Origin of the sequence: Cyanobacterium sp. Dongsha4 (assembly GCF_036345015.1) — a bacterium.
Classification (GTDB): domain Bacteria; phylum Cyanobacteriota; class Cyanobacteriia; order Cyanobacteriales; family Cyanobacteriaceae; genus PCC-10605.
In genome coordinates, this window is sequence record NZ_CP084098.1 from 230,686 (window position 1) to 692,058 (window position 461,373).

Sequence of the window (461,373 nt, forward strand, 5' to 3'; positions counted from 1 at the left end):
CAGTAGGTTTATATTTCTTTTCAATATAGTTAAAAAACCCTTGTAAATCTTGGGGAGAATCCCAACGGGGTTGCACTGGTAACATCACCAAAGGCGCACCAATAAACTCACAATAGGCTTGGGGTAACTCACTTTTTCCCGTGCCACTAATTCCTGCTAAAATAACTAAAGCTGAAATATCTTGCACCTTTAAAGAGGTATGAAAGGCATTAATCACTCTGTCAGAAAAAGTCAAGCCTTTTGCTTTTAAATAAACCTTAAATTCTGTTAAAAAGTCAGACTCATTGGCAAAATATCTCATCTGTTTTGCTTTTACTTCTACGGGAATCTTTAAGGCTTGGAAAGCATAGTCAACACTATTTTTTATCTCCTCTAAGTCTTCTTTTAGTCTTTTAATTTCCTCTTGCAATTCTCTAGTTATAGCTTCTTTTCTTTTTATCTCTACTTCTCTTAAATGAATCTCATTTTCTAGCAGTTGTTTTTCTGTATCTAAAGATTGTATTTTGCGTTTTAAAGCACTTAAACTATCTCTTTTGATTCTAAATTTTGCATCTAATTCATCTAATTCTCTCCTTAATAAATCAACTTGTTGAGCCTTCGTTTCAATAGTTTGAATTTCTTGTAAAATTCTATCTCTTTCTGATTGTAAACGAGGAATTTCTAATGCTAAAGTTTCCTGTTGATTTTCTAAAGTTTCGTATTCATTTTTTAAGGCATCATAGCTACTTCTAAAAATTTCTAATTCACCAATTTGTTGATTGAGATTTTCTAGCTTATCGTTTAAGTTTGCTAATTCATTTTGTTTTTGCTCAAATTCTTCTTTTATGTTATTTAACTTTATTTCATATTTTTCGTTTTCATTAATATTATCTTGAATTATCTCTTTTTGATGATTGAGATTATTAATGTCATCTAAGATTTGATTTTGCTTATTTTCTAAAATGCTATATTCTTCTTTCAAAGCATTATAATTTATATTAAATGTTTCTAATTCTTCTCTTTTTCGCTTCAGATTTTCTATTTGATTATTTAATTCTTCTAGTTGATAGTTTTTATGTTCAAATTCTTCTTGAACATTATTTAATCTCACTTTATATTTTTCCTGTTGATTAATTTTGTCTTGAATAACTGTTTTAGTGTTATTAAGAATCTCAATATTTTCTAATATGTCATTCTTTTCATTTTCCAATATTGTATATTTTTCTTTTAAACCCTCATAATTAATTTTAGTAATTTCTAAATTCTCTTTACTTTTCTTTAATTTATCTATAGTTTTCATTAAATCATTTAATTTTGCTTGTTTTTGTAAAAACTGGCTTGATACAACAGATAAATTATCTTTTTGGTTTTCTCTCTCTTTTATTTGCTCTTTTATAGTGTTTAATTCTGCTGTCAATTCATTAATTTCTGTTTTTAATGCTTTATTTTTTTCTATCCTTATTTCTAATTCTTCTAAATTAAAATTTTCTTGTTTAATAGCAATAATTCTTCTTTCTAAATCTTGTTTTTCTTCCTCCAAATTGCTAATTTTTGTTATCAACAATTCTTGCTGTTGCTGTAAATAGTCTAATTCACCATTAATTTTTAACGCCTTTTGTAATCTATTCTTTTCAGCTTCTAAAGTTTCTATTTCTTGAATTGCTATACTGCGACGACTATTAACTAAAGCAGTCGAAGCATAACCCCCCATTGTTGCGGTTGTTAAACCCATAAAAGTTTGTAAAGCATTTCCTCCCGTAACGTTAATAATACCTGCCACTAAAACACCTGTCACTGCGGGTAAAGATTGAGAAATAAACTGAGGTGATTTTTTCATAGATTTAATCTTCGTCATATCTTATATAAGTAATCTTAATATCGAATATTAAAGAGGGTAAACGTCTTTATGATTTTTAACATCTCATTCTTGTTAGACATTGGCACAATAATAAAGATGTTCTAATTAGGTTGATTATTTTCCTCTCCTATTACTTATCAGTGTCGATTTTCGTTTTTATGCAGTTTTCTGTCACAAAATCCCACAGTAAAATACCCAACCTTCTTTGGGGAAAAGAAATTGATTTGTAGAAAAAGTTAAGAGAGAATTAACAAATAAAACTACAATGATGGTGATAGATATTTAAGTTGACGCAATTTAGTTGTAATCAGTGACACAAACTCAAAAGTATATTCACAAAACGATATTAAGTAATGGTATTACCCTAGTGGTAACAGAAAATCCAACCACAGATATTATTGCAGGAAAAATTTTTTGTCGTCAGGCAGGTAGTTTATGGGAAGCCAAACATCAGGCTGGATTATTTCATCTTTTAGCTAGTGTCATGGCTAAGGGCACTCGGAATTTATCTTCTTTGGAAATTGCGGAGAAGGTAGAGTATATTGGAGCGGCACTAGGCACGGATACTTCTAGTGATTATTTTTTAGTCAGTATGAAGACTATTACAGAGGATTTTCCTGAAATTATGGCTTTAGCCTCTGAAATTCTCCGTTTTCCTTCTTTTCCTCTGGATGAGATTGCTCTGGAAAAGAATATTACAATACAAAATATTTTGTCTCAGAAAGAACAACCTTTTAATGTGGCTTTTTCCCAATTACGTCAGATGATTTATGGGCAACATCCCTATGGTTTTTCTCTTTTGGGAACAGAAGAAACGGTAGCAAATTTGACTCAGGAGGATTTAAGATTTTATCATCAACAACATTTTAGACCAGATCGTTTAGTTATCAGTCTAGCAGGAAATATTGACTTAAATAGTGCGGTGGAGGTTGTGGAAAAAGTTTTTGGTGATTGGTTTCCCCCTGAAGATGCCCTTATCAAGATTGATTCCCTTGAGCAAAGAGAGTTATTATCACCCAAGGCTCTATCACTTCGTGGCGCTGCGCGATCGCATCATATCTTCCAAGACACTCAACAGTCTATTATTATGATGGGTTATCTTGTGCCAGAAATGACACACCCCGATTATCCCGTGTTAAAGTTATTAACTACTTACTTAGGAAACGGGCTTTCTAGCCGTTTGTTTGTGGAGTTAAGGGAAAAAAGGGGTTTAGCTTATGATGTTTCGGCTTTTTATCCTACTAGGGTTGATAAATCTCAATTTGTAGTCTATATGGGTACTGCTCCTCACAATGCAGACATTGCTCAAGAAGGCTTATACAATGAAGTTCAAAGATTGAGAGAAAATCCCCTCACCACAGAAGAAATCCAAACGGCAAAAAACAAACTATTGGGGCAATATGCTTTAAGTAAACAAACCAATGGAGAGTTTGCCCAAGTTTTTGGTTGGTATGAAACTTTAGGCTTAGGGATTGAATATGACAGTATTTTCCCTCAAAAAATTAGTAGTGTAACCATTGAAGATATACAAAGAGTCGCTCAAGAATATTTACAAGATCAATTTTTGTGTGTTTCTAAAGTAGGTCCTAAATAATTAGGAGATTAGGTTGTTAGGGTATTGGGAAGAAATTAACTATTGATTATTCATAATTAACTATTTATAGATGAAACATATTTTCGCTGACTATTATCCGCTTCACTTTATAACAACTTCACCAGAAAAAATCGAACAATTAGAATATTTAAAGAAAGTAACTCAAGGATTTTTATGGCTACCAAAAAAGATACATAATCAAAATTTATCAGCTAATTTTTATGATTCCTCTTTAAGAGAACATTTAGTAAATATTTGGTCGAATAGTAAATGTATTGTTTTTTGTTTAACATTGGGTGCTGTTACTCGTTTAATTGCTCCTTTATTAACTAATAAAAAAACTGATCCTGCTATTATCGTAATTGATCCAGCTTTTGAATATGTTATTTGTTTAACAGGAGAACATCAACACCAAGGTGATAAATTAACAGAATTATTGGCAGAATTATTATCTGCAAAAGCAATTATAACCAGTGCTTCTTCCAATCTTAATTTACCTGCGATCGATTCTTTTGGTTATACTTTTGGTTGGGAAAAAGGGGAAGGAGATTGGACAAAAGTTAGTGCGAATATTACTCATAATAAGCCTACTTTAATTAAACAAGAATCGGGATTAAATTGGTGGTATCAAAATCTGCCCATAAATCATCCTTTTACTTTTACAAAAACAGAAAAAAAAGCTCAAGCAATGGTTTATATTGGAGTTAACAAAGCCCCAAAAGTTGATATTCCCGTTGTCAGTTGGCATCCAAGAGGGCTATGGGTTGGCATTGGGTGTGAAAGAGATACTTCCCCCATACTCATTGAAAACGCTGTTAACTCTATTTTGGCTCAATATAATTTAGCAAGAAATGCGATCGCATCTTTAGCTACTATTAATCTGAAAGCTGATGAAGTAGGTATTTTAGAGTTAGCCCAAAAATGGCAATTACCGTTAAAAACCTTTACATCCGAGGAATTAAATTTAGTTGATGTACCTAATCCTTCTAGTATTGTCGAGCATGAAGTAGGAACAAAAAGCGTGGCGGAGGCTTCTGCTTTAAAAGCGGCTTCTATGTCAAATTTACCTGAAAATAATTCATTACCTAGCCTCATCGCCCCAAAACAAATTTTTAAACAAGAGGGCTTAAAAGGTGCAGTAACAGTGGCTATTGCTCTTTCCAATTTAGAGTATAATCCTCGTCAGGGTAAATTATATCTCATTGGCACAGGACCAGGTGCGATCGAATATCTCACTACGGCGGCAAAAACAGCCCTCAGAGATGCTGAAATTATTATCGGCTATGGTTTATATATTGATTTAATCAAACCTCTGTTGCACCCCTCACAAATTATTGAAACTTCAAATATTACTCAAGAAAAACAAAGAGCAGAAAGAGCGATCTCCTTATCTCAATGGGGGTTAAAGGTAGCGGTAATTTCTTCAGGAGATTGCGGAATTTACGGCATGGCGGGGTTGGTTTTAGAAATTTTGGCAAATCAAAACTGGGATGGAAAACAGACCCCTGTACAGGTCTTTTCTGGCATAACCGCAATGCAGAGCGTGGCGGCAAAAATTGGATCGCCCTTGATGCACGACTTTTGTGCCATTAGTTTAAGTGACTTACTTACTCCTTGGGATGTGATTGAAAAACGTCTTCACGCCGCCGCTACAGGAGATTTTATCACCGCTATTTATAATCCTCGCTCTCAAACTCGTCAACAGCAAATTATCACTGCCCAAAATATATTTTTACAATATCGCTCAGGGAATACCCCAGTTGCGATCGCACGTTCAGTAACAAGAGAAGATGAAAGTATAATTCTGACAACCCTAGAGGAAATGTTAAACCATCCTATTGATATGTTAACGACAGTGTTAATTGGGAATAGTAGTACAAAAAGATACCATGACTTATTGATTACTCCCAGAGGATATTTAGGGCAAAGTTAAAAGGGCAAAGTTAAAAGGGCAAGGGGCAAAGGTAAATAGTGTTGGGGTGAATAATTAAAAACTCCGAACACTCCGTTCACGACTAAAAGAAGTGTACGAGCGTAGCGAATTCTCCGAACTCCGAACTCCGAACTCCGAACCCCGAACTCATCACTTGTTTCCCCTTAATACCCTAATACCCCAATCTTCCAACACCCTGACACCTCTTTCTGATAAAATCTTAATGAAATTTAAAAATATGTAAATAAAATTAATAATCAATGAAAATATTAGTAATTGGAGCAACAGGGACTTTAGGCAGACAAATAGTCCGTCATGCTATAGATCAAGATTATTCTGTGCGTTGTTTAGTGAGAAATCGTGGCAAAGCCGGATTTTTAAAGGAATGGGGGGCAGAATTAGTTAAAGGGGATATATGTGAATTTAAGAGCATTGAGTCAGCATTAGAAGGGGTTGATGCGGTAATTGATGCGTCAACAGCAAGGGCTACTGATTCTTTAACTATCAGACAAGTTGATTGGGAAGGAAAAGTAAATTTAATTCAAGCCTGTGCCAAAGCAAATATTAAGCGTTATATCTTTTTCTCTTTGCTAAACGCTGAGAAATTTGAAGATGTACCATTAATGAATATTAAGCACTGTACAGAGTTATTTTTACAAGAATCTGGATTAGACTACACTATTTTTAAAATAGGTGGCTTTATGCAAGGTTTAATTGGTCAATATGGTATTCCTATCCTTGATAATCAGCCTGTGTGGGTAAGCGGAGAAAATACTCCCATTGCTTATATGAATACTCAAGACATGGCGAAATTTGTCGTTAAAGCCCTAGAAAATCCTGAAACAGTCAAAAAAACTTATCCATTAGTAGGTAGTCGTGCTTGGACTGGGGATGAGATAATTCAATTATGTGAACGTTTATCAGGAAAAACCGCTAAAATTTCCCGTATTCCTCTTGGCTTACTCCGTTTTCTACGGGGCTTTACTCGTTGGTTTAAGTGGACAAGAAATGCCTCTGATAGATTAGCTTTTGCTGAGGTTTTAGCCAGTGGTATTGCCTTAGATGCTCCTATGGATGAGGTTTATGAAACCTTTAAAATTGACCCTCAAGAAATTACTACTTTGGAGGCTTATTTACAAGAATACTTCGATCGCATCATGAAGAAAATTCGAGAAATCGATTATGAAAAAAGCAAAATGAAAAAACGGAAGAAAAATAGCTTTTTCAAATAATGTCTTGATTTAACTTTATTCAGGGTATTAGGGAATGGGAAATAGTTGATACAATTGAAGTTGTTATAATGAACACAACCCACAATAGTCAATTATCTATCTTAACAATAGAAACTATATATAATTGTCAATATTTATTATAATTACTAATTATTAATTCCTCATTGCTAGTTAACTATGACTCTTACTTATAAAAAAACTATCGCCGATGAAGTTCGTCAAGACTTCCCTATTCTCCATCAAAAAATTCACGATAAACCCTTAATTTACTTTGATAATGCCGCAACATCTCAAAAACCGAGAGCGGTAATAGAAGCCTTAAGACATTACTATGAGTATGATAATGCCAATGTCCATCGTGGAGCACATACTCTAAGTGCAAGGGCAACAGATGCCTATGAAGGTGCAAGAGATAAGATAGCTAAGTTTATTAATGCTAAGAGTCGCAATGAAATTGTCTATACTCGGAATGCTAGTGAAGCAATTAATTTAGTTGCCTATAGTTGGGGTTTAGCACATCTCAAAGCAGGAGATGAGATTATTTTATCGGTCATGGAACACCATAGTAATATTGTTCCTTGGCAAATTATCGCTCAAAAAACAGGTGCAATTCTCAAGTTTGTGGAGTTAACCCCTTCCCAAGAATTTGATTTTAATCATTATCAGTCACTGCTTTCAGAAAAAACCAAATTAGTTTCCCTTGTTCATGTTTCCAACACATTGGGTTGCATCAATCCCGTAACCGAAATTATTACATCCGCCAGAGAAAAAGGGGCAAAAATACTTATTGATGCTTGTCAGAGTTTACCCCATTTACCCATTGACGTTCAAGGAATGGACTGTGATTGGTTAGTTGGTTCTGGACATAAAATGTGTGCTACTACTGGTATTGGGTTTTTATACGGCAAAGAGGAATTATTAGAAGCAATGCCTCCCTTCCTCGGTGGTGGCGAAATGATTGCAGATGTATTTTTAGATCATTTTACCTGCGGTGAATTACCCCATAAATTTGAGGCTGGAACTCCCGCTATCGGAGAAGCGATCGCATTTGGCACTGCAATTGATTACTTGAGCAATATTGGCATGGAAAATATCCATCAATACGAAGAAGAATTAACAGCTTACTTATTTCAACAATTAAATGAAATTCCTAATCTCACCATTTACGGTAATCAACCCACCACTGAAGGTAAAGGGAGAGCCGCTTTAGCCGCATTCAATGTCAAAGATATTCACGGTAGTGATTTATCAACACTATTAGATCATGAAGGTATTGCAATCCGTTCAGGTCATCATTGTACTCAACCTTTACACCGTTATTTAAACATTTCTGGTAGTGCAAGGGCAAGTCTTTATTTTTACAACACCTTTGCAGAAATAGACGCTTTTATCGTTGCCTTAAAAGAAACTATTGATTTCTTCACCCAAATGAATTAATTAGTGGGGAAAAATGTTAAAACAACTCCCTAGCCCTATAGGAGAGTGGTTAGGGGTGAGAGCAAAAGGTTTTGAAGAGAAAATATTTTTTTATGGGAAAGGGAGACGGAGTCTCCCCTAATTGACAATTGACAATTGACAGTTGACAATTTATTAGTTGTCTTTCTGGCTTAGATCATAGCATATCTGACGGAAGTTTTCACCTCTTTGCTCAAAGTTCTGATACTGGTCAAAACTAGCACAGGCGGGAGATAGTAAAACAACTTTTGCTTTTAAGCTAGAAGCTAATTCCCTTCCTCTTTTAACTGCATTTTCCATTGTTTCTACTATTTCATATTGTCCGAAGCCAGAAGCCTCAAATCGCTCGGCAAAGAAAGAAGCCGCTTCTCCAATGAGTAAAACAGAAACACATTTTTCTTTAATAGTATTTATCCATGCGGTATCATCTCCTTCTTTTGCTTCTCCTCCTGCAATCAAAATCGTGGGGGAGGCGACAGAATCTAAACCTACTTGAGCCGCATCATAATTGGTAGCTTTACTATCGTTTATATAAGCTACTCCATCTATATTGGTAATTAATTCGAGGCGGTGAGGCACTCCTGTAAATGACGAAATAGTATCTGCGATCGCTTTTTTGCTAACACCTGCTAATCTAGCGGCGGCAGTAGCCATTAATAAATTTTGTAAATTATGTTTTCCCACCATCTTAAACAGAGACACAGGGGCAATTAACTCCTTAAAAGCCACAATCCATGAATCTTCCAGATAAACACCCTTTTCTATATCGCCCAATAAATATTCTTTTCCTCTTACACTTGTCCAATAAACATTTTTCCAATCTAAATCTAAACCAAAATTATGTAGATAAGGATCATCCCCATTGAGAATTTTTAGGTGAGATCTCTGTAATAAACTCGCCTTAATACGATGGTAGTTTTCTAAAGTTTTATGTCTGGCTAAATGGTCTGGAGTAAAGGTTGTCCAAATACCAATTCTAGGAGATAAATCCATAGAAGATTCTATTTGATAACTACTAATTTCAGCTACCACCCATTCAAGGGGATTATCTAAAGACTCTAATGCTAAATCACAAGCGGCATAGCCAATATTTCCACAAGCTGAGGTTTTTATACCCCCCATTTTTAACATCGCTTCTACTAACGCTGTTGTGGTAGTTTTTCCATTTGTCCCAGTAATACCAATCCAAGGAGTTTTAGATAAATATTGCCATGCTAACTCCATTTCACCAATGGTTTTTATTCCTTTTCTCCTCGCTTCCTCTAAAATGGGTATATCCCAAGGCACTCCGGGGCTAACGACAATTAAATCAGGACTTTGAACATTATTTAAAGGTAAATTTTCTCCTAATTTAACAACTATATTTTCCTTGGCTAAATCATTTTTTATTGCTTCTAAAGATGGAGAATTAGAACTATCATAAATTGTTAATTCTTCATCGTTTTTTTTTAGAATTTTAGCGGCGGCAATACCTGACTTTCCCAGTCCAATAATATAAACTTTACCCATTTATTTATTTTTTTGATAATGAATCTATTAATAGGGGATAGCATCTTGATTGTAACTGTTTTTCTATTTTTTTCTCTTTTTTCGCCAAGTTTCCTTTGCTTCTTTAAAAAGTTTTTTCAGTCTTAAATCTAAGGAGAATCCCCTACGAGTCTGAATAATTATCGTATCACAGAGGCGATCGTGAAAAGCCTGATTATATTCATCATCAGAAAAAATTGTTAAACCATCCACAATAATAGGGGTTAATAATAAAACCATTAGCAAAGAGTCTTTAAAGTTAATTTTTAAGCCAATCATGGCAGTAAAAGCAATTAGGGCAATGACTCCTTCTCTTTTTGACATTGATACCATAGAAGGTAGCCTTTTTCTGCGTATATCGGCTATTTTTAAATCCATTGTCCAACGCCCTAAACTTTGTCCCTTATTAATTTGTACAATTATCACCCTGAATATAAACCAAAGAATTACAAATATTACAAGCTCAAGGAAAATATTAGTCACAAGGGAAGAAAAAATCCAGACTATAATAAAATCAATCAGGAAAGCATAAGCTCTACGTTCAAAGGGTGCTTTTGGAACTCTACGAAATTGATTTTCTTCGCTATACATGGGTAGTTAAATAAATAATGGGCTTGATTAAAAGATTTGGGTATTGGGGAGAAACGAGTTCGGTGTTCGGGGTTCAGAGTTAGGAGTTATTAATTATCAACTATTTACCTTTGCCCCTTGCCCCTTGCCCTTTCTTTGCCTCTTACCCTTTGATTGCTAATTTCTAGTTTAAATTGATCTGAGCTAATGAAATTCAATTATTTTTTCTTAATTTTATTTAAAAAAGAATGACCTGCATCCACTAAGAAACGTTTGCGAATAGCTTCCCTTCCTAAAAGCATCCGAAAACCCATAACATCTCGATTTGTCAGGGTTAATTCAATATCCCAATTATAATCCCCCAACTGAACGGAGGTAATAATTACAGGTCTAACAGTGGCATGACCTCCAGAACTCGTTACCTTACGATATTCTAATAAGGGAGCTATACAACTAACTGTAGTATGTGTTTCCCTTTGAATGGGATGTACTTGAAATTTTATCAATGTGCAATCGCGCTCTTGATATGGGTGTATATGATAAGCGTGTAGTGCTGATGTTCTTGCACCAGTATCAATTTTCGCCTTGATTTTTTCCACTCCTAATTCGGGTAGTGATAAGTATTCTCTCCAACCAATTAAAGGTAAGTTTTTATGGTGGGAATGATCATTCATAATCAATAGTCAATAAATGTCTGTTCAAAATATTCAAGGGAAACAAGTAATGAGAAAGAGGTTTCAGGTGTTAGGTTTCGGGTTTAAGGTGTTTTTAGTTTTAATTACCTTTGTCCCTAGCTCCTAGCCCCTTGATTACTAATTACTAATTCTCCTAATAGTCTTTTTTCTCTATACAATTTCTGATCTCATTAAGATCTATATATCTATCTGTTGCGTTACGCAACTCTCTAGCAATCATACCATCAGTAGAAACCACTGTTATATGAGTATTTTTAGAGCGTAAAAGTTCGATCGCTCTTTCAAAATCACCATCTCCACTAAATAATACAACACGATCGTACTGATCTACAGTATTGAACATATCCACCACTATTTCAATGTCTAAATTCGCTTTCTGGGAAAATCTACCTGAACTATCATCATAATATTCCTTAAGAATTTTTGTTCTTACGGTATAACCTAAGCTAATTAAAGCATCTCGAAAACCCCTTTGATCTTGAGAGTCTTTTAAGCCTGTGTACCAAAAAGCATTGATTAACATGAAACCAGACTCTTCCGAAAAATAGTCAATAACTTTACGAGGATCAAAAAACCAGCCATTTTTTTGTTGTGCATAAAACATATTATTACCATCAACAAAAATAGAAATTCTATCTCTTAAACGATGAGGATTTACATGGCTATTGTGAGTATGATTTTCATAGTAATTATGATTTATTTCCGTACTATTAGTAATAATATTAGTAGAATTTACTTGGTAATTAGGGTTATATTCTGGACGGGGAATTAGTTGAGGTTTAGGGTGTTCTTTTTCTGTAAGATTTTCCTCTTCTAAATCCGTTGTATCCTCAAAATCTAGGTGATTTTCTATGTATTTTCCTTCTAGGTTTAAATTATCATTATTTATGTCAAAGTTGTGCATATAAATAACATTTATTTAATAATATAAAAATAAGAATATAGTTATAAATATTTTCATGTAAGTGACACGATATACAAGCCTGAGAATTTCAGACAAGGTATAAAACAATTTTTTCAATTAATAAAAATATTTAGTTTTTATGGCAAAAACATCACAAATGTTAGTAGCAAAATATACAGTTTACTTAATAAATTAAATCAAAATAATTTGATAATAATTTTTAGGAATAATAGAAACATTCAATAATAATATAAGTTTTAAAATATAATAATTTTCCTGTAGTTTAAGCAATTTAACTTAAATAAAATAATTTAGCGAAAGTGTTCAGGATAGGAACACCAATCACTCCATCCTCCTGCATACAATTTGCTTTGAGAAATGTTAATTTTAAATAGAGCTAGTAGATTGACACAAGCAGTAACACCAGAACCGCAATACACGATTATTTCTGGATATTCAAGATAAGAAGACCACAGAGAGGTTAATTCTTCCTCAGATTTGAGAAAGCTATCATCTGTTGTCATTTCTTGCCAAAAAATATTTTTAGCACTGGGAATACTACCTGCGATCGGATCTATGGGTTCATGTTCTCCTCGATAGCGATCGCCTGATCTAGCATCGATAATAATAGTAGAGTCAGAATTAAGACGAGATTTTACATAATCTTTATCTACCAGCCAATCAGAACGAATTTCGGGTAAAAATGAGCCTCTAACTCTATCAGGAATCTTATTACTGACTGGATAACCTAGTTTTTGCCACTCCTGCCATCCTCCATCAAGAATAAAGATGCGACAGTGACCTAAATAACGTAAAAGCCACCATAAACGAGCAGAAAAGGCAAAACGAAGATCATCATAAACAATGATGGTAGTTTCCCCCTTAATAATGCCAATTTCCTCTAATTTTGAGGTGAAAACATCTATTTTGGGTAAAGGATGACGACCGCCATGACTTTGAACAACGTCTGACAAATCTTGGTTTAAATCCAGATAATAAGCATTTTCTATATGGCTTTTTTGATACTCTTGATAACCCCAGTGGCTATCAGCAAGACGAAAACGACAATCGATGATCTTGAGATCTGACCGTCCGAGGTTGTCTTTGAGCCATTGTGCCGAAACAGTTACCTGAGTGGAACTCATGGAATGTACTAATAATTAATAAGATAAAGTTCAATTTAGTGTTAATAAAAAATTATAGGATAAGAATAAATATATAAGTATAAGTTTAACCTTAGTTAGGGACTAATGGCTAATATATACACATACTAATGAATTTTAACAGTTTTGACACTGATGACTTTTGAACCTCTGAACAGACAACATTTGTAGGATGTGGGTGATATAAATAATTAGGAGTTGCTGAAAAAATGCTTTGGTGGGGGTAGGAGTTAGAAGTCAGAAATCACCGAGTCAGAAGAAATACAGATGAGGATTCCTAACTTATCTCAAAGATATTGAATCAACTATAATGGGAGTGAAAAGAACAAAATCTGTTGGGGGAAAAACAATGAAGAAATTATCTAATTTACTATGGTTTTCAGGACTTCTAGGGCTTGTGACATTGGGTTTAGACGCAACTATGAGCGAAAGTTTGGCTCAAATTAGAGGGGAAGATTCCGATCGCTTCTTTCGTCAAGGCAACGAAATGATGGAAGAACAAATCAGAGAAATACAAAGAGAAAGTGTCAGACAACAACAGGAAGAAAAAGCTCAAATGGGCGACATGAATGAATTAGATGTAGATGACATCGATATAGACAATCCCGAAAATATGGACGGATTTGAGGAAGATAGAGACGAAAAAGAAACAGAATTAGATTCAGAAATGGAAATGAAACAACCTTCAGGAGTTGAATTCAAAGAGGTAGAAGATAATCCAGAAGGTTTAGATGATAATGTACCTGAGTCCCCAGAGGATGAGGTGGAAGTCAAAATGTAGCTTGAGTTAATTATCTATTGAGACTGGTTAGTAGCGAATCCTTGGATCAATCAAAGCATTGACAATATCGATAATAATACTAGCAAAAACAACTATAATTCCAAAAAACACCATAATACCTTGTACAGTGGGGTAATCCCTCAAGGAAATAGCCTCATATAAACGATTGCCAAGCCCAGGCCAAGAAAAGGTGACTTCGGTTAAAACCGCCCCCCCTAATAAAGCCGCAAAAGTTAAGCCCATAACGGTTATAACAGGAATTAAAGCATTTTTTAAGGCGTGGGAAAAAAGTATTTTTCTCTCTTGGATTCCCCTCGCCCTTGCCGCTTCCACATATTCAGCTTGTAGAGTTTTTTTCAGATTAACTCGCACTATACGCTCAAAAATACCACTCAATAGTATTCCCAGAGTAAAACAGGGTAAAACTAAGTAGTAAATAGAAATGCTAAATTGATGACCGTTAAAAGACAGTAAACTATCAACGGTATATAAACCAGTAATTTTGTTCGGAGTCTCTAAGCCAATGGGGAAACGAGTGCCTAAAGGAAACCATCTTAACTGCACTGCAAAAATTAATTGCATGATCATCCCTACCCAAAATAAAGGTAGAGAATAAGTGATAATTCCGAATAATCTACCCCCTAAATCCCAAATGGTATTGGGACGTAATGAAGAAATAATCCCTACAGTCATACCAACTGCGATCGCAACTAAGATTCCAAAAAAAGCTAATTCCACCGTAGCAGGAAAATATTGTTGGATAACCTGCCAAACACTTTCCCCCCGACTGGTGAGAGAAGAGCCTAAATCAAAGCTCAACACCTGCCCTAAATATTTAAAATACTGTACCCATAAAGGAGCATTTAAGCCTAATTCTTCTCTTAGTGCCTCCTTTGCCGCTTCGGGGGCTCTAGTACCTAAAATAGCATCAGTGGGATCACCAGGTGTGGCTCTCAATAACAAAAAAACAATTGTAACAATCGTCCATAACATTAAAGGAGCTAACAGCAGACGAGCGACAATATAATACTGTAAAGATGAAGAGCGAGACATAGATTTGAGTAAAGATTACAGTGGGGTAATTATAATCTATTTTTGATCATTAATACCCAAATTTTTGATACTTTTACGCAAATTTTGCCATAGTTCTTTAATTTGGCGATATGCTTCTTGAGGGGCTATTTTACCATTAGTTTCTAAATTACAAATGTAACTTACTTTTTGAGCAAATTCTTGTAAATTAGAATTAAACATTAAATTTTCAGGCGTAAAATCCCCTCTATAACTACTTTGAGGAAATAAAAACTTTTCCTTATCTCTTTTGTTTTCATCCATGACAATCTTTTTTTCTTTATTTTAAATTAACAATAAACTGATAATTCCGTTTCATTTTATCTTAATATTAACTATTTCGAGATTTTAGGTTAGGAAGTGATCAAAAGAAGAAAATTAATAAATTATAACTGAGTTTGGAGTTCAGAGAGTTCGCTGGGATCATGTACCCCCTTCGGTCATGAACGGAGTTAAAACTAAGATATATTGATAAAAATAATAGATAAATTGATTTTACATCTTTTTTTTCTAAGTTTAATAGTTTTCACCGATACAAAGAGAGTTAATAATCGCTGTCAATGCCTTAATCCACAAGGTTTTTCACATCACACTCAGGTAAGTATAAATATATTTTTTGTAAACTCTTGAACCTGAAACCTGAAACTTTATTCTAAATTATCTCACACGGAAATTAATGATAAACCTGTCCATCAGGCATAATCGCACCTTGTAAATTAACTCCCGTCAAGTTAGCACTACTTAAATCAGCACCAATTAAATTTGCATTGGTCAAATCTGCTGAAGTTAAATTAGTACGAGCAAAAAATACTTCCATCAAAGAAGCATTGCGCATAACCGCACCGTATAAATTGGCACGAGTTAAATCACCCCGATTGAGACGAGCAAAACTTAAGTTTGCCTGAAGAAGATTCGCACGGGTAAATTTGACATCTGGCATTGTGGCACTTTCTAAATTTGCCATACTTAAGTCTGCATCTACTAATTTAGTTCGTTCTAGTTTAGCATTAGAAAGATTTGCTCCGATTAACTTTGCTCCCATAAATTCGGCTTCTGTTAAAAAAGCCCCTTTTAGGTTGGCTTGGGTTAAATCTGCGTTAGTTAAATCTGCTCCCCTTAAGTTAACTTCGACTAAGTTAGCTCCCACTAAACTTGCGTTTCTTAAATCAACTCCTCGAAGGTCTGAGTTTTTTAGGTCTGCTTTGTCTAAGTTTACCCCTCTTAGGTTTGTTGGTTCGGAACGTTTTTCTCTCCTCATATTTGCCGATCTTAAACAAGCCCCTTTGAGATTAGCATTGCTTAAATTGGCGTAGCGTAAGTCGGCTTCAAATAAATTGGCATCCAGTAAGTTAGCCAAGGTCAATTCTATTCCTCTTAAATCTGCTTTTTGTAAAATTGCCCCATGTAATTCCGCCCTATGTAAATTAGCACCCATTAAGTTAGCTTGATTAAGGTTTGTGCCACTAAAATTTGCTTCCACTAAATTGGCTCTACTTAAGTCGGCACGATTAAGAAAGGCAAAGGTAAAATTCGTTTTTTGTAAGTTTGCTTCTCGGAGAATAATACCAATCAAATCACTATTTGTGAGATCTATCCCTGCTAACATTGCACCTGTAAAGTTATGTTCTCCTGATGTGTAACGCTCAATAAATTGGTTAATTTCCATAATTTTCCAATAAATAATATCTCTTTATTTTTTGTTGCTGATTTCTGATGTACTTTTTTAAAATTGAGTTTGATTGACTTGATTTCTCTATTTTTTATAGAAGTGTTTAATACATTCTACTAAGGCAGTAGCGGCTTGGATATTTTCTTCCACCTCTAAACCTTCAATATGAGCATTAGCTATTTCTAATAAATTGTGTTCTACTAATTTTAAATCCTTGCCATACTGTTGAAAGAGTTTGATTAGTAGATCGTCAAGGTTACAGGTACGGACAATTGACCAGTGTTGCTCATAGGGATCTATTTGATAAACAGTATAGAATAAAACTATTTTAGCCCTGAGAGGGTTGGTATATTGCATGATGTCTTGTTTTAGGTCAAAGAGGCTATCAACTTTTAACCAAGGCAAAACTTGTCCTTCAGGAATGGCGCTGGGTTCAACATCTGTACCTTGTTTGATGGATAAACTTTCTTCTTCTTTGGTGGGAGTTGGAGTTTCTTCCACTGATTCGATCATGGATTGACGCTGTTCGATCGCAATTTGAGTTTCTTTGGAAATATCGGGAGATTGATTGTGTTTTTTGGCTCTAATCAATTTAGTATCTTCATCTTCATTGCCTTGCTCTCTTATTTCTGCGGGTTCGTGTTTATAGAGATAAGTTAATTCCCCAATAATGGTATCAGCGATAAAAGAATAAAAGTTCTGACGATTGATACTAGCAACAATTTTATCAAGGGCTTTTCTCAGTCTTTTGGCATTGGGATACAGTTCATATAATTCTAGGAGTAATTCTCTTAAATCGTACATTTCAATGACGTTGATGTCATTTTCCCAATATTGCTTACAAGCGGCAAAGATTAATTTTTTTATTCGGGGCGATTCTTCATGATATTCTATGTTTTCACAGATGCGATCGATTAACTCTGGTTCTAGCTCATTCCCTTGAGATTCTGAGGCGTTAGATACTGTTTGAGCATCTTCTGTATATAACTTTGACATTCTCTTATATACATACTGAGCAATTTTTACATAGACTCCCTTACGATTAAGAGTATTAACCGCTTGATAAAGTAATGCTTTGAGATCTTCTATGGTAGGATTACTTTCGTATAATACTTCTAGCAACGATTCAAAAGAATAGTTATTGACGATTGAAAAATCTGACTCCCAGTATCTTTGACTTACGTAAAAAATTAATTTTTTTGCCCTTTTTGCTTCTGGTAAACGACTTAAATCATCGGCAATACTCGCAATTATGTCTGACGATGCGATCATAGAACTTCGTCTGGGATAATTTATTTTAACACTTTGAAATTATAACTAATACCGTTAATCCTAGCACAGTATGCTTTAATTATAACCTCTATTGTTCTCAAGAATATCGTTTTAGGAGTTCGGGGTTCTGAGTTAAAATTTATTAGTTATTAATTGTTCACTGTTCACTATCAACTATTTACTCTAATTTTTGCCAGTGAGAAAAAGTGGCCGCTTGACCGCAATATTCATCTCTATTATCAAATAAGTTCCAAAGAGTAATATTTTGTATCAAATATCTTTTACCTGTACTAGAGATTCTTATACCTCCATAGTTAGTAATGTAGCCTTTTAAGTTAGCTTCTTTGAGTAGTGCTTCTCTTTCTTCTCTTGAGATGGGTTCTGTGGTATTTCGAGAGGGAGTTTGTATTAATTGTTCCCAATTCATTTCCCATAAATCTAGGGCTTTTTGATTTCCATAATTATAAATGGGATCAGCTTTATTGTTATGGGATAAAACCACGAAATTAGCGTTATATAAGTTTTTAGAGTCTATTAATAAGTCCTTATTTCTTTCTATTAATTCTTTATTTAAAAGACGTTTATAACTATTTAAAATTATTTGTGTCCAAGATATTATTTCTGGTGTTTCCCAAATTTGATTATTCATTATTTATATTTTGTTTTAGAAAAAAAGTTAATGTGAATATTGAAACTCTCTTTATTTATTGAATAACGATTGAATTGTGGAAAGTAAATAGTCATTTTCTTCGGGTGTGCCAATGGAAATTCTTAAACCCCCTCCTGTATGTCTAATGAAAATATTTTTTTCTTTTAATTGATTAAGAATATTTTGATGATTTTCATAATTGCTATTTTCCCCTAAACGGCAATAGATAAAATTGGCATCGCTACGCCAAATTTTTAGATTTTTTATCTTATTTAGTTCCAGAAAAACTCTCTCTTTTTCCTTTATGGTTTCTTCCATCGCCAGTAAAATTAATTGACGATTTTCCATGGCGAATTGAGCCGCTAATTGAGAAAAAGTTGGTAAGTTATAAGGTAGTCTTAATTTCTCTAATACATTGATAATAGCAGAAGATGCGATCGCATATCCAACTCGATGGGCGGCTAAACGAAAGGCTTTAGAAAATGTCCTTAATACTAACCAATTAGGATAGTTTTTTAATTCAGTGGCGAGGGTTTTTTGACTAAATTCATAATATGCCTCATCAATAACAACTAAAATATCAGAGGGCAAACTTTTCAACCATGCAATCTCTGAATCATTTAAGCAATTGGCAGTGGGGGAATTAGGATGAACCACAAAAATAACTTTTATGGGAGGATTATTCGTTTCTCTAATCGCCTGATTTGCCTTATCTATATCCCATGAAAAATCTATCTCATTTCTCTCAATAGAAATAGTATTTATTCCCAAACTTTCCGCAAGAATTTTATACATGGAAAAGGTAGGATTAGCTACTAAAATAGAACCCTGATTATTCAAACAAGTAGCCATTAAAATTGAGCGAATTAACTCATCTGAACCATTACCTATAGAGATATTATTAACATTAAATAAACCTTCTTTGTTTATAGATTCATTTATATAGTTAACAATCAAATCTTTCAACACAGAGTGACTACCATCAGGATAACGATTAGTTTCTATTTCTTGTTCATAAAAATTAGCTAATTTTATTCTTAATTCTGAGGGTAAATTATAAGGGCTTTCATTTGCATCTAAACGGGTTAATTGTTTCTGATTATCACTAATAGGAGTGGGGATATAAGCAGATAATTTTAATAAATCTTCTCTAATAAAACTAGGAATGAAATCTGTCATTTTTCTCTTGAAGCTAATATAATAAATGTATTTTACAGATATAAAATCTACTAAATAATTAATTTTAGATAATAATATTAAAAACTATTTTATCTATTTTTTTATCAAAATCTCTAGGTTTTAACTCCTAAATCATAACCCAGAATTGTGAACTCCGAACTCTAAACTCAGGTATAATTAACTATTTATTAATTGTTTTTCTTCGGTTTTTACCTGTTTATTTAAAGGGAAATTTAATGATTCTCTTTGAGCTAAATATTGTTCTGCTACTTGACGGGCTAAGTGTCTAATTCTTCCAATATAGCGAGTTCTTTCCGCTACTGCAATCACCCCTCTAGCATCTAATAAGTTAAAGCAGTGGGAGCATTTTAAGACATAATCAAGACTAGGTAAAACTAAGTTTTTCTCAATTAATTGTTTTGCTTCTTCCTCGTATAAAGTAAATAATTGGAATAGTAAATCTGGGTTAGAGGCTTCAAAATTATAAGTACATTGCTCGATTTCTCCTTGCAGGAAAATATCTCCGTATTTAATCTCATTATTCCACTGAATATCATAGATGCTATCCACATCCTGAAGATACATGGCTAGTCTCTCTAAACCGTAAGTAATTTCAATGGAAACGGGTTTACAGTCAATCCCCCCACACTGTTGAAAGTAGGTAAATTGAGTAATTTCCATGCCGTCTAACCACACTTCCCAACCCACACCCCAAGCACCGAGAGTAGGTGATTCCCAGTTATCCTCCACGAAGCGAATATCATGATCTTCTGGGTGTATTCCCAATGCTTTCAATGAGTCTAAATAGATTTCTTGGATATTGTCAGGGGATGGTTTAATTAATACTTGGTATTGATAATAATGTTGTACACGGTTAGGATTTTCCCCGTAACGTCCGTCAGTGGGTCTTCTACAAGGTTCTATATATGCTACTGACCAAGGCTCAGGTCCGATCGCGCGTAAAAATGTATTATGACTCATAGTACCTGCCCCCTTCTCCGTGTCGTAGGGTTGAGCTATAAGACAATTTCTTTCACTCCAAAATTGGTTAAGAGTAGCAACAATATCTTGAAAATTAATAGTCATGAATTAAGCAGATGTTATGTCTAGGTTTACTATAGAAGTTGAGGAAAAGGCAAAGGCGATTGAGTTCAAATAAGCGGTTTTACTCTCTATTAATTATAGCGATTGCAGGGCAAACGGATACTCAAGCAGACAAAATCTTAAGTAAATAATCGTTATCCCATCCAGCCTTAAGTCGTTTTGCCTTTTTACCTCGAGAGCAACTCTTTTCCTTATTCAACAAATTTAAAGCAATATGTCTAATAACTGCCATGTTTTCACTACCCTGACTTTTTCTGATTTGACTCTCATCCTCTCTAAACCCTACACGTTTCATATTTTTCCTTGATAATTTCTTGATAGTTATTTTTGAGAGTATCAATTAAGTAATGTGATGATATAGACTGATCCTAATCATCATTAATTAACCATGTCTCATCAATGCCCTCGATGTCATAATACTAAAATCATCAAAAACGGTTTTGGTTTTGCTCGTGGTCAACAAAGGTTTAAATGTAAGCACTGTAACTATCAGTTCACTACTGATAAGATCGAGCGAGGTAAACCTATGTGGATGAAACTAGAAACAGTAATTCTGTATTGCAGTGGAATGTCTATGAATTCGATCGCAAAGCTTCTCAATGTTTCTGCTCAGACTATTTTAAATTGGATTAGAGCTTTGGCACTAGAAAATTATGAAAAGCCTGAACCCTGCGAAGCGGTGGTTGTGGAACTAGATGAACTTTGGCATTTTATAGAGTCAAAAAAAACAAGTTATGGATCTGGAAAGCTTATGACCGTAACACTAACAGACTTATCGACCGGGAATTGGGAAACCGTGATAGTGAAACCCTCAAAAAACTTTTAATTAGATTACTAAAATGGGATGTAACAGTCTATTGTACTGATGATTGGAAGCCGTACCAAGAGTTATTATCTCAACATCCAGATGCTGATCATGTGATTACAAAAAGCGAAACTATAGCCATAGAAAGAAACAATTCGGATAATCGTCATTGGTTTGCTCCCTTTCATAGAAAAACAAAAGTAGTATCAAAATCAAAAGAAATGGTGGATTTAACAATGGGACTATTTGCAAAATTTAGAGAAAATGGAACGATCAATTCATTAATAAATCAAAGATTAACATTACTTAGTTGAAGCTCTCAACGAGCGATAGTATCATGAGAAGGAATACCATTGGGCAGTTCAAGAAAACTTTCGAGCCAAGATTGTTTACTTTTACCATATTCTTCAATTTCTACCCAAGAGTCTGCTCCACAAATTACCGCCAGAATTGTTAATGCTACAATGTCAACTAATTTATGTTCAATTAAGTAACTGGTTCGTGGATCTTCAATATTTTCAAAATGTTTCCACCGGTATGATTTCTCAGAAATCACGGCTATTAATTCCCTCTATAATCTTTACTATATTACTTTCTCATAAATTTTTAGTATGCGTTTGCCCTGGTTTCAGGTTTTACTCATTTCCTAATTTTCCGATGATGTGATGAAGTTGCTTAATATTAGGTAAAAATAAACTATTAGTTTCAGATTCAATCACTAATAAGCCTTTGGTTTCTAGTTTTTCAACAATATAACCTAATTCTTCTAAATTGAGTTGAGCTAAATCGGCTAAATCTTTGCGACCAAAATTAAATAATTTGATGCCTTTTTCTGTGGCTTTACCATATCTATCAGCTAAAGAAATTAATATTGTTGTCAATCTAACTTTTGGGGTTTGACGATGAAATTGACAATATTTTTGATATTCTGCCACTCGTTTAACCATCATTTTCAGTAAACGATTTTGAATTTGAGTATCCCGATAGAGAATTTGTAAAAATCTTTGGGCAGAAATACTTAATAATTCCACATCGGAAATGCAAGTGATACGACTATTGGTATTGACACTATCTAAAATACCCGCCTCTCCTACTAAACCGCCTTTACCTGTAACTTCTACGGTGATACTTTCTTGATGATGATAAATATTCTCTAGTTTTACCCATCCTGAGACAATAAGATAAATTGCTTTACCCCAATCATCCTCGGAAATGATTACTTCGTTAGCACTGTAACTTTCATTTTCTGTCATGGATAAAACCCATTCGAGAGTTTCTGTGTTGAGATTGTGAAATAAGGAGAAAGTGTCGCTAAATTCCTGCGTCTCCATGAATTATTAACTTAAGAATTGCTTGATTTCATATTTTAGATTACTGCATTCTACTTGATCCTGTCATGATTTTCAATTAATTTTTGAAAATGAGAACACACAAAGACACATATAAATCCTAAAAAGACATATATAAAGCAAACTTTAATTCTTTTTCTCGGCGATTTAATTATAGACTATTTTCTATTTCATGATATATAATGATTGACTATTAACTATAAAACTTTTTTTCTTAACAAAGATCAATGATACTGCATCTTATATTTCGGCTAGGAATATGGTTTTTACTGACTTCTGATTTGAGTCCAGCAAATATTATGATTGGAGTTGCGATCGCATTTATCTTACCAAAGCCGAGAATTGGTTTAGCAGATATAAAAGAATGGTTAAAGATATTAGCGAAAATGTTAATTATTTTTCCTCAAGCCTATTGGGAAGCATTGGAAATTATGTTTTTTCCCCACCGCTATGAGGTGTTAAATATGGAAAAAGTACCTGCAGGGCGATCGCCTTTACTAATTTTTTTGGATATATTTTTTATTACTTTTACTCCCAAAACTGTTGTTGTCAAATATCATAAAGAAGGATGGTATGAAGTTCACAGAATTGACAGAAAACAATTATTAACTGATTAATATTTACTCAATTTATTATTTTATTTAAGAGATGAATATTGTTATTATTTCGATGTTTTTAATCCTATTAATACCCATTTATCAAGCATGGCAAAATGAGGATATATGGCAAAGAATGTTAGCAGTTAGTAGCATTTCCACTAAAGCATCTATCATGATTTTAGCTATTTCTGTGTTCAAAGATGATTGGATGATGGGAGTTGTGGGCGTTCTTATTTTAACTATAGGTAATGCTGGTTTAATGTTATTGGCTCATCTTTTAAAACGTTTGAAATTATAAAAAAACAAAATCTATTAGCTAACATTGAAGAGTCTAACTAAATAAGTTATCTTTAATATTAAATTTACATTTAACCAATTACTTTTTATTTTCTTTATCTTCAATTAATGTATTTAAAATTATTTTAATTTTTGCATCTATTTGAGTAATTTAATTTCCTGATTATTTCAATCAATTATTCCTATTTTTCATAGTTACTTAATTCATTTAAACTATATTTAAAATCTGTATATTTATCAATAAATTATGGACTTTCTTACGTATTTTTTTATATTAATTGGTTTAGTTTTTTGGTTATGGGGGACAATTCAAATATTAGATAAACGTTCAGTTTTATATAAATTACATAGTTTATCTGTTGCTGACACTTTGGGTTCAATTTTAATTGTTTTCGCCTTAGCCTTGAAAATTCCTAGCGAATTACCATTATTAATTTTGGCAATAATTTCTTTAACTTTATGGAACACAATGCTCGGTTATGTCTTAGCTTATTGTAGTCGAAATCAAGAGGGGAAAAAGTTAAATGGATAATTTATATATTTACTTAATTATGGCTTTACTGCCCATTTCTGCATTAATGTTAATGATTCAAGTTAATCCTTATCAAGCCTTAGTAATTAGAGGAATTTTAGGTGCGATCGCAGTTTTAAGTTATATCATTTTAGGGGCGGCAGATGTAGCTTTAACAGAAGGTTTAATGGGAACAATGTTAGGGGTTGCTTTATATATTATTGCTGTTAGATCATCTTTTGTGATGCGTTTAGGAGTAATTCAGGAGGATGAAAAAAATACGGAAGAAGACCCCAACTTTGATAATATAAAAAATCAAATTAAACAAGTTATTAATAATTTCTACTTACGCTTAGAATTAATTTATTTTTCTGAACAAGAACTATTAAAAAAATCCTTTAATGATAAGCAAATTCATGGCTATGTTTTAAAAAATAATCAATTGGATAATAAATATTTACTCAATATAAGAACAAAAAGACTGTTTGATATTCTTCAGGAAGGAATAAAATCAGACCAATTATTTATCGGCTATCAAATAGACGCAAAAGAGAATCAAGATCAATATTTAGAATATGTAAAAAATAATGCTAATTAGTATTAATTATAACTATCTTAAACAAGAGGAAAAACCATGAAAATACTATATATAATTGCTAGTTTGGCAATGTTTATAAAAATCTTAGTTATGCCCAATACCATGGCGGAATTGTCAGAAATGTCCATTGTAGAAATGGTTGTTGAAGATACAGGCGTACCCAATGCTGTGTCAGGAATTATATTTCGCAACCGTCTTTATGACACTATTTTTGAGGTAATTGTATTTACTATCGCTATTTTAGGGGTTGGGTTTTTGCTTTCTAATGAACAGCCTACCCCTGTAGTTTATCAATTTACAGATCAACCATCCATCGTTTTAGCCAGATTAGGGGCGACTATAACCGCTCTTGTTACCATAGAATTAGCGATAAGAGGCCATTTAAGTCCGGGAGGAGGATTCGCCGCAGGAGTAGCAGGAGGCACAGCTATCGGCTTAATAGCGATTACATCTTCTTCTCAAATGATGGAGAAAGTTTATCAACGGTTTTCTGCCGCAATCTTGGAAAAAGTATCTGTTTTATTATTTATTGTTCTTGCGATCGCAACTTTAACTGGTATAGAATTACCTCATGGTAACTTAGGTTATCTTATTAGTGGAGGTTCGATTCCTCTTTTGAATATTATTGTAGCTTTAAAAGTTGCTTTAGGTTCATGGGCAGCTATTCTCTTATTTGTACGTTATCGGGGGCTTTTTTGATTTCAAAAGGGCAAAGGAGAGGGCAAAAGTGTTTAATTAATTTGCCCCTAACACCCCAATACCCCAATAACCTAATCCCCCAATCCATAATAAATTGAATCCAGTTATCAGACAAAGATGGCTCATTTGGAAATAGAAGATTTAGGTTTATTACCTTACAAAATTGCATGGGAATATCAACAAAATATTGTCCAACAAAAATTAAATCATCCTTCCTTCCCTGATAAGCTAATTTTAGTAGAACATCCCCCTGTATATACATTAGGAACGGGTGCAACCATAGAAAACCTCAAATTTGACCTAAATTCTTTTTCAGGGGAAATACATCGCATCGAAAGGGGCGGAGAAGTAACATATCACTATCCGGGTCAAATAGTGGCTTATCCTATTTTAAATTTACGTTCTTATCAACAAGATTTACATTGGTATTTAAGGCAATTAGAAGAAGTTATTATTTGTTTATTGGCAAAGTATGATGTAAAAGCAGAAAGAATAAAAGGTTTGACAGGAGTTTGGGTTAATAATACAAAAATAGCTGCGATCGGAATTAAAGTCAAACGTTGGGTTACGATGCACGGTTTCGCATTAAATGTTAACGGAGATTTATCGGGATTTAATCAGATTATTCCCTGTGGTATTAAGGATAAAGGAGTAACCAAATTAAGTAATTTTCTGCCCAGTATTTCCGTTGAAGATGTTAAACCAGAATTAGTTAAAACTTTTATCAGTGTTTTTGAATGTTCGTGACAACTCTTAACTCAAGTTTGTAATGAGTGCAAGTTGAAAAACTGTCACTATAGCAGTTTAAAAGTTTGATAAATACCTTTAAGCTAGAAATATAAGAAGTTTAGCATTTAATTACATAAAGTTCCATGGTGACAAAAACAGAATCCCCCATAACTAAAAATGAAAATCAGCATATTATTAAATCTGAAATTTCTCCTTGGTTAATTAGGTTAGTTTATCCTTTAGCTAACAGAATAATTTTTCCTTTCTTTTTTAAGAATATCCATATTGAAGGCAAAGAGAATATCCCAAAAAGTGGGGCGGTAATCATTGCACCAACTCATCGCTCTCGGTGGGATGCTTTAATTGTGCCTTATGCCACTGGTAGAATGGCAACAAATAGAGATCCTTTTTTTATGGTATCAGCAAACGAAATGAAAGGGTTTCAAGGTTGGTTTATTCGTCGCTTGGGGGGGTTTCCTGTTGACACGGAACGCCCCGGGTTAGAAAGTTTATATCATAGTGGGAAATTATTATCTGAAGGTAAGATGGTGGTTATTTTCCCTGAAGGAAATATTTATCGCACTGTTAATACAGTTAATCCACTGAAAAGAGGTATTGCAAAAATAGCTTTGGAAGTGGAGGCTAGTAACCCAGAAGTAGAAGTAAAAATTTTACCTGTTGCGATTAAGTATAGTGAGGTGATTCCTAGTCGTGGCTGTAGTGTTAATGTGAAAATTGGTTCTTGTTTAAGGGTTAATGAATATCTTAATGGTTCAATTAGGGAAAATAGTATTCGTTTAACTGCAGATTTAAAGACTTCTTTACAAAATGAATTAAATTCATTATCTTAAATTGGCGTTGTTTAATCATGGTATGAAATGTGCTGAAATTATGTAAAAAATTAATGAATGATTAGATAATATGATTAAAATCTTTTGATCTCTAAAATATATATAATTTCTGATGAAAGGGAAACGTTATGGGAATAGCCTTAAAAATATCGAAAATAATAGACAATATCAGTGAATGGTGTGGCAAGATTAGCTATGGGCTAGTATTAGTAATGATTGCTTTGGGAGTGTGGAATGTTTTAGGTAGATATATTGGTAAGATTTTGGGTGAAAATTTGAGTTCTAATAGCTTTATTGAATTGCAATGGTATGTATTTGATATTGTCTTTTTTTTAGGAGCGGCTTATGCTTTAAAGGTAGATAGCCATGTTCGAGTTGATCTTTTTTATAAGGATTTTTCTCCTAAATTAAAGGCTTTAGTCAATATTTTAGGGGTTGTTTTATTTGTTTTTCCTTTCTGTGGGGTAGTAATTTATTTTTCTTGGCAATATGTAGCTAATTCTTGGCAGATATGGGAGATTTCTGCTGATGAGGGGGGTTTACCTCGTTATCCCATCAAAACAATGATTCTGGTTAGTCCTTTTTTGCTTATTCTACAAGGGATTTCCGAAATTATTAAAAATTTGGATATTTTTCTCAATAATTCTTCGGTTAAAGTCAATGAATCATGACACGAATTTGGTGTAGGGCGTATTATTTTGCTATTTTATCGGTCTTCTACAGTAAGTTATAGTAATTTAATAGAAAATAAGAGCTTCAAAATTTTCAAACTTAATATTTTTTAGCAAAAATTTGTCATAGTTAAGATTCTATTTGGGTAGTCTTGAAATACAGAGGCACAAAGTGGGAGCTAAGATGATGAAAGACTACTATCATTCACCGTCGAAGAACATAATCTCGAATTTACTGGTAAATTATCGCTATTTTCAACAAAAAGGCTTTAATTTGCTCGAATTGTTAATTGTAATTTTTATTCTCGGCATTTTAGTTGCGATCGCAGTTCCTAATTTATTAAAACAAGTAGATAAAGCCCGTTATACTCAAGCAATAATGGATATGGACTGTATAGCAGACGATGTCAGGATGTATCACCTAGAAAACGGAGTTTTTCCGAAAGACGTGGGCAGTAACACGAAACCATCTGGGGTTAATTGTTTTCCCCGTCGGAATATTGATAAAATTCCTTTTAATTCTCGCTACGATTATGAGAGTTGGAATGGTGGTTCGCAAAAATGTTATATTCAAATAACTTTTTTTGGTAAAGATGGAGTGCGCAACAGTCCCACAAATCGGGTTGTTTTTTCTGAACCCGGTCTATATTATGACTATGATGATGACTTAATTTTAACTTTGGGTATATTTGATACTCCCTGTCAGTAAAATCATTAGACTTTGTACCAAGTCTGGCAATGGGCAAAATCTACTTTATCCCTTGCAAGAATAATTTGTGAGCAATTATATAAGCATCTGAAAATTCTGACTCTTGACTTGTGATTTCTACTCGACTGCCATATCTTGATATATTTTATTTTTCACTTTACTTCTCGCTCTAATATTTTCTTAAATTCATGTTAACTATTCTTTCCTTTTTTAGTAAATGCGATCGCATCTTTGCTGATACTTGTCGGGATATTTATTGCGTGGGTGAAATTTGCACGGGAAGAATTAACCTTAACGACACTAATGAAAATTCCTCTATATATACTTTGGAAAGTACCTCTTTATTTTAAGTTTTTATTTAAGCGAGAAAATCAATGGATTCGCACGGAAAGAGATGACATTTAGTTATCAGTAATGAGTAATTAGGGCGTTAGGGAGAAACAAGTAATGAGTTAGGAGTTATTAATTAACCTCAGTTCGGTTTAAGAATATCCGATAAGGTTAGGTGTCAGGTTTCAGGTTGCAGGTTGCAGGTGTTGAATATATTTTTAACGTTAGTTCGGGTTAAGGCAATTTTATCGTTATTTCTAGGAAGCTATAAGGTTTTCTGACTACGAGTTGGTTTCAGCTTTCAGCTTATCCAAAACTCAGGTTAATTATGAACTATTTACCTTTGCCCTTTGCCCCTTGCCCCTTGCCCCTTGCCCTTTCTCTTGCCCTTTCACTATAAAAACAATAATCCTGTAAGAGTTAAACCAGAAACAATTAAACTTAACCAAATAAAACGATTATCTTTAGTATTTATTTGGCTGAAATCTTCCAAAATAATCTGGGGCGGAGGTTTAATTTTTTTCCCGTTACTAGGAGGATTATATTTAATTAAATTATTAGTATCAGCGTTTAAGTCTGGAATTTTTGTCATCCATTTTTCTGGTCTTTTCAATTGAGGTGCTTTCAGGATATACAATAATCTTAGAGCCTGTTTCTTTGTTTCTAAATGAGGATGTGCTGTTAATTCCTCACAAAGTGCGATCGCTTTTTCTGTCTCTTGTCCTGCTTCATAGGCATTTACTAACCAAATTCTTGCTTCTCCTCCCACACGAGTATAAAAAGAAGCTAATTGACAGGCTTTTTCTAAATTTTCAATACTGAGACGATAGCACCCTTTTTCAAAAGCTAATTTTCCCGTTTGATATAAATTGTTAAATTCTGACTCAGAAATCGGCTTCACGATCGAATTTTTGACTATTTAATAATTTCTTTACTATTCATCATATCTCAAAAGACTTCTATCTTTTTGAGCAAACTACCTCCCCTAAGAATAAACACTTATTGACTATATTCCTTTTTAGTTATAAAATAGCATTTAAAGTTACTTGAAATATTTGCAGTCATTCTACAAAACGTGGTGTATTTCCTTGTATTAAGTGTATTGTGTCCTGTTAGATAATGTAGGAAAGATTGTGAGTTGATAGGTGATAAATACATAACTCATTAGACAACAAGATAAAGTTGTAGGAGTTCTAAATTATGGCAAACATAGCTCAAAATAGTTCCAGTGTAAACTACGATTCTCTTTGGGATCGTTTTTGTCGATGGATTACTAGCACTAATAACCGTATTTATTTAGGATGGTTTAGTGTGTTAATGATTCCCACTGCCTTCGTAGCTGCGATCGCATTTATCATAGCCTTTATTGCCGCCCCCGGAGTAGATGTAGATGGCATTCGTGAACCTGTTATGGGTTCGCTTTTAAGTGGTAATAATATTGCAACTGCCGCTGTTGTGCCTACTTCAGCCGCCATTGGGCTACACTTTTACCCTTTATGGGAAGCTGGTTCAATTGATGAATGGCTTTATAATGGTGGTACTTACCAGATGATTATATTTCACTTCTTAATCGCTGTCTGGGCTTATTTAGGCAGACTTTGGGAATTGAGTGAGCGTCTTGGTATGCGCCCTTGGATTGCCATCGCATTTTCTGCCCCTGCGGCCGCTGTAACCTCAGTGTTATTAGTTTATCCCATTGGACAAGGTAGTTTTTCTCAAGGGATGCCTTTAGGAATCGTGGGGACATTTAATTTCATGATTGTGCTACAAGCAGAGCATAATATTTTAATGCACCCATTTCATATGTTAGGAGTTGCAGGAGTTTTAGGTGGTGCTTTATTGAGCGTCATGCACGGCTCATTAGTAACTTCTAGTCTAATTCGGGAAACCACAGAAGATATATCTCAGAATGAAGGTTATCAATTTGGTCAACAGGAAATGACTTATAATCTGATAGCTAGTCATGTGGGTTATTTAGGAAGATTATTAATTCCCTCTCTTGCTTTTAATAATAGTCGTTCCGTTCATTTCCTCTTAGCGATTTTCCCCACTATTGGCATTTGGTTTGCGAGTTTAGGTATCAGTAGCGTTGCTTTTAACCTTAACGGATTTAACTTTAACCATTCTATTTTAGATAGTAACAATCATGTGATTCCTACCGATGCAGATATGATTAACCGTGCCAATTTAGGCTTTGAAGCTATGAATGCACCAAATACTCATAACTTCCCAAATTTGATGTAACTACATCTTAACTTAAATTACTACTCAATTCTTATCAGACTAGGATGTTTCAAGTTTTATTCTTAGTCTGATTTTTTTATGGCGTTTATCTAAATGCTGAGGTATATCACTTATTTGTATTCGGAGTTAACAGTTAGAATGTAGGAGTTAAAATTAACAGATTTTGACAAAAACAGTGAATAAATCGATTTTCTTATTTTCAATTTTTGACTAATGATTCAAGATTAAAAAAATCAAACTGTCAAACCTGCTCTTATCCGATATTCTTAAACTTAACTGAGGTTATCTTTTAATTTGCCCATTATTGATAACAAATATATACACCAAAATGTCTCAAGAAAAACTAATCCAAAGAATGCAACAGGCTAATTTTTATCATCACCCCGTAAAAGAGCCTATAGAAATAATACAAACTCACTGCTCGATCGTATTTTTAACGGGAAACTACGCCTATAAAATGAAGAAAATGGTTGATTTTGGTTTTCTTGACTATTCTACCTTGGCAAAACGTCAACATTTCCTAAGTGTCGAGTTAGAAATGAATAAGCAGATTGCCCCTGATTTATATTTAGAAGTCTTACCCATCTACGAAGAAAATAACAATTTTTACTGGCAAGAGCAAGGGCAAATAAAAGAATACGTCTTAAAAATGAATCAGTTTCCCCAAGAAAATCTGTTACTAAACATCTATCAACAGGGAAATCTAACCTCTCAACACATGAAGGAATTAGGAAAATTAGTGGCAAAATTCCATCGAAATACCTTCACCAACGATTATATAACCAGTTTTGGTACTCCTGAAAAAATAGGCGAATCCATCAGTCAAAATTATGAGCAAACGCAAAAATATATCGGCATTGCCCAAAATCAAAAACAATATGAACAAACTAAAGCATTTACAGATAATTTCCTCCACAATTATCGAGATGTCTTAGAAAAGCGTCAAATTGATCATAAAATCAAAGAATGTCACGGGGATTTACACCTTAAAAATATTTGCATATGGCAGGATAAAATTCAACTTTTCGATCGCATCGAATTTAATGAACCTTTCCGCTTTGTGGATGTTATGTATGATGTTGCCTTTACGGTGATGGATTTAGACTCTAAAGGAGAAAAAACCCTTGCTAACGTCTTTTTAAATACTTATTTAGAAGAAACGGGGGATTGGGAAGGAGTGCAGGTTTTACCATTATATTTGAGTCGTCAGGCTTATGTGAGGGCAAAAGTCACCTCTTTACTGTTAGATGATAAAGCCATATCGGAGGAAGAAAAAGTAAAAGCTAAAGAAACCGCCGCCGCCTATTATCATTTAGCTTGGCAATATACCCAACCATCTCAAGGGAAAATTATAATGATGTCGGGGTTATCAGGCTCAGGAAAGACAACCATTGCCACCAAAAAAGCACGGGGGTTAAATGCTATCCATATCCGCACTGATGCAGTGAGAAAACATCTTGCAAATATTCCCTTACAAGATAAAGGCAAGAAAGAAATTTATTCTCAGGCAATGACAGCAAAAACCTATCAAAAACTCCTAGATTTAGCTCAAATTCTTACCATTCAAGGATTTACAGTGATTCTGGATGGAAAATTCGATCGCATCTGTTGGCGACAACCCGTACTTGAATTTGCTTTAAACCATAACATCGAGTTTGAAATTATCTATTGCCATGCACCATTAGATGTTTTACAACATCGCCTTCGCCAGAGAAATAACGATATATCCGATGCCACACCAGAATTATTAAAACAGCAACAGAAACAGCAAGAAGACTTTACGGACAAAGAAAAACCTTTCTTAAAACGTGGGTTAACCTGAGTTTGAAATAAAAATATCTGCTAAACGGCAGGTTTTAGGTGTCAGGCATCGAGTAAAGATTCTCTGAATACTTGCTGATGAATTGAAAATAAAAAATCAATTTATCCCATTTTTCTCTTCATATTTCCTTATTTTAACTCTGAAATCTGAACTCAGAACTCAGAACTCTGATCAATATTTAACTGAGAAAAAGTAACAAATCTTTACACAAAAGCAAAAAAATGTAAAAAATTCGATAAAAACTATAATTTTTCGACATTTCAGCGTTGAATCATGTAATATCAGATCTAGTGTCAAAACACGAAAACACTTAGTGAGTGGTAATTTGAGCAAATCTTTACCATAAACTTTGTTTTATGACAATCATTTTCAATCAATTAGGAGATTATTTTATGAACAAAGGTGAATTAGTTGATGCAGTAGCGGCAAAGGCAGAAGTAACCAAAAAACAAGCTGATTCCGTAATCAGTGCTACCATTGAGGCAATTATGGAAGCAGTATCCTCTGGCGACAAGGTAACTTTAGTTGGTTTTGGTTCTTTTGAAAGCCGTCACAGAAAAGCAAGAGAAGGGCGTAATCCGAAAACTGGGGAAAAAATGGAAATTCCTGCTACCAATGTTCCTGCGTTTTCTGCGGGTAAACTATTTAAAGAAAGTGTAGCAAAAAATAACAAGTAATTTGGCGAGATTCATCCGTAGCAAAGATCGACCTTTTTGGGTTGGTTTTTGCCTTGTATTTTTGTCAAAGAATACTGGGTTTAAAGCCCTGTTTTTTAGAAAAGTAATTTTTGGTGTATAACCCGTGCAAAAATAACCTTTGCCTTGTACATCGTTTTACTTTGCCCCTTTTATCTTATCTTTGGGTGATTGATTTGAAGCGACCAATTCACGGAGGAAATCTTGATTGGGCTATGAGCCTTGTAAACTATACTGCTACTACTCAAGTAGTGGATTTTTCTGCTAGTATCAATCCTTTAGGTCCTCCCCAAAGTGCGATCGCATCTTTAAAAGCTAGTATAGTAGAGTTAAATCGCTATCCGAATCCTGACTATCCTCAATTTCGCCTTGGGGTGGCAAATCATCACCATCTTGACGAGAAATATATCTTACCAAGTAATGGGGCGGCGGAATTACTCACTTGGATAGCATGGGAATGTCACGAGTTAGAGGGAGTTTTACTTCCTTCTCCTTGCTTTGCAGACTATAAAAGGGCATTAAAGACATTTGGGGTGAAATATCAATATTATCCTTTGGATGATTTAGAAAAGGGTATTAATTCCCCTCAATCATCCCGTGTGGCAATCTTGATTAATAACCCCCATAATCCTACGGGAAAACTTTGGACTCGTCTTAGTTTACAGCCCTATTTAGAAAAATTTGCTTTAGTTATCATTGATGAAGCCTTTATGGACTTTTTGCCACCTCAAAACCAAGAAAGTTTGATCGAATTTATCAAAGATTATGATAATTTAGTAATATTGCGATCGCTCACTAAATTTTATTCACTCCCCGGCTTAAGAATCGGTTATGGTATTAGTAACTCCCAAAGAATTGCTAAATGGCAACAATGGCGAGATCCTTGGAGTGTTAATAGTCTTGCCGAAATAGCCGCCGTCGCCTGTTTACAGGATAAAGGATTTCAAGAAAAAACATGGCAGTGGCTACCCCCAACCCGTGAATCATTAAAGCAAGGTTTAGATAACATTGAATTTTTACAAGTTTTACCCAGTCAAAGTAACTTTCTTTTAGTTAAAACCCAAATCCCTAGCACTCAGTTACAGCTAGAATTGCTAAGGCAAAAACAAATCCTTATCCGTGATTGTGTCAGTTTTCCTGAATTGGGAGAAAAATATTTCCGTGTCGCTGTTAAAACCCATATTGACAATCAAAAACTCATAGATGCGATCGAGCTAGTAATATAATAATAACTTAATATATGTAAAGAGTTGATAATTAGTAATTTCAGATGGGAGTGTCATAATTAGCAAAAATCACTAAAACTGTTACAGTAGATGAAAGTGTTAATAATTAAGGCTTATAGGCTATTTTAACGGAAAATGTCTCATCTCTATTGTGACAGTATTATCAAAATTATCAAAAGAAAAAAACTCTTAGATGAATTAGGGAAACTACCTGAAGCCATTGTCGAAAACCAAGAATGTTTATATCTGTTAGAAGAAGATACTCGACATTCACTCTCTATTGAGGGATATTTTGCCACAGAAGAAGAGTTAAAATTTAATTTTTATGATATTCAATCTTTCAATTTAAGCAAAAATGACAACAGAAAATAAATCACAATTTTACCATCAATCTGTTTTGCCTCAAGAAATTATAGACTCTTTAAATATTATTAATAATGGTCATTACTTAGATGCAACTTTGGGAGCAGGAGGGCATACAGAATTAATTTTAAAACAGGGAGAAAATGTAAAAATAACTGCTATTGATCAGGATATAAATGCTATTAATTTTGCCCAAGAAAAACTCAAAAATTATCAGGATAAAATCTCTTTTTTTCAAGGAAATTTTGCTGAGTTTAAACCTTTTAATACTCTGTTTGATGGAATTATAGCCGATTTAGGGGTTAGTTCTCCCCAATTAGATAATCCAGAAAGGGGCTTTAGTTTTCGCTTAGAAGGGGATTTAGATATGCGTATGAATCAAAGTCAATCTCTAAGTGCCAAGGATATTGTTAATCACTGGCAAGAAAAGCAGTTAGCAGATTTAATTTTTCTTTATGGAGAAGAAAGATTATCCCGCCGTATTGCCCGAATGATTATCCAAAAACGTCCTTTTTACACTACTACCGCCCTTGCAGATGCGATCGCATCTTGTGTTCCTAGTAAATATCGTTATGGTAAAATTCACCCTGCCACAAGGACTTTTCAAGCTCTAAGAATCAAAGTCAATGAAGAATTAAATTCGTTGGAAAAATTTTTACAAATAGCACCCACATGGTTAAAACCAGAAGCAAGAATTGCGATCATCAGTTTTCATAGCCTAGAAGATCGTATCGTAAAAAATCAGTTTCGATCGCATCCTTTGTTAAAAATAGTCACCAAAAAGCCCATTATACCTAGTATAGAAGAACAAAAAATAAATCCCAGAGCGCGATCGGCTAAACTGAGAATTGCTTATCGAGAATCCACCTAAGAAGAAAAAATAATTTCTGAACCCGGTGCATTTACCTTTATATCCAAAACTTGGCGATCGCCAAAAACCGATTTTAACGCAGGATGAACCTCTGGAGGAGCAAAAAACAAAATAAAACCTCCAGCACCAGCCCCCAATAACTTACCACCCCATGCCCCTGCACCAATCCCTAAATTGTATATCTCATCAATCTGAGGATTAGAAATCGCCGAAGCAAGACTGCGTTTTGCCATCCATGCTTTATGTAACAATGCTCCAAAAACCGAAAAAGGCTTATTGCTAGTTAAAATATCCCATCCCTCATCCACCATTAAACGCATCATCTTTAAAGTATCAGTATTATCCACAACTTTTTCCAACTGATGGGCAACCACCTGCGCCGCCCGTCTCTTGATGCCCGTAAAAACAATAAATAAATGCTGTTCAAACTCTGCCAACCTTTGAGGAGAAATCGGCACTTTATGGACTAGAATATCTGTTTCCGTACGAAATTCAACGAGGTTAAATCCCCCCACCGCCGCCATTAATTGATCCTGACAACCCACCCTATCCTTAACTAACTGCCTCTCTACATAAATAGCCTCATAAGCCAAATCCAAAGGGCGAACAAACTCCCCCTTAAAACTATGTAAAGCCTGAAGCAATGCCACCGTAAAAGTAGAAGACGAACCCAACCCCGTAAAAGCAGGTAAATCCGCCACATTATGTAACTCTATATCCCCTTCCAAACCGCAAAATTTCAAACACTCACGATAAACATTGTGTTGTATTTGCTCAACATTTTTTACTAACTCAACCTGTCGATAAGAAAGACGAATCTTGTAATCAAATAACTGACTAGGAAAAGGACTAGCCGTTAAATAACAAAACTTGTCTATTGCCGTTGCTAAAACTGCCCCTCCATGACGGAGAAAATACTCTGGATAATCAGTACCACCACCAAAGAAACTAATCCTAACAGGAGAGCGAGAAATTAACATGAATAAAACTAAAAAACAAGGTTAACAAAAGAAGAATTTAGGAGTTTTTTTCTGCCGAGCTAGAATTGACAACATTTTCCTCTGTTTCTTTGCTAGACTCCAATTGAGCTTTCATGGAAACGGTTTCTTCAATTTTTTCCGCCTCCTTCTTAAATTCCTCTTGAAATTCTTTAGAAGCCTCTTGAAACCCTTTAAGAGTTTTGCCCAAACTTCTACCAATTTCTGGTAACTTTTTCGGACCAAAAATCAACAAAGCCACCACAAAAATCAAAATCATTTCGGGTAAGCCAATGCCAAATACATTCATGGGAATAAAATATTTATTTACTATTCATTTATTATCTATTTCATACCAAACTTAATAAACACTAATTCTGTGGATTAAAGGCATGAAAAAATAATCAACAATCAACCATTAACAAGGAAACATTAACAAGGAAAAAATTTGGTGTTTTAACCTAAACTTCTCCAATCAACATCAATACCTTCTAATAAGATAGAGGAGTTGTAAATTTGTAAAATAATTAATAAGAAAACTAAAAATAAGACCATGAAAACTGCCATTAAAGGAGTAGTTCCCCAACCGGGTACAACTTTACCATACTCGGAGTTTAAAGGTCTGAGCAAGTTACCTAAACCAGTACGTTGTGCCATATTCAACCTATTTATATAATAATGTTTTATCTAGCGAATATTATATGACAACTCACCCCGTTAAATCTTTAATTCTCTTGTTTCCGAGCCAAAAAAGATTATTTAAGGTGATTCTCCTTTTCAGCAAACCTTATAACCTAAACAGATTATAGTGCTAAGATGCCTTAAGAAGCCATAACGATGTGTCACACCGCTAAAAACTACAGAAACTCAGTCAATTTGACTTAAAATTAGTTTTTTTTGAGTCTATAGCAACTTCGGCACGAATGCCGTTAAAATCAGTATAACATAAGGGGACTCTTACCCTGAAAATATAATCATAAAGTCTCGCTATTAAAAATATCAAATTATGGATACTGCTACATTAATCGGTTTTGGCATAGCGGCGGTTTTAATCGCCATTACTGGTGTTTCAATTTATACTGCTTTTGGGCCTCCATCCGCAGAATTGGGCGATCCTTTTGAGGATCATGAAGACTAATACTAATATTAATTAAAAGGACAAGGGGCAATTTGAGTTCGGAGAGTTCGCACCGAAGGCTCTTACAGTCCTTTCAGTCGTGAACGGAGTTAAGAGTTAAGATAAAAAAATTTCTCCCTAACATCTCAATAGCCCAATCCCCTACCCTAATTATTAGCCTTACGGAATCAATATGACACCTTCTCCTACTACCGCATTTCTAGCTAATATTTTGCCTTCTGTATTTTCTAATTTAAACTTATAAAAATCTAAGGATTTAACTTTTTTAAAGACTTCTTCAGCAAAGTTATTTTGTTTATTGCTACTAAGTTCATCCCACTTTTCTCCAACGGTTATAATTAAGCTATTATTAGAAAAATTAGCTTTTACTCTTACAATTAAATTCTCTCCATATTGTTGGGTAATATTTTCTATTTGATTTTCAATATTTTTGATAATATATTGTTCTGGATTTAGGGTTAAGAGAGAAATGTCTTCATCCTCTTGATCGTTTTCTTCAATCTGTTGTTTTGGTTCAGATGTTTCTTGAGACTCTGTTGAGTTTAAATTAGGTGATTCTAAAGTATCTATTTGATTTTCTTTAATTAAATCAGTTTCATCCTCAGATGAGATAATTTCTGGTTCTGATGGATTATTGTTATTTTCCTCATTATTCTTATCATTTTTCTCTGATACTTTTGTGTCTAATTCTTGATTGTTTTCTTCTTCTTGAAAAATATTTTCTCCTATTTGATAAGATTCTTTTTCTTTTATTTTACTGTCTTTTTCTTCTATTTGCGGTTCTAAAAATATATTGTCTCCTATATTTATATTCTCATCATTGTCTGTTTTAGAAACTATTTCTTCATCTTTTATATTACTGGCTACAGGCACATTTTTTCTTGGAAAAATAGAATTATTTGTTAATGCAATAATATTAAAGGATACACTAACAATTAATACTAATACCAGTAAAAAGTTTTGGTTGGTTTTAAAAAAAGATTTCTGTTTTTTATTGCTATTTCTTACTTGTTTCGGTTCTGAAGTTTCTGTTTTTTCCTCTTGACTTTGAACGGTATTCATGTTAACTTCGCCAGAAGAATTTTTCAGTTGAAGATAGTCCACTAAAGCATTACTAGATTTAACTAGGTTTTCTACAACAGTTAAATTTGGTAAATCATCAGGAGAATTTTGATTGAGAATATCGATCGCTTTTTGTAATTGAATCATCGTTCTCTTAAGAGATTTTTTTAACTCAATTACAGAGTAAATATTTTTCTCGGAGTTATCAGTCATTTTCTTATAAGTGCGAGGATAATTATAATATTTTGTAAGGAATAAACCTTATATTTTATTAATTAAATTCTTCTTATTTCTATTTTCTTTTTTGTAATGGATAGAGGTTTAATAAAAAAATGTTGAAAATAGCTAGAATACTTATTTGTTTTGCCCTTTATTTTATCATGACTGGTTGCTCCGTTAATCCCCCTCCCTTAGAATTTGCGCCTGATGCAACTATAATTGAAAAAGCGATCGCACTACAAATGGACAAACAATATGGAGTTTTAAGCACACACTTAGGTACTCAAAAGCCTACCATAAAAATAGAAAAAATCAACATTAGAAAAATTGAACCTAGCAATAAATTTAACTTACCTACGTATCACTTAACAGGAGATTATTTAGTAATCACAAAAAACAATAAAAATAAAGGGAAAAAAATTAAAAATAGTTTCACCTTAAATTTGCAAAGGCAGAATGCAGGAAAAACATGGCGTTTACTTTTACCTGATACAAATCCTTCATCGGATAAATATTTTAGTTATCAAATACCGTAGATAAGTGAGGAGTGCTAAAAATATTTAGGTGAGGGTGGGGTGGGCAAAAGGCACAGGGTAAGGGTTTTATACTTATTTATTTTCTGATATATTCTAACTCAAGAGTCAAGTATCTTTTTTGTAATTATTCTCTACAATACTGCACAAAATATAAAACTGTAATTATTGATCTCAATCTATATTTTTTTGTTATTTTGACTACACTTTATTCATAAAATAAGTCAAATTAGATACTAAATTTTAGAAAAAGTAATTATTCTAAATAAATTAGTTAAAGTGTATTTTAGATTACTATTTACCCTACTTAATTACCCTAGTATTAATAACTAAGTAAAACAATATTCATCAACAAGTCCTTTATTGGAAAACATTTCTGACCATGAAAATACTAACCGCCCATGAGTTAACTCAACAAGGAATCTCTCTTGCTGATGTTCAAAAATCCCTAACCATGACTTACCTGACGAAGAAATTTAGGCGCAAGTCTGATTTACCGAAAAAATTTAGGGAAAAAGCCTTAAATCTCTGTGCAGAAATAGAAGGTTTAGGAAAAGAAAGTTTTGTTATCGAAACCAATTATTCTTATACTGTATGGGAAGAAGAAAAAGTCGTTAATGTAGAAGTCAAGAATCAGAATAATGTCTCTCCTGTAGAAGCAAACATTAATCTTCAGTCTTCTTTGATGTCAGCACTTGATGGTAATGAATCCGAAAATAATAGCCGAGTAAGCGGAGTTAAATTGTCTTCTCAAGAAACATCAAATGACAATTACTCAAAAACAGAATATAATATTTTCCAGTATTCTTCTAATAGTGATAGTTTCGATCGCTTAAAGGCTAGAAAAAATCAAGCAGAATCAACTATCTTAGATGCTTCCGAGGATTTAGTAGTGTATCGTGGTGTAGTGATGAGTCAGTCCACAGAAGTTGCTAATCCCCCTCAAAATAAACCCTCTGCGACACCAAAAAGAAAACCTAGAACTTATCGTGGGGTTACTTATTAAGTATCGGTTTTAGCCTTAAACCAAATATCTTCCATAATGCTATAAAAAACTGGTACAAATATCAAACTAAGAAGAGAAGACGTGATTAAACCGCCAATAATTGCTACTGCCATTGGTTGTCTTAATTCCGCACCAGCCCCCAAGCCGATGGCAATGGGTAGCATTCCGAGTATCGTTGAAAGGGTTGTCATCAAAATTGGACGTAGCCTGATTGTACAACCTTTAATAATTGCTTCGTGTCGATTCATCCCTTGTTGACGCAATTGATTAATATAATCAACCAAGAGTAAAGTATTTTTATCTAACAATCCCAATAGGAAGATAAAACCGATTAGAGAAATCATCCCAAAGTCACTTTGAGTCACTAAAAGAGCTAACATTGCCCCTACAATAGATAAAGGTAAAGATAATCCTACTACTAAAGGCTCTCTTAAACTACCAAAAAGTAGCCATAAAACTCCCAACATTAATAAAACGGAAAAACCTAACACAAAGCTAAATTGCCTTAATACTTCCCACATTCTGGCAGAATCACCCCCAATGGATAAAGTGACATCAGTGGGTAAAAGGGGTTGAATGGTGTTTACTATTTGCTTGGTTAAATTTCCTAGTGCTTCTCCTTCTCCTAAATTGGCGGTAAAAGTTACAGATGGTTTTCCTTGCTGATGCTCAATTATTTGGGGATTTTGCTCGGAAGAAATGGTAATATCGGTGGGAGACATACTTAAGTCTTGTAAACCAGATATTTGCTCTAAAACGGGTTTTATTTTTTCTGCACCAGAATAAAGAGAAGTGATGTTTTCACTAATTAGAGAAAAAGAAAAAGGTTTAGCATCTCCCGTATCGATGAATTTTATATCTTCAACGCTGATATTTACTCCTTTGAGAGAGGGAAGGCTATCTCTAATTTGACTTTGAATCGTAATGGTGTCAGTTTGCCTGTCGGATTTTAATTTAACATAAATTCTACCTCTGTTTGGCTGCGATCGCAATCCCACTATATTAAATACAGTTTCCACATCTGGATTAGCCAAGATAGCTTCTTGAATTTTATCCCCTGCCCGACGAGTTCGCCTTAAAATAAAACCATTGGGATTCTCGGCAATATCACCTATCCAATTAAAAGGAGAATTAGATTGGTTTTCTGTGGTGTTTGCTTCCGAATTATTCTCAAGATTAAGAGAGAGTTTTGGTAACTCAGTGGTATAGATAACATTAAATTCCCCCCTGTCTAATTGAGGAATAAAACCTTGAGGAATGAGGGGTATTAAAGCAATACCAATAATGAAACTAAGTAAAGCAAAAATAATTACTACTTTTCGATGCAATAATGACCAATGTAATATTTTTTGATAGCTATTCAAAAATTTATTTTCTCTTACTTCATTTTTATCTAACCCTTGTTTGGGAACAGATTTTAACCAATACATACAAAGTACAGGCGTAAGAGTTCGAGCAACCAATAGAGAAACCATGACGGCAGTAGAGACAGTTAAAGCAAAGGGGAGAAAAAATTGTTTAACATTACCAGTAGTGAAAGCAACAGGTAAAAACACAGCCACAATGGTGAGGGTAGAGGCAGACACAGTTAAACCGATTTCATCGCTACCCTTTAAGGCGGCTTGTTTGGGGGTTTCTCCCTCGGAAATATGACGGCTAATATTTTCTACTTCGACAATAGCATCATCTACCACTATGCCGATGACTAAAGCTAAAGCCAATAAGGTAATTGTTTCTAAATTAAAAGAAGCCGTTGCCATGACAATAAAAGTACCTAATAATGAAAGAGGTATGGCTAAAGCTGTAATAAAAGTGGCTTTAAAACTATTGAGAAAAGGAAAAATCACCAAGATTGCTAAAATAATGGCAAGAATTAGACTATCAATGGTTGCTTGAGTCGCTTCTTGAATATAATTTGCTTCCGTTTGGGCAATATTAAACTGAATATCTGCAAACTGATTTTGTAATTGATTGATTGCTGTTTTAACTTTTTTAACTACTTCTAGGGTATTACCACTTCCTTTTTTAATTACTTGTAACCCTAATGCAGACTCTCCATTAAAATTAACAATACTGGGGTTAATATCTTGTTTAATTTCTTGGCTATCTTCACTCAAACCCAAAAGATTAACCTTGAGAATACCATCTATTTTTTCTAAGTTGGGGATAATTTCTTCTATGGCAATGGTGGCGATTTCTTCTAAATTTTGACTCTTACTGGTTAAAGCATAGCTGATGGCAGTGGATTCATTAAGATTGTAGGGGATGATTTCTAATTTAGTGTTAGCAGGTAAATCAACCTCCGCTATGGTTTCTTTAACAATGTCTGTGGTTTCCTCTAAAGTTTTTCCTGCAAAGAAAAGAGTATTAATAACCGTTTCACGGGGATATGTTGTAGAAGTAACGGATTCTACTCCCTCAAGAGATAATAATGGTTTTTCTAAAATAGTGGTGATGCGATCGCTATTTTCGATAGGATTAACTATATCACTACTCGCCCGAATAATAACCACAGGAAAAGTAACATCAGGAAAAAGAGCATATTTAAGAGAAGAAAAAGCTAATATACCAGCAATGGCAACTCCTAACCAAAAACTAATAGTCAAACGGGGATGATGAATTGCAAAGCGGGAAATATTCAACCGTTGACGCCATGAAAAATTCATGAAATAGCATTTCTCCTCGACAAAAAGATTCTTTTGGATATTCTAACCAAGCTAAGACGCATTTAACCTACATTTTCTCTTAATTCTTGAAAATAGTTCTGCTTTACTGATTTTGGGTATGATTTCCCCCGGCAGTATAGGTGTCAGGCATCAGGTGTCAGGTGTTAAGAAAATCAACCAATTATTGTCAAAATCATTTTACATACATTTGTTCTTTTATACTTGATTCAGCAACGCCAATAATTCAAATATCTACCCATTGCAATAGTGCCTATTTCCTATTTCCTTTCTTAACCAAACAACTTCAATACATTCCTTAGCTTAAATGATGATGATTCCACTTATTCCCAAATAGTCAATTGTCTTTCTCTAGCAACAATACCATAAGTATCAATAGTTTGTTGAGCTAATTTTGACCATTGAAAGCGAGTAAATAAATCTTGATAAGCATTTTTTATCATAGATTGGGCATAGTCAGGATTTTTTAATATTTCCAATATTCCCCACGCTAGAGAATGAGGGTTATTTACTTGGGTGACAATCCCTGTATTAGTGTGTCTTACCACTTCGGGAAGTCCTCCTGCATCTGAAACAACTACAGGTACACGAGAAGCAAAACTTTCTAAAACAACAATACCAAAAGGTTCATATAAACTGGGAAAAACAGCACAATCGGCAATGGTTGTAAATTTATTTAAGTCTTCTTCCGACATAAAACCTGTAAAATTGCAATGTTGCCAGATACCTAAACTATGGGCTAAATCTTGATAAAAATCAGTATTACCACCACCGATAATAACTAACTTTACTTTACCATTTAAGTCTTGTAAAACTTTTCCCGCCGCTTTTAATAAGACATGGATTCCTTTTTCGTAAGTCATTCTACCCACATAGTAAATGATTTTTTCATCATCTTGAGCAAACTTACGCCTAAATTTTTGAGAATCAAATTGGGGTAGTCTAGCTTTTTTTTCGGGACGAATGCCATTATAAATAATATCTATTTTATCTTTGGGACATCCAAGGGCTCGATGAACCTCAAAACGCATATAATCACTACACACTATTACGCGCCATGATTCGTAAATTAATGTACCTTCTTTACTGGCAATATAGGCTTGAGTTTCATTGTGAATACCATTATGACGACCGTATTCTGTAGCATGAATAGTAGTAATCAAGGGAATTTTAAAGCGATGTTTTAGGGGAATAGCACTATCTGCCACAAGCCAATCATGGGCATGAATTAAATCAAAACCCCCCATCTGGGAAATCAAATCTTCAGCGTAGCTACGCATAACATTATTCATGTGGATAATCCAACGAAAAAAATCATCCTCTGGAATAACCTCTAAACGATGTACATTAATGCCTTCCACTTGTTCTAAAATGGGAGAGTCTCCTGTTCTAACCGTAATTAAATGAACTTCATTGTTCAACTTAACGATTTCAGGGTATAATTCAGCAACATGACGAGCAATGCCCCCCACAATTCTCGGTGGAAACTCCCATGATAATACCAGTATTCTCACTTTTGTTGTCCCTAAACCAATAACTACTAATCAATTATTCATTATTAGTTATGAACGAATAATTATCAATTTTATTTTCTCTTTATTACCTATGTTAGATCGTTGGCTTTCTGTTTTACAAAAAAATCGTTTAATTGCGGTAATTAGGTGTAACAATTTGGAGTTAGGCAGAAAACAGGCTCATGCTATGGCAAAAGCAGGAGTTAAGTTAATTGAGGTGACGGGAAATAGTTATCAACCATTGGAGTTAATTTCCACTTTAAGAGATGAGTTACCTTCTTGTTATATCGGTGCTGGTACAATTTTAAGTCATGATTTTTTGACAAATGCGATCGCATCTGGGATACAATTTTGTTTTACCCCTCATTTTGATCCAGATTTATTAGCTTTAGCTCATTATCATAATATTCCGATGATACCGGGTGCTTTGTCTCCCACAGAAATTATCACAGCTTTTAATTATGGTGCAAAAACCGTTAAAGTTTTCCCCATTCAGTCGGTAGGGGGTGTTACTTACCTGAAAAATATTCTTGCTCCTTTACCCCATATTCCTCTTATTCCTACGGGGGGAGTAAATATAACTAATGCTGTTGATTATATCAAAGCAGGTGCGATCGCGATCGGATTAGCCAGTGATTTATTTCCCACTGATTTAATAATGGAGGATAACTGGCAAGAAATTACAAATCGTGCGAGACAACTATCGGAAAACCTGAGAAAACTTTAGAGTTAGAGCATTGGTTCGAAAGTCTATTAATACTCCATAAAATACCCATATTCCCCATATTTGCAACTTAATTCCATTGATTGAACCAGTCCATTTATTAAGTTTTATTGGCAAGGTATTGGCTTTTTGCTCATTTATTCAACTTCTGGCTAATGACTCTATAGCAACAAATCAGCAACAAATCTATGGAGTTAAAAGGGCAAGAGGCAAGGGGCAAGGGTAAATAGTTGATAATTAATAACTTCTAACTCTTAACTCTGAACCCCTAATACCCAAACACCCTAACACCTGCAACTCGCAACCTGACATCTCTTCCCAAACTCCCCAATACCCCAATGCTCCAATCCCCTAAACTCTCAATAACTCATCTTCATCCTTAAAATATCCAAGACATAAAGTTGATTATTAGTAAAAACTCAAGTTAATATATAGCTTAGTTAAAGTAATATATAGTGATTAGTGAAAATCCCTTGTCTTCAAGATTATCAATCTGTATTTTTGCCCCCGAAACCAAAATTGTACACTCTTTAACAGAATTATTGAGTGGCGATCGCTATGATTTGCATATACTTAATTCTGCCAGTGAATTGGGAGGCTTTGTCGTAAACAATAAAGAAAACCTCGATTGTCTTATTATCCTCAAAAACGATTTAAGTATTCCCATTATCAACGAGTTTTATGAACAGGGATTGATTTTACCTGTGATTATTCTTGAACCAGATAACCTTGAAAACCCTTCTTTGATAGAACATAACTCTAACCCTATTCCTCTGGAATTAACCACTGATACGCCTATAGGGAATCACACTTTTCATACTGCAGAAGTTAAATTAACACTAAATAGATTAAATCATATTAATCACTATATAGATAAGGCAATTACTCAATTTTTACATCTTGCCCCTAGTTGCTCAATTACGGAAAATCCGGGGAATCAAAATACCCATAAAAAAATAGAAGAAAAGCAGAATTTTTTACTATTACAACAGAGAAGACTAGCTGAAAAGCTAAAAGAAAGACTAGGTTATTTAGGGGTTTATTATAAGCGTAATCCTAGTTATTTTTATCGTCATCTTTCCCAGACGGAAAAGGAAGAATTTATCACACAAATGGGGGAACAATATCGCCAAATTATTCTTGAATATTTTAATCAGGAAAATGAAGTTAATCAAGCGATAGATCAATTTGTTAATCAGGCATTTTTTGCAGACTTATCTGTTTCTCAAATATTAGAAATTCACATGGAATTAATGGATGAATTTGCTCAACAATTAAAATTAGAGGGAAGAAATGAAGATATTTTATTAGATTATCGTCTCGCATTAATTGACATAATTGCTCATCTTTGCGAAATGTATCGTCGTTCAATTCCTAAAGAAGATTTACCTTTTGATGTTCTCTTTACAGTAGATTAAGTGTATAAGTAATTATAGAATATAAATAATAATAAATAACCATTAATAATCTTTTAAATCACATCCATGAGTCCTATCAAAAAAACCTATGTCCTCAAATTATATGTAGCGGGAAATACTCCTAATTCCGTTAGGGCTTTAAAAACTCTAAAAAATATCCTTGAAGAAGAATTTAAGGGTGTATATGCCCTGAAAGTAATTGATGTTTTGAAAAATCCTCAATTGGCGGAAGAAGATAAAATTCTAGCCACTCCTACTTTATCAAAAGTTTTACCTCCTCCAGTGAGAAAAATTATTGGAGATTTATCGGATCGAGAAAAAGTTTTAATTGGCCTTGATTTATTATATGAAGAAATAAGAGAGAGAGAATAGTTAAAAATAGTAATTTCTGATAAATTACTAACAGTCTATAAAACCATTTTTAAAAAACAAAATTTAACTTTTACATAATTCAAATTAATACTCAAATTATAAAAAATGAATATAAATAAGGAAGAATTAAAAGCAAAAGGAGTAAAAAAAATTCGCACTATGATTGAAGGATTTGATGAAATCAGTCATGGTGGTTTACCAATGGGTAGGACAACTCTTGTCAGTGGTACTTCAGGTACAGGAAAAACCCTTTTTGCGATTCAATTTCTTTATCATGGTATTAAATACTTCGACTATCCCGGATTATTTATCACCTTTGAAGAATCTCCCAATGATATAATCAAGAACGCCTACAGTTTTGGATGGGATTTAGAAAGTCTAGTTGAACAGGGTAAACTCTTTATTTTAGATGCTTCTCCCGATCCTGAAGGGCAAGAAGTTGTTGGTAACTTTGATCTATCTGCTCTAATTGAAAGAATCCAATATGCTGTTAAAAAGTATAAGGCAAAATTAGTCTCGATCGATTCTGTTACAGCTATTTTTCAACAATATGATGCGGCCGCAGTGGTGAGACGGGAGATTTTTCGCCTAGTGGCAAGACTTAAAAGCCTTGACGTGACTTCTGTAATGACAACTGAAAGATTAGATGAATATGGTCCGATCGCACGTTTTGGGGTAGAAGAATTTGTTTCTGATAACGTGGTAATTGTACGCAACGTTTTAGAGGGAGAGAGACGTAGAAGAACTATTGAAATTTTAAAATTACGGGGTACTACTCACATGAAGGGAGAATATCCCTTTACTATTACTATTGATGGTATCAATATCTTTCCCCTCGGTGCGATGCAACTTACCCAACGCTCATCTAATGCCCGTATTTCCTCTGGGATTAAAACCCTTGACGAGATGTGCGGAGGAGGTTTCTTTAAAGACTCTATCATCTTGGCGACAGGGGCAACAGGTACAGGAAAAACCCTATTGGTTAGTAAATTCCTCGAAGAAGGTTGCCGACAGGGTGAAAGGGCGATACTCTTTGCCTATGAAGAATCAAGGGCGCAATTATCCCGTAATGCTTTTTCATGGGGGATAGACTTTGAAGAAATGGAGAAAAAGGGCTTACTTAAGCTATTATGTTCTTATCCAGAATCGGCAGGATTAGAAGATCATTTACAGATGATAAAATCAGAAATTGCTGAATTTAAACCCAGTAGAATTGCGATCGATTCTTTGTCAGCTTTAGCTAGAGGTGTTACTAATAATGCTTTCCGTCAATTCGTCATCGGCGTAACAGGCTACGCTAAACAGGAAGAAATTACAGGCTTTTTCACCAATACAACTGATCAATTTATGGGAGCTCACTCCATAACCGAATCTCATATTTCTACCATTACCGACACCATTTTAATGTTGCAATATGTCGAAATAAAAGGAGAAATGTCACGGGCGTTAAACGTCTTCAAAATGCGCGGCTCATGGCATGATAAAGGTATTAGAGAATATACTATCAGTCGTGAAGGTCCAGACATCAAAGACTCTTTCCGCAACTATGAGCGTATTATTAGCGGTTCTCCTACTCGCATTGCAGTGGATGAAAAAAGTGAGTTATCCCGCATTGTCAAAAACGTAAAGGATAAGAGTGCTAATGAATAAAGCGATGTTGCCCAGTTAAAGTATTAGGGTAGGTTTCAAGTTTCAGGTTGCAGGTGGTAGGGGGATGAGGAGATGAGGGGAGAGGGTGAGAGGGGAAAGTAGGGGCGAATGGCCATTCGCCCCTACAGGAGTTCGGAGTTTTTAATTCTTAATTCTTAATTTTTCCTTTGCCCCTTGCCCATTGCCCTCTGCCCTTTTACTTTGCACATTGCCCTTTTCGTCATCACTCATAGATGAAAATTTATCCCAAACTCAGGTTAATTATGACTTTATCCTAGCGAGTAAATCTAATAATTGAATTTTGACAGACTCATGAGTATATTCATCTTCGGGATGGGGAGGTTGCCCCGGCTTCTGAAAGTAAGGACGTTCTTGGTACATTTGACCCCATTTTAAGTCCACCTGCCTAACAAATTCATAATATAAATTATCATTACTAATTATTTCTTCAATTATTAAGCTCAAAGCATTTAATGGATTTTCCTGATTTGAACTAATTTTGTCGTCGCTAATATTCACCCAATCCTGTAAAACTGCTTGTAACGAACCTGATAAATCTTGTAAATTATTTTTGATGAAAAAATTGATTTCTGTTTTTAGTTGTATAATTTTAGGTACAGGTGATTCCCCTTTCAGAAAATCCCCTCCTTCTTTAGCGATGAAATCCGCCAGAGTGAATTCTCGCCCCTGAAAAATATCTCTTTGTAATTCTAAATCTTGATCTAAATCTTGTTTTTTTTCTTCAGTCATGAGAATATAAATTTTCTTGGGTCGAATCAAAAATAAAGGCTTTTTACTTTGGATATGATAAGTTATTCCTAAAAAAGGTTTCAGGATATTGGGGAAGTTGGGGCTTTTAGGGTGTTGGGATGTTAGGGTGAGTATTAATTCAATACCTTGCCTTTTGCCTCTTACCCTGTGAATCGTTGCCCTTTTAACTTTGTCCTATTTTTCATTCCCGACCTAAAATAAAAATCACAGTTTAATTCACCAACGCCTCAAATTTTACCTAACCCATAGATAGGATTGATATATTAGTAATTTATGGATTTTAACAAATAATTGGGATACAAATTAGTTTTAACATGGAAAAAATTAGGGATTTATTAAATTTGAGGATTTTTCGATTTTTAGGGGTAGGCGGATTTTGTGCTGGATTAAGTTTGATAATAATGTATGTATTGACTTCTATCATTCATATTAATTATTTAATTTCCACTGTTATCACTATCGTTGTCACAAATTTTATCGGTTTTTATCTCAATAAATATTATACATTTCAAACTAAAAAAAAGTTATTTTGGCGTGAGCTATGGAAATACTATAGCGTTATGTTATCTAGTTATATCCTTAACGTTTTTGCCATGTATGTCCTTGTTGATTTAGTTAATATATGGTATCTTTACGCTAATATTTTGCTTATGGCAGTTTTAACCCCTTTTAATTATTTTTTCCATAAAAAATGGAGTTTTAAGAAAAAAGAAGCATCCTCAAATAAATAATTTATTTTTAATTATATGAAAATATTAGTCGTTACTCATTATTTTCCTGAACATAAAGGAGGAGTAGAAGTAGTTGCTGGAGAAATTATTAATCAGTTATCTAAAAATAAAGTAGAAATCAAATGGTTTGCTAGTAATACTGACTCACCGCCTCAAAATAATCAGTTTTTAGAATGTATATCTATTCCCACTTCAAATATCATTGAAAAAAAATTTGGTTTTGCTTATCCCCTATGGAGTTTGACTATTTATCGTCAACTATGGCGACAAATTAAGCAGGTTGATTTAGTTCATCTTCATGAATATATTTACATCGGCAATTTAATGGCTTTTTACATCACAAAAAAACAGGGTAAACCTGTAATTATTACTCAGCATATTGGCTTTATTCCCTTTAGTAATAAATTATTTTCTTTTCTGCTTAAATTGGTTAATAATACTCTTGGTAAATATATTTTAAGTAGATGCGATCGCACCGTATTTTGTAGTAAAGTTATAGAAGACTACTGGGATAGTTTGAAAACAAAATATAAAAGAAAACCAGCCTTTATTCCTAATGGTGTCGATACAAATATCTTTTATCCTGTAAAATTAGAAAAAAGACTACATATTAAAAAGCAATTCAACTTAAATCCTAATAAACTAACAATTTTATTTGTAGGAAGATTTGTCGAAAAAAAAGGCTTAAAACTTCTTGAAAAATTGGCGAGAAATTATCAAGAAATAGAATGGTTATTTGCAGGATGGGGAAATTTAAATCCAAAACAATGGAACTTAAATAATGTTCATGTCTGGGAAAATTTACAAAAATCTCAACTAACTCCCCTATATCAATGTGCAGACTTACTTATTTTGCCTAGTGTAGGAGAAGCCTTCCCTCTTGTGATTCAAGAAGCTATGGCCTGTGGTACACCTGCTTTTGTTAGCGATGAGAGTGCCAACCAATACCCTCAATTAGAAGGATTAATCTTTTCTGCTTCCGTTAATTATTCTCACAGTGAAGATGAATGGTCGAGAAAATTAGAAGAAATTGTATCCCAAGGCGAATATCTCACAAGTTTAAGGGAAAAAGTCTCCGAATTTGCTCAAAATTATTGGTCATGGGAAAAAACCAGTTCATCCTATTATTCTTTGTTTCAGCAAAATAATTAAACTATCAATCTCTTTTATTGCTAAATATAGTCAATTAAGTTAATCTAGTCATAGACTTATTAGTAGTTAATAGCAATAAGTCGTAATTAATAGTGTTTACATATTGGAAAAAATAAAATGGCAAAAATTGGCTTATTTTTTGGTACACAAACAGGAAACACAGAAACCATTGCAGAAAACATCTTTGAAGCCCTAGGAGGTGATAGCATTGTCGATTTATATGATGTCGCTGATGTAGATATAAATACTTTGGGTGAATATCAATATTTAATAATTGGGTGTCCAACATGGAACGTGGGAGAATTACAAAGTGATTGGGAGGGATTATACGAAGATCTCGACAAAATCGACTTTAATGGTAAAAAAATTGCTTATTTCGGCGCTGGAGACCAAATCGGATATGCGGATAATTTTCAGGATGCTATGGGCATTTTAGAAGAGAAAATCTCTAGTTTGGGAGGTCAAACCATTGGTTATTGGTCAACCGAAGGTTATGACTTCAATGAATCTCAAGCGGTGAAAAATGGTAAATTTGTCGGTTTAGCCCTAGATGAAGATAATCAATCCGAATTAACACAAGAAAGGATTTATTCTTGGGTTGCTCAAATAAAAAGTGAATTCGGCATCTAAAATTTGTAACAAAACTTTACCGAAAATTGTTGCAAAAGACTAGCAACTAAGATAAATTTATATTAGGCTTATTAAAAATAAGTATTAATAAGCAAAGAAAGGAATAGACAATAGTATGCAAACTTACGATAATCCTGAAGTTAAATACGAATGGTGGGCAGGAAATGCCCGATTTGCTGATAAAAGTGGCTTATTTATCGCCGCTCATGTGGGACAAGCCGCCCTAACAACTTTTTGGGCTGGAGGTTTCACTCTGTTTGAACTGTCTCGCTTTGATGCTTCCTTACCCATGGGGGAGCAAGGCTTAATTCTTTTACCACACCTTGCAACCCTTGGTTGGGGAGTTGGTGAAGGAGGTCAAATAGTAGATACTTACCCCTATTTTGTTGTTGGTGCAATCCACTTAATTTCTTCTGCTTTTTTAGGTGCTGGAGCATTATTCCACGCTTTTAAAGCACCAGAAAACTTGAAATCTGCTCAAGGAAGAGCCAAAATGTTCGATTTTTCTTGGGAAGACCCTGCTAAATTAGGTTTAATTCTTGGTCATCACCTTCTCTTTTTAGGCATGGGAGCTTTACTTCTTGTCGGCAAGGCGATGTATTGGGGAGGACTTTATGATGCAACTACCCAAACAGTACGTCTTGTTGAACATCCTACCCTCGACTTTGCGACTATCTACGGCTATCAAACTCATTTTGCTAGTATCAGTAGTTTAGAAGACTTAGTGGGAGGACACATTTATGTTGGTTTTATGTTAATTGCTGGTGGCATTTGGCATATTCTCGTTCCCCCTCTAAAGTGGGCAAGAAAAGTCTTAATGTTTTCGGGAGAAGCAATTTTATCTTACTCTTTAGGGGGAATTGCTTTGGCTGGATTTGTTGCCGCTTATTTTTGCGCAGTGAATACCCTTGCTTATCCCGTGGAATTTTATGGTCCTGCCTTGGAAGTCAAATTGGGAATTACACCCTATTTTGCAGATACCGTTAAGCTACCCTTTGGAGAACATACTTCTCGTTGTTGGTTAGCAAATGCTCATTTCTTCCTTGCCTTTTTCTTCTTACAAGGACATTTATGGCACGCCTTACGGGCTTTAGGATTCGATTTCCGTCGTGTGGAAAAAGCCTTGGATTCTATCCAAGTTTAGAAGACGATGAGGGAAAGATTTATCTATACTGCCAATATATTTAAGCCTATCCCCTCTCGTACGTAACTACTACAAAGCAAAAATCAAGGACTAATTTGGGAAAAGTCCATAGCTTATATTCTATTTCCAATGTTATAGGGAACATCTCAAGACTGTCAACTTCCGAGATGCTCCCTTTTTTCTGCTTTTAACTACACAAATAATCAAAGTAGAAGGCAATAAGCAATATGTGTGATCAGAAATAAGGTAATTGCTAGTCCAGGGCAAACGCATACTAAAAATTTATGAGAAAGTAATATAGTAAAGATTATAGAGGGAATTAATAGCCGTGATTTCTGAGAAATCATACCTGTGGAAACATTTTGAAAATATTGAAGACCCACGAACCAGTTACTTAATTGAACATAAATTAGTTGACATTGTAGCATTAACAATTCTGGCGGTAATTTGTGGTGCCGACTCTTGGGTAGAAATTGAAGAATATGGTAAAAGTAAACAATCTTGGCTCGAAAGGTTTCTTGAACTGCCCAATGGTATTCCTTCTCATGATACTATCGCTCGTTTATTTGCTCGTCTATGTCCAAAGCAATTGCAATCAGCTTTCTTAGATTGGATTAACCATGTTGCTCAAATAACGCAAGGAGAAATAATAGCCATTGATGGTAAAACATTACGGAGTTCTTATGATTGGAGTCAAAATAAAAGTGCCATTCACATGGTAAGTGCTTGGGCTAGTAATAATAACTTGGTTTTGGGGCAGTTAAAAGTGGAAGATAAATCCAATGAAATTACGGCAATTCCCAAGTTATTGGCAGTTTTAGAACTTAATGGTTGTATTGTGACCATTGATGCCATGGGGTGTCAAAAGAATATAGCCAAAAATATTATAGAGAAAGGTGGAGACTATATTCTGAGCCTCAAAGGTAATCAAGGTAATTTATTTGAGGATGTCAAACAATTATTTGATTGGACATTAAAAAATAACTATCAAGAAATTATCAAAGAAAAATATGAAACGATAGAAAAGAATCATGGTCGAATAGAAAAACGCCGTTATTGGCTAATAAATTCGGGTACAGATTTTATAGACAGGGAAAAATGGGTGGGATTAAAAACGATCGGAATAGTAGAATCAGAGAGAAAACTATTAGGACAAAAAGCCACATTGGAAAGAAGGTACTACTTAACCAGTTTAGACCAAGGAGTAGAAAAGTTCGCCCAAGGAATCAGGAGTCATTGGGGAATAGAGAATAAATTACATTGGTGCTTAGATGTCGGGTTTAGAGAGGATGAGAGTCGAATCAGAAAAGGTCAGGGTAGTGAAAACATGGCAGTTATTAGACATATTGCTTTAAATTTGTTGAATAAGGAAAAGAGTTGCTCTCGAGGTAAAAAGGCAAAACGACTTAAGGCTGGATGGGATAACGATTATTTACTTAAGATTTTGTCTGCTTGAGTATGCGTTTGCCCTGATTGCTAGTCAAACTGTCTTGACATTTTTAAACAAACATTATATAATTGCCCCAAAATGTAGTAAAAATAACATTTAACTTATGAAGGAGGACATAAGGTTGGCAAGAAAAAGAAAACGCAAAAGTCGCCGCCGCCTTGAGGGACGCAAAATATTAGAGTTAGTGCCTCACTATCATATAGAAAGTGGTGAAGATAAACCAGTCACCGCCGCTCGTAAACACATAAGGGCAAATGGAATTACACCTCCTGCTGTTTTAGTTGTCAAGAGAAATGAACACACCACTGATCGCTATTTCTGGGCAGAGAAAGGTTTGTTTGGAGCTCAATATGTTGAGGAAAATCATTTTCTTTTTCCCAGTTTGAGGATTATTAAACCCCAAGTTAAGGGAACTACTCCTATTTTATCTACCACTCATTAAGCTAATACCTTTTATTTATATAGATAGAGCTTGGAATAAATTTTAATATTAGTTTTTGGTCTTTAATTTTAGTTCACTGAATTTATTTTTAACTAATTTTTTAGACTGACTTCAACTAGCTTTAAATTTTATTTCTGAGCTTTTTTTTGTTTGACAGTCTTTTTCAATTTAGCAACTTGATTCACTTGATTGTAGCTTGTCTTAAACTTTATTTTTTTGAGGAGAAATTAAACTTTAAGATTCAATATTTACAGCTTTAGATTGGTTGGTGTTTTGATAATTATTAATTCTTAATTGGGTTAAAAATATTATTCCATATTTTTAATAAAAGATGTTGATAAAAACAATATTTTCAATTTTTTTCACCCCTACAACCCCGGCTTATTTCTTTTTGAACCAAGCAAGAGAGGGAGGCTAGTATAAAAATAGATGTATTTTGTATTTTTAATGATGGCAGGAAAAATTTACTCTAAACCCCATTGATGTTTTAATGTGTCTTTGTAAAGATTTTCCCTAACAAGCATTTCCGCATAAAGTTTGACTAAAAAGTCTTGTGCTTGTTCTTTTGTCATTTTCTCCACCTGAGTTTCAAAAGAACGAAGATTGAATTGTTGCTCTAGAGACAAACCGACTGAATTAGACATAATCTCATATTCTCCTTTACTTTCAAAGTAAAAACTGCTATCCTTGATAAGGGTAAAATTTTGCGTTTTACCTAGTATCAAATCAATTATCTTAATGAGTAACATAACCAACATCGTTAAACTGCTCATCTTGAACAATAAGCATAAATACTTATAGTAAAAAAGTTCGTCAGTTAACTGAGGTTAAAAAAGTTAAAGATATTTCCCAATTATACTTAACAGAAATTAATAACTGTGATAGGATCTAAGGGAATAAATAAGAACTGTTAGTAAAACAAATACCAATACTTCAGATTATTCTCGATAAAGATAAAATAAAGTTCTAAACTAAGTTGATAACCAATAGTCAATGATCTTAATAGCTTCATCTGACGGACAAAATAAAATAAAACATCAGCGATTAAGAGTTAGTTGTGCCTTATGGGGTTTAACTAGCTCATTTGTTGTGAATAGAAAGAGTTAATCTGTAGTAGTTTTATAAATTTTACGAATAATCAACCAAATATTTAATATTAATGGAGGAAATCTAAATGTCTGTACGTCTATACGTGAAGTTGCCAAAGGCGGAAATAGAGAAGGAAGGTTTAGAAAAAATGTTTAGTGATTTTGAGCCTTCTTTTACCACTAAGTTAATTAAAGAAAGAAAAAAGAAAGAATGTCGTGGTTTTGGTTTTGTAACTGTCCCCACTGATGAAGCGGCGGAAGATTTTATTAGCAGATATAATGAGAAGCCATTGGTTTATAATGGTGAAACCTATAAGGATGAAGAAGGTAATGACTTTCTTTTAGTTATAGAAAAAGCCTTACCCCGTAATAAAGGCGGTAAGGAAGAGGGGGAACAACAGGAAGAAGCTGAAACCAATAATCAGGTAGAGGCTAACACTGATAACAAGCCTTCTCGTCGCAATAACGGCAATAAAAAACCGAAGAAAAATCGTAAAGGTGGCAAGGCTAAAACTCAAAAAGCTGTTTCTGTTTCTGAATCTATTCAACCTGATCCTCGTTGGGCGAATGAACTCAATAAGTTAAAAGAAATGTTTGCCGCTCAGGCTTCTAACTAGGATTTGACATTGTTATAAAACAAATTCCTTCATCAGCTCTACTTTATTTTTTATAGTAGGGCTTTTTTCTTTTTAGAAGGGAGATATTGTTCTGATGAGGTTGAGAACTCTTAGTAAAAATATTGTTTGGCGTATATCGGAACTTATTTGAGGTGGATATTTACTCTTTGCCTGTTTTTCTGTGAGGGTTGCATATTCTTCGGTTGTAAGAGGTTCGTTATTGAGAGGCGATCGCGCTTCTGTAATAATTTCTGTTGCTAAAACTTCTTCAGGAATATCATCAGGAGGGGGTAAGGCAATAGCTGAAAAATGACTAAAAAAGAATAAAAACCACAAAAAAGAGAATCTGCCCAAAAAAGAACTCATAAAAAAGATCCTAACGAAAAAAATTAAGCCAATTGAGAAAAAAACAAACAGAAAAAATTAATTGACCCAAATAATAGGCTATATTATACTATTAACCGATCATCGCTATTTTAACAACTACGAGAAGTAAGGAGGTTGCTATTTCCGAACAACTAAACCTGACTGTTAGTCTTAGAGGGACTCGTGAAGTCAGAAATAATTGTCAAATCTTTCATCTCATTGGTCAACTAGACGCATTTTCTGAGCCAACTTTTCAGAAAATCATTTCTGGATATATTTCAGAGAAAGCTAATAAAATTGTCCTTGATTTATCTCAAATCGATTTTATTGATAGCTCTGGACTAGGTGCGTTAGTACGCATTGCCAAACAAGTTGAGAATGTGAAAGGAAAAATGCAAATTGTTACTAATCCTAGAGTTACCCAGACTGTGAAAATGGTAAGATTAGAGAAGTTTCTTAAATTACAGAACTCTCTTGATGAGGCTTTAAAAAATGTGTAACTCATGTCTTGACTATTACAATCAAAAATGGATTTGTGAAGATAGGAGTTTGACAAGGGCGTAGAAAACTAACTACGTCCATGACTAATGGATAAGTTAAGTAATAAATATTCGAGTATGACTACGGTTAAATCAATTAATTTTAGTCAACAGCAACATTTGTTATAACAATCAAGTGTCAAAATAAACTTAAACTATAATCTTTATTTACGGATTTGTCTAAGAAAAAAACACAACTATCATTTTCTCCACCACCTCACTCTGAAACTCGGAATGAGGTAAAAGTCTTGTCTAAATTGGTATTTGAAAGTGATGACATTTCTAAAATCTTGTCGCAAGTTTCTCCTGATGCTCTAGCTTATATTGGTGATGCTGTTTATGAGCTATATGTTCGAACCTCCTACTTATTGCCGTCCAAAAAAATAGCAGACTACCATCATGTTGTCGTCAGTAAAGTCAGGGCAGAGTCTCAGGCAACATATTTACAAACTATTTATCCTCTTCTCAACGACATAGAAAAAGACTGGGTGCGTAGGGGTAGAAATGCGGTTAATAAATCTCCTCGTCGTTTACCGTTACAAACCTATCAAGCGGCTAGTGGTTTTGAAACGCTTTTGGGTTATTTGTATATTTCTGAACCAGAAAGATTAGAATTTCTTTTATCTCATTTAACTGACGTTACGCAAAAATATAATTAATTGTCCATAAAAGGAGTGTTACAGGTTGCAGGTGTTAGGGTGTTGAAGTATTGGGGAGAAACGAGAAACGAGTTAGGAGTTAGGAGTTAGGAGTTAGGAGTTATTAATTCTTAATTCTTAAACCATTGCCTATTCCCTATTCTCTATTCCCTATTTACCTTTGCCCTTTGCTCCTTGCCCTTTTAAAATCTATTCATTGATTCACTATTAACTATTCACTAAAATCGCTATACTGATTATCAATAGAGCGACATAACAAATGCTGAATGATTCTGAGTTATTGCCTAAATCCCGATTGTTCTCTGCCACAAAATCCATCTAATTTAAAGATTTGTCAAAATTGTGGTGGTGATTTAATTTTACATGGGCGCTATCGTGCAGTTAAGAAAATTGGTAAGGGTGGATTTGGGGCAACTTTTTTGAGTATAGATTTATCTCTGCCGGGTAATCCTTTATGTGTGGTTAAACAATTAAGACCTTCTGCAAATGACCCTGATGCTTTTGAAATGGCATTGGATTTGTTTGAGAGAGAAGCAAAAACTTTGGGGAAATTAGATCATCCTCAAATACCTAGATTGTTGGATTATTTTGAACAAGATAAAAGATTTTATTTAGTGCAAAGTTGGGTGAAGGGTAAGACGTTACAACAAGAAGTGAAAAAAGATGGGATTTTTAATGAAACTAGGGTCAAAAAATTTTTGTTAGAAGTCCTAGAAATACTTAAATATATCCATTCCTTAAAGATTATTCATCGGGATATTAAACCCGCAAATATTATTCGTCGTGAGCAGGATGGAAGGCTTGTTTTAATCGATTTTGGAGCGGTAAAGGATCAAGTTAATACCCATTTAGCTAAAACTTATGGACAAACAGCGTTAACGGAATTTGCGGTGGGTACAATGGGATTTGCCCCTCCTGAACAATTGGCAATGCGTCCTTTTTATGCCAGTGATATTTATGCTTTGGGGGCAACTTGTCTTTACTTAATGACGGCGAAGTCTCCAAAGGATTTTCCCATTGATGAGTTAACGGGGGAATTAGCTTGGCAAAGAGAAATTAAGGTCAGTAAGGGTTTTGAAAAAGTCCTTTCTCGAATGTTAGAAATGAATTTGCGCGATCGCTATAAGTCGGCGGATGAAGTGATTAAGGATTTAGATATAATGCCCTATGCCAAGGAATTAGAAGAGGGAATGTTGAATGCTCAAATGAAAGATAAAAGAGAAATAGACGAAAAAGATAATACTTCTCAAAATACTCATTTATCTGCAACTTCTCGTTTAGCAATGGCAATTAGGGCAAGAAAATCACGACAGGGTAGAAGTAAATATATAACTCAAGTTAATCCTCGTACTGTCTTGAATGCTTATCTCAATGGGAGAAGAGATTTTAATGGACAAAATTTCAATCAATTTAATTTTTCTCAAGGGGAAATACCTGAAATTAATTTTCGTAACTGTCAGTTAATTAGAGTAAATTTTGAAGAGGCTAACTTAGAAGGAGCTAATTTTTATTGTGCTAATTTAGCAGGAGCAAGATTTTTTAAGGCTAATCTTACCAGAGTTTATTTTTTTAAGGCTGATTTACAGTCAGCAGATTTGCGCAATGCCAATTTAAAATCTGCAAATTTGGAGGGGGCTAATTTAGAAGGAACTAATCTTTGTGGTGCAAACTTAACAGATGCAAATATTACAGAAGAGCAAATACAGCAAAGTATTACTAATTGGGCGACTATTTTTCCAGATGGTAAGAGACATATTTGGTGATGCAGAAGTTAAGCTCAGTTGTTTCGCAATAATATCGGGTAAGGGCAAGTCTCAAGTTTTATTTTTTGAATATTGACCCATTATTCACTCACATTGGACATAAGAAAATCAATTTAGGGACTGTTTTTGTCAAATATTATTACTATTATCCAGCACATCATTCCCCCCAACCCCACCTTCACAAATCCATTTTAAATGAGGTGTAAGATTTAAGTCTTACCAAGCATAAAAATGTTGTTCATAGCGATTATCATTAAATAATAAAAATTCATAGCAAAAATCAAAATAAGTATATTTTATTATTTTTTTTGTTTCTTTTTTATATATTTTCATATTGTTATACAAAAATAAAATTAAATATTTGTCGAGATTTTTTGTGTTATTTAACAATTCTAAAGAGATTAGAGTCTGCTGGATAATGTCAATATTTTTTTTAATAGATAAATATTTTGAGTTTGGGTATTTTTGTTCTAAATAATGAATTATCTGCCATGCTAAATCAAAATCTGTGCTATAAGTTTCTAAAAAAGATTTGCGATAATTTAAGCAAAGTAATAATAAGTTTTCTATATCCTCAAGATTTTTTTCTCTGAAACCATATTCAATCCCGCCCAAACTACGATATACATACCATGCCCGTAAATCTTCTAATTCGGTAAAATAGTTTTGGGTTGTGCGCTCATCTGGATAATTCCAAAATATACCCCAAACATCTTCGACTAAACTGGTTTTGATATAGGGTAACACTCTGTTTTTAAATTCTGTATCTCCTGCACCTCTGAATGTTTCATCGTAAAAACCAAATCTCTTATGAATACTTTTACGGTATAACCCTCCTACATAGGTTAAGTAACAGGTATCTAAGTAAACTAAGTTTTGATTAAAGTTAGTCCGACTATAAGTCATTACATCCTGTATCCAGTTACCTTTGTAATCAACTTCGGTGACAAGACTATTGCCTATAACCCAATCTAATTCAGGATTAGAGTCTAATTTTGCCGCTAATTTTTCTAAGCCATCACAGGTAATCATTTCATCAACCCCCAAAAAGGTGATATAGGGGGATTGAGATAATAAAATTGCCCTATTCCAAGCACTTTGAATTGTCTCTCTTTTTTCGCTACGGGCATAGACAATGGGAATATTTAGTTGTTTTAGTTGGGGTAATAATGTTTGAAAAAGTTGATATTCATTTTGAGGAGAGGCACTATCAATAAGTATTATTTCTGCTTCTTGTTTCTGAAATAAACTTTGTTGGGTTAAAATTGATAAGAAGAATCCCAGCTTACTTTCCGCATTATACAATGAAACTGCGATCGAAACTCGATAATTTTTTTTCTGCCGATAATCTTCAATAAATTCGTAGAGTTTTTCTTGATAGTTAAGATGTTTTTGATAATTATTTAGCAAGTATTTATAACATAATTTACTGTTGTTTTGTGACGGTTGATAGAGTAAATTAATGACTTCTGCTTCTTGATTCAAATTATAGTTATTAAAGGTTTCAGTTATGAATTGTAATTGCTGAAATTTGTCTTGATTTAAACTGCGAATAATTCTAGCTTCATAACAAGCGGATAATAAATCATTGCCCCTTAATTTTTCTAATCTAGCAATTTCTTGCCATATTTTTACCCTATTAACGAAATAACCTGTTTTCCATTTTTGTCTATTTTCCACAGAAGTATTGAGGGAATGACTTAAATTTTTTAACTGCGTTATTTTATCATCAATATCTTTAGCTGATATTTCGGCTAAGTTGTTAATTTTATGAAATTCTGAGGAGAAAAAGAGGCTCTTTATTAATTGGGCATGAATCGGTTTTTTCTGAGTTTTTATTTTTTCTTTGACTGTTTTAATTAAGACTTTACTTTGATGATTGATAGGATTAAGAATTTGTTTAGATAGATAAACTATCGTTTCTTTTTGCCAGTATTGCTTTTTGTAACAATGATTGATAAGTTGTTGATAATATTCACTAATTTTTTTTCTTTCTTGAGCTGAATAACTATTGTCTTGATGATAAATGTCTGTTAACTGTAATCCTAGTTTTTCTAAATTAAAGCTAATATTATTGACTTGTTGAATTAGGTTATTGCGATATTGATTATAGTTAGTTAAAAGTTGGCTAATTTTATTAAGAGATTCAGAAAAGTTATTTATATCAATAGGGATAAAAGGTAATTGGGGAAAGTTATCTTTTAAAAAGCGACAAATACCTGCTTTATCACTAATAATGGTAGGGCAACCATTTAACAATGATTCTAAGGCAACAAAATTAAGGGTATCAAAACGAGAGGGTAAGATAGTAAGGCTATTCTCGGAAAATTTTTGATTTAATTGTTGAGGTGTTAATGAAGGTGTAAGATTAATTTCACTGTTCCTTAATTTCAGCATTTTTTGCAGATAATATTCCCCTGTTTTGTCATCAAGAGTTGGGCTATCAGCACCGATAATATTGCCATAAGAATATAGTTTTTTTTCAAGAAAAGTTAAGAGGTTAATAAATATATCTGCTCCTTTATTTTTTTCTTTTCTACCAATAAAATTTAAGATGGGTTTTTGATTAACTTCATGACAGTTTTTTATTTTTTTATGGGGTAAATCAATAAAGTTTAGAGGATGATAATAATAGTTAGAAAACTCATATTTATCTTGCCAAAATTCTAAGTAGTTTTTACTGATACCATAGCGAATATCTACTATTTGATATTGTAAGTTTTCGGCAAATTCTAGAGCGTTTATATAGTTTTTATCAATTACCCAATCATGAATCAAACTCTGAGATACAACCCCATGTAAAGAAAGAGCTAATTTTTGATATTTTACCTGATGATAGTCACAAGCATCCCGTAAAAATAAGCCATATTGTTCATAATCTGGACAGTCAATAATATCAAAGTTTTGATAGCAAATAGAGTAGGCTATATTTGAAGCGAGTAAAAAAGGACGGGTTATTTTTTCTAGGGGTAGATTGTTTCCAATTTTTTTTAAATCAGATTTGATATATCTTTGGTAATAAGGAAAAATATGAGCATTAGCAGGACGTTGATCATTAACGTTTTCTTCTATAGTTAAATAGTAAAATTGTAGATGGGGATTTTTTTTTATTATATTACGATAAAATGTTTGTCCTCCACCAATTTTGTGAAAAAGATCAAATTCTGCTAAAAAAATTTTCATTATTTTAAATTAACTTTTTTAATAATATCTAAAATAGTTTATTATATCTTTGTATGAAAGGAAATAATATCAAATCGAAAATCATCGGTTTAACAGGGGGTATTGCTACTGGAAAATCAACAGTGTCTAATTATTTACGGGATAAATATTGTATTCCTGTTTTTGATGCGGATATTTTTGCTCGTGATGCTGTGAAAGTGGATTCTCCTATTTTTGTTTCCATTATTGAAAGATATGGAAATGATATTTTACTAGATAATAATACTTTAAATCGTTCTAAATTAGGAACTATTATTTTTAATGATATTCGAGAAAAAGAGTGGTTAGAAAGTCAAATTCATCCTTTTGTTTATAATTGTTTTCGGTCTTTAATTCCTACATTAACAGAAGAAATAAATATTTTTACAATCCCCCTACTTTTTGAAGCAAATATGACTGATTTAGTCTCAGAAATTTGGGTTGTTACCTGTGATTATGAACAACAATTAACTCGTTTACAAAGCAGAAATAATTTATCAAAAAAAGATGCGATCGCACGTATTAATAGTCAAATGTCTTTAACAGAAAAAGTGCTGTTAGCTGATGTAGTAATTGATAATAGTGGTGATTTAAGTCATTTATTAATTCAAATAGACGAAATTATGTCAAGCTATTTTCATAAAAATTAACAATCAAAATTGATCACTTCAGAACTCAGAACTCCAAACTCTTTCCCCTTTTCTGATAACCTAGATAAGGCACTAAATTTTTTATAAAAACTGTTTATAGTATGAATGCAACCGTTGATAATGAAAACACTATTGTAATTGGATCTCGGAAAAGCCAATTGGCATTAGTGCAAACTTACTGGGTAAAAAAAGAGTTAGAAAATAGTTTCCCCGATATTGAGTTTGAAGTGGAAAAAATGAGTACTCAAGGGGACAAAATCTTAGATGTGGCATTGGCAAAAATTGGAGATAAAGGTTTATTCACAAAAGAATTAGAAGTAGGGATGCTTAATGGCGATGTAGATTTTGCCGTGCATTCTCTGAAAGATTTACCCACCAATCTTCCTGAAGGCTTAATGTTAGGTTGTGTTACTCAAAGAGTTAACCCTGCGGATGCTTTGGTAGTTCATGAAAAACATAAAGATAAACAATTAGAAACTTTACCAGAAGGCTCTGTAATTGGGACTTCTTCCCTCAGACGTTTAGCACAATTGCGTCATCACTTCCCCCATTTAACCTTTAAGGATGTTAGGGGTAATGTTAACACTCGTTTAGCAAAATTAGACGCAGGAGAATATGATGCTATCATCCTAGCAGTGGCAGGACTAGAAAGATTAGGAATGGGCGATCGCATCCATCAAGTAATACCAGCAGAAATATCCCTTCATGCAGTAGGACAAGGGGCTTTAGGTATCGAATGCCGTACTGGAGATGAAAAAGTATTACAAATAATTAAATCCATTGAAGACCCTGATACCCGTGATTGTACCCTAGCCGAGCGCTCTTTTTTAAGAGTATTAGAGGGTGGTTGTCAAATTCCTATCGGTGTTAATAGTTCTTTAGAAGGAGACAATTTAACTTTAATTGGTATGGTTGCCAGTTTAGACGGAAAAAAATTACTAAAAGATAGTGTAACAGGCGATCGCACCCAAGCAGAAAAGCTAGGAGCAGATTTGGCAGATAAACTGAAGCAACAGGGTGCAGGAGAAATCTTAGCCGAAATTTTAGCGGAAATTGAAAGATAATTATATTAATTAGGAATTAGTAATTAAGACAAGGCAATAGGGAAACCCCTCTATGTCTCCCCTAAAAAGAAACCCCTCTTTATCCCCCATCTCTAGGGGGGAGGGCAAAAGTGTTTAATTAACCCCCTCCTTATACCCCAATACCCCAACACTTTCATTACCTCATCTTCCTTTGCCCCGAACTCATCCTCCCCTTTCTCAAATAAATGCTCAAACTATTTTGGAGTAAACTGATAAGAGATAAAACAGCTATCTTCGCTTTAATCATTTTAAGTTTTATCATCATTGCGATTATTTTTTTTCCTCTGTTTTATACTACTCCTATCGATATGATTGATTTTAGTCAGTCATCTTTACCCCCTAATTGGCAACACCCATTTGGAACAAATGATCTAGGTCAAGATCAATTAGCGAGAATTTTATTTGGTGGCAGAGTATCCCTAACAGTGGGTATTACTTCCATGATAGTCGCTATTAGCGTCGGAACAATGGTAGGTGCGATCGCAGGTTATTATGGCGGAGTTATAGATAATATCTTGATGCGTATTACAGATATTTGTCTTTCCCTTCCGCAATTACCTATTTTATTATTAGTGATTTATCTTTTTCGAGATCCAGTAAAATCCTTATTAGGAGCAGAATTAGGGATTTTTACCCTAGTAGTTTTAATTATTGGCTTATTAAATTGGATGTCCGTAGCAAGATTAGTCAGAAGTTCATTCTTGCAAATTAAAGAAAGAGAATTTATCAGTGCCGCCCGTAGCTTAGGTGCAAATTCTTGGCGCATTATGTGGCAACATATTCTCCCCAACGTTATTAATATAATTATTGTTGCCGCTACCCTTGCCGTTGGAAACGGGATTATAGTTGAATCAACTCTGAGTTTTTTAGGTCTAGGATTTCCCCCAGATATTCCCACTTGGGGAAGAATGTTATATGAAGCTCAAGAATATTTGCCCACATCTCCTCACATGGCAATTTTCCCCGGCTTGGCAATTTTTCTCACCGTTTTGAGCATTAATTATCTGGGAGATAAGTTTAATTAACCTCCGTTTGGCACAATAATATCGGATTTAGACAAGTTGCAGGTAAGTGCTTTTCTTTTTCTAACATGGTAATGAGTCAGGTGAACTACTCACATTCGCTACGCTGAAATGTGAGCTTCTTACCCAACAGAATGCGTTATAGTAGATTTCTTGCGTCCTCTGCTATCTCGTCTTACATCTGGGCAGTAAGCTGAAACTCCAGTTCCTGAAGCCAAAATTCGCAGTCCTTCATCTCTGATATTTTTTGATGCGTTTATATCTCTATCGTGTTTTTCTTTACATCTAGGACACTCCCATTGTCTAATATCTAACGGTAAGCTATCAACTACATTCAAACAATGATTACAAGTTTTAGAACTAGGAAAAAATCTATCTATCTCAATATAAATCTTACCTTCTTGTTCACACTTGTATTTGAGCATTGTCTGAAATTGCCCCCAACCTACTTGTTGTATTGACTTAGCTAGACAATGATTTTTTACCATCCCTTTGATGTTTAGATTTTCGCATACCACAACTTGATTCTCGTTTACTATCCTGCGTGATAGTTTATGCTGAAAATCTTCCCGACACCGAGATATTTTATTATGAACTTTTGCTACCTTGATTCTGGCTTTATTTCGGTTATTTGAACCTTTCCGTTTACGAGATAAATCTTTCTGTTTATTCTTTAGATTACGTTCATGTTTTTCTAACCATCTAGGGTTATCAAACTTAGAACCATCACTGGTTACACAAAAATGTTTTATTCCCATATCCAAGCCGATTGCTTTACCTTCTGTATTTGGTAATGGTTGTTCCTTTCCATTTTCAAATAAAATAGACGCATAATACTGCTCTGCTTTATTTTTAGAGATAGTTACAGTCTTGATCTCACCGTCAATAGGGCGATGAACTTTAGCATAAATCTCTCCCAACTTAGGAAAAGTAATTATGTCCCCTTTGATTTTGACATTTTGAGGATAGCTAAGAGCTTGTTTCCCATGCTTAGACTTGAATCTAGGAAAGGAGCTTCGTTTCTCAAAGAAGTTGATAAAAGAACGACTTAGATTGAGACATACCACCTGTAAACATTGGGAATAAGTCTCTGTTAGCCATTCATATTCTTTCTTGAGAGAAGGTAATTGTTTTTGTAAATCATAACGGGATAATCCTTTACCTGTTTGCTTGTATGTTTCGTTAGTCAAGGCTAAAAACCTATTCCAAAGCCATCTGCACGAGCCAAAAGCTGATTCTAACGACTCTTTCTGCTGATTTGTTGGATACAAGCGAACTTTGACTATTTTTAGCATATCAAGAAACTTTTTTATGATAAATTAATTCTAACATAGATTTTTGGTATTGTGTGGAATCAATCCTACGGATATTTTTTTTTGTTGGGCAAAATTCATCCTCTAATCCGCTTTGCTGAAATTAGGGACTTCTTTTGCCATTTACGTTAAAAAATTGAAAGTAAAAAAATCAATAAATATAAGTTTTTTGTAAATTCTTATAACTTTTGCCTGTTCCCTGTTGCTCATCTCCCTGACACCACCAAGAATTTTATGTGGAACTCAGGTTCATTATGAAATCGTATATTCGTACAAACCGAACTTGTCAAGACTTATTAACCATAAAAATCCATTTTGTAAAGCTATTGCAATAAAACTTTACATAAGTTAATATAAAAGTGTAGTCAAGCAAAGGAGCTTGAACATTATGGCAATTTTAATCACTTTATTTGTAATTGGTTGGTTAGCAGTATCTATTATTGGTACTCAGGCTTATTTCCGAGGAGAACAAACTAAAGCTATTCATGAACGTAACTGGAACTCTGAATCTTTTGATCAGTTAGCACAATCCATTACAGGTCAAGAAACAAATTATTTAGTGAGAGTACCCGCGTACTATTTTGATCCTCGTGTAACTAGACGCAATAGCTAAGATATATCTCACAATAGTTAGAAAAAATTAAAGCTATTTCCCATCGACTAAACTTTATTATTAGAAAAACGGAGGTTGAATTAAATCAGCCTCTCTTTCCTTTTCTATGATTTGATTGTTGAATTTCTTCACTTATGCTCTACAACAAAACCTTTTAGCTTCTGAAAACAATGAGAAAAATCCTCCACAGGATTAAAATCATTAACTGTTAAGTTTGCCTCAATATAGTTAGTCTCTTTTGTATCATAATCCCACTGCTTTGACATATTTTCTGGCGAGAATAAATCAGAAATAAAACTACCTGCAATATCTAAATATTTATTTAATTCTTCCTCAGTAAAATCAGGTTTAATCAACCTCACAAACTCATAATTAAAACTGTGTTGAATTTTACCTTTTTTTTGCCACACATTCAGAATTTGCTCTACGGAAACAGCTTTTAATCTACCCTGATAAATAGCTTCAGTAACGGCTAAGGGTAGCCAATTATGAGGATAAATCTTTGTCCATTTAGCAATTAATTCTCTAAACTGATAGCTATTAAGATCGAAGCTATAGTATTTCATTAAAATGATAGTCTGCTGAATCTGATTTAAACTGTCATTCACTTTGTTTCTGTAGAAATTGACCCAAAAATAATTGTAAATCAATTATCACAAAAATCAACTTTTAATTTCCCATAAATATAGCAACCACCAGATTAGTTAAGACATTTTTAAATCTCTAATTGTCATTTTGAACAAACGGGAAGAATCTCTGAGCGTCTTAAACAACTTGGCGACTGCTATACCTGTGAAAATGAATGATAAGGTAAAAAGAACAAAGGGCAAAAGGTAAATAGTTGATAATTAATAACTTCTAACTTGTCTCTCCCAACACCGTAAGGGTTAAATATGTTCAACCCCTACTACCTGCAACCTTAAACCTGACTATATCTTATGGCGAACAGGGGTTATTTAACAGTTGCCCCAAACTCGTTAATTAAAATTTCCTTCAAAACGGATTTTAAATCATCACAGGGAATACTTTTTTGTTGGAGATTGCCTAAATGAGCATCCTTGCCCACTTTTCCCCCCATAAATAAGTTAACACCCTCTACCACCTGCCCATCTTTTTTCGCTTTAGTACCCATTAAGCCAATATCCCCTGCTTGAGCCTGTCCACAAGAGTTAGGACAACCTGTCCAATGAATTCTGACTTTAGAAGGAATATTTAGTTCATTATCCAATTCTGTGGCTAATTTTACCGCTCTTTGCTTAGTTTCTACCAAGGCAAAATTACAATAACGAGCTCCTGTACAGGAAATTACAGAACGGCTTAAAGGTGAAGGATTAACTCGATAGCGTTCTAAAATTGGTTCAGCAAGAAATGCCTCTACCCTGTCATTCGGTATAAAAGGAATAATAAAATTTTGTTCCACTGTTGCCCGAATTTCTCCGTTACCGTAAACATCCGCTAAACGAGCAATTTCAAATAAGCCTTCTGCATCTAAATGCCCAACGGGGATATGAATACCGATATAACTATAACCCTCTTGCCTTTGAGGATTAACCCCTAAATGATCTCTTTTTTCTAAAGTAATTTCATCTTTCGGAGCGGCAAATTGTAAGGATTGCCCCAATTTTTTCTCCACTTCAATGCGAAAACGGTTTATACCCCATTTATCAATTAACCACATTAAACGGGCTTTTGCTCTATTTTCCCTCAAACCTTCTTCCAATGCACATTCACTATAAACACTAAGAATAGCCGCACATAATTCCAATACTTCTTCATTCGGTCTTACCCACACATCCATCGGAATAGACTCTGCACACCTTTGAGCGGATAAGTAACCCCCTACCACAACATTAAAACCTAATTCACCATCTTTATAGGCGGGTAAAAATGCTATATCATTTAACTCGGCGTGAATAGAATTATCTTTGCTACCTTCGATCGCAATGTTTAATTTACGAGGGAGACTGCTAAATTCATAACTACCCTGTCCATAATTAGTAATCAAATCTTGTAATTTTTGATTTAATTCTCTAGTGTCTATTAACTCGTGAGGGTCAATTCCAGCAACAGGAGAACCCGTTAAATTACGCACATTATCCATTCCTGACTGAATCGATGTCATGCCTACCGCTTCTAATTTACGAAAAATATCTGGTATATCCTGTAAATGAACTCCCCTTAATTGAATATTTTGACGGGTGGTAATATCAGCTTTTCCATCCTCCCCATAACGTTCAATAATTTCAGCAAAAGTGCGTAATTGTTGGCTGTTGAGAATACCATTAGGAGTGCGTAACCTAAGCATAAATTTCCCCGGTGTTACTGGGCGAAAAAAAATCCCTAACCACTTCAAACGCACAATGAGGTCATCTTCGTCCATTGCCTCCCACCCCATTTGAGCAAACTTTTCTATTTCTTCCCTAACATCTAAACCGTGTTTTGCTTCTTTTACTTTTTCAATTTTATTTAGTTTCACTTTTTTTGTGGTGGTGGTATTTACAGCAACAACCATAATGTGTCCTCGATTAATATATTGAATACAAATAAATATTTAAAGATTTATATACTTAACTGCCCAATACATTATTAATTTGATTATTAACATTTTGTAACTTTGACTACTAAATAAAGGCTTATTTTCTTTTTACACATAATTTTAATTCGTTTTTTGCATCTATTGGGGCGATCGAAGTGAGGTATTGCCTTAAGTAAATCACTAACAAAAGCATACATTATGATTTTCTTGATATTTCATCGATTGTATAGCTTTTCACTGTTTTTGGAATTATCAGAATAATCTCACAACTCAAATAGGGTGAATTTTGGTTAAGATCAGTATTTATTGAGTATTTATTAATTAATAGTTATATTATAATTTCCATGTCTAATCAGGAAGCAATTAAGTTACCCCGCACCAGCGAATCAGAAGAATTAAAAAAAATCCGTCACACCACCTCCCACGTTATGGCTATGGCGGTACAAAAATTATATCCTAATGCTCAAGTTACCATCGGTCCTTGGACAGAAACAGGTTTTTATTATGATTTCGATTTACCTGAACCCTTAGCAGAAAAGGATCTCAAGGCAATCAAAAAAGAGATGACGAAAATTATTAACAAAAAATTGCCTGTTATCCGTGAGGTTGTCACGAGAGAGGAAGCGCAAAAGAGAATTAAAGATATTAATGAACCTTACAAATTAGAGATTTTAGATAGTATCAAAGAAGAACCTATCACCATCTATCATTTAGCGGATCAATGGTGGGATTTGTGTGCAGGTCCCCACGTTGAGACTACAGCAGATCTTAACCCAAAGGCGATCGAACTTGAAAGCGTAGCAGGGGCGTATTGGCGTGGAGATGCCAATAATAAGCAGTTACAGAGGGTTTATGGTACGGCATGGGAAACCCCTGAACAATTAGCCGAATACAAACGCCGTAAGGAAGAAGCCTTAAAACGGGATCATCGTAAGTTAGGTAAAGAGTTGGGATTGTTCATTTTTAGCGATCCTGTAGGTCCGGGATTACCATTGTGGACTCCTAAAGGGACTTTGATTCGATCGACTCTTGAGGACTTTTTGAAACAGGAACAAATCAAAAGAGGTTATTTACAGGTAGTTAGTCCCCATATTGGTAGGGTGGATTTATTTAAAATTTCTGGTCACTGGCAAAACTACAAAGAAGATATGTTCCCCATGATGGCGGATAACGTAGAAGAAGCGGAAAAAGAGGTTGGTTTTGTCTTAAAGCCCATGAATTGTCCTTTCCATATCCAAATTTATAAAAGTGAGTTGCGATCGTACCGTGATTTACCCATGCGTTTAGCGGAATTTGGTACGGTATATCGTTATGAACAATCAGGGGAATTAGGCGGTTTAACCAGAGTTCGAGGCTTTACCGTTGACGATTCCCATTTATTCGTTACTCCCGATCAACTTGAAAGCGAATTTTTCAGCGTAGTTGATTTAATTCTATCAGTCTTTAAGAGTTTACAATTAAAGAACTTTAAAGCCCGTCTGAGCTTCCGAGATCCCAATTCTGACAAATATATCGGCGGTGATGAGGTGTGGGAAAAAGCCCAAAATGCCATCCGTAATGCCGTTAAACAGTTAGATATGGAATATTTTGAAGCGGAAGGGGAAGCGGCTTTTTATGGACCTAAACTCGATTTTATCTTCCAAGATGCCTTAGAAAGAGAGTGGCAATTAGGTACGGTACAGGTTGATTATAATTTACCAGAGCGTTTCGATTTAGAATATACCGCCCCCGATGGTAGCCGTCAACGTCCCATCATGATTCACCGTGCGCCCTTCGGGTCTTTAGAACGTCTGATCGGTATTTTAATCGAAGAATATGCGGGGGATTTCCCTCTCTGGTTAGCACCTATTCAAGTGCGTTTAATGCCTGTTAGCGATGATTTTTCTGGGTATGCTCAAGAGGTATGTCAAAAAATGTTAAGTCTCGGTATCCGTGCTGAGGTAGATAACAGTGGTGAAAGACTGGGTAAGATGATTCGCAATGGGGAAAAACAAAAAATCCCTGTCATGGCGGTTGTGGGAGCTAATGAAGTGGAAAATAATACCCTTAGTATCCGTACCCGTGCCTCTGGGGACTTAGGTGCGATCGCAGTTTCTGAGGTCATAGAAAAAGTTAAAGGTGCGATCGAATCTCACGGTAATTTCTAGTTAATCTCAATTATTTGTATAAGGGCAGGTGTCGGGTATCAGGTGTTATATTTTCTGAACATTTTTTAGAGAATCAAAGAATTTAAAATAAAAATAAATTTATTTACTTTAATATTTGTTTTTTCACTCCTAAATCTGAACTCTGAATTCACTTATAGAGGTTGTTAATGACTAATTATTCAATTACTACAAAAATTTTTACCTGTGTGTGGGGGAAGTTTTGGGGTTAGAGCAATAGATAAAGATGAAATTATTTATTATTAATAATAAATGAAATAAAAGTATGATTATGGTGTAAAATAATTATAAAATTTGTACTTTTTAATATTAAAAAATAAGTAAGTATTTTTATCTAATGACACCGACAGTAAATACTTGGATACCCGTAGGACCTGCCCCCATACAAGATCCCATTCGTGGACGTTTAAGTTATCCAGAAATTTGGGGAGATACTCTGATTTCAGGAGCGGTTAACGGCTTGGCAATGGTTCAAGGAGAAAATGGAGATGGTTTTCTCTATATCGGTGCGGTAAATGGTGGGGTTTGGATGCGTCCTTATACTTACGCTACCGACAGTTGGGGTGAGTGGACTTGGCAGAGTAAACCTAGTAATGATACTAATTCTGGTTATCAGGGTATTCAATCCATTGCGAAAATAGCCGTTTCACCCGATAAACAATATTTAGCCGTTGGGCAAGGTAATCCTTCTAATTTTAGTGCCTATTCTTCAGGTAACAGTAAAGGATTACAAATCGCCAAAATACTTGAGGATGGAAGTTTAGAGTGGTTAATTCTTAATCCAGATATTAGTAATCTATTTGTTGAAAATACAATTAATATTCGAGATTTAGACTGGATTAGTGATAATCTCTTTATCGCCAGTCCTAATGAATTAGCGGTTGTAGATGTTGTGGAAGGAGAAGTTAGTAACTTAAGAATATTAACCCAAGATCCTCAAGAAATTTCTTTGGTACAAGTGACCAATAACAACAATGGAGATATTTACAAAATAAGTGCTGGTGGTTTTAATTACATTGATTCCACAGATACAACTACTGTATTAAATATAACGGGAGATAAACTTAGAGACTTTTATAGTTCTTTAGGAACATTTGATAACTTACGTCTTAGTGCTTATCCTGAACTGGTTAACGGTCAAACAATATTATTTGTGGGTGCTTCTCAAGCAAATAAAATATCTGTCATTAACAGACTTATTCTCAATGGTTCGGAATTAATAGATTTTGAGACGGTTAATGTTCAGGGTGATATTGGTAGTGGACAAGGAGCAGGAACGTATTTTTATGGAAATTTCTCCTTTATAGCAGATCCTCAAGATCCTTTGGCTTTAAGAGTTTTGGCTGGAGGAAATCACTATGGTGGAAATAGTCTAAATGGTCCTTATACGGGGGGAGTTGTCGCAATAGAATTTCAGGCGGATGGTTCTAATGCCCAATTAGTGGATTGGTTTGGACCTAGAAATGGGGTTATTCGAGAGGAATTTGTCGGAGGTACTGCACCCCATGCAGATAGTCGCAGTATTATTTTTTATGAAACTCCAGAAGGATTAAAACTGATACAAAGTGATGACGGAGGAATTTTCCAGAAGGGAGTTGATTCTCGATCTCCGTGGACTTCTTTAAGTGGGAAAGGTTTACAGACTTTGGAATCTAAGACGGGAGATTGGAGTAATATTGGTAATCAGTTGATTAGTGCCATACAGGATAACTCCGTAGCTATGGGAAGTTATGGTAATTTAACATGGACTAATGTTTATGGTGGGGATGGTTCGTTAGGTTTCTTTGATGATGCTTTTTATCAGGGGGATGGTTTTAGTCGGGGATACTATGCTTCTCAGCAGTACATGAGTCGTGGAAATATTACTTTAACTACTGTTGATGAAACAGGCACTTGGCAAAGCGTTAATAGTGTTAATTTAATCACTTTTGACTATGACGGAAATGAAGTTCCTATTGCATTTTTTGAAGGAAACTGGTTTAAAAGTGTTAATCCTGATGGAAGTTATCCTTTTGGTCTTCCTGCCAATAGTAACCCTTATCGGGCAGGAGACGTTGTTTTTGCGGGTACAAGGAATATTTATGAGGCGGTTATTCCTCATTGGGAAGTAGATCCCAATGAAATACTTTTAATGCCTTTACTTCCAGAAAGTTTTGAGTCCAATAGTGTTAAGGATTTTACCGCTTTGGATGTGGGTTCGAGTCTGGAAGAGGTGAGTAGCTTTGATATGGCAAAACCCTACAGTTGGGATGATCTATATACAGCATATTTTGATCCAGAAACGGGAAATTCTTATCTATTAGGAAGAAATGGCTCGGAATCATCTACGATGCTTGATCCTAATAGTTACCAGTTACAGTTAATTGATTCGGTTCAAGGGCTATATATTAACGATATTACTCACCATTCAGATTCTGTATCTAATAGTGATAATCTTTATTATCTGGCAACGGAAACATCTATTTTATATTTGTTAGGAGAGAATAATCCTTCAGGGGAAAATAATCGTCTAGCGGTGAAAATCGGAAATAATGAGCCTATTTATTATACTTATCAAGAATTAGGTTTAGATCCCCAAGTTAATCTGCAAACTATTACTTTATTACCTGCAACGGATACTCACCCTCAGCAGTTAGTGGTAGGGGGTTTAGGAGGTTTATGGATTAGCAATATTGACGGTAATGGACAACCTAGCACTTTTTCCCCTATGAATTGGGATGGTTTGCCTGAAAATATTGGTCCGGGTAGTTGGAACTTGGACTTGGAATATGATCCTGTGGATGATGTTCTTATTGCTAATATGTTAGGTCAAGGCGCTTGGATTTGGAGTCGTTCGGGAGAAATTGATACTCCTCCTGAACCTGATTTCGGTTTTTCTATTACTTCTAGTTTAGTACCTCAATCCCAGTCTAATTCGTTCGATCGCCGTGGACGTAGTATTGATGGGGCGATTAGCGTTCAATTACATCGTACTCCTGAGCAGATAAATAAAGACATTACGGCTGAATTAGTGTTAAATGATCCGAGTATTTGGCAAGAAAATATTGGCTTATATGCAGATGTTAGTCATACATTTGATTTAACAGAAGGTGCGATATTTGATAATCAAATTCGTATTCCTCTAACCTTTGTCGCGGGGGTGGATACCTTAACCTTTGAATTTACCACCAAACGTCCAGATCTAGTTTTACCTGATATTACTGCCACAATGGAAGTGGTAAGTAACGATTTTCCCGACTCAGTAGCCGAAGGCAATATAACTTTATTTCCTAATGGGGTATCTCCCGGTTATTATGAAACCTCCACATCAGGAGTTTTTTATAATTTTGGTGAAATCGCAGGTTCAAGAAACATAACAGCGATGATGCCTAGTTCCTTGCCTCAAGGAACTCAAGTGGGCATTTATGGTGTAAATATTGATGGTTCATTTTCTTATAATGGGGAATTAATAAATTCTGATCATCCTGATTATATCGATTTAGCATTAGAAAACAGCCTGTATTTAGCATTTGCCAATAATCCTCAGTCAAATTTAGCCTTGAACAGTGAAAAGGCTTTAAATGCTTTTGTAGATGCCACCTCTTTTATCACAACTGAAGCCCAAAGATATGGTAACGTTCAACAAGCAGACATTGCGGAAGGATTTACCACAGGAGAAACTTTTGCTCTATCCCTGAGATTTCCTGATGGTAGCGGTTTAGTGTCAGTGGGAAGCGATGCTTTTGCTATTAATGAAGATGCAGATAATACTATTATTTTCGATCCCAATGAGGAAAAATTAGAAGTAGGATTAGCACCTGCAGGAGGAGGAGTATTTGCGGCGGAGTCTTCGGAATATACTCTCAATATTGCACGTTTAGGGGAGTATAATTCTGGTTATGGTCTTTTCCGAGTAGATACTTTAACCGGAGATATAGATGGACTTTCCCCCGGTACTAACGATTATGCGGTGAAAGCCTTAGAAAGGGCTTTATCTAATGGTGTTGATGGTTTTACAGGTCAAAATTTACCCGAATTTGGTCAAAATGGCTCGGAAATGATAGCTGGTTTATCGGAAAATAGTTACTATGCTAGCTTCATTACTCCGAATCGAACGATCAATGAAGCCTTAGAGTTGTTGCAAGATTCATCCTCTTTGCCATCAAATAATTATGTCCATTTTAGTATCCAACAAGCAAATCAGGGGATTATCTCTGCTTTACCTATGGGTACAGGGTTTTTCGCTTTTGAAGATATGGATTTAACCGGAGATAGTGATTTCAACGATATATTGCTTCAGTTTATACCAAATGATTCTTTACTTTTGTTAGCATAATCTTTTCCAATAGTTAGGGGTTGATGAAAAGTCGTGTTGCCGAGAGTAGGCAAAGGGCAAGGGGCAAAGGTGAATAGTGAATAGTTGATAATTACTCATTGCTCCCTGAAACCCCAATCCCCTAATATCCCGAACTTCACTTAAGCATTGAGCTTTTGATTTAGAATTTGATTAGTTAATTTAGGATCTGCCCTTCCGCTAGTGGCTTTCATAATTTGACCAACAAAGAACCCCTGTAATTTAGTTTTTCCTGCTCGATATTGTTCTAATTTATCAGGATTTTCTGCTAAGATTTTATCAATAATTGTACTTAATTCGTCAGGATTAGAAATGGCAACTAAGCCTTTATTTTCCACAATTTCTTTAGGAGAACCACCTTTTTCTAATAATTCAGGCAGGATTTCTTTTGCAATTTTGCCACTGATAGTACCTTTTTCAATTAGCTTAACTAACTCTGCTAACATTTCAGGTTTTAAGGCAATTTTGTTAATATCTAAATCAGGATTGCTATTGAGATAAGCGGCAATATCTTGAGTAATCCAGTTAGCCGCACCTTTAACACTTGCACCATTAGCAACAACGGCTTCAAAGTATAAAGCAACGTCTTTATCATCGCTTAATACTCTTGCATCATAAGCCGATAAGCCAAATTCTGCTTCATAACGACTACGTTTGTTGGCAGGTAATTCAGGTAAAGTTTTACTAATTTCCTCTAATTGAGTGTCATTGATAACTAAGGGGGGTAAATCAGGTTCAGGGAAATAGCGGTAATCGCTTGAGCCTTCTTTACTTCTCATACTGATGGTGCGTTGACTGCCTTCTTCCCATAAACGGGTTTCTTGAACAATGGCTTCACCTTCGTTAATTGCTTCTATTTGTCTTTCTATTTCATATTCGATGGCTTTCTGAATGGCACTAAAAGAGTTCATGTTTTTGATTTCTACTTTTACTCCAAATTCTTTTTGCCCTACAGGACGCACGGATATGTTAACATCGCAACGTAGTGAACCCTCTTGCATATTGCCATCGCTAATACCTAAATAACGTACTAAGCGGCGCAATTCCTGAGCGTATTCTGCGGCTTCCTGCCCTGTGCGTAAATCAGGCTCGGAAACTATTTCGAGTAAGGGAACGCCAGTTCTATTAAAATCAACAAGGGAATGAGTTGAACCTGCTAATCTATCACTACCTGCATGAACTAATTTCCCTGCATCTTCTTCCATGTGTAGGCGAGTGATACCAATGATTTTTTTGGTTACTTCTTGGGTTTTGGGATCAACTATTTCTATTTCTAACTGTCCATTTTCAACAATGGGTAAGTCATACTGAGATATTTGATAGTTTTTCGGTAAATCAGGATAAAAATACTGTTTGCGATCGAATTTACTATAACGGGCAATTTTCCCTTGTAAAGCTAAACCCATTTTGATGGCGGAGTTTAAAACTTCTTGATTTAATACGGGTAAAACCCCGGGGTGTCCTAAACATACGGGACAAACATTTGTATTTGGGGGGCTATCGAAGTTAGTAGAGCAACTGCAAAAAATTTTACTGTTGGTGTTGAGTTGACAATGAGTTTCTAAACCAATAATTGCTTCATATTTGGTTTGAGTAGCTGTGGTCATATTATTATTTTCTATATTATTCTTTCGATCGAACCTTTATTTTTGTTTATTCTATCCTGAATCGTTGACCAATTAGAAATTGCTAGAAATCAATTTATAAGGGAAGAATAATCTAAATCATCAGGTGGTATTAGGAAATAGGCAACGCTGATAGGCAATAGTTGAGCGTTTGAACATTCTTTAAGAATTAATAAAAAGTAAGTTTAATAGGTCTTAGCTTACTAGGAAAAATATAACTAGAGCTAAATAGAAAAAATACCTGATTCATTTTTCAGTAATCATAAATTATTAGTTATAGTAAAAACCAAGAAACTTTTAATGGGCAGATGAAGAAAAATAAAGATGAAAACCGTAAAAACGTTACTAAAATTTATAAAAAATAACTTATCTTCGAGTTACAGAAAAATTACTATACTATTCATTTTTACACTATTATTAGTTCTAGCAACACCTCAATCTCGACAAATAATTCAAGCTAAAGCAATAAACGGTATCGAACAGAGAATTAAAAGTCAGAAAATGGGAATTATGGAAGATAGTTTCCGTAATGAATATGAAGAATATTTTGGGAGAATAATTAACACCGAACAATTTAATCCTGTCAATGTTCGTATTACTTCATCTCACAATCGACAAAACGCTTCAGAAATAGCTCGAAAAATTGCGATCGCCGATCGTCTTGCTCAAACCACATCAGCCGTTATGTGGGTAGTGCCAGAAAAAGAATATTTACATTTAGTTTTAATAACTTCCAGAGGTATTATTACCGTTAAAGATCTTTATGAAGTACCCTTTGATACAATTAACCGAACAGTTACAGATTTTTACAAGCAAATAAATCAACTAGAAACCCCTTTTGACCTAACTCTATCCCAAAAATTATATCAATGGATTATTAGCCCTTTTGAAAAAGAAATCCTAGAACCAGAAAAAATCAATAACATCTTATTTTGTATGGGAGAAGGTGTACGTTTATTGCCCTTTGCCGCCCTCCATGATGGAGAAAAATTCCTAGTGCAAAAATACAATTTAAGTCGCATACCTGCATTTGACTTAATTAACCCTGAATATAAACCCTTCAATAATCCCACAGTTTTAGCAATGGGAGCATCTAATTTTACAGATAATACCCCCTTACCAGGAGTTTTAGTGGAATTACAAGAAGTTGCTCAAAAAGTTCAAAAAAAATCTTCTCAAAATCAAGAAGAAATACTTTTTAATCAAGAATTTACCCTTGCGAATATGCAACAACGGCTAAAAGAAAAACCCTTTGAAATTATCCATCTAGCCACCCATGCAGACTTTAAGCCCGGAAGCCCAAATAATTCTTATATTCAATTCTGGGACAAAAAATTAACCCTTGATAAAATGTACGAACTTCCTTGGCAAACACCCCCAGATTTATTAATTCTCAGTGCTTGTAATACTGCAGTTGGTGACAATAATTCTGAATTGGGATTTACAGGTATTGCCCTACAATCGGGAGTTAAGTCCGCACTAGGTAGTTTATGGTATGTCAGTGACTTAGGTACTTTAGCTTTAATTACTGAATTTTACGAGCAGTTAATTAATCAATCAGAGAAAAATCCGACGAAAGTACAGGCTTTAACAAAGGCTCAAAATCTTTTGCTTGAGGATAAAGTCTATTTTGAAGATAATCGCTTAATCACTCCTGAAGGAGATATTTACCTACCCGACAATTTAAAATTAAAAGGAAAATTAGATTTATCTCATCCTTTTTATTGGTCTGCATTTACTTTAATTAGTAGTCCTTGGTAAACCTAAGTTCAATGAAAAAAGTATTGAAAAATAAGGAGTAGAGACTTATTGTTAATTACCTTTGCCCCTTGTCCCTTTTTTTATTGCGAATTTTCTCTTTCGTATTTTTTTATACAGTATCCCCCCCAGAGGTTTGTTATGTTTAACCACAACAAAAGCAATAAAAGAAAGAAGGTTTCTAGGGTTCCGATGCTTAGGGCGTGACTGGTCCGAGAGAAACAAGCTACTATAAAAGATTTCCTAATTGATTGACGACGAATTAAGTAGCTACACGGAGGGAGAAAAGCCCGGGAGGATGTGATGGTTCTCACTGTCACCCTTCTGGGTTTTGTTGTTTTTTGGCAACAGTTGATTATATTTAAGGAGAAACAACCATGAGCAATCTACCAGAAAGTGAAGCTCAAAAGGCACTACAAAAAGAGTCTGAATTATCTTTCACGGGATGGCAACAGGAAGTTCAACAGGGCTTAGACTATGGTTTGGAAGCCGCAGAAAGCATTAAAGATCGCACCATTTCCACTTTTTCCCGTGGAGAATTACCCCATTATGCGGGAATTAATACCTTTCTTAAAGCCCCTTATTTAGAAGATGTTAAGCAAGTGGGTAACTATGATGTTGCGATCGTCGGTGTTCCCCATGATTCAGGTACTACTTATCGCCCCGGTACAAGATTTGGTCCTCAAGGCATTCGTAAAATAAGTGCTTTATACACTCCCTATAACTTTGAGTTGGGAGTTGATTTACGAGAACAAATTAAACTCTGTGATGTGGGGGATATTTTTACGATTCCTGCTAATAATGAAAAATCCTTTGATCAAATTTCCAAAGGGGTTGCCCATATTTTCAAATCTGGGGCGTTTCCTATCATTCTGGGGGGAGATCATTCTATTGGTTTCCCCACTTTGAGAGGGGTTTGTCGTCATTTAGGGGATAAAAAGGTGGGAATAATACATTTCGATCGCCATGTGGATACCCAAGAGACGGATTTAGACGAAAGAATGCACACTTGTCCTTGGTTTCATGCTACTAACATGAAAAATGCCCCTGCGAAAAATCTTGTTCAGCTTGGCATCGGTGGTTGGCAAGTACCCCGTCAGGGAGTGAAAGTCTGTCGAGAAAGGGCAACTAATATCTTAACTGTTACCGACATAACGGAAATGGGCTTAGATGCGGCGGCGGATTTCGCCATTGAAAAAGCAACCGATGGTACTGATTGCGTCTGGATTAGTTTTGATATTGACTGCATTGATGCTGGATTTGTACCAGGTACAGGATGGCCCGAACCGGGTGGATTGTTGCCTCGTGAGGCTTTATATCTACTCAAGAAAATTGTGCAAAACACTCCTGTTTGCGGTATCGAAGTAGTGGAAGTTTCTCCTCCCTATGATGTCAGTGATATGACGGCTTTAATGGCAACCCGTGTTATTTGTGACACTATGGCTCATTTAGTGGTATCAGGACAATTACCTCGTAAACAAAAACCCGACTATATCCACGAAGAAGCCCAAGTAGTTGATCAACCTTGGAGTTAAATAACTACTGGTACAAAATAAATTGGGGTTTTTGAGATAGTGGGGAGTAGGGAGTAGGGAGTAGGGAGTGGGGAGTAAGCCTTATAACTGAACAGTAAATACACAATTAATTTTACTCACTTGCTTATGCACGAAACGGACATGACAAAGGCATTAATTATGACTATTACTGATTGGTATGAGTCACAACCGCAACCATACAAAATAGACAAGGTTCATTTATTGGTGGGGGATTTTACCTGTGTTGAACCTGCTTCTCTGGAATTTGCCTTTGAAGTGCAAACTAAAAACACTTTCCTTGAAGGGGCAAAACTAGCCATTAAAAATATTCCTCTAGTTGCCTTTTGTCATAGCTGTGATGAGGAGTATCAACCAGAAATTGGTTTACAGTATTCCTGCCCTAAATGTCATTCTCCGATGGATGATATTCGCTCAGGGAGGGAGTTAAAAATCGATCGCCTTGAGTATTCTCTTTAGAGGGTGCAGTGGGGTGTTGGGGTATTGGGGTGTTAGGGAGAAACTAATTAATTACCTTTGCCCATTGCCTTTTTAACTTTACTCTTTTGACTTTACATTTATTTTTAATTGTTTAACTATGCACCAAACATTTGATGCCGCTTTAGAAATTAATCTACTTCATGCCAACCAAGCAGGGGCAGATCATAACCGATCGCACTTTGATGAGTGGGGTATTACTTGTTTTAACCTCATGAGTAGCCCAGGGGCAGGTAAAACCGCTCTTTTAGAAAAAACTCTTGAACGCCTCCGATACGCTTTAAATATGGTTGTCATCGAAGGTGATATGACTACTGAGCTAGATGCAGATCGATTGCGGCAATATGGTGTCCCTGTCATTGCTATTAATACGGGGCGATCGTGTCATCTTGACTCCAAAATGGTATCGGGGGGTATTCACCAGTTAAAAGCCCAATATAACCCCTCAGATTTTGATTTGCTGTGGGTAGAAAATGTGGGTAACTTGGTATGTCCTGCGGAGTTTGAAGTGGGAGAACACGCAAAAGTAGCTTTGTTGAGCATTACTGAAGGGGAAGATAAACCCTTAAAATACCCCGTCATGTTCCAAGAAGCGGATTGCTTACTCATTACCAAGATGGATTTAGCCCCTCATTTGGACTTTGACTTAGATAAATTAATCAACAATGTTAGACAAATGAATCCTGATGTAACCATTATTCCCGTATCCAGTAAAACAGAAATGGGCTTGGATCAATGGTTTACTTGGGTCAAAAATCAAGTTTCTCTCATTCATCAACATCAACAACAATTAATCAGTGTTTAAGCAAATCTTGTCAATCCTTGTAATGGATTAAAGAATTATGAAACGAAAATCCTTTCTTTCTTACCTAGTAGTCTTTTTCGCCACTTTAACCCTTACCGTTGCTTGTAATAATCCTGCGTCCAATATCGACACTAACACCAGTGCAGGAGGAGGTACTAACGGTGAAACCCCTGTTGTCCGATTAGGCTTTAGTGCTTGGCCTGGTTGGTTTCCGTGGCAGGTTGCCAACGATCAAGGTATTTTTGAGCAGAATAATGTCAATGTGGACTTAAAATGGTTTGACGGTTATCTCGAATCTATTAATACTCTCATCGCTGAACAAATTGACGCTAATAGTCAAACTTTAGGAGATACCGTAAGTTCGATCGCAGGGGGTGCAGATCAAGTTATAGTCCTAGTTAATGATAACTCCACTGGTAACGATAAAATTATTGTCAGTGAAGAAATTAACACCATTCAGGACTTAAAAGGGAAAAAAGTAGCCGCCGAAGAAGGTACAGTGGATCATTTCCTCTTGCTCTTAGGGATGAAAGAAGCAGGTTTATCGCCTGAAGATATTGAATTTGTACCTCTTGAAACAGGTTCAGCCGCCGCCGCTTTTGTGGCAGGGCAGGTGGACGCAGTGGCAGTATTTGCTCCTTTTACAACCCAAGCCTTAACTCGCCCTAACAGTAAGGAGTTATTTAGCTCTAAAGACTTCCCCGGTTCAATTTCTGATCACCTTGTGTTTACTCGTAAGTTTGTGGAAGAAAACCCAGAACAAGTACAAGCAATGGTAGATTCATGGTTTGCGACTATGGATTATATTCAAGCTAATCCCGATCAAGCTAACGAAATTATGGCAAAACGGGCTGGAGTTTCTGTGGAGGAATACCAAGAATATGCAGGAGGCACAAAACTATTCACCATTGAGGAGAATTTAGAAGCCTTTACCCCCGGTGATACTATGAAATCTCTTTCTTACTCCGCCGAACAAATGAATAAGTTTTTAGTTGATGTGGGTTTAGCTAGTCAAGAAGCTGATTTAAGTAACATTTTCGACGATCACTTTGTCAAAGCCTACGCCGAGAAGAAGGGATAGGAGTTAGGAGTTAGGAGTTAGGAGTTCGGGGTTCTGAGTTTTTTGGTGATTTATCCCCCCTAGCCCCCCTTCAAAAGGGGGGGAATAAGTGAAAAATATCTTGAAAAGTCCCCCTTATTAAGGGGAATTTAGGGGGATTTAAAACTTTTTGAACAACTTCTGACACCTCTTAAACTAAGACGCATTTAACTTACATTTTTTCTTAATTCTTGAAAATAACTCAAACACCTACCTATTGCCCATTGCCTATTCCCCATTCCCCGCCTTAACCAGACAACTTAAATGCAAACTAGCTTAATTGTTAATTATTAATTCTTCATTTTTCATTATTTTCAAACCAAGTTAACCAAAGAGATGAATAAGTCAAAAGTAAATATCCTCAATGGTTTTTGGCGTTTATCTGAGGACATTCCCAAACCTCTCTATATTACCCTTACCATAAGTTCGATCGCGCTTCCTTTGTTTTTATGGTGGTTTATTACTACTGTTGGTAATATCGATCCTAAATTTCTACCTTCTCCTGCTAATGTTTTACAGGCTTTTGGAAGGCTTTGGAGTAGCGGTGAATTAATGCAAGATACGATCGCATCTTTATGGCGAGTGGGAGTTGGTTTTTTTCTTGCCGCTTTATTCGCCATTCCCATCGGCATTTTAATGGGTAGTTTTGCTAGTATTCGGGCTTTATTAGAACCTTTATTCGGTTTAATGCGTTATATGCCCGCACCAGCGTTTATTCCCCTCTTAATCCTTTACTTGGGTATCGGAGAAGAACCGAAAATCACTCTTATATTTATAGGTGTATTTTTCTTTAACGCTCTAATGGTTATGGATACTGTAAAATTTGTATCAAAAGATTTGATCGAATCGACGTATATTCTAGGGGGTAATAAGTGGCAAATTCTCACTCAGGTGATATTACCCCATTCTTTGCCCGGTATTCTCGATGCTTGTCGTATTAATTTAGCGGCGGCATGGCAGTTAGTAATTGTCTCGGAATTGATTGCTTCTACTGAAGGCTTGGGAAGGCGTATCAGTGTGGCAGGAAGATTTTTAAAAACTGATGAGATTTTTGTCGGTTTAATTGTGATTGGTATTATCGGTTTATCTTTAGATTTATTCTTTCAATATTTGCTAAGAGTTTCTTGTAAATGGTCTAGTCAAAAACGTTAATTTTAAAAGTTTTAACTATTATAAAAAGAGGTGATTTTATGTTTTTACAAATTAAAAATTTACACAAAAGTTTTGATACAGAAAATGGCAAATTATCTGTTTTAAAAGATATTAATATGACCATTAAAGAGGGTGAATTTATCTGTGCTGTAGGTGCTTCAGGCTCAGGGAAATCAACTTTACTGCGTCAAATTGCAGGACTAGATAAACCCTGTTTTGGAGAGATAAAAATAGATGGTCAACTTATTACTGCCCCTGGACCCGATCGAGGAATGGTATTTCAACATTATACTCTTTATCCTTGGTTAAATGTTCAAGAAAATACAGAATTTGGTTTGAAATTACAAGGAGTTCCGAAAAAAGAAAGAAAAGAAAAAGCTAGTTATTATCTCAGCGTTGTTGGCTTATCTAACTTTGCTAAATCTTTACCCAAACAACTCTCAGGAGGCATGAAACAAAGAGTTGCGATCGCACGTGCATTAACTTCAGAACCAAAAGTATTACTAATGGATGAACCTTTTGGCGCATTAGATATTCACACAAAAGAATCCATGCACGAATTTATCCTTGATTTATGGCAACGGACAAACTTAACCATCTTTATGATTACCCATGATGTGGAGGAAGCTGTATTTTTATCTAATCGTATCTATGCTTTAGGTTCACGCCCCGGTACAGTCAGAAAAGAGATTACTATTAATTTACCAGAACGGACTTCCCACATCAAGCGCCATAGTATTTTTCATGACTATCGAGATGAGTTAATGGAATTACTACGCTTACACGGCAAAGAAGCCCTTATGGCGGCTTAATCAAAATACTGAAGTTAAAATATGAGCGTGTCTAGTGGCTTTTATTTTCCAGTAATTTTTCGACCAACATGACTATTAATGTCTCATATTTATACAAATTTATTAACACTCCTCTCCCAAATTCTGTCAATTTATCTCAAGAAAACTTTACGGGATTAGTTAATGTTTTAATTTTTTTACTGCTTGTTGCCACAGGAGTTGCCTTAATTACACGATGGCTTCGTATCCCTTATGTGGTGGGTTTAGTTTTAGGTGGTTTAATCATTCCCAAAGAAATACTGCCTCAATCCGTTGGTTTAAATCCAGATGTTATTTTAAATTTATTTCTGCCCATACTTATTTTTCAGGCGGCAATTAATACCGATATTAGCCGTTTAAGAGGTACTATAAAACCTATTTCCCTACTAGCAGGACCAGGGGTGCTTGTATCTGCAATAATTACGGCTATGTTGTTAAAATGGTCATTAGGTTTAGTTTTTATCACTGCCTCGGCGGTTGCTGTTATTCTCACCATTACTGATACTGTTTCGGTGATTGCGGCTTTTCGTAGTGTTTCTGTCCCTAGTCGTCTTGCCACCATTGTTGAAGGGGAAAGTTTATTCAATGATGCGATCGCACTTGTCTTATTAAATATAATTGCTCAAATTCATCTTCAGGGAAGTTTTTCTGTGACTGATGGCATAGAACAATTTTTAATTGCTTTTGTGGGGGGAAGTATTCTAGGTTTAGGTTTAGGGTATCTTTGTGTGGGTTTATTTCGACAGTTAGATGATGCTTTAAGTAACAATCTACTTACCGTAGCTATTTCTCTGGGTACTTTTCAAATCGGTCAATTACTAGAAGTTTCAAGTGCGATCGCAGTTGTGATTGCTGGTTTAGTTATTGGAAATATCGGTTTCCGCAAAACCTCAGCCTCGATTAAAGTAACCCTTCTCAATTTTTGGGAATATGCAGGATTTGGGGTAAATACCTTTATCTTTTTATTTGTCGGAATAGAAGTTAATCCTAGTGTTTTAGTGAAAACTATTCCTTTAGCCCTTTTAGTGGTGATAATTTATCAAATTGGGCGTATTTTCTCTATCTATCCTTTTTCATATTTACTTCGATTTTTTGATCGCCCCTTACCCTTAAAATGGCAACACGTTTTAATTTTTGGCAACGTAAAAGGGTCATTATCAATGGCATTAGCCTTAAGTTTACCATCAACTTTACCCGGACGAGACGAAGTAGTTACCCTTGTTTTTAGTACAGTGTTTGTCTCTCTCATCGGACAAGGCTTAAGTTTATCATGGCTAGTAAAGAGATTAAAACTATCTAAACCCTCCCCTACCCTCAAACAAATAGAATCATTACAACTAAACCTTATCGCCTCAAAAGCCGCCCAAGAAGAATTGAAAAATCTTCTCACTTCAGGTAGTTTACCAAAATTTCTCTATGAAGAATTATTTGCCGCCTATCAAGCCAGAATTGCAACCTCTGAACAAGAATTAAGGGAAATTTATAATCAGAAAATTGGTTATCAAGGAAATAGTATCAAGGAAAAAGCCTATTTAGACAATCTCTATCGTCGTTTATTTTTAGCAGAAAAAGGAGCTATTAATGACGCAATTTTTAAGGGATTACTTCCCGATGACGTTGCCTCTCCATATTTGCAAAGACTAGATGAAAAACTACTATCAGTAAACGATGAAGGATAAATTTTATTAAGCAGAGAGGGAAAATTAGTAATCTTGGCTCTTACAAAGTATGGCAAATTAAGTGAGACTACTTAATCAAAGTTTTGATTTTTGCCTAATCAAATGCAAGATCTGAGTTTAATAGAGCTAAAATGAAGAAAAATCCTCTAAAAAATATAGTCAAAACATGGAAAAAATTAATATTCATGGAATTAATCATCATTACCAATTTATTAAAACTCAAGAAGATTTAACTAAACCAGTATTAGTATTCATTCATGGGTGGTTATTAAGTCATCATTACTGGCTACCATTAATTGAACAAATAAAACACGAATATTCCTGTTTAACTTATGATTTAAAGGGATTTGGATCATCTCAATGGGATGATAACACGTCCTTAAAAAATAGTGAGTTTGATTTATCGGGTTATGCTCAAGATTTAAAGATTTTATTACAAGAATTAGCCATTGAAAAAGCGTGGTTGGTGGGGCATTCTTTAGGAGGTAGTGTTGCCCTATGGACTGCGGATATATGTAGAGATAAAGTTACAGGAGTGTTTTGTGTTAATGCAGGAGGAGGTATTTATTTACAAGAAGAATTTGAGCGTTTTCGCAAAGCAGGGGAGAATTTAGTTAAATTTCGTCCTTCTTGGTTTGTCAATGTGCCTTTTTTTGATTATATATTTTCCCGTATGATGGTGAAACGTCCTTTAGGCAGACAATGGGGAAAGCAAAGATTAAAAGATTTTCTCAGTGCCAATGAACAAGCTGCGATCGCATCTTTATTAGAATCCACAACAGAAGAACAAGTACACTACTTACCCCAAATAGTATCCCGTTTATCTCAACCAGTGTATTTCATCGCAGGAAAACAAGATAAAGTAATGGAAGTGCAATATGTAAAGCATCTAGCCAGTTTTCATCAACTATTTCAACAAAATCAAAAAAATGTTTATGAGATAGATAACTGTGGACACTTTGCCATGTTAGAACATACACAACAAGTAAAAGATTATATTTTAGAGATAATGATTCAACACAGTAGCCAAAATGATATTCTCCCAGAATTTACTCCCTCACAAGGGCAAAGTTAAAGGGGTAAAAGTGTTTAATTAACACTAACCCCAACACCTTCAACCTGAAACCCCTTTCATAACTCCTAACTCATTACTTGTTTCTCCCTAATTGTTGAATACCCCAACTCACCAATATTCCAATGGACGAAATCAGGTTATCATGTTTTGATAAAACCAATATGAGACAAAAGACTTTTTTCCAAATAGTCATCAATTATTATAATTAAGCCATTATTTTAAAGAATTTGATAATTACTATGAAAATAAAAAATATTGCCCTATATAACTGTTTAACTCTAATTATAAGTAGTTTGTATATTCCTGTAAATGCGGGGGAAATGGAAGAATCAATCATAATCAAAAACCCGACTACTGCAAACAGTTTACAAGATAATCAAAATGCACAGTTACTTCTATCAGATTCAGAATCATACTCAGAAACCGCACAAACTCAGGACATCTTAGATGAAAATAATACCACCATTGAATATACCCTAACCCCTTTACAACTTACTCCTTTTGATCCCATGACGGTAGAAACCGCTAATACTCTACCTCAAGGGGCTTTTTATACCACTTATGGAGCGAATATTTTTAGTACAGGTTCAGAAGGTGCGGGAACTGGTTTACAGGTTTATAATGGCTCTATTGACTATGGAATTAATAAAGATTTACAAATAGGACTAGCTTTATCTTTCTTTGATGATACTTTAAGTACCCGTTTTAACGGTCAAAGAACGGATTTAGGTTTTTTCTCCCTTGCCCCTCGAATCAAGTATAAATTTATTGATAAAGATAATTATGATGTTGCCGTAATTGGTTCTCTGGAATGGTTAAAAGTAACTTCAGAAAATGGCTTATTTAACGGAGGCGATCGCTCTTCCCAAGATAACACTCTCGCAGGAACAATTCAAGTACCTTTTACATATAGCTTCGACGATGTTTATCAATGGCACGTTGTCGGAGGATTAAGCATTTTCCCCGATACTGTCAACAATGGCGGAGACTTTTACGGTACATTTTTCAATATCGGTACAGGCATAAGTTTTAAATTTGCCGAACAATTTGGCTTCTTTGCTGATGTCAATATACCCTTAGGCCCCGGTGGCAACAGCGTCAACACCAGAGGAGATATTGGTAAAAGCGTAGTTTGGAGTGCAGGATTAAACTATTTACATAGCCCTGCAGTAGGAGTAGATTTATCCATCACCAATAGATTAGGAAGCACCCCTGCCACTCGCCTATTAGCCTTTCCCCCCGATGGTGGCAATGTAGGAGTTGGGCTAAATGTGCGCTATACCCCCGACATTTTCGCCAATTATGCCCCCAGTTTTGGAGATACACCAATGACACCCCTAACCAGTCGAGATAAACAATTACTCTTTGACGGCTTTATCTTAACAACCCCGAATACTATTCGTCAGGGTGCTTTCTCCCTAGACACAGGACTATCTCCCAACTATAATTTCCAAGTGGGTTATGGTTTAAGCAACAATGCTCAACTAGAATTTACAGGACAACAATTAGCAGATAATGATGAACCCATCGGTAACTCCTTCAAATTAGGAGCGGCTACCAAATTAAATTTCTTAAATCAGGCTAACGGAGACCCCTTTTCTTTTGGTATTAGAGGAGCATTCGATGAATCATCTGATGCTGGTGATGGAGTTGGTGCATTTTCCGCAGAAGCGGCTTTCACCTATTCCGCCAACGACAAAATAGCCCTTTTCTTCAATCCCAAAGCAGGATTATTTGGAGATAATCGTATTTTAGGCGCTGGTTTGGGTGTCAATTTTCAACCTTTCCCCGGTTTACAATTCATTGGTGAAGTTACTCCCATGGTAAGTAATGATCCCACAGTTTGGGCGGCAGGGGCTCGTTATATGCCTCCAAAAACTAATTTTGGTATTGGGGTTTATGGTAGTAATGCCGCAGGAAGTACGAACATCAGTAATGTTATTCGCCAAAAGGATAATAATGTCAGTGTTGGCTTTAATGTTATGTGGTTATTAGGAAATAATTAGTGGTTACTAAAAAATTGTATTCATAGGTGTTAGGTTGTGGGTATTGAACAATGTTCAATCCTTACTGTGTTAGGTTAAGTGTATAGTCATAGTAAATATTATTTATAAATTGATAATATAAAAACAAGGGTTTTTCCTTATTAGCTATTAATTAATGATATGTCATCAGAAAATATTGCAACCATTACCAAAATCATGGAATCCTTACCTGATTCAACCCAAGAGCAAGTAATTGAATATTTACGAGAATATCTAGCTACTTTACAAGAAGAAAAAGAATGGGATTGTTTAGTGAACAAAAACCAAAATAAATTAATAGATTTTGCAAGGAAAGCCAAACAAGAAATGTCGGAAGGAAAAGCTCAATTGATGGATTATGAGCAGTTATGAAATCATTTACTCTGCCATCTTTTTGGAATTGTTACAAAACTCTTGATTTAAAGATTAGACAACAAGCAAGAAAAAGCTATTTTTTATGGAAAGAGAATCCTTTTCACCCTTCTTTGCATTTTAAATGTATTAATAGTCGAGAAAATATTTGGTCTGTTAGAATTACTAAAAATTATCGTGCATTAGGTATTTTTGAAAATAATAGTGTAACTTGGTTTTGGATTGGTAGCCACGATGATTATGAGAGATTTTTTTCTTAAAAAGTTATTAACAGCAATATTTTTTTATCTACTATGGACACGAATGCAAAATTATAGTCGTTTCAAATAGAAATTTTTGTACTAATCTTCTCTGTGGATTAATTGCCTACTGTCATACATTTAAGAAGCATTCTCTCCATTTAGAATGGCTTTTACTTCAATCTGCTTAACCCAAACTCGGGTTAAGTAATCATATCTAAATCTATCTTTAAATTTTCAGCTATTTTTTCTAAATTTTTTTGACTGGCAATATAAATATTATTCTCAATTTTTTCTAATTCTTGAACATCAATTTTGGTTTTTTTTGATAATTCTATAATGCTTATACCTCGATATTGACGATAAACTTTAATGGGATTTTCTCCCTTTAAACATATACTATCAACTACCTCAAAGGGGAAAGTTTCTTCTGATTTATTTTTAGCAGTGTCATAGGCTTTTATATCAGCTAACATTTCTGCATCTTCTATTAATTTTTGGTAAAAATCATAGGGAATAACCGCATAATCTTTGCCATTTTTGTTAATAATTTCAGTTGTCATTTATAAATACCTCTTCTGGTATCAATCTCTAAAACTAAAATAACAATTCTATCATTGTTTATCTCATAAATAATTCGCCAATCCCCTATTCTTAATCTATATCCTTCTCTACCAACTAGCTTTTTAGGTTATGATTCTCTCTATAGGGATTTTGGGCTATTTCTGTTAATTTATTTTGAATACGTTTAACTAAATTTTTAGGAATTTTATTTAGTTTTTTAATTGCTGTTTTACTATATTCAATTTTATACATTCTCTTATTTTACAATAATTTTTTAAGATATTTTGCGAGGTAGGATTTTTTCGATTTTGCAATATCTTCTGGTGTACCAATGGCGACAATTTCTCCTCCTTTATCTCCTCCTTCCAAGCCTAAATCAATAATCCAATCCGCGCATTTAATGACATCTAAATTATGCTCAATGACGATGATAGAATTGCCTTTATCTGCTAATTTTTGCAAAACATTTAATAAGTGGTGAACATCATAAAATGATAAACCTGTAGTCGGCTCATCGATCAAATAAATGGTTTTACCTGTGGCGCGGCGAGATAATTCCGTTGCCAATTTTACCCGTTGGGCTTCCCCCCCTGATAAAGTGGGTGCAGATTGCCCTAATTTGACATAAGTTAAGCCTACATCCACAAGGGTTTGTAAACGATTTACCGCACGGGGAATATTCTCAAATACTTTTAAGGCTTCTTCTACGGTCATATTTAACACATCTGCGATCGAATTTCCTTTATACTTAACTTGGAGAGTTTCACGGTTATATCTTGCCCCTTTACACACATCACATTGTACATAGACATCGGGTAAGAAATTCATGGAGATAATATTAACCCCTTGCCCACTACAGGCTTCACATCTTCCTCCCTTAACATTAAAAGAGAATCTTCCAGCTTTATATCCCCTTGCTTTGGCTTCAATGGTTTGAGCAAATAATTCCCTAATCACATCAAAAACCCCTGTATAGGTAGCAGGATTCGATCGAGGTGTGCGCCCAATGGGGGATTGATCAATTACAATGACTTTATCTACCGCTTCGATACCTTCGAGAGAGTCTAGCTGTTTGGGAAAAGGCACATTACGGTTAAGATGGTGTTGGAGAGAGGGATAGAGTAACTCGTTAATAAGGGTGGATTTTCCGCTACCAGATACCCCCGTGACACAGACAAATTTCCCTAAAGGTATCTCTACATCGATATTTTTTAAGTTGTTGCGATGACAGTTTTTCAATATGAGAGATTTACCGTTACCTTCTCTACGACTGGGAGGAATTTCAATCTTTCTTCTCCCTGATAAATACGCCCCTGTTAAGGATTCTTTACTGTTAAGTAGTTGTTTTAAATTGCCTTGACAGACAACATCCCCTCCGTGAATACCTGCCTTTGGCCCAATATCGACAATGTGGTCAGCACTCTTGATGGTATCCTCATCATGTTCTACAATTATAAGGGTATTCTGGAGATCTCGTAATTTTTTCAGGGTAGCTAAGAGGCGATCATTATCTCGTTGATGTAAACCGATACTAGGTTCATCTAAAACATATAATACTCCCGTTAAACCTGAACCGATTTGAGTGGCTAAACGGATGCGTTGCGCTTCTCCTCCTGATAAAGTCATGGCAGTGCGATCGAGACTTAGGTAATTCAAACCTACGTCAAGAAGAAATTTTAAGCGGTCTTTGATTTCTCTAAGGGCTAATTCACCGATTTGAGCTTGTTTGGGGGTAAGTTGAATTTTGTCGATGCGTTGTAGGGCTTCGGCGATGGAAACACTGGTTAAATCAAAGATGGAATATTGTCCTAATTTAACGGCAAGGGCTTCAGGTTTAAGTCTTTTACCGTGACACACTTCACAGGTTTGATACTCTAAATACTGCTCTAATTTTTGTTTAATTAAATCTGAGTTAGTTTCCTGATAGGTTTTTTCGAGCATGGGAATAACTCCCCGATAGTAGCCATATTGTACCTGTAAAATTTCTTGATCACCATAGAGAATTATATGCTGTTGCTTTTCAGTTAAACTTGACCAAGATTGAGTCAGTTTAAACTTATATTCCTTCGCTACATATTCCAATAGAGACGCATAATAGGGATTATCTTTTTCTGCCCAGGGTGCAATGGCATCTTTGACAGGAGCATTGGGATCTGGTATTACTAAATCAGGAGAAAACTGCCTTAAACTGCCTAAACCGTGACAATGACTACAAGCACCATAGGGAGAATTAAAAGAAAAAAGACGGGGAGACAACTCCTCCATTACCGCTCCATGAGTGGGACAAGCAAAGTTTTCTGAAAAAACAATCTCATCGGGAAATTCCTCTCTTATTAAGTCACCCTCTGAAAACTCCCCCCTTATTAAGGGGGGCTGGGGAGGATCATTTTCTGCTATATTGAAATTATTAATGATATACTGGGTCTTTCCCTTGTCTAAAATCTCGACTATAGCAATTCCTTCCGCTAACTTCAAACAGGTAGAAAGAGAATCAGCGAGTCTTTCTTGAATATTAGCCTTAACGACGAGGCGATCGACCAAAACACTGATATTATGCTTTAATTGGGGCTTTAATTCGATATTATCTCCTAATTCCCTAATTTCTCCGTTAATTTTCACCCTAACAAAACCTTGAGAGCGTAAACTAGATAATAGTTGATGATGATTGCCTTTCTTTCCTCTGACAACAGGGGCTAATAGATGTACCTTTGTCTTCTCAGGTAAGCTCAAGATGCGATCGCACATTTGGTCAATGGTTTCAGGGGCGATAGAATGACCACAATGAGGGCAATGAGGTACTCCTGCCCTACCATAGAGTAACCGTAGATAGTCATAAATTTCTGTAACGGTGCCTACCGTTGAGCGGGGATTATGGGAAGTGGATTTTTGATCAATAGAAATAGCGGGGGATAAGCCTTCAATACTATCCACATCGGGTTTATCTAGTTGTCCTAAAAATTGACGGGCATAGGCACTGAGTGACTCAACATATCTGCGTTGTCCTTCTGCAAAAATGGTGTCAAAAGCTAGGGATGATTTGCCACTGCCAGACACTCCAGTAAATACGATTAACTTATTGCGGGGTAATTCTAAATCAATATTTTTAAGATTATGTTGCCTTGCACCACGAATAACTATTGTTGAGGACATTTGACCCTTTTTTTTTTTTGCATTATAATTTATAATTAAAGTTAATTACTAATTGCTAATTGCTTGGGGCATAATCCTATTATGCCCCTGTTTTATTATGTATATTCTACATAGTTAGATAGTCTTTACCCATAAGAAGCAAATAGAGATAAATATGTAACCATGAGCATTATTTCTGAGCAGTAAAACTGAAAATTTACTCTGTTGAAAATATGATAATTAAAATTTTATCCCTCACTTAATTTAGCATAACCCTTCAAAACTAACAATAAATCCTTACTAGCTCAATACCCTATACAGTAATATTTGTTTGAGCAAAAGAGATAATTTAAAGATAAAATATTATCAGTACAGCTTTTTTATCTACAGAATTAAAGGGAATGAAACCAGCATCTATCAGTCATATAATACCAGATTCGATCGCATCTGAAATTGGTTTTGAAATAGGAGATAAAATAGTTAGTATTAATGGTATAAAACCTAGAGATTTAATTGATTATCAGTTTTTGTGTGCCGATGAATATTTAGAAATAGAAGTGGAGGATAAATGGGGAAAAAATCATCTTATTGAGATAGAAAAAGACTATGATGAAGACTTGGGATTAGAGTTTGAAACAGCCCTTTTTGATGGTTTAATTCAATGTAATAATAAATGTCCTTTTTGTTTTATTGATCAACAACCCCCCGGCAAAAGAGAAACTCTTTATCTCAAAGATGATGATTATCGCCTTAGTTTTCTTTATGGCAGTTATTTGACATTAACTAATTTAACTACTAAAGAATGGTTGAGAATTGAGCAAATGCGCTTATCCCCTCTTTATGTATCTGTTCATGCTACTGAGCCAGAAATTCGGAGTCATTTATTAAAAAATCAACGAGCAGGAGAAATTAGGAAACAATTGGCTTGGTTTGAAGAAAAAAGATTGCAAATTCACGCTCAAGTAGTAGTTTGTCCTAATATTAATGATGGTGAACATTTAACCACAACATTACAGGATTTATTTTCCTTCCATAATGGAGATATTCCTGCGGTAATTAGTGCGGCAATTGTGCCTGTTGGTTTAACCAAATTTCGTCCTGATAAAGATGAATTAATCCCTGTTAGTAGGGAAAAAGCAAGAGAAGTAATTAAACAAGTGCAACAACTACAAGAGGAATTTAGAAAAAAATCAGGTTCAACTTTTGCATGGTTAGCCGATGAATGGTTTTTAATTGCCCAAGAGGAATTACCACCAGAATCTCATTATGAAGATTATCCTCAAATTGGCAACGGTGTAGGTTCAATTCGTCAATTTATTAAAGAATTTGGAATGATTGCTGAGGCTAAATTACCTAGTAAAATTAATCAAAAAAAAGAGTTTATTTGGATAGTAGGCAATGCAGTAGAAACAGCTTTTCAACCTTTAGTAAAAAAACTTAATCAAGTAGAAAATTTAACAGTGGAATTAAGAGCTTTTAATAGTATTTATTGGGGACAAGAAATTACAGTAACAGGTCTTTTAACAGGTCAAGATTTACTATATCATTTAGAAAAAGAAAGCATAAATAAACCGATTCTTTTACCTTCTTTAATGCTGAAGCATGATGAAAAAAAATTCTTGGATGATATGACGATTGAAGAATTAGAACAAAAATTGACAACAAAAATTTATACTGTTAAAGATATTAATCAATTAATAGACATTGCTATTAGTTAGTTTAGATAGGCAACAAATGATTTTTAAATAATAAAAGACCAAATTTTATGGTTATTTCAATTAACTTTGAGACACTTTTAAAAACTGGCTCTATTACTTCTCGTCGTGATAAATTGTTAGTTGAAAAAGGGAAAAGGTGTCAGGTGAAATAAAAAAGTAGAATGACTATATATTTTCAAGTATATTTGATTTAGTAAATATAATAATTGATCACAATATGGTAGCTCAAATTTTAGACGGTAAAAACTTAGCAAAAAAAATTCAATCCCGTTTACAAGCTGACATTGAAAAACAAGTAGCAATAAAAAATAGACGCCCCGGATTAGCTGTTTTGATGGTGGGAGATAATCCTGCTAGTGCTGTTTATGTGAGAAACAAGGAAAAAGCCTGTCAGAAAATAGGTATGGAATCTTTCGGGAAACACTTTCCTGATACGGTGTCTCAAGAAGAATTAGAAAATGTCATTGAAGAATTAAACTGCGATCGCAATGTAGATGGTATATTGGTACAATTACCCTTACCAGAAAAATTTGATGCGGTTGGCTTGCTTCATAAAATCGCCCCAGAAAAAGATGCAGACGGCTTACATCCAGAGAATTTAGGGAAATTAGTGAGAGGAGAAAAAGGTTTAAGAAGTTGCACTCCCGCAGGAGTTATGGAAATCTTAGCGGATAATAATATTGATTTAGAAGGGAAAAAAGCCGTTGTGGTTGGCAGAAGCATATTAGTTGGTAAACCTCTTGCTTTGATGCTATTAGAGAAAAACGCTACTGTTACCATTGCCCATTCTCGCACAGAAAATCTAGCAGCCGTCACCCGTGAAGCTGATATTTTAATTGCCGCCGTTGGAAAACCAGAAATGATTACTGCCGATATGGTTAAACCTTCTGCAGTAGTAATCGATGTGGGAATTAATCGCTTAGAAACCGAAGACGGAAAAGGATATTTAGTGGGTGATGTTGCCTATGAGCAAGTTAAAGAAGTAGCTAGTTATATTACTCCTGTACCTGGAGGCGTAGGTCCTATGACAGTGGCAATGTTATTACAAAATACCTATGACAGTTATTTGAATCGTGTGGAAAAAAATTAAATGATGGAAATAAGCTAAAACGCATTTATTTCAATTTTCACCCTTTGCCTTTTCCTACATCAACTTTTCTCTTTTCACTGTGCCTAACATAACTCCAAAATTTGAGGAGTAGTTAACGAATAGCAAAAACCACCATCAATTAGAGATAATTAATTAATAATCATAAAATCTTGATAAATATTAATTAAAATATCTCTTAGCAATGAAAGTTACAGAAATTTTATATATAGAAGTCTCTCAGCCCAATCCTAATATAGTTTGTCAGTGGTTGCACAATACTTGGCAACCGAGTGTCGGTAAAAAAGTTAACACTTCTGATGGTATCCGCCTAGAATTAGCTGACAATCATCACTTATCAATTTTTGTTTGGGGATTACAGAGAACTACATATTTAAAAATCTTTCGTTGGGGAGAAAAACAAGTATTAGCAGAAAATAAAATAAAAAAAGAATTTGAAAAAGCAATTAAAGCTCAATTTCCTCCTTATTATCCCTGCTTACCTGACATTGACTTAAATCAAAATAACATCTTTTCAGCTCTTGAATCTTACTATCCTGAAACTGTTAAATATTTTCAAAAAATGCCCCAAGGAGAATATGATTTAAAACGGGCTTATTGGTGGGAAAAAAATTGGCGTGAAAGCGTTAAAAATAAAGATAAAAATATAAATTTAACTCCTAAACAAGTTATCTTTAAAGATAAAACTACAGGTAAAGCAGACTATGATTTAATTTATGTAGGAGGTGCTTTAGGTGCAATTCATGCGGCTTTAATGGCTAAACTAGGCTACCATGTTTTATTAATTGAACGCTTAAAATTTGGCAGAATGAACCGAGAATGGAATATTTCACGGGAAGAGTTTCAGGTTTTAATTGATAATGGTTTATTTACAAAAAAAGAATTTGAATCAATTATTGCGGCTGAATATAAAGACGGTTTTAGTAAGTTTTTTGATGCCCATAATCCTAGTAATTTAAAGGCTAAAGTTTTGCATACTCCCAAGGTTTTAAATATTGCTATTGATACCAGTAGATTGTTAACTTTATGTGGACAAAAATTAAAGCAATATGGAGCAGATATTTGGGAAGAGACGGAGTTTAATCGAGTCACCATTGGCAAAGATTTAGTCACAGTAAATACGACTTATTCTCCTACAGAAGAGGAAAAAGAAGCGACAGGAAGATTGTTAATTGATGCCATGGGCACTGCTTCTCCTATTGCTTGGCAATTGGCAGGAGATAAGACTTTTGATAGTGTTTGCCCCACTGTTGGTGCTATTGTTGAAGGATTTGAGCCTGAAGTGTGGGATTTTGACTATGGAGATGTTTTATTTTCTCACGGGGATATTTCAAGGGGAAGGCAGTTGATTTGGGAATTATTCCCTGCCGAAGGTAAGGAGGTAACAATTTATTTATTCCATTATCATCAAGTCCATCCTGATAACCCCGGCTCATTATTAGAAATGTATGAGGATTTCTTCTCAATTTTACCAGAATATCGTCGTTGTGATCTGGATAAATTAACATGGAAAAAACCTACTTTCGGTTACATTCCGGGGCGTTTCACTGTTTCTAAAGATGATCGAAAAATAGGATGCGATCGCATCTTGTGTATTGGAGATGCAGCATCTGTGCAATCACCTTTAATTTTTACAGGATTTGGCTCATTAGTGCGAAATTTAGGCAAATTAACAAATCTTTTAGATATAGCCTTAAAATATAACCTGCTTGATGGGGAATCATTGAATCAAATTCAGGCATATCAAAGTAATATAGCCGTTACTTGGATGTTTTCCAAAGGGATGATGGTGCCTACCCATAAAACCTTGCCACCTCAAAGAATTAACTCTATGTTAAATACATTCTTTGGTTTACTTGCCTCGGAGCCTGAAACAGCAGATACCTTTATTAAGGATCGCACAGATTGGCTAACTTTTAACAGATTAGCACTAAAAGCGGCTAGTCAGAATCCTCCCCTTCTCCTGTGGATTTGGCAAATGGCAGGAAGTAAAGATATTTTTAAATGGTTAGGCTCTTATTATAACTTTACTATTGATGCGTTCAAAAACTTTTTACTTAGCCCTTGGTTTCCTCAATGGTTAGCCTCTCAAGAATCATGGCTACCAGAATATAACCCGAAACTATGGTTTAACCTTAAAGTATTCGCATCTAACTTACCTCAAAAATAATCAGTAGGGGGCGCATATGCCCCATGACGGCAATTTCTAAACTTAACATCAACAGTATTTTTGTTTTTAAAATTTCTTGCAAAATTAAAATTACTTTATTAAGAGAAATAGTCTATTTTCCCCCCTTTTTGTCTTACTTAACTTCCATAAGAAGTCTCTTATATCACCAAGTATGAATGACACCTTCTGATAAAGCTATCATATTTTGGCCAAACATAATTCCATCTTGAGTTTTTCTATAATTACTAAGAGTTAATAATGGCTCTTTATTAAGATTTCTTGCTCCCGTTTTTTGATGTGTTGTAGTTATTATACAACGACTGCAAGGTTTAACTAACTTAAATTTAATATAGTTAATTTCAATTTCTTCCCATGTATCTTCAATGAAAGGAGTATCTGTATCAATAACAATATTGGGGCGAAAATTTCTCATGGGGATTTGTATATTATCTTGGGGATATTTCACTTTTAATCGATGGTTTAATTCAGCTAAAGAAGCAGTATTTGTTAATAAAAAAGGAAACCCATCTGCGAAACTTACTGGTTGATTATCTTTTAAACTATATTTATTATTAATAGGGCGAATATATTGAGAAGATTGTTTGACTAAGTAACAATTAATATTTAATTTTAAAGCATTTTTAAACCATTTTGCTACTTCTTCTCCTTGATATATTCCCATAGTTTCATCTCGCCAAACAGTCACTTTTCTGTGAATATCATCATCTAAAATAGTTAATTCAAAGGGCGAAATATCATTATTTTCACTACTTAAAATTAGTTTATTATCACTAATATCTACTTTTATAGTTGCTAACTGAGGATATTCCCTCTGAGTTAAAAATTTACCTTGTTCATCAACTAACATAAAAGTGCGATCGGCTACGCCGCACCTTCGGTGATCTCCAATGGTATAATTATAAGCATCATTGATTAAACATAAACCTTTTGGTGTAACTTGTGCTGATTTAACTTCGATTCCTTGACAAGATTTAATAGGATAAATATACAAATTAACTATTTTTAAATTATTCATCATTATTATCTAATTCTTTGTTTAAATTTTAGTGATATTTTTCATGGATTAGTTTATATTGTCTAATTATATTCTTGAAGTTATTAAAAATCCTGCTCAAATAATTTTACACTGAGAATTTTTTATATTAATCTAATTTTCCAATACAAAATCAAGTTACATTGTTTAAATAGTATTTAAAATTACTATTATTTAATTAAAAATAAAAAACAGCCATATTGGCTGTAATGTTAAATAGATTTCTACTAAGTAATAAAATATTTATTGAGTTATATAATCAGCTAAAGTAATCCTCTCCCGATGGGCTTTCATGAGGGTTAAATCTTGTTTGCTAACTTGTTCTAGCATATAACAAACATGATCAGGAGTTAATAAAGAGCCATCATTGACAGCACTACCGAGATATTTTAATTTAATGGTATTTGTTGCTTGATCATCATTTTTTACTAAAGAAATATCATCAAGATTAACCCTTAAATTTACCATTTTTTTCCTGCCTTTTTTATCAGTTTTTGACATTAAAATTTCTGAAGAATTCTTCACATCTTCAATCCAATTTTGCCATTGAGATAGGCTATATTTATTATCACTAGAAAGGGTAATTAAATATTCAGCTTTATTCAATAATTGGGTAGCTTTAGGAGATTTAACGGGTAATTCTTCCACTGCTAAGATGGGTAATTGTGGGGGTAATTGAGCAATTAATTTCTGCTTAAATTCCTCTATGTCTATGGGGGTATGATTTTCAAAATCCACTATCTCCCCATTACTCGTCATCCCTAATGATAAAGCAAGGGCAATGGAAATTTTCGGTCCTGGATGAAATCCCCCTGTGTAGGATATGGGAATACCTGCCCTTCTAACAGCCCTGTCAAATAGTCTAACTAAATCCAAATGGCTAACTAAAGCCATATCCCCCTGCTTACCAAACCAAACCCGAATTTTTTGGGCTTTCTCTTGATTGGGTTGAAAATCTCCTAAATAGTCAGGAATAGGAGGAGGCGTTACCACTATATTATGACCAAAATCAGGGCTACAAACACCGCAACTACTGCAACCATCAAAGGCACAATCAGGCACAGTGGCTTCCTGTAATGCCCTTTCTAAGTCTTCTTTTAGCCATTGCTTCTCAATACCCGTATCTAAATGATCCCACGGTAAAGGGGCATCGTAAACCCCCCCTCTTATCCCCTCCACAGGAGGGTATTCCCCTCGCTCTTTGGGAGAGGGGTTAGGGGTGAGGGTATTCCCCTCGCCCTCTGGGAGAGGGGTTAGGGGTGAGGGTAAACCGTCAAATATATTCCATTCGCCCTGAAGCACTTGACGATATTTCCAACTCAAACCTGCTTCTTCAATGGCTTGATTCCATGCACCATAAGCCTTATCGATGCTTTCCCACCATGAATCCATACCTGCCCCTAACTCCCATGCACGACGTACTACAGGAGCAAGGGTGCGATCGCCTCTCCCCACAAAATCTTCAATGGCAGAAATACGCACATCAGTGTAATTGACTTTAACTCCACGCATTCCGTTGAATTCTTGTTTTAAAAGGATTTGTTTGCGTATAAATTCGGAAGTAGAAACGGAGTGCCATTGGAAAGGAGTATGAGGTTTAGGGGTAAAGTTGGAAATGGTAATGTTGAAATTGAGACGCTTACTGCTGAGATGACGACATTCTTGACGCAACCATCTGACGGTTTCCGCTATACCAATCACATCCGCATCGGTTTCACCCGGTAAGCCAATCATGAAATAGAGTTTTACCTGATTCCAGCCTTCCCTCACTGCGGTTTGAATACCCCGCAATAATTCCTCATTGGTTAAACCCTTATTGATTATATCGCGCATTCGCTGTGTACCTGCTTCGGGAGCAAAGGTTAAGCCCGTTTTCCGAGTACCACCGATAATATTAGCAATATTTTCATCAAAGCGATCGACTCTTTGGGAGGGAAGGGATAAGGAGATGTTTTCCTCATGGAGACGGTTTTTAATTTCGATGCCCACGGCAGGTAATGAGAGATAATCAGAGCAACTGAGAGATAATAGACTAAATTCGTTAAATCCTGTCTGTTTCATCCCTTCTACGATGCTATCTACCACCTCATCAGGCTCAACATCCCTTGCAGGGCGAGTTAACATCCCCGGTTGACAAAAACGACATCCTCTGGTGCAACCCCTTCTAATCTCTATCGTGAGGCGATCGTGAACCGTTTGCACATAGGGAACTAAACCGATAGAATAGGCTGGAATAGGTGTGGCAACTCTTCTTAATACCCTTTCAGGTACATCATCACGGTTAGGCTTAACGCTACCATCGGCTTGTAAATCGTAGAATTGAGGCACATATACTCCGGGTATCTGAGCTAAATCTAATAGTAACTCTGTTCTGGTTAACCTGTCTCGTTTGCCTTCTTCAATAATTAAGCCGATTTCAGGTAATAATTCTTCCCCGTCACCTAATGCCACGAAGTCGAAAAAGTCAGCATAAGGCTCAGGATTTGAGGTTGCAGTTTGCCCTCCTGCGAATATTAAGGGGTAATCGGTGTCTTTTCTTTCTTGCCAAGTTAAGGGAATATGAGCTAAACTCAGCATTTCCAAGATATTTGTCGCTCCTAACTCATAACTTAAGCTAAATCCTAAAATATCGTATTCTTTAACGTCTCTTTTTGTTTCTAGGGCAAATAAGGGGATATTTCTCTCCCTCATCTTGCTGGCTAAATCGGGGGCAGGTAAATAAGCTCGATCGCACATTTGTTGCGGTTGTGCGTTAATAATATTATAAAGGATAATATGCCCCAAATTGGACGCTCCTACTTCATAAACTTCAGGATAAGTCAATACCCATCTAACTTTTGCGGTGTCAAAGTCTTTATGTTTTGCCCCCAATTCGTTACCTAAATAACGGGCGGGTTTAAATATTTCTGGTGTAATTAGTGTATCAGATGCGATCGACATTATTAATTTAATTCTAAAATATGAGAGTTACTTTATTTATTTTAAAGTTTTATCAGATTAGTTATCAGTATAAGTTATCATAAATCATAACAAGGTTTGAATTTAAGGATAATCTAATCTTAATCGATGGTTTTACAATCTAGTATTCTGCATCAAATACCTATTAATTATAGAAATATCTCTCAAGAATTACTCAATATAGAAAACAAAAATAGAAGTAATATTTTTTCATGGAAAGGACAATTTTCACCTCAATTTGTAGAAGTTTTGCTAAAAAGATACTCTAAGGAAGATAGTATTATTTTTGATCCTTTTTTAGGGAGTGGAACAGTAATTTCTGAAGCTAGTAAATTAGGATTACAAGCATACGGAACAGAAATTAATCCCTCAGCATATACTCTTTCTAGTTTATATCAATTTATTAATATATTACCTACACAAAGACAAGAAATTATTGATATATTTTTAAACAAATTAAATGAAAAATTACCAGATAATAGTTTACCACTTTTTAATAATATTGATGAGAATTATTCATCAGAAGGAATAAAGTCAAAGATATTTAATTTAGGTCAATCATTTTCTGACTCAGCTTTGCTTAAATCTTTCTATGAAGCATTAATAATTTTCCTAGATTTTGATAATAAAAAATTAGATATTTCTGATATTCATAATCAAAGTAATAAGTTATCATCCTTAATTTTAAATTTACCATATTCAGAGAAAAAAATCAAAATTTATCATGCAGATTCTCGACAAACTCCTCTCAAAGATTCCAGTGTTAATTTTGTGATTACTTCACCACCTTATATTAATGTTTTTAATTATCATCAACAATATAGAAAATCAGCCGAATTTTTAGGTTGGAATGTTTTAAGTATAGCTAAATCAGAAATTGGCTCTAATCGTAAACATCGAAGTAATAGGTTTTTAACAGTGATTCAATATTGTTTAGATATTGCTTTAACTTTTCAAGAAATTTTGCGTATTTGCTCTCCTAATAGTAGAATAATATTTGTGGTAGGACAACAATCTAATATTAGGGGAGTTTCTTTTTTTAATGGTGAATTAGTTGCTCAAATAGCTTACCAAATTTTAGGTTTAGATTTAGTTTTAAGACAGGAAAGGGAATTTATGAATCGATTTGGTAGAATAATCAAAGAAGATATTTTACATTTTTATTCAAAAAAAGTTGAAGCTGAAACTTTTAATTTAAAACAGGTTAAACAATTAGCAATTAATTTTTTAGAATTAGCCTATTTGAAAGCTAATAATGATGTAAAAAAAGATATACAATCTGCAATTAATATGATTGATGAAGTAAATCCTTCGCCTTATTATAATTATCAGTAATAAAAATATGATAAATTTACCTAAACCTCACGGAGAAAAACTGTTTGCATTATTAAATAATGAAAAATTGCCAAAAAGTGATATGTTAAGAATCGAAAAGACAATTAATGAGTATCAAAATTGGCGTAATAAATTGATAAATATCAATAATGATGCTAATACTTTAGATTTAATGATCAAAGAATTGAATGAATATAAAAAATATATTGATGTTGACTTAATATTTGATAGTGAAAATGATTTTTTATATCGTCAAAAAGGACAATTAAAATTAGATAATTCTATAATTGAAGAATTTTTACCAATTTTGATTAATAATATTTATTCTGAATTTTTAGTGAATAAGGGTATATTTATTGGACCAACTCAATGTTTCTCTTCTTTATTATTTGAGTCAAATATTGCTAATCTTTATAAAGGAGGAGGAGTGAATATTCGTTCTAAAGATCAAGATTTTGCTATTAGCAGAAAAATTTTTATTCAAACATCACACTATGATGATTTTCGAGATAGTATTTCTTTAACAAGTAATATTGCTTATGTAGCTGCAGAATGTAAAACTAATTTAGATAAAACGATGTTTCAAGGAGGTGCCGCAACTGCTTTAGATGTTAAAAATAGTGTACCCGGTGCTAAATATTTTTTAATTTGTGAATGGTTAGATATGACTCCCATTAGTTCTTCTTTAACTGCTATTGATGAGATACTTATTTTGCGAAAAGCTAAACGTATATCATCCAATATTCGCAGTCAATTTAGTAGTTATAAAAATAGATTAAAACATAGAGATTATTTTATAAATTACCTTGAAAAATATCCTTTTTCTGCTGATGTCTTTGCTAGATTTTTAAATCAAATTGAAAAAGCAATAGGCAAAAATGACTTGAATATTAATGATGTATTAAATCGGGGGTATTTTTAGTATTTTAATCTTGATTATTAGGTAATTTAAAAAGTATTAAAGTGCGATCTCTCATCTGCTGTGGTTGTGTGTTAATGATATTATAGAGGATGATATGCCCCCAATTCGTTACCGAGATAACGGGCGGGTTTGAATATTTCTGATGTAATTAGTGTATCAGGTGCGATCGAATCGAATCCTTTTTATTTCAATAAATTTTGCTCAATAAAGTTAGTATAAACATTCCCCGCTAAAAATTCAGGATTGTTGAGAATTTTCTGGTGGAAGTTAATAGTAGTTTGTACCCCCGTAATAGCACATTCTCTTAAGGCTCTTTTCATCCGCTTAATTGCCGTTTCTCTATCTTCTCCCCAAACAATCAATTTACCAATTAAAGAATCATAGTAAGGTGGAATTTCATAATCAGGATAAACAAAAGAATCCATCCTCACACCGGGGCCTCCTGGTGGTAAATAAGCGATAATTTTCCCCGGATTTGGCCTAAAATCATGATCAGGATCTTCAGCATTAATTCGACATTCGATCGCATGACCTTTCAATTGTATTTGTTCTTGAGTAAAAGCTAGTTTTTCCCCTTGTGCGATCGCAATTTGTTCTTTAATTAAATCCAAGCCAGTAATCATTTCTGTTACAGGATGTTCTACTTGGATACGGGTATTCATCTCCATGAAATAAAAATTACCGTACTTATCTACCAAAAATTCTACAGTACCAGCACCGACATAATTAATCGATTTAGCGGCTTTGACGGCGGCTTCCCCCATTTTCTGCCTTAAATCAGCACTAAGGGCAGGAGAAGGGGCTTCTTCAAGCAATTTCTGATGACGACGTTGAATAGAACAATCTCTCTCCCCTAGATGAACCACATTTCCGTAACTGTCTGCTAATATTTGGAACTCGATATGGCGAGGTAACTCAATAAATTTTTCTAAATAAACTCCTGCATTACCAAAAGCCGCTTCCGCCTCTCCTTGGGCGGCTCGTAATAAACGACTTAATTCTGTTTCATCAGAGACAAAACGCATTCCTCTACCACCACCACCAGCAGTGGCTTTAATAATCACAGGATAACCAATTTCGGCGGCAACTCTAGCGGCCTCCTCCTCGTCCGTAATTAAACCCTTACTACCCGGAATCGTTGGTACACCTGCCTCTTGCATCGTTTTCTTGGCGGTGGATTTATCGCCCATAGCAATAATTGCCTCTGGGGAAGGGCCAATAAATTGAAGATTATGATCAGCACAAATTTGAGCAAAACGGGCATTTTCTGCCAAAAATCCATAACCTGGGTGGATTGCCTCTGCACCTCTAGTTAAAGCGGCGGCAATAATGTTAGGAATATTCAAATAACTTTTGTTACTGGGAGGAGGTCCAATACAAACACTCTCATCAGCTAATTTAACGTGAAGAGCATGGCGATCAATGGTAGAATGTACCGCTACGGTGGCAATCCCCATTTCTTCACAACTATGAATAATCCTTAAAGCAATTTCACCTCGGTTCGCAATTAAGATTTTGGCAAAGGGCATCGTTGATCATTAAAACTAATATCATTTGTATCATATTTGGTTTTGGCACTTCTGGCAATTGCTTCTTTTATATTGGGGAAAGTAACAAATTTTTTTTCGTTAAGGGAGGAATCATTAATCTACAGAAATACTTATAAATCAAAGGTTACAGTCTAATTTTTAATACTTTTTTGATTTTATGCAAAATAAACATTATCAACATACTTTTATTGCATTTTATTCATTTATACTCCTTATAAATATGAGAAGATATTAATAATCACTAAATAGCAATTTAGCAATCAATAAAAAGGAGTATTCCATCAATGAGTAGTTTATATGAAAAATTAGGCGGTAAAGAAGCTGTAGATATTGCCGTTGATAAGTTCTACGATAAAGTGTTAAAGGATAATAGAGTTAACTATTTCTTTGCCAACACGGACATGAAGAAACAAAAAGCTCATCAAAAGGCTTTTATGACCTATGCTTTCGGAGGTTCTGATACTTTTTCTGGTAGAGATATGCGAGAATCCCATAAACATTTAGTGGATAATATGGGTTTAACAGATGTTCACTTTGATGCGATTGCAGAAAATTTGATCAATACTCTCAAAGAGTTAGGTATCCAACAAAATTTAATTGACGAAGTTGGAGCGATTGTCGGGGCTGTATCCCATAGAAATGATGTTCTAAACCGATAGAAAAACAAAACCCTCTCTTAATTTTGGAGAGGGATTGAATTTTAACAGTAATTAACCGATATTATGAAGACCAAATGTTACTAGCAACTTCAATTAAAGGTTGTAAATGGGGAGTTTGACAGAGGAAGAAAGCGAAAAACGCACCGCCACAACCACCTAACAAAAAGCCACCAGCAAATTCACTCCAACCTTCTTTAGTAGCTAAGTCCATAGGTACTTCAGGGGTGGTCAAAGTTTCAGTAGGTTTGCCTACTCCCACCGCACCATAAATAGATAGGCAAATGGTGAGAATAGAAACTAAACCGATAGTTGCTAATAAACCAGCAGTAGGTCCATATTCAGTTAAACGTAAAGGACCTAAAACGGCAAAAGGTCCATATAATAAGTAACCGTGAGCCATACCTACTTCTAAACCACGACGGTTAGGAGATAAACCTTTGCGGTATGCAGGTAAAGCATTAATAAAAGCCTTAGTAAAAGCAGATCCGTTAACGGGAGTAGAGAGGTTTCCTACTTGGGGATCTCCACCGTGGTTTACTACGTCTATACTCATTGTTTTTTATACGATCTCCTTAAATTGGTTATCAAATAATTAAGTATTTTTAGCTTACTTTAACTTGATCGGAGTCTATTCACATTTTTTTGTTAAGAATCTTTATATTTGATTCTTTTTGGTTAAACTTAGCAGTAATATCCATCTAGGTTAACTTTTTTTAGTATAGGAAAATAAAAAAATGATTCTTGGAGATTTTGCTGCTTCTTTCTTACCTGCCATTTTAGTTCCTGCTGTTGGCTTAGTTATGCCTGCTGTTGTAATGGGATTATTATTCTTACAAATCGAAAGCGAGGCCTAATGCTTTAGGTGTTAGGGTTTAGGTGTTAGGTTCTATAATAGCTAAAGTTGTGAAATAATAATACGGATGAAAAACTAATAATGCTAATTACCGTAGATGAAAGTACCTTAATATTAGAAGCTGGTAAGGAAGTTATTTTTCCCCATCAAACATGGTGGGATTATGAGCAATTATTAGAAATTCGTCAAGAGAGGGTGCTTCCTAAGTTATCTTTTAATGCTATCACCCAAGAAATCCGTCTTATGTCGCCTTTACCCAGTCATGGAAATCGTGTTAATATTCTTGGTGATTTGGTGAAAATTATGTTGAATCATCAAGGGAAAGATTGGCAAGGTTTTGATCCTATCACCCTTAAAATGCCTTTGAAAGCTGGTTTAGAGCCTGATACTTGTTTCTATGTTGACAGTATGGAAGCTATCTTAGGAAAAGAAAGAATCGATTTAACTGTTGACCCTCCACCGGATTTAGCTATAGAAGTAGATTTTACCTCTATAACCGACATTAAGGCTTATGAATTATTAAAAATTCCTGAGTTATGGATTTATCGTCAAGAAAATTTGATTATTTATATCTGGGGAAATGAGAGTTATTTAGACAGTGATAAAAGTCGTTTATTTCCTGATATAGATGTGAAGAATATTTTACCTCATTATATTGAATTGGCATGGAAAAAGGGTTCAAGCGTTGCTTTACGTCAATTCAGTCAAAGCCTAATTAATTCAACAAACATTTAGCTCTTTCTTACAAGGGTTAATCCATCTCCAATGGGAAGTAAACTCAATTCAATTCTTTCATCTTCAAACAATCTGCGGTTAAATTCTCTCATTCTTTTGGTGCGATTATCGTTAATTTCAGGATTGGCAACTCTACCATGCCACAATACGTTATCTATAATCATTAATCCCCCTTTTCTTAATAAATTAAGGGATTTTTCATAGTAGTTATAATAATTACTCTTATCGGCATCGATAAAGATGAGGTCAAATTTTTCGTTATATCCTTCTTGTTTTAATGCGTCTAAGGTTTCTAAAGCTGAACCTAAACGGAGAATGACTTTGTTTTCTAAAGAGGCTTTTTGCCAATGTTGACGGGCAGTTTCGGCAAATTCGGGATTATTCTCACAGGCGATGAGTTGTCCATCTTCGGGTAAAGCTAATGCCATCGCAGTGGAACTGTAACCGAAAAATACTCCTATTTCAAGAATCTTTTTAACCCCTAATAATTTTACCAATAAAGAGATAAACTGTGCTTGTTCTGGAGCTATTTGCATTTTGCTGAGGGGGTGGGTTGAGCTTTTTTCCCTTATTTCCTTGAGAATAGATGCTTCTTTTAAAGAAACGGATAATAAATATTCATAAAGTTGAGGAGTAAGATTAAGAGTTTGAATCGTCATAACACAATGAATAAATTACAGGCAAGATGCCTGTTTCACGATAGAGAAATGATAATTTTTAATTGCTAATTGCTAATTCATAATTACTTTTTAATTAATTAATAGGCAATTATTCTAAACAGAACGATTCCAACTCGCATTTAATAATACTATATAAATAATGGCAAACATCCCAATTACGGTAATACCAACGGAAGAGCCAATTACTTGCGCATCCAAAAGGTTAGACTGTGATAGTGATAATAAAGAGCCGACATCAATTTTGAATTTGGCGGCGGCCATACCTGTGTAGTGCATAGAAAGAACTGCTCCTCCCATGATTAGAGAAGCGATTACTTTATATAAGAAGTAACGGGAATTCTTTTTCATTTGTCTTAGGCTAATTACTATCTTCATCGCCGCAAAGGAGACAACAATAGCAATTATCACGGATAAAGTAAAAATGATCGGATCATAATTAATGGTTCCTGGAACTCTCATGGCTGCCATACCAATGTAGTGCATTCCTGCGATCGCAACCCCCATAGTAATAGAAGCCGCTATTAAGGTTTTCAGGTTAACTAATGGTTGAGTAATAATATATAGACCTTGTACACAGCCTATTATCGCCGCCAAAAGAGAAATTACGACGATCAAAAAATCATAGCTAATCTCAACCCCCATTGAAAAAGCAGTCATAGCGATAAAGTGCATACCCCAAATACCCATACCCATAGTAATAGCACTGATAATTAACCAAGTCCAACGCTCAATACCTTTATTTAAAACTATTTCATTGGACATTTCAATAGTAAAAAAACCCGCTCCCACAGCAACGATCGCAGAAAGTATTACAAGAGGGATGTCGTAAGTAATATTCATGATAATATTTATTTATTCCTATAATAAGTATTTATTTACAATAACTAATAATTCTTCTTTCGTAAATGGTTTGGGTAAGAAGTCATTAGCTCCGATCGCTTCTATTTTTTCTTGAGTTAACATATTAATATTTCCACTCACAATAATTATAGGAACTTGCTTGAAAGTGGGACTGCTACGCAAGATTTGACAAAGACGATTACCGTTAATATTTGGCATGGATAAATCCAGCAATATTAAGTCTGGTTTACTGGCAAACAAAGATGGTAAACACTGCATGGGATTCGCTACCGTCAAAGTGTCATAATTTTCACTTCCTAAATAATCCTTGATGGTGTCTAGCATTACTTGGCTATCATCAATACAAATAATTTTATGAGTTTTAGAACCAATAGAAGGAGATGGTTTAATCGTAGAAGAAACGGGAAGATTATTTTTGACAGTATTGGTAGAAGAAACTATGGTTGACTTTGCAGAAGAAGATATATTTTCAGCTTTTTCTGTGAAATAATTTCCCCTAACATTACGCACTTGAAGAGAGGAAAGGTTACTAACAGACGGAATTAATGGTAATTTATCAAGGGGGGATTTGGGAGGATCTAAAATAATGATGCGATGTTTGATATAAGGATATAATACTTGAGCCAATTTAAAATCATCTTGTTTGAGCAGAAAACTAATATTTCTCAGACTTTCTCCTGTCATGGTTTTGACAAGTTTTTGTAAGACAGGAATGTTTAAAGTTCCCCCGGGTACTTTTGTTGATAACAGACTTATATTTGGGCAAGAAGGGCGCTGATGGGGGGAAGAAATGAAGGGTTTTAGTTTTTGCCATTGACTAATTTTCCCCTTGAGTGAGTCAATGATTTGAGTACCTTCTATTCCCTCATCATCGAATATCTTTGGTGCTTCCATTAATGATAGATTATTATTAACTTCCCATTTAGTTTGTCCTTCTGGTAAACAAATAAAAGATTCGATCGCATCTTCTGTTAATTTATTTAATAGAATATTTTTTTGCCCCCTATTGATTTGATTTTGTTCTAACAATTCTTGAACAGTTGCAAGTAATAAAAACGGTTTACTAGGATTTCTTAAATTAGACCAAATATTATTAGCAATAGGAATTTGTAAATGTATTAAGTAATTTTTAACAGTTTCAATAAACTGTAAATTATGTTGGGCATATTGTATTTTACCCTCCACTAAATAAATATTCCATCTAACGTAATTTGTTTGAATTTGTAAATGTCCAGTTTGTTGATTTTGACAAATTTTCCTTAGTATTTCCAAAGGAGGATATTCTTGATTCATTGGATATAAAAATAAAATAAATAAGTTTAATTCAAAACATGAAATTTGAACAGAACAAAAATACTTTGAGATAAGTAAAAATACTCAAAAGATTGAAAATATAAAAAGAGATTACAGGATCTCTATCTAATCAGAAAAAATTTTTATAATAAAGATTAAGAGAAAAAGAATAAATTTTAGCAACACTAATGTGTTTTCTTTTAATCTAAAACTATGGATGATTGCTGTTTAAAAAAATATAATTAGACACCAATTATAACATAAAATTTTATCGAATTTTTAAAGTTTTAAATAACCTACTTAAGTATAATATTTGAATCTTATTTTTTATATATAAATAAACTCATTAAAAATACATTTTAAATTTGACAAATGAATTTGGAGTTAGGAAGATGAGATGATGAAGGGAGAGGGAGATAAGGTTTCAGGTTTCAGGTTTCAGGGAAGATGAATTCGGAGTTAGTTAGGGGCGATAAAGGGCAGGGCTGTTTCAAAGTAGAAATACAAAAACGCTAAAACTATTGCCAGTAAAAGAATATAGGGTTTTAGAGCTTTGAGGATTAAGAAGTCGTTAAAAATGTTGAGATTGTCAATTTATAACCATAAACCATTAAAAACTATTGCAAGAGTGCCTATTCCCTACCTGAGTTCGATGAAAAAAGTATCGAAAAATAAAGCGCCCTCGAGTTATCATCGAGCCAATTTTGGAATAAAAAATTATTAAATTTAGGAAAAACTCATTTAAAATCAATTTATTCAGCTTTTTTGTCAATAATTATTACTTTTAACTCCGAACTCCGAACTCCGAACTCAGGTATTCCCTGCCTTAACCAAAAAATTTTAGAATGAAACAGCCCCCAGCGATAAAGGGGGGTTTGCCCATTGCCCTTTTAACTTTGCCTCTTGCCTTGTGCAATGCAAACTAGCTTAATATGAGATTTTTGATCGTTTCGAGTAATTCCCCCTCGTTGTAAGGTTTAGAAAAATAAGCACTTGCCCCTAAATTAAGAGCTATTTGACGATGTTTTTCGTTACTGCGAGAAGTAAGCATGATAATGGGTAAAGACTGAAATTCGGGTTTTCCTTTGATTTCCTCTAAAACTCCGTAACCGTCTAGGTTAGGCATTTCAATATCACAAATCATCCCTTGAACAGATAAGCCACTTAATAGCTTTTCTACTGCTTCTTGTCCATCTTTGGCTTCCTCCACTTGATAACCTGCCTTTTCCAGAGTAGAGGCAAGATAACGACGAATATTGATAGAGTCATCGGTAATAAGAATTGTGTTGGTATTTGGAGCGGCAAATGTAGGAGGAATAGAAGGGATAGAAGTTTGTTCTTCTGTGATAGAAGATTGAATCCAAGAAATAGGATCAATTAAAAGTAATACTCGCCCATCTCCTAATATCATGGAACTAATAACACCTTCTGGTAAGGGTATATAAGTTTCAATAGGACGAATGGTGACTTCTTGTTCTCCCCAATATTTTTCTACTTCTAACGCACCTAGGTTATTTCCTTCACCGACAACGATGGCTACAGATTGATTGATGATGGGATTACCTGATATTTGCCGAGATTGATAGGGGCGATTGAAAGTAAGAGTTTCTTTTAAGGATGTGAGGGGAATAGTTTGATTTTGCCAAGTTATTTGTCGAGAATTTTGCTCTATTTCTGAAGAAAGGTTAAGAACTTCCCGCACACTATTGACAGGTATAGCAAAAAATCCCCCCGCACTTTCGACAATCATCACCCTCAAAATAGAAGAGTTAAAAGGCACAGTTAAAGTAAATTTTGTCCCTTCTCCTATCTTGGTGGTAACTTGAATTTCTCCCCCTATTTCGTGTAAATTGGTGCGTACCACATCCATCCCCACTCCTCGCCCAGATAATTCGGTAACTTGATCAGCAGTGCTAAAACCAGCGTCAAATATATGATTTACCAGTTGATGAGAGGACATTTGCTGTATTTGCTCTGGGCTAAAACCCATTTCTTGGAGTCTTTGACTGATTTTGTCCAAGTTAATTCCTGCCCCATCATCTTCAATGGTAATAATGGTTTTTGTTCCTCGGTTGACGGCACTTAATTTGATGTTCCCCATGGTGGCTTTTCCTTTTTCTTGACGAGTTTGGGGAGATTCTATTCCATGATCAAAGGCGTTGCGAATTAAATGTACCATAGGTGCATTTAGGGATTCAATAAAAGTGCGATCGAGCAGGGTGTTTTTTCCTTCAATGGAGAGGTTTACTTGTTTATGATATTGAATACTTAAGTCTCGCATCAAACGGGGAAAGCCTTTAACTAAGTCGCTGAAAGGGCGCATTTGAATTTGAGTTACATTTTTTTGCAGCGATCGCATCGTTTGATTTAGTTCTTGCATGCCTCGGTTTACTTCCAGCAGTTCCAAGTTAATATCAGTTCCCACCTCTTTTAACTGTACAATCGTCTCTATTTGCCCCTGAGAAATCAAATGAACATCAGTGTATCTGTCCATTTCTAAAGCGTCAAACTGTTCATTTAAAGGACTACTGGGAAGGTTTTTTGAGGCAATACCAACCCCTTGGGCAACGGTAATTAAATCTGCGATGGAAGTGCGATCGTACCAATCACGCAAAAGGCGATTAGAATCTTCTAATTTACTCATCCGTTGATTCATCAATTCCACAAAGTTTTTTAATTGCTCTAAATGGGAATTGACCCGATTTCGCTCTAAAATTAACTTGCCAAATAAATTATTTAACTGCTCAATCTGTTCTGTGGAAATTCTGACAGTTTGACGGCTAGAAGTTTTGGAAATAGTGGGCTTTGCTTGATTAACAACGGGGGTATTAATTTCTTCAGGTGTTTCACTAATTGCCTCAGATAAAGCGTTTTCCAATAAGGCTAATTCTTCTTCGGGTATTAACAACTCCTCAGTATCTTCTCGGTTGTCATTCGTTACCAACTCTTCCTCCAAGGATATTTCCTCAGAAGTTAAGTTATCGAGGGCATCACTCAGAGAAGATAAATCATTTTCATCGAATGTTTCTTCTGGAGAAAATAAGTTTGCTGTGGTAACGGTATCAAGGGCATCCGTCAAGGAGGATAAATCATCTTCATCCCAACTAACTAAATCTTCCTCTGGGGGCATAAAAGAGACATCTAAGCTAGAAGGTAATTTATCTAAACTACCACGCATAACTAAAGCAAGAGTGCGTCGCCAAGACTTTATTGCTTCATCACAAAGAGTTTTAATATTTTCCGTTTCAATAATTTCAGCTTGTTGTTGAATAGATTGACAAAGCTCTATAACTGAGTTTAATTCCGCTAACTGAGCACAGAAGGATAGTTGTTCACAGGTGGATTGCAAAGCAAATTTTAATTCCTCGACCGATAAATTTTCCATCGACTGAGCAAAATTATCAATAATAGCCTGCGCCCCTTCCTCAAACATCAAAGAAGCCGAATCAACCTGTTCATTTTGAGTAAACAAAAAATCCTCATCTTCTGGAGTAAGTTCTCCTAAATATTCTTGTAAGCCCGTGAAAATAATCTCCAAATCTCGACTTAAATTTTCGTCTATCTCTAATCCATGACGATGCAAATCACTGATGTGACGCATTTGATCTACGCCTTGTAATAATAAAGTTTCGATCGCAACATCAATATTAGTCGAGTAATAATGTACCCGTAAAATTTTCAAAAAATCTTCTAAACGATGGGCAACTTCACTTAAAGTCATAAATCCCATCATCCCCGCTCCCCCTTTCACTGAGTGGGCCGCCCTTAACGCTAAGTCTATTTTTTCCGTTTCCGCAACAGTAGAACTAATATGCAATAAAGCAGATTCAATACTATCAAAACACTCCTCGGCTTCATCGAGGAAATTCATTTTTATTTGTTCTTGATCCATTTTTTTATTGATTTATTTAGTTTTTTCGTATGTGAGGGTAAGTGCGGGCAGCGTAGTTGTGCCTTTGGCATCGCACTGGAATGGCAATTTCATTTTAAAATCGGAAGTATAATTAATTTATGTAACTTATTTTAAGAACATTTTATCGAGAGAGTGAACTAAGATAAAAATATCAAATTTTAGGAGGAAAAACCAATGACAAAATTGCAAATTAAAGAAAAAATTAATAACTATTTAGATAAATTACTACCTCCAAATTAGAAGAAATAGCTAGTTATATTGAAAATAATTATTCAACAGAAAAATTGACCTATCAATCAAAAAAACAACCATCGTCGTCATTGGGGAAAAAATTAAGGGCAATTAGAGTAAAAATTATCGCTGAAGGAGAACCTTTATTAACTGCTGAACAGGTGGAAATAGAAAAAAAAGAGACAAGGAGAATGCTGGCAAAGTTAATCCAATAATTATGAAAAAGACCTTTATTGACTCAGGGGTATTAATTTTTGCCGCTAGGGGCGAAGGAAAATTAGCAGAAAAAGCCCTATCAGTATTAGAAGATTCAGAAAGAGAGTTCGCTTCTAGTATTTTTATTCAATTAGAAATATTACCCAAGGCTATTTATAATAAAAAACAAGCTGAAATAGAATTTTATCAAACTTATTTTGAAGCAGTATTTTATTGGGCTACAGACTTAGAAAATATAATAAAAAAAGCATTAGAGGAAGCTAGTAATTATGGTACAGAGCAATGGATTCTTTACATATTGCATCAGCTAAGTTACTTCAAGTTGATGAATTTATCACTAATGAAAAAACAAATAAATCCATTCATCGTAGCCAAAGCATTAACATTATCTCCTTTTATGATTTATAACATTGTTCACGCACTCCTAATTCCTAATAAAAATAATCGAAGATTCTATATCTAACTCAATTAATGACGGTATTTTCCTCGCTGACTTTAAACTGCTCTACCGCCGACTCTAACTGTTGAGCAATTTGTGATGTGGCTTGGATTGACTCCACAATTTTTTGTGAATAGTCTAATCTTTCCTCTGACTGGTTGGCTATTTGTTCCATTAATTCTTGTACGGTTTGGGATGTTTGAGCCTGAGAGACAGTGGATTGAGAAATACTTTGCATTAACTGGTTAATATTACGAGAGCGAGTTAAAACTTGTTCTAATTGTTGTTTTGTTGCTTCTACTACTTGGGTTGTACTTACTACTTGGGTTGTACCAGACTCCATTGCATTGGTTACTTCTTGGGTTTCTCTTTGAATTTCTGTTACGATTTTAGCAATTTCCTTGGTTGCTGAGGCAGATTGCTCCGCTAATGCCCCAACTTGTTCCGCTACCACCGTAAAACCTTGCCCTTGTTCTCCTGCTCGACTCGCTTCCACACTGGCGTTAATGGCAAGAAGGTTTGTTTTTAAAGCAATTTCTTCAATTAAAGACACCACCTGAGAAATTTTTTGAGAAGATTCCCCCAAGCGTTTCATTTTTTTTGCAGTTTCTCCTACAGTATTTCTGAGACTAACAATAGTATCTACCGTTGCATCCATACCTTTGGAACTTTCTTCGGTGGCAGAATAAGCATCATCTGCAAGGGTGGCGGCTTGGTTCGCACTTTGTGCAATTTTGGCGATAGTTTCTGACATATTTTTTACTGATACTAATGTATCCATAGTTTTATAGTTTTCTTCGATCGCCTCTTTAGTCAATTCTTTGATGGATTGTTCATCTTTTTCTAAAGCGGAAATTACTTGTTTACTAGATTTTTGTACTTGAGAAGCAATATCTTGTAAACTATCGAGAATAGCATTACACAAATCGGCGACGGTACTCATTTCCATCGAACTTAAACTTGCTCTCACCGTTAAATCTCCATCTACTGCATCTTGTAAGTCTTCTAGTAGTTGGTAAATCCCCATTTCTAGTTTTTCTTTTTCTTCTATTTGTTGATTGGCGATCGCTTCTTGTTCTTGAATAAGTTGTTTTACCCGTTTTACTAAACCATTAAAATTATAAGCAAGAATACGATTTTCTTCTGTTCCTTCTAAAGTTGCCTCAACTTCTAAATCTCCTTGTGCTACCTCTTTCGCTTTATTAGTTAAATTGATTAGAGGTTCAGAAAAGTTTTGTGCTAAAAGAATAATACTAGCAATGGCAAGAATGGCTAAGAAAAAAGTAAGAGAACCAAAAATAAAAGCTAATTGATTTCCCTCTCGATAAATCTCACTTTGATCAACAGAAATTACTCCTAAAAAATTAGTTTCAGGAATAGGCAACATTTTAAAAAATCGTCCATTCAACTGAAAAGTTAGCACCGTCAAATCTTGTGCTTTTCTTAGTTCTCTTAAATCTACATTTGATAAATTTGGTATTTGGTTTAATTGATTTTGTAATTCAAGGAGATTATTATTCGACTGATTTTCTAACATGATTTTGCCCACCTGAGCGACAACCTCACCCCCAACAATTTCTTCCTTCGGTATATTAAAAGTCTCTGGTGCGATCGAATTTAATACATTTCCTGTTTGACCATCAATAATCTGCAATACTGTTGTACCTACAATTTCTCTATTTAAAAAATTAGTCAAAGTTTGTTGTAAAGTTTGTGTTGGTACACTAATCTTAGCAACTCCTAACACTGCCCCATTGTTCGATTCATTTAAGGTGCTTACCGTCTCAACCACAACGGTGTTGGTTGACTCATCTAATACCGAATCAAGAATTTTTTCCCCCTCTTTACTACCTATCTGCCACCATTGCTCATCACTTTGCACAAAATCACTAGGAGTGGAACTATAAGCAACATTAAAGCCATTGGGGTCAGTAATAATAATTTCTGAGATACCCCGACTTTGAGATAATCCTTTAAGATAATTATTAAGAGTTACATTCGGTGTCAATAACTTATTTTGAGCAAAATTACTTTCTAACTGAGGAATAGACTGTTGCAATAATCCTTGAGATTCAACAATTTGGCTACTATCTTCTATTGCCTGAATAATCAAGGGATTTGTCTGTAATTCTTCTCTTAGCTTTAAGGCATTTTGAAAATATCCTCCCGTTATCTCCTCACCTAAAATAGCAATTTCTTCTAGGCGATTTAACTCATCTCTTTCTGCTCTGTAGCTCGTGATATTTACAGTTATAGAAGTAGCAACAATTAAAGGAATTAAAGTAGTGGGTAAGATTGTCGTTAATAGTCTTTGTCTAAAAGTTCCCCCCTTTTTGATAATATCTTCACCCTCTGGCTTATTTTGCCCTGAAGGTTGCAGGAAAGAAATATCTTCTTTTTCTGAAGATTCGTTTTGTAGGGGAAAAGTAGAATTGGGACTAATCATTTTTTTATGTATGAATTTTAACTAAATATAAGAGTTTTAAATCAATATTAAAAACTTTTCTTAACTATCTTAACTAAATCTAAAACTACTAAAGTTTGATTTTGCTCAATAATCCAGCCATTAATATATTCTTCTAGGCTTTTTTCTGAAGATGATAAGGTAGAAAAATCCTTTTTAATTGGTTTTTGCTCGGTTCTAGTGATACCCTCTATCTTATGCACCGCTAAACCAATCCATAATTCAGAAGAATGAGAACTATTATCAGGAATAAAAGGAGCGGCATTAATGATAATCAAATTGTATTCTCGTGCATAACCAGAAATCGGCTTTAAATTAACTAACAAAGGCAAATCAATTACGAAAAAAACTCGATCGCGTGAATTAATTACTCCCATAATAAAAGGAGACATTTTCGGTACAGGAGTAATTTTATCTCTATCAATTAGTAGTGATTCTCTGACATCATCAATAGAAATTAAAGCAGTAATACCAGCATCTAACTGAAATCTTAAGTAGCGATCGCCTTTTAGGTCTTTATTTTCAAATAGTTGCGGTAATAATTGTTCTAACTTAGAAGAGATGGAAATAGATTCAGACATATCATATAGTGTATGGATTTCAAAAGGGCAAAGGTCAATAGTTGATAATTAATAACTCCTAACCCCTAACCCCTAACTCGTCTTCCCTAACACCCCAATCTTCCAATCAAAGAAAAGACTTAAGAATCAATAGCCGATTTCACCGCATTGACTAAATCATCTTTCGTGCAGGGTTTTACAACATAAGCCTTAACCCCTTGCTTTGTTGCCCACATTTTATCTACATCTCTATTTTTTGCCGTACAAGCTACCACTGGAATCGTTGCTGTATTAGGATTTTTCCTTAATTGACGACATAAATCCAATCCTCCCATCTCTGGCATCATCCAATCTGTTACGATTATGTCTGGTTTATTATTATCAACCATTTCAAGAGCTTCTTTTCCATTATTAGCCGTTGTTACATCGTAACCTGCTTCTGTCAGGTATTGATTCAATAAATCTAGTTCGGCTTTCATATCATCAACTAATAATACTTTACTCATATTTAATTTGATTAAATTTTGATTTATATAGAATAAATTTACACCATTAACCCTAGGTTAAACTTGTGTTTCATATAATATTTTAGGTAATGTCAGGGTTATTCTCATAAGTAATAAGTAACTGATGTTACGCAAAAATAAAATACATGATTGGTTTTAGGTGTCAGGTGTCGGGTGTCAGGTTAAAGAGTTGACAAGAAATAGATGTGATGTTTATTGATTTTCTTGTTTGTAATATGAGTTACTAATGAGTCAATATTCAAAAAATCAAACCTGAAACCTACCAGTTAGGAGACATTCTTATCTCGAACTGAGGTGATTTTAAAAAGTATTATAATTTTTTGGAATTAAGTAATTATAATTAACTATTTTTTTTCTTTTTTTGCCTATTTATATATGATAGGATATTACCCTAGAAAAACTATTCTGTTACGATGCAGAAATTGCATTAAAACCAGATTTTATCCACAAAAAAATAAGTATAATCAGCTACATTTTAGCCAAAAAATTATGGTGGTTTCCTCACAATTAAATCCCTCTCAATATGAAGAAAAAACTCAAGCAATTGCCGAAGAGTTAATCATTGCAACCAGACAGAAAGGTAATATTTTCAGTCGTCTCAAAGAACAAATGCAGTTTGATGATAAGCTGATGAATTGGACGATGAGTAACCCCGGTTTAAGGGTGCAACTATTCCGTTTTATCGATGCCTTACCTGCGTTACAGAGTAAAGGGGAAGTTATGCGTCATCTGCAACAGTATTTGACGGCGGAAGAGGTGGAATTGCCCAATGAGTTAAAGGGTTTATTGAATTTTACCGAACCAAATTCCCCTCCTGCTCAACTTGCCGCATCTACTGTCACTAAAGCGGTGGAAACTCTCGCCTATAAATACATTTCTGGGGAAACCATCAAGGAAGTAATTAAGGCTGTAGAAAAGATGCGTAAAGAGAAAATGGGCTTTACCATCGACTTGTTAGGAGAAGCTGTGATTACGGAAGGAGAAGCAGAGTCATATTTGCAAAGCTATCTGGATTTAATTACCGAATTAGGCACTCAGGCTCAAAAATGGGCAACAGTTCCCGAAATTGATACCGCAGACGGGGAAAATCTCCCTAAAGTGCAAGTTTCTGTCAAGTTAACGGCTTTTTACTCCCAATTTGACCCCGTTGATCCTGAAGGTGGTAAAATAAAAGTGTGCGATCGCATCCGTACTTTATTGAGACACGCTCAAGAATATGGGGCTGCGGTGCATTTTGACATGGAGCAGTATAATTATAAAGATGTCACCATCGCCATTTTGCAAGAGTTGTTGATGGAAGATGAATTTCGCACTCGCACGGATATTGGGGTGACGATTCAGGGATATTTAAGGGATTCTGAAAATGATTTGAGAAAGTGGATTGATTGGGCGAAAAGACGGGGTAATCCTATTACTGTTAGGTTAGTAAAAGGGGCATATTGGGATCAAGAAACCATCAAATCTCGTCAAAATCATTGGCATCAACCCGTATTTAATCAAAAACCTGAAACAGATATTAACTATGAAAATTTAACTCGTCTTCTCCTCGAAAATCATCAATATCTCTACGGTGCGATCGCATCTCATAATGTCAGAACTCAAGCAAATGCGATCGCCATTGCGGAAAGTTTAGGGATTCCGAAACGCAGATTTGAGTGTCAGATACTCTATGGCATGGGAGAGAGTTTAGCTAAGGCGATTGTGAAAAAAGGCTATAGAGTACGAGTATATGCCCCCTATGGTAAGTTATTACCCGGTATGGCTTATTTAATCCGCCGTTTACTGGAAAATACCGCTAATAGCTCGTTTTTAAGGCAAAATTCGGAGGAAAAGCCCATCACAGAATTAATCGCACCTCCTCAAGTTGTGGAAGAATCCCCCCCAACCCCCCTTAATAAGGGGGGAGAAAGTCTGGATAATCTTAATAAGGGGGGAGAAAGTCTGGATGTGATGCCGATAACGAAGGATAAAGATTTTAACCCTGCACCGGATACGGATTATGGTAGGGAAGAAAACCTGAGTAAAGCCCGACAAGCCTTAACAAAAGTTCATAATCAGCTCGGAAAAACCTATTTACCCCTAATTAACGGCGAATATGTGGAAACGGAAAGCTATATCAACTCGGTTAACCCTTCTCACCCCACAGAAGTTGTCGGTAAAATTGGCTTGATTTCCCTCTCTCAAGCAGATGAGGCGATGGAGTCGGCAAAAGAGGCTTTCAAGACTTGGAGTAAAACTCCTGTCAAGGAAAGGGCGAATATTTTACGCAAGGCAGGTGACATCATGGAAACTCGTCGCCATGAATTAATTGCGTGGATGTGCTATGAAGTTGGTAAAATCATTAAAGAAGGTGATCCAGAAGTCTCCGAAGCTATTGATTTTTGCCGTTATTATGCCACAGAGATGGAAAGGCTCGATCGAGGCTATAATTATGATGTAGCAGGAGAAACCGATCGCTATTTCTATCAACCAAAAGGTATTGCCTTAATTGTCTCCCCTTGGAATTTCCCCTTTGCCATCGCTACGGGGATGACGGTAGCGGCGTTGGTAGCGGGAAATTGTGCCTTACTTAAACCAGCGGCAACTAGCACGGTAATTGGGGCGAAAATAGCGGAAATTTTGGTAGAAGCGGGGATTCCTAAAGGAGTTTTCCAGTATATACCGGGTAAAGGTTCGGTTGTCGGAGATTATCTGGTTAAACATCCTGATATTCATGTTATCGCTTTTACAGGTTCAAGGGAAGTGGGTTGTAAAATTTATGCCGATGCGGCGATATTGCAACCAAAACAAAAGCATCTTAAGCGTGTCATTGCGGAAATGGGGGGCAAGAATGCCATTATTATCGATGAAAGTGCGGATTTGGATCAAGCAGTAGCCGGGGTTGTGCAGTCTGCCTTTGGTTTCAGTGGGCAAAAATGTTCTGCTTGTTCACGGGTAATCGTGCTAAACTCTGTTTATGATAGCTTTGTGGAACGTTTAACCGAAGCCGTCAAATCCATTAACGTGGGGGATGCAAAAAATCCTAGTACAAAAGTAGGACCTGTTATCGATGCTACAGCCCAAGCTCGTATTTTAGAATACATTGAACAAGGGAAGAAAGAAGGTAATTTAGCCATTCAAGTGCCTACTCCTGAAACGGGTTATTTTGTCCCTCCCACTGTTTTCACTGATATTTCTGAAGATGCGGTAATTGCCCAAGAGGAGATATTTGGACCTGTTTTAGCGGTAATTCGGGCAGAAAACTTTGATAATGCCCTCAACATAGCCAATGGTACAGATTACGCTCTCACAGGGGGTTTATACTCTCGCACTCCAGCCCATATCGATAAGGCTAGTAAAGAGTTTGAGGTGGGTAATTTATATATTAACCGAGGCATCACAGGTGCGATCGTCGCTCGTCAACCTTTTGGTGGTTTTAAACTATCTGGGGTAGGCTCAAAAGCAGGAGGAGCAGATTATTTGTTACAATTTTTAGACCCCCGTGTGGTGACTGAAAACATCCAGAGACAAGGCTTTGCACCTATTGAAGGTGCGAATAATTAGGGTATTAGGGTATTGGGGTGTTGGGGAGACACTAATTCTTCATTATCAACTATTTACTTTTACCTTTTGCCCTTTTAACTTTGCCCATTGCCTTTTTCTTCATTTTTAATATGTTAACTTTAACTCCGAACTCCGAACTCCGAACTCCGAACCCTTATTATCGAGTTAGTATCGCTCCAATGATGGACTATACTGATAGACATTTTCGTTATGTAATGCGTGTCTTGACTAAACATACCTTACTTTATACGGAAATGATTACGACTCAAGCCATAATACACGGCGATCGCACTAAATTATTAGATTTTTCCCCTGAAGAAAAACCCGTTGCCTTACAACTAGGGGGAGATAACCCTCAACAACTGGCAGAATGTGCCAAAATCGGGGCAGATTGGGGTTATGATGAAATTAATCTTAATGTGGGGTGTCCTAGTTCAAGAGTTCAAAACGGCAATTTTGGGGCTTGTTTAATGGCTCAACCTGATACCGTTGCCCGTTGTGTTGAGGCAATGAATAAAGCAATTAATATTCCTGTGACAGTAAAACATCGTATTGGTATTGATAATCAAGACTCCTATGAGGATTTATTGAATTTTATTAAAATAGTTAGTAGTACAGGATGCGATCGCTTCATAATTCACGCCCGAAAAGCATGGTTACAGGGATTAAGTCCGAAAGAAAATCGAGAAATTCCCCCTTTACGTTATGAGGATATATATCAAATTAAGCAAGATTTGCCTCATTTAACAATAGAGATTAATGGTGGAATTAAGACCATTGAAGCCACGAAACAACACTTAACAAAAGTTGATGGGGTAATGATTGGAAGAGCCGCTTATGATAACCCTTATCTATTTGCATCTATAGATCAAGAAATTTACGGAAGTTCACAACCAATCAAAACCAGAGAGGAAATTATTGAATCTCTTTATCCTTATATTGACTTATGGACATCTCGCAACCTAAAATTAAATACTATCATGAGGCATACGTTGCAAATTTTTGCAGGACAACCCGGCAGTAAAATCTGGAAACGGCACTTATCAGAGAAAGGAAACAGTAGAGATGCAGGATCTCAAGTGGTACGTCAAGGTTTACAATTAAGAAAAGAGAGTTGTTATTCCCTAAGCTAATTTTGAGATTGGGTATATAGATAGATTAATTGTATATGAAAGTGATTCAAGACCCTCGCAGAAAGAAAGACTTAAGAAAATTATTACAAAAGTTGGGCTTACAAGATGTATCTTCAGTTAACTGGCACTTATTAGATTTAGCTTTAACCCATCCTAGTATCTCTCCTAAAGATAACTATGAACAATTAGAATTTGTTGGTGATGCTGTCATTCGTTTATCCTGTGCAGAATTATTGTTAGAAACTTATCCTGATTTGCCTGTAGGGGATTTTGCCGCTATTCGTTCTATATTAGTGAGCGATCGCTTTTTAGCTGAAATTGCCGAGCAGTACGGCTTAGAAATGTATTTATTGGCTTCTGGAGGGGTAAGAAATGATAAATGGGGTAAGCCTTCTCGTTTAGCAGACTGTTTTGAAGCTGTGCTGGGGGCTTTATATGAAAGCACTAAGGATATGAGTTTAATTCGACCTTGGTTAGATCCCATTTTACAAGAAAAAGCAATTCAAGTACAAGCTGATCCTGCTAGGGAAAATTATAAAGATGCCTTACAAGAATGGACTCAAGGAAAATATAAAATTCTTCCCATTTATAAAGTTAGACAAAGTGAATCTTTTGCCAAGGAAAATGAACGTTTCATTGCGGAGGTTTGGTTACAAGACAAACTTTTAGGCACTGGTAAGGGAGGAACAAAAAAGGCATCTCAACAGGCGGCGGCAAAACAGGCTTATGATTCAATCATGGCAAATGAATTGATTACAAATTAACCTGAGTTCAGGATCAATTTTCATCTATGAGTGATAGCGAAAAGGGCAAAGTTAAAAGGGCAAGGGGCAAAGGTAATAAACCATTAGTAATTAGTAACTGACGTTATCTGATATTCTTAAACCAAGCTCAGATTAGTTAACTATCAAATTACCAAGGATTCCCAATCATCGTGAAAGGAGCCCAATAGAAAGGATGAGAGAAATTTTCCCTCTGACGAGAATTTTCTGGTAAACCCTCCAAAGAAACAGAGAGATTAGGCGTAACTATAGAATTACCATCCTCTGTTTTATACACTTTCCCCCGTAAAAGATTTAATTGAGCTTGTCTTAAAGCCTCCGCTTTGATGGGTGCTGATTTCAACTGACTATAAAAATCTGTCATCAATGCAAGAGTACCAGTATCGCTCACTTGCCAAACACTGCCCATTGCTGTTTTTACCCCCGCTTGTACTGCCAACCCTGCAAAGCCTAATTCCGCTATTTCATTACCAAAAGCAGTTTCACAGGCACTTAATACCATTAACTCTACTAGAGGATCATTTAAACCTAATTGACGCACTTCTTCTAAGTTTAAACGACTATTATGCAATTGAATAAAACTATTTTCCGTCTCAGTATGGTTAAACTCTCCATGAGTGCCAAAATGTACTATACCATAGGGTTGACGACTTAAATTATTTTTGATTTGTTCTAGGGTAAAGTTTTCATTGATATAGTTTTGGGAATCTGTAATATTTTCTCCTGTCCAAACTTTTCTGATAGTTGGTAATTCCAAAGACACCGCAGGTAATGGTGTCACATTAGGGTAAGAAAAATCGGAAGCCCCCATAGCTAATAAACTTAAATCTTGAATGGGGCGAAAACGATTATCATTTAGATTTAAACTAGGTGCTAAACCGCTACTATATTTTTCCACTAAAAACTCTTGACTATCTTGATCATAAAGAGCCGCTAAAGGAGTAAAACGAATCTCGGCAGGAAGAATAAATAATAAGTTAGAAATTTCTCGCTCTTGTAATTGTTTTTCAATGGGTTTCACTAACCAATTATATAAATCACTAGCATAGGGTTTGTAGCTATCATTCAAATCAAAAGGATTCGCTACACTTGACCATAAATCTGTTGCGGTTTGGGTGATTTGTTGGCGAGTTACTGGTAAAACCATACGAATGGGATTACCCTCATTAGTAATAACTAAAATATCTAAAATGTCGTCAGGAGAAGAAGGAGGTGCGATATTTGGTTGTACTTTATTGGAGTCAATTTCAACTTGACTATATTCATTGGTGTTATTGATTTCTCGACGAGCAAAATCCTCATCAAAGTCTGATGGCTGATAGCCTTTAGGGGTAAAACTTACATAGACAATGGCAGGTTTTTCTCCCACTTCTTTTTCAAGGTTGAGTAAAATTGTTCTCGCCTGACTAATGGTTACAATGGGTGCATCTTGGGGCAGTAAAGCAATATTTTGAACAATATCTTCATTGGGACGTATTATGGCGTTATCCGGATTGCTGAGGGGGAAGCGTCTTTCTGTTTCTAAAGGAGGCTCTACAGGTGGTTCTATGGGAGGCTCTACAGGTGGCTCTACAGGTGGTTCTACAGGTGGTTCTACAGGTGGTTCTACAGGTGGTTCTACAGGTGGTTCTACGGGAGGCTCTATGGGAGTTTCGGGTAATAAATTAACAGTAATATTTCCTTCTGTGACTGTGTTAAAATACTCACCTTCAACAATACTGAATTGTGTATTACTAATAAGACCTTCTGTGCCGTTATCTTCTGAGTTGCCAACGATAAAGGGTAAACGAGAATCACTGGTTTGTCCTTCTTCGATACCATTAGGGAATAAATCGACTAGAATTGAACCTCCCCCATCTTCGCCCGTGCTATCAATGCTGATATTTGTTTCTCCAATGGTGTTCAACACTCTTAATTTGCCAGTAGTTGAAATATTTATATTACCACCCGTTCCATTTTGGCTACTACCATTAATTGTATTTACCTCAATATCCTCGATCGCACTTAAGTTGATGTCACCACCGTTACCACTATTTCCTTGACTTGTTTCTGAGTTAATTCTGGTACTACTATTTATATTTCCTGCTGTGATTGATAGAGCATTAAGAGTAATATTTCCACCGTTACCTGCGATCGCATCTAGGTTGGAAGTTGCAGAAGTGGAGGTATCAACATTACCCGTAATATTCAGGTTGCCGATAGTATCAATAGTAATATTTCCCCCATTACCCGTTAATGCCTGAGCATTAATTGCTTCAGAAGAAGAACCAGCACTTATGTTATTAAATACATTAATATCTCCTCGACTTTCGATAACAATATTTCCTCCCCCTCCTACAGCCGCAGAAAACAACTCACCATTGACAGTAATATTGTTAATATTAGGACTCTCAGAAGAAGTATTATCGAGGGTGATTAATCCCCCCATTCCCCTTTCCCCAAACTCACAGCCATTATCACAAAAATATCCTGAGTTAGTAAAAATAGAAACTCCGAGATTGATTTCTCCCAAAGCATTAACCGTAACATCTCCCCCATTGCCACTACTAATTAACCCCACGTTATCACCAACTTCACTAATTTCTGACTCTAAAGCAAAAGAAGTCGTTTCAATTAAACCAATATTGTCACTATTAAAATTGATATTTCCCTCAGCTTGAACATTAACACTTCCCCCATTAGAAGCAGTAACATCAAAAGGTGCTAATGCCCTGGAAGAAGCCAAAATATTTAGAGTATCTGATGATGAACTAACAGTAATATCATTACCTGCAATTATAGAAATATCTCCAGCATTTCCCGTTTCCGCACTACCAAAACTAGAACCAGAAAAAGAGCGAGAATCAATGTTTCCCAATATTTGAATATTTCCCCCTGCTTGTAAGCTAATATTGCCACCATCACCACTAATGACATCTTCTACCCCCAAACTGCCACAACTTTCTCCTCCTGCACAAGAGCGAGAGATAATGCTACCTGTACTTAAATTACCCTGAGTTTGAATATCAACTGTGCCACCTTCAGCACTGGTATCAAAACCATCAGAAAAAGATAATATACTACCAACATTAATATCTCCAACGCCACTTAAGGTAATATTCCCACCTTGTTGACCAGTATTACTATTGGCTTCAATGTTACCTGTGTTAATACTGCTCGAAGAGTTAAGGTTAATATCACCCACAGAGGGAGCAACAGATTGCTCTAAACTAGCAGAAGTATTAATATTACCCGTCGTGATACTAGCGGCATTAATATCTAAATCTAATCCGGGGGTTGATATATTACCACTGAAAAATTCTCCTTGAGCCTCAAAGTCAATATTACTGCCCGTTACCAAAATTTCACTATTAAGAATTTGGTTGCCTAAACTTCCCACAAAACCACCAGTAAAATTAGTCGTATTGGCTGTAATGGTCAAATTATTTAGAGGTTGAGTGCCTCCTATTTCCCCACTAACAAAAATATTACTATTAAGGGCATTAAAACTTAGATTCTGAGTGCCATCGATATTGCCAAAAATATTTATATCTGCACTTTCTGTCTCGTTGGTAGTGCTTAGTAAAACATTATTTCCTAAAATGACATTGTCATTGATAATGATAGGATTAGCTAGGGTGATAATGTCAGCGTTAAGAGTTGTGGTTGAACCATCCCCGTTAATTGTAATGGAAGCGTTATCGTTGCCGTTAATGGGTGCGTTGACAAATATATCAGTACCTTCTAGTGTTATGGGGTCATTTACTGTTAAAGGTTCATTAATTGCGATCGCTTTATCTACATCATTGCTTACAGTGACACGACTAAAACCATTAACACTATTAAGATTTGTTACAATTACTTGACTATTTTCTCTACTACCAAAAGAAAAACCAGTATTATTAGTTTGTAAAAATAATTGACCATCATTACCTGCAAAAGAGTTTAATTCAGGAAAACTAATGGCAGTGAAACCCCGTAAGGTTAGATTTCCTGATACCGAAGCGGTGTTATTAAAATTAAGACTTCCTTGGGTGCTAACTAAGATGATGTTATTGGTAATATCAAGATTGTCATTATAAGTCTGATTGCCCGTAGCAGTAACATTCGCATTTAATCGGGTTAAGCCTTGACTATCAGTAATTAAACTATTGCTATTAAATTGATTAAGTTGGGCTTCTTCCAACACATTGAGAGTAACTTCTCCTAAAGGTTGAATATTTCCTACTGCTTGATTAAAAATAAGGTTATTACTGTTAACCGTTAAATTATTATTTTCTCCTTCTTGACTATTAAGGGTTTGATTGAAAGAAATATTACCTCCCTTCAGAATAGAGTTATCTTGCAATGTCACGACACCATTAAATACTTGCTCTCCTGTAGTAACGATGCTATCACCATTACCACCGATATTAATATTTGTTGGTACATTATTGGTGGTTAAACTCGCTAAACCTGCAATATTTCCCAAAGTATCATTGCCAATACCATCACCTAAATTAATAATTGCCCCTGCATTGACTGTTACTGCTTGAGGAGTTGCCCTTTCTCTGTTTTGAATATCACTTAAGAAGACGGTAAAGACTTCAGGGGGAATCGTTGTGCCTGTTAGCTGGAGAGTGAAGTTAAAAGAGTCAACACCGCCGTTAAAATTGATGTTTTGCCCTGTGAAAGTTACACTATCATCGAGAAAAACTGAACCATTAAAAGTTTGATTTCCAGTAGTTGTAATATTAGAACTCATTAAAGGTGCTAATTCAGGATCAGGCGGTAAAGGAAAACCAAGGGCGGAAAAGTTACTTAGGGCTAGATTTCCTTCAACAGTGAGGGATTGTCCTTGAATTTGACCCACAACGAGGGTATTTTCTGCATTTATGATAATATCTGCCCCTGCCCCTGCAACGAAAGGAGGTAGATTGCCGATAATTACTCCTGTTACAATTTCTTCCCCTGTGATATTGATAGCGCCAGATTGCAATGCCCCTGCGGTGAATAATCCACCAGCTAAAACATGACCATTATTACTATTGAGAGAAATATTACCACTATTGAGGGTAAAGGCATTACCAAATTGTTTGCCTGTTTCTGTTAAACCTTCTATATCTATATCTCCCCCTGCATTAATGCTGATATTACCACTGGTGTTGGGTAAAGCGGTGCTAATAGCAAGGGGTATATCGTTAATATTGCCATCTCCTTCGATATTGACATAACCTAAAGCATTGACGGTGAAAGAAATAGGAGTGGAGGAATTGCTATCTACTTGAGTGGGTAGGATTATATCGATGTTATTTCCTTCTAAGATGGTGTTTTGAAACAAGAAGGCATTGGCAATGACGTTGGGGTTAGCGCTGGAAGTGGAGAAAAGTTGATTACCCAAGGTGCGAATACTCACAGCAGAGTCTGGTAAACCATTTAAGTTGATATTGAGAAATGTATTTAAAGCTCTGCTTTGTAAGTTATTTAATCCAATATTACCACCGATGCGATCGCTTCCTATACCATCTCCATAATTAAGATTATTGGTTGCTCTTACATTTAGGTTAACAGGTGTTTCTGAAGAATCGATGGAGGAATTAAAAGCAATATTATCCCCTGTAATAGTAGTGTTTCTGGTTAATATTACTGGATCATTATAAGTTTGATTACCTGTTGTAGTGATGAAAGATGTATCAATTTGAGTAACACCATTGCTATCAGTAAGAAGACTTTGAGCTTGAATAGCTGTATTAAGAATATTCGTGTTAGCAATTCTTAAATCTAAATCCCCCAAAAGATTAATGCTTCCCAAATCATTAGATAAAGTTAAGTCATTAATATCTGTGAGAATAACGTTATTGCCACTGCGTAAATTAACCGTCTGAAAGTCGTTATTAACTGAATCGAAAATAATATCATTATTGTTAGGATTAAGCGCAGTTAAACCACTAACATTTATCCCTCCACTATCACTTAAATTACCATTGGTGTTTAAAGTTAAATTACCACTAACTAAAGAATTACCAACATTTAAAGTGTTAACATCTCTGATACTGACATTATTTCCTTGCTCAATACTTACCGCCCCGACAAAATTATTATTCTGATTGAGGGTAATATCACCTTGAGAAGTAGCATTGAGTAAAGTATTACCAGCAACGTTAATGGCATCAGTTTGAATGATAGCGGGGAGAGTTGCAGTTACGGGAACAACTTCAGGGGCAGTGGTTGTTATACTCAAATTATTACCAAAATTCCCCGCTAAATTAATAACTTGCCCTCCTGTTATGGGTGAATCATTAAAAGCAAGGTTTCCTGTGGGAAATTCGCTAATTACCGTTAAATTACCTGTAATGTCTGTACTTATTTCTGCATTTAGCAACAATTCAGAAACATTAACAATTCCTAATTGACGAATAAAAATATTTCCATCTCCATCAATATCGACTATATTTCTTGCTTCACTATTAATGATGTTATCTGCATTGGTTAAATTATCCAAAGATGGGTTAATAATGGTTTCCCCTGCTACCTGCACTTTCCCTGTGAGAGTTTGGGTTACTTCTCCTGCGGAGTTAAGGGTAAAGTTACCACCAATTAAAACTTCATCTAAAACTGTGCCACTAGGATTAAAGTTATTTATATTGACATCAGCTAAATTGGGATCGCTGGTAGTAATACTGGTATTACCTGAAACACTGATACTGCTTTCCGATATTTGGGTTAGGGTATTACCTATTAAAATATCAAGATTTCCACTGATGATTTGATTAGAGAGGATTAAATCATTAACATCAATTACCGTAAGATTATTGGCAATACTGGTTTCTAAAACGTTAAAGTCATTTTCCGTACCTATTAAGGAAATATTCGCAGGAATGGAAAATTCCCCTGAAGGTATAATTGCCCCAATAGTAGAGAATCCTTGGGCAGTAATTTGAGATTGACTATCTTGTAAAATATCTCCATTAGAGAGGAGTTGAAGATTATTTGCTGATTGAATGAAACTGGCTTCCTTGATGTCGATTCCCTGATTGTCGTTATTAGGAATATTGGTATTTCCTAGAATATTAATTGAACCTGTAGCGTTAGTTGTGATGTTAGTAGTTTGTCCTGAAGGGGTTAAAGATGAACCAATACTAACACCATCTCTACTATTGGAATTTCCTACGAGGTTAATATCTCCATTTCCATTTGTGGTAATTAGTGTATTTTCTGAACCACCTATTTCTAATCCAAATCCTACTCCATTGTTAGCTGCGCCTTCTAGGGTGACGAAACCATTGCCTAAAGTGGTAATTTCGCCGTAGGTGACTTTAACGCCACTATCTCCATTTAAGCCTGTGCCACCGTTACCGATGAGATTAATATTACCATTTTCAGTTTTGATAACTCCCCCTGCTGAAAGAATACCGATATTGTTACTATTTCCGTCAACATCTACAGCACTACCATCGCCTCCGATACCTTGTATGTCAATAACACCATCTCCCCTAGTGTTAATTATTACCGTATTGACTCCCCCAATAGAAACGCCTACATTATTAACGGCAGTAGAAGAAGATAAGCCTTCTCCTTTGATGGATATATTTCCCCCTTCTGCATTGAGGTTTCCTTTTATATCAACACCGTTGTTAAAGGTTTCCGTTGAGGTAGTATTTTCGGGAAATAATAAGTCTGGTGTGCCTACAGCAAAGCCATTTAAAGGGTCTGAACCTCCCCCCAGTACTATATTTCCGCCATTGGTATTAATGGATGAACCTTCTAAAAGTGCGATCGCACCTCCTGTTTCTCCTGTGAGATTGGAATTAAAGACGACATTGAGGGAATCTGTGGAAAGGGTATCTTGATTCTCAATAACACCACCGAAACGAATATTCCTATTAGCTTCAAGGGTAAGAGTTTTGACTATGCCGCTATCTGTGCCAATTCCTGCATAATTAAGAATGGCATCACTATTCCAAATAATATTTCCTGCTTCTTGCCCTTCACTTTGAGTAGAAACTGTGACACTACCAATTTGTAAACCATCTTGAATTAAGCCAACGGGTAAAACGGCACTATCGCCTGTGGGTTCAAAAGGACTAAAAATATTAATATTAACTGGTTCACCTTCGGCTACAATCTCAATATTAGAAGGGTCAATTAACCATTCTCCCGGTTGCCCGACAATAGCTTCTGTATCTGGGATAGTCGTTATCTGAAAAGAATTAACCCCACTGGTTTCAACAAATCCCCCATCACCGCCAAGCTCTCCCCCTCTGGCTTTCAACTCCCCGTGAATACTAGCATGATTATCAGCAAAAGCAATTATTTCTCCTCCATTGCCTTTAAGGGTAGCAGAAGCAGAAACCTGAGAATCAGGACTAATATAGGTAATTTCAGCATTGGGAATAGTGCCTTGACCTTTTTTTTCTCCTCCAATTAATACTTTTCCACCGCCATTATTGCCGTCTGCGGTAATTTCCCCTTGGATAACTCCCACTTTATCCCCTAAGATGGTGATTTCTCCCCCCAAATTTTGAGAAGTTGTGCTGATTTCCCCTGAAGCAACGGCATAACCACTTAAATTACTATCTGCACCATCTGAGATGGTAGCATTTCCCACTTGTACTTGATTATTATTAACAGTTACATCACTAATTTCCAAACCCGTATTTTTTGCCCCTGTGAGCAAAGTCGGTAAATCTTGAGGGGTGAAACCCAATACATTTCCTTGCTCATCTTTAGGTATATCAATCTCTAAGCTCAATAAACTACCCTCTGGGGTTATTTTTATCCTAGATGTTCCCTGCACTGCTTGTATATTGATTTTACCTTGGGGAGTTTCGATAATTCCTGTATTGATAACATTGCCACCGATAAGATTGAGATTTTGTCCTTTTGCTAGGGTTAAATCCCCTGAGTTGACGATGCTTCCGGGTTTATCTGTGTTGAAAATAAAACTGTTGGGATTGCCTATTAAGTTTTGATAGTCGTTGTTACCAATAGCATTAAATATACCGTTACCAAAACCTATACCTGTGGCAGTAGTGGCGGTGAAGTCGGCAGGAACATTTAAACTGGCATTCTGCCCAAAGACAATCCCCGCAGGATTCATGATGAAAAGATTAGAGTTGCCCCCAGTGACTTCTATTAGCCCTTGTATATAAGAAGGGTTGCCCCCAGTGACTCTGGTTAAGATATTTTGGATGTTAGGATTAGTGAGAAATGTGGCTATTTGTTGAGGAGTTAAGCCAAATTCCTGAAAACTGTGAAAAAGGTTTTTTCCATCTCTGGATAGGGTTTGTCCATCAATTAAAATGCGATCGCCTTCTTTGGTTACAATAGTGGCAGTGCTACCATCAATAATAATTTCTTGAGCTTGGACTGGTATAAACTCAAGACCAAAAATGGATAAAGTGGTGAGTAAGAGGCTAATTTTTCTTAACATCAAAAACGACCTATGCGAGGAATGGAAATGAAACAATTATAATTTAATTATTCTTACTTCAGTTCGTCAATTATTTAGGCTTTTTTTACTTTTTCTTAACAATGATTATTTCTTTTCCCCATAATGCAATTAAAATCTTGTTAATATTTTATTCACTTCTTAAGATTTATTAAGCTCTAAATTCTCAGTTTTATTAAACAGTATGATTACTGGATTTTTTAAGAAAGAATACATAATTTTTGTTACTGATGATTTTTAAAAATAAATTTTTACTCATAAATACTTTAATCTTATTAATATCTAGCATTTTTCCTAATCATTGTTTATCTCAAGAAACCACAAATAACAATATAAATCAACCTATAAATTCGGAAACTAACCTTAAAGTTATCACCAATCATTTCCCCCCTTTAGTGATCATAGATAAGCAAAAATATACGGGTTTTAGTATGGAATTGTGGGATGCGATCGCATCTGAATTAAATATTAACTACACTATAAAGGAAAAAAATAATGTACAAGAATTAATTGATGGGGTTATAGCAGGAGAAGCAGACGTTGCCATAGCAGGTATATCGATGACATCTGAGAGGGAAAAAATAATCGACTTTTCCCATCCTATTTTTGAGTCAGGTTTAAAGATTTTGGTCTCTGGAAAACAAGCCTCTCCTTTTGTGGTTTTTTTACGTTCTTTTTTCTCTCCAATACTGTGGAATACCATTGGTTTTTTAATCATAGTTACCATAATTTGTGCCCATTTAATGTGGTTTTTAGAAAGGAAAAAAAATCCAGAAATGTTCCCTCAAAAATATTTAAAAGGTATTTGGGAATCTTTTTGGTGGTCTATAGTAACCTTAGTAACAGTAGGATATGGAGATAAAACCCCTATCACTTTCGGAGGAAGATTATTAGCAACCCTATGGATGTTTACAGGAATCTTGCTCATTTCTTACTTTACTGCTTCCGTATCCTCAGATCTTACACTACACAGAATACAAGCAAATATACATACTTATCATGATTTACGAGACAAAAAAGTTGGGACTCTAGCCAATACTACCTCAGCTAATTTTCTACAGATGATTGGAGCTCAAGTTATTACTTATGATGATATTCATAAGGCTTATTCAGCTTTGAAAAATCAAGAAATTAGAGCAATTGTTTATGATGCTCCTGTTTTAATGTACTATGCAAAACAAGACACAAAATATAATCTACAGGTTGTAGGGAATGTTTTTGATCCTCAAGACTATGCCATTGTTTTAAAATTAAATAGCATTTATCGCCAACCGATTAACGAAGCAATTTTGACCTTAAAAGAAAATGGTACTTATAATGAAATTTATCAAAAATGGTTTGGAAATTAATAGCTCTATTACTTAAGGCAAAGTTAAAAGGGCAAAGGGCAAGAGTGTTTAATTAATAACTCCTAACTCCTAACCCCGAACTCTGAACTCGTCTTCCCTAACCTCCAAGATTTTCCCCATTACTCTTTACTCTTTAATTATGGGAAAGAGATAAAATTTTTTCCAAGATAGATATTAAAAGTTTCCGTGATTTCTCCAGACCTTTTTAAGGATATTTGAGTTATTTTATTCCATTGGTTAAAAAATTGACTATATTTTGTTCCATTTTCTTGATTTTCCGCAAATCTTTCTGATGTAATATAAATACCGTTTTTGCCGATTAATTCTTTTTTTGTCGGATGCCAATAGTCAAAACCTCGACTATCATTACTAAAACAGGTTACAGGAGTATTGGTTAAAGGTGCGATCGCCATTCCAATATAACCACCTAAATAGTATTGATTGGTAAAGATAAAGTTTGCTTCTTTTAAGGCTTGATTAAATTGAGGAGAATCTGCCAATAATTTTCTTAATTGTACAATATCAATTAATTCTGTAGAAGGGTCATTTTGAGGGGAAATAATACCGTTGAAAAAAGTATTTTGATTCGGTTTTTGCAGTAATCCAATTTGAAAATGCAATAATCCAATAATAAAAATAGTAACAGTAAACAGAAAAGATAAATAAAACCAACGATAAATGAATTTACGCCTATATTTATACCATTTTGAGGTATAGTCGCCTAAAATCAAGGTTAATCCCCAAAAACCCGGCATAGACCATGTTGGTAATATTTGTGTTACCGCTCCTAAAACAGTAAAACCAACAGTTAAAGGTAAAGATACCCAGAGAATTAGTCGATAAGGATAGTGACAGGGTTTAATTAACTCTTGATAACTACTTTTTCCACTAACCCACCACAAAGGAAAACCAAAACTAGGAAATAGATAACCAATAGTAGCTAAGGCAGTAACTAGAATATTAAGCAGATTAATGGAGAAAGGAGTAGGGTTTTCTGACTGAAAGCGCCCAGATAGTTGAAAAGCAAAAGAGGCCCAATCGTGTTGCCAATTCCAATATATAAGGGGAAACAGGGTAAGTATAAAACAAATAATCCCCAATAATAGCCAACCTGAAGTAAAAACCCGTCTATAGGGGGAATTAAAAAGGCAAAACCCGATTAATCCTAAACCAAGAATAAAGCCGTGATATTTACTCAAACAAGCTAAACCAATACAAATGCAGATAATAACTAAACGAAAACTAGGTTGATATTTTTCTTGGGGAGAATGGAAAAAAAATTCTTCACTGGCATAGTATAAAGTAAGAGTCCAAAAAAAAATTAAGGGGACATCAGGTAAAGTTAAAACTCCGATCGCAACTGTGAAAATGGGAATTAAAGAGGCTATAATCAGGGAAAACAATGCACTTTGAAAACCAAATAACTTTTTTCCTGTTACATATAACAAATAAAAACTAACTGTAGAAATAATTAAAGTACCAATTCTAATGGTAAACTGATTGACTTCTCCTGTTAGCCACACTCCTATACCTGTGGTTAAAGCTACCAAAATCGGATGATCAAAATAACTCCAATCTAAATTTTTACTATAAAGAAAATAGTATGCTTCATCATATCCCGGAAATAAAAATAAAGCGATAATGATTCTGATAATTAATCCTAGTACCAGAATAAAAACAACTGGATAAGATGAAAAAAGTAGTTTTGTTAATTTGATCATTGATTCTAGTTATGAATCTCTAACTAAATAAAGTTAATATATAGGGTGAAAAATTCTTGGGTTATCAATTTATTATTTTAGGTTGAATGCGTCCTTTTAAATTCTCTATTTTAGATTCTTATTTATTTCAGGAGTTAATTCCTCCTTTTATTTTTAGTGTTGCTATTTTTTCCACATTAGGAGTTGCGATCGCAACTTTATCTGATTTAAGCTATAAAATAGTCAATGCAAACTTACCCTTTATTTATGCGTTACAAATTTTCTTTTTAAAGATACCTGAATATGTGGCTTACGCGCTACCCATTTCTGTATTGTTAACCACATTAATGACTTATAGTCGTCTGAGTAAAGATAGCGAATTAATTGCTTTTTATAACTGCGGTTTAAGTCTTTATAGATTGATAACACCAGCTTTAATTTTAAGTTTAATAGTGACAGGATTAACCTTTATTTTTAATGAATTAATTGTACCCAATGCTAATTATAAAGCAACAACAATTTTAGTAGAACAAATCAACGAACAAAGAAAATTTTTATTAAGACAAGATATTTTTTATCCAGAATATGTAAATGTAAAAGAAAAAAATGGGAAGAGTAATAAATACTTAAAAACTTTATTTTATGCCCAAGAATTTGATGGAGAAAATATGCAGTCTTTGACCATATTAGACACAGAAAAAAAAGGACTAAATAAAGTAATTATTTCTGAAAAAGGAACATGGAATAATCAGGATAAAGTGTGGGATTTGTTTAATGGATTTATCTATGACATCACCAAAAATCAGATAAAAGCTGAGGGTAAATTCTTTGAAAAAACTCAAATTTCTTTACCAAAAACCCCCCTAGAATTAGCGTCCAAAAGTAGAGATCCCTACGAAATGAATATCATTCAATCATTAGAATATATTAAACTATTAAGACTATTAGGAGATGATAAAACAGTATTAATGTTCCAAGTTCGCACTGCCCAAAAAATATCTTTTCCTTTTGTTTGTGTAATTTTTGGTTTAGTGGGTTCATCTTTAGGAAGTCGCCCGAATAATGCTAGTAAAGCAACCAGTTTTGGCTTATGTGTCGGGATAGTTTTCTTTTATTATTTAGGTAGTTTTATGATTAGTAGTTTGGGATTAATTGGGATTATTTCTCCTTTGATGGCGGCATGGATTCCCAATTTTATCGGCTTATTAATAGGAGGTTTTTTATTAGCAAAAGAAAATGGTTAAGGAATTAAGAATCGGTAAATATCATTAAAGAATATTTAACCTGAGTTTGATATAAAATTTTCGATTTTATCTTTTACTATTGAACAATTCCCTGTTGCCTGTTGCCCATCAGCTTATCTAACCAATACCTGAGTTCGGAGTTCGGGGTTCGGAGAGTTCGCTGCTCTCATGCACTCCCTTCGGTCGTGAACGGAGTTAAAAGTAATAATTATTGACAAAAAAGCTGAATAAATTGATTTTAAATGAGTTTTTCCTAAATTTAATAATTTTTTATTCCAAAATTGGCTCGATGATAACTCTCAACGCTTTATTTTTCGATACTTTTTTCATCGAACTCAGGTAACCAATAATTGACATAATGAGAAGTAAGAGAGCGAAGAGAGCCACAATTAATTAAAACCTGAAACCTCCCTAATCGACTCTTAATCTTCAATTCTCAATTTAATTTTTATGGATTAAGCGATTAAACTTTCTGCGTAAAGATGATGTTGATTTATCTCAATCTCTGTTGAATTGTGCAATTCTATTACTTTGCTTGAGGGTAAATGAATCTTCTCAACATGAGGGGTAAAACCTAACCACTGCTTGGATGTCATGGCAAAATCATCACTGTTACCACTAACACAAAAACGGGTAGGCAACAATAAACCATGATTACGCAAGTTCATCAGTTCTAGTTCTTTTTCTGCCGCTCTTACTACATAATCTGCAGGATCGATAAATCGTACTGAAGAGGGGAGAATTTCCGATAAAACCCCTTTAAGGTGAGGATAATGGGTGCATCCATAAATTAAAGTATCGATATTCGCTTCTATAAGAGGCTTGAGATACTGTTGAGCCACTTTTTTGGTGTAAGGATCATAAATACGATTTTGTTCAATGAGAGGCACAAATTCGGGACATCCTATTTGCCATACTTGTGTTTTGGGATCAATTTCTGCGATCGCATCTCTATAGGCATTACTTTTAGCTGTTGCCACCGTAGAGATAACGCCGACTCTTTTTCCCACCTTAACAGCACCTTTTGCTCCGGGGTGAATTAACCCCAGAATGGGAAAGTCATATTCAGACTGTACTGTTTCCAATGCTAAAGCAGAACTGGTGTTACAAGCCATTATCACCATTTTGACACCTTCAAACTGCATCCAATCGAGAATTTGACGCACAAATAAAATGATTTCTTCCTTACTACGAGTGCCATAGGGAAGACGTAAGGTATCAGCAAAATAGAGAATTGATTCTTGAGGTAAATAACGATAAAGTTTTCTGAGAACAGTTAAACCGCCCACTCCACTATCAAACACACCAATTCTATTACCCAAAGAATTTTTCATATAACGTTCAATATTGCAATCAAAATTATCTTAATTTAAGCAAAACTACTCAGAAAAGTAAATAGAAATTAGTAATTAGTCATCAAAGGGGAAAAAAGGGTAAAGGGCAAAGGTAAATAGTTGATAATTAATAACTCCTAACTCCTAATCCCTAACTCCTCTTCCCCCAATACCTTAAGTCCCACTCCTCTGATTACTCACACACTTCACTAACACTTAGAGGCGATTAGTTTTAATATACTCAATAATTCCTGCTGCGATCGCTTCTGCTATTTGTCTTTGAAAAGCAGGATTAGTTAACTTCGCCGCATCTTCTCTACCAGTCACAAAACCAGTTTCTACCAACACCGCAGGCATATTAGAAGTTCTCAAAACATAAAACCTTGCTTGTCGGACTTTACGATCATTTACATCAACTCTTCGCAAAACATTACGATGAATAGTATCCGCCAAAGCCTTACCATTTTGAAAATAATAGGTTTCATAACCACTGACTTGAGGCTTATTTGCTCCGGCAGAATTAGCATGAATACTCACAAATAAATCAGCATTGATTCGGTTTGCCATTTCCGTACGCCCTTGAAGACTGACAAAATAGTCACTATCCCTTGTCATTCGTACTTGTATGCCTTGCTGTTCTAAGATACGAGCCAGTTGTTGAGAAATACTTAAAACAATATGCTTTTCCTGTATTCCCCCAATTCCGATCGCACCGGGGTCTTTCCCACCATGACCCGGATCAATCATAACGACCACTCTACCATTAGTAACAGGTCGATTAGGTAAGGGAGCAGAATTGGTAACAGGTAGAACAGGGCGGGAGTTGTCCCTCGGAGTGTAATCAAAAGGACTTATACTATTAGGAGCAGGAGTAACGGGAATGTTGGTGACAGCTTGGGAATTATTACTAGAAGAAGTTGGACGATTAAGAGTAACAGGGGTAGAGGATGAACGACTAACATACCCACTTAAAGGCAATGTCACCACTCGTTCATTTAATTGACTAGGGCTATTAATTCTCGTTCCTAAAGCAGGTTCAATTAAAAGAACAACAGTTTTATCATCAGGTTGCCAAATACGTAAACGAGAAATGGGGCTTCCTGAAGGCAGAGTGGGGGATTTAAAACTAGGGGCTAAATCGGTGTTTTCCATCCGTAACTGATAAACCTGATTTGCCGTTGCCCAACTTCCCTTCGCTTGAATACGTTGATTTCCTCTAACCACTAATTGGTTATTATTAACTTCGATCGCTTCGATGAGAGTTTTTTGAGAATTATTGATACTACCACGAGCAGGAGAAACATTAGATTGTGCCACAACAGACTTACTATTATTAGATAAGTCCATCACCCGACTAATTCCCCCCTGAGGCCACAACACAAAGCCTCCCATGCGACTAAAACTCCCCTGCCAGTCTGGACTATCAGGATGAACATTCAAGGTTAATAAAGCAGAATTGCGTCTTTGAGTAATTTCTATATTTTCTACACCATATTGATTTACTGCCCAAGATTTAAGAAAATTAGCAGGAATGTTGATATTACTAATTTCAAAATTAATTTTTTTCCTGTCTCGACTGCGATCGACTTTTATTTGATTACGATGATCACCGTCAATACCCACAATTAAGCCACTAGAAGTAACTTGTATCTCATTACCTCCACTAGCAGTATTGTTGTTGCCACTATTATTGTCATTACTGTTATTAGCACTAAGACTACGGGTATTGCTAGAACTATTAGAATTACTAGAAGAATTATAGGGGTCAGAAGGAGTAGAAGGAGAAGAAGAAGGAGCTGGAAAATTACCCCGTTGCGGTTGAGGTAAATCCACAGACCATTGAGTGGGAGATAAGCCTTTAATTTTTATCTGTTGGGGATCTAAAATATATCCGGGAGCTAATTCAATAACTAACCGAGTGGTACGAGAATCAAACTGACCAATTCTTAAACTGGTAATCAGACCGCCATAAGTTTCATTAATAGTTGGTCTTCCCAAAGTAGTTCCGGGTAAATCAATTACCAAGCGAGTAGGATTAGCAATTAACTGAGCTGTAGGTTGCACCCCTTGGTCTGTAGTAAAAAGTAATCTATTTTGATTTGTTTCATAGCGCCAAAATAACAATCTACCCGCATAAGCAGGGGTTGTTACCAACAAAAAAGTTAGACAACTTAATATAAAAGCATAAAATTTAATCATAGTAATTCTCCGCTATAAATCTTAAATCCCCTTCATAGTAATGTTAATTTTTTATAAACATATTATTACTTAATGACAGAGACGTGAAAAAATTGTTTCTTAGGTGAAAAGTCGAAAGTTTTTAGTAATTAGTTTTTTAATAGCCTCGGTTGAACACGAGAATATAAAATAAGGGCAGGTTTGGAGTTAAATACTCTTGAATTCATGATTAACCAATCCAAGAATTGAAGATAATAAAATCAATTCCTGACAGTTTTTCATAAAAATTTGTCGATTTTAACTCCATTTATGACCGAAGGCGAACTCTTATAACCCCTAACTCAGATTATCTATTACCGATTGTTTTAGTGAAAGCAGGACGTTGAGAGATAGTGTCAATATAATTGCTAATAGCAGGATAATCCCCCAAGTTTAATTTCAATAAAATTTGAGTATAAGCTAACATGGAACCCACTGCGATGTCGGCAACGGTTAATTTGTCTCCTAAGAGAAAAGAATGGGATTGTAAGATTTTTTCTAAAGGAGGGAGTAATTTAGATATTTCCCTTTCTCGATTTGCTTCAATAAATAAACCTGTAGAGAGGGTTGAATTAGCAAATAAAATCCATTGATTAAAAATACTTCTTGTTTCTAAAGAGTCAATTTCTTGACCATATTTTTCTGCCAAGTATAACAATATCGCTCCCGATTCCCACAGAATAAAGTCTCCATCTATAATTACAGGAACTTTTCCCATGGGGTTTAGTTTCAAAAATTCTGGAGATAAATGTTCTTTATTTGCCATATCGAGGAGAATAAACTCATAATCTACTCCTATTTCCTCAAGATACCATTGAATAATAGAAGCACGACTACGACTTCCTCCATAAAGTTTTATTTTCCTATCCATTACTATTTCTTGCTGATTATTATTTACTGTTAATGTTTCCGTCGTTGTAAAAGTATTTTTCCTCATTTCTGCTGATAAATACTCTCTATTATGACGTTTTGAATGGGAATTTTGAAAAACATTCTCTGCTTTTACACATATAGCAGAAAAAAACAGAAACAATTAAGGCAAGAATCAAAAATAACTTTTATGCCAAGACATTGTTTCACTACTCACACCATGAATCAATTTATAAAGTTAATACTTTAAAGTCTTTTGTGAGTATTAGGGTGCTGTTTTACATTATCATCATCGGAAACAATATTGGTGTTATTTAGCATTCTTTTTCTTTCTGTAGAATAGTTGAAGTCAGTTTTACAATCACCTAAGTTAATTAATTCCTTTGCACTGGGCTTGGTTTGGTAGGTGCGGGTAGCGGCAAATGTGCGGTTGATAAAGTCTTCGCAAAATAAACTTTCTGAAGGGAATAGACTTGGTTTAATCAGTTTATCTTCTTCGATAATTTCCCCAATAGTAAGTGCGATCGCTTTTTCGTAGGAGGTAGGAATGCCTTTGAATAAGGCTTCTAGGGCGGCTGAGGGGATAGGCTCAATTATTTTGACTTCTTTGGTTTCTCCTTCTTCTCTGAGAAAGTAAGTGGCTAATCCGAAAACGCAATAATCTTGAGTGGCAATTCCTTGAGTTATTACTTGATTTGTCATTGTTAATTTTGATAGATGTTTTTTTTATCTTAATACCTGAATTAAGGGTTATTATAATTTGACGTTACAGAAAGTATAGAATCAATTGTTTATTTGCTTAGGTGATATGGGGTTTAGATTTGATTCATTATCCAAAGAGCAAAATCTTCTTGACTTAATGGTTTAGAAAATAAATATCCCTGTCCATAATTACAGTTTAGTTTTTGTAAAATTTCCAGTTGCTTTTCTGTTTCTATTCCTTCACAAACAACTTTTAATTCTAGGTTATGACAAAGGGTAATTATTCCTTGTAAAAATTTAATATTTTTAGGATGAGTATTTAGGGGTTTAACAAAGGCTTTATCTATTTTTATTTGATGTAAAGGAAAATTCCTCAATCTAGCTAAAGAAGAATAACCAGTACCAAAATCATCGATCGCAATTTTAACTCCTAGTTTTTTGATTTCTGATAAAATTTTCGTAACATTTTGAATTTGATGAGCAATGATTGATTCTGTTATTTCTATGCGTAAATTATGAGGTGAAATTTGGGTTTTGTTTAAAACATCTTGGATTTGTTGTAAGATATTTCCCTGCTCAAATTGTTGCTCACTAACATTGACATTTATACAAACATTTTCGGGAATTAAATTAGCTTCTTGCCATTGTTTTAATTGATTACAAGCCTTATTTAAAACTAATTTACCAAGGCTAATCATTAGTCCACTTTGTTCAGCAATGGGCAGAAATTTATTAGGATTTAAAAACCCTAATTCTGGATGTTCCCAACGAACTAAAGATTCAATGCTAGTTATTTTACCTGTTTTTAAGTCTATAATAGGTTGGTAGTAAATAATTAAATTATCTTTTTCAATAGATTTTCTTAGCTCATTCTGTAATTTTAAACGCCTGATAAAATCATCATACATTTCTCTACCAAAAACTTGATAATCTCCTTTGCCTTTATTTTTTACCTGATACATGGCAATATCGGCATCTCTGAATAAATCCTCTGCACGAAGATAAGGAGAATTGGTAGTTTGATTATGACTTAAAACAATACCGATACTGCAACTGGTGCAAAATTCTTGATTATGGATATAGAAGGGTAAACTTATTTCTGCTTGAATTTTTTCCGCAACTGCGATCGCATCTTCGACTTTATTGATAGAATCAAGAAGAATCGCAAATTCATCTCCCCCTAACCTTGCCACCATATGGGAAGAAGATAAACAACGGCGTAAATTATAGGCAATATCAATGAGAAATTTATCTCCTGCTAAATGTCCAAGACTATCATTAATAGTTTTAAAATTATCTAAGTCAACCAATAGTAAAGCAAATAGCTGATGAGGAGTATTCTTAGCTTCCTGTAACAAATTTTCTAAGGTTGCCATGAAATAAGCCCTGTTAGGTAATTTAGTTAGGAAATCGGTGTTTGCCGCTTCAATTAACTTAGTTTCCATAAAACGACGTTTAGTAACATCCTGAAAAATAGTCACGAAAGATTGTTTTTCCCTTTCTCCAATAATGGTAGTTGTTATTTCTAGCCACTTAACTTGCCCTTTTTTCGTGATAATGCGTTTTTCAAGGGAAGCGGGATTAAGATTAGTAGAAAAGCAAATTTCTCGCAAATATTCTTGGGTAGATACCGTATCTTCAGGGTGAATGAAAAAATAACCTGATTGTTGTCTTAATTCATTTTCTGAGTAATCTAATAATGTACACAAGGTATTATTGACTATTTCTAATCTGTAATCAATATCGTGGATAGCAATGCCTACGGCTACTTGGTTAAAAATGCCATTTAATAAGTCTTCTCGTTGCTTAATTTTTCCTGTCATTTCCTGTAAGGCTTTACTCAATACCATTCTTTCATCTCGAAACAGGGAAAACATGAAATTAGTTTCTGAAATATCTATATCTGGTTGATAATTTCCTTCTCCCACAGCTTGAGCGTATTTTTGCAATTTTCCTAAGCGGGTAGTTAAAAAATGGGATAATCCGATAATGGAACAGAAAAAAATGGGATAGGATATAACAAAAAAAGATAAAAATCTCTCACGAATATCATTTTGTATCTCATTGATTTCCTCTGTTTGCATATCCGCACCTATTCCCGCAATTATTTGTCCTGATGAATCTCTGATGGGTGCATAATAAGTTATCCAACTCCCCCATTTATCTTTGTAAAAATGTCTGTAAACTGTAGCCCCTTCTGCAAGAGTTTGTAAATGATATGATGTGGCGGGGGCAGATTCTAAAAAATTAACGCTTTTTTGAGGATTTTTCCCTCTCCATACATCTACTAAATAAATTATTTCGGTTTTATCAGTAGGGGATAATTGAGAGATATTGGGGTGGGTAAAAGTAAATAAAAAAATATTGGGGTGTAACTGGTTTATCTGTTCCATCCATTGTAGTTGACTTTTGTAGCGTGGATCGTCTGAACTACCTTCTTCATTGGCTTTGCCTTCTTGAAATAATTGCTTTAACTCTTTTGTATCAATCTGTTGAGAAGATGCGATCGCAACTTGTCTTAAATTATTTTTTAATCGTTCCAAACTTCTTTTTGTGTTACTTCTACAAGACCATTCATAAAGAATTAGAAAAAAAAGGGTGAAAATAATGGTATAGCTGATTAATATTTTTGTCCGCAGACTAATAAATTTTTTCATAAAGTTATGGACGAAATAGAAGCAATTTAAGCATTATAAAAATAAAGAGCAAGTTGACTACTGATGCAATCATTTAGAAATGAGTTTTTCAATAACAATATTAATTTAACTTAAATAAACGAATACCCTCCTGTAAATAAGTATTTTATTTAACAAATAATTCTTTTTATTTTCTTTTCCTGAAAATTAATTCCACTTTCTTTCACTTACTAGATGATTTACAGGTTGCTAAGATTAAGAATTAACTGCTCAAGTGTTTCTGGTAATAATTCTAAGCAATAATAGTTACACTTGTGTTGTGTTTCAACTGCGATCGCACCTAAAAAATTATCATCCACAGAAAAATTATTGATTTGCCAGTTAGAGTGAGATTTATTGCAGAAATTAATAGTATCTAATCCGCCAGATAAACCTTCTCCTATAGCTTTTAAATAGGCTTCTTTTTTTGTCCAAAATTGGTAAAAAGTTTTAACTTGTTCTTCTCTTTTTAAATGCTGTAAATATTGATATTCTTCTTGTACAAAAAACCTTTTTGCTATTCCTAATAAATTATCATTATCTTCTATTTTCTCTAAATCAACCCCTAAATTAAATAGAGAGAAACCATAAATTATGTATGTTTTACTATGAGATAAATTAAAATATAAATCTATATTATTTATGCTAAAATCTAATATAGGCTTACCTTTATCGTTATAAAAAAAGAGTATATCATCTGGTTTTATTAATAAATAATTTGCCAAAATAACTCTTAAAATACCTTTATTTACTAAGTAGTTATTACATCTTTCTTGAAATTTAAAAGACTGAGCTTTATCTAGTTCATCATCAGATAAAATACCTTGAAAAAAAGGCATAAAATCTAAAAAATAATTAGTATTACCATAAAAAAGGTGAACATCATAAGGAAGCAAAAAAAAGGGTAATGTAGAAATTTTTTGCCAAGATTGTAAGTCCCAGAAAGTCATAAAAGTATCAAAACTCTAAGCGAATTCGGGTATTATAAACAAACTAAAATTCCTATATTACTTGAATTCAGAGTTAAAATAAACCGATATTGATGAAAGAGATAAATAAATTGATTTTTTTTTTTAATTCTTTGATTCACTAAGTAAATGCTCAGAAAATCTTTACCGTTAAACCTGCTACCCGATACCTTAATACCCACTGGTTAGCAGATATTTTTATCTCGAACTGAGGTTATATTATCCCCTCTAATTCTAACTCCTCAATCATTTGTAAACCACGAGGATCACCCAATTTTAGTAAAGCCATCTTCGCATCTTCCTTAACCCCTAAATCCTTATCCTCTACTAATGCCTCAATTAAAGCATCGATCGCAGTGGCATAAACAACATTGTAAGGCAACTCACGACACAATTGTCCAATAGTCCAACCGCAATTACTACGAACCGCCGGAACTTCATCTTGTCTCAAGGCTTTAATTAACACTGGCAGGGCAGTAATGGCATCCTCATAATTCAACTTAGCAATATTTGCCAAACTACTAGCCGCCCATAAACGAACCGCACTAATATCCGTTTTAAGGGCATTTAATAAAGGTTCAAAAGCTCGCTCGTCGCCATTATTACCCAAAGCCCAAACAATACCTTTACGCACATAGCCATTCCAATCATTCTTGAGAGTATTAATTAAAGGAACAACAGCACTTTCATCGGTATTTCTTCCAAGGGCATAAGCAGAACTAACCCGAATTAAAGGACAATTATTATTCAAAAATTCGATTAAAATAGGAATCGCTCTGGGTTCGCTAATTTCGCAAAAAGCCCGAACAGCTTGGATTTGCTCCTGTTTATTATCACTGCGAATCAACTGTAACATTAATTCTGGATCAGGAGCAGGAGAAGACTCAACCTCAATGTCGTCCAATGGATCGAGGTCGGAATCAAAATCAATAGCGGTTTGCTTTAAACTTAGATCATTCATATAAATTAATGATACATGATCAGCCCCAAGAGGTTAATAGCTTAGTATCAATTATGACGAAAAATTACCAAGAAATAAGTACTTCATCAGAATACCAAAATGCGTTCCCCAATGAAACCCTCTCAGCAATTGCCTTGGGGAGTAACTTAGGGGATAGTCAGCAAATCTTAAATGAAGCCATTTTCACCCTCAAAGAAACAGAAAAAATACAATTAATTAATCATTCCCATTGGTATCAAACCAAGCCCGTAGGACCTCCCCAACCAGACTACTTAAATGGCTGTGCCATTATCAATACAACCCTTAGCCCTCATCACTTGCTCAACACTTTGCTCGAAATAGAAAAAAAATTTGGTAGAGAAAGAAAAGAAAGATGGGGGGCACGCACCCTAGACTTAGATTTAATCTTTTATGGAAACCTAACGTTAAACACTCCCACCCTAGAAATTCCTCATCCGAGAATGAGAGAAAGAACCTTTGTCCTTGAACCTCTTGCAGAAATAGCTCCCCATTGGATTGATCCTGTAACGGGTTTAAGAGTATCTGAATTGCTAATCAACATTTCAGAAAATAAGACGTTAAGTTAGAGGCTTAGGGTGTCACGAGAATAAGGGGAAGGGGAGACACAGAGGAGTTCGCCCTTTTGCCCATTACTCTTTTAACTTTGCCCCTTACTTTTTCTGCAATTGTGAATAGTTAAGAGAAATTTAATATTAATTTTTGTAACAAAATATTAATTAAATGTGACTGGATGAATAACCAGAAAAAACTAAAATAAATCGCAGAAGAATAGGGATTATAAGGTTAAATAACTTAAGTAAAGAAGAATAATTCCGATAAAAATTGTTAATAAAGACTCTTAATTTGATAAAGTAGATCACGATAAATCTAACTATACTTATTCTTTAGCCAAAGAGACTAAGTACTCATTAAGATTAAAAATTTAAAGAAGATTGACAAAGAGAGGTTTAACTATGAGATTTCGTAGCCTGTTAGTGGCTTTCCTCATCGTCTGCTTAGGTTTTTTGAATGCTTGTAGCGACAATGTAGCCAAAGCATACGATCCTAATACAATTACTTATGATGAAATTTTAAATACTGGATTAGCAAATAAATGCCCCGAAATTTCCGAGTTTACTCGTGGTAGCATTGCTATTTCTCCTGATGAACCTTTAACTATTGTGGATATGTGCTTAGAACCACAAGAGTATTTTGTAAAAGAAGAACCTGTTAACAAAAGACAAGAAGCTAAATTTGTTCAAGGTAAGCTCTTAACCAGAGATACTACCAGCTTAGAGCAAATCAGAGGTACATTAAGTGTTGATCAAGAAGGGGTTTTAACCTTAACTGAATTAGACGGAATCGACTTCCAAATCGCTACAGTTTTATTACCCGGAGGCGAACAAGTACCTTTCTTCTTCACCATCAAAAAAATGGTTGCTACTACTGAACCCGGCTTCAGTGCGGTTAATACTTCTGCTGACTTTAGTGGTGAGTTTAAAGTGCCTTCCTATCGTGGTGCTTCTTTCTTAGATCCTAAAGGACGTGGTTTAAGTACCGGTTATGATAATGCTGTTGCTTTACCTGCTGGTGCGGACAAAGAAGATTATCTTCGCAGTAATTTAAAACAGTATGAAACCAGAAATGGTGAAATTTCTTTACAAATCACTAAGGTTGATGGTGACACTGGGGAAATCTCTGGAGTATTTGAAAGCGAACAACCTTCCTCTACTGATTTAGGTGCGGAAGAACCTGAAGAAGTTAAAATTCGTGGTGTTTTCTATGCTCGTTTAGAACCCCAAATCTAAGGTTATTAGTTCAGAGTTCGGAGTTCGGAGTTCGGGGTTAAAATCAAAATGAGGAAGCATATAAACTCATAAAAGAAAAGATAAAATAAATTCCTTATTGATTTCTTCAAAAAAATTCTGACTCCTGAATTCCTATAAATTCTACATTCTAAATTCTATTCATATAATGTCTTTATTTGATTGGTTTGATAATTTGCGCAAGTCTGAACCAGAGATAAAACCTCAGCAAGAGAGAGAAATTGCCGATGGTTTATGGACAAAATGTCCTAAGTGTGGAGTTTTATCTTATACAAAAGATTTACAGGCTAATAATATGGTTTGCTTGGAGTGTGAACACCATATGCCTGTTTATAGTGATGAAAGAATTAGTCAGTTAATTGACCACGATACATGGCAACCTTTAAATCATCATATCAATCCCACAGATCCGCTCAATTTTCATGACCGTAAGGCTTACAGCGATCGCCTCTTGGAATTAAAAACAAAAACTTCTCTTACCGATGCAGTACAAACTGGTGCTGGTTTAATTGATGGTTTACCCATTGCGTTAGGGGTTATGGATTTTCGTTTCATGGGGGGAAGTATGGGGTCTGTGGTGGGAGAAAGATTGACCCGTTTGATCGAGTATGCTACTACTAACATGATGCCAGTGGTGATTATTTGTGCTTCTGGTGGCGCAAGAATGCAAGAGGGAATGTTAAGTTTAATGCAGATGGCGAAAATTTCAGGGGCGTTGCAAAGACATCAAGAAAAAAAACTTCTCTACATTCCTGTTTTAACTCATCCTACTACTGGGGGAGTAACTGCTAGTTTTGCGATGTTGGGAGATTTAATTTTAGCTGAACCTAATGCAACTATTGGTTTTGCGGGAAGAAGGGTAATTGAACAAACTTTGAGAGAAAAATTGCCCGATGGTTTCCAAACTTCAGAGTATTTATTACAACATGGTTTTGTTGATGCGATCGTATCTCGTACTCAATTAAAGAAAACTCTTGCTCATTTGATTAGTTTACATCAACCGTTTTATCCCATAGGAATGAAAAATTAAGAGGGAGTATATGCCCTGCAAATGTGAATGAAGTTGGAGAATTTGGTTAAAGGGAAAGTAATATAAAGTGGAAATATATTGAAAAAATAAACTCCTATGATTCAAATAGCCTTATCAGACTTGCCCGAAACTATCCAAAACTTAGTTAAACAAGCTCGAATAACAAAGGAAAACCCTTAGCAGTTATTCAACCTATTAAAGAGAAAAAAAGGGCAACCTTTGGGGTGATGAAACATAGAGGAAAATATTAGATGATATAGTTGAACCTACATCTAACCTCGTTACTTGGGATGCTTTATCGTGAAACTTTATAATTTGATACTTGCCACTGTTGATCAAAATCTTAATAATGCAACTTATTTACAAACTCTAAGATGAAATATTTAAAATTAATCTCTTTGTTTCTAGCTACAGTTTTGATTTTTTATAGTTGGAGTAAATGGAGTTATAGTCAACCTATAGTTGACAATCAAGGTGAAATCAGGGGGGTTTGGTTAACAAATATTGACAGTGAGATTCTTTTTTCTTCTCAAAATACAAAAGATGCGATCGCATCTCTCAAGGAACTAAATTTTAATAGTCTTTATCCTACCGTTTGGAATTGGGGTTATACTCTTTATCCCAGTCAAGTTGCAGAAAAAATTATCGGCAGTAAAATTGATCCCCACGAAGGTTTGCAAAATAGAGATGTTTTAGCTGAAATTATTACAAAAGCTCATCAGGGTAATATAAGGGTTATTCCTTGGTTTGAATTTGGTTTTATGGCTCCCGCCGATTCTGTTTTAGCCACGTCTCATCCTCAATGGTTAACCAGAAGAAAAGATGATAGTGAAATTTGGATGGAAGGCAAAACCCATGAAAGAGTTTGGTTAAATCCTCTTCATCCCCAAGTACAAGAATTTATCACGGATTTAGTCTTAGAAATAGTTACTAATTACGATATTGATGGGATTCAATTTGATGATCATTTTGGCTACCCATCAGAGTTTGGTTATGATAGCTATACAGTTGGATTATATCGTAGAGAACACCAAGGTAAATTACCCCCTTTAGACTATCTTGACCCCGAATGGATTGAGTGGCGATCGCACAAAATTACTGAATATATGGAAATCCTATTCCATAAAATAAAAGCAGTCAAGCAGAATGTAATAGTTTCCGTCTCTCCTAATCCTCAAGAGTTTTCCAAAGAAATGTTTTTACTAGATTGGGCAAAATGGGAAAGAAAAGGCTTTATTGAAGAATTGATAGTACAAATTTATCGAGATAACATGGAGGCTTTTAACCGAGAATTGTCCCAAAAAGACTTACAATTAGCCAAAGATCATATTCCAACTGCGATCGGTATCTTAACAGGATTGAAAGGAAGACCAGTTAATCTCGACTTAATTGAAGCACAAATTAGCACCACCAGAGAACAAAATTTTGCCGGAGTCTCTTTCTTTTTCTATGAAAGTCTTTGGAATATTGCCTCCGAAACTCCTCAAGAAAGGCAACAATTCTGGACGAAAATCTTTAGTGAAAAGATATTTACTAATTGAACGTTAACTCGACACCGACTAAGATCAATAAACCTTTACAATAATTAACAATACACATTTGAATCAATGAATCATCAACCGCAATTATGCAATCCATTTTTAATCTCGAACAATTTATTAACTACGAATTACTAAAAAACATTTACGAAGGTTGGCAAAAAATAAAAGCAGGGTTAAGTTTAGCCCACAAAAATTTTAGCACCGAAGTTCGTCAAAGAATATTTCCTTATCAACTACCCCTAGAAAAAGTTTCATCAGAAACATGGACAGTTTTACAGGCTAGACTAGACCAAATTATTGAAGAAGATTGGCAGGATGCAAAAGAAGGAGTTTATCCCCTTAACCTTCTATTTGATGCGGATTGGGGAAAATTTTTACAAGCATATATCGCTCTTTGGTTCGATTATCCTCAGACATGGCAAAGAATCAAAAATAATAACTTTCAAGACTTACCCTCTAATATTGACTCCAATAAATATCCTCAATACTATCGTCGCAATTTTCATTATCAAACTGATGGCTATTTGAGTGAACATTCTGCTGACATCTATGATTTACAAGTTGATATTCTTTTTAACGGTGTTACTGATGCCATGCGTCGCCGTATTCTCAAACCCTTAAAACAAGGCTTAAATACTTTAAATTCTAGTAGCAATCCGAAAATATTAGATGTTGCCTGTGGAACTGGTAGAACGTTAAAATTTATTCGGGCGACTTTCCCCCATGCCAGTTTATACGGGATAGATTTATCAGCCCCATACTTACGCAAAGCAAATGAATTATTATCCCAACTTCCTCAAGAATTACCCCAATTAGTGGAGGGTAACGGGGAAGAATTACCTTATCAAGATAACTATTTTCAAGGTGTCACCAGTGTCTTTCTTTTTCATGAGTTACCCAATCCAGTCAGACAAAAGGTAATTAATGAATGCTACCGTGTTTTACAAACAGGAGGAATCTGTATTTTTGCCGATTCGATGCAATTATCTGATTCCCCCGAATTAGAAACGATGATGACTAATTTTCCTATTGCTTTTCATGAACCTTTTTACAATGACTATATTCAGGATGATTTAAAATCTCGTTTGAATGTAGCCGGTTTTAGAAATATTCGGGAAGAAGTTCACGGTTTTAGTAAATATTGGATTGCGACAAAATAATCGATTCAAGTTATGAGCTAAGACTAAGATTCAATACTAATGTATTAATATTAAATAAGCTGGGGTATTGGGGAGAAACGAGTTAGGAGTTAGGAGTTAGGGGTATTGTGTTAGGGGATTAGAAGAAACTAATTCTTAAAGTGCCGAAGTTACTTACTAATTACTAATGGTTTATTACCTTTGCCCCTTGCCCTTTTAACTTTGCCCTTTTAACTTTGCCCCTTGCCCTTTTAACTTTCTGCCTACCCTCCTGACACCATTTTTTATTAATCAACCTCTTTTTAATCAATCCCTATATTATCTCGAACCGAAATGCTACCGACTTTTTCGAGTAAGATGTGAAAATAATAAAGTAAAAGTTAAATATTAATTAAGGATATACCTCATAATGGTTGACTCGATTATGTATCAAGAGGATGGTTATGTTGTGTTAGAAACTAATCAACCTGAACAATTATTAACAGAGATGGAATTATTGCAAAAATTAGAACAAGTTATCGAAAGTTGCCAAGATATACCTTCAGACATCGATAGTATTGACTCTCTTTCGGAAAAAGCAAAGTATCTTTTAGAAAACTATTGCGAATTTAACATTGATGATGATAACTCCTTACAATGGTATGTGGTGCGCTGGGAAAAAAGATAGATATAACAATCATGAGTTATTTTACTGATTTTAAAATTACTTTTGCCCCTCTGTGTTTAACTGAAGTTTATCAATTAGCTGATAATCCTGCCAATGGTGCGATCGCACTTATGAGTGGTACAGTCCGTTGTCAAACAGAAGGAAAAAAGGTAGAATACTTAGAATATCAGGCTTATGAACCGATGGCGGTAACAATATTTAAGCAGATAGGAGCAAATTTAGTTAACCAGTATCCCCAAATCAATAGTATTATCATTCATCATCGTATTGGTAAGTTAGTCATAGGAGATATTAGTGTTTTAGTCGCCGTAGGATGCCCTCATCGTCAGGAGGCTTTTAAGGCTTGTCAATATGCCATTGATACTCTCAAACATAATGCACCTATTTGGAAAAAAGAACATTTTGCCGATGGTGCCAGTAGTTGGGTAAGTATTGGGATGTGTGAAGCAGTGAGTAAGTAATATCGATTAACTAAACACTTTACAATAAGGTTTTGAAGAAGAATAGTCAAATCAAAATTGCTATGGATTTTCTTTTTTTATCAAAATTATTACCTCTTTTTTTCTATCCTCTGGGATTTGCCTGTTTTTCTTTGTTAATTGCCCTAGTTTTGTGGTGGAAATTTCCCCGTTTTTTACCCATTCCGATTATCTTGGCTCTGTTAGTTTTATTTCTGTCGAGTAATTTTTTTGTTAGTAATTTACTGGTTAAATCCCTTGAATGGCAATATTTAGCCTCTCCTAGCTCCATTGATAACGCACAAGCCCTAGTTGTATTAGGTGGCGGAATCAAACCTCTAATTTACCCTCGCCCAATGATTGATTTAGCAGAACAGGGCGATCGCGTCATTTATGCCTCTCAACTTTACAAAATGAAAAAATCACCCTTAATTCTGGTTTCGGGGGGAAGAATACCGTGGAAAGGCTTAGAGAGCGAAAATTCAGAAGCCTCTGATATGACTAAATTATTGGTGTTACTTGGTGTTCCAGAATCAGCAATTATCAAAGAAGGGAAATCTTTAAATACTTATGAAAATGCCGTTAATACCCGTTTAATCTTAGAAGAAAAAGGCATTAAACAAATTATATTGGTTACGTCCGCATTACATATGCCACGATCAGTGAAAATTTTTCAAAAACAAGGTTTTGATGTTATACCTGCCCCCACAGATTTTCTTGTAACCGAACAAGATTTTATCAAAGATGACAGTTGGCAAAATATAATTATTAATCTTTTTCCCAGTTCTACATATTTGTACAATACTAACCTAGCTTTAAAAGAATATTTAGGAATTATTATTTATAAGCTCAAAGGATGGATTTAGTTAACCTCAGTTTTGGTTAAGAATATTTATTGTATAAGGTTAGGTGTCAGGTTTCAGGTTGCGGGTTTCAGATGTTTTGATATTGGGGTGTTAGGGTTTTCCCCTTGCCTTTTGCCCCATCACTTAGAGATGAAAATTTATTGCGAACTCAGGTTAATTACCTTTCACAGAGTGTAATGTAAAAATAGTAATCTCTGGACGACAGTTAAAGCGAATATAAGGGTAAGCCATCCCAACACCCCGATTAGTATATAGTAGCAAATCGCTAAATCGATATAATCCTTCAGGAAATCTTTGTCCATAAGGAGGAAGAAAAGGAGGTTTTCTAAAAGGAATTTTTACTTGCCCACCGTGAGAATGTCCAGATAACTGTAATTGAAAACGATGAGTTTTCCATGCCGAAACCGCAAAATCTGGTTCATGAACCAATAAAATATTTGCACCCCTATCAGGTATTTGTGTTAACACACTATCTAAATCATCTTTACCATATAAAACATCGTCAACACCGATAATATTAAGATAACTACTGTTATTTTCAATGGTATAAACTCTATTTCTTAAGGTAATAATATCGCTATCTTTTAGACCTTCTCTAACTAACTTACGACTTGTGGCATAGTCATGATTTCCCAATATGGCAAAACTCTTGTAATGGGGTTTAAGTTTGCTTAAACTGTTAATTAAAGTTATTTTATCATCATCAAAATATCTTCTTCGGGGAGTATCTTGAACAGGAAAACCCACCTTATTTAAAACTCTTTTAATCAAGCTAGGATGTTCTTCTGCATAGGGAATTTTAGGAATAATTCTTTCTTCTAATCTATCTAATCTAGTAGAATAGCTACCTGATTGAGAAAAAAAATCTCCCGTTAAAACGATTATATCGGGCTGTTGTTCATTAATTAAATTAACTATATTGGTTAATCTTTCTTCCGTCATCCATTGGTTAATATGAATGTCACTAACTTGTAAAATTCTCCACCCCTCAAAATTTTCCTCTAAATTAGGCAGGGTTATGTCAAGGTTTTTAATTTGAATCCATTGAGGTTCTATTTGATAAATATAAGTAATTAAAGCGATAGAAGAAAGTATAAATATAGTTGAGACAATAATTAACCAACGAAAAAAACCAAAAATAAAAAACCTCAATCTCTTAATCATAATAAAACTTGGTTTCACCAAAAATATTGCTATCTTTAATTTAAGCAATTAATTTACGGCGTTTTTGCTCAAACTCATTTTCGGAAATCAACCCATCTTGACGTAATTTTTCTAATTCTCTAATAGCTTGTGCCACTTCCGTAATTTGTTTTGCATCTATTGAATTATTCTCATTTAAAGGTAACTCAGGATTAAAGCGAGAATGAAAATAATTTAAGTCTTGTGCTAAGTATAGAACAGCATCGATCGCACAAGCAATTCTAGCCATAGGACTTTCCCAACTAAGGATAAAGTAAATTAAACCCCATAATGGTTGTCCAAGATAAAGTTTATGTAGTCCCACTAAAGGAGTGACAGTACCAATCAAAGCTAAAATAACAGAAAAAATTTTCTTCTTAGGTTGTTGATAAAAATTAAAAAGCTGAGAAACCATAATTTTTTGGTTACGGAAATCCGTATGTTTCAAAACAATATCGATAATTCTATAATTAGAATATACGAAACTTTTATAAAAATTTGTAGAAAAACAAACATCTATATTTTACTGAGATAAAGAGGTTAACATGGGATTTTTTGATTCTGAGGTCGTTCAACAAGAGGCAAAGCAACTTTTTGAGGATTACCAATCACTGATGAAATTGGGCGGTGAGTTCGGAAAATTTGACAGGGAAGGAAAGAAAATTTTTATTGAAAAAATGGAAAATATGATGGAACGTTATCGTATTTTTATGAAACGTTTTGAACTCTCTGAAGATTTTATGGCAAAAATGACCGTTGAACAATTAAAAACTCAGTTAAGTCAATTTGGCACTACTCCCGATCAAATGTTTCAACAAATGCACATGACTTTAGAAAGAATGAAACAAGAAATTAAATAAACTTCAACTTTTAATCAAGAATTTTCAGGAAAAACCTATCCTTTAAGTTCGGTTTAACCTAACCATGAACAATAATCTAATTGGTAAATTGTAAATATTAAATCTTTATAAAAAAACATATAGATTATTTTTAGGAGTAAAAACAGTGAACTATCAAAGTAATGGCAATAAATTTTTTCAAACAGGAGAAGGAGACAATAATTTTTTAGAATATATTCAATCTCTGACTCCCGAAACCATCGCTCAATTATCTAAACCTCAATCATCAGAAGTCTTCCAAGTTATGGAACGTAACATTGTAGGAATGTTAGGCAGTTTACCACCTGAACATTTTGGAGTGATGGTAAGTACCAGCAGGGAAAATTTAGGCAAACTTCTCGCCTCGGCAATGATGAGTGGTTATTTTTTGCGTAATGCAGAGCAGAGAATGAATTTTGAGAAGGCTTTTATGGCAGGAGAATCCCATGATGAGTAATCATCGAAATGAAGGGCTAGAGGTTTGTAAATTGTACTACAGTCTTTGATTTACAAGTATTTTAACTGTTGTTTATCCCCTGTTGTCTGGCTTTATGACATCACTTTTTCATCAACCCCTAATTAATTTGATATATGTTTAATAAAGTCCAAAAAATTGAACCAAAAGAAGGGCAAGAATCTGTGTGGGATTATCCTCGTCCCCCTCGTTTAGAAGCATTCTCAGGTAGAATAGAAATTATTTTAAATGGGGTTAAAATCGCCGATACCACTTCTAGTTATCGTGTTTTAGAAACTTCCCATCCACCTGTTTATTATTTACCTCCTCAAGATATACAATTACAGTATCTAATTCCCCGTGAGGGACAATCTTTTTGTGAATGGAAAGGAATTGCGAAATATTATGATGTTTGTGTCGATGATAAATTAATTTATAAAGCCGCTTGGTACTATCCTAATCCTACTCCAGAGTTTGATGCGATCGCACATTATGTTGCCTTTTATGCAGGATTAATGTCTGAGTGTTACGTTAACGGAGAATTAGTAACTCCCCAACCCGGAGGATTCTATGGTGGTTGGATTACCTCTAATATTGTCGGTCCTTTTAAGGGCGTTGCTGGTAGTTGGGGATGGTAGGTTTGGAGTTTTAGGGGGAAATAGGGGATTAGGGTATTGGGATGTTGCGAGAAGTTAATTAAACACTTTTGCCCTCTCCCCTAAATAAGGGGGATTTGCCTTTTGCCTTCTGCCTTGTGCATCGTTACCCCTTACCCATAAACTTGAGCATAATACTTTTGATAATCTTCAGATAAAAGAGGTTGCCACCATTGAGGATTGTCAACATACCACTGTAAAGTTGTTCTTAAACCTGACTCAAGAGTCGCTTGGGGTTTCCAGCCTAATTCTCTTTGAATTTTACTGCTATCTATAGCATAGCGTCGATCGTGTCCCGGTCTATCTTTGACAAAAGTAATTAATTGTTGCGAGGGTTTCACAGGTAAACTGGGGGCGATTTCATCCATGATTTGACAGATGATATTAACTAAGTCTATATTTTTAACCTCGTTATTACCGCCAATGTTGTAAGTTTCTCCTGCTACTCCGTAATTAATGGCAGTATCTAAAGCACTACAATGATCCCCTACATACAACCAATCTCTGATATTTTGTCCATCTCCATAAACGGGTAAGGGTTTACCCAGAAGAATATTAATACACATTAGAGGAATTAATTTTTCAGGAAAATGAAATGCTCCGTAATTATTAGAACAGTTCGTAATAATTGTTGGTAGCTTATAAGTATGATAGTATGCTCTTGCTAAATGATCACTTCCTGCTTTTGAGGCAGAATAAGGGCTATTCGGTGCATAGGGGGTATTTTCTGTAAAAGCGGGGTCTTCAGGGTTAAGACTTCCATAAACTTCATCTGTCGATACATGAAGAAAGCGATAATCCGAAGATTGATTCTGTTTTAGCCAATGGATGCGGAAGGTTTCTAAGAGGGTGAATGTACCGATAACATTGGTGTTTATGAAGGTTTCAGGGCTGTAAATTGATCTATCTACATGGGATTCTGCCGCAAAATGGGCAACTGTATTAATACTGTAGTCTTCTAAAATCTTTTCGACTAGAGTGCGATCGCATATATTACCATGAACAAAAGTAAAACGAGGACTATCTTTTAAAGAACTAAGATTATTAAGATTTCCTGCATAGGTTAAGGCATCAAGGACAATGATATTATCTTCTGAGTGTTTTTCGTGCCAATAGTTAACAAAATTAGAGCCAATAAAACCAGCCCCCCCAGTGACTAAAAGATTTCTTTTCCCCATAGTTTTTTTATCAATAACATATATCAAATTTTAACCCTGAACTACTAACTCTGCTTTCCCTTCTTCCCATTAGCGATTGTCTGACACAAGATAGTTTTTATTTGATTCCATTAATTTTTGATAACCTTTATTCATAAAGCCTTGACCTCTTAAATAACCAGTGTTTGCCCCCGGACAAATATATTCTAAAGTCTTTTCAGAGAAGCGATCGCACAATTTTTGAACACTACGTAATTGTCTTAACCAGTGGAAAGTTTTTTTCAATTTGAGAGCGGAAATTTTATCATTGCCAACAGGTAATAAATGACGACCAGAAAATAAAACTCCTCCATAATTACCATAATATAAACAAGCAGAAGCGGGGCTATAACCACAAGTCCATAAACCAAAACAGTCATCATAAAGACGGTATTCTTCAGAGAATGTAATAGGACTTAAATTAGGTAATAAATAAGCCTCTTGTTCTTGAATAATTAACTCGCAATGAAGTTCTTTTTTTATATGGCTAATATGTTTACTAATACCATCACGATTAGTCACAAATAAATATTTAACACCATTAGACAGACAAAAATCTTTATTTTCTTCAGACCAAAAAGGACAATCGACTAAAATGTTACCTAGAGGGTGAATTAAAAGATAGGATGTTCCCCCTAAAGTATCACGATTGGGGGCAAAGGCAAAAATATTTTCTAAAATTAATTTAGGATATTTAGCACGGGAGGGGACTTTCGTTTTTTCTTGATTAACTTTTTCTGTAAAATTGAGATCAGAGTCCATTATTAAAACAGTAATTATTTTTTCAGCTTGACTTAGTCTTGAGGAAATAAAAATTCTACAATAAAAACAGCGTTATTATAAATAAAACATGGAATTAGTAATTCTTTTTCTCATCCTCAGTGCCATCGGTTATGTCGCCATCAAAAAAAGCGTAGGAAAACTCACCAAGACACCGATTTGGCTACTTTGGTTAGCTTTGATGAGTCCCCCTTGTATTTGGGTGGGATGGTATCTAGCTAATGGGAATCAAAATTCCATGCCCCGCAGTTTAATCTTAATACCCCTCATTTTATCACCTTTGGTGTATCTATGGTTAATACAAATTGGCAGACCCAAAAATCATAAAACTGAGCAGGAATCATCACCCCCTAAAACTTCAGAAGATAATAATTCCAATACTCCAATTATTCTTAACACCGATGAAACTCAACAGACTCTGGACAAATCAACAGTAAAAGTAAAGCCCATTAACCCAGAAGAAGAAAAGGCTTTAAGAGATTGTTTTCCTTGGGGTGTTTATTATTTACAAAAAGTTGATTATTTACCTCAAGGGGTTTTGTGTCTTGGGAAGTTAATGACTGCCCCAGAAAAGGCTTATACTACCATTAAGGCTAATTTAGAGAAAGTATTTCACGATCGCTTCTTAATTATTTTTCAAGAAACCTTACAAGGACAACCATTTTTTGCTTTAATTCCGAATCCTCATTCTCAAGCGGAAAAAGAGAAACAAAAAGAAGAAGAAAAATTAACTCGCCCTTTAATGGCATTGGGTTTACTTTTATTAACTCTCATCACAACTACTATTATTGGTTCAGAAATTAGCGGTGTCACCACCACAGAATTAGAAACTCATCCCGAATTAGTTTTAGAAGGCTTACCCTATAGTTTATCTTTAATTGCCATTTTGGGAGTTCACGAATTAAGTCATTATTTATTTGCTGTTTATTATCAAATAAGAACTACTTTACCCTATTTTATCCCGATTCCTTTCTTTTTAGGTACATTTGGGGCTTTTATCTCCATTAGATCACCGATGCCTAATCGTAAAGCCGTTTTTGATGTTGCGATCGCAGGTCCTATTGGAGGCTTTTTAGTAGCATTACCTGTACTTGTATGGGGTTTAGCTTACTCAGATATTGTTCCTTTAACTGATAACTCTAGTATGCTTAGTTTTCAAGCATTAGACCCCCGTTTTTCCCTCCTTCTTGCCACTATCAGTAAATTGGTTTTAGGTAGTAAATTAGTAGCCGAGAAAGCCATCGCCCTTCATCCCGCCGCCGTAGCAGGATATATCGGTATTATTGTTACCGCTTTAAATCTTATTCCTGTAGGACAATTAGATGGCGGTCATATTGTTCATGCGATGTTTGGACAAGGAAAAGCACTTGTCATCGGACAAATAACCCGTTTATTGATGATACTTTTAGCTTTTGTGCGAGGAGAGTTTTTAATTTGGGCAATTATTCTTATGTTTATGCCTATTGCCGATCAACCTGCCTTAAATGATGTGACAGAATTAGATAATGGTAGAGATTTTCTAGGATTAGTTGCGATCGCACTTTTAGTTGTCATTCTCTTACCTTTACCCCCCACCTTAGCACAATGGTTAAATATTTAAAAGGGCAATGGGTAAGGAGCAATCATTTGAGTTAGGAGCTAAGAATTAAGATAAAGTGGGCTTAATTTTACCAATTTTAGGAACACCTTTTTTTATCTATCTCATTCAGGGAAAAATAAAAAAATAATTCAGTATATCAAACTATATGAAATATATTATTTCTTGAAAATCATGCAGTAGAGAAAAACACATCTAATATTGATAGTTTATTGCTAATAATTAATCTTTATTTAAAATAATTTCCATATTTATGTAATAAAGATAAAAATTTTCTCAATATATATCATAAAAATAAAATCAATTTCATATTAGTTAAAGAATATTAAAAATATAGTGAAAACTATATTAATTTTCATATCACAACATAATCTTGATCTCAAACTAGAAAGTTATGATTAATCTCAAAAAATAATCTTCAACTCAAAATAAAATGAAAATAAATCCGATACTATTATCCTTCGTTACTGTATGTTCCACTTTTTCTTTTTCTAATATAGTTAAAGCAGATAGTATTCAATCTCGTTGTGACATTTATCCTAAAGGAGAAGATAAGGTTTCTAAAGTTGTTAATTGTATATTTTCTCAGCGTCAAGGTTTTATTACTATCACTCGTGAAGATGGTGTTACCTATGATTTAGAGCCAAATGATAATCAATATATAGACCAAAATGGCAAAACAGTTATAAAAGAAATGGATGGTAACACCTTAATTTTTCGATTTCAGAAAGAATCTGTTTACTTATATCAAGGGGAAAAAGCACCCTCATCGTATAACTCTTCCCACTCTCTGGCACAAACCCCAGAGAATTTGATTAGCACCACTCCTACTGCTTTAGAAGATTTAGTTGGTGTCAAAGCAGGACAAGCAGAAAATACCTTAATATCAAGAGGTTATACTTATCGCAACACCGTCACTTTTGAGGGTGGAAAAAGTGCTTATTATGTGGAAAATAAAACTGGTTACTGTGTAGAAGTTGGAACGATGGACGGTCGTTATAGTAGTATTGTGTATAATACAAGCGATCGCTGTGATAAATGATTGAGAAGTAGAAATTTTGTATTTTTACCAAAAATCCTGATTGCCTTGGATTATTATTTTTTACGTGGTGACTTGGATAATGAGCAAATACTTACTCCCCTTGAGCTTCCTTATGGAATAATCACTGCAATTATTGGCGCACCGTATTCTATCTTTTTATTGAGTAAATCCCGTTAGTCAAAAGATATTGCTCAAAAAAGCTGATTGATGGAAAATGACCAAATTCCGTTAAAATTAAGAGTTGTTAAAAAATTGATATGAAAAATTACTATGGAAGTAGGACAAAAAGTTAAAATTTGTCGTCTCAGAGAAAAAGTATCCCCTGAGATTCTCAAAAAAGCTCAAGAAGGACAACCTGCAGTAATTAAATCTTTTAAAATGACTGATGGTAGCGGTATTGGCGTTTTTGTCGAGTTTGCCGACTCTACCACTGGTTGGTTTTTTGAAGATGAGGTTCAAGTTGTAAAATAGTTTGATGGGGTGGGAAATTTCGGGATTGACATTAATCTGTTTTTCCTACCTACACTTTTCATCATAACTTCATTTATTTAACACAATGGCTTTTATTCTCACATTTTTAGGTAAAGGTGGCGTAGGCTGTACCACAATGGCGATCGCATCTGCGAAAAAATACGCCCAAATCGGTAAAAAAGTATTACTAGCAGTCCAAGATTCAACCCCTTCATTTTCAATACAATTAGGGGCAAATGTTACCTCAGAAATTAGCGAAATTAGTCCGAATCTTGATGTAATTCAATTACACAGTACCCAGTTATTAGAAGCTAGTTGGGAACAATTAAAGCAGTTAGAAGCGAAATATTTACGCTCTCCAGTGTTAAATAATATTTATGGTCAAGAATTAGCCTTGTTACCCGGTATGGATTCTGCTTTGGCACTTAACTATATACGGGAACAAGATTCTAAATATGATGTTATTATCTATGACGGAAAAACCAGTCTTAATTCTCTACGGATGTTTGGTATTCCAGATACTCTTAGTTGGTACATTCGCCGAGTGAAGAATTTGTTAGAAAATTCTGACATTGTTAGGGCTTTATCTCCTTTTGTTCAACCTGTCAGCAGTGCTATTCTTAATGTTACATGGAGTCCTGATAATCTTAGCAATGAATCCACTAAAGAAGCGGATCAAATTTTAGAACAAGGTAAAAAGGCAATTAATGACCCCAGTAGAGTTTGTGCTTTTCTTGTCACTAATCAAACTCAAGAAGCGATCGCAACTTGTAAATATTGGTGGGGAAGTGCGCAACAAATTGATTTAACCGTCGGTGGAGTTTTATTAAACCAAGACTCAATAACAGAGGACATAACCACAACCTTTAAACCTTTAAGCATTAGTAGTATTCCCTCGAAAAAATCTGATAACTGGGAAAGTTTGACCCAAGCCCTACCTGATTTTGAATCTCAAGCAAAACAAGCTCCCAGACCAATTATTATTGATACTGTAGCCAGAGAAGTAAAAGTATTTCTTCCCGGATTTGATAAAAAACAAGTAAAACTAAGTCAATCAGGACCTGAAATTACTATATCAGCAGGAGATCAAAGACGTAATATATTTTTACCCCCTCCTCTAAAAGGTCAATCTGTCAAAGGTGCTAAATTTCAAGACGCTTATTTAGTGATAAATCTTTAAAACTTTATTATCGGATTGTGAAACTTTATGTGTTGGATATGTACTGCAACCGAGTAGAAAATTTAACCAGTTGGTGGTGCTAAGAATTTAACAGTTAAGGTGATGACTGCTAGGTGTAATCTACTGATAACAGTCATAAAAATAACTCTGTTAACCTCAGTTCGGTTTAAGAATATCCGATAAGATTAGGTGTCAGGTTTCAGGTTGCAGGTTACCTGAGTTCGATGAAGAAAGTTTTGAAAAATAAGAAGTTGAGAGTTATCGCAGAGAAAATTTTGCGAGAAAAAATAATTAAATAAATTCTTATGAAATTAATTTATTCAGCTTTTTTGTCAATAACTATAACTTTTAACTCCGAACCCCTAACTCCGAACTCCGAACTCAGGTCAGGTTGCAGGTGTTAGGATGATGAGGAGATGATAAGAGAGGATGGAAGTATTAGCCTTACTCTTATCCTTGCCTCAATTTGACTTTATCCCTGAGCATCATATTTTTTCTTGTTAAATGATAATAAACTCCCTATGATGAACTAGCCCCTTCTGCAATCGCCATTGCTTTAGAAGGAACAAGCTGATAAACTTGGGTGAGATATTGCATAACTGCTTGAGAATCATTGTAAGGTAGGGGAATATCTCCTAAAACGTCAATAATGGTCTTATTGTCAGAACTAGGGGTAATTACGACTAAAGAAGAATCCAAAGGCTCGTCATATTCCCAAAAATTATCAATGGATAAGGGGGCAGAAGTTTTGTGAGGGTTGGTTTTCCGTTTTGGTAAGGATTTAATTTTGCCCAATTTTTCGGGTTCAAATTCCTTGCCTGATAGTTGCAAACTACGAGATACTCTTAAAGCCTCTAAAATTTGGGCTTTGCTTCTTCCTCTTAACTGAAATATAATGAAAGGGTCTTCACTAAAGCGATCTGCTAATTGGTAATAGACGGCGGCGATATGTTTACAGGGATTAGCCTTATCTGGACAAGTACAGCGCGATCGCACATCAGCTAAGTTAAAGGGAAAAAGACTTAAGCCATTTTTGATAAAAACCTGTTCAATTTCTAAAGGCATTTCTCCCACCAATAATTGAGCAGAAAGCATCGCCTTATCTGACATCGTCGCAATCACATATCCCCAATCTTCATCGGAAAAAGCATCTAAAGCTAAAGTAACTCGGTAGGGTTTTTCTTCTGTACCTTGTACTTGTGCAATTAATTGAGATTGCTTATTAAACTCTATGTTAAGAACATTTCCTTCTCTGGAATAGTTACGTCCTCTTTCTAACCTCTTCTTAAAACGGTATGAGTCTAGCAACTCTAGCCATTTTTCTACCCACCACTGTCTCTCAATCATCTTTACTCAAAAAAATTTTCTCTCTGAAGAACAAAATCAAAATTATTTCTCATACCACTAAATCTACCATGAAGATGGTGAGAATTAAGAGATTTTCATTCTATTAAAAACAATGATTAATAGCTCTGTTTTTCTCATCATGATCAATTTTTTTTACTGTTGCCTGTTGCCCCTTGCCTACTTTCTCCTAACTCAAATTATACCCTTCCAATTGTTTCAAGGCTTCATCCCGAATACGACAAGAATCACAAACACCACAGGGAGTATCTCCTCCTTGATAACAAGACCAAGTTTCATCTATGGGTACATTTAAGCTAAGGGCTTTTTTGACAATATCTACTTTTGATAAATTGATGAGAGGAGCTATTAATTGAGGGGTTTTACCTTCAATACCTACTTTAGACGATAAATTTGCTAAATTTTGAAATGCTTGTAAATATTCAGGACGACAATCAGGATAGCCAGAATAGTCAACAGCGTTAATGCCTAAATATATTGCTTCTGCAGACACAGCTTCAGCGAGGGAAAGTGCGATCGCAATAAAAACGGTATTTCTACCCGGCACATAGGTTGAGGGGATAATTTGAGGGTTCACTCCTTCTTGGGGAATGGCTAAATTATTATCAGTCAAAGATGAACCCCCCCAAAGAGATAAGTTAACATCAATGACAAAATGTTCTTTTATTCCCAGTTTAGGGGCGAGATTTTGGGCTATTTCCAGTTCTTTGGCGTGTTTCTGCCCATAACGAAAAGAAAGAGCGATAGTATCATATCCTTGAGAAACTGCGATCGCAGCACTGGTAGCAGAGTCTAATCCTCCTGATAATAAAACAATGGCTTTTTTCACAATATTGAATCTAATTTCGATGTAAATGATAAAAATGGTTCTTCAGACTGTGGTTATGATAAATTATTTTCCAAAAAAGGTGTGACGTTGTTGGGGATTGGGGAGAAACGAGTTAGGAGTTAGGGGTTAGGAGTTAGGAGTTAGAGGATTAGAAGAAACTAATTCTTAAAGTGCCGAAGTTACTTACTAATTACTAATGGTTTATTACCTTTGCCCCTTGCCCTTTTAACTTTGCCCTTTTAACTTTGCCCCTTGCCCTTTTCGCCATTACTTATGGATGAAAATTTATCCTAAACTCAGGTTATCTAACCTGTTTCAAACTTTCCACTTTTTTGGTGAATAGTTCTGTAAATAAACTTAGTACCGTGCGATTTTCCCTTACTTTTATATTGACACTAACAGACATTCCCGACTGTAAATCAGCCTCTTTACCACGAATCATTAAGTTTTGAGCATCTAATTCCACTTTGACAGGAAAACGATAAAAATTATAAATTTGATCTGGTTCTAAAGCGTCGGAAGCAACAAAATATACTTTGCCTTTAATATCTCCAAATTCGCTATAGGGAAAAGAGTCTATTCGCACATCTGCCTCTTGCCCCGGCTGAACAAAGCCAATATCCTGATTAGTAACATAAACTTCAGCAATAAGGGGATTATCAGGACCGGGATCAGGCACTATTTTTAATAGTGCTTCTGCTTGACCACTTTTTGGCACAAACCCCGGACTAGCTTGTAAATCGAATACTTCTCCTGATACAGGGGCTTTCAATTCTTGATACTTGATAGTTTGTTGAGCGGCACTAATTTGACTATTTAACTCGGCAATACGCTTTTCATTGTCCACAACTACTTTGTTAATTTGACTGTCAATTTCTGCGATGCGTTTTTTATTTTCGGCGATGCGATCGCGCACATCTTTTTCTGTAATAGCGATGGTATTTTGAAATTCTTGTTGTGCCTGATTAATGTCAAGTAACAGTCGAGATTTTTCTTCTTCTAATTGTTGAATTTCTGCTAAACGGGTTTGTACTTGTTGTTTTTGGTTTTCCCGTTCAATCGTACCATTAGAGCGGCGATCGACTAAATCCCTTTGACGATCTTGCACTTGTTGCTTTTGTCTTTCAATTTGTATTGTAGCTAAGGCCCCTTCTTCGGAAAGAGGTAAAATGCTTTCTAATATTTCCTTATCTATACGCAAACTTTCTTCCGCTTGAGCAATGGATTCTCTATTTCGTTGTTCTATTTCTTGTAATACTCGACGATCATTAGCTAGTTGTTTTTTTGCATCTTCAATTTGTACCTGATTTTGGTTTAATTGTTTTTCCAGTTGTTCAATTTCTAACTCTGCGGCCTTAGAGCGGGAATCTAATTCTGCAAATGCCGCTTGTAGTCTAGCAAGTTGATCTGGTTTTAAGGATGCGATATTGGAATCTTCGGATAGTTGCATTTGATAAAGTTGATTTTCTGTCACCAAAGCAGTGCGATTTAAGGCTAGTGCAGAAATTTCAGGGGGTAATTTTAGTCTTATGACTTCTTGTTCCACAATATTCGGGCTTAAAGGTGCATTAAACAGGGTTCTATAAAATTTATTTTCTTGAATCAAACTATTTCTGATTTTTTGCAAAGATTCCAATTCTGCTTGACTAGCTTGAGAGTCGAACACTAATAATGATTCACCTTTCTGGATGCGATCGCCATCTTCCACTCTGACTTCTTTTACCACCCCATTAAGAGGAGCTTGAATTTCCTTTACTGTTTGTCTTGGTTTCAATTGCCCCTGAGCGGTTACAACTTGCTCAATTTTCGCCACAGAAGCCCAAACTACTGCAAAAGTGGTTACACCCACAATACTCCAAATTGTTGCCCGTGACCATACAGGAGAAGGTTTTAAAATTACATCCTTTTCAAAGTTAGAAGTATCTAAATCGATAGAGCTTTCGGTTGTACCATTGCCAGAGTTATTTTCTGCTGAGGGGGTTGTTAGTAATGTATCGTTAGCATTGTTTGCTTGATATTGTTTACCATTATATTTAGATTCTGCCATGATTAATAGTTTAAGTTTAATTTAATTGTGAATTTCGATAGTTAATTTCAGAGCGTATAGTTAGTTTAATAGATCAAAGTTAAGTTTCCTTTATATACCAATCTATTCAGGGGATTATTGTCTGAGGGGAAAAAGTAATAATTCTTAAAATGAGTAACGACTAAGGAAAAAGGTGTAAGGTGTCGGGTTGCAAGTATTTTCTATTATTTACCGACGTTACGCACTTATTCATGTGTTAAGTTAAGGGAGGTTTCAGGCATCAGGTAACAGGTTGCAGGTAGCAGGTTTAATTTTCATAAGATTATTTTATTTTATCCAAGAATTTAAAACAAGAAAATCAATTAATATATATTTTTTGTCAATTCTTTAACCTAATACCTAACAGCTGACACCTTGCCCTCACTGAAAATTTTATGTCTAACTCAGGTAAAAATAAAACAGTTTTTGACAAAATAAAAAAAAGGATTGCTATAGTAAAAATAGAAAATGTCAAATGCTTGACATAATAAAGCAAAAAAACCTAAAAATATTTTATGAACGCTAAACTATACGATACTCGTCTTGACTTAAGTACAGAAATAAGAGAAAAAGTAGTAGAAATTCTCAATCTCACATTAGCAACAACGCTGGACTTAAAAACTCAAACCAAACAAGCCCACTGGAATGTAAAAGGTAATGACTTCTTTCAACTTCATGAACTCTTTGACGAGATGGCGGGAGAATTGGAAGAATATGTGGACATGGTGGCAGAAAGAGTTACCGCATTGGCAGGAGTTGCTTTAGGCACGGCTAGAGTTGCGTCTCAAACCTCACTTTTACAAGAATATCCGTTAGAGATTACCGCAGGTTTAGATCATGTTTCTGCTTTAGCTGATCGTTATGCTACTTATGCGGCTCATGTGCGAGAGGCTATATCTAAAACTGATGATTTAGGCGATGCAGATACGGCAGACTTATACACAGAAATATCTCGTACTATTGATAAGCGTCTTTGGTTTTTAGAAGCTCATTTACACTAATTCCAACTTTTTAAGGTTTAAAGTGGTAGGGGTTGAATATATTCAACCCTTACGGGCAATTTCTTTTTTATCTTAACTCCTAACTCCTAACTCAAATGATTGCCCCTTGCCCTTTTAACTTTGCCTATTGTCTAAGAAAATAAAAAGCCTAATAATTTCTATTTACTGCTCAATGATAATTACAGGAATAGGACTTGATTCTAAAACTGTTTGAGAAACAGAACCAATTAAAATATCATGCCAGTTTTTATGTCCTCTTTTGCCCATAATTATTTCTTTTACCCGAAATTCTTGACTAACTCTTAATATTTCTTCTGTTATTACCCCTTCTACGATTAAAAGTTGATAGTTTATATCTGCTAGTAATGTGGTGATTTTCTCCTTCAAATTCTCTAAGTTATTATTCTGACTATCATCAATAATATGCAATACTATCACTTCAGCATTGCTACGACGGGCTATTTCTGCGGTTTTTGTTAAAACAGGAGTGGTTAAAGGGGAATCATCGATCGCACTTAGTAATATAACATGATCATCAACAGATACTTTGGTGGGATCAACTTCACCCTTAGTTAATAAAAGAGGTGCAAAAGTGGGAATCGCCCATGCACCAAGGGGGGCTGTAACTAAAATTGATAAGGCGGCTATGGCTAATATTTCTTCTCCTCCTGTAATGCCTTGTGCTAAAGGAATAGATGCGATCGCAGCTTGTACAGTGGCTTTAGCGGAGTTACCCGCAAGGAGAAAGAGTTTTTCTTTTTGATTCCAGTTGCTTTTCCATGTGGAGAGATACCAACCAGCCATTCTACCGATTAAAGTGCCAAGAATTATTATTATTAATCCTTTTCCAAAACTGCTACCTAAAACATTAAGGGGAATGGTTGCCCCCAATAAGACAAACAAGAAAATTTGGGCTACTTGCCATAAAACATCAAAACCATTGCGTAAACAACGGGCTAAAGGAGAAGAAAATTCAATTAAGAAAAATCCTGTTGACATTACCGCCAGATAACCAGAGAAAAAGTTATATCTCTCACTTATAATCACCAAAAATAAAGTCAAGCAACCCGTAACTATTGTTTCTTGCAAGGTATTTTCAGTTAACTTCTGCTTAACTATCAACCACACTAAAATCTTACTAGCTAACCAACCGATAACAACACCGCCGATAATTTGCCCTGAAAATTGCAACGGCAACCATTGCCACCCCAGATTATTCCCATCCCTAGTCAATAAGCCCATCAATAGACTAAAAATCAACAATAACAAAACATCAGATAAAGCACTTCCCGTTAAAATTGCATCAGGTATCCCTTTTTTTACTCCCCAACCTAAACTCTTTAACCGTAACATCCCCGGCACTATTACCGCAGGAGATTCCGCCCCTAAAATACATCCCAATAACAATCCTGTCACCCAATCAAAATCCAAAAATATCACCGCTAAAATAGAAACTGCGATCGCCTCTCCTAAAGCGGGTAGAATGCCCAATCTTAAAGCAACAGAGCCTTGTGATTTTAACTTTTGTCGATCTAAACCTAACCCCGCTTTCATCAAAATAATAACAACAGCAATTACCCTTAAATCATCGGCAGACTGCAATATATTATTACTTAGAAGATTTGTAACTTGATTACCGAGAAGAATCCCAGTGAAAATCATAGCAACTAAAGGAGGAATCTTGAGACGACGGGCAAATTCTCCCCCAAAGTAACCGAATCCAAGAATTAGTAGAATATCTTGTAACAATTATTAAGTATCAATATAAGTCTTTATCATATAGTAATCCTAAATCATTTTGTCTATTAATTTTCTCTTATTTTCAAACTACTGAAATCATGAATAATTCCATACTAAAAAAAAGAAAATGGCAATTTTGGATTGATAGAGGGGGAACTTTTACTGATATAGTAGCCCTTACCCCTGAAAATGAGATTATCACTCATAAACTATTATCGGAGAATCCCGAACATTATCAATCTGCCCCCATTGAGGGTATTAGGCAAATTCTCCAGATTCCCCATGAGCAACCTTTACCCATTGATAATATAGAAGTGATAAAAATGGGGACAACGGTGGCTACTAATGCTTTACTAGAAAAAAAAGGCGAACCAGTTATCTTAGTTATTAATCAGGGTTTTAAGGATGCTTTAAGGATTGGTTATCAAAATCGCCCCGATATTTTTGCCCGTCATATCATTTTACCTGAAATGTTGTACCAAGATGCGATCGCAGTTCAAGGACGTTTTTCCTCTACGGGAGAAGAATTACAACCCCTCAATTTACCCCAAGTCGAACAAGATTTACAACAGGCTTATGATCAAGGTTTTCGCAGTTGTGCTATAGTTTTACTCCATAGTTACCGTTATCCTGATCATGAATTGCAAATAGGTGCGATCGCATCTAAAATAGGATATACACAAATATCATTATCCCATCAAACCAGTAACTTAATGAAGCTAGTGAGTCGGGGAGACACTACCGTAGTTGATGCTTACCTTTCCCCCGTCTTACGGCGATACATCCAACAGATATATTCAGCCTATACTAACAATGAAATATTGTCATTCCGAGCGAATGCGAAGGAATCTCAACCATCATTAATGTTTATGCAATCCAACGGCGGATTGGTTGACAGTAAATACTTTCAAGGTAAGGATAGCATATTATCAGGACCTGCGGGAGGAATTGTCGGTGCAGTCAAAACCTCACAACAAGCAGGATTCAATAAAATTATTACCTTTGATATGGGAGGCACTTCCACCGATGTTGCTCACTATGCAGGAGAATATGAGAGGAATTTCGAGACAGAAGTGGCAGGAGTAAGAATCTGCACTCCCATGATGGCAATTCACACCGTAGCGGCAGGAGGAGGCTCAATTTGCCATTTTGACGGTGAAAGATACCGAGTAGGTCCAGAATCAGCAGGGGCGAACCCCGGTCCTGTATGCTATGGTAAGGGGGATAAACTAACCATCACCGACTGTAATTTATTATTAGGTAAAATTCAAGGGGATTTTTTCCCGAAAGTATTTGGTAAAAATGCCAATGAACCCTTAAACTTAAGTTTAGTAGAAAAACAATTTCAGCAGTTAAAAGCAACTATTAAAACTGAGATAAAACTGGAAGAAATCGCCCAAGGATTTTTAACCATTGCTGTCGAAATCATGGCAAATGCAATCAAAAAAATATCTCTACAAAAAGGCTATGATGTCAGTGAATATGCCCTTTGTTGTTTTGGTGGTGCAGGAGGGCAACACGCCTGTTTAATTGCCGAAAATTTGGGCATGAAAACTATTATTATTCATCCCTTTGCTGGAGTTTTATCCGCCTATGGTATTGGTTTAGCAGAAATCATCATTATCAAAGAAAAAAGCCTTAATCTTAACTTTAATCTCGATGTTATTGAAGATATAAAAAAAGAATATAAACTATTGGAAATAAAAGCATATAAAGACTTAGAAAAGCAAATTAATAGAGAAAATAGCCATTATCAAACTAACTTAAAAATCTATCTCAAATATCAAGGCACAGATTTTAGTTTACCCATTAACTTTAACGAAAATTATATAATAATAATCGAAGAATTTAATCAAATCCATAAACAAAGATATGGCTTTATTCTTCCAGAAAAACAGTTAATTATCGAAAAAATTTCCCTAGAATTAATATCTCCTACTTATAGAGAAAATCATCAACCATTAACCAATAAGATTAACTCTCATGCTCAACCCATTACCACCGTGAAAATGTATAGTAAAAATCAGTGGTATGATACCCCAGTTTATGAGAGAAATAATTTATCTGTTAATCAAAAAATAATTGGTCCAGCTTTAATTATAGAATCCACTGGCACAAATGTCATTGAAAAAGGATGGCAAGGAAAAATTAACAATAATGGGCATTTAATCTTAACTTATTTAGAAAATCAATCAGATTCAAATATTAATCATCAAGACATAGCAAAACCTGATCCTATTTTACTAGAAATTTTTAATAACCTATTTCGTTTTATTGCCGAAGAAATGGGCATAACTTTACAAAATACTAGCTATTCAGTAAATATAAAAGAGAGACTAGATTTTTCCTGTGCAATTTTTGATTCTCAAGGGGAATTAGTGGCAAATGCCCCTCATATTCCTGTCCATTTAGGCTCAATGAGTGAGAGTGTTAAAGCCTTAATTAATGATGAGAAAATAACCATAGAAAAAGGAGATGTTTATTTAACCAATAATCCCTATAATGGCGGTACTCATTTACCAGATATAACTGCCATTACTCCAGTTTTTATTAATGATAATGCAAAACCTAATTTTTATGTTGCCTCCCGTGGACATCATGCGGATATTGGGGGTATAACTCCTGCTTCCATGCCTTCTTATAGTACCAATATTGAAGAAGAAGGAATTTTAATCGATAATTTCTGTTTAATTAAAAATGGTCAATTACAAGAGCAAGAATTGCAAGATTTATTAACAAATCATGCTTATCCTGTGAGATATTATCAACAAAATTTAGCGGATTTAAAAGCCCAAGTTGCCGCTAATAAAAAGGGAGTTAAAGAATTAATTAATCTAGTTAATAAGTATGGTTTAGAAACTGTCAATAATTATATGCAGTTTGTTCAAGATAATGCAGAAAAATGTGTTAAAAAAGCCATTAAAAATCTGAGTAATGGTAGTTATGCTATTAATTTAGATAATGGGGCAAAAATTCAAACTAAAATAACTATCAATCAGGAAAATTTAACGGCAAATATTGATTTTACTGGCACATCTGCTCAACAAAATAATAATTTTAATGCCCCTGTTTCTATCACAAAAGCAGTAGTTTTATACGTTTTTCGCACTTTAGTTGATGATGATATACCCCTTAACGCTGGTTGCCTAAAACCTTTAAATATAATCATTCCTGAAGGTTGTCTGTTAAATCCGAAGTATCCTTGTGCGGTGGTAGCTGGAAATGTGGAAACATCTCAAAATATTGCAGATTGTCTTTATGGGGCTTTAGGAATTATGGCAAATTCTCAGGGTACTATGAATAATTTTACTTTTGGTAATAGGAAATATCAATACTATGAAACCATTTGCGGTGGTTCGGGGGCAGTATGCGACCATGATGGTACAGATGCAATTCAGGTTCACATGACAAATTCCCGTTTAACGGATGTGGAAGTGTTAGAAACTCGCTATCCTGTGAGGGTTGAGGAGTTTAAAATCAGGGAAAATAGTGGCGGTGAAGGAAAATATCGAGGGGGTAATGGTGTAATTCGGGCAATTCGTTTTTTACAGCCCATGAGTGCAGGAATTTTGTCTAGTAGAAGGGTTGTTTCTTCTCAAGGTTTAGAAGGAGGAAAGGAAGGAAAAAAAGGAGTTAATTATATTATTAAAAATAATAATGAAAAGCAATTACTATTATCTAATGATTCTGTTTTTTTAGATATAAATGATGTTTTTGTGATAGAAACTCCGGGAGGAGGAGGCTTTGGTTTAGTGAATTAAAAATAAAATTGTTAGTCACAGCACTTCTAAATCATTTATAAAAAATTAATGCCTAGAAAAAAATTATCTCCCTTATCCCTTGCCCTTTATCCATCACCTAAACACTTTTTCTGCAACTCTTATGGTAATTATCATTAATCACATAAGTGTCTAAATTCACCATGAAAGAGCAAACATAAGAGTAAAATAAGAAAAGAAAAATATCAAACTTATTTGTGTAGAAATTGTGACTGTTACACCTATTAAAAATAATAAATTTACTCAAGTACCAGATAACTTAGGACGTTTTGGACAATACGGCGGAAAATATGTACCTGAAACTCTGATGCCCGCATTAACGGAATTGGAGACAGCTTACTATCAATATAAAGAAGATTCAGACTTTAAAAATGAATTAAATCAACTTCTCAAAGACTATGTAGGAAGAGAAAACCCCCTTTATTTTGCAGAAAGACTAACCCAACATTATGCGAAACCTGACGGCACAGGCGCACAAATTTATCTCAAAAGGGAAGATTTAAACCATACAGGAGCTCATAAAATCAATAATGCCCTTGGGCAAGTTTTATTGGCTAAACGTATGGGCAAAAAACGTATTATTGCTGAAACAGGTGCAGGGCAACACGGAGTAGCAACAGCAACGGTATGTGCTCGTTTTGGTTTACAATGCGTCATTTATATGGGTGTAGAAGACATGGAAAGACAAAAATTGAATGTTTTTCGTATGCGTCTTCTTGGAGCTACTGTACAGCCCGTTTCCGCTGGAACGGGAACACTAAAAGATGCTACATCCGAAGCCATTAGAGATTGGGTTACAAATGTTGAAAATACCCATTATATTTTAGGCTCAGTGGCAGGACCTCATCCCTATCCGATGATGGTGAGAGATTTTCATGGCGTTATTGGTAAAGAAACCCGTAAACAATGTTTAGAAAAATGGGGCGGTTTACCAGACATTTTAATTGCCTGTGTGGGAGGTGGTTCAAATGCAATGGGTTTATTTTATGAATTTGTTGATGAATCTTCTGTGCGTTTAATTGGAGTTGAAGCCGAAGGTAGCGGTATTAATACAGGAAAACACGCCGCTACTTTAACTCATGGTAAACCGGGGGTTTTACATGGAGCAATGAGCTATTTATTGCAAGATAATCAAGGGCAAGTGGTGGAAGCTCATTCCATTAGTGCTGGTTTAGACTATCCGGGGGTAGGACCTGAACATAGTTACTTAAAAGATTTGGGAAGAGCTGAATATTATAGCGTCACTGATGCTCAAGCCTTAGATGCTTTTCAATTGGTGTGTAAATTAGAAGGTATTATTCCTGCTTTGGAAACCGCCCATGCTTTTGCTTATTTAGAAACTCTTTGCCCTCAAGTGTCAGGAAGTCCTCGTATTGTCATTAACTGTTCTGGCAGGGGAGATAAAGATGTGCAAACAGTAGCAAAACATTTGAAAGGAATAGATTTATAAGTTGGTAGTTAGCAATTAGTAATTAATAACGATGATGCGTTTTAAGAATTAAGAATTAAGAATTAAAAACCCCTAATTCCGAACTCCGAACTCCGAACTCATTTCCCCCTAATCCCCCAACAACCTGACACCTATTCCTATCCAATATTCTTAAACCGAACGGAAGTTTTTTTAAGGTGAGGTTATCAATAAACCTAAAAATTCTTAACATAAGTTAACATAGAATTAATAATCATGAAAAAAGCTCAAAACTCAGATTTACAAAAGTTATTGATAAAATAAATACAAATATAACAGGAGGCTATAAAAAGCGTGAGCAAAAATAATAAAAAATGGCGTAATGTCGGACTATACGCAATCTTAGCGGTAGTCGTTGTGGCTTTAGGCACTGCTTTTTTAGATCGTCCTCAAAACAGTCAGTTAAGTTGGAAATATAGTCAATTTATTGATGAAGTTCAAGGGGACAAGGTAGAAAGAGTTAATTTAAGTGCTGATCGTAGCGTTGCGATCGCAACTGCAAGGGATGGACAACGTTATACAGTGAACTTACCCAATGACCCTGAATTAATCGATATTTTGTCTAATAATGGGGTAGATATTTCCGTATTGCCCCAAAGTGATGATAGTTTCTGGTTCAGAGCCTTAAGTAGTTTATTTTTCCCTGTTCTGCTCTTAGTAGGTCTATTTTTCTTACTTCGCCGTGCATCTAGTGGCCCCGGTTCTCAGGCAATGAACTTCGGGAAATCCAAAGCCAGAGTACAAATGGAGCCTCAAACTCAGGTAACTTTTGGTGATGTGGCAGGGATTGAACAAGCTAAATTAGAACTAACTGAGGTCGTTGATTTCTTAAAAAATGGGGAACGTTTTACGGCTATCGGTGCAAAAATTCCTAAAGGTGTCTTATTAGTAGGACCTCCGGGGACTGGTAAAACCCTTTTAGCCAAAGCTGTGGCAGGGGAAGCAGGTGTTCCTTTCTTCAGCATCTCTGGTTCTGAATTCGTGGAAATGTTTGTCGGTGTGGGTGCATCCCGTGTCCGTGATTTATTTGAACAGGCAAAACAAAACGCTCCTTGTATCGTCTTTATTGATGAGATTGATGCAGTAGGTCGTCAAAGGGGTGCAGGTTTAGGCGGTGGTAATGATGAAAGAGAACAAACCTTAAACCAATTATTAACCGAAATGGATGGTTTTGAGGGTAATACTGGTATTATTATTATCGCGGCAACTAACCGCCCTGATGTTCTTGATGCGGCTTTATTACGTCCCGGAAGATTCGATCGCCAAGTAGTAGTAGATCGTCCTGATTATGCTGGACGTTGTGAAATTCTCAATGTTCATGCTCGTGGTAAAACCCTTGCCGGAGATGTGGAGTTAGAAAAAATTGCTCGTCGTACTCCCGGATTCACTGGTGCAGATTTATCTAATTTACTCAACGAAGCGGCTATTTTAGCGGCAAGACGCAACTTAACTGAGATTTCTATGGATGAAGTTAATGATGCGATCGACCGTGTTTTAGCAGGTCCTGAGAAGAAAAATCGTGTAATGAGTCAAAAACGTAAAGAGTTAGTAGCTTATCATGAGGCAGGACACGCTTTAGTAGGTGCATTAATGCCCGACTATGATCCTATTCAAAAAATTAGCATTATTCCTCGTGGTCGTGCAGGTGGTTTAACTTGGTTCACTCCTAGCGAAGATCGCATGGAATCTGGTTTATACTCTCGTTCTTACCTTCAAAATCAAATGGCGGTAGCATTAGGCGGACGTATTGCCGAGGAAATTGTGTTCGGGGAAGAAGAAGTAACCACTGGAGCATCTAACGACTTACAACAAGTTGCCAGAGTAGCTCGTCAAATGATTACCCGTTTTGGTATGAGTGAGCGTTTAGGACCTGTGGCTTTAGGTCGTCAAAATGGTAATGTTTTCTTAGGTCGTGATATTGCTTCGGATCGAGATTTCTCTGACTCCACTGCCGCCATGATTGACGAGGAAGTGAAAAAATTAGTAGATGTGGCTTATCAACGAGCAAAAGATGTTTTACAAAACAATCGTCAAGTGTTAGATACATTAGCACAAATGCTTGTAGAAAAAGAAACCGTTGATTCAGAAGAATTGCAAGAGTTGCTAAACAGCAGTGATGTTAAATTAGCGGCGATGGCTTAAATCTATCAGCAAACAAAAAAACGGCTTATAAAAACATAAGCCCACAACAATAAAATTTATTACCCCCTATTTTTGGGGGTTTTTTATTTAATATATCAATTGCCCCTAAGCGGATTCTGGTTCAGGTAAAGAGGAAGGATGAAGAATCAACTCTGCGGTACTACGCTTTTCTACCATTTCTTTGGTAATCAGACAATGTTGAACATCTTGGCGAGAAGGAATTTCATACATTACATCAAGCATAATTTCTTCCACAATACCCCTTAAAGCCCTTGCCCCAGTTTTACGACGATAAGCCTCCTGTGCGATCGCTCTTATGGCTTCAGGTTCAAACTCTAAAATAACATTATCCATCCCCACAAGTTTCTGATATTGTTTAACAAGGGCATTACGAGGACGAGTAAGAATTTCCATTAGGGCTTCTTCATTTAAAGGATCTAGCACCGCTACTACGGGCAAACGTCCAGCAAACTCAGGAATTAAGCCAAAACGCACTAAATCATCTGGTTGCAGTTGACGAGCCGCTTTAGAAACCCTTTCTTCTTTGGTGGTATTCTCCGCAGGAATTTGGAAACCAAGAATTTTTTTCTCTTGATCTTGTTCCACAATTTTATCTAGTCCCACAAAAGCACCACCACAAATAAATAAAATATTGCTAGTATCGATGGTGATACAGTCTTGGTAAGGATGTTTTCTTCCTCCTTGGGGCGGAACATTTGCCACTGTACCTTCTAGCATTTTTAAAAGTGCTTGTTGTACCCCTTCTCCAGAAACATCTCTGGTAATAGAAGGATTTTCACTTTTACGAGCAATTTTATCAATTTCATCAATGTAAATAATACCCCGTTGTGCCTCATCTAAATCTAAATTAGAAACCTGTAACAAACGCAGGAGGATGTTTTCCACATCTTCTCCCACATAACCCGCTTCAGTAAGAGTTGTGGCATCTGCGATCGCAAAAGGAACATCGAGAATATTCGCTAAAGTTTGAGCCAAGAGAGTCTTACCAGAACCCGTAGGACCAATTAAAAGAATATTAGACTTTTGTAATTCGATGGTTTCTTCTTTACTCTTACCTGTTTTTTGTTCACTTTCCGCAACCGTTAAACGCTTATAGTGATTATAAACCGCCACAGAAAGGACTTTTTTCGCCTCATCTTGACCAATGACGTACTGATCCAACAATTCCTTAATTTCCTTGGGCTTAGGCAATTTACTCAAAGAAAGAGGCTTACGAGTAGAACTTGTTTTCTTAGAAGGGCGAGGATTAGATTTAACCCCAGAATGACTAGGTTGACTCCGATTACTCGGCATCAATTCCTCTTCTAAAATTTCATTACACAATTCTACACACTCATCACAAATATAAACCCCCGGACCAGCAATCAATTTTCTTACCTGTTCCTGAGATTTGCCACAGAATGAGCATTTTAGATGAGAGTCATATTTAGACATAAAATTAAAAGTAATATTAGACGTATATATAAAGACAAAACTATAATCCCTAGAGTGCCTCACTCAAATCGATGGAACTACGACTAAGAGGAAGACTAATACCTTCACGAATAATCACCTCATCAATCAATCCATATTCTTGAGCTTCTGTTGAGGACATATAAAAATCCCTTTCCGTATCAAGACTAATCTTTTCTAAAGGTTGACCAGTGTGATCAGCTAATAGTTGATTCAACTTATTTTTAATGTAGAGAATTTCTTTGGCTTGAATTTCAATATCACTAGCTTGTCCTTGCGCTCCTCCTAAAGGTTGATGGATCATAATGCGAGAATTAGGTAATCCTAAACGTTTTCCCTTTGCACCACCAGACAGCAAAAACGCTCCCATACTAGCAGCGATACCATAACAAATAGTAGAAACATCTGGTTTAATTTGTTGCATAGTATCATAAATAGCCATTCCTGCATAAACTGATCCGCCAGGAGAATTTATATATATAAATATATCTTTTTCCGGATCATCTGCTTCTAAATAAAGAAGTTGAGCTACAATCGAATCAGCTAATTTATCATCAATAGCAGTACCCAAAAAAATGATTCTCTCTCTTAGCAATCGGGAATAAATATCGAAAACTTTTTCTCCCATGCCGGAAGATTCCACAACCATCGGCACCGCATTATTGTATATTTTCTCCTCTTTTTGAGAAGTCATCTGAAAATGGAAATAACTGTCAATGGAGAATTGAGGTGATTGCGATTCTAGCATCATAAGACTTGCCGAGCTTAAAGTAAGACGTATATTCTATGTTTTTTGTTCCTTAATATTATACTATCTCAATTTGTTTTATTAACTTTAGAGAATCGTAAAATATGAGATCTGAGTACAATGAAAATGAAAAGAACTATTAATAAGAGGAAAATCAATGGATACTACTCAAAAGCCACAGTTAAGCATTCCTGAACATAGTTTAGATCGAGATTGTACAACCCTCTCCCGCCACATTCTACAACAATTAAATGACTTTTCTGGCGATGCACAAGATTTAAGTGCCATTATGAATAGAATTGCCCTAGCAGGTAAATTAATTTCCCGTCGTCTCAGTCGTGCTGGTTTAATGGCGAATGTACTCGGTTTTACAGGGGAGGATAATATTCAGGGAGAATCTGTCAAAAAGATGGATGTTTATGCTAATGAAGTATTTATTTCCGTTTTTAAACAAAGTGGTTTAGTCTGTCGCTTGGCATCAGAAGAAATGGAAAAGCCTTACTATATTCCTGAAAATTGTCCCATTGGTAGATATACTTTACTTTATGATCCCATCGATGGATCTTCTAATGTTGACATCAACTTAAATGTAGGCTCAATTTTTGCCATTAGACAACAAGAAGGGGATGATTTAGACGGAGAAGCACGGGATTTACTGCAAAATGGTCATAAACAAGTAGCCGCAGGTTATATTTTATACGGACCAGCTACAGTGTTAGTCTACACTATTGGCAAAGGTGTACACTCTTTCTTTTTAGATCCCAGTTTAGGAGAATTTATATTAGCGGAAGAAAACATCAAAATTCCTAATCATGGTTCTGTCTATAGTGTTAATGAAGGTAATTTCTGTAAATGGGATAATTCTTTAAGGGATTATGTTCGGTACGTTCATCGTCATGATGGTTATACAGGAAGATATAGTGGTGCATTAGTGGGCGATATACACCGTATTTTGATGCAGGGAGGAGTATTTTTGTATCCCGGAACGACAGAAAAACCAGAAGGAAAATTAAGACTACTCTACGAAACTGCACCTCTAGCATTTATTATTGAACAGGCTGGGGGAAAAGCGTCCACGGGCAAAGAAGATATTTTAGATGTTATACCTCAAAAAATCCATCAACGCACCCCTGCAATACTCGGCAGTTGTAAGGATGTTGACTTAGTAAAATCATTTCTTGAATAAATGTTCAGCTAGTTTATTTTTAACTCAGTTCAATATAAAAATATCTGATTTGGACAGGTTTCAGGTATCAGGTTGTGGATTGCAGGTTTGATTTTTTTGATATTGATTCCGCCTTCACTCATAAGCCAGTTTGAGTTGCATTTGAGTTGTTGGGTTAACACAGGGAATAGGCAATAGGCACTCCTGTTTTAGCTTATTAGGTATTGAGATGTAAAAAAGAGTCAATAAAAATGGCTCTTCTACAATGACTATTAAAAATTAAGCATAAAAATTAATGCAATAAATAATAATTATTAGAAAGAATCACTTTAAATTGCGAATAATTAATTATAAAAATAGAGTATTTTTATCGTTTTTTAGTTAATAAATAATAATATCAAAGTTGTTGATTATTTATTTCGTATCAAATAATAAATTTATATTTTCTTTCTTTTTTATCTAAATTATTTGGATCTTGAACAAAGTCAAAAACATGATACAATAGCAGACATTAAATACATTAAATTTAGCCTTTACCCATGAATTCTCGTATTGATTTCCTCAGTCACCTTAATTTGTCTCAACGTCAGGCAGTAGAACACTTTTGTGGTCCTTTATTAGTCGTTGCAGGGGCTGGATCAGGAAAAACAAGGGCTTTAACCTATCGTATTGCCAACCTTATTTCAACTCATAAAGTAGCACCTGAAAATATATTAGCGGTGACTTTTACCAATAAAGCGGCACGGGAAATGAAGGAAAGAATTGAGTTAATTTTTGCTCAACAAATAGCTGAAGAGAAGCATGGAAATAAATTAGAACTTTTAGGGGAATTAGAACAAAAACAGATTAAATCAAAAGTTTATAGAAGGACAATAAAAGATCTTTGGATTGGTACTTTTCACAGTTTGTGTGCCAAAATTTTACGCTACGATATAAATAAATATCAAGATGACAAAGGGCGAACTTGGCAAAAAAATTTCACGATTTTAGATGAGTCTGACGTGCAGAGTTTATTTAAGCAAATTGTGACTAAAAACCTAAATTTAGATGATAAAAAGTTTGAACCTAGAAAAATTCGTTACACTATTAGTAATATTAAAAACCTTGGTTTTTCTCCCAGACAATATGCGTTAGAAAATTCAGACTATCGAGGCAGGGTAATAGCAGAAATTTATGAAGAATATCAAAATGAGTTAGCAAAAAATAACGCCCTTGATTTTGATGATTTATTGTTAATTCCAGTGAGAATTTTTCAAGAAAATGAGTCGATTTTAGGTTATTGGCATAATCAATTCCATCATATCCTTGTTGACGAATATCAGGATACTAACCAGATTCAATACAATTTAATTAGGCTTTTATCTACTAATAATGAGACAGATAAAAAATACTGGAATTGGAATAATAGATCAGTTTTTGTAGTAGGAGATGCGGATCAATCAATCTATTCTTTTCGTATGGCAGATTTTACTATTTTACTTAATTTTCAGGAAGATTTTGGGGATAATTTACCAGATCAAGAAACTCAAACTATGATCAAATTAGAGGAAAATTATCGCTCAAGGGAAAACATTTTACAAGCGGCTAATTATTTAATTGAACATAACTCCCAAAGAATTGATAAAGTATTAAAACCCACCAGAGGAGAAGGAGAAAGTATTTATCTTTATCGAGGGGATAATGAAAGGGATGAAGCCACTTTTGTTTGTCGGCAAATTGCTCAATTGGTAAGAGAAAATGCTGATTTAAACTGGGGTGATTTTGCCATTTTATACCGCATTAACTCTCAATCTCGTGCCTTTGAAGATGAGTTAATTAAAAAGAATATTCCTTACAATATTGTGGGGGGTTTAAAATTCTATGAAAGGAAGGAAGTTAAAGACGCTTTGGCTTATTTGCGTTTGATTGTCAATCCTGCGGATACCGTTAGTTTACTCAGAATCATCAACACACCAAGAAGGGGAATCGGTAAAACCACTATTGATAATCTATTGACGGCTTCTGTGGAGTTAGGTGTACCATTGTGGGAGATATTAAACGATCGCACCTCTGTTAATACTATAGCAGGAAGGGCGGCAAAAAGAGTGAATGAATTTGCCCAACTGATTCTCGATTGTCAGGAAATGATGAAAGAATCTTCGGCGGTAGAAGTGTTGAATCATATGTTATTAGCCTCTGGGTATAGTCAAGATTTGCAACAACAAAACACCGATGAAGCGGAAAACAGACTAGAAAACCTCAATGAGTTAGCAAACGCCATGTCACAATTTCAGGAGGATAATGAGGATAGCAGTTTAGAAGGGTTTTTAAGTAGCGCGTCTCTCGCCTCGGATTTGGATAACCTCAATGAAGATAATCAGGCGGTTTCTTTGATGACGTTACACTCAGCGAAGGGATTGGAATTTCCCATTGTCTTTCTGGTAGGATTTGAACAGGGATTATTACCCCATAACCGTAGTTTACGAGATCCGTTAGAATTAGAGGAAGAAAGACGCTTATGTTATGTTGGCATAACTAGGGCAAAAGAACAACTATTTATTACCCATGCCAGAGAAAGATATTCTTGGGGTAATGTGGACTATTGTACACCATCTCAGTTTTTGGATGAGTTACCCCCTGAGTTGCTTTCTAGTAATATCCCTCCTCGTAAATCCTCCCGTCATAATATTATCGAAGAAACGACCCCGAAGAAAAAATCTCCTTCTCAATCATGGCAGGAAGGCGATCATTTGTACCATCCTACTTTCGGTAATGGGGTTGTGACTCATTTATTAGGCTTGGGGAGTAAAAATACTTTAGTTGTGCAGTTTGAAGTGGGAAGAAAAATTATTAATCCTAGTCATACAAAGTTGGAGAAAATTTCTTAAATATGATTACCTGCGAGAAATAAGAAATGTGCTTTATTCAAGACAAATAGTGCTATTGTCTTTGATTATGCTATTGTATTATTAATACTTAAAATATATGCTTATAATTCAGCTTCGCATAGATTAACCATGATACCAGTCTCTTCTAATTTCTCCTTTCTACAGTCTCAGAATCAACAATTAGCTCGTTTAGCCTCTTTAGCGGAGTATTTCTTACATATCGATACGAATACTTGCTTAGTTAAACTGAGACAATTTGGGGAGTTATTAGCTAAACAAGTGGCTTTAAAAGTAGGGATTTATATAAATAATAATGAAGAACAATTTTCCATTCTCAAAAAATTAGAAAATAGTGGTTTATTTCGGCATCAAATTAAAGATTTATATGAACAACTAACTCTATTTCATAAAATTAGAATTGAGGGAAATAACGCTACTCATATTAATTATGATCAACCTGATTATGATACCGCTTTAACTCATATCCAATATGCTTGGGAATTGGGTATTTGGTATTATCGCTCATTTCATGATGAGAATTTTCATTTCCAAAAGTTTGTTACTCCTTCTAATCCTAACCTTGAAAGAGAAAGGGAATTAAAGGAACTAAAACAGGAAGCAGAAAGAATTAAAAAACTCGCTGAATTAGAAGCAAAAGAGAAAGAAGAAATAGGTATTTTACAGCAAGAAACTGAGTCTAAATATCAGCAGATTCTACAACAAAAACAAGATGCGATCGCACTTCTGGAATCTCAGAAACAAGAAGAAATAGAAAGATTGAAACAAGAAGCCGAATCAAAATATCAAGACGCTTTGCAAGAAATTGAGAATTTACAACAGGAAATTAATAATAATAAACTCACGGAAGAAGAAATAATTAACCGTATCAAAAAAGCCATAGAAATAGAGAGTAATATTAACAATTTTACCTCCATGTTAATGGGTCATTTTGAGAATGATAACACCGTAGAAGGCTATGAAAATATTAGTCATAAATTAGAAAATATTACCAATGCCATAGATAAAATTTCCCTCTTAATTGGGGATTATCAAGAAACAGAAATGGAACTCCATAATGGAGAAAAAGTTAAGGCTGGATTGGGGATAATTAGTGAGGCTAAAAACCTTCAACAACGGTCAAAAGATTTAAAACATGGTATCTTTAATGTTCTAGTTTTAGGCACATTTAGTAATGGTAAAAGTACCCTTTTAAACGCTATGTTAGGCAGTCGCAAATTACCGATGGATAATTGTCCTGCTACTGCCATTATTACTATGTTAGTTTATGGAGAAGAAGAAAATGTTAAGCTATATTATAGCAACAATCAAGAGCCTAAATATATCTCTTTTGAAGAGTTTGATAAACAATATGTTTTAGATATTGAAGATCAAGAAACCTTACATACAACCCATTATATTAATCGCTTTAAAGACATTGAATTTGCAGAAATAGAATGTAATTATAACCTGTGTAAAGGAGGAGTAAGATTAATCGATTCTCCGGGAATTGGAGAACAAATTGCCCGAACAAAATTAACCACAGAATTTTTACAACAATCCCATGCAGTTATCTTCATTTTTGATGCAACCCACCCATTAAGGCAGGAAGAAAGAGAATTTATTGAGGCTAATTTTAAACAGGGTAATAATAATGAAAATATCTTTTTTGTGGTCAATAAAATTGATTTAGTTGATGATGATGATGACGATGATGAAGATAATGATGGTAAAGAAAAAATAGGGAAATATTTTGCTAATTACCTTAAAAATTTATACTTAGATGAAAACAGTAACTTAAATCAAGAATTACTGAATAAACGTTTATTTTTAATCAATTCTAAATCTGCTTTAAAAGGTAGAAGAAAAAATCCTATTAAACAATCCTTAGTAGAAGAATCAGGAATTTTAGCTTTTGAAAAAGAGTTAGAAAATTTCTTAACTACAGGCTCGAAATTTAGGGCGAGAGTTAGTTCTGTGGTTGACTTATTAATCTTAACTATTGATAAATTAGAACAGAAAATAATTCAACAAGAAAAATTATTAGGTGAACCATTATCGGTATTAGAAGAAAGAAGAATTGTTGCTGAGAAAAAATTAAAGCTACTAGAAGAAAGGGAAAATCGGATTAAAGAAATTATCGATTTATATGCCAATACCATCACAGATAAATTATGTTTTGATTTGGAAACTTATATCATTAAAATGAAGGATGATTGGCAATTTGATTATAAAGAATTTACTAATTTAGATGAACTTAATTTGTTTACTCTTTTCTCTATGACAATAGATGATATGTCTCGTGATTCGACAACTACATCAATTAATGAAAGTCTAAAAAAATACTTAGAAACTAAATTTAATGATTGGTCAAATCGTATTCCTATTATTATTAATAAAGATTTAGACTCTTTACAAAAACAATTAGATACCTCTATTCAAGACTTTGCGAGGGAAATTTCTTTGATTGAATCTCTATTTGCAGGGGAAAATTTGGTGGATGTAGTGGAAAATCGTTCGGATACAGTAATGCAGTTAATAATTAGTGCAATATTAGGTGATTTTAGTACCATGTCTAGCTGTATTATGGGGGATAATGATTGGTCTAATTTTTTCTGGGAAACGATCAAACAAGCAGTATTAGTTAGTGCAATTTTAACCATTTTTACTGGTCCTATGGAGTGGATTTTTCTGGCTATTAGTGAGATAGGAATGGGGATGTTTAATCAAAGTCAAGCTCAGAAAAAATTAGTTATTAATATCGGTAAAAAAATATTTGATAAAATTGAGGATGAGTTGCCAGAATTACATTGGAGAATTAAAGAAAAAACTAATGAACAATTTACCAATTTAACTAATCAAGTTACCTCCGCTATTCAGCAACAAATAGAAGAAGTAAGAAAAGAACAAGAAAAAATTATTGAGGATAAAAAGAATCAAGAATTTTCTATTGCCCAAGAAAAAGCGAGAATTTTTGCTATTCAAGATGAAGTAATTTATTTATTCAATGAAATTTGTAAAAATGCTTATGATAGAGAGTATTCTTTAGAACAAATTAAATGGCTTTATCAAGGGAAACAATTAATTCAAGAACAGGTAAAAGTTTAAATATTAATTTTTACTTAGAATAAAATTTCGAGTTTTAAATACTTATTAAATATCGATATTAAAAAACTCGATCTTAAATTTTTGTGTATCTCATTATTTTATTTAGATCCCATGATAAATGGTAGTAATTTCAATATTAATACTTCAGAAAATGTATTCAAATTTGTTTATTTTAGTCAAGAGGTAGAACATATTAATTCTTGTCTTACTAATATCAGTAATACTTTTAATGAACTTAAACTAGAAATAGATAGTGAAAATAATAATCGTGAGGATTTATTTCAAAAAATTCCCGAATTAAAATTAAATTTATTAAGAAAAGAGAGCAACATAGCTGTTTTTGGTATTTTTAAATCTGGTAAATCCACGTTAATTAATGCTATTTTAGATCAAAAAATATTGCCTAGTCGTACAAATCGAGCAACAGGAGTTATTACTTCTATTAGCTATGACTCTCAAAAATACGCAAATATAATATTTGAGTATTTTTTAGGCTATGGAGATGAAAGAATTGATGTCGATAAAATTGATAAATATATTTTATTAAATACTTCGGATGTCATTGCTAAACCTCCTGAAAATATCAAAAAAGTTGAGATAAAATTACCTGATTTTTTTCTACCTGAAGATTGTTATTTAACGGATACTCCCGGATTATTAGATAATCAATATTTAACTGAGTTAAGTTACTGCGAAATAGAAAAATCTGACTTGGTTATTCTCGCTTTAAGGGCGGATAAGTTACTCTCGGAAAAGGAAAGAGAGGCGATTAGTTATGTAAATAATTTACTCAAAGGAAATATTATCTTTATCATTAATAGAATGGGGGTAATTTGTGATGATGATGAGGAGGAAGAAGAAGAAAATAAACGCCAAGAAGAAAAGTTATTAAAGTTGGCAAATAAAACCTTACAAGATTGTGGCAATAGTTTTTCTGGTAAACCTGCTATTATTACTACTGATGCTTTATCCATTCTTAAAAATGACACTTCTACAAGAGGGATTATTTATCGACAAGGAGTTAATAATTTAAAGTTACAATTAACTCAATTATTTAATTGTTTTTTAACTGAAAGATTAATCCTATTGTCAAGAATAGGGGTAATTAATAACTATCTTAATCATTTGATTAATTATTCTCAATTACAAATATCATGGTTAGATATAAAGATTAAAAATTTAGAAGATTTAGCAGAGAAAGATTGGCAAGAAAGAAAAGTAATTTTTAGTCAAGAAGTTAGCAATATAAGATTAAATTTAGAGAAAGAAAAACAAGATATAATTAATAAGCTACAAACATTAATTAGTGGTAGTTTAAGTAAGGCTAGATATATTATTAATAGTGATAACCCTGAATGGGTTAATACAGTTAAAAGAGATTGGAATGCTGATAATAAAGTTTATGCTAATCGCATATCAGAAAATATAAAAAATATTCTAAATAATATTAATATTAAGATACCTAATAGTTATCAATATTTTATTTCTAATCTCAATTTAGAGGAAGATTTTGGGAGTCAGGTTAGTAGTGTTGTGGGTGGCTCATTTATGTTAGGAATGATTAGAGGAATTGGTAATTTATTAGATAATAATTGGAGAGAAGAACATTTTGGAGATGTAAAAAAAGAAGTAACTAAGACAGAGCAAGTATTAAGAAATAATATAGATAATTATTTTGTTAAGTTAGAAGAAAGTGTTAAAATATATGAAAAAGAATATGAACCTATTTTAGAAAAACCTCAAGAATTATTAGACAGTTATTCTGACAAAGAAACTTATCTTAATATCATCTCTCAATCAACGCAATTTTTAGATTTTATGGTAAAAATCACTCAAGATATACAAGACTGGAATAAGCAATTTGATATTGTTTGGAAAGATTTTGCAAAAAATATAATTAATAGTTTCTCTTCTGAATATCCAAAAAAATTAAAGTCAATAAAATCTAATGAGGATTTGAATAATTATATTAATGATATAGTTAAATTTTATTTGAAATTATGGCAAAGTGAGAAAGAAGATCAAGGGATTTGGTTAGAGATTTTGATGCGAGAATATCCGATAATGGGGCAAGATTTTGTGGATAGTTTAAATCAAATGGAGATTAATATTCCCTCTCAACCTGTGTTTTTATGGTCAAAAAAAGAAATAGGTGCGATCGCATCTGCTGTGATCATAGGAATAATAATCTTATTATGGGGGCAGGATATGAGTAATTTTAACTTTGATTTAATTACTTTAAGACAGGGAATGATTAGTGCAGGTTTTATTTATACGGTGTTTTCTGTGGTGAAAAAAATTAGAGAAAAAAGAATCGAAGATGAAACCAATAATTTAATCAAGAAATTGACTTCTCAAATAGAAATCTATCATGAAAAATTAGGTACAGTTATTAAAGCTATTAATTAATACAGAAATATCGAACGAAGTTAGAGAAAATTTATTAAATATAAGCAGTTGTATCAGAAACAATAATCATTAATGATCTATTCCTAATGTTATTTTTGCTTGATTAACCTCAGCTTTAAACTCCTCAAATGTCATGGAAGGCAAAGCTAAACCCTCGATAAAACTACCAAATTTTATACCTAAACCGCCGATTTGTTTACCCAATTCTTTAATCTTGCGATCAGTTTTCTGAGAGTATTTATTATGATGGGCAAATCTTGACTAAAATTGCTGATTGCCTGTCGAAAGTCTTTAACTTCTGCCCTTTCGTAATCTAAAAATTGATTAAGTAAAGCGTCTAACGCCTCATCATCCTCCATGTTAATGCGGAGGGATTCCGTACCATTTTGGATTAAAACGGCGTTTTTGCTATCTTCAAAGAGAATATTATTGTTAGGATAGCCTTTATTGAATTTTTTTTGCCTTAATTTCAGCGTCTAAAGAATCTTTTTCGTCTTTTGCTTCCCAATATCCCCAATCGAGACGGATAGGCTTTTGAAAACGACTATTAATCGTCAACTCCTCCACCAATCAAAAATCCTTCGGCTTACAATAACCGTTGAGTAAAGTAGCAAAGGCGTAGCGAATCGAACTTTCGTTACTGCTACCTCCGTATCTTTTTCGGCTTTCCAAGTCTCGGCGATATTGATGGATAAGAGTTTTTGACATAAATTGATATATAAGAATTTTTACTGACACCTAATACCTGTCACCTAAAACCCGATACCTAAATTATTCATCGACTTCGTGACTCAACTCCTTAAATACCTCTAAGAGGCGATCGCCCCAGTATTTTACATCATACTTCGTAACAACTTCGTACATTTTTTGCATACGCTCTTTTTGTTCTTCCCCAGACATTGACAAAGCTCTATCAATAGCCCTATCCATTAAATCTGTCGAGTAGGGATTAGTTTGAATAGCATTAGGTAACTCAACAGAAGCACCAACGAACTCAGAAAGAATCAAAACTCCATCTTCCCCTTCATGACTAACAATATACTCTTTTGCCACTAAGTTTAAACCATCCCTTAAAGGAGTAGTCCAACACACATCAGAAATTTTGTAGTAGCATAGCAATTCAGAAATGGGAATAACTCTAGTAAACAAAAGAATAGGAGTCCAATCTAAACGACCAAACTGCCCATTAATTTGCCCAACTAAACGCTCAATTTGATTTTGTGCCTCCTCATAAACCCGCATTCCCGCCGCAGGAGAAACACAACTAACGATAAAATGAACCTTTCCATGTAAATCCGGGCGACGCTCTAACAAACGCCCAAACGCCTCCAACATTTCTTTATTACCCTTTACATAGTCAACTCTACCCGCCGCAATAATTAACTTTTTCCCCTCAAATTCTGCCTCCAACTCCTTCAAACGTTGTTTAGTTTCAGGTTGATTTAATACTGATAAGAAAAACTCTGGATTTGTGCCCACAGGGAAAGCATCTACTTTGACATATTGATTTTTATACTTTAGCTTAGTTACCATTTCTGGCTCGGCTAAGGCTCTGCCCACAGGAGTAATATGGCCAGATACAGGCTGTTTTTCCACTACCTCCACTGGTAGCAAACTTCGGGCAACATTAACAAAATTTTCCGAGTATCTAGGAATATGGAAACCTACCACATCACAGCAAAGCAAACTATTAATAATTTCCTCGCGCCAAGGCAATATGTTGAAAACATCCACAGAAGGGAAAGGTGTATGATGGAAAAATGCAATTCTGGCATTAGGCTTAATTTGTCTAATGTAGTAAGGCACTAACCACAAATTATAATCATGAATCCAGATTAAAGCGTCATCTGCCGCTTCATTACAAGCTGCCTCAGCAAATAAGCGATTAATTTCTTGGAAGTTTTGCCAATTAGACGACTCATAAGTAAAATGGTAAGGAAAAGAGTGGAGAATCGGCCAAAATGCTTCTTTAGAAGTGATGTGATAGAAATCCTTAACTTGCTCTTTAGTTAAACCAATACGTAAAACAGTGTAGTTAGTTTCCTCTTCATCACTGGTAATTCTAGGCTCAAATCCTTCTTTTTCAGTCTCATCTACTTCTCGCCATGCAATCCATGTACCCTGCTCGGCATAGGAAAAGAAACCTTTTAATGTTGGTACAATACCATTGGGACTTTTCTTTTGACGATAAACTATTTTGCCGTCTTCCATTACTTCATCATAGGGTTGACGATGATAAAGAATAACTAAAGATGATTTCATAATTTTCAGTTCCTCCACTTAAAAAATTCTCTTTTTCGACCACAAAAAACAAATTATTACTAATTAGCTCACAGCAATAAATAATCAGTAGTAATGTGTTTTCATATTTTATTGTTAAGTTTAATTATTGCTAATACAAACCTTTTCTACTTCTACTTAATATTTTATTTATGCTCAATAAGGAAATCTAATAATAAGATTTAGAACAGTGTTACCAATAGAAGTGTCTAAGGTTTAAAGCACATCTTAAAGATAACATTTTTTTTTGAAAAGAGTCAAATTATTTTTAAAAAGCTGATATTTTTGATATTTGTTAATATTTTATTTATTTCTTTTTCTCATAAAATAAGTGCTAAATCTGTTTTTATTATCATTTCTCAAGCTCTCTTAATCTTTCAACTTTTTCAAGAAAAAATAATAATAATTTTTCGCTCTATTCTCATGACCTTTTGAGAAAATTGATTTTAGAAAAACTATTGACAAACTCATAAAAAATAAGATAAGATTAGAGATTGTCACTGGTAATTTATACTAGAGGCAAATTATATTTATATATACAAAAATGCTGTATAAAAAACATCTCTCATGCCAACTATTCAGCAACTAATTCGTAGCGAACGCATACTCAGCACCAAGAAAACTAAATCACCCGCTCTGAAAGAATGTCCTCAGCGCCGTGGTGTGTGTACAAGGGTTTATACAACAACCCCCAAAAAGCCTAACTCTGCCTTAAGAAAAGTGGCAAGGGTTCGTTTAACTTCTGGGTTTGAGGTAACAGCTTATATCCCAGGTATTGGTCATAATCTTCAAGAACACTCAGTGGTGCTTATCAGAGGTGGAAGGGTAAAAGATTTACCCGGGGTTAGATACCACATTGTTAGAGGAACTCTCGATGCTACTGGGGTAAAAGACAGAAAGCAGGGACGCTCTAAGTATGGTGCAAAACGTCCTAAAGCCTAGTAAAGGTTAACCATTAAGTTAATTTCATAGAAAAAAACAGATTAAAGGTATAAGTTAATGTCTCGTAGAAGTAAAGCGAAAACCGTAGAAGTACCACCAGATCCAGTGTATAACAGTCGTTTAGTGAATATGACTGTACGTCGGATTATGAAAGATGGTAAAAAATCTTTAGCGGCGAAAATTCTATATGATGCTTTAAGTATTATTGGGGAAAGAACTGGGACAGAACCCATGGAAACTTTTGAAAAAGCCATTAAGAATTTAACTCCCTTAGTGGAAGTAAAAGCTAGACGGGTTGGTGGTGCTACTTATCAAGTACCGATGGAGGTACGCCCCGGTAGAGGAACAAGTTTAGCCTTACGTTGGTTGACTCAATTTGCTCGTAAAAGAAGCGGTAAAAGTATGTCCATGAAATTGGCTAACGAAATTATGGACGCGGCTAACGAAACTGGTGCGGCGATTAAGAAAAGAGAAGAAACCCACAAAATGGCTGAAGCAAATAAAGCGTTTGCTCACTATCGTTATTAAAATTCTTGCAGAATTGAGGGAACAGAGAACGGGAAACGGGGAACAGTGTTTAATGTTTTCCTGATTTACTATGTGAACTGCACTTCTATTTTGTGAAGAATCTTTCAAGTATCATCGTTACAGTTTTTTTTCTTTATCATCTTTACCACTGATACAACTTCTTTGGTAATAAATGTAAAGAAAAGTGTAGAATTGTAAAGGTAATTTTTTACAAACATCCCAGATGTTTCACTCTTAAAAGAAGGAGGTAACTGTGGCACGGACAATTCCGCTTTCTTTAGTCCGTAATATTGGTATTGCGGCTCATATTGATGCGGGTAAAACCACAACGACAGAAAGAATACTTTTTTACTCTGGTATTGTACACAAGATCGGAGAAGTTCATGAAGGCAATGCTGTGACAGACTGGATGGAACAGGAACGGGAGAGGGGAATAACCATAACCGCCGCCGCCATTAGTACCAGTTGGAAGGAGCATCATATTAACATCATTGATACTCCTGGTCACGTTGACTTTACCATTGAGGTTGAGCGCTCTATGAGAGTTCTCGATGGTGTAATTGCGGTGTTTTGTTCTGTGGGTGGTGTACAGCCTCAGTCAGAAACGGTTTGGCGTCAAGCAGATCGTTATCATGTGCCTCGTATTGCCTTCGTCAATAAGATGGATCGCACGGGAGCAAATTTTTTCAAGGTTTATCAACAGGTTAAGGATCGTTTGCGAGCCCACGCTATTCCAGTTCAAATTCCCATCGGTAGCGAAGATGACTTCCGAGGAATTGTGGATTTAGTTACTCAAAAAGCCTACATCTACAAGGACGATCTCGGTCAAGATATTGAAGTAGTGGAAATTCCTGATGAGGTAAAAGAGCTAGTACAGGAATATCGTGGATATTTGTTAGAAGCGATCGCAGAATCTGATGAAAGTCTCTTAGAAAAATATTTAGCTGAAGAAGAAATTACCGAAGACGAAATAAAAGCGGTTATCCGTAAAGGAACGATCGCAGGAACTTTAGTTCCGATGCTATGCGGTTCAGCTTTCAAGAATAAAGGGGTACAGTTATTGCTTGATGCGGTAGTGGATTATCTTCCAGCACCGACAGAAGTACCTGCTATTAAAGGTCTTTTACCCTCTGGGGAAGAGGAAACTCGTCATTCGAGCGATGAAGAACCTTTTTCTGCTTTAGCTTTTAAGATCGCCTCAGATCCATTTGGTCGCTTGACTTTCTTAAGGGTTTACTCTGGAGTTTTGACCAAAGGAAACTATGTTTATAATTCAACCAAAAACACAAAAGAGCGAATGTCTCGTTTGATTGTGTTGAAAGCAAATGAACGTATTGAGGTAGATGAATTAAGAGCAGGAGATCTGGGGGCTGCGATCGGATTAAGAAAAACTATCACTGGGGATACCCTATGTGATGAAAATCATCCGATCATTTTGGAATCTTTATATGTTCCAGAACCAGTTATCTCTGTGGCAGTTGAACCAAAAACAACTCAAGACATGGACAAGTTGTCTAAAGCTCTACAATCTCTATCCGATGAAGACCCTACCTTTAAAGTTAGTGTTGATCCTGAGACTAACCAGACTGTAATTGCAGGGATGGGAGAATTACATTTAGAGATTTTAGTCGATCGCATGTTGCGAGAGTTTAAAGTTGAAGCAAATGTAGGACAACCCCAAGTGGCCTATCGGGAAACCATACGTAAAGCCACCACTGTAGAAGGCAAATTTATTCGCCAAAGCGGTGGTAAAGGTCAATACGGTCATGTGGTAATCGAAGTTGAACCTGCAGAAGCAGGAAGCGGTTTTGACTTTAATTCAAAAATCGTGGGAGGAACTATTCCCAAGGAATTTATCCCCGCCGTAGAGCAAGGGATAAAAGAAGCCTGTGATTCTGGAATCATTGCTGGTTATCCAGTCATTGATCTTAAAGTCACATTAATAGACGGATCATATCATGATGTGGATTCTTCGGAAATGGCTTTCAAAATAGCTGGTTCAATGGCAATTCGGGATGGTGTAGAAAAAGCCGATCCAGTGTTGTTAGAACCGATGATGAAAGTAGAGGTAGAAGTACCAGAAAATTTCCTTGGAGATGTAATGGGAGATCTTAACTCCCGTCGTGGTATGATCGAGGGAATGAATAATGAAGACGGCTTGGCTAAGGTAACTGCAAAAGTTCCTTTAGAAACTATGTTCGGATATGCGACTGATATTCGTTCAAAGACCCAAGGACGTGGTATATTTAGCATGGAATTCAGCAACTACGCTGAAGTTCCTAGCAATGTGGCGAATACCATCATTGCCAAAAATAGAGGAATTCTATAAATTAATTAATTAGCTGAAAAAAGGAAAAGACACAGAAAATGGCACGCGAAAAATTTGAAAGAACGAAACCTCACGTTAATATTGGTACTATCGGTCACGTTGACCATGGTAAAACTACTTTAACCGCAGCTATTACCTTAACTTTGGCGGCGGCTGGTCAGGCTAAAGCTCGTAAATACGATGAAATCGATGCAGCCCCTGAAGAAAAAGCTCGTGGTATTACCATTAATACTGCTCACGTAGAGTATGAAACTCCTGATCGTCACTACGCTCACGTTGACTGTCCTGGACACGCTGACTACGTTAAAAACATGATCACTGGTGCGGCACAAATGGATGGTGCTATTCTAGTAGTATCTGCGGCTGACGGTCCTATGCCTCAAACCCGTGAACACATCCTCTTAGCTAGACAGGTTGGTGTACCTAACTTAGTTGTTTTCTTAAACAAACAAGACCAAGTAGATGATGATGAATTATTAGAATTAGTTGAATTAGAAGTTCGTGAGTTACTCAGCGAATATGGTTTCGACGGTGATAATATTCCCATTGTCGCTGGTTCTGCATTAAAAGCTGTTGAACAGATGACCTCTAATGCCGCTACCCAAAAAGGTGAAAACGAGTGGACCGATAAAATCTGGGCTTTAATGGATGAAGTAGATGCTTATATCCCCACTCCTGAGCGTGATATTGACAAACCTTTCTTAATGGCAGTGGAGGACGTATTCTCTATTACTGGTCGTGGTACTGTTGCTACTGGTCGTATTGAGAGAGGAAAAGTTAAAGTTGGTGAAACCATCGAGATCGTTGGTATTCGTGACACCCGTAGCACCACTGTTACTGGGGTTGAAATGTTCCAAAAAACCTTAGACGAAGGTATGGCTGGAGACAACGTCGGTGTACTTCTTCGTGGTGTTCAAAAGGATGATATTGAGCGTGGTATGGTATTAGCTAAACCAGGTTCTATCACTCCTCACACCAAATTTGAGGCTGAAGTTTACGTTCTCAAAAAAGAAGAAGGTGGTCGTCACACTCCTTTCTTCCCCGGTTACCGTCCTCAGTTCTACGTTCGTACAACTGACGTAACTGGAACTATCAGTGACTTCACTGCTGACGATGGAAGTGCGGCTGAAATGGTTATGCCTGGCGATCGCATCAAAATGACCGTAGAATTAATCTGCCCCATTGCGATCGAACAAGGTATGCGTTTTGCGATTCGTGAAGGTGGTCGTACCATCGGTGCAGGTGCTGTAGCTAAAATTTTACAGTAATCAAAACTGAATAATGCTCTTAGGGCGTACTTTAGATTAATTTCTCTGGTGCGCCCTCATTTTGCGTCAATGGGATGCAAGAATATCTGTTTGAGGTAGGTTTCAGGTTTCAGGTAGCAGAAAAGAATGTAGAATGTAGGACGAAATGATAATTGGTACTGAATATTTACCCATTACTCATTACTTCAAAAAACTCCGAACTCCGAACTCCGAACTCAAAACTTATATCTTTTTCAATTCAAATTTAATCATTAATCATCGTACCTTGAAAATTTAGGAACAAATATCATGGCAACCTTACAACAACAAAAAATTCGTATTCGTCTCAAAGCGTTTGATCGTCGTTTACTTGATACTTCTTGTACTAAAATTGTAGAAACAGCTACTCGTACCAATGCTCAACCTATTGGGCCTATTCCCTTACCTACAAAGCGTAAAATCTACTGTGTGTTAAGATCTCCTCACGTTGATAAGGATTCCAGAGAACACTTTGAAACTCGTACTCACCGCCGTGTAATTGATATTTATCAACCTTCTTCTAAAACTATCGATGCGTTAATGAAGCTAGATTTACCTGCAGGTGTTGACATTGAAGTAAAACTCTAAGCATTTTTTACTAAACTTAAGTTATAACAAGGGGCTTGAGTTCAGTTTAAGAATTTCGGGTAGGTGTCAGGTTGTTGGGGTATTGGGGTTTTAGGGAGAAACAAGTAATGAGTTAGGGGTTCGGTATTCGGTATTCGGTGTTAAGAGTTAGAAGTTACTAATTACTAATTGTTTAGAACCTTTGCCCTTCTAGCCTTTTAAGGGGAGACACAGAAGAGTTTGCCCTTTTCGCCATCACTCATAGATGAAAATTTATCGCAAACTCAGGTAAAGAGGGGTCGTATGTTGAGTAATAAACTTCACTGCTACTCCTTTTTCGTTTTATATAAACTCAAAAAACCTCAATTTAAAGCAGAAATCGCCAATGTAGGCAAGTTTTGGTTACGAGATAGCTAGTTTCGGACAGTGCTTTTCAATTCGCCAGATAACTTTTCCACATAATAAACTTTGTTCAACCTACATTTATAATTAATTTTTGCGTTTCACTAATCCAAAAAGATTTGAAATCTAATTGTCAATATTTGATAAATTAAGATGATAAATTGTATTAACTATTCGATAATTAAGTAGAAAGATAATTCAATTCTTTTTTACAGTATTTTTTTTATGCCGAAGCCATCCTGTCTTAATATAGGGGCATACTTCCTCATTGTCATGGGGTTAACAGTTTGTTTTGGTTGGTATAACCAGATTGATTCTTTAATTCAAATTCATCCCGATTTTGTACCGATGCAATTTAATACAGCATTGGGATTTATTTTTTTAGGATTATCTATTTTTGGTATTAATTATGAATATTATTTTGTTGCTCGATGTTTCATTTCATTGGTTTTTTTATTGGGTTTTCTGACTTTAATTCAATATATTTTAAGTTTTAATATAGGAATTGATCAGTTATTTATAGAGCATTATATTACTGTTGCCACTTCTCATCCGGGTCGTATGGCTCCTAACACTGCCCTTTGCTTTTTGTTGAGTAGTTTATCTCTTTGGTTTTTGACATATTTTCCTCCTCGCATTAAATTTCTTTCCACAGCTAGTATTCTTAGTGCATTTGTAACAGGATTAGGTACAGTAGCTTTTTTTGGCTATTTATCGGAAGTCGAGACGGCTTACGGTTGGGGTAAGCTCACTCAGATGGCAATACATACTTCTGTGGGTTTCATCATGGCTGGATTTTCTATTATTTTTGATTCTCAATGTATTTCTTTAAGACGTTTTCAACGATTACCTTTTCTTATGTTGCCTATTACCAGTTGTATTATTGGTTTAACTATCACTATTTCTTTTTGGCAGAGTTTGGAAGCATCTGAGTCAATGATTAGGGCTGAGTGTGTTACTTATCGGCATAATCTGATTAGTGAGGGTATTTTAATTATGGGGGTTATTTTTTCTATAGTTTTGGGGGCAACAATTTGGTTAACTCAAAAATTTAAGGAACAAGTAACAAAGTTGAAACAGGCACAATATCAGATTTTACAGCTCAATAGTCAATTGGAAAAGATTTCTTATTTAGATGCTTTAACAGGAGTTGCGAATCGTCGTTTATTTGATTTGAAATTGTCTCAAGAATGGAGAATAGCATACAAAAATCAGTCTTATTTGGGCTTAATTATACTCGATATAGATTATTTTAAAAATTATAATGATTATTATGGGCATCAAAAAGGAGATGAATGTTTAAAAAAAGTTGCAGAGGCTATTTGCGAAGTTGTTAGAAGTGAAAATGATTTAGTTGCTAGGTATGGAGGAGAAGAATTTGTCATTATATTACCTAATACGAATAAACAATCTTTAGATGCGATCGCGCTAAGAACTTTAAATAATATTCGTCAAAGGTCAATTCTCCACGAAAATTCGCCTATTAGCAAAGGGATTACAGCTAGTTTAGGAGGTTATATTATTATTCCAGAGTCTGTTGATTTATCGGAATTAGAAAATTTCATGAATAAAGCGGATCAAGCCTTATATGAAGCAAAAAGTAAGGGAAGAAATTGTATTGTTATTAGGTCATTAGACAAATAATTGAATAGTAAGCTAGGACTCATGTAAATCGTCAGGAAGTGATAAGTAACTTCGCATTGAGTAAAAGTTTGAATCATTTTTAGGAACAAGTCTTAACTTAAGAAAACTTGCAGTATGAGTTTAAAAGTTGTCAATATTAAGGAAATGTTATTTAAAAAATAGAAAAGCAATGAATATTATTAGAATTCCTGTTTTAACTGATAATTATGTATTTTTAATTTGCGATCGCAATACTAATGAAATTGCTGTAGTAGATCCTGCGGTATCAGAACCAGTTTTAGCGGAAATAGAAAAATTAGGGGGAAAACTAACTGCAATATTAAACACTCATCATCATTTAGATCATGTGGGGGGAAATAAAGAATTATTACAACATTTTCCCGAAGCAATAGTTTACGGAGGAAAAAAAGATAAAGGTAGAATACCCCGTCAAGATGTATTTCTCGAAGACGGAGATGCGATCGAATTTGCAGGTAGAAAAGCTCATGTTTATTTCGTTCCCGGACATACCTTCGCCCACATTGCTTATTACTTTCCCCCAATCAATGAATCAGAATCAGGAGAATTATTTTGTGGAGATACCTTATTTGCTGGAGGTTGTGGGCGTTTATTTGAAGGAACACCTGCCAACATGGTTGAATCATTAAGTAAACTCCGTCAATTACCTGAAAGCACTAGAGTTTGGTGTGCCCATGAATATACCTTAAGTAATTTAAAATTTGCCCTTACCGTTGATCAAAATAATCCACATCTACATAAACGTTATAAAGATGTTCAAGAAGCAAGACAAAACAATATAGCTACTGTGCCTTCAACTATCGGTATGGAAAAATTAACTAATCCTTTTATGCGTTGGGATGACCCCAAAATTAAATCTCTGATGGGATTTGAAGAGCCTGAAAGAGTATTCGCACGTTTACGAGGAATGAAGGATAATTTTTAAGTAGTAAGCAAGAAAAAGGTCAAAGGGCAAGGAGCAAACCCCTCTTTATCCCTCTTTTGTCAGTTTCCGATTTTAACTATTATTAAATATTTTCAAACACCTTGGTAATTAAGGATTAAAGTATGTTACAGAGTAAAATTTACTAATTTAAAGTTTTGATTGATTTTATAGTATTAAAGATTCTATCGATCAATTGATATACCATATTTCCAGAATCTATAAATTGTAAGTGTTTGCGGAGTTTGATAAAAGAGGGTTAATTAGTTTCTCTCTAATACCCGAATATCCCACTTCCCCCAATCTCTCAATAATACGATACTTGACACCTATCCTTACCCGATATTTTTAAACCAAACTGAGGTTATTTAATAAACTTCTCCCTAACTCCTGATTGACTGCTAATGATCATGATTCTCTAAATTTAATTCTTTAATTTCTTTGGAGAGAAAATAGTTAAGAAATGTTCTAATAATAGCAACGATCGCTAATTTTCCCAAACTCTCATAAGTTGCACCTACCGTTGTCGCTAATATATCTGCCCCTAATTGAAATTCCAATGCTAAAGCTAAAGACCTAGCCACACGAGTTCTGACAATATTATAGATGTGATTATTAGGATGGTGACAAAGATAAATTATATGATGAAGGTTGATGACAATGCCCATAGTTACGGTGATTATCCCCAGTGCTTCGAGAAAAATTTTCGCCAATGTCGCAATATATACTAAGCCCCCTTCTAAATGTTCGATAAATTCCATATCTTTAGCTTACTTGGTATCTAGTTTGGTTTATTAGACTTCTTCAACAAGTCAGGCAATAGGATTAATATTGACGTTTTCCTAACAAGAATTAATTATTATGTCAAGTTCGATCGAAGTTTATTGTTCATTGGCAAACTTTTGTAAAACTTTACTTAATTGACTAACAGAAATGCGAGGAGAATTACGAGGAATTAACTTTTCTTGTCCATCTTTTATCATATACAAAACAGGAATTTCATATTGATATTTTTCCCACCAATGTTTGTTTTCTGTAATATCTCTTATCTCTAATTTTATGTCAATATCATCAATAGTTCTTAGTTTTTCCTCTAATCCTTCACACAAATGACAACCAGCTTTGCTATATAAAATCAATTCCATGTTTATGATTATAATACTAGATTTTAAAGAATAAAAAACTCCAGTTTTTACATAAGAATATAAGATTTGGACGAGTTTCAGGTTTCAGATATTGAGTTTTAATTAGCAATTAAGAATTTAACAATTAAAAAACTCAGAACTCCGAATCCTGAACTATGAATTTTTAAAATTCCCTAGCTTATATTATCTTGATTTAAGGGAGATTGAGTACGCTTAAAAGTTTTAATGGGTAAATTGGCACTCAAAGACGTTTTACGGTCATTACTTTGAATAAAAAATTCAGTTTCGTCAACGTCAATATCTAGGTAACGGCTAACAACTTCTAATATTTCCTGACGCATTTTGGCGATGATTTCAGGATTAATACCGGCGCGATCATGAGACAATACCAATTTTAAACGACTTTTTGCCTGATTACGAGTTTTATTCGAGCCAGTCCATGAATTAATAGTATCAACAATTTCTTTAAACATATTCAGTTGGGGGATATTTTTTAGCAAGAAAATGGGTATAAACAGAAAAAATTATTTTTGAGAAGAAAAACCAAAAAAACGACGGATTCTTGTAATGAGATTATCTTGAGTTGCCATTAAATCTAAAAATGGAACATCAGTACCATTAACTCTTCTGGCAATATTTTTAATAGCCATAGCGGGGAGAGAATCTTGAGGACTTAAAACCAATGGTTCTCCTTTATTAGAAGATGTTATGATTTTTTTATCGTCAGGTACAATGCCAATTAAAGGAACAACTAATAAATCAAGTATATCCTCTACACTCAACATCTCATCCATTTGTACCATTTCTGGACGCAGTCGATTAACGATAAGGCGAATATTACTCATATTCTCACTTTCTAATAAGCCGACAACTCTATCCGCATCCCTAACTGCCGCAACTTCAGGAGTTGTAACAATTAAGGCTTCTTTTGCCGCCGAGATAGCATTACGGAAGCCCATTTCAATCCCCGCAGGACAGTCAACAAAGATATAATCAAAATTAGGACTAAGTTGCTCGACTACTTCCTTCATTTGTTCTGGAGTAATGGCATCTTTAGTGCGATTCTGTGCCGCAGGTAACAGATGTAAGCCTTCTGTTCTTTTATCTTTAACGATCGCTTTTTCTAAAGTACATTCACCAGATAAAGCATCAATAATAGTATAAACGACTCTTTGCTCCAGACCCAATAATAAATCTAAATTTCTTAACCCAAAATCTGCATCAATCAGACAAACTTTTTTCCCCAACTGGGCAACGGCTGTGCCAAGATTTGCCGTAATGGTTGTTTTCCCGACTCCGCCTTTTCCAGAAGTAATAACAATAACTCTAGTCATATAAAAATAGTAATAAAAGATAACAAAACCAATATAAATCAACTAGGCTAAATAATTGTAACTAAAATTTAAAACAACCTTCTAGTTGAGAGTCGATAATTCTCCTTATTCTTGAGAGATTAAATATTGTAAAGTGAAAATTGCGATCGCAACACTAAATGCTAGAATCAACCAAAAATTGTGAGCATAAACCTCTCCTTGATCTAAAACCCAACCCCCTAAAGGAGGGCCAATTAAATAACCGATTGCCCAACACTGAGAATTAATAGCAAAATAAATTCCTCGTAAAGATTCAGGAGATATATCCACCACAAAAGCAGAAGCCGCAGGATTATAAGTAGTAAGTGCGATCGCACCTAATAAAACCGCTAATATACCCCAATAAAAAGCATAATTATTTACATTTCCCGTCAACCATACTAGAGCAAAACTAATGCCCCAAATTAAAGCTGACAACATTAAACCACGAAGATGGCTAAGACGATTAAGAATTTTCACCACAGGTAATTGAAACAAAGCGGCAAAAGCAATATGTAAACTAAATAAACCACTAAGATTAGTAATAGAAAATTGATTACTGTTGGTAAAATTAGTCAAGTATAGAGGTAAAGTGGACTGAATTTGAGAAATATAAGTAGTAAACAGAATATTAATAAAACAAAAAACCCATAATCTTTTATCTTTCAAAGCCTTCTGCCAATTTTGCCAATTATCCTCATCTCCCTCTTTTCCTCCGTGATAACTCTCCTTAATAGTAAACTTAATAACTAAATAAAATAAAATAAAAGAAAAACCATCAATAATAAATAACAAGCGATAATTATTAGTAAGGGCAATTAACCAACCCCCCACGGCAACCCCCAAACCTAAACCAATATTATCTCCCAAACGGCTTAAGGCAAAAGCCGAGTTTCTCTGTTTTTCCGTAGTTAAATCCGCCACTGCCGCTTCTGCCGGAGGCCAATATAAACCTATTCCTAAACCCATCAACAAATTACCCAGTAATAGGAAAAGATAGTTATGAGTGAGAATCAAAAATATATCTGCTACTGCCGAAATTAACGCTGATAAAAGTAAGGTTTTCTTCCTTCCCCACTTTAGGGAGTCACTCCAACTACCTCCCCAAAACCTTCCTACAATTCCTGATACAGAAGAGCTACCAAGAGCAATACCCACCATTGTGGGCGAAAAATTCAACTCATTAACAAAAAATATCGGAGCATAAAATAAAGTAAATCCCGTACCAAATTGTAATAATAATCTTCCTCCTGCTAATATCCAAACCTGTGGATTTAATGATAATTTACTCATGTTCAAGTATTTTAAAGTTATATATTAAAACCTAACATCACCTGAGTTCAGGATAAATGTTCATCTATGAGTGATGGCGAAAAGGGCAAGAGGCAAAGTAAAAAGGGCAAAGATGAATAGTGTTGGGGTGAATAGTTGATAATTAAGAATTAAAAATTAAGAATTAAAAACTCTGAACTCCGAACCCTTATCCGATATTCTTAAACTGAAATGAGGTTAATTAATATTTGTTTTGCGGAAAATTAAAGAAAAATTATTAGCGGGCATGGCTATTTTTTGCTCCAAATTCAAATGATATTTATTAGCAATTTTTTCCACGTCTTCTAAATTTCTCACCCCCCATGCAGGGTTTTGACTTCTTAAATAATAATCAAATTCTTTATTACTGGGGGCAGTGTGCTGGTTGTTGAGTTTATAAGCCCCATACAGATATAAAATACCATTGAGGGGTAATAATTCCCCTGCACCTTCCATTAAGCCGAGACAAGCCTCCCAAGGGGCAATATGAATCATATTAATACAAATAATTGTGCTTATTTTTTCTGTTTTTAAAGGCAGATACCAATCGCTCTCCATAACATCAATTATTAAAGGTGATTGTAAATTATCACAGTGGTATTCTTCTCTCCATGCTTTGATACTAGCGATAGATTCCAGATTTTGATCAGAGGGAATCCATTTTTGTTGAGGAAAATGAGGTGCAAAAAATATAGAATGTTCTCCTGTGCCACTAGCAACCTCTAAGATATTACCTGTATCATTATTGACAATTATGTTTTTCAATATCTCTAGTATGGGTTCACGATTATTAACTGTTGCAGGAGCGTGTTTTTTCATAAAATTTCCATCGATTTTTTATTGTTATCTAATCAAAAATGTTGGGTTACAAATTTTTAATTCTTTCGGTGGATCTCAGATCTTTTTTTATCGGTTAAGATTAAAATGGGAATTACAATAATTACTATAGCAACCATTAACTACTTTTTTGTTGATAATTTAACTCAAAATCCTTTCTTCACTGTTAGAATATTGATTGTTTAACTATTAAATTTTGCTTTTTTAGTATTTGATATTACTGCTGTTTTAGCTTTTCTTCGTATTTTGCTTTTTTAGAAGAAATAATTTTATTATTCATTATATTTTACCGCACTATTTTTATTTTTTTCAGCTATGAATACTTACTCTAAATCTAAGTCTATTATGCAAATTCGTCCTATTCAATATCGTGATTTAGGTGCGATCGCACGTTTATTACAAGAACGTTTGTCCATCGAATTTAACAGTCGTCAAAATGCTTTATTAGAGAAAATTCAAAAATATCAAAGTTGTTATGGTTTATTACAATTAACAAAAATTTTACCTTGGACTGTTGATCAAGATTTTTATGTTTATGTAGCGGAAAAACACCAGCAAATTCAGGGATTAATTCAAGTTTATCCCATTAACCATAATCGCAGTACTTGGAAAGTTGAACAGGTTTTAATCAATCACAATACTTCTTTAAGTCACTTATTAATCGGTAATTGCAGTATTGGTTCTCAATTATTACGTTATTGTTTTGAGAAAATCTGGGAAGCTAGAACTTGGGTACTAGAAGTTAATGTGAATGAAAAAAATACTATTGGTTTATATAGGGAAAATGGTTTTCAGCCGATGGCACAGATTACCTATTGGCAATGTGATGGGGATACCTTAGAAAAACTAGCACAACAAGAACCTAATTTACCGAATTTACTACCTGTGAGTAATGCAGATGCAAAACTTATTTACCAGTTAGATTGTGTTTCTATGCCCCCGATGTTAAGACAAATTTTCGATCGCCATGTGGATGATTTTAAAACTAATTTATGGCAATATTTAACGGGCAAAATACAAGAATTATTTAATCATACAGAGGTAGTTAGTGCTTATGTGTTTGAACCTCAGAGAAAAGCTGCGATCGGCTATTTTGAAATTAACTTATGTAAAGACGGAAATCATCCTCACAAAGCAAAGCTAACAGTACATCCTGCCTATACATGGCTATATCCTAAATTGTTATCACAAATGGCAACCTTAATTAAGGTTTATCCCTCTCAATCTTTAATATTATCCTCAGCAGACTATCAAGCAGAAAGAGAGGAATTTTTAGAGCAGTTAGGAGCAACCCGTCAAGATCACAATTTATTAATGTCTCGTTCTGTATGGCATAAACTAAAAGAAACTAAATCTCTCGATCTGAGTTTACCCGAAGTTTTAAACAGTTTAAAACCAGTTCATACCCCTATTCCTACTCCTTGGACAAAATCCCACTGGCAAGATAATCCTCATAATTCTCAGAATAAATCCGCAGACCATCAAGAATAGTAAAAAAAACCTAGCTAATAGTATTTTTCCCCTGTAAATAATCTTGTATTTGGCGATCGTGATCATGAGCTAAATTGCCAATGGGAATTTCTTGGGGAGAAAAAGCCTTAACTTGGGTAATTTCCCAAGTATCTTTAACTGATAATTCTCCAGTGGCTTCAACTTCAACGAGAACACAAATAGAATGTAAACGGGGATCTCGGTCTGGAGATGAATAAACACCCACTAAGCGTGAAATATTGACTAAATCTAAACCTGTTTCCTCTTTCAACTCTCGACGGGCAGTATTGGGAACATCTTCACCCCAATCAATCATTCCTCCGGGTAAACTCCATTGTTGACAGTCTCTACGATAAACAAGGACAACTCTGCCGTCAGGTAAAATCGGCACAAGGGTAACACCCATGACAGGATGACGGAAAATTATTTTGAGAACTCCAGAAATGAATTGCCAATTACGCCACACTTTTTTGGTGCTTAAAAACTCGGTAAGTAATATATTGATGTTATCAAACTTCTATAATTTATGGGTATTTTAATTTTAGATATTAATTTGTAATAAAAAAATTATGTCATGATAATTATAAAATAACAATTACTTTGGTCATATTTTCACCAGTTTAGGGAGAAATCATTGACAATTTGTTTATAGTTTTGACAATTTATTTCTACTCCTAACCATTCGCCTAGCACCTTTAAATCTTGGTCAAAAATTAATTGTAAGTGTTTGATATTTTCTGGTGTTAAGTGGGGTTTTTCTTTCATAGTCCATAAACTTTTGATGCGATCGCGCACTACTTGGGGAATAATACTTTTGCGAATTTGTTTAAGAATAGGTGCTTCCACTAAAAAATCTCGCCATTCACTTTTTCTCATTCTTTCTGTGGAAACATTAACGGCTGACAAATCATGCCATTTTATCTCGGATTGATAACCAATAAATTTACCAATTCTTTCTAATTCCGTTTGAGGATATTTTAAAAGTCTTTCAAAAAATACTGGTAAGACTCTATCTCGTCCAAAAGTATCAAAATAAGGTTGTAGTTGAAAAGAATATTGACTATAGGCGATTAATTCAGGATATTCATAAATTGCCTGATTGATATTGATACTAATTATCCTTTGTGTCCACTCATGAATATATTGAGAAATTAAACGATCAATAGGATGACGCATCACATAGATAAATTTAACATCAGGTACGTGAAGACTGATTCGCTCAATAGTGTGTTGGTATGTAGGTAACTTTGTATAATGAGTGCTAGATTCCCCACAAATATCCTTTGATTGTGCATCCTGAAATTGAGATAAATACCATGCTATACCTTGTTGATATATCTCATCATTGCTAAAAAAATTAGGCTCTTTTAAATCGGTCATAAAAATACCAGATTGTAAAGCCAATTGTTCGTGCAGGGTACTTGTAGCGGATTTCATCGCCCCGATAATTAAAAAATCAGGCTTTTTGTTCATCTTTTTTATTCTCTTTTAAATATGGTTTTAAAGGATTGTACCAATTGAGCCAAATATCTCTTGCTTCTAATGTACAAGTTTGAGGAGGTTTACGTTCGATAATTTCCCTTGTGTAAGATATACTTCGCCCCACTAACCACAATAAATTTGCCATCCATAAACCGAAAATGCCATAAAACTTAGTAAAATATCGAGAGCGAGAAGCATATAAATATTCTGGAGGACGTTTTTTCAAGGAAATATCTTTTTTAACAGAACCACTACCGCCCCTGAGATGAACAACTCTGGCGAAGGGATAATGAATGATTTGCCACCCTGCCTCTTTTATCCGACGACAGTAATCTATATCATCGAAATACATAAAATAACCTTCATCCATTAAGCCTATTTGTTCAATGACTTTGTGTCTAATTAAAACACAAGCAAAACTTGTCCATTCAACGTCTATAGCTTGATCCGTAACAGGTAGTGGCACATCATATTTATGCAAAATTTTGGTTATTGCTCCTGTTTTAGCTGAGTTAATCAATTCGTTTAAAGGAGAGCGATTTCGAAAACAGCTAATTTGAGGTTCACCATCTAACCACTCTAAGCGAGGACTCACTATCCCTGCTCTATGATATTTATTTATTGCTTCTAATAAAATTTTGATTGAGCCACTACGGACGATAGTATCACTATTTAAGAGCAAATAGTTCTCAGCTTTTACCGTTTTAATTCCTAAATTATTTCCATAGGAAAAGCCTCCATTAACTTCCGACTCGATGACGAATGCCCAATCTTCCCAACTTGAAAGTGCGATCGCATCTTTTATTAAACTGACGGAGTCATCCTCCGAGTGATTATCTACCACAATAACCCTTGTTGGTGGCAAACCGTCAATTTCTGAAGCCAGTGATTTTAAACAATCAATAGTTAACTTCGGAGTACGATAATTAACAATAACAATACTTAAGTAATAGGAATTTGTTTGTTCCGACATGACAATTAACTCATATCTTAATCATAAAACTAATTTTAGAACAGCTTTTCTCTCTCGCAATAATTGCTTATTTTGTCTATTCTCAATTCTAAAATTTTTGACAAATCCCTATTACCCAGAAATAAACTTAGTTACATGAATATATCTTTTTTATTTGGTCTTCACTAAGCTCTACTGTTACTCTAATCTGCTTTGTTTGGATAAGGGTTTTTAAGCAGATATTCAACATAGAAACTGGGCGATTAATTTCTTGTTTTAAGGACTTTAAGGTTAATCCCTTGGGGTTTTCTTGAATAATTTGTAAAATTCTTTCTGTAGTAGTTAAACCGCCCCTTGATTTTATAAACTTGATTCTTGCCATTGATTTTTCCTCACACACAAAATATTAAAAAAATATTAAATCACATTTCTACAAGTCTTGATTGACAATGATGAGTTGATGGTCAAAAATAGAGACAAGAAAATTCTGAATGTGTTTGTTTTGGGAGTAAAAAATTGTCTCAAGGAGAAAAACCACAGTTACCCCCTAGTGCAGATATTGAATTAGATCATAGTTATCGAGCAAATACAGAAAAATGGTTCGAGTATCCCATTGTTGTACATCCTCATCATACTGACTATGGCGGGATTGTGTGGCATGGTAATTATGTTGCTTGGATGGAGGAGGCTAGGGTTGAGTGTTTACAATCTATTGGTATTGATTATGCCCATTTAGTGGAATTAGGATATGAGTTGCCAGTTGTAGAAGTAAATATTCGTTATCATCGTTCTTTGAAAATGGGCGATCGCGCTATTGTTAAAACCAGAGTCAATGATTTAGAAGGAGTAAGAATCCACTGGGATTATGAAATTACAGCGTGGCGAGGAAATATAACTTATGTTACGGGTAAAATTACCTTAGTGGGAATTGATCGGGAAAAAGGTAAAATTATGCGACAGTTGCCACCAGTGTTAAAGGATGCACTTATAAAATTATAAAAATACAGTCTAATTTATTAAAAGGGGTTAATAATGAGTCAAGAAGAAAAAAACATGACTTTTCTAATAGGACTACTACTCGGTAGCAGTATCGCTACCATTGCTACTCTATTACTAACTCCTCGAACTGGTAAGGAAAACCGTAAAATTATTGCTAAAACAGCTCAAGCCTTACCTGAAATGACAGAAGATATATCATCCACCATGCAAAATAACACTCTTCGTTTATCTTCTTCCGTCACCGCAAAATGGCATAACACATTAGAACGACTACAAGTTGCGATCGCTGCTGGAATTGAAGCAAGTCGCCTTAAAGATGATTGAAATCAGAAAGACATCAAAAATGTATAACAAATATACAACTATTTCATCTCAAATAAAAAACACCCCATGAATGAACCCCTATTCTGGCTCGGCTTATCCCTTTGTCTTGTAGCCACTAGCTTAACTGCTGTCTTAATTGCACTTATACCAGTAGTGCAGGAATTGAGCAGAGCGGCTCGTAGTGCAGAAAAACTGTTTGATACTTTAAATAGAGAATTTCCTGATACCTTAGAAGCGATTAGAGTAACCAATATAGAAATCACAGAATTGAGCGAAGAAATGAAAGGGGGAGTAAAAAGTGCTTCTGGAGCAGTACAAAAAGTCGATCGCACTCTCATTAATGCAAAAAAACAAGTAGAAAGTGCGCAAACAAAAAGTAAAAGTTTTTGGATTGGCTTAAAAACAGGTCTTCAAGCATGGAAAGATTATGATAAATCTTAAAGAAGTTCGGAGTTCGGAGTTCGGGGTTAGGAGTTCGGAAAGAGGTTTCAGGTATTAGGGAAGCGTGTTAATTAAATAAATACTTTTGCCTTTTGACCTTTTTTCTTTTCTTTGCCCCTTGCCCCTTGCTTTGTGCTGATACAACCCTGTTCAGAATTATTCTATGACTTTGAGAAATTTTGCCATCGGTGTGAGAGATAATCCTTGAATCAAAACTGAAATAATTACCAAGAAAAATACAAGGTTAAAAATTTGATCTGCGTACTCAAAACCCTGAGTAATGGGCATAATCGAAAGTACAATTGGTACTGCCCCCCTTAAGCCAACCCAAGAAACAAATAGCTTATCAGCCTGTTTATACTTAGAAAAAGGTGCAAGACATAAAAATACACTAATAGGACGAGCTATCAAAATTAAAAAGAGTGCGATCGCAATTCCAACATAAATATTGGAAAGTAAATCAGAAGGAAAAACCAATAAACCAAGAGTTAAAAACATTGTTATTTCCATTAACCACGATAAACCATCATGAAAACTAACAATTAATTCCTTTTTTAAAACATTACTATTACTAAAAACGATACCTGTAATATAAACAGCAAGAAAAGGATTACCACGAGCAAAAGCTGTGATACTAAAAATCATGAGTAATAAACCAAAACCACAAACAGGATAAAGCCCATCCGAAACCAAACGAACACGGTTAATAACCCATACCATAAATAAACCGCCATAGTAGCCCAAAAAAGAACCGATCAGTATTTGTAGCAATAAATTTAAAATGATCACGGTGGGATTAAATACCCCTTGGGCTAAGATTCCAATGATAGAAGTTGCTAAAAGTATTGCGGTGGGGTCATTACTGCCAGATTCCAGTTCTAACAGAGGTTGTAAATTATTTTTTAACTTAATGTTGCTAGACTTTAACACGGAAAAAACCGCCGCCGCATCCGTAGAAGATACGATCGCACCTAATAATAATCCTTCTGTCCAACTAATACCCTCAACTCCTAAATTAAAACTGGAAAAACTACCAAGAATAAACCATGCAAAACTACCGACTAAAACCGCCGTGATACCAACTCCCACGGTTGAGAGAACTAAACCTTCTTTGATGATAGGACGTATTTCTTGCCATTTAGTATCCAATCCCCCTGAGAAAAGAATGATTACCAAAGCAGAGTCGGCAACATACTGACTGACACCATAACTTTCAAAATCAATGCCACCGATACCTTGACTTCCAGACAGAATACCAATCAAGAGAAATAAAAGTAAAGCAGGAACTCCCAAACGAGATGCTATTTTACTAGCAAACACACTGGCTAATATTAATATGCCAAAAATTAAAAAGAGTTCCTCTATGGATAAGTAACTTAGATTCATTAGTATTTATGAAACACATTTTCAGTAATTAATCTTATCAAACACTTCTTTTAAAACTTTTGCTGATTGCTGTAATAATTTTTCCTCTTCTTCAGAAAGAGCCAAGTTAACCGTCTTGATAATACCTCTTTCACTAACAACTCTAGGAATACTTAAACAAACATCCTCAATACCATATATTCCCGTCATTAAACCACTAACCGTTAAAATTCTTTCCTGAGAATTAAGAATAGCCTTAACAATATCTGTGGTTGCTAAACCTATAGCATAAGAAGTGTAGCCTTTTAACTTAATAATGTCATAAGCCGCATTTTGAACTTTTTGAAAAATTCCCGACAAAGTAGCTTTTTCATCTTCAGGCAAATCAGCCCATGTATTCGGCACAAGTTTCATCCCCCCAACATTTGCGGTACTCCACACAGGTACTTCACTATCTCCATGTTCACCAATAATATAAGCATGAACACTACGAGGGTCAATATCCATTTCTTTAGCTAATAAGGTACGAAAACGGGCAGTATCAAGCACAGTGCCACTACCAATAACTCTGGAACTAGGAAACCCAGTAATTTTAAGGGTTGCATAAGTCATAATGTCCACAGGATTTGTCACCACTAAAATAATTGCTTCAGGACAATACTTAACCACATCAGCAAGAATTTTTTTGTAAATAGCGATATTTCTTTCTAGCAAACTCAGGCGACTTTCCCCTTCTTTTTGAGCAACTCCTGCCGTAATAATCACAATATCTGCATTTCTGCCCTCATCCGCAATTGTTCCAGATTTGATGTCTGTGGGAGCAATAAAGGGCATTCCATGAGAAAAATCCATGACTTCCCCTTCCAATTTATCTGAGGCAATGTCTTGCAAAATTAATTCATCAAAACAATCTTGAATTAACATTGAGTAAGCACAAGCTAGTCCCACTTGTCCTAAACCAATAATAATGCCCTTCCGAGGACGTAAAGAAGTGGGGTTTTCAGCACAAGGATTAGATAATAGTATTTTTTCAAACATGATTTTTATTCCAATGGTTTGATTTGGCAATATAGCAAGTTGAGGATAACAAATGGTTAAGATAATCTAAATTCTTGAACCATTAATTTAACACTACCTGAACCCTGACACCTACTCTTATCTAATATTCTTCAACCGAACTGAGGTTAATTATTATTCAATGACAACAAAACCTAAAAAACTTAGATCATAGGTTTGAACACGTGCGATCGCATCTTTAAGTTGAGAAAAAGAGGTTTGTCTTAATTTAATTACCATAATAATACCTTCTGTTTTTTGAGCAAGTAAACTCAAATCGAAAGATTCAAGAAAGAACGAACTATTATAAATAGTTAAAGCATAATGTTGTGCAATTTGATCTACCAAATTTTGAGCTACTTCTGAACTTAAATGTAAAGGCTTCTCCGAATCGGCGTCTTCAGCACTGAGAATAGTAACATTTTCCTGTTTTCCTAATTTATCTAGGATAGATAGCTCTAAAGCAGGAATGGATAACAAATCTTTTAACTTAGAGCAAGTGTTATTGCTAAAAAATTCATGTATTTCTGGTTGAATGGTGTTAGCTTCAATTAATAATACTTTTTGATCAATTTCGGTTGCTGTTTTTGCTAAATTAGCGGCAATATATGCCTGTTCATCGGTAGGATGTAAGGAAGTAACAAGAATACGATTTTTATGATTGTTAGGTAATTGAAAATGAAGATTTGTATAAACTTGAGAAAGTGATATGTGTATGGGAGTTATCTTTTGATAAACGTTTTTTGAGTCACGAAAAAAATTCTCTTCCTCAAGGGTAACTTGGTCTTTTTTCTTTTCTTCTAATTCAACCACTCCCAAAATGGGCAAACCAAAAGCATACTCTAAATCACTGGTTTCATAGATTATATCTCTTCTCTTCTCAAGTGCGATCGCAATTAATAAACCCAACATCGCCCCCAAACCAGTACCAAACGCTAATTTCTTCTCAGGCTCAGGGGAATAACCCGTCAAGTTACCACTGGAATCAATTGGTATTTGTGGAGGAGAAAGAATTTGCCAAGGAATTTGTTTTTGAGCAACTTCTACTCCTAGAGTTTCCCGTTGATTAGTTAATTGGTTTAGTATATTTGTATCCAAAGTAATTTGACGATCGAGATCATTGTATTCTTTGATGACACCAGGCATTACTGCTAATTGAGAACTGGTTTGAGCCTGACTATTTTTTAAAGACTGATAACGAGAAGAAAGAGTATCAATTTGATTTTGTGTTTCAATTAACTTTTGAATTAAAGCCAAACGACTAGCATCCTGATAGGCGAAAACCCTAGGATTAACATTAGGATCAATATTATTTTCTCGTAAAACTCTGGTAGTTTCTTTGTCTAATAAATTACTAATATTATCTTTTTGGTCTTGTAAATTTAATATCGTGGGATGGTTTTCTGTTAACTGTGCTGATTGTTGAGCAATTTGTGAATCTATGGCTTGTAAATCCAATAATAACTGTTGTCTTTTGGGATCTTGACTAAGAGTAGAAGCAATCAGAGACTCTGCCGGTGTTAAACCTAAATCTTTCTGGAGATTTTTGGCAAGTATATTTAATTCCTTTAATTGGGATTCAATATTAAAAATTTCTTGAGTAAATTCTGTATTGCGTTGAAATAAAGTATCTCCCTTGACTTGAGGACTGATTAATTCGTACTGAGACTGTAGCTCTTTTTGCCTATTTTGTAGTTTGTCAATTCTTTGGCGAATTTCGGGCAATTGTTCATTAATAAACTTTACACCGGACTCTAAATTTCTTTCTCGTTCCTCTTGACTATATCGTAGGTACTGCTCTGACGCAGTTTCTAAGACTGACATCACTAAATCAGGATTTTCATGTTGATAGCGTACAGAAATAACCTTAGTTTGATCAAACCGACTTTTTCCCTGTTGGGCTCTCTCTACAACTAAATCTTGTCCAAAAGTTTTTAACAAATAAGCAGGTGGATATAAAGGATAATTTTGATTAACTTTTTCCGCTATCTGTTGAAGAATATTATTACTTTTAAGAATTCTTAAAATTGTTGGATAATCAACCGAAAGTAAATCCTCATTTACATTGCCGCCAGTTCGAGCTAAGGTTGTCGGTTCGGTTAGTTTTTCTGCGGAGGTTACAGGTTCAACTAACATTTCAAAACTACCTGAATAGATAACAGAATCTGTTTTACTCCATAAAAATGCAGGAACAAAACCAGAAATAGCAAAAATAAGAATAATTAACCAACGACGCTTAACAACATTTAAATAGAATTTTGGCAAACTACCTTTTTTTACGGCCACTACAGGGGCTAATTCTTCTTCGTCATTTTCTGTTACTGCAAAGGAACTTGTTGTTTCATCCACCACTGTTTTAACTCAAAATATTTAGTACTCAAAGATAAATAATTAATAATATTAGGAAAAATAAGAGTCTTCAAGCTAATTTTCCTTATCAGTTTAACATTCTGATCTCAAACCATGATATTCTGAATTTTACAAACCATTTTTACCTAAACTCTAGCTAAATAAAAAATTATGTCCTCCCCTGGATTTTCTTCTGATAGTGGGCAATATGATGATACTGAGATTGTCACCATCTTTGACGATGAGGGGCGATCGCTCGATTGTTATATTGAGAATGAAATTGAATATGATGGCAAAATATATGTTTTACTAATGCCTATTGATCTGGCCATCGTCATTTTAACGGAAGAAATAGATTCCGATGATAATGAATACAGTGAAACCGTTATGGTAGAAGAAAATGAAGAACTTGATGGTATATTTGATGATGCAAAAGCTGTTTTAGGAGAATTAAACTTATATTTGAAGCGGACAGGTTTTATCTTAACTGCTAGTGGAGAATTACCACCTTTGGAAGAAAATAATATTATTAGCTTAGAAATCGAAGAACACACCTCAGAAATAGAACCCGAAGAATTACAGTTTTTAGCCAGTTTTTACTCAGAAGAACAAAAATATAATATTTGCACCCCTCTAAGCCCCATTTTATTTATCGGCGAGAAAGACGGTTTTGGTAAAATAAATATAATACAGTCTCAAGAAGAAGAAGTAAGTTGGATTCTCGAAGAATTGCTTTTTGAAGATTACGAGGACAATTAAAAAAAGAAAAATTCGGGGTTATGGGTTCAGCATTAGGAGTTTTTAGCGGTCAACTATTCATCAATTAGTAGTTATATGAGTCAATTAACACTTAATTTAATTCAAGGTTCAGTTTCCTTTAACTTTACCTCCAGTGCGGCGGAAAATTTACAGACAGAAATTAATAATTTAATGCAAAGTCTTAAAGAAATTGCCTTGCAAAATAAAACGGGAGGTAAACCAACCCCAAAAACAGCAATGGAGTATCAATATACAGGAGATGTATTTTTAGAACTTTTTTGTAATCCCAATATTTATCCTAGTCCTTTCTCTGCTAAAGTATTAGTCACCCTCAGAAGCCCTCAAATACGACTTACTAGCGAAGCAGAGTTAACCCGTTTAGTGGAAGACTTAGAGCAGTATTTGCAGACAATTTGAATAATAAATTTCCCTTTTTTCTTTTATTTCCTCAATACCGAATATCGCTTATTTAAACTTTTTTTTCGCATTATCAAAAGCATCTTTCATAACCTCTTTAATCTGATTTGGATCTGGTTTTTTGCCCCCCATTAAATCCCCGAAATAAACACAAGCTCCTTCTCCTAAAGCCCATGTATAAGCACCAGCCCAAGATGCGGCCACCACAGAACCAAATCCCGGCACAAACTTAATTAACTCTCTACCTATGGCTTGTGCCAAAAATCCTCCTGCGATCGCACTTAAAATACCACCTGCTTGAGAAGCACTGATTTTCTGTCCATAAAGTTGACCTAATACTCCCACCATCGTCACCTCTAAGGCAGTTAAAACGGGCATCGTCGCAAAAGGTAAAGGCACTGCCGCAACAGTACCAGCCATAATGGAAAAGGCTAATATGTAACGTCTGGCAACATCTCGATAAATACTTCCTAATTGAGAGTCCACTGTTTGATCTAATAACTTGTGAATTGTTTGAGCTTCCGCAGAAGGTAATAATTCTGCCAAAGAATCTCTTAAGGCTTCTAAACCATAAAAAACAGGATTATATTCATCTTGTTCTAAGGTAAAATCAATTAAAACAGCTTGATCAAATAATCCTTGAAAAGTATTTTTAATTTCTGTAAATGCCCTTTCTATTTCAGAAAAAGTAGGGGGATAATCGGGGTGATTAGTATCATAACTAGGGTAAAGTTCATGTAACGATGTAACTACCAGTAAACAGGGAATCTGAGGATATTTTTTCTGGAGATTTTCCGCTACCATTTTAAGGCTATCCGTGGCGAAATCGTTAATTTTTACCGTAAGAATTAATATTCTAGCTTTTTTGCTTTCCTGCTCTAATTCAGCCGTTAATTCTTCAATTATGACCTCCGTACTGTTATTTATGTCCCCTAAACCAACGGTATCAGTAAAAATTAATAGAGGTAAATCTTCCGAAGGATAAGCATAACGCTCGGTGTGTTGAGTATGGGGGCGAAACCCCTGCCCCACAATTTCCTTTCCTACCCCTGTTAATCCCCTCACAATAGAGCTTTTTCCCGCTTGTGGTTTTCCAATTAAAAGAGCTTCAGTGGTGGGAAGTTGAGATCGCACCTCTGCTAATATTTTTTTTATTTCTTCTTCATCAACTCGAAATAAATTAAGTGCTTTTTTAGCGGTATCTGTGACAGAAGGCAGTTTCATTCTTCTTGGTTAAACAATCTTAAGATTAGATCAAATTAAATCATATATAGCAATCCTAAATCATTTCTGAGAATTATCCTCTAAACAAAACTAAAAAGGAAAAAAACAACACCCCAGACAACCACAATGATTTTTTACACAAAAAAAGAGGGCTGTTAACCCTCCTTTACTATATACCCCCAAGGGAATTCGAATCCCTGTCGCCTCCGTGAAAGGGAGGTGTCCTAGGCCTCTAGACGATGGGGGCTTGGACTTGTAACGTTTAACTTGCTTTGTTTTCACTCGTTTAACGCACATATATTAATATAACGAACCTTTTTTAAAATGTCAACAAAAAAATCAACTTTGCACAAAAATTTTTTTCAATAACCCCAAAACTTAGACAAAAAGCAAGAGAAAAGTAGGTTATATGGGTATTAGGGGTTAGGAGTTATTAATTATCAACTATTTACTTTTGCCCTTTTAACTTTGCCTTTTTCTCCATCACTCTATAGATGAAAATTTATCCCGAACTCAGGTTATTTATTAATTGTCTTTATTTTTTACCCAATAAATGTTATGTCCAACTGGTATTTCTGCTGATAATATTGATGATTAATGAACACTTAATTAAATAACTATGCTCAAAATCGAACTACCTCAAATTCCTTCCCCCGCATGGCAGTGTGAAATCGGAAAAGAATGGGAAAAACCCTATACAGTACGCTACGCTAGTAATTTAGATGATGGGGCTAATCATGGTATGCCGTTGGGTGGTTTTGGTGGTGGTTGTGTTGGTAGAGGAGTAAATGGTGAATTTAATCTTTGGCACATTGATGGTGGTAATCATATTTATCAGTCTTTACCAGCCTGTCAGTTTAGTGTTTTTGAGCAAGTAGAAGGAGAAACTCCTCAAGTATATGCCATGAGTACCAATTCCCCGACTGATGGTAGTTTATCAAGTTGGGCTTGGTATCCCCAAGGAAAAGGCACATATTCCGCACTTTATCCTCGTAGTTGGTTTGACTATCAAGGGGTGTTTAAATCTCGTCTTATCTGTGAGCAGTTTTCCCCTATTTGGGCAGGAAGTTATCAAGAATCTAGTTATCCTTTGGCTGTGTTTGAGTGGAGTGTGCATAATCCTACTGATAAGGAAATCACTCTGAGTATTATGTTTACATGGCAAAATAGTGTGGGTTGGTTTACCAATGCTATTAAGTCTCCTACGGTAAAAGTTAGAGATGATGGTAGTCCTGAGTATGAATATCGACCAAAATGGGGAGATAGCACAGGTAATTTGAATCAGTGGATTCAGGATAATTTTAGGGTAGGATGTTTGTTCGATCGCATCCGTATGGAAGAACAACCCCAAGAGGGGGAAGGGCAATGGGCAATTTCTAGCATCACAAACCCTAGTTTAGAAGTCTTTTATCATAGTCGTTGGAATCCCAAGGGAGATGGTGCAGATATATGGGATTATTTTGCTATGAATGGCTCTTTACCAGATTATCAGGATGAGACGCCCGCCGAACCAGGAGAACAAATTGCGGGGGCAATGGCGATTAGATTTACGGTTAAACCGGGGAAAACGAAAAAAATTCCTTTTATCCTAGCATGGGACTTTCCCGTAACCGAATTTGCTCAGGGAATCACTTATTATCGCCGTTACACAGATTTTTTTGGTAGAAATGGGCGTAATGCTTGGGCAATTGTACGCACAGCATTGAAACACCATGATATGTGGCAAAATCGCATAAAAGAGTGGCAAAAACCAATCCTAGATCAAGTTGATTTACCAGAATGGCTAAAAATGGCTTTATTTAACGAATTATATTTGTTGAGTGAAGGGGGAAGTTTATGGACTGCCGCAACGGAAAATGACCCTGTGGGACAATTTGGGGTTTTAGAATGTATTGATTATCGTTGGTATGAAAGTTTAGATGTACGTTTATATGGTTCTTTTCCTCTAATTATGATGTGGCCTCGTTTAGATAAATCAATTATGGAGGCTTTTAGTCGGGCAATTCCTACGGAAGATAAAACCCCTCGTATTATTGGCTATAATCAGGCACAAGCTATCAGGAAAGCAAAAGGAGCAACTCCCCACGATTTAGGTGCACCCAATGAGCATCCTTGGGAAAAAAGTAACTATACCAGTTATCAAGATTGTAATTTATGGAAAGATTTGGGCTGTGATTTTGTTTTGCTAGTTTATCGAGACTATTTATTTACTGGTGGTTTAGATCAAGATTTCTTGTGGGAATGTTGGGATAGTGTAGTGGAAACTCTCCATTATGTGAAAACTTTTGATTTAGATGGTGATGGTATCCCCGAAAATTCTGGAGCTCCTGATCAAACTTTTGATGATTGGCGTTTACAAGGTATTAGTGCTTACTGTGGCGGTTTATGGATTGCAGGATTAGAAGCGGCTATCGCTATTGGTAAGACGTTGATTGCTAATCCCCCTATGAATCCTCGTTTACAACCTGATGATTACCCTCAAGGAATTAAAGATGCGATCGCAGTTTTTCAACAATGGTTAACTCAAGCGAGAAGTCTTTATCATGAAACTCTTTGGAACGGGGAATATTACCGCCTTGACAGTGAAAGTGGTTCGGATGTGGTTATGGCTGACCAACTATGCGGACAGTTTTATGCTCAATTATTAGGATTACCTGATGTTGTGGAATCGAAATATGTAGAATCTACCCTCAGAAAAGTATATGATGCTTGTTTCTTAAAATTTCATGATGGTAAATTTGGTATTGCTAATGGAGTAAAGCCCGATGGAAAACCAGTTAAAGAAAATGACACTCATCCTTTAGAAGTGTGGACAGGTATTAACTATGGTATCGTTGCTTTTATGATTCTCAACGGCATGAAACAAGAAGGATTAAGAGTAGCAGAAACTGTAGTTAAACAAGTCTATGAAAATGGGCTACAATTTCGTACCCCTGAAGCCATCACAGCAGTAGGCACATTTCGGGCAAGTCATTATTTAAGAGCAATGGCAGTATGGGCTATTTACTATAGTCTGGAGAAAAAATAGCAATTTACGAAAAATAATAATTATTTTTTAAGTCTTTGAGACTGTTTCTTGTTCTCTACTTTCCTGAACCCACTTTTTCATCAACCTTTACTAAGCTAAGACGCACTTAACTTGCATTTTTCCTTAGTTTTTGAAAATAACTCAAACCCTTATCTTTTCCCTTTTCCCTATCTTAACCAGACAACTTAAATGTACTCCTAGCTTAATCAATCCTTTATTGCTTCATCGAGTCTGTGAACTACCCACACAGATGCGATCGCTCTTTATTTTTTTAGTAACGTTAAAATAGAACCTAGGTTAACTATAGTTAACAAAATGAACTGGATTAAACGCCTATAATTAGTTATCAGTATCCCATAAGGATCTAAGTCTATGATTGATATAATTATTATTACAATTTTTGTCCTTGCCTTTGGAGGTGTTGGTTTTGACATAGTCGAACTTCTCCCCTCCGAGATTCAAAATCAGGTATCGAACATCCAAGCCTTAAGATGGTTAGTGGCAGGTTTTGCATCCATTATTGGTTTAGCCATAGGTTTAGTGGCACAAACTACCTACCGTCGTTTAGAACAAAAAATCCGTCAAACACCGATTGAAGTTATTATCACCAGAGCTATTGGCTTGGCAATGGGTTTATTATTAGCAAACTTATTATTAGCACCTATTTTCTTATTGCCTGTTCCAAACAATTTTAGCTTTATAAAACCCATGATTGCGATTTTGGGTAGCGTTATGTTTACCGTTTTAGGAGTATCTTTAGCCGACACTCACGGACGTACTTTTTTACGTCTGATTAATCCTAACAGTATTGAGTCAATGTTAGTTGCAGAAGGCACATTAACCCCCGTTGCCACAAAAATTTTAGATACCAGTTGTATCATTGATGGCAGAATACAACAATTATTAGCCACTGGTTTTATTGAAGGTCAAATTTTAGTCCCTCAATTTATTCTCGCTGAATTGCAACAACTAGCCGATGCCACTAATGACCAAAAAAGAGTAAGAGGCAGAAGAGGCTTAGATATTCTCAATCAAATGCAGGAAGAATATCCCGATAAAATAGTCATCCATCCCGAAGAATATGAAGACGTTACAACTGTGGACGCTAAACTACTTCATTTAGCCCATGATATTAATGCAGTTTTAATCACCAATGATTTTAACTTGAGTAAAGTTGCAACTTTGCAGAAAATTACCATACTCAATGTTAATGATTTAGCTCAGGCAGTACGCCCAATTTATCTACCTGGCGATTATATAGACCTCAAAATTCTTAAACACGGAAAAGAACCCACTCAGGGAATTGGTTACTTAGATGACGGTACAATGGTCGTAGTTGAAGAAGCAAATGGCCATGTGGGAGAAGAGCTAAGAGTTGTTGTTACTTCAGCTTTACAAACTTCTGCTGGTAGAATGATTTTTGCTAAAACCTACGCTTCTGCTGTTTCCTAATTAATCTCATTGGGTAAGTTTTTACTCTGTCTCAACTTTAATCTTGTATAGCTCAAAAAAATGCCTAATTAACCTAAAACCTGATACCTGAAACCCGACACCTGACACCTAGTTAAAAGCGTCTTTTAAAGCTGTACGGGCCGCTAAGTTACTTCTTGTGGTTGCTAAAATGTCGGCTTCTCTTTGTAGCCTTTCCCCTGTGTTATCTATCTCTAGCAGTGCTTGTTGTTCACTCGCTACCCCATAAAGGTTACTAGCAACCCAGTAGGATAATTCTATCGGTTGAGTAGGTAAGTTTTCAGGTAACTCTATTTTTTGATCTGTTAATTTGGCTGAAAGTTTAACAACATCATGAAGTAAAGTTGTTACTTCCTCGGCTTTTGGATGGAGATTTTCTTGGGGAGGTTGGTCTTCAAACCATTCTACTAAACCAACTCTATAAGGTTTTTGTCTCACATATTCAAGTAGTCTAAACCTTTGTTGTCCTAGGGTAAGCACTTTCATGCGATCGTCTGGTAATCTTTCAAAGTGGATTATCTCAGCACAACATCCTACTTTTGCTATTTCTCCACTAATAGGATCTATCATTAATACTCCAAAACGTCGATCATATTCAAGAATTGTATTCATCATCATGCGATAACGAAACTCAAAAATATGTAGAGGTAAAGGGCGCCCCGGAAATAGCACTACTTCAGGGAGGGGAAATAATGGTAATTCTCTTACTGCAATGGAGGATGATGCCATAATTTTTATTTTTGTAGGTTGTTTCTTATAATTTTACTAATTTTCTTCTTTTTCTTCTGTGGTTTCTCGTCCAAATTTCCTTAAAAATCAATGAATTTACCCAGTTTATTGGCTATGAATTTAAAATTAACCCGAGTTCAGGATAAATTTGTCTGGTTATGGTAGCGGATTAAAAAGAGGAATTTAAGACAAAGCAACAGGTAAAGAGTAAAGGGCAATGGGCAAAGTTAAAAGGGCAAGAGGGCAAGGGGCAAAAGTAAATTAGTTTCTCCCCAACACCCTGAAACCTAGCCTTATCCGATATTTTTGCATGAAACCGAGGTGTTAAACTAATGAAAGCATACATTAGAGATAATATTCTTTACATCAATAAAGAGGATATTCCCGAATATCAAAAAGGGAAATCTGTCGTTAGAAATAATTATTTTTGGGCGTTAAAATCTATTAGCGACTATGCACCTTTTAATGGTGATTGGGAATTTTGTTGTGAAATTTGGATTGCTTTAGGTAGGATGTTGTTATTTTTCTATAATTCTGGTTACTTGGGCGATCGCGAAACCATGTTAGAATTTGAGGACGATGTCTTAATCCCTGATGAATTAAGAGCCGTTTCAACAAAATTTTAAGACTTAAACTCCATGGCAACCTTTCTTCGTCCTTTAAGTTATAAATATCAATGGTTATACGATACAATTTCTCGTCTGGCGGCAATTCCTGTGGGGGGAGAAAAAAAATTTCGTGAATTAGCCTTATTAGATTTATCAATAACCAAAGACAGCAAAATATTAGACCTTTGTTGTGGTGCAGGACAAACTACTAAATTTTTGGTCAATTATTCCACTGATGTAACAGGTTTAGATATTTCCCCTCTATCCTTAGAAAAAGCAAAAAAAAATGTTCCTCAAGCAAAATATATTGAGGGTTTCGCTCAAAAAATGCCTTTACCGGATCAATACTTTGATATTGTACATACCAGCGTTGCCTTACACGAAATGACGACAGATGAATTAGAGGCAATCTTTGCAGAAGTTTATCGAGTCTTAAAGCCAGAAGGGATATTTACTTTTATTGATTTACATAAGCCTCATAATCCTCTATTTATTCCGGGTATTTTTGCTTTTATGTGGTTATTTGAAACCGATACAGCATGGCAGTTATTGAAGACGGATTTATCGGTTAAATTAATTGATTCTGGATTTAGTATTTTAAAACAAAAATTATATGCAGGAGGCAGTTTACAGGTTATTCAGGCAAAAAAGCCATTAATTAAGGGTTGATGAAAAAGTATTTTGATTCAAAAGTTCTGTCATTAATCACCATCAAAAAAGCCCCATAATTGGGGCTTAAAACTTCTTATTAGATTAATCTTAAGAAATTAGAGAGCGTTACCACGAGGTAATACTTCTTCAGGGAAGACAAATCTTTCATGAGGTTGATCTTGAGGTGCCATCCATGCACGTAAACCTTCATTTAATAAGATGTTTTTGGTATAGAAAGTTTCAAATTCGGGATCTTCTGCCGCTCTTAACTCCTGAGATACGAAGTCATAAGCACGAAGGTTAAAGCCTAAACCAACAACACCGATCGCACTCATCCATAATCCAGTTACAGGAACGAATAACATGAAGAAGTGTAACCAACGTTTGTTAGAGAAAGCAATCCCGAAGATTTGAGACCAGAAACGGTTAGCAGTCACCATAGAATAGGTTTCTTCTGCCTGAGTAGGTTCAAAAGCACGGAAAGTGTTTGCTTGTTCACCGTCTTGGAATAAGGTGTTTTCTACTGTTGCACCGTGAATAGCACAAAGTAAAGCTCCTCCTAACACCCCTGCAACTCCCATCATGTGGAAAGGATTAAGAGTCCAGTTGTGGAATCCTTGGAAGAACAAGATGAAACGGAAGATACCCGCAACACCGAAGCTAGGTGCAAAGAACCAGCTAGATTGTCCTAAAGGATACATTAAGAATACACTTACAAATACAGCGATAGGAGCAGAAAATGCGATCGCATTGTAAGGACGAATACCCACAAGACGAGCAATTTCAAACTGACGTAACATGAAGCCAATTAAACCAAAAGCTCCGTGTAATGCTACGAAAGGCCATAAACCGCCGATTTGACACCAACGGGTGAAATCTCCTTGAGCTTCAGGACCCCATAAGAATAATAAGGAATGTCCAAAAACATCCGCAGGAGAGGATACAGCAACGGTTAAGAAGTTAGCACCTTCTAAATAGGAACTAGCTAAACCGTGGGTGTACCAAGAAGTAACAAAAGTTGTACCAGTTAACCAACCACCCAAAGCTAAATAAGCACAAGGGAAAAGAAGGATACCAGACCAACCAACGAATACAAAGCGGTCTCTTTTAAGCCAGTCATCAAGGACATCAAACCATCCTCTTTCCGGCACACGTCCGACTGCAATGGTCATAAAATAAACTCCGAATGAATATAATTACAACAACGTTTTTTGTTTCTCAAGTCCAAATTACTGGTAAAATCAGTTTAAAATGACTTACTGAGAAAAGTTTACTTTTCTTAACGTTATATTTATAGTACCATTCTATGGGAAAAAATCAAAATTTGACAACTCATTTGTTAAAAAAAGATTAAAAATATTAAAATCGGTTAAGCTAAAATTAGAGCCTATTTGTAAGATTACACTGCAATTATTAACATGATTACAATTGATTTATTAGTGAGATATATTCCCGTTCCTTTATCTGTAGAAAAAAAAGAAGAAAGTGAAGCTCAAGCCCTTTACAATCAAATTGTTGAAGCCATGAAAAGCTCGGAAACTCAAATTGTGGAACTCACTTGCGATAAACAAACTGATAAAAAAATTGCTGTTATTAGTGATCAAATTACGGGAGTAGTAATTTCTCAGAAAGACGGTACAAGTAAGGGTAATAATGTACCCGGATTCTTTGCCGCCCTTGCCGAGAAGTAAGTTGAGTACATAGTTTAAGGTTATACTTTTAAGGTCTTCGGGTGTTGGGGTATTAGGGAAAATTTTTTGATTCTACATTCTAAATTTTTATTTTGAGTAAATCAGATATTGCGATCGCAGTTGAAAATCTCAATTTTTCTTGGAGTCCACAAGCATCGGTGTTAAACTCTTGTAGCCTTTCTGTTCCAAAAGGTGAATTGTGGATGTTACTGGGAAATAACGGTTGTGGTAAATCTACTTTATTGAGATTATTGGCGAATTTATTAATTGCCGATGAAGGTAATATTTATACCGATTCTCCTCTCGGCTTTGTCTTCCAAAATCCAGATCACCAGTTAGTAATGCCAACTGTAGCCGCAGATATTGCCTTTGGCTTAGTTTCGGAAAAATTGAGCTTATCTCAGATTAAAGTAAGGGTCAAAGAGGCCCTCTGTGCCGTTAATCTCCTCGAATTACAGGACAGACCTATTTATGCCCTCAGTGGTGGACAAAAACAACGTATAGCCATTGCAGGTGCGATCGCACGTCATTGTCAGGTATTATTATTAGATGAACCGACAGCATTATTAGATCCAGATACTCAAATAGAGTTGGTTGCCCTCGTCCAAAAAATTGTCAAAGAAAGAAATATTACGGCGTTATGGGTGACACATCGTCTCGAAGAGTTAAATTATGCAGATGGTTATTTTTTATTAAAAGAAGGTAAAGTAGTATCACAAGGAAATCCGAGGGAATTGTTTAAGAATTAGTGGCAATTGTTACGACTTCAAGATTAAATTTTTGTTAAAATCTACCATTATGACAGCACCAAAAATTAATCTTAGTAAAATATATATGCAAGGAAATGAATGCTACTATCTCTCAGGCTATCTTATTAGTGGATGGCTACAATGTCATCGGTTCATGGGCTTACCTCCAGAGTATAAGAGACCAAAAAGGCCTTGAATACGCCAGAAACTCTTTAATTGAAAGTTTAATTAACTATTCTGGTTACAAAGAGTTAGAAACAAAAATAGTTTTTGATGCCCATTATCAAAAAACTGTTAAAAACGAAGAAAAATACAGTAAAAGTCTTTCTGTTCACTACACATCATATTCAGAAACGGCAGATACTTATATAGAAAAATTTTGTGCTTCTTTTGTTCGTCAAAACCCAGAAAGTCGCACAAGGATAATAGTTGCAACATCAGATCAAGCTCAACGTCATACTGTAGTAGGTTATGGGGCAGAATGGATGTCTGCTCAAAAACTAGCCAAAGAAATTGATTTTACAAGTATAAGACAGAAAAAAAACTTACGTTATCGACCAAAGTCTCAAAGTCGTTTTCTGTTCAATTCCCTTGATAGTAAAACTCAACAGGCATTGGTGAAGATGAGATTTGGAGGTGAATAAAGAAAATTTAGCCAAAATCGTTGAATTATTCTATTAAGACTGTTATGATAGTATTTGGTCTTAAGCGGACGTGGCGGAATTGGTAGACGCGCTAGATTTAGGTTCTAGTATCTCTGATGTGAGAGTTCGAGTCTCTCCGTCCGCATTCTAAGAGTTTTTATAAAAACTGAAACTGTTTGTACAGTAACAAATTATTTGTCATCGATCACATATTAACTCGATAGAATAGATGCTTTTTGTGGTTAAGATTTTCTAGTTACCATATAAACCTTCTTGAATAATAATAATTCCTTAAAATATAAGAAATTAGCACTCTTGCTTCTTCTCTCTTTTCTTTTTCCTATCTCCACTAAAATAGAAGAGAAATTATTTATTTTGAAGAAATATGACAGTTGCTCAGAGTAGTTCTATCTCTCAATTTTGGCAGGAGACTTTTGCTCTAAACAAACGTTTATTCATACAGTTAAAACGTCGTCCTTCAACCCTTGTAGCGGGTGTAATTCAGCCTTTTATGTGGTTAATTTTATTTGGGGCATTATTTAGGGGTGCACCTCAAGGATTATTTGGTAATGATCTTAATTATGCTCAATTTTTAGCTCCGGGTATTATAGTTTTTACTGCTTTTTCCGGAGCATTGAATGCAGGTTTACCTGTAATGTTCGATCGAGAATTTGGTTTTTTAAATCGTCTTTTAGTTGCGCCTTTAACCTCTCGTTTTTCCATTGTCATGGCTTCGGTAATTTATATTATTACTCTTAGTCTAATTCAAACCGCCGTAATCGTCATTGCTAGTGCCTTTATTGGTGCTGGTTTGCCCAGTTTTGCTGGACTAAGTGCGATCGCACTTATTGTCTTTTTAATCGTTTTAGGAGTTACAGGGTTAAGTCTAGGATTTGCTTTTGCCTTGCCGGGGCATATTGAATTAATTGCCGTCATTTTCGTAATTAATTTACCCTTATTGTTTGCTAGTACTGCTTTAGCACCATTATCTTTCATGGCAAAATGGTTACAAATAGTTGCCAGTCTCAACCCTTTAACCTATGCTATTGAACCCATACGCTATATTTACCAAAATAGTGATTGGAGTCTTTCTAGTATCGTGATGAATACTCCTTGGATTGATTTTAGTTTAGTTACGGTGTTGTCTATCTTATTTACTTTTGACTTAATTATTCTACTAACTATTAAACCCCTTTTAAGTCGCCGTTTTGCCTAATTCCCTAGATTTTTCATCTCTTTTTTCCAAATGCCAACTCCACTAATTAATTTTTAAATTATCATCAAATTTCAGTGAGTAGGGGGTTTTACCCCTTATAAATACTACTTTTTTTATCCTCATCATCGAGGCTATAATTATATTTATTATCTAAGTTCAAAAGTATAGATTGATGATTAAGCAAGGGGATTTGGTAGAAGTTGAAATCGATGATGTTAGTAGCGAAGGCAGTGGAGTGGCAAGGGTTGATCAACAAGTAGTTTTTATCCCCAATACCGTAACAGGCGATCGCATCTCTAGTAGGATATTAAGAGTTAAAAAGAAATATGCTCAAGGGCAATTAGAAGAATTCAGAAAAAACTCAGCTTATCGTATTCGCCCTCGTTGTATCGTTGCCGATAAATGTGGTGGTTGTCAGTGGCAACATATTAATTATTTATATCAACTACAACTGAAGCAAAATCAAGTAAAAGAAACCCTAACTCGCATCGGTGGATTTGCTGATTTACAGGTAGAAAGCATTATTTCAGGAGAAGACTTAGGCTATCGTAACAAAGTTAACTACCCTCTCGGAATTTCCCACACAGGACAAATTAAAGCAGGATATTATCGTCAGGGCAGTCATCAAATTGTTAACATAAATCAATGCCCTATTCAAGATCAACGTTTAAATCCTCTTCTAGCAGAAATAAAGCAGGATTTACAGCAATTGCAAATACCAATTTATGATGAAAAAACCCATAAGGGTGCATTGCGTCATCTCTGTTTTCGCATTGGCAAAAATACGGGAGAGATATTACTAACCCTTGTTAGTGGGGAATTAAGCGATGATACCATGGATAAACAGGCAGAAAAATGGATGAAACGTTATCCTAATTTGGTGGGAGTAACTCTTAACTATAATCCTCAAAAAACAAACGTCATTTTTGGGCAAAAAACAGAACTACTGGCAGGAAGACCTTATTTAATAGAGCAATTTGCAGGATTAAATTACCATTTAAGAGCAGAAACCTTTTTTCAAGTTAATACTACTGTTGCTGAGGATTTATTGACCGCTATTTTAAATAAATTATCTCTAACAGGAGAAGAAACAGTTCTTGATCTTTATTGTGGAGTTGGTACTTTTACACTACCTTTTGCTCAAAAAGTGAAAAAAGCCATCGGTGTTGAATCTTATTCTCTTTCCATTGAACAAGCCCAAAGAAATGCAGAAATTAATAACATCGACAATGTAGAATTTATAACTGAAACTACAGAAACATTTTTACCTACTTTAGAGACAAAACCAGATTTAGTTATTCTTGATCCTCCCCGCAAGGGATGTCAAACAGAAGTTATTGAATCCTTAAAACAGATCAAATCTAATTTCATCTTATACATTAGTTGTCATCCCGCCACCCTCGCCAGAGATTTACAATTACTTTGTCAAGAAGGAGATTATCGAATTATGTTTGTGCAACCTGCTGACTTTTTCCCTCAAACTCCCCATGTCGAAACTGCTGTTATCTTGACAAGAATATCCCAAGAGGTACACTAATGAGTATTTGAAGAATAAAGTAAAAAGGGCAATGGGCAATGGGCAAGGGGCAAAGGTAAATAGTTGATAATTAATAACTCTTAACTCCGAACCCTGACACCTACCCGATACTCTTAAACCGAACTGAGATTATCTATTATGAAGCCCAAGTTTTAGCACGATTAACCGCTTCTAACCAGCGATCGCATCTTTGTTTTCTTTCATTTTCGGACATTTTTGGCTCAAAAACTTTAGTATCACTTTTAATCTGCTGAATTTGGCTTAAATTATCCCAGTAACCAACTCCTAAACCTGCAAGATAACCAACACCCTTTGCCGTTAACTCAATTTCTTGGGGTCTTTCCACGGGAATACCGAGAATATCAGCTTGAAATTGCAAAAGAAAATTACTTCTTGCCGCTCCACCATCAACAGTTAATAATTCTAAGGGTGTATGGGAGTCTTCTTCTAAAGCCTTTACTACATCATAAACTTGAAAAGCAATACCCTCTAAAGTCGCCCTTGCAATGTGAGCTTTTGTTGTACCCCTGTCTATCCCAATGATTGTACCACGAGCATATTGATCCCAATAAGGAGAACCTAAACCAGCTAAAGCAGGAACAAAATAAACATCTCCAGTATCAGGCACTGAATTAGCTAGGGTATTTACTTCATCAGCATTATTGATGATACCTAAACCATCTCTTAACCATGTAATAGCCGAACCACTAGCCAATATACTGCCTTCTAAACCGTAGGTAATTTCGTTATTAAAACGCCAACAAATAGTTGACAAGAGACTTTTAGCAGAAGGTACTAAAGTTTTACCTGTGGGAGAAATTAAAAAGCAACCCGTGCCATAAGTGTTTTTAGCAATACCTTTATGAAAGCCCGTGTGTCCAAAGGTTGCCGCTTGTTGATCCCCCGCAACTCCTGAAATGGGTATTTGTTCTCCAAAAACTTCTGAAGAAGTGTATGCAACTATACCACTATTATCACATAGTTGAGGTAACATAGATTCGGGAATATTGAACAAATCTAATAAAACAACATCCCACTGTACCTTATTGACATTGAGTAAAAGGGTGCGAGAAGCATTACTAACATCAGTAATATGTTTTTTGCCCCCCGTCAAATGCCAAATTAACCAAGAATCGATCGTACCGAAAGCCAGTTTCCCTTGATTTGCTAGATTTCGAGCGTTTTCGACATGATCTAAAATCCATTCCACTTTACTGGCAGAGAAATAGGCATCTAAAAGCAATCCTGAGCGATTTTTAACCTCTTTTTGTAACTCTCTTTCCTTAAGATTGTCAATTTTTGCTGAAGTTCTTCTGTCTTGCCAAACAATTGCATTATAAATAGGTTTCCCCGTCTCCTTATTCCATACAACTGTTGTCTCTCGTTGATTGGTGATGCCAATACCCTCTATTTGTTTTTTTTCAATATTTCCTTGTTCAATGGCTTTTTCTACCACTGATAAAACAGATTGCCAAATTTCAAGGGGATCGTGTTCTACTTCTCCGGGGTTAGGATAATATTGAGTAAACTCTTGCTGTGCCGAAGAAATAACTTTACCATCTTTGTTAAATATTAATGCCCTTGAACTGGTTGTTCCCTGATCAATTGCCAAAATATATTTATCCATTATAGTTAGCCTTGATTTTATGTTCATTCTTTATGGTAACTATTAATGAGGGTTGATAATGTCAGGGAGGTAGATGTCAAGTGTCAGGTAGCAGATTTCAGGCTTGAATTAATTCTTAATTCTTAATGGCTTACTGCTCATATTTTCCCATTGAACTCAAGCTAAACATAAGGGGTAACATCTTCTTTACACTCATCAGCTAAAAAGGATAAAGAGCGAAATCTTAAACCTACTAACTGTTCATATAGGGGATTTAATTTACACATAGGGGGAATATGAACAATTTTTTTGCCAAATAAAACAATATCACGTTCAAAAGGACATTGAGAAGGTACCATTTTACAAATAAAACGAGCTAATCTAGGATCTTGAACATCCATGTCATCTAACCAGTTTTTAACAGGTTTTAATAAGTCTGGGGGGTGACTTTCTTCTTGGCTTACATCTTCTCTGTCTGGATTCCACAAAGTTGCCTCTAAGGACTTTAACGCTTCAATATCTAAGCCCAAAGCCTCTTGAAAAGCATGAACTGCATCGGCTTCTGATTGGCTATATACCCCATTTGCGATCGCCATCATTACTGCGGTACGTAGGAAATTTTCCTTAGTATTGGGATCATTCCCTAAAGCATCGGCTAATTCTTGAGGGGTAATAGGTTCTAAATCACCTAAATTTGTGTTTGGTGCTAACTCGTCTTGAGTTAAACTAGCAATAAATTCTTTCTCTTCAGGATCAAAGTGACCATCGGCATAGGCAACAGTTAGTAAACCTCGTAACCATGCAGAAATTTGTTGATCATTATATTGATTTAATCTTTCGTTGTTTGTCATCGTTTTGAATAATATTTTGAATAATATTTATTTACATTGAGCAATTGAGGAAAGGGCAAAGGTAATTAATTTAGTTTCCCCCTAATACCCTAATACCCCAATACCTCAACACCCCAACATCTGCAACCTAAACCCCAAGCCCTTATTTCCCCCAGGGCTGTTTCATTCTAAAATTTTCTGGTTAAGGCAGGGAATGGGGAATAGGCAATGGGCAATAGTTTTTAATGGTTTATGGTTATAAATTGATAATCTAAACATTTTTAACTACTTCTTAATCCTCAAAGTTCTAAAACGCTATATTCTTTTACTGGCAATAGTTTTAGCGTTTTTGTATTTCTACTTTGAAACAGCCCTGCCTATTTCCCCTAACATCCTAAACCCTCAAAACTAGGAGGACAATTTTAGGGTTCAACCCATTTACCATCGGCTTTGATGAGATTAATTAACTCTTTTACTCCCTCTGTCTCTGGCACTTTTTTGATTTCTTCTCTACCACGATACAGGGAAATATAACCCGGTTGCTTACCTACATATCCATAGTCTGCGTCTGCCATTTCTCCCGGTCCATTAACAATACAGCCCATTACAGCTATATCTAATCCTGTTAGGTGTTTGGTTGCTTCTCTAACCTGATGTAATACTTCTTCTAAGTTAAATAAAGTACGTCCGCAGGAAGGACAAGCCACATATTCCACCATTGTCTTCCGTAATCCTAAAGCCTGTAAAATGCTATAACAAACAGGAATTTCTTTTTCTGGGGCTTCTGTTAAAGATACTCGGATGGTGTCGCCGATACCTTCTGCTAATAAAGTACCAATTCCTGCTGTGGATTTAATCCTGCCATATTCTCCATCTCCTGCTTCGGTAACTCCTAAATGTAGAGGATATTCCATTCCTAACTCATCCATTCTTTTTACCATGAGACGATATGCCGCCAACATGACAGGCACACGGGAGGCTTTCATGGAAATGACTAGATTACGAAAATCTAAAGACTCACAAATTTTGATAAACTCTAGGGCTGATTCTACCATCCCTTCGGGAGTGTCACCATAGGTAAAAAGCATTCTTTCTGATAAAGAGCCATGATTAACACCGATACGCATTGCTTTTCCTTGTTCTCTTAAGGAAACAACTAACGGTTCTAATGTTTCTTTGATTTTTTCCCCAATTTGGGCAAATTCTTCCGCAGAATAGGAGGTGCGATCGCTGCTTGGTTTTTCAAATACGTATAACCCCGGATTTATTCTGACTTTATCAACGTGTTTAGCCACTTCTAAGGCAATTTTCATTCCATTATGATGCACGTCAGCAACTAAAGGAACAGGCTGATAACTTTGTGCTAATTTAGCTTTAATTTCCCCAACCGCTTTCGCATGGGCAAGACTTGGCACTGTCACCCTAACAATTTCACAACCAATTTCATGTAAACGACGGATAGCCGCAACGGAAGCATCCACATCGAGAGTATCTTCGTTAATCATAGATTGTACTACGACAGGATTGTTGCCCCCAACAGTTACGTTTCCGACTTTGACAGGGCGGGTTTTGCGTCTATGAATAGTCGTATCAAATAAGTTATTGTCTAAATCCCTTAGAGGTTTATCAATAGTTTGCATCGTCTTGCTTTTATGGCTATTATTTATAATCAATTTTATTTTAAAGGACAATGACAGGGTTTTTGATAATAAACCTTTATTCTTTTGCTCTAAGGCAAGTATTTTTCTCTGAGACATTAGGAATAATAACTTTATAATTGTTAAACTTTCTTAAAATATTTTTATAGGGTAAATCTTAACATTATTGACCGAAATTAGATAAATATTTACTATTTTCAATGGTTAGTATTTTTTATCAGTGATTCTACAGTATTTTTTAAGTAAGTGTCTTATATAGCAATGCTATTTGAGTTGTGTTTTTTTTGTTGTAAAAAGCAAAAGTCAAGAGCCAAAAGGCAAGAAAGATTATATATTCGGTGTTTGTTTTCTAATAGATGATTTTTTGTCAATGATTTAGAAGTGCTATATATAAAGAAGAAGATAAATATTCTTTATGCCTAATTCAGCAGATATATAGTTGAAAAAATTGAAAATAATTTAATCTTTAGTATCTCTATTTATCCACAGACAAAAATAAATTACTAGATCTCATTTTTCTTAATTTAGAGTTAATATATTAATTAAGAGGCAGTCAGAAATTTGGAATTCAAGACTGAAATGATAATTATGTTAAAAAATAACTTGAACTGTCATACAAATTCTTTAGGAATTTTTGTCATATTATCGCTTATAAGTATCAATAGTTTAATGGTTGAACCTAGTTTTGCTCAAACTTCCTCACCCATAGAAGAAGATGTATCAATTACGGGAGATTCTTTACAGGGTTTGGATTCTAGCAGTCTTGCTGGAAATCAGTCCAATACTCCAAAATGGGATGTAACCGTTGAAAGAGAAAAAAAACAACCCAGTTTTAGTACGGGGAATGAATTTTTTGACTCTTTATTACAAAAGCAATCTGAACCTACCAAAACTTCTACAGAGGAAAAAATTAACACAAATAAAGGTGATGTTCCAGTTAATCAAGGAGGTACAATTCCTTTATTTAATTTCTAACAGAGATTAGTTATTCTTAATTAAAAAATTAAGCCCACTTAGCTATACTTCTGTTTGAGAGAACATTGTTGGGTTGCAGTGGGTAAGAAGCGAGAAATAATAGGCTAAAGTGAGAAAAATTTATTTTCAATTTTTGCTGATAGCTTGATAGCTAATTATTAAAGATTTCTGCGTCTTTCAGCAAGGGAGCATTTTTATCTTTTTCCGAAAGAATTGGAGTTTCTTTTAAATTCCAGTTAAGGGCAATTTCTGGATCATTCCAACGAATTGATCTATCATGTTGTGAGCTATAAAAATTATTGGTTTTATATAAAACATCAGCAGTTTCAGAAAGCACTAAAAAGCCGTGAGCAAAACCTTCTGGAATCCAGAGTTGTTTTTGGTTTTCTGCACTCAGTTTAACGGCAACCCATTTTGTAAAAGTTGGGGATGATTTTCTTATGTCAACTGCTACATCTAATATTTCTCCGTTAATTACTCTGACTAATTTGGCTTGTTTCTGTTGTACTTGATAATGTAATCCTCTTAAGACATTTCGTTGAGAATGGGAGTGATTATCTTGAACAAAGTTGGGATTTAAGCCTGTTTTTTCTTGAAAAGTTCGAGCATTAAAACTTTCATAAAAAAAACCTCTATCATCTTGAAAAACTTTAGGTTGAATGATGAAAACTTCGGGGATTTCAGTAGTGATAATTTCCATAACTTTTCTTTTTTTATATGTTTTTTATATGTATGAAATTTGTTGAGTTTTCGAGAGCAAAAAATACTTTGCACTTATTGCCCAGATTTTTAATTAATAAAGACTTCTACTACTTTACTTAAACCAACGGAATTAGATGCTTTAAATAAGATACGATCGCCTTCTTGTGTTATATTTTGTAAAGCGGAAATTAAATTTTTATGGTTGCTATAAATTTGTGAAGGAATACCATTTGCACCTTCAGCAATTTGTTTTGTTGCTTCTTCATCGGCTAAAATTAAGACTAAATCAAGGTTTAAATCTTTTATGGTTTCTCCTACCTGACGATGTAATATAGGGGCATAATCTCCTAATTCTTTCATAGTTCCTAATACTGCTATTTTGCGTTTTCCATCAGTTTGGGCTAGAAGTTTTAAAGAAGCCAACATAGATTCATAACCAGCGTTATAGGTTTCGTCTAACACCAGAATATCATTGGCTAGAGAATAACGTTTTGCTCTTCCTTTTGGTAAATTAACCTCTATGCCTTGTTGTAAAGGAGTTAAATCTAACCCTAAAACTTTAGCTGTAGCTATTGCTCCTAAATAGTTTAGGGCATTATGTTCTCCGAGTAAAGGTAATGGATAAAGTTGATTATCTACTTTAAGGGTGGAGTCGTTGATTAATTCTCCCAAAAAATTTCCCGATTTCAAACCATAGGTAATAGTTTCTCCTGTCCAAACTTTTGTTGCCGTTGATACTAATAAATCATTATCTCCATTAATAATTGCGACTCCTGAATTATCCATATTTGCTAGTAATTCACATTTTGCTTCGGCGATGGCTTCTCGTGAACCAAGTAAACCGATATGAGCAGTTCCTACATTCGTAATTACACCGATATTTGGTTGGGCAATTTCAGTTAATAAGGCAATTTGCCCTTTTCCCCTCATTGCCATTTCTATAACAGCATAATTATCGTTTTCATCTATTTGTAAAAGAGTTTTTGGGACACCAATTTCATTATTATAATTGGCTTCTGTTTTTAGGACTTTTCCTTGTGTTTTTAAAACAGCACTAATTAATTCTTTTGTCGTTGTCTTTCCTACTGAACCAGTCACACCAATAACTGGTAATCCTAAATTTTGCCGCCACCATTGAGCTATTTTTTGATAGGCTTCAAGAGTATTTTTTACCTGTAAAATGGGAAAATTTTTGTTAATTAAGTTACTATATTTTTCATTAACAATAGATGCGATCGCACCTTTCTCAAAAGCATTATCAAGGAAATCATGACCATTAAAGTTTTCTCCTTCTAAAGCTAAAAAAATTTCTCCTCTTTTTAAAGTACGAGTATCGGTACTAATTCCTACACAATTTTCTGCTAAAATCTGAGAAGAAAAAGAAGAACATTTAGCCTCAGTAATTTCACGTACAAAATCGACATTTGCAAAAGTTTTCATAAAAAGAAAATATAAAAAATCAGTAATTTAAACGATATGAAAAATAACCATTTATATTAGAATTTTAATTAGAGGTAAAAATATATGTACCTAAAATTCTTCAAAAAATAATTTAAACAAAAATATATCACATCATGAACTGCCGTGAATATCAACTCTTTATCAAAACGCCAATACAACAATATTATAGGGGATGAGCAATACCTCTATGATCATTTGCTAGAGTGTGTTAAAACTAAATCTCCTCAGCAAGTATTGGATAGATTCAGACATTTATTTATTCAGGCAAGAAATTACGATGATCAAAAAGTATTAGAAGTTTTAGCCAAATTAATTGCCAATAAACGAGCAGAATTAAATTTTTCTTCCGTATTGAATCGTTGTTGCCATATTCTTATCAATATGTGGCAGTTAAACCCAAAAACTCAAACCTTTATTGTCGAGTTAGTTGAACTATTCGACTATCTTCCCTCTGGAGTAGGTATTGGTAAATCTTATTCTAGTCGTATGGTGCAGTTGGTTAGACATTTTTTAACCACTGATTACTATAAACAAATTCAACGTCTCGCAGTTATTATTGGTGAGAATCAAGAACGAAAAAATAACCTCATTCCCACAAAGCCGAAACAAGAAACAGTGGGAAACCTAATTACTCGTTATCCTTACTTGTATGATCATTGTCTATTAAGTGTTGACAGTAGTTCTGAACAACAACAAACTGTTTATCAAGTCAAAAATCAACTAGAGAAAAAATTTGAAACGGAATTATCGCAATTTGTGACTTATCAAATTAGGGTAGCACAAGCAGGTAGAGAAAAAATGGCACAACAGGAAAGAGAAAGAATTATTAAACCTGTTACTAATCCTACTCTATTAAGTGACAGAGATTTAGGAAGAAGTTTGAAACATTATGTAGGACCTGTGGAAAATGGCTATTCCTATCAGGATTTATCTCGTAGTTTTTTAACCCATACTAGCGATGTGCGTAATTATCAATTATTCAAAGATGATTTATATGAATATATAATACAATCTGTGGATGGTAAATATGGCAAACATAGTTTTAACAAAAGACTTTATGACAAAATGCAAGAGTTGTATCCTAAATATAATCAAGCCAAACCCGACGAATTTTTAAAAATGCGTACCTATAGTCAGGTTTTTAATTACCTCATTGTCGAAAGCCCTCAAAATCCAAATCACTTAGTGTTTATGGATATGATTAGTAATATGGGAACAACAAAAACCATTGGCTTAATGTTGAAGTTAGTCTTAGTTTGCAGTAAAGTCAAACCATACTTAGAAAAAAGATTTTCCATCTTATTTAATCACTACGAGTCTTTCACCAGAGAAGGTGCTGGTTGGTTAGTTAGAAGTTTAGAAAAAGTCCATGTAGCTTTTAGTGTTAATTTTGGTAATGTTGATATGTCTTTCTTGAAAAGAATTTATGTCAAAAATTAACTTCCGTGACAAATTATCCTTAGTAGGGTTATTTGCAAAAAAAATATTATAAATAACTAAAAAATATAATGATACAAGGCTTATTAAGAGATAGTTATTTAGAGTTTGAAGAATTTATAGACTGGTATCCAAATTATCAAATCAACTATTTTTCCCGGATTAAATCTTAACACTGAACAGATTTTCAGGGGTGATTTATAAATATTATAAATATTAGTTTAGATAATTACTTAAATTTATCCATTCTTCAAGACTTAAATTTTCTGCACGAGCTTGAGGATTGAGATTTAGTTTTTCTAAAGTGTCATTTAACGTGTCAGGAGAAATTAAAGATTTTAAATTATTTTTCAGCATCTTTCTTCTACTAGAAAAACCTAATTTAATTAAACTGTCTAAAAACGCTGGATTTTTCGCAGGACTAGCTAAATTTCGAGGAGTTATTTTCACCACCACAGAATCAACTTTTGGCGGAGGATAAAAGTCCCTAGCTGGTACAGTACAAACTATTTCACAGTCTGCTAAATATTGCACTTTTAAAGTTAGAGCTCCATAAACTTTATTATTCGGCTCTGCTGTAAGTCTTTCCCCTACTTCTTTCTGAATTAATAAAACGATCGCATCTAACTGTTTTTCTGCGGGTTTACTAATAGTGCCTAAAAGTTTTTCGATAATAGGACCTGTAATATTATAAGGTATGTTAGCAACCACTTTATTGTAAGCTAAAAAATCAGGAAAAGGTTGTAAAATTTCTGGTAAATTTAACTCTAAAAAATCTCCTTCTAACAAGAGAAAATTATCTGTTTTTCCATAGTCATTTACTAATTTTTTACATAAATCCCGATCAATTTCCACAGCTAATAGTTTGTCAACTAAAGGCAATAATCTTTTTGTTAAAACCCCTGTACCTGGTCCTATTTCTAAAATGCGATCGCCCTGAGTGCCAGTTTGGGGATTACTTTTGTTTAACTCAGCAGAAAAAATGATTGTATCTAAGGCTTTTTGACTTTTTAACCAGTGTTGTCCAAACTGTTTTCGGGGTCTAATGGTCATCACAAACGCTTAAAGGTGCAATGTATAAGTATAACACTAACTCTATTTATCGAACAGAAAATGTAATCAAAAGAGGGAAATTTGTTGCCCAATACTGATATGATTATAAAGACCCAATCATATTTAATAGTTACCAGTAATCCTCAAATGTCTATTAATCCTTCAATTCCCCTCAGTCAATCAATCCCTGTGGATAAAATTCAATACAATGAGCAAGGATTAGTACCAGCTATTACCCAAGATTATCTTGATGGTACAGTATTAATGATGGCGTGGATGAATAAGGAATCTCTACGTAAAACCCTTGAGACAGGAGAAGCATGGTATTGGAGTCGTTCTCGTCAAGAATTATGGCACAAAGGAGCTACTTCTGGACATATTCAAAAAGTGAAAAGCATTCGCTACGATTGTGACAATGATGCCCTTTTACTTACTATTGAACAGGTTGGCGATGTAGCTTGTCATACGGGAGAAAGAAGTTGTTTTCATCAAATTGATCATTCTAAGTCTGCCCCCTCTGCAGATACTTTGACAGAATTGTTTAAAATAATATGCGATCGCAAAGAGCATCCCGTTGAAGGTTCTTACACCTGTAAATTGTACGAAGGAGGAGATAATAAAATTCTCAAAAAGATTGGCGAAGAAAGTGCCGAGGTTGTTATGGCTTGTAAAGATAATGACCCTGATGAGATTGTCGCCGAAGTTGCCGACTTGTTCTATCATACCCTTGTTGCTTTAGCTTACCATAAAGTTAACTTACGAGATGTTTACAAAAAACTGCAAGAAAGAAGAAGATAATTTAGCTCAACGGACAAAAAAGTAAAAAGTAAGGAGTAAAGAGCAAAGGAGTTTTTAGAAGACTCTAATCATGATTATTTCCTTAATATTTTTTGATTAATACTGACAGCACATTTGTCTTTTAGTAAAACTTAACCATAATTTCTCAAATGACAGATATAGATCTCTTAATGATGAATCGATGTATCCAACTGGCTAAACAAGCAGAAGGAAAAACATCTCCTAATCCATTAGTAGGGGCAGTTATTGTCAAAAATGGAGAAATTGTCGGAGAAGGGTATCATCCTCAAGCAGGATTACCCCATGCGGAAGTTTACGCCCTAAAACAAGCAGGAGAAAAAGCGAAGAATGCTACGGTTTATGTTAATTTAGAACCTTGTAACCACTATGGTAAAACTCCCCCTTGCACTGAGGCTTTAATTAAGGCAGGAGTAAAGAGGGTTGTAGTAGGAATGATTGACCCCGATGAGAGGGTTTCGGGCAGAGGAATAAAACGATTAGCAGAATCGGGCATAGAAGTAAAAATTGGGGTGGCAGAAGATGCTTGTTTGCGTTTGAATGAGGCTTTTATTCATCGTGTTAAAACAGGATTTCCTTTTGGGGTTTTTAAGTATGCCATGACTTTAGATGGGAAAATAGCGACGGATACGGGGCATAGTCAATGGATTACGGGAAAATCCGCACGGCATTTTGTTCATGAGTTGAGAAGTATATCATCAGCCGTAATTATTGGGGGTAATACTTTACGACGAGACAATCCTTTACTTACTACTCACGGTTTAATGTCTCATAATCCTTTGCGGGTGGTGATGACTGCTTCTTTTGATTTACCTACTTCTGCCCAATTGTGGCAACAAGATACGGCTAAAACTGTTATTTTTACAACTCCTCAACCTGATTCTTCTTTAAAAGATAGTTTACTGTCTCAGGGGGTGGAAATTGTGGAAATAGCGAATCTTAACACGACTATGGTTATGGAAAATTTAGCGAAAAGGGGATGTAATTCTGTTTTGTGGGAATGTGGCGGAAATTTGGCAAAAGATGCGATCGCATCTGGTAATATTCAAAAAATATACTGTTTCATTGCTCCTAAAATTATCGGTGGGAAAGGTCTTTTTTCCCCCATTGGTGATATGAAAATAGATAATATGAATAATGCTTTAGCTCTTACAAACACTTATATTCGTCAAATAGATACTGATTTTTTAATCGAAGGTTATTTGAATTTTCATTAATACTAAAAATACAATATTATTTACATGAAAAGACTGAAATTTATCAACAAATTATCTAATGAAACAAAAAATTAATAAAAGATATATTTATCAACAAATTTTTACAACCCTTAGCCTATCAATAATACCTCTAAATTTTGTTTGTGCAGAACCTGTAATTTATGATTTCACCGTTAACGTGACAGAAGGCTCTCTCAAAGGTAATACTTACAATGGCTTTATTGTCTATGATGATGAAACAATTACAGGTACAGAAGAAGAAATGATTACAGTTGAAGATGGTTTAAAAGTCTGTATGAATTTCTTTAATCAAAACTATGACGAGACTAAAGACTCCGACTATCCCCAATACCCTCAACTTACTCTCAAAGATGGCAAACCCGAAAGTTTAGATTTTTGGCTAGAGCCTAATCCCCGTCGTCAATGGTGGAATGAAAATGGTTGGTTAGTAACCGTTACACAACGTCCAGAAAATAGCAATTTACCCGTTAATTGCCTAAATGGTGTTGCTCCATAAAAATATGATTATGGTGAGAGCATAAGGAATTTTAACTGCTACCTCTTGCCAGATGCGAAGTTACTTATCCTCGGCGACACCACTTTTTCATCAATCCCTAATAATTATGAATTATTTATTTCATAGATTTAAGTTAACTCAATTTGTGAGTCATCACCAATCATAAAACTTAAGGCTTTAGGGCGTTTTGGCACAAAATGTATTTTTGCTCTTTGCCCAATCACACTATCAACAATTCTTTGCTCAATACCTTTTACTTCCGCCGATTTTAAAATTACACTATGTTCAAGATCAATCTCGCTTAAGTGAACATTGTCAGCAATACTAGAATAAGGACCGATAAAACAGTTTTCCAGATGACAATCATCTCCAATAATCACAGGACCTCTAATAGTTGAGTTAATAATTGTTGTGTTTTTTCCTATTTTAACTCTGCCAATAATTTGACTATTATCAGTAATTTCATATTTATAATCTGCTGTTAAATTCGTATCTAAAATAATACGGTTAGCTTCTAATAAATCATCTTTTTTTCCCGTATCTAACCACCAATTTTTTAATTCTTGAGCTGAAACAGGTTTTTTATTTTCAATTAAAGATTGAATCGCATCCGTTATTTCTAATTCCCCCCTAGCAGAAGGTTTTAGATTGTTAATCACGTCATGAATTGCGGAAGAGAAAAAATAAATACCCACCAAAGCTAAATTAGAGGGAGGATTTTTTGGCTTTTCTATTAATTCTAAAACCTCTCCTTTTTCATTAATTTTTGCGACCCCAAAAGCTGTAGGATTAGATACCTTTCTAAGTAAAATTAAAGCGTCTAATTGTTGTTCCTTAAAATCTTGTAAATATAAATCTAAGTCCTCTGCAATTAAGTTATCTCCCAAGTACATAACAAAAGGGGAATCTGCCAAAAAAGGCTGGGCGATTTTTACTGCATGGGCTAAACCGTCGGGGCTATCCTGATGAATGTAAGTTATTTTTGCTCCAAATCTACTGCCATCACCGGTTTTTTTCTGTATTTCTTCCCCTGTTTCAGGACTTATAATTATACCTATATCCGTAATTCCTGCCCTCACAATCGCTTCGATACCATACCAAAGAATAGGTTTATTTGCCACTGGTACAAGTTGCTTTGCTCCCGTATAGGTGAGGGGTCTTAAACGAGTTCCTTTTCCACCAGATAGAATTAATGCTTTCATAAATAATAAGAAATTGATAAAAGTTTGATTAACATTCTGATTGTAATTGTTTTGGCTCTTTTACTTGAAGTAAGATTAATTATGGCCTAACTAATGATAAATTCGAGTGTCTTAAACCTAAAACCTGTCTAAATCAAATATTATTACATCGAAATGAGGTTATATTTGACAATTGTATGTTGCCGATTTAACTTTGCCTTTATATATCAGACAGATGAAATGACAATATTATCCATTCATTAATGAAAAAGAATAGCTATAATGGATATATGCCTATACATTGTCAATTAATATTAAGAAATATTAAGAAAAATGTTAAAGACTGTTGCAAAAATAGAGAAAAATTTATCTGTGTGACCGTTTTAGCTTAAATTCCTAAACATAAGCCATTTATAATCAAATAAGATATTTTAACAACATTAATTTTTAGGAGATAAATCGTGACAATTAGGGTTGCAGTAGTTGGCGGAGGTCCTGCAGGTTCTTCTACCGCAGAAGTGTTGGCGAAAGCTGGTATTGAAACTTATCTGTTTGAAAGAAAGTTAGACAACGCTAAACCTTGTGGAGGAGCAATTCCTCTTTGTATGGTCAGTGAGTTTGATTTACCCCCCGAAATTATTGATCGCCGTGTGCGTAAAATGAAGATGATTTCCCCTTCTAATATTGAGGTGAATATTGGTCAAACCCTCAAAGATGATGAATATATCGGGATGTGTCGTAGGGAAGTTTTAGATGGTTTTATGCGCGATCGCGCCGCTAAATTAGGGGCAAATTTAATTAATGGTACAGTATATCAATTAGATATTCCTTCTAACGACCGTGACCCTTATGTGCTTCATTATGCAGATCACTCCAATGGTACAGCCCAAGGGGAAATGAAAACATTAAAAGTGGATTTAGTCGTTGGTGCGGATGGTGCTAACTCTCGTATTGCAAAGGCGATCGATGCTGGAGATTACAACTATGCGATCGCATTCCAAGAAAGAATTAGATTGCCTGAAGATAAAATGGCATACTATGAAGATCTTGCAGAAATGTATGTTGGTAATGATGTCTCCCCAGACTTTTATGCGTGGGTATTCCCTAAATATGACCACGTTGCCGTTGGTACAGGTACAATGAAAGTAAATAAAGCCATTATCAAGGACTTACAAGCTGGTATTCGTAAACGTGCCGCCAAACGCCTTGAAGGGGGAGAAATAATCAAAGTTGAAGCTCACCCCATTCCTGAACATCCTCGCCCTCGTCGTGTAGTGGGTAGGGTTGCCCTTGTAGGAGATGCGGCTGGGACTGTTACCAAATCTTCTGGAGAAGGTATTTACTTCGCCGCTAAATCTGGCAGAATGTGTGCAGAAATGATTGTGGAAGCTAGTAACAACGGTCAAAAAGTACCCTCTGAAGCTGATCTCAAAACCTATATCAAACGTTGGGATAAGAAATATGGGGCTACTTATTTAGTATTAGACATTTTACAGAGAGTCTTCTACCGCAGTGATGCAACTCGTGAGGCTTTTGTGGAAATGTGTGCTGACATTGATGTGCAAAAAATTACCTTTGATAGCTATCTCTACAAAACCGTTGTACCCAGTAATCCATTAGTACAAATGAAAATTACTGCTAAAACCATCGGTAGCCTTTTAAGAGGTAACGCCTTAGCACCTTAATCAAATCTCAGATTAGTGTTTAAGGGTGAGAAGCAAAGTTAATTAACAATTAATTAACAATCGGTAATTAGTAATTAGTAATCAAAAAGTAATAGACAATGCTGAATGGCGTATTCATCAATAATTATGATTCCGAATTTCTCAATTTCTCTGAGACTTTAGCATAAATGAATACTTTATCTCCAACTTGAGTTAATAAAGATTCTTTGTAAGTTTTAAGATGGGCGATGGTTCATCTTATTTTTTTTACGAATTTATTTCTCATTAGAAAAATCTTGGAATCCATCACAAAACCCTTTATTATGGGATTAATGAATTATATAGAATAGTTTTTTAACTGATTGCAGAAAACTATCAACAAAAAATATATCAATAAATTTATTAGGAGAATAATCAATGACTGCTGAAAGTATGTTGTTTAACGGGGCAATTCTTTGTTTTGCTGTTGTTTTAATTGGTTTAGCTTGGGGCTTTCTTTTACTAAAACTCACAGGTGAAAGCGAGTAATAAAGCAATAAAAAAAGAGAAAGGTGGGCATTGCCCACCCTCAAATTAGATCAAAGAAAAAATTAAACTATTTACTTGTTAGGCTGAGGAGTCATGCGCAAATAAGGTTTAATTTCTGTTACTCCTTTAGGGAATTTTTGTTTAGCTTCTTCAGTAGGAATGGAGGGAACAACTACGCAATCTCCGCCATCTTGCCAGTTAGCTGGTGTTGCAACTTGATAGTTGTCAGTTAATTGTAAAGAATCAATAACTCTTAAAATTTCATCAAAGTTACGACCTGTACTAGCAGGATAGGTGATAGTTAGGCGCAATTTTTTATTTGAGTCGATGATAAAAACACTTCTCACAGTAAGATTGTTGAGAGAGTTGGGATGAATCATTCCGTATAAATCTGCTACTTTACGGTCTTCATCAGCGAGAATAGGATAGTTAACTTGAGTGTTTTGGGTTTCATTAATATCTTGAATCCAACCCTGATGAGATTCAACACCATCAACGCTTAAGGCTAAAATTTTGACGTTGCGTTTATCAAATTCGGATTTTAAACTAGCTACAGTGCCTAATTCTGTGGTGCAAACTGGTGTGTAGTCAGCAGGATGAGAAAACAACACAACCCAACTGTCTCCGGCCCAATCATAAAAAGAAATTTCTCCTTGGCTAGATGCCTGGGTAAAATCAGGAACTTGATCTCCTAACTGTAATGTCATAAATTTTATCTTTGTTTATATTTCAACTAAAATTTCTAGTTAAAATTGTCTCATATTTTTCTGTATTCATTGTACCAATTATCATTTTTTCTGTTATTCTTTACAAATCTTTACTTATTTTCTGGGTTAAAGGGTTATTTCACTGATAGAATCTTATAGCAACCGAGTCTAGTAATACTGTCCATTTGGTAAATGTGGGAGTATTTTCCCCTGAAGATGGGAATTTCTCTGGTTCAATAAGATCAATAAATATAAGATAATTATTAAAATAATCTCAATTCTTGGAGGTCAAATTTTGATGAAATTATGGCGTAACCTTATTACTTTTATTGCTGTTGCTTTTTTCTTTTGTGCAGGAGTTTTTCATGCACCTGTACAGGCTTTAGATTTTAACACCGTATTACAGGCTAGTCCTCGCATAGTGGCGGCGGAAACAACTCGTCGCAATGCGGCTGATGATTTGTTAACCACTGAATTCGGTCAAAAAATCGACATTAATAACAGTGATATTCGTGATTTTCGTGAGTTGAAAGGCTTTTATCCTAAGTTAGCTAGTATTATTATTCAGAATGCTCCCTATGAGCAAGTAGAGGATGTTTTGAATATCCCCGGTTTAAGTGAAAACCAAAAAGAAAGATTACAAGCTAATTTGGATAACTTTACTGCTAATCCTCAGTCTAATGTTTTCAATGAGGGTGATGAGCGTTATAACGCTGGTGTCTATTAATTGTTAATTTCATATAGACTAAAAAGCGATCGCATCTTGTTGATTTTTTTATTATCTCGATGCGATCGCACTTTATTTGGAATTTAATTTAATTACCTTGCCGCCCACTTATTTTATTAATCTACCGTTTCGTAATCTCCCGTAATAGTTTCATCCTTATCATAATCAAAGTCTAAATCACTATCATCCTCAGATATTTGACTTAAACCGCTTAAAATTTCATCCTCAATACTCTTAAAGTCGTCATCATCCTCCAAACTTTCATAAACAGTCGATTCTACTGATGGAGTTCCACTCCCTACCACAGTTGCTTCCTCCGCAGAATTGTAAGCCTGAGCACCAATATTAACCACCTTATCTCGTAACTCATTGACCATAAACTCCACTTCCGAAATAGGGACTCTGGGATTCTCCATAGCCTCAGTTGCCCTGCGTTCAAGAGTTTGAATTTCTTGCTTAAAATTTTCCCCCACTAAATTAGGAGTTTTTTCCACCATAAGCTGATAATTGTACATTAAACTATCTAATTGTTTCTTAAACTCCACTAAATCTAAACGACGACGATCCTGATCTGCATATTTCTGTGCCGCTTCTTTCATACTCTCTATTTCAGAAGAAGTCAAAGCCCCCGTATTTGTAATGAGAATACTTTTTTCTTGTCCTGTACCCTTATCTTTTGCCGAAACCTTTAAAATTCCATCCACATCAATATCAAAAGAAACCTCGATTTGGGGAACTCCCCTCGGTGCAGGAGGTATTCCAGTCAAGAGGAATTTTCCTAAACTTTTATTATCTTTTGCCATAGGGCGCTCACCCTGTAAAACATGAACTTCCACAGAAGTTTGACCATCCACTGCTGTTGAAAAAACCTGAGTCCGACTGGTGGGAATAGTAGTATTACGGTCAATAATTTTAGTACATACTTCTCCTAATGTTTCTAATCCTAGAGATAATGGGGTTACATCCAACAATAAAAGATTTCTAACTTCTCCACCTAAAACACCGCCTTGTACCGCCGCCCCTAACGCCACCGCCTCATCAGGGTTAACGGATCGATCTATGGGCATTTGTTTTCCAAAATATTCTTCTATCTTATTGGAAATAGCAGGAATACGAGTTGAGCCACCAACTAATACTATTCTGTTGACTTCTTCTTTCGTCAATTCCGAATCTTTTAAAGCCTGTTCCATAGGCGGAATGATCATTTCCACCAAAGGAGCAATTAATTCTTCTAATTGAGGACGAGATAATTCTAATTCTAAATGTTTCGGTCCATTATCATCGGCGGTGATAAAAGGTAAATTGATCGATGTCTCTGACAAATTTGACAACTCTATTTTTGCTTTTTCGGCGGCCTCCCTTAAGCGTTGCAACGCCATTTTATCCGTACTTAAATCAATTCCTTCCTGTTGCTTAAACTTTTCAATCAACCACTTAACAATTATGGCATCAAAATCATCTCCCCCTAGCTGATTATTGCCAGAAGTAGAAATAACTTCAAAAATACCATTACCCAACTGTAGTAAAGAAACATCAAATGTTCCTCCACCTAAGTCAAAAACTAAAACGTGTTGATCCTCATCTTGTTTATCTAAACCGTAAGCTAAAGCCGCCGCTGTGGGTTCATTAATAATTCTCATTACCTCTAAACCCGCAATAATCCCCGCATCTTTAGTCGCTTGTCGTTGAGCATCACTAAAATAAGCTGGAACTGTAATCACCGCCTGAGTCACCGTTTCTCCCAAAAAAGTTTCAGCATCAGTTTTTAGCTTTTGCAAAATCATCGAGGAAATTTCTTGAGGAGTATATTGTTTCCCTTGAATATCAACGTCAACGGTGTTATCTTTTCCTTTGACGCATTTGTAAGTCACTCGATTTCTTTCTTCTTCCGTCTCTTCCCATCTACGACCAATAAAACGCTTGATACTATAGATAGTATTTTCCGCATTCGTGACGGCTTGTCTTTTCGCTAATTGACCAACTAAGCGCTGACTACCCTTGCCAAAACCGACAATACTGGGAGTCGTTCTCGAACCTTCTTGGTTAGTGATGACGAGGGGTTTTCCCCCTTCTAAGACAGCAACGCAACTATTGGTTGTTCCTAGATCTATTCCTATTACTTTTCCCATAGTTAATAGTGGTGGCGGTGTTACATTTGAGCTATTGTAATTTAATTATAGTCAGAACATTATAATTGTTTAAACAATTTCTTGACTATTCTTGACTATTTTCCGAGGTTTCTGATTCTAAATCGGTATTTTCAGATTCATTTTCCCCGGGCATAGCTACTTTTACCATAGCGTAGCGCAATACTTGATCATCGATCATATAGCCTCTTACTAATTGCTCTATGACAGTACCTTCAGGATATTCGTTTGTGGGTTCTCTAAGCATAGCCTCATGGAAGTTCGGGTCAAAAGGTTGATTTTCTGGGCGCATTGCTGATACACCGACTTTTTTTAAACCTTCGACTAAAATTTTATATACTCCCTGATAACTTTTATGAATAGTCATTTCACCGTCATTGGCAGGTTTGATTTGATTTCTAGCTCTCTCAAAGTTATCTACGGCGGGTAGAATTTCATTAATAATTTTCTTTTTGACTTGAGATTCTAATTCTTCTTTTTCTCTACTGGTGCGACGACGGAAATTATCAAAATCGGCAGTCAGGCGCATAAATTGACTGTTAGCACTTTTTACCTGTTCTTCTTTTAGTTCTAGTTCTTGTTTTAGAGATTCTATTTCTTTTTGTAAGGATTCAACAACACTATTTAATTGGTTATTATCATTTTGTGGCTCTGTGGCTTCAGCATTTGAAGGTTCGGCGTTTTCTTCATTGTTTACAACAGTTTCAGAGACTGGTTGCTGTTCAAAATCTGTTTCCATAACTTCTGATTCTTGGTTATTTATTTCTTCGGAAGGGGAAGAGTTTGTTTCATGATCGGCAATATCTGTTTTTTTCTCTAATTCAGGATAGTTGTCCGCTTCACTCATCATAGCTTTAATATTTTCCTTCAATGAAATTTATCAATAATAATACTAACTATAAGCATACTATTTTCATGATCCCAAAATCAAGATATTTATGGTTAAAAGTCAATGAAAATAGAAAATAAATTTTGGTAGATATACCTCCTGTGTGAAATCTTTTTTAAATATTGATTATATATCTTAATTTTAGTACAGAAATAAGCATCATAAATTATCACTATAAATTGGCAATATTTACTTCTACTTTAGATATAATTAAATAAATTTAAGACCTAAAAATATAATTAGAAAAGAATACAATATATATGAAAAATATTTAGAAAAGTAAAAAACTAGAGCTGTTTATTGAAAAATTTTAATGAATAATCATCTTAAAAAGTTAACTAAAGTTATTATTTATGGTCGATAAAAGACGCTCTGTCTTATTTATTGAAGTTGATAAAATTTAGTTTTTGTTTACACCTATGAATTAATCAAAGTTATACTCAATTATAATGTTGTTCATTTTATATATTATTAGCTCCTTTATTTCTGATTTTTTGTCTAAACTTACGCAAGTCTTTCATTACTTCTTCTGCATTTTGGTAGCGATCGCTGAAGTGATAACGAGTCATTTTTTTGATTATACTAGCAGTTGGGCGACTAACATACTCTTGACTATTCCAAATAATTTCCCCTGTTTTATCGTCTCTAGGTAGTTTGTTGGGAAAATTACCTGTTAGGCAGTGAATTGCTAACATTCCCGTGGCGTAAATATCACTACTGAGACAAGGTTGTCCTGCTAATTGTTCGGGTGCGGCATAGCCTTCATTGCCGATGATGACGGTTTTCTGGTCGCTTTTACGAGATATTTGCTTAACTGCCCCAAAGTCAATGAGTACGATAGAATTATTGGTGTTGCGACGAATAATATTATCGGGTTTTATGTCTCGATGAATTAAATTATATTCTTGAATAAAAGTCAGAATTGACATAATTTCTTCTATAAGAATTAAAACTTCTTTTTCTCTGTATTTTCCTTTTTCTCTTATTTCTCTCATAATGGTTTTTCCTTCAATATATTCTTGTATCAAGAAAAACTCGTTATTTTCTTCTATATACGCTAATAGTTGAGGTATTTTTTCATGAGTCCCAACTTTCTCTAAAATTTTAGCTTCTGTTCTGAATAAACGTTGAACAATTTTTAAAAATTTTGGCTCTTTTGAGGAGGGTGTTAACCTTTTGACGACACAGTAGGGTTTACCGGGGCGTTGTAAGTCTCTCGATAAATAGGTACTGCCAAAACTACCTTTTCCTAGGGCTTTGACAATTTCATAGCGATTAACAATTAAAGAGCCTTGCTCATAGTTGATGATTGAAGGGGCATCGGTAATTTGCGATCGATTCTCCAATAACATTTGTAGCATAGCGATGGATTTTTCTTGGTCTGCTACTTGTTTTTGAATGGTTAATTGTTCTTGTTTTGCCTGATAGGCATTATAGCTAACAAGTGCGATCGCACCTCCAAAAAAAGCAAATAGAGGGGAAATAATGGGAATCCATCCCCCCCAAAAAGAAATAATAACGGCACTACCAACAATAATCGCAATGGCAACACCTTGCCCTAAAATCATCACTAAAGGGCGAGAAAGAAACAGGATAGAACAACTACCTATCAAACCCCAAAGATAAATCCAGAGAATTTCTTGCCACTCTTGCCAACTCCAGATTAAAGGTTGCCCGTCAATAGCAGAAGTTAAAATTTGACTAGCCATATAACTATGAAGAGTTACCCCCGGCATTAACACCACATCTTCACCCTGACGACTAAAAGGAGTATAAAAAGTATCTTTCAAACTAGGTGCAGAAACACCGATTAAAATAATTTTGTTAGCAATCAATTCAGGATTGATATTACCCTGCAAAACCTCATTTAAAGTCACAGTGGGAGTAGGCTTGTCTCCTCGGCGATAATCAATCATAATTTGATAACCACTAGCATCAATATTTTGGTAAGCTCCAATAGTCTGATTAAGAGGTTTAAGGGTTGTTTTGCCCAATTTTAATAAACTATCTTCGGTGATTTCTGGCTCAATTCCCTCCGCCATTAAATAACTCAATGCCATTTGTAACCCCAGAGAGTAAGGAGTAGGGCATCTACTTTCTTGAGGATTAACATAAAATAAATTACGCCTTACTACTCCATCACCATCTATCACTATATCCGCAAAACCCACCAATTCTATTGCCATAGTTGAGGGAGGAGGCACAGCAGGTTGATTTTCCGATTCTAACTTACAAACCCCAGAAATATTGCTACTAACACTAAAAATATTTTCTAACTTTTCTGCTCCGGGTTCAACGGGCAAATCACGATATAAATCAATGCCAATACCATAAGGATTATGTTGTAAAAGATTATTAAGGCTTTTAGCTAAAGTAGCGTCACTAATAGGCCATTTCCCTTCTGTTTGAATATCATCTTCAGTTATTAATACTGTCAGTATGCGATTATCTTCCTTTTCGGCAGAACGTAATCTTATAAGTTTGTCATATGTTCCTAAGTCAAAATATTCAAATCCTCCCCCTTGTTTCAGAATCACTGTTAATGTACTAGCAATAACTGAAGCACTAATCACAGCAAAACTGGTTTTTCGCCATGATTTTTGATTTAACCATTGAGAGAAGGATATTAGCATGATGATGAAGGATTAAAAATGAAAAATTAGCTTATCCCCAATACCTCAATATCCCAATACCTCAAATACCCCAACTCCGAAATCCTAACTAAATAGTAGAATGTCCTAATGCTAATCCCATAACCAACATTCCTAAAACAAGGAAAGGTTGAGCGCTGGCTTGATATTTAACATCATTTTTCAAGGGATCACGCAAAAAGTACATATCTTGGAAGGTGATTTGGGGAATAACTAGGAGTAATAGTATAGTAGCGTAAAGATTTTGACCTAGATAAATTAAATATCCCCCCATGGCAATCTGAAAAACATCAATCATAATCACACAAATCCAAGCGGCAGTAGTTACCCCAAACATAACAGGTAATGATTTTAAACCTAAAGTGCGATCGCCCTCCACACTTTTGAAATCATTAACCACGGCAATACCTAAACCTGCCATACTATAAACCAAAGTAAGAATAACAACGGTCCAGTTTAACTCTCCAAATAAAGCATGACCTGCCCACCAGGGTAAAGCAATATAACTTGAGCCTAAAGCATAATTACCCAACCAACCATTTTGTTTTAATTTCAATGGCGGAGCGGAATAAATATAAGAAATAAAAGAACCACCTATTGCTAAACAGGTAAGAATAGGAAATTCATGACCTGCCCACACATCTAAACCATAGGCAACTCCAATTCCTGCAAACAATAAAATTAAAATTTGAGCTACCACTTGGGGGACAGAAATAGCTCCAGAAGGGATAGGGCGATAAGGCTCGTTAATAGCATCAATGTCACGATCATAAAAATCGTTAATAGTTTGAGTATAACCAGCTAAAAGAGGTCCAGACATTAACATACAAGTTAAAGCCATCATAAAATCTTCAAATCCCCACACATAACCCCCTGAAGAAGCCGCACCACAGACAACACCCCAAATCAAAGGAATCCATGTGATAGGTTTCATTAACTGAAGCCTAATTTGCCAAATACTTTTTGCTTGGGAAGCCCCTTTCATTCCTAATAGTTGACGGGCTTTAGATCCCTTATCCTCTCGATCTAACTCTACTTTTGTATAGTCTTTATCTTCTGTATTAGTCATTACACTTAAATTGAGACAGCTAATGTTTCTGAATAATTAACAAAATAGCATAACAGGCAGTTAACAATTTGGAATTAGGAATTAGTAATTAAGACAAGGCAATGGGCAATGGCGAAATGGTGAATAGTAAATAATGAATAGTTGAGAATAAAAAACTTTCAACTTCTGAAACCTGAAACCTCACACCTAAAACCTCTTTCCAAATTCTCCGAACCCTGAACCCCCACAATTACCCAATAATACAAGTTTATTTAACTAACATCGGTTTTTTTGCCTCTTGATAACTATTAACTATTTGACGAAAAGCATCTCCGTCTATAGTTTCTTTTTCAATCAACAAATCAACTAAAGAATCTATTAAAGGTCTATTTTCTTGGATAATAGCTTTTGCATTGTCATAGCATTGAGTAACCATAAAGCGAATTTGAGAATCAATTTTTGCGGCTATTTCCTGAGAATATTCAGAGCGACTCATGGGGTCATTTCCAAGGAAAACGGGTTGATCATTTTCTTCCAAAGCGAATAAACCTAAGTCAGACATCCCAAATTTTGTCACCATCTGACGGGTTAAATAAGTCACTTTTTCAATGTCATTTCCCGCCCCTGTGGTTATTTCATCATTACCGAAAATAAGGTCTTCTGCGGCTCTACCTCCTAACAAGCCAGTGACACGGGCAAATAATTGGGTTTTAGAAACTAATCCTTGGTCTTCTTCTGGAGTAAACCATGTTAAACCTTTTGCTTGTCCTCGTGGTACTAATGTAACTTTCTCGACGGGATCATGACCTTTGGTTAATGTTCCAACGATCGCATGACCAATTTCATGATAAGCAATCAGTCTTTTACTTTTACTATCTACAAGGGGAGTACCTTCCATTCCTGCAATTACTCTGTCAATGGCTAGGTCTATTTCCTCCATGGTAACTGCTTCTTTTCTGCGTCTAGCGGTAAGAATTGCCGCCTCGTTGAGTAGGTTTGCTAAATCTGCTCCTGAAAACCCGGGAGTACGTTGAGAAATGGTTTTAAGAGAAACTTCGGGGTCAATTTTTTTGTTGGCGGCATGAACTTCAAGGATGGCTAGTCTGCCTTCTAAATCTGGATAATCTACCATCACTTGACGATCGAATCTTCCGGGGCGTAATAAGGCACTGTCTAAGACATCTGGGCGGTTAGTAGCGGCGATGACGATAATTCCTGTATTTCCCTCAAAACCGTCCATTTCAGTTAAAAGCTGGTTAAGGGTTTGCTCTCTTTCATCATTACCACCACCGATACCACTACCTCTTTGTCTGCCTACTGCGTCAATTTCATCAATAAAAATTAGACAGGGAGCATTTTCTTTGGCTTTACGGAACAAATCACGGACACGGGAAGCCCCAACTCCCACAAACATTTCTACAAACTCAGAGCCAGAAATACTGAAAAAGGGAACTTGTGCTTCACCTGCGATCGCTTTTGCTAAAAGAGTTTTACCTGTACCCGGAGGGCCAACTAACAAGACACCTCTAGGAATTCTAGCCCCGATAGCCGTAAATTTATCAGGACTTTTGAGAAATGTAACGACTTCTTGTAATTCTTCTTTTGCTTCTTCTATACCTGCCACATCTTTAAATTCAATGCCTGTTGCTGATTCCATTTGAAACCTTGCCCGTGACTTACCAAAATTCATTGCCCCGGCGGCACTACTAGCGGAGCGTTTGATGAGCAAAAATAAGCCAACAATAAGCATGAAAAGGATAGCTACTTGGATTGTATTAATAACTTGAGTGCTACTAGCAGAACCTGACTCAACTACAAAATCAATACCTTTTTCTCTAATTTTGGCAATTAATTCAGGATTTTGATTAAATAAATCAACTCTTTCTGGGGATTTTTGATCACCATTTTTTAAATAAACACTAGCTATGTTAGTAGTAGGATCAATAACTATTTTTTGTACTTCTCCCGTTTCAATACTGCGAAGTAAATCACTATAGCTAAACTGTTGAGTTTTATTTTGTTGAGCAAAAGCAGAACTTCCCACCATGAAAGTTTGCATCAAGACTAAACTACTAGCAATTAAATTAACTATTTTATTTCTCTTACTTTTTTGATGACGCTCTAATTTAAAAATACTCATTACTAATGATTCCTGAAAAATAATTTATGAGAATGATGGCAAATGGTTATTAATTTTTCATTCTACTTCCTATTCCCTGAAGAATGCCTTTGCCGATTAAACCAAGACTTTTGCCAACTACTTCTGTAAGCAAATAAACCAACAATTTGCCCAAGCTATCCCCAAGAGACTTGACCCCTTTAGCGAGACTATCTCTTAATTCAATTAAAATAGTAACACCCCATGGTATTCCCTTAATGGTATTTAGTTCTTGATAACGGGGATGAGTAATCTGACAACAGACTATTCCTTCATGGGTCAATCTTAACATTTCATATTGATCTTCAAATATATTTTTAGGATTTTGCCAATATTTTTCTCTGCGATATTTCCAAACTAAATTATTGCGAAACATTGCCACTTTACGAGAAGATTTTAATTCTGGTTGGAAAATATTATGTTTAAGAATAGAGCTATCAGCAAAATTGTTAAGGGTAAATTCCACAGTACAATTAGCTATATTTAAGATAGTGTTTTGTAAAATAATTTCTTCTACTTCTTGACTATTTTCTTCGCCATAAAAGTAAGTAAAATTATCAATGGTAATTTCTTTTTTTTCTATTTCATAGACAAGAAAGTCTTGAATAAAAGGGATTTTTATTAACTCATTCGTTGCTAGTTTTTCTCCCTGATTAATAATGAGATTCACTAATTCTAAATTTTGTTTCGATTCATTTTCTACCGATGATGGTAAGTATCTTTGTAAAAATTTCAGGGTTGAGTTCTGCCATAATTCTTTAACAAAGGTTTCAACTCTTTTTTCTAGTTCTTCTCTATTAAGTTGTAATTTTTCTGTTTCTAATATTAATTCTTGCCATTCTTGTAAAATTATAATTAATAATTCTTTCTGTTTACTATTTATTAATATATCTGTTGCTTGGATTTTTTTTGTGTAATTTTTAAGGCTTTTTTGAATTTTTAACAAGGTTAAATCATACACATTTTCAGGTTGGTTAACAAGAATAATAGCATTTGATTTTTCTGTTTTCGCATTATTTTTATCTTGTTTTTTTACTTTATTCTTATTATCATCATTTTTTGAAATTGATGTTTGATTAAAGTTTAGTTGAAAATTTAATAAAGTGCGATCGCTCTCTGAGAGAAAACGATTAATCAGCCATTTTGCTAACTTTAATTCTCTTTTTCTACCATGCCAATAAATAACATCTGCGGGGGATAATCGGTGACTTTCGGTATAATTATTAATCTCTTTTATTTGTCTCTCAATTTCCTTTATTCCTCCCTGACATTGAAGGGCTAACCAACTATTGAAATTATTTTGATTGCCTAATAAGCCCTGATTTTGAGTTAAATATTGTTCTCCCTTCGCACAAACTCGAATAATTTGAATTAGCTCATCAATTTCAATATTTTTATAACAATACCCTTTAACAATAGAAAAGAAAGTTAAATCATAAATTAATCCTCTCGGATTGACCATTAATAAGATATTTAATTCTGGATATTCTTTAACCAATAAAGATAAATCTTGGAAAAATTTTTTCACCCTATCAGGATACTTTTCCCAATCAAGAGCGACGGCAACTAAATCACAATTATAACTTTTGATCAGAGAAAAAATATCTTTTAATTTTCCTGTAGCGACAATACTAATGTCTTGATAAATCTCATCTTTACAAACCTCTTTTAACCCTAAAGAAAAAATAGGATCTTCATCTAGTAAAATGACATTGATTGAGGATTGAGACTCATTAATAGACATCACATAAACGATTTATTTGAGTATAAGAGGATTTATTTTTGTTATGGGTGAGAAGCTCATTTTTAATTCCTAATTCCTAATTCTTAATTATCTATGATGCTAAAGCAACTTCAATCATTTGCTGTAGCTCACCAGTTTGATACATTTCAATCATGATGTCACTACCGCCGATAAATTCACCATTAACATATACTTGGGGTATGGTAGGCCAGTTGGAATATTCTTTAATTCCCTGACGAATATCATAATCAGATAATACATCAAATGTTTGAAAAGGAACACCGATAGTATTTAATATTTGGACTACATTATTAGAAAAACCACATTGGGGCATTAATTTTGTGCCTTTCATAAATACCACGATGCGATCGCTCTTAACAATATCTTCAATACGTTGTTTTAATTCAGGAGTCATAAGTCTTCAATAAGATAAAAAACAATAAATACAAAAAATTGAGAATTACAGGTTCAAAATAATCTCTGATATGCTCAGGATATAAGATTAGTTCTTTAAACCAGACCAAGTAGAAGGTGTATAGGTTTTTAAAGCCAAAGCGTGAATTGCTTCTGATTGTAACTCCGCTTGGAGGGCAGAATAAACCAGTTGATGTTGTTTAACTTTGGTTTTACCCTCAAATTGAGAGGAAACTACGATCGCTTCTAAGTGATCTCCCCCTCCAGTCAAATCCTTAATTACTACTTCAGCGTCTGGAATTTCTTGCTGAATAGTTTTTTTAACCTGTTCCAAACTCACCATATTTTTTTTAGCTTGGTAATATTTTTGATGCTTAAATAATAGTTATTTTTATCATATCTTAATATGAGATTTACTTCAAAAGTAGTGTTAGAAAAAATGAAATAATGAGAAAAACAAAGGAAAAAAGTGACTAAATTGATTTTAATAATATCAAAATTGATCTTTATGTTTTAGGGTTTTAGTTTTTTAGTACTAGCAAAAATAAATTGGTATTAACAAATACTTTTACTATCTATTGCCCTTTATCTATTAACTCAATCTTTGTCAATAAACTTTTTCCCCGATCCTTTTTTTCTATTTTCCTCGTTAGGGTTTGCTGTTGGGAGTCAGAAGCAAATAAAAATCAAGAGTTTTAAGGCACTAACAACTGTAAAAAGCCTCTAAAACCCAAATTTTCCATAAAAATAAAAGATTTTCTGCCTATTTGCTCAAATATTTTTGATACAAGTCAGCCATTAGGTAAATACAATAACTATACTAAAGTCTTGGATTTTCTTAGATTTATAAAAGCCCTAAATGAAACCTGACACCTACTCTCTTGACATCACTTTTTTATCAACCCCTATTTATTGATTGGGAGATTCAAGGGGAATTTGCACAAAACCGATTTCGTATAATTGTTGATAAGATTTTTTACCCAATTCACTACTAGGATTTTGAGAACGGATAATTTGAATTAAAAGAGGTACAGCTAATTCAGGTTTATTTTGAGCCCTATGTACTAAAGCTAACTGATAAGTTGATTCATCTCTAAAACTAGCTGTTTTTAAAGCACCTGCCCTTTGGTCTTCTGTGATGCGATTATTGATACCAGCAAAACTTTCTGCTAATTGTAGATAAAAATTTGACAATTGGTTAAAAATTCTTCTCGCCTGTTGTAATTTAGTTGCCGCCAAGTCATAATTTTCTTGACTGATCGCTTCTTCTGCTTCCTGCATTAATCTTTGTCCCCCTTCTAAGCTAAGTAAACTCTCCGTTTGATTTATTGGGGTAACGGTATTTTCTTCGATAATTACTTCCTCTGTAACTGTTTCATTTTGAGCTACTACGGAAGAATTTATATTAGTTTGTGCGTAGCTAGGAAGTTGAAAAGCAGTAATAGTGACAACTAATCCTAAACATTGACTAAATCTCATAGAAGATAACAGAGACAACATGAACCAATCCTGTTTTAATTAAATGACTGAATTAAATTTTAAAGTATCTTAACACCTTATCAACCTTTTGCCCGATCGCCTCAAGAAATCAATTTTTGCGCTAGGGATAAATTAAAGTATTTTTCTTCATAATTTACACCCTGTATCACCTGAAATGGTAAGTCTTTTTCCCCTAAATGATTTAAAACTAATATTGCTTCATCAAAATTTTGCTTTTCCGTATATTGATTTATGGTGACAACTGTTTTTAAACCAGCCTTAACGGCGGCAGTTAATCCCTGATTTGTATCTTCAATGGCAATACATTCATGGGAGGATAGATTAAGTTTTTCTAATGCCAATAAGTAAATATCTGGTGCAGGTTTTTTTCTCTCTACCATATCCCCCGCCGCTATTACCTCAAACCAACTAGCCATAGGATTTCCTAAACTGGTTTCTAATAATGCCTCCACATTCGCCACAGAAGCCGTAGATGCGATCGCAACTTTTACCCCTTGAGAATAAGCCTCTTGAATTAATCTTTTCACTCCCAAACGTAAAGGAATAGAATTATTTTCTAGTAATTGACGATAAAATCTACTCTTTTGTAAATGTAAATGAGCAATAAACTCATCTAAAGACTGATTAATTTTAAAAGAAGGCAAATAATTAGAAATATAATATCTAATACGTTCCTTTCCTCCCCCTATCTCCAATAATTCACCATATAAATCCACATCCCAATGCCATGGCAAATTTTCCTGCTCAAAAGCTCTATTAAAGGCTATTCTATGACCGTCTCTTTCTGTTTCTGCGATCGTACCATCTACATCAAATATAATCCCCTTCAGACTCATAAGTTAATACCTTCTGTAAAAATCAAACCCAATTATAACTTCAGTTCGAGATAACATAGATATATTGCATTAGCTAAAAGTTAAATATAACGAGCAAAAAGTCAATACCTTGCCAATAAAACTTAATCAACAACTCAAAACTTTATGAATGCTAATATTTAAGATTATTTACTTTTTCTTACTTTTCATGACCAAGAAAATTAACCGAGATCATGCCCAAAAAAACATCATCCCTTATGTAACAGGTTCAATCAAGAGATTTATTGATAAAAATAATAGATAAATTGATTTTACATCTTTTTTTCTATGTTTAATAGTTTTTATAGGTACAAACAAAATTAATTATCGCTCTCAATGCCTCATCCCACAAAGTTTTTTACATCGAACTTAGGTAAGTTAAGGGTTTTAAGCTCATTATTCAATATTACAAATTAAGAAACAACAATAAGTAATTAAGTCAGTAAAAACTAGAGAGAGAAAAAGAGATAAAATTATTTTACAAATGGGTAAAATGAAATCAGTATTCATTCAATAAAAGAATATTTGAGCAGGGGCAAATCAGTGTTTAAAGATATTGATAAAACGATTGAATTAGGGAATTATCAGGAAGCGAAAGAGAAATTATCTCAACTTATTGTTGAAGAAAAAGATCGTTTATGGTATCGATATTACTCTGCTTTAATTGCGGAAAAAGAGGGAGATTTAAGTTTAGCAGAAAATTCTTATAGAGAAATAATAAAGGATAGTATATATCCAGATCCAGCTTTGATAAAATTAATCAGAGATGGTATTGAAAGAATCGTTAAATTTTATCAATCTAAAAAAGAAGAAAAAAAACAAGAGTTTCGCACTATAGAAGATAGTCAAGATTTAGCTGTTTTAATCTTAGAACCTGTTAAGCCAGAAGATAAAAAAAATCTCGCTCCCCAGTTAGCTAAATTAATGGAGATAGATAATTATACTGCCACTTTACAAATACCAACTCGTAGTTTAAGACTTTACAAAACAGGTAGTTTAGGAGAACTAAAATATTATCAATCTGAATTATCTCAAGGGGGAATACCTTGCTTTTGTCACCCAATAAAAAATATAAATAAAATGGAGGTTTATCAGGTTAAATTTATTGAAAATGATGGTAATATATGCGATTTAACAATAGAAAATGATTTGGAAGAAGAAAAAAAATATACTTTAAATTGGACAAAAGTTAAAAGCAAAGTACAGGGATTAATTCCTATCTTTGAAATGACAACCCATCTGGATGCTAGAAATAAAGTTCAGAAAAAACAATCAACTTTAGACTATGCTAATTTTTTTGATTTACACGTTATTAGCGATAATGTAATATTGCGATTTAGTGACCATTTTTATCAGTTTGAAGCTGGATTAACTGTTGGAGAAAATAGCAAAACAACTCAAGAAAAGTGGAAAAAATTAGTTAACTATTTACAAGGAAAAACATTAGATATTAATTTATTATCTAATTTTAATTTATTTGCTGAAGGTGTTATTCATTTTCCTGAAATGTTAAAACAAATTACCGCCCATATTAATCTTTTTCGTCGAGAAGAATCTATTTGGGATGAAGCATTTCAACTTTATAGTGGTTTAATTTTTTTACAAACTTTATCTCAACAAGAAGATGATAATATATAGTCATAAAATCACTTGTTTTTAGTCAAATATTAATTTTTATTTATTTTTGTTATGGACGGATTGACTTTTTTTCAGAATAGTGCAGGGAAGTGGCGCTCGCAGCGTACTACCCACCATTTACCTTTCAGAAGAGCCGAAACAGGGGGTTCAGAGATAAAAGTAGAGCATTTAGAACAGAATGACCCCAAAATAAAAGAAATCTGCGAAATGCACTCTTTTGACCCTAATTTATCGGTAGGAGGTTCTTATGTTACTTGGGATGGTGCAATGCAATGGGATAAAGAAAATGAAAATCATCAGGGTGAAACAGTATTTGCTTTAATACCTAACCAAGAAAATCCCAGACAAGGAAAACTACTTAGAGAAAGAGGCTACGCTGAAATAGTTCCCGTTGCTGGAGAGTATTATTTAGATCATGATGATGCTTTGATTTTAACCACAGAATATGAAACCATGACTATCCATGAAAAATTCTGGTTTGTCAATGATAATATTCGGATGAGAACAAGCACTGTACAGCGTTTTGGCGGTTTTAATACTGCTACTTTTTGTATTGAAGTAAGAGAAGAAGATAACCAAGTAACCACAGAAGAAATCAAACCAATTTTAAATACACCGTCTATTACAGGATGGTAATTTCTGTACGACTTGCGAGAATAAAAAAGGGCATTTTATTAGGAATTAGGAAATAGCCCTACATATTCCTTTCTGGAAAAAGAGTGAATAATAACTTGTTTATATATACTTTCCCAACAACTTGCTCACTGTTAGGGGGAGTATCTTCTTGCCAACTATCAGTTTTAACCTCTTCTTCTTGTGCCAAATTTTCGTTACTAATATCTTGGTTTTCTTGCTTTATGTGTTCTGGATTTTCTGAAATAGACTCCGCCTTAGTTTCACTTTCTTCTTGATTATTTGTGATATTATGCTTGTTTTCCTCAGATTTAGCTGATTTATTTGACCATTTATTTTCCTGAACTTTATTTTCGGCGACACTATTACTATTTTCCTGAGAGTTTAGTTCAATTTTTCGGGTGCGATCGCCTCTTATCGAACCGGCAGGAATTACATCTCCTGCATCAACACTAACATTATATATAGTAACAGAAGAACCTAAAGAAGCCTGAGAACCGATCACACAATGACCAAAAATCAGACAACCAGCTCCCAAAATTGCATTAGGCTTTATTTCCACATCACCATCATGAGCAGTAATAACAGTACCCATACCCAAACAAACACCACTATGAATAATAATTTTATTCCCCGGAGTTGCATTTAAGATAACCCCCACAGCAATCATCACAGAGGAGTCAATCATGACATCTCCCCGCACATGGGTTGTTTGATTTGTACTAGCTTGAAGAATGGGTAAAGACATCCTGAAGAATGAAGAATTGAGAATGAAGAATATTAAAAGAGGTATCAGGTATCAAGAGAATGAATAAAAACAAAAACCGTTGCTTTCTGCCTGTTTTTTACTTATTACTTTTTACTTATTACTTAAAAAATCTATGGTCTTTGAATGATAGTTTCTAAAACACGACGTTTTGCATTGGTATCAATACCGATCAAACGTACATATTCCCCTGCATGATCCTTTAAGCAACCCTCAAGGGCATTTAAAACTTGACTTTCGTTGGTGCTTTCAATGGGAGAGCAGGACGTCCAAGATTTCGTACGGAAACGACGTTTGTTAGCGTGTTCAGTACCAATTTGATAACCTTGAGCTAATAGAGAACGAACTTGGCCAATAGTCTCAGAATCTAAAGAACTAGAGCCACTATAGGTACTTGTTCCATAGTTACTAGAAACACTGCTACTGACAGAGTTAGAGCTACCATTATTGCTGACACTACGAGCAGTAGAACCGTTATTATCACCCGGACGTTGAATAATCATTTCTAAAATACGACGTTTTGCATTGGTATCAATACCGATCAAACGTACATATTCCCCCGCATGATCTCGCATACAACCCTCTAAAGCACTAATAACTTGTCCCTCATTGGTGCTAGTGATGGGAGAACAAGACTTCCAAGATTTTGTACGGAAACGACGCTTATCAGCGTGTTCAGTACCAATTTGATAGCCTTGAGCTAATAAAGATCGCACCTGTTGAATTGCTTCAGCACTTAAACTACTAGATGAAATAGCACTTCCATTACCATTACTGTAGGAAGAATAACCACTAGAAGCCCCATTACTACTATTGACTACGACCCCATCTTCTCCGGGGCGCTGAATAATAATTTCGGCAACACGACGTTTTGCTTGAGGGTCAACTCCAACAATCTGGACGTACTCACCATTAAACTCTTGCAAATAACCTTGAATTTGATTCAAAGCCTGATTAATAGAATTAGTAGTCACACTAGGAGCGGTTAACCAAGACTTAGTACGGAAACGACGCTTATCAGCGTGTTCAACCCCAATATTATATCCACCCTGAATTAAAGAGCGAATTTCACCAGTCCAATCACCATTACCTTGAGAATAACTACTAGCTCCATTTACCTTACCATTACCATTAACACTACCAAGATCCACTTTGGCAGAAACAGTAGTTACAGAAGCTGGTTGTCCGGGGGTATCTTCAGGACGTTGAATAATAATTTCTGCTACTCTACGTTTGGCTTGAGGATCAACCCCAATTAAACGCACATATTCTCCCTGATACTCATGGAGTAAACCATCTAATTCTCTTAAAATAGCATTTTCATTATTGCCTTGCAAAGAAGCAGTCAACCAAGACTTGGTTTTAAAACGACGAGCATTAGCGTGTTCAATGCCGACGGTATAGCCTTGTCTGAGCAAGGATCTGACTTGATTAGTAATATCTGTATTTAAAGTCATATTATTTTCTGATTGATAAGCATTACTATAGTTAGAAGTAGCTACCCGCCCCGAGGCTTGATTTTGCTCTCTGATAGGGTTGATACAAGCAGAGTTTTGGGAGCAGTGATAACCTGCCGCTAAGGCTTCATTAATATGAACTACATGGGCGGCAAACTCCCTGTCTTCTGGTTGAACGTCTGGAAGGCGATCTGCTTGTTGTTGATTAGTAATAACTGCACCTGAAGGAATATATTTTCCAGGAGGGATTTCTACATCTTGAATCAGAGCGTGCATCATCACAATACAACCATCTCCGACACGGGCATTAAATACCGTAGAGCGAAAACCAATAAAGCAGTTATTACCTACATAAGCAGGACCATGAATCAGAGCTAGGTGAGTAATACAGCTATCAGCACCAATCCAAACGGAGTATTCTTTCCCGTCATCTCCTTGTACTCTACCTTGTTCTAAACCATGAATCACCACCCCATCTTGGATGTTACTACCATCACCAATATAGAAAGGTGTTCCTTCATCAGCACGAATAGAAGTACCAGGAGCAACTAAAACATTAGCCCCTACTTTCACATCTCCAATTAAATTAGAAAAGGAGTGAATATAGGCAGTATCATCTACTGTCGGCTCGGCTAAGTTTTTTGACCAAGGAGTTGGGGGAGCAGCCATTATAGGGACGCTCACTTGTTACCTCCATTAATAATTTTATTTAACTTAAACTATGGGGTTGTCAGGAATATCAGCATCCTCTACCCCTTTCCATTAACTTTTTATTACTTTAGTTATGAATTACAAATTACAATAGTAGAAAAAGTATTTAATATAGTCTTTCGGCATCTTTTTTGCTATACAAAAGTTCCGATGCAACTGTAACTGTATCTATAATGCCCACTACCATTGCATCAATGGGACGTTCCTCATGACCAGTTTCTTTACGAGCAGAACTTCCACGAGTAACAAGTACCCATTCATTTATTCCAGCTCCTACAGTGTCTCCTGCTACTTCATATTCTGGTAGAGGATTACCACTGGCGTCCAAAAATTGTACCAGAAGTAATTTTACCCCTGTAAGAGTTCTTGACTTGTGGGTACTTACTACTGTCCCACATACTTTAGCAATTTGCATTAATATTTAGTTACTATTTTATGGTCTGCCTAAAGGGCGAGGATTCACGCTTTCTCTGAATTGTTCTACTTCTTCTGTGTAACGAATAGGTAAGACGTATTCGAGGTTTTCATGAGGACGAGCGATGATGTGGTGAGATAAAACCTGACCACCTTTTACTCTTTTCACGTTTTCAATACCTGCGGCAACAGAAGCCTGTACTTCAGACACGTCTCCTCTAACGATGACGGTTACACGACCAGTACCAATTTTTTCATAACCAACGAGGGTTACACGAGCTGCTTTTACCATAGCGTCTGCGGCTTCTACTACGGCGGGGAAACCGAGGGTTTCAACCATTCCTACTGCGATCGACATATTTTTTTCCCTATATTTTTATCTTTAGGATGTATGAAAAGGTCAATAAATTAGGGTGTGACACCTCTAATCTTGACAGTTTTTGTAGTTTTAGAGTTATTTAACTACTCTTTTACTGTTAATAGTTACGGAATTGTTCTACTTCTTCTGTGTAACGAATAGGTAAGACGTATTCGAGGTTTTCGTGAGGACGAGCGATGATGTGAGTAGATAAAACTTCTCCTCCGCTTACTCGATTAGCCGCATCAATACCTGCAGCAACGGAAGCCTGTACTTCTGATACATCTCCACGAATAATAACGGTTACACGACCGCTACCAATTTTCTCATAACCAACAAGGGTTACACGAGCTGCTTTTACCATAGCATCAGCGGCTTCTACTACGGCGGGGAAACCTAAGGTTTCAATCATTCCTACTGCAATTGGCATTTTGTTTTTTCCTTGATATACTAAAAATTTGCTTAAATTTACTTGTAAGGTTTTGTATAATCTTATTGCGCGGATTATTAGCTTGATTTAATTTTCATCGTTGAAACAAAAATGTTTTTATTGATGATTACGCAATAGACACGGACTTCCCTAAAGAAGTTTTTCACCTTTACTCAAGATATTTTTTTAATCTATCTAAAATAAGCATAAACAAGCATGGTACGTTTGACAAGATAAACGATCATGATATTTATTAATCTGTTCCTTAATAATAATTAATAGTCAATGGTTCGCTATCTGTTAGCTTGTATTTCAGTTAACTGCGGAGGATATGAAACAGATAACAGTTAAGAGTTATAATTCTTCTGACTCGGTGACTTGACTACTCTTCTGTTAAATTCTTAATTGTTTCTATGGCTATTTTAATTACTGGTGGTGCTGGTTATATTGGTTCTCACACTGTTAAACTTTTACAAAGTAAGGGTTATGACATTCTTGTTTTTGATAACTTGGTTTACGGACATCGAGATATTGTTGAGAAATTGGGAGTTAATTTTGTTGAAGGGGATTTGTGCGATCGCACCTTATTAGATGATTTATTTCAAGAGCATGATATAGAAGCCGTGATTCATTTTGCCGCTTATGCTTATGTAGGAGAGTCGGTAGAAAATCCAGCTAAATATTACCGCAATAACGTTACCTATACTCTCAATCTACTAGAAGGGATGGAAAAAGCAGGGGTTAGAAAAATAGTCTTTTCCTCCACTTGTGCCACCTACGGCATCCCCGAAGAAGTTCCCATTAAAGAAACACACCCTCAAAATCCCATTAATCCTTATGGTTATACCAAATTAGTGGTAGAAAAGATGTTATCTGATTTCCAGAGGGCTTATAATTGGGAATATGTAGCTTTTCGCTATTTTAATGCGGCAGGTGCATCTAGTGATGGTTTAATCGGAGAAGATCACAATCCTGAACCCCATTTAATACCTTTGATTTTGTATGCGGCTCTAGGAAAAAGAGATTCAATCTCCATTTTGGGGGATGACTATCCAACTCCTGATGGCACTTGTATCCGAGATTATATTCATGTGGAAGATTTAGCCCAAGCCCACCTTTTAGGTTTAGAATATTTATTAGACGGGGGAAAAAGTGAAGTATTTAACCTAGGTAATGGTAATGGTTTTTCTGTCAAAGAGGTAATCAAAGCCGCCAAGAAAGTTACGAGTAAAGATTTTACAGTTAAAAATGCACCTCGTCGCCCCGGAGACCCACCTATGTTAGTGGGGAGTAGTGAAAAAGCAAGGAAAATCTTAAATTGGCAACCTCAATATCCAGATATTGAAACTATTATTAGTCATGCTTGGCAATGGCACCAATCTCGGCATAAGTAGGGTGGTTAAAAAAATTTTTTATTTTGGTGAATAGTTGTCTTTATATTGAGATATTTAATCTGAGTTCAGTATAAATTTTCATCTATGAGTGATGGCGAAAAGGGCAGAGGGCAAGGGGCAAAGTTACAAGGGCAATGGGCAAAGGTAAATAATTAAGAATTAAGAATTAAGAATTAAAAACTCCTAACTCCTAACTCCTAACTCCTAACTCGTTTCTCCCCAACACCCTAACACCTCCAACCTGAAACCTATCCTTATCCGACATTTTTAATAAGTATTTTTTTACTAACAATGAAAAATGAACTGCTAAAATAGAGTATTATTACTTTTACGATGTGAAAGAAAAAATGTATTTCGGAGTTTGATTATAAATCAATGTAAGTTTATTCGTCTAATAAAAAAGTACCCTTCAAAAAAATAAAAGAACGTTATTTCAAGATATAAAAATGGCTGTAACTATTGAACAAGAATTATTAAAAGCGGTAAGTAAGCGACGTAACTTTGCAATTATTTCTCACCCTGATGCTGGTAAGACAACTTTGACGGAAAAATTATTACTTTACGGAGGTGCAATTCACGAAGCAGGGGCAGTTAAAGCCAGAGGAGAGCAAAGACGGGTTACTTCCGACTGGATGGAGTTGGAAAAACAAAGAGGAATTTCTATTACTTCTACCGTTTTGCAATTTACCTATAACAACTATCATCTTAATCTTTTAGATACCCCCGGACACCAAGACTTTAGTGAAGATACTTATCGCACTTTGGCGGCGGCAGATAATGCAGTGATGTTAATTGATGCAGCTAAGGGGTTAGAACCTCAAACTCGTAAACTTTTTGAAGTATGTAAGTTGCGATCGCTTCCTATCTTTACTTTTGTTAACAAAATGGATCGCCCGGGTAGAGAGGCTTTAGAATTGCTGGATGAAATTGAGAAAGAATTAGGCTTAAAAACTTATCCTGTCAACTATCCCATCGGTAATGGTGATTATTTTAAGGGGGTGTTCGATCGCCGTCTGAAAAAGTATCATTTATTTGAGAGAGTGGCTCATGGTAGTAAAGAAGCATCGGAAGTTATCTTATCGGCAGATGACCCCACCTTGGAAAAATACATTGGAGATAGTGATTTATTAGCACAAACTCAAGAAGAATTAGAAATACTTGACGAGATAGGTGCAGAGTTTAACCTTGAAGAAATTCACGCAGGAAAAATGACTCCTGTTTTCTTCGGTAGTGCCATGACTAATTTTGGGGTACGTCTATTTCTTGAATCATTCCTTGAATATGCTTTACAGCCTACTCCCAGAAATTCTAGTTTAGGACAATTAGAGCCTACTCATCCCGATTTTAGTGGTTTCGTCTTCAAACTACAAGCAAATATGGATCCCAAACACCGAGATAGAGTTGCTTTTGTTCGGGTTTGTACAGGAAAGTTTGAGAAGGATATGACGGTTAATCATGCCCGTTCAGGAAAATCCGTACGATTGTCACATCCTCAAAAATTATTTGCTCAGGGGCGAGAATCTATTGATGAGGCTTATCCGGGTGATGTAATCGGATTAAATAACCCTGGGGTGTTTGCCATTGGCGATACCATTTATTTAGGGCAAAAACTCGAATATGATGGTATTCCTTCTTTTTCCCCTGAATTGTTCTGTTATCTCAAAAATCCCAATCCCTCTAAATTTAAGCAATTCCAAAAAGGTATTACTCAACTACAGGAAGAAGGTGCAATTCAAATTATGTATTCCGTTGATGATTTTGTCCGTGAACCCATTTTGGCGGCAGTGGGGCAATTGCAGTTTGAGGTAGTGCAATTTAGAATGTTAAGCGAATACAATGTCGAAACAAATCTTGAGCTTTTACCTTTCTCCGTTGCCCGTTGGGTTGTTGACGGTTGGGAAGCCTTAGATAAAGTTGGTCGAATATTTAACACTATGACAGTAAAAGATGGACGCGATCGCCCCGTGTTATTATTCCGTAATGAATGGAACGTGAGACAACTACAAGCCGATCATCCCGATTTAAAATTAAGTTCCATAGCCTTACTATAAATAAAAGTTATCTGAGAAATAAAAATAACTATTATGAAAATATTTGACAAAACTTTACAATCTTGTTAAATTAGTAAGTGAGGTGAGCAAATGACTCAAAATATATAAGTACCTCGAAAATTCATAACTGAAATCATAAGAACATGACTACCACTTTACAGCAACAACAACAGCTTTCCGCATGGGAGCAGTTCTGTCAGTGGATCACTTCTACCAACAACCGTTTATATGTAGGTTGGTTTGGTGTGTTAATGATCCCTTGTTTATTAACTGCAACCACTTGTTTCATCATCGCTTTCATCGCAGCTCCTCCCGTTGATATTGACGGTATTCGTGAGCCTGTAGCTGGTTCTTTATTATACGGTAACAACATCATCTCTGGTGCAGTTGTTCCTTCTTCCAATGCTATTGGTTTACACTTCTATCCTATCTGGGAAGCAGCTTCCTTAGATGAGTGGTTATACAACGGTGGTCCTTACCAATTGGTAGTATTCCACTTCTTGATCGGTGTATTTTGCTACATGGGTCGTCAGTGGGAATTATCCTACCGTTTAGGTATGCGTCCTTGGATCTGTGTTGCTTACTCTGCACCTGTATCTGCGGCAACTGCTGTATTCTTAATCTACCCCATTGGACAAGGTTCTTTCTCTGATGGTATGCCTTTAGGTATCTCTGGAACTTTCAACTTCATGTTTGTGTTCCAAGCTGAGCATAACATCTTAATGCACCCCTTCCATATGCTTGGTGTAGCTGGTGTATTTGGTGGATCTTTATTCTCTGCGATGCACGGTTCTTTGGTAACTTCTTCCTTAGTGCGTGAAACCACTGAAACCGAATCTCAAAACTACGGTTACAAATTCGGTCAAGAAGAAGAAACCTACAACATCGTAGCGGCTCACGGCTACTTCGGTCGTTTGATTTTCCAATATGCTTCATTCAACAACAGCCGTGCGTTACACTTCTTCTTAGGTGCATGGCCTGTAATCGGTATTTGGTTCACAGCAATGGGAATCTCTACCATGGCATTCAACTTAAATGGTTTCAACTTCAACCAGTCTATCTTAGATAGCCAAGGTCATGTAATTGGAACTTGGGCAGACGTATTAAACCGTGCAAACATCGGTATCGAAGTAATGCACGAGCGTAATGCTCACAACTTCCCCTTAGACTTAGCAAGTGCAGAGCCTGTATCTGCTCCTGTAATCAACGGATAAGTTGTATAGGTTGAAAAACTAAAACAATTAAATAAATAAGCAAAAGGCACTCTCTATTAATTTAGGGGGTGTTTTTTGGCATTTGTGTTAAAATCAAGGAAAATAATGATTGTCGTGGGATGGGAGAAAAATTTTTATGCAATCTTTAGAGAAAATTAGTTTAAAAGATTTATATAATGAAGATTATTTGGCGTGGCATGAAGTAACGTTGAAACAAATAAAAAATAGAAATTTAACTGCTTTAGATTTAAATACTTTGGCGGGGGTATTAGAAAATTTGGTTAGAGATATTAAACGCAGTGGTGAAAGTTATTTAAAACAAATTATTATTCATTTATTGTTAATTGAATATTGGGATTCTGAAAAAATTAACCATCGTCATTGGGCTTCGGAGATTGCTAATTTTCGTGATGAGTTGGAAACAGATATGACTACTAATTTGCGAAAACATCTTGAGAAAGAAAGAGATAATCTTTATCAAAAATCTGTTAAATATGTAGTGATTAAAACTGGTTTAAATAAAAATATTTTTCCTAATCAATGTCTTTATACTTTAGAACAATTATTAAATGAAAATTGGTTTCCTCATAATATTGACTTAACAAATTTTTATTCATAGATTTCTTCCATAATTATCACAAAAAGAGCTATATCTTCAAGGTTTAAATATTCAACCCCTAGAAATTGATAAAATATAATATTACTTTCGAACGCACGGAGAAATATAATAATGACTGCTTATACTATTAACTTCGATGTAATTTCTACCATTGATGATGAAAAATTTTATCAGCTTTGTCGTCATAATCCCGAATTAAAATTGGAAAAAAATCAAAAAGGAGAATTGATTATTATGTCACCTACTGGGGGAGAAACTGGGAAAAAAAATTCTGAATTAAATGCTGATTTTGTTATTTGGAATCGAAAAAAAAAATTAGGATATATATTTGATTCTTCCACCTGTTTTAAACTACCAAAAGGTAGTAATCGCTCTCCCGATGTAGCATATATTCAAAAGGAAAGATGGGATAATTTAAAAGAAGAAGAAAGGATAAAATTTCCCCCTTTAGCACCAGATTTTGTTTTAGAGTTAATATCAAAAACAGACTCATTAAAAGATACTCAGGAGAAAATGCAGGAATATATCGATAACGGAGTAAAACTGGGATGGTTAATTAATCCTGAAAAAAAAGAAGTAGAAATATATCGTCAAGGTCAAGAAAAAGAGGTTTTAGATAATCCTAAAACTTTATCAGGAGAGGATATTTTACCTGAATTTAATTTAGATATAAGTATGATTTGGTAAAACATATTTATGCTGTTTAACATATTTTTAAATATTTCGTTTTATTCGTTAAAAAAATTATTTTCTATTATTAATTTATTAAAATGCTCCTTAGTGTTTGTGTTAGGATAATTCATTATAACTATAGTAATTCCTACGAAAAATTATGGTTTATTTATCAACACCATTGGAATTAGAATTGCAATTAACTGATGAGCAGTTTTTTGAACTTTGTCACAAGCACAAAGATTTAAGATTTGAACGCAATGCTCAAGGAGATTTAATTATTATGTCACCGACAGGAGGATTAACTGGTAATCGTAATGCAGATTTAATTTACCAATTAATTGCTTGGAATCGACAAAAAAAATTAGGTAAAGTTTTTGATTCTTCCACTGGTTTTAAGTTACCAAATGGGTCAAATAGATCCCCTGACGCTTCTTTTATTACCTCGAAAAAATGGAATAATTTAACATTAGAACAACAAGAAAAATTTTTATCTTTAGCACCAGATTTTGCGATTGAATTAAAGTCACCTTCTGATAAATTGACTAACATTCAAGAGAAAATGCAGGAATATATCGATAACGGAGTAAAATTGGGATGGTTAATTAATCCTGAAAAGAAAGAAGTAGAAATATATCGTCAAGGTCAAAAAAAAGAAGTTTTAAATAATCCTAAAATTTTATTAGGAGAGGATGTTTTGCCAGATTTTGTTTTAGATTTAACTGAGATTTTTTAATTTTATAATTTCTGTTGATGTTACCATTAAATGTAGATGCGATCACGAAGTGGCAGGCTACGCCTGATCGCACCTTTCATGATAAGCCCTTTAGAGCTTTGATTATTCCTTAATCCGCAGGTAACAAATACAATCCCGAAGGGGTATTCTCATCAGGCAAAATCTCCTTACTACTTTTCAGGTTACGACTTTCGCACAAATCCGCAAAGGCTTATAAACTCTCTAATCTAGCTAATAATTCGCTTAAACCGTCTAAATATTCCGCTATGGCAATCTGTTTTTGTATCCATGATTTAGGGTATCTTTCTCGGGCGTAAGACATTTCAAACTCAACACTTGCCTCATTTTTTTTGCGTCTGACTTGATCCCGATCTAAACTAAGATCACTAGGGGAAATATCCTTAATTCTGGTAACTCTTTCGGGGGTGATATATTCTGCAAAGGGAGAAGTCGAAAAACGATACGCCGTTGACAATGACGAATTACCCTCTTTTATCAGGCTATTACTCCAATTATGAGCCATTTTTTTAAAGTTCTCTACCTCCTCCCTTAACATTCCTTTTGCTTCCTGATGTTCCCCCATTTGTAACAGTAAATGCGCTTCGGTGACGGTAGCAACCGCCCATCCTTGAATCGATAATCACTATTTAAGAGCAATTCTGCCTCTAATTCTGGGATTGACTGCGTGGCCTGACAACTGTAATAAGAATGTTTAATTGATTCATAGCTTATTTGTGTTTAGTTCGTAAATCTGATTTGTAAATTTAACTTAATAAATAATCCTCCATTTTCTTTATATAATTTTCCAAAATTATGCCTTGAGGTACTAGCAGTTTCTAACTTTGTATTGTTAAGCAAATAATTTTCAAATAAGTGTTTATGATAGATATGAGAACAAATTATTTTTCCATCATCTTTAACAATTAAATATCCATCATTTCCATCATAATTTCCTTCCCAAATCTTTAAAGGAAATATTCTTAATGCAATATCAATTAAAAATCTTTTTACTTTATAAGTATAAAAATCATGGTTATCTGATAAATCATAGTTTAAGGGATTAGCTTTTTTAATTTCATTAACTAAATCAATCATTTTTGAGTAACTAGAGGAATAAAATTTTAATAATATTTCACCAAAAATATTAGGTAATAAACTATCACTTAAAACTAAGTTATTGCAAAAAATACGATTTTCAGTTTTTACAAATTCTAAAATTCCCCCTCGATTAAGGATTATTTTTATTCTTTCTTTAACTTTTTGAGGTGTAACAATATGATTTATTTGTTGAAAATTATTAGGGGATAAATTTTTTACTCTAAATATAAAGTTAGTTTCTGATGAATTTAATAAAAATCCTTGATATTTTAAATCGTATTTATTATGGTATTCTGAATTGTAAGAAATAAGTCTCATGATAAATTTGTTTTAATGTGGTTGCTACTATAAATAATATGGCACAATTTGATAATTAAAATCGTTAAATAAGAACAATGCCAAGAGTTAATTGGACTAGGGAAGAAACAATAATCACTTTAAATTTATATTGTAAAATACCTTTTAATAGAGTATCTTCTAATCATCCCGAAATAATCCGTATCTCACAAATAATAGGAAGAAGTCCGAATGCTGTTAAGATGAAAATAGGTAACTTTGGGCGTTTTGATCCCGAGTTAAGAAAAAGAGGAATTGTCGGTTTATCAAACGGTAGTAAATTAGATAAAATAATTTGGGATGAGTTTAATAATAATTGGGATGATTTAGCTTATGAAAGTGAAGTATTAATAGCAAAATTAAGCAATAAATCTTTAGAAGAAATTGCTGGGATTGAAACATTTGATATTCCTGAAGGAAAAGAAAGAGAATCAATAGTTAAACAAAGAGTTAATCAAAATTTTTTTCGCTCTACAATCTTATCTTGCTATAATTCCCAATGCTGTATAACTGGTTTAAGTATTCCTGATTTTTTAGTTGCTAGTCATATAATTCCTTGGTCAAAAGATAAAAAAAATAGATTAAACCCCCGTAACGGTTTATGCTTAAATTATTTACATGATAAAGCATTTGATAAAGGTTATATAACAGTTACACAAGATTATAAAGTCAAAATTTCTCAATATTTTAACGATTTTCAAAAAGATAATTCTGTAATAGATTTATTTTTCAAATATAAAGATAATTATATCATTTTACCCAGTAAATTTCTTCCTTCAAGAGAATTTTTAGAGTACGATAAAACTAACATTTTCATATAATAATTATTGTATTTCTCCAAAATTTGCTTGATAAGTTTGTTGGGCTTTCTCATCCCATTCACTGGAAAAAATACATAAGCCTCCTAAATTTTGTAAAGCGATTCTAAAACCTCCAATTCCTGCAAATAAATCAATGAATTTAAACTTAGGATATTTTGGTGGTGGAAAAGGAATTTTTGTGTTTTTTTGTATGATTAACTATTTTCTTTTCATCAATAGTTACATTTAATTTAATTTTACTGGCAATCATTTTTGCTTTTTATATTTATCTCGATAAGTTTTTGTTATCTTAATTAAAACTATTACTATTTTAAATTGTCATCAGTACCATTTTCTGAATTTATGCAAATTTCAATAATATTTTTATAAAGTTATAATTCTTATCATGTAATCAAAAAGTACGATCGCATCTTTAGAGATAACAAAAATATTATTCATAGACATCATCATTACTCATAAATCTGTTATCATAGTTAAGTTGTGAAAAATGTTGTTAGCAAAATAAAAATAGAGCTGAATCGTAAATATGGGCAATAAGCCAACCATCGCCGTTTCTCATTTAGGCTGTGAAAAAAATCGCATTGATTCTGAGCATATGCTCGGTTTATTGGCAAAATCAGGCTACGGCATCGATAATACCGAAGAATTAGCCGATTATGTTATTGTAAATACTTGTAGTTTTATTGAGTCCGCTCGTCGAGAATCTGTAAGAACTTTAGTAGAATTAGCGGAAAACCAGAAAAAAATTATTATTGCTGGTTGTATGGCACAGCACTTTCAGGAGGAATTGTTGGCAGAACTACCAGAAGCCGTTGCTTTAGTTGGAACTGGTGACTATCAAAATATTGTCGATATTATTGAACGGGTAGAAAAAGGTGAAAGAGTTAAGGCGGTTTCTGCTGAACCTACTTTCATTGCGGATGAAAATATACCTCGTTATCGCACTACCACTGAAGGGGTGGCTTATTTAAGAGTCGCTGAGGGTTGTGATTATCGTTGCTCTTTTTGTATAATCCCCCATTTGCGTGGGAATCAAAGATCCCGTACGCTCGAATCTATTGTGGCAGAAGCCCAACAATTAGCAGATCAAGGAGTGAAAGAATTAATCTTAATCTCTCAAATTACCACTAATTACGGTGTTGATTTATACGGTGAACCTAAGTTAGCTGAGTTATTAAAAGCGTTAGGAAAAGTTGATATTCCTTGGATTAGAATTCATTATGCTTATCCGACAGGCTTAACAGATAAAGTTATAGAGGCGATCGCATCTACAGATAATATACTGCCCTATTTAGATTTACCCTTACAACATTCTCACCCCGAAATCCTTAAAAGCATGAATCGTCCTTGGCAAGGGAAAGTAAATGATGAAATTATAGAACGCATCAAACTAGCCCTTCCCGAATCGGTTATGCGAACAACATTTATTGTGGGATTTCCTGGAGAGACTGAACAACATTTCCAACATTTGTTACAATTTGTTAAAAGACATCAATTTGATCATGTGGGTGTGTTCACTTTTTCTCCCGAAGAAGGCACTAAGGCTTATGAATTAAGTAATCAGTTGCCAGAGGAAGTAAAAGAAGAAAGACGCAATCAGTTAATGGAAATACAACAGCCCATTGCCGCCATGAAAAACGAGGCAGAAATAGGTAAGATTGTTCCAGTATTGATTGAGCAAGAAAACCCCATGACTGGTGAATTGATTGGGAGATCCCCCCGTTTTGCCCCCGAGGTAGATGGATTAGTCTATGTTAAGGGTTCAGCAAACTTAGGTGAGATTACCCCTGTTCGCATCACCTCAGCCGATGTCTATGATCTCTATGGAGAAACAGAGATAAATTAGTAATTATCCTAGATTAAGTAGGTCTTAATTCAGTGACTACATTCTGATAATCATAGTAAAGATAGTCGTCACGAAAAATAAAAAAGTAAAAAAACTTAATCTTCTTACTCAATTGTCTCTCGGAAATCGTTTCGTGCTTAAGTAAAAGCGGAATGTAAGGGCTAATGGCATCATAATCATTAGCTATAAAGATAACGGTAGTAAAAGCAGTTATTAGAAAGGAATAAAGAACTAAAAATTCTAAAGTGTAGCAAACTTTAACTGATGATTTTTAGCTTCTGCTCACCAATTCCTCATTCTTAATTAAATTTCCCCTTACTGTTACCAGTTTTGCTTCACGGGATTGTTTCCTTTGATCTGTGGAGAGTAACACAGTAAACATTCACAAATAACATTACAGATGACAATTTCATTTTCCAGTTTAGGACTATCCGAATCCTTAGTTAATCAACTAGAAAAAATCGGTTTTGTGACTCCCACCAAAATTCAATCATTAGCAATTCCCGAATTATTATCAGGGCGTGACGTAGTAGGGCAATCGCAAACTGGTACAGGTAAAACAGCCGCTTATTCTCTACCTATCTTAGATAGCATTGATCGCAGTTCCAAAGATGTTCAAGCCTTAATTTTGACTCCTACCAGAGAATTGGCTCAACAAGTAGCCGAATCCTTAAAAGACTTTATTGCAAGGGGCGATCGCACCTATGTATTAACGGTTTATGGTGGTCAATCCATAGAGCGTCAAATTCGCTTTTTAGAAAAAGGATCGCATATAGTTGTTGGAACACCAGGGCGAATTATAGATCTGCTTAATCGTAAAAATCTTACTTTAGATGCCCTTCGCTATGCGGTTTTAGACGAAGCAGACGAAATGTTAAGTATGGGCTTTATTGACGATGTAAAAGAGATTCTTTCTCAAACTCCTAAATCTCGTCAAACCATTTGTTTCTCGGCAACTATGCCCAAAGAGATTCAATATTTGGTAAAAGAGTTCATGAATGATCCTATCAATGCTACAGGAGAAAAACCTCAAGATACACCCTCCCGCATTGATCAGTGTGTTTATATGGTGCCTCGTGGTTGGTCTAAAATTAAAACTATTCAACCAATCCTTGAAATTGAAGATCCCCAAAGTGGTATTATTTTCGTAAGAACCAAGCGTACTGCTTCTGAGCTAACGACTAAATTACAAGAAGCCGGTCAAAGCGTAGATGAGTATCATGGTGATTTAAGCCAATCTCAACGGGAGCGTTTAATTCAACGTTGGCGTGAAGGAAAAATTAAGTTGGTAGTGGCTACAGACATTGCCGCCAGAGGTTTGGATGTGTCTGATTTAACCCACGTTTTCAATTTCGATTTACCAGATAATACCGAGACTTATATTCACCGTATAGGACGTACAGGAAGGGCAGGAAAAGAGGGTAAAGCTATTGCTTTAGTTGAACCAAGCGATCGCCGTTTTTTACGTCAAATTGAGCGTCGTTTAAATCAAACCATTCGGGTGGAAAATGTCCCCAATCGCTCTACGGTAGAAGCGAAAAGAATGGAGAAACTCACGGAACAAATTAAAGAATCTTTAGCTGGTGAAAGGTTAGCTTCTTTCTTACCTTTAGTTAAAGAACTACATGAAGATTATGATCCAACTGCGATCGCAGCCGCTACGTTACAGATATTGTACGATCAAGATTGTCCTAGTTGGCTACAGCAAGATTGGGAAGTTCCCCCTCCTGCAACTCCTAAACCTTATATCAAAAAGGGCAAAGGAGGACGTACTAAATATGGTAGTCGTGGCTCTGATAGCTTCGATCGTCAAAGTAAATACAAAGGCAAACCTAAACGTAGTTATAACCGTTCAGTAAAGCTAAATAACCGATAAGATTTAAGTCTTAGGAATTAGGCAAGGGGTTCATTCCCCTTGTTAGGAATCATAGGAAAAGAGGAAAAATAAAATAGTTGCAATTACAAATATTCTCTTCACTTATATAAAGTTTTATCTTGCTAAAATCACTTGAGTTAGCCTGAGTAGGGAGTTAAGATAAAAAAGAGGTTTCTCCCCACAATTCTCCAATCAATTAATCATTACTCTGCTAAACCTAACCTGAGTTCGATGAAAAAAGTATCGAAAAATAAAGCGTTGAGAGTTATCATCGAGCCAATTTTGGAATAAAAAATTGTTAAATTTAGGAAAAACTCATTTAAAATCAATTTATTCAGCTTTTTTGTCAATAATTATTACTTTTAACTCTGAACTCCGAACTCCGAACTACGAACTCAGGTAAACCTAGTATCTGCCACCGAAAATCATGGGATGCGAACATTGTTTAACCGCCACCACTTCAGTTTATCCAACATTCTTTATGCAGAACCGAAATTAAATAAGATTGCTCAAGAACTCTATATGTCAGTATGATAATTTTAGTTTAAAATATTATTAACTTTTGTTAAAAATATAAAAAATACATATCAAAAATTTAATTTATAATGACTTTTTTTAAGCCTAGACAACCTATTTTACAACGAAAGCAATCTTCTTCTGATACTCAGCAGTTTTTATCAATGAAATGTTTAAGAGTAAAGTCTGCGGAAAAATTTTTTCTCTCAGGAATATATACTTGTGTTGATCAAGCAATGTTAGTTTGGGGAGTGGTGGCGGCAATAATTTTTTTCAGTGCTCAATTTTTATCGGTTAGTTGGGTTGATCAAGCATTTTTTTGGTCTGCATTTACCGTTTTTGCCATCATTGTCATGACCACTTTAACTTATTCTTGGGCAGTATGGGAAAAAGTTTCAGGTTTACTTTATGGCTGGATTTTTTTGATGATTTTTGGTCTGGTTATTACTGATAGTGCGATCGCATTTTCTTGGGGTTATATTCTCGGTCATTTATGTGAATTGTGGCTAATTTTAAGTGCTTTAGGTTATTTTCTCACAGGTTGGATGATGCGATCGAGGGCTTTTTTCCTCGCTGGTATAATTCATGGTGGTATGGTCTTAATATTACCCTTATTTGCGGGGTGGCAATTTGCAACGACAGGATTAGTCATGATGAGTAATCTGTTATTATTCTCCGAAGGTCAATGGGATATGCTTTTACCAAGAGAATTAAAAGAATATTCTGTAGAAGAAGTTAATCATGTATCTTTAACCAGAAAATCACCTCATCAAGATTCAAGTACCAGAAATCAGTTATCCATTATTAGTTTTTAATTTTTCTTTTAATATTGTTTTTGGCTCTTTTACGGCAATTATGACCAATTAATTCCCAAATTTTGCGATAGTCAACTAACTATTAGTAGGCTAAAACTATCCCCCATTAGCTATTCCTATGTTTTCCGAAACACTTTTTCAGCTCCCCCTATTAAAGTAAGAGAGCCTTATTTTTCTCGATTCTCCACACTTGAGATGAATTTATAGGTTATCAACCACCCTTAGCAAAAGAAATCATTACCAGAAAAGAAAGTAATAATCCGGGTACTAACAGAGTTACTAACATTAAAAATTGATCACCAGTCATAATAATATTGCTAAAAAATAAGATCACCTTTAATTGTAAAAGAAGATTAAAAAATTAGAACATTGTATTCTCGGTGATTAGTCCATTTCATGAGATGATATTCTTAAAAAGATAACTTGTTTTTAATATATATATTTTTAGTTTTTCTTAAGATTTTCTATGTACTTATTAGAATGCCACAATCAATGTCCTGATTGTTTCTCTGCTGATTTAAAGTTAATTCCTGTTGCCGATAAACAAGGAGAATATGAGTTTTATTTTAATGCTAAAGTAAATGAACAGCAAGAAAATATCTTAGATGGAAAAGTTAAATTTAGTCTCAGATCAGCAAAATTATTAGTAACTTTTAATGGCTTTGATATTTTAGAAATTTATGACATTAATAAGGATTATATTCAAATAAGAAAAAATATTTCAAAAAATCATCAAGAGTGGTTAATAAAACCAAATTTGCTCAAAGATAATTCTTCCGTTAAATTAGCAACATTCAAAGCAGTGGGAGATGAAAGTAATTTAACTGCTCAAATTGTAATAGATAAATCTAATGTTGTTTTAACTGATATAGAAGGATTATGGGTTCATAATATAACCCCTAATAAACACGCTATTTTAGAAAGAAAAGTAGCCGAATTTATTGAAAAAGTTTATCTTAGTCCTTATGTTAGTAGGGTAATTTTTTCCTCTCAAAAATCTGAAACAACACCCCATTTCAATCAAAAAAATAATCAGGAAATTGAACAAGAAATAAGTAGCTTAAAAAATATCATTCAAGGAATTTATCAAAATCCTCAAGAAGACTTTAATACTTTAGCTAAAAAAGCTAATCTTAATCCTTTGATAGATTTTGTTGGTGCTAATTTGATTGGTGTCAACTTAAGTGGTTTGAATTTGAGTAGTGCCAATTTTCAGGATGCAAATTTGCGAGGTGCTGACTTAACAGATGTTGATTTAAGCGAAGCTAATTTACAAAATACAAAACTTAATGGTGTAGATTTAAGTGGTGCTTACTTAGAAGGTGCAAATTTAACTAATGCCAATTTGACTAATGCTAGTTTAGCTTTAAGTAATTTAATTGGGGCTAATTTAACCAATGCCAACTTAACTAATACGAATTTACAAAATACTAGCCTAGGTCAAACAATTGTTAAAGGGGCTATTTTTGCCAACAATCTCGGTTTAAATGAGGAGAAAAAACAGGAGTTAATCAGTAAGGGGGCTATTTTTTAATTTAGAGAGGGAATGGGCAATAGGCAATGGGCAATAGTTTTTAATGGTTTATGGTTATAAATTGATAATCTCAACATTTTTAACTACTTCTTAATCCTCAAAGCCCTAAAACGCTATATTCTTTTACTGGCAATAGTTTTAGCGTTTTTGTATTTCTACTTTGAAACAGCCCTGCCCCAAACACCCCAACACCCCAATCCCCCAACAACCTAACTGAGGTTAATCAAGAATCTACTACTACAAAATAATTAAACGACAATCAGAACTACTGGAATCATCGTCTATTTCTCTGTACAAAATATCAATCCATTCATCTTCTTCGGGAAAGTTTTTCCATTTTACGGCGATAACCCAGTGTTGATCAATATTTAATTCTTGACGAATACTGGCACGTTGCTTACTTTTTAAATCATAAAAAATACTTTGAGCTTTGCTCTCACTTTCTCTTAGGGTAATAGCGACTCTCAAGGATTGACCTTCTTGATTTTCTAGGGTAATTATATTATCGATGCCGATAATTTCCCAGAGTATGAGATAATCACTCAAATCATAACGTTTACCCTTTGCCCAACGTAATTTTCCCTGACAGTATTTGGTTGCTACTTCAAGCAAGTGTTCTTCGTTCAAATCTGGGGCGTTTAAATCAGAGATTTTTAGTTTTGAAGCTACTGTTTGAAATCTTAAACGTAAACTAAACAAGAGTTCCTCAACAATGATTTGGCTACAATAGTATAACCAGATATGGGTACTTTTGACAACGACTTACTTATCAATGATCACGATTCAAGAACTAGAAAAATATAGCGAAAACCATCCTCAAGAGGTATTAATCTTAAGGGCTAGAGATAATCAAGAGGAGGTAGAAATTATGATTTTCAAAGGATTTTCCAGCAATTTGACTGGTTCAACTGCTTTTGATCCTGATATGCCTATTTTATCTCCTGATGGAGAAATTATAAGCGGCGATCGCATCTTAAGTCCTTATAATCCAAATAATCCCCAATATATTGAAAAAAATATATCTCCGTCAGAATTGCTAAAATTACTAAGGGAAAACGAATCCAAATAATACTTATGACTCAAACCCTAGAAACATCAGTTCAACAACTAATTAACGCTGTCAACGAAGCAGATTCAGCCGTTAAACTACTTCAGGCAGTACAAAAATTAGCCGCCGCTCAATCTCCCGAAGCCATACCCACCCTAATTCAAGTATTAGGTTTCAATAACCCCGGTGCCGCCGTTGCCGCCACAGAAGGCTTAATCAATCTGGGAGAAATTGCGATCGCACCTCTGATGAAAAACCTTGATGATTATAATTATGGGGCAAGAGCATGGGCATTAAGAGTATTTGCAGGAATTGGAGATATTAGAGCCTTAGACTTACTAATTAGTGCCGCTACTACAGACTTTTCCCTAAGCGTGAGAAGGGCGGCAACAAAAGGATTAGGAAATATTCAATTGTCTAGCTTACCCCCAGAAGATATTGCCCCAACCCAAGAAAAAATTTTCCATACCCTTTGCTTAACCATTCAAGATGGAGAATGGGTAGTTCGTTACGCCTCCATTGTTGCTTTAGAAAACTTAACACAAAGTCTAAAAGCCTTTAATAACAATTATTTAATACCTCAAATTATCGAACAATTAACATTGTTATCTCAAAAAGACGATGAAATCGGGGTTCAAACCCGTGCTAAACTAGCATTGACAAAAATCAAACAGGAAGTATAGCAATTTTTTAAGAATATGAGTAAATCAACAGATGTAAAAGGATTAGCCCGATTAATGGCGGCTGACTTCAGCAATCAACAACAGGCATGGGATAACCCCCCTTTTTTCGCTCATATTCGAGTTTGTATGCGTCCCCTTCCCGAATCTCTCCTCGGTGGTACAAGTCTTTTTCTTGAACAAGCCTACGATTTTCTCTTGAATCAACCCTATCGCTTAAGAGTATTTAAAATTCAAGCAGTAGATGATCATTTAGAATTAGAACACTACAAACTGAAAGAAGAAGCAGAATTTTATGGAGCTTCCCGTAATCGAGAAAAATTGAAAGAGTTAACTATTGACCATTTAGAGAAAATGAATGGTTGTGATATGATTGCCCAATGGAATGAAAGTCATTTTAAAGGCTACATCAAACCGGGTAAAGCCTGTATTGTAGTCAGAAAAGGTAAAGAATCCTATTTAGATAACTCCTTTGAAATTGATGAACGTAAACTAATTAGTTTCGATCGAGGTAGAGATTTAGTGACTGATGAATTATTGTGGGGTTCTGTTGCAGGTCCATTTCACTTTACCAGAATTGAAAGTTTTGCCCATGAAGTTTAATTCATCACAATTACTAACTTTCCAACCCATAAATACTGATAGAAACATAAATTGTCAAAAAAAACATCAAATATACTCCCTTTTTCATTTCTTCCCTCTTCACCCCCCAAATTCATTCATCTAACCTATGAGACAGTTAAGAGAATTATTATTTCCTAGCCAAAACAGCAAAAAGAATCCCCCCAAAACAAAAGGACTTCCGCCACTAAAAAAAAGTCGTAGGGGGATAGAAATAAAAACTGAAGCTGAAATCGAAATCATGAGAGTTTCAGGGAAAATAGTGGCAACAGTATTAAAAGAAATTCAAGAAATCGCCAAACCCGGAATGACAACGGCGGATTTAGATACCTATGCAGAAAAACGTATTCGAGAAATGGGGGCAACTCCTAGTTTTAAAGGTTATCATGGCTTTCCTGCTTCTATTTGTGCTTGTGTTAATGATGAAGTAGTCCATGGCATTCCTAACCCCAAAAAAGTCCTAAAAATGGGTGATATTGTCAAAGTTGATACGGGGGCTTTGTATAACGGCTATCACGGTGACTCCTGCATTAGTTTCCCCATTGGTAAAATCAAAAGACAAGGAGTTAAGTTATTAGAAGTAGCTGAAAAGGCTATGTATAAAGGAATTGAGCAAGTAAAAGCTGGAAATTATTTAATGGATATAGCAGGAGCAATTCAAGATTATGTAGAAAAAAATGGGTTTTCTGTGGTAGAAAATTTTGTGGGACATGGTGTAGGTAGAAGTTTACATGAAGAACCCTCTGTGTTTAATGTTCGCACTAGAGATTTACCCAATGTAAAATTGCGTAGTGGAATGACATTAGCTATTGAACCCATTGTTAATGTGGGTAGTAATAAAACTCGTACCCTCAAAGACCGTTGGACTGTTGTAACCGTTGATAAATGCCTCTCAGCCCAGTTCGAGCATACTGTTTTAGTAACTGATTATGGTTATGAAATTCTAACTTGGCGAGACTAGGCACTTTAATTGATCTCAGTTAGGCTTAAGAATATAGGCTCAGTGTAGGTGTTAGGTTACAGGCTTCAGGTGACAGGTTTGACGGTTTATTTTTTTGAATATTAACTTATTAGTCACTTTTTCCTCTTCCTCTTTTTCTACCATAACTAGGAAAATTTATCCCCAACTCTGGTTTACTTAATAAGTAGCTCCCGTTAAATAAAACTAAAGTTTGTAGTTACCCCTTTAGGGGTTTCAAAAGTTCTGAGAATAAGGGCTGAAGCCCTCACTACTAACTGACCTATTTCACAACTTCCTCTAAACGTTTTAAAACAAAATCCTTATCTAAATAAGAAAATAAATAACCAGCTTTAGGACCTCTTTCCTTACCTAAAAATGAATAATAAATGGCAGGAAAAGCAACGCTAGGACTAATACCTAATTGTTTGGTGGCAGTAAATAAAGCAGTTTGCAATTCTTCCCCTTCCCATTTTTCTAAGGCGATTAAATTTTCTTTTAGTTTAGTTAAATATTGTTTTTGTTCATCGCTCAACCCAGAGGCGGTTTCAGGAATATCATCAAAATAAATTACCAGTTTTTCTTCCTCATCGGCATAATCTTCTAACCATTTTTTCGCCACAGCAATACGTTCGTTTATTTTTTCCCAATCATATTCGGTTAACTCTGTTTCTGCTCTTTTTTCTATTTCCGCTTTTAAGTCTAAATGGGGTACTTGTAATAAGGAAATGAGAGTGCTAATGTCGAAAGTATAATAAGGTTTAATTTCCTCCTCTAATTGAGCATAGAATAGAGGTAATAAGGTTCTGTCTAATTCTACATTTTCATTTTCTTTCTGCAGTTGAGCATATTGATTTAAAAGACTATCATAGTCTCTAAATAAACGGGTAATTGTCTCATAATTAGGAGCAAAATTAATCACCGTTTTTGGTTGAGTTCTTAACATCAAAAAACGCAATAATTCTGGAGGCAACAAATCTGCCATATCTTTGGCGCTTGAACCCACTCCCTTAGAAGAGCTCATTTTTGTGCCGTTAACCAAAATAAATTCATAGGGAGAATGGAAAGGGGGTTTTTTATGTAAAACTTTACGACAAATAGCATTTGCTACATCCCTTGAGCCACCTTTTTGAGAATGATCTTTTCCTGCCATTTCCATGGTTACACCAACTAAATCCCACTTGGCAACCCATTCAACTTTCCACGGAAGTTTGCCGTTACCATCAAAAGGAGAAATCCAGCCTTGATGTCCACATCCTTTCACCCAGTCGGTAGCATCTTCCTTACAGGTAAAAAAGACTTCTGAACCATTATAGTCAGTTACATTGGTAGTTGCTATCTTGCCACAATTAGGACAGATTACCTGAAAAGGATACCAATTATCGGCGCGATCGGCTTTACTCACATCTCGATAAACTTCCCTAACATCCTGAGCATGATTGAGAAATTTGTCAATATAGGGGTTTAATTTTCCTGAACGATATAAGTCTCTCAAATAGTAAATTTCGGCTTTTACTCCCAAATATTCAAATACTTCCAAAAATTCACCCATAAAATATTTGGCGTAATCAGGGGCATTTTCATCAGGAGAAGGAACATTGCAAAGAGGATAACCTAAGTAAGGAGAAAATTTTTCTTTATCTAAATAATGGGGGACTGTATCTAAAGCGTCGTAATCATCAACTCCATAGGTAAACTTTACTGGCTTTCCTACTCTTGTCAAAGCCCGATACATAACATCATGAATAATCACCCCTCTGACAGAACCTACATGAACTCTACCTGAAGGGGTTTTGGAATCGTTTACTAATTCTTCTTGGTGTGAGGAAGCCGCTATTTTATCCGCCCAAAACATATTTATAATTTATTGTTCACTATCTTTAAACTGCAGAAGTTCTATTATATCTTACTTTAGCTATTTAGCTATTCACCTTGAATCCAAGAAAGTTTAGAACTCTACTATGGAAAATTCACCAAAGATGATAATATATCAAATCATCAACATTGCTATGTTACCGCACTATTAGTTCCTTATCTCAGATGAAAAATAGTCTTAAATAACTTTAATTCACTGGCAGAAGTACAAACCCATTTGTTTTTTTATGGTTTTTCTGCTATGCAGTTATGTTGTATTTCTATTTTTTACTATGATATTTTATTCGATGGCATTTTTATTCTACATTAAACTTTATTCTCGTGAATATATGCCATAAGTTTTCAAAACACTAATAATAGGGAATATAAATGTTGATACCTGCAATGATTATTATTTTTTATAAGTAATAATTCTAATCATCTATATCTGCTTTTTATTTTAAATCACTTAACATTAATTATTAAAATAATTTTTTTATCGAGACTAGCTACAAATTTTATTTAAGAGTAATTATTAGTTAATAACTTGTAGCAAAAACATTAATATTTTTCTTGCAAATATTAAATTATGTTCACCATTTATAGTAAACTAATCAAAATTAAGTAATTATTTTCTATTAATCATTTTTATCTTACCTTTTAGATTTAATACTTTTAAAAATACAAATCAAATACTCTATTATTATATTTATCCTCATTTATTATAATTACTAAAATTAAATATGTCGATTTTACATGGAAGTTTTTTAATTAGAAAAGAAGAAAAATACTTTATTATTTGGGGAGAAAAGTGGATAAATATCGAGAAAGAAAAGTTTGATTTAGAGGCTGAGTTTTTATATATTTATCCTTTTTTAATTGAAGATAACCAAGAATTAGGTGAGCTTTTAAAACAAAATTCTTTGGAGGACATAATTTCCGATGAAACAATAAATAATGAAGATCCTGAATCTTTTTGGCAGTGGGAAATGGCTTTATTTCCTGTTCAGAAAAAACCAAAATCTAAAACAGTTATACCTCTTCTTTATGAGCATTATTTAGGTATTAGTAATAAATTAAGTTCAGTTATTTTATATCCTTGGGATGTGTGCGGAGTTAAGTTAAATACAGAACAACTTTTAAGACTATTACAACAGTTACCTTTAAATAAAGTAGATTACATAGCCCCTGATTTAAGATTTTGGAGTCATATTTATCGTTGGTCTTTAGATTTAATTTGTCGTCAAAAATTTATTCCTAGTATTGATGAGAAAAATAATTGTTTTTGGCAACCTTTATTAGATAGTAATATTGATCAGGGTAGATTAGCTCATTTTATACAATCAATGCCCTCTATTTGCCGTTGTTATGTGGAGAATGAGGACGATCCTAATGTTCCTCAACAAAAGTTAATTCTGGAATTTTTAGCTACTATTTTAGATGCTCAAATAAGACGTTTATTAACAAACATCTCTACTCCTGTTAATAATGAATTAATGGTGCAAACTTGGTTAGAATCTTTAAACAACGAAGAAAAAAGTAAATGTCATTTATCTTCTTTAGACAATAAAAGGTTACAAATGGCATTTGATAATTGGACATTACCTATTCAAGAAAACTTGATTACTTCTGATTATCAATTGGTCAGAAAACAATATAGACTTTGTTTTAAATTACAGCCTCCTAGTGGGCAAAATCAAACGGATAATTATGATAATTGGAAATTAGATTACTATTTACAAGCAATAGATAATCCTGATTTTTTGATTCCCACAGAACAAATTTGGTCACATCCTCATCCTCAATTAGAAATAGGCGATCGCATCATTGATAATCCTCAAGAAATCATTTTGAAAGGGCTAGGATTGGCGGCGAAATTTTACGAACCGATAGCGGAAAGTTTGCAAGAATCAATGCCTAATTACTGCTCTTTAAATGCTATTTCTGCTTATCAATTTATCCGCAGTGCGGTATGGCAATTACAAGATAATGGATTAGGAATAATTTTACCCAATGGGTTAAATAGTGGTGTTGATGAAAAACGTTTGGGAGTGAAAATAGAAGCTAAAGTTAATCTGAAAAAAGGTGAAAGATTAAACCTAAATACTTTGTTAAATTATAATTTAAAAGTTGCTGTAGGAGATAAAACTTTAACAAAAAAAGAGTTTCAAAATTTATTAGCACAAAAATCTCCTATTGTGGAAATTGATGGACAATGGTTAGCTTTACAACCAGCCGATGTAAAAGCCGCAGAAGACATTTTAAATAATACTGATTCTGGCACTAATTTAACTGTGGAAGATGCTCTGCGTTTAAGTAGTGGTAACAGTGAAACTATTGCAAAATTACCTGTTGTCGCCTTTGAAAGTAGCGGTGCATTAGCAGATTTAATTAACAGTATTAATGATAATCAAAAAGTAGAAGTATTAAATTCACCAAAAGATTTTCAAGGTACTTTACGACCCTATCAAGAATTAGGATTTAGTTGGTTATATTTCTTGCAAAAATGGAATTTAGGGGGATGTTTAGCGGATGATATGGGATTAGGAAAAACTGTACAATTAATTGCTTTTATCTTAACTTTAAAAGAGAAAAAAGAATTAAATAAACCTAGTTTAATTGTTGCACCAACTTCTGTTTTAAATAACTGGGCAAGGGAAATAAAAAAATTCGCTCCTTCCTTAAATGTTTTAATCCATCATGGAGATAATCGTAGCAAAGAAAAAGAGTTTATTAAAACCAGCAAGAAATTAGATATTATCATCACCAGTTATTCTTTAGTTTATAGAGATTTTGACACATTAAACTTAGTAGAATGGCAAGGAATTATTCTCGATGAGGCACAAAACATCAAAAATCCTCAAGCAAAACAAACTCAAGCAGTCCATGATTTAAACTCTGAATTTAGAATTGCTTTAACAGGTACACCAGTAGAAAATAGACTCTCAGAATTATGGTCAATTTTAGAGTTTTTAAACCCCGGTTATTTAGGGACACAACAATTTTTCCAACGGCGTTTTACCTTGCCTATTGAAAAATATGGGGATCAACATTCCTTACAAACTTTACGTTCTTTGGTTCAACCTTTTATTCTGAGACGCTTAAAAACAGACAAAAATATCATTCAAGATTTACCTGAAAAACAGGAGATGAATGTTTATTGTGGCTTATCTGGTGAACAAGCTCAATTATATCAAAATTTAGTGGATGAATCCTTAGAAAAAATTAATGAAACTACAGGAATTAAACGTCATGGTTTAGTATTAACTTTGCTGATGAAATTAAAACAAGTTTGCAATCATCCTGCTCATTTATTAAAAGAAGAAAAGCTCAATTTTTCCTCTCGCTCAGGGAAGTTGTTACGCCTAGAAGAGATGTTAGAAGAAGTAGTAGCAGAGGGCGATCGCAGCTTAATTTTTACTCAATTTGCAGAGTGGGGAAATCTATTACAACCCTATTTGCGTAAAAAGCTAGGGGTCGAAGTATTGTTTTTATCAGGTAGTACCAAAACAGAAAAACGTCAAGAAATGGTCGATCGCTTCCAAAATGATCCTCAAGGACCTCCTATATTTATACTATCATTAAAAGCAGGAGGAACAGGCTTAAATTTGACCAGAGCAAATCATGTTTTCCATTATGATAGATGGTGGAATCCTGCGGTAGAAAATCAAGCAACAGATAGAGCGTATCGTATTGGACAAAAACAAAATGTCCAAGTGCATAAATTTGTTTGTAGTGGCACTTTGGAAGAGAAAATTAATGATATTTTGGAAAGCAAACAACAGTTAGCAGAACAAACAATTAATAGCGGTGAGGATTGGCTAACTAATCTTGACACTGACCAATTAAGAGAACTGCTTATTCTGGAGAGAAATGCAATTATTTAAAGGGTTTTAGAGTATGGGCAGAGCGAGACTCGAACTCGCATGACCGAAGCCGCCACATTTTGAGTGTGGTGCGTCTACCAATTTCGCCATCCGCCCTGACGATCACTTTCACAATTATAACTTATTCTCTTTTGATTGAGCAACTGATCATACTCAGGAGAATTAGACCATTTTTCTACTTCTTTTGCTCTAATAATCGGCAATGGATGGGTTAACTGAGCAGTTTGTGTTTCTTGTAACAATCTTCCTAACTCATTATTACTCATCACTCTATAGTCTTTGACCTGCTCCATAAAAGCAGATAAATTCAACTGAGACGCTAAATTCGGTGAACCTCCAGCTAGTTTCATCAATACAGACATAACAATTTCTGGTTTTTGTACTACTAATAAAGCACTGCGATCGCAACTAAATTCAGCACAACGAACCCACTGTAATAACTGACTTTGTAGAGATTGAGCCACCAATGTTCCCCAGGTCGGGATTAATCCGGCCGCCAATACCATAATATTAGCTAAAGAAAGATATACTCCATGCTCACACTTTAAATGCCCCAACTCATGAGCAATGACAGCCTTAATTTCTTCAGGATTGAGTAAATCAAGCAAAGAGGTATGAATAACAATAAAAGGTTTTTGACCACGAATAGCTAAAGTATAAGCATTCGGCACAGGGTTTTGCTGAATGTATAATTGAGGCGTTTCTACATCCAAGATTTCACAGGCAGAAATTAGTAAATCATGCAAATCAGGTAGTTGTTTTTCTGAAATACGAATACTCGAAGCGATATTATTAAGATAAAAAAAATCTTCCGCAATACTTCCTAAAAAACCTCTAATAGCTAAATCTAAACCAGGAAGTTGCTTAAGTCGATTTGTTGCTTCCAAGTCCAAAGGATGACGAAAATGATCCGCTTTTAACCCGATTAATTTTACCGTCATGGTCAACAATTAGTTTTATTTTTTCTTCATATTCTAACATTATCCATAGAAATTCAGAGAGAAATCATCATCATTTCTACACTTATGACTAAACTTGAGTCAATTTATATTTCAATCTGATCACTTTTATGTAATAATGTATAGTAAATATTTGTAAATTTTCTTGCAAATATCTGGCTATTTTTCTAGTAATACATTACCCTAGTATTACTAATACTCAATGTCAAAAAATTTAATGTCTAGTATAGTTTAGAGGAAAAAAAATGCGTCCTAACAGAACCTCCACCACTCAAATGGAAGTTACCAGCATCCGTTTAGAAAAAACTCTTAAAGATAGCTTAAAGTCTTTATCTGGTAGTCAAGGTTATCAAACATTAATTCGAGATATTCTTTGGAACTATGTACAGCAAAAGTCTGGAGAATACCGTCCTAATTTTTCCAAAACTGATATTCGCTCTACTATTACTGCAACCGCTAGAAAAGACGAAAGTTGCGTATTAACAGGTAAGCTGATTCCCGAAGGTGAAGAAATGCTTTTAGCTTTAACCATTCACGGTGATTTTGTCCCTGTTTCCGTAGATGCAATGAAAGAATAGGACATTATCTTAGGAATTAGGAATACAAAAAGGTAAAAGGGCAAGGGGCAAAGGTAAATAGTTGATAATTAATCACTTCTAACCCCGAACCCCGAAATCAGGTATTGCTTATCTTCTGGTCAATGACACAAATATTAAATTCTAGGTATCATGAAAATGTCATAATGTAGGAATAATCATAAAATTTCCTTTACCTTTTCTATTAATCATGTCTATAAAACAATCGGATTATGAAACGGTGTTGGCTGACTACAGCAGTCGCAAAAGAGTTGTCTCTTTATTAGGGATGTATAGGGAATATTTAGAAATGATTCCCAGTATGAGAAGACCAACAGAAAGTGTTATTACAATACCCCTTCCCCTCGCAAAAGTAAGAAATTTAAAAACCGTTTCTGGAGATTGTTTAAGTTCTGTAGGTACGGATGAAATAACACCTATTCCCTGTGATTTAGCCATTTTAATGTGTGATCCTGAATGGAAGATTAAGATAGGGGTAGAAATTCTAGTATTTATTCATCGCCCCCAAGAAGATTTTTCAGATTTACTAAGACGTTGGCGCCAATCTCAAATTTATTTGAACAAAGAATATGAGTGGATTATGCCAAAGACAGAAGAACATATGTTTAGTGATTTAGCCGAAGAAATTAGACCTTTATTTGTGGTTTTTTCTCAAACGCCAGAAAGAATTAAAAAGGGTTTATCAGGTGCGAATCTCCCTTATGTAGAATATATCCCTGAAGTGCCTAGTGATGACCCAGAATTTATCCCCTCTCCTATGAAAAATAATTAGAGATTATTATTGTTTTAATGCTTATTAGTTGAATCAAGTTTTTGAAAAAGTTTATGATTGTTTAAGTTTAGCTGTCAATAAAAATCATATTAGTAATGTTTAATAAACTATTTGCCATTAGCAAAAAAAATAAGAATAATACTCAGGTTTCACAAAGCAAAGATGATTTTCTTGGGGAAAATGACCAAGTAAAACCAGTTAAATCGAAAGGCTTATCAATACAAAAACAAAGGGAAGAACAAATAAAAAGAAAGAAAATAATCATCAAACATTTTGGCAAGTCTTTACTCAATTTACAGCTAGAAACAGGCATTTGGACACCAGTATATATTGTTGATTTATATGAGGTAAATTTTTCGCAAAATCAAGAAGATTATGCACCCTTAATTGATAATGCTTTAAGTGAGTGTTTTGAAATTCATAAACAGAAATTAAGACAAAAAATTTATCGTGAGTCTTTTAATTTACAACCCGGAGAATTATTAATTGTTGCGAAGGAAATAGAAGGAGAAATATTCTTATCATGTAAAAAATTCCCTTATAATATTGAAAAATTAGTAGAACTTCTTAATTGTGGTTTCTTTACTTCTCATACTCATCAATTATTTTTTTTACGATATTTTGTTCCTCCTATACCAGATGATTTATATAAATTCGATCGCATCTCTATTCCTTCTAAATTTGAGCTAGTTATTAGAAAAATTATTCATTACTGCGATCGCACTTTTACTACAGATAATTTACCCTATGAAAAATGGGAAAATTTAATCAATAATTTGCAGGTATTAGGAATGATTATAAAATTTCCCGATACAGAAGAAACCGTCACAATAGATGCACTTTTGACAGAAGATTATAGTAATATTGGCTACCATCGTTTAAAAGTAGAAGAAGTTGTTAAAGATACCATAGACAAAAATCCTATTGTTATACCCCTATTTATTCTTTTATTAGCTTTCTTTTGTAGCGATAAAAATGATAGTAAAATCTTTTCTTATCACTATTTATTTTCTCCTACAGGCATCACGAAAAAAAAATCAATGGAGCGGGGACAACTTTCTTTCTTTAAACTTTTTAACGAACTTTTAGACGAATCTTTATTACCAAATCAATTTCGTAAATGTATGTCAACTATCTATTATGAAGCCTTTATTTTACATCAATATGAAATAGAAGATTTACTATTTAAGTATAGAGAAAAATATAAACAAAAAACTAAGTAAATAATTATTTAATCTCATCATCAATTTGATTTATTAATCATAAAATATCTTCAGATGACTAATCGTTCAAAACCTCATATTACTGCAATTATTGCCATGAGTTTAAATGGCAAAATCAGCACCGATGTAAATACTAGAGCAAAATTCACCTCTGTTAATGACTTTCATCACTTAGAAACCCAAGTATCTTTGTGCGATGCCGTAATTTTTGGAGCAAATACCCTCCGTGCCTATGGTACAAGTTTATCAATTAAAGACCCAGAATTAATAAAAGAAAGACAAGCAAGACACCAACAGCCTCAACCTTTGCATATAGTTTGCTCACCCTCTGGTAATCTTAAACCTGATTGGGCTTTTTTTTCTCAACCGATACCTCGTGGTTTAATTACTACTAAAGAGGGATTAAATACATGGCATGAAAATGTAAATACTTGTCTCAATTGCAATAATGATATTCAATATTCATCAAAAGAAGGTGAAAAATCTTATTTTCAGAATATTTTTATCTCAGAATCATCAATAATTAATTGGCACTTTATTCTTGATAATTTACAAAATATGAACATTAATAAAATTGCTATTTTGGGGGGAGAAAAATTAATAACTTCTTTTTTAAAAGATAAATTAATTGATGATTTATGGATAACTATTTGTCCTTTATTAATATTAAACAGTAAAGCTCCTAATTTTTGTTCAACTTTTTTAGATGATAATATGCACTCAACAATTTCTTTGCAATTATTAGAGGTGATAAATATTGAAGAAGAAATTTTCGTTCATTATTCTGTTGATTATTGACAATAAGACTTGCGGAAAAATGATTTTTATGATGATATATAGCAGTGCTATCTGATGCTTAACATGATAAGGCAACAAAAATATAAAAATATTTTATGAATGCTAAAATATATATACTATAAAGCTAGTGATAGTAAAAAAAGAAAAAACTATCTAATTTTTAAAAAAGAGAATTAGACAAATTAGAAACAGTCATCATACCTGAATTAGAGAAGAAAAAAGCGACTTAGAAAAAAATTTATGACAATGCAGTGCGTGATTATGAACTATTAAATGCCTTAACATAAGCATTAAATCAAGTGATTAAAGAGATATATGAGAAAAGAGAGAAATATTTAGAGTTATTAGCATTAAGTTATTAGCAAGATATATATTGGTTTTCTATGAATAGAAAAGTAAAAAACACTGGGATAATTTTACTGATATTATGGGTTATTTATTGGTTAATAATTTTTATTCTACCCCAATTCAACTTAATTTTAAGAGGAAGTCTATATAGTATTCTTATTCTGAGTTTAATTTCACTTATTCTCACCTTGAAAATGATTAGGGAGTCAAACCTTCAAGCATTAGGAAACATCAAGCAGTTAATTATTGCTGTTTTAATTCTCCCTGGTATTATTTTATCTTTCAGTCTAATAATTATTTTAGGGGGGATTACCTCTTCTCATCCTTGTTTTCGTGAATATCCTTCCCCTAGTCATAAATTAGTTTTAACAATGGAAAGTTGCGGTAGTTTAACTGTAGGCTATAATTATACTATTAGTCGAAACTATAGTATTTTTCAGAAGGTAAAATCGAGAGGTAAGATTTCCCCTGATATTAGTGGTAAATGGTATAGTCGCCGTTTCGAGTCTCTTAAGATTGAATGGGATTCTCAAGAAACCCAGATAAGATGGGAGTTAAAAGAGTATAGTACCACAGGCTTGGCAGAAGATAACTCTCAAATGCCTATTCAGGGAATAATTAACATCATTAACAATTAACAATGAAGCAACAGGTAACTGTATATAGTTATTTACCACTCTATTTAGCTTCCATCCAATTATTGCCAGTGTGAATATCCACTAATAAAGGTATTTTCAAAGATAAAACATTCTCCATCGCTTCCTTAATTTTGACACTCAAATCATCTACTTTTTCTGAAGGTAATTCAAACACTAATTCATCATGAACTTGTAACAATAAATTACCCTCTTCTTCAGCTAAAATTTTATTCACTTCTATCATCGCTAATTTAATTATATCCGCACTAGAGCCTTGAATTGGTGCATTAGCGGCAGATCTTAACATTTGTATTGTTTGATAGTTAAAGTTAAAATCAGATAATTCAAAGGAGTTAATATCAGCATTTATTAATTTTTCTGCTTCTCTATCATTAAAGTAAAAATATCTTCTTCTTCCTAAAATAGTGGTAACATAACCATTAACTAAAGCCTCCTTTTTCTGGTTTTCTAAATAATTGAAAACATTTGCATATTTTTCTCTATATATATCGATAAATTTTTGTGCAGTTGCTGTCTTTACTCCCGTTTCTCTGGAAAATTTTTGTGCGCCCATGCCATAGATTACACCAAAATTAATGGTTTTTCCTAAGTTTCTTTCTTCTGGGGTAATATCTTCTTTTTCTAATAATAATTTAGCGGTGACGGTATGAATATCTTGATTATTTTGATAGGCAGATATTAAAATGGGTTCATTACTTAAATGGGCTAAAATTCTTAATTCAATTTGAGAATAATCTGCACTTAAAAATACCCAGTTTGATTGCGGAATAAAGGCTTTACGAATTTGTCGAGAAAAAGCCGTGCGAATAGGTATATTTTGTAAGTTAGGATTGGATGAAGAAAGTCTCCCCGTAGCCGTCACCGTTTGATTATAATTGGTGTGCAGTCTTTGGGTTTTTTGATTAACTAAAGTGGGTAAGGTATCCACATAAGTAGATTTTAGTTTTGCTAACATACGATGTTGTAAAATTAAATCGATGATAGGATGATCTCCTTTTAGTTTTTCTAATACGGCTTGATTGGTAGAATAGCCTGTTTTTGTCTTACTACTTTTTCTTTTATTTAAGCCTAGTTTTTCAAACAATAATTGACTCATTTGTTTAGGAGAGGCAAGGTTAAATTCTTCCCCTGCTTCTTGATAGGCTTCCGTTTCAATGGTTATTAATTCTGAATCTATTTCTTTGGCTAATTCTTGCAGATATTCACTGTCGATTAATACCCCTATTTGCTCCATTTGAGCTAAAATGGGTTCTAGTTTTAATTCTAGTTCAAATACTGTGTTTAATGAAGGTATTTTTTCTAATTCAGCAGTTAAAATTTCCGTTAAGTGAAAAGTTGCTAACACATCTAAAGCACAATAATTGGCTGTCTTTTCTATCGGTAAATCTGCTATGGTTTGTTTTTTATCTAAGCCTAAATCATCGTAATCTTGAGCGATAAATTCACTGCCGTATTTGATACATAAGTTACTTAATTTGTGGCTTTCTTCGGGTTGTAAAACGTAACTAGCTAACATGGTATCGCAGACAATACCTTTGATTTCCATGCCATTATTCAAAAAGACGAGGCGATCGAACTTTGCATTATGGAAGGTTTTTTGATATTCTGTAGAGTTTAAAATAGGCTCTAATTTTGTCTGAATAATATCGAGGGTTAACTGTTTTCCTTCTTGATGATGTAAGGGAATATAAGCAGTTTCTTTGAGGGTTTTTCCCCAACAACAACCAATCCCCACTAAGTTAGCAGTGAGAGTATCTAGGGAGTCGGTTTCGGTATCCCAAGCCGTAATTTTTGCCTGTTTTATTTTGCTGATTAATATGTCTAATTTTTCTATATCATCAACAATCAAAGTATCTATTGACTGAGAATTATTATTAGTCTCTGACTTACTTTCCCCCTTTACTAAGGGGGGATTAAGGGGGGATAACTCTTGCCTACCTTTACCCCTATCTTTGACTCCTTTCCCTATAGTAAATAGAGATAATTGCCCATTATTTTCTGTCGGATTATCTAATATTGTACCCCCTAACTTCTCTTGAATTTGATTAATTTGTTTGACGAAGCTATTTAATTCTAAAGTTTGCAAGAGGGGGATTATTTCTTGGTTATTAAATCCTGTTAGTTGTAAATCATCTAAAGATATTTCTAAGTCAATATCTGTTACTATTTTTGCTAAAAATTGGGAGTGTTGAGCGTCTTTTTCTCCGTTAATCAATCTATTTTTTACAGCAGATTTAATATTATCTAAGTTGTGATAAACGTTATCTAATGTCTCATATTTTTCTAAAAGATTACTAGCAATTTTCTTGCCAATGCCTAAAACTCCGGGAATGCAATCTGATTTATCACCACATAAGGCTTTAAAATCAACAATTTGCGATGGTTTTACCTTCATTTTGGTAAATACTTCTTCTTCTTTATAAGTGCCATATTTACCTAAATTTCTCTCCAAATATAAAACGCTTATTTCTTTTTCATCATCAACTAATTGAAATAAATCTCGATCGCCGCTTAAAATTTTAACTTGACAATGGGATTTTACTGCTTGGGTGGCTAATGTGCCTATAACATCATCTGCTTCATAACCAACAGCAGTAACTATCTCAATATTTAACGCCTTTAACAGAATCTGTAAGTTATTCACATCCTCAATAAAATCATCGGGAGCAGGAGAGCGATCGCCCTTATAATTACTATCAGCAGTGTGGCGAAAAGTAGCTTCTTTCAAGTCAAAGGCAACGGCGATATATTGGGGTTGATAGTCGCTAATGATGGTAAAGAGGGAATTGAGAAACCCGAAACAAACACTCGTGGGAATACCAGTGGAAGTACGCAACGCCCCTTTTTTCGCTTTAGCTAAGGCATAATAGGCACGATATGCAAGGGAATGTCCATCTACTATTAAGAATAAGGGACGATCGCTTTTTGTCATCAGATTTCATAGAAACAACAGAAACTATATTATAGTTGCTAAAGGGGTAATGAGTAGAAGTCAGAAGTTCTTAACTATCAACTATTCACCATTCACCTTTGCCCCTTGCCCTTTTAACTTTGCCCTTTATCTGTTATCTATTCCCTTTTCTTAAAACCTTAATTACATAATCGGTTATTATGGTGAAAAACAATCCCAATTTTTTAGATTAAGTGTGTGAGGATACCCATGTCAGAGGGAAAAAGTAAGCGTCAATCTAATCAATATCAGCGTCAAAATAACAGTAAAAAACAATCTTCTCTCAAATTCAATCCTCGTTGGTTATTCTTAGGTTTTGGCTTTAGTGCGATCGCAGTTGTTTCTGCTAGTATAGGAGCATTATTAGCCCTATCTCTCTCTAAAACACCCTTAAGACAAGCCCAATTAACCCCCGCCGAAGAAGCCGTTTTTAATCAAGAAGAAACTGTTACCTTTGATAGCCTACAAATTCCTAAATTAAGTCGTCCCGTTAATATTCTTGTACTGGGAATTAAAGTTTTAACCTCTGATGTACCAGAACAAGCGCACCCTGACGTTGGTTATCATGCTTTAGTTAATTCTTTTGAAGGATTGTCAGACAGTATGTTACTGTTAAGGTTCGATCCAGAAAAAGATAACGTAGTAGTGCTTTCTATTCCTCGTGACACCAAAACCCTCATACCTCAAAGGGGAGTTACCAAAATTAACGAAGCCAACGCTTTAGGAGGCCCTGCTTTAGCGGCTGAATCTGTAAGTAACCTCTTAGATGATGTTAGCGTGGATCGTTACATTAGAATTAATATTCAGGGAGTTGAAAAGCTGATTGACGCTTTAGGAGGATTAAATATTTATGTACCCGAAAATATGAAATATACAGATCATAGTCAACATTTGTATATTGATCTTAAACAGGGACAACAACACTTAGACGGTGAAAAAGCGATTCAATTTTTACGTTTCCGCTATGACGCTTATGGTGATATAGGTAGGGTGCAAAGACAACAAAGTTTTATGCGCGCCTTAGTTGAACAAACTTTAAGTCCTCGTACTATCCTCAGAATGCCCGATATTCTTAATGTAGTGCGATCGCATCTTGACACCAACTTAACCACCAATGAATTAATTGCATTAGCCGCTTTTGCCGCCCAAAAGAATCGCTCTAATGTGAAAATGGTAATGTTACCCGGAGACTTTAACACCCCCGCAGAGGGAGAATTGAGTTATTGGCTACCGAATCACGATAAAATCAGTGAAGTCATGGCACAACACTTTGAAGTTGGTTCTAATTATTTTTCTGCCAATTATCAATCAGATTCTCATAACCTCAAAATTGCCGTACAAAGTACCAAAGATGATCAAGAGATAGCCCAAAAAATTGTACAATATTTAAAAAACAATGGTTATTCTCGTACTTATTTTAGCTATAACTATTATTCTCATAACTTACCAGAAACAAAAATTATTGCTCAACAAGGAGATAACCTTGCCGCCGCTCAACTAAGAGCAGATTTAGGAGTGGGAGAAGTGGTAGTTGAAAGCACAGGAGTTATTAATTCAGACGTTACCATCCAAGTCGGTAGCGATTGGTATAAATCCCATGCTAACCCTGCTAATGATAATGAGAATAATAATGAGAATAACTTTCAAACTATCTCTTATTAATTGAGGGGAAAAGTTAAAAGGGCAAAGGGCAAGAGGTAAGACTCCTTTATCCCCATTCGATAGGCAGGAGTGATTCAAAGTAGAAATACAAAAACGCTCAAACTATTGCCAGTAAAAGAATATAGGGTTTTAGAGCTTTGAGGATTAAGAAGTAGTTAAAAATGTTGAGATTATCAATTTATAACCATAAACCATTAAAAACTATTGCCCATTGCAAGAGTGCCTATTCCCTACCTGAGTTCGATGAAAAAAGTATCGAAAAATAAAGCGCCCTCGAGTTATCATCGAGCCAATTTTGGAATAAAAAATTATTAAATTTAGGAAAAACTCATTTAAAATCAATTTATTCAGCTTTTTTGTCAATAATTATTACTTTTAACTCCGAACTCCGAACTCCGAACTCCGAACTCCGAACTCCGAACTCAGGTATTCCCTGCCTTAACCAGAAAATTTTAGAATGAATCAGCCCTGCCCAATATCCCAACACCTGCAACCTGAAACCTATCTCCATAAGTGCCTAACGTCAGTTCAAATATAAGCTATAATCAGAAAAAGTTAAGTTTGACATCCCTTAACTATAAAGATGCTTTGGAATTAATTCCAAAAAAACTACATCATAGTTTCTCATGTGATGATAGTATGATGTCATGTATCCTTGGCTGTTGCCTTCCCTCAAAGGACAAGAGAAGATAAGATTATCGTAAACTATCAATAAAGCCAGTGTATCAATTACCTAATACCCATTTTGAGCTAGATTTAAAAAATATCAATGAGAAATTAGCCCAAGCAAATGCAAGTCAAATAGTGTCATGGGCAAAAGCAGAATTTGGTTCTCATTTGGTCTTAAGTACCAGTTTTGGCATTCAATCGGCGGTGATGTTGCATCTAGTAACTCAAGTCGTGCCTGATATTCCTGTCATCTGGATTGATACAGGGTATTTACCTAAAGAAACTTATTTATTTGCCGAAGAATTAACTAATAAATTAAATCTTAATTTGAAAGTTTACCAATCCCATTTAACCCCCGCAAGAATGGAAGCAATTTATGGCAAATTATGGGAAAAAAAAGACGTTGAATCCCTCAATTTATATGATCGTATTCGCAAAGTTGAACCCATGCAACGAGCTTTAAAAGAGTTATCGGCTAAGGCTTGGTTAGCAGGATTAAGACAAAATCAAACTCAATTTCGCAAACAATTAGGTTATGTTAATCAACAGGGTGAACAATATAAAATTTTACCAATTTTGCGCTGGAATTCCAGAGATATTTATGAGTATTTAAAAGAGTATGATTTACCTTATCATCCTTACTTTGATCAGGGTTATGTCACCGTGGGAGATTGGCATTCTAGTCGCCCTCTGTCAGCCGATGATGACCATGAAAGAGATACCCGTTTCCATGGTTTAAAACAAGAATGTGGTTTGCACTTACCTACTAGCAAGGAAGAGGCACAAAGTTTAGATTCTAGTCAACTCTAGCTATTCTATAAAAAAAATCTAGCGTTGTAGTAAATTCAGCTATGATTTTTAGCTTAGTTCGGGAATGACGAATAGGCAACGCAACGATACACTGGCAATAACATTTTGGTTGTTAGATATTTGAATTGATTCAATAATGTTTCGTGCCATAGTTAAACAACCCCAAAAATCTCAATTGTTGCCTCAAGGGTCAAAATAGTCAAAAATCATTAAACCTGACACCTACTACCTGCTACCTACCACCTTTTACTTAGTTTTTATGTATTGGTGATAGATTTGAGTAAATTAGAACTTATGTGCATACAGAACTTCAGCGTCACAGATATAAATAATACCTGAGTAGTCGTTAAAAAACTGTGCTGCAATGTCATCCGAAATCTTCAACGCCATATCTCGATTAGCAGTAAGTACCTCTATTTTGATATTCGAGTAGGTGTCGGAAACTGTGGGTTGTCCTGATGAGCGAACGTTGCGACTGCCTTTACCGCCAGCGGCTACCACCGTATAACCGGAAGCTCCGGCTGCATCGATGATCTTGGCGATCGGTTTTAGCAGTAACTTTTCCGTGACGATGACGAGCTTACTGGCTTGCTGGGTCATGTAAATTACCTCTTTATGTATATAGTAATTAAACTAAATAGAAACGTAAGAAAATGACAACACGATGCACCATTGTATAGTTTCCAGTGAACGAAGAGAATACCCTCATTTTTGTGTACACATTGTCTAACAATAGTGTGTGTGGTTGCCATGTTAAGCACTCTAGCAGAATATTCATTGATCAGTCAAGAGGAGACATAGGCATAAAAATCAGATTAAAATCATAAGTTTTTATTATTATAACCCTCAGTAAGTCTGAGGCAATTTTTGGTGAAAAATGTTGCTTGTTAATGACAAGGTACATATACTAAGGAAAATGCTATTTGCTTAAAATATAGATTTATATCTATATAAATAACTCAAAAAAGCAAAATAATAGAACTATTGTTCTAAAGTTTAGATGAACATCTTACAGGTGAGTTTGAAGTAGATGTTGACTTTTATATCCATAGGCATACAGCTTGTAGGCTATACACACAACTAGCTTGGAGCAAAAACAATGAATAATTTTGAATCGAGACAGTCACAGCCAAAGTTGAATAATGATGAGGGGTGGGTAGTGCAAGTATATGGCAGTAATCGCCGTTTGCTTTGTGTTTTAGAACCTTCTCACGGTTGGATTTTTCTGATCGGTTGTGGTTTTGGTTTACTGCTGTCAATAATTTGGTTTAATATCGCTCGTTATAATCCTCCTTTGGATACTCCTCCACCAGTGGATTCAGCACCATTGCAAGTGGATTAAGATTTTCTCAAGAGGGTAAGGGAAATGTTTTCGATAAGACTATTAATCCAAAAGAGCGATCGCAATTTATATCAGCTAAAGGGGGAAACTATATAAAAGAAAAACTTATCATTCAAATCAGATATTACGTTCTAAATTCCTGTCAAAGAGAGCAACAATCTGCACATTCTACGATAGAATTAACTGCATGGTTAAAAAAAAATAATAGAGTATAGTCTATAAAAATAGCTCCTCGTTTGAGGAGGCAGAAGGAGGTATTTGTGGATTTCTTATCTAATTTTGTGTCTGATTTCATAGGACAGTTGCAATCCCCAACTTTGGGGTTTCTGATTGGTGGAATGATAATTGCGGCTCTCGGTAGCCAACTACAAATTCCCGACTCAATTTATAAGTTTATTGTTTTCATGCTACTTATAAAAGTCGGTTTGAGCGGTGGTATTGCAATTCGTAAAGCCAATTTAGGGGAAATATTTTTACCCGCTTTGTTTGCTGTTTTGCTAGGAATATTAATCGTCTTTATTGCTCGATATACATTAGCTCAATTACCTAAGATCAAAATGGTAGATGCTCTAGCCACGGGAGGTTTATTCGGGGCTGTTAGTGGTTCTACTTTAGCGGCAGGTTTGACGGCATTAGAAGCTCAAGGTATTGAATACGAAGCGTGGGCGGCGGCTCTCTATCCATTTATGGATATTCCTGCTCTTGTAACTGCTATTGTTATGGCTAGTGTTTATCTTAGCAAACGTCGTAATGATAAAGAAGAAGAATTCAGCCAAGTAGAATATGTTAGTAAACAGGCAGTTGCCGCAGGAGATTACTCCAGTGTGGAATATCCTACAACTCGTCAAGAGTATCTTAGCCAACAACGTGGTACACCAAAGCGAGTAGAGATATGGCCTATTGTTAAAGAAAGTCTCCAAGGTTCTGCTTTATCAGCGTTGTTACTTGGACTTGCTTTAGGTTTGTTCACTCAGCCTGAAAGTGTTTATGAGAGTTTCTTTAGTCCTCTGTTTCGTGGTTTACTTTCCATTTTGATGTTGGTAATGGGTATGGAAGCTACTGCAAGGCTTAGTGAATTACGTAAGGTAGCTCAGTGGTATGCAGTATATGCTTTTGTTGCACCATTAGTACATGGGTTTATCGCTTTCGGTTTCGGTATGATTGCTCATGCTCTGACTGGATTTAGCCTTGGTGGCGTAGTACTCTTAGCCGTTATTGCTTGTTCTAGCTCAGATATTTCTGGACCTCCCACTTTACGGGCAGGTATCCCTTCAGCTAATCCCTCTGCCTATGTGGGTTCTTCCACTGCTATCGGTACACCGGTTGCTATTGGCATAGGAATACCACTATACATCGGTCTTGCCCAAGCAATTATGGGCGGCTGATTCCAGACGATTGCGGTTCGCCAGTGCTTGTTTGGTCTGGCGATCAACGCAACGGTTCTACCTAAGTTCGATATAAAAATATGGGATTTGGGTAGTTATCAGGTATCAGGTTATAGGTTACAGGTTTGATTTTTGTACATCTATTACATTAGTGAATAAAGAATTTAGAAGAAACCGGCATTAGAAACTTCTGAGCCATTAAGTAGTGCTAAACTATTTTCCATGAACTGATCTAAAAATGTTTGAGCTTCATTCATATTGCCGATATAACCAACTCCCGCTACTTGTTGATTAAAGGCTTGAAAGCGATCGCTCGATGAACTTAAACCCTGTCCAAAAGAACCAAAAAGGTTAGCGTTATTAGCCCATTGTGCGTCACTCCACTCTGCGGAAGAAGCAAGAAAACTAACCCGAGTGCGATCGTCCACATTAAAACGAATAATCGCATCATCATAATCTAAATCTCCTCCACCGAGGATGTCTTCAAAGCCCCAAGTGTTATAACCTAGATTAGTAACGTGGTCAAAATTATCCACATTGGCGTCTTTATAAGCAAAGAAAACATTTTCAAACTCTATTGCTGAACCATTAACCGCCATAAAGGGTGCAAATAATTCATCGCCACTGAGGTTAAAGCTAAAGGGTACTGTTTCTAAATCTGCTAGGCTAAGATTGGCATTAGTGTCCGTTAGACGATTAAACTCGCTGAGAGCTATGGTTTGGTATTCAGGGTTATCTGGGCTGTAGGTATTACCATCAGAGTCAATGACTGTACCATTTTCATCTAGGACACGGTAAAATCCAACGGTATTGTTAAAGGCCGCTTCACGGAAAATTGAACCAGAGATGGTATATTCAATTTCACTAGAATTGTTCTGGGTGTCAACAAGATCAATATTCGGATTTGGGTCAGTAATAGGGATGGTATTATTTTCTGGTTGGAAACTGGTATAGTCAGTTATCGTTGATTGCAAAATCGCTAGGGGTAATTGAGATTTGCTTAAACCATCATCTACCGCCTGATTCCATCTTTGAATTTCCTGAGAAGAAGGATTGCGAGAGTAAAGAGTTTCACTGGTGACATTAACTATGGCTTCTACGGATGAGTCTTCAAGGGTTGCCCCAAAGTGGTTAATAATTTCTGCTTGACTTTCAGGAGAACTGATAAAGCTATCAACAAAATCATCAACGTTATCAAAATCTGGCATTTTCGCAGACCAATTGGCACTACCAGTGGGATCACTTAATCTTCCGAAATAGGTTTGATATAGTAAACGGGTGAGGTTATATCTGTCCATGGTATTATCAGGAATGTTATTATCCCCAATACCTTCTAAATCAAATACTCCTACTTGACCAATAGTTGTAATATTTAGGTTGAGTTGCTGAGTATTCTCTAGTAAATTTGAACCGCTAGAAGGTGTACCGTTTACTTCATTACCTGTGGCAAAGAGGATTTGTGGAGCTTGATTTTCTGGGGCTAATCCAGAGGTAAGATCGAAACTTTGTACTAATAAACCACCATTACCTAATGCACCGCCAAAAATCGGGGTAACGCTATGACCTAGACCTTCAGGCACATTGAGAATACTGAGGTCAACTAGATTAAAGATACTGGGATTAAGATTAGTAACAATATCTTCTGTTCCCATATCCATACCCATATCCATATTATGACCACTATGACCTCCGTGGCCAATGGTGCTACCGTCAGAAGTGGCGATAAAGTGTCCTGCCCCTAATTGGAAGGTGTAAACGCCCGTTTCTGTAGGAGAATTAGCAGTTAAAATCAGATTTTCTAGGGCTATTTGTGCATACTGATTAAAGCCACTGGTAAGGGTAATTTCTGAGGCTTGGGCAAGGGTTTCATTTTCAATTAAAGCATCAGCTAATAAGGCTTGATCTGGCTGGTATCCACCAGTAAATTGTCCTGTTTGTAATAAAAGTGCGATCGCAGCTCCATCTAAAATACTTAAATGAACTCCATTAGTGGTGCGATAGGCAATAGCTAAATCGGCAAAATTATCTAAATTGTAATCTCCTGTACTTATAGTAACCTGCTCAGGACGTAAACCCGCAACAGGATCAAGATTATCCCCTTCAATGTCGATGAAGTCCCAAGGATCAAATTCAAAAATTTCTGTCCAATCTTCTCCCTGAGAATCGGTACTCCAACCTGTCACTGCAAACTCAGTTAAGTTTACAGAACCATCATTATTAATTTGTTTAAAACCTGCGGTAGTTATATCATTGCGGTTATCTCCACTCAAATCAGAAATTACCGCCCAAGGTGCTAAATTACTATTTTCATAGGGTTTAAAACTGCTGAGTAAGTTAGTTTGGTTTGTCAATAAACTAGCACCATCATAGACTCGGACTAAACCATCTCCTTCGGTGGTAATTACGACTTCTTGGACAAAATCACTACTAACATCTCCTGTTTGTCCTCTTCTAGGAGTTATATCAAGATTGCCATTAAGGCTTAAAGTATAAGGTTTAAAATCTGAAGCTCGATAAACTGTGACATTAATATTATTATCATCGCTGCGATCGAAATTAAAATGTTCCGCAGGAATTAACCAACTATCATCAGTATTTTCAATCACTTGAATTGCCATCATCATCCCCGCATCTTCATGGGGCAGAATATGACAGTGGAAAACATAAGTTCCTAAAAAGTCTTGGAATAACATTCGAATAGTTTGATTATTTGCTCCCCAAGTTGCTAAAGGAAGAGTATTGTTAGGGTCGATCGCCTCTGGTAAAGTGGTAAAAGTACCCTGTAAAGGATCTTTTTGTAAAACCTCTCCAGAACTAGCATCATAGTAGTGATAGCCAGAACTATTGAGCATTGTCACATCTTCAAGGTTACGTTTTTCGGGCAACTCAGTATCACTATCCAACACTTGATAATCATTGATATGGATATGAAAAGGATGCCCAATATACTTACTAGGTGCGTTGATACTCCAATTTTTAAGAGTCCATTCTTCGATCGTACCTAACTGAGCTGTAACCAAAGGACCAAAAGGAAAAACATGATCATTAATCAGAAAAGGATTTTCATAACCTAACCATGTACCTTCCTCATCCCTTGGCAAAGCAGTAAAAGTTTGATATTCTTGTCCCGTTGACTCTTGATAGGCTTTCAAAGCCTCTTGAGTTGCCGCATCTCTCTCTGTGGGATCTCGTCCTACTAATACATCTTTTGTCCAGTTAAACTCCCTTCCCCGTGTAGGTTGCCACTGCTCATCAAATAAATTTACACTAGGTACTTTATTGGGATCATACTCTTCTGGAGTTGTTGTTGGTAAAATCTCTTGTACATCAATATTAGTATTAATCTGATTGATAAAATCTTGCTGTTGAGCAGGGCTTAAATCTTCTGTACCTTCAGGCACTGTCAAAATCGCCAAAGGACCCGCTCCCTGAGAATTTTCTGAGCTTAATTCAGGATAACCTCCCATATTAGTTACATTGTAGGTTAAACCATCTTTTTCAAAAGAGTAAACCGAGGTTAATTCCGTCGTGCCACTTTCAAGATAAAATAAAACATCTACTCTTTTCCCCGGTGGCAGGGAAATAATATCTTCTCCTTTTGTATAGTCTGTCGGCGCGGAAGCCCCTTGAGGAGTATATGAACCTAAAACTCCTTCCGCTCGGCGAATCTCAGGGTATTGATGACCGTCTTCTCCATAAATGAATAAGGGTATGGGTTCTAAGGTTGTATTGCCATCATTATCTGTAACTCGTTGTTGCAAACTGACATTATAATAGGCTTGATTACTTTGATTGCTTAAAGAGATACTTTGCCACCCTCCCACGGTTTCCCGATTCGGTTGAAATTCTCCATTCACCGTCACCATAGTTAAACGGTTAACTAAACCCCCTAGATTATCATAGGAAGTTAACCTTAAACTGGGGTCTTCTTCTCCTTCCGTTTCGTCTGCGCCAAAATCAAGATCAATATTTTTGAGAACCGCTAAATTGCGAGGTATATCTTCTAAGCTAGGAATGCGACTGAGGGGATCTCCAATTTGAATAAACCCCGATTGCCCCCCATAAACTTGAGCGTTAACAGAAGGGTGATAATGGGGATGATACCAATAAGAACCGATACCATGATCATCAGGAATATTAATGTCTGTTGTCCAACTTTGTCCTGTGGTATAACGACTTACGACATTATCAGAAAATCCCCCCGGAGCGGTATGGGCACCATGAAAATGGAAATTAGTTGACGTTGTTCCTCCTAACCCTGCACTGCCACCATTACCATAAGAACTATTACGCACTAAAGTCGCCGCTTGAATTTGTTCGGTAGTTAATCCGGGAATAGTGATTTCATTATCAAAATTAATGCGTAAATCTTCCCCCGGTTGCATGATTAATGTGGGGCCTGGGTAGCTAGTGGTTATGGTATCTCCATTGGGAAGACCATAGGTATATAAAAAATTTGGCAACCAGAGAGGGGGGGTTTCTCCTTGGGCAACATCTAAATTATCTAAAAGATTTTGAGCATCAAAAATAGAGCGGACTATTTCACTGTCATTGTATATGTCCCATTTAGCAGAAGGATCATAATTGCTATTATCTTGAATTGCTGTATAAAGTTCATCCGTAGTTTGTCCTTGGGCTGACCAAAATTCATCGGTATTTGCACCTTGATCAAATCCGGGTCCTGTGTAGCCAATAAGTCTTAAGTTATAGATAGAATTATTCCGAGATTTTCCTGTCCAGTTTCTGACGATCGCATTTTTGTATTGAGTAAACAGAGAATTAGGACTATTAACAGCAGTTAAACCATTTGCTCCTAATAAAAATTCATTAACAAATTGATCTACATTAATAATCTGTACGGGGTTACTGGTAATATCGAGATCAACTTCTAAGTCTTGACGAGGTTGATTATTATTTTGAATAATGCCTGTTTCAGGATCATAACTAAGACTAGAACTTAAAACAATGTTGGGATTACCTTCGGGAGTTGTAGGGAATATAGCACCGAGGCGATAGAAAAAAGAATCTGACATGATCAACTATCCATTGAGATCGGTAAATTTAAAATACTTAAAATTTTAATGATTTTTTGCCTAAAAAAGACCTGTTGTCTTAAAAATTTTATTTTTTCTTTACAAAATGTCAATTTTAGATATTTATCTTCAATATGACTCAAAAAGATAGATACTTTAAAAGTAAAAACTAGATTAATAGTTAGGGCAAGAAAATAACTAAATTGTCTTCTGATAAATCATTAATGATTTCACTTAACAATTTTTTAATTATTTTTACTGGTTTTATAGACTTGATCAGAATCATAAATTAATAATATTTACTCAGTTTACTTAACGGTTTTTTCTTAGTAACTATTGACGGCAATTTATTTTTATTTTTCAACAATAATTGTATATTTTTGTTACAGTTATTAATATTTATTGCATCTGTTACTGGTAATTAATGCTATTTTGTATGGTTGAATGGAATTAATAGCAAGGAGATAGAGTTAGTGGGTTTCGGTTTAAATGCTCGTTCGGCGGGTCTAAATCTGTGCCATGAAAATGCTGATGAATTCGTGGCAACTATGCCTTCTGTGGATTTTGTTCAAGTGCATCCAGAGCATTTTCTACAGGATTTGGGAGGTAATTATGTTCATGCTTTTGAGAAATTAAAAGAAAATTATCCTCTTACCTTTCATGGTTTTGGTTTATCTTTAGGTTCGATCGCACCTTTGCCAGAAAATTATCTAAAATTGGTTAAACGCTTACTAGCAGAAAATGAAGGAAGTTTTTTTTCAGAACATTTTTCATGGAGTTCCGTTTCTCATCACCATTTCCATGATTTAATACCCTTTCCTTTTACCCAAGAAGTTTTAGACTATTTTTGCGAAAGAGTTGAACAGGTGCAAGAATATCTCGGTAGTGAGATTTTATTAGAAAATATTAGTAGTTATATGCGTTTTAGCATTTCTGAAATGGACGAAATAGCCTTTATGAATGAAGTGTTTAAACGTACTGGAGCAAAAATGTTATTGGATCTTAACAATCTATGGGCTAACGCTCAAAACTTTGAAGAAGATGCCTTAGAGAGAATGATGGCAATTAAGCCTGAATATGTACAAAGTTATCATTTAGCAGGGTGTACAGCTTGGGGAGATAATAATTATATTGACTATCATGGAGAAGCTGTTAGAGAGGAAGTATGGCAACTATATCAGAAAGCGATGGAAGTATTCGGAGCTAAACCGACTTTAATTGAATGGGAAAATAATATTCCTCCCATTAGCCGAACAGTGGAAGAAGTCCATAAAGCTAAAGCTATTTTAGTAAAGGCCTAGAGTTCAACTCAAGCTCAATTTGTGCCAATAATCGCCGATGAGGACAGGTTTCAGATATGACAATACGGCTAGTAAATTAGTTAAGAGGAGGAGAAAGGGGGATGTGGGGAGAGGAGAAAGCCAGTCATAAGTTCAGAGTTTTTAATTCTTAATTTTTAATTCTTCATTTTTTCTTTGCCCTACCATAACCAGAAAAATTTATCTTGAACTCAGATTAGTTTACTTTTTCGAGAAGATTGGAATTTCTAATTTTTGAAAATAATATGATACATCCTCAATTAGAAGAAATAATTAGTAAGTTAAAACAGTCTTTTATTAACTTATATAATACTAAATTAGACAAAATTATTTTATATGGATCTCAAGCGAGAAAAGATGCTCAAATAGATTCAGATATTGATATTTTAGTAGTTCTTAAAGACAACATTGATCCTTATAAAGAAATAGATAGAACTGGAGATATTATCTATCAAATAAGTTTAGATTATGATGTGGTTTTATCTCGTCATTTTATCTCTTCTGATAAATTTAATTATAGTAATAATCCATTTTTACACAATGTAAAAAAAGAGGGAATTATATTGTGAAATTAGAAGTTGATAAATTAATTAAAAAGGCTAGAGAGAGTTTAGTTGCTTCAGAAATTTTAGCTCAAAATGAACTGTATAATTTTGCAGGATCGAGGGTAGATAACAGTTTGTTGTTATTTAGTAAAATCTATGCTAATCTATGTATATGGAAAAAAGATTAGTTAAGATAGGAGAAGCGGCTAAAATACTAGGAACAACCCCAGACACTCTAAGAAAGTGGGAAGCCACAGGAGAAATAGTGCCGACTAGAAAAACTAAAGGCGGTACTAGATATTACGATGTTGCTGAACTGATGAATTTAGATTCTGGAGATTATCCCACAATAGGGTATGCTCGTGTTTCTAGTCACGACCAAAAAGAAGATTTAGTAAGACAACAAGCAATGTTGGAAGCCTATTGTTCAGCTAAAGGTTGGAGAACTGAAATAATTAAAGACTTAGGCTCAGGCATGAATTATCACAAGAAAGGATTGCTTTTGTTGCTTGAAAAAATACTAAAGAAGCAAATGAAACGTCTCGTTATTACTCATAAAGATAGGTTGCTTCGTTTTGGTTCTGAATTAGTGTTCACATTGTGTGAATTGCAAGGAATCGAGATTGTAATTATTCATAAAGGAGATCAACCGACTTTTGAAGAAGAATTAGCACAAGACGTTTTGGAAATAATTACTGTTTTCAGTGCTAGACTTTATGGTTCAAGAAGTCGTAAGCATAGAAAACTAATGTCAGCATTAACCGAAGAAGGAGACAAATTATTTGAACAAGTACAGAAAAAATGATTAGTTTCAAAACGGAATTAAAACTGAATAATAAGCAACGAACAATTATGGCAAAACACGCAGGAGTTGCACGTCATGCTTATAATTGGGGATTAGCTATTTGCAAGGAAATACTTGATTATAATCAAGCAAACCCTGAAAATAAACAAAAATTTCCCAGTGCTATTGATTTACATAAACGATTAGTAGCAGAAGTAAAAAGTCAAAATCAATGGTATTATGAAGTATCAAAATGTAGCCCTCAACAGGCTCTTAGAGACTTAAGAATTGCTTGGGATAGATCTTTTAACAAAATAGCTAAACCACCTCGATTTAAAAAGAAAAATAACAGAGATAGTTTCTATCTCGAAGGTAATATCCAAATCAAAGGAAACAAAATTAAATTACCTAGAATTGGTTGGGTTAAAACTTATGAAAAATTTATTCCTTCAATTTTAGTAAAAAAATCAGGGAGTAATTGTGTAATTTCTAAACGGGCTAATAGATGGTTTATTTCTTACAAAGTAGATTATGAGCCAGAAAAAATAGAACATCCTTTTGGTAGAGTCGGTTGTGATATTGGCATAAAAAAACTAGCTACATTGAGTAATGGGTTAGTATTTCCCAATGTTAAAGCCTATAGAACTGTCAAGAAAAAGTTAGCACATTTACAAAGAGAATTAAGTAGGAAAGTAAAGGGTTCTACTAACTATAAAAGAGCATCGGTAAAATTGGCAAAACTCCATTATCGGATTAGTTGTATTCGGAAAGATGCCATTCACAAATTAACTCATTACCTCACTAAAAACCACAGTGAGGTAGTGATTGAAGATTTGAATGTGTCTGGAATGCTACAAAATCACCGATTAGCCAGTGCCATAGCAGACTGTGGATTTTATGAATTTAGAAGACAATTAGAGTATAAATGTGACTGGTATGGGGCAATTTTACACATCGTAGATAGATGTTTTCCATCTTCTAAAACTTGTTCTAATTGCAATGAAATTAAATCAGATTTAAAGCTAAAAGATAGAACCTTTAATTGCTCTTACTGTGGACTAATTATTGATAGAGACTTAAATGCTTCAATTAATTTGGAAAATGCGGTAAGCTCTACCGTGTAAGTCTGTGGAGTGTCAGACAAACTAATAATTTAGATTATTAGGACACGGTGAAGCAGAAAATTGACAGATAATCTTAGATTTTCTTGATTATCATAAGTTCTTTAGAGCGGCTTACTATACTATGTTTTATATAGCGGAGGCTTTTTTATGGACGCAAGGAATGAGTTTTTCTAGTCATTCTGCGGTTATTTCGGCTTTTGGTAAAGAATTTGTCAAAAAAGGTCTTGTTCCCATCGAATTTCATCGTTTTTTAATCAATGCTCAAGATAAAAGGACTCAGGGAGATTACAGTATAGACGATGAAAAACAGTTAAGTTTTGAGGATGTCAGTATTTTAATAGAACAAAGTAAGCTATTTATTAAATGGGCTGAAAAAACAATTATTTAAAATTTTTTACGTTATTTATTTTTAACGGTTCATAGCAAATCCAATTCACTAAATCTCCAAAGAGACTATATACATAATGACAAAAATAGAGACATGGGAAGATACAGGGCAAGGTTATCCTCTGCGTTGGTGGGTTTTGCCGATTGTTTGTTTACCAACTCTGGCGATGTTACTAGATGGAAATATTGTCTTTATTGCCTTACCTGCCATTGGTGACACTTTCCGTTATTTTCCCAATTTGGGGGAATGGGTGTTAGCTTCTTTTTCCTTAGTGGCGGCGGCTCTTTCCTTACCTGCGGGGGAATTGGGCGATCGCATCGGCTTAAGAAGGGTATTTAGCTGGGGTTTATGGTTATTTATCCTCGGTAGTGGTATTTGTTTTTTTGCTTTTAAAGGCTGGATATTAATTTTGGGGAGGGTGATATGTGCTTGTGGGGCGGCAATTCTTGCCCCTGTTGCCTTGGCTTGTTTACGGCGTATTTTTCCTCCAGAAGAACAGGCGATCGCCTTTGGTTATTGGTCTGCTAGTGTCACCATTGGTACAGTGATTGGACCATTTTTAGGAGGATTTTTAGAACATATTGCTAGTTGGCATTGGGTCTTTTTTGCCCCTGTAGTACCTGCTGCGATCGGACTTTTAGGACTGCCTTTATTGCCTTTGCTTCCTGCGAAACAAATTTCCTCCAAACCTGATTATATGGGCATAACTACCATCGGCTTTGCTATCTTTTTCTTTCTCTTTTTCCTGATGGAAAGTCCAAATTTATCCCCCAGTCTTAACATTTTGATTATCTGTCTTTTCTTGCTAACAGTAGTAATGTGGCGACAAAGTGCGAATAAATCATCGGCGGTTATTCCTTTAAATATTATTACTCGTAATAGTTGGTATGTTCCTTCTGTTTTACAACTATTTATTCGAGCATTGTTTGTATTTGTAATGACTTGTTTAACGGTTTATTTTCAAGAAGGGAGAAGTTTATCCGCTTTAGACACATCTATTCATATTTTGCCTTTAAGTATCGTGTCGGGGGTTGTTTCTCTTGCCAGTGGCTATTTAGAAAAATCTTTCGGAGTCAAATATTTAATGATGGCAACTCTTACTTTAACCGCTCTAGGTTTTTGGTCTTTGCGAGATATTCCCCTATCTGGATTTGATGGGGGTGACTGGTTTGGTATGGTAGCTTTTGGCATCCTTTATGGTAACACTGCCCAACTTTCTCACCAAGCCTTAGTTCATTTTCCTAAATCCCAAGCCATGAGAGGTTCTGCCATTAATACCTTAACTATTAACTTAGGTTTAGCTTTAGGGGCGGCTATTTACAGTATTTTTATCTCAATTGCCTTACCATTGAATTTAAAACAGCAGTCTAATTGGCAATTTCCCGTTGAGATACCTAGCAGTGTTCAAGAAATACTCAATCAGGTAGATCAAAATCTTCATACCTCAACTCATAGTCAATCATTACAGGCTTTACAAGAATCTTTAGCCCATAGTTTTGGCTTTGGTTTTACATTGTGTGCTATTTTTTGTGTAATCGCCATTGTCATTACCTACAGTATGCGACCATTTTCATCGAATTAACTATTCACTATTCTTATTCACTAATTGTTATTAATGATTAAAAACAATCCTACCACTGCTGAATATGCAGTACAACGTCTGGCTGATTTAGGAATTCGCCATGTTTTTGGTTTACCAGGAGATTATGCTTTTCCTATCGATGATGCGATCGAATCTAACCCTAATTTAACATGGGTTGTCTGTAGTAATGAACTTAATGCCGCCTATAGTGCCGATGGTTATGCCCGTGTTTTTGGTGCGTCTATCCTCAGTACTACCTATGGAGTGGGAGAATTAGGTGCAATGGCTGGTGTCATGGGAGCTAAAGCAGAAAGATTACCTATTTTTCATCTGGTAGGGATGCCTTCCACTAGGTTAATGCGGACTCGTAAACCCTTACATCATACCTTCGGAGATGGAGAATTTGACCATTTTCATCAATTATCCTCCGCCACCGCCTGTGTTAGCACTATCTTAACCCCAGAAAATGCCATTACCGAAATGGAAAGAGTAATTGCGATCGCACTTTCCCAACGGCAACCAGCAATTATCGCCATAGCTGGGGATTACGCTCAAATGCCTGTGATAGGCAATCCCATACAGGGAGTACCATTACATCAAGTTTCACCCCCAAAAAGTAACCCTCAAGAGTTAGAGTGTGCCGTTAAAACTATCTTACAAAGATTAGAACAAGCCCAACAACCCGTTATTCTTCCCTGTTTTACTCTACTACGTTACGGATTAACAAAACAATTCACCCACCTTCTCAAGATTACTGGTATTCCCTACGCTACCACCAGAATTGATAAAGCCGTAATTTCCGAATCTCATCCCTTATATATGGGTATGTATCGAGGGGCAACTTCAGAATCCGCCCTCCGAGAATATGTAGAATCTGCGGACTTAATTCTTGACATCGGCGGAGTCTTATTTGATGATGTTTCTACAGGTCATGGTTCAGCAAGACTCGATCGAGAAAAGATTATTTCCATTCATCCCCATCATGTAGAAATTCTCTCTAACATTAGTCATATTAATTCTCAATCCCACACTTATAGCCCTGTTTGGATAGAAGATGTCATTAGTAACCTTATAGAGAATATTAAACCCATTTCCCTCAAAAAATTTCCCCAACCTTCCCCCATTACCCTCGAAAAAAGTTCTTCCCAAGCTATTACTTGGCAAACCCTCCGAGCCACAATGCAAAATTTCCTAGAAGCAGAAGATATTTTAATCTGTGAATCTGGTTTAAGCGTTGCTTTCTTATCATCCTTACTGTTACCAAAAAACTGTAGCTTTCATAATCAAACCCTTTGGGCGGCTATTGGTTGGGCAACTCCTGCCACATTTGGGGCGGCTTTAGCAAATCCCCAACGGCGAGTTATCTTAGTTACAGGCGATGGTGCTCATCAACTTACGGCAAATGAAATTGGCACTATGGGGCGTTATGGAGTTAAACCCATAATTATTGTCTTAAATAATGGCATTTTTGGTATTGAAGAGTTTTTAGCAGGAAATAAATCCAATATTTACAATGTTTTATCTCCTTGGAATTATGCTCAGATACCTCATGCAATGGGTTGCGAAAACTGGTATTGTCAAAAAGTTACATCTTTAGATGAATTAAACAACGCCCTTGAAAAAGCAAGACTCCACAATAATGGGGCTTATATAGAAGTTGTTTTAACCGAGAAAATTCCTCCTGCTTTATCTGAAACAATATACGCTCAACGCTATCAATTATCACCTATAAACACTTACCTGAGTCCCCTCTAAAATTGTAGCTTAAGGTAAGCAACGGGCAATAGGCAACAAGCAACAGTACATTTAAGTACATTTAATTAAGATAATATCTGAGTATAAAAAACGACAAAGGAGAGATAATGGCAAAATTATTTGTAGCAAATACAATTACAGATTTAATTTTGGGTGATATAGATGAACATTTACCCATAAATCGCATCCCTTTATCGGGAACTGTTTTAGGTTTAGGTACTACTACCGCAACAGATAACGGTGAATTAGTTTTTCTTCCTAATTTTGAGCAAAATAAAACTTCCATCTACAAATGTAACCCCACTGATGGTAAAACTTATTCTTTATCCCCAACTTCAGAAGTAGATCATTTTCCTTATGTTTGCTTCACAAATGACATTGACGAAGAAGGTATAGAAATCGATGTTTCTAACTTTAATATTACTAATTCTAGTCTGACGGAAATTATCACTCAATCAATTAACCAATGCGGTGTCAAAGCTAGTTATTATGGTGTATATATCAAGTCAATATGGTCATCGGTTGTTTTAACCATTGCATCTAAGTTATGTTTGTGGCAGTGGGCAAGAATGAAGAATTTTGTCTCTGATGAGATTTTTAGTGCAGAAGATAATATCTACACATCATTACAGCATTTTTACTGTGCTGATCAAGAACAGACTGATAACCCAATGAAATACTTGGGTAAAGCAAATTCATGGCAATTAATTGGAATGTATGCCAGTGAACCAAAAACAGGCTTAGTTACAGTACCACAACCTAACCAAAATTTACATATACATGGTATTTGTACAGAAAAAAATTGGGGTGGCCACGTACACCATGAACATAAGATGAGCAAATTACTCCGTATTGATAGTTTAATTATCTATCCCCTTCAAGAAGTTGAAGTAATTGAATCGGATTTAACGATTAAGGATGCTGTATGGCTTGATGATAACCTTGTTTTTACTGTTGTTAACCAAGGATTATTAGATGTGAGTAATCTTCAAATTCACATAGTTCCTAATAATCAATATAGCTCATACATTGGTTGTCGCATTCCTTGGTTAAGTGCTGGTAATTCTTTTCAATTCAATATTCCTAAAGACCAGATTAAACTGAAAACAGGAAAAAACCTTATAAATATTATTGCAGACCCAGACAATTTGATTTTAGAAGCTAATGAAAATAACAATATATTGACTCTTGAGGTTTCTATTTCCCCTGTTTAATCTTTGGGCAGGTTTCAGATAAAGATTATAACTTGATCAATTCTACGGCATCTTTACCATCGATCGCATCTAAATAAACTTTTACTTTTTCCTCTTTAGCGGTAGGTAGAGCTTTACCGATGAAGTCAGGGTGAATAGGTACTTGTCGATGACCTCGATCAACTAAAACTAACAATTTAATAATTTCTGGTCTGCCATACTCTGTAACAGCGTTTAAAGCGGCTCTAATGGTTCTTCCCTTATAAATCACATCATCCACCAAAATTACGGTTTTACCCGTCAAATCAAAGGGTATTTCAGTCTTCTGAGGCGTTCTGGTTTTGATTTGGTCTAAATCATCTCGAAAAAAAGTTATATCTAGCGCACCAACTGCCACCTTAACTTGTTCAATCATTTCTATCTGATTGGCTAATAGATAAGCCAAAGGAACACCCCTTGTATAAATACCCAAGAGGACAACTTGAGATAAATCTGGGGCTTCCTCGACTATTTGTGAAGCTAAACGAATTAAAGTACGACGTATTTCGTCTGCCGAAAGTATTTCTATTATTTGACGAGCCATTATTTAGATAGATTACATTTGAGTTTATGGATTTAGAACATAAGGAAGTGATGAGTTGTTTAGGTATCAGGTGTAAATTGAATAAAGAATTAAATAAATCCCCTTATCTGCCCAATACCTCATATACCTGAAATCTGATCAATATTGATTGACTTATGGATTCTCACTTTCATCTGTTGACTTATTTTCAGTTTCTTCCTTTGATGGGGTTTCTATTTGCTCACTGGATTGACCTTGTATTCCTTCCACTGATATAAGAACCACTGTGATATTATCTGAACCCCCTCCGTCTTTAGCGTTTTGAATGAGAGTTTTAGCCGCTTGTTCTAAATTTTCTACTTCTTGTAAGGATTTGTTAATCAAATCGTCGGGTACTTCTTCGGTTAAACCATCGCTACAAAGCAAGAAGCGATCGCCGTTTTGGACATCATCCATTTTTTGTATATCAATACCTTCGTATAAGTCTCTACGTCCCAAACACTGAGAAAGAACGTGTCTCCAAGGATGATATTTTGCATCTTCTGGGGTAATTTCTCCTGCCCTAATCGCTTGAGAGATCCAAGTATGATCGAGGGTAATTTGATTTAACTCCCCATTACGCCAACGATAAAGGCGGGAATCTCCCACGTGGGCTCGCCATGTTTCATTTTCTCTAAACAGAATTAACACAAGAGTTGTTCCCATGTCTGCTCTTTCGGGATGAAGCACTTGATCCTCTAAAATGCCTTCATTTGCCTGATAAATTGACTTTTCCATCAAATCATAAGAGTCTATAGGCGCATCCCAATTAGCTTCTAGGTATTCTCTAATAACTTCTACGGCAATACGACTGGCTTCTTCCCCTCCAGCATGACCTCCCATACCATCGGCAAGGATAAAAAAACGTCCTTCGGGGTCTGTATAGTGGTTATCTTGGTTGTAGGGTCTAACTAACCCCGGATCAGTTAACCCAATAGATGTACATTTCATACGGTCAATTAATTGATACTAATATTTATAGTTTACGGTCTAATCTATCTAATTGTCTCAATAAACGGAACAAAGATACAGAGGGAAAAATACTTAAAACAAAAACTGCGATCGCAATTTGCCATAATCCGTTAACAATTAGTATCGTAGCAGATAAAATCAAAGCTCCCACAAATAGACTATAATTAGTAGCCATCTGCATCCCTGCAATACGTCGTAAAAGGCGATCGGACTCTTGGGAACGAACCCTAATGCGAATATCTCCCCGTTCTAATTTTTCGATGGCATCTTCTAAGCGTCGGGGTAAACCTAAAGCAGTATTGCTTACTTGCACTGCCTGACGACTTAATTCATCAAACAATGACTTACCACCATCATTACTAAATTCTGACATAATTTGTAAAGCGAAAGGTTGCGCTACTTCCATAAAGTTAAATTCTGGATCTAATCCCTTGCCCACTCCCTCTAAAGTAGAAAAAGCTCTCATCACAAAAGTGAAAGTAGCAGGAAAGCGGAAAGGTTGATCATAAGCGATTTCAAATAAATCCTCGCTAATTTGATTAATGGATTGTTCCTCAAAAGGCTTATCCATAAAGTTATCTAACATAAACTGAATTGACCTGCGCACTGGACCTGGATCATCTGTAACAGATAAAGCCTCTAAATCCACCAAAGCAGAAACGACGCGATCGGCATTTTTTTCCGTAATCCCGAATAACATCTCAATCAACTTTTCTTTGACATTGGTTTTAATATGCCCCATCATGCCGAAATCATAAAAGATTAAAGCACCATCGGGAGCTACAGCTAAATTACCCGGATGAGGATCAGCATGGAAAAAACCATCATTCAACAACTGCTGTAAATAGGCTTTTGCCCCTAATCTTGCCAAAATTTTGCGATCGAGCCCTGCCGCTTCAAGAGCTTCATAATGACTAATCTTAATCCCCGGCATATACTCCAAAGTCAAGACTCTAGGAGAAGTATAACGCCAATAAACTTTAGGAACATTAACCCAATTCGCTCCCCGAAAATTACGGCGAAAAGTATCTGCATTGCGCCCCTCATTCAAATAATCCGTTTCTAGCCAAAGAATACGACTACATTCTTCATAAATCCCTAACCAGTCTCTACCCTTACCCCAACGGGGATGATTTTGAAAATAGCGAGTAATTTGCTTAAGAATCCCTAAATCAATAGTAAATAATTGGGGTAATCCGGGGCGTTGAATTTTGATTACCACTTCTTCCCCTGATTTTAACTGTGCCTTATGCACCTGTCCTAAACTAGCCGCCGCCAAGGGAGTAGGATCAACACTGAGGAATAAATCTTCTAAAGGCTTCCCTAAATCCTTCTCAATAATCGATCGCACCTGTTCAAAACTAAAGGCAGGAACTCGATCCTGTAACTTAGACAACTCGTCCACATATTCGACGGGAAAAATATCTGCACGGGTAGAGAACAATTGACCTACCTTAATAAAAGTAGGACCTAACTCCAGTAAATTTTCCCTAATCCATGCCGCCTGAATGCGACGACGGGCGCTTCTTTTCTCCTCTGTATAACCATTAGCATAAGTCCATTTTTTGCTGTTACGCCATAGTTTAAACAAAAGGATTAACACAAAAGTCCAAATATCAACACGACGACGCAAACGGGAATAATTACTGCGATTCCAACGATAAGTTTTTTTCCCTTTTTCTAATTTAGGCTTCACATTAACAGAAGCAAAATCGGGGCTAGATTGTAAGTATTTTTCTGTATTAGAGTAAGCTGAAGACACTGATTGTTATTTTATGAAAGTTTTACTAAAAAAATTTATTGACTTTATTTTCAATCTTAAAAGAAACCAGAAAAAATTAAATTTAGAACAAATCCAGAGACGAATACATTATTAATCCCTAAAACTTGCCCATCGAATATTTCTTCCTAAGAATCTCACTTATTTTGACGATAATTATTCAATTCTGCTTTTAAACGAGCAATTTCGGCTCTTAATTCATCTAACAATTCCTGTAAATCCACCTCTGTATTAGCTTCTACCGTGATAGTGGTATTAGTATTACCAGATTGTTGTTTTGCCTTTTCTGCTCTTGCTTTGACTTCTTGAGCAAATTCTTGTAATCTCTGCCTAGTCTCTGCATCAAACTTACCAATATCACTGAGAATATGAGTTAGACTATCTTCTGCTTTTTCTGTTAAAACCTCAGTTAAGGCTTTGCTGAGATAATAAAAATCATTAATTGGGTTAGTCATTGGTAATGTTAATATTTCTTAATGGTTTTTAACAAATTATATCTGAGATTTTCAGATTCCGTTGAGATTATTTTGAACTATTCTTTCTCTCATTAAAATAATCAACAGGTGAGTTCAGGGTTTTGGGTTATTAGGGTTTGAGGGAATTAGGGCGTTAGAGTTATTGTTAATTAAACACTTTTGCCTTTTGGGAATAAAGGGGTGTTTACCTCTAGCTCTTTACTCTATAACTCTTATTTATCACATACCATCACCCAGATTAAGGGATGATTTTTTTGGTTATATCTCCTTGAGCAAATAGTATTAGAATATTATCGGTATCTTAATAATTATCAAAGTTTCATGGATATTGAAAAAATTGTCGAACAGGCATTAGAAACGGGCTATCTCACTCCTTCTATGGAGGCAGAAGTTGGTAGATTATGCGATGCTTCTGGAGAACTTTCTGCTGAAGAATACAAGGCTTTAGATAAGTTGATGGGAGCATTATTGACAGGAGAAATTACTGCCACTCCTAAAAAACAATTCATCAATGTTATGGAAGAACTTGTAGTCAGTGAAGTAATCAGTAGAGTCGCAGAAATTGAAACCACTAGCGATACATTGTTGGATGTGGGAGATATTTCCGCCTATGCTTTGAATCGTTTACCTCCCCTCTATGCTACCACGGAAGAAGGGGCGGACTTTCAAAGAAAAAAAGCCAAAGAAGAATTAAACGGCTTAATTTTAGAACAGGTTGAACAGGCTATTGCTTTATATCTCGATCGCCCCTCATTCTACCCTGAAAGACAAGCAATTAACAAGACTGGGGTAACAGGGGGAGTTTTTGAACAAGTAAGTAAACTGTTACAGTCACAAGCCTCTCTATACGAAGGAAATAATTAGGGATTTGGGTTTAGAAAAGAGGTTTCAGGTTGCAGGTTGCAGGTATGGAGTTTAGCCGAAGCTGAGTAAGTGGATAATAAGTAATAAGTAGAAGTTAAGGTTAGTGTTAACCTATGTTCGAGATAAAAAACCTTGTGGAGTAAGGCATTGAGAGGGAATATTAACTCTGTATTATGCCGATAACAACTATTAAACTTAGAAAAAAAAGATGTAAAATAAATTTATCTATATATTTTTATCAATACACCTAAGTTTTTACTCCGAACTCCGAACTCAGGTTGAATTTAGGCAATTTTTATTTGTGCTAAATCACTGATAACCACATCAGCACTGTTTAAATGGGTTGCGTGGGGATATTTCCAACAGATACCAATAACCCCACCTGCTTGGGCGTTTTTTGCCATGGCAATGTCTCCTTGAGAATCTCCCACCATGAGAGTATTTAGGGGATTTACTCCTAACTGCTGACAGGTTTGTAAATAGAGGCGAGGGTCGGGTTTGGAAAGACCACCATCAACACCCATGATAAAATCTATGTAGGGCGAAAGTTGGTGATTTTCAACAAAATCTTTGACTCCTTGAGTAGTGTCGGCGGACAAAATAGCTATTTTTAAGCCTTTTTTTGATAACATTTCTAAGACTTCTAAACTCCCAGCAAACAAAGGTGAAGTTAAGCCTCTGGTGGGAAAGGCTTTTTCAGCATTTTCAAAACATTCGGAGGATATTTCTAGGGCTTCAAACCAACTTTTTCCAGTTTCTGCAATATATCCAGCCGCTACAATTTGGTTTTCTTTGTTACTACCTACTGCCATTAAACCTGTGGGGTTAAGATAGTTTTGTTCTACTCCAAAAGCCATTAAGAGGGGTTCATAAGTCCCGGGTATATTTGCATCAATCAAACGAGCTCTTTTATGTGCTAATTCCCGTAAAAATTTTTCTGAGTCTGCTAGAGTACCATCTTTGTCAAAAATAATTGCTTCTATGTTGTGAAATAAATGTTGATTACAACGTATCGTTATCATGATGATTTTTTATTTTATGATTTTATGATTAATTAATTTCTTTAAGATGATATTTTTTAAGGACAATCAAATAATTATTTAATCAAATATATGCAAAGAAGACAATTTTTAACTAATGCAGGAATTAGTGCGGTAACTTCAGCAACGTTGGTTTCTTGTCAAAGTCAAAATAATTCTTCGGTTACGGCTAATAGTTTACCTGAAATAAAATGGCGCATGGTGACGAGTTGGCCTAAATCTTTGGATACTATTTATGGGGCTGTAGTGGGTTTGTGCGATCGCCTCAAGGCCATGAGTAGTGGAAAATTCCAAATTACTCCTTATGCGGCGGGAGAAATTGTGCCGGGGTTGGAGGTATTAGATACAGTGCAAAATGGTACGGTGGAATGTGGACACACTGCCAGTTATTATTATATTGGTAAAAACTCGGCTCTTGCTTTTGGCACAGGTATCCCTTTTGGATTATTAGCAGGGCAACATAATGCTTGGTGGTACTATGGTGGCGGTTTAGAAGCCATGCAAAAAGTTTACAGTGATTTTAATATTATCAACTTTCCTGCAGGAAATACGGGAGCACAAATGGGGGGATGGTTTAAAAGGGAAGTCAAATCTCTGGCGGATTTAAAAGGTTTAAAAATGCGTATTCCTGGTTTAGGAGGGGAGGTAATGGGTAAGTTAGGGGTAACTGTTCAAAATATTCCGGGAGGTGAAGTTTTTTTAGCTCTGGACAGAGGTGCGATCGATGCGGCAGAATGGGTAGGCCCCTATGATGATGAAAAATTAGGTTTAAACAAGGTTGCTCAATACTATTATTATCCCGGATGGTGGGAACCTGGTCCTTCTTTGGAAATCCTAATAAATAAATCGGCTTGGGAAAAATTGCCCACAGAGTATCAAAATATGATGGAAGTCTGCGCTAGAGAAAGCAATATTACTATGTTGGCTCACTACGATTTTGTCAATCAACAAGCCTTAAAATCTCTCATTAAAGGAGGCACAAAATTAGTTCCTTTTCCTCAAGATATTCTTCAACAAGCCGAAAAAATATCCTTTGAATTGTATGAAAGTAATGCTCAACAAAACCCTACTTTTAAAGAAATTTACCAATCATGGTTAGAATTTAGAAAGGGTATTTTACAATGGAACAGTATTAATGAATTGAGTTTTGCCAACTTTGTTAACCCTAAATAGAACCTAAATTTCGATATAAAATTGTCGGTTAAGGTAGGCAATAGGGAACAGGCAACGGGCAATGGTATTTATTATTGTAATTCTGAACTCCTAACTCCGAATCTAAATTAATTATTCATTGAATCAAATGTCTTTTTTACCAAAATACCGACCACAAAAATTGTCTTTAGGATTCCTAGAGCAAGAAATCTTAGAAATTATCTGGGATTTGGGCTGTGCCAGTGCTAAGGATATACACGATCGCATTTTATCAGATCCCGACAGAGAATTAGCCTATGCTTCAGTTATGACAGTATTGCAAAGACTAACAAAAAAAGGCTGGTTAACTCACAAAAAGAAGGGTAGAGCGTTTTTCTGGTATCCTTTAATTTCCCGTGAACAAGCCCAAGCAGTACAATCCTATGAACAATTACATAACTTTTTAGCCATTAGTAACCCAGAAGTAGTTGCTTCTTTTGCTGATAGCTTAGATACTGCAAGTATAGAACAAATAGAGGCGATCGCCACTCGTTTAGCAGAAGTCAGAAAACAAAGAAAGGAGAAACCATAAAATGCACTTATTATTAATTCTTACCAGTTTATTATTAGCCTATGGTCTGAGAATATTAAGCCAATTTGCTAGTAAAAAATATCAGCAAAAATGGGGCTTATCTTTATTTTTATTCGCCTTTCCTACTTTAATTTTATTGATGACCTGTATTGCTATTATTTGTATGGGTTATCAAGGAGAAATGTGGGGAATAAAAGCTAGTAAATTGAGCTATTATTTATCTGTTAGCTTCTTAATTTATGCTTTATTCACCTTCGTTAAAAATACATTAGATCATCTTAAAACTTGGTCAATTTTGCAACAGTGTTCAGATCAAAAAATTAATAATTATCAGTTTAAACTCCTAGAAACAGATTTTCCCTATGCCGCACAGATAGGTTTTTGGAACTCCCAATTAGTTTTAAGTCAAGGGTTAATCAAACTACTTTCTCAAGAACACTTATTAGCAGTTATAGCTCATGAATCTGCCCATAAAAAATGTCGAGATCCTTTTTTATTTTTCTGGCTATTTTATCTGAAAAAATTAGGTTTTTGTTTACCTAATAATGAACAACTTTGGGATAACTTAATATTATTGAGAGAATTAAGAGCGGATCAAATTGCGGCAAAAAAAGTTGATTATCTTTTAATAGCAGAATCTCTAATACAAGTTACATCATCTATAATGACGCTACCTTCTGAATTTAATCACAACCTACAATGTACATTTTACGATAATCGTTTACAAGCCAGAATTGATAATTTAATGGCAGAAAAAGAAGACCTTGCTAACAATAATTATTTAGAAATAGTCTGGTTATTATTTATTTTTATTCCTTGGCTATTTTTCCCTTTTCATAATCCTTGTTAAATATATAGCAATTTTCTTTATAGGGAAATAGGTAATAGTAGTATAAAAAGCTGTACCTCATAAGATAGTAAAAAGTTCGTACCCTATCTATCAAAGATTTGAAACCCCTAAAGGGGTAACTGCAAACTTTTGCTGACTTAGTTTTAATAAACCCTATACATAACATTCTTAAATAAGAAATTGTTAGAAAAAATTTCCCTTGCCTTCTAGGAGATAGGCTGAAGACGAGAGTAAAATAATTGACGCTTTAAAGCACTGTTTTGTAACAACTTTTATGAGAACTTTAATTATTGATAATTATGATTCTTTTACCTATAACATATATCAATTAGTTGCGGAAATAAATCGAGAAAAACCGATTGTCATAACTAATAATCAATTATCTTGGGGAGAAATTAAAGATAATAATTTTGATAATGTCATTATTTCTCCGGGGCCAGGTAATCCAAAAAATAGAGAAGATTTTGGTGTTTGTCAAGATATTTTATTAAACTCAAATATTCCCATTTTAGGTATTTGTTTGGGACATCAAGGATTAGGATATTATTATGATGCTCAAATAACTGAAGCACCAGAGCCTTATCACGGTAGAATTAGCAAAGTTTACCATAATAGTAATAGTATTTTTGATGGTATTCCTTCTCCTTTTTCTGTAGTTCGCTATCATTCTTTATTAATTGCGAATGATCCTGCCAATTTTCCTTTTAATTTAGAAATAATAGCCCATACTGAAGATAATTTAATTATGGGTATAAAACACAAATTAAAACCTTTTTGGGGTGTGCAATTTCACCCTGAATCCATTTGCTCAGAATATGGTAAGCAACTATTAACAAACTTTAATATTCTCTCAGAAAAATATTATTTATCTCACAATAAAGATGAAAAAAATATCAAGTTAAATAGCTTTCAAAATCTAGGAGACAAAATAATTTTAAATGAGAGCATAGACAATAATAAAAAAAAGGCTAAATTCAAGTTATTTAGTAAAAAATTAGATTTTTATATTGATTCCGAAATTGTTTTTGAGCATTTATATCAAGACTCAAGTCCTAGTTTTTGGTTAGATAGTAGCATGGTAGCTGAGGGTTTATCTCGATTCTCTTATATGGGAGATTGCGAAGGGGAAAATAGTTTTTTTATTAGTTATGATGTTAATAGCAATACCATAATTAAGTTTAAAAAAGAAGAAAAAAAGATAATTCAAAATAATATTTTTGATTTTTTACAACAATATTTAGACCAATATGGTAATGATGATTTAGATCTACCCTTTAACTTTAATGGGGGATTTGTTGGTTATTTTGGTTATGAATTAAAAGCGTTATGTGGGTATCAAAATAAACATATATCTTCTTATCCTGATGCTCAATTTATTTTTGCAGATAGGATGATAGTTTTTGATCATTTAGACAAGCATATTTATTTAGTTTATTTAGGAAAAGAAAATTCTGAACAAAAAGCTAATAACTGGTTTAAAGATATAGCAGAAAAACTATTTTTATTACATCACTATGATGATAATCAATCATGGGAAAAATCTTCTAATCTTCAATTAAAAAACTCTCCTGAAAAAGCAGATATTTCATATGATGTTAATTCAAACGTCTCTGGTGAAAAAGATAATTCAAATACAGGTAAATATTCTAAGCAAGAGAATGTAAATAATATATTCAAGGCGAATAATGATAATGGCAATGACAATTTTTATAATAAGAAATATAGTGACTTATCGATTTATTTGAGTAGAAATGAACAAGAGTATTTGAGAAATATACAATCATCTTTACATAAAATAAGACTAGGGGAAAGTTATGAAATTTGCCTTACAAACCATCTTTATTTACCTACTATTGATAATTCATTAGATTTTTATTATTACTTAAGAACAAAAAACTCTGCTCCTTATAGTTGTTTTTTTAGATTTAATGATTTAAGTATTGTTTCTTGCTCTCCTGAGCGTTTTTTACATCTGGATAAACAGGGAAATTTAGAATCAAAACCGATAAAAGGTACGGTAAAAAGGGGAAAAACTAAAGATGAAGATGAACAGCTAAAAAATCAGTTAAAGTGTAGCGAAAAAGAACAAGCAGAAAACCTTATGATTGTGGATTTATTACGCAATGATTTAGGCAAAGTTTGTCAAGTGGGCAGTGTCACTGTTCCTAAGTTAATGGCGATCGAATCTTATAGTACAGTACATCAAATGGTGTCCACAGTCAAAGGAAAAATCAAAGAAGGAATCAAAACCACAGATTGTATTAAGGCTTGTTTCCCTGGTGGTTCAATGACTGGAGCACCAAAGAAACGCACTTTAGAAATTATTGACGATTTAGAGACAGAAGCAAGGGGCATTTATTCAGGTTGCATCGGATTTTTAGCCCTTAACGGCACGATGGACTTAAACATAGTTATTCGTACTGCTATTATAACTCCAGAAAAAACTGCCATCGGTGTTGGGGGTGCAATTACTTATTTATCTTCCCCCGAATTAGAATTTGCAGAAACCATGTTAAAAGCCCAAGCCCTACTCAATGCCGCACTATTTTTAAAAGTGAACAAGAAATAATGTTCAGAGTTAATAGAAACTTCTCATCCCCTCTTCTCCCCAACATCCCAAGCCCCTATCTAATTATTTAAGGCTTTGAGGAAACTTTTAAGAGAAGCAAACAAGCCAGAAGCAGAGGGAGAAGGTGTGTTATTATTAGAATCATCCTCCGTTTGACCTTGCAAAATGCGATCAAGATTTTCCCCTAAAGGCTTTTGAGCAACTTCGGCGATTAACTCATAGTCTTCATTTTCTTCATTTTGTTGCCATACCTGCCATAATTGAGGATAGCTTCTTAACACTACTGCCGATTCTAAGGGGCGAAAATAATAAGCAGATTCGAGAATACGAATAAATCTTTCCCTTAACTGTCTAGCCGCATAACCAATACCCACAATGGAAACATCCTCTAATTGAGGAATTAATAAAATAACAGGGCGATCGCCTGCTATGTTACATAATTTTTCCACTAAATTAACCTCCACTGCCGAAGGAGAAATTATCAAAAAAACTTGATCTGTATCGCTAACTTTTCTTTCAATAGGACTACGACTACTGCCAATATCTGTTACCTGAAATTCCGTCTCTCCCCAATCTCTCCTTGCCAAAGCCGCCGCCCCTGTATCAGGAAAAAATAATTTCAATCCTGCACCATATTCAGAGAAAAAATCTGCAAATTCTTGAGCTAAATATTGAGCTTTTAAGGCAATTTCAGGAATAACTAAATCAATAGTGATGCGAGTACAACCACTTTCAAGGGCAATTTTTAACGCTGATTTTGCTTGAATAATAGCTTCTTCAATAGATTGAGGGATAACAGTAACAGTCATAAGTATTTCTTAAAAATGCAAAATAATCATTATGTGATTTATGGTAAAAATACCATTATTTAGGGTGAGAGATCGTAAAATTCTCATAAAGTCTTGTTTCTCAATATTTAACCTGAAACTTGCTACCATAAGGTTTGAATACTGAGATCAAGCTAGGTGTAAACTAACTTATAATAGTATGGTTTTGAGCAATTAAAATCATTATAATTCAATACATGGTCATTAATAATTCAATGGGTTATACCGAAGTATTTGCAATAGTTATACCATTAGCGATCGCAGTTTGTTCTGTCATTTGGGTAGAATTAATTAGAGACGTATATCATTTTCTCGCTCATGTGTGGCAACCCTTATATCGTCTTCATTCATGGCATCACCGTATTTTTAAACCCGATTTATCTGTTAATAGTGAAGCTATTTATCGTCAGGCAAACTGGTATAACGATTTACCAGAATCCTTAGTAATGTTGACATTTAGCTTTATTTATGCTTTTACTGTTATTCAAGCACAATGGATTAATCCAGATTATCAATGGTTAGTTTGGACAGGATCTTTTTATACATTAACATTTACCGCAGGTGCGATCGCTCGTGGTTTGGGAGTTCCCTATGCTGATGCTATTACCGATGTAACTCACCGCCAAGGAGATTTTACCAATATTCCCGCTAATCTGTTTGTTAACCGCCCCTACCATTGGCGCCACCATTTCGATGATCAAAATGCCTATTTTTGCGGTACTATTACCGTTATTGATCGCATCATGGGGACTGCTTTATCATTGAAAGGAAAAAAAGTAATCGTCACTGGAGCAAATGGTACACTAGGACAGGCGTTAATTAAACAACTATACTTAAAAGGTGCAAAAATTACCGCTTTAACCTCTCAGGAAAAAGAACTATTTATTAATGTAAGAAATCAACAAATTCCCATCAAAACTGTTACTTGGCAAATTGGAAGAGAATCAGAATTAAACCAACTTTTGACAAAAACAGATATTTTAATCATCAATCACGGCATTAATGTTCATGGAGAAAAAAGTGCAGAAGCCATAGAAAAATCCTATGAAATTAATACTTTTTCAGGGTGGCGACTAATGGAATTATTTTTAGATACCGTTAAAACCAATCAAGATAAAGCCACAAAAGAAATTTGGGTCAACACATCTGAAGCAGAAGTTAATCCTGCTTTTAGCCCACTTTACGAAATGAGTAAACGTACGATGGGAGAATTAGTAACCATGAAAAGAGTTAATGCCCCCTGCATCATTAGAAAGCTAATTCTTGGCCCTTTTAAAAGTAACCTTAATCCCATTGGTATAATGTCTGCAGAATGGGTAGCACAACAAATTGTGAATTTAGCGGTGCGGGACTTTAGAGATATAATTGTGACCATTAATCCTTTAACTTATATACTTTTCCCCATCAAAGAATTTACCACTGCGAACTATTTTCGCTGGTTCACTCGCTAGAAGAAAAGCATTTTCACCGACGAGATCTCACTATAATAATTAAAGTCCATAAAAAATCAAAATAAATTATGACAGTATATCAATTAGTGCAAATTATTTGGCTTGTGTCGGCATCCTTATTAATTCTTCTCGTTTTATTACATTCCCCTAAAGGTGACGGTTTAGGAGGAATTGGCGGACAGGCTCAGTTGTTTAGTAGCACAAAAAGTGCAGAAGCTACCCTCAATCGTGTGACTTGGATTCTTAGCCTTACTTTTATCAGTCTAACAGTAGTTCTCAGCGCAGGTTGGTTAAACTAATTTATACTCAGGAATAGCATAACTTTATCTGGGTGAGAGTAGTAAAAAACAACGAGCAACGGTTTTATTGCAGTAGAAAAAATCTAATTACTATATTGATCAATTATTAGAAAAAAAGTCTTGCCTCTCCCGCAGGGAGAGGGATTCGGGGTAAAGACAAGAAAATTTGATTCCTAACTCTAACTCCTAATTCCTAACCCTATTAGACAAGAAGCAACAATATCTTGACGAGACTATTTAACCTCTAGTTAGGGTTGCGAGGTTGAATCACACCATAACCGCCATGATTACGTTGATAGATAACGTTGATTTCTCCTGTTTCTTCATTGCGGAACATATAAAAATCGTGATCTACTAACTGTAATTGTTCTAAGGCTTGATCAATGGTCATAGGTGTCATGGCAAAATATTTCATTCGCACGACCTCTGAGGGTAATTCAGGTTTGCGATCGCCTATTAAATCAGTTTCAACGGTTTTCTCTTCTACTGCGTCTGAAGTTTTCTCAGCAGTATGAGTTTTTTTAGCAAGATTACGTTCTTTATACTTGCGCAATTGACGAGTAATTTTGTCAGAAACTAAATCAATACTTGCATATAAATTCTCACTATGTTCTTGAGCTCGAATTATTGTCCCATTGGCATATACCGTGACTTCCGCTTTGTGCTTATTACTGATACGAGCATTACGCGCGACGGATAAATGAACATCTACTTTTGTCGCTAAATTTTGAAAATGTTTGACTGCTTTTTCTAATTTTTCCTCAACATAATCATGAATAGATTCAGTAACTTCGATATTGTTTCCTTGGATTAATAATTTCATAATCAATACTCCATTTCTTAAGCGATCAGTAATCTCACTTTTGATTTTTAGTTAACCAAAGCGTTGTTAGCTTTTCTCAAAATTAGCCACTTTTGTCTTTCTATTTCAAGGAAAAGAGACACTTATATAAAATAAATAAGCATAAGAATCTTGAGAATTTAAACAAGAAAAAATAATCCTTTTCTTGCTATTTTATCATACTCTAAATAAAACCTTTTTCTCACTCTAGTTCTTGCCTAATTTTTTTCTAACCCCCTCTTATTTCTCTTATATTTTATAGGTTAGCACTTTTGTTATCTAAAAAACACTTATTTTTAATTTATATTCATTTTTGCTGAAATTTGGTAAAGTTATGTAAATAATGTTTCTCTCAAAATTAAAGTTTTTATGTCTTTGCCTTTTGTCCTTTAACTTTTCTGAAATCTGCTTTAATGGGGGATAATGGAGTAGATGTGAATGTAGGTAGTAGGTATATAAAGGAAGATGTGTTTTAGATAATAAGTCCCAGTAAGTTCTAGTGCGATCGCACCAAAATCAACCAGCAATAAAACATTGAAATTTACCCACCGACTTTGCGATCAAATTAAGCAATAATCAATTATTCAAAACTCTTGACACTTTTCACTTATATTGTCTATGCTAGTTAGTTGAGTGATTTTTTCTTTACATTATCTTAACCTAATATATCTAGCAAAAAACAAAAAAACATATATTAGGACGTTGAAACGTAATAGCAAAGAATCCTTAAAATCAATTGTCCCTATTAGCAAAAACAGTATGGAGTGAGTTGAGAAGAATGAACAAGGTGGGTACACATTTAGTCGTTGATGCTTGGCAAGCACCCGCAGATCTTTTAAATAGTCCTGAAAGAATCCGTCAAGGCTTGTTAGATGCAATTGAAGCTGGAAAAGCCACTTTAATAGATATATGTGTACACCAATTTAGTCCCCACGGGGTTACAGCGACTGTTACTTTAGCAGAATCTCATATTGCTATTCATACCTGGCCTGAATACGGTTATTTTGCCGCAGACTTATTCTTCTGTGGTCAAGGTCAACCCAAAGAAGCCATGAAAGTTCTACAAACGGCATTAGAAGCTAAACAAGCCACTATGAGAGAAATTGACAGAGGTTTCCCCGAAGTCTTTGCTTCTCAAAACACCACTAATATGTTTGAAGAGTTAGTAACAGCTTAAACAAACGTAATTTAGTGTTTTGATTTTTCTCCCTCAAATTAATTAACTGTTCTCGAAAAAAAAAATCTCCTTATGGCTCTTTAAATAGTCAAACAATCACGGGACTTTCCATATTTGAGGGAAAACCAAAATTAAGTACATCAAAAAAGCCAATAATTGAGACAGGTATTTTGATTTATAAACTCTTCACCTATAATCAAACCTGAGTTCGATGAAAAAAGTATTGATGGTATTTTAATTTATTATTTTCCATTTCTTTAATTAGTTCTAATAAGTGTTCTATTCTTTTGTTTAAGTGACAAAAAGACGCTATGAGATACTTATTTTTCTGATAGAGAATTGCAAGTAATTTATGCTATATTTCCTTGATTATCTTAGCTGATAAGTGGAAAATAGCCAAATAAATATGATGCTTTAAAGTATGGATAAAAAAACTATAGAGTTATCAACAGATAAATTATAGAATTTAATGATATTATTGAAGGATCTGTATTTTCGATCGAATCAATAAATATTTTTATAGTTAATCATGCCCGATTTTTTACCAATAGCCTATTTTGAAGGTCAGTTTGTTCCTTTTGCTGATGCAAAAATTTCTATCGCTACTCACGGCTTACACTATGGTACAGGTGCTTTTGGTGGTTTGAGAGGTACAATTAATCCTCAAAATCCTCACCAAGTGTTATTATTTCGCTTAGATCGTCATTGTCGTCGTTTAAGCAACAGTGCTAGATACTTACACTATAATTTATCTGCGGATAAGATAAAGACTGTAATTAAGGATTTTGTTAGTAAAAATAAACCAAGTAAACCCTTCTATATTCGCCCTTTTGTTTACACTTCAGATTTAGGTATTGCCCCTAGATTACACAATATTGAAAAAAACTTTTTCGTTTACGGTTTAGAAATGGGAGATTATTTATCTCCTGATGGTATTAGTTGCCGTATTAGTTCATGGTATCGTCAGGAAGACCGTAGTTTACCTTTACGGGGTAAAATTAGTGGTGCTTATATTACTTCTGCTTTAGCAAAAACTGAGGCGGTAGATAGTGGTTTTGATGAAGCAATTTTAATGAATTCTCAAGGAAAAGTTTGCGAAGCCACGGGAATGAATATTTTTATTGTTAGAAATAATAAATTAATCACCCCTAATGTAGATCAAGACATCTTAGAAGGTATAACTAGGGATAGTATAGTTACTATTGCTAAAGATTTGGGTATTGAAGTAGAAGAAAGAGAAATTGATAAAACAGAATTATTTATTGCTGATGAGGTATTTTTATGTGGTACTGCGGCAAAAATTACTCCTGTAAAAAGAGTTGAAAATTATCATCTTCCTGCGGATAAAAAAATAACCATGAAATTGAAAGAAAAACTAACCGAAATTACTGAAAATAGAGATCCAATTTATAAAGATTGGATTACCGTAATTGATGTTTAATTTTATATATTCAATATATGGGAACTAAATAAATAATGAGTAATGGGCAGAAATCAAGAGCCAAAAGTTAGAAATAATGAGGATAAAATTAAAAATTAATAGTTAATTATTCTTTATTCTTCCTTTGCTCATTACCCATTGCTTTTTGATTGTTAATTGCTAATTACCTTTATAACCTGCTTTTCTCTATATTTTTTTTACTATACATTAATCAAAAAATACTGATTCGATATAGTTAATAAATAACTCAATTTTCTTAGTTTGATAAGATATTAAATAGCTGTAAAACTTTCTTTATTGACTATCTAATTATTTTCTTAAAAGCAAAATACTGAATTTTAAAAATATAGGCAATAGAATCTTATACTTGTTGCTATTATCTTAATCTGAAGTTACTTACATAGTATTAACATCCTGAATCTTTATGTTTGAGCGGAGTTGCAGAAGATATTATCCATAAATTATTTAAGACTGCTATATTTGAAATATATTAATTAACTTGTCAATATGATGATAGATTAGATGAACTTTTATTTCTATAAAATAAAGTTTTAAATTGTGAGTAAAATTAAAGTAAAGATGTTAAATTAAAGCTATGAAAAAGTCACTTTCTCATTCAATAAAAAAAATATATCGCAAAGAACCTATCTCTGCTTTTATTGTTATATTGGGCTTTGTGGATTCTATTTTAGGGGGATTTGAGGAACGTTGGACTCTTTTATCGTTAGGTCTGTTAATAGCCACTACAGGCTTATTTATGCGTTGGTTACAAACAAAAAAACCTCAAAAAATAACTGCCGTGTCTCGAACTAGACGCTATTTACCACCTAGCAGGAATAGTTTAACTCCTTTGCCTCCTTTAAAGCGAAAACGAGATTATCGTTTCTGATTAGTCAAATTTGATCCGAATGTTTTTTGTTACCCTAAAGCTAAAGTTGTGCCATGAAATAAGAATGATAAATCAAAGAAAAAATGCTTAATTCTTTTACTATTGGTAATGTTGCCAAACAAAGTAATTTACCAGTGAAAACTATTCGTTATTATGCTGATTTAGGGTTACTGTCTCCCCATCTTTCGAGGGATAATAATGGCTATCGTTTATTTTCTCCTGCGGTTTTTCAACGACTAAATTTTATACGTCGATCGCAATCTTTGGGATTAACATTAAAAGAGATAAAACAAATATTAGTTGTATATGATCAACAAAAAATTCCTTGTAGTGTAGCAAAACAATTATTGACAGATAAATTAGAAGAAATAGAGTCAAAAATTAATGAATTGAAGATGTTGAAAGACGAGTTAAACGGTATTTTATCTAGTTGGCAAGAAATTAAAAATTTTGAGAATGTTAAAGATAATATTTGTCCGAATATCGCCAACATCAATCATTAGTCAATTCCTTTTACAGAATTATAACTCCTGACTCCTTCAACCTAGTTTTCTCTATTATCTCTAATTTAAAGTTTGCTTTCAGGAATCAGAAAGCCTTAACAATCAAAGATTTAAAATGAGGTATTTTTTCCTTGGGCATCGACAAAGTTAAAAATTTTGATGGCTTCTCCCTCTTCAGTATCATCAGAATTATCGGTACTTTTTACAGCAGAATCAATGGGTTTATTTTCCGAAGGAGATTCTAAGTTAGGAGTAGTGCTATTTTCTTTTTTTATCGGCAATTTTGGTTGTGGATTATTATGGGAGGAAAAAATTTTTCCCAACTCTTTTTGGATAGATTTAAGTAATTCTGGTTCACCCCCTACTATTTGCTGAATTTCTTGAGCAGAGGTAAGAAAATTTTGTATTTTTTCTTTGGTTGCCGCTAAGTTTTTTTTCTTTTCAATTAATTCTTGTTGTTTAGCTTGTAAACTCTGAATTTGATTACTTATATCCTGTTCTAGTTTATCAAAAATATTCATGCGATCGCACCTATTGAGTATTTATATTAATGAGTAATTAGCAATTATATTACTTCCTTTCTGATATTTTGGTTGAAAAAACAATAGCTCTATTACTTTGAGTCTGTAAATTATTGGTTAGGATAGGCAACAGGCAATAGGCAATAGGCAATTATTAAATAATAATTTATAAACTTTTAGTTTTTATTTTACTATAAACACTATTAAAGAAAAGTTATGGAATTTATCCCCCATTAATTTATCATAACCATTGTAAAAGAGCCATAATATCTCCTTAAACCTCAGTTAAATCAATCTAAAACACACACCACCCGAAAACCGATAAAATTATAAGAAGAATCGGGAGCATAACTATTTCTTTTTGCACTACGACAATATTCTGAAGATAGTGACCATGATCCCCCCCTCACAACCCTATTTTGATTAACCATAGAAGTTAAATGTGCCGTGCCATCTTTTGGTTTTTGAGTATAGCTACTTACATAATTATCTTCGCACCATTCCCAGACATTACCATGAACATCATATAAGCCGAAAGGATTGGGATAAAAATTGTCCACAGGAGTTGTTTTCTTTTCGTATTTAAGGTTTTTATTCTTATTATCTTTATTAGGGCGATCGAAATTTGCTACTTCAGAAGTAATTACATCCCCAAAAGAAAAAGCAGTATTAGTATTTCCACGACAAGCATATTCCCATTCTGATTCAGTAGGTAAGCGGTAATTTCTGCCAGTATATTTGCTCAATCGTTTACAAAATTCTTGTACATCAAACCAAGAAACTCTTTCCACAGGCAAAGCATCACCTCTAAAGAGGGCGGGTTTATGCTTTAAATTACGAGTTACTTTTGGAAAGTAAGAAACGGTTTTCCACTGCAATTGAGTAACGGGATATTTGCTGATATAAAAGGAATTTAGATTAACCTTATGTTGAGGACTTTCATCTTTTTCTCGGTGACGCTCATCATTACTTGAACCCATCATAAACTGACCAGAAGGAATAAATATCATTTCTAAATTTACCCCTTGTCCTAAATATTCAACAAAATATTGTCCTTTTTTTGTCATTAAATTTTTTTCAATCTTAGAAACAAACCCAAATAATTTTTTTTCTTCCGTGAGGGTAACAGTTTCAAAGCTAAATTCTTCAATGTTTGGATAATTATATTTAGGTTTTGTAATAGTGGGGGGAGTAATAATTTGAGTTGACCTTTGTACTACCGTTTCCTCTGGAGGAGGGGGCATAAACTCTGTTTGTTCGATTATTTTTGGTTTTTCTTGGCTTGAAGATTCTTCTTGGATTTGAGCTTGTTTAAATAAATCTAGCCAATCTTTTAAACATTGAGGGCGTTGTTTTATATCCAATGCCATACCCTTTAAAATTGCATCAGAGAAGCGATCGCTCATCTGGTTATTATACTGAATAGGGGGTACTAAATCTTGAAAACTTCTTAAATTTGCATTTAAAGGTAGTTGAGCAGTAGTTAAAACGTAGAGAATAGCCGCCAAGGAATAAATATCACTATAAACGCCTAGCTTTCCAGAATCCTTGGTTTTTTCGGGGGGAGAAAAGCAATCATTAGGAGAAATAGGAGTCTTTCTTGCCGCTAAAGCAAATAATTTGATTGCCCAACCATAGTCAACAATAATCGGATTTTGGGTTTTATCTTCAATAATGATATTTTGAGGTTTTAAATCAAGATGAAGACATTTATTTTGATGGAGAATATTAACCGCCGAGGCAACCTTTGTGATTATTTTGAGAGCTTCTTCTGGGGGTAATTTGCCATTACTATCAACATAGTTAGCAAGGTCATTACCTTCAGGATAATCCATCACCATATAAGCGAGATCATCTTCGAGAAACACATGAGGATATAATTTAATTAAGCAAGGACTTTGACACCTTTGGGCAACTTGTTGAGCTTGTTTGATTAACTTTTCCGCTAAGTCTCCTCTCTCCGCCTCCATAATTTTGGTGACATCAGTAGTTTTCAAGGTGACTAACATATCTCTTTTCACATCTCTTGCCCGATAACAAAGACTAGAGCCACCTCGAAGTAAAATCGACTCAACTACATATTGACCGTGATTAAGTTTTTTTCCCTTTTTCCAACTGCTCATCTAGTTTCTAAATGTTTCTCTACTGTATAAATCATACTAAACTAACAGTAATTTCTGATAAATATTTCATCGAAATTTTGGGGTCTGGATACGATAAGGGAATTGAAGTTGTATATTTTGGGTTTTCATGGCAAGTTTACCCTCACCTCTCGCATTTTCCTGTATTTTAAGAAGGTGTGTCTTTTTCCTACCGTCACCCAAAGACTTTTTCCGCAAAACCCATTCTATGATTATTTATCCTCAAGTGAGAGACAAAAGCCAATTTGCCATGGTGGCACGACGGGTATGTCTGGGGGTAAATTCGCCAATTTTATAACCTTTAAAATCTAATTTTTCTTTTAATAATTGCTTTTTTTCTTTCGGAATTGATCTAGTTAATTTAACATTGGGAGGGCGATTAGCAATAAAATCAGGAGGTGTTGGATATTCTTTTTTCCAACTATCTTCTACTCCTGAATTATCCCATGTTTGTGATTCGTAATTATAGCGATACCCAAGATGATACCAAACTAATTTATTAACTGTTTCATCGTCTATTTTCTCTTCTAAAATATCCCAAATAGTCTCATTTGTTAAAGGTGGTAAATTCTCTAGCATCGTATTATTTATCAGCAATAAAAACTCTTATTTTTTCTTTAACTACTAATTACTAATTTCTCTTTGACAATTACCACATCATCCGGGAGGCCATTGCATAGCGCGATCGCCTAAAATATGTAAATGTAAATGATCTACTGTTTGCCCACCGTCATTACCATTATTAATTACTACTCGATAACCATTGCTTAAATTCGCTTCTGCGGCAACTTTTTTCACCGTTAATAATAAATGTCCTAATAAATTTTGATCCTCAGATTGAGCATCATCAATACAAACAATGGGCTTTTTCGGAATAACCAAAATATGAGTTGGAGCTTGAGGATTAATATCTTTAAAAGCTAGACATAAATCATCTTCATAAACTATCTTTGCTGGTATTTCTTTCCGAATTATTTTACTGAAAATTGTCTCCGCCATAAATAAATTTATGTTAAGTAATTATTTTTTTGTTCACGCTATATTATACCATTATATAACTTCTGTTAGATACAATTAAAACTAAAAATGAATAATCAATTATTCCTGTAATAATTCTCAACTATAATTTTATTGTGTTAGTTTGTAATTTTATACTAAATGACGATAAATATTAATAGGTATTCCTGTACGTTTTTTTACATCTAATAAAGATTTGTAAGCACCTTTTTGATTTCTTTCTGAGATAATTTTTTCTGCATTTACTTCATCAATACCATGGGAAACTAATTCTTGAATAGAAAGACTATTTAAACGTCGCCAAGAAATATCAATTTCTTTATTTATGTCATAGGTAAAAATAATTAAAGGTTCAATTCGGCGTAAAATTTGTTCGGGAATACCCGCTAAATCGACTAATTCTTCTAAATGGGTAAACATATATCCTTCCTCTTTCAATAGTTGTAAGTCATTAGCATAAACAATGGGTAAACCTAAACCGTAAACTAAATCATCTTGAGAGCAATTATTAATATCTATTTTTCCTCTATATTTTGCGATTGATTCAGCTACTTCTAAGGATGGAATTAAAATATTTTTAGGAGCGGTTTTTACTAAAAATTCTTCCTTCAACTTAAAAGCAGTGGCCAGTTGAATTAAAGGCATAATTAAAACTAAAAAGCTAGAAAAACTACCAATGAAAATGCTAGTAACTATCGAACTAAAGACAAAACCAAATCCCCATAAAAACCAGCTATTATTTTTAATTTTCCAACCTGCATATATAAAGGAAAAACCACCAAAATAAGGACATAATGACCACCAAATCCATGAAGGTATTTTCTCAAACCAATTACGATTAGACATTTATTTTCTTCCTCTCACAATTTTTAACTTACATAAGTGAAAATACTTTTAAGTTTCTTTTTATTAGCACTTTAAATTAATCTACAATTTTAACTCTATCTTTGTTCTTTTTTCCTCCTAAAAAATGCTTTTTACATAGAAACTGAACTATAGTAAATCCAAAAATTTTCTTCTTTTTTCTTCGTATTCTTCTGCTGTTATAATCCCTTGATCATACAGTTCTTTTATTTTTTTTAATTTGTCTATATTATCATTTTCGGATGATTGTAATAGATTAAGTTTGTTTACTTCCTGTAAATTATATTTTGCATTAAATGCCTGTTCTGACATTAATAATAGTCCTAAAAAATCAAAAATTGCGAGAATAGATGGAATAAAAGTCCAGAAAAACAGCAAATATAAAATTCCCGCAAAGTTATTCCCTAAATAAAATTTATGAACCCCAAATCCTCCCACAAAAAATGCAAGTACGGCTGCTATAGATTTTTGTTTCATAGTTTCTAATTATTGCTAAAAAAAATATCTATTACTTTATTTTAGTTTCTCGTTTCCTCTTCTGGGAAGACAACCAATAAAATACTAACAAAGCAGTTTTTATTTCTATAATTAATAGGTAGTTTCTTAGCAAATAATTGGTTTCAAGGGTGGAAGTCCAAGAAAATATTAATAACCCTAACAGAAGAAATGTGATTTTATGCCATTGATTTCGCTCAAAAAACATTTTGTATTTCATTAATATTTAAACTAACTGGTTATCTTATTTTTTATTTTAATCAAGTTTTTGTTTTTTTTAATGATAGTAATAGTATGAGATTGTTAAGATAGTTAAGAGATTCGATCGCACTTATTGTATTTTTAGTTAATGAAATTATAATAAATTCAATTATAATAATAAGTATAAACATTATTTATTAATCAGAAAAAGTAAAGTCTATGGCAAAAAACTACTTTATTCTTAATAGTAATCAAGATTTAGAAAAAGCATATCAAGCAATTATTCTCTGGTTTAAAGGTCAATTATATGAAGTAGAGGGCATTAAACAAGATACTTGCTACTTAATTCAGGCTCGGAAAACTGGTACAATTAGAACATTATTAGGCAGTAATTTGGCTTTTAAAATTAAAATCTATCTCTCTTCAGAAAGTCTCAACGGGAAAAAAGAGTTTGTGATAGAAACAGGCAGGGGGAAATGGATTCAAAATATAGCAGGAGCTAGTTTTGCAAGTATTTTTACAGCAGGTTTAACTATTTGGACTGGAATTGCTATGGCTGGTTGGGGTTTATGGTTAGAAAATCAGTTAATTAGTTATTTAGAAAAAGATACTAATTTTACCAGAGTAAAACCAGAGGAAGAAGGAAAAATTAAAGAGGTGAATAATACTGATTATGTTTATGAAATAAATATAGAAAAAAATTCAGATCAACAGCAAATAATTAATGAATTACAAGCAGAAATCGATAAATTAGAAATTGCTTTTACCGATGAAATTTTAACAGAGGAAGAATTTGTTAGAAAAAAGGCTATTTTGGAAAAACAATTAGATGATTATGAAGTTAATTTACTCATAGAGGAAAAAGTAAAAAAATTGCAAGATGCTTTTTCTCAAGGAATTTTAGACCAAATAGAATACGAAAAGAAAGTGCATAATTTAGAAGCAAATGTGAGAGAAAAGTTTTTAGCTCAAAGAAAAGCGGAAAGAAATAAAACCAAAATTGTTAAGCTAAAAGAAGCCCTCAAAAATGGGATTATTACACAACAAGAGTTCGATCGCAAAATAGCTCAATTGTCATAATATAATTCTTCTATAAAATGGGCAACGGGCAAGAAAAAAAAGAAATAATTTATAATTTCTACACCCAAATTTATTTTAATTTGTCATAAGTTTATCATTTGATAATAGGAAAAAAATCTAATTCTTGATATACTTCTTTGAAAGTAGGATGCTTTCCCCTTCGAGACTTTAACACATATTGAAATTCAATAAACCAATCCATAGTCTGTTTTGAAACATAACCCTCGTAAACAATCAATTCTCCCAATAGTAGAGAAGAAGATGACTTAGCTTGTTTTTTCTTGATAAAATCTATTTGAGATGAACTAATTAAGTGAGCTTTTTGTAGATAGTCTCCAATATGCCATACTTGATTTGATTGGATAATTTCTGGCAATTCCTCGGCAAAAAATTCAATGGTTTCAGGAGAAAGTAAACCTGATTCTTTAATTATATCCCCCAGACAAACCCCATATTTTTCCTCTTTTTGTTTTTCAAGAATTTGTTGTAACTCTTCGGCAGATAATAAACCAGCATGACATAACACTTTACCCAAAGGTAGGGATTGTAATTCCAAAATAGGATTATGTTGATAGATATTGAAACGATGCTGAATTACATGAATAAAGAAAGGTACACTATCTACTAAATACCTTTTCCATAGTCTTTTTGGTTCGGATAGTAAGCGGTATAACCATTCTAAACCTATATTACTCATCCATTGGGGTGATCTACCTTTGTAACCTGCCTCAAAATCGATGGTTGCTCCTATAGGTAAAAAAAGTTTAACATGAGGTAATTGATTACGATATTTAACAATCCATTTTTCCTGTTTTGGAGCACCAACTCCGATAACTAAAACATTTGCCTCCGATTCATTAATTTTTTTAATGATTTCTTGACATTCTGCCTCGTTGTTTTCAAAGCCAAAACTAGGAGATAAAGCCTCAACAACCATTTCTCTGCCTACTTTTTGGTTGATATTATTCTTGGCTTTCTCCGCTACTCCCTCCGTGCCTCCGAGAAGAAATATTTTAATGTCTTTGTTATCTCGATTGTAATTGTAGAAGGCAGGAAATAAATCTGAGCCCGATATTTTCTCTTTTATTGGTTTTCCCAAAAATTTCAAGGTATATTGAAGGATTTTACTATCACAAACCACATAATCAGCAAGATGATAAGCCTTAAGAAAACTGGAATCGGTTTGTAGTTTAACTAAATGATCTACATTGGGAGTTACAATCAAGCCTCCTTTCGTACTTAATTCGGTCAGTAGTTCTGCTAAAGATATATTATTAATGGTGATATTGAGGAAATTAATTTTTTCCATAAGGCTTAAAATAATTGCATAATGTTTGAGTATATTGATTAAAAAAGCTCTAATTTCAAGATTAAGATTAATTCCTCTGTCAACTTTTTCTGTATTGACTTTTGGTTTTCTACTCTGTAATCTGTTTTGAGGCTTAAAGATGTTTGCTGTTTAGCAGACTCTTTCGGAATCGTAATGTCATAAAACTCAAATTACTATCTTGACATTCGCTATGTTGTTAACAAAATTTAACCTATATCAGTAATATTACCCAATTATTTTTTTTTGCTTATCAGTGTTTTTACTTAATTTGTTATTAGTATCAAAATATACTATTTGATTTTAAGTGTTATGTGTTTTCCTTTTTATAAAGTGTTTTTAAAGGTATTTTTTAAAGATTCTGTAAAGATGAAGAAAATATAAAATTTATTTTGATTTTTCATTAAGGAAGATATTTTTTGAAAAAAGTGTTATACACTTAAAAGAATATACCTAAGTAAAAATAAAAACAAATGAAAATTAATAGTATCATATCCGTTTCAATAGCCTCATCAACAATATTACTGAGTTTACTGGGACTATCTTCTGATAAGGTCAATGCTCTGACACTGGCTATTGCTAATACGACAACGTGTAGTTTGAGTGATTTGGATGTTTCAATTGCTTGTGAGGGTGCTTTTGCAGGAAATGACGAAAATCAAGATTTAAGCGGACTATTCAATGTTAGCAATTGGACTCAATATGCAAAAGTTGACGAAGATAGCGGAACAAATAATGGATTAACTGTCAATGGCGGTGGCACTTCTGGCACTTGGAGTTTAACGGGCATAGATTTCAATTCCTATGATATTATGGCTATTTTGAAAGGAGGTCCTACTTTCAGTGCTTATCTATTAAGTAGTGCAGGTCCTGATTGGAACACAGATGGTATTTTGAAAGGCAATTACAAACCTAGTCCGGGATTATCTCATTTTACTATATATACTTCTGCAAAAACTCCACAACCTGTACCTGAGCCTTTAACGATTTTAGGAACTGGAATTGCATTAGGATTAGGTGGTTTATTTAAAAGTAAACAGAAACAAAAATCAGTGGTTTAAAAAAAGATTATAACAAACAAATATATTAAGTTGAGAATGAGAATATTAATTTAATTCTCCAAGAAACTAAGTAAATTTATATTAAACATGAATTACAACAATTAATAAACAAACCAATTCATATTATTATTTAAAAGTAAGCGAAAACAAAAAATTGTCGTGGTTGTATCCTTCTCAACATCTACTATTGTCAATTATCAATTATTTGAGATAAACTGATAACGATTATTTATCTATCAGGCGAATTAGTATGTCTCATCCCCTGTATGTAGCCTTTATTTGGCATCAACATCAACCACTCTATAAGTCTCGTCTCTCTAATCATGATTTCGGTGGTCAATATCGTTTGCCTTGGGTAAGATTACATGGGACAAAAGACTATCTGGACTTGATGTTAATTCTTGAGAAATATCCAAAGTTACATCAAACGGTTAATCTAGTTCCTTCTTTAATGTTACAGTTAGAGGATTACGCCAAGGGAGATGTTTTAGATCCCTATTTAGCTCTAAGTTTGACGGCGGTTTCCCAACTAACAATACAACAAAAAGAATTTATTATTAATCACTTTTTCGATGCTAACCATTACCATATGATTCGCCCTCATCGTCGCTATGATGAACTATATCAAGAGCGTCATGATTTGGGGACGAAATGGTGTTTAAAAAATTGGCAGGATAATGATTATGCCGATGTTTTAGCGTGGCATAACTTAGCATGGATTGATCCTGTTTTTTGGGATGATCCAGAAATTGCAGGTTGGTTAAGAAAAGGTAAACGTTTCAATTTAGAAGATCGCAGAAATATTTGGAAAAAGCAAAGGGAAATAATTAGTCGCATCATACCTCAACACAAAAAGATGCAGGATGCAGGACAATTGGAAGTTACAACCACTCCTTATACTCATCCTATTTTACCTTTGTTAGCGGATACTAATGCTGGACAGGTGGCAGTACCAAAAATGCGTTTACCTTCCGTGCGTTTTCAGTGGGAGGAGGATATTCCTCGTCATTTGGATAAGGCTTTGGCTATGTATCAAGAACGTTTTGGGCGATCGCCTCGTGGTTTGTGGCCTAGTGAACAATCGGTAAGTCCCACTATTTTACCCCATGTGGCGAAAAGGGGATTTGACTGGTTATGTTCTGATGAGGGAGTGCTAGGAATCTCCATTGAACACTACTTCTATCGGGATGAGACGGGTAATATTTATGATCCTGATAGATTATATCGTCCTTATCGTATAGAGACAGAAAACGGCGATTTAAGCATGGTATTTAGAGATCACCGTTTATCAGATTTGATAGGTTTTTCTTATGGTTCGATGACGGCGGATAATGCGGCAAAGGATTTAATCGGACATTTAGAAGCCATTTCCCGTCGTCTCAAAAGTAAGCAGGAAGAAGACCAAACCAGTTTAGAACAACCTTGGTTAGTTACCATCGCCCTAGACGGGGAAAACTGTTGGGAGTTTTACGAGCAGGATGGCAAAATTTTCTTAGAAACTCTCTATGAAAGACTATCTCGTCAAGAGGATATACAATTAGTCACCGTTTCTGAATTTATTGACAAATTCCCCCCCACTGAAATCATTAAGCGCGATCGCCTTCATACAGGTTCATGGATTGACGCAAACTTCACCACATGGATTGGAGATCCCGATAAAAATAAAGCATGGGAATACCTCCAAGCCGCCAGAGAAATCCTTGCTAAACATCCCAAAGCCACAGAAGAAACTAACCCAGAAGCATGGGAAGCCCTCTACGCCGCCGAAGGCTCAGACTGGTTTTGGTGGTTTGGTGATCCTCATCACTCTAGCCACGATGATATGTTTGATCAACTTTTCAGAGAACATTTAATCGCCCTTTATCAAGCCTTAAAAGAACCTGTACCCGAATATCTTTATAAACCAGTAGCAGAACCGAGAAAACAAGAAGAAGACTATATCCCCGGTAGCTTTATTCATCCCCCCATTGATGGACAAGGAGAAGATGAAGACTGGGAAAGAGCAGGTAAAATTATTATTGGTGGTTCAAGGGGAACAATGCACCGCAGTAGCGTTATTCCTCGTATTTTCTACGGTTGGAATCATCTTAGTTTCTATCTTCGTTTTGACTTAAAACAGGGCATAAACTCAGGGAAAGATTTACCCTCAGAACTTCATTTAGCTTGGTATTTTGCCGATGTAGTAGGTTCTAATAACGGTTTACCTTTGGCAGATGTACCAGATAAAGATCCTGTAAACCACTATTTCCGCTATCACTTGGGGATTCATATTCCCTCTCAAACCTGCTGGTTAGAAGAAGCTGGAGGGGATTTTAAATGGCATTCTCGTCATTGTGAAGTAAGAATAGCGCTCGATCGCGCTTTAGAGATAGCTTTCCCTTGGAAAAATCTCCACGTTGACCCAGATCAAAAAATATATTTAGTCGCAGTCTTAGCAGATAATGGTAAATTTAAGGAAGCATTAACCCAAGAACATCCTATCTGTATTCAAGTACCATAGGAGTTTGAGTTCGGGGTTCGGAGTTCGGAGTTAAGAGTTAGAAGTTATTAATTATCAACTATTTACCTTTGCCCTCCCCCCTCTCGAGGGGGGATAAAGGGGGGTTTGCTCTTTTCTTCATTACTCATTATCTGTCATTATCCCACATCTAATAGTTAACTCTTATGAATACCGCTAATTTACCAAATCAACCATCTTCGGGTACGGAAAAAGTAAAATTGCTAGTATTTTCTATTGGTAATCTTAATACTGCCTTACACATCGATGCAGTGGAAAAAGTGGTTAACTATAATCAAATATTTGGTAGTGGTCTAAATCATTTTGGTTTAGTCAATTTAGGGGATAAAGAAATTACCGTTGTTGATTTACATAAAAAATTATTTAACTCTCCTCAAGCATTATCCACAGAAGGAAAAAAATATCTATTATTGGTAAAAAATAGCAGTAGTGAAACTTTTGGAATTGTGATTTCTCAAACTCCAGAATTATACGATATTCCTTTAAATGTGATTAGAATTTTACCACCTTCTTACCGTCGAGCAGATACCCTTAAAATTGCTTCTCATGTAGCCGTTTTTAAAGAAAATGAAGGGGAAAAAACTATTTTTTTACTTGATCCAGATGAATTAATTAATCCGAACATTTGATCCTAGTTTTAAGTTATGATTTCAGAGTTGAAACCAACAAATATTGACGATAAAAGTAAATAAATTGAGTAATATAATGTCAAGAAAATTGAACCTGATACCTGATACCTGTTCTTATCGGATATTCTTCAACAAAAATGAAGTTAACAGTAGGTTATTATATATCGATTTTCATTTGTTTTGCCGTAGATAAAGTTTCTTTTTCTGCCTGTTTAAAAGTATTTTTTCCCCAACTTAAATCATAGTATTCAGGTTTTTGAGTACCATTAATTAATCCTTCAATTGTAAATAGTTGAATTAAGGGATATTTTTTGCCATTTCCTGCTTGGTAAAATCCTGCTTTTGCCGCTTCTTGTTCCATCGGTTTTGTGGGAGGAGTAAGGGTGATAAAAAATCCTAAACTGGCTTTATTGGCTTCCATTGTGCCTCTTAAATCTCGAATCATAGCAACATTAACATTTTTTCCTCCTTTGACACTAACAACAATTTTTTTTATAATGGATTCACTTTTTATGCTGTCAAAATCAGTGAAATAAATAATACCATCAATACCCGAATCTGCACCTTTCTTCTTCTTTCCTTGATAGGGTTGGGCGTTAACCAATGAGATTGCCCACCATTGAAATTGATAAGGATCTCTATTAAACAAATCTTGTGCCGCATCAAGGGTTTTAGGCGTTCCTTCTACTTCAAAAAAGTCTTGTTTTTTCCTAATTAATTCTTCTGAATTGTCTAAATATTTATCTTTAAAAGCATCCCTTAAACGTTTTTCAATGAGGGAAATTGCTAAGTGAGTAACATCAATGCCTATCCATTGTCTATTTAATTTTTCGGCGGCGTGAACAGCAGTACCACAACCACAAAATGGATCTAAAATTAAGTCATTTTCATTACTACTAGCTTCGATAATTCTTTCTAGTAATTTTAATGGTTTTTGAGTGGGATAACCTAGTCTTTCTTTATGAGAACCATGTAGATGTTCTATATCATCCCAATTATCGGTTATTGGTTGCCCTTTCATCTCATCTAAATATCTTTTTAAACGAGGTACAGCACCTTTTTTACTCTGTACAATTAAACCATCTTGATATGCTTTTTGCATTCTTTCTTTTGTCCATCTCCATACACGAGTTACCCCTAAAAATTCATAAGTTAAATTTGGTCTATCTGGATTAGGATTTGTTAAATCACCTAGGCGATAACGTCGTCCATTTTCGTCAATATAGCGATAAAATTTATCTACATATTCTTGATTATGTTCACCATAAAGTTTATTAAAAATAAAGTTATTTGTTTTTGTATATCTCAAGATTACATCTCGGCAATTAGAAAAGTTATTTTTGGTTTGACTTTTAGGTTGTGATCGCTTCCAAGAAATTTCATTTCTAAAATTATTTGCTCCAAAAATAATATCTAATATCATCTTTAAATAATGACTAGCAGTAGGATCACAATGAAGATATAAACTGCCAGTTTGTTTTAAAACTCTATGCAATTCTACTAGCCTAATCGCCATCATTACCAAATAAGCAGAAAGAGAATTTTTCCCTAAAGTACGCACTAATAAATCTAATAATTCTGCTAATTCACCCCGAATATTTTTTAATTCTTCAATATATCTTTCTGATTCAATTGTCCATGTCCAAGTGTCTTCAAAAGCCGTGATTTGTGCTTGGGATTTTTCTCCTTTTGGACTATTAAAAATAACATTATAATTAACTTGAGAATTAAAGGGGGGATCAAGATAAATTAAGTCAATAATTCCATCGTCAATGTGATTTCTTAAAATATCTAAATTATCACCATAATATAATTTTTTAATCATTATTAATTAGTTGGTATAAATGAAATAATAAAAGATTGTTAATCGTAATTATACAAATAAAACTTGTCAAGGAAATATTCTGGACGGAATCTCCGTTTTCTGGGATTTTTATTTTTTACTTCTGAGTATCAGTGCGTAACTCTTATATAATTGTTATTGAAAATGATAGTTGAAGTTACTTGCAATAACTATCTTCGTCTTGTGCCTTCTATTTTTTCAAAGAATCTTTGTTCATGTTAAATTCTGTAATTCGTGCGATCGCATCTTCTACCTTAACTCAAGACCTTTACCAGAAATTAAACCAAAATAAAACGTTACATTTGCAAGGTGCATCCAGATTACCGAAAGGATTAGTTGCCTCAGCCATTGCGAACCAAGGAAATAATAACTTACTTGTAGTCTGCTCAACCCTTGAAGAAGCCGCCCGTTGGATGGCAAATATTGAGCTTATGGGCTGGAAACAAACTTTTTTCTATCCTACCTCGGAAGCAAGTCCTTATGAGGCTTTTGACCCAGAATCCGAGATGGTGTGGGGACAGCTACAGACCCTTTCTAGTCTGCTTAGTCAAGATACTACACAAAAAACAGCTATCATAACCACAGAAAAAGCCTTACAACCCCATTTACCTCCCGTTGAAGTATTAAAGGAATATTGTCTAAGTCTGTTTAAGGGCATGAGTTTGGAGAGTCAGGAGATTGAATTAACTTTAGCAAAAATGGGTTATGAGCGGGTTAATTTAGTAGAAATTGAGGGGCAATGGAGTAAACGGGGGGATTTAATCGATATTTTCCCCGTATCCGCCGAATTACCCGTTAGATTAGAGTTTTTTGGGGATGAATTAGAGAAAATTAGGGAATTTGATCCCGTTTCTCAAAGAAGTTTAGATGCGATCGAATCTTTGAGTTTGACTCCTACCACATGGCAAGGGCTAATTAGTCAGAATTTACCCAGTGTAGAAATTATTAAACCATATTTAAGCACTTCTGAGCAAGAGAATTTAGAAAATAATATTTATCCTGAAGGGATGACTCGTTTTCTCGGCTTTGCCTTCGGCGATCGAGTCTGTTCTTTATTGGACTATTTGCCCCCCAATACAGTAGTTGCGATCGATGAAGTGGAACAGTGTCAAGCCCATAGCCATATTTGGTTTGAACAAGCAGAAGATAAATGGGAGTTAATGCAAAAGTTGGTGGAGATCCCCCCTAACCCCCCTTTGAAAGGGGGGAATAATGGGATGTTGCATAGAGAATTTACGGAATGTTTAGCAAGTATTAATTACCCTCAAATTTTTCTTTCAGAAATTTATACAGATACCGATAAAGATAATAAAAATAGTTTAAATTTATCCAGTCGCCCTTTACCTATTTCTCCTCATCAATTTGCTAAATTAGCAGAAATTTTAAGGGGTAAAAAAGAAATTTATAACACCATTAATTTAAGTCAATATAATAGTTGGCTTGTTTCTGCACAACCTTCTCGCACAGTGGCTTTATTGCAAGAACATGACTCTCCTGCTCAATTTATACCGAATCCCCTCGATTTTGGCACGATTGAAAAACTGCAAAGACAGGGCATTTCTACCGCTTTAAAATATTCTGGACAAGCAGAATTAGAAGGGTTTATTTTACCCACTTTTCGCATAGTAGTTGTTACCGATAGAGAGTTTTTTGGACAACATAATTTAGCCACTCCTACTTATATCAGAAAACGCAGAAAAGCCGCCTCAAAGCAGGTTGATTTAGACAAGTTAAGACCAAAAGATTTTATTGTCCATAAGTATCATGGTATTGGACAATTTTTAGAGTTAGAAATTTATGATGGTAGGGAATATTTAGTTATCAAATATGCTGATGGATTACTCAGAGTTCCTGCCGATAGTTTAGAGTTAGTTAGCCGTTATCGACACACGGAAACTAAGCCACCAAAGTTAAATAAAATGTCCGGTAAAGAGTGGCAAAATGTCAAAAATAAGGTCAAAAAATCTATTAAGAAATTAGCGGTGGATTTAGTCAAATTATATGCCACTAGAAACGAATTAAAAGGTTATGCTTATCCCCCTGATTCTCCTTGGCAAATTGAGTTAGAAGATTCTTTTCCTTATCAGGCTACACCAGATCAATTAAAGGCAATTATTGACGTTAAAAGAGACTTAGAAAGCGATCGCCCTATGGATAGATTAGTATGTGGTGACGTGGGTTTCGGGAAAACAGAAGTAGCCATTAGGAGTATTTTTAAAGTGGTGACATCGGGGAATAAACAAGTGGTTTTTCTTGCACCGACTACTATTTTATCCCAACAACATTATCATACTTTAATGGAAAGATTCGCTCCTTATCCTATCAATATAGGCTTATTAAATCGCTTCCGCACAGCGTCAGAAAGAAAAGAAATTATCCAAAAATTAGCAACGGGAGAATTAGATATTGTGGTCGGTACACAGTTATTATTAAGCAATAAAATTAAATACAAAGATTTAGGCTTATTAGTAGTAGATGAAGAGCAAAGATTTGGGGTTAATCAAAAAGAAAAAATTAAAGCATTAAAAACATCCATTGATGTGTTAACTCTCAGTGCCACTCCTATCCCTCGTACTTTGTATATGTCTATCTCTGGAGTGCGGGAAATGAGCCTTATTACCACTCCTCCCCCCAGTCGTCGCCCCATTAAAACCCATATCATGCCCTTTAATCAAGAGGTGATTCGTACTGCCATTCGCAATGAATTAGATAGGGGAGGACAAATTTTCTATGTTGTGCCTCGCATTGAGGGCATGGAAAAAATTATCACCATGTTAGAACAAATGATACCTAGTTTAAGAATTGCGATCGCCCACGGGCAGTTAGATGAAGGGCAATTAGAATCGACTATGTTAGGGTTTAGTAATGGAGAGGCGGATTTGCTACTCTGTACGACTATTGTGGAGTCTGGCTTAGATATTCCCAGAGTGAATACAATTATTGTGGAATCTGCCCATAAATTCGGATTATCTCAATTATATCAGCTACGGGGACGAGTGGGGCGATCGGGCATTCAAGCCCACGCATGGTTACTCTATCCTAATGATGAAATTTTATCAGATATTGCCAAAAAAAGATTAAGAGCTTTGCAGGAGTTTTCACAACTCGGTTCAGGGTATCATTTAGCTATGCGTGATATGGAAATAAGAGGGGTTGGTAATTTACTTGGTGCTGAACAATCTGGGCAAATGGAGGCTATTGGATTTGAGATGTACACAGAGATGTTAAAAGAAGCCATTAACGAAATTCAAGGGCAAGAAATCCCCCAAGTAGAAGATACTCAAATCGATTTGAAACTCACTGCTTTAATTCCTAACCGCTATATTGCTGACATGGAACAAAAAATGGATGCTTACCGTGCTGTAGCTACCGTTACATCTCAGAGGGAAATAAAACAAATCGAAAGTGATTGGCAGGATAGATATGGAGAAATACCCGAATCAGCAAGGGAATTATTATTAGTAGCCGATTTAAAATTGAAAGCAAAATCCATTGGTTTTTCTCGCATTAAACCCGAAGGGAAGCAAAACATTATCCTTGAAACACCAATGCAAGAACCAGCATGGTTATTATTAGCGGAAAAACTTCCTCCCCATTTACGCAACCGCTTTGTGTATGGAAAAAATAAGGTAATTGTGAGGGGATTAGGTACAATGAAACCGAGTCAACAATTAGAAAACCTCAATAACTGGTTTACCTATCTTGTCAGTGAAAACAGTAGCTTAGTTTAAATATAGCGTTTATTAAAACTATGAGGTACAGTTTTTTGTACAACTTTCTATTGCTTATTGCCCATTCCCTATTCCCGAATACCGATAAGTTTTGTACCCCACCATAACAAAAATTACTACAAACGCAACTCAATATCATGGCAAAATCAAAAATTTAATAATGAAAAGGTATTATTTAAAATCAATAATTTTTTATGATAAGAAACAAAAGATCAATTAATATTTTATCTTTTTATGCTTAGTATTAACTCAAGAAAATATATTAATAATCAAGATTAATATTTAAGTCTGGTAAGATATTTTCTCCTGATAAATTAATAGGCATTTTTAGCACTTCTACTGATTGATTAGGACTATAAATTTCTACAGTTTTATCCTGTGGATTAATAAGCCATCCTAGTTGTAATCCTGAGTCTAAATACTCCTGCATTTTTTCTTGTAGTGGTTTAAGCCTATCGGTTTTTGACCTTAATTCAATTACAAAATCAGGGCATATTGGGGGGAATCCTTCTCTTTCTTTTTCCGTTAGTTTTTCCCATTTTGCCAAAGATACCCACGCAACATCTGGACTGCGATCGCCTCCATTTGGTAAACTAAAAATAGTAGATGAACTAAATACTTTTCCTAATTTTTTCTGTCGATTCCAGTTATTAATATCTGTAATTAAATTAGCTTCTTTTTCACCACTTTCACCACCAACAGGGGACATAATAATTAATTCTCCTTGAGAATTTCTTTCTAATTGTAATTCGGGATTATTAATACAAAGTTGATAAAATTGCTCTCGATTTAAGGCAGTAATTGAGTTCAAATTTAATATAGTATTCATGATTTTTTATATAATTTGATAATTTATTAATTTAATAATCAAGATTAATATTTAAGTCTGGTAAGATATTTTCTCCTGATAAATTAATAGGCATTTTTAGCACTTCTACTGATTGATTAGAACGATAAATTTCTACAGTTTTATCCTGTGGATTAATAAGCCATCCTAGTTGTAATCCTGAGTCTAAATACTCCTGCATTTTTTCTTGTAGTGGTTTAAGCCTATCGGTTTTTGACCTTAATTCAATTACAAAATCAGGGCATATTGGGGGGAATCCTTCTCTTTCTTTTTCCGTTAGTTTTTCCCATTTTGCCAAAGATACCCACGCAACATCTGGACTGCGATCGCCTCCATTTGGTAAACTAAAAATAGTAGATGAACTAAATACTTCTCCCAGTTTTTTTTGACGATTCCATAAAGCAATATCAAGAATTAAATTGGCTTCTTTTTTTCCACTCTCACCACCAACAGGGGACATAATAATTAATTCTCCTTGAGGATTTCTTTCTAATTGTAATTCGGGATTATTAATGCAAAGTTGATAAAATTGCTCTCGATTTAATGAAGTAATTGAGTTTAAATTTAAGATAGTAGCCATGATTTTTCTCTTTATTTAAAATTAATCTATCGTAATTTTTTGTCACAGTCTCTTATTTATTTTTACCGTTAAATCTACACTGCTAACTCCGAATGGCGAATCTTAAAGCCTTAAGTACAAAATCTGACCTTAGAACTTGAACTGAAAATGACGTGACTTAGAATAGAACTGCTATATAATTTATGTCTGATTATTCTAATATAAAATTACTTATAATCGAATTGCTAAAAGTAATCTTACCTTTATATAAAAAATGTATTCCAAAAAACGTTCTTCTCTGTTATTGACTACCTATTTACTATTGAGTTGTGTAACACCCTCTCAAGCTCAAGATGTTGAAACTAATACTTCTCCTCAAAATCCCTCTTCTGCTCAAGTTCAATCAACAGACAAATTTAATTCTAGTGGTAATCCCCTTCTTTTTCCCACTAAAACTCAGGAGGTAGAAATTGAAGAACAACAGCCTGTAACTTTAAATCAAGCCATTGAAATTGCGTTGAATAATAATAAGGATTTACAAGTGGCAAGGTTACAATTAGATAGATCAAGAGATAGTTTAAATGCTTCTTTAGCGACTCAATTACCGACTCTTAATGGTCAATTAGAGTTTAATCAAAGGGGTGATGATACTCCTGGTGGAGATGACTTCATTATGCGCGATCGCAGTCTCTTATTAGGACAAATTGAGTTAAGTTACAATGTGTATGATGGTGGTCGTCGTAATGCAAATATTGCTCGTTCTAGCAGGGAAGTTTATCTTAATCAGTTAGAAGTTGAGCGTATTTCTGAGGATGTTAGGTTTCGGGCAACAAATGCCTATTATGAATTACAAAATGCTGATGCTCAAGTTGCCATTGCTCAAGCGGCCATCGAAGATTTTTCCCAAACCTTGAGAGATGCTCAGTTATTGGAACAAGCTGGATTAGGAACTCGCTTTGATGTGTTACAAGCAGAAGTAGATTTAGCCAATGCGAACCAAGCATTAACTAGGGCGATCGCAGAACAAAGAAATGCTCGTCGAAATTTAGCACAAGTGCTAAGTGTAGGTCAAAATGTGGAATTAACCGCCGCCGATGAGATCAAAGAAAATGGACAATGGCCTTATGATTTAGAACAAAGTATTGTTATGGCTTATAAAAATAGGGCGGAATTACAACAACTATTGGTGCAAAGAGAGATTAATGAGCAAGACAGAGAAATAGCCCTTGCCGCCACTCGCCCTAGTGTTAATTTATTTGCTAACTATAACTTCACCAACACTTTTACAGATACCTTTGACAATACAGGTTATGCTAACGGTTACAACGTTGGGGCAAGACTTAACTGGGAGATTTTTGACGGTGGAGAAGCAAGTGCAAGGGCAGATGTAGAAACCAGAAACATTGAAATTGATGAAACTAATTTTGCCAAGCAGAGGGATGAAATTCGCCTTAATATTGAAACTGCCTATAACAATATGATTGCTAACAAAGAAAATATTTCTACCACAGAAACGGCTGTTACTACGGCGGTGGAAAGTTTACGTTTAGCAAGATTACGTTTTCAAGCGGGAGTTGGTACACAAACGGATGTTATTAATGCCCAAAGAAGTTTAACCGAAGCTAGGGGAAATTTCCTCCAAGCTATTATTGGTTATAATCAATCTTTGAATGAATTACAAAGAGCAGTCAGTAATTTACCTGACAATAAACTTTTTGAGGTGAGATAGTCAGAATTAGGAAAGGGGCAATCATTCGAGTTCGGAGTTCGGAGTTAAGATAAAAAATAAATTTCCCCCTAATACCCCAACACTCTAACACCCTAAATCCTCAACACTCAGAACCCTTAAACCCATTACTGTCAAATACAGATAAGTCAAGATGAGAAAATTCTTGGAAAAAGACAGTTAACCGAGAAGCGATTTTGTTTACTCCTCCTTGGACATTGGTTTCAATATTAAGGGGGATAACTGGATCGTGTAATGATAATCTTAGTAAAAACCATCCTTGTTCTTCTGGGGATGAACAGCTAACTCTAATGCCTTCATAGTTGGGAGTGACAATTTCCCAGTCGGCTTGATTTTCTACATAAAATCCCAGTTTATCAATTACATTATTGCCGTAGTTTTGGAAATCTTCCACATTGATTTTTAGTCTAAATTCTTCGCTTTCTATGGGTTCAATGAGATTTGAGATTAAATCTGTTAAATTTTGTCCTTTTAAGCGTAATTTTGCTAATTCAATCAATAATTTCGTGACTAAATAAGCTCCATCATCAAGAAAATAGTTTTCTTTTAAGGCGGCATGGCCTGAAGTTTCGATCGCAACCCATGATTCTTCGCCCACTTTATTTAACCTCAGAGATTCATTAATTACGTTCTTATAACCTCTTTTAAAGCGATGATGTTTTCCTCCTAAATCTTCTATGAATTTCGTTAAACCATCGGAGGTAATAGAGTCGGTGACAATAGTTGAGTGGGGATGTTCTTTCAATATAATTGAGCTAATTAAGGCAATTAAACGATTACGATTCAACTCCTTTCCCTGACTATCTACGGCGGCGGAGCGATCGACATCTGTGTCAAAAATAATACCAAAGTCGGCTTGATTATCGATTACTGCTTGGGCAATAGAAGCCATTGCTTCTTTATTTTCAGGGTTAGGAATATGATTAGGAAAATTTCCATCAGGTTCTAAAAATTGACTTCCATTTATATCCGCCCCTAATGGTTTTAATACTTTTTCGGCGTAAAAACCTCCTGCACCATTTCCTGCATCGACAATAATTTTTAAGCCTTTTAAGGGTTGCTCAAAGTGTTGAGGGTGGTTAACGTGCGATCGAATTTTCTCAACGAATAAGTTACTATAAACGGAAATAAAATCGTGATTTTCTACCTCTGTTTCCTCATTAGTTTCCAAAAAAACATTTTTTTCTGCGATGGCTAAAATATCAGCTATATTCTGCTTTTCTAAACCACCATCAGGGGTAAAAAATTTCAATCCATTACGATTAAAAGGCAAATGACTAGCAGTGAGCATAATCGCACCATCACAATTAAAACCCTCCGTAATGCAACTCATAAACATAGCAGGGGTTGAACATAAATCAAAGTTAAGAACTTTTGCCCCTAAGCTAGTAATACCTAGTGTCACAGCTTGAGCTAAAACATCTCCCGATAAACGACTATCTCTACCAATAGAAATGACTAATTGATTTAATTTCTTCTCTGTTTTTTGTTGTAGCCATTGAGTAAATGCTTTTCCTAACGTTTTGACTACGTCTGGAGTTAAATTAACTTCTTCTGCCTCAATTCCCTCTAAAGCCACTCCCCTTATATCTGAACCATTTTGTAATTTTTGCCAGTTAACCATAATAAAATCCTCCAGATGATTAATCCTTTGTTGATAATCTGAGACTTATTTAACTTATAGCAATTCTCTTTATGGTGAGCGACAAATTATCCATATCGAAAGATAAATTTCAATTAGTAATAAACAATTAAGACAAGGCAAGAGGCAAACCCCTCTGTGTCTCCCCTTCAAAGAAACTCCAATATCCTAACACTCTCAACAAATACCTTTTCTCACACAAAAAATAATTCCAGTTGAAGAATGATTAAATAAAACCACAATCAACTGAAAATTATCGACTAATATAAACTTTTTAATTTGCTATAAATTTTGCGAAAATTTGATTGATAAAAAAATGAATTAAATCGGTAGAAAAATTTTCCACTTAGGATGACCAAAAATTAAAAATGATCTAAATTGGCACAACAAATGACGTTTTAAAAAACTTAATAAGGTTAGTAATAATCTGTTTCTGGTTGCATTTGAGTCGCCATTAGTTCAAAATTAGAAGGGTCTCGCAGAAAACGATATGCCTCTTCTTCTAAACGGTGGATGAGGTAGCCTTCGATAACATTAGTTTGACGGAGACAAGCTAAATACCCCTCCATATAAATACGTAGTTCTTCATAACGACTACCTCTATGCCATAAATCCACCATTCCATCAGTTAATTTTTGATAGTATCGGATGGCAAAAGGATCTGTTAACATTGTTCTTTGGGTTGAATTTTTATTTTTGGCAAATTGAAGTTTTAAACTTCTCTTAATTTCATTGTAACTTAATTACCGGGGAATCCCACATACCAGAAATATGTCACCATTGGAATAACTGTTGCTAAGACTAACAATACTATTGTCCAAATAGTAGCACTACGATCATCTGTTTCTTCTGCAGTGGTAAAAGTCCCCTCTATGCTGATTTGTTCTACTTGAGGGGCTCCGGGGTCATCTTGTCCAGACAAAACAGCTACAAGGCGATCGCCTGCAGAAATTAAAGCCTGATTATACTGTAAGTCTTTAAGGGAATAAGGCAAGGTTTCTTTTACTAAACTTTCGCTAATTTCTGGGGTTAATAAATTGCTCACTCCATCTCCAGATGCGATCGCACCTTTATTACTAAGAGTATCAACCACTACCAAAGTTTGATTTTTTGCTGACTCTGGGTTAGGATACCATGTCTGGAAAAGCTCAGTCGCTAAAGAGTCGATAGTTTGACCATAATCAAGACGATTAATTACAACCATTCGTACTTCATTACCAGTATCTTGAGCCAAATCTTGTAACATAGAGGTTAATTTTCCCTCCGTAGCTCGACTAATGGCATCCGCATCATCATAAACCCAAACATCTTCCCCTGCATTAATTACAGGTAAATCATATACCCCCGTAGCAAAAGCAGTGTTGATTCCCACATTAAAAAGCAATAGAAGGGAAAGACAAAAACAGGCAAATATATATTTGATTTTATTCATAAAATAATTGCTCCTAATCTGAAAATAATGATTTAATTATCTCATGTTATAACCGCTCATTAATAATTTTTCAGGGTTTTTTTAGATCATTTCACCCTTGAGGATATAAATACCTATTTCTTCTATTTCAGGAAAAATTAAACCAGTTAACTGCGTCTCCAATAGCTTTGTCTATATTAGTTTGAGGTAAACCTAATTCTTTTACAGCCTTCTGAGAATCATAAAACATATACTGACTAGACATTTTTACCGCTTCTACTGCCACGGAGGGATTTTTCCCTAATTTACCCAAAACATACTCATCTAAATAGGCAATAGCTAAAGGAAACCACACAGGAAATTGAATTTTTGGAGCAGATTTATTAGTTATTTTTGCTAGTTTTTCGAGAAATTCTGCTAAAGTTAAGTTTTGGTTTCCCAAAATATATCGCTCCCCAGTTTTACCTTTTTCTAAAGCTAAAATATGTCCTTTTGCTACATCTTGAACATCAATAAAATTTAAACCAGTATTTACAAAACCCGGCATTTTTCCCCTTAAAAATCTCACAATAATTTCTCCCGTGGGAGTCGGTTTTAAATCATAAGCACCAATGGGAGTACTCGGATTTACTATGACAATATCTTGTCCTGATTTGATGGCTAAATGGGCTTCTTGCTCCGCATAATATTTAGATTTCTTATAATTACCAATTAAATTTTCTACAGGAGATTGATAATTTTCATCGGCTAAAATACCATCTTTTCTGACTCCAATTGCCGCCACTGAACTTGTGTAAATAGTACGTTGTATTTTTGCCTTTCGAGCGGCATGAAAAACATTTTTTGTCCCCAAAACATTAGTTTGATATAACAATTCTTTATCTTTTGACCAAAGAGAATAGAGAGCGGCAACATGAAATAAATAATTACAACCTATCATTTTTTGATGTAGATTTTCGTCATTTAAACTTCCTTCTACTAATTCAATATCTAAATTCTGAACATTCGTTAAATCTGCATTTTTTCTTACTAAAGCTCTTACCTGATAATTTTCTTGCAACAATAATATTACTAAATTAGCACCAACAAAACCTGTTGCACCAGTAACAAAAACTTTTCCTTTCATAATAATTAAAATTAGATAAATTAACAAAAAAATAACCTCTTATAGAGAGGCTTTAAGTATTATTATTTGGATTATATTTATTATAATTAAACATATTTTATTCAAAAACTGTCACCCTCAAAAAAATTGTCTAAACTGGCAATATTATTATTTTTAATATTGTTTTTCGGTTGATCATTATAGTTCATTAATAACCAGTAAAAACCACCAAATATTAATACAGCAATCATACCAAAAACTAAAGAACCATCCCCTTCATGTAAATAATCAAAAGCCTCATTGTTACCTTTTGCCACGAGAATAGCCATTAATCCTACTCTAATGGCATTTACAAAAAATGCAAGAATAATCGCACCTAAAATAATTAACAAGTTATATTTTTTCTTTATCGGGAACATTTCTACAGCTAAAACCGACAAACCTAACATATAACAAATTAAGTCAACTCCTGCACAAGCGGTATTAACTTCAACGCTACCAGTAGGTAAATGAATATATACTCCTTGTAAGTTAACAGAAAATCCAAGATAGGATAGTAAAAAAGCAGTAGTAGAGGCGGTAAAAATAGCGATATTAACTATTCCTTGATCTATCAGCCAAGTTAAAATAAAAGATGGAATACCCAAGAAAAAAAGAATAATTAACTCGGATTTGAATTGTTTTAATCCTTGAAAACCAGAAGCAATCAAAGCACAACCTAATCCGATAAAAAAGGGTAAAATTCTTTGTATGTCTGCGTGTTTAGTAATGTGTACCCCCATACCGCTTTTAGAAAGGACAAACAGTAAAATTATCGCCCCTAAAAATAAAGCAGGTAAAGTCGTTTGTAAGTTTAGTTTTTTTCGACGATCCCAAATCATAGAGCCCACTCCGAGGAAAAATAATGCACTTAAGCCAAATTGAGCGGAATCTTCTGCTTTCCATAAAAGAAATAGGTTTATAGTTGCAAATATTATCGGAATAATCCCCATAATCAGTCGAGGGATGTTAATTTGTTTGTTCATAATATAATTTTGACTCATCTTTTTGTCTTACATTGTGATAAATTTCTAAAATTCGATCGACTTTTTTTTCCCAGTCAAATTGACTAATTACTTTGTTATAACCCATTTCCCCCATAGATTTTCTTAAATCTGGATCAAGAATGAGTTTTTTCATGGCTTGAGTTATATTATCAATAAAGGAAATTTGGGAATCTGGACTGACTAAAATACCACAGGTTTCATCGAGGTAATCGGCAGGACCGCCCCAATTAGTTGCAATAACAGGAATTTTCATTGCCATTGCTTCTAAAACAACTGCTCCACCACATTCATAAAGACTAGGCAAAACCATCATATCCGCACTTTTTAAATGTTGTGCACAATCTTTTTGTGATAATTGTCCTTGAAAAACAATTTTACTGGAAACGGAATTATCATTATTATCAATTCTTAATCCTAAAGATTGAGCTTGTTTTTCTAAACTAGATATTTCTTTGCCATCACCAATAATTTCTAATGTTATTTTATATTCTGAAAGTATAGTAATTAAATTTTTGAAAGCCACTAAAAGTAAATCAACCCCTTTCCATGAAACTAATCTTCCTAAATAAATAATTTTTATCTCTTGTAAATCTTTTTTTGTAGCATGAAAGTTTGTCTCAATTTCTTGTTGCCAAATTGACAAGTCAACACCATTTTCAACTAATTCAATAATCTGTTTATTTTCCAGACATTGGGGTAAAGCATTTTTAGTTCTTTCATTAGCAACTAAAAGCAAATCAGCCTTCAATTTACCCGGAATGATTGTATTAGTAAAATTAGAAAAATTACGTCCTAAGCCAACGAATAAATTAATCCAAGATGATTCTCTCTTTTTAAAGCCTTCAGGATAATTCATTCCTCCATTCATCGGACCAATAATAACAGGTACTCCCATATCATATATCATAGATGGTTCTTTTGGAGAAACTGGAATAGGTTGATGAGTAATATCAATTTGATGCTTTTTAATTAAAGATTTTGCCAGTTTTTTTTGACTAACTTGAGTTAGTATTCTCAATAAAAAGCCAAAAGTAAAATAAGAAATTCTTGAGGGCAAAGGTTTACCTAAAAAGAATAATAATTTGTGTAAAAATGAATCTTTGATAAAGAATATTCTGTCTAAATCATCTGCAAAAATTTTACTTAATTCACTCTTTGTCCTTTCATGAACAATCATCCATACATCTATTTTTCTTTGTCTTAAAACTCTAAAATAGTGTAATGGTAAAGCCGCTTCACCTCCAAATTTAAGAGAGGCGTGTTCAGATAGAATTAAAACTCTCATACTATTCAAAAAATTTCTATAGTTATTGTCATTCTAATTCTACAAATATTTTTAAACAATACATATTAAAATTAAATATTAATTTCTAATAACTCTTTAAATTGCTGGAAGGGTAAAGCACGACTGAATAAGTAACCTTGATAATAATCGCAGTTATTTTTATGTAAAAATGAGAGTTCTGGCTCTGTTTCTACTCCTTCTGCAATAATTTTTAAGTTTAATTCATGAGCCATTTCTATTAAAGATTTTGTAATAGTGGCATTTTTTTGATTATTTTCAATTTTGTTGATAAAGATGCGATCGAGCTTTAAAATATCAAAATCTAAATTCTGTAAATATCCCAAAGAAGAATAACCAGTACCAAAATCATCGATCGCAATTTTTAAACCTATGTTATGCAATTTTTTCAACTTACGTGAAGCCACTTGATGATTATTAACTAAGAAATTTTCACTTATTTCTATTTGTAATAAAGAAGGATTAAAATAATTATCTGCCAGAATTTTTAATATTTTTTGTTCTAAATAATCTTGATCAAACTGTCTTTTTGAAAGATTAATAGATAGTTGTAAATCAGATTTAAAATTTTTATGTAGATAATTAAATTCTTCACAAGCAGTATTTAAAATCCAATCATTAATAGTTTCAATGATACCTATCTCTTCTGCTAAAGGAATAAAAATTTCAGGAGAAATGTATTTATCTTCAGGATTATTCCATCTCAACAAAGCCTCAGCACCAAAAATTTTATTAGTTTTCATTTCAACTAGAGGTTGATAATAAATTTCTAATTCTTGATTATTTAAAGCATTGTGTAATTTTGCCTCTAAACTTACCTGTTTTGCAGTAAAACTATGAAAAGCAGGAGAGTAGATTTTATATTGATTTTGTTCCAAATCTTTCACTGCTTCTTTTGCTTTATATAACAGTTGATCTATATTTTCTCCATGAATAGGATATAAACTAATTCCTATTTTAAAATCTATATATATTTCCTGTTGCTTATAAATAAATGGTGGAGTGATTTTTTCTAATAAATTAGTTGCTAAATCGATTGCTATTTGTTTAGTTTTGATAGGAGGAACAATTAACGCAAAATCATCTCCATCTAATCTTGTTAATATATAATCCTCATTTAAGTTAGCCTTTAATCTTTTTACCAAAGCCTTAAATAACATATTAGCAAGGTCTTGTCCTAACTCATCTCGAATTAAATAAAATCGACCAAAATTCAAATATAGTAGAGGAATAAATTGAGATTTGTTATCAATATCTAAGTCCACTTGAGAATTTAATTTTTGATAAAATAACTCTAAAATACCATTAAAATTTTCCACCAAAGATAGCTGATTTGGCAATTGAGTTAATTCATCATATTTTGAGATAAAATTAAGTCTTTCCTGCTGAGATGTCAATTGATGGGTAATATGATTTATCTGATTATATTTTTGTAATGCAACACGAATAGTTGTAGCTAAATCTTCAGTTTTATAAGGCTTAACAATATAGCCATAAGGAGAGGTTTCCATTGCCCTATTCAAAGTTTTTTCATCAGCATAAGCAGTTAAATAAATAACTGGAACACATATGATTTGATTAATTTTTTTTGCCAATTCGATGCCATCAATATCACCCTTAATTCTTATATCCATTAAAATTAAATCAGGTCTATTTTCTTTAATTTTTGGTAATACTTTTTCCTGACTGTTTGCTTTTCCGATTACTTGATAACCTAAGTTTTCTAAGTCCAACTTAAGACTCTCAGCGGCAATAACTTCATCTTCTATGATGAAAATTTTAACGGGAATGTTCATAGTTTTAGTTTTTTCTGGCTATTGATATATTGATGACAACGTGAAAGCTATAATTAAAATTAAAATCACACATTCATTCTATTTCTAATTTAATGATTGATTTATTGACTTTTTTATTACTTTTAAGAAAAGACTTTAACTATATTGAAATTTAGTTATAAAATCAAACAATTACTTTGAATTTTTTATCCTCTAACAATATAATAAATTAGTTTCCTTATTTAAGATTTAAAAATAATAATATTTAAGACTATTCTTTACAAAACTTTTTAATTGGCATATCTCTAGCTAACGTGGTTAAAACTAGAAAAATCCTCAATACCTTTAGAAATTAAGAGTCTTTCCCTTTTTCTTCTAGCAATTTCTCTCATATTAACGGTTTTATCTGTTTCATCGACAATATCACCCGTTAGAACTTCTAATACATCCTCTAGTGTTACTACTCCAGAAACGCCTCCATACTCGTCAATTACTACCATCAAATGTTGTCGTAATTCCTGAAAATTTTTCAATAAATGATCCGCCCTAATAGTTTCAGGTACAAAGTTAACATTTTTGGCTAAATTAGCAATTTTTTCTGACCCTTTACCCTTAATAACTGCGGTTAATAATTCATTCTTAAAAGCTATTCCTAAAACATCATCAATGGAATCTTGAACGACTAAAATTCGACTATGTTCAGACTTAATAATTATATCCTGACATTCACTTAAAGTTAAATCCCCTTTTAAATAAGTAATAATAATTCTAGGAGTCATTAAATCATAAGCAGATAAATCATTAAGATGAAAAACTCTATTAATCATTTCTGCTTCATCTGCCTCAATTACGCCCTCATTACTACCAATATTAGTTAATAGCTTAATTTCCATTTCGTTGGTTGTAGGCAATACTTTACCCTTAGTTAAAGGTTCTGTTATTTTTTCCATCAACCATACTAAAGGATTTAAAATAAAGGCTAAAAATTTAGTGGGAAAAGCTAACCATAAAGCAATATTATCAGCATATCTTTGTCCCAGAGTCTTGGGGATTATTTCGCCAAATATAATAATTAAAAAAGTTAAAATAGCAGAAAAAACTCCTAACCATTTACTGCCTAAAGCCTGTGTGGTGAAAGTACCAATTATGATACTACCTACAATATTAAAGATATTATTGAGAATAACGATCGCAGCTATAGGGCGACTCATTTTCTTTTTAATTTGTAACAAAACCAAGGCGGAAGACTTTTTTGACTGAGCCCACTGTTTTACTTTTATATCAGAAACAGATAGAAGCACAGTTTCAGTTAGAGAGCAAAAAGCAGAACCAGCTAAAACAATAATGACAGAAATGAATAAGTTGAACATTATAAAGGAGTTAAGAGTTAGGATCAAATATTATTAATCATGGTTAAAGGGAGAAGTAGAGAGTAGAAATTTCTAAACTATTGATAAAAATTTTCCCAAAACTCAATCTCCTAATCCCCCAATAAATATTTATTGTACCCCCACAGAACGCCCTCCAGAACCAAAAGAAATCACTCTATCTTCTGTGAAAGGTATCCAACCGACTTCATAACCCATACTTCTTGCTTTTTGTCTTGCCATACGGAATGCCTCAAAACTGTCGGGACGTACTAAGAAAGCAACATAGTTTATTTGTGGATCTAACTGTTTTAAAATATTACCATAGTCGGAATCTGTCGCCATTAACTCTTTGGTGTTTTCACCAGCAGAAGTCGCTAGTGGCTGGTAAATAATTGATCCTTGTTCACTAATGGTAACTTGATAATCTTGGTTACTGTAGTAAAAATTTTTTAATTTTTGTTCCCTTGAATTAACACAAGCCTGATATTCTTGAATTTCTTGAAGATAAAAACTATAGAGATAATCGGGAATATCATTGGGTATATTTGGATCAGAACAACGAGGTAAAGTGGCAATAACTTGATCTATTTCTTGACTAATTTGAGGATCGCTGACATAAAATATTTTGTTATCTCTCACTTCAAAAAAATTAGGTATCTTGTTTGTTTCCGAACGTAAAGGAGTGCGAATAACTGTACCTGCTTCTACCGCCAACAAACTTACAAATAAACCAATAAACATTAATACCCCTACGGTGTTAGTCAGAATGTCTAAGAAAGAATCTAAATTTTGACTGGGGTTACTTATTTTTCTGGCTCTTCTGTTTCTCATTGTTATATAAACTGATAATCTATGTTAGAAATTTTACTATTAGTTTCTTCTAATCCCCTAACTCCTAACTCGTTTCTCCCCGACACCTCAAGTTTTTATATTCTGACACCTCTTTCCCCTTTCTCTCTATTTATAATTAGTATAAACTGCGGTTTAAAATTTACTTAACTATTGACTATGACTAAATCAACTAATTCTCCCTCTGCTGGTGGTGGTTTACCCGTTATTCAATATTGGCTAGAAAAAAGTGTTTCTCCTCAAGGGGTTAAAATTTGGGAAAAGTTGAACCATAAAAGTAGTTGTTTGTCCTGTGCTTGGGGTACAGGTGGTCAAAAAGGTGGTTTTGTCAATGAAGCAGGAGAATATTTACAAAGATGTGCTAAAAGTGTAGAAGCGATCGCATCTGAGTTACAAGAAGGGATAAAAGGGGATTTTTTCTCTCAATATACTATAGAAGATTTACAAAAATTAGATTCTCAAGGGTGCGATCGTCTCGGTAGATTAACCTATCCTGTTATTTTAAGAAAGGGAAATAGTCACTATGAAAGAATTAGTTGGCAAGAAGTTTATGACATTGCAACCCAAGCCTTTCGTCAACCCCCGGAAAGAGTAGCTAGTTATAGCTCAGGCAGATCATCTAATGAAGCCGCTTTTCTTTTACAATTGATGATGAGAGCTAATGGTAGTAATAATTTAGCCGACTGTTCCGATTTATGCCATGCCCCTTCAACCGTTGGCTTAAAAGAAGTTTTTGGTAGTGGCACATCAATGGTAAACCTAGAAAGTCTGAAACAATCCGATTGTGTGGTTTTAGTGGGTTCAAACGCACCTGCAAATCATCCTCGCCTCATGAATGAATTAATCAAAATTCGAGACAAAGGCGGTAAAGTTATTATCATTAACCCTCAAATTGAAGTTGGTTTAGTCAAATTTGCTTCTCCTGCTTTTCCCATTAAATCTTTACTTAAAGGGGGTTCAGAAATTTCTACCCTCTATTTACAACCTATCCCCGGCAGTGATGTGGCTGTTTTTGTGGGTATTCAAAAATCCTTACTAGAACAAAATTTAGTTGATTTTGATTATTTGAAAAAATATACCCAAGGTTGGGAAGAAATTATCAATCATGCTCAAAATACCCCTTGGCAAACTATTACTAACACCTGTGGCTTATCAAAAGAAGAAATAGAAGAAGTTGCTTATACCATCGGCAGTGCCGATAAAGTAGTTTTTGCTTGGGCGATGGGCATTACTCACCACATAAATGGAGTTGATAACGTCAAAAGTATTGCCAATACAGCGTTAGTAACAGGCAATGCAGGAAAAGTAGGCACAGGCACAATGCCCATTAGAGGACATTCTAACGTACAGGGATTTGGCTCAATGGGAGTTACCATTAGATTAAGTGAGCCAATAAAAAAAGCCCTAACTCAAATACTCAATCAATCCTTACCAGAAACTAAAGGTTATGATGCCCGTGCTTTAATTACCGCCGCCGATGAAGGAAATATAGATACTCTTTTTTGTTTAGGGGGAAATCTTTATGCCGCTAATCCCGATTTAACTCAAGCAAAACGAGCGTTAGGAAACATTAATACTATTTTTTATGTAGCAACCAAACCCAATCTTGGACATTTTCACGGTTTAGCTGAGGAAAATACCCTTATATTGCCAGTTTTTAACCGTTTTGAAAATCCTCACGCCACCACCACAGAATCAGGAAATAACTTTGTTAGATTAAATGAATCGGGTACAACTCATCTTACTTCCCCCGAAACCGATTTAATCTCCGAAATAGAATTAATTACCGAAATTGCCCACCGTTTACATGGGGAAAATCCTTTAAACTGGCGTAAACTGCAAGATACCAGTTATATTCGTCAATTAATTGCTAAAGCTATTCCGGGTTATCAAAAAATAGGAGAAATTGATCAGACAAAAACTGAATTTACCATTGAAGGGCGCATTTTTTCTGAACCCCATTTCAATACTCTTTCTGGTAAAGCACAAATGCAAGTAACTCCTTTACCAGTCTTAACTATTCCTGAGCAAATATATTTCGATGAGGATAATAATAAAAAAGGAATTGTTTTAATTTTGGGTTCAGGTAGAGGCTATGGACAACATAATACCGTTGTTTATAAAACTGAAGATAAATATCGGGGAATGCCCCATCGTCACTGTATCTTAATGAATAGGGAGGACATTAAAAAAGCTGGTTTTCAAGCCCATCAAAGGGTAAATGTAAAAGGTGATGGAGGAGAGTTAATGAATGTGGAAATAGTTGCAGGAGAAATTTTGCAGGGGGTTGCTTTTATGTTTTATCCTGAAGCAAATGTTTTATTTAAAGCGAAAATTGATCCTCGTTGTGGCACTCCTGCTTATAAAAGAGTTCCTGTTTTTGTTTATAAATAAGCCCGACAATAACTAAAATAACTAACCCAAGTGGGATAAGGTAAGACGCATTAAACTTACTTTTTTTATTATTTTTATTAATTCTTGAAAATAATTTAAACCCTTACCTGTTGCCCGTTGTTGCTTTTTACTTTCTTATCTATCTTCTTGACACCAATTTTTCATCAACCATTATTTAATTGAGCTTATGTTGTACTTTTGGCAAAAATTAACTTCTACTTTAGTTATCATTTTTATCTGTTTGCTGGGGTTATGTTTTTTTCCTCATAATACATTTGCTTTGACTCGTCAAATAGAAGAAGCCCCCCAACAATTTTTAACCCAGTCTCGTCATACTTTACGTGATAATCAGGGTAATTCGTGGCAGGTAGTCTTTTTTCAACGTGCGAAAAATGGAGAAGTAAAGACTGTTGATTTACGCTTGGTGGCTTTTCCTGATGTTGTTACTTTTAAGCATCCTCAACCTTTGAAAATAACTTTTAATCAGGGTAAAATTTTATTTGCGGAAGACAAATTTGCAGAGCAATCCCCTGCCCCTAATGTGGGAGAATATGATTTTATGCCGATTATTTCTCAGCTTTCTCCTACCGATTATATAGAGTTGTCTTTACCTGATGATCTTTCTTTGACTATTCCTGCGGCTATAATTGTGGAATGGCGATCGCTGTCTGATTTATAGTTAAATATAATATAATGATGGGAGTGTTTTTTTATGGTTGCCCTTCATCACCAAGTTTTAGAGTCTCGTCCTGATTCTTTTCGGGGTTGGTTTCAACAGGCAAAAGAATTGAAGTGTCAAGGTTTGTTTCTGGAGGCTCTCTATAGCTTCGATCGCGCTTTACAATATTATCAACAGGATTATTATTCTTGGTATTATCGTGGTCAAATTCTTGAGGAAATAAACTCTTTTTTAGAAGCAATAAATAGTTATAAAAAAGCCTGTGAAATTAAAAATAATAATTATTGGGCATGGTATAATCAAGGCTGTATTTGGCAAGAAAAGCTAGAAAACTATCAAGAATCTATTATTTGCTTTTTTAATGCTCTTAAAAATAAACCCGAAGATTATTGGTCAATATATCATTTAGCCAAAGCCTATTACGCTCAAAAAAAATATTTATTATCTCTTCACTACTTACAACAAGCCCTAAAAATTCGCCCCCATGATTATTGGAGTTACTACTGGCAGGGGGTATGCCAACAAAAATTACATCAATGGCAAAACGCAAGGTATAGTTATCAAAAAGCTCTTGAAATTAAGCCCTCCGATTATTGGACTTTAAAACAGTTAGCAACTCTTGCAGAAATTCAGTGTCTCTATCAAGATGCGATCGTATTTTATTCTCAGTTGGAAGAAATGGGAGAGGATACTGAGGATATATACTATAAGTTAGCACAATATCATCAAATACTTGGAAATAAAAGCCAAGCCTTACATTATCAGCAATTAATTACAACTAAATCTTGCTAAAGCGTAATTAATTTTACTTAAGAATAATTGAATAATTGCGTAATGTGCAGAAGTTTAATTATCTAGGTATTTGGTGAGCAAATTTTTATTGTATTTATTATGAGCGTATCTAATTATAATAATTTATCTATCAAAGGAAAATTTGATTTATATTTTCGTCGTCTAATATCAACTATTGCGGATTTACGTTTAGCCATTATTCTTCTTCTAGTTATTGCCATTTTTAGTATCACTGGCACAATTATTGAACAAAATCAACCCATTAATTATTATCAAGAAAACTACCCTGAAAATCCTGCTTTATTTGGGTTTTTAACATGGCAAGTATTGTTAAATATAGGATTAAATCATGTTTATACAACGTGGTGGTATTTAGCTATATTATTTCTCTTTGGTAGTAGTTTAATTGCTTGTACATTTAGAAGACAATTACCCGCATTAAAATCAGCTAAAATAGGTCATTTTTACCATCAACCTAGACAGTTTAATAAACTGGCATTTAGTGCAGAAATTAGCACTGAATCTCTTAACACAATAGAGTCAATCCTTAACAATAAAGGTTATAAAGTTTTTAGTAGTGATAATTCTATTTATGCCCAAAAAGGAATCGCAGGAAGAGTTGGCCCCATTATTGTTCATCTGGGCATGATTATTATTTTATTAGGTGCTATTTGGGGAGCGTTTTCTGGTTTTTTTGCCCAAGAAATGATTGCTAGTGGCAATACTTTTACCATTAAAAACTACTTAGAAGCGGGAAAATTAACTGATTTAGAAAAACCTCAATCTTTTCAAGTTAAAGTCAATGACTTTTGGATAGATTACACCCCAGAAGGAAAGGTTGATCAATTTTATTCCGACTTATCTGTAATTAATAAACAAGGGGAAGAAGTAAAACGAAAAACCATTTTTGTTAATCAACCATTAAGGTATCAAGGAATCACTTTTTATCAAACCAGTTGGAGTATTTCAGGGGTAAAAGTTCAACTTAATAATAGTCCTATATTTCAATTACCTATGGCAGAATTAGCCACAGAAAATCAAGGTAGAATTTGGGGTACTTGGATTCCTATAAAACCTGATTTAAGTGAAGGAGTTTCTTTAATAACAAAAGATTTACAAGGTACGATGTTTTTATATAATATGCAAGGAGAATTAATTAACGCTATTCGTCCTAATATGCCTGTGGAAGTGAACGGTATTAATTTAAAAGTTTTACAATTAGTGGGAGCAACTGGTTTACAAATTAAATCAGATCCCGGTGTGCCAATAGTTTATTTTGGCTTCGCTTTATTGATGATTGGTGTCATTATGAGTTATATTTCATTTTCACAAGTATGGGCTTTACAAGAAGGAAATCGGTTCTTTATTGGAGGAAAAACCAATCGGGCTCAAGTAGCTTTTGAGAAAGAAATGTACAACATATTAGAACAATTATAATTTTATTTTCTCTTAAATTTATTAGTAAAAAATAATATGAATTTTGACAGTATTAATGTTCAAGAGTTAGCTCAAATTTTAGCAGAAGAAAATCAAGCTATTCAACTGATTGATGTGAGAGAAGAAATGGAAGCCCAAATAGCTTCTATACCCCCATTTAAACTTTTACCCTTAAGTAAATATGAACAGTGGGCGAATAAAATTAAGGAAGAATTTAACCCTGAATTAGAGACGATTGTTATTTGTCATCATGGTATTCGATCGGCAAATATGTGTCAATGGTTAGTTGCCCAAGGATTCAAAAATGTAAAAAATGTCATAGGCGGTATTGATGCTTATTCTATCTATGTAGATAATACTATTAATCGTTATTGATTTTAAGAAAAGGGAATAGGCAAAGGCAATTAGTAATTAGGAATTAGTAATTAAGACGAGGCAAGAGGCAAAAGGCAACAGTGTTTAATTAATTTCCTCCTCATCCCCTCATCACCCTAATACCTGAAATCTGCCACCTGACACCTGACACCTACCTATTACTCATTATTCTTCCCCAAATTGAGGGTTTTATTTATGGAAGCAAACACTCAAATAATTGATTTACAAAGTCTTGCTAGTGGGGATATTTTACAGCTAAAAACCTATCATTTTCAGGGCAAAAATGGAGCAAAAAAAGCCTATATTCAGGCTAATTTACATGGTGCAGAAATTGTTGGTAATGCTGTAATATACGAATTAATAGAATTTTTCAGTAACTTAAATAGTGAGCAAATAGAGGGAGAAATAATTTTAGTTCCTATGTGCAATCCTGTGGGAGTAAATCAAAGAAATTTGTTTTTTTCCACGGGTAGATATAGCCCTTATGATGGACTTAATTGGAATCGAATTTTTTGGGATTATATTCATGAATCTCCTGATTTAGATACTTTTGTTAAACTTAATATTAATTTGAGTAAAGAGGAAATATATTATAATTATCTAACGGATATTATTAATAGTTTTTCTCATAAAATCCAAGAGGTAAATAATAGTCGAAGTTTACCTTTTTCTGAACATCTTAGAAATATTTTACAGTCTCTTTCTCTGAATGCTAATTATGTGATTGATATTCACAGTTCTAGTGTATCTGCTATTGATTATATTTATAGCTTCGATCGCCGCCAAAAGAGTACAGATTATTTTCTATTAGAGTATGCTATTTTAATGAATAAATATGATGGAAATGCCTTTGATGAAGCCTTTTTAAATCCTTGGTTGGTACTAGAAAAAAAACTTAATCACGAAGGAAGAAATATCACTTTTGATGTGGAAGCATGGACTTTAGAATTAGGTTCAGGAATGAGGGTAAAAGAAGAATCAGTTAAGAAAGGAGTTAGGGGAATAATTAACTATTTGACTTATAAAAATATATTAAAATTAGAATTAATTAAACCTCAAAATAACACTAGATTTGTTCTCAAAAATAACCTGAAACATTATTATGCACCTCAAGGAGGAATTATCCGTAATCGTTTAAAAGCAGGGACAAAAATTCAGCAAGGAGATACCCTTTATCAATTATTAACCTTCGAGAAAAAAGAGAGAAAGCCCATTATAATAGATATACAATCAGCAGATCAAGGCATAATTTATGATGTGTCCACTAACGATACTGTTAATCAAGGTGAGTATATTCTAGGTATTTTCCCTCATGTCTAATCCCAACGAGTCATTTTTGCCCATAATTCCCGTTGCCCCTCCAGATTTTAAATCAGGTTTTATCGCCATAATTGGGCGCCCCAATGTTGGTAAATCGACTTTGATGAATGAATTAGTCGGGCAAAAAGTCGCCATTACATCTCCCGTTGCCCAGACAACTCGTAATCGTCTCAGAGGAATTTTAACTAACCCTTCTGCACAAATTATTTTTGTTGATACCCCCGGTATTCATAAACCTCACCACGAATTAGGTAAAGTTTTAGTACAAAATGCTGTTTCTGCCATCAATAATGTTGATTTAGTTTTATTTGTTGTGGATGCTTCTCAACCTGCAGGAGGAGGAGATAGATATATTACTGATTTACTTTTAAAAAGCAAAACTCCCGTCATATTAGGATTAAATAAGAGCGATTTACAGGGAAGCAAAAAAGAAATCCTCAATGAAAGTTATCAAGAAATATGTCAAGAAAATTGGCAAATGATTAACTTTTCAGCCATTACAGGGGAAGGATTAGACAAATTACAACAGGAATTAATCAATAAACTTGATTTTGGGCCTTACTATTATCCTCCTGATTTAGTCACAGATCAACCCGAAAGATTTATTATCGGTGAGTTGATTAGAGAACAAATATTATTACATACTAGAGAAGAAATACCCCATTCAGTGGCGGTGACAGTGGAAAAGGTGGTAGAAGAAACAAAAATCACGAAAATTTATGCGGCGATTAGTGTGGAAAGAAGTTCTCAAAAAGGTATCATTATTGGACAAAAAGGGCAAATGTTGAAAACTATTGGTACTGCCTCTCGTCAACAAATGCAAAAATTATTAAGTGGAAAAGTCTATTTAGAGTTATTTGTTAAAGTTGAGCCTAAATGGAGACAATCTCGGTTGCGTTTAGCTGAATTTGGCTATCAAGTTGAGAAGAATTAATTTATAAGATAGATTGGGGTGTTATAACAAAGGTTTCAGGTTGCAGGTGTCAGGTTTAGGGGAGTAATGAGTAATGAGTAATTATCAACTATTCACTATTCACTAATTGCCCTTTTGAAATTTATTCACTAATTCCAAATGATAAATCCTTTTCTTAATTTAGAGTACGAACCAGCAATGGAAAATTTAGGGGATGATTACTATGATATAGTTACTCCTGCTGAATTTCCTCAACATATTCTCAGATTTCGTAATGATGATTTATTACCAATTATCGGCTTAAGTAAGGATGAAGTAGAAGATAGCCATTGGATAGAGGCTTTTGGTAAATTTCAGGGTATTAGACCGTTTTTAGCTTTAAAATATCATGGTTATCAATTTGGGGTTTATAATCCTCAATTGGGGGATGGTAGAGGTTTTCTTTATGGACAAATTAGAGGTAGAGATGGGGTATTATACGATTTTGGCACAAAAGGCTCTGGTAGAACATCTTATTCTCGTCAGGCAGATGGCAGATTAACTCTCAAGGGGGGGGTGAGAGAAATTATCGCAGGAGAGGCTTTATTTCGTATGGGTGTTAATACTTCCCGTTGTTTGTCTTTAATTGAAACGGGGGAAGCCCTATGGCGTGGAGATGAACCTTCTCCCACTCGTAGCTCGGTAATGGTAAGATTTAGTAAGTCGCATATTCGTTTTGGTAGTTTTGAAAGGTTATATTATTTTCAACGCCCTGATTTAGTGCAAAATTTGCTGGATCATGTGATTTATTGTTATTATCCTCATTTAACAACGCAGGATAAGCCTTATACTCTTTTTTACTCGGAATTAATCCATAGAGTCGCTTTATTAGTTGCCCAGTGGATGAGTGCTGGTTTTTGTCATGGGGTGCTAAATACGGATAATATGTCTATTACTGGGGAAAGTTTTGATTATGGCCCTTATGCTTTTATTAATACTTATGATCCTACTTTTACGGCGGCTTATTTTGATTATGGTGGTAGGTATTGTTATGGCAATCAGCCTTTGATTTGTCGTTGGAATTTGGAGTTGTTACAAAAGCCTTTGGGGTTACTTATTTCTTTAGAGGATTTACAGCAGGAGTTGGCAAAATTTGAGAGGGTTTATCAAGGTTATTATCAAGAGTTGATGCTAAAAAAATTAGGGTTTTCTCAACTTAGGAATAATTTAGGAGAAAAGTTAGTTCAAGAAACTATTGATTTGTTAAAAGATAGTCAATGTAGTTATCATCAATTCTTTGCTGATTTAGCAGAGCAGTTTAATTATGGGTGGCATAATAGTTATGAATTAATTTTAGAAAATAGTGAGATAAAAAGTTCTAATTTAGATAGTTGGAAAAGGCTTTATCACCGATGCTTAGAGACTTTTGTAAGAGAAGAGTTGGAGCAAATTCAATGTACTTTACATCAATATAACCCCCAAATTGTACCGATTCGGGCTATTATTGAAGCGATTTGGCATCCAATTACCACAGAAGATAACTGGCTACCTTTTTATGATTTGTTAGCTCAAATTAAGCAATAAAAGTCGATAAGTTTGATGTTAACCTTTAAGCATTTTTTGTAAGCCTAGCCACCCAATAGCAATAAATGCGATCGCCAACATAAGACTGGAAATCGATGTTTTTAAACTTTGTTGTAGGGCTAATCCTTGAGCTTTTCTTTTTTCTTGATCAACCGCTTTTTGTAATTCTGATTCTAGTTGATTTCTTACTTCTTGAAATTTTGCTTTTAATTCTTCAGGTTTGTCTGATAGATTTAAAATTTGTTGTAGTTGATCTCGTTGGGTTGTAATTGACTGTAACTGTTGAGGATTTAATTGTTGTCCTCCTAAATTTCCTCCTGCCTGAATAATTTGGTTTCTCTGTTCAATTTCTTGTTTGAGTTGTTCAGGATTTTTGGAAATGGCTTCTAATTCTGATACAAAACCTTGAATCTGTGCTTCTTGTTGGGCAATCCTTTGGTCTATTTGCACGAACAAATCGGAGCTTACACGGTTTATATTACCAAAATGCAGGGGGACAAGCAATAAATAAGCTAATCCTAGGATACTGGCAATGATAAAAACGATCATCCTTACTGGCTTGTTTGGTTTTTCGGAGTTATTATTATCCCCAATCCACCAAGCAACTAATAAAAATGCGATCGCAACTAAGGGGGTAATTCCTTGATCAATAGCACTATTAGTTACATTTATTTGCCAATTGGGATCTTGCCATTGAGGTGAAATTAAAAGAAAAATGTAGTTAATTAGAGCGGAAATTAGGAGAATACCACCCACTAACTTAAGAATTAAACTGATAAAACCAGAGGTTATTTTCATATTTTAATAATAAAAATTAGCAATTCAAAATTTATTAATTAGTATTTACTAAGATATTGTACCAAGATATTAAATCTTTAATAGTAAAGATTAATTAAATTAAAATTAACATTTTTTTCATTAATTATTCGCAATTTTTTCTATTTATTACTTACATCACTTTTATGAAATTATTAAGATTTGGTTTTTCTTTTTTCTTCTTTCACTGGTGAATAAGGTGCAAAATCAGAGTGTTATCAAATGATAATTAAATCAGACTTATGGATCAATGTATAGCTATTTTTTATGAATCTGAAGATAACTTCAAATAATACAAAAGACCTTGTAAAGCAACCTCTGTATTAATTACCACTTTCAAAGGCATTTTTTCCAATAAAGGTTTCATTCTGCCTTTGTTCAGAAAGGTATTGACAAAATTACTATTTTGAAGTAGGGGAAGAATTTTAGTAATAATTCCTCCCGCAATATAAATTCCGCCATAGGGCAAAATTTTTAAGGCAAAGTTACCAATTTCCCCCGCGTAAGCATCCAAAAACATTGTCATGGTTTGAGTGGTTAAAATATCGTTTTTTATCAGGGCAGATTGTCCGATAATTTCTCCCGGGTCTATGGTATTATCTCCTTGTTCCCATTGTTTAATTTTACTGCTTATTTCCTCAGATTCAGAGGCAAATTTTATATCTCTTAAAAACTGATAAATAGCAACAATTCCCTGTCCAGAAATAACTCGTTCTGCTGAGATTCTTTGCCAACCAAACTTACTTTTTAAATAGTGTAATAATTGCCATTCTAATTCATTTTTAGGCGAAAAATCACTATGACCTCCCTCTGTAGCAAAAACACGATATTTATCTTTTTCAGGTATTAAAAAACTTTGTCCTAATCCTGTACCAGCACCAATAACACTAATGGGAGAGTTACTATTTTTTTCCCCTTCTTGCAGAGTCAATAGTTCTGATTCTTTGAGAGTTATAACTCCGTAACTCACCGCCGCAAAATCATTGAGTAAATAGGCTTTTTGACAGTGAAATTCTTGGGCTAATTCATCCCCTTTTATATACCAATTTAAGTTAGTCAGCTTACAGCTATTATTGTTAATTGGACCTGCGATCGCAATACATATTTTATCTATAGAAACACTATCTAAAAAACTTTTTACCATATAAGAGAAAGTTTGATATTCTTGACTAGAATACTTAATTTGCTTAATAGTTTCACAATGATTACTCTTATTTATTTCAACTAATCTTAAGATAGTTTTAGTTCCACCAATATCACCGATTAAAACTTTCATATTATTATCTAAATTATTGTTTTTATAGAGGGAGCATTACCAGTAATGTAAGAAAGATTAACTATATTAAATAGTTCAAAATTTTGATAATATTGAAATTATATTTAATAACTATAAATCAGGAGTAGTAAGACTATGAGAATAGTCGCTTATAGCTACATTGAGCTATTAATAGATTCTATACCAGATCCTCAAATTTGGGGATGGGAAATAGAAGAAATTTATCAAGACATAGATACAAGAGAAAAACTTAGTCAATTACTCTTTGATTCTCAAGATAATGCCCCTGATTATCTTTTAATTAATAGTCTTCACGAATTAGGTAATAGCTTAACCGAAGTTGAGAATAACATATTTAGATTAGAAAGTCTTAGTATTGAGATAATCTCTTTACAACAGGATTATCATAGTAAAAATTTTCAGAATATAAATAATATAAAACAAAGAAAAAAATTATTAGAAATTTGGCAGGAAATAGAAAATTTAATCAAACATAGAAAATTGAAAAAAGCCCATGCTAAAAATCGTTTAAATATCATTCCACCTCCTGGAAAACCTCCTTATGGATACTCAAGAGGCAAAGAAGGTTATATTGTTAACCGTGCCACTGCACCCATTATTAGAGCTTTTTTTGATCGTTTTTTACTTTATGGTTCTCTTCAAGATACGGTTAATTATTTAGCTGAAAAATATAATAAAAAAATATCTATATCTACGGCAAAATATTGGTTAAATAATCCCATTTATCGAGGAGATTTAAACTATAAAAATCAACAAATTATTCCCGATACTCATACTGCAATTATTACTAGAGAAGAGTCTGCACAAATAGAAAGAATTTTTCAAAGTCATCGTCGAGTTAAACAGAAAAGTGCATCATCTCAACACTGTTTAGCAGGTTTAATTCAATGTCAATGGTGTAAGTCAAATTTTCGAGTTAATACTGTCACAAAGCGAAATAAATCTGCAAAGTATTTATATTTAACTCCTGTGGAATGCAAAAAAGAAATTCCTTGTAAATCCATTAATTATGATTTAGTTTTACAAAAGGTTATCGATAATATTTGTAATAGTTTTAAAGAAATTAAAAATCAAGAACAAATGCCAAATATAGAACAAATTAAAAATTATTTACTAACAGAAATTAATCAAAAAAAAATAGTAATAACACAAATAGAAAAATTACTGGAAGAAAAAATTTTAGATGAAGAAACTGCAAAAATAAGAATTTACAAAATAAAACAGGATATAGGAGTGCTAAAACAGCAAATAGCAAAACTTCCTCCAAATAGTTTAAATACCATTGCGAATACATTATCTTTACCACAATTTTGGTATGATTTATCTTCCTCTGAAAAGAGATTTTATTTAAGAGAATTTGTTAAGATAATTGAGATTATTCCCCAGAATAATTATCCACAAAAAAAAGATGTTCAACTAAATTTTGTTTTCGCTAATGCACAATTAAACAATTCATGGCAAAATAGGGAAAAAGTATAGTTCTCAAAAATAAGTTAAATAAATCACAATGCGTATTTTACACACCATGTTAAGGGTAGGGAATTTAGAAAAATCCCTTGAATTTTATTGTCAAGTATTAGGCATGAAATTATTACGCCAAAAAGACTATCCAAATGGAAAATTTACTCTGGCTTTTGTTGGTTATGGTGATGAAAGTGATAACACTGTAATTGAATTAACTCACAATTGGGATACTGATAGTTATGATATTGGCAATGGTTATGGGCATATTGCTTTAGGGGTTGACGATATTTATGGTACTTGTGAACAAATTAGGTCATTAGGTGGTAAAGTAACTAGAGAACCAGGCCCTATGAAACACGGCTCTACAGTAATTGCTTTTGTGGAAGATCCTGATGGATATAAGATAGAATTAATACAATTAGGTACTCAAGGAAGTACTTCCTGATAGAAGTAAAAGTTATACTGTTATGGTTAGTAAGCAACAGGCAATAGGTAAGAATTTTAATTATAACAATCGAATTATAACAATGGGCTTAAGCCCATTGCCTCGTTAATTAGAAAAATGAAATTAATGCGTCTTAGCTTACTGGCAATATTTTCTTTGGTTACTATTTAAACTTGCTCATAAATCTTAAATCAAGATGATTTTTAAGATACCACAATAGTGGCGATTCCCATCCTAAATAACCCCAACTAGCAACAGCACTTTCATTTCCTGTGCCAATAATGTTTAAATAATTACGGGGTGAGAAATATGGTTTTAATGGCTTATTTTCAATAAATCTAAATAAGTTTTTGAATAATGGTTTACCTTGTCTGACGGCAAAAACTCCCGCTTTGGGATGGGGATTTTCTCTTGGTGTAGCAATGTCTCCTGATGCAAAAATATAATTATAGTTAGTGGTTTGTAGGGTGTTTTTTATCAGGATAAAACCAGTTTCATCGGTGTTAATGGGATTATTTTTTAACCATAAGGGCGCACTTGCTTGGGTAACTAAAATATGATGATTTCCTGATATTATTTTTCCTGTTTTGAGGATTATTTCTGTTTGAGTAATTGCATTTACTTCTGAGTTTAAAAATAGGTTAATCTTTTTTGCCTGTAAAATATCTGTGAGTTTATCGCTTACCCATTGGTTATGATTTTCTAATATTTTTTCTCCTCGATGAATAAGATTGATGTTAATATTATTTGGGGTCATAATTGACGTTAATTTTTTGTGCATATTGAGGGCTAATTCTACTCCTCCTGCACCGCCTCCAATAATATTTAGGGTAAGGAATTGATTTTTATTGACTTGATAATAGTCAGTTATTTTTTTCCATTTATCTAAAAAAGATAATACGGGTTTTGCTGGAATACTATATAGATTTGCTCCTTTAATGGTGCTTTTTTCTGGAGTGCTACCAATGTCAATAGATAAAATATCAAAATGAATTTTCTTTCCTGAATGGCAAATAACATATTTTAGCTCAGGATTTATGTCTATTACTTTATCTAAAATAAAATTAATTCCCCTACTTTCTGCTATTTTTTTGATGGGGATAAATAAGTCTTGGGAAGAGTAATATCCTGCAACATAGGCGGGTAAAATACCTGAATAAGGACTGATGGGAGTGTCGCTAATTATGGTAACATTAACCTTATTTAAATGATTTTTTCTAATTAAAGAAAGTGCGATCGCATGACTATGACCTCCTCCTATTAAAAGTAATCTTATCATGATTTATGGTAGGAGTAAATCTGCATTTCCGGGTTTAGGTAATTGAAAAGAGGGAGATTGTGAAGAAGGGGTTTTTTGTTGATTTTGTGTAGATTCTTGATTGATTTCTTGATTTTCGGGATTATAGATACTTACTAAGACATTAACTAATTCATTTCTTTGTTGCCTTGTCAAACTCTTTATTACTTGTTTGTCTTTTTCAAGGGGATTTTCTGTTATCGTTGAACTGGGATAACGTTGCTCATCCATGATTTCATTTTTACCTAAATAATCCGCAAGAGTTAGTTTCCAATCAAGACGATATACTGTCGGACGAGATTTGACATATTGATGATAACGAACTATTCTCGACACTAAGGTATTCTCTGAAACTACCTGATTTGTCTCTACATTCAAATAATTATTTTCTAAGGGAAAGTTTGGTATTTGTTGATAAACTTCTCTCGATACTACTTCAGGAGTCAAGGTTTGAGCTGAAACTCTAGCAAATGGCAACTCGTTTTGATTAATATTCATTGAGCCATTATAATAATGGACTGAAAAATAATGGGTGAATAGATTAATGATTACAGAAAAGATAGTAACAATAACCCATTTATATTTTCTATATTGCCGTTTCATCTTTCCATCCACTCACTATTAATCAATATAACAACTCTATTTTAGTTCACTAATAATCTCTGGTTGAGTTAACTCGTCAGACATTTCAATAATTGCCCTTAATACAGGTTTCATTACCTCTTCCACATTTTCCATATCTTGTTTTCTTCTTTCTTTTGCCCTTTTTGCAACACCTACAGTAATTTTATAACGATTGGAAGCGGCCGCCAGTAAGGCATCGCTACGAAACATAATTTGACTAGAATCAAAGCTATTTTTTTTGAGCATTCTTGTTTTACAATTATGACATTAGTGGTGTCTTATTATATCAAAATCTTTCCCATTATCCACAGTAAACCCCCTACCAACACAGGGCTGTTTCATTCTAAAATTTTTTGGTTAAGGCAGTGAATGGGGAATAGGCAATGGGCAATAGTTTTTAATGATTTATGCTTATAAATTGATAATCTCAACATTTTTAACTACTTCTTAATCCTCAAAGCTCTAAAACCCTATATTCTTTTACTGGCATTAGTTTTAGCGTTTTTGTATTTCTACTTTGAAACAGCCCTGCCTACCAACATGATGGATGATGCCAAGCTGACTCATATTTGTTGTTTTATCAAGCAAGAAGCAACCTCTTTATATTTCCTCTCAAAATCAGAATTTAAGTCATTTCGGGAATTAGTAAAAAAGTAGGCGTTGGTAAATTAAGCTATATTTTTTAGTTTAGATCGGGAATGGGGAATAGGCAATGATGCACTGGTATCAAAAAACAGCACCTCATAAATATGAAAATTACTATATACATACGTCTTAGCTTAATTGGCTTGATTCCATATTTTTTCTATTTCATTAATCACATTATTATCTGGGCTTGGTTTTATACTTATACTTGGTTCAATTTCTACCCCTTCAATATTTTCACTCCAAGGGGTATCTTTTAAGTTTTCTAAGTCTAAGTCAATAATTGGACGAAAACCATATTTTGCCAATATAATTTGTTGCTCTTTTTGTTTTAAATAATTGATAAATTTTTCTGCTGATTTTGCTTCTTGTTTACTCACATTTTGCTTTAAAATAGCTCCTGTAATAGTTGTTTCTATGGTAGGATTAGGATAGTAAATTTGATAACTTTGATTACGTCTTTCTTTTGCTTGTGACCAACGATGAAGGGCTATACTTTCATAAACTGTGGCTACATCCGCATCATTTGCTCCTCTGGCGATAAATTCTTGTAATAAAATATCGGTGCTTCTCGGTGGTTGATAAACGGACTTTTTAATCAGGGTAAATAAGTCTCTTATTCGATTATTATTAATGTCATTAACTGTTAAAATATTTTGATTTAAGTCATTTTTTGCCCATAAACTTAGGGTTAATTGTCCACTATTAGAGCGTGTTGGATCTGTTGTTACAAAATCAAAACTTCCCCAATTTTTGTCCCCTCCTAACTGTTGCCAATTCCTTGTTTTTAAGGCTTTTTCTAACTGATTCCAACTGAATTTATTGTTAGGAAATAACACTTTTCCTCTTTCTTCCCATGCGATCGCAACTAAAAGAGTACGGGCGATCGCCTCTGGGGGATAATAGAAAATATCAGTTTCTCCTTGAGCTTTTAAAGTGGTTTCTAACTCAGTAATTAACTCGCTATTAGCAGGAATTAAAACAGTGGGAATAAAGTCATTTTTTTTGTCAATAACATTACTAATTATGTCTTGTGAACCTTGAATTTCTATTTCTAAATCAATGTGAGGATTATCTTTTTCAAATTTATCACTAATTTCCTCTAATACTTCTTTTAATTCTGAACCACTAACAATAGTAACATTAGTTTTAACGGGAAAAATCGGTAAATAAGTTATCCCTAAACTAGCACCAATAATTAATAAAGAAATTATTTTATTCTGGGGAGAATTATGTTTACTAGAAGTAGTCATTATTTCTCCTGACGATGTTGGTATTTTCAAAACTGAGAAGAATTTTTCTGTTAATTTATTCATAATAAGCTAATTTTTAAGTTCAATAGTGAGGGTAGGGAAAAGTAAGGGAGTAGGGAAAAATTATCTAACACCTGCCACCTGAAACCTATTCATTATTCATTGTTAAAAGACTGCTTAATTCTTGGGTTAAATCCTGTAAATCCTGCAAAGCCTGAGAATTAGTCAAGTCAGAAGTGCGTAATTTATTCTGTAATTGTTGTAAAACTCCCGCCGATTCAGTGAGAATATTTGTTAAGGCAAAAACTTGGGCTTCTCTTGCAGATTTACCCTGTTTTGCTAAATCAATGTTACGTCTTAAATTACTTTCAATTTGTCTTAATTGTTTTAAGGCTAATCCATTAGCTGATTGTTGTTTTTTGAGATTAGTTTTTAACTTTTCCTCTAATTCTTCCTCTGATAACAAAGAATCACTACCCGATAATTTCTTACTTAAATACTCGATTTTTTCTGGTAATTCAAAAGTGCGATCGCATCCATATTCAATAGCAGTTAATAAATCCATTTGGTGAGCATCATGGAGTAAATTTTTGGCTTCTAAACGTAAATTTTCTGCCTTTTTAATTAATAACTTAGCTTCTTGTTTTGCCAACTCTAATTCTTCTTCAAGGGCTTTATTGTCGAGATTAATTTTATTATTATTTAATGGATTATTAGCTAAAAAACTAGAACCAATTACACCAACTGAGATACTAATAGGTAACATCAAAAAACTAGAAATATTAGCAAATCTGACTCCGAAAAAGAGACAAACACCGGCAACAAAAACAGCAAGAGGATAATTAAGAGGATTAGCAATTTTTGGTATCATAGATAAAAAATGAGTAATGAGTAGGGAGTGGGGAGTAGGGAGTAGGGAGTGGGGAGAAAGGGAGGCATGGGGGGATAGGGAGGCATGGGGGGATAGGGAAGATAGGGGAGAAATTAAACTTGAAACCTTTTAATTGCTAGAATTCTAGTTGTAAATTTTTCATAACTAGATCAATAGTATTAGGATCACCTTTACGATAATATCCAGCATTAATTTTGGCAATTTCTTCTAAGGCTTGGGCATTAAATTCCCCATCATTACCATAACCAACGGTGAAAAAGGCGATTCTTTCATCACTATTAAAACCACTTTTTTGCAATTCCTGCTCCAATTGTTGTAGATTAATACCACTACCAGAATCCTCTCCGTCAGTCAGAATTAATACCGCATTAATGGCATTGGGTTTTAAATTTTGCCGTAACCAATCACGGGCATATAAAGCACTATCATATAGTTTTGTACCTCCTCTTGCTTGTAAGCTACTTATATACTGAATACCTTGGTTTTTTCCTTCAGGAGTGCCTTTAATAACCACAGGAGGGTTAATTTGATCACTAAAAGTGATAATCGCAATTTCTTCTTTTGAACCTAAATTATTAATATAATTTAATAATGTATTCTGCACTGCGGTTATTTTTTGTCCTCGCATTGAACCTGAAATGTCCACAACTACAGCAACTTGAGAAGGTTTTTTTGAGTAGTCTTGCCAATTGGTTAACATTGCTTCTACCACTTCGGGGGAAGGAGGGCGATAAGATTCATAATTAGGATTAGGATTGACTCCGTATTGACTACTAAACTTATTACCGAGAGCAACATTCGGAATACCGGGGCGTAATCCCAGACTCGCCGCTAATTGTTGAGATTCAGGAGTTAACATAAAATCTAAAACTTTTTGTGCCCCTTCTTTTTCTTCTGCCGACATCCAAGGGGCATTGGGTATTATTCCTCGAATATTAGAGCTAAATGTAGCTTTAGGATATACTGCTTGATATTGGGTTTGATTTGGATTAGGTTGACTATTTGCCTGAATAACTAAGGATTCATACACAGAGCCTACAGAAGCCCAAAAAATACCATTTTCTACCATAGAATTGGCAAGAGTGGCGGTAGAAACGCCATAACGGGTAACTTTTTCTTGAATAGCCTTAACTTTATCCTGATATTTAGTAATATCGTCAATGGTTAAATCTTGGGGTTGTTTATTACTAACAGAGGCAAATTGGGCAACAAGAGTTTGTAAGCCTGAATTTGAGCGAGTGGGGGCAGTTTGTACAAAGTATATCGGTAATGGTGGTGCTTGGGAATCCAATTGTTGATAATTGTCATATTGGGTTAAGGCTGTATAGATATTGGGTAATTTTTCCAACACAGGTGCTAACTCTTTTGTTGTCATGAATACCATTGGGCTAAAAACGATTAAAGGAGTATCGGTAATGGGGGGGATAAGGTTTTCTCCGGGGAAGATTTTATCCACTTGATAGATTAATTGACTTTGATAGATTTCACCGTCAACGGAAATAATCGAAGGAAATTGGGCATCATCGGCGGAAATGGAGTTACTGGCTAATTGTTGAGTAAGATTAACTACTTCGCCAATGACATCACCGCTACCTTTTGCATCACAGGTTAAATGAAATTGTTTTCCGTTGCTTAATTTGGGATTAGTGGCGTTGAGTTTTTCTGCGGTTTGACGGCAAAATTCCCCTAAATCACTTCCTGCTAAAAATTTTATTTCCAGTTGCGATCGCATCTGATTTGTGTTACCATCAACGGAGTTATTATCGCTACATCCTGACAATAAAGAAAAAGATATAAATATAGGAGTCAGAATTAACCCAAATTTAGCACCCATAAAAATACAACCTTAATTATTAGTATTCCCAATAACGATCATAACTAATAGGTTGTTATATCAATGTTAAATTCACTTTAAGAAAGATTCCATCAAAACAATTTAACTGTCAATTTTTAGCTCTTAACTCCAATATATTTTTCTAAAATCAACTTCAAATTATCCTGTTTTATTGGTTTACAAATATAGTCTTTCATCCCTACAGACTTACACATAGAAATAATATTTTCATCTTCATGGGCACTCATGGCAATAATAGGGGGTATTTGTTGATGAGAAAATTCTCGATAAATTATTTCAGTAGCTTTAATTCCATCAATTTTAGGCATTTCAATATCCATAAAAATTAAATCATAATCTTCTTTTTTTAATATCTCAATAACTTCTTCTCCATTCTTAGCAATTTTGACTGTATAGTTTAATTTATTTAGCAAGTTGACAACTAATTTTTGATTAACCAAGTTATCTTCTGCTACCAGTATTTTTCGTTTAATTTCAGAGGTATTTGACTTATCTACATTCGTAACAGAAGGAGGAATGGCAGAAGAAAAATTATACATATATTCTAGTTTAAGAAACTGTTGTAATTTCTCGAAAATAATTTCTTTAATAAAAGGTTTATTAATCACTTCTTCACAACCAACCGCCAATATCTTACTTTTTTCTTCCATAAAAGCATGGGCAGTTAAAGCAATAATCGTAGTTTTATGAGAAGACGTAATCATAGACTCTTTTTCCCTTATAATACGAGTTGCTTGAAAACCATCCATTACAGGCATTCCTATATCCATCCAAATCAAATGGGGTTGCCAATCTTGCCAAATTTCCACTGCTTCTTTACCATTAACCGCTTCTTTGAGAGAAAATCCGAGAGGTTGTAATAGTTTAGTTAAAAGTAAACGATTATTATCTTCATCATCAACAATAAGGATACGATAGTTAGGAGTATTTGCCTTGACACCAATAATTTTTCCTGAATTGAAAGTATTTTGTTGATGAGATGGTGCACAATCTGATTGAAAATTAATGGTAAACTCAAAAGTAGTGCCTAGGTTAAATTGACTTTTAACTTTTAACTCACCTCCCATCATCTTGACAAATTTTCGTGAAATAGTTAATCCTAACCCTGTGCCTTGCTTTGACTCTATTCCTGATTCTGTTTGGAAAAACGGGGTAAATAATTTCTCTAAATCTTCTGTCTTCATACCTCTACCAGTATCAGTGACAGCAAAATAAATTTTGTTTTCTGTCTCTAAAATAGCCTTGATAGTAATACTACCAGCTTGGGTAAATTTGAGAGAATTACTGATTAAATTTAATAATATTTGTTTTAATTTTCTTTCATCTGCACAGATAAATTCTGGGATGTTATTGTCTATCTCTAATAATAAATTAAGTTTTTTTTCTGCCGCCTTAATTAATAGCATTGATTTTAAAGAAGAGGTTAATTCATAAAAATTAAAGGTACTATTATTTAAAATTATTTTTCCTGCTTCTATTTTTGATATTTCTAAAACTTCATTGATTAAAGACAGTAAATGTTCTCCACTATTAATGATTATTTGTAGATTTTCTTTTGTATCTCCCGTTAGGTTTTCTTCCTCTAAAATTAGCTGAGAAAAGCCTAAAATAGCATTTAAAGGAGTTCTTAATTCATGACTCATACTTGATAAGAAAACACTTTTTGCCTGATTTGCTTTTTCTGCGATTTCTTTAGCTTTGCGTAAATCTTGGGTTCTAATCTTAACTTTCTCTTCTAATTTTTTATTCGCATTTCTTAAGTCTTGTTCTTTTTTAATTAAAGTAAATATTAGCTCTTCAAAGCTATTATAAAGTAATGATATTTCGTTTTTATTCTCAAAATCTTTATTATGATATTTATGTTTTTTAGTATTAGAAAAAAAAGTGCGATCGCGCAATATTATTTCATGATCACCTCGTCTGATTTGGTCTGCATAATATGCTAAATTAAGTAAAGGTTGAGTAAGATAACTTGCAAAATACCAACCAATTAAGGAAAAAATAGTAGCTAATAATAAACCCCAAAATAATATTTCTTGTTGTAAGATTCCTATAGATTTAAAAGCTGCTACCTTTGGTTGTCTTACAACTATACGCCATCCTAAATTATCTACAAGAAAATCCCCCTTATCTACTTGAGTACTGATAATATAGTCATTATTGTTAAAAAACTCTGCCGAAACAGCATCCTTTGGAGGATAAGTAACGGTTTTCCCTCCCCAAGTATTTCCTGAATCGAATAAAATTAAACCATCATTAGCCATGATCAAAATTTGTATTTGTTGATCATTAGGTATATTTTCCACTAAAGAATCTTCAACATCTTCAATCCAATTCCAACTTAAATGAGCCCCTAAAACTCCAGTTAAACTACCCTGTTGATTATAAACAGGAATTGACACATCTAAAAATCTCAAAGGCTCACCACTAGGCAAAGGAGGCAATTTTTGAGCTAATAGTTTTGCCTCATGCACATCACCAATAAAATTTGATTTTAACCCCCCAATAAACCACGGGCGCTCATTAACTTTTTCTCCTTCCAACATTTTTCCCGTAGCAACTTCCACAACTCCTTCCGTGTTAGCAAAACCAATCCAAGCATAATATTGATAACTATTTTGCAATTTTTCTAAAAATAAGCGTCTATCTTCTTTATTATTAGTTGGATTACGAAATCGAGGTAAAATTGCCATATTTTCTATGTCATGTTGACGCTCAAATAATCCACGATTAAAAGTATTTGTTAACTCATTGGATATTTGTTGAAGAAAAATAATTTTCTCGTTTTGAATATGACTTTTCAAAGATTGACTAACTACTAAACTAAAAATAATTGAAAGTAAAAATGTGGAAATGCCAAAAGAAAGAGCTAATTTTTTTCTCAAATTAGAGTTATTCCAAAATTGAGTCAGAGAAAAGGGGAAATAAAGGGGAAAAGTCATAAAGCATATTTAATTTGACTTACTTATATTCATTATAAAAGCAAAAAGAAACGACTCTCTTGCTTTAGATATGATAAGCTATCCCAAAAAAAGGTGTTAGATGTCAGGTGGTAGGTTTTAGGCTGAATTCAAATTGTTAATTTATAACCATTGCATTTTTTATTTGAGCAAAGCACCTCGTCAGTTAAAATTTGTTCTAATTATTGTATAGTATTGATAATATTAAACTCCAGAAATTTCTAAAAGTTTACTAATATTGGGTACATAATAATCAAGACCAAAAGATTGAGGATTAACATATTTATCATAGGTAAAATAACGATAATTTAAACAAAAATAATCCCACTTTGCCATTTGAATATTAAAAACTTTAATAAAGATATTTGCTAACCAGATGGGGAGAGGAATTTGTAAATAGACTTTTTTATTTAGATAATTACCAATTTCTTTAATAGCTTGATTAACCGTTAAAGGAGAATTAGCTAACACCAATTTACGCTCAAAACTAGGATCTAATGTATCTCCATTTTCCACTAAATAACCGATAATAGTAGCAATGTCTTGACCATGAATAACATGAAAACCTCCATCAGCTTGAAACCAACGGATTAAGTTAAACCACTTCGGCAAATCTTTCAATCCAGCACTTAAATGAGATGATGGTTTATTTTCATCTCCTCCAAAAACTAAAGTCGGATAAACAGTAATAATTTTCGGATATAGAAGATGTTTTTTCAATTGTGTAAAACACTGATATTTTGTTTTTATATAATCTGTTCCAATTTCTCCTGCTTGGGGTAATAATTGATTTTTTTGATCTAAAATACTAGCTGTAGAAAAATAAATTATACGCTCACAATTATCCTTATTTAAACAGTTAATTAAGTTAATATTTGCCTCTACATTGATTTGATAAGATTCTATTTCTCCGCCCCAGCAAGTAGCTGTTAAAATCGCTATATTAATAGTTTCTAATATGTTTTTGTATGCTAAAATATTTGTTAAATTATCTTCAATAATATTGATACCAGAACGGTAATTATAATCAAACTTAATTTTACGGGGATTTCTGACCAAAAAAAATAACTCATAGTCTGTATTTTTGATTAATAAATCAGCGATATAATGTCCGATGCAACCGCTTCCACCAGTGATAAATATACGCATTTCTTTCAAATTATGGGAATAGATAGATAAAAAGTATAGCAATCCTCTAACTATTGTGTAAATTTTGTTGACTTTACATTAAAAATGATTGCAAATAAAATAATTTAGGACTGCTATAAATTACTGCTAAAATTAAACCAGAGTTATTGATCCATCAAGACATACTCAAAAAATTAAGATAAAAAGGGTATTTTATACTGTCATTGACTAACTAAATTAGCTACCATGAATCGAAATGTCACTCAAACTGTATTGAGTTTAATTGCTGTCTTAACCTTAAATTTTCCGGTAATGGCGAAGGTGCAACCTTCTCCTATCAATCAAGATTCCTCTGTACCTTGGTCAAAAGTTACGGAAGATTCCTTTGAAGGTAAAATAGTTTATGATAAGGATTTTGGCGGATTTGGGGAAAGCTATGCAATTGTTAGTAGTTGGTCAAAACAGGCTATCCGTCTAAGTTATTTTTGGCAGGTAAAAGAGGTTGATTACTATAAGCAAGTAAAACGAACTCGTAGTGTTTGGCGTAATAATAAGTATGAGGAAGAAGTTTATTGGGAGCAAGAACCTGTTTACAAATATTTTTGGAAAAGCAGAAGTCCGGAATATATAATGTTTTCTATCAATGGTCAATTATATGAATATCAGGGAGGAAAAATCTCTGATGATTTAATGAGTGCTTTAGCCAATGCACCTTCTGCTAATTTAAAAATTCGTTTGGTATGGAGCGATGGTAGCACCACAGATGCGACTATTGGTAGTGGTACGGTTAATGCTTGGAAAACTGTTTATCAAATGGATAGTCAGGAATAAGGCAATTAGGATAAGGCATAAATGGCAAAGGGCAAAGTAAAAAGGGCAAGGGGCAAAGGTAATTAATTAGTTTCTCCCTAGCACCTCAAAACCTCAACATCTTATTTTTTATCTCTTGTTTAATCACATAATTAAAAAACTATAAATCCATATTCTCATTCTTTAATTAAATCAATTTTTTTAATGTCGAATCATGTTTATCAAATTTTGTTGGTAGAAGATAATGCTGATAGTGTCCAACTAATAGAAAATCTTTTGTCTTCAGCTCATCACTCTCCCCTCGCAGAAGGGTCTAATTTTTGTTTGTGTTGTGTTCAAAATTTGGCAGGAGCTTTACAGGTAATTAAAGAGAAAGATTTTGAGGCAATTATCTTAGATTTAACTTTACCAGATGGCAAGGGTTTTGAGTCTTTATTAAAGTTAAAAGAAAATGCTCCTGATACTCCCATTATAATCCAAACAGATTCAACGGATGAGGCGGTAATTGTTCGAGCTTTTCAGATGGGAGCAAATGGGTATTTAAGAAAGACAGATTTAGATTGTAACTCTTTGATTTATGCTATTCGTTTAGCGATCGAACGTCAACAGTATGTAGAACGATTATCTGCTTTAAGACAACAAAAACAACAACAAGAAGAATTCGCCAGTTTAGAAAATTTGGCTCAATCGATTCAACCAAGTATTACAGCGAGGATGTTTGCTTCTTCTGCGTTGAAAGATAGTATTCCCGATGTTTTCTCTCAGTTAACGGTGAAATACGGTCATTTATTAGATTTATCTTTAGAAGAGAGAGCTTTGAGGGTGGATTATAATATAGCGGAGGAGTTACGACAATTGGCGGCAAAATTGGGCTTTTTTAAGGCTAGTCCGAGAGATGTTGTAGACATTCATACTAAAGCCTTAAAGGAAAAATGTAAGAATGTTAATTTAGCTAAAGTTCAAGCCTATGTGGATGAGGGTAGATTAAGATTATTAGAATTAATGGGTTATTTAACTTCTTATTATCGCAAGTATTATATCGGTTTGAGCAATCTTACCATTTTATCTAGTTCCGATTCGGATGATATTTAATTCATGAGCAACTATTTATTAAGACTGTATATCACGGGTAATTCTCTTAACTCACAAAGAGCGATCGCTAATTTGTTGAAATTGTGTCGAGAAGAATTGAATAATAAATATCAGGTGGAAATTATTGACGTTTTGGAAGAACCTGCAAGGGCGGAAAGGGAAAAAATCCTTGTGACACCAACTTTGATAAAACAACTTCCTCCACCATTACAGAGAATTATTGGCGATTTATCAAACCGAGAAAATGTTATTTGTGGCTTGGATTTAATTGATCAATAGTTTAGGTGAAAAATTGATTCAAACTCTTAAGGATTCCATTTTTCTTGCCCGAAGGGTGATGCCTTAAATGTAAACTAACTTAGGACATTGTTTAATGATCGCCGATCACTGATAATAAGGGGTGTAAATTATTAAAAAAAGTAAATATGACTACAGATCCCATTGTAATTATGAAGCAGGAAGTCGGTAAAGCGGCCGCCGACAGAGTCCAATCTGATTCCATTGTTGGTTTAGGTACAGGTTCTACTACTGCTTATGCCATTCAATATATTGGGGAGAGATTACAAAAAGGAGAATTAACTAATATTATCGGTGTTCCTACTTCTTTTCAAGCTGAAGTGTTAGCCAAAAAATATGGTATTCCTTTAACTACCCTAGATGCTATTACACATATTGATGTTGCTATTGACGGAGCAGATGAAGTTGATCCCCATAAAAACCTCATTAAAGGCGGCGGAGCGGCTCATACTCGTGAAAAAGTGGTAGATAGTCTAGCTAATCAATTTATCGTTGTGGTAGATGGTGGTAAACTTGTGGATAAATTAGGTTCAACTTTCTTGCTTCCTGTTGAGGTAATCCCAATGGCTGTAACCCCTGTGATGAATAAATTAGAAAAATTAGGGGGTAAACCAGAGTTAAGAATGGGTATTAAAAAAGCTGGCCCAGTCGTTACAGATCAAGGTAATTTAGTTATTGACGTTAAATTTGATTCCATTGATAACCCTGCAGAATTAGAAAAAACCATTAATAATATGCCCGGGGTTTTAGAAAATGGATTATTTGTAGGTGTTGCCGATGTAATTTTGGTGGGAGAAATCATAGACGGCAAACCTTCCGTTAGAGAAATATAATTCTAGTTTCAAACACCCCAAGGTGGGCTAATACCCACCATTATCATTATCCTAGTCAAGATAACCCATTAATATAAGGGGATCATCAATTTGATTAGAAGCAACAGGACGATTACCCATAATTTTAAACTCTTGGCTAATTTTTAAATGACTAGAAGTAATAGGACGAGCGCCAGATAAAGTAATCATACTCTTAATGTTTAAATCACTCTTAGTTACAGGTCTGTTACTACCTACAGAAGTATAAGTATGAACTATTTGTAAGTGATTTGGCTCAATGGGGCGATTACCCGGTAATAACGCCGCCGATTTATCTGCCAATTTCAAAGCGGAACTTGCTTTAGTTGTATTGGTAGTTGCGGGTTTATTAGCTGGTTGCTTGTCTTTGTTTTCTACAGTTTCACTCATGTTAACGCTCCGAGATAAAAGATATTATTAACTTTAGTCTATTAGTACTAGCTTTAGCTTAAATTTATTTAACTTAGACTAATAATTGTGACTATTATACTGCCATTAGGATCGCCCTTTAGATTATCTCCTTTCAGCTAAAGTTATGGAACATATAGTAATCAGTAATGATAGTCGGTGTAGTTGATTTAAGCGAAGTTCGATTTTTTGTAGCATTAGTTATTAAGATAATTTGATGTTTCATTATCTCAAATATCTTTTACACTGAAGAATCAGTAATTTTAAAGGTATTTCTAAGAATAATGTCATTAGCCAAATTGAGCAATAAAGTAAAAAAATGGCTACCTTTAGCAAAATCAAAAATAAAAGAAAGTGCATCTCAATTAGAAAATACTATTAATAATTATGATCCTAATGAAGTATTACCCACTAGATTAATTACAAGATTAGATAAAAAACTACAAAGTTTGCCAATTCATGATTATTATCTTGAAACTTTAGTTAATCATATTGATGATTGCATTCAAAAATGGATTATTAATCAGCAGAATAATTACACTAAAAATTGTTTAGTTATTAAAAGTAATTGCGTTGATAATTTACACGATATTTTAACTTATATTTTTTCTCATAATTATAACTTTGATGAGGCTGAATTAGAAATACAATATGAAGTTTTCTGTTTAGATATTATCTCGAAAACTCGTCAAGATAGATTTAATTTTTTACAGGAAAAAATACTTGAAATTCAACAGCAGTCAGAAAAAAAAATAATTGTTATTCCTGATCTGAGCTACTATTTTGCTCGTAGTATAGAAGGCTTAGAAATCTTAGAAAAACTTTTAAAATTAATTGATAAAGATGAAAATAAATTTTGGATTATCGGTTGTAATCATTGGTTGTGGTTGTTTTTAGTAAAAATTTATCGCTGGGATGCCTACATTGAAAATGCTTGGGATTTACCGTTATTATCTCAGGAAAATTTACGAGATATTTTGTTACCTGTTTTGGGTTTAGTGGAATTTGATTGGAATGATTTAAGAAAATTTTTAGTGGAATTACCTAATCAAAATCAAGATGATAATAATGTCATGTCTCAATTACAAGCTAAGTATTTTGAAAATTTAGCTAATTTGTCGCAAGGGTGTTTAAATATTGCGAGTCAATTATGTTTTAATTCTTTACGATACGTTAAAAACGAAGAAACGGGTTTATCTCGTCTCAAAATCAATAATCCTCAATTTCCTGATTTACCAAGTATTACTCAAAGCGATCGCTACTTATTATTTTGTATAGGATTACACAATCACTTAAATAAGTTAGATTTAGCAGATATTTTAGGAGATGATCCAATATATATAACCTCTCAAATAGAATGTTTAATCAATCTTAAATTAATCCATTTTTTAGATTATCAAAACATAGCTATTAATCCTCTTTTTTATCCTAAATTAAGTCAAGATTTAAAAGATAATCATTTCCTAGTTTAATTGTTGTTAATTTGTGATTCATACCAATGTTGATTAATATTTATCTATTTCAAATAAACCCTACAGATTCGGAAAAAATTTCCCGCTTAATTGGTGATATTACTTTTGGGAAAGTTTTTCAAGGTTTTTTACTAATTTTTGTCGCTTATTGGGGACAAATTATTATAGAAAAAATAATCAATTGGTTAGCTGAAAAAGTCCCCTTAAAATATCGTCTTAAAGTCAAACAATCTTTGCCATTTTGGAGAGCATTTATTTTTGGTTTAGTGGGAGTGCTACTAATGAATTTATTTCTTAATCTCTCAGCTAATAACATTTTACCCCTGACAGGTACGATCGCAGTTGCTTTAGGTTTTGCTTTTAAAGACTATGCTAGTTCTGTCATCGCAGGAATTTTAGCACTTTTTGAAACCCCCTATCAAGTGGGCGATCGCATCAAAATTGGAGATGACTACGGAGAGGTTATCAGTTATGGATTAAGAGCGATCATGATTCAAACTCCTGACGATAATATTGTTACTATTCCCCATAATAAGCTCTGGAGTGAATCTGTTATCAATGCCAACAAAGGTAGCTTAGAAGCCCAAACCGTCATTAGTTTTTACTTTAACCACGATGTGGATATTGAAAGAGTTTTCTATATATTATATAGAGTGGCACAGACTAGCAAATATACTCAACTAAACCTGCCCATTTTGGTAGTAATGGAAGAAAAACCTTGGGCAACCCACTTCAAACTAAAATGTTATCCCATCGATGCTAGAGATGAATTTATTTATCAAACAGACTTAGTGAGAAGGGCGAAAAGATATTTTCACCGTGATAACTTACCTTATCCTTTACTTCCCCCCCTTAATCATAGCTAGGGCTGTTTGGGGGAATTTCTTTTTTATCTTAACTCTGAACTCAAATTATTGCCCTTTTCTTGATAATATAAGAAAAACTAATAACTGTAATAATATAATCTCAAAGTGTAAAGAAATGTGAAATTTTGACCTTTATACCGTTAAAAAAAGGAAAATGAGCAGATTAAAATACCCAGAGAATAGTCTAGGGTAAGCATAGAGAATTAGATTAGTTAAGTTAATCAAATTCAGAAAAAATAATAATCGTAAATAGTTGATCTAGGTGTATAGAAAATGATCCCCTTCATGATAAGATTTAAACTCGAAAAGCAAAAGCCAAAAAACTAACTTCCATTAAAAGAAGTTGTTACATATAACGCTATAAAGAAAATTTATATATTTGGAGGATACCAAGCATGGCACAAGCTGGATTTAAAGCTGGTGTGCAGGATTATCGCTTAACCTATTACACCCCTGACTATACCCCTAAAGATACTGATTTATTGGCTTGTTTCCGTATGACTCCCCAACCCGGAGTTCCCCCCGAAGAATGTGCGGCGGCGGTTGCGGCTGAGTCCTCTACTGGTACTTGGACTACTGTATGGACTGATGGTTTAACTGACTTAGATCGTTACAAAGGTCGTTGTTACAGTGTTGAACCCGTACCTGGTGAAGATAATCAATATTTCTGTTTCGTTGCTTATCCTTTAGATTTATTTGAAGAAGGTTCTGTAACCAACGTTTTAACCTCTTTAGTTGGTAACGTTTTCGGGTTTAAAGCTCTTCGTGCATTACGTTTAGAAGACATCCGCTTCCCCGTTGCTTTAATCAAAACTTATCAAGGTCCTCCTCACGGTATCACTGTTGAGCGTGACTTATTAAACAAATACGGTCGTCCTTTATTAGGTTGTACCATTAAGCCTAAATTAGGTTTATCCGCTAAAAACTACGGTCGTGCAGTTTATGAGTGTCTTCGTGGTGGTTTAGACTTCACCAAAGACGATGAAAACATCAACTCTCAGCCTTTCATGCGTTGGCGCGATCGCTTCTTATTCGTTCAAGAAGCTATTGAAAAAGCACAAGCTGAAACCAATGAAATCAAAGGTCACTACTTAAACGTAACCGCAGGTACTTGCGAAGAAATGATGAAACGTGCTGAATTCGCCAAAGAAATCGGTACTCCTATCATCATGCACGACTTCTTAACTGGTGGTTTCACTGCTAACACTACCTTAGCAAAATGGTGTCGTGATAACGGTGTATTATTACACATCCACCGTGCTATGCACGCAGTAATTGACCGTCAGAAAAATCATGGTATCCACTTCCGTGTTTTAGCTAAATGTCTCCGTCTCTCTGGTGGTGACCACTTACACTCTGGTACTGTTGTAGGTAAATTAGAAGGCGATCGCGCTGCTACTTTAGGTTTCGTTGACTTAATGCGTGAAGACTATGTAGAAGAAGATCGCGCTCGTGGTGTATTCTTCACCCAAGACTATGCTTCCTTACCCGGAACTATGCCTGTAGCTTCTGGTGGTATCCACGTATGGCATATGCCCGCATTAGTTGAAATCTTCGGTGATGATTCTTGTTTACAGTTTGGTGGTGGTACTTTAGGACACCCTTGGGGTAATGCACCTGGTGCAACCGCTAACCGTGTAGCTTTAGAGGCTTGTGTTCAAGCTCGTAATGAAGGACGTTCTCTCGCTCGTGAAGGTAACGAAGTAATTCGTGAGGCTTGTCGTTGGAGTCCTGAGTTAGCTGCCGCTTGTGAACTCTGGAAAGAAATCAAATTCGAGTTTGACACCGTTGACACTCTCTAAATTGACTTTTCAGTAGTCAGAATTCAGGAGTCAGAAAAACTAAAATAAGTATAAATAGTCCTAAGTGAACAAAAAATCTGCCCATAAACAGAATAATAAAGTCATTTAAGCAATTTTACTTATTTAATCAATCTGATAACTGGATACTGATAGTCACTGAATTATGTCCTATAAGCAAATTGCCAAGGATACGGCGAAGGTTTTGCAAAGTTATCTTACTTTTCAAGCCATAAAGATTATCATTAATCAACTAACTGAAACTAACCCCACACAAGCGATCTGGTTAACTAACTACAGCGATCGCACTTCTGTTCAAGATAGTGAAAAATATCTTAATAACCTATTGGGAGAAAATAAAGAGTTAGTGTTGAGAATTTTAACGGTAAGAGAAGATTTAGCAGAGCAAGTATTGGAATTTTTGCCAGAAATGGTCAAAACTAATATTACTCAATCTAATATTGAACACCGTCGCCATCTTTTAGAGCGTTTAACCCAAACTCAATCTTTACCTGTTACCTCATCCGATAAGGATGAAAGCAATCAAGAATCAAATTCATTAGACAACAAGGAAGAATAAAAGATGCAAACTTTACCTAAAGAGCGCCGTTACGAAACTTTATCCTACTTACCTCCTTTAACTGATCAACAAATCCTTAAACAAGTTCAGTATTTATTAGATCAAGGATTTATTCCTGCGGTAGAATTTGAAAAAGATCCTCAACCCGCCGATCACCACTGGACTTTATGGAAATTACCTTTATTTAGTGCTTCTTCTCCCCAAGATGTATTAAATGAAGTTCGTGAATGTAAAGCTCAATACTCTGATTCTTATATCCGTGTAATCGGTTTCGACAACATCAAACAGTGTCAAACCATGAGTTTCATCGTTTACAAACCTAACACCACTCGTTTCTAAGGTTAACTGTTAAACTGAAACAATCTTAAGGGTAGGCTTCATTGTCTGCCCTTATTTTTTATTCATGAAAAGTAAGGTTATACTTAGGAAATGAAATTAACCAAAAACTAGATGCTATTTTAGAACATACTACAAAATTAATTTAGTAAGATTGACTCATACTACCTAAGTTCGATATAAAATTTTCGGTGAAAGTAGGTAAAAGTGATAAAAATGAATAGAAAATATTAGTCTATGGATTTTAGCTGATTTTTAACTAAATCCAATTACTGTTCCAGCTTTCTTGGGATGGGTATTAACTCAAGATATAATCAATTTATCTACTTTTTTCATCCATATCTAGTTATTTTAACTCCGAACTCAGGTGATACTGATTGCATTTAAGTCTTGAGTGAATAATGAAAAGAAACAAGCCTCTTTGGATAACAGGAGAAAGTTGTTGCGGTAAAACTTCTTATTTAGCCGAATCAATTTATCGGTGGATGCAAATATTCCCCCTTCCCCATAAACCCCTTATTCTTGTCATCAACCATCAAGCCAGAGAAAATCTACATCAGGAAATCCTTAAACTTAATACTCAAGGCTATCTGGGAAAAATAAGAACTCCTCTAGGATTAATAATGGAAGATGTTAGCTTATTCTATCCCCTTATTTGCGAGAAACTAGGTATAAAAGCAACAATACCCATTAGACTACGCCCTGAGACTGAACAAGAGTTAGCAACTCAACTATGGCAAAAAGATATTACCTCCGAATTAATTAGCATTTTTGGTAATGAATATACTTGCGTTCGCAGAATTTTAGATTTAACACAATTAGCAGGGGCGGCAGGAATATCTTTTGAGAAAATCCCTTGCTCATTGCAAAATTCAGATTTTTTCCAGACAATTGATAATCAATCTATTACTAATTTGATCGGAGATTTGATTCAAAAATGGCGTAATTGGTGCTTAGGAAAGGGATTTTTAAACTATGGTTTAATTTATGAACTTTACGCCTTATATTTGTTACCGTCCAAGGAATATGAACAATATTTATTAAATCAATATAAGGGTTTGTTTATTGATAATATTGATGATTTTCCTTCCATAATTATACAAATTTGTCAAAGGTTTATTGATAATAATATTACCTCTGTTTTTACTTATAATGAAACGGGAAAAGTTCGATTAGGATTAAATGCAGACCCAGAATATATTAAAAAGAAAATATTGCCTTTATGTGATCATCAAGTTTTAGAAAATAAAAATAGTAAATGTTTAAAACACAGCTTAGAAAAACCAATTTTCAAACTAATAAATGGAGAATTTGAAGACTTTGAAGACATAGAATCTTTAAAAAATATAAGTAGTATCACCACAGAATCAAGGGCAGAGTTACTTTCTCAAACTTGTAATTTTATTATCGAATCTATTAAAGAAAATAAAATAAAACCTCAAGATATAGCGATTATTGCTCCGGGTTTGGATGAAATAGCTAGATATGCTTTTCAGGATATTTTAACTAATCAAAATGGAGTAGAAATTCAATTTTTAAGAGAAAAAAGACCTTTAATTAGTTCGGCTATTATTCGTAGTATTTTAAGTATTTTAACTTTAGTTTATCCACATCAAGGAAGATTGGTCAGAAAAGATTTATTACCAGAAATGCTAGTAATTTTGTCTAAGGAAAAAATAGACTTAGTTCGGGGTAATTTATTAATTGATAGTTGTTATGTTCCTGATGTCAATAATCCTCACTTGTTAGATTATACAAATTTTCCCCGTTGGGATCGTCTTAGCTATCAAAGTAGAGACAGTTATCAAAATATATTAGCAGTCATAGAAAATATCAAAACGGAAATTATTGAAGGAGAAAACCATTTAATTGTTATTATAGATAAGATTATTCAGCTATTTTTTCCCCATCTTAATGAACTTCAATATAATCAAATTGCTAATTTAAAAGAGTTTAGAGAAACAGCTCAACATTTTTGGGAAATTCAATGTAAATTGGGTAATTTAGCTGTCAATGAAATTGTTAGCCAATTTTTAACATTAATAAGAAAAGGTACAATCACGGCGAATCCCTTACTTGAATATAATCAAAACAATAGTGATGATTCAGAAGATGGTTTTTCTTATTCAGAGGGAGGACTTTTAATTTCAACTATATATCAATATCGATCGCATCGTTGTCGCCATCGTTGGCAATTTTGGATGGATACAGGTTCACGTTTTTGGAGTCAGGGTTTAGGTTTATTTGCTTATGAGGCATTTTTACAATCTACAGAAGAAAATCCTCGAACAATGCAAAGAGAATCTGAAGATGCTTTAATTAGACGAATTGTTAAAGATTTATTAGCTAGAGCAGAAGAAAAGATTTTTTTGTGTCATAGTGACCTTAGCGTGACAGGAAATGAACAAATCGGAAAATTATCTCCTTTACTAGCTTTTGTACCTTAAGTTACAGAATTTTCTTTTAAGTCTTAATTTCTAATAATCGGCACTTTTAAACGATTACTAATTTCTTGGGCTAACCAATGAAGTTCAGGAGAACTCAAACGGTCTTCACTAACTAAAGTAACTTTTTTAATTGTACCAATACAAAGATTTATTTTCGGTGCAATGGTTATAGTTGAGCCTTTACTACCTTGGCGATAGGCTAAGAATGTATGTTCTATAGCTGTTATTTGTTCGGGAAAAGCATTTAGAGAGAGATACCGAAAACTTTTTAACTCTTGAGACATTCTAATCTTATTAGCGGTGATACTTAGTCTAGTTTGTCTAAAACACAGAAATGTATAACCAAAAATAACACCAACAATAATTATCAAAAAAATCAAGAATAGGAAATGATGGGAGGGATGGGAAATAACATTAACTAAGATGAGAAACAAAGGAATAATAAAGGAAATTTGCATCAGGGATGCGAGACGAAATCCTTGAGGAGGAATAATAATTTCTAATTTGTGTTTGTTATTAGTAACTCTTACTTTGCTACCTAAAGGCTTATGAAGAATATCTAAACTATTTTCTTGTCTAATTGTGATAGGATTATCTAAAGATGCGATCGCTTCTCTGGCAGAAGAAAAACGCATATCTAAAGCAGTTTCTGTCATAGACTTAAGCCACTGTGTAAAAGAATCGCTCAGATTAACCTTATCTTCAAAGACGATTCTTATTTGCTTTGTTAATAATTCACTAGGATGTTTTCCCGTCACCAGATAAATTAAAGTTGCTCCCAAAGAATAAAGGTCTGACGCAGGAACTGTTTGTCCGCTAAACTGTTCTATAGGCATATAGCCATAAGTACCAACAATGGTAATTGTGCCATCATCATTAGCTAAAACATTTTGAACAGAACCAAAATCAACTAAATAAATATCTCCTACACTATTTCCAGAAGTATTAGTAAGTAAAATATTACTCGGTTTAATATCTCGATGAATAACAGGGGGATGATGTTCATGTAAATAAATTAAAATACTTAACAACTTACGAGCAATTTCCTTTAACTCATCTTCACTGAATCTTCTACCATTATCAAATAATTCTCGCAAAGAAGGAGCATTCAAATAGGTTTGCACTAGAGCAAAACCTTTACATTCGGGTAAATCTACCTCAAAATAATCAAGATATTGAGGAATAGCACGGTGACAAAGTAGTTGTAGAGTTTGTGCTTCTCTTTCAAACAGTTTTAAATCATCCCAAAATTGATTATTCCAAACTAACAATTTAACTATTACTAATTCTTCGGTAGTCAAATCTAAAGCCAAAAAAGTTTTTCTACCAGCTTTTTCCCTTAGTAATTTTTGAACCTGATAACGTTCATTGAAAATTATATTAATCATGGCTTGTTGAGCAAAAAGCTCGATTTTCTCTATTACTAATTTTAAAGACTCAATTCAAAAAAAAGCCAACAACAGATAATTATCTCTAAATAACAAAAAATATCGTACCTGAATGGTCAATAGTTTGTTATTCTTGGTGTGAGCAAGTAAATATAGTAACAGTGGGTTAAAATTTGATGTTTGGGTCGGGTTTTCCTGACAATTTATCTTCTCTTATTCTTTTTTTCCGTCAATTTCTCGATTTAGGTTTTGCAGTTTTCTCTTTTTACTATATCTCAGTTTTAATTAGAGAACGTCGTGCACAACGGATGATTCGGGGATTATTCCTTCTTTTTATCATTTTTTATGTGAGCGATCGCATCTTGCAGTTAAAGTTATTTAGCTTTTTCTTAGAAAGATTAATTTTAATATGTTCCTTATCACTAGCATTAGTATTTCAGTCCGACTTTCGGCGCTTTTTAGAACAAATAGGCAGATGGCAATTTGATTTTTCCTCCTCCAATTCTTCTCTACCAAAAGAAGATAGTGCCATTGATGAAATGGTGGAAGCAGTCAAAGACCTCTCTCAAAATAGGGTTGGGGCGTTAATTATTGTAGAAACCTTTAATACTCTTGAAGAAAGAATTTTTGTTAATCCGGGAGTACAATTAAACGCCATTGTCAGTAAAGAATTATTACAAACTATCTTTCAAACAAAAAGCCTTCTCCATGATGGTGCAGTATTTGTCAGAGGAAATGAGGTTGTTTCCGCAGGGGTGATATTACCATTATCAGATCGTAGTGCATCTCGCCAACTAGGCACTCGTCATCGTGCGGCCATGGGTATCACAGAAAGAGTTGACAACTGTCTTTGTATTGTAGTGTCAGAAGAAACAGGCTCAATTTCCTTGGGGGAAAAAGGTACTTTAAATCGTCCTTTAACCAGTACAAAATTAAAAGAGTTATTAGAAGAAAAATTATCTCAACCCTCCGAAGGTGAAGTTGTCACGGGCGTTACTCGTTTAAGTAAAAAATTGACTTTTAGCAGTCAAAAATTCTTGGCAAATTTGTTTAAATTCGGAAACAAGAAAAAGTCCCTTGAACAACAAAGAAAAAGAAATTAAGCTCTCTTAAGTTGAGTAAGATAAATCATTTAACTAACCTCAGTTCAGTTTAACAATATCGGATAGGTTAAGGGGTGTTGGGGAATTAGGGGAAACGAGTTAGGAGTTAGTAGTTCGGAGTTCGGAGTTCGGAGTTCGGGGTTTTTAATTCTTAATTCTTAAATTATCAACTATTTACCTTTGCCTCTTGCCCTTTGCTCTTTTCACCATCACTCATAGATGAAAATTTATCCCGAACTCAGGTTAACTACTCAATTACTATTCAGGAATCTTCAATTGTTTATCAATGCTTTTTCTGCTATAATTGCACTCATGGTAAGGATTGAAAACCTAAATTTTAAGGTCAATTATCTTAATCTAATCGATAGTTGTCTAAGTATAACTAATTTTTATAGTCCATGAAGATCAAAATATATTGCATTTTCCGCAGTATTGACAGAAACAGAAGTTAGTAATAAAGCAACACTATGGGTATAAGAGAAATAGTTGATAATTTAAGCGATTTAGAATTTGGAATCGTTAGATTGATACTAATGCCAATAGAAATAGAATTAACTTTTATTAAAGAAATAGCTACTATTCCTTTACTCTCAGCTCAAACTTAGTGGACTCTCTACTAAATTCTGTTTAGGATTGCCTTGTTAATTAATAAGTTAGCTCTTCTCCTGATTATTTTTGCTAGGAGAAAACTCAAGTATTTACTTTTTTTTAATTATGTATAAATATATAATTAGTCACCGATTAAAATTTTCGTTTTAAGATGACATGAGTCTAATTTTGAACATGGGAAAGTCGGGTTTTTTAGATTTCACAACTTTTAGGAAAGCGAAAATAAAAGTATGAAAAACTTTATTTATTCCTGAAGTCAAAAGGACAAAGTTAAATGGGCAAAGGGCAAAATTATTTTGCAAGTACCTTGATAAACCAAAAATTACTCGTCTTAAAAGACTGAGTTTTAAACCCATTATTCTTTGATAAATTATAAAGAAACGATAGGATAAGTTGATAAAAAATGATTTTTCTGGGAATCACAAGAATTTATGAAGAGATGTAAAAAAACTTTCCTAAGTTAAGAAAATTAAGAAAAACTAATCCATGAGACTACATAAAAACAAGGCAAAATTTTACGATTGGACTAACATTAATAATTGTTTTCTTTACCATAATTACTTTGTCTTTTCATAACTAATTGTGATTAAAACAGTTAAAAGTCAGACTATTTTTATTAGCTTTATATCGTTAACTAAACATTATCTGATTGTGACAAATTTAAGCAAAATATTTTCAAAATTATCAACACAGAAGCGAGAATTTTGTGAGGGAATTGAATGCCAAAACAAATAATAATTGCAGAAAAAAATCATATAGCGGCAGTATTTGCTGAAGATCAAATTCAAGAATTAGTGGTTGCTACCGGAAACCAACAGGTAGGAGATATTTATTTAGGAACAGTAGAAAATGTTATTTCGGGTATTGATGCGGCTTTTGTCAATATAGGCGATGCGGAAAAGAATGGTTTTATCCATGTTACTGATTTAGGTCCTTTACGATTGAAAAGAAGTGCAGGGGCAATTACTGAATTATTAACTCCTCATCAACCTGTATTGGTTCAAGTAATGAAAGAACCGACAGGAACAAAAGGTCCTCGTTTGACAGGTAATATTAGTTTACCGGGGCGTTATTTGGTGTTAATGCCTTATGGAAAGGGAGTTAGTCTTTCTCGACGCATCAAAAATGATAATGAGCGTAATCGCCTTAGAGCATTAGCTATTCTCTTGAAACCTGCAGGAATGGGTTTGTTGGTTCGCACGGAGGCAGATGGTAAAGGAGAAGATGCGATTATTGAGGATTTGGAATTTCTCAAAAAACAGTGGGAAAAAATTCAACAGGAAGCTAATACCTTAAATCCTCCTGCTTTGTTGAATCGAGATGATGATTTCATTCAACGGGTTTTACGAGATATGTATAGTGACGATGTTAATCGTATTGTGGTTGATTCTGATGATGCGGTAAGAAGGGTCAAAAAACAGTTGAATAATTGGGGAAGTGGTAAAAATCCTCATGGTTTATTAATTGACTCTCATCAAGACAGTCGTTCTATTTTAGATTATTTCCGAGTTAATAGTGCCATAAAAGAAGCATTAAAACCGAGGGTTGATTTACCTTCTGGGGGATATATCATCATTGAGCCGACAGAAGCATTAACGGTAATTGATGTTAACTCTGGCTCTTTTACTCATTCAGCTACCTCCCGAGAAACGGTTTTATGGACTAATACCGAAGCTGCGATCGAAATTGCTCGTCAGTTAAAATTACGTAATATTGGCGGAGTAATTGTTGTTGACTTCATCGATATGGATTCTCGGCGAGATAAATTAAAATTGTTAGAGCATTTTAACCGAGTATTACAAAGCGACAAAGCTAGACCTCAAATTGCTCAACTGTCAGAATTGGGATTAGTAGAATTAACTCGTAAGCGTCAGGGCAAAAATATTTATGAATTGTTTGGTCAACTCTGTAGTCATTGTGGTGGTTTAGGTTTAGTGGGTCATTTCCCCGGACATTATGATGTAGAAAGTCTCAGTTCTAATTATTATCAACCTCCTCAAATTAGCAAAACAGAAAAGCCCATTCTTGAGGAAAAAATTATTTCTCTTGACGATTTTGGCGGTGATAATGATGAATTAGATTTAGTCAACCATCCTAGTTATCAAGAAAGTGGCAATGGTAACAGTCGTCGCCGTCGTCGTCGCCGAGAAAATGGGGTGAAAGAAGAACCTATTTTAGCGGGAAGTAATGGTAATGGGGGAGAGACGGAAAGTAAACCTGAAAGAAAAGAGCGTAGTTTATTATCTCGTTCTTTACGCAGAGATGAAAGTCAGTGGGAAAAAGTGGTAGTAGAAATGAGTGATGCGGAACAGGATGTTTATGCTTTCATGGGGGTTTCTCCTTTACTCCATTTAGAACAGGAATTCAAAGACCCTAAATCGGTTTTAGTCTATGTGCGTAATCCAGAGGAACAGGAAAATATAGAGGATATAGATATTCCCCCAGAAACAAATCAGCAAGAAGATGTGGACATCGCTGATGATGAGGAAAAAAATATGAGTGAAGTGATTTTTCCTCAAGGCAAGGAGACGATGGTAAATGAATTAGAGATTGATGTACAAGTGGGAGAAGTAGATGATCAAATAGAATTAGACGAAGATGACAATTTTGAGGAAAGTTCCAAGGACGTTTTTGATGGTGATAATAGTGAAAATCCTGAAGAAACTATTACTGATGCCATTATCAAAGAGGCGTCACAGAGCGATCGCCCCGTTGTCAGAACCCGTCGTCGTCGTACTTCTCGCAGTTCTTAATCTTAATTAGGAATAAAGAAAGGGCAAGGGGCAATAATTTTAGTTCGGAGAGTTCGCACCGAAAGCTCTTACACTCCTTTCAGTCGTGAACGGAGTTAAGATAAAAAGAAATTTCTCCCTAACACCCTAAGCCCCTACTTCCTCATTATTCCTAACTTTTATACTCGTGAATAACGAAAGGTAAACTAATTACTTTTCCCTCTGCTGTTCCGATTTTTACCAGTAGTCCTTCTCCTCCTGCTTTGGTGCGAATGTAACCAAGAGCAAATGGTTCATTTTCATAGTTAATATAACTGGTGATTTTTCCTACTTTTTCTTCTTCTAAAAAAATAGTATTTTCTATTTCTGGATTAATTTCTTGGTTGAGTTTTATGCCCCAAAGTCTTTGTTTAACTCCTTTATAAGTATTCAATCTAGCAATAGTTTCTTGTCCGATATAACAACCTTTACTAAAAGAAATTGAATTCCATAAGCCTGTTTCTAAAGGGTTAAAATCTTCTGTTAATTCTTTTTCTGGGGCGGGTCTGCCTCTTAAAATTCTCAATATTTCCCATTCTTTGCTACCTATTAGTTTAGGATTTTTTTCTATTAATTTTTGCCAAATAATATCTGCTTTATCCTGTTTAACTATTAAATTATATCCCCTTATTTTTAAGTCGCTTCCCACAGTTAATAAAACTTCTATGCCATCTATAGTTAAATTTTGGTGATAAAATTCTGGCTTTTCTAATATTTCTTTTTCTACCCAATTACTTAATAGTTCGTGACTGTTATTGCCAAATATTGTGAATATTTTATAATCTGAGGAAATATCTTTTAATTCTACTTTATCAAAAGGAAATATATAACGATCCATCCATTGATATAATTTCTGATTTTGATTTGGGGATGTTAATAATAAAACTTCTTCTTCTTTGAGATAAACACTAACTAAATCGATATTTCTACCAGTAGAATTGACAAAAACTGTATCACATCCTTGGCTAGATTTTAAAGATTGAATATCATTAGTACTTTGATTATGTAAATACCTAAGACGATCGCATCCTGTAACTTTTAATAAACCCCAATCACTGCGATCGCAAAAAAAAACGTTATCTTCCCATTGAGAAAGAGAAAAATTTTGATTGTTAAAAGTCAATGGTACTTCAATACTTTCTGCAAAAACTGCCCCTGATTGTATCTGTAATTCTTTTAATTTATTCATGATATATGATCAAGCCAATGAAAACTTGTGATCAATGATACTAAAAATAATCTTCCTTCATGGGCATAATTAATGCCATAAATCATAATTGATATAAAAATGTTACCTTTAATCGAAGCTATTTTAAATGGTATTAGCATTGGCTCAGTGTTACTCATCGCCGCTTTAGGGTTAGCGATTGTTTTCGGTTTGATGGGAGTGATTAATCTCGCTCACGGTGAATTAATGATGATTGGTGCTTATACCACTTTTGTGATCCAGAATATATTTAAACCTTTAGGTGAACCTTTTTTCGATTGGTATATTATCGTTTCCATTCCCGTTGCTTTTATCGTTACAGCATTAGTAGGACTAATTTTAGAAAAAGGAGTCATAAAATTTCTTTATGGCCGACCTTTAGAAACCCTTTTAGCAACATGGGGAGTTAGTTTAATTCTGCGTCAATTCGTGCGTAGTGTTAACGGCTCAATGGCTATCGGTTTAACTATTTTTTCCCTTCTCTTTTTCGGGGCGATGTTTTTCTTTTCTCGTCGTCAAAATTGGTTACAAATTCGCAACCTTTTTCTTTACATTACCTTACCTCTAACAGGTGCGATCGCAATTACCACAGGAATTTTAATCAATCAATCTCAAAATAAATCCCTAACAACTCCTTGGTTTAGTGCCAGAAACGTGGACGTAACGGCCCCTGAATGGTTAAGAGGTGGAATACCTTTAGGAGACTTTCAATTTCCCACTGCCCGTATTTTTATCATTGTTTTAACCTTACTTTGTTTAGCAGGGGTATATTGGTTTTTAAACGTCACAGATTGGGGCTTAAAAATTCGTGCTGTTACCCAAAACCGCACCATGAGTTCTTGTTTAGGTATTCCCACCGCCACCGTTGATGCTCTCACCTTTGCCCTCGGTTCAGGTTTAGCAGGGATTGCAGGAGTCGCTATCAGTCTTCTTGGTTCAGTGGGGCCAAACACAGGACAAAACTATATTGTTGATGCGTTTATGGTGGTAGTTGTAGGAGGAGTTGGTAATCTTTTGGGTTCAATCATCGCCGCTCTTGCCATTGGCACTGTTAGCTATATTGTCGGTTCTGGTACTCTTGGTTTAATGATTATGTCTCAAGAATCGCTTACTCCGTTGTTAGACATCGTCAACTTCTTTGCAACTACAAGTATGGCGAAAGTTCTTGTTTTTGTAATTATTATTGGTTTTCTGCAAGTTAAACCCTCTGGTATTTTCCCGCAAAAAGGACGCACAGCAGAATTATAAAAGGATATGAACCTGAGTTCAGAAATGAGGGCTTGGGTTTCTAGGGTGTTGGAGGGTTCAAGTTTCGGAGAAATTAACTATTGCTTGTTGCCTATCAACTAACTAAATTATATAAGCCATAGCTTAACATCTCTCCTGAAAGTGTAATTTATCCTGATTAGGGGTTAAAGTTTGCTCAAAAAAATCTGCTATATTATTGTGTTCATCGGCAACTAATACTTTTGCTTTATGTCCTTTTTTCATTAACTCAGCGCGATCGCACTCTTCATAGGCATATATAATTAAAATATCCCCTTCTTGACATAATAAAGCCGCCCCACCATTAGGACAAATTTCTTTACTTCCCCTCTCCCCCGGAATAGCATAAGTTGACCAACGTTTAGCATTATTAAGATTAACAATATCTAATTCTTCTAAAGGTAAAATACCAACTTTTTCCATCAAATCTGGATCTATAGAAATACTACCAACATAATCTACATTTGCAGATGTTACTCTGACTCGATGTAATTTAGCGTGCATTAATCGAATAGTTGTCATAACAAAGAAAAATAAAACAATAAGAAGCAAACCAATAATTTTGTATCGAACACTACCTCAGTTCAGTTGAAGAATATCGGGTGGGTTAAGGGGTGTTGGGGAATTGAGGTATTAGGGTGTTAGGGAAGACGAGTTCGGGGTTTTTAATTCTTAATTCTTAATTATCAACTATTTACCTTTACACCTTGCCCATAGCCCTTTTAACTTTTTCTCTTACCCCTTAACCTTTTCCCCATTACTCAGAGATGACAATTTATCCCGAACTTAGATAAGACCAGATAAATTATAGGTAAAAATGAGGCGAGAATAACCATGACAAAAGTAAAGAAACATCATTAACTGGGGCTGGAATCATCGCTCCTCTTGAATCCAATAACTCTACCAAAATTAAATAAACAACTCCCAATAACACAGATACTATTCCTGTCACAATCGCAACTATTTTTTTTCGTTCCATTACTACAATACTCTTCGATATTTTGATTGAATTATGGGGCTAAAATTTACATTTCTTAAATTATATCTTAGTTACCTTTATTTTTCCCCTTATCTCCATCAATAGACTTCTTGGAGAAGTCAAAGAAAAGGCAAAAAGCAAGAGTGAAGAAAATTAACTGTTTCTCTTTTAATTTTAGTTTTGCAAGAGAACTAATTTATAAGAGTAAGTAAAGTAAGGGGATGAACTCGATCTATAGGGAAATATCATTAATGTAGTGATTATTCTTTTCTAAAAGTAAGACAAGGTAAGGTTTTTTCAAGAATCTAAAATATTTATTAAGAGTAATTACAAACCCCTAACCATGAATGGTTATTCAGTATTAAAATGCTAAAAAGACGTTTTTAATGACATACAATTAATTAGCATTTTGGTAGTTCGAGTGAGATTTTAAAATCTTCCCCATTAGTCAAATCAATTCTTCAGGTTAATAGAGATGAAAATAAATCAATTTTTGAGAAACTATGAGCAGGGTATTCGACAGTTTCAAGGGATTAATTTACAATCAGCGAATTTATCTGAATCTGTGTTAGTGGCGGTGGATTTACAATATGCCAAATTAATCGGGGCTGACTTTAGTCGTTGTTTTTTGACTAAATCTAACTTTTCTCATGCTCAACTCAACTGGGCAGATTTTACTTATAGCAAGTTAAGTGAAGCAGTTTTTAATGGGGCGGATTTGACCAAAGCTAATCTCACTGGGGCTTTTATGGTGCGATCGCATCTTATCAAAACACAACTTAGTGCCGCCAATCTCAGCCATAGTAATTTACGAAATGGAAACCTAGCAGAAGTTAACTTATGTGGAGCTAGTCTTTACCGTGTTAATTTAAGAGAGGCTTTTATGGGAAAAAGCAACCTCAACTGGAGTAATTTTCAAGAAGCAAGACTAAGTAAAGCAAACATGAGACATTCTTGTGCTTATCAAGCCAATTTTACTCGCTCATTCATGAAAGAAGTCAATCTGAGTCATAGCAACCTAACAGAAGCTAACCTATATGGGGCAAGATTAAGTGGATCAAATTTACAAAATACTAACTTGCAGAATGCAAACCTAAGAGAAGCAAGATTAGTTGGTGCAGACTTAAGAGGAGCGGATTTACGAGGAGCAAACTTACAAAATGCTGATTTACAAATGGCAAACCTTGACGGAGCAATTTTTGACGACACAAACTTATCTCAAGCTAATTTGACGGGAGTAAAAATAAATCACACCAGTTTTGTTAATTCTTGTCTGGATAATACTATTCTCTCTGAAACTTTGTCCAAAATGCTCAATTTTGAATTAAAAAAAAATTATCGAGTGAATATGGCAGTTAACAATTAAGAAAAGGGCAATGAGCAAGAAGGGAAGGGCAAAGGTAATAATTAATTATTTTCTCCCTAATACCCTAACACCCAAACCCCCGAACGCTTAATAACTATTACACATTAACCACTTCACTGGTGGTATTTTCTTGAACAGAAGTAGCAGATTTAGCTTTAACAGCCTTGAACATTCCAAAGCGACAAAGACCACTACCAAAGCCAACACGCATTAAAATCATGGTAGGAACTTCTCTCAAGGATTTGATAAAACCAGATAAACCAAACTTGATAATACCTTCAGGGCGCACTATGCCTTGCCAAACAGACTCCAACCAAGAAGGTAAAGTTTCTTGAGTCCAATCGGCTGTGACTACATCTCCATCGACTAAACCTGTTTCAGCAATTTGTTCGGAAAAACCTTCAATACTGGAAAAGGAAGGGTGAGACCATTGATCCAATAATTGACGCATTACAATTCTTTCCCACCAATTAAGAGGTACTTTGCGATCGTCTCTTTGATTCCAATCTGCTACCACAAGAGTACCACCGGGTTTTAAAACCCTCATCATCTCTTGAGCATATTTATTCTTATCAGGCATATGAGGACCAGCTTCGATCGACCATACCACATCAAAACTATTATCAGGGAAAGAAAGATCTAAGGCATTATCCACCTGAAATTTAGCACTAACACCTTCAGGAGTTAATTCTGTTGCCCTTTGTACTTGTTTTGGACTAATGGTAATACCTGTGGCTTCAAAATTATAATCTTTCGCTAAAATACGAGTGCTACCACCAATCCCACAACCTACATCTAAAACCTTAGTACCACGAGGTAACTTATCTAATCCTCCCCATTTAACCATTTCATGAACAAAATCAGCTTTAGCCTCTAAAAAGTCTTTGCGTCTTGGAGGAGAACCATAATGACCCAAATGGATATGCTCACCCCAATAAAATTCTAAAATTCCATCTTCTGTCCACTCATCATATGAAGTCGCAACAGTTTCAGGAGTTTCAAAAGTCCGAGGAGTCAGTAGATAAATAACAACACCTATAATTACTGATATTAGTAAAACACCAAGAGCGTAGTATAGAAACATTAAAATAAACCTTAATATTTATTTACATTTTGTTTATAATAATATCAATTTCTGAGATTTTTTGATGAATCAGATTTTTTACTGATATAGTTAGCTTTTAGTTCAAAGCTAGAGTATGGGATGAAGGTAATTTAACGATCAAGTGACATCACACACAACGAAGATCCAATAATCTTAGAATATATATAGTAATTTTCCTATTCACGAGGTGCAGTTTTTTGATACCAGTGCAGATACACCTGAGTTCGATGAAAAAAGTATCGAAAAATAAAGCGCCCTCGAGTTATCATCGAGCCAATTTTGGAATAAAAAATTATTAAATTTAGGAAAAACTCATTTAAAATCAACTTATTCAGCTTTTTTGTCAATAATTATTACTTTTAACTCCGAACTCCGAACTCCGAACTCCGAACTCAGGTAGATACAGTCTATTCTTTATTCCCGAATAGGGATGATTAGTGTACCTCAGTATTCATATCAACGCTATACAAGAATTATGTAACAGTTTCAGTTGAAGGAATTAATGTAAACTGTCTTGTAAAGAGTCAGAAAATTAACGTAAACTTTTAGTAGGGCGAACGATGGGACTCGAACCCACGAATGGTGGAACCACAATCCACTGCCTTAACCACTTGGCTACGCTCGCCATTACGATTTCTGATTATAACATAATTTCATTAAAATGATCCAGTAATTATCCAAAAAAAGTTATCTAAATATGAATCCATTATTTCTTGAAGAGCGTAAGTTTCCCCGTATTTTGTTGGCAGTTGGCGGAGGCTTTTTTTTAATTATGGGAATAATTTTAACTCTCACTAATCCCAATTCCACGAAATACGAAAAGTTTGCCACAGAAGAGTTAGTTAGGTATGCTAAGGAGAATATTTGTCCTGCTAAATCATCGAATCTGGAAGAGGCTATAAAAAGTCAGGTTTGCAATTTAATAGTCGATACAGGTAAAAATAAAATACCCCAATTAATCGCTTCCAATACGAAAAGAAATAATTATTTATTGCTCAGTCTTTATACAACTAATCTGTATATTTACCAATTTGAAACTATTGCTGTGTTTAATAATTTTTACGTCATCAATGCCCAAAAACTTCATGAATAGAAAATTAAATATGGAAATTACTTCTATTTTAATTAAGGCAATTTAAGCAATATTTCCACAAAATTAGACTCAATAATCAGTAAAGAATAAAAGATAATAAAACAATGTGTTTGCAACAACATTAAATTACAAAAAAATAGTTTACAATGAGCAAATAATTGCAATAAAACTTTATATTGAGCTTTTGAGATGAAACCGAGTCAAGCATCAAATCAAGATTTATCGAAGATTGGGCAAGATAGTGAAAAGCAAGATGATTTACCGAAAAATAACCAGAAAAAACTATCAAGATGGTTATTGATACTGTTAGTTTTGGGTGGGGGTATTGGTAGTTGGCAAATACTTAAACCTTCTTCTGTAACTTCTCAAGCTCAAGTTAAGGAGAGTGAAACACCTGCTAAACCAGTGACAGTCGAAACTTTAACTACTTCTCAAGCTGTTCAGAAAGTCAAATTGTTAGGACAAGTGGAGGCTGGTCAAAAAGCAACCCTAAGTTCTCAAATTGATGGTACGATCGAGCAAATATTAGTCAAAGAAGGCGATCGCATCTCCGAAGGTCAAGTAGTGGCGGTTTTGGATATAGCAGATGCTAAGATTGCCTTAGCCCAAGCCAAAGCTAAACTTGCTCAAGAACAAAGTAACCTCGATCGCTTACAGGTAGGTACTCGCCCAGAAATTATCGCTCAAAGACAAGCACAATTGCAGTCGGCATTAGCAAGGGAAAAAGAAGCTGAAAATAATTTAGCCAGTTTAATTGCTTTGCAACCAGATTTAATTAAGCAAAAACAAGCAGAATTACAAGCTACTCAAGCAAGGGAAAAAGAAACCCAAGATAATCTCAAAAGAATTACAACCTTGAGTGAAGAAGGAGCAATTTCCGAAAGAATTTTAGTAGAGGCTCAATCGGCAGTAGAAACAGCAGTTAATGAGAGACTAAGGGCAGAATCAGCTTTACAAGCTCAAAAAACCCAAGCCAGTCAAGATATTGCCCAAGGAAGAACCAATTTAGATAATATTCGCAGTGAAAAATTGCGTCTTCAAGCGAGTTTAGCAGAGGCAAAAGCAGGACCTACTATCGAGGAAATCGAAGCTCAAAAAGGTTTAGTAAAATTAGCCCAAGCTCAAGTCCAACAAGCAGAATTAGCCTTACAACGCACGGAAATTAAAGCACCCTTTGCAGGAATTATTCAGGCTCGACAAGTAGATACAGGAGATTATGTAGAAATAAATGATCCTCTTTTTACTTTAGTCAGTGATAAATCCGTTGATATATTTTTAGAAATTCCTGAAAACATTAGTGGGCAAGTAACACCAGGGATGAGAGTCAATTTGTCTGCCCGAGCCTTACCCGATTGGCAAGATAGAACCATAATCACCGCCGTTATCCCCACTGCCGACACTGCTTCTCGTCGTCAATCCGTTAGAGTTACATTGGGTAATCCTCCTCCCCAATTAGTCCCCGGTATGGCTATTCAAGCTGATTTAGAAATGCCCCTAGCTGTAAATGATGGCTTTGTGGTTTCTCGAGATGCCTTAACTAGAAGAGGTAATAAATGGTTATTATTCGCTGTTGAGGATGGAAAAGCAAAACAGTTAGAAGTCGAAATGGTTAATGATTTAGGTTCAGAAGTAATCATTGCTAATGCCCAACTTGAAGAAGGAAAATCCATTGTTGTCAAAGGTGGTGATGGATTAAGACATGATACTGCTATCAAAATTGTTGAATAAAGGGGCAAAGGCAAAGTAAAAGGGCAAAGTTCAAGGGGCAAGAGGCAAACCCCCCTTTATCCCCCCTCTCGAGGGGAGAGGGCAATGGTAAATAGTTGATAATTAATAACTTCGTGCCTCCGAACTCCTAACTCGTTTCTCCCTAATCACCCTCTCTCTAATTAAATTAATCACTACTTATTATTTATTTATGAATTTCATTAAAACTGCAATTCGTTGGCGACATGGTACAGGAGTATTATTTTGTTTACTTGCCCTGTTTGGAATTTTGGCGTTATTTCAACTTCCATTAGAGTTACAACCGGGGGGTGATACACCAGAAATAAGCATCCGTACTCCCTATTCTGGTGCTAGTCCTGCCGAGGTGGAAGATTTAGTTACTCGTCCTATTGAAGAAAGATTGGAAGAAGTGCCGGGGGTACAAGAAATTATTAGTACCAGTAGCTCTGGTTTGAGTAACATTAATGTTGAGTTTTCTTGGGATAGTAACATCGATCGCAGTTTGGTTGATGTTTTGAATAAATTGCAACAGGTGGAAGCCTTACCAGCAGAGGCGGATGAGTCAGAGGTCGAAATTGTTAGTGGTAGCAGTAGCCCGATGATGTGGATTGTCTTAACTCCGAAAGAGGGGTTTACAGGGGATGATTTTCATTATCGAGATCTAGTAGATGATGTGATTGTACCTAATTTACGTCAGGTGCAAGGTATTGGTGAATTTATCATTTCAGGGGGTAGAGAACGAGAAGTAGAGGTTATAGTCGATCCTAAAGCCCTTGCCGATAGAAATTTAACTATCTCTGATGTGGTGAGAACCTTAAGAAATAATAACCGAGATATTCGTGGAGGTCCGTTAGTTTTAGGGCGAAGAGAATATCGAGTAAGAACCATCAGCCGTATTGATGATGTTAAACAGTTAGAAGATTTTGTTTTGCGTCGGGATGCTTCTGGTACGGTTTATTTAGGTGATGTGGCTACGGCACAAATGGGTAGAGCGATTCAAGATCGAGCTTTGATTAGAAATAATGAACCTGCAGTAGGTATCGGGATTGTTAGGCAGGTGGGGGGTAATGTACCCGTAATTTCTCAGGGAATTCGTCAACAATTAGCTCTATTGGAAGAAAGATTCGATCGCACTGGAGAGGGGATAGCTTTTGATATTACCTATGATGAAAATGACTATGTCAATCAATCAATTTCCTTTGTTCAGAGTAATCTAATTATTGGTGCAATTTTAGCCGCTTTAATTCTATTGTTGTTTTTGGGTTCTATTCGCACAGTGGCAGTGATTGCCATTTCTATTCCTACTACCTTAATCACAGTTTTTATCGTTTTTCATCTACTCGGCAGAAGTTTAAATGTCATCAGTTTAGCTGGTTTAGCCTTTGCGGTGGGGATGGTGGTAGATAATGCGATCGTAGTTTTAGAAAATATTTTCAGTCATTTACAAAAAGGTAAAACTCCCGTAAAAGCGGCCATTGAAGGAACTAACGAAGTTGCAGGGGCAATGTTAGCCTCTACCCTAACCACCGTAGCAGTATTTGCTCCGATTATTTTAGTTACAGGAGAGGCAGGGCAGTTATTTTTTGATATTGGTATTGCCCTCTCTGTGTCTGTGTTATTTTCTCTTTTTACAGCTATTACCTTAGTACCTATGTTGGCGGGATTATTCCTTAAGCATAACGAAGCAGAACAAATGCTCTCAGGGGTAATATCGGATCAAGGAAATGGACTAGAAAGAGCGATCGCACAAACTTCGGCAATATTTCGTTTATTACAGAGTAAATTAGAAGCCTTTTTGCTAAAAACTGTTCGTTGGTCTTTAGGAGAAGGTAAATTGAAAAGAAGACTATTTGTGTTAGCCTCTCCGCTATTGTTATTAATAATTAGTTTGCAACTTTTGCCTCCTGCGGACTACTTACCAGAAGGGAATCGTAACCTAATTATTTGGTTAGCTGAACCATATCCTGGGACAAGTATTCCTGAAGCCATAGAACTTTCTGAAGCCCCTAGAAATTTTGTTGCTCAACAACCTGAAGTAATGCGTACTTTATATGTTCATCGCCCTGGGCGAAGAATAATTGCCGCTTTTATTAAACCTGAGTTGGCCACAAGTAATAATCTCAACAGTTTAGTGGATAGATTAAGAGCAAAAAGTAATGACTACCCCGGTTATCGTTTTCTTATCCCCATTAGAGCCTCTATTTTCCAAAATCCGGGGAAAGAGTTTGAAGTACAAATTATCGGAGAAAATCTTGAGCAGTTAAACCAAATTCAACAAGAAATAAGTCAACAAATTCGCAGTTTAGAAGGGGTGCGTAATGTGCGATCGAATTTTGTTACAGGCGCACCAGAATTACAAATTATTCCCAATCGGGTTCGTTTAGCAGAAGCTCAAATTTCTGAGGCAGATTTAGGGGAAGTGGTACAAGCGGCTTTAGGCGGAGTGAGGGCTTCTGAATTTGTTGATGGTAATCGAGAATTAGATGTAACAGTGGAGTTAAAAGATACCTTTGTTTCTTCTCCTGAGCAGTTACGTCAATTAGCTATTTACAATGGACAGGGCAAAAGATTACAATTGGCAGATATAGCAGAAGTATTTGAAACTACTGGGGCAGATACCATTAATCACGTGGACTTAGAAAGGTCTATAACTCTCACCGTTAGCCTCGATCGTGAAGCCCCTTTAGGTGCTTTAATAGAACAAACTCAACAGGAAATTCTTGATCCTTTACAAGAAACATTGCCCTCTGATGTACGTTTGGAGTTAGCAGGTTCTGCGGATGTCTTAGGGGAAACTCTATTTCAATTGGCTTCCACTTTTGTTCTCTCTTTAATCATTACCTATCTATTATTAGTGGCTTTATATAAGTCTTTTACTTATCCCATAATTATTATGGCAACCGTACCAATGGGAATTACAGGGGCATTGTTGAGCTTAGTTATCGCTAATTCAATTCCGGGGGTAGTTGTACCATTAGATATGATTACAGGATTGGGATTTGTTATCCTAACAGGGATTGTCGTTAATAATGCAATTTTGTTAGTGGATCGAGCTTTACAACTACAAGAAGAAGGGATGGAATATAATACCTCATTATATTATGCTGTGAGCGATCGCCTTCGTCCTATTTTTATGTCTGCTGGAACAAGTGTATTGGGAATGTTGCCTTTAGCAGTATTACCGGGGAAAGGAACGGAACTTTATCAAGGTTTAGGAGTTGTTTTGGTGGGGGGGTTAATACTTTCTACTTTTTTAACTCCTACAATTATTCCCGCTTTGATGGGCTTATTACAAGATTTTTCCCCGAAAAACCATAAACAGTCTTCATCGGAAACATCTCCTTCTGTTAGCACATTGCAAAATTAGAAACCGAAATAAGTTTGGAGTTATAGTTATTTCAATTAAACAACCAATGAAGCCCAAGCCATAAATCTTTGCCGAAGATATAGGTTTTTGATTTACTTGGCTTTGGGGCTTTTATTTAACTATTTCTCGCACTGGGCAACGCAATACCTTCTACAGCTTGACGGTAAGGCTCAACAGATTCACTATAGTCAATAGGAAGCACTGCACAAACATTCTCATGAGGACGAGGAATAATAACCCAAGACTCAAGAGCAGCACCTTCAGCCCTTTCAACTGCATCAATACCAGCAGCCATAGCGGTTTTAACCTCAGATACATCTCCTCTAATATTGACGGTAAAACGAGCGCTACCTACACGAATATAACCAACAAGGGTTACTCTTCCTGCTTTAACCATAGCATCGGCGGCGGCTAAAACTCCGGGAAATCCTTTGGTTTCAAGAGATCCAACTGCTGATTGGGAAGGCATAAAAAAATTCTCCTAAAATTTATATAAAAATTAACGATAATATAGAACAATTACTAAAAAGTAAATCGATAAGGCTCAGAGGCTTCTGTGTAATGTATTGGCAAAACGTCCACTACATTGGGGGGAGGATTCGGGACAATATAATGACTTTGAATTACTCCTCCAAAAACATTTGCTCCTTGTCGGATACCTTCTTCCATTGCCCGTTTGACTTCGGATACAGGACCTCGAAAAGCAATGACAAAATCACCTTTTTCTGCTTTATCGAAATAAACGATAGTAACACGAGCGGCTTTAACCACCGCATCGGCTGTCGCCAAAATGGATGGAAAACCGAGGGTTTCAATTACTCCTACTGCTTCAGGCATCGGTGATCAAAAAATAGATATTAAGTAATTTATCTATTTAGATTTTGCTAACATGATTTGTTTGTTGTTAGGACATCTAAAGTCGATTCTGCTAATCTTACCATTTCTTGGTAACAGGGGAGAATAACCTGTAACTATTGAATATTGAATATTGATAATTAACTATATAAGTAGAAGTAATAAATAAGTTTAGACAAGGGGCAAGGGCAATTAGTAATTAAGACATGGCAATAGGGAAACCCCTCTGTGTCTCCCTTTAAAAGGGCAGAAGGGCAGAAGGGCAATGGTAAATAGTTGATAATTAATAACTCCTAACTCTTAACTCCGTTCACGAGTGAAGAGAATGTATGAGCGGAGCGAAGTCCCCTTTCTTCCTAACACCCCAACACCCTAACACCCTAACACCCTAACACCCTAACTTCTGACTCCTACTTGATTAGTTATTTTTTTCCCAGCAACCGATAGAATCTATTTTCTAAACATTTTTAACATTCTTTGGGTAACTAAAAAGCCTCCAGAAATGTTAATTGTTCCTACCAAAATTGCGATCGCACCTAGTATAGTGGTAGGAGAAGTTAGTTCTCCTGAAATTTGCAACATTCCACCAACAATTATAATACCGCTAATGGCATTAGTGACGCTCATTAAGGGAGTGTGTAGGGCAGGGGTTACATTCCAGATGACTTGCCAACCAACAAAAACAGCTAAAATAAAAACTGTAAAATGGGATAAGAAAGACTCAGGCGCACCTATACCGATGCCGATAAGGGCTAAAATAGCTAACAATGCCCAAATAAGTCCCCCGTTGCCTTTTTTCTCTTTTTTACTCTCCGCTGTAACAATTTTCGCCTCTGGTTTTACGGGAGTTGCAGGAGATGGTTGAGCAATTTTTGGTGGGGGAAAAGTAATTTCTCCTTGGTGAGTGACTAAAGCCCCTCGAATTACCTCATCTTCAAGATTGACGGTGAATTTCTCATTACCGCCCATATCTTTGAGCAAATGCCATAAATTAGTACCATATAATTGACTAGATTGACTGGCCATGCGACTGGGTAAATCGGTTAAGCCAACAATAGTTACTCCTGCATATTGATAAATTTCATTGGGCTTTGTAACTTCACAGTTACCACCTTGTTCTGCCGCTAAATCAACAATGACTGAGCCTTCTTTCATGGTTTGCACCATCTCTTCTGTAATTAACTTCGGTGCAGGTTTCCCCGGTATTAATGCAGTAGTGATAATAATATCAACTTCTTCGGCTTGTTCGGCAAACAAAGCCATTTCTGCGTCAATAAACTCCTTGCTCATGGTTTTGGCATAGCCACCTTCCCCAGAGCCATCTTCTGCAAATTCGAGTTCTAAAAATTCTCCTCCAAGACTTTCTACTTGCTCTTTTACCACTAATCTGGTGTCAAAAGCTCTCACAATTGCCCCTAAACTTTTTGCCGCACCAATAGCCGCTAACCCTGCAACTCCAGCACCAATAACTAAGACTTTTGCAGGAGGCACTTTTCCTGCGGCGGTAATTTGCCCAGTGAAAAATCTCCCAAAATTATTGGCGGCTTCAATAACGGCTCTATAACCTGCAATATTTGCCATACTAGATAAAGCGTCTAGTTTTTGGGCTCTACTGATACGAGGCACTGCATCCATCGCCAATACAGTTGCTTGTTTGTCCGATAATTGTTCTAACAATTCGGAATTTTGGGCAGGATAAATGAAGCTAATTAGAGTCTTTTCAGGAGTTAACAATTCCACTTCTTCGGGTTGAGGGGGACGCACTTTGAGGATTATATCTCCTTCTTGCCACAGTTTTTCCCTATTTTCAATGATTTTACAACCTACTTCAGTATAAGCGCGATCGCTGAAATTGGCTTTTTCCCCTGCTTGGGTTTCAACCAAAACAGTAAAACCGAGCTTTTGTAATTTGGTAGCAGTATCAGGAGTCGCACTAACTCGACATTCTGACGGATAAATCTCTTTAGGAATGGCGATTTTTAGGGATGTCTGTACAGAATCGGAAGTCATGTTTTCTGTCAGAGTCGCAGTCATAATTTCTCCTACTTAAATTTTGAACATTTTTTCTCTTATACCTTGCATAGTAGGGTCATTCTCTTTTTTTGCTTCTTAATTTAAACTTCTCTTAGTAATTGACAAGGATTTATTTACATTCTGTTACTCGTTAGCTTTCTCAGAATTAACAACTGACGTTACGCACTTATTCATGTGTTAAGTTAAGGGAAGTTTCAGGTTTCAGACATCAGGTAGCAGGTTTAATTTTCATAAGATTACATTATTTTATCCAAGAATTTAAAATAAGAAAATCAATTAATATATATTTTTTGTCAATTTTTTAACCTAATACCTACTCTTATCTAATATTCTTAAACCGAATTGAGATTTGGTAATTACTTACACTGAAAAAATTTTTTTCCTTTATTAATTGATAATGATTTGATGATATATTGATTAGTCAAATTAACTATTAGCTATTTAGAAAAAACTATTTATGCGTATTGCCCTATTTACCGAAACATTTTTACCGAAAGTTGATGGTATTGTTACCCGTCTCAAACACACCGTTGAACATCTACAAAAACAAGGAGATGAAGTTTTGATTTTTTCTCCTGAAGGTGGTTTGAAAGAATATAAAGGTGCAAAAATTAACGGTATTAAGGGTATTCCTTTGCCTCTATACCCAGAATTGAAATTGGCGATTCCCAATCCTTCTATTGGTTTTAGTTTGAGAAGGTTTAAACCTGATTTAGTTCATGTGGTGAATCCTGCGGTTTTAGGGTTAGGAGGCATTTTTTATGCAAAAAAATACGATATTCCTTTAGTGGCTTCTTATCATACCCATTTGCCCCAGTATCTTCATCATTACAATTTGGGGGCTTTAGAAGGTTTATTGTGGGAAATGTTGAAATTAGCCCATAATCAGGCAAAATTAAATCTTTGTACTTCTACTGCGATGGTAAACGAGTTAGAAAGTCATGGTATTGAAAGAGTTGATTTATGGCAAAGAGGAGTAGATACGGATTCTTTTCAGCCTGATTTAGTTTCTAGTCAAATGCGCGATCTCCTCTCTGGTGGTCATCCTGATGCACCATTACTATTATATGTGGGAAGAGTCTCCGCAGAAAAAGAAATTGATAAAATTAAACCTGTATTAGAAAACATCCCGAATGCAAGACTGGCAATTGTGGGAAATGGACCTGCGAGAGAGGAGTTAGAGGCGTTATTTGCAGGAACAAATACCAATTTTGTGGGTTATTTACATGGACAAGATTTAGGCTCGGCTTATGCTTCGGCGGATGCGTTTATTTTTCCTTCTTCCACAGAAACCCTCGGTTTAGTGTTACTGGAAGCGATGGCGGCAGGATGCCCTGTGGTAGCGGCAAGACGGGGCGGTATTCCTGATATTGTTACCGATGGTGTTAATGGTTATTTATTTGAACCTGATGATCCTCAAGGTGCGATCGCAGCTACTCAAAAATTATTAGCTAAAACCGATGAGAGAGAGCAATTAAGGCAAAATGCAAGGAAAGAGGCTGAAAAATGGGGCTGGGCTTCTGCTACGGCTCAATTACGCAATTTTTATCAAGGGGTTCTATCTCAAGATATGAGTTTAGTTGCGTGAACTACCCACACTAAATTAAAATTACAGTGTTGGCCTCCTACCTAAAGAATTGACTCAATTTAACTTCTTTGCCTAACAAAGATAAAATAGATAAAAGCAACAAAAATTGATGTTAACAGACATAGAAACCAAAAAATAGAAATGGGTAACGAAAACATAGTTCTTTTATCTAGTCGAGAAATCGAAAAAATGCGTCAGGTGGGCAAACTAGCGGCACAATTATTAAACCATTTAGAAAAGATGGTAAAGCCCGGTGTTAGTACCTATGAATTAAACGAAGAAGCCGAAAAATGGACGAAAGCTCATGGGGCAAAAAGCGCCCCTCTCGGCTATGGAAAACCTCCTTTTCCTGCATCTATTTGTACTAGCGTTAATGATGTCATTTGTCACGGCATTCCTGACAAGAAACAGATTTTAAAAGACGGCGATATTATCAACATTGACGTTACTCCCATTTTAGACGGTTATCACGGTGATACTTCCCGTACTTTTTTTGTTGGCACTCCATCTCCTATGGCCAAAAAATTAGTAGAAGTAACGGAAGAATGTATGTATAGGGGTATTAATGCTGTACGCCCCGGAGGAAAAATAGGTGATATAGGAGCGGCGATTCAGGAATATGCAGAAAGTCAGGGTTTTTCTGTCGTCAGAAATTTTGTAGGTCATGGTGTTGGCAGAGTATTCCACACTCCTCCTCAAATTCCTCACTATGGCAAAAAAGGTACAGGGAAAAAATTACGCCCCGGAATGGTATTTACCATCGAACCAATGATTAATGAAGGCACATGGGAAGCAGAAATGGGGGATGATGGCTGGACAGCTTATACTAAAGATCGTAAATTATCTGCACAATTTGAACATACTGTAGCTGTTACCAATGATGGTGTAGAAATTTTAACCCTCAATCGTTAAAATCGTTAAGTCGGTTTTACTGATTAGGGTAGGGGAAAAAGGAAGAGGGAATAATGATAATATTGATTGAGCTAAAAATTTTTGAAAATTATCCTATTATATGAAGCCAATTATTATCAGTTTAAGTGTTGTTATTGTTTGTGGTTTATTTTTAGTTGGTTCTTTTTTTCTTAATCAGGGAAAAACAAGGGCGATTGCTGAAGAAATGAGCCAAACTAATGCTACACTCACACAGGATGTATCAAAGATTGCATCTGCTAGTCAACTTCAATCAACAGGAAATATGGATATAGATTTATCAAAGGCAGAAACTACTTCTACTGGTTTAATGTATATTGAGCAAGAGACAGGAAATGGTGAAACACCTACTAGAGGGAAGAAAGTTGTAGTTCACTATACGGGTTATCTAGCGGAAGAAGGATTTACAAGAGGTAAAAAGTTTGATAGTTCGCGCGATCGCAATCAGCCTTTTACGTTTACCATAGGAGTAGGGCAGGTAATCAAAGGTTGGGATGAGGGAGTAGCGAAAATGAGCGTCGGCACAAAAAGCACTTTAATTATTCCTCCTGATTTGGGCTATGGTGCAAGAGGTGCAGGTGGTGTTATTCCTCCCAATGCTACTCTTATTTTTGACGTAGAATTATTAGATATTAAGTAGTTAGTTCGGGGTTCGGAGTTTTTCACTTATTCGTTGTTAATTGTACATTGTAAATTGTCCATTGAGTAAAAAACGAGAGCAAAAATGGGGTTGGTGGTTTTTGCTACCCCTATATCCTTATCAACAACGGGCAACTATCAGACAGGAGGTTGTCGAGGATACTATTTGGACTTTTGAGCAACCTCACGGATTGCTTTATGCTGTTGTTCCTATTCGTATGACAGTAATAAAATTAAAGCAGGGTGGTTTATTAGTCTATTGCCCGATCGCACCTACTCCAGAATGTGTTAAATTGATGAGAGAATTAGAGGCACGTCATGGAGAAGTAAAATATATTATCCACTCTACCAGTTCAGGGTTAGAGCATAAAATTTTTGTTGCCCCTTTTGCCCGTCGTTTCCCTCAAGCTCAAATTTGGTGTGCTCCTAGTCAATGGAGTTTTCCCCTCAATTTGCCTTTATCATGGCTTGGTTTTCCCCCCCAACGCACCTATCTCTTACCTGAAGATTGGCGAGAAACACCCTTTTCTGATGAGTTTAAATATGCAATGGTTGACATTGATTTAAGTAAAGGCTCATTTGCAGAGGTTGCCTTATTACATAAATCCACAGAGACTTTATTAGTAACCGATGCGGTTATTAAAATTCCTCCTCATCCTCCAGCAATTCTTGAATTAAATCCTTTCCCCCTTCTTTTTCACGCTAGAGAAACCGCCTTAGATAAACTAGAAGATACCCCCAAAAATCGTCTTAAAGGATGGCAAAGAATTTGTCTATTTGCTCTCTATTTTCGTCCTAGTATGGTGGATACAGCCCCTTTCAAACAATTACTACAAGACGCATTTAAAGCACCATTACGCTCTCGTGAGAACTATTTTGGTGTTTATCCCTTCCGTTGGCAATCAGGGTGGAAACAGTCATTTGATGCGATCGCATCTTTAAAGAAACCTTTTGTTGCTCCCATCTTAGAAACACTGATTCTACCCCAAAATCCCTCTACTGCTATTAACTGGGCGAATAACATCGCCTCATGGCAATTTAAGCAAATTATTCCTGCTCATTTTTCCGCACCAATTCAGGCGACACCCCTTGAATTTCGTCAAGCCTTTTCTTTTTTAGAAACAGAGTCAAACTGCCCAGAAAAGCTCTATCCTAGCGGTAATCAACAGATTTTTGACCGAGATAGCACTTTTATTAAACAATTGGAAGCAACTTTAATTAAACTTAATATTGCCAAGCCACCTAAATTAAAAAGAGTTCAAGGTGAAGACAATTCCTCGCTTTTTTCGCAAGAATAATGTTATTCGGAGTCAGTAAAATCTATCTCAAAAACTATATTCTAATAATAAAGTATCAGTTTTACCCTCATGTAAAAAATCAATGGAGCGTTTATTTTCCTTTAAGCCTAAACGAATAAAATAATCTAAATCATTCTCAGACAAAGCCCAAGGAGGACCAGAAGGCGGTTTTTTTCCAGTATGATAATGGGTGAACATTAATAGTGTACCTGTCACTTTTACCAGAGAGACAACCGCATTAATTGCATTTTCTCTCACCTCTAAAGGTAAGGCTTGGATAGTGCGACATTCCCAAACAAAATCAAACTGTTTTTCCCATATGGTTGGTAAATGAAAAATATCCTCACAAACATAATTAACTTTTGTGTTAGGGAAGCGTTGACGACACCAATTAATCGCAGTAGGAGATACATCAAAAGCCGTTACCTGAAAACCTGTTTCCTGAAGTAATTGTGCATCATCCCCCAAACCGCAACCGACAACAACAGCCGTTAATTGTTTATTTTTCTTTATTCCCTGATAGGTTTTTAACCATTCTCGAAGATGGGAATTAGCCTCTAACTTTGCCCAAGGTATGTGAGAAGGGTTACTATTGGCAGAGGCATATAATTCTTCAAACCATGCCGATGGTTGATTATTACTTAAGTGTTTCTCGATTAAATCATTTATAGTTTGTTTTTTTGCTTCTGATGACACGGAAACTGATTAATTGCTGAGTTATATAGTTTTTTAATTGTACCAAAAATACTCAAGGGAAAAATAGAATTTTCTAATCTTTAATAATGTTCTATTGCATCAACATAGTTATATAATGAGTTTCAATATTTGGTAAAAAATGAACCATTAGCCTGAAACTAGCTAGAAATTCATATTTTTAAATCAAACTTAAGTTAATTATGTTTAATCTAACTACATAATTAAAACAAAGATAATGTCTGAGATTTTAAATTTTTGATGAATATAAAACTTAATTTGATCGAGAAGATTTTAAACGATTACTACTCCATTGCCCATGAATATTGACGCTATAGGGAATAAAATAAGTCAACACTCCTGAAATCCATCTTTGTTGTGTCATTTTTCCTTGAATTAAGGCACTTCCATGATTAATTATAAACAACATAGTACCAACAAACAAAGCAACTTTTAACGCTGATTGACTATATTTAGGATTCAATAAACTCTGCAAATAATCCCGAAGATTACTATTCATGACTAGAAATATTAATATTTTTAATAAATTGATAATTTTTTCTGTTTTAATAATAACTAATTTTACCCTTTTTAGTTGTGCAAATCAGAAAAGTTTAACTTGTAAGCAAATCAAAACTCTAGTAACTGACTTATCTGCTAAAATAGAACCTGCCTTGGCTAGTGATAATGTAGTGGAAATAAAGGCAATTGCTCAAGAGTTTGAGATGACGAGTGAAAAATTATTACAAATAGAAACTAATGATGATTTTCTCAGTCAATCTACTGAAAATTTGGCTTCAACTTATCGGGAATATGGTGAAGTAACCTCTGATTTTTTACAGGCATTTACTACTAAAAATACCGAAAATGCGATCGCATCTAAACAAGCTGTTAATCAATTATTTACAAAACAACAGCAATTAGTTCATGAAATTAATGATTACTGTTATCCACCATAAATTATTTAGTGTTGGGGTATTGGGGTATTGGGGTATTGGGGTATTGGGGTTGAATAGATGTAACCCTTACGGGAAATTTCTTTTTTATCTTAACTCCTAACTCCTAACTCCTAACTCCTAACTCAAATTTTGCCCCTTGCCCTTCATAAATAAAATTAACTCTGAGTCGAATTATCCCACTGATTAGCGGCATCCTTAATGGCTTGTTCAACAGTTTTTTCCCCTAACATTGCCTGTTGAATACTATCATAAATAATTTTCTTCAATTGCCCTATATTTTTCACTGGAGGAATTAACACCTCTGCTTCTTCTAATTGTTGAGCACTTATTTTTCTACCTTGTATAAGAATATCGTTACTATTCTCTTTTTCTAAGCTACTAATGTAAGATGCGATCGCATCTTTATGGGAAGGTAAAACATTAGCCTGTTGAGTAAACTTTAGCTGATTCTCACCATTAGTGACAAACAAAGCATATTTCAAGGCTTCCTCAGATTTATCCGTATCCTTGGGAATGACTAAATTCATCACCGCCACATTTTTCTTTCCCGTATCTCCCGTAATTTGAGAAGTAACATTAGATTTTTCGTAGATAGTTGGTGCATTCGTAGCGATAGTTTTCAGAAATTCTGCCCCTGTGCCTAATAAAGCTAACTCCCCAGCTTGATAAAGTTCGATCGCATGACGATGTCCTTGAGTTAAAATTTCAGGAGGTAATAAATCTCTCTGATATAAATCTACCCAATACTGAAATACTTTTAAACCTTCAGGAGTATTAAAAGCGGCTTTTCCATTTTCATCCAACAAACTTACACCCATTTGTACAAAAGACTGTAAAACCTCGTTAGAATCATTGGCAACCAAAGGCACAAAGAAAGCATATTTTCCCGTTTTCTCCTTTACCTGTTGAGCAACAACCGCTAAATCCGCAAAAGTTTTTGGCGGTTGACTTACTCCTGCTTGATTTAATAAATCCTCATTATAAACCGTAATCGTGGTGGTTAAATACCAAGGAATGCCAAAAATAATTTTTTCGCACTGATTTTCTGCATTACATAAATTGATACTATTCCCATCCCAAATTTTCCCTAAGTATTTGTCTTTCACTTCCGAAGGAATTTGCGTATCCAAATTTAACCAAGCATTACGACTAGCTAACTGAGAAGCAAAATCAGGATTCAAATTAACTACATCTGGAGCAGTTTTGGCAGACACCGCAGTTAAAATCTTACTTTCCATCGCATTCCATGGCACATCAATCCAATCTACCTTACTAGGAGGATTATCTTGCTCAAAACTACTATTTAATTCCTGAAAATAATTAGTAAATTGAGGTTGTAATTGCATTGTCCAAAACTCAATACTTTCTGCTGAATTTGACCCCGAAGTGGTACAACTGACGAGAAAAGTTAACAATAATCCTGCAATAAACCAAGATAAATAAACAAAAAGAGATTGTAAACGAGAGCCAAATAAACTCAAAAACATACTTTTCAAAAAAATTAACAATCAATTAATAATAAAAACACAATGACTGAATATATATCTTTACTCACAATAAACCTCTTGCAAAATAAAATTTAAAATAAATTAAACAGATAATGTCAAAAATCTTTACTATTGCTCGACTTCTGCAAGAAGTTTAACATCACCATAAAAACAGAGGTTAAGAAAATCCCCATATTTACCGTTGGTATTTTGTTAATTAACTTTTAATATTGATCTTAGATAAATAATATTCGATTATACTTTGTTTGTTTATATCAAAACTTTTATTGTTATCCATCAAATTGGATAAGATAAGATTAACTTTATCAAACCTTTATATTTAATCCGTATAAATACGGAGGAAAAGGAGCTAAACAATGTTAAGTTTTTTAGACAACTTCATGGGGGGGAAAACCAACGGTGTCGGTATTGAAATCAGTCCCGATAAAGTTACCCTTGCTCAAATTGCTAAAAAAGGTCAACAATACAAACTACTCAAGTACTATTCTTTAGAAGTGCCAGAAGAAATATTTGAGGAAGGACAAATAGTTGATTCTCCCGCATTAGCTGAATTGATTGATCAACTGGTTAAAGAGGCAAAGGTCAAACCAAAACAAATTGCTACTGCCGTACCCATGAAAGATGCAGTTATGCGTATTATACCAATTCCTGCCGAATTAAATGATCAGGAATTAAGAGACATGGTACTTAACCATGAAGCCGCTTTATATCTACCTTATCCTAGAGACGAAGTGGATATAGATTATCAAAAATTAGGCTACTTTGTGGATGAGGATGGCATAGAAAAAGTACAGGTTTTGTTAGTTGCCACTAGAAGAGAAGTAACTGATTTATACCTAGAAACATTCCAACAGGCAGGATTGAAAGTAAGTGTTCTGGAAATCAATAGTTTTGCTTTAATTAGAACTATAAAAGAGCAACTCAAACAATTTTCTTCCAGCGAAGCGGTGGTTTTAGTGGATATTGAGTTTGATACTACTGAAATTGCCATTATCTGTGAAGGTGTACCCCAATTCACCCGTACAATCCCCATTGGCACATATCAAATGCAAACAGCTTTGGCTCAAGCAATGAATTTGCCCACCTCCAAAAACACAGAACTATTACAGGAAATCACTATTCCCAATAATCCAGAACAAACCACCAGCGCTAGTACCACTAGCAGTCAAACTTGGATAAACCCCGGCATGGACTCTTTATTAAGGGTTTTAGGTGAATTAGTGGATGAGTTGCGTCGCTCTATTAATTTCTATCTCAATCAGAGTGGAGATGTGGAAGTGGTGCAAATGCTTTTGTCTGGCCCAGGAGCAGGTTTAGCACAAATTGACGAGTTTTTCACCAAAAAATTGAGTTTACCAACGATGCAAGTTGACCCTATTTCAGCTTTATCTCTAAGTTTGAAAGAGGATTTATCCCCAATGCAAAGGGCAGGATTAGGTACTGTACTTGGTTTAGGAATGAGGATGAGCTAGTTATGTACAACATTGATATTAATTTTTTAAAAGATAGAAAGCTAGATTCAACAGGAGGTACTACAGCCTTCCAGAAAAAACCCGCTACTCCTTTAAGTGAGAGAGTACCTATTTTCATTGGTACAGGGGTTGGAGTGGCTTTTATTGCGGCGGTGGGGGGAGCTTTAGTTCTTCTCAATGGGCAGAAATCAAGTACAAATAATACTATTGCGGAACTAGATGCGGAAATTCAACGGTTACAGGGTCAAAATCAACAAGTACAGCAAATTCAAACAGAAATTGATAATGTGAACCGAGAAACTGGCATTCTGGCTAGTGTTTTCAATTATATTAAGCCTTGGTCGGCAATGTTAGCAGAAATAGCCTATGTTACCCCTCCAAGTGTTCAAATTAATTCTATTACTCAAAATGACACAAAAACTTTAACCATTAATGGTTATGCTCAATCTTACGATGATGTTAATGACTTTCTATTAACTTTAAAAAACTCTCCTTTTCTCAATGGAGAAAATACCAGACTGACTACTAGCAGTTTGACTGATAATCCTAGCACAGTGATTTTCGATCGCGCCCAGTTAAATCCTCAAACACAGGGAGGGGCAGGAGGGGGAGCAAGTCCTACTCCGGGGGGAGCAAATACGGGGATTCAATTAGAGTTACCTCAAGTAATTCTCTATACTGTTACTACAGAAATTAGTGATTTGTCCTCAGAACAACTATTAAATTTATTGAATAGACGAGGTGCGATCGGCTTAGTGTCAAGGCTAAGTAACCTGCAAAGAAAAGGAGTTTTACAACTAGAAGCCATTGCAGAAGAAACCCAAGAACAATCAGAAGAACAAAAAGGAGAAGCTCAACAATGACAACATCTTTTACTACCTCTGACGAATTCGAACCCCAAGACGAGGGTTTTGGTGCAGAAGCCGACTATCCCAGTGCCTTTGGTATTACTTTTACTCCAAAAGTTTCGGGTATAGCCATCGGTGTTGGGGGGTTTTTGATTGCTGGTTATTTATTTTTTTCTCAGGTAATGCCAGTGTTGGGAGAATTGTCAGAATTGAACAAACAAAAGCAAGAGAAACAGGATCAGTTAAATCAGCTGAGTTCCAATCAACTAGAGCAAATTCTTGCCAGAAAACAAGGGGAGTTGGAAGAAGCAAAAGATTTGAAAGAGGATGTATTGCAGTTTTTTGCTCAAACTCAAAACTTAGAAACTCTACTGCTAGACGTTAATAATTTTGCCAACTTGAGTAATATCAAAATGAATAGCTATGTACCCACTGGAGATAAAGAAAAAGTAGCAGATGACTCTTTTGGCACTTTAGCGGCGAATAATTTACAGGTGCAAACCTATAACCTCGACATTGAAGGGGGTTTTTCTCAATTACAGTTCTTTTTGCAGGATTTAGAAAGATTACAACCTCTTTTAGTGGTGCAAAATTTGAATACAAGCATTTTAGAGCCACCCATTTACCTGCTGGAAAATAATAGTCTATCTGTTGTTCAAGAACCAACTCTGAAAACAACTCTGACTCTTAAAGCTGTTTTTCCTGATTTGCAACCTGCCGCAGAAACCCCACCACCTGAAGGGGAACAACCAACAGAAGGTCAATAATTACCTTTGAAATCGTTAATTTTTCTTATCATTCTTTTTTTATCATTTTGTCTTCAATCCTTTAAAATTTATTTGTGTGTAGGAGCATAAACCGATGAATAAATTTCTTTTTAATCAAGTTAAAGTTGTTAGTGGTACAACCGCCTTCATTCTTCTTTGGCAATCTTTTGCCATTGCAAATCCTCGTTTAAATAAAACCTTAAAAATAAAAAAATCCCCTGAATGGATTGCCCAATTATCCACTCAAAATCAAGATGTATTAATCCCAAATCCCATTGTTGAGATTGACGGAAAACCAGTAGATTCAACCCAACCAACTATTCCTGCACCTCAGTTTTTACCCAGAGCAGTTGCTCCTCCAGTTGGTGATATGTCCGTTTCTAATGTACGCAATGCCATACCAACTATTAACTTAGGTACATCGGCTTTAATTCCCCGCTTGGTGTTACGAGATGCTCCCGCCACAGAAGTTTTAGCTTTATTAACTCGTGCCGCAGGGTTAAATATTATATTTACGGATCAAAGTGGTACAGAAGGAAGTGGGGCGACAGTGTCCTTAGATTTAGAAAATGAACCGATACAAGATGTTTTTAATAGTGTTTTATTAATTTCTGGGTTAAAAGCTAATCGTCAGGGTAATACTGTTTTTGTTGGCAATAAGCTCCCTCCCACCGTTAAAAATACTATTACTCGAAGTATTCGACTTAATCAATATAGCGCGATCGGAGCTGCCAGTTTTTTGAACAGTCAGGGTGCTCAAGGAAATATTGTCGAGCTTAAGGAAGAAGAAAAAGACGGCAGAGTTACTCAAACTTTTGAAGTGAAGCCTTTAGAAAGTGAAGAAAAAGATAGTGAGTATTTAGTTTTAAAAGGTTTAACAGTTCATGCTGATCCCATTCACGATACAATTACCCTCGTGGGAGAACCCTATTTAGTACAAACTGCAACATCTTTTCTTACTCAACTAGATGTACGTCGTCGTCAAGTAGCGGTCAACGTTAAAGTTGTTGATATACAATTAGACCAAGTTGATAGTTTCGGCTCTAGCTTCTCTTTTGGAATCGATAACACAGGTGTTGTTCAGGATGGAGGAGTTGGTGTCATTAACTTTGGCACAAATAATCAAAATGTTGATTCTGAAAGTTGGAGAACTAGTGGTCTAGGTCTAGGGATACCTGGCTATGCCGATAATGAACTTGTAGACCCGTTTAATAACGAAATAGTGATTACAGAAGAGTTTTCTAGTAATCTTTCTGATAGCTTACAAGACACTGTAGAACGTTCATTGGCAAATGTTTTGGATCAGGAGAGTGCATCTAACTTAACAGATACTCTTTCCCGTAATTTTACGGATACTATTAATCGTAGTCTGAGTCAATTTGGTAACACCACTAATTTCACCAGAGACCAAGTAGAAACTTTGACAAGGAATCTTCAACAAGAATTAATTAACACAACTGGCAGAACTTTGAGTGAATCACAATTGAGTGCATTAACTCAGGATGTTGTAAGAGATATAACCAATAATGTTGGTCGTACAGTAACGAGAACCTTACAAGGGATTCCCCTTGGTTCTCCTAATTCAGGTCAGATTTCTCCTTTTGGAGTTAACTATGATGCTACTCAACCGGCTAATCCTGCCACCGTAAGACCTGGTAGAAACTTTAATGTACCTCAAGCATTTTTGGCTCAAATTCGGGCGAATGTGACTTCGGGAAATGCCAAGATTCTGACAGATCCAACTCTGGTGGTACAAGAAGGGCAAGTTGGGGCTGTTAAATTAGTTGAAAACGTAGTTACCAGCGTCAATACTTCTATTGATCAGTTAAGTGGTGTCAGAACCACAACACCTGTTATCGAACCAGCCGGGCTAACTTTATCAGTAGTAGTAGATAAAATTGATGATAATGGCTTTATCACGTTACAAGTTGAACCCAATATCAGTGCGCCTGGAACTCCTCAAATATTTAGAAGTGGAGTTGGTGCAGATAACGTGATTACTCCTTTAGTTGAAAGAACTGTATCTTCTGGTAAGATTCGTTTACGGGATGGACAGACTTTAATTTTATCGGGAATTATTCAAGATGGCGAAAGAACAACTATTTCTAAAGTTCCCATTTTAGGAGATTTACCAATTATCGGTAGTTTATTCCGTTCTACTGTTAAGGATAAAGCTCGTTCAGAGGTTGTGGTAATTTTGACTCCTCAAATTCTTGATGATTCTGAGGGTTATAGTGGTTTCGGCTATAATTACACTCCATCCCGTGAAACTGGTAAGTATTTACGAGAAAGAGGTTTAAATATTCCTACAACTCCCTATTAATTTCAATTAGTAATTAACAATTGGCAATTCACTGCAATTCATTAAAGCCTAGAACTTGTAACCTGACACCTGAAACCTATCTCAGTCAGAGATTCTTAAGCGGAACAGGGGTTATCAAAGTTTTGCTCGTAAACAAAATTGATAATCCCCCCCTGCTTCTAGTTGGTAGTCATGGCTTTCTAAAAAACGGCAGAGGGGTTCTTTTATTAAGCTACGTCCCAATGTGGGAGTGATCGATAATTTTCCTGCGGGAAAGTGCCACTTAAAATGCCATTGGTAGCTACCCGCATTAACTTCTCCTTTTATTTCTCCTTTACTCCAAGATTGACTCGTAATTTTCACCTCAACAATGGTTTCTGGTAAAGCCATGAAATCAAATTTCAATCATAATTTTTCTTTTCCATATCCTAATATCAAGGGAGAAATAATTTCAAGACCATAGGTGCGATCGAATTTACTATTTGGACGAACTGAGGACTTCCCTGATTACCATCTTTTTCTTCGGCTTCGGCTCTTGCTTTCACTAATTGAACGAAACGACTGGACAATAAATAACCCTCAGAATTGTTTTGAGTTTCAAATAAACCTTGAGCGGTTTCCGCATCTTTAATAGCGGCACTCACTTGTCCGTAACGGGATTTAATCACTGCTCTTCCTAAATAAGCCTGAGCTAGTTCTGGATTAAGATTAATTGCTTGGGAGTAATAATCAGCGGCCGCTTTATAATTACCATCTTTATCTTCAGATAATCCCCACACATAAAATTGCTCTGCACTAGCCGCAGTGGCAGGAATACCTACAGTGCCTTGTATGTGAGCCATACTGAGGTCTAAGCCCTCAATAATAACCCCCTGCACATAACTGTTTCTAAAGTCGGTATTATAGGCATTAGCTCCCGATAAATTTGCCCCAGAGAGATTTGCACCAAAAAAAGAAGCATTCGTTAAATTTGCTCCCCGTAAGTCTGCTCCAGTTAAATCAGCACGAGATAAGTTTGCACCGACTAGATTTGCACCTCTTAAGTTAGCTCCTTGCAAATTAATCATTACTAAACCAGCATCGGCTAAATCACAATTTTCACACTGCTTAGTTTGCAGTAATTGATTGAGATGTTCAATATTTTCGGCTTGACTGGGGAGAGTTGCTATCAAGCTCATTAATAAAGTGGAAGTCAATAAAATAGTTTTATTCATGATGACAGTATTTTTTTAGGGTTAACTCATAATCCATAATATTGATAATTTAAAAGACTTCTCTATGAATTTAACAAAAGTCTGAAATACGGTAAAAACATCCAATTTTATCTCGAACTCAGTTACTAATTAAGTCACAAGCAATGCGAAAACCAATTAACTTGCCCTTAAAGCTCGGTAAAGCCCACAAACGAACTCCAGAACGACAATAGTAAGCTGTGTCATCCCAAGAACCTCCACGAATTACTCTAGGGATTTCCTCCTCTGAGTCTAAAGAAGTTTCTTTTTCGAGCCACGGTTGCCCATTGGTGGGGGCTTCGATGTAATTTTCATGCCAATGATCCTCACACCATTCCCAAACGTTACCATGAACATCATATAAACCATAATTGTTTGCTGGAAAAATACCCACTTCGGTCGTTTCTTGTCTCCATTTTCCACTTCCCCCTAACCCATAACCAAAACTGGCTTTATAATTTGCTAATTCAGAAGTAATAGTTGTACCATAACAGAATGATGTAGTAGTTTTTGCTCTACAAATATATTCCCATTCCGCCTCTGAAAGAAGACGATATTTTATGCCTGTAAGTTGCGATAATTGTTGACAAAAATTGTGGGCTTCAAACCAAGAAATATTTTCTACTGGCTTATTATCCCCGGCAAAAAAAGAAGGATTTTCCTTCATTATCGTTTGATATTGGCTTTGAGTGATAAGGTATTTACTAACAAAAAAATCTTTGATCTCGACTTCATGTTCTGGGGTTTCATCTTTGCTTCGTCCTTGCTCTTGAGTTGGGGTCCCCATTTTAAATTTACCACCATGAATGCTAACCATATCAAGAGTGACTTTTTCATCTAAGTGAACGGAAAAATATTCTATTTCCTTTGTTTGTTTCCGAAGGGTTAAAGTGGGGTAATCGTGGTACTGTTGATTTGTATCAATTGTCACCACTTCTATTTGATTTTTTTTTAGGTTATTCATCTGTTTCAAGAAATTTTACAGTTTGAAAGTTTGCAGAAAATATTAAATAGTTATAAAGAACAAGAGATAATTAGTAGTTAGGAGTTTAGTCATAATTTTTTCATTATAAATTATCAAAATAAATTTTAAGTTGTGGCTTTTTTTCAGTTTTTATTGGTTGAAAAATCAAAAGAAAATTACATTATTTTAATAGAAATATAACATTGAAATATTAGTTAAAAAATTGAATAAAATTAAAATAAATTTTACTGGTTAATTTAAAAGTGAACTAGCTTAGTCAACACATAATAAGTCAATTATCCATTAATTTTTTTCTCCATTCTTCATCTATTTTATCTCTCTGTTCTATTTCTTGGTCTAATAAATCTTTTTCTGTAGAGTAAGCTAAGTTTTCCCCTGTAATTACTTTTTGTTGGGCAAATTGTTGAGCATAGTTAATCTTATTTTGTAATTGGGAATTGGATTCTAATATATTTGCTCGATTTTGTCTTTGGTTATTTCTTTCTACTACTTTGTTATTGCGATTTTGTAACCAAAAATAACGGATTAAAGGAATGGTTAAATAACTGACTGCGTAAGCAACTAAAATGCCATAAATAGAGTTCACAAATAGAATAAATCCTCCCATTTCTTGGGCTAATTCGGGAGTAAGTAATGTACCTAACATTAAAGCTAATACTATATTAACTCCTCCAAGCGCGATCGCACCTATTTTTTGACCACTACTAGCAATACTAAACTGCCATAAATTTTCTTTTAAATAAGGAGCAACACTAGCTTTATTTCTTTGTTTTGCTGTTACTTGTAATTCAGGAAAATAATAAATAATTTCTCCTTTATCTGACACTTCAGGATAACCATTAAAGCGAATTAAAATGGGTAAAATATAATTTTCATCTTCCTGATTACTATTATTAATAGTATCTAAATAGGGCGCAACTTGTTCAGCTATAATTGCACCATTATTATTTTTTATTACTGAAGCAATTTCTTGCCAACGTCTTTCTTCTAAATTACGATTAGGATTACCATCACCAAATAGAAAAGAATAAATTGACTCTAAAAAATTAAGCTCATTTTCTGTTTTATTATTACGTTGTCTTTGATAGCGTCTTTCTTCATAATTAGGGGAAAACATCCAGAAAAAATCTGGGGAAATCCAAAATTGAGGTAGAAAAAAGAAACCTCCCCCTCTCCGTGAATCTCCTCCATTGTTATCCCCGTCTTTGCTACTACTTATGGCAACAACAATCACAATAATAGCTAGTAACATAATAATAATAGAAGAAATCAGGATAATTCCGAAGGATATTTTAATTAAATAAAAAACTATATCCCATGCTTTTTGTAACCATTTTCGCCATCTTAATTGCCAGTATTTATTGCGAAGAATTGAGCGAAAATTAGAAGCAAATAAATAGACAATATCTCCTGTTTCTGCTACTTGTAAATGTCCATTAGTATCGTTGGCTAATTGCAATAATTCTTGTTGAACAATTTTAACATCTAAGCCAGATTGAGTTGCGACATCACCCACAGTCACTCGGTAGTTAAGTTTTTCAACCGATTGCATAATCGCAGAATTAGGACTTGCCATTGTTATTCCCCTCTATTCTCCTCTAAGATATTTTTGATGATGGAAAACATTTTCTTTTTTTACTATAGCAATTTAGAAATTGTAAATCTTGTCAAGACAATTATTATCCTTGATAATAGAATAGATAGAGTCATGATAGAGGAAAAAATGTGCTGTTATCCAAAGGATTTGAAGTTGAAGTTTATACTGGTACTCCTAAAGGTGAAATAATCGGACTTTCTAGCCAAATTGTTCAAGATTTAAAGGGTTTTGTGCGTGAGCCTGATAGTCGTAATGTAGAATATACTACCGCTCCTTTGTGTAATTACGATCGCCTCTTATGTGCTTTGTTACGCCCTCGTAAAGATTTACGTCAATATCTCAAATCTTTAGGGAATTATACCATTGTACCCGGTAGCACTTTATCTTTAGGTGATAGTAGCCGTTTTTACCGCTCTGATCCTCAAAATCATTATCATGACTATATTGAAAATACTTACCATACCAATATTGTCACCGCTAGTATTCACATTAATATCGGTATTGAAGACACAGAAAAATTAATTCAAGCATATCGTCTAATTCGTATGGAAGCACCTTTGTTGTTAGCATTGAGTGCATCCTCTCCCTTTTTAGATAATCAAGTAACGGGGTATCATTCTACCCGTTGGCATTTATTCCCTCATACCCCCATAGATGTGCCTTTATTTCGTAATCATAGTCATTTTGTTGAGTGGGTTGAAAAACAGTTGGTTTTGGGAACGATGCAAAACGTAAGGCACTTGTGGTGTTCTGTGCGTCCCAATGGAGATAATCGCCCTTATAGTCTGAATCGGTTAGAGTTGAGAATTTGTGATTTAGTGTTAAATCCTATTCATTTATTAGCCATTACGGCAATTTTAGAGGCGAGAATTTTTCAGATTTTAGCAGATAGTACTTTAGATCCTCTACAACAGAGTACCATTAGTCAAGGAGATTTGGAGACAGAATTATTAAAAATAGTCCGTCACAATGAACAGGCGGTGAGTAAAAACAGTTTAGATGCGACTTTGTATCATTGGCAAGATGGTAGGGAAATAGTTGCCCGTGATTGGTTAGAAAGTTTAGTTGCCCAGTTATATCCTACTGCTAAGGATTTAGGTTTTGCTTGTTTTTTAACTCCCGTTAATCGTCTAATTCGAGAAGGTAATCAGGCTCAACAATGGCTAAAAAAATATGAACAAGGTATTTCTATTTCTACAATTATAGAAGATGCGATCGCATCTGTGTATCAAGAGGAAAAGGAATTAGAAGACAAACTTTGTGAGCCTATTTTGGTGGCATAAATCATATGAATTATGACTCTTCTACAATGGTTATGATAGATTAAGGGCAAGAGGCAAAAATGTCAAATAGCAGTCAAAAAAGTCTATAATTGTTTTTATAATTTTTCTAAAAAATTAGGATATTTATCTATTGGTAAAGTGTCTGTTTTTATTCCTAGTCAAATAGTAGCGTTAGATTATCAAAATAAGTCTTTATATTGTGAAGTAATAGATGCAATCGCATCTCGTGATTTATGTTGGGTTCGCCCAATTATTTTGGTGGATAAAATTACAGAAAAAACTGATTATTTAACAGATAAAAATGATATTTACGATCTACGGTTTACCTCAGATTTATTATGGAATATAAAAGATTTTAGAATGGTTTTAGATACGGAATATATTGAATTTTTAGTTAATTTAAGTGATTTTGAATTTGATGATGAGAAGTTAATATTAGCGAGAGAAAAACTAAGATTATTTATAAAAGAAATTTGCTGATGTATTGTTGGATTTTATTAAAAACTTAAACGCAATTCTTAATTTATATATATTATTCGAGAAAAATCAAGGGTCTTTTTGAAAATTTAAACAGTAATTTAACTGCTCTAATAAAAGACTATTAGCTTCTTGATTGAAATAACTTTGAGATAAAGTATTGTTTGTTAAAAAGCCATTAGTAACATCAACCCATTGAGAATCAAAACTAGGTAATGATAAACCATAATAATCACAATTTAGGATAAATTTGGGATTTATTTCATATTCATTTTGATTACTGATCTCATTAATTTTACTATTTAATAGTAAGCTATTTCCAAAAAAAACATCAATTTTATTATTTTCCAAATCAGTTAATACATTTTCAAAACTGCGGTAGTAAACCTTTGATGCTTGAGGATAGTTTTCATCCAAAAACGTTTCATTAGCTATATTATATATACTGCCAATATGTAAACTATTTAACTTGCTAAGATTAAAATTTTGAGCATCCTTCTGGGGTAATAAAAATTGATTTCCTGTTACCATAAAAGGAATAGAAAATACTATTTTATCTATATTATTAGAAATTATTTGACCACATTCAAGATGAACTTGATTCGTAGTAATTAAATTAAAGAGATTCTCTGAATCAGAAGGAATAAACACCAATTTTATTTCAAAGTCAAAATCAAAATTTGATTCTAAATAATCAGCTAAATTATGTCCTAAAAAAGAACAAAAACCACTCCATTCACCATCTTGATTTATATATCCCAAAGGCTCATTATTTTGAGGATAAGCAATTTTTAAAACTCCTGTTTTTTTTATCTCTTCAAGAATTGATAAATTTTGATTTTCCCAACTAGGAGTAATGGCTAAAGGTGTTTCTATGGCAAAAGGTAAATCTCCTCCATAAGCATCTTTCAAATTATTGACACTTAATTGATTAATTTGTTTTACCTGTAAAGAATTATTTTCTCTAAATTTGCCATAATCTGAACTTAAATAAACTAAATAATCCTGATTATTTTTTAAATAAACTTCTAAAAAAGCAATAACGATACCTCGAAAATATTCACTGCTTATATCTCTATTTTTTCCTAATAAAAACTCTGGTAAACTATCTAAAGTAAATTCGGGAGAGGGCTGTGTTGAACTAAAATGAGTACCGGGTTGGAAAAAAATTAAATATTTAGGTATATTTTTTAACCATAAAAAAGGGTGTATTTGCTCAATTACAAAAGGAGTAATTATATCTTGACTTCCGGCAGTAATCATCGTTGGAATTTTGATTTTACCCAACCCTTCTGAAGCAAAAATACTACTTACCAGAGGATGAGTCGCAATTACTGCTTTAACACGAGAATCAGCGACTTGATATTGGGCAGGAGGTAAATAACTCGCTTGACACTGGAGAATAAGGGCGATGTTTATAATTACTCTGTCTGAACTACATTCTGTTTGTAAACGATTTATATTCAACGGAGCACCAGCAATTTGTAGTGCGGTTGTTCCTCCTAGTGAATCTCCTATAACTCCTATCTGGGAAAGATTAGCCCTTTTTTGCCATAAACTATTATCTCCCTGAAAAGATTCTAAGTAATCAATAATATAACTTAAGTCAGCAGGACGAGCTAAATATTCCATCGGACTTAATGCGCTACTTAATGTCCCTTTTAATAATTCTTGACGATATTGTAAATCACTACCAATATGTTGAGGTATAGCAACAATAAAACCATAGGAAGCTAAATGTTGAGCAAGAGAGGTAAAATTTTCTCTGACAGAACCAAAACCATGAGATATTAAAACTAGAGGAAAAGTCTGGGTAGCGTCATCAGGTAAATAAAAATCCACAGGGAAATTATATTGAGAAACAAAGCCTTCTTTTGTCATTCTTACTTGATTTCTTTCAAGAATAACAGTTTTTTTAATGACATTATATTGACCTTTTTTTGCTAAATCAGGTAAATTCTCCAGTTGAGACATGGAGGCATTGTGACTATTTTTTTCTGCCACATTATCAATGGCTTTAGTTACCGCATCACCGTAACTTTGATAAGCAAATATTTCATCTTTTAATTGTGCTAATAACTCTAAATTAACGTAAACTTCCTGAGTGGGAAAGGTCTTTAAAACATCAATTAAATTCCAAGATTCTTGATTTCCTGCTGTAGTTAAAATTGCACCTCTTATGGCGTAAAAACCGTTTCTTTGGCTATGAGAAGAAATTACTTTTCCTAATTGTTTGATTAAGTCTTGGGCTAAGGAGGTACGACTTATTCTATATAAACTTGCTTGAGGAAATTGAAAAGACTTATTTAAAAATAGTCTAACCTCAAAGAGAGTTTTTTGATCTAATTGAGAAGCATAAGGCTCTAAATCTTCGTTTAATTCTCCTGTTTTAGCAAAAGTTTCTAAGGATTCTACAGCTACAGAAAAAGATAGTGAACCATAAACAAAATTAATTTTTTCTGCACTTTCAGCAGATTTTGAAAATAGACAAGTAAATAAACTAATTAAAATACTAATCAGGAAAACTTTTTGCTGATATTGTTTAATTTTTGTAAATAATTTCATGGCTATTAAACATAAATTTTATTGTAAAAAATATAAAAATACTTGTCATAAAATAATAAAATTGTTATAATGTAGTTAAAGCTAAATAGTCACCTTTCTCTTGACCCGTAGCGATCGAGGGAGGGGTGGCTTCTGCTTTTTATTGGCGAGTTATAACGAAATCAAATTTATTAATTAGTGAATAGGTTTCTAAAGGGCAAAGTTAAAAGGGCAAGGGGCAAAGGTAAATAGTTGATAATTAATAACTCCTAACTCCTCTTCCCCTCTCACCACCCTCTCCTCAACATCTCAACTCAACTAAATATTCTAGTCATCAAACTAAGGTTATTTAAGATTCAAAAGTAAGAGCTTTTCCTCTGACATCGGTGCATAATTGACCGTTATCAAGGGCAATATTGCCATTAACAATGGTGTAAACAGGCCATCCTGTTAATTCCCATCCTTCAAATGGACTCCAACCACATTTAGTTGATAAATTTTCTTTTAAAACAGGGCGATAATTATTTAAGTCAACTAAGATTAAATCTGCATCATAGCCAATTTTTATTTCTCCTTTATTGGGAATTTTGTATAATTTCGCGGGGTTAGTACACATCCACTTCACTACTTGCTCAACACTACATCTCCCTTTTTTTGCTTCTGTTAACATTAAGACTAAAGAGGTTTCTACTCCGGGCATTCCTGATGGGCTATGGGGATAGGGTTTTGCTTTTTCTTCCAAGGTATGGGGGGCGTGATCTGTTGCGATACAATCAATTACACCATCTAGTAATGCTTTCCATAATATTTCATTATTTTGAGGCGATCGCAGTGGGGGGTTCATTTGTGCTAAAGTCCCTATTTTTTCATAGGCTTCGGTATTTAGTAAGAGATGTTGGGGGGTAACTTCGGTACTAATCCAAGGAGTTTTATGGGTGCGTAAATATTCTGCCTCAATGCCCGTGCTTAAATGAAGAATGTGTAATCTTCTTTGATATTTATTCGCCAGTTTTACTGCCAATTTTGTGGCATTTAAAGCCGCTTCTTCGTCTTGTATCTGAGAATGAATGGCAGGATCGCTAATACCCGCAAATTCTTTTCTTCTCTCCATTATACGGGCTTGATCTTCCGCATGAACAGCAATGATGCGATCGCCTTTTGCAAAAATAGGTTCAATTTCTTCCTCTGTACTTACCAACAACGCACCATGTTGTGACCCCATAAATATTTTTATACCACAAGCAGGACTCGCTTCCCGTAAATCATCTAAATTGTCCGCCGTTGCCCCCATGAAAAAACCATAATTAACTAAACATTTCTCTTTGGCACGGTTGAGTTTATCATCTAAAGCCGCTTGAGTCGTGGTTAAAGGCTTTGTATTGGGCATTTCCAAAAACGACGTTACCCCCCCCTTAGCACAAGCACAACTAGCCGTAAATAGGTCTTCTTTATGCTCTAAACCGGGTTCACGGAAATGGACTTGAGGATCAATTACTCCTGGTAATAAAGTTAGTCCTTTTCCATCAATAATTCTGGCAGATTCACTATGTAGAGCAGTACCGATTTCTGCGATTTTCCCTTGTTGAACTAAAACATCTCCTAAAAGAAGTTCCCCTTCAGGTAAAACTATTTCTGCTTGTTTGATTAATAAATCAGAGGTCATAATAGTGTTTATTTCTTACTAAATTAATTGAGACAACAAAAAAATATATAGAAAAAATCACTTCTTTTATTAATGCTTAATTCTATTTTTTCAAGGCAATTTTATATTATCTCTTAATTGTTATTTTAATCTAAAATATCTTTTAATACAACCACTGAGAAGCAAAATATTTTACATTCTGACCAAGATTATGTTAAGTTTTATAAAAATATAAAAGATTATAAATTAAACCCATAAATCAATATCAATTAATTTCTATGAACAATAAAAAAGTAGATAAGCCTTATAAAAAACCAGCAATAGTGTCATGGTTATGTGAATGGTACTTAGATCGTATCTTTATTAGTCGAATAATGGCAATTATTTCCGCACTAAATTTATTAGTTGTTGCTTTTGATATAACTTATATTCCCCTAAGAGATATATGGTTAAATGGCAAAATTACTCTAGGAAAATTTAAAATAGGTCCTTATGAATATGAAGGTTTACCTTTAACTGTTTTACCTCAGAAATGGAGTCAAAAAATTACTCAATATGATGTGATAAAAGGTATTGAACCCAATAGAGATACTCAAACATATTTAAAGGAAGTTAGTTTATTAGAAGATAGTATTAATCAATATGGTTTAAATAGTTCTGAAACAGAAGAAATTTTGGCAAAATTGAGAGAATATAGTCAAGATATGATTGAGCAAAACCCCTTTGCTGTCGCTAATAAAAGTGGAACGTTAGAAGTTATAAAAAACCAGATGCGAGATCATATGAATAAATATATTGATAATCCTGAAGACTCTGCAAAACTTGCGTTTGATTCCTTCTGGAGTACTCAACATTTAGAGAAACAATTTCCCAAAGAATTAAATTTTTTTAATGAAGAAATAAAACCATTAATTAAAACTAATTATTATCGTCCTATAGGGGAAAATGGAGAATTTATTGATTATTTTGGCTTAATTGATTTTCCTTTTATAGTTATTATTTTTACTGACTTTATTATTCGTTGTTTAGGAATTAGTTTTCGTTATCATGGAGTGAATTTTAAAGATGCTATTTTTTGGCGTTGGTATGACTTAATTTTCTTTTTACCAAAGTATAGATGGTTAAGAATTATTCCGGTTACCATTCGTTTAGATGAAGCAAAATTACTGGATTCTAAAAGGATAAAAAAACAAGCAAGTCAAGGTTTTGTTGCGGGAATTGCGGGGGATATAACAGAAGTTGTTATTTTGAGAATTGTTAATCAAATACAGAGTGATATAAAAAAAGGACAAATAGAAAAAATGTTAATTCCCCAAGGAAAAGTTAGGGAATATGTGGATTTGAATGATATTAATGAGATTGCTGAAATTACTAAATTGGTTATTGATTTAGTGGTGAAAGAATTATTACCTGAAATCAGAAATGAAGTAGAAATTTTATTAGCTTACACTATCGAAAAAACAATTATTGATTCGCCTATTTATCCAAATATAAAAAATTTGCCTAATTTTAACAAGGTGTCTCAAAATCTCAGTCAACGTTTAGCTAATAGAATTTATCATGTTTTCTTAGAGACTATTAATAGTTTCATCAAAGAAGATCCCATTTTCGATAAATATTTAGAAAAAATAATTGCTAAATTTGGCAATACTCTAACGGATCGACCTAATGCTAAATATGATATTAATAAAATTGAACAGTTATTAGTGGCTTTATTAGAAGAAATAAAAGTTAACTATATTCAAAATCTTTCCGATCAAGACATAGAGGCTTTACTAGATGAAACTAGAGCGTTGAGATCGTTTAACAATTAAAATATTTGATTATTTTTTAATAGTGGATAAGAAATTGTAAAGACAAAATAGCCAAGAAATAATGTAATGCCTTAATAAAATTCATGTAAAGATATTTGAAGAGAATAATTGTGAAATTTGGGATAAACTTAGTGGAATAATAAATATTCTTAATTTTAAAGATGCGATCGCTCCTTATTTTTGAGCAATTCATAATTCAAAAAGGAAATTTAGCAACTAACTATGTCTCTTTCAACCCCGTTTATTAAACGCCCTGTTTTAACAACGGTTTGTTCTGTAATTATTATCTTAGTGGGTACTATCTGTATGGCATTGCTACCCCTAGATAAGTTACCACAAATTGCCCCAAAACAAATTAGCGTAAGTGCAAACTATGTAGGTGCGGACGCAAAAACTGCCGTAGATAACGTAACCACTGTACTAGAAAGAGAAATTAACGGTACTGAAAATGTCCGTTGGATTAACTCTAATACAGGAAATACAGGACAAGCAACCATTAACGTTAGTTTCCCTGTGGAAATGGATACTAATATTGCTCAAGTATTAGTACAAAATAGGGTTGCCCAAGCCCAATCCAGTCTTCCCGCAGTAGTTAATCAAAACGGTATTACCACAGAAAAACAATCTCCCAGTGTTACCCTTGCCTATAGTTTTTATTCAGAAAAAGACTCCCAAGGTAATTATCTGTATGATCCAGTATTTTTATTTAACTACATGGATCGTTATATTTGGAATGAAATAAGACGTATTCCGGGGGTAGGAAGTTTAAATGCGTTAGGTTCTTCCACCTATTCTATGCGATTTTGGCTTGATCCTGACAAATTAGCCGCCCGTAACTTAACAGCAATGGACGTGGTTTCTGCCATTCAAGAACAGAATTTTGACATCGGTACTGGCGGTATCGGCACCCGTCCAAATAATAGCATACAAATGTTTGAAATTCCCCTCAAAGTACAGGGACGTTTTATCACTCCAGAAGAAGCCGCCAACATAGTAGTACAAGTGGGAAATGATGGTACTTTAATTAGAGTTAAAGACATTGGTAGAACAGAATTAGGAGCTCAAAACTATCTCACTTTAGCTACTCTTGACGGAGATACTCCCACCATTGCATTAATTGTTTATCAGTTACCAGGCACAAATGCGGTGGATACGGCCAATGCTGTTAAAGCCAAAATGGCGGAGTTAAGAGAATCCTTTCCCCCCGGATATAAAGATGTAGTGGTTTTAGACAATACTCTGTTTATTGATGCCGCTTTAAGAGACTTGTTTATTACTCTTTTACAGGCGATCGCACTTGTAGTTTTAATCATTTTCATATTTTTACAAGATTGGCGTACCACGATTATTCCCTCCGTTGCTATTCCCGTAGCCTTGATTGGAGCAATGATTGCCTTACAAGGAATGGGCTTTACTCTTAATCAGTTAACACTTTTCGCCTGTGTATTAGCAACAGGATTAGTAGTAGATGACGGAATTGTGGTAGTAGAAGCGGTATCGAATAAATTAGCTCAGGGGATGCGCCCCCTCCAAGCCTCTCTTGATGCGATGGAAGAATTATCAGGAGCAGTAATTGCCACGTCTGTGGTGTTATTAGCCGTATTTATCCCCGTTTCCTTCTTTCCCGGCACTACAGGTATCGTTTACAAGCAATTTGCCCTAACTATTGCCTTTGCGATCGCATTTTCTACCTTCAACGCTCTGTCTTTTTCTCCCACCATGTCGGCGGTAATCCTCAAACCACCTTATAAAACTAAAAAACCCCTCGGATTACTTTTTGATGCTTTTAACATTGGTTTTGAAGCCACTAAAAGCGCTTATGCCAAACTTATCGAGTTTTTAACAAAAATCAAAACCCTGATTATGATTATCTTTATCAGTGGTTTAGTGTTAACAGGATGGATGTATCAAACTCTACCTCAAGGGTTTATCCCCGAAGAAGATCAAGGCTACTGTTTTGTCATTATTTCAACCCCCCCCGGTTCATCTCTCAATCAAACATCTAAAGTTACTCAACAAGTAATGGACGAGGTAATAACCTTCAAAGAAGTAGAACACGCAATGGGACTAACAGGCTTTTCCTTTGATGGTTTAACCAGTAACTCTGCTATTTTCTTTGTCAAACTTCATCCTTGGGATGAGCGTCAAGGAGCAGAAAGTTCTGTTTTCGGAGTTGTTAGACGTTTAAATGGAATATTAAGACAAAAAATTACTGATGGTCAGGCTTTTGCCGTCAATGCCCCCCCTGTGGACGGTCTAAGTAACTTTAGCGGTTTAGAACTTTATGTTCAAGACAGAGGCTTAAGAGGAATGGATGCTTTAATTGATAATACCCAAAAAGTTATCGCAGAAGCCAACAAGCAACCAGAAATTGGTATGGCATTTACTACCTTTACCTTCGATAGTCCCATTTTTGAAGCAGAAATTGACAGAGAAAAAGCCAAGGCTCAAGGGGTCAGAATTGACGATATAATGCGTACTTTGCAAATTTATTTGGGAGGAAATTACGTCAACCAATATGTCTTAGACGGGCGACTGTATCAAGTTTTTGCCCAAGCCGATGTCGATGCGAGAAAAAATCCCGATGATATTGAACGTCTTTATGTTCGCAATATTGCTGGGGATATGGTGAGACTTGACAACCTTTTAAGCATTAAACCAAACACTGCTCCTCCTCTAATTACAAACTATAATGTTTATCCTGCCATCAAAGTCAATGTGTCTCCAGCCCAAGGATATAGTTCAGGGCAAGTAATTGCAGTCATGGAGAGAGTTACAGCACAAGCCTTACAACCCGGTTTTGGTTTTGAATGGACAAACACCGCCGCCGAGGAGAAAACCGCAGGAGGTGCCGCTCCCATTGTTTTTGGTTTAGGTTTTGTGATGGTATTCCTCGTTTTAGCCGCCCAGTATGAGAGCTATATTGATCCTACAATTATTATGCTAACTGTACCTTTAGCAATCTTGGGGGCGTTAGGTGCAATTTGGCTACGAGCAACTTTTCTTCAAGGTCCACAAAGCATCTTTCCTATTCTTGATAATAATATTTATGTACAGGTGGGGTTAGTAATGTTGATTGGGATGGCAAGTAAAAACGCCATTTTGATTGTGGAATTTGCCAACCAAGCCCGTGACTTAGGAATGAATATAACTAAAGCGGCGATTTATGCGGCAGAAGAGCGTTTTCGCCCTATTTTAATGACTGCTTTAGCAACGGTTTTCGGCTTTTTACCTTTGTTAGTAGCTAGTGGTGCTGGTAGTATGAGTCGTTGGTCTTTAGGTACAGCAGTATTTGGAGGGATGATTATCTCTACGGTGTTGAGTCTGTTACTTGTACCCAATCTCTACATTGTAATCAAGAATTTTGAAAAATACGTGTTGTTGGGGGAAAAAGAGCCTCGTAATCCGTCAGGAGGAAATGAGCAAAATGGTACTGGCAAAAGTCAGGAATTAGGCAATAAAAGTCGGGAGTCAGGAGTGGGAGGAGGTGATGATTAATTAACCTCAGTTCGATTTAAGAATATCGGGTAGGTTAAGGGGGGTTGGGGTATTGGGGAAGTGGGGGCTTAGGGTTTTGGGGTGTTAGGGAGAAACAAGTAATGAGTTAGGAGTATGGTGTTAAGAGTTATAAGCTATTAATTATCAACTATTTACCTTTGCTTCTTGCCCTCTCCCTATTTAGGGGTGACAAAGGAGGGTTTTGGTTTTGCCTTTTTCTTGCCCCTTGTCTTATATTGCTAATTTTCAATTGCTTTTTCCCAAATCCTCTGCCATGAACAAAAAATCATATATCAACTACAGGTTAAGTTGTAAGTAATAAGTTTTTTAACTATTAATTCTAAAATTTTCAAATGCTAATTGACTCTTTATTTTTGTTAGAATTTCAATCTCCCGGACCTATCTTATTTGAGTTAGGCCCTATTTCCCTACGTTGGTACGGTTTTTTGATTGCCTCTGCTGTTTTAATTGGCGTTATACTCTCTCAAAAATTAGCCACATATCGTCGGGTTGATCCTGAACTTATCGCAGATTTAGTAGTCTGGTTAGTTATCGGAGCAATCCCTGCGGCGAGAATTTACTATGTTTTATTTGAATGGCAAAATTATGCTCAACATCCCCAAGATATTATTGCTATTTGGCAAGGGGGAATCGCTATTCATGGGGCAATAATTGGAGGTGCGCTCGCAGGTTTAATTTTTGCGAAGATTAATCAACAATCTTTTTGGCAATTGACGGATATTATTGCTCCTTCTTTAATTTTAGGACAGGCTATTGGACGTTGGGGAAATTTCTTTAATTCCGAGGCTTTTGGCACTCCTACCGATTTGCCATGGAAGTTATATATTCCACCCAATAATCGTCCTTTACAGTATCTTAATTTTGATTATTTTCACCCTACTTTTTTATATGAATCCATCTGGAATATATTAGTTTTTATCTTATTAATATCCCTATTTTTCTGGGGAATTAAACATAGCAATAAATTAAAAGTTGGTACTATTTCCTTTGTTTATTTAATTGCTTATAGTTGTGGTAGGGTATGGATTGAAGGTTTTCGGACTGATAGTCTTATGTTTGGTTATTTAAGGGTTGCCCAATTAGTTAGTTTAGGTGCGATCGCATTTGGTATTTTTGGATTAATTTGGTTATATGGGCTCAAAAAATCTTTACCAGATGTCTATAAACCTACTGAAATTTGAGTTCGGAGTTCGGAGTTAGGAGTTCGGAGTTAGAAGTTATTAATTATCAAAACTATTTACCTTTGCCCCTTGCCCTTTACCCCTTGCTAAAAGTTAAAGGCTATGTTGTTGAATAATAAAACTTTGGACTTTATCTCGATATACCTGTAAATGTTCGTCCACCCATTCTCGACTATCACTATTCGCATAAATATGAACGAGAGGTTCACCGCCATCAGGTAAAATTAAAACCCAATTATCAGTATGATTTTCTTTTATTTTGACTCCATCAATTAGTTCTAACTTTTCAGGGGATTCAGTTTCAATGAGATAACGCATTAATGAGCCTTTCGTTTTAGAAGGGCAACGGAGGGTAATGGATTTATGACAAACCATCGGCAGTTCACTTTTTACCTGTGTTAAAGAGCGCTCTTGAACGGTTAACATTTCTATTAATTTGGCAATGGTAAACATCGCATCAAAACCGGGGTGCAACTTCGGAAAAATAAAACCCATGTCTCCACTTCCTCCTAACACCACATTAGCAGTATTTTGACTGGTTTCCATTAAAGCACTGGGATTGACTTTTGTGCGAATAACTTTACCATCGTGGCGACGGGCAATTTGTTCCACAGCAGAGGATGTATTCATAGGCACAACAACAGTACCTCTAGGATGTGCCGTGAGAATTGTATTCACCATTAAAGCTGTTAATTCTTCCCCTCGAATTTGAATACCTGATTCATCCACTAAAATTAATAATTCACCATTAGCAGATACTTGGACTCCAAAGTTTGCTTTTAGAGCCTCTACCACATGACCTAATTGAGAAAGCAAATTTTCCCTTTCAATGTTAGAAATTGCCCTTTGACGGAGACTAGCATTCAAAACAACGGCATCACAACCAAATTTTGCCAATAGTTGGGGTAAGATTGCCCCTGAAACTGAATAAACATAATCAATGACAATTTTGGTGTCACTATTACGAATAGCCTCTAAATTGAGTTGAGTTTCAAAGGTTTTGCGGTATGTATCCACTACCTGAGCAGGATATGACATATCACCAATATCAATGGCTTGTACTCTTCTTAAGTCTTCTTTAAAATATGCCCCTTCAATTTTCTTTTCTTTGGCTTTGGAAATATTAATTCCATTAGTATCAAAAAATTCAATTAACATATAGTCATGGCGATCGGGATGCAACCTCACATGAATTCCCCCTGATACTCCTAACTTGGGAGTCATGGTTCGAGAAATGGGAATTGCCGCCGCTTCTAAATTTTGTACATCTATACCTACAGACATCAAACCTGCAATTAAAGAACGACTTACCATTCTTGATACTGTGCGTTGATCTCTGGATACAACAACACTACTGCCTGATTTTAAGGTTGAACCATAAGCCGCCCCCAATTTAACGGCAAATTCTGGGGTGATGTCAATGTTTGCGAGTCCCGTTACTCCCCTTTGTCCAAAGAGGTTACTATGGGCTATATTTCCCCAAATCAGGTTAATATTAAGCATTGCTCCAGGCTCAATTCTTTTGTTTGGCCAAACTCTGACACCGATGTTAATTTGAGATTCTTCACCAATGTTACACAGAGAACCGATTACTGCTCCTTCTAAAATTTGCGATCGCCGATCTATTCTTGTCCCTCGTGCTATAATACAAGCTGATAAAGAAGATTCTTCTCCCACAATAACGCCATTCCAGATAATAGGTCGATGAAGTTCTGCATCGTCACCAATGGTCACATTGTCACCAATAATTGTACCAGCAAGAATTTTTGCTCTTTCACCGATACGGCAGTTGCTACCAATTAAGACAGGACTTTCCACAATGGCAGTGGGATGAATGTAAGTATTTTCCCCAATCCACACTCCTTGGTCTATTTCTCGATAGGGGAATTGTAATTCTACTTCTTTTTCTAGTGCCGAATAATGTGCCTCTCGATAGGCTTCTAAATGTCCTACATCGCACCAATAAGCATCAGCAATGTAACCATACATAGGTTCTCCCATGTCCAAAAGTTGAGGGAATAAATCTTTGGAAAAATCACATTCTTCATCTTGGGGCAAATATTTTAATACTTCAGGTTCTAATATATAAGTACCAGTATTGACGGTATCGGAAAAAATTTCACTGGTGGAGGGTTTTTCTAAAAATCTTTGAATTCTGTTTTCTTGATCAGTAATAACAACACCAAACTCAAGGGGATTTGGTACTCTGGTCAAAATTAAAGTTGCTTTTGATTTTTTGGCTCGGTGAAATGCGATCGCATCTTGTAAGTTAAAATCAGCAATACTGTCACCACTAATGACCAAAAAAGTATCATCTAGCATTTCTTCAATATTCTTCACACAACCAGCAGTACCTAAAGGTTGTTCTTCTTCAACAGCATAATTGAGATTAACACCAAAATCTCGACCATCTTGAAAAT

The 461,373-nt window shown here is 34.7% G+C and carries 387 protein-coding genes, 4 tRNA genes, 5 pseudogenes and 1 riboswitch (2 of these 397 cut by a window edge); of the genes and pseudogenes, 221 read left to right on the plus strand and 175 right to left on the minus strand.

The features are described 5' to 3' along the window. Positions 1-1,816, minus strand: partial view of an AAA family ATPase gene (locus Dongsha4_RS01040; protein WP_330203947.1) — the 5' portion only. It extends 812 nt beyond the left edge of the window; 1,816 of the gene's 2,628 nt are visible here — the first part of the coding sequence; the start codon lies at positions 1,814-1,816; the stop codon falls past the left edge of the window. Positions 1,817-2,147: 331 nt separating this feature from the next. Here Dongsha4_RS01040 and Dongsha4_RS01045 point away from each other — a divergent pair, with 331 nt between their 5' ends. From Dongsha4_RS01045 to Dongsha4_RS01060, 4 genes are all read left to right on the plus strand, one after another. Next, a complete protein-coding gene (locus tag Dongsha4_RS01045; protein WP_330203948.1) occupies positions 2,148-3,431 on the plus strand; it encodes a pitrilysin family protein in 1,284 nt (427 codons plus the stop codon). Positions 3,432-3,501: 70 nt separating this feature from the next. Beyond that, a complete protein-coding gene (gene cobJ, locus Dongsha4_RS01050; RefSeq protein WP_330203949.1) occupies positions 3,502-5,364 on the plus strand; it encodes a precorrin-3B C(17)-methyltransferase in 1,863 nt (620 codons plus the stop codon). A gap of 260 nt (positions 5,365-5,624) precedes the next feature. After that, the gene (locus tag Dongsha4_RS01055; RefSeq protein ID WP_330203950.1) at positions 5,625-6,596 is read left to right on the plus strand and encodes an SDR family oxidoreductase; all 972 of its coding nucleotides are present in this window, start codon (positions 5,625-5,627) and stop codon (positions 6,594-6,596) included. 177 nt (positions 6,597-6,773) lie between these two features. After that, positions 6,774-8,033, plus strand: a complete 1,260-nt coding sequence (locus tag Dongsha4_RS01060; protein ID WP_330203951.1) for a SufS family cysteine desulfurase — start codon at positions 6,774-6,776, stop codon at positions 8,031-8,033. Between the two features lie 153 nt (positions 8,034-8,186). Here Dongsha4_RS01060 and murD read toward each other — a convergent pair whose 3' ends face one another. The 5 genes from murD to Dongsha4_RS01085 all read right to left on the minus strand — a co-directional run bounded on the left by murD (position 8,187) and on the right by Dongsha4_RS01085 (position 12,892). After that, positions 8,187-9,560, minus strand: a complete 1,374-nt coding sequence (gene murD / locus Dongsha4_RS01065) for a UDP-N-acetylmuramoyl-L-alanine--D-glutamate ligase (RefSeq protein ID WP_330203952.1) — start codon at positions 9,558-9,560, stop codon at positions 8,187-8,189. 63 nt (positions 9,561-9,623) lie between these two features. After that, on the minus strand, positions 9,624-10,169 hold the full coding sequence (locus tag Dongsha4_RS01070; RefSeq protein ID WP_330203953.1) for an RDD family protein: 546 nt from the start codon (positions 10,167-10,169) through the stop codon (positions 9,624-9,626). A 197-nt stretch (positions 10,170-10,366) separates the two neighbouring features. After that, the gene (locus tag Dongsha4_RS01075; protein WP_330203954.1) at positions 10,367-10,822 is read right to left on the minus strand and encodes an ATP-dependent zinc protease family protein; all 456 of its coding nucleotides are present in this window, start codon (positions 10,820-10,822) and stop codon (positions 10,367-10,369) included. 154 nt (positions 10,823-10,976) lie between these two features. Beyond that, positions 10,977-11,474: an NYN domain-containing protein gene (locus Dongsha4_RS01080; RefSeq protein WP_041922677.1), complete on the minus strand. Its 498-nt coding sequence runs from the start codon at positions 11,472-11,474 to the stop codon at positions 10,977-10,979. A gap of 584 nt (positions 11,475-12,058) precedes the next feature. Next, positions 12,059-12,892, minus strand: a complete 834-nt coding sequence (locus Dongsha4_RS01085) for a sulfurtransferase (RefSeq protein WP_330203955.1) — start codon at positions 12,890-12,892, stop codon at positions 12,059-12,061. 367 nt (positions 12,893-13,259) lie between these two features. Between Dongsha4_RS01085 and Dongsha4_RS01090 the strand changes: the two genes are divergently transcribed. Then, positions 13,260-13,691 (plus strand): hypothetical protein, encoded by a 432-nt coding sequence (locus Dongsha4_RS01090; RefSeq protein ID WP_330203956.1) that lies wholly within the window; start codon positions 13,260-13,262, stop codon positions 13,689-13,691. A gap of 27 nt (positions 13,692-13,718) precedes the next feature. On the opposite strand, the gene Dongsha4_RS01095 is transcribed toward Dongsha4_RS01090, so the two are convergent. From Dongsha4_RS01095 to Dongsha4_RS01130, 8 genes and pseudogenes are all read right to left on the minus strand, one after another. Then, positions 13,719-14,744 (minus strand): ABC transporter permease, encoded by a 1,026-nt coding sequence (locus tag Dongsha4_RS01095; protein WP_330203957.1) that lies wholly within the window; start codon positions 14,742-14,744, stop codon positions 13,719-13,721. A 36-nt stretch (positions 14,745-14,780) separates the two neighbouring features. Beyond that, the gene (locus Dongsha4_RS01100) at positions 14,781-15,026 is read right to left on the minus strand and encodes a DUF7219 family protein (protein ID WP_330203958.1); all 246 of its coding nucleotides are present in this window, start codon (positions 15,024-15,026) and stop codon (positions 14,781-14,783) included. A 409-nt stretch (positions 15,027-15,435) separates the two neighbouring features. Further along, positions 15,436-16,428, minus strand: coding sequence for a pentapeptide repeat-containing protein (locus tag Dongsha4_RS01105; RefSeq protein WP_330203959.1), 993 nt, complete (start codon positions 16,426-16,428; stop codon positions 15,436-15,438). A gap of 87 nt (positions 16,429-16,515) precedes the next feature. After that, positions 16,516-17,703, minus strand: coding sequence for a hypothetical protein (locus tag Dongsha4_RS01110; protein WP_330203960.1), 1,188 nt, complete (start codon positions 17,701-17,703; stop codon positions 16,516-16,518). Between the two features lie 178 nt (positions 17,704-17,881). Further along, complete coding sequence (locus Dongsha4_RS01115; protein ID WP_330203961.1) at positions 17,882-18,352, minus strand: MEKHLA domain-containing protein; 471 nt, start codon at positions 18,350-18,352, stop codon at positions 17,882-17,884. A gap of 51 nt (positions 18,353-18,403) precedes the next feature. Beyond that, the gene (locus Dongsha4_RS01120; protein WP_330203962.1) at positions 18,404-19,531 is read right to left on the minus strand and encodes a histidinol-phosphate transaminase; all 1,128 of its coding nucleotides are present in this window, start codon (positions 19,529-19,531) and stop codon (positions 18,404-18,406) included. 177 nt (positions 19,532-19,708) lie between these two features. Beyond that, a complete protein-coding gene (glyQ, locus tag Dongsha4_RS01125) occupies positions 19,709-20,617 on the minus strand; it encodes a glycine--tRNA ligase subunit alpha (RefSeq protein WP_330203963.1) in 909 nt (302 codons plus the stop codon). A 121-nt stretch (positions 20,618-20,738) separates the two neighbouring features. After that, positions 20,739-20,921, minus strand: a pseudogene (locus tag Dongsha4_RS01130) (transposase); the annotation flags it as partial. 102 nt (positions 20,922-21,023) lie between these two features. On the opposite strand from Dongsha4_RS01130, the gene Dongsha4_RS01135 reads away from it, so the two are divergent. Further along, a protein-coding gene (locus Dongsha4_RS01135) for an IS1 family transposase (protein WP_330203964.1) occupies positions 21,024-21,754 on the plus strand; the annotation gives its coding sequence in 2 pieces (ribosomal slippage) (positions 21,024-21,354 and positions 21,354-21,754; 732 coding nt in all). A gap of 8 nt (positions 21,755-21,762) precedes the next feature. On the opposite strand, the pseudogene Dongsha4_RS01140 reads toward Dongsha4_RS01135, so the two are convergent. Then, positions 21,763-21,996 (minus strand): annotated as a pseudogene (locus tag Dongsha4_RS01140) (transposase family protein); the annotation flags it as partial. A 79-nt stretch (positions 21,997-22,075) separates the two neighbouring features. Further along, a complete protein-coding gene (locus tag Dongsha4_RS01145; RefSeq protein WP_330203965.1) occupies positions 22,076-22,771 on the minus strand; it encodes a Crp/Fnr family transcriptional regulator in 696 nt (231 codons plus the stop codon). 245 nt (positions 22,772-23,016) lie between these two features. On the opposite strand from Dongsha4_RS01145, the gene Dongsha4_RS01150 reads away from it, so the two are divergent. The 10 genes from Dongsha4_RS01150 to Dongsha4_RS01195 all read left to right on the plus strand — a co-directional run bounded on the left by Dongsha4_RS01150 (position 23,017) and on the right by Dongsha4_RS01195 (position 28,803). Then, positions 23,017-23,406 carry a cation:proton antiporter gene (locus Dongsha4_RS01150; RefSeq protein WP_330203966.1) on the plus strand — a complete coding sequence of 130 codons (390 nt, stop codon included), beginning with the start codon at positions 23,017-23,019 and terminating at the stop codon, positions 23,404-23,406. A gap of 31 nt (positions 23,407-23,437) precedes the next feature. Beyond that, positions 23,438-23,686: a hypothetical protein gene (locus tag Dongsha4_RS01155; RefSeq protein WP_015220016.1), complete on the plus strand. Its 249-nt coding sequence runs from the start codon at positions 23,438-23,440 to the stop codon at positions 23,684-23,686. A 246-nt stretch (positions 23,687-23,932) separates the two neighbouring features. Next, positions 23,933-24,217, plus strand: coding sequence for a monovalent cation/H(+) antiporter subunit G (locus tag Dongsha4_RS01160; RefSeq protein WP_425590771.1), 285 nt, complete (start codon positions 23,933-23,935; stop codon positions 24,215-24,217). Then, complete coding sequence (locus Dongsha4_RS01165) at positions 24,210-24,794, plus strand: DUF4040 domain-containing protein (protein WP_330203967.1); 585 nt, start codon at positions 24,210-24,212, stop codon at positions 24,792-24,794. Before Dongsha4_RS01160 ends, Dongsha4_RS01165 begins: the two co-directional genes overlap by 8 nt. Before the next feature lie 36 nt (positions 24,795-24,830). Beyond that, positions 24,831-25,493 (plus strand): Na(+)/H(+) antiporter subunit B, encoded by a 663-nt coding sequence (locus tag Dongsha4_RS01170; RefSeq protein WP_330203968.1) that lies wholly within the window; start codon positions 24,831-24,833, stop codon positions 25,491-25,493. 93 nt (positions 25,494-25,586) lie between these two features. Further along, positions 25,587-26,240 carry a lipoyl(octanoyl) transferase LipB gene (gene lipB, locus Dongsha4_RS01175; protein ID WP_330205366.1) on the plus strand — a complete coding sequence of 218 codons (654 nt, stop codon included), beginning with the start codon at positions 25,587-25,589 and terminating at the stop codon, positions 26,238-26,240. 125 nt (positions 26,241-26,365) lie between these two features. Next, a complete protein-coding gene (locus Dongsha4_RS01180) occupies positions 26,366-27,073 on the plus strand; it encodes a 1-acyl-sn-glycerol-3-phosphate acyltransferase (RefSeq protein ID WP_330203969.1) in 708 nt (235 codons plus the stop codon). Positions 27,074-27,201: 128 nt separating this feature from the next. Continuing rightward, entirely contained in the window at positions 27,202-27,744 is a 543-nt protein-coding gene (locus Dongsha4_RS01185; protein WP_330203970.1) for a TRAP transporter small permease subunit, read from the plus strand. 184 nt (positions 27,745-27,928) lie between these two features. Continuing rightward, positions 27,929-28,453: a prepilin-type N-terminal cleavage/methylation domain-containing protein gene (locus Dongsha4_RS01190; RefSeq protein WP_330203971.1), complete on the plus strand. Its 525-nt coding sequence runs from the start codon at positions 27,929-27,931 to the stop codon at positions 28,451-28,453. A gap of 188 nt (positions 28,454-28,641) precedes the next feature. Then, the gene (locus Dongsha4_RS01195; RefSeq protein WP_330203972.1) at positions 28,642-28,803 is read left to right on the plus strand and encodes a hypothetical protein; all 162 of its coding nucleotides are present in this window, start codon (positions 28,642-28,644) and stop codon (positions 28,801-28,803) included. A 374-nt stretch (positions 28,804-29,177) separates the two neighbouring features. Here Dongsha4_RS01195 and Dongsha4_RS01200 read toward each other — a convergent pair whose 3' ends face one another. Further along, the gene (locus tag Dongsha4_RS01200; protein WP_330203973.1) at positions 29,178-29,684 is read right to left on the minus strand and encodes a tetratricopeptide repeat protein; all 507 of its coding nucleotides are present in this window, start codon (positions 29,682-29,684) and stop codon (positions 29,178-29,180) included. 299 nt (positions 29,685-29,983) lie between these two features. On the opposite strand from Dongsha4_RS01200, the gene Dongsha4_RS01205 reads away from it, so the two are divergent. The 6 genes from Dongsha4_RS01205 (at position 29,984) to rsmH (ending at position 36,004) form a co-directional block, all read left to right on the plus strand. After that, positions 29,984-31,027: a Photosystem Q(B) protein 1 gene (locus Dongsha4_RS01205; protein WP_330203974.1), complete on the plus strand. Its 1,044-nt coding sequence runs from the start codon at positions 29,984-29,986 to the stop codon at positions 31,025-31,027. Positions 31,028-31,355: 328 nt separating this feature from the next. Beyond that, entirely contained in the window at positions 31,356-32,849 is a 1,494-nt protein-coding gene (locus Dongsha4_RS01210; protein ID WP_330203975.1) for an AAA family ATPase, read from the plus strand. A 392-nt stretch (positions 32,850-33,241) separates the two neighbouring features. Beyond that, positions 33,242-33,526: an HU family DNA-binding protein gene (locus tag Dongsha4_RS01215; RefSeq protein ID WP_041922830.1), complete on the plus strand. Its 285-nt coding sequence runs from the start codon at positions 33,242-33,244 to the stop codon at positions 33,524-33,526. Positions 33,527-33,720: 194 nt separating this feature from the next. Next, the gene (gene cobD / locus Dongsha4_RS01220; RefSeq protein ID WP_330203976.1) at positions 33,721-34,770 is read left to right on the plus strand and encodes a threonine-phosphate decarboxylase CobD; all 1,050 of its coding nucleotides are present in this window, start codon (positions 33,721-33,723) and stop codon (positions 34,768-34,770) included. 135 nt (positions 34,771-34,905) lie between these two features. Continuing rightward, a complete protein-coding gene (locus tag Dongsha4_RS01225) occupies positions 34,906-35,142 on the plus strand; it encodes a hypothetical protein (RefSeq protein WP_330203977.1) in 237 nt (78 codons plus the stop codon). Further along, positions 35,126-36,004 carry a 16S rRNA (cytosine(1402)-N(4))-methyltransferase RsmH gene (gene rsmH, locus Dongsha4_RS01230; protein WP_330203978.1) on the plus strand — a complete coding sequence of 293 codons (879 nt, stop codon included), beginning with the start codon at positions 35,126-35,128 and terminating at the stop codon, positions 36,002-36,004. Before Dongsha4_RS01225 ends, rsmH begins: the two co-directional genes overlap by 17 nt. Here rsmH and Dongsha4_RS01235 read toward each other — a convergent pair. From Dongsha4_RS01235 to psbH, 3 genes are all read right to left on the minus strand, one after another. Next, positions 36,001-36,984: a GHMP kinase gene (locus tag Dongsha4_RS01235; RefSeq protein ID WP_330203979.1), complete on the minus strand. Its 984-nt coding sequence runs from the start codon at positions 36,982-36,984 to the stop codon at positions 36,001-36,003. The genes rsmH and Dongsha4_RS01235 overlap by 4 nt on opposite strands. Positions 36,985-37,021: 37 nt before the next feature. Next, positions 37,022-37,291: a TatA/E family twin arginine-targeting protein translocase gene (locus Dongsha4_RS01240; RefSeq protein WP_330203980.1), complete on the minus strand. Its 270-nt coding sequence runs from the start codon at positions 37,289-37,291 to the stop codon at positions 37,022-37,024. A 146-nt stretch (positions 37,292-37,437) separates the two neighbouring features. Further along, positions 37,438-37,638, minus strand: coding sequence for a photosystem II reaction center phosphoprotein PsbH (psbH, locus tag Dongsha4_RS01245; protein ID WP_015218442.1), 201 nt, complete (start codon positions 37,636-37,638; stop codon positions 37,438-37,440). Positions 37,639-37,987: 349 nt separating this feature from the next. Between psbH and psbN the strand changes: the two genes are divergently transcribed. Beyond that, entirely contained in the window at positions 37,988-38,119 is a 132-nt protein-coding gene (psbN, locus tag Dongsha4_RS01250; protein WP_015218441.1) for a photosystem II reaction center protein PsbN, read from the plus strand. Between the two features lie 159 nt (positions 38,120-38,278). On the opposite strand, the gene Dongsha4_RS01255 is transcribed toward psbN, so the two are convergent. Next, complete coding sequence (locus tag Dongsha4_RS01255) at positions 38,279-39,394, minus strand: hypothetical protein (protein ID WP_330203981.1); 1,116 nt, start codon at positions 39,392-39,394, stop codon at positions 38,279-38,281. A 119-nt stretch (positions 39,395-39,513) separates the two neighbouring features. Between Dongsha4_RS01255 and Dongsha4_RS01260 the strand changes: the two genes are divergently transcribed. Continuing rightward, on the plus strand, positions 39,514-39,936 hold the full coding sequence (locus Dongsha4_RS01260) for a hypothetical protein (protein WP_330203982.1): 423 nt from the start codon (positions 39,514-39,516) through the stop codon (positions 39,934-39,936). A gap of 379 nt (positions 39,937-40,315) precedes the next feature. Further along, positions 40,316-40,939 carry a hypothetical protein gene (locus Dongsha4_RS01265; RefSeq protein ID WP_330203983.1) on the plus strand — a complete coding sequence of 208 codons (624 nt, stop codon included), beginning with the start codon at positions 40,316-40,318 and terminating at the stop codon, positions 40,937-40,939. Here Dongsha4_RS01265 and Dongsha4_RS01270 read toward each other — a convergent pair. Continuing rightward, positions 40,936-43,605 carry an efflux RND transporter permease subunit gene (locus Dongsha4_RS01270; protein ID WP_330203984.1) on the minus strand — a complete coding sequence of 890 codons (2,670 nt, stop codon included), beginning with the start codon at positions 43,603-43,605 and terminating at the stop codon, positions 40,936-40,938. The two genes, Dongsha4_RS01265 and Dongsha4_RS01270, sit on opposite strands and share 4 nt — an antisense overlap. 341 nt (positions 43,606-43,946) lie before the next feature. Further along, positions 43,947-45,137: a glycosyltransferase family 4 protein gene (locus Dongsha4_RS01275; RefSeq protein ID WP_330203985.1), complete on the minus strand. Its 1,191-nt coding sequence runs from the start codon at positions 45,135-45,137 to the stop codon at positions 43,947-43,949. 91 nt (positions 45,138-45,228) lie between these two features. Here Dongsha4_RS01275 and Dongsha4_RS01280 point away from each other — a divergent pair, with 91 nt between their 5' ends. The 4 genes from Dongsha4_RS01280 (at position 45,229) to kaiC (ending at position 49,301) form a co-directional block, all read left to right on the plus strand. Further along, positions 45,229-45,864 carry a bifunctional 4-hydroxy-2-oxoglutarate aldolase/2-dehydro-3-deoxy-phosphogluconate aldolase gene (locus tag Dongsha4_RS01280; protein ID WP_330203986.1) on the plus strand — a complete coding sequence of 212 codons (636 nt, stop codon included), beginning with the start codon at positions 45,229-45,231 and terminating at the stop codon, positions 45,862-45,864. A 452-nt stretch (positions 45,865-46,316) separates the two neighbouring features. Continuing rightward, the gene (locus tag Dongsha4_RS01285) at positions 46,317-47,279 is read left to right on the plus strand and encodes a circadian clock protein KaiA (RefSeq protein ID WP_330203987.1); all 963 of its coding nucleotides are present in this window, start codon (positions 46,317-46,319) and stop codon (positions 47,277-47,279) included. Positions 47,280-47,345: 66 nt separating this feature from the next. Then, positions 47,346-47,651, plus strand: a complete 306-nt coding sequence (gene kaiB / locus Dongsha4_RS01290; RefSeq protein WP_015221081.1) for a circadian clock protein KaiB — start codon at positions 47,346-47,348, stop codon at positions 47,649-47,651. 105 nt (positions 47,652-47,756) lie between these two features. Beyond that, positions 47,757-49,301, plus strand: a complete 1,545-nt coding sequence (gene kaiC / locus Dongsha4_RS01295) for a circadian clock protein KaiC (RefSeq protein WP_330203988.1) — start codon at positions 47,757-47,759, stop codon at positions 49,299-49,301. A gap of 261 nt (positions 49,302-49,562) precedes the next feature. Here kaiC and Dongsha4_RS01300 read toward each other — a convergent pair whose 3' ends face one another. Beyond that, a complete protein-coding gene (locus Dongsha4_RS01300) occupies positions 49,563-50,051 on the minus strand; it encodes a hypothetical protein (RefSeq protein WP_330203989.1) in 489 nt (162 codons plus the stop codon). Between the two features lie 335 nt (positions 50,052-50,386). Between Dongsha4_RS01300 and Dongsha4_RS01305 the strand changes: the two genes are divergently transcribed. From Dongsha4_RS01305 to Dongsha4_RS01330, 6 genes are all read left to right on the plus strand, one after another. Beyond that, positions 50,387-50,803, plus strand: coding sequence for a GtrA family protein (locus tag Dongsha4_RS01305; RefSeq protein WP_330203990.1), 417 nt, complete (start codon positions 50,387-50,389; stop codon positions 50,801-50,803). 15 nt (positions 50,804-50,818) lie between these two features. Then, on the plus strand, positions 50,819-51,955 hold the full coding sequence (locus Dongsha4_RS01310) for a glycosyltransferase family 4 protein (RefSeq protein ID WP_330203991.1): 1,137 nt from the start codon (positions 50,819-50,821) through the stop codon (positions 51,953-51,955). A 117-nt stretch (positions 51,956-52,072) separates the two neighbouring features. Continuing rightward, entirely contained in the window at positions 52,073-52,585 is a 513-nt protein-coding gene (gene fldA / locus Dongsha4_RS01315; protein WP_330203992.1) for a flavodoxin FldA, read from the plus strand. Positions 52,586-52,700: 115 nt separating this feature from the next. Continuing rightward, the gene (locus tag Dongsha4_RS01320; protein ID WP_330203993.1) at positions 52,701-53,729 is read left to right on the plus strand and encodes a chlorophyll a/b binding light-harvesting protein; all 1,029 of its coding nucleotides are present in this window, start codon (positions 52,701-52,703) and stop codon (positions 53,727-53,729) included. Positions 53,730-54,057: 328 nt separating this feature from the next. Next, positions 54,058-55,185 (plus strand): ISAs1 family transposase, encoded by a 1,128-nt coding sequence (locus tag Dongsha4_RS01325; protein ID WP_330202433.1) that lies wholly within the window; start codon positions 54,058-54,060, stop codon positions 55,183-55,185. 115 nt (positions 55,186-55,300) lie between these two features. Beyond that, entirely contained in the window at positions 55,301-55,621 is a 321-nt protein-coding gene (locus tag Dongsha4_RS01330; RefSeq protein WP_330205367.1) for a DUF3155 domain-containing protein, read from the plus strand. Between the two features lie 464 nt (positions 55,622-56,085). Here Dongsha4_RS01330 and Dongsha4_RS01335 read toward each other — a convergent pair whose 3' ends face one another. Next, positions 56,086-56,265 carry an NblA/ycf18 family protein gene (locus tag Dongsha4_RS01335; RefSeq protein ID WP_041922823.1) on the minus strand — a complete coding sequence of 60 codons (180 nt, stop codon included), beginning with the start codon at positions 56,263-56,265 and terminating at the stop codon, positions 56,086-56,088. A gap of 530 nt (positions 56,266-56,795) precedes the next feature. On the opposite strand from Dongsha4_RS01335, the gene Dongsha4_RS01340 reads away from it, so the two are divergent. Further along, positions 56,796-57,326, plus strand: a complete 531-nt coding sequence (locus tag Dongsha4_RS01340; protein WP_330203994.1) for an RNA-binding protein — start codon at positions 56,796-56,798, stop codon at positions 57,324-57,326. Positions 57,327-57,398: 72 nt separating this feature from the next. Here the strand turns inward: Dongsha4_RS01340 and Dongsha4_RS01345 are convergent, their stop codons facing one another. Beyond that, positions 57,399-57,692, minus strand: a complete 294-nt coding sequence (locus Dongsha4_RS01345; RefSeq protein WP_330203995.1) for a hypothetical protein — start codon at positions 57,690-57,692, stop codon at positions 57,399-57,401. 158 nt (positions 57,693-57,850) lie between these two features. Here Dongsha4_RS01345 and Dongsha4_RS01350 point away from each other — a divergent pair, with 158 nt between their 5' ends. The 3 genes from Dongsha4_RS01350 to Dongsha4_RS01360 all read left to right on the plus strand — a co-directional run bounded on the left by Dongsha4_RS01350 (position 57,851) and on the right by Dongsha4_RS01360 (position 60,653). Then, positions 57,851-58,192, plus strand: a complete 342-nt coding sequence (locus tag Dongsha4_RS01350) for an STAS domain-containing protein (RefSeq protein WP_425590784.1) — start codon at positions 57,851-57,853, stop codon at positions 58,190-58,192. A gap of 287 nt (positions 58,193-58,479) precedes the next feature. Further along, complete coding sequence (locus Dongsha4_RS01355) at positions 58,480-58,890, plus strand: Mini-ribonuclease 3 (protein ID WP_330203996.1); 411 nt, start codon at positions 58,480-58,482, stop codon at positions 58,888-58,890. A 266-nt stretch (positions 58,891-59,156) separates the two neighbouring features. After that, positions 59,157-60,653 carry a serine/threonine-protein kinase gene (locus tag Dongsha4_RS01360; RefSeq protein ID WP_330203997.1) on the plus strand — a complete coding sequence of 499 codons (1,497 nt, stop codon included), beginning with the start codon at positions 59,157-59,159 and terminating at the stop codon, positions 60,651-60,653. Positions 60,654-60,869: 216 nt separating this feature from the next. Here Dongsha4_RS01360 and Dongsha4_RS01365 read toward each other — a convergent pair whose 3' ends face one another. Beyond that, the gene (locus Dongsha4_RS01365) at positions 60,870-63,836 is read right to left on the minus strand and encodes a glycosyltransferase (RefSeq protein ID WP_330203998.1); all 2,967 of its coding nucleotides are present in this window, start codon (positions 63,834-63,836) and stop codon (positions 60,870-60,872) included. 53 nt (positions 63,837-63,889) lie between these two features. On the opposite strand from Dongsha4_RS01365, the gene coaE reads away from it, so the two are divergent. The 3 genes from coaE (at position 63,890) to Dongsha4_RS01380 (ending at position 66,614) form a co-directional block, all read left to right on the plus strand. Further along, the gene (gene coaE, locus Dongsha4_RS01370; protein ID WP_330203999.1) at positions 63,890-64,504 is read left to right on the plus strand and encodes a dephospho-CoA kinase; all 615 of its coding nucleotides are present in this window, start codon (positions 63,890-63,892) and stop codon (positions 64,502-64,504) included. Between the two features lie 101 nt (positions 64,505-64,605). Beyond that, positions 64,606-65,568 carry a hydroxymethylbilane synthase gene (gene hemC, locus Dongsha4_RS01375; RefSeq protein WP_330204000.1) on the plus strand — a complete coding sequence of 321 codons (963 nt, stop codon included), beginning with the start codon at positions 64,606-64,608 and terminating at the stop codon, positions 65,566-65,568. A gap of 206 nt (positions 65,569-65,774) precedes the next feature. Next, positions 65,775-66,614: an ABC transporter permease gene (locus tag Dongsha4_RS01380; RefSeq protein ID WP_330204001.1), complete on the plus strand. Its 840-nt coding sequence runs from the start codon at positions 65,775-65,777 to the stop codon at positions 66,612-66,614. A gap of 119 nt (positions 66,615-66,733) precedes the next feature. Here Dongsha4_RS01380 and Dongsha4_RS01385 read toward each other — a convergent pair whose 3' ends face one another. Further along, the gene (locus tag Dongsha4_RS01385) at positions 66,734-67,906 is read right to left on the minus strand and encodes an RNA-guided endonuclease TnpB family protein (RefSeq protein ID WP_330204002.1); all 1,173 of its coding nucleotides are present in this window, start codon (positions 67,904-67,906) and stop codon (positions 66,734-66,736) included. A gap of 406 nt (positions 67,907-68,312) precedes the next feature. Between Dongsha4_RS01385 and Dongsha4_RS01390 the strand changes: the two genes are divergently transcribed. Continuing rightward, the gene (locus Dongsha4_RS01390; RefSeq protein WP_330204003.1) at positions 68,313-68,537 is read left to right on the plus strand and encodes a photosystem II protein, Psb35-related; all 225 of its coding nucleotides are present in this window, start codon (positions 68,313-68,315) and stop codon (positions 68,535-68,537) included. A 128-nt stretch (positions 68,538-68,665) separates the two neighbouring features. Here Dongsha4_RS01390 and Dongsha4_RS01395 read toward each other — a convergent pair whose 3' ends face one another. Next, positions 68,666-69,145, minus strand: coding sequence for a hypothetical protein (locus tag Dongsha4_RS01395; protein WP_330204004.1), 480 nt, complete (start codon positions 69,143-69,145; stop codon positions 68,666-68,668). Positions 69,146-69,489: 344 nt separating this feature from the next. Next, positions 69,490-71,049: a ferredoxin--nitrite reductase gene (locus Dongsha4_RS01400; RefSeq protein WP_330204005.1), complete on the minus strand. Its 1,560-nt coding sequence runs from the start codon at positions 71,047-71,049 to the stop codon at positions 69,490-69,492. Positions 71,050-71,417: 368 nt separating this feature from the next. On the opposite strand from Dongsha4_RS01400, the gene thrS reads away from it, so the two are divergent. Next, the gene (gene thrS / locus Dongsha4_RS01405) at positions 71,418-73,220 is read left to right on the plus strand and encodes a threonine--tRNA ligase (RefSeq protein WP_330204006.1); all 1,803 of its coding nucleotides are present in this window, start codon (positions 71,418-71,420) and stop codon (positions 73,218-73,220) included. Positions 73,221-73,575: 355 nt separating this feature from the next. After that, complete coding sequence (locus Dongsha4_RS01410; protein WP_330204007.1) at positions 73,576-77,553, plus strand: hypothetical protein; 3,978 nt, start codon at positions 73,576-73,578, stop codon at positions 77,551-77,553. A 140-nt stretch (positions 77,554-77,693) separates the two neighbouring features. Here the strand turns inward: Dongsha4_RS01410 and gatB are convergent, their stop codons facing one another. Continuing rightward, complete coding sequence (gene gatB, locus Dongsha4_RS01415) at positions 77,694-79,178, minus strand: Asp-tRNA(Asn)/Glu-tRNA(Gln) amidotransferase subunit GatB (protein ID WP_330204008.1); 1,485 nt, start codon at positions 79,176-79,178, stop codon at positions 77,694-77,696. Positions 79,179-79,520: 342 nt separating this feature from the next. On the opposite strand from gatB, the gene Dongsha4_RS01420 reads away from it, so the two are divergent. The 13 genes and pseudogenes from Dongsha4_RS01420 to Dongsha4_RS18965 form a co-directional block, all read left to right on the plus strand. Continuing rightward, complete coding sequence (locus tag Dongsha4_RS01420; RefSeq protein ID WP_330204009.1) at positions 79,521-80,957, plus strand: CHAT domain-containing protein; 1,437 nt, start codon at positions 79,521-79,523, stop codon at positions 80,955-80,957. A 167-nt stretch (positions 80,958-81,124) separates the two neighbouring features. Next, positions 81,125-81,253: riboswitch (guanidine-I (ykkC/yxkD leader) on the plus strand. 78 nt (positions 81,254-81,331) lie between these two features. Next, on the plus strand, positions 81,332-82,489 hold the full coding sequence (gene speB, locus Dongsha4_RS01425; RefSeq protein WP_330204010.1) for an agmatinase: 1,158 nt from the start codon (positions 81,332-81,334) through the stop codon (positions 82,487-82,489). 126 nt (positions 82,490-82,615) lie between these two features. Beyond that, positions 82,616-82,966, plus strand: a complete 351-nt coding sequence (gene hypA / locus Dongsha4_RS01430; RefSeq protein ID WP_330204011.1) for a hydrogenase maturation nickel metallochaperone HypA — start codon at positions 82,616-82,618, stop codon at positions 82,964-82,966. 118 nt (positions 82,967-83,084) lie between these two features. Next, on the plus strand, positions 83,085-83,789 hold the full coding sequence (hypB, locus tag Dongsha4_RS01435; protein WP_330204012.1) for a hydrogenase nickel incorporation protein HypB: 705 nt from the start codon (positions 83,085-83,087) through the stop codon (positions 83,787-83,789). A gap of 37 nt (positions 83,790-83,826) precedes the next feature. Further along, complete coding sequence (locus tag Dongsha4_RS01440) at positions 83,827-84,870, plus strand: ABC transporter substrate-binding protein (RefSeq protein WP_330204013.1); 1,044 nt, start codon at positions 83,827-83,829, stop codon at positions 84,868-84,870. Between the two features lie 354 nt (positions 84,871-85,224). Further along, entirely contained in the window at positions 85,225-86,040 is an 816-nt protein-coding gene (locus Dongsha4_RS01445; RefSeq protein ID WP_190360912.1) for an ABC transporter permease, read from the plus strand. 38 nt (positions 86,041-86,078) lie between these two features. After that, positions 86,079-86,852, plus strand: a complete 774-nt coding sequence (locus Dongsha4_RS01450) for an ABC transporter ATP-binding protein (RefSeq protein ID WP_330204014.1) — start codon at positions 86,079-86,081, stop codon at positions 86,850-86,852. A 68-nt stretch (positions 86,853-86,920) separates the two neighbouring features. Continuing rightward, positions 86,921-88,549, plus strand: coding sequence for a sodium:proton antiporter (locus tag Dongsha4_RS01455; RefSeq protein WP_330204015.1), 1,629 nt, complete (start codon positions 86,921-86,923; stop codon positions 88,547-88,549). A gap of 166 nt (positions 88,550-88,715) precedes the next feature. Continuing rightward, complete coding sequence (locus Dongsha4_RS01460) at positions 88,716-89,624, plus strand: alpha/beta hydrolase (protein ID WP_330204016.1); 909 nt, start codon at positions 88,716-88,718, stop codon at positions 89,622-89,624. Between the two features lie 239 nt (positions 89,625-89,863). Further along, positions 89,864-91,630 (plus strand): hypothetical protein, encoded by a 1,767-nt coding sequence (locus Dongsha4_RS01465; RefSeq protein ID WP_330204017.1) that lies wholly within the window; start codon positions 89,864-89,866, stop codon positions 91,628-91,630. Positions 91,631-91,789: 159 nt separating this feature from the next. Next, positions 91,790-92,020 (plus strand): hypothetical protein, encoded by a 231-nt coding sequence (locus Dongsha4_RS01470; protein ID WP_330204018.1) that lies wholly within the window; start codon positions 91,790-91,792, stop codon positions 92,018-92,020. Then, a complete protein-coding gene (locus Dongsha4_RS01475) occupies positions 92,017-92,280 on the plus strand; it encodes a hypothetical protein (protein WP_330204019.1) in 264 nt (87 codons plus the stop codon). Before Dongsha4_RS01470 ends, Dongsha4_RS01475 begins: the two co-directional genes overlap by 4 nt. A 62-nt stretch (positions 92,281-92,342) precedes the next feature. Then, positions 92,343-92,450, plus strand: a pseudogene (locus Dongsha4_RS18965) (IS982 family transposase); the annotation flags it as partial. 12 nt (positions 92,451-92,462) lie between these two features. On the opposite strand, the gene Dongsha4_RS01480 reads toward Dongsha4_RS18965, so the two are convergent. From Dongsha4_RS01480 to uvrA, 4 genes are read right to left on the minus strand one after another with little or no spacing between them, the layout of a single operon-like run. Then, positions 92,463-92,822, minus strand: a complete 360-nt coding sequence (locus tag Dongsha4_RS01480) for a helix-turn-helix transcriptional regulator (RefSeq protein WP_330204020.1) — start codon at positions 92,820-92,822, stop codon at positions 92,463-92,465. Continuing rightward, positions 92,819-92,911, minus strand: a complete 93-nt coding sequence (locus tag Dongsha4_RS18970; RefSeq protein ID WP_425590785.1) for a type II toxin-antitoxin system RelE family toxin — start codon at positions 92,909-92,911, stop codon at positions 92,819-92,821. The genes Dongsha4_RS01480 and Dongsha4_RS18970 overlap by 4 nt, the downstream gene beginning before the upstream one ends. Positions 92,912-92,937: 26 nt before the next feature. After that, a complete protein-coding gene (locus Dongsha4_RS01485) occupies positions 92,938-93,075 on the minus strand; it encodes a hypothetical protein (protein WP_330204021.1) in 138 nt (45 codons plus the stop codon). 9 nt (positions 93,076-93,084) lie between these two features. After that, positions 93,085-95,973 (minus strand): excinuclease ABC subunit UvrA, encoded by a 2,889-nt coding sequence (gene uvrA, locus Dongsha4_RS01490; protein ID WP_330204022.1) that lies wholly within the window; start codon positions 95,971-95,973, stop codon positions 93,085-93,087. Between the two features lie 380 nt (positions 95,974-96,353). Here uvrA and Dongsha4_RS01495 point away from each other — a divergent pair, with 380 nt between their 5' ends. From Dongsha4_RS01495 to Dongsha4_RS01505, 3 genes are all read left to right on the plus strand, one after another. Further along, the gene (locus Dongsha4_RS01495; protein ID WP_330204023.1) at positions 96,354-97,670 is read left to right on the plus strand and encodes a TIGR03279 family radical SAM protein; all 1,317 of its coding nucleotides are present in this window, start codon (positions 96,354-96,356) and stop codon (positions 97,668-97,670) included. Between the two features lie 217 nt (positions 97,671-97,887). Further along, the gene (gene folD, locus Dongsha4_RS01500) at positions 97,888-98,760 is read left to right on the plus strand and encodes a bifunctional methylenetetrahydrofolate dehydrogenase/methenyltetrahydrofolate cyclohydrolase FolD (RefSeq protein ID WP_155083846.1); all 873 of its coding nucleotides are present in this window, start codon (positions 97,888-97,890) and stop codon (positions 98,758-98,760) included. Positions 98,761-98,962: 202 nt separating this feature from the next. Next, positions 98,963-100,948 carry a flavin-dependent dehydrogenase gene (locus Dongsha4_RS01505; RefSeq protein WP_330204024.1) on the plus strand — a complete coding sequence of 662 codons (1,986 nt, stop codon included), beginning with the start codon at positions 98,963-98,965 and terminating at the stop codon, positions 100,946-100,948. 163 nt (positions 100,949-101,111) lie between these two features. On the opposite strand, the gene Dongsha4_RS01510 is transcribed toward Dongsha4_RS01505, so the two are convergent. Together Dongsha4_RS01510 and Dongsha4_RS01515 are read right to left on the minus strand one after the other, a co-directional pair. Then, positions 101,112-101,984, minus strand: coding sequence for an MOSC domain-containing protein (locus tag Dongsha4_RS01510; protein WP_330205369.1), 873 nt, complete (start codon positions 101,982-101,984; stop codon positions 101,112-101,114). Positions 101,985-102,245: 261 nt separating this feature from the next. Then, complete coding sequence (locus Dongsha4_RS01515) at positions 102,246-104,942, minus strand: TIGR03960 family B12-binding radical SAM protein (protein ID WP_330204025.1); 2,697 nt, start codon at positions 104,940-104,942, stop codon at positions 102,246-102,248. Between the two features lie 126 nt (positions 104,943-105,068). Between Dongsha4_RS01515 and Dongsha4_RS01520 the strand changes: the two genes are divergently transcribed. Both Dongsha4_RS01520 and Dongsha4_RS01525 read left to right on the plus strand, forming a co-directional pair. Then, positions 105,069-106,295: a DNA methyltransferase gene (locus Dongsha4_RS01520; RefSeq protein ID WP_330204026.1), complete on the plus strand. Its 1,227-nt coding sequence runs from the start codon at positions 105,069-105,071 to the stop codon at positions 106,293-106,295. A 7-nt stretch (positions 106,296-106,302) separates the two neighbouring features. After that, complete coding sequence (locus Dongsha4_RS01525) at positions 106,303-107,217, plus strand: Bpu10I family restriction endonuclease (protein WP_330204027.1); 915 nt, start codon at positions 106,303-106,305, stop codon at positions 107,215-107,217. 182 nt (positions 107,218-107,399) lie between these two features. Here the strand turns inward: Dongsha4_RS01525 and accC are convergent, their stop codons facing one another. Beyond that, complete coding sequence (gene accC / locus Dongsha4_RS01530) at positions 107,400-108,746, minus strand: acetyl-CoA carboxylase biotin carboxylase subunit (protein WP_330204028.1); 1,347 nt, start codon at positions 108,744-108,746, stop codon at positions 107,400-107,402. A 305-nt stretch (positions 108,747-109,051) separates the two neighbouring features. Here accC and Dongsha4_RS01535 point away from each other — a divergent pair, with 305 nt between their 5' ends. Next, positions 109,052-109,426, plus strand: a complete 375-nt coding sequence (locus Dongsha4_RS01535) for a group 1 truncated hemoglobin (RefSeq protein WP_330204029.1) — start codon at positions 109,052-109,054, stop codon at positions 109,424-109,426. A gap of 61 nt (positions 109,427-109,487) precedes the next feature. On the opposite strand, the gene Dongsha4_RS01540 is transcribed toward Dongsha4_RS01535, so the two are convergent. Next, positions 109,488-109,973, minus strand: coding sequence for a photosystem I reaction center subunit XI (locus Dongsha4_RS01540; RefSeq protein WP_330205370.1), 486 nt, complete (start codon positions 109,971-109,973; stop codon positions 109,488-109,490). 187 nt (positions 109,974-110,160) lie between these two features. Between Dongsha4_RS01540 and Dongsha4_RS01545 the strand changes: the two genes are divergently transcribed. Both Dongsha4_RS01545 and Dongsha4_RS01550 read left to right on the plus strand, forming a co-directional pair. Then, positions 110,161-110,280, plus strand: a complete 120-nt coding sequence (locus Dongsha4_RS01545; protein WP_015220963.1) for a photosystem I reaction center subunit VIII — start codon at positions 110,161-110,163, stop codon at positions 110,278-110,280. 77 nt (positions 110,281-110,357) lie between these two features. After that, positions 110,358-111,014, plus strand: coding sequence for a Uma2 family endonuclease (locus Dongsha4_RS01550; RefSeq protein ID WP_330205371.1), 657 nt, complete (start codon positions 110,358-110,360; stop codon positions 111,012-111,014). Here Dongsha4_RS01550 and Dongsha4_RS01555 read toward each other — a convergent pair. The 4 genes from Dongsha4_RS01555 to Dongsha4_RS01570 form a co-directional block, all read right to left on the minus strand. Then, positions 111,011-111,673, minus strand: coding sequence for a class I SAM-dependent methyltransferase (locus Dongsha4_RS01555; RefSeq protein WP_330204030.1), 663 nt, complete (start codon positions 111,671-111,673; stop codon positions 111,011-111,013). The two genes, Dongsha4_RS01550 and Dongsha4_RS01555, sit on opposite strands and share 4 nt — an antisense overlap. A 114-nt stretch (positions 111,674-111,787) precedes the next feature. Then, positions 111,788-112,534: an MHYT domain-containing protein gene (locus Dongsha4_RS01560; protein WP_330204031.1), complete on the minus strand. Its 747-nt coding sequence runs from the start codon at positions 112,532-112,534 to the stop codon at positions 111,788-111,790. Between the two features lie 18 nt (positions 112,535-112,552). Continuing rightward, the gene (locus Dongsha4_RS01565) at positions 112,553-113,848 is read right to left on the minus strand and encodes a response regulator (protein ID WP_330204032.1); all 1,296 of its coding nucleotides are present in this window, start codon (positions 113,846-113,848) and stop codon (positions 112,553-112,555) included. Between the two features lie 922 nt (positions 113,849-114,770). Then, a complete protein-coding gene (locus tag Dongsha4_RS01570) occupies positions 114,771-117,740 on the minus strand; it encodes a hybrid sensor histidine kinase/response regulator (protein WP_330204033.1) in 2,970 nt (989 codons plus the stop codon). Positions 117,741-118,209: 469 nt separating this feature from the next. Here Dongsha4_RS01570 and Dongsha4_RS01575 point away from each other — a divergent pair, with 469 nt between their 5' ends. After that, on the plus strand, positions 118,210-118,671 hold the full coding sequence (locus Dongsha4_RS01575) for a hypothetical protein (RefSeq protein WP_330204034.1): 462 nt from the start codon (positions 118,210-118,212) through the stop codon (positions 118,669-118,671). Position 118,672: 1 nt separating this feature from the next. On the opposite strand, the gene Dongsha4_RS01580 is transcribed toward Dongsha4_RS01575, so the two are convergent. The 3 genes from Dongsha4_RS01580 to Dongsha4_RS01590 form a co-directional block, all read right to left on the minus strand. After that, positions 118,673-121,093, minus strand: a complete 2,421-nt coding sequence (locus tag Dongsha4_RS01580; RefSeq protein ID WP_330204035.1) for a methyl-accepting chemotaxis protein — start codon at positions 121,091-121,093, stop codon at positions 118,673-118,675. Positions 121,094-121,140: 47 nt separating this feature from the next. Continuing rightward, positions 121,141-121,692: a chemotaxis protein CheW gene (locus Dongsha4_RS01585; protein ID WP_330204036.1), complete on the minus strand. Its 552-nt coding sequence runs from the start codon at positions 121,690-121,692 to the stop codon at positions 121,141-121,143. 119 nt (positions 121,693-121,811) lie between these two features. Then, positions 121,812-122,177, minus strand: coding sequence for a response regulator (locus Dongsha4_RS01590; protein ID WP_330204037.1), 366 nt, complete (start codon positions 122,175-122,177; stop codon positions 121,812-121,814). 510 nt (positions 122,178-122,687) lie between these two features. On the opposite strand from Dongsha4_RS01590, the gene pruA reads away from it, so the two are divergent. The 3 genes from pruA (at position 122,688) to rnc (ending at position 127,638) form a co-directional block, all read left to right on the plus strand. After that, on the plus strand, positions 122,688-125,741 hold the full coding sequence (gene pruA, locus Dongsha4_RS01595) for an L-glutamate gamma-semialdehyde dehydrogenase (RefSeq protein ID WP_330204038.1): 3,054 nt from the start codon (positions 122,688-122,690) through the stop codon (positions 125,739-125,741). Positions 125,742-125,851: 110 nt separating this feature from the next. Next, the gene (gene dusA / locus Dongsha4_RS01600) at positions 125,852-126,874 is read left to right on the plus strand and encodes a tRNA dihydrouridine(20/20a) synthase DusA (RefSeq protein ID WP_330204039.1); all 1,023 of its coding nucleotides are present in this window, start codon (positions 125,852-125,854) and stop codon (positions 126,872-126,874) included. A gap of 35 nt (positions 126,875-126,909) precedes the next feature. Then, the gene (gene rnc / locus Dongsha4_RS01605; protein WP_330204040.1) at positions 126,910-127,638 is read left to right on the plus strand and encodes a ribonuclease III; all 729 of its coding nucleotides are present in this window, start codon (positions 126,910-126,912) and stop codon (positions 127,636-127,638) included. A gap of 148 nt (positions 127,639-127,786) precedes the next feature. Here rnc and Dongsha4_RS01610 read toward each other — a convergent pair whose 3' ends face one another. Beyond that, positions 127,787-137,047 carry a CHAT domain-containing protein gene (locus Dongsha4_RS01610; protein WP_330204041.1) on the minus strand — a complete coding sequence of 3,087 codons (9,261 nt, stop codon included), beginning with the start codon at positions 137,045-137,047 and terminating at the stop codon, positions 127,787-127,789. Positions 137,048-137,295: 248 nt separating this feature from the next. On the opposite strand from Dongsha4_RS01610, the gene Dongsha4_RS01615 reads away from it, so the two are divergent. Then, on the plus strand, positions 137,296-138,414 hold the full coding sequence (locus tag Dongsha4_RS01615; RefSeq protein ID WP_330204042.1) for a transporter substrate-binding domain-containing protein: 1,119 nt from the start codon (positions 137,296-137,298) through the stop codon (positions 138,412-138,414). 137 nt (positions 138,415-138,551) lie between these two features. On the opposite strand, the gene Dongsha4_RS01620 is transcribed toward Dongsha4_RS01615, so the two are convergent. Beyond that, positions 138,552-140,135 carry an ArnT family glycosyltransferase gene (locus Dongsha4_RS01620; protein ID WP_330204043.1) on the minus strand — a complete coding sequence of 528 codons (1,584 nt, stop codon included), beginning with the start codon at positions 140,133-140,135 and terminating at the stop codon, positions 138,552-138,554. 86 nt (positions 140,136-140,221) lie between these two features. On the opposite strand from Dongsha4_RS01620, the gene Dongsha4_RS01625 reads away from it, so the two are divergent. Further along, positions 140,222-141,358, plus strand: a complete 1,137-nt coding sequence (locus tag Dongsha4_RS01625) for an LptF/LptG family permease (RefSeq protein ID WP_330204044.1) — start codon at positions 140,222-140,224, stop codon at positions 141,356-141,358. A 455-nt stretch (positions 141,359-141,813) separates the two neighbouring features. Here the strand turns inward: Dongsha4_RS01625 and murI are convergent, their stop codons facing one another. From murI to Dongsha4_RS01660, 7 genes are all read right to left on the minus strand, one after another. Next, complete coding sequence (gene murI / locus Dongsha4_RS01630) at positions 141,814-142,692, minus strand: glutamate racemase (RefSeq protein ID WP_330204045.1); 879 nt, start codon at positions 142,690-142,692, stop codon at positions 141,814-141,816. 216 nt (positions 142,693-142,908) lie between these two features. Beyond that, complete coding sequence (locus tag Dongsha4_RS01635) at positions 142,909-144,891, minus strand: N-acetylmuramoyl-L-alanine amidase (RefSeq protein WP_330204046.1); 1,983 nt, start codon at positions 144,889-144,891, stop codon at positions 142,909-142,911. 325 nt (positions 144,892-145,216) lie between these two features. After that, positions 145,217-145,846, minus strand: a complete 630-nt coding sequence (locus Dongsha4_RS01640) for a glutathione S-transferase family protein (protein WP_330204047.1) — start codon at positions 145,844-145,846, stop codon at positions 145,217-145,219. Between the two features lie 179 nt (positions 145,847-146,025). Then, positions 146,026-146,481: a hypothetical protein gene (locus Dongsha4_RS01645; protein WP_330204048.1), complete on the minus strand. Its 456-nt coding sequence runs from the start codon at positions 146,479-146,481 to the stop codon at positions 146,026-146,028. A gap of 113 nt (positions 146,482-146,594) precedes the next feature. Continuing rightward, a complete protein-coding gene (locus tag Dongsha4_RS01650) occupies positions 146,595-149,138 on the minus strand; it encodes a putative bifunctional diguanylate cyclase/phosphodiesterase (protein ID WP_330204049.1) in 2,544 nt (847 codons plus the stop codon). 218 nt (positions 149,139-149,356) lie between these two features. Beyond that, entirely contained in the window at positions 149,357-150,106 is a 750-nt protein-coding gene (locus Dongsha4_RS01655; RefSeq protein WP_330204050.1) for a 4'-phosphopantetheinyl transferase family protein, read from the minus strand. 232 nt (positions 150,107-150,338) lie between these two features. Then, positions 150,339-151,085 (minus strand): HEAT repeat domain-containing protein, encoded by a 747-nt coding sequence (locus tag Dongsha4_RS01660; RefSeq protein ID WP_330204051.1) that lies wholly within the window; start codon positions 151,083-151,085, stop codon positions 150,339-150,341. Positions 151,086-151,093: 8 nt separating this feature from the next. Between Dongsha4_RS01660 and folK the strand changes: the two genes are divergently transcribed. The 8 genes from folK to Dongsha4_RS01700 all read left to right on the plus strand — a co-directional run bounded on the left by folK (position 151,094) and on the right by Dongsha4_RS01700 (position 158,612). After that, entirely contained in the window at positions 151,094-151,672 is a 579-nt protein-coding gene (folK, locus tag Dongsha4_RS01665) for a 2-amino-4-hydroxy-6-hydroxymethyldihydropteridine diphosphokinase (RefSeq protein WP_330204052.1), read from the plus strand. 387 nt (positions 151,673-152,059) lie between these two features. Next, complete coding sequence (locus tag Dongsha4_RS01670) at positions 152,060-152,893, plus strand: photosystem II manganese-stabilizing polypeptide (RefSeq protein ID WP_330204053.1); 834 nt, start codon at positions 152,060-152,062, stop codon at positions 152,891-152,893. 166 nt (positions 152,894-153,059) lie between these two features. Further along, the gene (gene accD / locus Dongsha4_RS01675; RefSeq protein WP_330204054.1) at positions 153,060-153,941 is read left to right on the plus strand and encodes an acetyl-CoA carboxylase, carboxyltransferase subunit beta; all 882 of its coding nucleotides are present in this window, start codon (positions 153,060-153,062) and stop codon (positions 153,939-153,941) included. Between the two features lie 374 nt (positions 153,942-154,315). Continuing rightward, the gene (locus Dongsha4_RS01680) at positions 154,316-155,482 is read left to right on the plus strand and encodes a glycoside hydrolase family 10 protein (RefSeq protein ID WP_330204055.1); all 1,167 of its coding nucleotides are present in this window, start codon (positions 154,316-154,318) and stop codon (positions 155,480-155,482) included. Positions 155,483-155,568: 86 nt separating this feature from the next. Further along, complete coding sequence (locus Dongsha4_RS01685) at positions 155,569-156,642, plus strand: class I SAM-dependent methyltransferase (protein WP_330204056.1); 1,074 nt, start codon at positions 155,569-155,571, stop codon at positions 156,640-156,642. A 388-nt stretch (positions 156,643-157,030) separates the two neighbouring features. Further along, the gene (locus tag Dongsha4_RS01690) at positions 157,031-157,288 is read left to right on the plus strand and encodes a chlororespiratory reduction protein 7 (RefSeq protein WP_330204057.1); all 258 of its coding nucleotides are present in this window, start codon (positions 157,031-157,033) and stop codon (positions 157,286-157,288) included. Positions 157,289-157,299: 11 nt separating this feature from the next. Then, complete coding sequence (locus tag Dongsha4_RS01695) at positions 157,300-157,749, plus strand: molybdenum cofactor biosynthesis protein MoaE (protein WP_330204058.1); 450 nt, start codon at positions 157,300-157,302, stop codon at positions 157,747-157,749. 62 nt (positions 157,750-157,811) lie between these two features. Then, entirely contained in the window at positions 157,812-158,612 is an 801-nt protein-coding gene (locus tag Dongsha4_RS01700) for a YdcF family protein (RefSeq protein ID WP_330204059.1), read from the plus strand. A gap of 153 nt (positions 158,613-158,765) precedes the next feature. Here Dongsha4_RS01700 and Dongsha4_RS01705 read toward each other — a convergent pair whose 3' ends face one another. Together Dongsha4_RS01705 and Dongsha4_RS01710 are read right to left on the minus strand one after the other, a co-directional pair. Beyond that, on the minus strand, positions 158,766-159,776 hold the full coding sequence (locus tag Dongsha4_RS01705) for a metallophosphoesterase (protein WP_330204060.1): 1,011 nt from the start codon (positions 159,774-159,776) through the stop codon (positions 158,766-158,768). Positions 159,777-159,816: 40 nt separating this feature from the next. Beyond that, the gene (locus tag Dongsha4_RS01710) at positions 159,817-160,209 is read right to left on the minus strand and encodes an NINE protein (RefSeq protein WP_425590786.1); all 393 of its coding nucleotides are present in this window, start codon (positions 160,207-160,209) and stop codon (positions 159,817-159,819) included. A gap of 130 nt (positions 160,210-160,339) precedes the next feature. On the opposite strand from Dongsha4_RS01710, the gene Dongsha4_RS01715 reads away from it, so the two are divergent. The 3 genes from Dongsha4_RS01715 (at position 160,340) to Dongsha4_RS01725 (ending at position 161,764) form a co-directional block, all read left to right on the plus strand. Then, positions 160,340-160,654, plus strand: a complete 315-nt coding sequence (locus tag Dongsha4_RS01715) for a DUF1825 family protein (protein WP_015218827.1) — start codon at positions 160,340-160,342, stop codon at positions 160,652-160,654. A 145-nt stretch (positions 160,655-160,799) separates the two neighbouring features. Then, positions 160,800-161,129, plus strand: coding sequence for a DUF760 domain-containing protein (locus Dongsha4_RS01720; protein WP_330204062.1), 330 nt, complete (start codon positions 160,800-160,802; stop codon positions 161,127-161,129). Between the two features lie 134 nt (positions 161,130-161,263). After that, positions 161,264-161,764, plus strand: a complete 501-nt coding sequence (locus tag Dongsha4_RS01725; protein ID WP_330204063.1) for a DUF427 domain-containing protein — start codon at positions 161,264-161,266, stop codon at positions 161,762-161,764. Between the two features lie 131 nt (positions 161,765-161,895). Here the strand turns inward: Dongsha4_RS01725 and rfbB are convergent, their stop codons facing one another. Beyond that, positions 161,896-162,960, minus strand: coding sequence for a dTDP-glucose 4,6-dehydratase (rfbB, locus tag Dongsha4_RS01730; RefSeq protein WP_330204064.1), 1,065 nt, complete (start codon positions 162,958-162,960; stop codon positions 161,896-161,898). A 69-nt stretch (positions 162,961-163,029) separates the two neighbouring features. Then, positions 163,030-163,740, minus strand: coding sequence for an MBL fold metallo-hydrolase (locus Dongsha4_RS01735; protein WP_330204065.1), 711 nt, complete (start codon positions 163,738-163,740; stop codon positions 163,030-163,032). A gap of 88 nt (positions 163,741-163,828) precedes the next feature. On the opposite strand from Dongsha4_RS01735, the gene Dongsha4_RS01740 reads away from it, so the two are divergent. The 4 genes from Dongsha4_RS01740 to Dongsha4_RS01755 all read left to right on the plus strand — a co-directional run bounded on the left by Dongsha4_RS01740 (position 163,829) and on the right by Dongsha4_RS01755 (position 168,048). Beyond that, positions 163,829-165,358, plus strand: coding sequence for a site-2 protease family protein (locus tag Dongsha4_RS01740; protein ID WP_330204066.1), 1,530 nt, complete (start codon positions 163,829-163,831; stop codon positions 165,356-165,358). A 430-nt stretch (positions 165,359-165,788) separates the two neighbouring features. Then, positions 165,789-166,397: a hypothetical protein gene (locus Dongsha4_RS01745; RefSeq protein WP_330204067.1), complete on the plus strand. Its 609-nt coding sequence runs from the start codon at positions 165,789-165,791 to the stop codon at positions 166,395-166,397. 270 nt (positions 166,398-166,667) lie between these two features. Beyond that, positions 166,668-166,868 carry a cytochrome b6f subunit PetP gene (petP, locus tag Dongsha4_RS01750; RefSeq protein ID WP_015221047.1) on the plus strand — a complete coding sequence of 67 codons (201 nt, stop codon included), beginning with the start codon at positions 166,668-166,670 and terminating at the stop codon, positions 166,866-166,868. A gap of 85 nt (positions 166,869-166,953) precedes the next feature. Then, positions 166,954-168,048 (plus strand): Get3/ArsA fold putative tail anchor-mediating ATPase NosAFP, encoded by a 1,095-nt coding sequence (locus Dongsha4_RS01755; RefSeq protein WP_330204068.1) that lies wholly within the window; start codon positions 166,954-166,956, stop codon positions 168,046-168,048. 519 nt (positions 168,049-168,567) lie between these two features. On the opposite strand, the gene Dongsha4_RS01760 is transcribed toward Dongsha4_RS01755, so the two are convergent. The 3 genes from Dongsha4_RS01760 to Dongsha4_RS01770 all read right to left on the minus strand — a co-directional run bounded on the left by Dongsha4_RS01760 (position 168,568) and on the right by Dongsha4_RS01770 (position 172,289). Next, positions 168,568-169,395, minus strand: a complete 828-nt coding sequence (locus tag Dongsha4_RS01760) for an SWIM zinc finger family protein (protein ID WP_330204069.1) — start codon at positions 169,393-169,395, stop codon at positions 168,568-168,570. A 187-nt stretch (positions 169,396-169,582) separates the two neighbouring features. Next, entirely contained in the window at positions 169,583-170,245 is a 663-nt protein-coding gene (gene queC, locus Dongsha4_RS01765; protein WP_330205372.1) for a 7-cyano-7-deazaguanine synthase QueC, read from the minus strand. A gap of 298 nt (positions 170,246-170,543) precedes the next feature. Beyond that, positions 170,544-172,289 carry an HlyD family efflux transporter periplasmic adaptor subunit gene (locus Dongsha4_RS01770; protein ID WP_330204070.1) on the minus strand — a complete coding sequence of 582 codons (1,746 nt, stop codon included), beginning with the start codon at positions 172,287-172,289 and terminating at the stop codon, positions 170,544-170,546. Between the two features lie 533 nt (positions 172,290-172,822). Here Dongsha4_RS01770 and dps point away from each other — a divergent pair. Further along, positions 172,823-173,308, plus strand: coding sequence for a DNA starvation/stationary phase protection protein Dps (gene dps, locus Dongsha4_RS01775; RefSeq protein ID WP_330204071.1), 486 nt, complete (start codon positions 172,823-172,825; stop codon positions 173,306-173,308). 162 nt (positions 173,309-173,470) lie between these two features. On the opposite strand, the gene Dongsha4_RS01780 is transcribed toward dps, so the two are convergent. Then, complete coding sequence (locus Dongsha4_RS01780) at positions 173,471-175,057, minus strand: cation:proton antiporter (RefSeq protein WP_330204072.1); 1,587 nt, start codon at positions 175,055-175,057, stop codon at positions 173,471-173,473. Positions 175,058-175,146: 89 nt separating this feature from the next. Between Dongsha4_RS01780 and Dongsha4_RS01785 the strand changes: the two genes are divergently transcribed. The 3 genes from Dongsha4_RS01785 to ftsH3 all read left to right on the plus strand — a co-directional run bounded on the left by Dongsha4_RS01785 (position 175,147) and on the right by ftsH3 (position 182,437). Next, positions 175,147-178,809, plus strand: a complete 3,663-nt coding sequence (locus tag Dongsha4_RS01785) for a hydantoinase B/oxoprolinase family protein (protein ID WP_330204073.1) — start codon at positions 175,147-175,149, stop codon at positions 178,807-178,809. Between the two features lie 226 nt (positions 178,810-179,035). Further along, positions 179,036-180,277: a tryptophan synthase subunit beta gene (trpB, locus tag Dongsha4_RS01790; RefSeq protein ID WP_330204074.1), complete on the plus strand. Its 1,242-nt coding sequence runs from the start codon at positions 179,036-179,038 to the stop codon at positions 180,275-180,277. A gap of 312 nt (positions 180,278-180,589) precedes the next feature. After that, positions 180,590-182,437 (plus strand): ATP-dependent zinc metalloprotease FtsH3, encoded by a 1,848-nt coding sequence (gene ftsH3 / locus Dongsha4_RS01795; protein ID WP_330204075.1) that lies wholly within the window; start codon positions 180,590-180,592, stop codon positions 182,435-182,437. 105 nt (positions 182,438-182,542) lie between these two features. Here ftsH3 and clpX read toward each other — a convergent pair whose 3' ends face one another. Together clpX and clpP are read right to left on the minus strand one after the other, a co-directional pair. Continuing rightward, complete coding sequence (gene clpX / locus Dongsha4_RS01800) at positions 182,543-183,892, minus strand: ATP-dependent protease ATP-binding subunit ClpX (RefSeq protein WP_330204076.1); 1,350 nt, start codon at positions 183,890-183,892, stop codon at positions 182,543-182,545. A 49-nt stretch (positions 183,893-183,941) separates the two neighbouring features. Further along, the gene (gene clpP / locus Dongsha4_RS01805) at positions 183,942-184,658 is read right to left on the minus strand and encodes an ATP-dependent Clp endopeptidase proteolytic subunit ClpP (RefSeq protein WP_330205373.1); all 717 of its coding nucleotides are present in this window, start codon (positions 184,656-184,658) and stop codon (positions 183,942-183,944) included. A 157-nt stretch (positions 184,659-184,815) separates the two neighbouring features. Here clpP and fbp point away from each other — a divergent pair, with 157 nt between their 5' ends. The 4 genes from fbp to Dongsha4_RS01825 all read left to right on the plus strand — a co-directional run bounded on the left by fbp (position 184,816) and on the right by Dongsha4_RS01825 (position 194,204). Then, the gene (gene fbp, locus Dongsha4_RS01810; RefSeq protein WP_330204077.1) at positions 184,816-185,844 is read left to right on the plus strand and encodes a class 1 fructose-bisphosphatase; all 1,029 of its coding nucleotides are present in this window, start codon (positions 184,816-184,818) and stop codon (positions 185,842-185,844) included. A gap of 518 nt (positions 185,845-186,362) precedes the next feature. Continuing rightward, entirely contained in the window at positions 186,363-188,690 is a 2,328-nt protein-coding gene (pcrA, locus tag Dongsha4_RS01815) for a DNA helicase PcrA (protein WP_330204078.1), read from the plus strand. Positions 188,691-188,819: 129 nt separating this feature from the next. Next, positions 188,820-191,795 (plus strand): dynamin family protein, encoded by a 2,976-nt coding sequence (locus tag Dongsha4_RS01820; protein ID WP_330204079.1) that lies wholly within the window; start codon positions 188,820-188,822, stop codon positions 191,793-191,795. An 81-nt stretch (positions 191,796-191,876) separates the two neighbouring features. Then, positions 191,877-194,204, plus strand: a complete 2,328-nt coding sequence (locus tag Dongsha4_RS01825) for a dynamin family protein (protein ID WP_330204080.1) — start codon at positions 191,877-191,879, stop codon at positions 194,202-194,204. A 132-nt stretch (positions 194,205-194,336) separates the two neighbouring features. Here Dongsha4_RS01825 and Dongsha4_RS01830 read toward each other — a convergent pair. The 4 genes and pseudogenes from Dongsha4_RS01830 to ggpS form a co-directional block, all read right to left on the minus strand. After that, positions 194,337-194,435, minus strand: a pseudogene (locus Dongsha4_RS01830) (DUF3782 domain-containing protein); the annotation flags it as partial. Between the two features lie 213 nt (positions 194,436-194,648). Then, complete coding sequence (locus Dongsha4_RS01835) at positions 194,649-194,771, minus strand: hypothetical protein (protein WP_330204081.1); 123 nt, start codon at positions 194,769-194,771, stop codon at positions 194,649-194,651. Between the two features lie 3 nt (positions 194,772-194,774). Continuing rightward, positions 194,775-194,912 carry a hypothetical protein gene (locus Dongsha4_RS01840; protein ID WP_330204082.1) on the minus strand — a complete coding sequence of 46 codons (138 nt, stop codon included), beginning with the start codon at positions 194,910-194,912 and terminating at the stop codon, positions 194,775-194,777. A gap of 63 nt (positions 194,913-194,975) precedes the next feature. Beyond that, positions 194,976-196,466 carry a glucosylglycerol-phosphate synthase gene (gene ggpS / locus Dongsha4_RS01845; protein ID WP_330204083.1) on the minus strand — a complete coding sequence of 497 codons (1,491 nt, stop codon included), beginning with the start codon at positions 196,464-196,466 and terminating at the stop codon, positions 194,976-194,978. A 585-nt stretch (positions 196,467-197,051) separates the two neighbouring features. Here ggpS and rpsL point away from each other — a divergent pair. The 7 genes from rpsL to gloB all read left to right on the plus strand — a co-directional run bounded on the left by rpsL (position 197,052) and on the right by gloB (position 205,125). Next, positions 197,052-197,426, plus strand: coding sequence for a 30S ribosomal protein S12 (rpsL, locus tag Dongsha4_RS01850; RefSeq protein ID WP_015218287.1), 375 nt, complete (start codon positions 197,052-197,054; stop codon positions 197,424-197,426). Positions 197,427-197,483: 57 nt separating this feature from the next. After that, positions 197,484-197,954: a 30S ribosomal protein S7 gene (gene rpsG / locus Dongsha4_RS01855; protein ID WP_330204084.1), complete on the plus strand. Its 471-nt coding sequence runs from the start codon at positions 197,484-197,486 to the stop codon at positions 197,952-197,954. Between the two features lie 253 nt (positions 197,955-198,207). After that, on the plus strand, positions 198,208-200,283 hold the full coding sequence (gene fusA, locus Dongsha4_RS01860; RefSeq protein WP_330204085.1) for an elongation factor G: 2,076 nt from the start codon (positions 198,208-198,210) through the stop codon (positions 200,281-200,283). A gap of 38 nt (positions 200,284-200,321) precedes the next feature. Next, positions 200,322-201,551: an elongation factor Tu gene (gene tuf, locus Dongsha4_RS01865; protein WP_330204086.1), complete on the plus strand. Its 1,230-nt coding sequence runs from the start codon at positions 200,322-200,324 to the stop codon at positions 201,549-201,551. Positions 201,552-201,839: 288 nt separating this feature from the next. Continuing rightward, complete coding sequence (rpsJ, locus tag Dongsha4_RS01870; protein ID WP_015218283.1) at positions 201,840-202,157, plus strand: 30S ribosomal protein S10; 318 nt, start codon at positions 201,840-201,842, stop codon at positions 202,155-202,157. A 606-nt stretch (positions 202,158-202,763) separates the two neighbouring features. Further along, complete coding sequence (locus tag Dongsha4_RS01875; RefSeq protein WP_330204087.1) at positions 202,764-204,182, plus strand: diguanylate cyclase; 1,419 nt, start codon at positions 202,764-202,766, stop codon at positions 204,180-204,182. 169 nt (positions 204,183-204,351) lie between these two features. After that, positions 204,352-205,125 carry a hydroxyacylglutathione hydrolase gene (gene gloB, locus Dongsha4_RS01880; RefSeq protein ID WP_330204088.1) on the plus strand — a complete coding sequence of 258 codons (774 nt, stop codon included), beginning with the start codon at positions 204,352-204,354 and terminating at the stop codon, positions 205,123-205,125. 398 nt (positions 205,126-205,523) lie between these two features. On the opposite strand, the gene Dongsha4_RS01885 is transcribed toward gloB, so the two are convergent. The 6 genes from Dongsha4_RS01885 to Dongsha4_RS01910 form a co-directional block, all read right to left on the minus strand. Continuing rightward, on the minus strand, positions 205,524-205,883 hold the full coding sequence (locus Dongsha4_RS01885) for a DUF1622 domain-containing protein (protein WP_330204089.1): 360 nt from the start codon (positions 205,881-205,883) through the stop codon (positions 205,524-205,526). Positions 205,884-206,003: 120 nt separating this feature from the next. Next, positions 206,004-206,267 (minus strand): glutaredoxin family protein, encoded by a 264-nt coding sequence (locus Dongsha4_RS01890; protein ID WP_330204090.1) that lies wholly within the window; start codon positions 206,265-206,267, stop codon positions 206,004-206,006. Positions 206,268-206,440: 173 nt separating this feature from the next. Further along, positions 206,441-206,740 (minus strand): cell division topological specificity factor MinE, encoded by a 300-nt coding sequence (gene minE / locus Dongsha4_RS01895; RefSeq protein WP_330204091.1) that lies wholly within the window; start codon positions 206,738-206,740, stop codon positions 206,441-206,443. A gap of 51 nt (positions 206,741-206,791) precedes the next feature. After that, positions 206,792-207,601: a septum site-determining protein MinD gene (minD, locus tag Dongsha4_RS01900; RefSeq protein ID WP_330204092.1), complete on the minus strand. Its 810-nt coding sequence runs from the start codon at positions 207,599-207,601 to the stop codon at positions 206,792-206,794. 105 nt (positions 207,602-207,706) lie between these two features. Beyond that, a complete protein-coding gene (locus Dongsha4_RS01905) occupies positions 207,707-208,912 on the minus strand; it encodes an MFS transporter (protein ID WP_330204093.1) in 1,206 nt (401 codons plus the stop codon). Positions 208,913-209,128: 216 nt separating this feature from the next. Beyond that, on the minus strand, positions 209,129-209,749 hold the full coding sequence (locus Dongsha4_RS01910) for a DUF938 domain-containing protein (protein ID WP_330204094.1): 621 nt from the start codon (positions 209,747-209,749) through the stop codon (positions 209,129-209,131). Positions 209,750-210,082: 333 nt separating this feature from the next. Here Dongsha4_RS01910 and Dongsha4_RS01915 point away from each other — a divergent pair, with 333 nt between their 5' ends. Beyond that, the gene (locus tag Dongsha4_RS01915) at positions 210,083-211,258 is read left to right on the plus strand and encodes a GNAT family N-acetyltransferase (RefSeq protein WP_330204095.1); all 1,176 of its coding nucleotides are present in this window, start codon (positions 210,083-210,085) and stop codon (positions 211,256-211,258) included. A 10-nt stretch (positions 211,259-211,268) separates the two neighbouring features. On the opposite strand, the gene Dongsha4_RS01920 is transcribed toward Dongsha4_RS01915, so the two are convergent. The 4 genes from Dongsha4_RS01920 to Dongsha4_RS01935 form a co-directional block, all read right to left on the minus strand. Next, on the minus strand, positions 211,269-211,724 hold the full coding sequence (locus Dongsha4_RS01920) for an NUDIX hydrolase (protein ID WP_330204096.1): 456 nt from the start codon (positions 211,722-211,724) through the stop codon (positions 211,269-211,271). 146 nt (positions 211,725-211,870) lie between these two features. Then, entirely contained in the window at positions 211,871-212,731 is an 861-nt protein-coding gene (locus Dongsha4_RS01925; protein ID WP_330204097.1) for a sulfotransferase, read from the minus strand. Continuing rightward, on the minus strand, positions 212,715-213,713 hold the full coding sequence (locus Dongsha4_RS01930; RefSeq protein ID WP_330204098.1) for a glycosyltransferase family 2 protein: 999 nt from the start codon (positions 213,711-213,713) through the stop codon (positions 212,715-212,717). The genes Dongsha4_RS01925 and Dongsha4_RS01930 overlap by 17 nt, the downstream gene beginning before the upstream one ends. Positions 213,714-213,840: 127 nt before the next feature. Further along, on the minus strand, positions 213,841-214,074 hold the full coding sequence (locus Dongsha4_RS01935; protein ID WP_330204099.1) for a winged helix-turn-helix domain-containing protein: 234 nt from the start codon (positions 214,072-214,074) through the stop codon (positions 213,841-213,843). Between the two features lie 134 nt (positions 214,075-214,208). Between Dongsha4_RS01935 and Dongsha4_RS01940 the strand changes: the two genes are divergently transcribed. The 3 genes from Dongsha4_RS01940 (at position 214,209) to Dongsha4_RS01950 (ending at position 215,456) form a co-directional block, all read left to right on the plus strand. Then, a complete protein-coding gene (locus Dongsha4_RS01940; RefSeq protein WP_330204100.1) occupies positions 214,209-214,691 on the plus strand; it encodes a thioesterase family protein in 483 nt (160 codons plus the stop codon). A 33-nt stretch (positions 214,692-214,724) separates the two neighbouring features. Then, positions 214,725-215,015, plus strand: a complete 291-nt coding sequence (locus tag Dongsha4_RS01945; RefSeq protein WP_330204101.1) for a YtxH domain-containing protein — start codon at positions 214,725-214,727, stop codon at positions 215,013-215,015. Between the two features lie 66 nt (positions 215,016-215,081). Then, entirely contained in the window at positions 215,082-215,456 is a 375-nt protein-coding gene (locus Dongsha4_RS01950; RefSeq protein WP_330204102.1) for a DUF948 domain-containing protein, read from the plus strand. 156 nt (positions 215,457-215,612) lie between these two features. Here the strand turns inward: Dongsha4_RS01950 and Dongsha4_RS01955 are convergent, their stop codons facing one another. From Dongsha4_RS01955 to Dongsha4_RS01965, 3 genes are all read right to left on the minus strand, one after another. Beyond that, positions 215,613-216,842 (minus strand): potassium/proton antiporter, encoded by a 1,230-nt coding sequence (locus Dongsha4_RS01955; RefSeq protein WP_330204103.1) that lies wholly within the window; start codon positions 216,840-216,842, stop codon positions 215,613-215,615. 21 nt (positions 216,843-216,863) lie between these two features. Further along, positions 216,864-217,859, minus strand: coding sequence for an L-lactate dehydrogenase (locus Dongsha4_RS01960; RefSeq protein WP_330204104.1), 996 nt, complete (start codon positions 217,857-217,859; stop codon positions 216,864-216,866). A gap of 153 nt (positions 217,860-218,012) precedes the next feature. Next, positions 218,013-220,226 carry a hypothetical protein gene (locus Dongsha4_RS01965; protein WP_330204105.1) on the minus strand — a complete coding sequence of 738 codons (2,214 nt, stop codon included), beginning with the start codon at positions 220,224-220,226 and terminating at the stop codon, positions 218,013-218,015. Between the two features lie 171 nt (positions 220,227-220,397). On the opposite strand from Dongsha4_RS01965, the gene Dongsha4_RS01970 reads away from it, so the two are divergent. Next, positions 220,398-220,985, plus strand: a complete 588-nt coding sequence (locus Dongsha4_RS01970; RefSeq protein WP_330204106.1) for a DUF3727 domain-containing protein — start codon at positions 220,398-220,400, stop codon at positions 220,983-220,985. Between the two features lie 75 nt (positions 220,986-221,060). Continuing rightward, a complete protein-coding gene (locus Dongsha4_RS01975) occupies positions 221,061-221,402 on the plus strand; it encodes a hypothetical protein (protein ID WP_330204107.1) in 342 nt (113 codons plus the stop codon). A 48-nt stretch (positions 221,403-221,450) separates the two neighbouring features. Here the strand turns inward: Dongsha4_RS01975 and Dongsha4_RS01980 are convergent, their stop codons facing one another. Both Dongsha4_RS01980 and Dongsha4_RS01985 read right to left on the minus strand, forming a co-directional pair. Continuing rightward, on the minus strand, positions 221,451-222,626 hold the full coding sequence (locus Dongsha4_RS01980) for a YcjF family protein (protein WP_330204108.1): 1,176 nt from the start codon (positions 222,624-222,626) through the stop codon (positions 221,451-221,453). 174 nt (positions 222,627-222,800) lie between these two features. Further along, positions 222,801-222,873, minus strand: a tRNA-Glu gene (locus Dongsha4_RS01985). Between the two features lie 372 nt (positions 222,874-223,245). Between Dongsha4_RS01985 and Dongsha4_RS01990 the strand changes: the two genes are divergently transcribed. The 3 genes from Dongsha4_RS01990 to Dongsha4_RS02000 all read left to right on the plus strand — a co-directional run bounded on the left by Dongsha4_RS01990 (position 223,246) and on the right by Dongsha4_RS02000 (position 227,106). After that, the gene (locus Dongsha4_RS01990; RefSeq protein WP_330204109.1) at positions 223,246-225,654 is read left to right on the plus strand and encodes a GH116 family glycosyl hydrolase; all 2,409 of its coding nucleotides are present in this window, start codon (positions 223,246-223,248) and stop codon (positions 225,652-225,654) included. Positions 225,655-225,784: 130 nt separating this feature from the next. After that, positions 225,785-225,943, plus strand: a complete 159-nt coding sequence (locus Dongsha4_RS01995; RefSeq protein ID WP_330204110.1) for a hypothetical protein — start codon at positions 225,785-225,787, stop codon at positions 225,941-225,943. An 83-nt stretch (positions 225,944-226,026) separates the two neighbouring features. Further along, complete coding sequence (locus Dongsha4_RS02000; protein WP_099435556.1) at positions 226,027-227,106, plus strand: PIN/TRAM domain-containing protein; 1,080 nt, start codon at positions 226,027-226,029, stop codon at positions 227,104-227,106. Positions 227,107-227,214: 108 nt separating this feature from the next. On the opposite strand, the gene Dongsha4_RS02005 is transcribed toward Dongsha4_RS02000, so the two are convergent. Continuing rightward, a complete protein-coding gene (locus Dongsha4_RS02005) occupies positions 227,215-227,853 on the minus strand; it encodes an LON peptidase substrate-binding domain-containing protein (protein ID WP_330204111.1) in 639 nt (212 codons plus the stop codon). A gap of 332 nt (positions 227,854-228,185) precedes the next feature. On the opposite strand from Dongsha4_RS02005, the gene Dongsha4_RS02010 reads away from it, so the two are divergent. Both Dongsha4_RS02010 and Dongsha4_RS02015 read left to right on the plus strand, forming a co-directional pair. Continuing rightward, positions 228,186-228,479, plus strand: a complete 294-nt coding sequence (locus Dongsha4_RS02010; RefSeq protein ID WP_330204112.1) for a hypothetical protein — start codon at positions 228,186-228,188, stop codon at positions 228,477-228,479. 12 nt (positions 228,480-228,491) lie between these two features. Further along, complete coding sequence (locus Dongsha4_RS02015; RefSeq protein ID WP_330204113.1) at positions 228,492-229,130, plus strand: class I SAM-dependent methyltransferase; 639 nt, start codon at positions 228,492-228,494, stop codon at positions 229,128-229,130. 98 nt (positions 229,131-229,228) lie between these two features. Here Dongsha4_RS02015 and psbD read toward each other — a convergent pair whose 3' ends face one another. Beyond that, positions 229,229-230,284 carry a photosystem II D2 protein (photosystem q(a) protein) gene (gene psbD, locus Dongsha4_RS02020; RefSeq protein WP_330204114.1) on the minus strand — a complete coding sequence of 352 codons (1,056 nt, stop codon included), beginning with the start codon at positions 230,282-230,284 and terminating at the stop codon, positions 229,229-229,231. Between the two features lie 246 nt (positions 230,285-230,530). Here psbD and Dongsha4_RS02025 point away from each other — a divergent pair, with 246 nt between their 5' ends. The 6 genes from Dongsha4_RS02025 (at position 230,531) to rlmD (ending at position 234,949) form a co-directional block, all read left to right on the plus strand. Next, positions 230,531-230,803, plus strand: coding sequence for a hypothetical protein (locus tag Dongsha4_RS02025; protein ID WP_330204115.1), 273 nt, complete (start codon positions 230,531-230,533; stop codon positions 230,801-230,803). A gap of 92 nt (positions 230,804-230,895) precedes the next feature. Then, on the plus strand, positions 230,896-231,552 hold the full coding sequence (locus Dongsha4_RS02030) for an energy-coupling factor ABC transporter ATP-binding protein (RefSeq protein ID WP_425590773.1): 657 nt from the start codon (positions 230,896-230,898) through the stop codon (positions 231,550-231,552). A 95-nt stretch (positions 231,553-231,647) separates the two neighbouring features. Continuing rightward, a complete protein-coding gene (locus Dongsha4_RS02035; RefSeq protein ID WP_330204116.1) occupies positions 231,648-232,196 on the plus strand; it encodes an NYN domain-containing protein in 549 nt (182 codons plus the stop codon). 64 nt (positions 232,197-232,260) lie between these two features. Beyond that, a tRNA-Leu gene (locus tag Dongsha4_RS02040) sits at positions 232,261-232,341 on the plus strand. Between the two features lie 240 nt (positions 232,342-232,581). After that, positions 232,582-233,412, plus strand: coding sequence for an ABC transporter permease (locus tag Dongsha4_RS02045; RefSeq protein ID WP_330204117.1), 831 nt, complete (start codon positions 232,582-232,584; stop codon positions 233,410-233,412). A 175-nt stretch (positions 233,413-233,587) separates the two neighbouring features. Next, positions 233,588-234,949 (plus strand): 23S rRNA (uracil(1939)-C(5))-methyltransferase RlmD, encoded by a 1,362-nt coding sequence (gene rlmD / locus Dongsha4_RS02050; RefSeq protein ID WP_330205375.1) that lies wholly within the window; start codon positions 233,588-233,590, stop codon positions 234,947-234,949. A 136-nt stretch (positions 234,950-235,085) separates the two neighbouring features. Here rlmD and glpK read toward each other — a convergent pair whose 3' ends face one another. The 3 genes from glpK to ispG all read right to left on the minus strand — a co-directional run bounded on the left by glpK (position 235,086) and on the right by ispG (position 239,025). Further along, the gene (glpK, locus tag Dongsha4_RS02055; RefSeq protein WP_330204118.1) at positions 235,086-236,576 is read right to left on the minus strand and encodes a glycerol kinase GlpK; all 1,491 of its coding nucleotides are present in this window, start codon (positions 236,574-236,576) and stop codon (positions 235,086-235,088) included. Between the two features lie 161 nt (positions 236,577-236,737). After that, complete coding sequence (locus Dongsha4_RS02060) at positions 236,738-237,406, minus strand: Mo-dependent nitrogenase C-terminal domain-containing protein (protein WP_330204119.1); 669 nt, start codon at positions 237,404-237,406, stop codon at positions 236,738-236,740. Between the two features lie 401 nt (positions 237,407-237,807). Further along, positions 237,808-239,025: a (E)-4-hydroxy-3-methylbut-2-enyl-diphosphate synthase gene (gene ispG / locus Dongsha4_RS02065; protein ID WP_330204120.1), complete on the minus strand. Its 1,218-nt coding sequence runs from the start codon at positions 239,023-239,025 to the stop codon at positions 237,808-237,810. 687 nt (positions 239,026-239,712) lie between these two features. Between ispG and Dongsha4_RS02070 the strand changes: the two genes are divergently transcribed. Further along, complete coding sequence (locus tag Dongsha4_RS02070; protein WP_330204121.1) at positions 239,713-240,018, plus strand: hypothetical protein; 306 nt, start codon at positions 239,713-239,715, stop codon at positions 240,016-240,018. A gap of 151 nt (positions 240,019-240,169) precedes the next feature. Here Dongsha4_RS02070 and rfbC read toward each other — a convergent pair whose 3' ends face one another. Next, positions 240,170-240,718, minus strand: coding sequence for a dTDP-4-dehydrorhamnose 3,5-epimerase (gene rfbC, locus Dongsha4_RS02075; protein WP_330204122.1), 549 nt, complete (start codon positions 240,716-240,718; stop codon positions 240,170-240,172). Between the two features lie 89 nt (positions 240,719-240,807). After that, a complete protein-coding gene (locus Dongsha4_RS02080; protein WP_330204123.1) occupies positions 240,808-242,160 on the minus strand; it encodes a UDP-N-acetylmuramoyl-tripeptide--D-alanyl-D-alanine ligase in 1,353 nt (450 codons plus the stop codon). Between the two features lie 144 nt (positions 242,161-242,304). Here Dongsha4_RS02080 and Dongsha4_RS02085 point away from each other — a divergent pair, with 144 nt between their 5' ends. Continuing rightward, positions 242,305-243,621 (plus strand): hypothetical protein, encoded by a 1,317-nt coding sequence (locus Dongsha4_RS02085; RefSeq protein ID WP_330204124.1) that lies wholly within the window; start codon positions 242,305-242,307, stop codon positions 243,619-243,621. 213 nt (positions 243,622-243,834) lie between these two features. On the opposite strand, the gene rsmA is transcribed toward Dongsha4_RS02085, so the two are convergent. After that, entirely contained in the window at positions 243,835-244,671 is an 837-nt protein-coding gene (rsmA, locus tag Dongsha4_RS02090) for a 16S rRNA (adenine(1518)-N(6)/adenine(1519)-N(6))-dimethyltransferase RsmA (protein WP_330204125.1), read from the minus strand. Positions 244,672-244,818: 147 nt separating this feature from the next. Between rsmA and hisIE the strand changes: the two genes are divergently transcribed. The 3 genes from hisIE (at position 244,819) to Dongsha4_RS02105 (ending at position 247,221) form a co-directional block, all read left to right on the plus strand. After that, the gene (hisIE, locus tag Dongsha4_RS02095; protein WP_330205376.1) at positions 244,819-245,469 is read left to right on the plus strand and encodes a bifunctional phosphoribosyl-AMP cyclohydrolase/phosphoribosyl-ATP diphosphatase HisIE; all 651 of its coding nucleotides are present in this window, start codon (positions 244,819-244,821) and stop codon (positions 245,467-245,469) included. 149 nt (positions 245,470-245,618) lie between these two features. Further along, positions 245,619-246,704, plus strand: coding sequence for a bifunctional diaminohydroxyphosphoribosylaminopyrimidine deaminase/5-amino-6-(5-phosphoribosylamino)uracil reductase RibD (gene ribD / locus Dongsha4_RS02100; protein ID WP_330204126.1), 1,086 nt, complete (start codon positions 245,619-245,621; stop codon positions 246,702-246,704). A 58-nt stretch (positions 246,705-246,762) separates the two neighbouring features. Further along, entirely contained in the window at positions 246,763-247,221 is a 459-nt protein-coding gene (locus tag Dongsha4_RS02105) for a hypothetical protein (protein ID WP_330204127.1), read from the plus strand. 128 nt (positions 247,222-247,349) lie between these two features. Here Dongsha4_RS02105 and Dongsha4_RS02110 read toward each other — a convergent pair whose 3' ends face one another. Then, positions 247,350-248,423, minus strand: coding sequence for a glucose-1-phosphate thymidylyltransferase (locus Dongsha4_RS02110; RefSeq protein ID WP_330204128.1), 1,074 nt, complete (start codon positions 248,421-248,423; stop codon positions 247,350-247,352). Between the two features lie 440 nt (positions 248,424-248,863). Between Dongsha4_RS02110 and chlP the strand changes: the two genes are divergently transcribed. Together chlP and petM are read left to right on the plus strand one after the other, a co-directional pair. After that, positions 248,864-250,087: a geranylgeranyl reductase gene (gene chlP, locus Dongsha4_RS02115; protein ID WP_015219614.1), complete on the plus strand. Its 1,224-nt coding sequence runs from the start codon at positions 248,864-248,866 to the stop codon at positions 250,085-250,087. Between the two features lie 396 nt (positions 250,088-250,483). Continuing rightward, positions 250,484-250,594: a cytochrome b6-f complex subunit PetM gene (gene petM, locus Dongsha4_RS02120; protein WP_099435547.1), complete on the plus strand. Its 111-nt coding sequence runs from the start codon at positions 250,484-250,486 to the stop codon at positions 250,592-250,594. Positions 250,595-250,665: 71 nt separating this feature from the next. On the opposite strand, the gene Dongsha4_RS02125 is transcribed toward petM, so the two are convergent. Next, positions 250,666-251,301, minus strand: a complete 636-nt coding sequence (locus Dongsha4_RS02125) for a peroxiredoxin (RefSeq protein WP_330204129.1) — start codon at positions 251,299-251,301, stop codon at positions 250,666-250,668. A gap of 298 nt (positions 251,302-251,599) precedes the next feature. On the opposite strand from Dongsha4_RS02125, the gene psbU reads away from it, so the two are divergent. After that, a complete protein-coding gene (psbU, locus tag Dongsha4_RS02130) occupies positions 251,600-252,028 on the plus strand; it encodes a photosystem II complex extrinsic protein PsbU (protein WP_330204130.1) in 429 nt (142 codons plus the stop codon). A 116-nt stretch (positions 252,029-252,144) separates the two neighbouring features. On the opposite strand, the gene dnaK is transcribed toward psbU, so the two are convergent. The 10 genes from dnaK to Dongsha4_RS02180 all read right to left on the minus strand — a co-directional run bounded on the left by dnaK (position 252,145) and on the right by Dongsha4_RS02180 (position 265,415). Then, a complete protein-coding gene (dnaK, locus tag Dongsha4_RS02135) occupies positions 252,145-254,157 on the minus strand; it encodes a molecular chaperone DnaK (protein WP_330204131.1) in 2,013 nt (670 codons plus the stop codon). An 85-nt stretch (positions 254,158-254,242) separates the two neighbouring features. Beyond that, positions 254,243-255,025 (minus strand): nucleotide exchange factor GrpE, encoded by a 783-nt coding sequence (gene grpE / locus Dongsha4_RS02140; protein ID WP_330205377.1) that lies wholly within the window; start codon positions 255,023-255,025, stop codon positions 254,243-254,245. A 500-nt stretch (positions 255,026-255,525) separates the two neighbouring features. Continuing rightward, on the minus strand, positions 255,526-257,697 hold the full coding sequence (locus Dongsha4_RS02145) for a CHASE2 domain-containing serine/threonine-protein kinase (RefSeq protein ID WP_330204132.1): 2,172 nt from the start codon (positions 257,695-257,697) through the stop codon (positions 255,526-255,528). A gap of 88 nt (positions 257,698-257,785) precedes the next feature. Continuing rightward, positions 257,786-258,784 (minus strand): chlorophyll synthase ChlG, encoded by a 999-nt coding sequence (gene chlG / locus Dongsha4_RS02150; RefSeq protein ID WP_015219607.1) that lies wholly within the window; start codon positions 258,782-258,784, stop codon positions 257,786-257,788. A 247-nt stretch (positions 258,785-259,031) separates the two neighbouring features. Further along, positions 259,032-260,903, minus strand: coding sequence for an ATP-dependent zinc metalloprotease FtsH (gene ftsH / locus Dongsha4_RS02155; RefSeq protein ID WP_330204133.1), 1,872 nt, complete (start codon positions 260,901-260,903; stop codon positions 259,032-259,034). Between the two features lie 49 nt (positions 260,904-260,952). Continuing rightward, the gene (locus Dongsha4_RS02160) at positions 260,953-262,665 is read right to left on the minus strand and encodes a DUF3685 domain-containing protein (protein WP_330204134.1); all 1,713 of its coding nucleotides are present in this window, start codon (positions 262,663-262,665) and stop codon (positions 260,953-260,955) included. A 91-nt stretch (positions 262,666-262,756) separates the two neighbouring features. Next, positions 262,757-263,080: a Grx4 family monothiol glutaredoxin gene (gene grxD, locus Dongsha4_RS02165; protein ID WP_330204135.1), complete on the minus strand. Its 324-nt coding sequence runs from the start codon at positions 263,078-263,080 to the stop codon at positions 262,757-262,759. An 87-nt stretch (positions 263,081-263,167) separates the two neighbouring features. Beyond that, the gene (locus tag Dongsha4_RS02170; protein WP_330204136.1) at positions 263,168-263,422 is read right to left on the minus strand and encodes a BolA family transcriptional regulator; all 255 of its coding nucleotides are present in this window, start codon (positions 263,420-263,422) and stop codon (positions 263,168-263,170) included. Between the two features lie 566 nt (positions 263,423-263,988). Continuing rightward, the gene (locus tag Dongsha4_RS02175; protein WP_330204137.1) at positions 263,989-264,558 is read right to left on the minus strand and encodes a hypothetical protein; all 570 of its coding nucleotides are present in this window, start codon (positions 264,556-264,558) and stop codon (positions 263,989-263,991) included. A 101-nt stretch (positions 264,559-264,659) separates the two neighbouring features. Next, positions 264,660-265,415: an HAD family hydrolase gene (locus Dongsha4_RS02180; RefSeq protein ID WP_330204138.1), complete on the minus strand. Its 756-nt coding sequence runs from the start codon at positions 265,413-265,415 to the stop codon at positions 264,660-264,662. 561 nt (positions 265,416-265,976) lie between these two features. Between Dongsha4_RS02180 and Dongsha4_RS02185 the strand changes: the two genes are divergently transcribed. Together Dongsha4_RS02185 and Dongsha4_RS02190 are read left to right on the plus strand one after the other, a co-directional pair. Further along, positions 265,977-267,071, plus strand: coding sequence for a tetratricopeptide repeat protein (locus Dongsha4_RS02185; protein WP_330204139.1), 1,095 nt, complete (start codon positions 265,977-265,979; stop codon positions 267,069-267,071). A 51-nt stretch (positions 267,072-267,122) separates the two neighbouring features. Next, complete coding sequence (locus tag Dongsha4_RS02190; protein WP_330204140.1) at positions 267,123-267,707, plus strand: phycobiliprotein lyase; 585 nt, start codon at positions 267,123-267,125, stop codon at positions 267,705-267,707. Between the two features lie 58 nt (positions 267,708-267,765). Here Dongsha4_RS02190 and Dongsha4_RS02195 read toward each other — a convergent pair whose 3' ends face one another. The 5 genes from Dongsha4_RS02195 to Dongsha4_RS02215 all read right to left on the minus strand — a co-directional run bounded on the left by Dongsha4_RS02195 (position 267,766) and on the right by Dongsha4_RS02215 (position 271,840). After that, on the minus strand, positions 267,766-268,452 hold the full coding sequence (locus tag Dongsha4_RS02195; RefSeq protein ID WP_330204141.1) for a hypothetical protein: 687 nt from the start codon (positions 268,450-268,452) through the stop codon (positions 267,766-267,768). Positions 268,453-268,583: 131 nt separating this feature from the next. Next, on the minus strand, positions 268,584-270,596 hold the full coding sequence (locus tag Dongsha4_RS02200; protein WP_330204142.1) for a ribulose bisphosphate carboxylase small subunit: 2,013 nt from the start codon (positions 270,594-270,596) through the stop codon (positions 268,584-268,586). Positions 270,597-270,744: 148 nt separating this feature from the next. Further along, positions 270,745-271,053 carry a EutN/CcmL family microcompartment protein gene (locus Dongsha4_RS02205; protein WP_330204143.1) on the minus strand — a complete coding sequence of 103 codons (309 nt, stop codon included), beginning with the start codon at positions 271,051-271,053 and terminating at the stop codon, positions 270,745-270,747. Positions 271,054-271,071: 18 nt separating this feature from the next. After that, positions 271,072-271,410, minus strand: a complete 339-nt coding sequence (locus tag Dongsha4_RS02210) for a carbon dioxide-concentrating mechanism protein CcmK (protein ID WP_015218690.1) — start codon at positions 271,408-271,410, stop codon at positions 271,072-271,074. Positions 271,411-271,528: 118 nt separating this feature from the next. Beyond that, positions 271,529-271,840 (minus strand): carbon dioxide-concentrating mechanism protein CcmK, encoded by a 312-nt coding sequence (locus Dongsha4_RS02215; RefSeq protein WP_099436084.1) that lies wholly within the window; start codon positions 271,838-271,840, stop codon positions 271,529-271,531. 413 nt (positions 271,841-272,253) lie between these two features. Here Dongsha4_RS02215 and galE point away from each other — a divergent pair, with 413 nt between their 5' ends. The 6 genes from galE to Dongsha4_RS02245 all read left to right on the plus strand — a co-directional run bounded on the left by galE (position 272,254) and on the right by Dongsha4_RS02245 (position 278,526). Beyond that, positions 272,254-273,234, plus strand: coding sequence for a UDP-glucose 4-epimerase GalE (gene galE, locus Dongsha4_RS02220; protein WP_330204144.1), 981 nt, complete (start codon positions 272,254-272,256; stop codon positions 273,232-273,234). Between the two features lie 446 nt (positions 273,235-273,680). Next, positions 273,681-275,285: a peptide chain release factor 3 gene (gene prfC / locus Dongsha4_RS02225; RefSeq protein ID WP_330204145.1), complete on the plus strand. Its 1,605-nt coding sequence runs from the start codon at positions 273,681-273,683 to the stop codon at positions 275,283-275,285. A 143-nt stretch (positions 275,286-275,428) separates the two neighbouring features. After that, positions 275,429-276,499 carry a photosystem II q(b) protein gene (gene psbA, locus Dongsha4_RS02230; RefSeq protein ID WP_015218695.1) on the plus strand — a complete coding sequence of 357 codons (1,071 nt, stop codon included), beginning with the start codon at positions 275,429-275,431 and terminating at the stop codon, positions 276,497-276,499. Between the two features lie 136 nt (positions 276,500-276,635). Then, positions 276,636-277,118: a DUF29 domain-containing protein gene (locus tag Dongsha4_RS02235; protein ID WP_330204146.1), complete on the plus strand. Its 483-nt coding sequence runs from the start codon at positions 276,636-276,638 to the stop codon at positions 277,116-277,118. A 111-nt stretch (positions 277,119-277,229) separates the two neighbouring features. Then, on the plus strand, positions 277,230-277,805 hold the full coding sequence (locus Dongsha4_RS02240) for a Uma2 family endonuclease (RefSeq protein ID WP_330204147.1): 576 nt from the start codon (positions 277,230-277,232) through the stop codon (positions 277,803-277,805). Positions 277,806-277,950: 145 nt separating this feature from the next. Beyond that, positions 277,951-278,526 (plus strand): Uma2 family endonuclease, encoded by a 576-nt coding sequence (locus Dongsha4_RS02245; RefSeq protein WP_330204148.1) that lies wholly within the window; start codon positions 277,951-277,953, stop codon positions 278,524-278,526. Positions 278,527-278,737: 211 nt separating this feature from the next. Here the strand turns inward: Dongsha4_RS02245 and Dongsha4_RS02250 are convergent, their stop codons facing one another. Together Dongsha4_RS02250 and Dongsha4_RS02255 are read right to left on the minus strand one after the other, a co-directional pair. Next, a complete protein-coding gene (locus Dongsha4_RS02250) occupies positions 278,738-279,109 on the minus strand; it encodes a hypothetical protein (RefSeq protein WP_330204149.1) in 372 nt (123 codons plus the stop codon). A gap of 155 nt (positions 279,110-279,264) precedes the next feature. Then, entirely contained in the window at positions 279,265-279,942 is a 678-nt protein-coding gene (locus Dongsha4_RS02255; protein ID WP_330204150.1) for an HpaII family restriction endonuclease, read from the minus strand. Positions 279,943-280,019: 77 nt separating this feature from the next. On the opposite strand from Dongsha4_RS02255, the gene Dongsha4_RS02260 reads away from it, so the two are divergent. Next, positions 280,020-280,781 carry an HNH endonuclease gene (locus Dongsha4_RS02260; protein WP_330204151.1) on the plus strand — a complete coding sequence of 254 codons (762 nt, stop codon included), beginning with the start codon at positions 280,020-280,022 and terminating at the stop codon, positions 280,779-280,781. 18 nt (positions 280,782-280,799) lie between these two features. On the opposite strand, the pseudogene Dongsha4_RS02265 reads toward Dongsha4_RS02260, so the two are convergent. Next, positions 280,800-280,976, minus strand: a pseudogene (locus Dongsha4_RS02265) (DNA cytosine methyltransferase); the annotation flags it as partial. A gap of 331 nt (positions 280,977-281,307) precedes the next feature. On the opposite strand from Dongsha4_RS02265, the gene rimO reads away from it, so the two are divergent. The 4 genes from rimO to Dongsha4_RS02285 all read left to right on the plus strand — a co-directional run bounded on the left by rimO (position 281,308) and on the right by Dongsha4_RS02285 (position 287,368). Next, positions 281,308-282,627, plus strand: coding sequence for a 30S ribosomal protein S12 methylthiotransferase RimO (gene rimO, locus Dongsha4_RS02270; RefSeq protein ID WP_330204152.1), 1,320 nt, complete (start codon positions 281,308-281,310; stop codon positions 282,625-282,627). Between the two features lie 400 nt (positions 282,628-283,027). Next, positions 283,028-284,503: a DEAD/DEAH box helicase gene (locus Dongsha4_RS02275; RefSeq protein WP_330204153.1), complete on the plus strand. Its 1,476-nt coding sequence runs from the start codon at positions 283,028-283,030 to the stop codon at positions 284,501-284,503. 605 nt (positions 284,504-285,108) lie between these two features. Continuing rightward, positions 285,109-285,834, plus strand: a complete 726-nt coding sequence (locus Dongsha4_RS02280; RefSeq protein WP_330204154.1) for a hypothetical protein — start codon at positions 285,109-285,111, stop codon at positions 285,832-285,834. A 466-nt stretch (positions 285,835-286,300) separates the two neighbouring features. Beyond that, on the plus strand, positions 286,301-287,368 hold the full coding sequence (locus Dongsha4_RS02285; protein WP_330204155.1) for a pentapeptide repeat-containing protein: 1,068 nt from the start codon (positions 286,301-286,303) through the stop codon (positions 287,366-287,368). 237 nt (positions 287,369-287,605) lie between these two features. On the opposite strand, the gene Dongsha4_RS02290 is transcribed toward Dongsha4_RS02285, so the two are convergent. Then, a complete protein-coding gene (locus Dongsha4_RS02290) occupies positions 287,606-288,067 on the minus strand; it encodes a hypothetical protein (RefSeq protein WP_015219977.1) in 462 nt (153 codons plus the stop codon). 73 nt (positions 288,068-288,140) lie between these two features. On the opposite strand from Dongsha4_RS02290, the gene Dongsha4_RS02295 reads away from it, so the two are divergent. The 4 genes from Dongsha4_RS02295 (at position 288,141) to map (Dongsha4_RS02310) (ending at position 290,678) form a co-directional block, all read left to right on the plus strand. Next, positions 288,141-288,437, plus strand: a complete 297-nt coding sequence (locus Dongsha4_RS02295) for a hypothetical protein (protein WP_330204156.1) — start codon at positions 288,141-288,143, stop codon at positions 288,435-288,437. 5 nt (positions 288,438-288,442) lie between these two features. Then, positions 288,443-289,099 (plus strand): HEAT repeat domain-containing protein, encoded by a 657-nt coding sequence (locus Dongsha4_RS02300; RefSeq protein WP_330204157.1) that lies wholly within the window; start codon positions 288,443-288,445, stop codon positions 289,097-289,099. Between the two features lie 15 nt (positions 289,100-289,114). Beyond that, positions 289,115-289,699 (plus strand): chromophore lyase CpcT/CpeT, encoded by a 585-nt coding sequence (locus tag Dongsha4_RS02305; RefSeq protein ID WP_330204158.1) that lies wholly within the window; start codon positions 289,115-289,117, stop codon positions 289,697-289,699. Positions 289,700-289,826: 127 nt separating this feature from the next. Further along, on the plus strand, positions 289,827-290,678 hold the full coding sequence (map, locus tag Dongsha4_RS02310) for a type I methionyl aminopeptidase (protein ID WP_330204159.1): 852 nt from the start codon (positions 289,827-289,829) through the stop codon (positions 290,676-290,678). Positions 290,679-290,958: 280 nt separating this feature from the next. On the opposite strand, the gene lysS is transcribed toward map (Dongsha4_RS02310), so the two are convergent. Beyond that, on the minus strand, positions 290,959-292,530 hold the full coding sequence (gene lysS / locus Dongsha4_RS02315; RefSeq protein ID WP_330204160.1) for a lysine--tRNA ligase: 1,572 nt from the start codon (positions 292,528-292,530) through the stop codon (positions 290,959-290,961). Positions 292,531-293,272: 742 nt separating this feature from the next. On the opposite strand from lysS, the gene Dongsha4_RS02320 reads away from it, so the two are divergent. Continuing rightward, positions 293,273-296,416, plus strand: a complete 3,144-nt coding sequence (locus Dongsha4_RS02320; protein WP_330204161.1) for a DEAD/DEAH box helicase — start codon at positions 293,273-293,275, stop codon at positions 296,414-296,416. Positions 296,417-296,430: 14 nt separating this feature from the next. Here Dongsha4_RS02320 and Dongsha4_RS02325 read toward each other — a convergent pair. Beyond that, a tRNA-Leu gene (locus tag Dongsha4_RS02325) sits at positions 296,431-296,512 on the minus strand. Next, on the minus strand, positions 296,491-297,357 hold the full coding sequence (locus tag Dongsha4_RS02330) for a M48 family metallopeptidase (RefSeq protein WP_330204162.1): 867 nt from the start codon (positions 297,355-297,357) through the stop codon (positions 296,491-296,493). Before Dongsha4_RS02330 ends, Dongsha4_RS02325 begins: the two co-directional genes overlap by 22 nt. 263 nt (positions 297,358-297,620) lie before the next feature. Here Dongsha4_RS02330 and Dongsha4_RS02335 point away from each other — a divergent pair, with 263 nt between their 5' ends. The 5 genes from Dongsha4_RS02335 (at position 297,621) to Dongsha4_RS02355 (ending at position 301,750) form a co-directional block, all read left to right on the plus strand. Next, positions 297,621-297,953, plus strand: a complete 333-nt coding sequence (locus Dongsha4_RS02335) for a hypothetical protein (protein ID WP_330204163.1) — start codon at positions 297,621-297,623, stop codon at positions 297,951-297,953. A gap of 208 nt (positions 297,954-298,161) precedes the next feature. After that, entirely contained in the window at positions 298,162-298,743 is a 582-nt protein-coding gene (locus tag Dongsha4_RS02340) for a hypothetical protein (RefSeq protein ID WP_330204164.1), read from the plus strand. A gap of 95 nt (positions 298,744-298,838) precedes the next feature. Beyond that, positions 298,839-299,966 (plus strand): hypothetical protein, encoded by a 1,128-nt coding sequence (locus Dongsha4_RS02345; RefSeq protein ID WP_330204165.1) that lies wholly within the window; start codon positions 298,839-298,841, stop codon positions 299,964-299,966. A 54-nt stretch (positions 299,967-300,020) separates the two neighbouring features. Then, entirely contained in the window at positions 300,021-300,764 is a 744-nt protein-coding gene (locus Dongsha4_RS02350) for a RibD family protein (RefSeq protein WP_330204166.1), read from the plus strand. Between the two features lie 542 nt (positions 300,765-301,306). After that, on the plus strand, positions 301,307-301,750 hold the full coding sequence (locus tag Dongsha4_RS02355) for a hypothetical protein (protein WP_330204167.1): 444 nt from the start codon (positions 301,307-301,309) through the stop codon (positions 301,748-301,750). Positions 301,751-301,790: 40 nt separating this feature from the next. Here Dongsha4_RS02355 and polA read toward each other — a convergent pair whose 3' ends face one another. Then, complete coding sequence (gene polA, locus Dongsha4_RS02360; protein ID WP_330204168.1) at positions 301,791-304,703, minus strand: DNA polymerase I; 2,913 nt, start codon at positions 304,701-304,703, stop codon at positions 301,791-301,793. Positions 304,704-304,931: 228 nt separating this feature from the next. Between polA and Dongsha4_RS02365 the strand changes: the two genes are divergently transcribed. Then, positions 304,932-306,383 (plus strand): LCP family protein, encoded by a 1,452-nt coding sequence (locus Dongsha4_RS02365; protein ID WP_330204169.1) that lies wholly within the window; start codon positions 304,932-304,934, stop codon positions 306,381-306,383. A gap of 720 nt (positions 306,384-307,103) precedes the next feature. After that, positions 307,104-307,862 (plus strand): phosphoadenosine phosphosulfate reductase, encoded by a 759-nt coding sequence (cysH, locus tag Dongsha4_RS02370; protein ID WP_330204170.1) that lies wholly within the window; start codon positions 307,104-307,106, stop codon positions 307,860-307,862. Positions 307,863-308,147: 285 nt separating this feature from the next. Here the strand turns inward: cysH and Dongsha4_RS02375 are convergent, their stop codons facing one another. Then, positions 308,148-308,462 carry a P-II family nitrogen regulator gene (locus Dongsha4_RS02375; RefSeq protein ID WP_330204171.1) on the minus strand — a complete coding sequence of 105 codons (315 nt, stop codon included), beginning with the start codon at positions 308,460-308,462 and terminating at the stop codon, positions 308,148-308,150. 499 nt (positions 308,463-308,961) lie between these two features. Between Dongsha4_RS02375 and Dongsha4_RS02380 the strand changes: the two genes are divergently transcribed. Beyond that, positions 308,962-309,204 (plus strand): hypothetical protein, encoded by a 243-nt coding sequence (locus Dongsha4_RS02380; protein WP_330204172.1) that lies wholly within the window; start codon positions 308,962-308,964, stop codon positions 309,202-309,204. 260 nt (positions 309,205-309,464) lie between these two features. Beyond that, complete coding sequence (locus Dongsha4_RS02385) at positions 309,465-310,589, plus strand: sodium-dependent bicarbonate transport family permease (protein WP_330204173.1); 1,125 nt, start codon at positions 309,465-309,467, stop codon at positions 310,587-310,589. Positions 310,590-310,753: 164 nt separating this feature from the next. On the opposite strand, the gene Dongsha4_RS02390 is transcribed toward Dongsha4_RS02385, so the two are convergent. After that, positions 310,754-315,622, minus strand: a complete 4,869-nt coding sequence (locus Dongsha4_RS02390; RefSeq protein WP_330204174.1) for a multicopper oxidase domain-containing protein — start codon at positions 315,620-315,622, stop codon at positions 310,754-310,756. Between the two features lie 440 nt (positions 315,623-316,062). On the opposite strand from Dongsha4_RS02390, the gene Dongsha4_RS02395 reads away from it, so the two are divergent. The 9 genes from Dongsha4_RS02395 (at position 316,063) to Dongsha4_RS02435 (ending at position 324,333) form a co-directional block, all read left to right on the plus strand. Continuing rightward, positions 316,063-316,923: a DUF692 domain-containing protein gene (locus tag Dongsha4_RS02395; RefSeq protein WP_330204175.1), complete on the plus strand. Its 861-nt coding sequence runs from the start codon at positions 316,063-316,065 to the stop codon at positions 316,921-316,923. A 263-nt stretch (positions 316,924-317,186) separates the two neighbouring features. Then, complete coding sequence (locus Dongsha4_RS02400; protein ID WP_099436670.1) at positions 317,187-317,510, plus strand: nucleotidyltransferase domain-containing protein; 324 nt, start codon at positions 317,187-317,189, stop codon at positions 317,508-317,510. After that, the gene (locus Dongsha4_RS02405; RefSeq protein WP_330204176.1) at positions 317,507-317,674 is read left to right on the plus strand and encodes a hypothetical protein; all 168 of its coding nucleotides are present in this window, start codon (positions 317,507-317,509) and stop codon (positions 317,672-317,674) included. Before Dongsha4_RS02400 ends, Dongsha4_RS02405 begins: the two co-directional genes overlap by 4 nt. Continuing rightward, positions 317,659-318,291 (plus strand): IS607 family transposase, encoded by a 633-nt coding sequence (locus Dongsha4_RS02410; protein WP_330202442.1) that lies wholly within the window; start codon positions 317,659-317,661, stop codon positions 318,289-318,291. The genes Dongsha4_RS02405 and Dongsha4_RS02410 overlap by 16 nt, the downstream gene beginning before the upstream one ends. Continuing rightward, the gene (locus tag Dongsha4_RS02415; protein ID WP_330202441.1) at positions 318,288-319,394 is read left to right on the plus strand and encodes an RNA-guided endonuclease TnpB family protein; all 1,107 of its coding nucleotides are present in this window, start codon (positions 318,288-318,290) and stop codon (positions 319,392-319,394) included. The genes Dongsha4_RS02410 and Dongsha4_RS02415 overlap by 4 nt, the downstream gene beginning before the upstream one ends. Before the next feature lie 121 nt (positions 319,395-319,515). Next, entirely contained in the window at positions 319,516-319,782 is a 267-nt protein-coding gene (locus Dongsha4_RS02420) for a HEPN domain-containing protein (RefSeq protein ID WP_425590774.1), read from the plus strand. 76 nt (positions 319,783-319,858) lie between these two features. After that, the gene (locus Dongsha4_RS02425) at positions 319,859-321,364 is read left to right on the plus strand and encodes an MFS transporter (protein WP_330204177.1); all 1,506 of its coding nucleotides are present in this window, start codon (positions 319,859-319,861) and stop codon (positions 321,362-321,364) included. 33 nt (positions 321,365-321,397) lie between these two features. After that, positions 321,398-323,119, plus strand: coding sequence for an alpha-keto acid decarboxylase family protein (locus tag Dongsha4_RS02430; protein ID WP_330204178.1), 1,722 nt, complete (start codon positions 321,398-321,400; stop codon positions 323,117-323,119). Positions 323,120-323,226: 107 nt separating this feature from the next. After that, positions 323,227-324,333: a CARDB domain-containing protein gene (locus tag Dongsha4_RS02435; protein ID WP_330204179.1), complete on the plus strand. Its 1,107-nt coding sequence runs from the start codon at positions 323,227-323,229 to the stop codon at positions 324,331-324,333. Between the two features lie 25 nt (positions 324,334-324,358). Here the strand turns inward: Dongsha4_RS02435 and pyrR are convergent, their stop codons facing one another. From pyrR to Dongsha4_RS02455, 4 genes are all read right to left on the minus strand, one after another. Further along, a complete protein-coding gene (gene pyrR, locus Dongsha4_RS02440; RefSeq protein WP_190361635.1) occupies positions 324,359-324,895 on the minus strand; it encodes a bifunctional pyr operon transcriptional regulator/uracil phosphoribosyltransferase PyrR in 537 nt (178 codons plus the stop codon). 153 nt (positions 324,896-325,048) lie between these two features. After that, positions 325,049-325,864: a PP2C family serine/threonine-protein phosphatase gene (locus Dongsha4_RS02445; RefSeq protein WP_330204180.1), complete on the minus strand. Its 816-nt coding sequence runs from the start codon at positions 325,862-325,864 to the stop codon at positions 325,049-325,051. A gap of 25 nt (positions 325,865-325,889) precedes the next feature. Further along, positions 325,890-327,581 (minus strand): ABC1 kinase family protein, encoded by a 1,692-nt coding sequence (locus Dongsha4_RS02450; protein ID WP_425590787.1) that lies wholly within the window; start codon positions 327,579-327,581, stop codon positions 325,890-325,892. A gap of 221 nt (positions 327,582-327,802) precedes the next feature. Continuing rightward, on the minus strand, positions 327,803-328,120 hold the full coding sequence (locus Dongsha4_RS02455; protein ID WP_330204182.1) for a DUF6825 family protein: 318 nt from the start codon (positions 328,118-328,120) through the stop codon (positions 327,803-327,805). 342 nt (positions 328,121-328,462) lie between these two features. Between Dongsha4_RS02455 and Dongsha4_RS02460 the strand changes: the two genes are divergently transcribed. Next, a complete protein-coding gene (locus tag Dongsha4_RS02460; protein ID WP_330204183.1) occupies positions 328,463-329,005 on the plus strand; it encodes a late competence development ComFB family protein in 543 nt (180 codons plus the stop codon). A gap of 284 nt (positions 329,006-329,289) precedes the next feature. On the opposite strand, the gene Dongsha4_RS02465 is transcribed toward Dongsha4_RS02460, so the two are convergent. Next, positions 329,290-330,027, minus strand: a complete 738-nt coding sequence (locus tag Dongsha4_RS02465) for an HAD family hydrolase (protein ID WP_330204184.1) — start codon at positions 330,025-330,027, stop codon at positions 329,290-329,292. Positions 330,028-330,117: 90 nt separating this feature from the next. Here Dongsha4_RS02465 and Dongsha4_RS02470 point away from each other — a divergent pair, with 90 nt between their 5' ends. The 4 genes from Dongsha4_RS02470 (at position 330,118) to pabB (ending at position 335,187) form a co-directional block, all read left to right on the plus strand. Then, positions 330,118-331,218 carry a TRAP transporter substrate-binding protein gene (locus Dongsha4_RS02470; protein WP_330204185.1) on the plus strand — a complete coding sequence of 367 codons (1,101 nt, stop codon included), beginning with the start codon at positions 330,118-330,120 and terminating at the stop codon, positions 331,216-331,218. 127 nt (positions 331,219-331,345) lie between these two features. Then, the gene (locus tag Dongsha4_RS02475; protein ID WP_155083864.1) at positions 331,346-331,768 is read left to right on the plus strand and encodes a BlaI/MecI/CopY family transcriptional regulator; all 423 of its coding nucleotides are present in this window, start codon (positions 331,346-331,348) and stop codon (positions 331,766-331,768) included. Between the two features lies 1 nt (position 331,769). Further along, positions 331,770-332,618, plus strand: coding sequence for a M56 family metallopeptidase (locus tag Dongsha4_RS02480; protein WP_330204186.1), 849 nt, complete (start codon positions 331,770-331,772; stop codon positions 332,616-332,618). A gap of 274 nt (positions 332,619-332,892) precedes the next feature. Continuing rightward, positions 332,893-335,187 (plus strand): aminodeoxychorismate synthase, encoded by a 2,295-nt coding sequence (pabB, locus tag Dongsha4_RS02485; RefSeq protein WP_330204187.1) that lies wholly within the window; start codon positions 332,893-332,895, stop codon positions 335,185-335,187. Between the two features lie 59 nt (positions 335,188-335,246). On the opposite strand, the gene Dongsha4_RS02490 is transcribed toward pabB, so the two are convergent. Next, positions 335,247-335,996, minus strand: coding sequence for a DUF1995 family protein (locus Dongsha4_RS02490; RefSeq protein WP_330204188.1), 750 nt, complete (start codon positions 335,994-335,996; stop codon positions 335,247-335,249). 215 nt (positions 335,997-336,211) lie between these two features. On the opposite strand from Dongsha4_RS02490, the gene Dongsha4_RS02495 reads away from it, so the two are divergent. Together Dongsha4_RS02495 and secG are read left to right on the plus strand one after the other, a co-directional pair. Beyond that, complete coding sequence (locus Dongsha4_RS02495) at positions 336,212-337,465, plus strand: bifunctional sterol desaturase/short chain dehydrogenase (RefSeq protein WP_425590775.1); 1,254 nt, start codon at positions 336,212-336,214, stop codon at positions 337,463-337,465. A gap of 68 nt (positions 337,466-337,533) precedes the next feature. After that, positions 337,534-337,764, plus strand: coding sequence for a preprotein translocase subunit SecG (gene secG / locus Dongsha4_RS02500; protein WP_330204189.1), 231 nt, complete (start codon positions 337,534-337,536; stop codon positions 337,762-337,764). 244 nt (positions 337,765-338,008) lie between these two features. Here the strand turns inward: secG and hpf are convergent, their stop codons facing one another. Beyond that, positions 338,009-338,587 (minus strand): ribosome hibernation-promoting factor, HPF/YfiA family, encoded by a 579-nt coding sequence (gene hpf, locus Dongsha4_RS02505; protein WP_330204190.1) that lies wholly within the window; start codon positions 338,585-338,587, stop codon positions 338,009-338,011. A 796-nt stretch (positions 338,588-339,383) separates the two neighbouring features. On the opposite strand from hpf, the gene speD reads away from it, so the two are divergent. From speD to Dongsha4_RS02525, 4 genes are all read left to right on the plus strand, one after another. Continuing rightward, positions 339,384-339,782, plus strand: coding sequence for an adenosylmethionine decarboxylase (gene speD / locus Dongsha4_RS02510; protein ID WP_041922424.1), 399 nt, complete (start codon positions 339,384-339,386; stop codon positions 339,780-339,782). A 529-nt stretch (positions 339,783-340,311) separates the two neighbouring features. Next, on the plus strand, positions 340,312-341,223 hold the full coding sequence (locus tag Dongsha4_RS02515; RefSeq protein WP_330204191.1) for a branched-chain amino acid transaminase: 912 nt from the start codon (positions 340,312-340,314) through the stop codon (positions 341,221-341,223). A gap of 595 nt (positions 341,224-341,818) precedes the next feature. Then, a complete protein-coding gene (locus tag Dongsha4_RS02520) occupies positions 341,819-342,112 on the plus strand; it encodes a hypothetical protein (RefSeq protein WP_330204192.1) in 294 nt (97 codons plus the stop codon). Positions 342,113-342,195: 83 nt separating this feature from the next. Continuing rightward, entirely contained in the window at positions 342,196-342,615 is a 420-nt protein-coding gene (locus Dongsha4_RS02525; RefSeq protein WP_330204193.1) for a heavy metal-responsive transcriptional regulator, read from the plus strand. A 110-nt stretch (positions 342,616-342,725) separates the two neighbouring features. On the opposite strand, the gene Dongsha4_RS02530 is transcribed toward Dongsha4_RS02525, so the two are convergent. The 6 genes from Dongsha4_RS02530 to Dongsha4_RS02555 form a co-directional block, all read right to left on the minus strand. Beyond that, positions 342,726-343,136: a hypothetical protein gene (locus Dongsha4_RS02530; RefSeq protein ID WP_330204194.1), complete on the minus strand. Its 411-nt coding sequence runs from the start codon at positions 343,134-343,136 to the stop codon at positions 342,726-342,728. Between the two features lie 290 nt (positions 343,137-343,426). Continuing rightward, on the minus strand, positions 343,427-345,259 hold the full coding sequence (locus Dongsha4_RS02535) for a bifunctional serine/threonine-protein kinase/formylglycine-generating enzyme family protein (RefSeq protein ID WP_330204195.1): 1,833 nt from the start codon (positions 345,257-345,259) through the stop codon (positions 343,427-343,429). Between the two features lie 240 nt (positions 345,260-345,499). Next, positions 345,500-345,856 carry a DUF1823 family protein gene (locus Dongsha4_RS02540; protein ID WP_330204196.1) on the minus strand — a complete coding sequence of 119 codons (357 nt, stop codon included), beginning with the start codon at positions 345,854-345,856 and terminating at the stop codon, positions 345,500-345,502. Positions 345,857-345,934: 78 nt separating this feature from the next. Next, positions 345,935-346,276 carry a histidine triad nucleotide-binding protein gene (locus Dongsha4_RS02545; RefSeq protein WP_330204197.1) on the minus strand — a complete coding sequence of 114 codons (342 nt, stop codon included), beginning with the start codon at positions 346,274-346,276 and terminating at the stop codon, positions 345,935-345,937. 150 nt (positions 346,277-346,426) lie between these two features. After that, on the minus strand, positions 346,427-347,140 hold the full coding sequence (locus Dongsha4_RS02550) for a helix-hairpin-helix domain-containing protein (RefSeq protein WP_330204198.1): 714 nt from the start codon (positions 347,138-347,140) through the stop codon (positions 346,427-346,429). 147 nt (positions 347,141-347,287) lie between these two features. After that, positions 347,288-347,635, minus strand: a complete 348-nt coding sequence (locus Dongsha4_RS02555; protein ID WP_330204199.1) for an NINE protein — start codon at positions 347,633-347,635, stop codon at positions 347,288-347,290. 438 nt (positions 347,636-348,073) lie between these two features. On the opposite strand from Dongsha4_RS02555, the gene Dongsha4_RS02560 reads away from it, so the two are divergent. After that, entirely contained in the window at positions 348,074-348,934 is an 861-nt protein-coding gene (locus Dongsha4_RS02560; RefSeq protein WP_330204200.1) for an SHOCT domain-containing protein, read from the plus strand. Positions 348,935-349,028: 94 nt separating this feature from the next. Here the strand turns inward: Dongsha4_RS02560 and Dongsha4_RS02565 are convergent, their stop codons facing one another. Further along, on the minus strand, positions 349,029-350,243 hold the full coding sequence (locus Dongsha4_RS02565) for a WecB/TagA/CpsF family glycosyltransferase (RefSeq protein WP_330204201.1): 1,215 nt from the start codon (positions 350,241-350,243) through the stop codon (positions 349,029-349,031). A gap of 491 nt (positions 350,244-350,734) precedes the next feature. On the opposite strand from Dongsha4_RS02565, the gene Dongsha4_RS02570 reads away from it, so the two are divergent. The 3 genes from Dongsha4_RS02570 to Dongsha4_RS02580 all read left to right on the plus strand — a co-directional run bounded on the left by Dongsha4_RS02570 (position 350,735) and on the right by Dongsha4_RS02580 (position 354,469). Next, complete coding sequence (locus tag Dongsha4_RS02570) at positions 350,735-351,322, plus strand: PEP-CTERM sorting domain-containing protein (protein WP_330204202.1); 588 nt, start codon at positions 350,735-350,737, stop codon at positions 351,320-351,322. Between the two features lie 250 nt (positions 351,323-351,572). Next, positions 351,573-353,822 carry a glycoside hydrolase gene (locus Dongsha4_RS02575; RefSeq protein WP_330204203.1) on the plus strand — a complete coding sequence of 750 codons (2,250 nt, stop codon included), beginning with the start codon at positions 351,573-351,575 and terminating at the stop codon, positions 353,820-353,822. Between the two features lie 164 nt (positions 353,823-353,986). Beyond that, complete coding sequence (locus tag Dongsha4_RS02580) at positions 353,987-354,469, plus strand: chemotaxis protein CheW (RefSeq protein WP_330204204.1); 483 nt, start codon at positions 353,987-353,989, stop codon at positions 354,467-354,469. A 157-nt stretch (positions 354,470-354,626) separates the two neighbouring features. Here Dongsha4_RS02580 and Dongsha4_RS02585 read toward each other — a convergent pair whose 3' ends face one another. Then, a complete protein-coding gene (locus Dongsha4_RS02585; protein ID WP_330204205.1) occupies positions 354,627-356,294 on the minus strand; it encodes a DNA methyltransferase in 1,668 nt (555 codons plus the stop codon). A gap of 233 nt (positions 356,295-356,527) precedes the next feature. On the opposite strand from Dongsha4_RS02585, the gene mfd reads away from it, so the two are divergent. After that, a complete protein-coding gene (gene mfd / locus Dongsha4_RS02590; protein ID WP_330204206.1) occupies positions 356,528-360,043 on the plus strand; it encodes a transcription-repair coupling factor in 3,516 nt (1,171 codons plus the stop codon). Between the two features lie 262 nt (positions 360,044-360,305). On the opposite strand, the gene Dongsha4_RS02595 is transcribed toward mfd, so the two are convergent. Beyond that, positions 360,306-360,872: a Uma2 family endonuclease gene (locus Dongsha4_RS02595; RefSeq protein WP_330204207.1), complete on the minus strand. Its 567-nt coding sequence runs from the start codon at positions 360,870-360,872 to the stop codon at positions 360,306-360,308. Between the two features lie 31 nt (positions 360,873-360,903). Continuing rightward, the gene (locus Dongsha4_RS02600; RefSeq protein ID WP_330204208.1) at positions 360,904-361,470 is read right to left on the minus strand and encodes a Uma2 family endonuclease; all 567 of its coding nucleotides are present in this window, start codon (positions 361,468-361,470) and stop codon (positions 360,904-360,906) included. A 253-nt stretch (positions 361,471-361,723) separates the two neighbouring features. On the opposite strand from Dongsha4_RS02600, the gene Dongsha4_RS02605 reads away from it, so the two are divergent. Next, positions 361,724-363,178 (plus strand): TolC family protein, encoded by a 1,455-nt coding sequence (locus Dongsha4_RS02605; RefSeq protein ID WP_330204209.1) that lies wholly within the window; start codon positions 361,724-361,726, stop codon positions 363,176-363,178. Between the two features lie 100 nt (positions 363,179-363,278). Here the strand turns inward: Dongsha4_RS02605 and Dongsha4_RS02610 are convergent, their stop codons facing one another. The 9 genes from Dongsha4_RS02610 to Dongsha4_RS02650 all read right to left on the minus strand — a co-directional run bounded on the left by Dongsha4_RS02610 (position 363,279) and on the right by Dongsha4_RS02650 (position 373,679). Further along, positions 363,279-364,820 (minus strand): phosphomannomutase/phosphoglucomutase, encoded by a 1,542-nt coding sequence (locus Dongsha4_RS02610; RefSeq protein WP_330204210.1) that lies wholly within the window; start codon positions 364,818-364,820, stop codon positions 363,279-363,281. Positions 364,821-365,254: 434 nt separating this feature from the next. Continuing rightward, on the minus strand, positions 365,255-365,509 hold the full coding sequence (locus tag Dongsha4_RS02615) for a DUF6761 family protein (protein ID WP_015219099.1): 255 nt from the start codon (positions 365,507-365,509) through the stop codon (positions 365,255-365,257). Positions 365,510-365,577: 68 nt separating this feature from the next. Beyond that, positions 365,578-366,270: a photosystem II repair protein Psb32 gene (gene psb32, locus Dongsha4_RS02620; protein ID WP_330204211.1), complete on the minus strand. Its 693-nt coding sequence runs from the start codon at positions 366,268-366,270 to the stop codon at positions 365,578-365,580. A gap of 127 nt (positions 366,271-366,397) precedes the next feature. Continuing rightward, entirely contained in the window at positions 366,398-367,375 is a 978-nt protein-coding gene (gene hpnA / locus Dongsha4_RS02625; protein WP_330204212.1) for a hopanoid-associated sugar epimerase, read from the minus strand. 101 nt (positions 367,376-367,476) lie between these two features. Further along, entirely contained in the window at positions 367,477-368,379 is a 903-nt protein-coding gene (gene crtA / locus Dongsha4_RS02630; protein WP_330204213.1) for a cyanoexosortase A, read from the minus strand. Further along, positions 368,363-369,685, minus strand: coding sequence for a glycosyltransferase family 4 protein (locus Dongsha4_RS02635; RefSeq protein ID WP_330204214.1), 1,323 nt, complete (start codon positions 369,683-369,685; stop codon positions 368,363-368,365). Before Dongsha4_RS02635 ends, crtA begins: the two co-directional genes overlap by 17 nt. Positions 369,686-369,756: 71 nt before the next feature. Continuing rightward, positions 369,757-371,499, minus strand: coding sequence for a two-component system response regulator (locus Dongsha4_RS02640; RefSeq protein WP_330204215.1), 1,743 nt, complete (start codon positions 371,497-371,499; stop codon positions 369,757-369,759). 284 nt (positions 371,500-371,783) lie between these two features. Then, entirely contained in the window at positions 371,784-372,848 is a 1,065-nt protein-coding gene (locus tag Dongsha4_RS02645) for a hemolysin family protein (RefSeq protein WP_330204216.1), read from the minus strand. A gap of 129 nt (positions 372,849-372,977) precedes the next feature. After that, positions 372,978-373,679, minus strand: coding sequence for a hypothetical protein (locus Dongsha4_RS02650; RefSeq protein WP_330204217.1), 702 nt, complete (start codon positions 373,677-373,679; stop codon positions 372,978-372,980). Between the two features lie 177 nt (positions 373,680-373,856). Here Dongsha4_RS02650 and Dongsha4_RS02655 point away from each other — a divergent pair, with 177 nt between their 5' ends. From Dongsha4_RS02655 to Dongsha4_RS02690, 8 genes are all read left to right on the plus strand, one after another. Continuing rightward, a complete protein-coding gene (locus Dongsha4_RS02655; RefSeq protein WP_425590776.1) occupies positions 373,857-376,091 on the plus strand; it encodes an FdhF/YdeP family oxidoreductase in 2,235 nt (744 codons plus the stop codon). 187 nt (positions 376,092-376,278) lie between these two features. Next, entirely contained in the window at positions 376,279-376,770 is a 492-nt protein-coding gene (locus Dongsha4_RS02660; protein WP_330204219.1) for a DUF3122 domain-containing protein, read from the plus strand. A gap of 33 nt (positions 376,771-376,803) precedes the next feature. Then, the gene (locus Dongsha4_RS02665; protein ID WP_330204220.1) at positions 376,804-377,562 is read left to right on the plus strand and encodes a tetratricopeptide repeat protein; all 759 of its coding nucleotides are present in this window, start codon (positions 376,804-376,806) and stop codon (positions 377,560-377,562) included. Between the two features lie 99 nt (positions 377,563-377,661). Beyond that, entirely contained in the window at positions 377,662-378,999 is a 1,338-nt protein-coding gene (locus Dongsha4_RS02670; protein ID WP_330204221.1) for a cytochrome c biogenesis protein, read from the plus strand. A gap of 36 nt (positions 379,000-379,035) precedes the next feature. Continuing rightward, entirely contained in the window at positions 379,036-379,374 is a 339-nt protein-coding gene (locus Dongsha4_RS02675; RefSeq protein WP_330204222.1) for a rhodanese-like domain-containing protein, read from the plus strand. 195 nt (positions 379,375-379,569) lie between these two features. Beyond that, the gene (locus tag Dongsha4_RS02680; protein ID WP_330204223.1) at positions 379,570-380,694 is read left to right on the plus strand and encodes a succinylglutamate desuccinylase/aspartoacylase family protein; all 1,125 of its coding nucleotides are present in this window, start codon (positions 379,570-379,572) and stop codon (positions 380,692-380,694) included. Further along, positions 380,687-381,628 (plus strand): GTPase Era, encoded by a 942-nt coding sequence (era, locus tag Dongsha4_RS02685; RefSeq protein ID WP_330204224.1) that lies wholly within the window; start codon positions 380,687-380,689, stop codon positions 381,626-381,628. The genes Dongsha4_RS02680 and era overlap by 8 nt, the downstream gene beginning before the upstream one ends. 138 nt (positions 381,629-381,766) lie before the next feature. After that, positions 381,767-383,170 (plus strand): protein adenylyltransferase SelO, encoded by a 1,404-nt coding sequence (locus Dongsha4_RS02690; RefSeq protein WP_330204225.1) that lies wholly within the window; start codon positions 381,767-381,769, stop codon positions 383,168-383,170. An 18-nt stretch (positions 383,171-383,188) separates the two neighbouring features. Here Dongsha4_RS02690 and Dongsha4_RS02695 read toward each other — a convergent pair whose 3' ends face one another. Together Dongsha4_RS02695 and Dongsha4_RS02700 are read right to left on the minus strand one after the other, a co-directional pair. Then, positions 383,189-383,968: an HpsJ family protein gene (locus tag Dongsha4_RS02695; RefSeq protein WP_330204226.1), complete on the minus strand. Its 780-nt coding sequence runs from the start codon at positions 383,966-383,968 to the stop codon at positions 383,189-383,191. A gap of 283 nt (positions 383,969-384,251) precedes the next feature. Further along, positions 384,252-385,262 (minus strand): glucokinase, encoded by a 1,011-nt coding sequence (locus Dongsha4_RS02700; RefSeq protein ID WP_330204227.1) that lies wholly within the window; start codon positions 385,260-385,262, stop codon positions 384,252-384,254. A gap of 135 nt (positions 385,263-385,397) precedes the next feature. Here Dongsha4_RS02700 and Dongsha4_RS02705 point away from each other — a divergent pair, with 135 nt between their 5' ends. Then, complete coding sequence (locus Dongsha4_RS02705; RefSeq protein WP_330204228.1) at positions 385,398-386,762, plus strand: recombinase family protein; 1,365 nt, start codon at positions 385,398-385,400, stop codon at positions 386,760-386,762. Between the two features lie 28 nt (positions 386,763-386,790). Then, complete coding sequence (gene gloA, locus Dongsha4_RS02710) at positions 386,791-387,192, plus strand: lactoylglutathione lyase (RefSeq protein WP_330204229.1); 402 nt, start codon at positions 386,791-386,793, stop codon at positions 387,190-387,192. Between the two features lie 163 nt (positions 387,193-387,355). Here the strand turns inward: gloA and Dongsha4_RS02715 are convergent, their stop codons facing one another. The 8 genes from Dongsha4_RS02715 to Dongsha4_RS02750 form a co-directional block, all read right to left on the minus strand. Further along, positions 387,356-388,471: an FAD-dependent oxidoreductase gene (locus tag Dongsha4_RS02715; RefSeq protein ID WP_330204230.1), complete on the minus strand. Its 1,116-nt coding sequence runs from the start codon at positions 388,469-388,471 to the stop codon at positions 387,356-387,358. A gap of 3 nt (positions 388,472-388,474) precedes the next feature. Further along, complete coding sequence (locus Dongsha4_RS02720) at positions 388,475-388,987, minus strand: hypothetical protein (RefSeq protein WP_330204231.1); 513 nt, start codon at positions 388,985-388,987, stop codon at positions 388,475-388,477. Between the two features lie 141 nt (positions 388,988-389,128). Further along, entirely contained in the window at positions 389,129-389,359 is a 231-nt protein-coding gene (locus tag Dongsha4_RS02725; RefSeq protein ID WP_015220639.1) for a DNA-directed RNA polymerase subunit omega, read from the minus strand. Positions 389,360-389,892: 533 nt separating this feature from the next. After that, positions 389,893-391,074, minus strand: a complete 1,182-nt coding sequence (locus tag Dongsha4_RS02730; RefSeq protein ID WP_330204232.1) for a substrate-binding domain-containing protein — start codon at positions 391,072-391,074, stop codon at positions 389,893-389,895. A gap of 85 nt (positions 391,075-391,159) precedes the next feature. After that, complete coding sequence (locus Dongsha4_RS02735) at positions 391,160-391,882, minus strand: hypothetical protein (protein WP_330204233.1); 723 nt, start codon at positions 391,880-391,882, stop codon at positions 391,160-391,162. Between the two features lie 136 nt (positions 391,883-392,018). After that, positions 392,019-393,737 (minus strand): VWA domain-containing protein, encoded by a 1,719-nt coding sequence (locus Dongsha4_RS02740; RefSeq protein WP_330204234.1) that lies wholly within the window; start codon positions 393,735-393,737, stop codon positions 392,019-392,021. Positions 393,738-393,853: 116 nt separating this feature from the next. Beyond that, positions 393,854-396,700 (minus strand): response regulator, encoded by a 2,847-nt coding sequence (locus Dongsha4_RS02745; protein ID WP_330204235.1) that lies wholly within the window; start codon positions 396,698-396,700, stop codon positions 393,854-393,856. A gap of 222 nt (positions 396,701-396,922) precedes the next feature. Continuing rightward, entirely contained in the window at positions 396,923-397,867 is a 945-nt protein-coding gene (locus Dongsha4_RS02750) for an NAD(P)-dependent oxidoreductase (RefSeq protein ID WP_330204236.1), read from the minus strand. A gap of 225 nt (positions 397,868-398,092) precedes the next feature. On the opposite strand from Dongsha4_RS02750, the gene Dongsha4_RS02755 reads away from it, so the two are divergent. The 4 genes from Dongsha4_RS02755 to rpiA all read left to right on the plus strand — a co-directional run bounded on the left by Dongsha4_RS02755 (position 398,093) and on the right by rpiA (position 400,878). Beyond that, positions 398,093-398,677 (plus strand): hypothetical protein, encoded by a 585-nt coding sequence (locus tag Dongsha4_RS02755; RefSeq protein WP_330204237.1) that lies wholly within the window; start codon positions 398,093-398,095, stop codon positions 398,675-398,677. Between the two features lie 183 nt (positions 398,678-398,860). After that, on the plus strand, positions 398,861-399,748 hold the full coding sequence (locus Dongsha4_RS02760; protein ID WP_330204238.1) for a response regulator: 888 nt from the start codon (positions 398,861-398,863) through the stop codon (positions 399,746-399,748). A gap of 3 nt (positions 399,749-399,751) precedes the next feature. Next, positions 399,752-400,027, plus strand: a complete 276-nt coding sequence (locus Dongsha4_RS02765; RefSeq protein WP_015220648.1) for a circadian clock KaiB family protein — start codon at positions 399,752-399,754, stop codon at positions 400,025-400,027. A 146-nt stretch (positions 400,028-400,173) separates the two neighbouring features. Then, positions 400,174-400,878, plus strand: coding sequence for a ribose-5-phosphate isomerase RpiA (gene rpiA, locus Dongsha4_RS02770; RefSeq protein WP_330204239.1), 705 nt, complete (start codon positions 400,174-400,176; stop codon positions 400,876-400,878). Positions 400,879-400,929: 51 nt separating this feature from the next. Here rpiA and Dongsha4_RS02775 read toward each other — a convergent pair whose 3' ends face one another. Then, positions 400,930-401,286 (minus strand): hypothetical protein, encoded by a 357-nt coding sequence (locus Dongsha4_RS02775; protein WP_330204240.1) that lies wholly within the window; start codon positions 401,284-401,286, stop codon positions 400,930-400,932. Positions 401,287-401,588: 302 nt separating this feature from the next. Between Dongsha4_RS02775 and Dongsha4_RS02780 the strand changes: the two genes are divergently transcribed. The 6 genes from Dongsha4_RS02780 to Dongsha4_RS02805 all read left to right on the plus strand — a co-directional run bounded on the left by Dongsha4_RS02780 (position 401,589) and on the right by Dongsha4_RS02805 (position 408,804). Next, positions 401,589-402,776 carry a hypothetical protein gene (locus Dongsha4_RS02780; protein WP_330204241.1) on the plus strand — a complete coding sequence of 396 codons (1,188 nt, stop codon included), beginning with the start codon at positions 401,589-401,591 and terminating at the stop codon, positions 402,774-402,776. Positions 402,777-402,802: 26 nt separating this feature from the next. Then, positions 402,803-403,642 carry a mechanosensitive ion channel family protein gene (locus tag Dongsha4_RS02785; RefSeq protein WP_330204242.1) on the plus strand — a complete coding sequence of 280 codons (840 nt, stop codon included), beginning with the start codon at positions 402,803-402,805 and terminating at the stop codon, positions 403,640-403,642. A 395-nt stretch (positions 403,643-404,037) separates the two neighbouring features. Next, the gene (locus Dongsha4_RS02790; RefSeq protein WP_330204243.1) at positions 404,038-405,444 is read left to right on the plus strand and encodes a form I ribulose bisphosphate carboxylase large subunit; all 1,407 of its coding nucleotides are present in this window, start codon (positions 404,038-404,040) and stop codon (positions 405,442-405,444) included. Positions 405,445-405,607: 163 nt separating this feature from the next. Beyond that, positions 405,608-406,021: a RuBisCO chaperone RbcX gene (gene rcbX, locus Dongsha4_RS02795; RefSeq protein WP_330204244.1), complete on the plus strand. Its 414-nt coding sequence runs from the start codon at positions 405,608-405,610 to the stop codon at positions 406,019-406,021. A 3-nt stretch (positions 406,022-406,024) separates the two neighbouring features. Beyond that, entirely contained in the window at positions 406,025-406,360 is a 336-nt protein-coding gene (locus Dongsha4_RS02800) for a ribulose bisphosphate carboxylase small subunit (protein WP_330204245.1), read from the plus strand. A gap of 398 nt (positions 406,361-406,758) precedes the next feature. After that, complete coding sequence (locus Dongsha4_RS02805; RefSeq protein ID WP_330204246.1) at positions 406,759-408,804, plus strand: recombinase family protein; 2,046 nt, start codon at positions 406,759-406,761, stop codon at positions 408,802-408,804. A 23-nt stretch (positions 408,805-408,827) separates the two neighbouring features. On the opposite strand, the gene Dongsha4_RS02810 is transcribed toward Dongsha4_RS02805, so the two are convergent. Then, entirely contained in the window at positions 408,828-410,192 is a 1,365-nt protein-coding gene (locus Dongsha4_RS02810) for a serine/threonine-protein kinase (RefSeq protein ID WP_330204247.1), read from the minus strand. Between the two features lie 176 nt (positions 410,193-410,368). Here Dongsha4_RS02810 and cdaA point away from each other — a divergent pair, with 176 nt between their 5' ends. Beyond that, complete coding sequence (gene cdaA / locus Dongsha4_RS02815) at positions 410,369-411,295, plus strand: diadenylate cyclase CdaA (RefSeq protein ID WP_330204248.1); 927 nt, start codon at positions 410,369-410,371, stop codon at positions 411,293-411,295. Between the two features lie 1,328 nt (positions 411,296-412,623). Next, the gene (locus Dongsha4_RS02820) at positions 412,624-414,657 is read left to right on the plus strand and encodes an Rne/Rng family ribonuclease (protein WP_330204249.1); all 2,034 of its coding nucleotides are present in this window, start codon (positions 412,624-412,626) and stop codon (positions 414,655-414,657) included. A gap of 151 nt (positions 414,658-414,808) precedes the next feature. Here Dongsha4_RS02820 and Dongsha4_RS02825 read toward each other — a convergent pair whose 3' ends face one another. Then, positions 414,809-415,864: a folate-binding protein gene (locus Dongsha4_RS02825; protein ID WP_330204250.1), complete on the minus strand. Its 1,056-nt coding sequence runs from the start codon at positions 415,862-415,864 to the stop codon at positions 414,809-414,811. A gap of 99 nt (positions 415,865-415,963) precedes the next feature. On the opposite strand from Dongsha4_RS02825, the gene Dongsha4_RS02830 reads away from it, so the two are divergent. Then, positions 415,964-417,130 (plus strand): ABC transporter permease subunit, encoded by a 1,167-nt coding sequence (locus Dongsha4_RS02830; RefSeq protein ID WP_330204251.1) that lies wholly within the window; start codon positions 415,964-415,966, stop codon positions 417,128-417,130. A 123-nt stretch (positions 417,131-417,253) separates the two neighbouring features. Here the strand turns inward: Dongsha4_RS02830 and panD are convergent, their stop codons facing one another. Next, the gene (panD, locus tag Dongsha4_RS02835) at positions 417,254-417,670 is read right to left on the minus strand and encodes an aspartate 1-decarboxylase (protein WP_330204252.1); all 417 of its coding nucleotides are present in this window, start codon (positions 417,668-417,670) and stop codon (positions 417,254-417,256) included. Positions 417,671-417,953: 283 nt separating this feature from the next. Next, positions 417,954-418,127, minus strand: a complete 174-nt coding sequence (locus tag Dongsha4_RS02840) for a hypothetical protein (protein WP_330204253.1) — start codon at positions 418,125-418,127, stop codon at positions 417,954-417,956. A gap of 475 nt (positions 418,128-418,602) precedes the next feature. Here Dongsha4_RS02840 and Dongsha4_RS02845 point away from each other — a divergent pair, with 475 nt between their 5' ends. Continuing rightward, a complete protein-coding gene (locus tag Dongsha4_RS02845; RefSeq protein WP_330204254.1) occupies positions 418,603-419,493 on the plus strand; it encodes a pentapeptide repeat-containing protein in 891 nt (296 codons plus the stop codon). 97 nt (positions 419,494-419,590) lie between these two features. On the opposite strand, the gene Dongsha4_RS02850 is transcribed toward Dongsha4_RS02845, so the two are convergent. Together Dongsha4_RS02850 and Dongsha4_RS02855 are read right to left on the minus strand one after the other, a co-directional pair. Further along, positions 419,591-420,577 carry a methyltransferase domain-containing protein gene (locus Dongsha4_RS02850; RefSeq protein ID WP_330204255.1) on the minus strand — a complete coding sequence of 329 codons (987 nt, stop codon included), beginning with the start codon at positions 420,575-420,577 and terminating at the stop codon, positions 419,591-419,593. A 573-nt stretch (positions 420,578-421,150) separates the two neighbouring features. Then, positions 421,151-421,223, minus strand: a tRNA-His gene (locus Dongsha4_RS02855). A 72-nt stretch (positions 421,224-421,295) separates the two neighbouring features. Between Dongsha4_RS02855 and Dongsha4_RS02860 the strand changes: the two genes are divergently transcribed. The 3 genes from Dongsha4_RS02860 to Dongsha4_RS02870 all read left to right on the plus strand — a co-directional run bounded on the left by Dongsha4_RS02860 (position 421,296) and on the right by Dongsha4_RS02870 (position 426,786). Then, the gene (locus Dongsha4_RS02860; protein WP_330204256.1) at positions 421,296-421,691 is read left to right on the plus strand and encodes a DUF4359 domain-containing protein; all 396 of its coding nucleotides are present in this window, start codon (positions 421,296-421,298) and stop codon (positions 421,689-421,691) included. A 189-nt stretch (positions 421,692-421,880) separates the two neighbouring features. After that, complete coding sequence (locus Dongsha4_RS02865; protein WP_330204257.1) at positions 421,881-423,419, plus strand: efflux RND transporter periplasmic adaptor subunit; 1,539 nt, start codon at positions 421,881-421,883, stop codon at positions 423,417-423,419. 190 nt (positions 423,420-423,609) lie between these two features. Next, entirely contained in the window at positions 423,610-426,786 is a 3,177-nt protein-coding gene (locus tag Dongsha4_RS02870) for an efflux RND transporter permease subunit (protein WP_330204258.1), read from the plus strand. Positions 426,787-426,901: 115 nt separating this feature from the next. Here Dongsha4_RS02870 and Dongsha4_RS02875 read toward each other — a convergent pair whose 3' ends face one another. From Dongsha4_RS02875 to pntA, 3 genes are all read right to left on the minus strand, one after another. Further along, entirely contained in the window at positions 426,902-427,255 is a 354-nt protein-coding gene (locus Dongsha4_RS02875; protein ID WP_330204259.1) for a carbon dioxide-concentrating mechanism protein CcmK, read from the minus strand. A 53-nt stretch (positions 427,256-427,308) separates the two neighbouring features. Then, positions 427,309-427,623, minus strand: a complete 315-nt coding sequence (locus Dongsha4_RS02880) for a BMC domain-containing protein (RefSeq protein WP_330204260.1) — start codon at positions 427,621-427,623, stop codon at positions 427,309-427,311. A 468-nt stretch (positions 427,624-428,091) separates the two neighbouring features. Beyond that, complete coding sequence (gene pntA, locus Dongsha4_RS02885) at positions 428,092-429,675, minus strand: Re/Si-specific NAD(P)(+) transhydrogenase subunit alpha (RefSeq protein ID WP_330204261.1); 1,584 nt, start codon at positions 429,673-429,675, stop codon at positions 428,092-428,094. 457 nt (positions 429,676-430,132) lie between these two features. Between pntA and Dongsha4_RS02890 the strand changes: the two genes are divergently transcribed. The 4 genes from Dongsha4_RS02890 (at position 430,133) to Dongsha4_RS02905 (ending at position 434,130) form a co-directional block, all read left to right on the plus strand. After that, the gene (locus tag Dongsha4_RS02890) at positions 430,133-431,263 is read left to right on the plus strand and encodes a glycosyltransferase (RefSeq protein ID WP_330204262.1); all 1,131 of its coding nucleotides are present in this window, start codon (positions 430,133-430,135) and stop codon (positions 431,261-431,263) included. A gap of 105 nt (positions 431,264-431,368) precedes the next feature. Continuing rightward, complete coding sequence (gene map, locus Dongsha4_RS02895) at positions 431,369-432,175, plus strand: type I methionyl aminopeptidase (protein ID WP_330205380.1); 807 nt, start codon at positions 431,369-431,371, stop codon at positions 432,173-432,175. A 100-nt stretch (positions 432,176-432,275) separates the two neighbouring features. Continuing rightward, positions 432,276-432,833, plus strand: coding sequence for an FKBP-type peptidyl-prolyl cis-trans isomerase (locus tag Dongsha4_RS02900; protein ID WP_330204263.1), 558 nt, complete (start codon positions 432,276-432,278; stop codon positions 432,831-432,833). A gap of 61 nt (positions 432,834-432,894) precedes the next feature. Next, entirely contained in the window at positions 432,895-434,130 is a 1,236-nt protein-coding gene (locus Dongsha4_RS02905) for a DUF4336 domain-containing protein (RefSeq protein ID WP_330204264.1), read from the plus strand. Positions 434,131-434,157: 27 nt separating this feature from the next. Here the strand turns inward: Dongsha4_RS02905 and Dongsha4_RS02910 are convergent, their stop codons facing one another. Continuing rightward, positions 434,158-434,826: a class I SAM-dependent methyltransferase gene (locus Dongsha4_RS02910; protein WP_330204265.1), complete on the minus strand. Its 669-nt coding sequence runs from the start codon at positions 434,824-434,826 to the stop codon at positions 434,158-434,160. 271 nt (positions 434,827-435,097) lie between these two features. Continuing rightward, on the minus strand, positions 435,098-435,343 hold the full coding sequence (gene nrtS / locus Dongsha4_RS02915) for a nitrate/nitrite transporter NrtS (protein WP_330204266.1): 246 nt from the start codon (positions 435,341-435,343) through the stop codon (positions 435,098-435,100). On the opposite strand from nrtS, the gene Dongsha4_RS02920 reads away from it, so the two are divergent. After that, a complete protein-coding gene (locus tag Dongsha4_RS02920) occupies positions 435,342-435,782 on the plus strand; it encodes a hypothetical protein (protein WP_330204267.1) in 441 nt (146 codons plus the stop codon). The two genes, nrtS and Dongsha4_RS02920, sit on opposite strands and share 2 nt — an antisense overlap. A 155-nt stretch (positions 435,783-435,937) precedes the next feature. Here Dongsha4_RS02920 and Dongsha4_RS02925 read toward each other — a convergent pair whose 3' ends face one another. Next, positions 435,938-437,269, minus strand: a complete 1,332-nt coding sequence (locus Dongsha4_RS02925) for a sugar ABC transporter substrate-binding protein (protein ID WP_330204268.1) — start codon at positions 437,267-437,269, stop codon at positions 435,938-435,940. 377 nt (positions 437,270-437,646) lie between these two features. Between Dongsha4_RS02925 and pilM the strand changes: the two genes are divergently transcribed. The 4 genes from pilM to Dongsha4_RS02945 all read left to right on the plus strand — a co-directional run bounded on the left by pilM (position 437,647) and on the right by Dongsha4_RS02945 (position 442,700). After that, a complete protein-coding gene (gene pilM, locus Dongsha4_RS02930) occupies positions 437,647-438,762 on the plus strand; it encodes a type IV pilus assembly protein PilM (RefSeq protein ID WP_330204269.1) in 1,116 nt (371 codons plus the stop codon). Between the two features lie 2 nt (positions 438,763-438,764). Further along, positions 438,765-439,625, plus strand: coding sequence for a PilN domain-containing protein (locus Dongsha4_RS02935; protein ID WP_330204270.1), 861 nt, complete (start codon positions 438,765-438,767; stop codon positions 439,623-439,625). Further along, entirely contained in the window at positions 439,622-440,377 is a 756-nt protein-coding gene (locus Dongsha4_RS02940) for a type II and III secretion system protein (RefSeq protein WP_330204271.1), read from the plus strand. The genes Dongsha4_RS02935 and Dongsha4_RS02940 overlap by 4 nt, the downstream gene beginning before the upstream one ends. A gap of 94 nt (positions 440,378-440,471) precedes the next feature. Continuing rightward, a complete protein-coding gene (locus Dongsha4_RS02945) occupies positions 440,472-442,700 on the plus strand; it encodes a type II and III secretion system protein (protein ID WP_330204272.1) in 2,229 nt (742 codons plus the stop codon). Between the two features lie 114 nt (positions 442,701-442,814). Here the strand turns inward: Dongsha4_RS02945 and Dongsha4_RS02950 are convergent, their stop codons facing one another. From Dongsha4_RS02950 to Dongsha4_RS02965, 4 genes are all read right to left on the minus strand, one after another. Beyond that, the gene (locus tag Dongsha4_RS02950; protein ID WP_330204273.1) at positions 442,815-443,069 is read right to left on the minus strand and encodes a DUF3146 family protein; all 255 of its coding nucleotides are present in this window, start codon (positions 443,067-443,069) and stop codon (positions 442,815-442,817) included. Between the two features lie 44 nt (positions 443,070-443,113). Then, positions 443,114-443,893 carry a pentapeptide repeat-containing protein gene (locus Dongsha4_RS02955; protein WP_330204274.1) on the minus strand — a complete coding sequence of 260 codons (780 nt, stop codon included), beginning with the start codon at positions 443,891-443,893 and terminating at the stop codon, positions 443,114-443,116. Between the two features lie 118 nt (positions 443,894-444,011). Further along, positions 444,012-444,875, minus strand: coding sequence for a formylglycine-generating enzyme family protein (locus tag Dongsha4_RS02960; protein WP_330204275.1), 864 nt, complete (start codon positions 444,873-444,875; stop codon positions 444,012-444,014). A 292-nt stretch (positions 444,876-445,167) separates the two neighbouring features. Next, positions 445,168-446,472 carry a hypothetical protein gene (locus Dongsha4_RS02965; protein ID WP_330204276.1) on the minus strand — a complete coding sequence of 435 codons (1,305 nt, stop codon included), beginning with the start codon at positions 446,470-446,472 and terminating at the stop codon, positions 445,168-445,170. Positions 446,473-446,621: 149 nt separating this feature from the next. Here Dongsha4_RS02965 and gshA point away from each other — a divergent pair, with 149 nt between their 5' ends. Beyond that, positions 446,622-447,776, plus strand: coding sequence for a glutamate--cysteine ligase (gshA, locus tag Dongsha4_RS02970; protein WP_330204277.1), 1,155 nt, complete (start codon positions 446,622-446,624; stop codon positions 447,774-447,776). A 138-nt stretch (positions 447,777-447,914) separates the two neighbouring features. After that, a complete protein-coding gene (locus Dongsha4_RS02975) occupies positions 447,915-448,256 on the plus strand; it encodes a hypothetical protein (RefSeq protein ID WP_330204278.1) in 342 nt (113 codons plus the stop codon). A 66-nt stretch (positions 448,257-448,322) separates the two neighbouring features. Here the strand turns inward: Dongsha4_RS02975 and Dongsha4_RS02980 are convergent, their stop codons facing one another. Beyond that, complete coding sequence (locus tag Dongsha4_RS02980) at positions 448,323-450,818, minus strand: alpha/beta hydrolase (RefSeq protein ID WP_330204279.1); 2,496 nt, start codon at positions 450,816-450,818, stop codon at positions 448,323-448,325. 328 nt (positions 450,819-451,146) lie between these two features. Continuing rightward, a complete protein-coding gene (locus Dongsha4_RS02985; RefSeq protein WP_015220751.1) occupies positions 451,147-452,460 on the minus strand; it encodes a dihydroorotase in 1,314 nt (437 codons plus the stop codon). Positions 452,461-452,717: 257 nt separating this feature from the next. On the opposite strand from Dongsha4_RS02985, the gene Dongsha4_RS02990 reads away from it, so the two are divergent. From Dongsha4_RS02990 to lgt, 3 genes are all read left to right on the plus strand, one after another. Continuing rightward, entirely contained in the window at positions 452,718-454,253 is a 1,536-nt protein-coding gene (locus Dongsha4_RS02990) for a hypothetical protein (RefSeq protein ID WP_330204280.1), read from the plus strand. A 222-nt stretch (positions 454,254-454,475) separates the two neighbouring features. After that, on the plus strand, positions 454,476-457,751 hold the full coding sequence (locus Dongsha4_RS02995) for an efflux RND transporter permease subunit (RefSeq protein ID WP_330204281.1): 3,276 nt from the start codon (positions 454,476-454,478) through the stop codon (positions 457,749-457,751). Positions 457,752-458,104: 353 nt separating this feature from the next. Then, positions 458,105-458,953, plus strand: a complete 849-nt coding sequence (gene lgt, locus Dongsha4_RS03000) for a prolipoprotein diacylglyceryl transferase (protein WP_330204282.1) — start codon at positions 458,105-458,107, stop codon at positions 458,951-458,953. 93 nt (positions 458,954-459,046) lie between these two features. On the opposite strand, the gene Dongsha4_RS03005 is transcribed toward lgt, so the two are convergent. Next, on the minus strand, positions 459,047-461,373 hold the 3' portion of the coding sequence (locus Dongsha4_RS03005) for a mannose-1-phosphate guanyltransferase (RefSeq protein ID WP_330204283.1). The gene runs 187 nt beyond the window's last position; the window shows 2,327 of its 2,514 coding nt (coding positions 188-2,514); the start codon falls outside the window, past its right edge — the gene reads right to left on this strand; its stop codon occupies positions 459,047-459,049.

What these genes read in the sequence shown, in the direction of transcription:
- pyrR (WP_190361635.1), bottom strand. Translation starts at nt 324,895, where the DNA reads ATGGCTCGTCAAATAATAGAAATACTTTCGGCAGACGAAATACGTCGT.
- Dongsha4_RS02245 (WP_330204148.1), top strand. Translation starts at nt 277,951, where the DNA reads ATGGTTTATTTATCAACACCATTGGAATTAGAATTGCAATTAACTGAT.
- Dongsha4_RS01980 (WP_330204108.1), bottom strand. Translation starts at nt 222,626, where the DNA reads ATGAAACTGCCTTCTGTCACAGATACCGCTAAAAAAGCACTTAATTTA.
- crtA (WP_330204213.1), bottom strand. Translation starts at nt 368,379, where the DNA reads ATGAACAAACAAATTAACATCCCTCGACTGATTATGGGGATTATTCCG.
- Dongsha4_RS02195 (WP_330204141.1), bottom strand. Translation starts at nt 268,452, where the DNA reads ATGTCTTTACCCATTCTTCAAGCTAGTACAAATCAAACAACCCATGTG.
- Dongsha4_RS02680 (WP_330204223.1), top strand. Translation starts at nt 379,570, where the DNA reads ATGGAAGCAAACACTCAAATAATTGATTTACAAAGTCTTGCTAGTGGG.
- ribD (WP_330204126.1), top strand. Translation starts at nt 245,619, where the DNA reads ATGACAGATATAGATCTCTTAATGATGAATCGATGTATCCAACTGGCT.
- Dongsha4_RS02340 (WP_330204164.1), top strand. Translation starts at nt 298,162, where the DNA reads ATGTCTATAAAACAATCGGATTATGAAACGGTGTTGGCTGACTACAGC.
- glpK (WP_330204118.1), bottom strand. Translation starts at nt 236,576, where the DNA reads ATGGATAAATATATTTTGGCAATTGATCAGGGAACAACCAGTTCAAGG.
- Dongsha4_RS02110 (WP_330204128.1), bottom strand. Translation starts at nt 248,423, where the DNA reads ATGAAAGCATTAATTCTATCTGGTGGAAAAGGAACTCGTTTAAGACCC.
- Dongsha4_RS02810 (WP_330204247.1), bottom strand. Translation starts at nt 410,192, where the DNA reads ATGATTAATATAATTTTCAATGAACGTTATCAGGTTCAAAAATTACTA.
- hypA (WP_330204011.1), top strand. Translation starts at nt 82,616, where the DNA reads ATGCACGAAACGGACATGACAAAGGCATTAATTATGACTATTACTGAT.
- hypB (WP_330204012.1), top strand. Translation starts at nt 83,085, where the DNA reads ATGCACCAAACATTTGATGCCGCTTTAGAAATTAATCTACTTCATGCC.
- Dongsha4_RS02615 (WP_015219099.1), bottom strand. Translation starts at nt 365,509, where the DNA reads ATGTTAACAGATCCTTTTGCCATCCGATACTATCAAAAATTAACTGAT.
- accD (WP_330204054.1), top strand. Translation starts at nt 153,060, where the DNA reads ATGTCTTTATTTGATTGGTTTGATAATTTGCGCAAGTCTGAACCAGAG.
- Dongsha4_RS01075 (WP_330203954.1), bottom strand. Translation starts at nt 10,822, where the DNA reads ATGAATGATCATTCCCACCATAAAAACTTACCTTTAATTGGTTGGAGA.
- Dongsha4_RS01090 (WP_330203956.1), top strand. Translation starts at nt 13,260, where the DNA reads ATGAAGAAATTATCTAATTTACTATGGTTTTCAGGACTTCTAGGGCTT.
- Dongsha4_RS01525 (WP_330204027.1), top strand. Translation starts at nt 106,303, where the DNA reads ATGATAAATTTACCTAAACCTCACGGAGAAAAACTGTTTGCATTATTA.
- lysS (WP_330204160.1), bottom strand. Translation starts at nt 292,530, where the DNA reads ATGTTTTGGGCGGATAAAATAGCGGCTTCCTCACACCAAGAAGAATTA.
- Dongsha4_RS02635 (WP_330204214.1), bottom strand. Translation starts at nt 369,685, where the DNA reads ATGAGAGTTTTAATTCTATCTGAACACGCCTCTCTTAAATTTGGAGGT.
- Dongsha4_RS02345 (WP_330204165.1), top strand. Translation starts at nt 298,839, where the DNA reads ATGTTTAATAAACTATTTGCCATTAGCAAAAAAAATAAGAATAATACT.
- Dongsha4_RS01455 (WP_330204015.1), top strand. Translation starts at nt 86,921, where the DNA reads ATGACTATTAATGTCTCATATTTATACAAATTTATTAACACTCCTCTC.
- Dongsha4_RS02520 (WP_330204192.1), top strand. Translation starts at nt 341,819, where the DNA reads ATGAAAAAGTCACTTTCTCATTCAATAAAAAAAATATATCGCAAAGAA.
- dusA (WP_330204039.1), top strand. Translation starts at nt 125,852, where the DNA reads ATGTTAACTTTAACTCCGAACTCCGAACTCCGAACTCCGAACCCTTAT.
- Dongsha4_RS02960 (WP_330204275.1), bottom strand. Translation starts at nt 444,875, where the DNA reads ATGAATAACCTAAAAAAAAATCAAATAGAAGTGGTGACAATTGATACA.
- Dongsha4_RS02840 (WP_330204253.1), bottom strand. Translation starts at nt 418,127, where the DNA reads ATGGAACGAAAAAAAATAGTTGCGATTGTGACAGGAATAGTATCTGTG.
- Dongsha4_RS01820 (WP_330204079.1), top strand. Translation starts at nt 188,820, where the DNA reads ATGATACCAGTCTCTTCTAATTTCTCCTTTCTACAGTCTCAGAATCAA.
- Dongsha4_RS01760 (WP_330204069.1), bottom strand. Translation starts at nt 169,395, where the DNA reads ATGATTGAGAGACAGTGGTGGGTAGAAAAATGGCTAGAGTTGCTAGAC.
- hemC (WP_330204000.1), top strand. Translation starts at nt 64,606, where the DNA reads ATGAATGCAACCGTTGATAATGAAAACACTATTGTAATTGGATCTCGG.
- Dongsha4_RS01110 (WP_330203960.1), bottom strand. Translation starts at nt 17,703, where the DNA reads ATGATCGCATCGTCAGACATAATTGCGAGTATTGCCGATGATTTAAGT.
- Dongsha4_RS02480 (WP_330204186.1), top strand. Translation starts at nt 331,770, where the DNA reads ATGCACTTATTATTAATTCTTACCAGTTTATTATTAGCCTATGGTCTG.
- galE (WP_330204144.1), top strand. Translation starts at nt 272,254, where the DNA reads ATGGCTATTTTAATTACTGGTGGTGCTGGTTATATTGGTTCTCACACT.
- Dongsha4_RS02260 (WP_330204151.1), top strand. Translation starts at nt 280,020, where the DNA reads ATGCCAAGAGTTAATTGGACTAGGGAAGAAACAATAATCACTTTAAAT.
- pilM (WP_330204269.1), top strand. Translation starts at nt 437,647, where the DNA reads ATGTTAAGTTTTTTAGACAACTTCATGGGGGGGAAAACCAACGGTGTC.
- Dongsha4_RS02950 (WP_330204273.1), bottom strand. Translation starts at nt 443,069, where the DNA reads ATGGCTTTACCAGAAACCATTGTTGAGGTGAAAATTACGAGTCAATCT.
- Dongsha4_RS02720 (WP_330204231.1), bottom strand. Translation starts at nt 388,987, where the DNA reads ATGAATATTAATCAAAACGAGTTGCCATTTGCTAGAGTTTCAGCTCAA.
- Dongsha4_RS02285 (WP_330204155.1), top strand. Translation starts at nt 286,301, where the DNA reads ATGTACTTATTAGAATGCCACAATCAATGTCCTGATTGTTTCTCTGCT.
- Dongsha4_RS02390 (WP_330204174.1), bottom strand. Translation starts at nt 315,622, where the DNA reads ATGTCAGATTCTTTTTTCTATCGCCTCGGTGCTATATTCCCTACAACT.
- clpX (WP_330204076.1), bottom strand. Translation starts at nt 183,892, where the DNA reads ATGTCTAAATATGACTCTCATCTAAAATGCTCATTCTGTGGCAAATCT.
- Dongsha4_RS02575 (WP_330204203.1), top strand. Translation starts at nt 351,573, where the DNA reads ATGTCTCATCCCCTGTATGTAGCCTTTATTTGGCATCAACATCAACCA.
- Dongsha4_RS01150 (WP_330203966.1), top strand. Translation starts at nt 23,017, where the DNA reads ATGATACTGCATCTTATATTTCGGCTAGGAATATGGTTTTTACTGACT.
- Dongsha4_RS01450 (WP_330204014.1), top strand. Translation starts at nt 86,079, where the DNA reads ATGTTTTTACAAATTAAAAATTTACACAAAAGTTTTGATACAGAAAAT.
- Dongsha4_RS02860 (WP_330204256.1), top strand. Translation starts at nt 421,296, where the DNA reads ATGAATCCATTATTTCTTGAAGAGCGTAAGTTTCCCCGTATTTTGTTG.
- Dongsha4_RS02900 (WP_330204263.1), top strand. Translation starts at nt 432,276, where the DNA reads ATGAAGCCAATTATTATCAGTTTAAGTGTTGTTATTGTTTGTGGTTTA.
- murI (WP_330204045.1), bottom strand. Translation starts at nt 142,692, where the DNA reads ATGAAAAATTCTTTGGGTAATAGAATTGGTGTGTTTGATAGTGGAGTG.
- Dongsha4_RS02640 (WP_330204215.1), bottom strand. Translation starts at nt 371,499, where the DNA reads ATGAACATTCCCGTTAAAATTTTCATCATAGAAGATGAAGTTATTGCC.
- Dongsha4_RS01100 (WP_330203958.1), bottom strand. Translation starts at nt 15,026, where the DNA reads ATGGATGAAAACAAAAGAGATAAGGAAAAGTTTTTATTTCCTCAAAGT.
- Dongsha4_RS02660 (WP_330204219.1), top strand. Translation starts at nt 376,279, where the DNA reads ATGTTGTACTTTTGGCAAAAATTAACTTCTACTTTAGTTATCATTTTT.
- Dongsha4_RS02060 (WP_330204119.1), bottom strand. Translation starts at nt 237,406, where the DNA reads ATGACAAACAACGAAAGATTAAATCAATATAATGATCAACAAATTTCT.
- Dongsha4_RS01380 (WP_330204001.1), top strand. Translation starts at nt 65,775, where the DNA reads ATGCTCAAACTATTTTGGAGTAAACTGATAAGAGATAAAACAGCTATC.
- Dongsha4_RS02275 (WP_330204153.1), top strand. Translation starts at nt 283,028, where the DNA reads ATGACAATTTCATTTTCCAGTTTAGGACTATCCGAATCCTTAGTTAAT.
- clpP (WP_330205373.1), bottom strand. Translation starts at nt 184,658, where the DNA reads ATGCTAGAATCGCAATCACCTCAATTCTCCATTGACAGTTATTTCCAT.
- Dongsha4_RS02555 (WP_330204199.1), bottom strand. Translation starts at nt 347,635, where the DNA reads ATGAAACAAAAATCTATAGCAGCCGTACTTGCATTTTTTGTGGGAGGA.
- Dongsha4_RS02200 (WP_330204142.1), bottom strand. Translation starts at nt 270,596, where the DNA reads ATGGCTGCTCCCCCAACTCCTTGGTCAAAAAACTTAGCCGAGCCGACA.
- Dongsha4_RS01360 (WP_330203997.1), top strand. Translation starts at nt 59,157, where the DNA reads ATGATTCTGAGTTATTGCCTAAATCCCGATTGTTCTCTGCCACAAAAT.
- murD (WP_330203952.1), bottom strand. Translation starts at nt 9,560, where the DNA reads ATGGGTAAAGTTTATATTATTGGACTGGGAAAGTCAGGTATTGCCGCC.
- Dongsha4_RS01670 (WP_330204053.1), top strand. Translation starts at nt 152,060, where the DNA reads ATGAGATTTCGTAGCCTGTTAGTGGCTTTCCTCATCGTCTGCTTAGGT.
- Dongsha4_RS02490 (WP_330204188.1), bottom strand. Translation starts at nt 335,996, where the DNA reads ATGACTGTTACTGTTATCCCTCAATCTATTGAAGAAGCTATTATTCAA.
- Dongsha4_RS01955 (WP_330204103.1), bottom strand. Translation starts at nt 216,842, where the DNA reads ATGAATCTAAGTTACTTATCCATAGAGGAACTCTTTTTAATTTTTGGC.
- secG (WP_330204189.1), top strand. Translation starts at nt 337,534, where the DNA reads ATGACAGTATATCAATTAGTGCAAATTATTTGGCTTGTGTCGGCATCC.
- Dongsha4_RS01740 (WP_330204066.1), top strand. Translation starts at nt 163,829, where the DNA reads ATGGAATTAGTAATTCTTTTTCTCATCCTCAGTGCCATCGGTTATGTC.
- panD (WP_330204252.1), bottom strand. Translation starts at nt 417,670, where the DNA reads ATGACAACTATTCGATTAATGCACGCTAAATTACATCGAGTCAGAGTA.
- Dongsha4_RS01710 (WP_425590786.1), bottom strand. Translation starts at nt 160,209, where the DNA reads ATGGTTTCTCAGCTTTTTAATTTTTATCAACAACCTAAGAAGAAAATT.
- ftsH (WP_330204133.1), bottom strand. Translation starts at nt 260,903, where the DNA reads ATGAGTATTTTTAAATTAGAGCGTCATCAAAAAAGTAAGAGAAATAAA.
- Dongsha4_RS02445 (WP_330204180.1), bottom strand. Translation starts at nt 325,864, where the DNA reads ATGAAATGTACATCTATTGGGTTAACTGATCCGGGGTTAGTTAGACCC.
- Dongsha4_RS02025 (WP_330204115.1), top strand. Translation starts at nt 230,531, where the DNA reads ATGATTACAATTGATTTATTAGTGAGATATATTCCCGTTCCTTTATCT.
- psb32 (WP_330204211.1), bottom strand. Translation starts at nt 366,270, where the DNA reads ATGAATAAAATCAAATATATATTTGCCTGTTTTTGTCTTTCCCTTCTA.
- Dongsha4_RS02335 (WP_330204163.1), top strand. Translation starts at nt 297,621, where the DNA reads ATGCGTCCTAACAGAACCTCCACCACTCAAATGGAAGTTACCAGCATC.
- chlG (WP_015219607.1), bottom strand. Translation starts at nt 258,784, where the DNA reads ATGACTAATACAGAAGATAAAGACTATACAAAAGTAGAGTTAGATCGA.
- rfbC (WP_330204122.1), bottom strand. Translation starts at nt 240,718, where the DNA reads ATGGAAATTATCACTACTGAAATCCCCGAAGTTTTCATCATTCAACCT.
- Dongsha4_RS01205 (WP_330203974.1), top strand. Translation starts at nt 29,984, where the DNA reads ATGGCAAACATAGCTCAAAATAGTTCCAGTGTAAACTACGATTCTCTT.
- Dongsha4_RS01565 (WP_330204032.1), bottom strand. Translation starts at nt 113,848, where the DNA reads ATGAATCAAGAATATCCTCCTTTGGAAATACTAAGGAAAATTTGTCAA.
- pntA (WP_330204261.1), bottom strand. Translation starts at nt 429,675, where the DNA reads ATGACTGCGACTCTGACAGAAAACATGACTTCCGATTCTGTACAGACA.
- Dongsha4_RS02650 (WP_330204217.1), bottom strand. Translation starts at nt 373,679, where the DNA reads ATGAGAAACAGAAGAGCCAGAAAAATAAGTAACCCCAGTCAAAATTTA.
- Dongsha4_RS01340 (WP_330203994.1), top strand. Translation starts at nt 56,796, where the DNA reads ATGTCTGTACGTCTATACGTGAAGTTGCCAAAGGCGGAAATAGAGAAG.
- Dongsha4_RS02965 (WP_330204276.1), bottom strand. Translation starts at nt 446,472, where the DNA reads ATGGCAAGTCCTAATTCTGCGATTATGCAATCGGTTGAAAAACTTAAC.
- Dongsha4_RS01645 (WP_330204048.1), bottom strand. Translation starts at nt 146,481, where the DNA reads ATGACAAATCAAGTAATAACTCAAGGAATTGCCACTCAAGATTATTGC.
- Dongsha4_RS02415 (WP_330202441.1), top strand. Translation starts at nt 318,288, where the DNA reads ATGATTAGTTTCAAAACGGAATTAAAACTGAATAATAAGCAACGAACA.
- Dongsha4_RS02695 (WP_330204226.1), bottom strand. Translation starts at nt 383,968, where the DNA reads ATGAAAATAACCTCTGGTTTTATCAGTTTAATTCTTAAGTTAGTGGGT.
- cdaA (WP_330204248.1), top strand. Translation starts at nt 410,369, where the DNA reads ATGTTTGGGTCGGGTTTTCCTGACAATTTATCTTCTCTTATTCTTTTT.
- Dongsha4_RS02610 (WP_330204210.1), bottom strand. Translation starts at nt 364,820, where the DNA reads ATGGTTAACTGGCAAAAATTACAAAATGGTTCAGATATAAGGGGAGTG.
- Dongsha4_RS02850 (WP_330204255.1), bottom strand. Translation starts at nt 420,577, where the DNA reads ATGTTTCTATACTACGCTCTTGGTGTTTTACTAATATCAGTAATTATA.
- Dongsha4_RS02430 (WP_330204178.1), top strand. Translation starts at nt 321,398, where the DNA reads ATGATTAAAAACAATCCTACCACTGCTGAATATGCAGTACAACGTCTG.
- Dongsha4_RS01465 (WP_330204017.1), top strand. Translation starts at nt 89,864, where the DNA reads ATGAAAATAAAAAATATTGCCCTATATAACTGTTTAACTCTAATTATA.
- Dongsha4_RS01095 (WP_330203957.1), bottom strand. Translation starts at nt 14,744, where the DNA reads ATGTCTCGCTCTTCATCTTTACAGTATTATATTGTCGCTCGTCTGCTG.
- Dongsha4_RS01690 (WP_330204057.1), top strand. Translation starts at nt 157,031, where the DNA reads ATGGTTGACTCGATTATGTATCAAGAGGATGGTTATGTTGTGTTAGAA.
- Dongsha4_RS01930 (WP_330204098.1), bottom strand. Translation starts at nt 213,713, where the DNA reads ATGTCGGAACAAACAAATTCCTATTACTTAAGTATTGTTATTGTTAAT.
- rpsG (WP_330204084.1), top strand. Translation starts at nt 197,484, where the DNA reads ATGTCTCGTAGAAGTAAAGCGAAAACCGTAGAAGTACCACCAGATCCA.
- Dongsha4_RS02190 (WP_330204140.1), top strand. Translation starts at nt 267,123, where the DNA reads ATGGACGGATTGACTTTTTTTCAGAATAGTGCAGGGAAGTGGCGCTCG.
- Dongsha4_RS02585 (WP_330204205.1), bottom strand. Translation starts at nt 356,294, where the DNA reads ATGATTAAAAAATTATATTATGGTGATAATTTAGATATTTTAAGAAAT.
- Dongsha4_RS01755 (WP_330204068.1), top strand. Translation starts at nt 166,954, where the DNA reads ATGGCTTTTATTCTCACATTTTTAGGTAAAGGTGGCGTAGGCTGTACC.
- Dongsha4_RS01715 (WP_015218827.1), top strand. Translation starts at nt 160,340, where the DNA reads ATGGGATTTTTTGATTCTGAGGTCGTTCAACAAGAGGCAAAGCAACTT.
- Dongsha4_RS02105 (WP_330204127.1), top strand. Translation starts at nt 246,763, where the DNA reads ATGAAACAAAAAATTAATAAAAGATATATTTATCAACAAATTTTTACA.
- Dongsha4_RS01725 (WP_330204063.1), top strand. Translation starts at nt 161,264, where the DNA reads ATGTTTAATAAAGTCCAAAAAATTGAACCAAAAGAAGGGCAAGAATCT.
- accC (WP_330204028.1), bottom strand. Translation starts at nt 108,746, where the DNA reads ATGCCCTTTGCCAAAATCTTAATTGCGAACCGAGGTGAAATTGCTTTA.
- gloB (WP_330204088.1), top strand. Translation starts at nt 204,352, where the DNA reads ATGAATATTATTAGAATTCCTGTTTTAACTGATAATTATGTATTTTTA.
- Dongsha4_RS02980 (WP_330204279.1), bottom strand. Translation starts at nt 450,818, where the DNA reads ATGAAATTATTTACAAAAATTAAACAATATCAGCAAAAAGTTTTCCTG.
- Dongsha4_RS01925 (WP_330204097.1), bottom strand. Translation starts at nt 212,731, where the DNA reads ATGAACAAAAAGCCTGATTTTTTAATTATCGGGGCGATGAAATCCGCT.
- Dongsha4_RS01610 (WP_330204041.1), bottom strand. Translation starts at nt 137,047, where the DNA reads ATGTTAAGAAAAATTAGCCTCTTACTCACCACTTTATCCATTTTTGGT.
- Dongsha4_RS01215 (WP_041922830.1), top strand. Translation starts at nt 33,242, where the DNA reads ATGAACAAAGGTGAATTAGTTGATGCAGTAGCGGCAAAGGCAGAAGTA.
- Dongsha4_RS02735 (WP_330204233.1), bottom strand. Translation starts at nt 391,882, where the DNA reads ATGATACCAAAAATTGCTAATCCTCTTAATTATCCTCTTGCTGTTTTT.
- Dongsha4_RS02515 (WP_330204191.1), top strand. Translation starts at nt 340,312, where the DNA reads ATGCCCGATTTTTTACCAATAGCCTATTTTGAAGGTCAGTTTGTTCCT.
- Dongsha4_RS02715 (WP_330204230.1), bottom strand. Translation starts at nt 388,471, where the DNA reads ATGATAAGATTACTTTTAATAGGAGGAGGTCATAGTCATGCGATCGCA.
- Dongsha4_RS02170 (WP_330204136.1), bottom strand. Translation starts at nt 263,422, where the DNA reads ATGGTGAGTTTGGAACAGGTTAAAAAAACTATTCAGCAAGAAATTCCA.
- Dongsha4_RS01410 (WP_330204007.1), top strand. Translation starts at nt 73,576, where the DNA reads ATGACACCGACAGTAAATACTTGGATACCCGTAGGACCTGCCCCCATA.
- Dongsha4_RS01445 (WP_190360912.1), top strand. Translation starts at nt 85,225, where the DNA reads ATGAATAAGTCAAAAGTAAATATCCTCAATGGTTTTTGGCGTTTATCT.
- Dongsha4_RS02775 (WP_330204240.1), bottom strand. Translation starts at nt 401,286, where the DNA reads ATGAGTGAAACTGTAGAAAACAAAGACAAGCAACCAGCTAATAAACCC.
- Dongsha4_RS01475 (WP_330204019.1), top strand. Translation starts at nt 92,017, where the DNA reads ATGAAATCATTTACTCTGCCATCTTTTTGGAATTGTTACAAAACTCTT.
- Dongsha4_RS01210 (WP_330203975.1), top strand. Translation starts at nt 31,356, where the DNA reads ATGTCTCAAGAAAAACTAATCCAAAGAATGCAACAGGCTAATTTTTAT.
- Dongsha4_RS01650 (WP_330204049.1), bottom strand. Translation starts at nt 149,138, where the DNA reads ATGAAAAAATTTATTAGTCTGCGGACAAAAATATTAATCAGCTATACC.
- petM (WP_099435547.1), top strand. Translation starts at nt 250,484, where the DNA reads ATGACTGCTGAAAGTATGTTGTTTAACGGGGCAATTCTTTGTTTTGCT.
- Dongsha4_RS01520 (WP_330204026.1), top strand. Translation starts at nt 105,069, where the DNA reads ATGGTTTTACAATCTAGTATTCTGCATCAAATACCTATTAATTATAGA.
- Dongsha4_RS02470 (WP_330204185.1), top strand. Translation starts at nt 330,118, where the DNA reads ATGCAAAGAAGACAATTTTTAACTAATGCAGGAATTAGTGCGGTAACT.
- Dongsha4_RS01655 (WP_330204050.1), bottom strand. Translation starts at nt 150,106, where the DNA reads ATGACTTTCTGGGACTTACAATCTTGGCAAAAAATTTCTACATTACCC.
- Dongsha4_RS02420 (WP_425590774.1), top strand. Translation starts at nt 319,516, where the DNA reads ATGTTTTATATAGCGGAGGCTTTTTTATGGACGCAAGGAATGAGTTTT.
- petP (WP_015221047.1), top strand. Translation starts at nt 166,668, where the DNA reads ATGGAAGTAGGACAAAAAGTTAAAATTTGTCGTCTCAGAGAAAAAGTA.
- Dongsha4_RS01890 (WP_330204090.1), bottom strand. Translation starts at nt 206,267, where the DNA reads ATGGAATTGATTTTATATAGCAAAGCTGGTTGTCATTTGTGTGAAGGA.
- Dongsha4_RS01640 (WP_330204047.1), bottom strand. Translation starts at nt 145,846, where the DNA reads ATGAGGAAAAATACTTTTACAACGACGGAAACATTAACAGTAAATAAT.
- Dongsha4_RS02380 (WP_330204172.1), top strand. Translation starts at nt 308,962, where the DNA reads ATGAATAATTTTGAATCGAGACAGTCACAGCCAAAGTTGAATAATGAT.
- gatB (WP_330204008.1), bottom strand. Translation starts at nt 79,178, where the DNA reads ATGACCACAGCTACTCAAACCAAATATGAAGCAATTATTGGTTTAGAA.
- Dongsha4_RS02460 (WP_330204183.1), top strand. Translation starts at nt 328,463, where the DNA reads ATGGATATTGAAAAAATTGTCGAACAGGCATTAGAAACGGGCTATCTC.
- Dongsha4_RS01070 (WP_330203953.1), bottom strand. Translation starts at nt 10,169, where the DNA reads ATGTATAGCGAAGAAAATCAATTTCGTAGAGTTCCAAAAGCACCCTTT.
- Dongsha4_RS01685 (WP_330204056.1), top strand. Translation starts at nt 155,569, where the DNA reads ATGCAATCCATTTTTAATCTCGAACAATTTATTAACTACGAATTACTA.
- Dongsha4_RS02235 (WP_330204146.1), top strand. Translation starts at nt 276,636, where the DNA reads ATGCAATCTTTAGAGAAAATTAGTTTAAAAGATTTATATAATGAAGAT.
- pcrA (WP_330204078.1), top strand. Translation starts at nt 186,363, where the DNA reads ATGAATTCTCGTATTGATTTCCTCAGTCACCTTAATTTGTCTCAACGT.
- Dongsha4_RS01225 (WP_330203977.1), top strand. Translation starts at nt 34,906, where the DNA reads ATGTCTCATCTCTATTGTGACAGTATTATCAAAATTATCAAAAGAAAA.
- Dongsha4_RS02255 (WP_330204150.1), bottom strand. Translation starts at nt 279,942, where the DNA reads ATGAGACTTATTTCTTACAATTCAGAATACCATAATAAATACGATTTA.
- Dongsha4_RS02780 (WP_330204241.1), top strand. Translation starts at nt 401,589, where the DNA reads ATGTCATTAGCCAAATTGAGCAATAAAGTAAAAAAATGGCTACCTTTA.
- Dongsha4_RS02045 (WP_330204117.1), top strand. Translation starts at nt 232,582, where the DNA reads ATGACAGTTGCTCAGAGTAGTTCTATCTCTCAATTTTGGCAGGAGACT.
- dps (WP_330204071.1), top strand. Translation starts at nt 172,823, where the DNA reads ATGAACGCTAAACTATACGATACTCGTCTTGACTTAAGTACAGAAATA.
- Dongsha4_RS02580 (WP_330204204.1), top strand. Translation starts at nt 353,987, where the DNA reads ATGAATACCGCTAATTTACCAAATCAACCATCTTCGGGTACGGAAAAA.
- Dongsha4_RS01170 (WP_330203968.1), top strand. Translation starts at nt 24,831, where the DNA reads ATGAAAATACTATATATAATTGCTAGTTTGGCAATGTTTATAAAAATC.
- Dongsha4_RS01840 (WP_330204082.1), bottom strand. Translation starts at nt 194,912, where the DNA reads ATGTCAAAAACTCTTATCCATCAATATCGCCGAGACTTGGAAAGCCGA.
- Dongsha4_RS02015 (WP_330204113.1), top strand. Translation starts at nt 228,492, where the DNA reads ATGGCAACCTTTCTTCGTCCTTTAAGTTATAAATATCAATGGTTATAC.
- Dongsha4_RS01620 (WP_330204043.1), bottom strand. Translation starts at nt 140,135, where the DNA reads ATGATCAAATTAACAAAACTACTTTTTTCATCTTATCCAGTTGTTTTT.
- minD (WP_330204092.1), bottom strand. Translation starts at nt 207,601, where the DNA reads ATGACTAGAGTTATTGTTATTACTTCTGGAAAAGGCGGAGTCGGGAAA.
- Dongsha4_RS02935 (WP_330204270.1), top strand. Translation starts at nt 438,765, where the DNA reads ATGTACAACATTGATATTAATTTTTTAAAAGATAGAAAGCTAGATTCA.
- Dongsha4_RS02805 (WP_330204246.1), top strand. Translation starts at nt 406,759, where the DNA reads ATGAAAAGAAACAAGCCTCTTTGGATAACAGGAGAAAGTTGTTGCGGT.
- Dongsha4_RS02655 (WP_425590776.1), top strand. Translation starts at nt 373,857, where the DNA reads ATGACTAAATCAACTAATTCTCCCTCTGCTGGTGGTGGTTTACCCGTT.
- Dongsha4_RS01440 (WP_330204013.1), top strand. Translation starts at nt 83,827, where the DNA reads ATGAAACGAAAATCCTTTCTTTCTTACCTAGTAGTCTTTTTCGCCACT.
- psbA (WP_015218695.1), top strand. Translation starts at nt 275,429, where the DNA reads ATGACTACCACTTTACAGCAACAACAACAGCTTTCCGCATGGGAGCAG.
- Dongsha4_RS01385 (WP_330204002.1), bottom strand. Translation starts at nt 67,906, where the DNA reads ATGCTAAAAATAGTCAAAGTTCGCTTGTATCCAACAAATCAGCAGAAA.
- Dongsha4_RS02495 (WP_425590775.1), top strand. Translation starts at nt 336,212, where the DNA reads ATGGTCATTAATAATTCAATGGGTTATACCGAAGTATTTGCAATAGTT.
- psbU (WP_330204130.1), top strand. Translation starts at nt 251,600, where the DNA reads ATGAAATTATGGCGTAACCTTATTACTTTTATTGCTGTTGCTTTTTTC.
- Dongsha4_RS01745 (WP_330204067.1), top strand. Translation starts at nt 165,789, where the DNA reads ATGAAAATAAATCCGATACTATTATCCTTCGTTACTGTATGTTCCACT.
- Dongsha4_RS02080 (WP_330204123.1), bottom strand. Translation starts at nt 242,160, where the DNA reads ATGAAAACTTTTGCAAATGTCGATTTTGTACGTGAAATTACTGAGGCT.
- Dongsha4_RS02765 (WP_015220648.1), top strand. Translation starts at nt 399,752, where the DNA reads ATGAGCAACTATTTATTAAGACTGTATATCACGGGTAATTCTCTTAAC.
- Dongsha4_RS02410 (WP_330202442.1), top strand. Translation starts at nt 317,659, where the DNA reads ATGGAAAAAAGATTAGTTAAGATAGGAGAAGCGGCTAAAATACTAGGA.
- Dongsha4_RS02995 (WP_330204281.1), top strand. Translation starts at nt 454,476, where the DNA reads ATGTCTCTTTCAACCCCGTTTATTAAACGCCCTGTTTTAACAACGGTT.
- rimO (WP_330204152.1), top strand. Translation starts at nt 281,308, where the DNA reads ATGGGCAATAAGCCAACCATCGCCGTTTCTCATTTAGGCTGTGAAAAA.
- Dongsha4_RS02350 (WP_330204166.1), top strand. Translation starts at nt 300,021, where the DNA reads ATGACTAATCGTTCAAAACCTCATATTACTGCAATTATTGCCATGAGT.
- Dongsha4_RS01365 (WP_330203998.1), bottom strand. Translation starts at nt 63,836, where the DNA reads ATGAAAATTTTTTTAGCAGAATTTGATCTTTTTCACAAAATTGGTGGA.
- Dongsha4_RS02400 (WP_099436670.1), top strand. Translation starts at nt 317,187, where the DNA reads ATGATACATCCTCAATTAGAAGAAATAATTAGTAAGTTAAAACAGTCT.
- Dongsha4_RS02830 (WP_330204251.1), top strand. Translation starts at nt 415,964, where the DNA reads ATGTTACCTTTAATCGAAGCTATTTTAAATGGTATTAGCATTGGCTCA.
- Dongsha4_RS01270 (WP_330203984.1), bottom strand. Translation starts at nt 43,605, where the DNA reads ATGAATTTTTCATGGCGTCAACGGTTGAATATTTCCCGCTTTGCAATT.
- Dongsha4_RS01320 (WP_330203993.1), top strand. Translation starts at nt 52,701, where the DNA reads ATGCAAACTTACGATAATCCTGAAGTTAAATACGAATGGTGGGCAGGA.
- Dongsha4_RS01875 (WP_330204087.1), top strand. Translation starts at nt 202,764, where the DNA reads ATGCCGAAGCCATCCTGTCTTAATATAGGGGCATACTTCCTCATTGTC.
- Dongsha4_RS02740 (WP_330204234.1), bottom strand. Translation starts at nt 393,737, where the DNA reads ATGGGTGCTAAATTTGGGTTAATTCTGACTCCTATATTTATATCTTTT.
- Dongsha4_RS01535 (WP_330204029.1), top strand. Translation starts at nt 109,052, where the DNA reads ATGAGTAGTTTATATGAAAAATTAGGCGGTAAAGAAGCTGTAGATATT.
- Dongsha4_RS01495 (WP_330204023.1), top strand. Translation starts at nt 96,354, where the DNA reads ATGAAACCAGCATCTATCAGTCATATAATACCAGATTCGATCGCATCT.
- Dongsha4_RS02945 (WP_330204272.1), top strand. Translation starts at nt 440,472, where the DNA reads ATGAATAAATTTCTTTTTAATCAAGTTAAAGTTGTTAGTGGTACAACC.
- Dongsha4_RS02700 (WP_330204227.1), bottom strand. Translation starts at nt 385,262, where the DNA reads ATGAAAGTTTTAATCGGTGATATTGGTGGAACTAAAACTATCTTAAGA.
- Dongsha4_RS02465 (WP_330204184.1), bottom strand. Translation starts at nt 330,027, where the DNA reads ATGATAACGATACGTTGTAATCAACATTTATTTCACAACATAGAAGCA.
- Dongsha4_RS02300 (WP_330204157.1), top strand. Translation starts at nt 288,443, where the DNA reads ATGACTCAAACCCTAGAAACATCAGTTCAACAACTAATTAACGCTGTC.
- Dongsha4_RS02320 (WP_330204161.1), top strand. Translation starts at nt 293,273, where the DNA reads ATGTCGATTTTACATGGAAGTTTTTTAATTAGAAAAGAAGAAAAATAC.
- Dongsha4_RS02595 (WP_330204207.1), bottom strand. Translation starts at nt 360,872, where the DNA reads ATGAATACTATATTAAATTTGAACTCAATTACTGCCTTAAATCGAGAG.
- Dongsha4_RS02145 (WP_330204132.1), bottom strand. Translation starts at nt 257,697, where the DNA reads ATGCTAATATCCTTCTCTCAATGGTTAAATCAAAAATCATGGCGAAAA.
- psbH (WP_015218442.1), bottom strand. Translation starts at nt 37,638, where the DNA reads ATGGCACAACGTACTGGTTTAGGTAACTTGCTCAGACCTTTAAACTCC.
- Dongsha4_RS02535 (WP_330204195.1), bottom strand. Translation starts at nt 345,259, where the DNA reads ATGAGCAGTTGGAAAAAGGGAAAAAAACTTAATCACGGTCAATATGTA.
- pruA (WP_330204038.1), top strand. Translation starts at nt 122,688, where the DNA reads ATGGTGGTTTCCTCACAATTAAATCCCTCTCAATATGAAGAAAAAACT.
- dnaK (WP_330204131.1), bottom strand. Translation starts at nt 254,157, where the DNA reads ATGGGAAAAGTAATAGGAATAGATCTAGGAACAACCAATAGTTGCGTT.
- Dongsha4_RS01545 (WP_015220963.1), top strand. Translation starts at nt 110,161, where the DNA reads ATGATTCTTGGAGATTTTGCTGCTTCTTTCTTACCTGCCATTTTAGTT.
- fbp (WP_330204077.1), top strand. Translation starts at nt 184,816, where the DNA reads ATGGATACTACTCAAAAGCCACAGTTAAGCATTCCTGAACATAGTTTA.
- Dongsha4_RS01625 (WP_330204044.1), top strand. Translation starts at nt 140,222, where the DNA reads ATGCGTCCTTTTAAATTCTCTATTTTAGATTCTTATTTATTTCAGGAG.
- Dongsha4_RS02010 (WP_330204112.1), top strand. Translation starts at nt 228,186, where the DNA reads ATGAAAGCATACATTAGAGATAATATTCTTTACATCAATAAAGAGGAT.
- Dongsha4_RS01085 (WP_330203955.1), bottom strand. Translation starts at nt 12,892, where the DNA reads ATGAGTTCCACTCAGGTAACTGTTTCGGCACAATGGCTCAAAGACAAC.
- minE (WP_330204091.1), bottom strand. Translation starts at nt 206,740, where the DNA reads ATGTTTAAAGAAATTGTTGATACTATTAATTCATGGACTGGCTCGAAT.
- Dongsha4_RS01990 (WP_330204109.1), top strand. Translation starts at nt 223,246, where the DNA reads ATGCTCAAAATCGAACTACCTCAAATTCCTTCCCCCGCATGGCAGTGT.
- Dongsha4_RS02545 (WP_330204197.1), bottom strand. Translation starts at nt 346,276, where the DNA reads ATGGCGGAGACAATTTTCAGTAAAATAATTCGGAAAGAAATACCAGCA.
- Dongsha4_RS01155 (WP_015220016.1), top strand. Translation starts at nt 23,438, where the DNA reads ATGAATATTGTTATTATTTCGATGTTTTTAATCCTATTAATACCCATT.
- nrtS (WP_330204266.1), bottom strand. Translation starts at nt 435,343, where the DNA reads ATGAATAGTAATCTTCGGGATTATTTGCAGAGTTTATTGAATCCTAAA.
- Dongsha4_RS01885 (WP_330204089.1), bottom strand. Translation starts at nt 205,883, where the DNA reads ATGGAATTTATCGAACATTTAGAAGGGGGCTTAGTATATATTGCGACA.
- rpsL (WP_015218287.1), top strand. Translation starts at nt 197,052, where the DNA reads ATGCCAACTATTCAGCAACTAATTCGTAGCGAACGCATACTCAGCACC.
- speD (WP_041922424.1), top strand. Translation starts at nt 339,384, where the DNA reads ATGAACAAGGTGGGTACACATTTAGTCGTTGATGCTTGGCAAGCACCC.
- Dongsha4_RS01145 (WP_330203965.1), bottom strand. Translation starts at nt 22,771, where the DNA reads ATGGAGACGCAGGAATTTAGCGACACTTTCTCCTTATTTCACAATCTC.
- Dongsha4_RS01185 (WP_330203970.1), top strand. Translation starts at nt 27,202, where the DNA reads ATGGGAATAGCCTTAAAAATATCGAAAATAATAGACAATATCAGTGAA.
- Dongsha4_RS01240 (WP_330203980.1), bottom strand. Translation starts at nt 37,291, where the DNA reads ATGAATGTATTTGGCATTGGCTTACCCGAAATGATTTTGATTTTTGTG.
- Dongsha4_RS02005 (WP_330204111.1), bottom strand. Translation starts at nt 227,853, where the DNA reads ATGGCATCATCCTCCATTGCAGTAAGAGAATTACCATTATTTCCCCTC.
- Dongsha4_RS02175 (WP_330204137.1), bottom strand. Translation starts at nt 264,558, where the DNA reads ATGAGATTTAGTCAATGTTTAGGATTAGTTGTCACTATTACTGCTTTT.
- Dongsha4_RS02925 (WP_330204268.1), bottom strand. Translation starts at nt 437,269, where the DNA reads ATGTTTTTGAGTTTATTTGGCTCTCGTTTACAATCTCTTTTTGTTTAT.
- tuf (WP_330204086.1), top strand. Translation starts at nt 200,322, where the DNA reads ATGGCACGCGAAAAATTTGAAAGAACGAAACCTCACGTTAATATTGGT.
- Dongsha4_RS02920 (WP_330204267.1), top strand. Translation starts at nt 435,342, where the DNA reads ATGACTAGAAATATTAATATTTTTAATAAATTGATAATTTTTTCTGTT.
- Dongsha4_RS02600 (WP_330204208.1), bottom strand. Translation starts at nt 361,470, where the DNA reads ATGGCTACTATCTTAAATTTAAACTCAATTACTTCATTAAATCGAGAG.
- Dongsha4_RS02675 (WP_330204222.1), top strand. Translation starts at nt 379,036, where the DNA reads ATGAATTTTGACAGTATTAATGTTCAAGAGTTAGCTCAAATTTTAGCA.
- Dongsha4_RS02205 (WP_330204143.1), bottom strand. Translation starts at nt 271,053, where the DNA reads ATGCAAATTGCTAAAGTATGTGGGACAGTAGTAAGTACCCACAAGTCA.
- Dongsha4_RS01935 (WP_330204099.1), bottom strand. Translation starts at nt 214,074, where the DNA reads ATGGCAAGAATCAAGTTTATAAAATCAAGGGGCGGTTTAACTACTACA.
- Dongsha4_RS01735 (WP_330204065.1), bottom strand. Translation starts at nt 163,740, where the DNA reads ATGGACTCTGATCTCAATTTTACAGAAAAAGTTAATCAAGAAAAAACG.
- map (WP_330204159.1), top strand. Translation starts at nt 289,827, where the DNA reads ATGAGACAGTTAAGAGAATTATTATTTCCTAGCCAAAACAGCAAAAAG.
- Dongsha4_RS02455 (WP_330204182.1), bottom strand. Translation starts at nt 328,120, where the DNA reads ATGACTAACCCAATTAATGATTTTTATTATCTCAGCAAAGCCTTAACT.
- Dongsha4_RS01305 (WP_330203990.1), top strand. Translation starts at nt 50,387, where the DNA reads ATGGAAAAAATTAGGGATTTATTAAATTTGAGGATTTTTCGATTTTTA.
- Dongsha4_RS02800 (WP_330204245.1), top strand. Translation starts at nt 406,025, where the DNA reads ATGCAAACTTTACCTAAAGAGCGCCGTTACGAAACTTTATCCTACTTA.
- grxD (WP_330204135.1), bottom strand. Translation starts at nt 263,080, where the DNA reads ATGACTCCTGAATTAAAACAACGTATTGAAGATATTGTTAAGAGCGAT.
- Dongsha4_RS02865 (WP_330204257.1), top strand. Translation starts at nt 421,881, where the DNA reads ATGAAACCGAGTCAAGCATCAAATCAAGATTTATCGAAGATTGGGCAA.
- pabB (WP_330204187.1), top strand. Translation starts at nt 332,893, where the DNA reads ATGAGAACTTTAATTATTGATAATTATGATTCTTTTACCTATAACATA.
- ispG (WP_330204120.1), bottom strand. Translation starts at nt 239,025, where the DNA reads ATGCAAACTATTGATAAACCTCTAAGGGATTTAGACAATAACTTATTT.
- Dongsha4_RS01950 (WP_330204102.1), top strand. Translation starts at nt 215,082, where the DNA reads ATGAATGAACCCCTATTCTGGCTCGGCTTATCCCTTTGTCTTGTAGCC.
- Dongsha4_RS02000 (WP_099435556.1), top strand. Translation starts at nt 226,027, where the DNA reads ATGATTGATATAATTATTATTACAATTTTTGTCCTTGCCTTTGGAGGT.
- Dongsha4_RS01260 (WP_330203982.1), top strand. Translation starts at nt 39,514, where the DNA reads ATGTTGAAAATAGCTAGAATACTTATTTGTTTTGCCCTTTATTTTATC.
- speB (WP_330204010.1), top strand. Translation starts at nt 81,332, where the DNA reads ATGAGCAATCTACCAGAAAGTGAAGCTCAAAAGGCACTACAAAAAGAG.
- Dongsha4_RS02475 (WP_155083864.1), top strand. Translation starts at nt 331,346, where the DNA reads ATGTCTTTTTTACCAAAATACCGACCACAAAAATTGTCTTTAGGATTC.
- Dongsha4_RS02760 (WP_330204238.1), top strand. Translation starts at nt 398,861, where the DNA reads ATGTCGAATCATGTTTATCAAATTTTGTTGGTAGAAGATAATGCTGAT.
- Dongsha4_RS01695 (WP_330204058.1), top strand. Translation starts at nt 157,300, where the DNA reads ATGAGTTATTTTACTGATTTTAAAATTACTTTTGCCCCTCTGTGTTTA.
- Dongsha4_RS02330 (WP_330204162.1), bottom strand. Translation starts at nt 297,357, where the DNA reads ATGACGGTAAAATTAATCGGGTTAAAAGCGGATCATTTTCGTCATCCT.
- Dongsha4_RS01420 (WP_330204009.1), top strand. Translation starts at nt 79,521, where the DNA reads ATGAAAACCGTAAAAACGTTACTAAAATTTATAAAAAATAACTTATCT.
- rpiA (WP_330204239.1), top strand. Translation starts at nt 400,174, where the DNA reads ATGACTACAGATCCCATTGTAATTATGAAGCAGGAAGTCGGTAAAGCG.
- Dongsha4_RS02435 (WP_330204179.1), top strand. Translation starts at nt 323,227, where the DNA reads ATGGCAAAATTATTTGTAGCAAATACAATTACAGATTTAATTTTGGGT.
- Dongsha4_RS02645 (WP_330204216.1), bottom strand. Translation starts at nt 372,848, where the DNA reads ATGTTCAACTTATTCATTTCTGTCATTATTGTTTTAGCTGGTTCTGCT.
- Dongsha4_RS02035 (WP_330204116.1), top strand. Translation starts at nt 231,648, where the DNA reads ATGAATGCTACTATCTCTCAGGCTATCTTATTAGTGGATGGCTACAAT.
- Dongsha4_RS01770 (WP_330204070.1), bottom strand. Translation starts at nt 172,289, where the DNA reads ATGGCAGAATCTAAATATAATGGTAAACAATATCAAGCAAACAATGCT.
- Dongsha4_RS02305 (WP_330204158.1), top strand. Translation starts at nt 289,115, where the DNA reads ATGAGTAAATCAACAGATGTAAAAGGATTAGCCCGATTAATGGCGGCT.
- Dongsha4_RS02745 (WP_330204235.1), bottom strand. Translation starts at nt 396,700, where the DNA reads ATGACTTTTCCCCTTTATTTCCCCTTTTCTCTGACTCAATTTTGGAAT.
- Dongsha4_RS01105 (WP_330203959.1), bottom strand. Translation starts at nt 16,428, where the DNA reads ATGGAAATTAACCAATTTATTGAGCGTTACACATCAGGAGAACATAAC.
- Dongsha4_RS01255 (WP_330203981.1), bottom strand. Translation starts at nt 39,394, where the DNA reads ATGACTGATAACTCCGAGAAAAATATTTACTCTGTAATTGAGTTAAAA.
- Dongsha4_RS02790 (WP_330204243.1), top strand. Translation starts at nt 404,038, where the DNA reads ATGGCACAAGCTGGATTTAAAGCTGGTGTGCAGGATTATCGCTTAACC.
- Dongsha4_RS02425 (WP_330204177.1), top strand. Translation starts at nt 319,859, where the DNA reads ATGACAAAAATAGAGACATGGGAAGATACAGGGCAAGGTTATCCTCTG.
- Dongsha4_RS02365 (WP_330204169.1), top strand. Translation starts at nt 304,932, where the DNA reads ATGTCAGAGGGAAAAAGTAAGCGTCAATCTAATCAATATCAGCGTCAA.
- kaiC (WP_330203988.1), top strand. Translation starts at nt 47,757, where the DNA reads ATGAATATAAATAAGGAAGAATTAAAAGCAAAAGGAGTAAAAAAAATT.
- Dongsha4_RS01555 (WP_330204030.1), bottom strand. Translation starts at nt 111,673, where the DNA reads ATGACGATTCAAACTCTTAATCTTACTCCTCAACTTTATGAATATTTA.
- Dongsha4_RS01915 (WP_330204095.1), top strand. Translation starts at nt 210,083, where the DNA reads ATGAATACTTACTCTAAATCTAAGTCTATTATGCAAATTCGTCCTATT.
- Dongsha4_RS01510 (WP_330205369.1), bottom strand. Translation starts at nt 101,984, where the DNA reads ATGAATAATTTAAAAATAGTTAATTTGTATATTTATCCTATTAAATCT.
- Dongsha4_RS02755 (WP_330204237.1), top strand. Translation starts at nt 398,093, where the DNA reads ATGAATCGAAATGTCACTCAAACTGTATTGAGTTTAATTGCTGTCTTA.
- Dongsha4_RS01975 (WP_330204107.1), top strand. Translation starts at nt 221,061, where the DNA reads ATGAGTCAATTAACACTTAATTTAATTCAAGGTTCAGTTTCCTTTAAC.
- kaiB (WP_015221081.1), top strand. Translation starts at nt 47,346, where the DNA reads ATGAGTCCTATCAAAAAAACCTATGTCCTCAAATTATATGTAGCGGGA.
- Dongsha4_RS02240 (WP_330204147.1), top strand. Translation starts at nt 277,230, where the DNA reads ATGACTGCTTATACTATTAACTTCGATGTAATTTCTACCATTGATGAT.
- psbN (WP_015218441.1), top strand. Translation starts at nt 37,988, where the DNA reads ATGGATACTGCTACATTAATCGGTTTTGGCATAGCGGCGGTTTTAATC.
- Dongsha4_RS02570 (WP_330204202.1), top strand. Translation starts at nt 350,735, where the DNA reads ATGAAAATTAATAGTATCATATCCGTTTCAATAGCCTCATCAACAATA.
- Dongsha4_RS01960 (WP_330204104.1), bottom strand. Translation starts at nt 217,859, where the DNA reads ATGTTTGAAAAAATACTATTATCTAATCCTTGTGCTGAAAACCCCACT.
- glyQ (WP_330203963.1), bottom strand. Translation starts at nt 20,617, where the DNA reads ATGACTATTAATTTTCAAGATATTGTTGCTACTCTTAACCAATTTTGG.
- Dongsha4_RS02530 (WP_330204194.1), bottom strand. Translation starts at nt 343,136, where the DNA reads ATGAATATTTTTGATAAACTAGAACAGGATATAAGTAATCAAATTCAG.
- fldA (WP_330203992.1), top strand. Translation starts at nt 52,073, where the DNA reads ATGGCAAAAATTGGCTTATTTTTTGGTACACAAACAGGAAACACAGAA.
- Dongsha4_RS02940 (WP_330204271.1), top strand. Translation starts at nt 439,622, where the DNA reads ATGACAACATCTTTTACTACCTCTGACGAATTCGAACCCCAAGACGAG.
- Dongsha4_RS02670 (WP_330204221.1), top strand. Translation starts at nt 377,662, where the DNA reads ATGAGCGTATCTAATTATAATAATTTATCTATCAAAGGAAAATTTGAT.
- Dongsha4_RS02955 (WP_330204274.1), bottom strand. Translation starts at nt 443,893, where the DNA reads ATGAATAAAACTATTTTATTGACTTCCACTTTATTAATGAGCTTGATA.
- Dongsha4_RS01575 (WP_330204034.1), top strand. Translation starts at nt 118,210, where the DNA reads ATGAAAAAGACCTTTATTGACTCAGGGGTATTAATTTTTGCCGCTAGG.
- Dongsha4_RS02375 (WP_330204171.1), bottom strand. Translation starts at nt 308,462, where the DNA reads ATGACCCAGCAAGCCAGTAAGCTCGTCATCGTCACGGAAAAGTTACTG.
- Dongsha4_RS01310 (WP_330203991.1), top strand. Translation starts at nt 50,819, where the DNA reads ATGAAAATATTAGTCGTTACTCATTATTTTCCTGAACATAAAGGAGGA.
- Dongsha4_RS01580 (WP_330204035.1), bottom strand. Translation starts at nt 121,093, where the DNA reads ATGATTAGTCCCAATTCTACTTTTCCCCTACAAAACGAATCTTCAGAA.
- Dongsha4_RS01705 (WP_330204060.1), bottom strand. Translation starts at nt 159,776, where the DNA reads ATGATTAAGAGATTGAGGTTTTTTATTTTTGGTTTTTTTCGTTGGTTA.
- Dongsha4_RS01300 (WP_330203989.1), bottom strand. Translation starts at nt 50,051, where the DNA reads ATGACTGAAGAAAAAAAACAAGATTTAGATCAAGATTTAGAATTACAA.
- hisIE (WP_330205376.1), top strand. Translation starts at nt 244,819, where the DNA reads ATGTCTATTAATCCTTCAATTCCCCTCAGTCAATCAATCCCTGTGGAT.
- Dongsha4_RS02355 (WP_330204167.1), top strand. Translation starts at nt 301,307, where the DNA reads ATGATTAGGGAGTCAAACCTTCAAGCATTAGGAAACATCAAGCAGTTA.
- Dongsha4_RS01615 (WP_330204042.1), top strand. Translation starts at nt 137,296, where the DNA reads ATGATTTTTAAAAATAAATTTTTACTCATAAATACTTTAATCTTATTA.
- Dongsha4_RS02070 (WP_330204121.1), top strand. Translation starts at nt 239,713, where the DNA reads ATGGTTGAACCTAGTTTTGCTCAAACTTCCTCACCCATAGAAGAAGAT.
- Dongsha4_RS01180 (WP_330203969.1), top strand. Translation starts at nt 26,366, where the DNA reads ATGGTGACAAAAACAGAATCCCCCATAACTAAAAATGAAAATCAGCAT.
- Dongsha4_RS01265 (WP_330203983.1), top strand. Translation starts at nt 40,316, where the DNA reads ATGAAAATACTAACCGCCCATGAGTTAACTCAACAAGGAATCTCTCTT.
- Dongsha4_RS02125 (WP_330204129.1), bottom strand. Translation starts at nt 251,301, where the DNA reads ATGACATTACAGTTAGGAGATCAAGTTCCTGATTTTACCCAGGCATCT.
- Dongsha4_RS01970 (WP_330204106.1), top strand. Translation starts at nt 220,398, where the DNA reads ATGTCCTCCCCTGGATTTTCTTCTGATAGTGGGCAATATGATGATACT.
- Dongsha4_RS02705 (WP_330204228.1), top strand. Translation starts at nt 385,398, where the DNA reads ATGAGAATAGTCGCTTATAGCTACATTGAGCTATTAATAGATTCTATA.
- lgt (WP_330204282.1), top strand. Translation starts at nt 458,105, where the DNA reads ATGCTAATTGACTCTTTATTTTTGTTAGAATTTCAATCTCCCGGACCT.
- Dongsha4_RS01505 (WP_330204024.1), top strand. Translation starts at nt 98,963, where the DNA reads ATGAAAGTTACAGAAATTTTATATATAGAAGTCTCTCAGCCCAATCCT.
- Dongsha4_RS02690 (WP_330204225.1), top strand. Translation starts at nt 381,767, where the DNA reads ATGATAAATCCTTTTCTTAATTTAGAGTACGAACCAGCAATGGAAAAT.
- Dongsha4_RS01470 (WP_330204018.1), top strand. Translation starts at nt 91,790, where the DNA reads ATGTCATCAGAAAATATTGCAACCATTACCAAAATCATGGAATCCTTA.
- Dongsha4_RS02180 (WP_330204138.1), bottom strand. Translation starts at nt 265,415, where the DNA reads ATGAGTCTGAAGGGGATTATATTTGATGTAGATGGTACGATCGCAGAA.
- Dongsha4_RS02990 (WP_330204280.1), top strand. Translation starts at nt 452,718, where the DNA reads ATGAACAATAAAAAAGTAGATAAGCCTTATAAAAAACCAGCAATAGTG.
- Dongsha4_RS02890 (WP_330204262.1), top strand. Translation starts at nt 430,133, where the DNA reads ATGCGTATTGCCCTATTTACCGAAACATTTTTACCGAAAGTTGATGGT.
- grpE (WP_330205377.1), bottom strand. Translation starts at nt 255,025, where the DNA reads ATGATGAGTGAAGCGGACAACTATCCTGAATTAGAGAAAAAAACAGAT.
- Dongsha4_RS01165 (WP_330203967.1), top strand. Translation starts at nt 24,210, where the DNA reads ATGGATAATTTATATATTTACTTAATTATGGCTTTACTGCCCATTTCT.
- hpnA (WP_330204212.1), bottom strand. Translation starts at nt 367,375, where the DNA reads ATGAAAGGAAAAGTTTTTGTTACTGGTGCAACAGGTTTTGTTGGTGCT.
- Dongsha4_RS01335 (WP_041922823.1), bottom strand. Translation starts at nt 56,265, where the DNA reads ATGTCTAATTCAGTCGGTTTGTCTCTAGAGCAACAATTCAATCTTCGT.
- Dongsha4_RS02845 (WP_330204254.1), top strand. Translation starts at nt 418,603, where the DNA reads ATGAAAATAAATCAATTTTTGAGAAACTATGAGCAGGGTATTCGACAG.
- Dongsha4_RS02875 (WP_330204259.1), bottom strand. Translation starts at nt 427,255, where the DNA reads ATGCCTTCCCAATCAGCAGTTGGATCTCTTGAAACCAAAGGATTTCCC.
- Dongsha4_RS01570 (WP_330204033.1), bottom strand. Translation starts at nt 117,740, where the DNA reads ATGGATCAAGAACAAATAAAAATGAATTTCCTCGATGAAGCCGAGGAG.
- prfC (WP_330204145.1), top strand. Translation starts at nt 273,681, where the DNA reads ATGGCTGTAACTATTGAACAAGAATTATTAAAAGCGGTAAGTAAGCGA.
- Dongsha4_RS02540 (WP_330204196.1), bottom strand. Translation starts at nt 345,856, where the DNA reads ATGCTAGAGAATTTACCACCTTTAACAAATGAGACTATTTGGGATATT.
- Dongsha4_RS01945 (WP_330204101.1), top strand. Translation starts at nt 214,725, where the DNA reads ATGAGTCAAGAAGAAAAAAACATGACTTTTCTAATAGGACTACTACTC.
- Dongsha4_RS02560 (WP_330204200.1), top strand. Translation starts at nt 348,074, where the DNA reads ATGGCAAAAAACTACTTTATTCTTAATAGTAATCAAGATTTAGAAAAA.
- folD (WP_155083846.1), top strand. Translation starts at nt 97,888, where the DNA reads ATGGTAGCTCAAATTTTAGACGGTAAAAACTTAGCAAAAAAAATTCAA.
- Dongsha4_RS01660 (WP_330204051.1), bottom strand. Translation starts at nt 151,085, where the DNA reads ATGAATGATCTAAGTTTAAAGCAAACCGCTATTGATTTTGATTCCGAC.
- rsmA (WP_330204125.1), bottom strand. Translation starts at nt 244,671, where the DNA reads ATGACCATTAGACCCCGAAAACAGTTTGGACAACACTGGTTAAAAAGT.
- Dongsha4_RS01235 (WP_330203979.1), bottom strand. Translation starts at nt 36,984, where the DNA reads ATGTTAATTTCTCGCTCTCCTGTTAGGATTAGTTTCTTTGGTGGTGGT.
- Dongsha4_RS01390 (WP_330204003.1), top strand. Translation starts at nt 68,313, where the DNA reads ATGGCAATTTTAATCACTTTATTTGTAATTGGTTGGTTAGCAGTATCT.
- Dongsha4_RS01680 (WP_330204055.1), top strand. Translation starts at nt 154,316, where the DNA reads ATGAAATATTTAAAATTAATCTCTTTGTTTCTAGCTACAGTTTTGATT.
- Dongsha4_RS01700 (WP_330204059.1), top strand. Translation starts at nt 157,812, where the DNA reads ATGGATTTTCTTTTTTTATCAAAATTATTACCTCTTTTTTTCTATCCT.
- Dongsha4_RS02750 (WP_330204236.1), bottom strand. Translation starts at nt 397,867, where the DNA reads ATGCGTATATTTATCACTGGTGGAAGCGGTTGCATCGGACATTATATC.
- Dongsha4_RS01905 (WP_330204093.1), bottom strand. Translation starts at nt 208,912, where the DNA reads ATGAGTAAATTATCATTAAATCCACAGGTTTGGATATTAGCAGGAGGA.
- Dongsha4_RS02730 (WP_330204232.1), bottom strand. Translation starts at nt 391,074, where the DNA reads ATGAATAAATTAACAGAAAAATTCTTCTCAGTTTTGAAAATACCAACA.
- Dongsha4_RS01635 (WP_330204046.1), bottom strand. Translation starts at nt 144,891, where the DNA reads ATGATTAAATTTTATGCTTTTATATTAAGTTGTCTAACTTTTTTGTTG.
- Dongsha4_RS02550 (WP_330204198.1), bottom strand. Translation starts at nt 347,140, where the DNA reads ATGTCTAATCGTAATTGGTTTGAGAAAATACCTTCATGGATTTGGTGG.
- Dongsha4_RS01480 (WP_330204020.1), bottom strand. Translation starts at nt 92,822, where the DNA reads ATGACAACTGAAATTATTAACAAAAATGGCAAAGATTATGCGGTTATT.
- Dongsha4_RS01460 (WP_330204016.1), top strand. Translation starts at nt 88,716, where the DNA reads ATGGAAAAAATTAATATTCATGGAATTAATCATCATTACCAATTTATT.
- Dongsha4_RS02565 (WP_330204201.1), bottom strand. Translation starts at nt 350,243, where the DNA reads ATGGAAAAAATTAATTTCCTCAATATCACCATTAATAATATATCTTTA.
- Dongsha4_RS02785 (WP_330204242.1), top strand. Translation starts at nt 402,803, where the DNA reads ATGTTGATTAATATTTATCTATTTCAAATAAACCCTACAGATTCGGAA.
- Dongsha4_RS01190 (WP_330203971.1), top strand. Translation starts at nt 27,929, where the DNA reads ATGATGAAAGACTACTATCATTCACCGTCGAAGAACATAATCTCGAAT.
- Dongsha4_RS01590 (WP_330204037.1), bottom strand. Translation starts at nt 122,177, where the DNA reads ATGAGTAAAGTATTATTAGTTGATGATATGAAAGCCGAACTAGATTTA.
- coaE (WP_330203999.1), top strand. Translation starts at nt 63,890, where the DNA reads ATGAAAGGAAATAATATCAAATCGAAAATCATCGGTTTAACAGGGGGT.
- Dongsha4_RS02880 (WP_330204260.1), bottom strand. Translation starts at nt 427,623, where the DNA reads ATGCCTGAAGCAGTAGGAGTAATTGAAACCCTCGGTTTTCCATCCATT.
- Dongsha4_RS02210 (WP_015218690.1), bottom strand. Translation starts at nt 271,410, where the DNA reads ATGTCGATCGCAGTAGGAATGGTTGAAACCCTCGGTTTCCCCGCCGTA.
- Dongsha4_RS01160 (WP_425590771.1), top strand. Translation starts at nt 23,933, where the DNA reads ATGGACTTTCTTACGTATTTTTTTATATTAATTGGTTTAGTTTTTTGG.
- Dongsha4_RS01400 (WP_330204005.1), bottom strand. Translation starts at nt 71,049, where the DNA reads ATGGTTGTTGCTGTAAATACCACCACCACAAAAAAAGTGAAACTAAAT.
- gloA (WP_330204229.1), top strand. Translation starts at nt 386,791, where the DNA reads ATGCGTATTTTACACACCATGTTAAGGGTAGGGAATTTAGAAAAATCC.
- Dongsha4_RS01785 (WP_330204073.1), top strand. Translation starts at nt 175,147, where the DNA reads ATGAATAATTCCATACTAAAAAAAAGAAAATGGCAATTTTGGATTGAT.
- Dongsha4_RS01115 (WP_330203961.1), bottom strand. Translation starts at nt 18,352, where the DNA reads ATGAATAATCAAATTTGGGAAACACCAGAAATAATATCTTGGACACAA.
- Dongsha4_RS02295 (WP_330204156.1), top strand. Translation starts at nt 288,141, where the DNA reads ATGATCACGATTCAAGAACTAGAAAAATATAGCGAAAACCATCCTCAA.
- rcbX (WP_330204244.1), top strand. Translation starts at nt 405,608, where the DNA reads ATGTCCTATAAGCAAATTGCCAAGGATACGGCGAAGGTTTTGCAAAGT.
- Dongsha4_RS01195 (WP_330203972.1), top strand. Translation starts at nt 28,642, where the DNA reads ATGTTAACTATTCTTTCCTTTTTTAGTAAATGCGATCGCATCTTTGCT.
- Dongsha4_RS01120 (WP_330203962.1), bottom strand. Translation starts at nt 19,531, where the DNA reads ATGACAGATTTCATTCCTAGTTTTATTAGAGAAGATTTATTAAAATTA.
- uvrA (WP_330204022.1), bottom strand. Translation starts at nt 95,973, where the DNA reads ATGTCCTCAACAATAGTTATTCGTGGTGCAAGGCAACATAATCTTAAA.
- rpsJ (WP_015218283.1), top strand. Translation starts at nt 201,840, where the DNA reads ATGGCAACCTTACAACAACAAAAAATTCGTATTCGTCTCAAAGCGTTT.
- thrS (WP_330204006.1), top strand. Translation starts at nt 71,418, where the DNA reads ATGTCTAATCAGGAAGCAATTAAGTTACCCCGCACCAGCGAATCAGAA.
- Dongsha4_RS01055 (WP_330203950.1), top strand. Translation starts at nt 5,625, where the DNA reads ATGAAAATATTAGTAATTGGAGCAACAGGGACTTTAGGCAGACAAATA.
- Dongsha4_RS01485 (WP_330204021.1), bottom strand. Translation starts at nt 93,075, where the DNA reads ATGTATAAAATTGAATATAGTAAAACAGCAATTAAAAAACTAAATAAA.
- ggpS (WP_330204083.1), bottom strand. Translation starts at nt 196,466, where the DNA reads ATGAAATCATCTTTAGTTATTCTTTATCATCGTCAACCCTATGATGAA.
- era (WP_330204224.1), top strand. Translation starts at nt 380,687, where the DNA reads ATGTCTAATCCCAACGAGTCATTTTTGCCCATAATTCCCGTTGCCCCT.
- Dongsha4_RS01585 (WP_330204036.1), bottom strand. Translation starts at nt 121,692, where the DNA reads ATGTCTGAATCTATTTCCATCTCTTCTAAGTTAGAACAATTATTACCG.
- Dongsha4_RS02160 (WP_330204134.1), bottom strand. Translation starts at nt 262,665, where the DNA reads ATGTCTATTAATGAGTCTCAATCCTCAATCAATGTCATTTTACTAGAT.
- Dongsha4_RS02250 (WP_330204149.1), bottom strand. Translation starts at nt 279,109, where the DNA reads ATGGGGGAACATCAGGAAGCAAAAGGAATGTTAAGGGAGGAGGTAGAG.
- Dongsha4_RS02725 (WP_015220639.1), bottom strand. Translation starts at nt 389,359, where the DNA reads ATGCTCAAAAAAAATAGCTTTGATTCTAGTCAAATTATGTTTCGTAGC.
- Dongsha4_RS02665 (WP_330204220.1), top strand. Translation starts at nt 376,804, where the DNA reads ATGGTTGCCCTTCATCACCAAGTTTTAGAGTCTCGTCCTGATTCTTTT.
- Dongsha4_RS02525 (WP_330204193.1), top strand. Translation starts at nt 342,196, where the DNA reads ATGCTTAATTCTTTTACTATTGGTAATGTTGCCAAACAAAGTAATTTA.
- rsmH (WP_330203978.1), top strand. Translation starts at nt 35,126, where the DNA reads ATGACAACAGAAAATAAATCACAATTTTACCATCAATCTGTTTTGCCT.
- Dongsha4_RS01515 (WP_330204025.1), bottom strand. Translation starts at nt 104,942, where the DNA reads ATGTCGATCGCATCTGATACACTAATTACACCAGAAATATTTAAACCC.
- Dongsha4_RS01910 (WP_330204094.1), bottom strand. Translation starts at nt 209,749, where the DNA reads ATGAAAAAACACGCTCCTGCAACAGTTAATAATCGTGAACCCATACTA.
- cobJ (WP_330203949.1), top strand. Translation starts at nt 3,502, where the DNA reads ATGAAACATATTTTCGCTGACTATTATCCGCTTCACTTTATAACAACT.
- Dongsha4_RS01345 (WP_330203995.1), bottom strand. Translation starts at nt 57,692, where the DNA reads ATGAGTTCTTTTTTGGGCAGATTCTCTTTTTTGTGGTTTTTATTCTTT.
- Dongsha4_RS02985 (WP_015220751.1), bottom strand. Translation starts at nt 452,460, where the DNA reads ATGACCTCTGATTTATTAATCAAACAAGCAGAAATAGTTTTACCTGAA.
- Dongsha4_RS02820 (WP_330204249.1), top strand. Translation starts at nt 412,624, where the DNA reads ATGCCAAAACAAATAATAATTGCAGAAAAAAATCATATAGCGGCAGTA.
- Dongsha4_RS01280 (WP_330203986.1), top strand. Translation starts at nt 45,229, where the DNA reads ATGTTAGATCGTTGGCTTTCTGTTTTACAAAAAAATCGTTTAATTGCG.
- hpf (WP_330204190.1), bottom strand. Translation starts at nt 338,587, where the DNA reads ATGAAATTATTAATCCAAGGAAACAATATCGAAGTTACTGAATCTATT.
- Dongsha4_RS02280 (WP_330204154.1), top strand. Translation starts at nt 285,109, where the DNA reads ATGACTTTTTTTAAGCCTAGACAACCTATTTTACAACGAAAGCAATCT.
- rfbB (WP_330204064.1), bottom strand. Translation starts at nt 162,960, where the DNA reads ATGGGGAAAAGAAATCTTTTAGTCACTGGGGGGGCTGGTTTTATTGGC.
- folK (WP_330204052.1), top strand. Translation starts at nt 151,094, where the DNA reads ATGATACATGATCAGCCCCAAGAGGTTAATAGCTTAGTATCAATTATG.
- Dongsha4_RS02215 (WP_099436084.1), bottom strand. Translation starts at nt 271,840, where the DNA reads ATGCCAATTGCAGTAGGAATGATTGAAACCTTAGGTTTCCCCGCCGTA.
- Dongsha4_RS01060 (WP_330203951.1), top strand. Translation starts at nt 6,774, where the DNA reads ATGACTCTTACTTATAAAAAAACTATCGCCGATGAAGTTCGTCAAGAC.
- Dongsha4_RS02870 (WP_330204258.1), top strand. Translation starts at nt 423,610, where the DNA reads ATGAATTTCATTAAAACTGCAATTCGTTGGCGACATGGTACAGGAGTA.
- Dongsha4_RS02825 (WP_330204250.1), bottom strand. Translation starts at nt 415,864, where the DNA reads ATGAATAAATTAAAAGAATTACAGATACAATCAGGGGCAGTTTTTGCA.
- mfd (WP_330204206.1), top strand. Translation starts at nt 356,528, where the DNA reads ATGTTAAATTCTGTAATTCGTGCGATCGCATCTTCTACCTTAACTCAA.
- Dongsha4_RS01560 (WP_330204031.1), bottom strand. Translation starts at nt 112,534, where the DNA reads ATGAATATTACTTACGACATCCCTCTTGTAATACTTTCTGCGATCGTT.
- rnc (WP_330204040.1), top strand. Translation starts at nt 126,910, where the DNA reads ATGAAAGTGATTCAAGACCCTCGCAGAAAGAAAGACTTAAGAAAATTA.
- polA (WP_330204168.1), bottom strand. Translation starts at nt 304,703, where the DNA reads ATGACAAAAAGCGATCGTCCCTTATTCTTAATAGTAGATGGACATTCC.
- Dongsha4_RS02605 (WP_330204209.1), top strand. Translation starts at nt 361,724, where the DNA reads ATGTATTCCAAAAAACGTTCTTCTCTGTTATTGACTACCTATTTACTA.
- psbD (WP_330204114.1), bottom strand. Translation starts at nt 230,284, where the DNA reads ATGACCATTGCAGTCGGACGTGTGCCGGAAAGAGGATGGTTTGATGTC.